At 37.5% G+C, this 374,890-nt stretch carries 331 protein-coding genes, 8 tRNA genes and 1 pseudogene; 191 read left to right on the top strand and 149 right to left on the bottom strand.

Annotation, left to right across the window (positions count from 1 at the left end; translation table 11 throughout):
• Window positions 1-150: 150 nt before the first annotated feature.
• A complete protein-coding gene (locus ES711_RS04600; protein WP_146890669.1) occupies window positions 151-336 on the bottom strand; it encodes a hypothetical protein in 186 nt (61 codons plus the stop codon).
• A gap of 469 nt (window positions 337-805) precedes the next feature.
• Window positions 806-881: transfer RNA gene (locus tag ES711_RS04605), tRNA-Phe, on the bottom strand.
• 142 nt (window positions 882-1,023) lie between these two features.
• On the opposite strand from ES711_RS04605, the gene ES711_RS04610 reads away from it, so the two are divergent.
• The 6 genes from ES711_RS04610 (at window position 1,024) to ES711_RS04640 (ending at window position 8,952) form a co-directional block, all read left to right on the top strand.
• Window positions 1,024-1,752: a type III pantothenate kinase gene (locus ES711_RS04610; RefSeq protein WP_146890672.1), complete on the top strand. Its 729-nt coding sequence runs from the start codon at window positions 1,024-1,026 to the stop codon at window positions 1,750-1,752.
• Entirely contained in the window at window positions 1,752-3,056 is a 1,305-nt protein-coding gene (locus ES711_RS04615) for a hypothetical protein (RefSeq protein WP_146890674.1), read from the top strand. The genes ES711_RS04610 and ES711_RS04615 overlap by 1 nt, the downstream gene beginning before the upstream one ends.
• Window positions 3,057-3,074: 18 nt before the next feature.
• Window positions 3,075-4,457 carry a tetratricopeptide repeat protein gene (locus tag ES711_RS04620; RefSeq protein ID WP_146890676.1) on the top strand — a complete coding sequence of 461 codons (1,383 nt, stop codon included), beginning with the start codon at window positions 3,075-3,077 and terminating at the stop codon, window positions 4,455-4,457.
• Complete coding sequence (gene lptC, locus ES711_RS04625) at window positions 4,458-5,024, top strand: LPS export ABC transporter periplasmic protein LptC (RefSeq protein WP_146890679.1); 567 nt, start codon at window positions 4,458-4,460, stop codon at window positions 5,022-5,024.
• Window positions 5,025-5,317: 293 nt separating this feature from the next.
• Complete coding sequence (locus ES711_RS04635) at window positions 5,318-6,607, top strand: hemolysin family protein (protein WP_146890684.1); 1,290 nt, start codon at window positions 5,318-5,320, stop codon at window positions 6,605-6,607.
• 200 nt (window positions 6,608-6,807) lie between these two features.
• Window positions 6,808-8,952 (top strand): SurA N-terminal domain-containing protein, encoded by a 2,145-nt coding sequence (locus ES711_RS04640; protein ID WP_146890687.1) that lies wholly within the window; start codon window positions 6,808-6,810, stop codon window positions 8,950-8,952.
• An 83-nt stretch (window positions 8,953-9,035) separates the two neighbouring features.
• Here ES711_RS04640 and ES711_RS04645 read toward each other — a convergent pair whose 3' ends face one another.
• Window positions 9,036-9,956: a GYDIA family GHMP kinase gene (locus ES711_RS04645; RefSeq protein ID WP_146890689.1), complete on the bottom strand. Its 921-nt coding sequence runs from the start codon at window positions 9,954-9,956 to the stop codon at window positions 9,036-9,038.
• Between the two features lie 47 nt (window positions 9,957-10,003).
• Entirely contained in the window at window positions 10,004-11,332 is a 1,329-nt protein-coding gene (locus ES711_RS04650; RefSeq protein WP_146890692.1) for a hydroxymethylglutaryl-CoA reductase, degradative, read from the bottom strand.
• Between the two features lie 146 nt (window positions 11,333-11,478).
• Here ES711_RS04650 and ES711_RS04655 point away from each other — a divergent pair, with 146 nt between their 5' ends.
• The 4 genes from ES711_RS04655 to ES711_RS04670 all read left to right on the top strand — a co-directional run bounded on the left by ES711_RS04655 (window position 11,479) and on the right by ES711_RS04670 (window position 17,710).
• Window positions 11,479-13,647, top strand: a complete 2,169-nt coding sequence (locus tag ES711_RS04655) for a S9 family peptidase (RefSeq protein WP_146890694.1) — start codon at window positions 11,479-11,481, stop codon at window positions 13,645-13,647.
• Window positions 13,648-13,677: 30 nt separating this feature from the next.
• The gene (locus ES711_RS04660; RefSeq protein WP_146890697.1) at window positions 13,678-15,258 is read left to right on the top strand and encodes a peptide MFS transporter; all 1,581 of its coding nucleotides are present in this window, start codon (window positions 13,678-13,680) and stop codon (window positions 15,256-15,258) included.
• Between the two features lie 203 nt (window positions 15,259-15,461).
• The gene (locus ES711_RS04665) at window positions 15,462-17,030 is read left to right on the top strand and encodes a peptide MFS transporter (RefSeq protein ID WP_146890700.1); all 1,569 of its coding nucleotides are present in this window, start codon (window positions 15,462-15,464) and stop codon (window positions 17,028-17,030) included.
• Window positions 17,031-17,161: 131 nt separating this feature from the next.
• A complete protein-coding gene (locus ES711_RS04670) occupies window positions 17,162-17,710 on the top strand; it encodes a thioredoxin family protein (RefSeq protein WP_146890703.1) in 549 nt (182 codons plus the stop codon).
• Window positions 17,711-17,726: 16 nt separating this feature from the next.
• Here ES711_RS04670 and ES711_RS04675 read toward each other — a convergent pair whose 3' ends face one another.
• The 6 genes from ES711_RS04675 to surE form a co-directional block, all read right to left on the bottom strand.
• Window positions 17,727-19,766 carry a ComEC/Rec2 family competence protein gene (locus ES711_RS04675; protein WP_146890706.1) on the bottom strand — a complete coding sequence of 680 codons (2,040 nt, stop codon included), beginning with the start codon at window positions 19,764-19,766 and terminating at the stop codon, window positions 17,727-17,729.
• A 26-nt stretch (window positions 19,767-19,792) separates the two neighbouring features.
• Complete coding sequence (locus ES711_RS04680) at window positions 19,793-20,308, bottom strand: C40 family peptidase (RefSeq protein WP_146890709.1); 516 nt, start codon at window positions 20,306-20,308, stop codon at window positions 19,793-19,795.
• A 183-nt stretch (window positions 20,309-20,491) separates the two neighbouring features.
• Window positions 20,492-21,073 (bottom strand): C40 family peptidase, encoded by a 582-nt coding sequence (locus ES711_RS04685; RefSeq protein WP_146890711.1) that lies wholly within the window; start codon window positions 21,071-21,073, stop codon window positions 20,492-20,494.
• A gap of 120 nt (window positions 21,074-21,193) precedes the next feature.
• Complete coding sequence (gene lpxB, locus ES711_RS04690; RefSeq protein ID WP_146890714.1) at window positions 21,194-22,315, bottom strand: lipid-A-disaccharide synthase; 1,122 nt, start codon at window positions 22,313-22,315, stop codon at window positions 21,194-21,196.
• Window positions 22,316-22,368: 53 nt separating this feature from the next.
• Window positions 22,369-22,653, bottom strand: coding sequence for a hypothetical protein (locus ES711_RS04695; RefSeq protein ID WP_146890717.1), 285 nt, complete (start codon window positions 22,651-22,653; stop codon window positions 22,369-22,371).
• On the bottom strand, window positions 22,646-23,419 hold the full coding sequence (gene surE, locus ES711_RS04700) for a 5'/3'-nucleotidase SurE (RefSeq protein WP_146890720.1): 774 nt from the start codon (window positions 23,417-23,419) through the stop codon (window positions 22,646-22,648). Before surE ends, ES711_RS04695 begins: the two co-directional genes overlap by 8 nt.
• 187 nt (window positions 23,420-23,606) lie before the next feature.
• Between surE and ES711_RS04705 the strand changes: the two genes are divergently transcribed.
• On the top strand, window positions 23,607-25,808 hold the full coding sequence (locus ES711_RS04705) for a carboxy terminal-processing peptidase (protein WP_146891522.1): 2,202 nt from the start codon (window positions 23,607-23,609) through the stop codon (window positions 25,806-25,808).
• A 74-nt stretch (window positions 25,809-25,882) separates the two neighbouring features.
• On the opposite strand, the gene yihA is transcribed toward ES711_RS04705, so the two are convergent.
• Both yihA and ES711_RS04715 read right to left on the bottom strand, forming a co-directional pair.
• Entirely contained in the window at window positions 25,883-26,497 is a 615-nt protein-coding gene (gene yihA / locus ES711_RS04710; protein WP_211363050.1) for a ribosome biogenesis GTP-binding protein YihA/YsxC, read from the bottom strand.
• Between the two features lie 112 nt (window positions 26,498-26,609).
• Window positions 26,610-27,374 (bottom strand): alpha/beta fold hydrolase, encoded by a 765-nt coding sequence (locus tag ES711_RS04715; protein ID WP_146890723.1) that lies wholly within the window; start codon window positions 27,372-27,374, stop codon window positions 26,610-26,612.
• A gap of 297 nt (window positions 27,375-27,671) precedes the next feature.
• Between ES711_RS04715 and mraZ the strand changes: the two genes are divergently transcribed.
• The 15 genes from mraZ to ES711_RS04790 all read left to right on the top strand — a co-directional run bounded on the left by mraZ (window position 27,672) and on the right by ES711_RS04790 (window position 44,595).
• Entirely contained in the window at window positions 27,672-28,142 is a 471-nt protein-coding gene (gene mraZ / locus ES711_RS04720; protein ID WP_146890726.1) for a division/cell wall cluster transcriptional repressor MraZ, read from the top strand.
• Complete coding sequence (gene rsmH, locus ES711_RS04725; RefSeq protein WP_146891528.1) at window positions 28,129-29,025, top strand: 16S rRNA (cytosine(1402)-N(4))-methyltransferase RsmH; 897 nt, start codon at window positions 28,129-28,131, stop codon at window positions 29,023-29,025. The genes mraZ and rsmH overlap by 14 nt, the downstream gene beginning before the upstream one ends.
• A gap of 53 nt (window positions 29,026-29,078) precedes the next feature.
• Complete coding sequence (locus ES711_RS04730) at window positions 29,079-29,399, top strand: FtsL-like putative cell division protein (RefSeq protein ID WP_146891531.1); 321 nt, start codon at window positions 29,079-29,081, stop codon at window positions 29,397-29,399.
• Between the two features lie 53 nt (window positions 29,400-29,452).
• A complete protein-coding gene (locus ES711_RS04735) occupies window positions 29,453-31,396 on the top strand; it encodes a penicillin-binding protein (RefSeq protein ID WP_146891534.1) in 1,944 nt (647 codons plus the stop codon).
• Complete coding sequence (locus tag ES711_RS04740) at window positions 31,396-32,859, top strand: UDP-N-acetylmuramoyl-L-alanyl-D-glutamate--2,6-diaminopimelate ligase (protein ID WP_146890729.1); 1,464 nt, start codon at window positions 31,396-31,398, stop codon at window positions 32,857-32,859. The genes ES711_RS04735 and ES711_RS04740 overlap by 1 nt, the downstream gene beginning before the upstream one ends.
• Window positions 32,860-33,013: 154 nt before the next feature.
• Complete coding sequence (mraY, locus tag ES711_RS04745) at window positions 33,014-34,255, top strand: phospho-N-acetylmuramoyl-pentapeptide-transferase (protein WP_146890732.1); 1,242 nt, start codon at window positions 33,014-33,016, stop codon at window positions 34,253-34,255.
• 130 nt (window positions 34,256-34,385) lie between these two features.
• Window positions 34,386-35,717 (top strand): UDP-N-acetylmuramoyl-L-alanine--D-glutamate ligase, encoded by a 1,332-nt coding sequence (gene murD / locus ES711_RS04750; protein ID WP_146890735.1) that lies wholly within the window; start codon window positions 34,386-34,388, stop codon window positions 35,715-35,717.
• A 37-nt stretch (window positions 35,718-35,754) separates the two neighbouring features.
• The gene (locus ES711_RS04755; RefSeq protein ID WP_146890738.1) at window positions 35,755-36,948 is read left to right on the top strand and encodes an FtsW/RodA/SpoVE family cell cycle protein; all 1,194 of its coding nucleotides are present in this window, start codon (window positions 35,755-35,757) and stop codon (window positions 36,946-36,948) included.
• A 66-nt stretch (window positions 36,949-37,014) separates the two neighbouring features.
• On the top strand, window positions 37,015-38,127 hold the full coding sequence (murG, locus tag ES711_RS04760; RefSeq protein WP_146890740.1) for an undecaprenyldiphospho-muramoylpentapeptide beta-N-acetylglucosaminyltransferase: 1,113 nt from the start codon (window positions 37,015-37,017) through the stop codon (window positions 38,125-38,127).
• Window positions 38,128-38,167: 40 nt separating this feature from the next.
• Window positions 38,168-39,520: a UDP-N-acetylmuramate--L-alanine ligase gene (gene murC, locus ES711_RS04765; protein WP_146890743.1), complete on the top strand. Its 1,353-nt coding sequence runs from the start codon at window positions 38,168-38,170 to the stop codon at window positions 39,518-39,520.
• Entirely contained in the window at window positions 39,510-40,229 is a 720-nt protein-coding gene (locus tag ES711_RS04770) for a cell division protein FtsQ/DivIB (RefSeq protein WP_146890746.1), read from the top strand. Before murC ends, ES711_RS04770 begins: the two co-directional genes overlap by 11 nt.
• A 3-nt stretch (window positions 40,230-40,232) precedes the next feature.
• A complete protein-coding gene (gene ftsA, locus ES711_RS04775) occupies window positions 40,233-41,576 on the top strand; it encodes a cell division protein FtsA (RefSeq protein ID WP_146890749.1) in 1,344 nt (447 codons plus the stop codon).
• Window positions 41,577-41,655: 79 nt separating this feature from the next.
• Window positions 41,656-43,563, top strand: coding sequence for a cell division protein FtsZ (ftsZ, locus tag ES711_RS04780; RefSeq protein ID WP_146890752.1), 1,908 nt, complete (start codon window positions 41,656-41,658; stop codon window positions 43,561-43,563).
• A 462-nt stretch (window positions 43,564-44,025) separates the two neighbouring features.
• Window positions 44,026-44,475: a GatB/YqeY domain-containing protein gene (locus tag ES711_RS04785; RefSeq protein ID WP_146890755.1), complete on the top strand. Its 450-nt coding sequence runs from the start codon at window positions 44,026-44,028 to the stop codon at window positions 44,473-44,475.
• A 46-nt stretch (window positions 44,476-44,521) separates the two neighbouring features.
• A tRNA-Arg gene (locus tag ES711_RS04790) sits at window positions 44,522-44,595 on the top strand.
• Between the two features lie 1,147 nt (window positions 44,596-45,742).
• On the opposite strand, the gene ES711_RS04795 is transcribed toward ES711_RS04790, so the two are convergent.
• From ES711_RS04795 to ES711_RS04820, 6 genes are all read right to left on the bottom strand, one after another.
• Window positions 45,743-46,300 (bottom strand): hypothetical protein, encoded by a 558-nt coding sequence (locus ES711_RS04795; protein ID WP_146890757.1) that lies wholly within the window; start codon window positions 46,298-46,300, stop codon window positions 45,743-45,745.
• A gap of 69 nt (window positions 46,301-46,369) precedes the next feature.
• Window positions 46,370-47,413, bottom strand: coding sequence for a nucleotidyltransferase family protein (locus ES711_RS04800; RefSeq protein WP_146890760.1), 1,044 nt, complete (start codon window positions 47,411-47,413; stop codon window positions 46,370-46,372).
• 54 nt (window positions 47,414-47,467) lie between these two features.
• Window positions 47,468-48,592 carry a hypothetical protein gene (locus ES711_RS04805; RefSeq protein WP_146890763.1) on the bottom strand — a complete coding sequence of 375 codons (1,125 nt, stop codon included), beginning with the start codon at window positions 48,590-48,592 and terminating at the stop codon, window positions 47,468-47,470.
• Between the two features lie 58 nt (window positions 48,593-48,650).
• Window positions 48,651-48,935: a hypothetical protein gene (locus ES711_RS04810; protein ID WP_146890766.1), complete on the bottom strand. Its 285-nt coding sequence runs from the start codon at window positions 48,933-48,935 to the stop codon at window positions 48,651-48,653.
• A 1,204-nt stretch (window positions 48,936-50,139) separates the two neighbouring features.
• Window positions 50,140-50,427, bottom strand: a complete 288-nt coding sequence (locus tag ES711_RS04815; RefSeq protein WP_146890769.1) for a hypothetical protein — start codon at window positions 50,425-50,427, stop codon at window positions 50,140-50,142.
• 195 nt (window positions 50,428-50,622) lie between these two features.
• Window positions 50,623-52,827, bottom strand: coding sequence for a T9SS type A sorting domain-containing protein (locus ES711_RS04820; protein ID WP_146890772.1), 2,205 nt, complete (start codon window positions 52,825-52,827; stop codon window positions 50,623-50,625).
• A 571-nt stretch (window positions 52,828-53,398) separates the two neighbouring features.
• Here ES711_RS04820 and ES711_RS04825 point away from each other — a divergent pair.
• The 6 genes from ES711_RS04825 to ES711_RS04850 all read left to right on the top strand — a co-directional run bounded on the left by ES711_RS04825 (window position 53,399) and on the right by ES711_RS04850 (window position 60,202).
• On the top strand, window positions 53,399-53,953 hold the full coding sequence (locus ES711_RS04825; protein WP_146890773.1) for a transcription termination/antitermination NusG family protein: 555 nt from the start codon (window positions 53,399-53,401) through the stop codon (window positions 53,951-53,953).
• Between the two features lie 169 nt (window positions 53,954-54,122).
• Window positions 54,123-55,238, top strand: a complete 1,116-nt coding sequence (gene gmd, locus ES711_RS04830) for a GDP-mannose 4,6-dehydratase (protein ID WP_146890776.1) — start codon at window positions 54,123-54,125, stop codon at window positions 55,236-55,238.
• A 2-nt stretch (window positions 55,239-55,240) separates the two neighbouring features.
• A complete protein-coding gene (locus tag ES711_RS04835; RefSeq protein ID WP_146890778.1) occupies window positions 55,241-56,191 on the top strand; it encodes a GDP-L-fucose synthase family protein in 951 nt (316 codons plus the stop codon).
• A gap of 58 nt (window positions 56,192-56,249) precedes the next feature.
• Complete coding sequence (locus ES711_RS04840) at window positions 56,250-57,641, top strand: UDP-glucose 6-dehydrogenase (protein ID WP_146890781.1); 1,392 nt, start codon at window positions 56,250-56,252, stop codon at window positions 57,639-57,641.
• Entirely contained in the window at window positions 57,625-58,668 is a 1,044-nt protein-coding gene (locus tag ES711_RS04845) for an NAD-dependent epimerase (protein WP_146890784.1), read from the top strand. The genes ES711_RS04840 and ES711_RS04845 overlap by 17 nt, the downstream gene beginning before the upstream one ends.
• Before the next feature lie 577 nt (window positions 58,669-59,245).
• Window positions 59,246-60,202, top strand: a complete 957-nt coding sequence (locus tag ES711_RS04850) for a Gfo/Idh/MocA family oxidoreductase (RefSeq protein ID WP_146890787.1) — start codon at window positions 59,246-59,248, stop codon at window positions 60,200-60,202.
• Window positions 60,203-60,228: 26 nt separating this feature from the next.
• Here ES711_RS04850 and ES711_RS16475 read toward each other — a convergent pair whose 3' ends face one another.
• Complete coding sequence (locus ES711_RS16475) at window positions 60,229-60,435, bottom strand: hypothetical protein (RefSeq protein ID WP_246139135.1); 207 nt, start codon at window positions 60,433-60,435, stop codon at window positions 60,229-60,231.
• Here ES711_RS16475 and ES711_RS04855 point away from each other — a divergent pair.
• The 36 genes from ES711_RS04855 (at window position 60,412) to ES711_RS05025 (ending at window position 97,887) form a co-directional block, all read left to right on the top strand.
• The gene (locus ES711_RS04855; RefSeq protein WP_317129856.1) at window positions 60,412-60,894 is read left to right on the top strand and encodes an acyltransferase; all 483 of its coding nucleotides are present in this window, start codon (window positions 60,412-60,414) and stop codon (window positions 60,892-60,894) included. The two genes, ES711_RS16475 and ES711_RS04855, sit on opposite strands and share 24 nt — an antisense overlap.
• 15 nt (window positions 60,895-60,909) lie before the next feature.
• Complete coding sequence (locus ES711_RS04860; protein ID WP_170245237.1) at window positions 60,910-62,187, top strand: lipopolysaccharide biosynthesis protein; 1,278 nt, start codon at window positions 60,910-60,912, stop codon at window positions 62,185-62,187.
• A 365-nt stretch (window positions 62,188-62,552) separates the two neighbouring features.
• Window positions 62,553-63,602, top strand: coding sequence for a dTDP-glucose 4,6-dehydratase (gene rfbB, locus ES711_RS04865; RefSeq protein WP_146890796.1), 1,050 nt, complete (start codon window positions 62,553-62,555; stop codon window positions 63,600-63,602).
• Window positions 63,603-64,151: a dTDP-4-dehydrorhamnose 3,5-epimerase gene (gene rfbC, locus ES711_RS04870; RefSeq protein WP_146890799.1), complete on the top strand. Its 549-nt coding sequence runs from the start codon at window positions 63,603-63,605 to the stop codon at window positions 64,149-64,151.
• A gap of 1 nt (window position 64,152) precedes the next feature.
• Entirely contained in the window at window positions 64,153-65,019 is an 867-nt protein-coding gene (rfbD, locus tag ES711_RS04875; RefSeq protein WP_146890801.1) for a dTDP-4-dehydrorhamnose reductase, read from the top strand.
• Window positions 65,020-65,021: 2 nt separating this feature from the next.
• Window positions 65,022-65,894, top strand: coding sequence for a glucose-1-phosphate thymidylyltransferase RfbA (gene rfbA / locus ES711_RS04880; protein WP_146890804.1), 873 nt, complete (start codon window positions 65,022-65,024; stop codon window positions 65,892-65,894).
• 186 nt (window positions 65,895-66,080) lie between these two features.
• Window positions 66,081-66,944: an ABC transporter permease gene (locus tag ES711_RS04885; RefSeq protein WP_146890807.1), complete on the top strand. Its 864-nt coding sequence runs from the start codon at window positions 66,081-66,083 to the stop codon at window positions 66,942-66,944.
• Between the two features lie 2 nt (window positions 66,945-66,946).
• Complete coding sequence (locus tag ES711_RS04890) at window positions 66,947-68,245, top strand: ABC transporter ATP-binding protein (RefSeq protein WP_146890809.1); 1,299 nt, start codon at window positions 66,947-66,949, stop codon at window positions 68,243-68,245.
• Window positions 68,221-69,429 carry a glycosyltransferase family protein gene (locus ES711_RS04895; RefSeq protein WP_146890812.1) on the top strand — a complete coding sequence of 403 codons (1,209 nt, stop codon included), beginning with the start codon at window positions 68,221-68,223 and terminating at the stop codon, window positions 69,427-69,429. The genes ES711_RS04890 and ES711_RS04895 overlap by 25 nt, the downstream gene beginning before the upstream one ends.
• 179 nt (window positions 69,430-69,608) lie before the next feature.
• Entirely contained in the window at window positions 69,609-70,691 is a 1,083-nt protein-coding gene (locus tag ES711_RS04900) for a DegT/DnrJ/EryC1/StrS family aminotransferase (protein WP_146890815.1), read from the top strand.
• A gap of 2 nt (window positions 70,692-70,693) precedes the next feature.
• Window positions 70,694-71,236, top strand: coding sequence for an acyltransferase (locus ES711_RS04905; protein WP_146890818.1), 543 nt, complete (start codon window positions 70,694-70,696; stop codon window positions 71,234-71,236).
• Between the two features lie 35 nt (window positions 71,237-71,271).
• Window positions 71,272-72,207: a glycosyltransferase family 2 protein gene (locus ES711_RS04910; protein ID WP_146890821.1), complete on the top strand. Its 936-nt coding sequence runs from the start codon at window positions 71,272-71,274 to the stop codon at window positions 72,205-72,207.
• A gap of 223 nt (window positions 72,208-72,430) precedes the next feature.
• On the top strand, window positions 72,431-73,399 hold the full coding sequence (locus tag ES711_RS04915; RefSeq protein WP_146890823.1) for a glycosyltransferase: 969 nt from the start codon (window positions 72,431-72,433) through the stop codon (window positions 73,397-73,399).
• A complete protein-coding gene (locus ES711_RS04920; RefSeq protein WP_146890825.1) occupies window positions 73,392-74,333 on the top strand; it encodes a glycosyltransferase family 2 protein in 942 nt (313 codons plus the stop codon). The genes ES711_RS04915 and ES711_RS04920 overlap by 8 nt, the downstream gene beginning before the upstream one ends.
• Window positions 74,330-75,298, top strand: coding sequence for a glycosyltransferase family 2 protein (locus ES711_RS04925; RefSeq protein ID WP_146890828.1), 969 nt, complete (start codon window positions 74,330-74,332; stop codon window positions 75,296-75,298). The genes ES711_RS04920 and ES711_RS04925 overlap by 4 nt, the downstream gene beginning before the upstream one ends.
• 290 nt (window positions 75,299-75,588) lie before the next feature.
• Window positions 75,589-76,665 (top strand): acyltransferase family protein, encoded by a 1,077-nt coding sequence (locus ES711_RS04930; protein WP_146890831.1) that lies wholly within the window; start codon window positions 75,589-75,591, stop codon window positions 76,663-76,665.
• 337 nt (window positions 76,666-77,002) lie between these two features.
• Complete coding sequence (locus ES711_RS04935; RefSeq protein WP_170245238.1) at window positions 77,003-78,109, top strand: acyltransferase family protein; 1,107 nt, start codon at window positions 77,003-77,005, stop codon at window positions 78,107-78,109.
• A gap of 149 nt (window positions 78,110-78,258) precedes the next feature.
• On the top strand, window positions 78,259-79,203 hold the full coding sequence (locus tag ES711_RS04940; RefSeq protein ID WP_146890837.1) for a glycosyltransferase family 2 protein: 945 nt from the start codon (window positions 78,259-78,261) through the stop codon (window positions 79,201-79,203).
• Window positions 79,184-80,044 (top strand): glycosyltransferase family 2 protein, encoded by an 861-nt coding sequence (locus ES711_RS04945; protein ID WP_146890839.1) that lies wholly within the window; start codon window positions 79,184-79,186, stop codon window positions 80,042-80,044. The genes ES711_RS04940 and ES711_RS04945 overlap by 20 nt, the downstream gene beginning before the upstream one ends.
• On the top strand, window positions 80,041-81,354 hold the full coding sequence (locus tag ES711_RS04950; protein WP_146890841.1) for a glycosyltransferase family 4 protein: 1,314 nt from the start codon (window positions 80,041-80,043) through the stop codon (window positions 81,352-81,354). Before ES711_RS04945 ends, ES711_RS04950 begins: the two co-directional genes overlap by 4 nt.
• A complete protein-coding gene (locus ES711_RS04955; protein ID WP_146890843.1) occupies window positions 81,354-82,547 on the top strand; it encodes a glycosyltransferase family protein in 1,194 nt (397 codons plus the stop codon). The genes ES711_RS04950 and ES711_RS04955 overlap by 1 nt, the downstream gene beginning before the upstream one ends.
• A 101-nt stretch (window positions 82,548-82,648) precedes the next feature.
• The gene (locus tag ES711_RS16550; RefSeq protein ID WP_262713413.1) at window positions 82,649-82,771 is read left to right on the top strand and encodes a hypothetical protein; all 123 of its coding nucleotides are present in this window, start codon (window positions 82,649-82,651) and stop codon (window positions 82,769-82,771) included.
• Between the two features lie 42 nt (window positions 82,772-82,813).
• On the top strand, window positions 82,814-82,993 hold the full coding sequence (locus ES711_RS04960) for a glycosyltransferase (protein WP_262713414.1): 180 nt from the start codon (window positions 82,814-82,816) through the stop codon (window positions 82,991-82,993).
• A gap of 156 nt (window positions 82,994-83,149) precedes the next feature.
• A complete protein-coding gene (locus tag ES711_RS04965) occupies window positions 83,150-84,346 on the top strand; it encodes a glycosyltransferase family protein (RefSeq protein WP_146890847.1) in 1,197 nt (398 codons plus the stop codon).
• 83 nt (window positions 84,347-84,429) lie between these two features.
• Window positions 84,430-85,674, top strand: coding sequence for a glycosyltransferase family protein (locus ES711_RS04970; RefSeq protein ID WP_146890848.1), 1,245 nt, complete (start codon window positions 84,430-84,432; stop codon window positions 85,672-85,674).
• Between the two features lie 24 nt (window positions 85,675-85,698).
• Window positions 85,699-86,859, top strand: coding sequence for a glycosyltransferase family 4 protein (locus ES711_RS04975; RefSeq protein ID WP_146890850.1), 1,161 nt, complete (start codon window positions 85,699-85,701; stop codon window positions 86,857-86,859).
• 27 nt (window positions 86,860-86,886) lie between these two features.
• Window positions 86,887-88,158 (top strand): hypothetical protein, encoded by a 1,272-nt coding sequence (locus ES711_RS04980; protein ID WP_146890852.1) that lies wholly within the window; start codon window positions 86,887-86,889, stop codon window positions 88,156-88,158.
• Entirely contained in the window at window positions 88,155-89,156 is a 1,002-nt protein-coding gene (locus ES711_RS04985) for a glycosyltransferase family 4 protein (RefSeq protein WP_146890854.1), read from the top strand. The genes ES711_RS04980 and ES711_RS04985 overlap by 4 nt, the downstream gene beginning before the upstream one ends.
• Window positions 89,146-90,282 carry a glycosyltransferase family 4 protein gene (locus ES711_RS04990; RefSeq protein WP_146890856.1) on the top strand — a complete coding sequence of 379 codons (1,137 nt, stop codon included), beginning with the start codon at window positions 89,146-89,148 and terminating at the stop codon, window positions 90,280-90,282. The genes ES711_RS04985 and ES711_RS04990 overlap by 11 nt, the downstream gene beginning before the upstream one ends.
• A gap of 110 nt (window positions 90,283-90,392) precedes the next feature.
• Window positions 90,393-91,340 carry a UDP-glucuronic acid decarboxylase family protein gene (locus ES711_RS04995; protein WP_146890858.1) on the top strand — a complete coding sequence of 316 codons (948 nt, stop codon included), beginning with the start codon at window positions 90,393-90,395 and terminating at the stop codon, window positions 91,338-91,340.
• 239 nt (window positions 91,341-91,579) lie between these two features.
• Window positions 91,580-92,116: a WcaF family extracellular polysaccharide biosynthesis acetyltransferase gene (locus tag ES711_RS05000; protein ID WP_246139120.1), complete on the top strand. Its 537-nt coding sequence runs from the start codon at window positions 91,580-91,582 to the stop codon at window positions 92,114-92,116.
• Window positions 92,117-92,872: a glycosyltransferase family 2 protein gene (locus ES711_RS05005; RefSeq protein WP_146890862.1), complete on the top strand. Its 756-nt coding sequence runs from the start codon at window positions 92,117-92,119 to the stop codon at window positions 92,870-92,872. It begins immediately after the preceding gene.
• 198 nt (window positions 92,873-93,070) lie between these two features.
• Window positions 93,071-94,195, top strand: a complete 1,125-nt coding sequence (locus ES711_RS05010) for an MraY family glycosyltransferase (RefSeq protein WP_146890864.1) — start codon at window positions 93,071-93,073, stop codon at window positions 94,193-94,195.
• A 60-nt stretch (window positions 94,196-94,255) separates the two neighbouring features.
• Window positions 94,256-95,044 carry a polysaccharide biosynthesis/export family protein gene (locus ES711_RS05015; RefSeq protein ID WP_246139121.1) on the top strand — a complete coding sequence of 263 codons (789 nt, stop codon included), beginning with the start codon at window positions 94,256-94,258 and terminating at the stop codon, window positions 95,042-95,044.
• A gap of 2 nt (window positions 95,045-95,046) precedes the next feature.
• Entirely contained in the window at window positions 95,047-97,386 is a 2,340-nt protein-coding gene (locus ES711_RS05020) for a GumC family protein (protein WP_146890867.1), read from the top strand.
• An 81-nt stretch (window positions 97,387-97,467) separates the two neighbouring features.
• A complete protein-coding gene (locus ES711_RS05025) occupies window positions 97,468-97,887 on the top strand; it encodes a CBS domain-containing protein (protein WP_146890870.1) in 420 nt (139 codons plus the stop codon).
• 291 nt (window positions 97,888-98,178) lie between these two features.
• On the opposite strand, the gene rpe is transcribed toward ES711_RS05025, so the two are convergent.
• The 5 genes from rpe to ES711_RS05050 all read right to left on the bottom strand — a co-directional run bounded on the left by rpe (window position 98,179) and on the right by ES711_RS05050 (window position 101,729).
• On the bottom strand, window positions 98,179-98,841 hold the full coding sequence (gene rpe / locus ES711_RS05030) for a ribulose-phosphate 3-epimerase (protein ID WP_146890873.1): 663 nt from the start codon (window positions 98,839-98,841) through the stop codon (window positions 98,179-98,181).
• A gap of 38 nt (window positions 98,842-98,879) precedes the next feature.
• Window positions 98,880-99,149, bottom strand: coding sequence for a hypothetical protein (locus ES711_RS05035; protein ID WP_146890876.1), 270 nt, complete (start codon window positions 99,147-99,149; stop codon window positions 98,880-98,882).
• A gap of 167 nt (window positions 99,150-99,316) precedes the next feature.
• Window positions 99,317-100,180 carry a sigma-70 family RNA polymerase sigma factor gene (locus ES711_RS05040; protein WP_066433750.1) on the bottom strand — a complete coding sequence of 288 codons (864 nt, stop codon included), beginning with the start codon at window positions 100,178-100,180 and terminating at the stop codon, window positions 99,317-99,319.
• Window positions 100,181-100,276: 96 nt separating this feature from the next.
• Entirely contained in the window at window positions 100,277-100,651 is a 375-nt protein-coding gene (locus ES711_RS05045) for a hypothetical protein (protein ID WP_146890878.1), read from the bottom strand.
• A gap of 79 nt (window positions 100,652-100,730) precedes the next feature.
• A complete protein-coding gene (locus tag ES711_RS05050) occupies window positions 100,731-101,729 on the bottom strand; it encodes a hypothetical protein (protein WP_146890881.1) in 999 nt (332 codons plus the stop codon).
• 167 nt (window positions 101,730-101,896) lie between these two features.
• Here ES711_RS05050 and ES711_RS05055 point away from each other — a divergent pair, with 167 nt between their 5' ends.
• The 9 genes from ES711_RS05055 to ES711_RS05095 all read left to right on the top strand — a co-directional run bounded on the left by ES711_RS05055 (window position 101,897) and on the right by ES711_RS05095 (window position 110,855).
• Entirely contained in the window at window positions 101,897-102,298 is a 402-nt protein-coding gene (locus ES711_RS05055) for a hypothetical protein (RefSeq protein ID WP_146890884.1), read from the top strand.
• 329 nt (window positions 102,299-102,627) lie between these two features.
• Window positions 102,628-104,319 carry a hypothetical protein gene (locus tag ES711_RS05060; RefSeq protein ID WP_146890887.1) on the top strand — a complete coding sequence of 564 codons (1,692 nt, stop codon included), beginning with the start codon at window positions 102,628-102,630 and terminating at the stop codon, window positions 104,317-104,319.
• A complete protein-coding gene (locus ES711_RS05065; RefSeq protein ID WP_146890890.1) occupies window positions 104,312-105,535 on the top strand; it encodes a radical SAM protein in 1,224 nt (407 codons plus the stop codon). Before ES711_RS05060 ends, ES711_RS05065 begins: the two co-directional genes overlap by 8 nt.
• Window positions 105,536-105,547: 12 nt before the next feature.
• Window positions 105,548-106,288, top strand: coding sequence for a sterol desaturase family protein (locus ES711_RS05070; RefSeq protein WP_146890893.1), 741 nt, complete (start codon window positions 105,548-105,550; stop codon window positions 106,286-106,288).
• A 41-nt stretch (window positions 106,289-106,329) separates the two neighbouring features.
• Window positions 106,330-106,797, top strand: coding sequence for a hypothetical protein (locus ES711_RS05075; RefSeq protein ID WP_146890895.1), 468 nt, complete (start codon window positions 106,330-106,332; stop codon window positions 106,795-106,797).
• A 54-nt stretch (window positions 106,798-106,851) separates the two neighbouring features.
• Window positions 106,852-107,451, top strand: a complete 600-nt coding sequence (locus ES711_RS05080) for a porin family protein (RefSeq protein ID WP_146890898.1) — start codon at window positions 106,852-106,854, stop codon at window positions 107,449-107,451.
• Window positions 107,452-107,760: 309 nt separating this feature from the next.
• Entirely contained in the window at window positions 107,761-108,855 is a 1,095-nt protein-coding gene (locus ES711_RS05085; protein ID WP_211363051.1) for a fatty acid desaturase family protein, read from the top strand.
• A gap of 15 nt (window positions 108,856-108,870) precedes the next feature.
• Complete coding sequence (locus ES711_RS05090; RefSeq protein WP_146890901.1) at window positions 108,871-110,286, top strand: membrane dipeptidase; 1,416 nt, start codon at window positions 108,871-108,873, stop codon at window positions 110,284-110,286.
• 74 nt (window positions 110,287-110,360) lie between these two features.
• The gene (locus tag ES711_RS05095; RefSeq protein ID WP_146890904.1) at window positions 110,361-110,855 is read left to right on the top strand and encodes a hypothetical protein; all 495 of its coding nucleotides are present in this window, start codon (window positions 110,361-110,363) and stop codon (window positions 110,853-110,855) included.
• A 134-nt stretch (window positions 110,856-110,989) separates the two neighbouring features.
• Here the strand turns inward: ES711_RS05095 and ES711_RS05100 are convergent, their stop codons facing one another.
• The 5 genes from ES711_RS05100 to rpsO all read right to left on the bottom strand — a co-directional run bounded on the left by ES711_RS05100 (window position 110,990) and on the right by rpsO (window position 117,097).
• Window positions 110,990-112,189, bottom strand: a complete 1,200-nt coding sequence (locus ES711_RS05100) for a glutamate-5-semialdehyde dehydrogenase (RefSeq protein WP_146890906.1) — start codon at window positions 112,187-112,189, stop codon at window positions 110,990-110,992.
• Between the two features lie 207 nt (window positions 112,190-112,396).
• Window positions 112,397-113,167 (bottom strand): glutamate 5-kinase, encoded by a 771-nt coding sequence (proB, locus tag ES711_RS05105; protein WP_146890909.1) that lies wholly within the window; start codon window positions 113,165-113,167, stop codon window positions 112,397-112,399.
• Between the two features lie 2 nt (window positions 113,168-113,169).
• The gene (proC, locus tag ES711_RS05110; protein ID WP_146890912.1) at window positions 113,170-113,973 is read right to left on the bottom strand and encodes a pyrroline-5-carboxylate reductase; all 804 of its coding nucleotides are present in this window, start codon (window positions 113,971-113,973) and stop codon (window positions 113,170-113,172) included.
• Between the two features lie 305 nt (window positions 113,974-114,278).
• Window positions 114,279-116,552, bottom strand: a complete 2,274-nt coding sequence (locus tag ES711_RS05115) for a polyribonucleotide nucleotidyltransferase (protein WP_146890915.1) — start codon at window positions 116,550-116,552, stop codon at window positions 114,279-114,281.
• Between the two features lie 275 nt (window positions 116,553-116,827).
• On the bottom strand, window positions 116,828-117,097 hold the full coding sequence (gene rpsO, locus ES711_RS05120; protein WP_146890918.1) for a 30S ribosomal protein S15: 270 nt from the start codon (window positions 117,095-117,097) through the stop codon (window positions 116,828-116,830).
• Between the two features lie 958 nt (window positions 117,098-118,055).
• Between rpsO and ES711_RS05125 the strand changes: the two genes are divergently transcribed.
• Window positions 118,056-119,207, top strand: coding sequence for a sensor histidine kinase (locus ES711_RS05125; RefSeq protein WP_146890921.1), 1,152 nt, complete (start codon window positions 118,056-118,058; stop codon window positions 119,205-119,207).
• A 44-nt stretch (window positions 119,208-119,251) separates the two neighbouring features.
• Here the strand turns inward: ES711_RS05125 and accD are convergent, their stop codons facing one another.
• From accD to tamL, 3 genes are all read right to left on the bottom strand, one after another.
• Entirely contained in the window at window positions 119,252-120,109 is an 858-nt protein-coding gene (gene accD / locus ES711_RS05130) for an acetyl-CoA carboxylase, carboxyltransferase subunit beta (RefSeq protein ID WP_146890923.1), read from the bottom strand.
• A 116-nt stretch (window positions 120,110-120,225) separates the two neighbouring features.
• Window positions 120,226-121,293 carry a class II fructose-bisphosphate aldolase gene (fbaA, locus tag ES711_RS05135; RefSeq protein WP_146890926.1) on the bottom strand — a complete coding sequence of 356 codons (1,068 nt, stop codon included), beginning with the start codon at window positions 121,291-121,293 and terminating at the stop codon, window positions 120,226-120,228.
• Between the two features lie 254 nt (window positions 121,294-121,547).
• On the bottom strand, window positions 121,548-124,181 hold the full coding sequence (gene tamL, locus ES711_RS05140; RefSeq protein WP_317129857.1) for a translocation and assembly module lipoprotein TamL: 2,634 nt from the start codon (window positions 124,179-124,181) through the stop codon (window positions 121,548-121,550).
• An 18-nt stretch (window positions 124,182-124,199) separates the two neighbouring features.
• On the opposite strand from tamL, the gene ES711_RS05145 reads away from it, so the two are divergent.
• The gene (locus ES711_RS05145; protein WP_146890929.1) at window positions 124,200-124,925 is read left to right on the top strand and encodes a TrmH family RNA methyltransferase; all 726 of its coding nucleotides are present in this window, start codon (window positions 124,200-124,202) and stop codon (window positions 124,923-124,925) included.
• A gap of 454 nt (window positions 124,926-125,379) precedes the next feature.
• Here the strand turns inward: ES711_RS05145 and porT are convergent, their stop codons facing one another.
• Together porT and ubiE are read right to left on the bottom strand one after the other, a co-directional pair.
• Window positions 125,380-126,126: a type IX secretion/gliding motility protein PorT/SprT gene (gene porT / locus ES711_RS05150; protein WP_146890932.1), complete on the bottom strand. Its 747-nt coding sequence runs from the start codon at window positions 126,124-126,126 to the stop codon at window positions 125,380-125,382.
• Between the two features lie 28 nt (window positions 126,127-126,154).
• A complete protein-coding gene (gene ubiE / locus ES711_RS05155; RefSeq protein ID WP_146890935.1) occupies window positions 126,155-126,886 on the bottom strand; it encodes a bifunctional demethylmenaquinone methyltransferase/2-methoxy-6-polyprenyl-1,4-benzoquinol methylase UbiE in 732 nt (243 codons plus the stop codon).
• A 206-nt stretch (window positions 126,887-127,092) separates the two neighbouring features.
• Here ubiE and trkA point away from each other — a divergent pair, with 206 nt between their 5' ends.
• On the top strand, window positions 127,093-128,442 hold the full coding sequence (trkA, locus tag ES711_RS05160) for a Trk system potassium transporter TrkA (RefSeq protein WP_146890938.1): 1,350 nt from the start codon (window positions 127,093-127,095) through the stop codon (window positions 128,440-128,442).
• Window positions 128,443-128,526: 84 nt separating this feature from the next.
• Window positions 128,527-130,020: a TrkH family potassium uptake protein gene (locus tag ES711_RS05165; RefSeq protein ID WP_146890941.1), complete on the top strand. Its 1,494-nt coding sequence runs from the start codon at window positions 128,527-128,529 to the stop codon at window positions 130,018-130,020.
• Between the two features lie 332 nt (window positions 130,021-130,352).
• On the opposite strand, the gene ES711_RS05170 is transcribed toward ES711_RS05165, so the two are convergent.
• The 4 genes from ES711_RS05170 to ES711_RS05185 all read right to left on the bottom strand — a co-directional run bounded on the left by ES711_RS05170 (window position 130,353) and on the right by ES711_RS05185 (window position 137,795).
• Window positions 130,353-131,909, bottom strand: a complete 1,557-nt coding sequence (locus ES711_RS05170) for a RagB/SusD family nutrient uptake outer membrane protein (protein WP_146890943.1) — start codon at window positions 131,907-131,909, stop codon at window positions 130,353-130,355.
• Window positions 131,910-131,919: 10 nt separating this feature from the next.
• Window positions 131,920-135,024, bottom strand: coding sequence for a SusC/RagA family TonB-linked outer membrane protein (locus ES711_RS05175; RefSeq protein WP_146890945.1), 3,105 nt, complete (start codon window positions 135,022-135,024; stop codon window positions 131,920-131,922).
• Window positions 135,025-135,495: 471 nt separating this feature from the next.
• Window positions 135,496-136,680 (bottom strand): pyridoxal phosphate-dependent aminotransferase, encoded by a 1,185-nt coding sequence (locus ES711_RS05180; protein WP_146890947.1) that lies wholly within the window; start codon window positions 136,678-136,680, stop codon window positions 135,496-135,498.
• Window positions 136,681-136,694: 14 nt separating this feature from the next.
• On the bottom strand, window positions 136,695-137,795 hold the full coding sequence (locus ES711_RS05185) for a fatty acid desaturase family protein (RefSeq protein ID WP_146890950.1): 1,101 nt from the start codon (window positions 137,793-137,795) through the stop codon (window positions 136,695-136,697).
• Between the two features lie 145 nt (window positions 137,796-137,940).
• Between ES711_RS05185 and rsmG the strand changes: the two genes are divergently transcribed.
• Window positions 137,941-138,570, top strand: coding sequence for a 16S rRNA (guanine(527)-N(7))-methyltransferase RsmG (gene rsmG, locus ES711_RS05190; RefSeq protein ID WP_146890952.1), 630 nt, complete (start codon window positions 137,941-137,943; stop codon window positions 138,568-138,570).
• 114 nt (window positions 138,571-138,684) lie between these two features.
• Here the strand turns inward: rsmG and pruA are convergent, their stop codons facing one another.
• The 3 genes from pruA to ES711_RS05205 form a co-directional block, all read right to left on the bottom strand.
• Window positions 138,685-140,310 (bottom strand): L-glutamate gamma-semialdehyde dehydrogenase, encoded by a 1,626-nt coding sequence (pruA, locus tag ES711_RS05195; protein WP_146890955.1) that lies wholly within the window; start codon window positions 140,308-140,310, stop codon window positions 138,685-138,687.
• 316 nt (window positions 140,311-140,626) lie between these two features.
• On the bottom strand, window positions 140,627-141,013 hold the full coding sequence (gene apaG / locus ES711_RS05200) for a Co2+/Mg2+ efflux protein ApaG (RefSeq protein WP_146890958.1): 387 nt from the start codon (window positions 141,011-141,013) through the stop codon (window positions 140,627-140,629).
• Between the two features lie 168 nt (window positions 141,014-141,181).
• Window positions 141,182-142,432, bottom strand: a complete 1,251-nt coding sequence (locus ES711_RS05205; protein WP_146890960.1) for a type IX secretion system plug protein — start codon at window positions 142,430-142,432, stop codon at window positions 141,182-141,184.
• A 179-nt stretch (window positions 142,433-142,611) separates the two neighbouring features.
• Between ES711_RS05205 and ES711_RS05210 the strand changes: the two genes are divergently transcribed.
• From ES711_RS05210 to nqrF, 6 genes are all read left to right on the top strand, one after another.
• Window positions 142,612-143,967: a Na(+)-translocating NADH-quinone reductase subunit A gene (locus tag ES711_RS05210; RefSeq protein ID WP_146890962.1), complete on the top strand. Its 1,356-nt coding sequence runs from the start codon at window positions 142,612-142,614 to the stop codon at window positions 143,965-143,967.
• Between the two features lie 2 nt (window positions 143,968-143,969).
• Window positions 143,970-145,193: an NADH:ubiquinone reductase (Na(+)-transporting) subunit B gene (locus tag ES711_RS05215; protein WP_146890965.1), complete on the top strand. Its 1,224-nt coding sequence runs from the start codon at window positions 143,970-143,972 to the stop codon at window positions 145,191-145,193.
• A gap of 2 nt (window positions 145,194-145,195) precedes the next feature.
• Window positions 145,196-145,987, top strand: coding sequence for a Na(+)-translocating NADH-quinone reductase subunit C (locus tag ES711_RS05220; RefSeq protein WP_146890968.1), 792 nt, complete (start codon window positions 145,196-145,198; stop codon window positions 145,985-145,987).
• Between the two features lie 3 nt (window positions 145,988-145,990).
• The gene (locus ES711_RS05225; protein WP_146890971.1) at window positions 145,991-146,641 is read left to right on the top strand and encodes an NADH:ubiquinone reductase (Na(+)-transporting) subunit D; all 651 of its coding nucleotides are present in this window, start codon (window positions 145,991-145,993) and stop codon (window positions 146,639-146,641) included.
• 84 nt (window positions 146,642-146,725) lie between these two features.
• Entirely contained in the window at window positions 146,726-147,460 is a 735-nt protein-coding gene (gene nqrE, locus ES711_RS05230) for an NADH:ubiquinone reductase (Na(+)-transporting) subunit E (protein ID WP_146890974.1), read from the top strand.
• 4 nt (window positions 147,461-147,464) lie between these two features.
• Entirely contained in the window at window positions 147,465-148,772 is a 1,308-nt protein-coding gene (nqrF, locus tag ES711_RS05235; protein WP_146891546.1) for an NADH:ubiquinone reductase (Na(+)-transporting) subunit F, read from the top strand.
• Between the two features lie 124 nt (window positions 148,773-148,896).
• Here the strand turns inward: nqrF and ES711_RS05240 are convergent, their stop codons facing one another.
• Window positions 148,897-149,358: a Na(+)-translocating NADH-quinone reductase subunit F gene (locus ES711_RS05240; RefSeq protein WP_146890977.1), complete on the bottom strand. Its 462-nt coding sequence runs from the start codon at window positions 149,356-149,358 to the stop codon at window positions 148,897-148,899.
• Between the two features lie 213 nt (window positions 149,359-149,571).
• Here ES711_RS05240 and ES711_RS05245 point away from each other — a divergent pair, with 213 nt between their 5' ends.
• Window positions 149,572-149,949 carry a Na(+)-translocating NADH-quinone reductase subunit F gene (locus tag ES711_RS05245; RefSeq protein WP_146890979.1) on the top strand — a complete coding sequence of 126 codons (378 nt, stop codon included), beginning with the start codon at window positions 149,572-149,574 and terminating at the stop codon, window positions 149,947-149,949.
• 6 nt (window positions 149,950-149,955) lie between these two features.
• The gene (locus tag ES711_RS05250) at window positions 149,956-150,981 is read left to right on the top strand and encodes an FAD:protein FMN transferase (protein ID WP_146890982.1); all 1,026 of its coding nucleotides are present in this window, start codon (window positions 149,956-149,958) and stop codon (window positions 150,979-150,981) included.
• A gap of 218 nt (window positions 150,982-151,199) precedes the next feature.
• Here ES711_RS05250 and ES711_RS05255 read toward each other — a convergent pair whose 3' ends face one another.
• From ES711_RS05255 to map, 3 genes are read right to left on the bottom strand one after another with little or no spacing between them, the layout of a single operon-like run.
• Window positions 151,200-151,964, bottom strand: coding sequence for a class I SAM-dependent methyltransferase (locus ES711_RS05255; RefSeq protein ID WP_146890984.1), 765 nt, complete (start codon window positions 151,962-151,964; stop codon window positions 151,200-151,202).
• A 37-nt stretch (window positions 151,965-152,001) separates the two neighbouring features.
• A complete protein-coding gene (locus tag ES711_RS05260; RefSeq protein ID WP_146890987.1) occupies window positions 152,002-152,379 on the bottom strand; it encodes a GxxExxY protein in 378 nt (125 codons plus the stop codon).
• Window positions 152,380-152,427: 48 nt separating this feature from the next.
• The gene (gene map, locus ES711_RS05265; RefSeq protein ID WP_146890990.1) at window positions 152,428-153,246 is read right to left on the bottom strand and encodes a type I methionyl aminopeptidase; all 819 of its coding nucleotides are present in this window, start codon (window positions 153,244-153,246) and stop codon (window positions 152,428-152,430) included.
• A 122-nt stretch (window positions 153,247-153,368) separates the two neighbouring features.
• Here map and ES711_RS05270 point away from each other — a divergent pair, with 122 nt between their 5' ends.
• Complete coding sequence (locus ES711_RS05270; RefSeq protein ID WP_146890993.1) at window positions 153,369-154,640, top strand: acetyl-CoA hydrolase/transferase family protein; 1,272 nt, start codon at window positions 153,369-153,371, stop codon at window positions 154,638-154,640.
• Window positions 154,641-154,643: 3 nt separating this feature from the next.
• Here ES711_RS05270 and ES711_RS05275 read toward each other — a convergent pair whose 3' ends face one another.
• Both ES711_RS05275 and gpmI read right to left on the bottom strand, forming a co-directional pair.
• On the bottom strand, window positions 154,644-155,051 hold the full coding sequence (locus ES711_RS05275) for a BT0820 family HAD-type phosphatase (RefSeq protein ID WP_146890996.1): 408 nt from the start codon (window positions 155,049-155,051) through the stop codon (window positions 154,644-154,646).
• A 55-nt stretch (window positions 155,052-155,106) separates the two neighbouring features.
• Window positions 155,107-156,624 carry a 2,3-bisphosphoglycerate-independent phosphoglycerate mutase gene (gene gpmI / locus ES711_RS05280; protein ID WP_146890998.1) on the bottom strand — a complete coding sequence of 506 codons (1,518 nt, stop codon included), beginning with the start codon at window positions 156,622-156,624 and terminating at the stop codon, window positions 155,107-155,109.
• A 241-nt stretch (window positions 156,625-156,865) separates the two neighbouring features.
• Here gpmI and ES711_RS05285 point away from each other — a divergent pair, with 241 nt between their 5' ends.
• Together ES711_RS05285 and ES711_RS05290 are read left to right on the top strand one after the other, a co-directional pair.
• Complete coding sequence (locus ES711_RS05285; protein WP_146891000.1) at window positions 156,866-157,249, top strand: ankyrin repeat domain-containing protein; 384 nt, start codon at window positions 156,866-156,868, stop codon at window positions 157,247-157,249.
• A gap of 203 nt (window positions 157,250-157,452) precedes the next feature.
• Window positions 157,453-157,878 carry a GNAT family N-acetyltransferase gene (locus ES711_RS05290; protein ID WP_146891003.1) on the top strand — a complete coding sequence of 142 codons (426 nt, stop codon included), beginning with the start codon at window positions 157,453-157,455 and terminating at the stop codon, window positions 157,876-157,878.
• A 229-nt stretch (window positions 157,879-158,107) separates the two neighbouring features.
• Here ES711_RS05290 and pepE read toward each other — a convergent pair whose 3' ends face one another.
• A complete protein-coding gene (gene pepE / locus ES711_RS05295; protein ID WP_146891006.1) occupies window positions 158,108-158,815 on the bottom strand; it encodes a dipeptidase PepE in 708 nt (235 codons plus the stop codon).
• Window positions 158,816-159,023: 208 nt separating this feature from the next.
• Between pepE and ES711_RS05300 the strand changes: the two genes are divergently transcribed.
• The 5 genes from ES711_RS05300 (at window position 159,024) to ES711_RS05320 (ending at window position 163,906) form a co-directional block, all read left to right on the top strand.
• Window positions 159,024-159,836, top strand: coding sequence for a carboxypeptidase-like regulatory domain-containing protein (locus ES711_RS05300; protein ID WP_146891008.1), 813 nt, complete (start codon window positions 159,024-159,026; stop codon window positions 159,834-159,836).
• Window positions 159,837-160,011: 175 nt separating this feature from the next.
• A complete protein-coding gene (locus ES711_RS05305) occupies window positions 160,012-160,596 on the top strand; it encodes a hypothetical protein (RefSeq protein ID WP_146891010.1) in 585 nt (194 codons plus the stop codon).
• Window positions 160,597-160,656: 60 nt separating this feature from the next.
• Window positions 160,657-161,157 carry a DUF6702 family protein gene (locus ES711_RS05310; RefSeq protein WP_146891013.1) on the top strand — a complete coding sequence of 167 codons (501 nt, stop codon included), beginning with the start codon at window positions 160,657-160,659 and terminating at the stop codon, window positions 161,155-161,157.
• Window positions 161,158-161,225: 68 nt separating this feature from the next.
• Complete coding sequence (locus ES711_RS05315) at window positions 161,226-163,532, top strand: M1 family metallopeptidase (RefSeq protein ID WP_146891016.1); 2,307 nt, start codon at window positions 161,226-161,228, stop codon at window positions 163,530-163,532.
• An 83-nt stretch (window positions 163,533-163,615) separates the two neighbouring features.
• Window positions 163,616-163,906 carry a twin-arginine translocase TatA/TatE family subunit gene (locus ES711_RS05320; RefSeq protein ID WP_146891019.1) on the top strand — a complete coding sequence of 97 codons (291 nt, stop codon included), beginning with the start codon at window positions 163,616-163,618 and terminating at the stop codon, window positions 163,904-163,906.
• Between the two features lie 357 nt (window positions 163,907-164,263).
• Here ES711_RS05320 and ES711_RS05325 read toward each other — a convergent pair whose 3' ends face one another.
• The 10 genes from ES711_RS05325 to ES711_RS05370 form a co-directional block, all read right to left on the bottom strand.
• A complete protein-coding gene (locus tag ES711_RS05325) occupies window positions 164,264-165,370 on the bottom strand; it encodes a transporter substrate-binding domain-containing protein (protein WP_146891022.1) in 1,107 nt (368 codons plus the stop codon).
• A gap of 128 nt (window positions 165,371-165,498) precedes the next feature.
• On the bottom strand, window positions 165,499-166,140 hold the full coding sequence (locus tag ES711_RS05330) for an O-methyltransferase (RefSeq protein WP_146891024.1): 642 nt from the start codon (window positions 166,138-166,140) through the stop codon (window positions 165,499-165,501).
• A gap of 86 nt (window positions 166,141-166,226) precedes the next feature.
• The gene (locus tag ES711_RS05335; protein ID WP_146891027.1) at window positions 166,227-167,315 is read right to left on the bottom strand and encodes an amidohydrolase family protein; all 1,089 of its coding nucleotides are present in this window, start codon (window positions 167,313-167,315) and stop codon (window positions 166,227-166,229) included.
• Between the two features lie 106 nt (window positions 167,316-167,421).
• Window positions 167,422-167,955 carry a 3-hydroxyanthranilate 3,4-dioxygenase gene (locus ES711_RS05340; protein WP_146891030.1) on the bottom strand — a complete coding sequence of 178 codons (534 nt, stop codon included), beginning with the start codon at window positions 167,953-167,955 and terminating at the stop codon, window positions 167,422-167,424.
• A gap of 365 nt (window positions 167,956-168,320) precedes the next feature.
• Entirely contained in the window at window positions 168,321-169,103 is a 783-nt protein-coding gene (locus tag ES711_RS05345) for an SDR family oxidoreductase (protein ID WP_146891033.1), read from the bottom strand.
• A 212-nt stretch (window positions 169,104-169,315) separates the two neighbouring features.
• Window positions 169,316-170,755, bottom strand: coding sequence for an aldehyde dehydrogenase (locus ES711_RS05350; RefSeq protein WP_146891036.1), 1,440 nt, complete (start codon window positions 170,753-170,755; stop codon window positions 169,316-169,318).
• Window positions 170,756-170,808: 53 nt separating this feature from the next.
• Complete coding sequence (locus ES711_RS05355; protein WP_146891039.1) at window positions 170,809-171,219, bottom strand: RidA family protein; 411 nt, start codon at window positions 171,217-171,219, stop codon at window positions 170,809-170,811.
• 4 nt (window positions 171,220-171,223) lie between these two features.
• Window positions 171,224-172,639, bottom strand: coding sequence for an FAD-dependent oxidoreductase (locus ES711_RS05360; RefSeq protein WP_146891042.1), 1,416 nt, complete (start codon window positions 172,637-172,639; stop codon window positions 171,224-171,226).
• Window positions 172,640-172,770: 131 nt separating this feature from the next.
• A complete protein-coding gene (gene kynU, locus ES711_RS05365) occupies window positions 172,771-174,039 on the bottom strand; it encodes a kynureninase (RefSeq protein ID WP_146891044.1) in 1,269 nt (422 codons plus the stop codon).
• 277 nt (window positions 174,040-174,316) lie between these two features.
• Window positions 174,317-174,982: a hypothetical protein gene (locus tag ES711_RS05370; protein WP_146891047.1), complete on the bottom strand. Its 666-nt coding sequence runs from the start codon at window positions 174,980-174,982 to the stop codon at window positions 174,317-174,319.
• A 70-nt stretch (window positions 174,983-175,052) separates the two neighbouring features.
• Here ES711_RS05370 and ES711_RS05375 point away from each other — a divergent pair, with 70 nt between their 5' ends.
• Complete coding sequence (locus ES711_RS05375) at window positions 175,053-175,856, top strand: class I SAM-dependent methyltransferase (protein WP_146891050.1); 804 nt, start codon at window positions 175,053-175,055, stop codon at window positions 175,854-175,856.
• 67 nt (window positions 175,857-175,923) lie between these two features.
• Here ES711_RS05375 and msrA read toward each other — a convergent pair whose 3' ends face one another.
• The 3 genes from msrA to ES711_RS05390 form a co-directional block, all read right to left on the bottom strand.
• Window positions 175,924-176,574, bottom strand: a complete 651-nt coding sequence (gene msrA, locus ES711_RS05380) for a peptide-methionine (S)-S-oxide reductase MsrA (RefSeq protein WP_146891052.1) — start codon at window positions 176,572-176,574, stop codon at window positions 175,924-175,926.
• A gap of 124 nt (window positions 176,575-176,698) precedes the next feature.
• The gene (locus ES711_RS05385) at window positions 176,699-177,481 is read right to left on the bottom strand and encodes a zinc ribbon domain-containing protein (RefSeq protein ID WP_146891055.1); all 783 of its coding nucleotides are present in this window, start codon (window positions 177,479-177,481) and stop codon (window positions 176,699-176,701) included.
• Window positions 177,482-177,483: 2 nt separating this feature from the next.
• Window positions 177,484-178,578, bottom strand: a complete 1,095-nt coding sequence (locus ES711_RS05390) for a Nif3-like dinuclear metal center hexameric protein (protein ID WP_146891057.1) — start codon at window positions 178,576-178,578, stop codon at window positions 177,484-177,486.
• Between the two features lie 55 nt (window positions 178,579-178,633).
• Between ES711_RS05390 and lpxK the strand changes: the two genes are divergently transcribed.
• Window positions 178,634-179,638, top strand: coding sequence for a tetraacyldisaccharide 4'-kinase (gene lpxK, locus ES711_RS05395; RefSeq protein ID WP_146891060.1), 1,005 nt, complete (start codon window positions 178,634-178,636; stop codon window positions 179,636-179,638).
• Here lpxK and ES711_RS05400 read toward each other — a convergent pair.
• The 10 genes from ES711_RS05400 to ES711_RS05445 all read right to left on the bottom strand — a co-directional run bounded on the left by ES711_RS05400 (window position 179,631) and on the right by ES711_RS05445 (window position 189,774).
• Window positions 179,631-181,862 carry an ATP-binding protein gene (locus ES711_RS05400; protein WP_146891063.1) on the bottom strand — a complete coding sequence of 744 codons (2,232 nt, stop codon included), beginning with the start codon at window positions 181,860-181,862 and terminating at the stop codon, window positions 179,631-179,633. The two genes, lpxK and ES711_RS05400, sit on opposite strands and share 8 nt — an antisense overlap.
• Before the next feature lie 30 nt (window positions 181,863-181,892).
• A complete protein-coding gene (gene gap / locus ES711_RS05405) occupies window positions 181,893-182,909 on the bottom strand; it encodes a type I glyceraldehyde-3-phosphate dehydrogenase (protein WP_146891066.1) in 1,017 nt (338 codons plus the stop codon).
• The gene (gene lipA, locus ES711_RS05410; protein ID WP_146891069.1) at window positions 182,909-183,787 is read right to left on the bottom strand and encodes a lipoyl synthase; all 879 of its coding nucleotides are present in this window, start codon (window positions 183,785-183,787) and stop codon (window positions 182,909-182,911) included. The genes gap and lipA overlap by 1 nt, the downstream gene beginning before the upstream one ends.
• 213 nt (window positions 183,788-184,000) lie before the next feature.
• On the bottom strand, window positions 184,001-184,546 hold the full coding sequence (locus ES711_RS05415; protein ID WP_146891072.1) for an RNA polymerase sigma factor: 546 nt from the start codon (window positions 184,544-184,546) through the stop codon (window positions 184,001-184,003).
• Complete coding sequence (locus ES711_RS05420) at window positions 184,537-185,649, bottom strand: glycosyltransferase (RefSeq protein ID WP_146891075.1); 1,113 nt, start codon at window positions 185,647-185,649, stop codon at window positions 184,537-184,539. The genes ES711_RS05415 and ES711_RS05420 overlap by 10 nt, the downstream gene beginning before the upstream one ends.
• 6 nt (window positions 185,650-185,655) lie before the next feature.
• Window positions 185,656-185,859 carry a membrane or secreted protein gene (locus ES711_RS05425; protein WP_146891078.1) on the bottom strand — a complete coding sequence of 68 codons (204 nt, stop codon included), beginning with the start codon at window positions 185,857-185,859 and terminating at the stop codon, window positions 185,656-185,658.
• Between the two features lie 134 nt (window positions 185,860-185,993).
• On the bottom strand, window positions 185,994-186,797 hold the full coding sequence (locus tag ES711_RS05430) for an anti-sigma factor (protein WP_146891081.1): 804 nt from the start codon (window positions 186,795-186,797) through the stop codon (window positions 185,994-185,996).
• A gap of 13 nt (window positions 186,798-186,810) precedes the next feature.
• Window positions 186,811-187,341 (bottom strand): RNA polymerase sigma factor, encoded by a 531-nt coding sequence (locus tag ES711_RS05435; protein ID WP_146891083.1) that lies wholly within the window; start codon window positions 187,339-187,341, stop codon window positions 186,811-186,813.
• Between the two features lie 226 nt (window positions 187,342-187,567).
• Window positions 187,568-188,581 (bottom strand): UDP-N-acetylmuramate dehydrogenase, encoded by a 1,014-nt coding sequence (gene murB, locus ES711_RS05440; protein WP_146891086.1) that lies wholly within the window; start codon window positions 188,579-188,581, stop codon window positions 187,568-187,570.
• Window positions 188,581-189,774 carry a pyridoxal phosphate-dependent aminotransferase gene (locus ES711_RS05445; protein ID WP_146891089.1) on the bottom strand — a complete coding sequence of 398 codons (1,194 nt, stop codon included), beginning with the start codon at window positions 189,772-189,774 and terminating at the stop codon, window positions 188,581-188,583. The genes murB and ES711_RS05445 overlap by 1 nt, the downstream gene beginning before the upstream one ends.
• A gap of 120 nt (window positions 189,775-189,894) precedes the next feature.
• Between ES711_RS05445 and ES711_RS05450 the strand changes: the two genes are divergently transcribed.
• Window positions 189,895-191,211: a retropepsin-like aspartic protease gene (locus ES711_RS05450; protein WP_146891092.1), complete on the top strand. Its 1,317-nt coding sequence runs from the start codon at window positions 189,895-189,897 to the stop codon at window positions 191,209-191,211.
• Between the two features lie 80 nt (window positions 191,212-191,291).
• Here the strand turns inward: ES711_RS05450 and ES711_RS05455 are convergent, their stop codons facing one another.
• The gene (locus tag ES711_RS05455) at window positions 191,292-191,687 is read right to left on the bottom strand and encodes a DUF1573 domain-containing protein (protein ID WP_146891549.1); all 396 of its coding nucleotides are present in this window, start codon (window positions 191,685-191,687) and stop codon (window positions 191,292-191,294) included.
• A gap of 196 nt (window positions 191,688-191,883) precedes the next feature.
• Here ES711_RS05455 and ES711_RS05460 point away from each other — a divergent pair, with 196 nt between their 5' ends.
• Window positions 191,884-194,514: a valine--tRNA ligase gene (locus ES711_RS05460; RefSeq protein WP_146891095.1), complete on the top strand. Its 2,631-nt coding sequence runs from the start codon at window positions 191,884-191,886 to the stop codon at window positions 194,512-194,514.
• 105 nt (window positions 194,515-194,619) lie between these two features.
• Here ES711_RS05460 and rodA read toward each other — a convergent pair whose 3' ends face one another.
• The 6 genes from rodA to purH form a co-directional block, all read right to left on the bottom strand.
• Window positions 194,620-195,897, bottom strand: coding sequence for a rod shape-determining protein RodA (gene rodA / locus ES711_RS05465; RefSeq protein ID WP_146891097.1), 1,278 nt, complete (start codon window positions 195,895-195,897; stop codon window positions 194,620-194,622).
• A complete protein-coding gene (gene mrdA, locus ES711_RS05470; RefSeq protein WP_146891099.1) occupies window positions 195,897-197,840 on the bottom strand; it encodes a penicillin-binding protein 2 in 1,944 nt (647 codons plus the stop codon). Before mrdA ends, rodA begins: the two co-directional genes overlap by 1 nt.
• Window positions 197,837-198,343 carry a rod shape-determining protein MreD gene (locus tag ES711_RS05475; protein ID WP_146891102.1) on the bottom strand — a complete coding sequence of 169 codons (507 nt, stop codon included), beginning with the start codon at window positions 198,341-198,343 and terminating at the stop codon, window positions 197,837-197,839. Before ES711_RS05475 ends, mrdA begins: the two co-directional genes overlap by 4 nt.
• Window positions 198,336-199,157, bottom strand: coding sequence for a rod shape-determining protein MreC (mreC, locus tag ES711_RS05480; protein WP_146891105.1), 822 nt, complete (start codon window positions 199,155-199,157; stop codon window positions 198,336-198,338). Before mreC ends, ES711_RS05475 begins: the two co-directional genes overlap by 8 nt.
• A gap of 9 nt (window positions 199,158-199,166) precedes the next feature.
• Complete coding sequence (locus ES711_RS05485) at window positions 199,167-200,195, bottom strand: rod shape-determining protein (RefSeq protein ID WP_133756303.1); 1,029 nt, start codon at window positions 200,193-200,195, stop codon at window positions 199,167-199,169.
• Between the two features lie 167 nt (window positions 200,196-200,362).
• Window positions 200,363-201,919: a bifunctional phosphoribosylaminoimidazolecarboxamide formyltransferase/IMP cyclohydrolase gene (gene purH / locus ES711_RS05490; RefSeq protein WP_246139122.1), complete on the bottom strand. Its 1,557-nt coding sequence runs from the start codon at window positions 201,917-201,919 to the stop codon at window positions 200,363-200,365.
• Between the two features lie 177 nt (window positions 201,920-202,096).
• Between purH and ES711_RS05495 the strand changes: the two genes are divergently transcribed.
• Window positions 202,097-203,347, top strand: coding sequence for an ABC transporter permease (locus tag ES711_RS05495; RefSeq protein ID WP_146891108.1), 1,251 nt, complete (start codon window positions 202,097-202,099; stop codon window positions 203,345-203,347).
• 308 nt (window positions 203,348-203,655) lie between these two features.
• Here the strand turns inward: ES711_RS05495 and ES711_RS05500 are convergent, their stop codons facing one another.
• Window positions 203,656-204,114, bottom strand: coding sequence for a GAF domain-containing protein (locus ES711_RS05500; protein ID WP_146891111.1), 459 nt, complete (start codon window positions 204,112-204,114; stop codon window positions 203,656-203,658).
• Between the two features lie 91 nt (window positions 204,115-204,205).
• On the opposite strand from ES711_RS05500, the gene xrtF reads away from it, so the two are divergent.
• The 5 genes from xrtF to ES711_RS05525 all read left to right on the top strand — a co-directional run bounded on the left by xrtF (window position 204,206) and on the right by ES711_RS05525 (window position 208,433).
• Window positions 204,206-204,754, top strand: a complete 549-nt coding sequence (gene xrtF, locus ES711_RS05505) for an exosortase family protein XrtF (protein WP_146891113.1) — start codon at window positions 204,206-204,208, stop codon at window positions 204,752-204,754.
• Window positions 204,747-205,184 carry an exosortase F system-associated membrane protein gene (locus tag ES711_RS05510; RefSeq protein WP_146891116.1) on the top strand — a complete coding sequence of 146 codons (438 nt, stop codon included), beginning with the start codon at window positions 204,747-204,749 and terminating at the stop codon, window positions 205,182-205,184. The genes xrtF and ES711_RS05510 overlap by 8 nt, the downstream gene beginning before the upstream one ends.
• Window positions 205,185-205,233: 49 nt before the next feature.
• A complete protein-coding gene (locus ES711_RS05515; protein ID WP_146891119.1) occupies window positions 205,234-205,644 on the top strand; it encodes an HYC_CC_PP family protein in 411 nt (136 codons plus the stop codon).
• Between the two features lie 162 nt (window positions 205,645-205,806).
• The gene (locus tag ES711_RS05520; protein ID WP_146891122.1) at window positions 205,807-208,059 is read left to right on the top strand and encodes a TonB-dependent receptor; all 2,253 of its coding nucleotides are present in this window, start codon (window positions 205,807-205,809) and stop codon (window positions 208,057-208,059) included.
• An 8-nt stretch (window positions 208,060-208,067) separates the two neighbouring features.
• Complete coding sequence (locus ES711_RS05525; RefSeq protein ID WP_146891124.1) at window positions 208,068-208,433, top strand: heavy-metal-associated domain-containing protein; 366 nt, start codon at window positions 208,068-208,070, stop codon at window positions 208,431-208,433.
• A 101-nt stretch (window positions 208,434-208,534) separates the two neighbouring features.
• On the opposite strand, the gene groL is transcribed toward ES711_RS05525, so the two are convergent.
• The 7 genes from groL to miaB form a co-directional block, all read right to left on the bottom strand.
• Window positions 208,535-210,160: a chaperonin GroEL gene (gene groL / locus ES711_RS05530; RefSeq protein WP_146891127.1), complete on the bottom strand. Its 1,626-nt coding sequence runs from the start codon at window positions 210,158-210,160 to the stop codon at window positions 208,535-208,537.
• 131 nt (window positions 210,161-210,291) lie between these two features.
• Window positions 210,292-210,567 (bottom strand): co-chaperone GroES, encoded by a 276-nt coding sequence (groES, locus tag ES711_RS05535; RefSeq protein ID WP_133756293.1) that lies wholly within the window; start codon window positions 210,565-210,567, stop codon window positions 210,292-210,294.
• Window positions 210,568-210,741: 174 nt separating this feature from the next.
• Entirely contained in the window at window positions 210,742-211,095 is a 354-nt protein-coding gene (secG, locus tag ES711_RS05540; protein WP_146891130.1) for a preprotein translocase subunit SecG, read from the bottom strand.
• A 3-nt stretch (window positions 211,096-211,098) separates the two neighbouring features.
• Entirely contained in the window at window positions 211,099-212,040 is a 942-nt protein-coding gene (locus ES711_RS05545; protein WP_146891133.1) for a tetratricopeptide repeat protein, read from the bottom strand.
• Between the two features lie 9 nt (window positions 212,041-212,049).
• Window positions 212,050-212,556 carry an LptE family protein gene (locus tag ES711_RS05550; RefSeq protein ID WP_146891135.1) on the bottom strand — a complete coding sequence of 169 codons (507 nt, stop codon included), beginning with the start codon at window positions 212,554-212,556 and terminating at the stop codon, window positions 212,050-212,052.
• A 23-nt stretch (window positions 212,557-212,579) separates the two neighbouring features.
• Entirely contained in the window at window positions 212,580-213,848 is a 1,269-nt protein-coding gene (locus ES711_RS05555; RefSeq protein ID WP_146891138.1) for a sigma-54 interaction domain-containing protein, read from the bottom strand.
• A 66-nt stretch (window positions 213,849-213,914) separates the two neighbouring features.
• Window positions 213,915-215,360 (bottom strand): tRNA (N6-isopentenyl adenosine(37)-C2)-methylthiotransferase MiaB, encoded by a 1,446-nt coding sequence (gene miaB / locus ES711_RS05560; RefSeq protein WP_146891555.1) that lies wholly within the window; start codon window positions 215,358-215,360, stop codon window positions 213,915-213,917.
• Window positions 215,361-215,525: 165 nt separating this feature from the next.
• Here miaB and ES711_RS05565 point away from each other — a divergent pair, with 165 nt between their 5' ends.
• The 9 genes from ES711_RS05565 to ES711_RS05605 all read left to right on the top strand — a co-directional run bounded on the left by ES711_RS05565 (window position 215,526) and on the right by ES711_RS05605 (window position 227,504).
• On the top strand, window positions 215,526-216,308 hold the full coding sequence (locus ES711_RS05565; protein ID WP_146891141.1) for a hypothetical protein: 783 nt from the start codon (window positions 215,526-215,528) through the stop codon (window positions 216,306-216,308).
• 73 nt (window positions 216,309-216,381) lie between these two features.
• Complete coding sequence (locus ES711_RS05570; protein ID WP_146891144.1) at window positions 216,382-217,608, top strand: LVIVD repeat-containing protein; 1,227 nt, start codon at window positions 216,382-216,384, stop codon at window positions 217,606-217,608.
• Window positions 217,609-217,856: 248 nt separating this feature from the next.
• Window positions 217,857-220,373 (top strand): type I DNA topoisomerase, encoded by a 2,517-nt coding sequence (gene topA / locus ES711_RS05575; protein ID WP_146891146.1) that lies wholly within the window; start codon window positions 217,857-217,859, stop codon window positions 220,371-220,373.
• A 3-nt stretch (window positions 220,374-220,376) separates the two neighbouring features.
• On the top strand, window positions 220,377-221,543 hold the full coding sequence (locus ES711_RS05580; RefSeq protein ID WP_146891149.1) for a formimidoylglutamase: 1,167 nt from the start codon (window positions 220,377-220,379) through the stop codon (window positions 221,541-221,543).
• Between the two features lie 172 nt (window positions 221,544-221,715).
• On the top strand, window positions 221,716-223,086 hold the full coding sequence (gene porK, locus ES711_RS05585) for a T9SS ring complex lipoprotein PorK/GldK (protein ID WP_170245242.1): 1,371 nt from the start codon (window positions 221,716-221,718) through the stop codon (window positions 223,084-223,086).
• 66 nt (window positions 223,087-223,152) lie between these two features.
• The gene (gene porL / locus ES711_RS05590) at window positions 223,153-223,776 is read left to right on the top strand and encodes a type IX secretion system motor protein PorL/GldL (RefSeq protein ID WP_146891155.1); all 624 of its coding nucleotides are present in this window, start codon (window positions 223,153-223,155) and stop codon (window positions 223,774-223,776) included.
• 49 nt (window positions 223,777-223,825) lie between these two features.
• Window positions 223,826-225,370: a type IX secretion system motor protein PorM/GldM gene (gene porM / locus ES711_RS05595; RefSeq protein ID WP_146891157.1), complete on the top strand. Its 1,545-nt coding sequence runs from the start codon at window positions 223,826-223,828 to the stop codon at window positions 225,368-225,370.
• A 66-nt stretch (window positions 225,371-225,436) separates the two neighbouring features.
• Window positions 225,437-226,336 (top strand): type IX secretion system ring subunit PorN/GldN, encoded by a 900-nt coding sequence (porN, locus tag ES711_RS05600; protein ID WP_146891160.1) that lies wholly within the window; start codon window positions 225,437-225,439, stop codon window positions 226,334-226,336.
• Between the two features lie 118 nt (window positions 226,337-226,454).
• Entirely contained in the window at window positions 226,455-227,504 is a 1,050-nt protein-coding gene (locus tag ES711_RS05605) for an NAD(P)/FAD-dependent oxidoreductase (RefSeq protein ID WP_146891162.1), read from the top strand.
• A gap of 49 nt (window positions 227,505-227,553) precedes the next feature.
• On the opposite strand, the gene ES711_RS05610 is transcribed toward ES711_RS05605, so the two are convergent.
• Window positions 227,554-227,946: a DUF983 domain-containing protein gene (locus tag ES711_RS05610; RefSeq protein WP_146891165.1), complete on the bottom strand. Its 393-nt coding sequence runs from the start codon at window positions 227,944-227,946 to the stop codon at window positions 227,554-227,556.
• Between the two features lie 83 nt (window positions 227,947-228,029).
• On the opposite strand from ES711_RS05610, the gene ES711_RS05615 reads away from it, so the two are divergent.
• The 27 genes from ES711_RS05615 (at window position 228,030) to ES711_RS05745 (ending at window position 254,513) form a co-directional block, all read left to right on the top strand.
• A complete protein-coding gene (locus tag ES711_RS05615) occupies window positions 228,030-229,937 on the top strand; it encodes an ABC-F family ATP-binding cassette domain-containing protein (protein WP_146891168.1) in 1,908 nt (635 codons plus the stop codon).
• A 4-nt stretch (window positions 229,938-229,941) separates the two neighbouring features.
• Window positions 229,942-230,124: a CPXCG motif-containing cysteine-rich protein gene (locus ES711_RS05620; RefSeq protein ID WP_146891171.1), complete on the top strand. Its 183-nt coding sequence runs from the start codon at window positions 229,942-229,944 to the stop codon at window positions 230,122-230,124.
• Between the two features lie 90 nt (window positions 230,125-230,214).
• On the top strand, window positions 230,215-231,486 hold the full coding sequence (locus ES711_RS05625) for a DUF2851 family protein (RefSeq protein ID WP_146891174.1): 1,272 nt from the start codon (window positions 230,215-230,217) through the stop codon (window positions 231,484-231,486).
• Window positions 231,487-231,524: 38 nt separating this feature from the next.
• Entirely contained in the window at window positions 231,525-231,752 is a 228-nt protein-coding gene (locus tag ES711_RS05630) for a PspC domain-containing protein (RefSeq protein WP_146891176.1), read from the top strand.
• 274 nt (window positions 231,753-232,026) lie between these two features.
• Complete coding sequence (locus ES711_RS05635) at window positions 232,027-234,099, top strand: amino acid carrier protein (protein ID WP_146891179.1); 2,073 nt, start codon at window positions 232,027-232,029, stop codon at window positions 234,097-234,099.
• Between the two features lie 9 nt (window positions 234,100-234,108).
• Window positions 234,109-235,002, top strand: coding sequence for a ComEA family DNA-binding protein (locus ES711_RS05640; RefSeq protein WP_146891182.1), 894 nt, complete (start codon window positions 234,109-234,111; stop codon window positions 235,000-235,002).
• A 16-nt stretch (window positions 235,003-235,018) separates the two neighbouring features.
• Window positions 235,019-236,185, top strand: a complete 1,167-nt coding sequence (locus ES711_RS05645; protein WP_146891185.1) for an acyl-CoA dehydrogenase family protein — start codon at window positions 235,019-235,021, stop codon at window positions 236,183-236,185.
• Between the two features lie 736 nt (window positions 236,186-236,921).
• Window positions 236,922-238,331, top strand: a complete 1,410-nt coding sequence (locus ES711_RS05650; protein WP_146891188.1) for a carboxypeptidase-like regulatory domain-containing protein — start codon at window positions 236,922-236,924, stop codon at window positions 238,329-238,331.
• 77 nt (window positions 238,332-238,408) lie between these two features.
• Entirely contained in the window at window positions 238,409-238,678 is a 270-nt protein-coding gene (locus tag ES711_RS05655; protein ID WP_146891191.1) for a hypothetical protein, read from the top strand.
• A gap of 145 nt (window positions 238,679-238,823) precedes the next feature.
• A complete protein-coding gene (gene rpsU, locus ES711_RS05660; RefSeq protein ID WP_146891194.1) occupies window positions 238,824-239,018 on the top strand; it encodes a 30S ribosomal protein S21 in 195 nt (64 codons plus the stop codon).
• Between the two features lie 94 nt (window positions 239,019-239,112).
• Entirely contained in the window at window positions 239,113-240,024 is a 912-nt protein-coding gene (locus ES711_RS05665) for a tyrosine-type recombinase/integrase (protein ID WP_146891197.1), read from the top strand.
• Window positions 240,025-240,106: 82 nt separating this feature from the next.
• Complete coding sequence (gene hpf / locus ES711_RS05670; RefSeq protein ID WP_146891200.1) at window positions 240,107-240,409, top strand: ribosome hibernation-promoting factor, HPF/YfiA family; 303 nt, start codon at window positions 240,107-240,109, stop codon at window positions 240,407-240,409.
• A 111-nt stretch (window positions 240,410-240,520) separates the two neighbouring features.
• Window positions 240,521-240,594 (top strand) — tRNA-Thr (locus ES711_RS05675).
• Window positions 240,595-240,684: 90 nt separating this feature from the next.
• Window positions 240,685-240,766 (top strand) — tRNA-Tyr (locus ES711_RS05680).
• Window positions 240,767-240,945: 179 nt separating this feature from the next.
• Window positions 240,946-241,018 (top strand) — tRNA-Gly (locus ES711_RS05685).
• 155 nt (window positions 241,019-241,173) lie between these two features.
• Window positions 241,174-241,245 (top strand) — tRNA-Thr (locus ES711_RS05690).
• A 67-nt stretch (window positions 241,246-241,312) separates the two neighbouring features.
• On the top strand, window positions 241,313-242,500 hold the full coding sequence (gene tuf / locus ES711_RS05695) for an elongation factor Tu (RefSeq protein ID WP_146891203.1): 1,188 nt from the start codon (window positions 241,313-241,315) through the stop codon (window positions 242,498-242,500).
• Between the two features lie 61 nt (window positions 242,501-242,561).
• Window positions 242,562-242,634 (top strand) — tRNA-Trp (locus ES711_RS05700).
• Between the two features lie 86 nt (window positions 242,635-242,720).
• The gene (gene secE, locus ES711_RS05705; protein WP_146891205.1) at window positions 242,721-242,915 is read left to right on the top strand and encodes a preprotein translocase subunit SecE; all 195 of its coding nucleotides are present in this window, start codon (window positions 242,721-242,723) and stop codon (window positions 242,913-242,915) included.
• Between the two features lie 14 nt (window positions 242,916-242,929).
• A complete protein-coding gene (gene nusG, locus ES711_RS05710) occupies window positions 242,930-243,487 on the top strand; it encodes a transcription termination/antitermination protein NusG (RefSeq protein ID WP_146891208.1) in 558 nt (185 codons plus the stop codon).
• 68 nt (window positions 243,488-243,555) lie between these two features.
• Window positions 243,556-243,993: a 50S ribosomal protein L11 gene (gene rplK / locus ES711_RS05715; RefSeq protein WP_146891211.1), complete on the top strand. Its 438-nt coding sequence runs from the start codon at window positions 243,556-243,558 to the stop codon at window positions 243,991-243,993.
• Window positions 243,994-244,004: 11 nt separating this feature from the next.
• Window positions 244,005-244,694, top strand: a complete 690-nt coding sequence (gene rplA, locus ES711_RS05720; RefSeq protein WP_146891214.1) for a 50S ribosomal protein L1 — start codon at window positions 244,005-244,007, stop codon at window positions 244,692-244,694.
• Window positions 244,695-244,712: 18 nt separating this feature from the next.
• Window positions 244,713-245,234 carry a 50S ribosomal protein L10 gene (gene rplJ, locus ES711_RS05725; protein ID WP_146891216.1) on the top strand — a complete coding sequence of 174 codons (522 nt, stop codon included), beginning with the start codon at window positions 244,713-244,715 and terminating at the stop codon, window positions 245,232-245,234.
• 59 nt (window positions 245,235-245,293) lie between these two features.
• Entirely contained in the window at window positions 245,294-245,668 is a 375-nt protein-coding gene (gene rplL / locus ES711_RS05730) for a 50S ribosomal protein L7/L12 (RefSeq protein WP_146891219.1), read from the top strand.
• A 139-nt stretch (window positions 245,669-245,807) separates the two neighbouring features.
• Window positions 245,808-249,620, top strand: coding sequence for a DNA-directed RNA polymerase subunit beta (rpoB, locus tag ES711_RS05735; RefSeq protein ID WP_146891222.1), 3,813 nt, complete (start codon window positions 245,808-245,810; stop codon window positions 249,618-249,620).
• Between the two features lie 92 nt (window positions 249,621-249,712).
• The gene (gene rpoC / locus ES711_RS05740) at window positions 249,713-254,014 is read left to right on the top strand and encodes a DNA-directed RNA polymerase subunit beta' (RefSeq protein ID WP_146891225.1); all 4,302 of its coding nucleotides are present in this window, start codon (window positions 249,713-249,715) and stop codon (window positions 254,012-254,014) included.
• Window positions 254,015-254,195: 181 nt separating this feature from the next.
• The gene (locus ES711_RS05745; protein WP_146891228.1) at window positions 254,196-254,513 is read left to right on the top strand and encodes a DUF3467 domain-containing protein; all 318 of its coding nucleotides are present in this window, start codon (window positions 254,196-254,198) and stop codon (window positions 254,511-254,513) included.
• A 57-nt stretch (window positions 254,514-254,570) separates the two neighbouring features.
• On the opposite strand, the gene ES711_RS05750 is transcribed toward ES711_RS05745, so the two are convergent.
• Both ES711_RS05750 and ES711_RS05755 read right to left on the bottom strand, forming a co-directional pair.
• On the bottom strand, window positions 254,571-254,798 hold the full coding sequence (locus ES711_RS05750) for a (4Fe-4S)-binding protein (protein ID WP_146891230.1): 228 nt from the start codon (window positions 254,796-254,798) through the stop codon (window positions 254,571-254,573).
• A gap of 210 nt (window positions 254,799-255,008) precedes the next feature.
• Window positions 255,009-256,598, bottom strand: coding sequence for a peptide chain release factor 3 (locus ES711_RS05755; RefSeq protein WP_146891233.1), 1,590 nt, complete (start codon window positions 256,596-256,598; stop codon window positions 255,009-255,011).
• Between the two features lie 127 nt (window positions 256,599-256,725).
• On the opposite strand from ES711_RS05755, the gene idi reads away from it, so the two are divergent.
• From idi to ES711_RS05780, 5 genes are all read left to right on the top strand, one after another.
• The gene (idi, locus tag ES711_RS05760; protein ID WP_146891235.1) at window positions 256,726-257,253 is read left to right on the top strand and encodes an isopentenyl-diphosphate Delta-isomerase; all 528 of its coding nucleotides are present in this window, start codon (window positions 256,726-256,728) and stop codon (window positions 257,251-257,253) included.
• Entirely contained in the window at window positions 257,250-257,660 is a 411-nt protein-coding gene (locus tag ES711_RS05765; RefSeq protein ID WP_146891238.1) for a 6-pyruvoyl trahydropterin synthase family protein, read from the top strand. The genes idi and ES711_RS05765 overlap by 4 nt, the downstream gene beginning before the upstream one ends.
• A gap of 27 nt (window positions 257,661-257,687) precedes the next feature.
• A complete protein-coding gene (locus ES711_RS05770) occupies window positions 257,688-258,659 on the top strand; it encodes a type I phosphomannose isomerase catalytic subunit (RefSeq protein ID WP_146891240.1) in 972 nt (323 codons plus the stop codon).
• A 75-nt stretch (window positions 258,660-258,734) separates the two neighbouring features.
• Entirely contained in the window at window positions 258,735-259,004 is a 270-nt protein-coding gene (locus tag ES711_RS05775; RefSeq protein ID WP_146891242.1) for a hypothetical protein, read from the top strand.
• Between the two features lie 58 nt (window positions 259,005-259,062).
• Window positions 259,063-259,136, top strand: a tRNA-Thr gene (locus ES711_RS05780).
• 393 nt (window positions 259,137-259,529) lie between these two features.
• Here ES711_RS05780 and ES711_RS05785 read toward each other — a convergent pair.
• The 5 genes from ES711_RS05785 to ES711_RS05805 all read right to left on the bottom strand — a co-directional run bounded on the left by ES711_RS05785 (window position 259,530) and on the right by ES711_RS05805 (window position 266,520).
• Window positions 259,530-261,857, bottom strand: coding sequence for a transglycosylase domain-containing protein (locus ES711_RS05785; protein WP_146891245.1), 2,328 nt, complete (start codon window positions 261,855-261,857; stop codon window positions 259,530-259,532).
• Between the two features lie 106 nt (window positions 261,858-261,963).
• Complete coding sequence (locus ES711_RS05790; RefSeq protein WP_146891248.1) at window positions 261,964-262,656, bottom strand: DUF4369 domain-containing protein; 693 nt, start codon at window positions 262,654-262,656, stop codon at window positions 261,964-261,966.
• Window positions 262,657-262,707: 51 nt separating this feature from the next.
• Entirely contained in the window at window positions 262,708-264,000 is a 1,293-nt protein-coding gene (locus ES711_RS05795; RefSeq protein ID WP_146891558.1) for a DUF819 family protein, read from the bottom strand.
• Window positions 264,001-264,636: 636 nt separating this feature from the next.
• Window positions 264,637-265,557 (bottom strand): alpha/beta hydrolase, encoded by a 921-nt coding sequence (locus ES711_RS05800; protein WP_146891251.1) that lies wholly within the window; start codon window positions 265,555-265,557, stop codon window positions 264,637-264,639.
• Window positions 265,558-265,923: 366 nt separating this feature from the next.
• Entirely contained in the window at window positions 265,924-266,520 is a 597-nt protein-coding gene (locus ES711_RS05805) for an alpha-ketoglutarate-dependent dioxygenase AlkB family protein (protein ID WP_146891254.1), read from the bottom strand.
• A gap of 29 nt (window positions 266,521-266,549) precedes the next feature.
• Between ES711_RS05805 and ES711_RS05810 the strand changes: the two genes are divergently transcribed.
• The gene (locus ES711_RS05810; RefSeq protein ID WP_317129858.1) at window positions 266,550-267,233 is read left to right on the top strand and encodes a M15 family metallopeptidase; all 684 of its coding nucleotides are present in this window, start codon (window positions 266,550-266,552) and stop codon (window positions 267,231-267,233) included.
• Between the two features lie 9 nt (window positions 267,234-267,242).
• On the opposite strand, the gene ES711_RS05815 is transcribed toward ES711_RS05810, so the two are convergent.
• The 8 genes from ES711_RS05815 to ES711_RS05850 all read right to left on the bottom strand — a co-directional run bounded on the left by ES711_RS05815 (window position 267,243) and on the right by ES711_RS05850 (window position 275,259).
• Window positions 267,243-269,126 carry a M1 family metallopeptidase gene (locus ES711_RS05815; protein WP_146891256.1) on the bottom strand — a complete coding sequence of 628 codons (1,884 nt, stop codon included), beginning with the start codon at window positions 269,124-269,126 and terminating at the stop codon, window positions 267,243-267,245.
• 49 nt (window positions 269,127-269,175) lie between these two features.
• Complete coding sequence (locus ES711_RS05820; protein ID WP_146891259.1) at window positions 269,176-269,535, bottom strand: DoxX family protein; 360 nt, start codon at window positions 269,533-269,535, stop codon at window positions 269,176-269,178.
• Window positions 269,536-269,541: 6 nt separating this feature from the next.
• Complete coding sequence (locus ES711_RS05825; RefSeq protein ID WP_246139123.1) at window positions 269,542-270,552, bottom strand: hypothetical protein; 1,011 nt, start codon at window positions 270,550-270,552, stop codon at window positions 269,542-269,544.
• Window positions 270,553-270,717: 165 nt separating this feature from the next.
• On the bottom strand, window positions 270,718-271,044 hold the full coding sequence (locus ES711_RS05830) for a DMT family transporter (RefSeq protein WP_146891262.1): 327 nt from the start codon (window positions 271,042-271,044) through the stop codon (window positions 270,718-270,720).
• 57 nt (window positions 271,045-271,101) lie between these two features.
• Window positions 271,102-272,343, bottom strand: coding sequence for a DEAD/DEAH box helicase (locus tag ES711_RS05835; protein ID WP_146891264.1), 1,242 nt, complete (start codon window positions 272,341-272,343; stop codon window positions 271,102-271,104).
• Window positions 272,344-272,406: 63 nt separating this feature from the next.
• On the bottom strand, window positions 272,407-272,559 hold the full coding sequence (locus tag ES711_RS05840) for an SsrA-binding protein (RefSeq protein WP_146891268.1): 153 nt from the start codon (window positions 272,557-272,559) through the stop codon (window positions 272,407-272,409).
• A 670-nt stretch (window positions 272,560-273,229) separates the two neighbouring features.
• Entirely contained in the window at window positions 273,230-274,861 is a 1,632-nt protein-coding gene (locus ES711_RS05845; protein WP_146891271.1) for a M56 family metallopeptidase, read from the bottom strand.
• A 2-nt stretch (window positions 274,862-274,863) separates the two neighbouring features.
• Window positions 274,864-275,259: a BlaI/MecI/CopY family transcriptional regulator gene (locus ES711_RS05850; RefSeq protein ID WP_146891274.1), complete on the bottom strand. Its 396-nt coding sequence runs from the start codon at window positions 275,257-275,259 to the stop codon at window positions 274,864-274,866.
• Window positions 275,260-275,538: 279 nt separating this feature from the next.
• On the opposite strand from ES711_RS05850, the gene ES711_RS05855 reads away from it, so the two are divergent.
• The 6 genes from ES711_RS05855 to ES711_RS05875 all read left to right on the top strand — a co-directional run bounded on the left by ES711_RS05855 (window position 275,539) and on the right by ES711_RS05875 (window position 284,577).
• Complete coding sequence (locus tag ES711_RS05855) at window positions 275,539-276,492, top strand: calcium/sodium antiporter (protein ID WP_146891277.1); 954 nt, start codon at window positions 275,539-275,541, stop codon at window positions 276,490-276,492.
• Between the two features lie 120 nt (window positions 276,493-276,612).
• Complete coding sequence (locus ES711_RS05860; protein ID WP_146891280.1) at window positions 276,613-278,799, top strand: glutamine synthetase III family protein; 2,187 nt, start codon at window positions 276,613-276,615, stop codon at window positions 278,797-278,799.
• Window positions 278,800-279,047: 248 nt separating this feature from the next.
• On the top strand, window positions 279,048-279,197 hold the full coding sequence (locus ES711_RS16255; protein ID WP_170245239.1) for a hypothetical protein: 150 nt from the start codon (window positions 279,048-279,050) through the stop codon (window positions 279,195-279,197).
• Between the two features lie 298 nt (window positions 279,198-279,495).
• Window positions 279,496-280,674, top strand: a complete 1,179-nt coding sequence (locus ES711_RS05865; RefSeq protein WP_146891283.1) for an AIR synthase related protein — start codon at window positions 279,496-279,498, stop codon at window positions 280,672-280,674.
• Between the two features lie 29 nt (window positions 280,675-280,703).
• The gene (locus ES711_RS05870; RefSeq protein ID WP_246139124.1) at window positions 280,704-281,828 is read left to right on the top strand and encodes a DUF3078 domain-containing protein; all 1,125 of its coding nucleotides are present in this window, start codon (window positions 280,704-280,706) and stop codon (window positions 281,826-281,828) included.
• Between the two features lie 196 nt (window positions 281,829-282,024).
• Window positions 282,025-284,577, top strand: coding sequence for an adenosylcobalamin-dependent ribonucleoside-diphosphate reductase (locus tag ES711_RS05875; protein ID WP_146891286.1), 2,553 nt, complete (start codon window positions 282,025-282,027; stop codon window positions 284,575-284,577).
• Between the two features lie 218 nt (window positions 284,578-284,795).
• On the opposite strand, the gene ES711_RS05880 is transcribed toward ES711_RS05875, so the two are convergent.
• Together ES711_RS05880 and ES711_RS05885 are read right to left on the bottom strand one after the other, a co-directional pair.
• Window positions 284,796-285,284: an ABC transporter ATP-binding protein gene (locus ES711_RS05880; RefSeq protein ID WP_246139125.1), complete on the bottom strand. Its 489-nt coding sequence runs from the start codon at window positions 285,282-285,284 to the stop codon at window positions 284,796-284,798.
• The gene (locus ES711_RS05885; RefSeq protein WP_246139126.1) at window positions 285,281-285,571 is read right to left on the bottom strand and encodes a hypothetical protein; all 291 of its coding nucleotides are present in this window, start codon (window positions 285,569-285,571) and stop codon (window positions 285,281-285,283) included. The genes ES711_RS05880 and ES711_RS05885 overlap by 4 nt, the downstream gene beginning before the upstream one ends.
• 288 nt (window positions 285,572-285,859) lie before the next feature.
• On the opposite strand from ES711_RS05885, the gene prfA reads away from it, so the two are divergent.
• The 3 genes from prfA to ES711_RS05900 are packed head-to-tail and all read left to right on the top strand — an operon-like array spanning window position 285,860 to window position 288,624.
• Window positions 285,860-286,936 carry a peptide chain release factor 1 gene (gene prfA, locus ES711_RS05890; RefSeq protein WP_146891289.1) on the top strand — a complete coding sequence of 359 codons (1,077 nt, stop codon included), beginning with the start codon at window positions 285,860-285,862 and terminating at the stop codon, window positions 286,934-286,936.
• Window positions 286,937-286,969: 33 nt separating this feature from the next.
• Entirely contained in the window at window positions 286,970-287,791 is an 822-nt protein-coding gene (gene pyrF / locus ES711_RS05895; protein WP_146891292.1) for an orotidine-5'-phosphate decarboxylase, read from the top strand.
• Between the two features lie 44 nt (window positions 287,792-287,835).
• Window positions 287,836-288,624: an ABC transporter substrate-binding protein gene (locus ES711_RS05900; RefSeq protein ID WP_146891294.1), complete on the top strand. Its 789-nt coding sequence runs from the start codon at window positions 287,836-287,838 to the stop codon at window positions 288,622-288,624.
• On the opposite strand, the gene ES711_RS05905 is transcribed toward ES711_RS05900, so the two are convergent.
• The 3 genes from ES711_RS05905 to ES711_RS05915 form a co-directional block, all read right to left on the bottom strand.
• Entirely contained in the window at window positions 288,593-288,820 is a 228-nt protein-coding gene (locus ES711_RS05905; protein ID WP_146891297.1) for a hypothetical protein, read from the bottom strand. The genes ES711_RS05900 and ES711_RS05905 overlap by 32 nt on opposite strands.
• 75 nt (window positions 288,821-288,895) lie before the next feature.
• Window positions 288,896-289,099: a Lacal_2735 family protein gene (locus ES711_RS05910; protein WP_146891299.1), complete on the bottom strand. Its 204-nt coding sequence runs from the start codon at window positions 289,097-289,099 to the stop codon at window positions 288,896-288,898.
• Window positions 289,100-289,326: 227 nt separating this feature from the next.
• Entirely contained in the window at window positions 289,327-290,031 is a 705-nt protein-coding gene (locus ES711_RS05915) for a DUF4197 domain-containing protein (RefSeq protein ID WP_146891302.1), read from the bottom strand.
• 282 nt (window positions 290,032-290,313) lie between these two features.
• On the opposite strand from ES711_RS05915, the gene ES711_RS05920 reads away from it, so the two are divergent.
• On the top strand, window positions 290,314-293,736 hold the full coding sequence (locus tag ES711_RS05920; protein WP_146891305.1) for a methylmalonyl-CoA mutase family protein: 3,423 nt from the start codon (window positions 290,314-290,316) through the stop codon (window positions 293,734-293,736).
• A 1,327-nt stretch (window positions 293,737-295,063) separates the two neighbouring features.
• Window positions 295,064-295,603 carry a sigma-70 family RNA polymerase sigma factor gene (locus ES711_RS05925; RefSeq protein ID WP_146891308.1) on the top strand — a complete coding sequence of 180 codons (540 nt, stop codon included), beginning with the start codon at window positions 295,064-295,066 and terminating at the stop codon, window positions 295,601-295,603.
• 44 nt (window positions 295,604-295,647) lie between these two features.
• Here the strand turns inward: ES711_RS05925 and ES711_RS05930 are convergent, their stop codons facing one another.
• Window positions 295,648-296,157, bottom strand: a complete 510-nt coding sequence (locus tag ES711_RS05930) for a hypothetical protein (protein WP_317129859.1) — start codon at window positions 296,155-296,157, stop codon at window positions 295,648-295,650.
• 4 nt (window positions 296,158-296,161) lie between these two features.
• Between ES711_RS05930 and ES711_RS05935 the strand changes: the two genes are divergently transcribed.
• A complete protein-coding gene (locus ES711_RS05935) occupies window positions 296,162-296,605 on the top strand; it encodes an Lrp/AsnC family transcriptional regulator (RefSeq protein ID WP_146891311.1) in 444 nt (147 codons plus the stop codon).
• Between the two features lie 27 nt (window positions 296,606-296,632).
• Here the strand turns inward: ES711_RS05935 and ES711_RS05940 are convergent, their stop codons facing one another.
• Window positions 296,633-297,598 (bottom strand): YpdA family putative bacillithiol disulfide reductase, encoded by a 966-nt coding sequence (locus ES711_RS05940; protein WP_146891313.1) that lies wholly within the window; start codon window positions 297,596-297,598, stop codon window positions 296,633-296,635.
• A gap of 1 nt (window position 297,599) precedes the next feature.
• Window positions 297,600-298,832, bottom strand: a complete 1,233-nt coding sequence (locus ES711_RS05945) for an MFS transporter (RefSeq protein ID WP_146891316.1) — start codon at window positions 298,830-298,832, stop codon at window positions 297,600-297,602.
• Window positions 298,833-299,092: 260 nt separating this feature from the next.
• Between ES711_RS05945 and ES711_RS05950 the strand changes: the two genes are divergently transcribed.
• Complete coding sequence (locus tag ES711_RS05950; RefSeq protein ID WP_146891319.1) at window positions 299,093-299,695, top strand: DUF1684 domain-containing protein; 603 nt, start codon at window positions 299,093-299,095, stop codon at window positions 299,693-299,695.
• A 50-nt stretch (window positions 299,696-299,745) separates the two neighbouring features.
• On the opposite strand, the gene crcB is transcribed toward ES711_RS05950, so the two are convergent.
• Both crcB and ES711_RS05960 read right to left on the bottom strand, forming a co-directional pair.
• Window positions 299,746-300,114 carry a fluoride efflux transporter CrcB gene (gene crcB / locus ES711_RS05955; protein WP_146891322.1) on the bottom strand — a complete coding sequence of 123 codons (369 nt, stop codon included), beginning with the start codon at window positions 300,112-300,114 and terminating at the stop codon, window positions 299,746-299,748.
• On the bottom strand, window positions 300,111-301,079 hold the full coding sequence (locus ES711_RS05960) for a GyrI-like domain-containing protein (RefSeq protein WP_146891325.1): 969 nt from the start codon (window positions 301,077-301,079) through the stop codon (window positions 300,111-300,113). The genes crcB and ES711_RS05960 overlap by 4 nt, the downstream gene beginning before the upstream one ends.
• A 93-nt stretch (window positions 301,080-301,172) precedes the next feature.
• Here ES711_RS05960 and ES711_RS05965 point away from each other — a divergent pair, with 93 nt between their 5' ends.
• Complete coding sequence (locus ES711_RS05965) at window positions 301,173-303,224, top strand: dipeptidyl-peptidase 3 family protein (RefSeq protein WP_146891327.1); 2,052 nt, start codon at window positions 301,173-301,175, stop codon at window positions 303,222-303,224.
• A gap of 124 nt (window positions 303,225-303,348) precedes the next feature.
• Here the strand turns inward: ES711_RS05965 and ES711_RS05970 are convergent, their stop codons facing one another.
• Entirely contained in the window at window positions 303,349-303,534 is a 186-nt protein-coding gene (locus ES711_RS05970; protein WP_146891330.1) for a hypothetical protein, read from the bottom strand.
• Between the two features lie 125 nt (window positions 303,535-303,659).
• On the opposite strand from ES711_RS05970, the gene ES711_RS05975 reads away from it, so the two are divergent.
• The gene (locus ES711_RS05975) at window positions 303,660-304,046 is read left to right on the top strand and encodes a pyrophosphohydrolase domain-containing protein (protein WP_146891333.1); all 387 of its coding nucleotides are present in this window, start codon (window positions 303,660-303,662) and stop codon (window positions 304,044-304,046) included.
• Between the two features lie 401 nt (window positions 304,047-304,447).
• On the opposite strand, the gene ES711_RS05980 is transcribed toward ES711_RS05975, so the two are convergent.
• Window positions 304,448-305,515, bottom strand: coding sequence for a branched-chain amino acid aminotransferase (locus ES711_RS05980; protein ID WP_146891335.1), 1,068 nt, complete (start codon window positions 305,513-305,515; stop codon window positions 304,448-304,450).
• Between the two features lie 115 nt (window positions 305,516-305,630).
• Here ES711_RS05980 and ES711_RS05985 point away from each other — a divergent pair, with 115 nt between their 5' ends.
• The 10 genes from ES711_RS05985 (at window position 305,631) to ES711_RS06030 (ending at window position 315,544) form a co-directional block, all read left to right on the top strand.
• A complete protein-coding gene (locus ES711_RS05985; protein ID WP_146891338.1) occupies window positions 305,631-306,137 on the top strand; it encodes a DUF4920 domain-containing protein in 507 nt (168 codons plus the stop codon).
• A gap of 3 nt (window positions 306,138-306,140) precedes the next feature.
• Complete coding sequence (mnmD, locus tag ES711_RS05990) at window positions 306,141-306,851, top strand: tRNA (5-methylaminomethyl-2-thiouridine)(34)-methyltransferase MnmD (RefSeq protein WP_146891341.1); 711 nt, start codon at window positions 306,141-306,143, stop codon at window positions 306,849-306,851.
• A 204-nt stretch (window positions 306,852-307,055) separates the two neighbouring features.
• Complete coding sequence (locus ES711_RS05995) at window positions 307,056-307,982, top strand: TIGR01777 family oxidoreductase (protein ID WP_146891344.1); 927 nt, start codon at window positions 307,056-307,058, stop codon at window positions 307,980-307,982.
• A gap of 269 nt (window positions 307,983-308,251) precedes the next feature.
• On the top strand, window positions 308,252-308,782 hold the full coding sequence (locus tag ES711_RS06000; RefSeq protein WP_146891346.1) for a nucleotide exchange factor GrpE: 531 nt from the start codon (window positions 308,252-308,254) through the stop codon (window positions 308,780-308,782).
• Between the two features lie 44 nt (window positions 308,783-308,826).
• Window positions 308,827-309,951, top strand: coding sequence for a molecular chaperone DnaJ (gene dnaJ / locus ES711_RS06005; protein ID WP_146891349.1), 1,125 nt, complete (start codon window positions 308,827-308,829; stop codon window positions 309,949-309,951).
• 255 nt (window positions 309,952-310,206) lie between these two features.
• Window positions 310,207-311,133, top strand: a complete 927-nt coding sequence (locus ES711_RS06010) for an ABC transporter ATP-binding protein (RefSeq protein WP_146891352.1) — start codon at window positions 310,207-310,209, stop codon at window positions 311,131-311,133.
• Window positions 311,134-311,135: 2 nt separating this feature from the next.
• Window positions 311,136-312,449, top strand: a complete 1,314-nt coding sequence (locus ES711_RS06015) for an ABC transporter permease (protein WP_146891355.1) — start codon at window positions 311,136-311,138, stop codon at window positions 312,447-312,449.
• Window positions 312,450-312,907: 458 nt separating this feature from the next.
• Complete coding sequence (locus ES711_RS06020) at window positions 312,908-314,071, top strand: sigma-54-dependent transcriptional regulator (protein WP_146891358.1); 1,164 nt, start codon at window positions 312,908-312,910, stop codon at window positions 314,069-314,071.
• Between the two features lie 10 nt (window positions 314,072-314,081).
• Window positions 314,082-314,627, top strand: a complete 546-nt coding sequence (locus tag ES711_RS06025) for a hypothetical protein (protein WP_146891361.1) — start codon at window positions 314,082-314,084, stop codon at window positions 314,625-314,627.
• 38 nt (window positions 314,628-314,665) lie between these two features.
• Window positions 314,666-315,544, top strand: a complete 879-nt coding sequence (locus ES711_RS06030) for a PPK2 family polyphosphate kinase (protein WP_146891364.1) — start codon at window positions 314,666-314,668, stop codon at window positions 315,542-315,544.
• 190 nt (window positions 315,545-315,734) lie between these two features.
• On the opposite strand, the gene ES711_RS06035 is transcribed toward ES711_RS06030, so the two are convergent.
• Complete coding sequence (locus ES711_RS06035; RefSeq protein WP_146891366.1) at window positions 315,735-316,508, bottom strand: DUF1206 domain-containing protein; 774 nt, start codon at window positions 316,506-316,508, stop codon at window positions 315,735-315,737.
• Between the two features lie 246 nt (window positions 316,509-316,754).
• Between ES711_RS06035 and ES711_RS06040 the strand changes: the two genes are divergently transcribed.
• Window positions 316,755-318,002, top strand: coding sequence for a M23 family metallopeptidase (locus tag ES711_RS06040; protein ID WP_146891368.1), 1,248 nt, complete (start codon window positions 316,755-316,757; stop codon window positions 318,000-318,002).
• Between the two features lie 61 nt (window positions 318,003-318,063).
• Here ES711_RS06040 and ES711_RS06045 read toward each other — a convergent pair whose 3' ends face one another.
• Window positions 318,064-319,098: an AI-2E family transporter gene (locus ES711_RS06045; RefSeq protein WP_146891371.1), complete on the bottom strand. Its 1,035-nt coding sequence runs from the start codon at window positions 319,096-319,098 to the stop codon at window positions 318,064-318,066.
• Window positions 319,099-319,197: 99 nt separating this feature from the next.
• Window positions 319,198-320,412 (bottom strand): diaminopimelate decarboxylase, encoded by a 1,215-nt coding sequence (gene lysA / locus ES711_RS06050; RefSeq protein WP_146891374.1) that lies wholly within the window; start codon window positions 320,410-320,412, stop codon window positions 319,198-319,200.
• A 237-nt stretch (window positions 320,413-320,649) separates the two neighbouring features.
• Here lysA and sucC point away from each other — a divergent pair, with 237 nt between their 5' ends.
• Window positions 320,650-321,840 (top strand): ADP-forming succinate--CoA ligase subunit beta, encoded by a 1,191-nt coding sequence (sucC, locus tag ES711_RS06055; RefSeq protein WP_146891377.1) that lies wholly within the window; start codon window positions 320,650-320,652, stop codon window positions 321,838-321,840.
• A gap of 104 nt (window positions 321,841-321,944) precedes the next feature.
• Here sucC and ES711_RS06060 read toward each other — a convergent pair whose 3' ends face one another.
• Window positions 321,945-322,202: a DUF1456 family protein gene (locus ES711_RS06060; RefSeq protein ID WP_146891380.1), complete on the bottom strand. Its 258-nt coding sequence runs from the start codon at window positions 322,200-322,202 to the stop codon at window positions 321,945-321,947.
• Between the two features lie 286 nt (window positions 322,203-322,488).
• The gene (locus tag ES711_RS06065; RefSeq protein ID WP_146891383.1) at window positions 322,489-323,295 is read right to left on the bottom strand and encodes an alpha/beta hydrolase; all 807 of its coding nucleotides are present in this window, start codon (window positions 323,293-323,295) and stop codon (window positions 322,489-322,491) included.
• A gap of 264 nt (window positions 323,296-323,559) precedes the next feature.
• Between ES711_RS06065 and ES711_RS06070 the strand changes: the two genes are divergently transcribed.
• On the top strand, window positions 323,560-323,961 hold the full coding sequence (locus ES711_RS06070) for a TerB family tellurite resistance protein (RefSeq protein ID WP_146891386.1): 402 nt from the start codon (window positions 323,560-323,562) through the stop codon (window positions 323,959-323,961).
• A 255-nt stretch (window positions 323,962-324,216) separates the two neighbouring features.
• On the opposite strand, the gene uvrB is transcribed toward ES711_RS06070, so the two are convergent.
• Window positions 324,217-326,220 (bottom strand): excinuclease ABC subunit UvrB, encoded by a 2,004-nt coding sequence (gene uvrB, locus ES711_RS06075; protein ID WP_146891389.1) that lies wholly within the window; start codon window positions 326,218-326,220, stop codon window positions 324,217-324,219.
• Between the two features lie 224 nt (window positions 326,221-326,444).
• Between uvrB and ES711_RS06080 the strand changes: the two genes are divergently transcribed.
• Window positions 326,445-326,975 (top strand): lipid-binding SYLF domain-containing protein, encoded by a 531-nt coding sequence (locus ES711_RS06080; protein ID WP_146891392.1) that lies wholly within the window; start codon window positions 326,445-326,447, stop codon window positions 326,973-326,975.
• A 209-nt stretch (window positions 326,976-327,184) separates the two neighbouring features.
• Here ES711_RS06080 and ES711_RS06085 read toward each other — a convergent pair whose 3' ends face one another.
• The 4 genes from ES711_RS06085 to ES711_RS06100 form a co-directional block, all read right to left on the bottom strand.
• A complete protein-coding gene (locus ES711_RS06085; protein ID WP_146891394.1) occupies window positions 327,185-331,438 on the bottom strand; it encodes a T9SS type B sorting domain-containing protein in 4,254 nt (1,417 codons plus the stop codon).
• Window positions 331,439-331,966: 528 nt separating this feature from the next.
• Complete coding sequence (locus ES711_RS06090) at window positions 331,967-334,417, bottom strand: T9SS type B sorting domain-containing protein (protein WP_146891397.1); 2,451 nt, start codon at window positions 334,415-334,417, stop codon at window positions 331,967-331,969.
• A 37-nt stretch (window positions 334,418-334,454) separates the two neighbouring features.
• The gene (locus ES711_RS06095) at window positions 334,455-335,279 is read right to left on the bottom strand and encodes an ABC transporter permease (protein ID WP_146891400.1); all 825 of its coding nucleotides are present in this window, start codon (window positions 335,277-335,279) and stop codon (window positions 334,455-334,457) included.
• Window positions 335,280-335,297: 18 nt separating this feature from the next.
• Entirely contained in the window at window positions 335,298-336,194 is an 897-nt protein-coding gene (locus ES711_RS06100) for an ABC transporter ATP-binding protein (protein WP_146891402.1), read from the bottom strand.
• Window positions 336,195-336,293: 99 nt separating this feature from the next.
• Between ES711_RS06100 and ES711_RS06105 the strand changes: the two genes are divergently transcribed.
• Window positions 336,294-337,352, top strand: a complete 1,059-nt coding sequence (locus ES711_RS06105) for a hypothetical protein (protein ID WP_146891405.1) — start codon at window positions 336,294-336,296, stop codon at window positions 337,350-337,352.
• A gap of 59 nt (window positions 337,353-337,411) precedes the next feature.
• On the opposite strand, the gene ES711_RS06110 is transcribed toward ES711_RS06105, so the two are convergent.
• The 7 genes from ES711_RS06110 to ES711_RS06140 form a co-directional block, all read right to left on the bottom strand.
• On the bottom strand, window positions 337,412-337,930 hold the full coding sequence (locus tag ES711_RS06110; RefSeq protein ID WP_146891408.1) for an IS1096 element passenger TnpR family protein: 519 nt from the start codon (window positions 337,928-337,930) through the stop codon (window positions 337,412-337,414).
• 37 nt (window positions 337,931-337,967) lie between these two features.
• Complete coding sequence (locus tag ES711_RS06115) at window positions 337,968-338,987, bottom strand: COX15/CtaA family protein (protein ID WP_146891409.1); 1,020 nt, start codon at window positions 338,985-338,987, stop codon at window positions 337,968-337,970.
• A 139-nt stretch (window positions 338,988-339,126) separates the two neighbouring features.
• The gene (locus ES711_RS06120) at window positions 339,127-340,545 is read right to left on the bottom strand and encodes a CCA tRNA nucleotidyltransferase (RefSeq protein WP_146891412.1); all 1,419 of its coding nucleotides are present in this window, start codon (window positions 340,543-340,545) and stop codon (window positions 339,127-339,129) included.
• Window positions 340,546-340,625: 80 nt separating this feature from the next.
• Complete coding sequence (locus ES711_RS06125) at window positions 340,626-341,000, bottom strand: GxxExxY protein (RefSeq protein WP_146891414.1); 375 nt, start codon at window positions 340,998-341,000, stop codon at window positions 340,626-340,628.
• Window positions 341,001-341,030: 30 nt separating this feature from the next.
• Complete coding sequence (locus tag ES711_RS06130) at window positions 341,031-341,588, bottom strand: L-threonylcarbamoyladenylate synthase (protein ID WP_146891416.1); 558 nt, start codon at window positions 341,586-341,588, stop codon at window positions 341,031-341,033.
• A gap of 9 nt (window positions 341,589-341,597) precedes the next feature.
• The gene (locus ES711_RS06135) at window positions 341,598-342,707 is read right to left on the bottom strand and encodes a glycosyltransferase family 4 protein (protein ID WP_146891417.1); all 1,110 of its coding nucleotides are present in this window, start codon (window positions 342,705-342,707) and stop codon (window positions 341,598-341,600) included.
• 3 nt (window positions 342,708-342,710) lie between these two features.
• Entirely contained in the window at window positions 342,711-343,637 is a 927-nt protein-coding gene (locus tag ES711_RS06140) for a glycosyltransferase family 2 protein (RefSeq protein WP_146891419.1), read from the bottom strand.
• 172 nt (window positions 343,638-343,809) lie between these two features.
• Here ES711_RS06140 and ES711_RS06145 point away from each other — a divergent pair, with 172 nt between their 5' ends.
• Together ES711_RS06145 and ES711_RS06150 are read left to right on the top strand one after the other, a co-directional pair.
• Window positions 343,810-344,610, top strand: a complete 801-nt coding sequence (locus ES711_RS06145; protein ID WP_246139127.1) for a lipopolysaccharide kinase InaA family protein — start codon at window positions 343,810-343,812, stop codon at window positions 344,608-344,610.
• 11 nt (window positions 344,611-344,621) lie between these two features.
• Window positions 344,622-345,638 carry a glycosyltransferase family 4 protein gene (locus ES711_RS06150; protein ID WP_146891421.1) on the top strand — a complete coding sequence of 339 codons (1,017 nt, stop codon included), beginning with the start codon at window positions 344,622-344,624 and terminating at the stop codon, window positions 345,636-345,638.
• A gap of 3 nt (window positions 345,639-345,641) precedes the next feature.
• Here ES711_RS06150 and ES711_RS06155 read toward each other — a convergent pair whose 3' ends face one another.
• From ES711_RS06155 to ES711_RS06165, 3 genes are read right to left on the bottom strand one after another with little or no spacing between them, the layout of a single operon-like run.
• Complete coding sequence (locus ES711_RS06155) at window positions 345,642-346,397, bottom strand: glycosyltransferase family 2 protein (protein WP_146891424.1); 756 nt, start codon at window positions 346,395-346,397, stop codon at window positions 345,642-345,644.
• Window positions 346,394-347,473 carry a glycosyltransferase family 9 protein gene (locus ES711_RS06160; protein WP_146891427.1) on the bottom strand — a complete coding sequence of 360 codons (1,080 nt, stop codon included), beginning with the start codon at window positions 347,471-347,473 and terminating at the stop codon, window positions 346,394-346,396. Before ES711_RS06160 ends, ES711_RS06155 begins: the two co-directional genes overlap by 4 nt.
• Entirely contained in the window at window positions 347,474-348,289 is an 816-nt protein-coding gene (locus ES711_RS06165) for a 2,3,4,5-tetrahydropyridine-2,6-dicarboxylate N-succinyltransferase (RefSeq protein WP_146891430.1), read from the bottom strand.
• A gap of 195 nt (window positions 348,290-348,484) precedes the next feature.
• Between ES711_RS06165 and ruvX the strand changes: the two genes are divergently transcribed.
• The 4 genes and pseudogenes from ruvX to mazG all read left to right on the top strand — a co-directional run bounded on the left by ruvX (window position 348,485) and on the right by mazG (window position 351,431).
• Complete coding sequence (gene ruvX, locus ES711_RS06170; protein WP_146891433.1) at window positions 348,485-348,895, top strand: Holliday junction resolvase RuvX; 411 nt, start codon at window positions 348,485-348,487, stop codon at window positions 348,893-348,895.
• A gap of 80 nt (window positions 348,896-348,975) precedes the next feature.
• The gene (gene def, locus ES711_RS06175) at window positions 348,976-349,566 is read left to right on the top strand and encodes a peptide deformylase (RefSeq protein WP_146891435.1); all 591 of its coding nucleotides are present in this window, start codon (window positions 348,976-348,978) and stop codon (window positions 349,564-349,566) included.
• A gap of 68 nt (window positions 349,567-349,634) precedes the next feature.
• Window positions 349,635-350,045: pseudogene (locus ES711_RS06180) on the top strand (DUF5606 family protein); the annotation flags it as partial.
• Window positions 350,046-350,654: 609 nt separating this feature from the next.
• A complete protein-coding gene (gene mazG, locus ES711_RS06185) occupies window positions 350,655-351,431 on the top strand; it encodes a nucleoside triphosphate pyrophosphohydrolase (protein ID WP_146891441.1) in 777 nt (258 codons plus the stop codon).
• A gap of 519 nt (window positions 351,432-351,950) precedes the next feature.
• Here the strand turns inward: mazG and ES711_RS06190 are convergent.
• The 10 genes from ES711_RS06190 to ES711_RS06235 form a co-directional block, all read right to left on the bottom strand.
• Window positions 351,951-354,008 (bottom strand): DUF349 domain-containing protein, encoded by a 2,058-nt coding sequence (locus ES711_RS06190; protein ID WP_146891443.1) that lies wholly within the window; start codon window positions 354,006-354,008, stop codon window positions 351,951-351,953.
• A 96-nt stretch (window positions 354,009-354,104) separates the two neighbouring features.
• Window positions 354,105-354,860, bottom strand: a complete 756-nt coding sequence (locus ES711_RS06195) for a shikimate dehydrogenase family protein (protein WP_146891446.1) — start codon at window positions 354,858-354,860, stop codon at window positions 354,105-354,107.
• Window positions 354,829-355,848 (bottom strand): DUF368 domain-containing protein, encoded by a 1,020-nt coding sequence (locus ES711_RS06200; RefSeq protein ID WP_146891449.1) that lies wholly within the window; start codon window positions 355,846-355,848, stop codon window positions 354,829-354,831. Before ES711_RS06200 ends, ES711_RS06195 begins: the two co-directional genes overlap by 32 nt.
• Entirely contained in the window at window positions 355,849-356,859 is a 1,011-nt protein-coding gene (locus ES711_RS06205) for a DUF368 domain-containing protein (RefSeq protein ID WP_146891452.1), read from the bottom strand.
• 40 nt (window positions 356,860-356,899) lie between these two features.
• Window positions 356,900-358,312: a tetratricopeptide repeat protein gene (locus tag ES711_RS06210; protein WP_146891454.1), complete on the bottom strand. Its 1,413-nt coding sequence runs from the start codon at window positions 358,310-358,312 to the stop codon at window positions 356,900-356,902.
• 163 nt (window positions 358,313-358,475) lie between these two features.
• The gene (locus ES711_RS06215; protein WP_146891457.1) at window positions 358,476-359,663 is read right to left on the bottom strand and encodes an aspartate aminotransferase family protein; all 1,188 of its coding nucleotides are present in this window, start codon (window positions 359,661-359,663) and stop codon (window positions 358,476-358,478) included.
• Window position 359,664: 1 nt separating this feature from the next.
• Entirely contained in the window at window positions 359,665-361,473 is a 1,809-nt protein-coding gene (locus ES711_RS06220) for an OstA-like protein (RefSeq protein WP_246139128.1), read from the bottom strand.
• A gap of 112 nt (window positions 361,474-361,585) precedes the next feature.
• Complete coding sequence (locus ES711_RS06225; RefSeq protein WP_146891460.1) at window positions 361,586-362,857, bottom strand: adenylosuccinate synthase; 1,272 nt, start codon at window positions 362,855-362,857, stop codon at window positions 361,586-361,588.
• Between the two features lie 2 nt (window positions 362,858-362,859).
• Window positions 362,860-363,321: a Fur family transcriptional regulator gene (locus tag ES711_RS06230; RefSeq protein WP_146891462.1), complete on the bottom strand. Its 462-nt coding sequence runs from the start codon at window positions 363,319-363,321 to the stop codon at window positions 362,860-362,862.
• 26 nt (window positions 363,322-363,347) lie between these two features.
• Window positions 363,348-365,552 (bottom strand): RelA/SpoT family protein, encoded by a 2,205-nt coding sequence (locus ES711_RS06235; RefSeq protein WP_146891465.1) that lies wholly within the window; start codon window positions 365,550-365,552, stop codon window positions 363,348-363,350.
• Window positions 365,553-365,744: 192 nt separating this feature from the next.
• Here ES711_RS06235 and ES711_RS06240 point away from each other — a divergent pair, with 192 nt between their 5' ends.
• The 4 genes from ES711_RS06240 to ES711_RS06255 all read left to right on the top strand — a co-directional run bounded on the left by ES711_RS06240 (window position 365,745) and on the right by ES711_RS06255 (window position 369,918).
• Window positions 365,745-367,007, top strand: coding sequence for a putative DNA modification/repair radical SAM protein (locus tag ES711_RS06240; RefSeq protein WP_146891467.1), 1,263 nt, complete (start codon window positions 365,745-365,747; stop codon window positions 367,005-367,007).
• Between the two features lie 6 nt (window positions 367,008-367,013).
• A complete protein-coding gene (locus ES711_RS06245; RefSeq protein ID WP_211363052.1) occupies window positions 367,014-367,787 on the top strand; it encodes a TIGR03915 family putative DNA repair protein in 774 nt (257 codons plus the stop codon).
• Between the two features lie 93 nt (window positions 367,788-367,880).
• Window positions 367,881-368,792 (top strand): lipid A deacylase LpxR family protein, encoded by a 912-nt coding sequence (locus ES711_RS06250; protein WP_246139129.1) that lies wholly within the window; start codon window positions 367,881-367,883, stop codon window positions 368,790-368,792.
• Window positions 368,793-368,946: 154 nt separating this feature from the next.
• Complete coding sequence (locus tag ES711_RS06255) at window positions 368,947-369,918, top strand: hypothetical protein (protein ID WP_146891475.1); 972 nt, start codon at window positions 368,947-368,949, stop codon at window positions 369,916-369,918.
• A gap of 53 nt (window positions 369,919-369,971) precedes the next feature.
• Here ES711_RS06255 and ES711_RS06260 read toward each other — a convergent pair whose 3' ends face one another.
• The 4 genes from ES711_RS06260 to ES711_RS06275 form a co-directional block, all read right to left on the bottom strand.
• A complete protein-coding gene (locus ES711_RS06260; protein ID WP_146891478.1) occupies window positions 369,972-370,814 on the bottom strand; it encodes an SMP-30/gluconolactonase/LRE family protein in 843 nt (280 codons plus the stop codon).
• A 10-nt stretch (window positions 370,815-370,824) separates the two neighbouring features.
• Window positions 370,825-371,415 (bottom strand): hypothetical protein, encoded by a 591-nt coding sequence (locus tag ES711_RS06265; RefSeq protein ID WP_146891481.1) that lies wholly within the window; start codon window positions 371,413-371,415, stop codon window positions 370,825-370,827.
• Between the two features lie 124 nt (window positions 371,416-371,539).
• Complete coding sequence (locus ES711_RS06270) at window positions 371,540-372,772, bottom strand: M48 family metallopeptidase (RefSeq protein WP_146891484.1); 1,233 nt, start codon at window positions 372,770-372,772, stop codon at window positions 371,540-371,542.
• A 97-nt stretch (window positions 372,773-372,869) separates the two neighbouring features.
• A complete protein-coding gene (locus ES711_RS06275; RefSeq protein WP_146891487.1) occupies window positions 372,870-373,667 on the bottom strand; it encodes a TrmH family RNA methyltransferase in 798 nt (265 codons plus the stop codon).
• Between the two features lie 159 nt (window positions 373,668-373,826).
• On the opposite strand from ES711_RS06275, the gene ES711_RS06280 reads away from it, so the two are divergent.
• Window positions 373,827-374,630 (top strand): DUF6503 family protein, encoded by an 804-nt coding sequence (locus ES711_RS06280; RefSeq protein WP_146891490.1) that lies wholly within the window; start codon window positions 373,827-373,829, stop codon window positions 374,628-374,630.
• 75 nt (window positions 374,631-374,705) lie between these two features.
• Here ES711_RS06280 and ES711_RS16370 read toward each other — a convergent pair.
• The coding region (locus ES711_RS16370; protein WP_211363053.1) for a hypothetical protein at window positions 374,706-374,890 on the bottom strand (185 nt) is incomplete at its 5' end.

The following is a 374,890-nucleotide window of genomic DNA, read 5'->3' on the forward strand; positions in this document are numbered from 1 at the left end:
TGATGAACAACGTTTGTGTTTAAGACTCAGTATATGCGATAGATGATTGAAGGTTAGTTTTTGTCGGCCTTATCGTAAGCTTTAATAATGAGCACCGCCCAAATGATCACACAAATTGCTACAAAACCAGAAAACCAAAAAACAATAGCATTAACGTCCATTCTTAATCTGTTTTATAAAGATCGCAATTCCCAAGAGCGTTGGTGCCCAAAGTCCAACAAATATGGCGTGCATTTGATAGCCTTTCAAAAACAGATACTCTGCAACAATAATAATTAAGGCGCATAGTGCTAACATAAAAAGGTTGGGGACTCCAATTTTTTTAATAAAATCCATGATGAGGGTTTTGATAGGCTCTAAAATACTAAAAATATAAGGAGTTAAGGTGTGGGGAGTACAAAAACAAGTTTATGATATTTTAAAGGTCCATAATTAGATGTTAGCCTAGACTCGTAAAGCGGAACGGTGCTGATATGGGTTACCTCCTGAACGTCGTAATGATAAAACCACATGGTCGATAGTGAACGTCATTCACGTTTTTGTCATGTCGAATGTAATGAGACATCACATCATCTTTTACCATAGGCCTCCCCTGTAATGGGATTCCTCCTAACGTCGGAATGACAAATTGGAATGGAATGACAGAGCGTATAAATCCCCCAATTTTTAATATTAATCCCAATTTATGCGTAATCTTGATCCTTTAAAATCCCACAACAATTGTTCTTAATCCCATAAACCACAAGGAAGTATTGGACAAACCTTCTAAAAACCGAAAAACCCGAACATAAGTTCGGGTTTTTGATGGTGGTGCCTCCAGGAATCGAACCAGGGACACAAGGATTTTCAGTCCTTTGCTCTACCAACTGAGCTAAGGCACCAGTCGCTAATTTGCGAACTTGTCAGATTAAAATATCATATTTCAATCATCCAAGCGGGTGCAAATATAAAGGCATTTTTATTATTCGCAAAAATAAAAGATATAAAAATTGCTTTCGTAAATTTACAGCTTTAATTTTTGATATGAATTTAATTGTAGATGTTGGCAATACACTTGTCAAAATTGCTGTTTTTCAGAACGATACCCTTGTAGAAAAACAAACGGTGGAAATTTCTGAAGTTGATGATTTACAGAAAAATTTTTTTCAGGACTACCCAAATATTCAAAAATCCATCCTTTCTTCGGTAGGAAAATTGCCAAAAGAGGTGCTTGAGAACCTCAAAAACCAATGCGACGTGATGATTTTGGACGCCAATTTAAAGTTTCCATTCAATAATCTTTACGCTACACCTAACACATTAGGTGTAGACCGGATGGCGCTTGTATCGGCCTCCGTGAAACATCATCCCAATCAGAATGTACTTATTATTGATTCAGGGAGTTGTATTACGTATGATTTTATAACTAAGGATAATGACTATTTAGGGGGCGCCATTTCTCCCGGCATCCGGCTGCGTTACAAAAGTTTGCACGACTTAACGGCGAATCTGCCCTTGTTAGATACGGAGATGCCAAAAGCAATCATTGGTGATACTACGGCGGCGGCAATTCACTCAGGCGTTGTGTTGGGAATTATCAAAGAAATTGACGGAGTCATAGAGGATTATCGCGAAAATTATTCAGATTTAACAGTTATTTTAACAGGTGGTGACGCCATTTTCTTGTCAAAGCAATTAAAAAATAGCATATTTGCCAACTCGAATTTTCTTTTAGAGGGATTGAACTTTATATTAGAATATAACACACACTAATGATAAAAAAACTTGTAATAGTTTTCATCACCGTTTTCGCCATTCAGGCGCACGCTCAAACGGGAACAGCATCACCTTATTCTTTCTACGGAATTGGATCTTTGAAATTTAAAGGGACAGTTGAAAACAGGAGTATGGGCGGACTGAGTATTTTTACGGACAGTATTCATGTCAACTTGCGTAACCCTGCGGGATATGCCGGGAACAACCTTAAGATTTGGAACAATGAAAGTAGACCTGTGAAATTTACGGTAGGTGGGAGCTCCAGTAATTTGAATTTGAAGTCAGATGATGGGAGCCAAAAAGCAAATTCAACAACTTTTGATTATTTAGCACTGGCTGTACCCATGGGGAAATTCGGAATGGGCTTTGGTCTATTGCCGTATAGCGCTGTAGGTTATAAATTGGAGTCCTCTAATTCTGATGGTAATTTAGAAAACCGTTATAGAGGAGAAGGCGGTCTTAATAAAGCTTTTTTAGGATTGGGCTACCAAATAACATCTGGTTTAGGAGTTGGTGTTGATGTCAATTATAATTTTGGAAACATTCAGAACAGTGCCCTTCAGTTTGGTTACTTAGATGGAAAGCCACTGCAATATTCAACCAAAGAGAACAACCGCTCTGATTTGAGTGGGATGAATATGAACTTCGGCTTGAGTTATAAAACAATGGTAACGGACAAGTTGCAATTGACCACAGGAGCCACCTATATGCCAAAGAGCACTTTAAGATCTGACAACAAGCGGGCTTTTTCAACTGTTGTGGTCAACCCTGAAACCGAACAGGAAATTACCGTAAATTCTCTAGAAGCTAATTTGGGTGAAAAGAATTTAGCACGTACTGATTTAACTTTGCCATCCCAATATTCTTTTGGTGCAGGTCTTGGTCAACCACAAAAATGGTTTGTGGGCGCTGAATATACTTTACAAAACACCAGCGAATTCGATAATCCTATCTTTAGTATCACAAATGCTAAATTTGTAAATGCCTCAACTATCGCTTTGGGCGGATTTTATATTCCACAATATAATTCTTTTTCAAGCTACTGGGATAGAATCGTTTATAGAGCTGGGGTTCGCTTTGAGAACACAGGGCTAGAGATAAATAATGAGACCATTAATGAGTTTGGCATATCTTTTGGAGTTGGGTTACCAGTTGGAAACGTTTTCTCTAATGCCAATATAGGTTTTGAGGTCGGTAAGAAGGGAACAACAGATGCAAATTTGATTCAAGAAAATTTTATGAATTTGCAAATTAGTTTATCTTTAAACGACAGATGGTTCCTAAAACGAAAATATAATTAACTGAATAAAAATAAGACGATGAAAAAACAAGTTACTTTAATCCTACTTACATTGTTCATGGGTTTCAATGTTGGGTTTGCACAACAGGATGAAGAATGTATGCTGAACTTAACCTTGCTAAACGATTACGCAAAAAGCAAGAAATACGATGAAGCTTACGAGCCCTTCAAAAAACTTCGTAGCAAATGCCCAAAATTCAATTATGCAATCTATTACTATGGTGAGAGAGTTTTAAAGCATAAAATTGAAAACACTTCAGGTACAGAGCAAGTTACTTATGTTAATGACTTGATGAAACTTTGGGATGAAGGTCTTGTAAACTTTCCTAACAAATACCAACCTGGAGATATTCTACAGGATAAAGCTATGTTGAAGTATGACAATAGAGAAGCTTTAGGCTTAGGCAACAAACAAGTGTATGATGCTTTTGATGAGGTTTACAAAACAGCACCTGAAAGCTTTACAAATCCTAAAGGTTTATATGTGTATTTTTCAACTATCGTTGATATGCATGATGCTAAAGAAGTAGAAGTATTAGATGTCTTTAATAAATATGACGACGTTTCTGATAAGATTGGTCAAGAAATTGACAACTATACTTTAAAGTTAAACCCTCTTGTTGAGAAAGAAGAAGCTGGTGAAACTTTAGATAAAAAATCTGAGCAATACAAAAAGCAATATGAAAGCTATTTAGAAGCTTACGATAAAATTACTGGTAGTATTGATGCAAAGCTTGGTAAATTGGCTAACTGTGAAGTGTTGATTCCCTTATACAATAGAGACTTTGATAAGTATCAAACTGATGCAGTGTGGTTGAAACGTGCGGTAAGCAGAATGTACAATAAGGAGTGTACTGATGATCCGTTATACACGAAGTTGGTAAAAGCTTATGATGCATCGTCGCCATCAGCAGATACGAAATTCTTTGTATACAACTTGTTAATGAAACAAGGAAAGGAAAAAGAAGCGAAACCATATTTAGATCAATCTTATGATTTGGAAAAAGATCCATTGAAAAAGTCTAAATTGGCAATGAATTTTGGTAAGAGTTTAAAATCTCAAGGCAACTACGGTGCTGCAAGAAATTACTTCCAAAAGTCGTTAGCTTTAAACCCATCAAACGGTAGAGCTCATATTGAGATAGCCAACATGTATGCGGCAAGTGCAAACAACTGTGGAGATACCCAATTTAATAAGAGAGCAGTATTCTGGTTAGCTGCCTCTGAAGCAAGAAAAGCAGGTAGAGTTGATGCCAACTTACAATCTTATGCTGAAGGTTTAGCCGCGAATTTTGAAGGTAAGGCACCACAAAAATCGGAGATCTTTGCTGAAGGTAATGGTGGGTCTACGATTAGAATTGGATGTTGGATTGGTTCAAGTGTGACCGTCCCAAAAATCTAAATGAAATATTTTTCGTCATATAAATTATTCAACATAGTCATAGCTTTCGCTATGACTATGTTTTTTTCGTGTAAAAACAACTTTAAAGAGGTGCAGCAAATAGGTGTGCTCCAGAATGAACCTATTGGTGTAGCGGAAGACATGAATTTGAGATATACCGATTCTGGACGCTTAAAGGCCAATTTAATAAGTCCTAAAATGTTGGATTTTTCTAATCGGGATTTCTCCTACAATGAATTTCCGGACGGCGTCATTCTCAATATTTACGATGAGCGCAACAAGAAAAGTGTCATTGTTGCTGATTATGCGATTGTGTATAATGACACAGATTTGATCGATTTAAGAGGCAATGTCCTTATTACGACAGAAACCAAAGACAGTATTTTTGCGCAGCAGTTGTTTTACGATCAAAAGCGCGATTGGGTGTTTTCTAATAAACCTGTTAAGTATGTTTCAAAAAAGGAAATAATTACGGGTAATGCATTTGATGCAAATCGAGACTTTAATAAATATGGAATTTCAGAAGTTACAGGTATTCACTATTTAGACGATGATTCCGAGCAGTAAAATTTCTTCCCATTAACTATTCTTCCATTTATAAATTCGTTTGTTTTATAGTTTACTTCAGATAAATAAATAGTTATCTTTGCTTTTAATTATAAGGATTCATTAAAATGCTTCAAAAAATTATTCAGTACGTCTATTTGTTTATTGCGGTCTTCTTTATTTACGAGACAGTTAGGTTATGGAATGAAGACCGATCAAAGGCATATATGCTATTGTTCTTCTCAGTTTTAGCTGTTGGAATGTATTTCTTTAAAAAGCATTTCAGGAAAAAAATGGATAATAACCAGTAACCTATGGACAGTAATGCCCTTATCATTATTTTGTCCCTTATTTTATCAGCGTTCTTCTCAGGCATGGAAATTGCCTATGTGTCCTCTAACAAGATTCACATAGAAATTGCTAAAAAGCAAAATGATTTTCTAGCTAAAACCCTTACTAAACTTACGGCTAAGCCATCAAAATTTATAGCGACCATGCTTATTGGAAACAATATTGCTTTGGTAGTTTATGGGTTTTTAATGGGTGATAAATTAGTCAATTGGTTCAAATCTTTGTTGCCAACGGATTATGGTTTTTTAAACTACATGTTGAACGATTTGAGTTTGTTATCCCAAACCATCATTTCAACCTTATTGATCTTAATTACTGCCGAATTTCTTCCAAAAGTATTCTTTCAAATTTATGCCAATTCACTGCTGAAGATACTAGCAGTACCCGCCTATTTTTTTTACGGCCTATTTTCTTGGGTCTCAGATTTTATCATTTGGATTTCCAATATGATCTTAAAACGTTTCTTTAAAACTGGCGGCGATGATGTACAATTGGTAATGACAAAAGTAGAGCTGGGCAATTACATCAGTGAGCAAATGGAATCAGTTGAAGAGCACGATGAAATTGATAGTGAAATACAAATTTTTCAGAATGCACTTGATTTTTCTGAAGTAAAAGCCAGAGAAGTCATGTTGCCCCGTACTGAAATTATTGCCGTAGACATTAATGATTCCATTAAAAATCTGAATGGTTTGTTTACCTCATCTGGTTTATCCAAAATTGTGGTGTATAAAGACTCCGTAGATGATATTGTGGGGTACGTCCATTCCTTTGAGCTCTTTAAGAAGCCTAAAGACATTAAATCTGTAGTGATGGCGGTGGAGTTCGTGCCCGAAACAATGTTGGTTAAGGACGTTTTAAATGTGCTGACTAAAAAACGCAAAAGTATTTCTGTGGTTATTGACGAGTACGGAGGCACTTCAGGGATCATTACGGTAGAGGATATTATTGAAGAGTTGTTTGGTGAAATTGAAGACGAGCACGATACTATTGAATTGATTGAAGAAAAGATAGATGATACCAATTATAAATTTTCAGCCCGTCTGGAAGTCGATTATATTAATGAAGCATACAAATTGGACCTTCCTGAAGGTGAAAATTATGAAACTTTGGGCGGCTTAATTGTAGACGAAACTGAAGAAATCCCGCATGTTAACGATCAAATTCAGATTGAAAATTATTTGTTCACAATTTTAGAAGTCTCTACCACAAAAATTGATTTGGTATCTCTGCGAGTTCTCGATGAAGATTAGTTTTTTACTGAAATCGGAATTCGTACATCACCAATCACCAATCACCAATCACCAATCACCAATCCCCAATCCCCAATCCTCATATTTCAAGGGCTAGGACAAACAATTCAATATTAAATTAATAAAATAGACTTCTACTTTTATTATTTGATAGAAATTGGTATTTTCGCGCACTTATATTTTCTAACTTATACAATAAAATGGCAGTTTTAAATAAAATTAGACAACGCTCAATTTTCCTTATTGCAATTATTGCAATGGCCTTATTTGCTTTTGTACTTTCTGACTTGTTCAGAAACAGCAGCGCGTTTGGTCCTCAGGATACCATTGCTACAATTAATGGTACTGATATTAAGCGTGATGAGTTTATGAGCAACGTTGAAAACATGCAACGTCAAATGGGCCCTAGCGCTACATCTACTCAAACAATGAACAGAGTTTGGGAACAGGAGTTAAGACGTGCTGTGTTGGAAAACCAATTCGACGATTTAGGACTTTCTGTGGAAAAAGATCAAATGAGAAATCTTTTGAGAAACAGTTTTTCTACTTATCCTGAATTCACCAATGAAGCTGGAATTTTTGACGAGAATAGATTGAATGAATTTATTGTCAATTTAAAGGCTATTGCTCCTGAAAGAGCTCCCTTGGGTAATTTTCAAATTAATTATGCCGAATGGGTAAATAATGAAAATGCCATTGCCGTTGGTGCAAAAGAGCAAGCGTATTTCAATATGATCAAAGCTGGAGTAGGAGCAACTCTTGCGGATGCAGAAGTTGATTACAACATGGAAAATGCTACGGTGGATGTTAAATTTGTAAATGTACCTTATACCTCTATTGATGATAGTGCAGTGAAAGTTTCAAAATCTGAAATTTCTGATTATATCAGTGCTCACAAAACAAAATATCAAGTTGAAGCTTCAAGAGATATCAACTTTGTTCAATTTGCAGAAGCTGCTTCTTTGGAAGATGAAAATTCAGTAAAGGACAATGTGCTCGCCATGATGGATACTAGAGTTGAATATAACGAAGTATCTAAATTGAATGACACGGTTGTTGGTTTTAAAGCCACAAAGGATGTTGAAGGATTTATCAACGCAAACTCTGATGTAAAGTACACCAATAGTTTTGTGACTAAATCAAGCTTACCAGATGTTGCTCAGGATAGTATTTTTAATCTTGGTATAGGTCAATATTACGGACCTTACAAAGACAACAACATGTATAAAATCAGTAAAGTTGTTGAAGAAAGATTTATGCCAGACTCGGTTAAGTCTAGACATTTATTAATTCCTTTTGTTGGATCGCGTGCTGCTGATGCGTCTACCGTACAAACAGAAGCTGAAGCAAAAGCTACGGCAGATAGTTTATTGAATGTCATTAAAGGTAACCGTTCAAAGTTTGTCGATCTACTTGATTTCTCTATTGATAAAGTAAGTAATGAAAAAGAAGGTGTTTTAGATTGGTACGCTTACAACTCAATGGTACCTGAATTTAGAGACTATACGTTTGAAAATAATAAAGGCGATTTAGGTATTGTTAAAACTGATTTTGGTTTCCATGTTGTAGAAATCTTAGATCAGAAAGAAAAATCCCGTATGGTAAAAGTGGCAACACTTGCTCAAACAGTTCAACCATCTGAAAACACCATTGACGATGTCTTTAACAGAACTTCAAAATTTGAAATTGCCCTACAGGATAAAGATTTTCAAGCAGTAGCTAAAGAAAATGATGTTGTGGTGAGACCAGTAAATAATATTAAAGAATTAGACGAAAACATCCCAGGATTGGGAAGCCAAAGAGCAATCGTTCGTTGGGCATTTGAAAATGGCACTAAAGTAGGAGACTACAAACGTTTCTCTATCCCAGGTTTAGGCTACGCAGTGGTACAAGTGTCTGCAGTTAATAAAAAGGGTTTAATGACTCCAGAAGCTGCTTCAGCATCTGTTATTCCTGAAATTAGAAAAGAGAAAAAAGCAAAAATGATCCGTGAGAAAATCTCTGGCTCTACAGTAGATGCCGTTGCAAAAAGTCAAAATGTTGCAGTGTCAAATGCGAGTGCTGTAAACATGAAAAACCCAACCCTTTCTGGCGCAGGTTTAGAGCCTAAGGTTGTTGGAGTTGCTTTCGGATTAAAAGAAGGAGAGACTTCTAAATTAATCGATGGCAATAAAGGTGTCTTTATGGTGCAAGTTTCTAAAAAGACGGCTGCTCCTAAATTGGACAATTACCAAGCTATTGTAAACCGTATAAACGGTGCTCGTTTAAATACGTCGCAAATGAAAGCTTATGAAGCGTTAAAAGAAATTGCTGAGATTGAAGATAACAGAGCTACGTTTTACTAGTAGTTATCATACTATCCTATAAAAAAAGAGGGCTTAAATTTTAAGACCTCTTTTTTTATGTTGCATTTTTCTACGTTTTACGTTTATAAAACCATTTCAGCGTAAGGAATGATAGTGTGATAGCCCTTATCCTTAAAATAGGCTTCAGGTTGCGCCTTGGACGCTACCAATACAAAATCACCGCCCCATGCTCCCAAACTTTTAATGCTCCCCTTAAAGTCGCTAAAAAGGCGCTCCTTTACGGGTTGTTGCTTAATGATGTTGGCAATTATGCTTTCGTGGCTGTCCATTAAAAACTGAAATGTTTCTAAGGTGGTGCTGCTTAGCATCGCATTCGTGATTGTAGTGATTTCAGAAATGGCCTTTGAAATGTTATTTTTTTGGTTTTGGTAAGCCGCAATACCGTCTCTACTGTTCTGTTTCTTATTTAAAAACACAAAATACAAATGCTGTTGAAACACCGGATTAAAAGTGCGTTCAATGATGGTTCTGTCCTGAGCTTCCAGCTGGTAGGTTAAAGGAGCGTTGTGCTTGGCACAGGCAATATCATAGCCACTCCCACCAAAAGTAGCTTTTAAAAGCGTATAGGCATCTATTTCTGACCATTGCGCGATATTGTTGATCAGCGTGGAGGACGTTCCCAAACCCCAATTTTTAGGAAAATCGTTTTTGGTAACAATGGTGATTCCTTGTTGTTCACCTAAAATTTCAGGATTTTGATTTTTGGCTGCATTCAATATCTGCAGGAGACGTGCCGCAATAGCATTGTCGTTGGTCGTCTTTACTTTTAAAGCGTCGTCTATTATCAATTCCGCTTCAAACCAAACCTTACCTTGATGATCCAAACTTTTCCATTCCAAATATTTCTGATCATTCGGTTCCACGGTCAGCGATTGGCCGTATGAGGTAGGGATTGCCAAGGCCAAGGCACCATCCAAAATCACATATTCTCCTGTTAGGAGTAATTTGCCGTTGCTATAAAAAGTGTTGCTTGTAGAGTTCAAAGTATTTTACTAATGTAATGAATATGACTATAAACCGAAGTGGTGTGCTAGTTGTTGCGCATCATTCTAAGGTTGCTGAGTGCCGCTTCAACCGCGCTATGAGTTACGGTGTTATTTTTAAAATGCGCGACGATTGTTTCTTTCTCCTGTGCAGTTGCGTTCTGTTGGTTTAGCATGTTCATCAAATGCATTTTCATGTGTCCTTCCTGTATGCCGGTTGTGGTTAATGATCTTAACGCCGCAAAATTTTGGGCCAATCCTGCTGCTGCGACAATTTGCATCAATTCTTTTGCCGTAGGATGATCAAGCATTTCTAAGGCCACTTTAACCAGAGGATGTAAATTGGTCAAGCCTCCAACTGTGCCAAGTGCTAACGGAATTTCCATCCAAAATCTAAACACATCATCTACAATTTCAGCATGGGAAAGGCTGCTGTAAGCGCCCTGTCGTGAGGCGTAGGCATGTACTCCCGCTTCTACCGCTCTAAAATCGTTGCCTGTGGCCAACACGACAGCATCAATACCGTTCATGATACCTTTGTTATGGGTAACGGCTCTATAAGGTTCAATTTCTGCAATCTTTACCGCTTGTACAAATTTCTGGGCAAAATCGTGAGGAGCAATAGAGTGATCTTCACTTAAATCTTTCACCGGGCAGGATACTTCAACTTTGACCAAGCAATCTGGTACATAGTTAGAGAGAATGCTCATCACAATTTGAATATGGCTTTCTGCCTCTAGAAAATCGTCAAAATGCAATGCTTCCGACTTAAAGGTTTTGGCAAACTGTTCCAAACAGGAATTGATAAAATTAGCACCCATCGCATCCAACGTTTCAAACGTGGCGTGAAGTTGGTAATAATCCTCTAAGGCTTCCGTTTTGTTGATCAATTTGATATCCAAAATACCACCACCCCGCTTTTTCATACTCTTAGTGATGTGCTGGGAGTCTTCAAAAAGTTTCGGTTTCACCGTTTTAAAAAACTTTCGTAGCTTATCAAAATCACCATTGTACATAAAATGGACCTGACCAATCTTGGTGGTAGAAATCACTTCGGTTTTAAATCCGCCACGGTCCAACCAAAATTTAGCGGCCTTACTTGCTGCGGCTACCACTGAACTTTCTTCAATGGCCATTGGGATGGTATATAGCTTTCCGTTGATTAGAAAATTAGGAGCAACGCCAAACGGTAAGTAATAATTGGTTATAGTGTTTTCAATAAACTCATCATGAAGCTGTTGTAGCTTTTGGTCTGTATTCCAGTATTGTGTAATGGCTTGTTTAGCGGAATCTGCATCTGTGAAGTAAGTGGCAGCAATCCATTCAATTTTATCTAATTTTGAAAGTTTGGAAAAGCCTTTAATTGGTTTACGCATAAGGAATGTTTATAAATACAAAGATAGTATTCTAGTTATGATTATGAAGCGGCAATCTCTAGCTTTACGTTTTTAACTATTAAAGGTTAGTGTTTTTGCAGAATTTTTAGTAAACTTGACAGCATTTTATAAGAAATAATCCCCTAATGAAGTATTTAAAAAGTTCCTTGTTTTTCTGCCTATTGGTAACTGTTTTAGCATCAGCCCAAAACAAGGAAATCACCCTCGATGCCATTTGGAATGGTACGTTTAGAACCGAAGGAATGCAGTCCTTACATTCCATGAATAACGGCAAACAATATTCGGTTCTCAATAATGAAAAAGGTTCGACCGCCATTGACGTGTATGATTATAAAACACTGTCTAAAGTTGAAACTTTAGTGAATTCTTCAAATTTAGACGGCATTACAAGTTTTTCTGATTATACGTTTAGCAACGACGAAAGCAAAATCATCTTGGCGACTGATGTAGAATCTATCTTTAGACATTCTACTTTAGGTGTATTTTATGTGTATGACACATCAACCAAGTCAGTGGTAAAGATTGCGGATGAGAAAATTCAGGAACCTACATTTTCTCCTGACGGCACTAAAGTAGCTTATGGTTTAAATAATAATCTGTATATCAAAAACCTTCAGAACAATCAAACCACCCAAGTGACTACGGATGGCGAAAAGAATAAAATCATCAACGGCATTACGGATTGGGTGTATGAAGAAGAATTCGCCTTTGTGCGGGCCTTTGAATGGAATGCTGACGGAACACATCTGGCGTTTATCCGTTTTGATGAAACTGCTGTGCCTGAATTTTCTATGGATATTTATGGAACGGAACTCTATCCAGATCAGTTAGTGTTTAAGTATCCAAAAGCTGGTGAAGCGAATGCATTGGTTTCATTGCATATTTACGATTTACAATCGAAAAAGGTAAACGATGTAAAAGTCACAAAACCGTATTCAGATTTCTATATTCCACGGATTAAATGGACCAATGACGCTCATGTGTTGAGTGCGCAATACACCAACAGACATCAAAATGAACTAGATTTATGGATGATTAACGCTTCTGATATGTCTTCTAAATTGGTATTGGAAGAAAAGGATGCTGCCTATGTGGACGTTACGGATAACCTCACCTTTTTAAAGGACAACAGTTTTATATGGACTTCAGAAAAAGATGGCTACAATCATATCTATCTCTATTCAAAAGAGGGTAAGTTGATTAATCAAGTTACTAAAGGCCCATGGGAAGTCACAAATTACTACGGATTTGACGAAAAGAATAATACCATCTTTTACCAATCAGTAGAAAATGGATCTATAAATAGAGATGTCTATTCCATAAAAACTAACGGTAAGAACAAAAAGCGCTTAAGCCAACAAGACGGAACTAATTCTGCCGATTTTAGTTCAGATTTCACTTATTTTATCAACACCTATTCCAGTGCTAGCACAGCCCCAACCTATACGCTACATACTGCAAAAGATGGGAAGTTGGTAAAAGGAATTAAGGATAATGTGGCATTAGAACACAAGTTAGAGGCCTATAAGCTTCCGGCCAAAGAATTTAGCACCGTTCAGGTTAACGGAAACGTATTGAACATGTGGATGATTAAACCGGCGGATTTTGATGCCTCTAAAACCTATCCATTGTTCATGTTTCAATATTCAGGACCTGGATCGCAATCTGTAAAGAATTCATGGAATAGTGCCAATGATTATTGGTATTACTTTTTAGCGCAGCAAGGCTATATTGTAGCATGTGTAGACGGTAGAGGAACCGGATTTAAAGGTGCTGAATTTAAAAAAGTTACTCAAAAGGAATTAGGTAAATATGAAGTAGAAGACCAAATTGAAGCCGCTAAATTATTAGGGTCACGTCCTTATATTGATCAAGATCGTATGGGAATTTGGGGATGGAGTTACGGCGGATTTATGAGCAGTAATGCCTTATTTAAAGGAAATGATGTGTTCAAAATGGCCATTGCCGTTGCTCCGGTGACCAGCTGGCGTTTTTACGATTCCATTTATACGGAACGGTACATGACTACGCCTCAGGAAAATCCTTCAGGATATGACGAGAATTCACCAATACATCACGTTGATAAATTAAAAGGAAACTTTTTATTAATCCATGGTTCAGGTGATGATAATGTGCATGTTCAAAATACGATGCAAATGGTTGAAGCTTTAATTCAAGCCAACAAACAATTTGAATGGATGATTTATCCGGATAATGACCACGGTATTTACGGTGGTAATACCCGTCTGCATCTGTATACCAAAATGACGAATTTTATTAACAACAACCTATAAACTAAAAAACCTTTAAACTAAATTTTAAGTATGAATCAAGATAATGATCCAGGATTAATCGTTCACCTTCATAAGCAGGGTATTGATGATAAAATGGTAATGGGACACCCTGCCGGGTTATTCGTATTATTTTTTACAGAGATGTGGGAGCGTTTCAGTTACTACGGAATGCGTGCATTGTTGACGATATTTTTAGTAAGTGAATTGATCAGCGGAGGCTGGGGATGGAGCAATGAAGAAGCTTTAAAGTTATATGGACTATACACTGGATTGGTCTATTTGACGCCGTTATTGGGTGGTTTTATTGCCGATCGTTTTACGGGGTATAGAAAAGCGATCCTTATTGGTGCAGCAATTATGACCTTAGGTCACGCCTCTATGGCGCTCGAAGGTTTTACGTCTTACTTCTTTTACTTAGGATTAGGGCTTATGATTTTAGGTAATGGAATGTTTAAACCGAATATTTCTTCAATGGTCGGCCAATTATACCCGGATAACAGCAATAAAAAGGATGCAGGCTATACGATTTTCTATATGGGAATTAATGCCGGTGCATTTTTAGGAATGTTACTGTGTGGGTATATTGGCGAGAAAGTCGGATGGCATTTTGGCTTCGGTTTAGCCGGGGTTTTTATGTTCTTCGGAATGTTGCAATTCTATTTTGGGCAAAAAATATTTGGAAGTGTTGGAACACATGCTACACAAGAGCAGAAATTGGCCATCGCTGAAAGAGAAAAGGATGACGAAGTATTAGCGCCACACATCGTAAAAGACCGTCTGATTGTTGTATCAGTCTTAATGATCGCCAGTATATTTTTCTTTTTCGCCTTTGAACAGGCAGGGGGGTCGATGTCATTGTTTGCTAAAGATTATACACAAAGAGCTTTAACGGGAAGTTCAGGAATCATCTTTAAATGGGTTGATGCCTTACTTACCATTTTCCCGATGGCTATAGTTACTTATGTGCTCTATGGTTTAGGTAAGAAGATTTACGCAAAATATCCGATGTCCATCATCTTTACCACCATTTCATTTGCAATTATCTGGGGCTTGGGAATATGGAAAGTGTACCGTGAATTCTCTTTAGAGGCTACAGAGGTAACAGTTTCTTGGTTTCAAATATTAAATTCCTTCTTTATTATAACATTGGCATCTTCCTTCAGCAAGCTCTGGGAAAAAGTATGGGATCCTTCCGGACCGGTTAAATTTGCTTTGGGGCTTATTTTAGTGGCTGTTGGTTTCTTTGCACTTTCTTACGGAAGTATGAGTATACCGCAAGGTGCTAAAACGGCATCAGTGAGTATGATTTGGTTAATTATCGCGTACTTCTTCCATACGATGGGAGAATTGTGCTTATCTCCTGTGGGATTATCATACGTGAGTAAACTGTCACCAAAAAAATTCGTAGGAATGTTATTTGGTCTTTGGTTTACTGCCTCAGCAATTGCCAATTTTATCGCTGGTTGGACAGGTGCCTATATAGACAAGATTTCACAAACTTATTCTCTATCCACATTTTTTATACTCATTGCCGCCATTCCTTTATTTGCAGCGGTAATGTTGTTAATATTCAACGGTAAATTGAAGAAAATGATGCATGGAATTAATTAGTAATTACTGTTGAAGATTGCAAGAAAACTAAATATTACAGAGAAGAGAAAGAGTCTATAACAGCAATAGACTCTTTTCTCAATATTATAAAGACCTTTAAAAATTTCACCTGTTTAGGTTTCTGAACATGAAATAATATTAGTATCATGAGGTATGTAAGTGTACCTAAACGAGTTTATAATCACTAACTAATCTATAATCTTATGTCAAGTACAGCAACAATTCAACCTAGTCAAAGAGAACTTTGGGGCCACCCCATTGGACTTTACATCTTATTTTTTACGGAGATGTGGGAGCGTTTCTCATACTATGGCATGAGAGCTTTATTAACATTGTATCTAGTGCAGAAAACCACTGCTGATAATCCTGGTTTAGGTTGGTTGGATTCACAATCGATCATGTTATATGGTTGGTATACCATGTTGGTGTACGTGATGTCAATTCCCGGTGGCATGCTTGCTGATAAAGTGTTTGGCCAGAAAAAAGCAGTGCTTTACGGCGCCCTGATTTTAGTGGCGGGTCACGGCATCTTAGCGTTTGATCAGATGTGGGCGTTTTACACGGGACTAGGATTAATTATCTTAGGGGTTGGCTTGTTGAAACCTAATATTTCTACAATGGTAGGGGGTCTTTATAAAGATGGTGATATCAGACGTGATAAAGGATTTAGCATCTTTTACATAGGAATCAACTTAGGCTCCTTATTAGCTACATTTATTGTGGGCTATGTAGGGGAAACCATCGGATGGCATTACGGATTCGGTTTGGCCGGAATTGCAATGTTATTCGGATTAGCCGTATATCTCTACGGTCAAAAGTATTTGGTGCATGTAGGTAACAAACCTACCGAACAGGAAAAGAAAGAGGATGTGTCTTTAGGACAGTTGTTTTCAAAATTAAGCCAATCGCCTTTACAATTGGGTGTGGTATTACTCATTTGTGCTTACGCCATCTATGCTGGTTTCACCTATGACGGCGTGGATAATTGGGCATACACAGCACTTTACATCTTTATTGCATTGGTGGCCGGCGTAATGATGATGATTTATAAAAATCTAAATACTCAAATACTAAAAGATAGATTTCTGGTGCTTTTATTATCCTTTTTGATCGTCATCGTATTTTGGGGAGCTTTTGAGCAAGCTGGTGGTTTGATGAGTATCTATACTAGTAAAAATACAGATAGAATGTTATTTGGCTTTGAAATTCCTGCAACTTGGTTTCAAGGGTTAAATGCAGGATTCATCATCATTTTTGCAACGCTAGTAGCGGGCTATTGGGCGAAACGAAAATTAAAAGGCAAAGAAGCCTCTTCACTGTTCAAAATGGCAGTAGGGACCATGATTATGGGTCTGGGTTTCGTATTTATGATTTTCGCAGCTAGAGAATACAGTGCCAATGGAAGTTCCGCTATGTATTGGTTAGTGTTTGCTTATTTATTCCATACTATTGGAGAGTTGTGTTCGTCTCCAGTGGCTTTATCTTTTATCACCAAATTGGCGCCCGTAAAGTATGCGTCCCTAATGATGGGGGTCTATTTCGCAGCTACCGGATTGGGTAATAAAGTGGCGGGTATTTTAGGTGAAAATGCATCTGAATATGGCGAATATGCTGTATTTTCAGGAATTACAATTTTTACGGTGCTCTTTGGAATCTTAGTGTTGGCGATGTTAAAACCTCTCAAACGTTTAACCCACGGGGCAGAAGATAATGAACGGGAAATTAAAGAACAGGAGAAATTTGATTTGGCACAAAATGAAAATCACAATTAAATGGGTTAACCCATAGGTAAATGTGTAAATGATGGCATCATATAGATCTGCATTCGTTAAATAAACGTGAAATGCTCCATTTTTGGAGCATTTTTTGTATTAACTTTCTAAATTTGTAAAAAATATTGAATATGAAGAAAATTGGATTGTTGGTGGTATTAGTTATGTTAATGTCATTTAACAGTATCGCACAACAGATTAAATGGGTCACTTTTGAAGAAGCACTAGCCCTTCAAAAAAAGAATCCTAAAAAAATCATGATGGACGTGTATACCAATTGGTGTGGTCCGTGTAAAATGTTGGATAAAAATACGTTTCAGAATCCTGATGTCGCCAAATATGTGAATGCTAATTATTATGCCGTAAAGTTTAATGGTGAAGGAAATGAGATGGTTAAGTACAAAAATAATAGTTATGCCAATAAAGGGTATCGACCTGAAAATGCCAACGGCAGAAACAGTGTTCATGATCTCACCCGTGCGCTACAGGTTAATGCGTATCCAACAATCGTTTTTTTTGATGAAAATGGCGATTTAATTTTTCCAGTTAGAGGTTACCAAAAACCTCAACAATTGGAACTTTACCTTAAAATGTTCTTAAAGGATACTCATAAAGAAATGAAAACCCAAGAGGATTTTAACGCCTATTATACCGCCTTCCAACCTCAGTTTAAAGGATAAATTGTAGAGTTAGAAATTATCTTTTTAAAATAAAAGCACCCTTTTCACTCGTTTTGTGAAAAGGGATTTTTTTTGCCGCACAGGTTGCTTCCCATCTTTGGATATAGGATTTGTAATTACTTCCATCGGCGATGATCATTTTTGGTGGTGAGGTTTCAATCAGTCGGGTTAAATTAATCTTAGGTGAATCCCTCAATAGTACATAATCGGGATGCAATTTGGGGATCCTGAAAACACCTAAACTGTCCACCACTAAAATAGTATGATGGTCAAGCCTATAAATATTTTCTAAGCTATCGTAATGTATGGCCCGTATCGCGTTACCAATTTTGTAATTTCTTATGGAAGTGTTGTTAGAAATTTCATCAGCATTTAAGTTGTGATGCACTTCAAGTCTGGCATTCGACTTGATGGCGATCAATGAGTTTCTGTTTTTATGGAACACCACAAAGGCTTCCGATTGATTGCTGTAGTTGTCGTAAATAGCTGCCAACTGAAAACAGAGCACGCCCACCATTACAAACGCTAAACGCCTAAAATTTTGTCGCCTTATCAGTAACACGAATCCAAAGATGAAGACATAAGCTGCTACGACTTGCAGTAAGCTAAAAGCGATGTCCTTAAACACAAAGCGTTCCTGCAGCGAAACCCAGCCCACAAAATGATTCATGTAGCTAATGATGCTTCCGTACACTTCGGAAAACCACAACGGAAGGAGGTTTACTAAGGCCAAAAAAATGACAATGATTCCCAATCCTAAAATAAGTCCCAAAAATGGTATAATCACCAAATTAGATAAAAAGAATAATCCCGGAAATTGATGAAAGTAAAACAAACTTATAGGGACAACACCAATCTGTGCCGCTAAAGTAACGCTGAGTATTTGCCATATTTTCTTTAAACTTCGAGATTCCGGTTGCCATAGTTTAGCCAGCCATGGTTGAATACTGACAATGGCCAGAACCGCCAAATAACTCATTTGAAATCCGACATCAAATAAAAACATAGGTTTGAAAAGCAAGAGGAAAAACATGGAAATTACCAAGGTATTGTAAATGTTGGCTGGTCGTTTTAAATTCATCCCAATGGCCACCACACTAAACATCATCACGGCTCTGGTTACTGAGGCCGATAGTCCGGCAATGACTGCAAAACTCCATAATAGAAGGACGATTAGAATGGTTTTTATCAGTTTTCCGTGCCGTATATAGTCTAAGCGTTTAAACAGCAAATTGAGCAAATATAAAATTACCCCGACGTGCAAGCCCGACACTGCAAGAATATGAATGGCGCCCGCCCGGGAATAACTGTCATAAATTTCCGAACTGATGTCCTGACGTTGTCCCAAAAGTAGCGCATTGATTAAAGCTAACTCATCAGCTTTAAAGTGTTTAGAATTTAATTCTGTGTTGATGGAACGCCGTAAATTGGCGGCATAACCAAGAAGCGTATGTATTTCTGAACTTATGGGGAGCAGTTGATCACGTTCCGCAAAAATTTGATGGTAGATGTATTGTTTTTCGAGGTGGGCCTTATAATCAAACTGGTTCGGATTGACTGGCGCCTTCAAATCTTGTAATCCAGTAGCAGAAACCAGTATATCATCAACCTGTAATGGGTCATAAAGGGCGTCTTTAGGTAGATTTAAAAGGGTTTTACCCGTTAAGGATTGGTTGTTAATTTGTAAGTTGTCTACACTATATTTGTCGTGATAGGTCGTAGATTTAAGCACTTCCCGGACGCGAAACATCACAGTGGCCGTCGCTTTTTCTGAGGTGTCGAGATGATGTGTATAATGGGTCTTAAAGTTTTTATGATCATGAAATTGGTAGGTGAAGATGCCGATAACAAAAAACGTAAGAAGTGCCACTATTCCAAAACCAACCGATTTGACCAATTGGCCTTTTTCAATAATAAGGATCGCAGCTAGCGCCAAGACTAGTGCACTCAGGATGCCAAGTATGAGCGTTACAGAAACAGAAATATAAGCTGCAAACAAAATGCCTAAGATTAAACTTAGGGTCAGCTTAATGAGCGCGAAATTAAGTAACTTCATGCGCTCTAAATTACTAAAAATAAGTCTTATAGCACACGTCTTGCCTGTACAAAGGCAAAGTACCAATATTTCTCGGCTAGGTTGGATACGATGACCCCACTACTGGTGCTAGCGTGAATAAATTCGACATTGCCATTTCTGGCTTCCGTTACAATGCCAACATGGCTCACTTTACGACTGTTGCCTTGGGTCGCGAAAAATAGGAGATCTCCTTTTGCTACTTTCGGTAAATCAATCCAATCTCCCGTAACGGCCAAATCGCCCGTTGTTCTGGGTAACGGAATATTTTCACTGTTAAATGACGTTACTATTAAGCCCGAACAGTCCATTCCTTTTTTTGTGGTGCCCCCATATTTGTATTTGACACCTTCAAATTTCATAGCATAATCCAGAACATTTTCTGCAACTTGATTTGTCGCTCCTGAAGTTGTGGATCTTGAATCTATTCGAGACGACTTAGATTTTGTGGTGACAATGCGTTTTGAACTTTTGCAACTGCTAAAGGCAACCAAGAGAAGTAGGATTAGGGCAATCTTTTTCATTTGTGAGCTAATTTTTGATAAAAATATCAATTTCTGATCACAATAGCTTGTGTCGTCACTGTTTTATAACAATTAACTTTTGAGAGAAGTGGAGCATCTGTATGTCGTAGATGCCATAATTTTGATGAGTCTTCAGGAAGTTGTCCTCAATCATCATAAATTTTTAAGTGTAAAAACAAATGCTTAGATGACCCGTCTTGCTTCAATAAAGGCATAATGCCAATATTTTTCCGCCATATTGCTCACGATAACCCCATTGCTGGTGCTAGCATGTATAAATTCAACAAAACCATCATGTGCGGTAGTCACTATTCCTACATGACTGATAATTCGGCTATTTCTTCTGGTAGCAAAAAAGAGCAGATCGCCTCTGTCAACTTGCTTGATGTCAACTTTGTCACCCGTAAGTGCGATGTCTCTAGAAATTCGTGGTAAAAAGATGTTTTCACTTTCAAAAGTAGTCACCACCAATCCTGAGCAGTCCATCCCTTCTTTTGAAGTGCCACCGCGTTTATATTTGACACCGTCAAAGGCAAAGGCATAGTCAATAATTCTATCGGCTCTGGAGTAAATGTTTGGAAACGTATCTTCTAAAGGAAATAAATCGATGGTTTGAGGCTCATTGTAAGTAGAAAGCGATGCGCTTAAAGCGATGGGTTTTAAATCTAATTTAAGGGGTTCAGATTTGAATGTTGCAATGCTCTGTGAGGATTTACAACTGCTTAGCGTGATTGCTACAAGCAGAAAGAGGATATTCGATTTCATCTGACTAGAACTACATTTTGATAAAAGTATTGTTGATCGTAACACGATTTCCAAAAATAGCGAAATTTAGTTATGGTTCATGTTTTTTTTAAAAGAATTAACCAAACTCACAAAATTAAATCAGGAAATAGTTTGTAAGTCTGTGTAAATCAACTTTGCGGTTTTTGCACTCGCGCCTTTCCCTCCTAATTTCTTTTCCAATTCAAAATACTGCATAAAAAGAGTGTCGCGTTTCTTAGTTTCCAATATGGCGTGGAGTTCTTTTTTTAAACGTTTGGTATTAAAATCGTCCTGAATTAACTCCGTCACCACGGGCTGATCCATTATTAAATTCACTAAGGAAATATAATCGAGGTTGATGATTCGCTTAGCGATTTGATAGGAGAGCCAACTGCCTTTATAACAAACTACCTCGGGCACTTTAAATAAGGCGGTTTCTAAAGTTGCCGTTCCTGACGTGACCAGGGCAGCGGAGGACAAGCTGAGCAAATCATAAGTTTGGTTGTCCACAAAGGAGACGTTTTCATTGTTTATGAAGCTCGTGTAAAATTCGTAATCTTGGCTCGGTGCGCCTGCGATTACAAATTGATAGTCTTCAAAATCTTTGACCACGCTCAACATGACGGCCAGCATTTTTTGAATTTCCTGCTTTCTACTTCCCGGTAGCAAGGCAATAATCGGTTTATCGGAAAGCTTATGCTGGATTCTGAATTGTTTTTCCGTCACTTGTGTACGGTTAGCAATGGCGTCAATTAAAGGGTGTCCTACAAATTCAACAGGATAGTTGTGTTTGTCTTCGTAAAATGATTTTTCAAACGGGAGAATGACGTACATTTTATCAACATCTCGTTTGATATCATGAATCCTATTTTCTTTCCAAGCCCATATTTGTGGAGAAATGTAATAATGGGTTTTAAAACCTTTTTGTTTGGCCCATTTTGCGATGCGTAAATTAAAGCCAGGATAGTCGATGAAAATAATCACATCTGGTTGATAGCTCTCAATATCTTTCTTGCAGAATGCCAAGTTTTTAGTTATGGTTTTTAAATTCATCACCACCTCTAAAAAACCCATAAATGCCAAGTCGCGGTAATGTTTAACTAAGGTAGGACTTACAGCTTGCATCAAATCGCCACCCCAAAACCTGAACTGTGCATCGCTATCCTGCCTTTGTAATGCTTTCATGAGATTGGCGCCGTGGAGATCTCCTGAGGCTTCACCTGCAATTATATAATATTTCATCTTCGTTAAATGCCGATTAGAGTATTAGGAAAATAATATAGATTCTATTTTTTCTATTTGTAATTTACTAAAAATGTGACAATTGTTACCACTATGGTAGCAAAAATCACCCCTCTAGCCCGGTAATCACGTTTCACTTTAATAAACATAAAAAATGCTACAAGATTGAGTAGGGCTCCCATACTTACCAACTTACTAAAGAAACCTTGGGCCAGTGATTGTCTAAATGCGGTCGCAATGTCTTCGCCATTTCCGAAAATGAGAATAGCGATAATAAATCCGATGGTATTGGCGATCAATCCAACCAAAAACCCGATAAAAAGTTCCTTTTTAATCATTTAAATTCCAGGAGTTTAAGTTTTGTATGTAATGGTGTGCGGTTAAATCAAATTGTACGGGAACCACAGAAACATAACCGTTTTCCAAAGCCCATTCATCAGTATCTTCTCCCTGGTCTAAATTGACAAATTTTCCGGTCAACCAATAGTAATCGCGGCCTTGAGGATTCTTTCGCTTGTCAAATTCCTCTTCCCAATTGGCTTTCGCCTGGCGGCAAACTTTGATGCCCTTAATCTCTTTTTGGGGTAATTTAGGGATGTTGACATTCAGTACGACGCCTTCGGGTAAACCGTGTTGCAATACATTTTCAACAATGGTTTTAACGTAGGGCTTACAGGCTTCAAAGTCTGCATTCCAGTTGTAATCGCATAGCGAAAAACCGATGGCCGGAATACCTTCAATTCCTGCTTCCAAAGCAGCACTCATCGTACCGGAATAAATAACATTTATAGACGAGTTGGAGCCGTGGTTAATGCCGGAAACGCAAATGTCAGGACGTCTTCCCAAAATTTGTTTGACCGCCAGTTTTACACAGTCGGCAGGGGTGCCAGAACAACTGTATTCTAAGTCATCCGTATCAATTTGAACTTTTTCAACATGCAACGTAGAGTTGATGGTTATGGCATGGCCCATCGCGCTCTGCGGGCTGTCCGGAGCAACTACAACTACTTCGCCAATGGTTTTCATAACTTCAATTAATGTTCGCATTCCTGGGGCGGTTATGCCGTCATCATTTGTTACTAAAATCAATGGTTTTTTATTCATTCTGTCATCGTGTTAAGAGTGCTAAAATACATAAAATAGACGTTATTATCCTATTACGGGAGGTTTAACAAAAAATTAGTAGGCATTGATTTTATTGGCATGGTTTTTTCTTTTACTTTAGTACAAAATAATAAAGCGTCTAGTCCCATTAGACTGAATAATGCCACTATTACATATGAAAGATATTATGAAAAGGAATTATAAAATTTTATTGTTGGCGCTTATGTTGGCATTCGCGTCATGCAGTTTTACTACTAAAACTTTTGAAGATCCAGATAAAGATAAGTTATTAATGCAGCTTATTACCTATGTTTTGGGTGAAGGTCACTTTAGTCCGAAAGAAATAAACGATGAATTTTCTGAGCAGGTTTTTAAAAGTTATTTAGATCAATTAGATCCCTTCAAACGGTATTTCTATGCCTCAGATATTAAAGAATTTGAAGCCTATAAAAATCAAATTGATGACCAGTTGAAAAATCAAGATTTGGCATTTTTTAATTTAACGCATCAACGCTTGTTGAAACGTTTGGCAGAATCTAAAGACATGTACCAAGAAGTGTTGGCAAATCCGTTCGATTTTACGATTGATGAAGAAATAAATACAGAATATAAGAACCTCGATTACGTAAACTCTAAAAAGGAAATGCGGGAGCGATGGAGAACCCAACTTAAATTTTCTACCATTGCAAATTATGACGACTTAATTTCACAACAGGAAAATACACTTTCCAAAAAGAATAAAGTGAAAGATATGACCACTATTGAAGGTGAAGCAGAGGGGTTTACGGTTTCTGAAAAACTTGTAGAAACTAAAGAGAAAAAGTCTTTGTCAGAATTGGAAAAAGAATCACGTGAAACCACCTTGAATTCCTTGAATGAACTTTATGATTATATTGAAGAGCGTCAGCGTGAAGATTGGTTCGCGATGTATTTGAACGCAATTGTTGCCGAATTTGATCCACATACTTTTTATTATGCTCCTGAAGACAAAGAACGTTTTGATGTGGCAATGTCCGGAAAATTTGAGGGAATTGGTGCACGACTACAAAAGAAAATGGATGTGATTACCATTACTGAAATTATTAGTGGAGGACCAGCTTGGAAACAAAATAAACTAGAGGTTGGTGATCAAATTCTAAAAGTAAAACAAGAAGATGATGAACCTTCCGTAAATGTGGTAGGGATGCGTTTGGAGGAGGCCGTTAAATTGATTAAAGGCCCTAAAGGAACCGACGTTATTTTAACCACGAAGAGAGTAGATGGTACTATTGAAGACTTGACCATTACCAGAGATGTGGTAGAATTGGAGGAAGTGTACGCCAAATCGACCACAGTCAATAAGGATGGTAAGAAGTTTGGGGTTATTAATCTTCCTGGATTTTATGTGACCATGGATGACTATAATGAACGCAATGCGGCAACTGACGTCAAGCAAGAAATTGAACGTTTAAAGAAAGAGAATATTGAAGGATTGGTTTTAGATCTTCGAAATAATGGAGGTGGATCTCTGCAAACGGTAATTGATATGGCTGGATTGTTTATAAAAGAGGGTCCTATTGTTCAAGTGAAAACTACCGGAGGTCAAAAAGAAGTACTTAAGGATAAAGATAAATCAATAACCTGGGATGGACCGTTGGTGATTTTGGTAAACGAAAACTCCGCTTCAGCATCAGAAATTTTGGCCGCAGCAATGCAAGATTATAAACGCGCTTTAGTTATAGGAAGTGAGCAAACATTTGGTAAAGGAACCGTGCAAACGGTGTTGGACTTAAACCGTATGGTGAAGAACAATACAGGTGGCGATATGGGGGCGCTTAAATACACCATCCAAAAATACTACCGGATCAATGGTGGCTCAACCCAATTGGAAGGCGTGAAAAGTGATGTGGTCGTTCCGGACCGTTACAGTTATATCGCATTAGGCGAAAAAAACCAAGATAATCCCATGGCCTATGACAAAATTGATGCTACAGATTACAATGTTTGGAGCAATTATGTTGATTATAAGAAGGCTATCGAAAATAGCAATGCGAGAATCTCGCAAAATGAACATTTAAAACTTATTGATGAGAATGCCAAATGGGTAAAGCGCATTAGAGATAAAGAACAGTATTCTTTAAATTATGACAACTATAAGGCGGCTCTGAAATTAAACGAAGATGAAGCCAAACAATTTGAGAAGTTGACAGATTATAAAACCAATCTGACCTTTACCTCGCTACCTTATGAAAATAAGTTAATGGCAGCAGACAGTGTGTTGCGAGTAAAACGCGAGCGCTGGCACGAGGCTTTAAGTCATGATGTTTATGTTGAGGAGGCTCTAAATGTATTGAACGATCTTAAATCGACATATTTAGTAAAGAAAGTTGCAAATAATGTAAAAGAGTAATCCACTTTAAACCATTAAAAAAGCTCCAAGGTTCTAAATACTTTGGAGCTTTTTTTATGTGATAAGTTGAAAGTTTAATGTTGTCTTAAGGTATTAATTTCATGATTGGTTTCGTCAATAAATTGCAACACTTCATCACGTCCTACGGCAGATGTAGAAGATGTGATAAAATAATTAGGAGTTTCTTCCCAGGTTTTTAAAAGCTCTTTCATATAGGCTTCTGCGTTGCGCGCAATAGCCTTCGGTTTAAGTTTATCGGCCTTGGTAAAAATGATGGAAAACGGTATGCCGCTTTCGCCCATATATTCCATAAATTCCAAATCAATTTTTTGAGGTTCATGACGTAAGTCGATCAAAACAAATGCAGACACCAATTGTTGGCGTTTTTCAAAAAAATCAGTAATAAATTTCTGAAATTTTTTCTTAGATGATTTTGAAACACGTGCGTAACCATACCCCGGTAAATCGACCAAAAACCAACTTTTATTGATTAAAAAATGATTGATAAGCTGGGTTTTTCCAGGTCTTCCAGAGGTTTTTGCTAAATTTTTATGGTTGGTCAGCATATTGATCAATGACGACTTTCCAACATTGCTTCGACCAATAAATGCATATTCAGGTAAGGTATCCTTTGGGCACTTGTCCACATCGGAATTGCTCATTATAAATTCGGCAGTTTTAATGATCATGATGTTCTAATTTTAAACGCAAAGGTCGCGAAGAATAGCTTATGTAGCGCTAGATTATTCTAATTTGTCATCTAATAGTTCACAGAGACGCGTATTTAAGATTTCGAGATCTTTAGAGATTCCGTTTTGTTAGCCACGCATCAAGTATGGCATTAAACTCATCCGGATGCTCCATCATGGCCGCGTGTCCGCATTTATCAATCCAATACAAGTCTGAATTTGGTAAAAGCTGATGAAATTCTTCAGCAACTTCCGGAGGGGTAACACTATCATTTTTTCCCCAGATGATGCACACTGGTAAATTCATTTTTGGAAGGTCTTTAGCCATATTATGTCTAATGGCACTCTTGGCAATGGCTAAGGTTTTTATGAGTTTGTTTCTGTCGTTGACGGTTTCGTAAACTTCATCAACAATGTCCTTGGTCGCAACTGCTGGATCGTAAAACACGTCTTGTGCTTTTTTTTTGATTACTTCATAGTCGCCACGTTTGGTGTACCCACCACCCATGGCACTTTCATATAATCCTGAACTTCCTGTAATAATAAGTGCTTTTACTTTGTCTGGATAGAGTTTGGTGTGGTAAAGACCGATGTGTCCGCCTAGAGAATTTCCCAATAAAATAACGTCGTCCAGCTGTTTATACGCTATAAAATCATGCAGATATTTTGCAAAGCTTCGCACATTGGTTTTGAGCAAAGACATAGAGTAAATCGGTAATTCCGGAATAATTATCTTATAACCTTTGTTTCCAAAATAATGTAACACAGCATCAAAATTACTCAATCCGCCCATTAATCCATGCAGAACAATGATGGGTTTGCCTTCGCCTACTTCAATATAACGGTAATTTTTTTCTTTTTTTAAGAGGTGTCTCATTAATGGTTAGCAGTTAATCATAAAAAACAAATATAGTTATTTCATTCAAATTTTATTTCTTTTTGAACAGTTTCCAAACATTACTTCTACAATAGTTGTTTACAGCGTCATCTCCAGTTTTATCCCACTTTTTAAGCACTTGAAAAACAAGGTCTTGTCATTTTCACTATAATGTATTTTGTCGAAAATAAGCTACGAAATTCTAAACTTATCAACAAATGTGGTAAATTGTGGTAAAAGGTGGTAATATTTTCAATATATTTGAATCTTAGTCGTTACTAAAACAAACAAAAGCTTTTGAACTCATTGATAGGGACATACGAATGTAAAGTTGATGCCAAAGGTAGGCTTATGTTACCTGCTGCGATCAAAAAACAGCTGTTACCTGCACTTCAAAACGGTTTTGTTTTAAAAAGAGCGGTTTTTCAGCCCTGTTTAGAATTGTATCCAATGACCGAATGGGAAACGTTGATGCAAAAAATGAACAAGCTTAATCGCTTCAAAAAGAAGAACAACGATTTTATCAGACGATTTACTGCAGGAGTGAAAATGGTGGAGGTAGATAGCGCAGGTCGTTTATTGATTCCGAAGGACTTAATGGTTTTTTCTGGGATTTCTAAAGAGATTGTAGTCTCTTCAGCAATCAACATTGTGGAGATCTGGGATAAAGATAAATACGAACAAGCTATAGATGACGCGGCTGATGATTTTGCAGATTTAGCCGAAGAAGTTATGGGACAAGATGAAGACACAGATGGACTATCATAATCCGGTTTTGCTTACTGAAACAGTGGATGGCTTAAATATTAAGCCTGATGGGGTGTACGTTGATGTCACATTTGGCGGAGGCGGTCACAGTAAGGAGATTCTAATGCGATTAGGACCAAACGGCAAATTATTCGCTTTTGATCAGGATAAAGATGCGCTTGAAAACACTATTGACGATGTGCGTTTTACACTGATCAATGAGAATTTCCGATTCTTGAAACGTTTTTTGCGTTTTTACGGCGCTAAAGAAGTGGATGGAATTTTAGCTGATTTTGGAGTGTCGTCCCATCAATTTGATGTAGCAGAGCGTGGATTTTCCACTAGGTTTGAAGCTAATTTGGACATGCGCATGAATCAGGATAATAAATTATCAGCCTACCATGTGATCAATAAATATGATGAAGAGCAAATTGCGGATGTGTTGTTACAATACGGTGAGTTGCGTCAAGCTCCAGCCATGGCCAGAAGGATTGTTGAAGCGCGTGCCACTGAGGTCATAAAATCTAGCGAGCAGCTTAAGGATGTTTTGAAGGCTTTTGTGAAACATAAAAATGAGAATAAAGTCTTGGCGCAAATCTATCAAGCCATTCGTATAGAAGTGAATCAAGAAATTGAAGTCTTAAAGGAGTTTTTACTGCAAGCGCCAGAGGTTTTAAAAAAAGATGGTCGCTTATGTTGCATCTCCTATCATTCTTTAGAAGATAGATTGGTAAAGCGGTTTATAAGAAACGGATTGTTTGAAGGAGAGCCTGAGCGAGATGTATTTGGAAATTATGAAGTGCCTTTAAAGAAAGTTGGCGGATTGATTGTGCCATCTAAAGCAGAAATTAAAGAGAATAGCAGAGCGCGAAGTGCAAAACTGCGTATGGCTGAGAAACTATAAGTCCAAAAAATGAAGTGTAATTAAAAAGAAATCCTGCCCTTGTGGGAGCTACAATGAAAAATAATATTTATCACATATTAAGAGGTAAATTTTTGGTCAGCGATGATTCCTTCAAAAATTGGAGAATCATCCTTTTTATTTCCTTTTTGGCTATTGTGATGATTGCAAGTTCGCACAGCGCCGATCAAAAGGTACACGATATTGCACGTTTAAATAATGAAGTAAAAGAGTGGCGTTCCGCTTTTGTAGATGGCAGATCAAAGTTGATGCGGCTTAAGATGGAGTCAGGAATTGTACAAAAAATGGCAGAAAAAGGCATTGTGCCTTCTTCAAACCCACCAAAAAAAATAAAAGTTAAATCAGAGGATAATTAGTGGCAGACCCAGAGAAAAAGATATTGAACCGATTGTATTTTGTTGCAGGCGTCATGTTTGTAATAGCCTTGGCAGTGGTGTTCAAATTGTTCACCATTCAAATGGTGCAGGGCGACAAGTACCGTGAGTTAGCTGAAAAGCGCACTGTGCAAAATGTGACCATCCCTGCTAATCGTGGTAATGTGTATGCCTCTGATGGGAGTTTACTAGCAACTTCAATTCCTAAATACGACATTCGCTTTGACGCGTTAACGCCAACAAACAAAACCTTTGAAAAATATCTAAAACCGTTAAGTGATTCTCTGTCAAAATACAATGGAAAATCCTCCAGTTACTATCAACAAGTGTTGCGTAAAGCAAGAGTCAATAAGAACAGGTATTTTCTTTTGGCCCGCAATATAAATTATACGGATTATACGCGACTTCGAAATTTTCCATTATTGAATCTAGGTGCATTTAGAGGTGGACTTATTGTTGAGCAAACCACAAAGCGCGAACATCCAATGGGAGGAATTGCGCAACGAACCATCGGGTACGAACGTCCAGATGATGATGGCTATGTGACAAGAGCTGGTATTGACGGCGCTTTCGGCGAATTGTATTTGAAAGGAACTGACGGGCACCGCTTGAAACAAAAAATCGGTAAAGGTCAATGGAAGCCCATTACAGATTATAATGAGATTGAACCCAGAGATGGTTATGACGTCTATACAACTTTAGATGTCAATATTCAGGACATTGCGCATCATGCCTTGCTAAAACAGCTAGTGTATTACGAGGCAGAACACGGGAGCGTCATAGTAATGGAAGTTAAATCCGGCGAGATTCGAGCAATTTCCAACCTTGGAAAAACTACAGATGGTAATTATTATGAGAAACTGAACTATGCTGTTGGAGAATCGCACGAGCCAGGATCTACCTTTAAATTAATGGCATTGGCTGCCGCTTTGGAGGACAAAGTAATTGATACTTCAGATGTTATTGATACTGGAAGTGGGTATAAACGTTTTTTCGGACGAACTATCTATGATTCTCGTGGCTATGGAAAAATTTCTGTAGCCCGTGCTTTAGAATTGTCTTCAAATATTGCTTTTGCCACAGTCATTAATGATGGCTATTCAAAAACACCGGACAAATTTATTGATCGATTAAAAAGTTGGCACCTCGATAAACCACTAGGTATTGCGATTCAAGGAGAGGGCAAACCCGACATTCCATCTCCAGGAGATAAAAAATGGAGTAAGAACGCTCTGCCTTCAATGGCCTATGGCTATAATTTAAGTTTAACACCACTTCAAACCTTGACCTTTTACAATGCTGTAGCCAATAATGGTGAGATGGTGAAACCTCGATTTATAAAAGAAGTAAGAGAGTTTGATCATGTTGTTGAAAAGTTTGAAAAGGACGTCATTGAAGAACGAATTGCTTCTGAAGAGACCATTGGGAAGCTGCAGGAAATACTCAAAAATGTTGTTGAAAGAGGAACAGGTAGAGGTCTTTATTCACCTACATTTTCAATGTCTGGAAAGACGGGAACTGCTCAAACAGAATATTGGATGGACGATTGGTCAAAAAACAAAAGATATATTTCGTCCTTCGCAGGCTACTTTCCTTCAGAAAACCCTAAATATTCTTGTATTGTGGTCATCCACAAACCAAGTACTAAAAAAGGTTATTATGGTTCTGATGTTTCTGGCCCAGTATTCAAGGCTATAGCGCAAAAAATATTTACGGACACGCCTATTACGGATGAAGTGGAAACATTGAGGATTCAAAGCACCATAGTGAATAAAGATTTTGAATCCTATTATGATGTCGCGCAAACCCATAAAACTGTCATGCCAGATGTGACGGGAATGCCTACCATGGATGCAGTCGCACTATTGGAAAATATGGGTCTAACTGTAAAACTTGAGGGTGTGGGTGTTGTTAAAAGACAATCCATCGAAAAAGGAAATAAAATAAAAAGAAATCAGGAAGTCTTATTAAATATTTAATGGCACAGTTAAAAGACATATTATACAAGGTTACCATCAATGCTGTTGTCGGGAATACCAGTGTGGCAGTTAATGCCGTGCATTTCGATTCGCGCAACATTGCTGAAGGGGACGTTTTTGTAGCTATTAAAGGGAGTGTTACTGACGGGCATCAATATATTGATTTGGCCATTCAAAAAGGAGCTGTCGCTGTGGTTTGTGAAAACATGCCAGAGCAGACTCAAAGTGGAATTACCTATATCACCGTGGAGAATGCCAGTAGAGCGTTGGCATTTATGGCGGCCAATTTTTATGACAATCCTTCTGAAAATTTAAAATTGGTGGGAGTTACGGGTACCAACGGTAAGACTACGGTCGCCACGCTTTTATACCATTTATTTAAAAAGGCAGGTTTTAAAGTGGGCTTGTTGTCTACCGTAAAAGTGATGGTGGATACAGAGGAGCACAAAGCCACGCATACAACTCCAGATTCTTTGACCATCAACAAATATTTGAGTTTGATGAATGAAGCGGGCGTAGAGTTTTGTTTTATGGAAGTCAGCTCTCACGGCATCCATCAAAATAGGACCGAAGGCTTGCATTTTGAAGGTGGAATTTTCACCAATCTGTCGCACGATCATTTAGATTATCACGCTACGTTCGCGGAATATCGAGATGTGAAAAAATCGTTTTTTGACAATCTTCCAAAAAACGCTTTTGCTTTAGTGAATATAGATGACAAGAATGGTCTTGTGATGTTGCAAAACACTAAGGCAAAGAAATATACCTATGCTTTAAAAACTTACGCCGACTATAAAGCGCAGATTTTAGAAAATCAACTTTCCGGATTGTTGCTTAAAATCAATGATCAGGAGGTGTGGACGCGCTTGATTGGCAATTTTAACGCCTATAATATTCTGGCAATTTACGCTGCCGCAGAAGTGTTAGGACTTGAAAAAAGAGAAAATTTAAGATTGATTAGTGAGTTGGAAAGTGTCTCGGGACGTTTTCAATATCTAATTTCTGATGACAAGATTACGGCAATTGTAGATTATGCACACACGCCTGACGCCTTGCAAAACGTGTTAGAAACGATTAACGCTATTCGCACAAAAAATGAAGAACTCATTACCGTTGTAGGATGTGGTGGGGATCGGGATAAAACTAAGCGTCCAAAAATGGGGCATATCGCTTCGGCTTTAAGTACCAAGGTGATTTTTACCAGTGATAATCCGAGAAGTGAAGTTCCTGAAACGATTATTGAAGATATAGAAAAAGGCGTAGAGCCTCAAAATTATAAGAAAATTGTGTCCATTACCGATAGGAAACAAGCCATTAAAACCGCTTGTCAAATGGCCCAGCCCAATGATATTATTTTGATTGCCGGGAAAGGTCATGAAACCTATCAAGAAGTGAAAGGTGTGCGTACTGATTTTGACGACTATAAAATTGTTCAGGATGTATTAAAGCAACTTGGGAAATAAAGAATAAAGAATAAAGAATAAAGAATAAAGAATAAAGAATAAAGAATAAAGAATAAAGAATAAAGAATAAAGAATAAAGAATAACTCAACTTAATCAACAACCTGCCCGTACTGAAAAGGAACGTTCGGGCGGGTCAACAATCAATACTAAAAAATGCTCTATTACCTGTTTGAATTTTTAAAACAACACTTTGATTTTCCAGGATCGTCTTTGCTCGGTTTTATCACCTTCAGGGCAGCTATGGCTATCATTCTGTCGTTATTAATTTCAACAATTTTTGGGAAGCGCATTATCAAGTTTTTGCAAAAGAAGCAGGTTGGAGAGTCCATTAGGGATTTAGGATTGGACGGACAGGTTGAAAAGGCGGGCACCCCAACAATGGGGGGGATCATCATCATCATTGCCACTTTAATTCCGGTATTGCTGTTTGCTAAAATTGACAACATATATATCATTCTATTAGTAGTCACCACGCTTTGGATGGGAACTATCGGATTTATTGACGATTATATTAAAAAGTTCAAACAGGACAAAGGAGGTTTACAGGGAAAATTTAAAGTTCTAGGGCAGGTCGGATTAGGAATCATTGTAGGTGCAACCTTGTATTTCAATGAAAATGTAACGATCAAAGAGAAATTGCCAATTGCCCAGCAAAAACAAATTTTAGCTGAGAACCCTAACGTGGAAGCTTCAAAATTGTTTAAAGCGGAGGAGAAATCGACCAAAACAACTATTCCTTTTGTCAAGGAAAATGAGTTTGACTACGCAAATTTAGTTACATGGATCAGTCCGAGTCTTGAAAAATATGCTTGGATCATTTTTATTTTAGTCACTATCATAATTATTACAGCCGTATCAAACGGTGCTAATCTAACTGATGGGATTGATGGATTGGCGGCAGGAACGTCGGCCATCATAGTGCTCACGTTGGGCATATTTGCATGGCTTTCTGGAAATATCATTTTTTCTGAATATCTGAATATTATGTTTATCCCCAGGGTGGAAGAAATCACCATTTATATCGCGGCTTTTGTGGGAGCACTTATTGGATTTTTATGGTACAATACCTATCCAGCACAAGTCTTTATGGGTGATACCGGAAGTTTGACCATAGGTGGAATCATTGCGGTTATTGCCATTGCCGTACGTAAAGAATGGTTAATTCCGGTATTGTGTGGAATTTTCGTAGCGGAAAATGCATCAGTGGTCATGCAGGTCGGTTGGTTTAAATATACCAAACGGAAATATGGCGAAGGACGGCGTATTTTTAAAATGGCACCCTTGCACCATCACTATCAGAAATCTGGGTATCACGAAAGTAAAATTGCGACCCGCTTTTGGATTATAGGAATTTTACTGGCCATTGTGTCAATTGTGACCTTGAAAATTAGATAATGTTGAATTACGACGTACGAATTAAGATTTAGGGTCGAGGCAAATGAAATTTTGTCAATAATAGTGGCCTCTATCAAAACATTTCGAAATCGTAAATCGTAAATCAAAAGTCGTAAATCTAAAATCATAAATGAAAAGACTAGTAATTCTAGGGGGTGGAGAAAGCGGTGTCGGAGCGGCGCTTTTAGGAAAGGCAAAAGGTTACGACGTGTTCCTTTCCGATAAGGGGAAAATTAAAGACAAGTACAAAGACGTTCTTAACTATAATGAAATTGAATTTGAAGATGGGCACCACACGGAAGCAAAAATCCTGAATGCAGACCTCGTGATGAAAAGTCCTGGGATTCCAGATAAGTCACCTTTAGTAAAACAGATCAGAAATAAGGGAATTTTAGTTGTTTCAGAAATTGAATTAGCAGCCAAATACACCAAGGCTAATATTATTGGTGTAACCGGGAGCAACGGGAAAACAACAACGGCAACACTGATCCATCATATTCTGAAAGAAGAATTAGAGGTTGGATTGTCGGGCAACATTGGTAAAAGTTTTGCGCAACAAGTTTTGGAGCAGGATTACCCAAATTATGTCTTGGAGATCAGTAGTTTTCAGTTGGATGATATTGTCGATTTTAAACCGCACATCGCCATTTTACTGAACATCACGCCAGACCATTTGGACCGCTATGACTATAAGTTTGAAAATTATATCGCCTCCAAATTTAGAATTGCTTTAAATCAAACCAAAGATGATTATCTGATTTATGATGCCGATGATGAAGTGATTAACGACTGGCTCAAATCAAATAAAGTTCAATCCACATTATTGCCTTTTTCCTTGACTAAAACGATCGAAAATGGCGCCTATTTAGATAAAGAAGAGATAAAAATAACGATAGATAATAACCAAATAATTATGCCAACAAACAATTTAACCCTCGAGGGTAAACACAACATTAAAAATCAAATGGCGGCTTCAACTGTTGCTCATCTATTGAAAATCAGAAAGCAGACCATTCGTGAGAGCTTAGAGAATTTTCAAGGTGTGGAGCACCGTTTGGAGCATGTTTTAAAAATCAATAAAGTACAATACATCAATGATTCTAAGGCAACCAACGTGAACGCTACCTATTATGCGCTAGAAAGTATGGAGTCGCCAACAATTTGGATTGTAGGCGGTGTTGACAAAGGAAATAATTATAAAGAATTATTTCAATTTGTGAATGAAAAAGTAAAAGCCATCATCTGCCTTGGTGTGGATAATGAAAAACTGATGGAGACCTTCGGGACAATGGTAGATACGGTTGTGGAGACGCAATTTATGAGTGAGGCTGTTAAAATTGCCTATAAACTCGCTGAAACTGGAGATACGGTGTTGTTATCGCCAGCTTGTGCAAGTTTTGATTTGTTTGAAAGCTATGAGGATAGAGGGCGTCAATTTAAAGATGCCGTAAGAAGTTTGTAATACCATATCAAGCTGCCCAAAAGGCAGAATTAGAATTATGAATAATTTGTTATCACATATAAAAGGAGATCGATTGATTTGGGCCATTGTCGCATTGTTGGCAATTTTCTCATTTCTTCCGGTGTACAGCGCTTCTAGTAATCTGGCATATACTTCGAGTTCAGGCAGTACATTTTCCTTTTTTGTAAAGCACTTTATGCATTTGTTTCTTGGGTTTGCCATCATGTATGGCATTCACCGGGTGCCGTACCGTTATTTTAAGGGCCTCTCCATTGTCATGTTACCTATCGTATTAATTTTATTGGTGTTGACCATGTTTCAAGGCACTACCATTGACGGTGCAAATGCAAGCCGGTGGATTCAAATACCGATTGTTGGGATGTCGTTTCAAACCTCCACCCTCGCCGCCGTAGTGCTAATGGTGTATGTGGCACGTTATCTGTCAAAAATTCAGGATAGAGTCATCACTTTTAAAGAATCTATTTTGCCCTTATGGCTTCCGGTATTCTTTGTGTTAATTTTAATCCTTCCCGCTAACTTTTCGACCGCAGCAATCATGTTCGCCATGGTCATGGTGATAACCTTTATTGGCGGATACCCAATAAAATATTTAGCGGTGATTATTGGAACTGGAATGGTGGTCTTGGCATTGTTTGTGTTGACTGCTAAAGCCTTTCCTGAGGTGATGCCCAATCGTATTGATACCTGGATGAGCCGCATCGAAAATTTTTCCAACGGTGAAGACACTGAAGCGGATTATCAAATTGAAAAAGCAAAAATAGCGATCGCTACGGGCGAAATTACAGGGTTGGGCCCAGGTAAGAGTGTTCAAAAGAACTTTTTGCCCCAATCCTCATCCGATTTCATTTTCGCCATTATCGTTGAAGAATACGGGTTAATTGGTGGTTTGGTCATCTTGACAGTTTATTGTTGGATGCTGTTCAGAATTGTCATCATCGCCCAAAAATCAGAAACGGTCTTTGGGAAATTAGTGGTTTTGGGGGTTGGATTGCCTATCGTATTTCAGGCGTTTATAAATATGGCGGTTGCCGTAGAACTCTTTCCGGTTACAGGACAAACCTTGCCCCTCATCAGTAGTGGTGGAACATCTATTTGGATGACCTGTTTGGCAATTGGCATTATTTTAAGTGTGAGCGCCAAGCGAGAGGAGTTAAAAGAACAAGAAGAAGGATTGGATAATCCGTTAGAAATATTGAGTGAAGCGATTTAGGAGAGATCATAGAAAAGAGAGAAGAGAAAATAGAGAAGAGATTTTTGTATATAAATCAGTAAAGTAGTGACAGAAAAGAAACCATATCATATCATTCTCTCAGGAGGCGGCACAGGAGGTCATATTTATCCTGCTATTGCTATTGCCAATGAGTTGAAATCGCGTTTTCCGGATGCGAAGTTTCTATTTGTGGGTGCTTTAGATCGGATGGAAATGGAAAAAGTACCACAAGCCGGATATGATATTGAAGGTTTATGGATTTCAGGTATCCAACGTAAGTTAACGTTGAAGAATCTTGCTTTTCCTGCGAAACTGGTTGTTAGCTTAATGCGGGCACGAAAAATTGTGAAAGCGTTTAAGCCTGATGTGGCTATAGGAACTGGCGGATTTGCGAGTGGACCATTATTGCAAGTGGCCGCTTCTAAAGGCATCCCTAGTTTAATTCAGGAGCAGAATTCTTTCCCAGGGATTACCAATAAATTACTGGGTAAGAAGGTTGATAAAATTTGTGTGGCTTACGATGGGTTGGAACGCTTTTTCCCAAAGAATAAATTGATCAAAACGGGCAATCCAATCCGGCAGGATTTGTTGCAGATTGATACAAAATCGATACAAGGCAAGGAGGCATTTAAACAAAATCACGGGAAATATACCTTGTTGGTTTTGGGCGGGAGTTTAGGAGCACGACGGATTAATGAATTGGTAGAACAGGAATTGGAGTTTTTCCAAACCCAAAATGTTCAGGTCATTTGGCAATGTGGCAAGTTATATTATGATACCTATAAAACATATAATAGTCATGAACATGTACAGGTTCATGCTTTTTTAAATATTATGGACTTGGCTTATGCAGCGGCCGATTTTATCATTTCTAGAGCGGGCGCAAGTTCTGTTTCCGAATTGTGTGTGGTGGGAAAACCAGTGATATTTATTCCGTCACCCAACGTTGCTGAAGATCATCAAACTAAAAATGCGATGGCGGTAGTAGATCAAGATGCGGCGCTGTTAATTAAAGAAGCCGACTTATCGGTAGATTTTGAAAATACATTCACGCAATTGGTCAGCTCGTCAGAGAAGCAACAACAACTGCGCACCAACATTAAAAAATTGGCATTGGTAAATGCCACCAATGATATTGTGGATGAGGTAGAGAAATTGTTGAAGTCTTCGAGAATATAGAATAAAGAGAATAGAATAGAGAACATAGAATAAAGAGATCTTGGATTTAAAATCAGTACATAACGTATATTTCATCGGCATCGGAGGCATCGGAATGAGTGCCCTTGCGCGCTATTTTGTAGCAGAAGGCAAGTCGGTGGCTGGATATGATAGAACCAAAACGGAAATTACTGAGGCATTGAAAGACCTAGGTGTATACGTGCATTTTGAAGATGCTATTGCCAGTATTCCAACAGAATTTTTAGACAAAGAGCGTACGCTGATTGTTTACACGCCGGCAATTCCTCAGAGCCATATAGAATATAATTATTTTAAAGATCAAGGTTTTGAGCTTTTAAAACGATCGGCGGTGCTGGGAGAAATCACCAAAAACACCTTCTGCCTTGCGGTAGCAGGCACGCACGGTAAAACGACCACAACGAGTATTTTGGGCCATTTAATGAAAGCGTGTGATGTTCCTATGACCGCATTTTTAGGCGGTGTGAGTGAGAATTACAATTCTAACTTTATCTTGAATGGGACGGACGTTACAGTGGTGGAAGCCGATGAATACGATCGGTCATTTTTAACCCTTTCCCCAGATATGGCGGGCATCACGTCTATGGATGCGGATCATCTCGACATCTATGGAGCCCCTGAAGAATTGACAAAATCGTTTATAGACTTTACCAAAAGATTGAAGCCAGGCGGCAAATTATTCGTTAAAAATGGTTTGCCATTAAAAGGGATCACTTATGGTATAGAAGATGACGCGGATTATTCCGCTCAACATATTAAAATTGCCAATGGTAGTTATGAATTTGACCTGAAAACACCAACGGGTACGTTACATAATTTTAAATTTAACCTACCGGGAAGACATAACCTGTCGAATGCTATAATGGCCTTGGCGATGACTGTAGAATATGGTATCCCTCACCAGCAGCTCGTCAAGGCTTTAGCATCGTTTAAAGGGGTGAAACGTCGCTTTACCTACCAGTTAAAAACTGACAATGTGGTCTTTATTGATGATTATGCCCATCACCCTGAAGAGATTAATGCGGTACACCATGCCGTGAGAGAGATGTATCCAGGTAGAAAAGTCTTGGCTGTCTTTCAGCCGCATTTGTTTAGTAGAACACGTGATTTTGCGGACGATTTTGCGAAAAGTTTATCGCAGTTTGATGAAGTGATGTTGTTAGATATTTATCCTGCAAGAGAATTGCCGATGGAAGGTATTACTTCAGAATGGTTGTTGAAGAAAATTAAAAATAACAGTAAAAAGTTAGTTGAGAAATCGGCGTTGCTATCAGAAATCAAAGCTTCAGATGCGTTTGTGATTTTAACTATTGGCGCTGGAGATATTGGAGAACAAGTAAAACATATAAAACAAGGATTAGAACTTGAAAATTAATTATAACTATATAAAAGTCATAGGATTGCTGATGTTGGTAGCATTTCTTTTCGCGTTTTCTTCAGTGAGGAATTCGGCCAGGAAAGTGAGTGAGCCAAACATAAAATTTCTGGGTGATGAAAATTTATTCGTAACCCACGAAACTGTTAGTAAGTTGTTAATAGTAAATCAGCAGAGTGTTTCTAATATGACCAAAGAAATTATAGATTTGAACGACTTGGAATCTGCCCTGAACGCTAATGTCATGATTAAGCAAGCCCAAGTGTACATCAACGTTGATGGCACATTGACTGCTGAAATCGAACAAAAGAAACCAATTGCGAGAGTGAGTACAAATGCCTCTTACTATATTGATGATGAAGGCACTTACATGCCGTTGTCAACAAATTACAGTTCAAGAGTGCCTTTAGTAACAGGTTTTGTAACTAAAAATGAGTTGTATAATGTGTTTTATGTTGCCCAAAAAGTACAAAGTGACGATTTCTTAAGAAAACACGTCACAGAGATACATCAAAACGAAAACAAAAGCATTGATCTCAAGTTAAGGTTGAATGACTTTAAAGTGCAGTTAGGGTCTTTAGACCAATTAGATAAAAAGATTAATAATCTTAAGGCTTTTTATCAAAAAGCAATGAAAGATGGCTCGTTAAACAGTTATAGCGCCGTCAATCTCAGATTTGATAAACAGGTCATATGTACCAAAAAGTAAAGGATGGAGAATAATAAAATTTCAGTAGGATTAGACGTCGGGACAACAAAAATTGTTGCTATGATCGGTCGTAAAAATGACTATGGCAAAGCCGAAATTTTAGGGATTGGTAGAGCTAAAAGTTTAGGTGTACATAGAGGCGTGGTCAACAACATTACCCAAACCATTCAGTCTATTCAGCAGGCAATTCAAGAAGCTGAAGCTGAAAGTGGCCAAAAGATCGAGGAAGTTACCGTGGGCATTGCTGGTCAGCATATTCGCAGTTTGCAGCACAGTGATTACATTACTCGGGCCAATTCTGAATTGGTAATTGATGAAGAAGATATTGATCGTTTAATCAATCAAGTACATAAATTGGTGATGCTTCCTGGTGAAGAAATCATCCATGTATTGCCCCAAGAGTATAAAATTGATGGGCAAGCCGAAATTAAAGAACCTATCGGGATGTACGGCGGCCGTTTGGAAGCTAACTTCCATGTGGTTGTAGGGCAAGTGTCTTCAATAAGAAACATTGGACGTTGTGTAAAAAGCTCCGGATTAGAACTGGAAGGCATTACCTTAGAACCTTTGGCCTCAGCAAATGCGGTGTTAAGTCAAGAAGAAAAAGAAGCGGGTGTGGCCTTGATCGATATAGGGGGTGGAACTACAGATTTAGCCGTATTTAAAGACGGAATTATTCGTCATACCGCGGTCATTCCATTTGGAGGTAACGTCATAACGGAAGACATCAAAGAAGGCTGTTCCATCATTGAAAAACAAGCCGAATTACTAAAAATAAAATTTGGTTCAGCGTGGCCAGGAGAGAATAAGGATAATGAAATTGTTTCCATTCCGGGATTGAGAGGGAGAGAACCTAAAGAAATTACACTTAAAAATCTGTCAAAAATAATTCACGCCCGTGTGGTGGAAATTGTGGAACAGGTGTATGTTGAAATAAAGAATTACGGTCACGAGGAGCAAAAGAAAAAATTGATTGCGGGTATTGTTCTTACCGGTGGAGGTGCGCAACTGAAGCATTTAAAGCAATTGGTTGAGTACATCACAGGGATGGATACCAGAATAGGGTTTCCTAATGAGCATTTAGCCGGCGATAGTGATGAAGAAATTGCCAGCCCTTTGTATGCTACGGCAGTAGGTTTGGTGATGGATGGTTTAAAACGCCAAGAACGCAAGCGTATTGAAAGAGCTGCGGCCCGGATAGAAGATGAGAACCATCAAAATACGGAAGCAGCAACCCCAGAGATTGAAGAAGAGCCAGCATTGATACCGCCGCCAAAAAAAGAGCGTCGTACATTTTTAGACAAATTGACGGAGCGTGTCAAGGATTTCTTAGACAACGCCGAATAATAAAATAAAGCGACAGAATTATAACTGTCCACAAGAAATTACAAAAATTAATAAAGAATCCAGAAAAACCCAAAACATTATGAGCAATAAAAATGAATTTGGAAATATCGCATTCGACTTGCCAAAAAACCAATCCAACGTCATTAAGGTGATAGGAGTCGGTGGCGGCGGAAGCAATGCTATTAACCATATGTTTCAACAAGGAATCAAAGGTGTTGATTTCGTCATCTGTAATACAGATTCCCAAGCACTACACAACAGTGGTGTCCCAAACAAAATTCAGTTGGGAGTTAACTTAACTGAAGGCCTCGGAGCCGGTGCAAATCCTGAAGTAGGAGAGCAGGCTGCGCTGGAAAGTTTGGAAGATATTCGCCGTATGCTGGATACCAACACAAAAATGGTTTTCATTACTGCCGGAATGGGTGGTGGTACAGGAACTGGAGCAGCTCCCGTCATTGCTAAAATGGCTAAGGAACTGGAAATTCTGACCGTCGGAATCGTTACAATGCCGTTCTTGTTTGAAGGTAAAACACGGAATGAACAAGCTCAAAAAGGAATTGAAACCTTAAGAAGCCATTGTGATTCGTTAGTGGTGATCAATAATAATAAATTACGGGAAGTATATGGTAATTTAGGATTCAAAGCTGGATTCTCTAAGGCTGACGAAGTATTGTCAACGGCCTCAAGAGGAATTGCTGAGGTTATTACGCACCATTATACCCAAAACATCGATTTACGCGATGCTAAAACGGTATTGAGTAATAGTGGAACTGCCATTATGGGTTCTGCCACGTCATCAGGCAAAACGCGTGCGCAGGAAGCCATTATGAAAGCTTTAGACTCACCATTATTAAATGATAATAAAATTACAGGAGCCAAAAACGTATTATTGCTCATCGTTTCTGGTGCTCAGGAAATTACTATTGATGAAATTGGAGAGATTAACGATCATATTCAAAATGAAGCAGGACATGGCGCAAACATCATTATGGGTGTAGGCGAGGATGAATCGTTGCAAGAATCAATTTCTGTAACCATTATTGCTACAGGATTCGACATTGAACAACAGGATGAGATTTCAAATACAGAAACAAAAAAAGTCATTCACGCCTTAGAAGATGATAATGCTGATAGTAAGGTTAAAGAGCGCGAGCCTGCAATCATTAAACCAGAAATCGTTCTCGAAAAGGAAGTAGAGCAGGTGGTTGTGCATAAATTGGTAGAAGAGGAAAAAAAACAGGATTTAAATATGAATCTGATTCCGACAACTGAATTTATCAAAAACTTAAATGTGGTATATGATGAAGTTTTAGACAGCGCAGCGGAAGAAGCAGAAGACGATTTTATCATCACGCCAATTGAGCCTTTTAAAGCTGAAACGCCAAAGGATATTTTTGAAGAGGAACAGCAAATTACCTTAACTTTTGATTTGCCCTTGTTCAATCAAAACGTAGAAGAGACACCAAAAAAAGAAAAAAAAGTTCTTTTTGATTTAGATGAAACCACTAAAGACATCAAAGTAAATGACCATGTGGAAATCATGTCAGTTAAGAAATCGGCTGAAAATGGTGAGAAACGCTATGCTTTAGAAGACGTTACCACTTACGAGTCGTCTTTAAATAAAACGAAAACGAAGCATAAATTAGAGATGGAAGAAGACATCGTTTTTGAAAGAAAAGTTGTTAAGAATCCAGAAGAAACTGCTGCCTCAGAAGAAATCGATCCGATGAACAGTCCAATTTCAGATATGTTAAAGGAACGTGCTGACGAGAGAAGACGCAAAATGAAAGATTTTAACTATAAATTCAATTCTGCAAAGGTTGATGAAATTGAAAAAGAACCTGCCTATAAACGTCAGGGGGTACATTTAGATGAGAGAAGACACTCCACTGAACTCAATAGCTCAAGAATGTCTGTAGGTACAGATGATAATGATGATATACAGTTAAGAAGCAACAATTCTTTTCTGCATGATAACGTAGATTAATAGCAATCTTCTTTTTTTAATTAAGAACCCGAAAATATACTTTCTTTTCGGGTTTTTTCATTTTTAAGAAGGAAGCTGGTTGATAATCAATGCTATGACTTAGATAATTTAAGCGTCGTAGTCATACTACAATTTAAAACTATAAAATTTTTCATTAGTGTCCAATAAAACCTAATTGACAAACTAATTTAGAACAAGAGGCCTAAGTTGATTTCCTAAATGAGTCCTTGCTTTATAGAAACTATTTCTACCGAGTGAGATCATATAATTTTAATTTAAATGATCGCTGTTTGTCAGTTCGTTGCAAGCAAGTCTTTATTCTTGATTCTAGAAGCGTGAGCGGTCTTGATTCTTTATCGGACAACAATATAAATTTTTACATCATTTTTAGAAGAATCCTATCACGCGGTTGCATATCACTCCTTACTTTTTAGTATCTTCGCAGCAGCAAAAAAATCAACTATGAGTTTACAAGACGATTTAATGACTGCGATGAAAGCAGCCATGAAGAGTAAAGATCAAATGGCTTTGGGCGCGTTAAGAGCTATTAAATCTGAAATTTTGTTGGCACAGACAGAAACCGGTTCAAAAGAAGAGATTTCTGAGGAACAAGAGATTAAAATTCTGTCTAAGTTGGTAAAACAACGCAAGGATAGTGCTGCCATCTATACGGAACAGAATAGAAATGATTTAGCTGAACCTGAGTTGGCACAAGCTGAAATAATAAGCCAATTTTTACCGGCACAGTTAAGTGAAGCTGAAATTGAACAAGTAGTTTTAGAAACGATTGCTAGTACAGGAGCAGCGGGAATGAAAGATATGGGTAAGGTTATGGGAATTGTAAACCAAAAGCTCGCTGGTCAAGCGGATGGAAAAACGATTTCTACACTAGTAAAGGCTAAATTGGCTTAAATTGATTTAGCATTATAAAGAGTTTCCTGCTATTGCAGGAATATTAGGCCACGTAGCTCAGCTGAATAGAGCACTGGATTTCGGCTCCAGCGGTCGGGGGTTTGAATCCCTCCGTGGTCACGAATAAGTAGTTTAATAAGAAAAAACGCCAAGCTCGCTTGAGCGTTTTTTCGTTTAAACTACTTTCAAAGCGGAACGCTTTGGGATCTACAATCCATTTGGCCAAGCTCGCTTGAGCGTTTTTTCGATTAAACTACTTTCAAAGCGGAACGCTTTGGGATCTACAATCCTTTTGGCCAAGCTCGCTTGAGCGTTTTTTCGTTTAAACTACTTTCAAAGCGGAACGCTTTGGGATCTACAATCCCTTTTAATCTAGGATGCTTGAGCGTTTTTTCGTTTAAACTACTTTCAAAGCGGAACGCTTTGGGATCATAATTCCTGCTTCATTAAGTTTAATCGAGCAGCTTTGCAAGAAAATATCCCAAAGGTTGAGGATAAGCATTGAAGAGCCTTCATTTCTATTTAGGATCCCGTGAACCTGTTTAATACGATAGCAGCTTTCATCAATAGGTGGCGAGCTTTAAAATATTTAATATCGCCTATATATTTATCTTAGTGATGTTAAGATAGACTAAAATTATTTCTTTGAAATTAATTCTAGGCTTACCCAAACTATGCTTTTAAATTTGGGTTCTTTGAGGTTTTTTTTTGAATTTGCGATATACTTTTAGACGATCAACTCCTGTCTCTGCCAGATTGGAATTGTAAAAACTTGAGAAATGTTCTGTAGCATTACCACAGTTGCTGAAGTACGGAAGAAGAACATCTGCTATGTTTTTCGTTTACAATCGGGCTATTGTGGTATTGAGTGAAGTCTTCGCATTAAATAGTGTTTGCGGTACCTATAATAAACTTGATGGTTTTAAGCTTAAATTAGAATTGATAAAATAAGCACCAAAGTGACCTAAATGATTGAAGGTTTTTTGGAGTAGGAAATAGACGTCGACTTGAATAGTTCAGCATCAGAATTAAGTAATGTATGCCGGATGGGAAACTCGTCCTAAAACACGAATATTAATGTGAGAATCAACATCTAATTCAATTACATATTCCCCAAAAAGTTGAATACATTTTGAGGAATAAAATGGAATGAAGTACTAATACAGAATCGGCCAAAAAACAAAAGAGACCTTATGTGTTTAAGGTCTCTTTTGTTAAGCTATTTAAATTAAAGATAGACAAAGTTGCCATCTCAATTTGCAAATTATTACAATTTATACACTACTTGTAACGCATGCTGCCAGTGGTTGTTGGCATACTGACGGTCTTTATGATTTACTGCAAATTTTCCAATCGCTTGTAAACGTATCCCTAAATTGTCATTGATCCAGTATTGAATACCTCCAGATAAATTACCTGACGTATTTAATTCGTCCATATGAAACAATCCAACGCCGCCACCAATATATAGTTCTAATTCATCTAAATTATAAATATAATCAGAAAAGAACCATTTTACAGTGGTGTTCGTGGAAAAATAAGTCAAGTTGTCCGTTAGAATTCCGTCGTTCAAATAGACACCTTTTTTAAAACCGTTAAGGCTGAAATCTTGTTCTATAGAGAATTCCTGTGCCCATCTGTACTCAATCCCAATAATAAAAGGATTTCTAAATCCAAATTCATCAAGTCTTTCCAATGGATTTTGGGTACCAAGATTGCCTACAGTATTAAATCCTGCATTAATCTGCCAACTATCTTCAAACTCTTGTGCCTGGGCATTGTATCCAAAAGTAGTCACCAGCAAAATAATAAGTAATTTCTTCATAATAATTCTTTGGCCAAAAATAATGCTTTAGTTCAATATGGCAAAGTATTTCCCACAAGTTTTTAAATATTAAGGTTTTTTGTGTCTTAATTTATTATGAAATAGATGAGCCCTGTAGCTCTTGTTGTAAGCCAGCAATCTTATGCGCTTTAAGAGATCATGAAGATTATAAAGTGTGTGTTGATAAAATCGCCCAATTTTGGGATGATTTATTTTAAAGTGATAGTAAGATCTTATCCGTTTAGAACTTTCTATTGTATGCTGGGGTTTTAATTCCTGAAAATAAATACTTGCCAGTTCCAAGAATGAATGACATTGCTTTATAACAGCTATCCTATTAAGAAATGGTATTTTGTTGTGAAGCCCGAAGAGTAAGCAGTCAAAAATTGGTTTAAAATTTAAATTTCCAAACAAATGGCCGTGATCATTGATTTGGGAAGTGTAAATGCTTATCAGTATGGCGTCTTCTTCAGAGGGAATATATATCCCGTTAGTGGCACACTTCTGTTTTAAGAGATCGTCAACTTTAAGTAGTGTACGGTATTTATGGACCAAAACTTCTGAATGCAATTCTACAGCACCCATTTTTTCGGGATTAATTTGTCTGGGAAGATGGCGGAAGTTTTCATTAACATAATTAAATTCGATTGTTTCAGTGTAACCGTGGTTCTGCAATAATTCAAATGCTGCATGTAATTGATGAGGGGCAATTACAATATCCAAATCGCCCACCATACGAGCTCCAATGTCTTTTGATGCTATTGTAGCAATAACCGCAACACCTTTAATATAGACATGATCGATACCAGCTTCATTAAATAGAACAGAAATTTCTTGGGCTTCCTCTAATAAGGTTCGATTTCTGTGGCTATTAATATTGGAAATTTCTTCCAGATAAAGTTCTAAGTCTGGAGGAATATGGGTCAGTAAATCTTTATTATGAAGCTGATAATAAAGCGCAGGCAGCATCAAATGTTGGCTTGCAAGCATTACCACCTTATCCCAATCGACAGCTAGGGCATCAAATTCGGTTGCCAATATCGTTCTATTGTCCTGAAAACTTAAGATGTTCGAAATGTGTTGTAAAGTGATGTGTGTTAAAGAATGTCCCAAAATATGAAATTAATCTGTATCCAAATGTAGTCAACTGAAATGTAAAGAAAGCAATCACACTTTGAATAACTCTCTAAACTTTGATACCGCCATGGTATTATCAGAGTAAATTAATTCGTAACCTTTAAGATCTTGGAGCCATTCTAAAAATAATTCGGCATTGGACGCCAAAGGTGATAACCATGATTCTGGGATCAGGGTTTCTAAAATCTTTTCCGTACTAATTTGCTTTATACTTGATGTCGCATTGGGATCATACTTCACGTACACAATTTTTTTACACGGCACATGTGTAATGCCCTCACCAAGCGTTTTAATGGGAGGAATATATTTGATAATTACATCTTTAGACGTGCTCTTGTGCAATGGGTAGCATTTAAAATCAGGATAGAGTTGTTCCAACATTTTAAAGGCCCCTTCTTTTACTGAAATTCCTGAAGGAAACCGATAAACTTCCTTGTTCTGTGCCAACAAAGGTGTAAAGTCATCGGCTAATACATCAATACCAGCAGCCATTAACACGGAAGAAAGGGTGCTTTTGCCGTTTCCTGAAGCTCCAATTATCATGATGGCTTCCTCATCATTACAAACCGTTGAAGCATGAAATGTCGCAATCCAATCAGATTCCACTTTTTGATAAAGAGCATTGATGAGTTGAAATGAAAATTGTCCTTGTAATAAATGGTAATCGGATTCTCTATACGTGCCAATATAAAGGTCATTTTTAAAGAGATATAACTGCTCTCCTTCCTGAAAAAGATCGAAGGTTGTAGAAGTGTTTTTATGAGAGACACCCGCAGCATGCGCCCATTGTGGATGAATTAGATTTTCAATATCCGATGAACCATAATTGACAGAAATGGAATTGGTTCCAAATTGATACTGTCTAACCATCTTTGGGGAAGTAATAGCTATCGTGGGGGATATCGTAGAGGGAAGTTCAGCCGTGGTATTTGCGTCTTCCAATAAGCCTTTTATCTCGTTGTAGAAGGCTGTTGCTTGATTATCTGCTATATGTTGCTCAACCAACACGGCTATAAACTCAGATTTGCTAGGGATTAGTAAAAACACCTCTAGCAAATCTTTAATCATTTCTGAAACAACAACATATTGATTGGATTTTTCAAACCATAACACATAATTGCTTTCTAATTTCACTATATACCTTGGAGCTGCCATAGCGCTCAATATACTATAATTTTCTAAGTATGGGGGTGGCGGTAGCTATTTGTCTCAATTAATTCCAGATGTCATTGTCAGTAAAGAATTTAGGGTTTGTCTTATCCTTATCCTTATAAGCATTTCCTTGGCCTAAACCGTTGCCCTTGTTGCCAGAAGAGCCAGAAGCAGAAGGTTCTCTAAAGTTGTCGCCACCTTCTGGTCTATTACCAGGTGACTGCGCTTGAGCTGTCTTGGGATTTAAAATTATAAAAGTACCCATAGCTGTTAAGGCAGCATATTTACCCATGCGTTGCAAGGCTTCTTTTCTGCTGATAACTTCTTTAGGGTGTTGTGTATTCATGATAGGTAGGTGGTTTGGGGGCGTGGCTTTTTTAGCACGCTGCAAAAGTAGAGGTATGCTTAGATGTATTCGAAAATCAACGTTGTACTGAATAGATATTTGTTGAAATGCATATTTCAATGATTTATTCCAATATTTACACCCCAAAAGCACTGATTTCATCTCAAAGTTTTCTTGTTTTTTCATGTGCTTGCTAGATGTAAATACAAGATTACTTTATATAAAATTTTAGTGCGGTTCCTCTTAAATCCGCTTTCTAATTGTTTGTATACTAACATGTCGCGTTTTTAATTGAGTAACCATGATACAGAAATACGTCATACATCAAGAATTATCTGGGCTCACAAATAATTAGTAATTTGGAGGTGGTCGTGGTAAGGGACGTATAAAAATCAGGATAGCGTTACTCTCATAGTTTATGTCTCGTTTCCTTACTGGATATACGCAAGTCAATAGCTATACCAACTTAATTTTTGTCTGTAAGAATATGAAACGATTAGCTAAAACATAAATTTCAAAAGCCTATGATGCAGCGAACACCTGATAATAATTGCCGAGGCGCTTTTGACCTAGTAGCTTCTTGCTTTTTAAAAATCGTAGGGGCATTCCGCTACAATAGAACTGTAGACTGTATTAGTGGACTGTTAGGCAAATTGCCCTTGAAGGTATTGAAAACTTTTGCGGTTTTTTCTGGTAGATAAGTTCGGTTTCTAAATGGAAGAAGCCTGATCATTTTTTGCCTTGAGATGTCAAAGTCAGAGCTCTGAGGCATATTGTAATTAATTATTGAAGGGTTCCACTACTGATAAGTAATTTTTCAGTTTCATGAAAATCGGAATGGATAACTGCTCTAGAACTACTATACTTATATAGTTGACCCTATTAACTTAAGAGATTATAGGTAAGAGTATCCGAAAAAATTGTCATGGAACTGGAATACTAGAATTTACAACGAAGCGATATAGCGGTGTATATGATGAAGGCGCTACTTTCACTACGTGATCTGTCTCAATAATATTTCTAATAGGAAAAGATTATGTAAATCCACAAATAAACCCCTAAAAATCCTTTTATAGTAGTGCCAGAATATGGAACTGAGAAGTTTTCATAAATCATTAAATACATTAACGATCTCATTATCCAAGTGAATTGGGTGCAACTGTATTGTTAAAATATTCTATAAAAAAACGCTCATACATTATTTCTAAGGTTTCCCAGGTTTACCAGGTTTCCCAGGTTTATAAGGTTTCCCAGGTTTATGAGGTTTCCCAGGTTTCGTTTGATTGTTATTATTATGCCAGATTTCTTCATTTTCAATTCGATCAGTATTAGCAGGTCCGGCTGGTCTATTACCTGGATCAGGTATGGATTGTGCCTGAGCTGATTTAGGATTTAAAATTAAAAATGTTCCCACAGCCGTTAATGCGGCATATTTACCCAAACGCAGTAACGCTTCTTTTCTTGTAATTTCATCGGTAATGTTAGTTTTCATGTTTTAATTATAAAATTTAATGTTAATATACTAATGAATATTCAATTTTGTTAATTATTACTGAGAATTTGTTAATTAAATGTTCTTTTCGTCCTGTTTTGATTATAATAATTCGAATTATCCAGGTCGTCACCAAAGAAAATGATCAAAATGTTTTTAACATTTTATTTTTTAAATTCTTAGTTTTGAAATACATTATCTTAAGATTATTTTCTGTGTTTTTTCTTGAGTCCTATTTGAGAGTTTTACAATGTACATACCCGCATCGGCTTGGGATAAATTAATATCATTACTGTTGGTTTGTCCTTTTAAATGCACTGTCTTAACAACTCTACCTTGTATATCATAAACGTTAGCAAGCGTTGCATCTTCTAAAATTCCTTTTACAACTACAATTTTATCTGATACATACAAATGAAGTCCACTTTTAATTTCCGGGTCAACGCTTAATGTCGTGCGTTTAAAGGTTAGAAAAAAGCGTCCGATAGTGGTGATGTTTGTTTGTGCACTAAATGTGTAATCAGCACTATGTAATGGTGTAAATATATTAGCAACATTATCTTCAAGATAAACTTCCGTTCCTTCTGGCAATTCATTTTTGTGAAGGCTTACAGTAACTTGTTGTCCTTTAGTTGCATTAATACCTAAAGGTATGGAAACTTCAGAATCAAGATCAGCGTATGCTAATGACTGAATGGCCATATCTAATCCGGCATTGTTTTCAACTAAATGCGAGAAAATTGCGAAATTGGGTGCTTTTCTGTTATATATCGCAGCATCATAACCTCTGTCCAAGGACTTTGTGGAGTGATCATTAAAATAAAATTCCGTTGTAAACATCCTTGAATCACTACTAATTTGTATGGCAGCGTGCGCGCTATTCGTGTTTGCATTTTTGTTTTGAATAAAGTCATCTGTATTGGCTATGCGTCTCATAGAGGTGGTGAATTTAATTTGTCCACCTCCAGTTGGGACGGAGATGAAAAACCCTTGACCCGGAGCTACATTGTTGGTTACATTGTTTAAATTCCAGGTTACCCAACCGTCGGAGGCATTACCATCATAGCCATATATAGCTACTTCTGAATCACTTAAAACAGCTCCATTCAACTCTAAAAATTCTTTAGCATTGATATATGCGGTATAAGGGTTTCCTACCAAATTCCACCTGGCATACGCGGAACTGTGACGCAAATCTTTGGTAATGTCTCCTAAAACAGGCTTCCCAACAAAAATAAATGGTGCGTTATCAGTAGATGCTGCACGATACCCGGTAACAGGGTCTAACACCGTATTCCCTGTTGTAGACCAAGTTTCATACTTGCCTGTATCTTTATTAAAAGGCCCAAACAACAAAGTACTGTTGGCTAAAGGTTGAATATTTGTATTATTGGCACGAAAGAGTTCAAAATTCTGACCCTCTAAAATAGGAGAAATGAGGTCATTGTTGTTGGCATAACTATTGACATGACGTTTGTAAACCACACTGTTTACGCCACCTTCATATATAGCACCTTTATAAATTAAACTGGAGTAATTTGTAGACGTAGAATTTAGTTCAACTGATCCATTGTTAATAAAAACAGTTCCGGCAATAGTGAGACTTCCATTAGCTGGGATGACAACTTTAGTTCCTGATGCCGTTCTTAATTCTTTTACAACAATATCCAAAGCACCATTGTTAGCGCCTATAGTATAGGTGCCTGAATTTATACTTACAGGATTATTTGCAGTAATACTACTTGGTGCAGACGGTGACCAAACTCCGTTAGTATAACTTAAAGTAGGAAATTCACTTGTCACCGTACCTTTCATAAGAATTCCTATCCGATCGGATGTCAGAGCTGAAGAACCCTCTGCAAGTTGACCAATACCATAACGTTGATTAGTAGACCCTCCATACGCATATAATCTAAAGGTAAGCGTAGTTCCTGCTGATAAGGTAATTGCCGTTGGTGCAACTAACTCAAATATTTCATTAACAGTGGTTCCGCCATGTGTTTTTTCACCAAAGCTATTTACCCCAATACTCCAATTATTTGTGGTAGTATAGCGTACTGTAAATTTTGTCGATGCATTTTTATTTTGTCGTGAAATTGACAAATTCACTCTATCGATGTCAACTGTAGTGTTAGAATTTGCAGAAACCTGCCACTCAATATAATCATTGTTGGTAATTGCTTCATTTAAAGTAGCACTATCAAATCCATTCGAAATAAAACCGATGTTAGTTTGTGTACTCGGTTTTGAAATGCCCGACCCTCGTACTAACGGTATTGCAGAAACACCAACGGCTGTTACAGTAGTATTAGCAGGAATCCTAATCGCCGCAACATCCGATTGCGCAGTCCCAAGCTGCCATGTGAATAGGGTAAGTAATAGAATGTAGAGTTTTGCCATAGTTGTTAAATTTATAATGCGATTTAGGCTGTCTTATGAAACTAATTATTATTAGCACGACATAACGCTTATTAAATACGTGTCTTAGCTTCACCAATAATTCTTGATTTTTAAAGATTTACCATAAAAGCCAGCTATAAATTTATATACTAATGTGAAATTGAAAAAATACTCAAGCCCTAAGGGATAAATAATCGTTGAAATACTAAAGTGCTTAAATATCAGAAGTTTTGAGGCACAAAACATTCATCTATTTAATGGAGGGCTCCTTGTAATTAAATGTCACTAGAAAAGCTTGCTAAGGTGACTTTAGTGAGGCCTTGCGCAGTATTCGTCTCTAGCCAACGATAGAATTTTTTAGATTGTATGAACTAGGATGTAGGATATAGAGTTATGATAAAATAGCACAAAAAATGTCCAATTAATAGAGAAAAGTGCTTCTTCCATAAGCCTTTAAAGCTAATTATCATTGAAATTGGTTTATTTCAAAGGATAGAATATCCTAATTTGTTTGTAACTGATCATTTGCCATTTTTTAAACTTTTGCTTTATCCCAGTATAGTTGAAGGTGATGGCATTTAAAGTATTGCGGCTTTTAATTGGCTGTTTTAAAGGGATTGGTTTACTTTGTAGTCTCAAATCCTTAATAGTATTCCTACAACTTATGGCTTGGCACGTTTTAATTACAAAACCAAAGTTTGAACTTAAAGTGGCAGAACGGCTTTCACAGATGCACTTTGTGGTGTGTTGTCCTACTCGTATTGAAGTCCGACAATGGAGCGATAGAAAGAAAAAAGTCCGCGTGCCCTTATTGCCTTCAATGATCCTTATAAATATTCCCGAAAAGCAACGTGCCGAAGTTTTTGTGGTCAGCGGTGCCCTAAGGTATCTGTTTTGGCTGGGAAAACCTGCCATAGTACCCACGGATGAGGTGGATTTATTACTAGATATTGCTAAAAATGAACAACAGGTAGTGTCCACAGAAAAAATTGGGGTAGGTCAGGAAATTGATTTAGAAGCGTTTGGAATGAAGGAGAAAAAGGGAACCGTTAAATATGTGTCCGGTAATCAATGTTGGGTGGTGCTGCATAAATTAGGCTATGTGGTAAAGTTGAAAATCAGTTAGAATGGGTAAAGCATTAAAAAATAGTTGTATTTTTGCATCTTTTTGCGCTTAAACTTCACACCAGCGTATTGGTGTTAGTTATATAAATATCAGACAGTTCTAATAAATTTTGGGACTGGCAGTGGCGAAGCCGTAGCTTAGCTTAAAAGTTCTATAAACAAATATTGAAATGAAAAAAATTGCACTTATTACGGGAATTACAGGGCAAGATGGTGCATACCTAGCCGAGTTTTTATTGAATAAAAATTATGAAGTCCATGGGGTGAAAAGACGGTCGTCTTTACTAAATACGGACAGAATAGATCATCTGTATCAGGATCCGCACGAGACAAATCGTAATTTTTTCCTTCACTATGGAGATCTTACGGACAGTACAAACTTAATTCGACTGATTAAGGAAGTCCAACCAGATGAAATTTACAATCTGGCGGCGATGAGCCACGTGAGTGTATCCTTTGAGATTCCAGAATACACAGGGAATACTGATGGTTTAGGAACTTTGCGAATTTTGGAGGCCGTCCGTTTATTAGGGATGGAGAAAAAAACTAGAATTTATCAAGCTTCTACGTCTGAACTTTACGGAAAGGTACAAGAAGTGCCACAGACGGAAACCACCCCTTTTTACCCGCGTTCACCCTATGCAGTAGCTAAAATGTATGCGTATTGGATCACGGTCAATTACCGTGAAGCCTATAATTTGTTTGCGTGCAATGGGATTTTGTTCAATCACGAGTCGCCAATTAGAGGAGAGACGTTTGTAACTCGAAAAATTACGAGAGCGGTATCTCGTATTGCCTTGGGCATGCAGGATAAAGTGTACCTCGGAAATTTGGATGCTAAAAGAGATTGGGGTCACGCCAAGGATTATGTTCGTATGATGTGGATGATCCTTCAGGCAGATGAGGCTGAAGATTGGGTAATTGCTACAGGGAAAACCACTACTGTGCGCGACTTTATTAAAATGGCCTTTGCAGAAGTAGGTATGGACCTCGAATTTAAAGGTGTTGGCGTAGAAGAAAAGGCCTTTGTAACCGCTTGTCATAACGATAAATTTCAGTTGCCAATTGGAACAGAAGTGGTAAATGTAGACCCTAAGTATTTTAGACCTACAGAAGTGGACCTTTTAATTGGTGATGCGTCTAAGGCTAAAAATAAATTAGGTTGGGTACCGCAAATGGATTTACAGGATTTGGTAAAGGACATGATGAAGGGCGATGTGAAATTAATGCAGAAGGAGCATTATTTAAAAGAAGGCGGCCATAAAACGCTAAATTATTTTGAATAGTTATGAATAAAACGACTAAAATTTATATTGCTGGCCACAACGGAATGGTGGGCTCGGCGGTCTGGAGGGCATTATCGGCTTTAGGCTACACCAATCTTATTGGTAAGAGCAGTAAGGAACTGAACTTGCGCAATCAAGCCGAGGTCAATGCATTTTTTACAGCGGAGAAACCAGAAGTTGTTGTAGATGCAGCAGCAAAAGTGGGCGGCATTTTGGCCAATAATGAAAATCCGTATCCTTTTTTGATGGAGAATCTTCAAATTCAAAATAATTTGATTGATGCGGCCCACAACTTTGAAGTTGAAAAATTTATATTTTTAGGGAGTTCTTGCATCTATCCAAAATATGCCCCTCAACCATTAAAGGAGGACTGTTTATTGACCGATAGTTTAGAGCCTACCAACCAATGGTATGCCATAGCAAAAATTGCTGGTGTTAAAGCTTGTGAAGCCATCCGAACGCAGTACAATAAAGATTTTGTGAGTTTAATGCCTACCAATCTTTACGGGTCTTACGATAATTTCGACCTGAAATCGTCCCATGTTTTACCGGCGATGATCCGCAAGTTTCATGAGGCTAAAAAAGACAATGCTTCTGTAGAACTTTGGGGGAGCGGCACACCAATGCGCGAATTTCTTCACGTAGATGACATGGCTAAAGCCGTCGTGTACGCTGTTGAAAACACCTTGGAAGACAATCTTTATAATGTGGGTACGGGCGTAGATGTGACCATTAAAGAATTAGCGCATACCATTCAGGATATCGTGGGCCACACCGGGAATGTTGTTTGGGACAGCTCTAAGCCTGACGGGACGCCCCGTAAGTTGATGGACGTAAGTAAGCTGAAAAATCAAGGATGGCAGGCAGAGATCGATTTGAAATCAGGTATTGCCAATACGTACCAATGGTTTCTTGAAAACCAAGACTCTTTTAAAGGTAAGGACGCTTCATAAGTACTGATCTTCTGAGAAAAAATAATTAAGATAAACGAGTCAGAAAAAAACAATTAAAATGAAAGTTACCAATATTTGCTGTATCGGAGCTGGTTATGTAGGAGGTCCTACCATGGCAGTCATCGCTCAAAAAAACCCCCATATTAAAGTTACTGTAGTCGATGTGAATGAAGCGCGTATTGCGGCTTGGAATCATGACGATTTGGAGCAATTACCAATTTATGAGCCAGGGCTTGACGCTGTAGTTGCTGAAGCCAGAAATCGGAATTTGTTTTTTAGTACAGATGTTGATGGCGCTATTGATGCGGCTGATATGGTTTTTATTTCAGTAAATACACCAACCAAAACCTACGGAAAAGGTAAAGGGATGGCTGCCGATTTGAAGTACATTGAATTGTGTGCCAGACAAATTGCTCGAGTGTCTAAAACGGATAAGATTATTGTAGAAAAATCGACGCTTCCCGTAAGAACGGCTCAAGCCATCAAAAGTATTTTACACAATACCGGTAATGGTGTCAAATTCCAAATTTTATCAAATCCAGAATTTTTAGCGGAAGGCACTGCAGTGCAAGATTTAATGGCTCCAGACCGTGTATTAATTGGAGGAGAACAAACCGAAGAAGGGTTTAAGGCAATTCAGGCTTTGGTAGACGTCTATTCTACTTGGGTACCTGACGAAAATATTCTGACGACTAATTTATGGTCTTCGGAATTGTCAAAACTAACCGCTAATGCTTTCTTGGCACAACGTGTTTCTTCCATCAATGCCCTTTCAGAATTGTGTGAGGTTACCGGCGCAAATGTTGGAGAAGTGGCAAATGCCATCGGCAAGGACAGTCGTATCGGACCTAAATTCTTAAAGGCTTCGGTAGGTTTTGGAGGCTCATGTTTTCAAAAGGATATTTTAAACTTGGTTTACATTTCTAAATCTTATGGACTAAATGAAGTGGCTGATTATTGGGAACAGGTAATTATCATGAACGACTATCAAAAGCATCGCTTTGCCACTAAAATCATCCAAACCCTTTACAATACAATTTCAGGTAAGAAAATCGCCTTTTTAGGCTGGGCCTTTAAAAAAGATACCAACGATACGCGAGAGTCGGCTGCCATCTATGTAGCAGATCAGCTAATTGATGAACAAGCTACTATTGCCGTTTACGACCCTAAAGTAACCGCGCAACAAATGGAAAGTGATCTTAATTATTTAGGCACGCGGGCAGAAGAAGAAAACGAGCGTTTCTTAATGGCTATCAACGATCCTTATGAAGCTTGTAAAGATGCTCACGCCATAGCAGTGCTTACGGAATGGGACGAGTTCAAAACTTACGACTGGCAAAAAATTTACGACAACATGCTAAAACCCGCATTTGTATTTGATGGTAGGGGTATTTTAGATCACAAAAAATTAGAGACTATAGGATTTCAAGTGTATGTCATTGGAAAATAATAATACCTCAAAAACCATATTGGTTACCGGAGCAGCGGGCTTTATAGGGTTTCATTTGTCTCAATCGCTGTTGGCTCTGGGCCATAAAGTAATAGGCATAGATAATCTTAATGATTACTACGATGTGAACTTAAAGTTGGCACGATTGACGGAGCTGGGGATTGATCAAGCAGAAGCATCTCAAGATCTTAACGCCTCATCGAGCACTACTTATGGTGACCAAATGATTTTTGTGAAAATGGATTTGGAAGACAGAAATGCGCTACCAAAACTATTTGAAGTCCATCAGATCGATAGTGTCTGTAATTTGGCAGCCCAAGCAGGGGTCCGCTATTCGTTGGAAAATCCTGAAGCTTACGCAGATAGTAATTTAACCGGTTTTCTAAATATTTTGGAATGCTGCCGAAATTTTAAAATCAAGAAATTAGTCTACGCCAGCAGTTCTAGTGTCTATGGTAATAGTGATGCTGTTCCTTTTGAAGAAACCGCTAATGTAGATCATCCCGTCAGCTTGTATGCTGCCACCAAAAAGGCGAATGAACTGATGGCCCATGCCTACTGTCATTTGTATGGTTTTGAATGTATTGGCTTACGGTTTTTTACCGTTTACGGACCTTGGGGCAGACCGGATATGGCCATGTTTTTATTTACGGATGCCATTATCAATAATCAGCCCGTAAAGGTGTTTAACAATGGCAACCTTTCTCGTGATTTTACCTATATCGACGATATTGTGGCGGGAATTTTGGCGACGCTTTTAGAGACGTCCGAGAATGCCTCACCGTATAAACTTTATAATATAGGAAACAGTCAGCCCGTTCAGCTTCTAGAATATATTGAAGCTATAGAAACGGCGCTGGATAAAAAGGCTCTCAAAGAGATGATGCCCATGCAACCTGGAGATGTCAAGCAAACTTATGCCAATGTAAGCTTGTTGAAAAAAGATTTCAACTACCAACCGAAAACTGAAGTGAAAGAAGGAATTGCCGCTTTCGTGAAGTGGTATAGGGAATTTTATAAAAAATAGATTTAAGACCGCTTCGCTGTTAGAATTAAGTATTAAGAATTAAGATGAAAGAAAATAGAAAATAGAAAATAGAAAAGTGTACGAATAACGAATAACGAATAACGAACAAAGTAATTACGAATAAGGACTAAAGAATAATCATTACTATTCACAACTCACAACTCACAACTCACAACTCACAACTCACGAACAACGAATATCGAATAACGAATCACCATTCAACACATAACAGCTTGCCCGTACCGAAAAGGAATGTTCGGGCGGGTTACTAGTCAGCAGTAGGCAGTTAGCAGTTAGCAGTCGGAAGTTGCCCTTATGTATTTAGAAATCAACAACCTGCCCGACCGATAAGGAACGTTTGGGCGGGTCCGTAGTTAGCAGTAAGCAGTTAGCAGTAAGCAGTGGGAAGTTGCACATATGTATTTAGAATTCCAAACCTGCCCGACCGATAAGGAACGTTCGGGCGGGTCAACAATCCCAACCTGCCCGTACCGAAAAGGTTAGTTCGGACGGCTCACCCATCAACAATCAAAAATCAACAATCAACAATCAACAATCCCATGACCATTAACCCCTCATGAAAAATTTCGCATTAATCGGTGCTGCGGGTTATATTGCCCCACGACACATGAAAGCCATTAAAGAAACTGGTAACACCTTGGTGGCTGCGCTTGATCCTTATGATGGGATTGGGGTAATGGACAGCTATTTTCCTCAGGCTAGTTTTTTTACAGAATTTGAACGTTTTGACCGGTTTGTGGATAAATGGCGAAGGGACAGTGGCAATAAAATTGATTATGTATCTATTTGTTCGCCCAATTATTTACATGACTCGCATATCCGATTCGCTTTAAGAAATGGTGCGGACGCCATCTCGGAAAAACCCTTGGTGCTCAACCCTTGGAATGTGGATCAATTGAAAGTGATCGAAAACGAAACCGGCAAAAAAATTTATAACATCCTTCAGTTGCGCCTCCATCCAGCGATTATTGCCTTACGGGAAAAAGTTACGAAGGAATTGCAAAGCAATCCCCATAAGGTCTATGATATTGACCTCACGTATTTTACCTCTCGGGGCAAATGGTATTTTGTGTCTTGGAAGGGGGATGAAACCAAATCCGGTGGCATTGCCTCAAATATCGGGGTTCATTTTTTTGATATGTTGTGCTGGATCTTTGGTGAGGTTCAAGAAAACACTGTTCATCTAAAAACTTCGGATACCAACGCAGGGTTTTTAAAATTAAAACATGCCAACGTGAAATGGTTTTTATCGGTGAATTACGACTATATCCCCACAGCGATAAAAGCTGAGGGCCTTTCCACCTATCGGTCGATAACCGTCAATGGAGAAGCTATTGAATTTAGTGGGGGCTTTGCAGATTTACATACAAAAAGTTATAACGAGATTTTAAACGGCAATGGTTTTGGTCTTGATGAAGCTTATGGCTCCATAAACACCGTTTCCGCCATCAGAAATTTAGAGCCTATCGGTTTAAAAGGAGAATACCATCCGTTTTGCAAAATTGTTCCGTAATATTTGGAAATTGCCGTTTCGGGTTTTTAATTTTCACCCAACACCCAACACCCAACACCCAACACCCAACACCCAACACCCAACACCTCACACCTAACACCTAACACCCCACACCCATAATGAGCGATTTCTTTGTACATGAATCCAGTTATATAGACGCTGACGTAAGGATAGGCAAAGACACCAAAATTTGGCATTTCAGTCACATCTTGTCCCATACAAAAATTGGTCACAACTGTTCTTTTGGTCAAAATTGTATGGTCGGGCCAAAAGTGACTATTGGGAATAATGTAAAAGTGCAGAACAATATTTCAATTTACGAGGGTGTGGAGATTGAAGATGATGTGTTTATTGGTCCCTCGGTCGTGTTTACAAACGTGATTAATCCCCGAAGTTTTATCATAAGAAAACAAGAGTTTAAAAAAACGCTGATAAAAAAGGGCGTCTCCATTGGGGCCAATGCCACCATTATTTGTGGCAACACCTTGGGTTCCTATGCCTTAATCGGAGCCGGAGCCGTGGTGACTAAAGAGATGCCTGATTTTGCATTGGTGGTTGGCAATCCAGCCCGACAAATAGGTTGGGTGAGTAGGGCAGGACATCAATTGGAGTTTAGTGATCTTCATGTCGCAACATGTCCAGAAACAGGAGATACCTATGAGCTTAAGGAAAACCGAGTTTATGTTTTATAGGTCGTTTTTAGTATTTTGAAAAAAGGAAATGAATTTGTAAAACGTATTAAGGCGTCACTTTATATACGTAATGTGGCAACGTTGGCATCTGGTACGACGCTAGCACAGATAATTACATTTTTTACAGCACCTATTTTATATCGGATATACAGTAAGGTGGATTACGGAACTTTAGGACTTTACATAGCCATTGTGGGAGTTGTCGGAGTCTTTTCTTCTATGCAATATTTACAACCTATATTGTTAGAAAAGGAGGATAACGATGCTAAACAAATCATGTGGTTAAACCGTTTGATTAATTCGGGAATGACAGTTATCGTCTTGGTTACAGTAGTTCTTTTCGGAGACAACCTAGGGGAAGCATTGGGAAATAAAGCTCTAATGCCTTGGCTATATTTGGCTCCAATATCGTTTTTCTTTTCTGGACAAAATCAAATTTTCAGTATTTGGGCAAATCGAAAAAAGGAATATAGGATTTTATCTCTTAATGCTATTTTGACGGCAATTCTGGTGCCAATAGTATCTATTACAATTGGGTTGTATCATAACGGACCTTTAGGTTTATTTTTAGGATTGATGATTGGTCAAATTGTGCCACCGATCCTTTTTTTTATTACATTAAACAGAAATGATGTACTAAGTTTAGATAACTTCAATTGGAAAATAATTAAGCAAAAATCTAGAGATCATAAACAATTTCCAATGTACAGCTTGCCTTCAGAATTTATTAATAGACTTACAAATCAACTTCCAGTATTTATGTTGAGCACCTATGCTGGTCCCGCAGTAGTAGGAATTTATAATTTAAGTGTTCGAATGCTTGGCTTACCAATTCAATTAATTGGAGGTGCAATAACGCAGGTATTTCAACAGCAGGCTACAGAATCCTATAATGCGCAAGGTCATTTTAAACATATGTTTTGTAAAACAGTTCAATTGTTGAGTATAGTGGCACTCCCAGGATTGCTTATAATTATATTTTTCGGGCCACAATTATTTGCTTTTATATTTGGTCTCGAATGGAGAGAAAGTGGTGTATTTGCACAGATTTTAGTCGGCATGTTTGTACTAAAATTAATCGTCGCCCCAATATCATATGCTTATTACATAAGAAATATGTTAAAAGAAAACATGATGATACATATTTACCTCCTTATTTCAATGTTAATCATATTTTTTATAGGTTTCAAAACATTTGAAGATTACAAAAGTGTTATTTTATTGTACGTGATTAACTATTCTTTCGTTTATATTCTATATTTGTTAAGAACATATCATTTTTCTAAACCTTAATAGTTCATTGGTAATATCGAGAAAAAAAGAATTTTTTCCCTCACTGCGACAAAAAAATTATGTTAATTTTGCTTAATAAAAATATCACTTTATTTCTAGGCTGAAGATTGAAGTTGTATCAATTTCACCTAATTGCCCAACTCATGGTGCGGTACATATTTTACTCTAAGACTTTATGAAGAAGGGTTTGAAAATCTCTAGTATAATTTCTAAATAAAAAAGGAATTGGAAAACGATGTTTAACTTTGCAACCATTAATCAATACCTTAGTCGTTATATTACATGATTACAAATAGGAACAAATAATAATGCTTTTTTGGCAACGAAGATTATTATGTTGAATTAATAAAAATATACTTTTTAAAATGACTAAAAAAATAATAATTACAGGTGGTGCAGGATTTATAGGGTCTCACGTGGTGCGACTATTTGTAAACACATATCCTAATTACCAAATCATAAATTTGGACAAATTGACCTATGCTGGGAATCTGATGAATTTGAAGGATATTGAAGATAAGCCTAATTATAAGTTTGTGAAAGGCGATATCACGGATGCACAGTTTATTGACGCTTTGTTCCAAGAAGAACAACCAGATAGTGTGATTCACTTAGCGGCGGAGTCGCATGTAGACCGATCGATCAGCAATCCGTTGGAGTTTGTAATGACCAACGTGATTGGTACTGTCAATCTTTTAAACGCGGCAAAAGAGCTTTGGAAAGGCAACTATGAGCAACACCGCTTTTATCATGTCTCTACAGATGAAGTGTATGGTGCCTTAGGTGAAGAAGGGATGTTTACGGAGACGACGTCTTATGATCCGCATTCACCTTACTCCGCATCCAAAGCGAGCTCTGATCACTTTGTAAGAGCTTATCAAGATACCTATGGCTTGCAAACCGTGATTTCTAATTGTTCCAATAACTATGGCTCCCATCATTTTCCAGAAAAACTGATTCCTTTAGCTATCAATAATATTAAAAACAATTTACCTATCCCTATTTATGGAAAAGGTGAAAATGTGCGCGATTGGTTGTGGGTAGAAGACCATGCCAGAGCCATTGATATTATTTTTCATGAAGGGAAAACGGGGGATACTTACAACATTGGTGGTCATAATGAATGGACCAATATTGATTTAATTCATACATTGTGTAATGTATTAGATAAAAAACTAAAGCGTCCTGAAGGCAGCTCTAAAAAGTTGATCACCTACGTAACCGATCGCGCTGGTCATGATTTGCGCTACGCAATTGATGCTCAAAAATTAGAAAAAGAATTGGGATGGACCCCAAGTTTACAATTTGAAGAAGGTTTAGAAAAAACAGTGGATTGGTACTTGAATAATGAGGAATGGCTAGAAAATGTCACCAGCGGTCAGTACAAGGAGTATTATGAAAAACAATATAATTAAATGAAGTTAATAGATACAGCTATTGAAGGTTGTTTTATACTGGAGCCGAGACTATTTAATGATGATCGGGGCTACTTTTTTGAAAGTTTTAATGAGGCTCAGTTTCGTAACCTAACTCAAACGGACATCCATTTTGTGCAAGACAATCAGTCGTTTTCCAAGTTTGGGGTGTTGAGAGGCTTACATGCGCAAAACGGAGATCATGCACAAGCAAAATTAGTACGTGTGTTGCAGGGCGAAGTATTGGATGTTGCGGTAGATGCGCGCAAAGGATCGGCTACTTTTGGTGAGCATGTTTCGGTGCTTTTAAGTGCAGGAAATCAAAAACAATTTTTTGTTCCAAAAGGATTTCTACATGGCTTTGTGGTATTATCTGAAACTGCGGAGTTTTTCTATAAATGTGATAATTATTACAATAAAGGCGCTGAAGTAGGGATTAGATACGATGATCCTACTTTAAACATTGATTGGTCACTCTCTAAAGATCAGATATCCGTTTCTGAGAAAGATTTAATTTTACCCCAATTTAATGACATTTTCCAAAGATAGCATGCAGAAAATTTTAATTACTGGAGTAGGAGGGCAATTAGGATCAGAATTGCAGGCAATAGCAAAACAGTATCCACAGTTTGAATTTATAGGTGTAGACCGTAAAGAATTGCCTTTAGATGATTTAAACAAAATAAAAATAGGTCTCGATAAAATTAAACCAAACATTATTATCAGTGCAGGTGCCTATACGGCGGTTGACAAGGCAGAGACTGAAAAAGAATTAGTCGATACCGTGAATCATTTAGCAGTCGCCGAGATCGCGAAATGGGCCGTAAGTAATAATGCAAAAGTATTGCATATTTCTACAGATTATGTGTTTGATGGGACTAGTAAAACGCCACTGGATGAATTGGCAAGCACCGCACCTATCAACTGGTATGGCGAAACCAAATTAAGAGGTGAGCAAGCGCTCCTGCGAGCGCTTCCAGAAGGCATAATAATTAGGACCGCCTGGGTGTATTCTGAATTTGGTGCTAACTTTGTAAAAACCATGTTGCGCTTAATGCGTGAAAAATATTCGATTAGCGTGGTTAATGATCAAATAGGTGCGCCTACCTATGCTGCGGACTTAGCAAATGTCATTATGAAAATCATTATTTCAGAAACATGGGTGCCTGGGATATTTCATTATTCAAATTGTGGAGAAATCTCCTGGTATGATTTCGCAAAGGCCATTCAAGAGATTTCAGGTCGTGATTGTGAAGTAAATGGTGTCTCCTCAGATCAATTTCCAACTCTTGCTGAACGCCCTAAATACTCATTACTCAATACCACAAAAATTCAGAACACCTATGGTCTCAGTATACCCCAATGGAAAGACAGTTTAGAAATAGTACTACGAAAACGCTTATTAAAAAATCAATAACTATGAAAGGAATTATCTTAGCAGGAGGGTCCGGTACACGTTTACACCCTTTAACCTTAGCGGTGAGTAAACAATTATTACCTATTTATGATAAACCGATGATTTATTACCCCCTATCGGTGTTAATGTTGGCAGGGATACGAGAAATTCTCATCATTTCTACGCCTCATGACCTTCCTAATTTTAAACAATTATTAGGGGATGGACAAAAATTCGGCATCACTTTAAGTTATAAAGAACAACCAAGCCCGGACGGTTTAGCGCAAGCCTTCATCATAGGCGAAGACTTTATAGGCGATGATGATGTGTGTTTGGTATTGGGCGATAATATTTTTCACGGCTCAGGGTTACAAAAGATTTTAAAGGAGGCTGTAAAGGCTGTTGAACAAGACGGTAAGGCCATCGTTTTTGGAAACTATGTTAAAGACCCAGAACGCTATGGCGTTGCCGAATTTGACGCTGATCATAACGTCATCAGCATAGAAGAAAAGCCGACAAATCCCAAATCAAACTATGCTGTTGTAGGTTTATATTTTTATCCTAATTCTGTTATTGATATTGCCAAAAACGTAAAGCCTTCCCACCGTGGGGAGTTAGAAATCACCTCAGTGAACCAAGCCTATTTAGACGACGAAAATTTAAAACTTCAAATATTGAGTAGAGGTTTTGCTTGGTTAGATACGGGAACTCATGAAGCGCTAACCGAAGCTACAGAATTTGTGAAAGCGGTCGAGAAACGTACAGGCCTTAAAATTGCCTGTTTGGAAGAGATTGCTATGAATTACAATTGGGTAAGCAAAGAAACTATGGCTGATCAAATAGACCACATGAAAGGGGATTATTTTGATTATTTAAAGTCGATTATCACTAAATAAAAATATGTAAAAATTAATTGGTTTTAAGCAAGGCATACCTTAATTATTTTGTATTTTTGCATGCTTAAAAAAAAGACTTTAATAATTTTTTTAAAAAAAGTTATTTTGATTTTCAATCACTTATGGAATATTATGGGAGTGATGAGTGCGAAGCCATTGTTAGTAATGAGATTAAATATTTGACATATGAGTTTAACAGATAAACAATCTGATTATATCTTGGTTATTGAGCCAAAGACTAAGCTACTTGATCTTAACTTGAAAGAAGTATGGCGTTATAGGGATTTGTTGCTACTTTTTGTCCGTCGGGATTTTGTGTCGGTGTACAAACAAACCATATTTGGGCCACTATGGTTTTTTATTCAGCCCATTTTAACCACCATTATGTTCATGGTAGTGTTTGGTGGTATTGCTAAAATGAGCACTGATGGTTTGCCACAGGCTGTTTTTTATCTCTCGGGTATTGTTATTTGGAATTACTTTTCAGGGGCCTTGTCATTGACCTCTAACACATTCATTGGTAATGCAGGAATTTTTGGAAAGGTTTATTTCCCAAGGATTATTACGCCTCTTTCCATTGTAATATCTAAATTGTTAGGCTTTGGTGTTCAGTTTGTCTTGTTTTTAGGGGTGTTTTTTTATTATTTATGTTTTTCAGATGCTATTCTCAAGCCCAACGCTGCTCTATTATTAGTGCCGGTTTTAATTATTATTACGGCCGGGCTGGCTTTTGGACTAGGTTTGATAATTTCATCTTTAACAACTAAATACCGTGATTTTACATTTTTACTTGGCTTTGCCATACAATTAGCTATGTATGGCACTCCAGTTATTTATCCGTTAAGTGAAATTGACAACCCCAAACTTAAATTAGTAATCCAGGCCAACCCCGTGAGTGCCATTATCGAAACCTTTAGATATGCTTTTACAGGAGTCGGTGAGTTGAACTGGTTGTGGCTTGGTTACAGTGTTGGTTTTATGATTGTAGTAATAATTCTTGGAATCCTGATTTTTAATAAGATTGAAAAAACTTTTATGGACACTGTATAATTATGAGTAATAAACCAATAATTAAAGTAGAAAACATAGGCAAGCAGTACCGTTTGGGCACTGTTGGCACTGGTAGTTTTGCACACGATGTTAATCGTTGGTGGCAAGGCATTCGTGGTAAGGAAGATCCTTACCAAAAAGTTGGCGAGGTGAACGACCGCACTATGGTGGGTGGCTCGGAGTACGTTTGGGCTTTACAAGACATTAACTTTGAAGTTCAGCAAGGTGAAATATTAGGTATTGTTGGTAAGAATGGAGCTGGAAAATCCACATTGCTTAAATTATTGAGTCGAGTGACGGCACCTACCACAGGCAAGATAATCTGTCATGGCCGCATCGCTTCACTATTGGAAGTTGGTACTGGTTTCCATCCTGAATTAACAGGTCGTGAGAATATTTATCTAAACGGGGCTATTTTAGGAATGACTAAAAAAGAAATTGCTTCAAAATTTGATGAGATTGTTGACTTTGCAGGTTGCCAAAAATACATTGAAACTCCGGTAAAACGTTATTCCTCTGGTATGTATGTGCGATTAGCTTTTGCAGTTGCGGCGCATTTGGAACCTGACATTTTAATTGTTGATGAAGTATTGGCTGTTGGTGACGCTGAATTTCAGAAAAAAGCTATCGGCAAAATGCAGGATGTTTCCAAAAACAGTGGTAGAACTGTGTTATTTGTAAGTCATAATATGGCGGCTGTAAAAAGTTTGTGTACAAGAGGAGTTCTGATGGAGCAAGGTAAGGTGGTATTTTCAGGAAATGTGGATGATGTAGTAAACAAATACTTGAGTAATTATTCGGTTACAGATTCATTTATCAAATTGAATGAGAATAACAAAGATTTATTGTGTTGTGATATTGTCTGTGTTGAAGAAATATTTTTCGAAGACATAAATGAGAATAAGTTGGCTGTTTCAAGCATAAGCGACGATTCGTTCATTGTGATAAAATATAATGTTAAAAAGAGTGGTTACCATTTAAATTTATCATTGTCTATATATTCGGAAGATGAAGAATATGTGTTGTCATCACCATCCATAACTGATGAAAATTGGTTCAGGAAAAAGCATGATTTAGGTAATTATACGGCTAAATGTAAATTGCCTAAACATATGTTCAATGACAAAAGTTATGTGTTTAGTGTACTATTAGTTGATTCGGGTACAAAAGTAATATTGGAGATAGAAAGAATTATCAAAATGGATTTTTATGATGACGGAATTAATAGAAGTAGTTATTTTGGTAAATGGAATGGATTAGTTAGACCTATTTTGGAATGGAATACGGAAAAAGAATCTTAAGAATTTTAAAGGAATTTCGAAATAAGAAATATTATGTAAAAAATTATTTTGTTAAAAACGAAATATTAATTTTTGATGATATTATGCCATCAATTCTTTCCCCTTGGAGAGCTATAGAATTTGAAGCATTATGTCATAATTTTAAAAAAGTAAAAGTTCTTACCGATTTGAGGACATTTGATCAATATAATAAAGGTCTAAATTTTAATCGAAATATAATTAACCTGAAGAAAACTTACCCCAATTTATCTTCAAATATTACAAAAATTGGTACCATTAACAATGTTTACTCTAAATTAATATATTTCATTTTTTTTTCAAATACCTGTATGTATTATGAAATTGCGGAGGAGAATAAAACTAATTTTGCATTTACGTTGTACCCAGGAGGTGGATTTCTTTTAAATCACAAGGGGACAGATGAAATGCTAAAGAAAATTTTTAGTTCCAAATTTTTTAAAGGTGTCATAGTTAATCAATTTCATGTTAAAGATTATTTAATATCGAAAAATCTTTGTGAGGCAGACAAAGTTCATTTAATATTTGGAGTACCAATGAATACAAACATATCGATTTTAAAGGATCACCCCAAAGATAAATTTGAATCTAATTTGAACATAGTATTCTTTGCAAATAAATATATAGAAAAGGGAAAAGATAAGGGGTTTGATGTCTTTCAACAAACGGCAAGTCTCTTAATAAAGAGAACAAAAAATGTAATATTTCATGTCATAGGTAATTTTGATGCCAATGATTTAGAAGATACGTCAGTTTTAGAGTATTTTAATTTTTACGGTGTTTTGACTGAAATAGAATATGTTGAGATACTCAAGAAAACCAATATAATTTTATGTCCAAATAAGCCTTTTGTATTGCATCCAAATTCGTTTGATGGATTTCCATTAGCTACTTGTATTGAAGCTTCTCTGAATGATAATGTAATTATGGCAACTGACTATTTTAATGAATCGTCAAAAATTAAATTAGTCGACAATCGGGATTTTATGTTGGTAAATTCAAACCCTTCTGACATTTTAGAAAAAATTATTATGTTAGATAACAATAGAAATATGCTCAAAAAAATTGCGATGTCAGGAAAGGAAAGAATTTTGGATATATATTCAATTGAGAAACAAATAAAGAAAAGAACACAGATTTTTGAAGAATTATTAGCAGATTCTTGATGTCTAAAAATCTTTAATTACTGTTACATTTGCTATTTTGAATAGATTGGAACTTAACATATAAAGAAGATTATTTGGTTTTCTTAATTTATGGTTTCAAAAAGTATTAAATATATTTACAGAGTTTTATAACTCATACTAAAGGTGCAATTTATTACAAGACCAATAAGATATAATATATGATATTAGTAACTCAACCATTTTTACCTCCAAAGAGTGAGTATGATGCATTGATTGACCAAGTATGGAAGCGCAATTGGCTTACTAACAATGGCCCTTTGCTCAATGAATTGGAGCTCAGCTTAAAAGATTATTTAAAACTTGACCATTTATTGTTTACTGGAAATGGTACAATTGCGCTTCAAATGGCCATAAAGGCATTAGATTTAAAAGGCGAAATAATTACAACTCCTTTTTCGTATGTAGCCACAACTAGCGCTATTGTATGGGAAAATTGTATTCCAATTTTCGCAGATATTGAGACTAAACAATTAACAATAGATCCTTCCAAAATAGAAGCTTTAATCACTGATAAAACTTCAGCGATTATGGCTACCCATGTATTTGGACTCCCTTGTAATGTTGAAGCTATAGAAGTAATAGCTAAAAAGCATAATTTGTTTGTTATATATGATGGGGCTCACGCATTTGGAACCACTTATAAAAAACAATCACTTTTAGCGTATGGAGATATTAGTACTTTGAGTACACATGCGACAAAATTATTCCACACTATTGAAGGTGGTGCAGTCATTACGAATTCTCCAGATATTCTTAAAAAATTGGCTTATTTGAGAAATTTTGGTCATGATGGTTTGGACAAATACAATGGAGTGGGAATTAATGGTAAAAATTCAGAATTTCATGCGGCAATGGGAGTGGTCAATCTTCCATATGTTGATAAAATTATAGAGCGACGAAAACTTTGCAGTGATCAATATGACTACTGGTTGCTGAAGCACAACGTATATAGACCTGAAATTCCAAAGTTTACTGATTACAATTACGCTTATTATCCCGTGGTATTTGAATCTTCGGCAGTTGCAACTCAAGTATTTGAAGCTCTTATAAAAGAGGAAATTTATGCAAGAAAATATTTTTATCCTTCATTAAGCACATTGAATTATGTTACAAAGCAATCCACTCCTGTGAGTGACGATATTGCCTCAAGAATTCTTTGTCTCCCTCTGTATTATGACCTGTCAACGACTGAAGTGGATTTGATTTGCAGAATTATACAAAGAGTTTTAAATTATAAATAATTATGGCTTTTTTAGATAGGCAAAGTATCAATTCTATTGGTTTCAAAAGTATTGGTGAGAACATACTCATTTCTGATAAAGCAGCATTTTATAATCCTGAGCTAATTAGCATAGGTTCGAATGTTAGGATAGATGATTTTTGTTTACTTTCAGGCACTATTTCTCTCGGTAATTACATTCATTTAAGTGCCTACAATGCCTTATATGGTAAATTGGGTATAACGATGGAAGATTTCTCTGGACTGTCTCCGAGGTGTACTGTTTTTAGTGCATCAGATGATTTTTCTGGACAATCGATGATTAGTCCAATGGTTCCAAGTAACCTTACCAATGTGTCCGGTGGCGAAGTAAAGATAGGGAGATTTTCTCAAGTTGGCGCCAATTGCATTATACTTCCGAATCTTGAATTGGCAGAAGGAACCGTCATTGGTGCAATGTCATTAGTTAAAGAAAGCACGAAGGCCTGGAGTTTATATGCTGGGTGTCCCGCAAAGTATATTAAGCCGAGAAATAAAAATATTCTCAATCTCTATAAGACTATTTAAAATTTAGGCGAAATGAACATTAACATCTGCTCAATATGAGTAAACCCATAGTGAGTGTAGTCATGATAACTTATAATCATGAAAAGTATATAGAACAATCCATACATGGTGTTCTAATGCAAAAATGCAATTTTGAAGTTGAATTAATAATTGCAAATGACAAATCAACAGATAGCACCCACAAGGTTATTGACAAATTATTGAAGGACACCTGCTTACCTAATCATATCACAATAAGATATTACAATCATCATAAAAATAAAGGGATGATTAATAATTTTTATTGGGCTTTAGAACAATCTAAAGGTAAATATACTGCACTTTGTGAAGGAGATGATTATTGGTTTGATCCTCTCAAGCTGCAAAAACAAGTAGATTTTTTAGAATTTCACCAAGATTACGTGCTATGTGGAACAGGTTTTCATGTCATAAACAATAATGAAGTTGTAAGAGAAATAAGTTCAGGTGATACCAATAGTCAAAAATCATTTGAGCAGCATTTAATGAGTAATCAATTCGCTACCCTTACGTTGTGTTTCAAGACCAAGGTTTTAAGCATGATTAATTTAGAGGCGTTACATAATTATTTACTGGGTGATTGGCCTTTAACATTGCGCTTATTACAATTTGGAAAGGGTATTATCCTTAGCGATATAACATGTGCTTATCGAGAGCATGATAGTGGTGCATTTTCCCTCATTTCAAGTAATAATCAATCAAAAACTGTATTGTTAACGATTTCAAAATTCATTACTCAAAATTCAATAAATATAAGTGTGGAAAGGAGAGAGCAACTAAAGAAGGAATTATGGCAGGTTTTATACCAAACAAAAGACATCCGAGAAAGGACTGATATATTAAAGCAAGTTCTTCCTGCAATAGGATCAAATAAATTAAAATTTCAGACATTCATGCTTATTGCTAATACTCCACATTCAGTATTTTCACGTCTTGGATGGCGATTAATATAGTCATTAGAATTTAGAACATTTAATAGAATAATAAATTCACATTCAAAATTGAAGCAGTAAATATTTTATTCATAGTTCTTGATTATTTATTAATAAAAAATAAGTTTTCTCTATTCTTTTAAGGTTCTTTTATCAAGAAATAATTCTAGATATTCATTTTAAAAAATTTATCAAAGTAGAATTTCAAATATGAAAATTGTAGAGTTAAAAATTTTTATTTACCATGAGCATTTACTATTACGTTCCAGACAATATTAAACCGAGTTGGGGCATTGGCGTCATTTATCATCACGTAAAGGCATTAAATGAATCAGGACAAAGTGCTTTTGTTTTGCATCAAAAACAGGGATTTATATTACCATGGCTTGAGCTCAAAGTACCTACTAAATATAGAGATGCCATTAGCAACTATGAAATTTCTTCATCGGATAGTTTAGTTGTACCAGAAGTTATGGCACATGAGAGTTTTGTGTTGCAATGTAAAGCCAGAAAAATTCTTTTTATTCAAGCTACAGGTTGGATCTTTGAAGCATTACCTTTACATGTAACCCATAAAAAATTAGGCTTTTCATCTGCTATGGTAATTATGCCGCATATGTTACCTATTGTAGAAAAATTTATTGGATTGCCATCTTTTTTGGTTCCGCCCATGGTGGCGGATTATTTTTTTAACAAACCCATCCCATTACACCGAAAGAAAACCATTGTAATGTATCCTAAGTTTAATCAAATTGATTTTTCTATTGTAAATGGACTGCTCCGCAGGAAGCTAGGTAACAATAAAATAAAAAAAGCCTTGGGTGTGGATTGGCGTATTCAACTTTTGGAGGGGCTTTCTCATCAGGAGGTTTCAGCTACTTTTGATCAGGCTACATTTTTCATCTCACTTAATACCTTTGAGGCTCTAAATACTTCCGTAGTAGAAGCGATGGCACGAGGGTGCATTGTTTTTTGTTATGAAGGTTTTGGCCCAAAAGATTTTTTACTGGATAACATAAATGCTTTTGTTTTTGGCAATAATGAACCTTATGCATTGGTCGAAAAAATTTATGACATCTTAGATCAACCTGATCAGTATAAATCTCAATTAGGAACCATGAGACAACATGCACTGGAAACAGCCAACCAATATACTTATGATAAAATGAAGGAATCGTTAGCAAATCAAATTGAATTTATTGTGAATGAATAGTTCTACATTACTTACCCCACCAAAAACGCCGCTGGTTTATACTATTATTGTAACTTATAATGGGATGCAATGGATTGATCAATGTCTTAAAAGTTTACGAGAATCATCTATCCCAACCCATGTCATTGTCATTGATAACCTTTCTACCGATGATAGCGCAAAACATATTGGAGAAAATTTTCCAGAGGTCCACCTTATAAGATCTAAAATAAACTTGGGTTTCGGAAAAGGCAATAACATAGGTCTAACAAAAGCCTTAAAGGACAATGTTGATTACGTGTTTTTACTCAATCAGGATGCATGGGTCAGACGTGATTCAATTGAATTACTTATCAATATTCATCGCAATAATAATGATTATGGTGTTTTGAGTCCTGTACACTTAAATGGAACCGAAAAAGAATTAGAAACCAAATTTGCTGAATATGCGGGTCCAGAGAATACGCCAGGTTTTTTATCAGACTTGTATATGCAAAGCATAAAGCCATTATATACCTCAAATTTTGTTAATGCTGCGGCTTGGTTGATTTCTAAAAAGTGTTTAGAGAAAGTAGGCGGTTTCAACCCATTATTTGCACATTATGGCGAAGATGAAGATTATATAAACAGAGTGAAATATTGGGGATTTAAAATTGGGATTGTTCCTAATGCAGTTATTACCCACGATTCTATTTTCTCTTGGGAAAAAATTGAGTTTCATCCTGTACGTAACGTAATTTTCAACCTCGTACCTTTAGCCGATATAAATAACCGGTATCGAAGTGCATGGTTGGCATTTATCAAGAAGAGCATGGATGAATTGACGGGACAATTATTGTTTAGAAAATTCAAACGGTTTAAAACCCGCCATAAAGCATTTTGGAATACAATTACTAAATTTCAAGAAATTAAGAAGGCTAGAGAAAACAGTAAGCATCAAGCAGCTTTTTTATGATGAAATCTATCGTTAGCATTATTACCCCGCTTTTTAATCGTTCAGATTTAGTACCTGAAACTTGGGCTTCTATTCAAAACCAAAGTTATGAAAACTGGGAATGGATTGTAGTAGATGATGGTTCTACCGATGGAGGAGATGCGTTTATAAGAGATTTAGCGTTGACGGATCCTCGAGTTCAATTACATCACCGGGAAAGTTTACCAAAAGGACCTTCACATTGTCGAAATATTGGAACTGAATTTGCCAAAGGAGAGTATCTAATATTTTTAGATTCAGATGATATTATTAGTCACACTTGTTTAGAAAAAAGAGTTGAGTTTATAAAACAGCATCCGAAATTTGACTTTGCAGTTTTTGCACAGGCAACATTTACAACAAAAATTAAGGATCATGAAGTTTTCGGGAACATATATAAGGATAAAAAGCAGTACCTCATATCATTTATTAAGGACATGCCACCATGGTGTATCAGTGGACCTATTTGGAAAACGGTTAGTTTTCAATTAATTGGAGGGTTTAGAGAAGACTATATGATAATGGAAGATCCTGAGCTACATATTCGAGCGCTTATGTCAGGACTGAATTTTGAAGTAGTAGAGACTTCTCCAGATTTCTTTTATCGCGTTTTGCCCAAAACGCCTGAGCAAGAAATTGCATTCTGGAAAAATTCAATTTTAGGAAGAATTACTTTTTTTAAAAATCTTTATCCTCAGATGAAAACAGTTGAGCATAAGATTGCTCTTCAAGAAGGGATTAAAAATCTTTACGGCACGTTTTTATTAAGTAGAATTGTGAAATTTAAAAATGTTCATGACGATTTTATGAATTGGATTAAAGAACGAAATCTTATGCCAAAAAACAAAATGTCATTTATAAAACTGTATTTATGTATTTCAAATCATCGAGTATTAAATTCAATCCCATTTATAAAAGGTTGGTTATTTAGAAATACTATTAATTAACAACTTTATTTTTTATGCAGTAATTAGAATTTGCAATCTGTTTCTTGTGTTTTATGAAAAAATATAAATTTCGATTTTTGCATTTATATGTAAGTATTTTATATGCGCTCTGTAGTTTAAAACTAAAGTTTAATCCTTAAACTAATTATTACAATATACTTCACGTTACTAAAAGTTTTATCTAAGTACTAGTTTTAGAGTAAAATGAATAACAGCAATTTATATTTTAAACTGGCCTTAAATTAAAAATAGGTCAATCGAGTAATATTAAAATAGTAGACCTACTAATAATGAAGCAAATAGAAGCTAAAAAATTTTATCCTGAATTAGAAACGCTTAGAGCTATAGCCGTGTTGATGGTGTTAATGGCTCATTTTATTCCTGAAGATAGTTTCTTTTATATCCCATACCTGTGGTATGGCGTAGACTTATTTTTTACGATATCAGGTTTTTTGATAACTTCAATATTACTTAAAGCGAGGTTCATGACAGATAAAAGTAATAAAACGTTATTAAAGAATTTTTATATGCGTCGAGCTCTCCGACTATTTCCTGTTTATTATTTATTCATTTTCTTCTTTTATTTCGCTAAACATTGGGGAAATCTTCAAATGTGGAATGATGATTATAATTTCTATTTTTTTACCTATTTCCAGAATATTTACTTCTTTAAGTTAGGGAATTTTAATAGTATGTTCAGTCATCTATGGTCTTTAGGCGTTGAAGAACAATTCTACATGGTCTGGCCCTTTGTGATCCTGTTCTTATCAAAACGATGGCTCCCGTACTTATTCGGTTTTATTATTTTTATGTCACTTTCACTTATTACAATTTTCCAAGATGTTCCTTTATTTCGATCTTTAACTTTCGCGAATTTTCACACCTTAGGAATCGGTGCGCTTTTTGCATATTTTCATATTTGTAAGCCACATAATATTATTTTCGATAAAATACGATCCAACCGAACACTTATAACTATTGTTTTAACGCCTATTTTTATTATTACTTTAATCTACTCTTACAAATTAGGAGGCGTCGGCCCTCTTATTTTAGAATTTATGTTAGCCATTACCATGGTAGCTTATGTTATTACTAGCACTTATGGTTGGCAATTAAACTTAAAGTATATTACCCAAAACAAAATTTTAATGCATATCGGTAAAATAAGTTATGGAATTTACCTTTTTCATTTACCATTGCCAGCTATATGCGCAGTGTTTTATCACAAACTGACTGGGCAAGATTTAATTATCCCACATGAACTTTTTAGTTTTTTATTATTTACTACATTAACTATAATTATAGCACATTTTTCATTCAAATGGATTGAGACGCCCTTTTTAAATCTTAAGAAAAAATTTGAATAATTTGATATTTTAGTAAACTAAATTTAAAATATTTAACTAATAATTCCGTTATGTGATGTTCAGTTCTATATCAGTGTACTTAATTTTATTATAATATCAAACTAATCCTTTACATGGAAAATAAATGAAGTTATTAAAATGAGTATGTTTTAGTACCTAAAAAATTAAAAATTTTAATTAAACCATAACTAAATAGATACGGGTTTTAACAAGCTTCGATATTAGATATAGATTCAAAATAAATTTATTAAACATAGTTTTTATTTTCAGTTAAGAAAATTATTTTAATGAATTAAAGTAACATAATTCTATGTTGTTACTGATGTATACCAAAATTATGACGGCTGAAAAAACGAGAATATCTATTTTAGATGGTTTTAGATCAATAGCAATTCTTATTGTTATTCTATATCATTTTTTTTCTCGGTGGACACCACCAAATAGCCAAAGATCCTTATATCCATATGATGACCAATTTAATTATTTTAGCTATGGTCATCTGGGTGTGCAATTTTTTTTTATAATCAGTGGATTTGTTATTTTTTTTACTCTTGAAAAAACGGATAAATTTATATCATTTTGGAAGAAAAGGGTAATAAGATTACTTCCGTCAATGGTAGCTGCATCCATTTTAACTTTTCTAATTGTTTATTTTTTTGACATAAATAATCTGTTCCCTGATAGCCGCTCATTGACAAATTTAGTATTTAGTCTAACATTTATTAATCCAGATCTATTCAATGTGATTTTTAATTCTGATGTTTCGTATGTAAATGGTTCATATTGGAGCTTATGGCCTGAAATTCAATTTTATGCATTTTCAAGTTTACTATATTTCGTCAAAAAGGAGAAATTTTTATGGAATTTTTTATTGGTATCATTTATTTTATTTTTCTTAAATTATTTTATTCAACATACCCAAGGCACTAATACCTTCAATATTGACGTTCCTCATAATTTTATATTATGGTATAGGCAATGGGTAACAAATGGATTTAATCTTATACAATATTTACATTTATTTTGTTTGGGCATTTTGTTTTATGAACTATATAAAAATAAAAAGAGAGAAAAAACTAGTCCTCTATGCATTCAAATTAGTTTGCTATTTTTAATATTATTTACCATTTATTCCGGAATTAGACTGCCAATTAGGATTATTTATGCAATGATGATTATTGCATTTATTATGTTTATATATTACCCAAATAATTTAAAATTTTTAGAGAATTCAACTATAACCAGTATTGGAAAGTCATCCTATTTTCTTTATCTCATACATGAAAATATTGGCGTGTTATTAATTTTTAGCTTCGGTTCTGCTATTATGCCATTATCTATTTTATTGCCAATTATCATAATTGTTAGCTTGATTTTATTAAGTATTTTGTTTTCAAACAAAATTGATAAACCTATTAATAGATGGTTCAAGAGATATACATAAGTTGAAATCATAATAGAAATTATCAATTTCAAAAAACCTCTTTTACACATAAAGATTTTTTTAATAATTTAATTTATATGACCCATAATTCGAGGGATAAAATGGTTATTAATTTAATTTTTACAACTCCCAAACTTAATTTTGTATAAATGATAACCATATCAATTGTAATTCCTGTTAAAAATGGTATTTCTACTATTGAACGTTGCTTAAATGCTATTTTTAGTCAAACAATAATAAAAGAAGCTGAAGTTATTATTATAGATAGTGGTAGTACTGATGGAACTTTAGAGGTTTTAAAAAATTACGATGTCCGTCTTTACCAAATAGATCCCAACAACTTTAACCATGGTGCTACTCGGAATTTTGGCGTTTCTTTAGCAAATGGGGAAATTATTGTGATGACGGTGCAGGACGCGATGGCGTCTGATTCTAAATGGTTGGAAAGTCTGATAACTCCATTTGAAGATGCATCCATCGCTGGAGTTTGTGGTCGACAAATGATTGCTCATGATAACCAAAATAATCCAGGGGCCTGGACAGAAACTTTTAGTGATCCTCAATTTCGAAAGGTTAGCTTTTCTAAAGCTGAATTAGTCCAAATGAGCCCTGTTGAACGAAAAAATAATTGTGGCTGGGATAATGTTACTGCTGCATATCGTAAAGATATGCTTCAACAAATTCCTTTCCCTATTACGAATTATTCTGAAGACATTCATTGGGCGTGGCAAATGTATCATAAAGGATTTCATTTAGGTTACGCACCGCAAGCAAGTGTCTTTCATTACCATCACGAAAATTATATATACCGTTACAAACGACATTTTATTGAAATAACGAATCACTTTAGAGTTTATGGATTAAAAGCCTACCCTGCACTCAAAAAGTCAGATTTAATTCCATTTTATCGAGTTTTAAAAAAGACAAAGGTCAATAAATTTAATTGGCTACTTTATAATGTACGCCTAATTACTGCAAATAAGATGGCAGAGTCTCTATTTGCCATAACGTATTGGCTAAATGGTGAAAAGGGAATTACTAAGAAATATTATCAATTAACCAAAGAAGTCCCAATTGGAAAATCAAACTTATAAACAAACCCCTCTTGTAAGCATTTTAATGACCACTTATAATAGAGGTCAATATATTGAAGAGGCCATTGAAAGTGTTCAAAAGTCTTTATATGTGCATTGGGAATTAATTATTACCGATGATTGCTCTACTGATGCTACAACAGAGCTAGTGCATAAATATCTTGATGATAAGCGTATAAAATATTTTAAAAATGATCACAATCTAGGACAATTTGCTAACCGAAATAAAGCAGCTTCCTTGGCAAATGGCAAATACATTAAATATTTAGATTCCGATGACTTAATTTATGCTTTTGGATTAGATATTTTAGTAGAGGGATTGGAATTATATCCAAGTGCTGCCATTGCTATTGCGTCACAAGATACACATCCTACAGAATTTAAATATCCCAAATTAGTTAGATCGGAAGACGCTTATAAGACCTATTTTTTTAATGATGCCTTATTGACCATTGGCCCCACTGGGACCATGTTTCGTAAAGATGCGTTTGATGCTGTTAAGGGCTATTCAGGAACTCATGCCACAGCTGATACGGAGTTAATGTTAAAGTTAGCGGCCTTGTATGACGTGGTAAGAGTTCAACCAAGTTTCTTTTTTTACCGTATCCACGGTGAACAAGTATTAAATCAGTCTGAAAAAATTGAAATTTACGCGATTGAAGCTTATAAAAATGGAGTTCTTGCCTTGTATGATTCAAAGTGTCCTTTGAATGATAATGATAGGGACAAAGCATACTCAATTATGCGAAAAAAAATAGTTAAGATAGGTCTTTATCAAATCATAAAAAAAGGGAAAATTAAATTAGGATTCTCAATCATTAAACATCTTTTGAAAAGATGACGCAATATAAACTCCTTTTTGTACTTGAATCCTTTTTCCCAGATCATCGTGCTGGCACAGAAGTTTATGTGCTTAACCTGTGCAAATATTTTAGCGCTAGAAATTGGCCGGTAGCGGTTTTAATTGCCACTACCAGTAATCAAAAGGATTACATTTACGAGGGTTTCCCCGTTCACACATTTCCAATTCCCAAAAAACCAGACGTAAAAGAGTTAAATGGACTGATGCCTCCAAAAGGTATAAAAGATTTCCTTGATCGCGTAAATGAAATAAAACCAGATGTGGTGCATTTTCATTCTTTTGGTAGAGCAATTAACGGATTTCACTTAAAGCGAATTAAACATTTGGGTTATAAAACGTTGTATACGCCTCACTTAGGTAGTTTGTTCTGTATTAAAGGGAATATGCGTTTATTTGATAGGGAAAATTGTGATGGACATGTTGAGGTGAACCGATGCATGAGTTGTTTACTGTACAGTAAAGGCTATAATCTAGCGGTGTCTAAAGTAATGGGTGCAGGAATCAGTATGGTAGCTGAAGTACACCCATTATCTAATATTATACCTCCCACGTGGCAACAAGCAAGTCACAGAAAGAGCGAGTTGGACCGTATTTCCAATTATGCCGACATAATTTTCGCTATTGCACCGTGGATACAAAAGGCTTTTGTATCTAATTCAATTAATAATAGTATACTTATTCCTCAAGGCATAAGTTCTGTTTTTTTTCAAAGCGAAAAAAATGTTAATAAGCCATGTTCTAAAGAAATTAATTTTGTATTCGTGGGTAGGATGCATCCTTCAAAGGGATTTCATTTGTTGAAGCAAGCGTGGGATGAATTGGATGGTGGAAATCACAAACTCCATATTATAACAAATCCTTCTGGGAATGAAAACGATTACTTCAGTGCTCATAAAATTTGGGCAAATCAAAAGTCGAGTGTTGTATGGAATGAAGGATTTTCACAAGAACAAGTTGCAGATTATTTAAACTCTATGAGTGTACTGATATTACCTTCGATCTCAAATGAAGTAGCACCATTGGTAATTCTAGAAGCTGCGACTAGAAAAATTCCTGTAATTTCATCGAATTATATTGCCATGATAGATGTGATATTGAATATGAAGAATGGTTTGCTGTTTGAAAATGGTGATTGGGAGGCTTTACTGGATCAGATAAAAAAATTAATTGTTAACCCAAAACTTATTGATCAATTAAGTGATAATGTTAATGTCCCAGCAACCATGGATGAGGTTGCCGAAATTATAGAACTTGAAATTTTAAAAATATTTAGGCCCTCTCTATTTTAATGAATCAAACGAATATTATTTTTATAACTACTTCCAGTCTTGCTTCAAACCCAAGATTAGTAAAGGAGTTCGAGGCGCTTAAAAATGAATTCTCATGTCATGTTTTGTGTTTTAGGCATCAGGATTGGAGTTTGGAACTTTCAGAAACTATTAAATCGAATAACCCAGAGGTTAATTTTATTGAGATAGACAGAAAGAGCGCCATCATCATAACCATCATTTGCAAAATAATACATAAAGTCAGCATTAGTATTAATAGTACTTTTCCAAAAAGCTTTAAAGTTTGCGCTTTTGCCAACAATGATGAAGCCTTGCAATTATGGATTAAGGCAAAAACTTTAGATAAAAAAACAAAATTTTCTCGTGTCATTGCACACAATTTGGGAGCCTTTTATGCTGCAGTTAAATTTTCAGAGAAAAAAAGTAGTGCCTTACAATTAGATATTGAAGATTATTACCCAGGGGAAGCCTTATATTTTAATAAAAAGATTGAAAAGCAAAACAGGATGGAGCTAATGGCATACAGTTTTTTAAGAGCAGAAAGCATCACTTATGCTTCTAAAGGTATCGAACTAGAGTGTGAGAAATATTTTAAAGTTCGTAACCATACAAAACAATTGACCATCATCAATACCTTTAAAGCGAATGACTTTTCAGAACCAAAATCGACAACATTACATCCCTTGAAATGTGTTTGGTTTTCCCAGAATATTGGTCCGAATCGTGGTCTTGAACAAATTTTTGAGGCAGCAAAGAGTTTGAGTCATATAGAATTTCATCTCGTCGGGAATCAAAATCCAGAATTTTTAAAGATTATAACAATTAGCGACAATATTATTTTTCATGATATAATGCAACAATCAGAATTGCACATATTCTTGGCAAAAATGGATGTGGGTTTAGCTTTAGAACCTGGGAAAGATTTGAATAATTTAATTGCATTATCAAATAAAATCATTACCTACGCCCAAGGCGGTCTCTATATATTAGCAACCGATACCTTTGGACAATGCGATTTTCTTAAATCCTTAGATTATAATGCTGGTTTAATTATGACATCATCTTTGGAAAACGCATTGCAGAATTTGGACAACGACCTATTAAGCACCAATTCTAAAATTGGAAGATGGAAGAATGCCAAGTTCTTTTCTTGGGATTACGAACAACTCAAATTAAAGGAAGTAGTTTCATGAAATTGTCATCAGGAGTATATGAACTCTTTGCCTTTACATGGAAGTCATAAGAGCCTAATAAAAGACAATATTTATAAACATTTGAAGCGCACATGTTAAAAATGATATTAATTCAGGGTATTATTAATAGTGAACAGCATTTGACCGATAAATTACATATTATTACAAATCCTTCCGGAGGTGAAGACGATTATTACAATACTTTTAAAAATTGGGCAAATTAGGAAAGTTCAGTCCAATGGAACTAAGGATTTTCCCAGAAAGAGGTGGCTGTTTATTTAGACCAGATGGATGTTTTAATTTTGCCATCAGTAGCTGAGGTAGCGCCTCTTGTAATTTTAGAGGCAGCGACTAGACACATTCCGGTTATTGCATCAGATTATCTTGCAATGAAAGATATGATCGAACCTAATATCAATGGATTGCTTTTCGAAAATGGCAATTAGGAAGATTTATTGATGCATTTACAAAAAATATTAAACAATCCAAAACTTATCAATGAACTAGGAAAAAACATCCAACTTCCGGTTTCTATGAGCTATATTGCTGAACTTATAGAGGTAGAGGTTCAAAAACTTCTTGATAATTTATAAATATAACTTTTGAATCATACACAACTTCTATTTATAACTACTTCAAGTCTCGCTTCAAACCCAAGATTAGTAAAGGAGTTCGAGGTGCTTAAAAATGAATTCTCATGTCATGTTTTGTGCTTTAAGCATCAGGATTGGAGTATGGAACTTTCCGAAACTATTAAATCGAATAACCCCGAGGTTAATTTTATTGAGATAGACAGAAAGAGCGCCATCATCACAACCATTATTTGCAAAATTATACATAAAGTCAGCATTAGTATTAATAGTACTTTTCCAAAAAGCTTTAAAGTTTGCGCTTTTGCCAACAATGATAAAGCCTTGCAATTATGGTTTAAAGCAAAAACTTTAGATAAAAAAACAAAATTTTCTCGTGTCATTGCACACAATTTGGGAGCCTTTTATGCTGCAGTTAAGTTTTCAGACAAAAAAAGCAGTGCCTTACAATTAGATATTGAAGATTTTTACCCAGGGGAAGCCTTATATTTTAATAAAAAGATTGAAAAGCAAAACAGGATGGAGCTAATGGCACACGGCTTTATAAGAGCAGAGAGCATTACTTACGCCTCAAAAGGCATCCAATTGGAATGTGCAAAACACTTTAATGTTCCGACTGAAACTAAACAAGAAACCATTATAAATGCATTTAAGGCTGATGATTTTTTGCAACCAAAAGATTACACATCAGACACTATAAAAGCGGTCTGGTTTTCACAACATATTGGTCCTAATCGCGGTTTGGAACAGGTATTTGAAGCTGCTAATAGCCTTAAGCATATTGAATTTCATCTTATTGGCAATAAAAACCAAGACTATTTAGATACTTTTATTTTAAACACTAATGTAATTGTGCACGACATCATGAAACAAGAAGAGTTGCACGAATTTCTGAGTCACATGGATGTAGGTCTTGCCCTTGAAAATGTGAATGCTGATCTTAACAGAGACATTTGTCTTACTAATAAGTTTTTGGCGTATGCCCAAGCAGGCTTATATATTTTAGCAACAGATACCTTTGGGCAAACGCAGTTTATGAATTCATTACATTATAAATCTGGTGTTATTATTGACAAAACTTTGAAAGAAGCCTTAATTGAATTAGATGAGAATGAAATTGCTATAGCTACCAAAATACAGAGGTGGCAAAAAGCGAAATTATTTGCGTGGGAAACTGAACAACTTAAATTAAAGCAATTACTGACTTAAATCTCACTACAAGTTCTTTATTTAGTGCAGAACTTTCAAATGCATGCTACGAGTTTCAGTTAGCGCTTAATACTTAAAATTACATGCAAACTGTATTGATTATATATCCACACTGGGTACCGGCAAATATGGCTGGTGTGCAACGACCGCGTTTGATAGGCAACTATTTAAAGCAGTTTGGGTGGCATCCATTATTACTTACTGTCGATTCAAAATATTATGAGGAAACACCTGATCCGCTTATGGAAAAAACCGTTTCTGATGATATCGAGGTGATCTACACTAAAGCCTATAACGTGACGAAACCAAGATTGATTGGAGATATCGGTTTGCGCGCGTTTCCTTTTTTAAAAAAGGAAGCTCTGCGTTTATGTAAGGAGCGACAAATAGACTTTATTTGGATACCGATTCCTTCATTTTATACGGCACTATTAGGACGGATCATCCACGACAAAACGGGCATACCTTATGGCATAGATTATATAGATCCATGGGTAAGAGATATTACTAATCAAAGTGATGTAAGAGCCAAACTAAGTCAGGCAGTGGCAAGAACCTTAGAACCGTATGCGGTTAAAAAGGCTGCTTTGATTACTGGAGTTTCGACGCCTTATTACCAACCAGTTATTGATAGAAACTTTAAAACGCCTCCAATCCATGCGGGGATGCCCTATGGTTTTGACCCCAAAGATCATGAGATTGAATTGGAAGGTTTGAAATTGCCCTGGGATGATCAACCCACTTGTAGACCGTGGCTCTATGCCGGTGCCTTTTTGCCCAATTCTCATCTGTTCGTTCAGTCATTTTTTGAAGCTGTTGCCGCTCTAAAATTAGAAGGCAATTGGGATAAAAACATCAGACTTTACTTTGTAGGTACCGGCCCATATCCAGCAAAACGTATAACGGCTTATGCAAAAGATTATGGGTTAGAAGATATTGTTGTGGAACATAGAGAGCGTTTTCCGTTTTTGCACATTCTTAATTTCTTATCTAAGGCAGATCGCGTGATGCTCTTTGGAAGCACTGAAAAGCACTACACGGCCTCAAAAACCTTTCAGTGTTTGTTGAGTAAACGGCCATTATTATCAATGCTACATGCTGAAAGTTCTGCTGTTGATGTAATTAGGGAAGCTAACGCAGATGCGTTTTTGATGCCTTTTCATGAAGGGGACAAAAAAGGAGCTATTGTAAGCCAATTAAAACCTTTACTCAATCATTTACAAGATGAGGTGAACTGGAATCTCAATTTAAACCACATTGATGCGTATACTAGCAGGCAATCAGCCAAAGTCTTGGCGGAGGCAATGGATGAAGTATTGAGAAAATAAAAATAATAACGACGTTACGTTAGCATGAAAAAATTAGCCATCATCAGTACGCACCCCATCCAATACAATGCACCATGGTTTAAACTATTGGCAATGCGTGGCAATGTAGACTTAAAAGTGTTTTACACCTGGTCGCAAGCGGCGGATACTGTAAAAGACAAAACCTTTGGACAGAATATCAAATGGGATATCCCTTTGCTTGATGGATATACCTATGAGTTTGTGGAAAATGTGTCAAAAAAGCCAGGGTCACATCATTTTTTTGGCATGGACTGTCCTACTTTAATTTCAAAAATAAATGCATTTAGTCCAGATGCCGTCTTATTTTTTGGTTGGAGTTTTAAAAGTCACTTAAAAGCGATGCATTATTTTCATGGTAAAGTTCCTGTTTGGTTTAGGGGAGACTCTACATTACTGGATGAGACTGGCAGTTTTAAATCTAGTTTAAGAAGATTGATTCTTAAAACAGTCTATCGATACGTGGATAAGGCATTTTATGTGGGCCAAGCCAATAAATTCTATTTTTTGAAGCATGGTCTAAAAGAAAATCAATTAGTCCTTGCACCACATGCTGTCAATAATGGCCACTTTTCAGATGATAAGAGTTGTAATTACGAAACACGTGCCCTGCAATGGAAGAAAAAATTGAATATACCTGAAAGTCAAATTACTGTAATATTTGCGGGTAAATTCGAGAAAAAGAAGCAGCCGGATTTATTAATAAAGGCTGTCCTGGAAGCAAATAAAAAAAGGAAAGACCCTATTGCATTAGTGATGATTGGTGGTGGCCCTATGGAACAAAAAATAAACGAAATGGCATTAGTTCAAGATAATATTTGGATATTACCATTTCAAAATCAAACCATGATGCCATTGGTGTATCGCTTAGGTTCTGTTTTATGCTTACCATCCCAAGGCCCAGGAGAAACTTGGGGTTTGGCCATGAATGAAGCAATGGCGTCTTCAAGACCTGTAATTGTCACTGATAAGGTAGGTGGTGCTGAAGATATGGTCATTCAAGATTATAATGGTTATATCTTTAAACATGACCAGTTAGAGGAAATAGTTAAAATTTTGGAAAAACTAAATTCGGATACTCTTAAAGAGATGGGATTGAATGCAAAAGCACATTCTGAGAAATTTACAATTAATCACATTGTTAATGCATTAGAATCCGCGTTGTAGCTAATATATAATTGTAAGTATAATTTAATGGATATTTGGTCATTTATAGGTGTTGGGTTTGTATGTTATATTGCGTTTATATTTATAAAGCGATTAGGACAAGGATTACCTATCCTGGAACTTATGTTATTAATTGCTGGTCTCCAATGGATTATTGGACCCCTAATAGAGTATGGATCTCCTAACCTGCATTTTAAATATTACATGTATGTAGACCAATTTATTTATATGTCTTTTGTAGTACCAGCTTACATCATATTTTCAGTTGCTGTAATTTTGATGATAAAAAAAACTGCCAATATCAATCTCAATGTAGAGCGATTACAATTTTACAGTCCTTATGGATTAATAATTTTTATCATAGGCATAATATTTGACGTTTTTGGAAGTTTTTTGCCTGGAGCCCTAGGTTTTTTCGCTTTCATTTTGGCAAATTTCAAATTTGTGGGTGCCATTATTCTATTTTACTCTGAAAATTTAAAGCTTAAAAAGATTTTCTATATCGCAATCCTTTATCTTTTGGCGGTCTCAATATCAAAGGCTCTATTTCATGATTTTATTTTATGGTCAGTATTTTTCTATATGTTTTGGGCACTAAAATATAAACCTTCAATTTCAAAAATCCTACTTACTATAGTTATTGGTTTTTTAGCAGCATCAACCTTGCAAACTATTAAAGCAGTATATCGCACACAAATATATGAAGACTATACAGGTAATAAATTAGAGTTGTTCGTCAGTTTAATGTTTAATGCGTTTTTAGTTGATGAGACTACCAATGAAAATTTTGATGATGGGACGGATTCAAACGTGAGATTAAATCAGGGCTGGATTATTAGTGCAATTATGGATCACATCCCTAAAAATAGAAGTTATCTTAATGGTAGCACAGTAAAAGATGCCATATTTTCTTCCGCTTTACCTAGGTTTTTAAATCCTAGTAAAACTACAGCTGGGGGTCGAGAAAATTTTAGAGATTTTACGGGACTAAGTCTTAGGGACGGTACATCCATGGGTATAAGTATTGTTGGTGAAGCCTACGGTAACTTCGCCGTCACTGGTGGTATACTATTTATGGGATTATGGGGATTGTTTTTAGGGAGAATTTGGAAGTTCTTATTTCAAAGAATAATTGATAATATTGTATTTATTGCTTTTATCCCACTTATTTTTTTACAAGTTATTAAAGCAGAAACAGAGTTGGTTGTTGTTTTAAACCATTTAATAAAATCTATAATTGTAGTTTTTTTATTTTTATGGTTTGTGAAGCGTAAATTAAACTGGAATTTTGACAGATGAATGAAATAATCACTTATATTTTTAGAAAACCAGACCCTAAATACAAAAGTATTGAAGGCTTGTTTAATGTTATCGCAATAAATTTAAAAGGTGATGTCGTTACGAAAAGAATACAAATGGCATTTTCTGGTGGAGGTTTAAAAACTATCTGTAATAATTTGACAAATTTTAAGAAGCAGGCAAACCAACTGTATCACATCACTGGTGATGTACATTATATGGCTTTAAAAACGGGAAGTAAAACCGTTTTAACTATTCACGATGTTCAGTCAATATTGAAGACTTCTTTTATCAAGGGATTATATTTAAAGCTGTTTTGGTTTTGGCTACCTGCTTTTTGTGTTTCGCGAATTACCGTAATATCAGAGTTTACAAAAAAAGAATTATCGATAATAATTCCATTTGCCAAAAGAAAAGTTAGAGTAGTACATAATCCAGTAAATCCGAAATTCCAACCTAATGCATATCAATTTAACAAAGTAAAGCCAACCCTCTTATTAATTGGTACCAAACCAAATAAGAATTTGGAGCGCACAATTCAGGCCTTAGAAACTATAAACTGTAAAGTCATAATAATTGGTAAACTTTTGGATGCGCAAGTAAATTTATTGGATAAATTGAACATCAATTACGTTAATAAATTTGACTTATCCTTTGATGATCTATACGCCCAATACAGAACCTGCGACCTGGTTTGTTTTGCATCTACATATGAAGGCTTCGGTATGCCAATTATTGAAGCGCAGGCGATAGGACGTCCGGTAATAAGTTCAAATTTGGGTGCAATGAAAGAGGTGGCTCAAGAATCTGCCTGTCTTGTTGATCCATATAAAGTACATGCAATTAGAGAAGGAATTCTGAAATTGATTAATAATGATCAATACCGTGAAGATTTAATTTCAAAAGGTTTTGTAAATATTGAACGCTTTCAAACTGCTAAAATTGCACATGAATATTTACAGGTCTATAAAGAAATTCTGAAAAATAATGGCAACTAAGAAAATATTAATTACAATTGATTGGTTTCTTCCTGGCACTAATTCAGGTGGTCCTGTGCGTTCGTACGCCAATTTAATAGCCCATCTCGACAAGGGCTTTGAGTTTTTAATTGTGACACGTAATTCTGATTTTGGGTCAACAATACCTTATGATGGCATAACACCAAATACTTGGACTAATTTTAATGAGTATACCAAAGTCTTTTATTGTTCTCCGGACTATCTTTCTAGGGTTAATTTGAAACACTTATTCAATAACACGCAATTTGATGTTGCCTATATAAATGGCATTTATAGCTGGTACTTTTCGATATTGCCTGTAATTCTTATTAAAAATAAGCCGGTCATTGTTTCGGCCAGAGGGATGTTAAATCCTCAGGCATTCTCTGTAAAAAGTACTAAAAAGATTGCTTTTATAAAGCTAGCCAATATTTATGGACTTTACAAAAAAGTTCGTTTTCATGCTACCAATAAAAACGAAGCACACCATATAGAAAGCTTAATTAATGCTCAAAAAGGAGTTTCTATAGCACCCAATCTGCCAAGGAAGATTGATTCTGCAAACAGAACTTTGGCAGTGAAACAACAACCTATACGTTTTGTGAATTTAGCTAGAATTTCCGTAGAAAAGGGGACACTTAATATGCTTAAGGCCTTTTCTAATGTCACCCAGCCACTTATTCTGGATTTATATGGTCCTATTTATGACGCGGCGTATTGGGAAAAATGCCAAAATGCAATTGCAACCTTACCTGACCATATTGAAGTCAACTACAAAGGAATTATTGATAGCGAGCAAGTACCAAATACGCTTGCTAAATATGATTTTTTTGTATTGCTCTCAGAAGGCGAAAATTTTGGACATGCTATTTTAGAAGCGCTTTCCGTTGGATTGCCAGTCCTAATTTCGGATCAAACCCCTTGGCGAGAATTAACTCAAAAAAAGATAGGCTGGGATTTGAATTTAAAAAATGATAGTGATATTAAGCACACATTTCAAACAGCAGTACACATGAGTGATGCTGACTACAAAATTTGGTCTGAGGCAGCCTTTAATTATGCAGAACAATTTATTGAAAATCCAAAAGTTCTAGAACAAAATAAAGCACTATTTTTGCATGTTTAAAATCTAATTATACATCAAAGTTGCTAAAGTATTGCCATTAAAGAAATAAGCATTGCGAACGACAATTTCCTGCTGGCAGGTAGTTAATAATTATAAAACTAAATAAAAAAATGAAAAGAATATTAATCACTGGCGGTGCCGGATTTGTGGGCTCCCACTTATCTGAACGTCTATTACATGAAGGTAATGAAGTCATTTGTTTAGATAATTACTTTACCGGCTCAAAGAAAAATATTGAGCACCTCATGGATAATAAGTATTTTGAATTGGTGCGTCATGATGTGATCAATCCGTATATGATTGAGGTGGATGAGATTTACAACATGGCTTGCCCTGCGTCTCCAGTGCATTACCAATTCAATCCGATTAAAACCATCAAAACCTCAGTAATGGGTGCCATCAATATGTTGGGACTGGCTAAACGTGTGGGGGCTAAAATTTTACAAGCGTCTACCAGTGAGGTGTATGGCGACCCTGCAGTACATCCACAACCGGAAACCTATTGGGGGAATGTCAACCCAATTGGCTTGCGCTCTTGCTACGATGAAGGCAAGCGTTGTGCAGAGACGTTATTTATGGATTATCATATTCAAAATGATGTCAAGATAAAGATTATCAGAATATTCAATACTTACGGCCCAAATATGAACCCGAATGACGGGCGTGTGGTTTCAAATTTTATTGTACAGGCATTAAAGGGGGAGAACATTACGATTTTTGGGGAAGGCACACAAACTAGAAGTTTCCAGTATGTTGATGATTTGGTAGAAGGCACCATAAGAATGATGAACAGTAGAGACGGCTTTGTAGGCCCTGTGAATATCGGGAACCCAACAGAATTCACCATGTTGGAACTGGCGGAAAAAATCATTAAACTGACCAATTCCAAGTCAAAATTAATCCATATGCCTTTACCACAAGATGATCCTTTACAACGCAAACCAGTTATCGATTTAGCGAAAAAGGAATTGAATGGCTGGGAGCCGAAAGTGCAATTAGAGGAAGGGTTAATAAAAACAATTAGTTATTTTGATACCTTGTTACACGCCAACAATTAAAATTATAGTTGTTTAGAGAAAAGAGAAAAGAGAAAAGAGAAGAGAGAAGCGCTTGTGAGAAGGAGATGAAGGTGTCGTGAGGTTAAGCTTTGTAAAGCGCATTCCCTCAACCCTCAACCCTCAACCCTGAAACCTCAAACCTCAACCCTCAAACCTCAACCCTCAACCCTCAACCCTCAAATAGAGATAGTAACATAAACCATCATACACTACTGATAACTATAGTTTTGAAAGTCAATTTGTCCTCATACGATAATAGCTGGTATCAACCAGGTTCAACAATAAAGCGCCTGTTATGGTATTTTGTTAATGCCTTGTTTTTGAAATCTCATCTTAACCCTTCTTCTGCAATAAAGATTTTTTGGTTAAAATCATTTGGGGCTAAAATAGGAATAGGCGTTGTTATTAAGCCGGGTGTCAACATAAAGTATCCTTGGAACTTGAGTATAGGCGATCATTGTTGGATTGGTGAAGAGGTTTGGATTGATAATTTGGATCAGGTTACCCTAGAAGATCATGTATGTGTGTCTCAAGGCGCTTTATTACTTTGTGGCAATCACGATTTCAAAAAACAAAGTTTTGATTTAATGACGGCGCCTATTGTGCTTAGAGAGGGCAGTTGGGTAGGCGCTAAAAGTATTGTAGGACCGGGTGTAATTTTAGAAAGTCATGCGGTATTGGCTTTAGGTTCAGTGGCGAGCAGTAATTTGGAGGCTTATGGCATTTTTCGCGGGAACCCAGCAGTTAAGATTAAAGAACGAATAGTACAAGACTAAATGAAAATTTCCATCATTACAGCCACTTATAATAGTGCAAAAACTTTAGAAGTCTGTATGGACTCTGTTTTGCAACAAACCTATAAGAACATAGAATATATCATTGTTGATGGCGGTTCAACCGATGAAACGTTAAGCCTTATCAAATCAAAATCAGAAAGTCATCCAAATGTTTGCTTTAGTTCTGAACCAGATAAAGGGATTTATGATGCTTTAAACAAAGGGATTTCTAAAGCGACAGGAGACGTGATTGGTTTTGTCCATTCAGACGACTTTCTTTCTGATCCATCAATTATAGGAATTATAGCGAATGCCTTTAGGGCCGAGGCCATTGATGGGGTGTACGGAAATCTACATTATGTTCAGTTTGACGATCCGGATAAAGTAGTGCGCAATTGGACTAGTCAGACGTTTACTAAAAAACTTTTGAATCGCGGATGGATGCCCGCACATCCGACCTTATTCTTGAAAAAGAGCATTTATGACACCAATGGAAAATTTAATATGACCTACAAAATAGCCGCGGATTACGATTTTATCCTGCGCATATTTAAGCAACCTCAGTACACCTTTAAGTATTTGCCTTATACCATTATGAAGATGCGAGTTGGAGGGGCGAGTAACAGAAGTTTGCGAAATCTCATTCAAAAAACCAAAGAGGATTATGCTGCCGCGACCAGTAATGGGATGCACAGTCCGCTTAAGGTGGTGGTTCAGAAGAATTTATCAAAAATCCCACAATGGTTCTCCAAATAGGGCTCATTTCGGGTGACTAATTAAGTGATTGAGTTAAGAAATTCTCTAATTTCACATTATTTTTGTACGAATTAAAAGGATGTACATACAATACAGTAGTTTTATTTTAAAATTTTCCTGAAAAAGAAACACTTAAAATGTATCTTTGCCGCTAATGTCAAATTAAGTTCGCCCAACCTTCGTTAAACCTACAGTGTTATGATTCAAGACCTTCTCGAATATTTTAATCCTCTTGATTATTTGGCTCTATGGTTATTTTCGGCATTCGCAATTGCACTATTTGTCTCGTTTAATACCTTTCCAGCAATTTTTATGATTTCTGTGAAAAAACAACTTATGGATGTGCCTGGTTTACGCAGTGCACACTCTAAAAGAACTCCTACGTTGGGGGGAATTGCGATTTTCATGAGCTTAGTTGTAGTCACCACCACTCTAGGTGGTCTGTTGGATACAAAGGTTTTATTGTTGCTTTTAGGAGGGATGACCATCTTGTTTTTTTTAGGTTTAAAAGATGATTTGTTGGTGCTCTCTCCAAGAAAGAAGTTTTTGGGACAACTTTTAGCTGCATTGATATTGATCATCTTTACAGATACGCGCATTATAGGCTTCTCAGGGATTTTAGGGGTAACTACCTTGCCCTATTGGATTTCAGTTATTTTCACTTTATTTGTATATGTCCTTATTATTAATGCCTACAATTTGATTGATGGAATAGATGGTTTAGCGGGAGGTTTGGCGCTGTTTGCGTGTGGGGCTTTTGCCTATGTGTTTCTGACCATGGAAGATGTCACTTTAGCCACGATAGCAGTGGCAGCAATAGGATCATTAATTCCCTTTTTAAGGCTGAATTTTGCCAAAAAGAGAAAAATATTTATGGGCGACACAGGCTCTATGATTATTGGGTTCTTAATCTCGTTTTTCGTCGTGCGATTTATTGGGGAAGCCCAGATGTATAAGGCTTCAAGCTTCTATAATTCAGCCCCAGTTTTAGCGCTCTCCATTGTGTTTTTTCCGCTCTTGGATACGCTGCGAATTTTTTTCATCCGTGCTGCTATTCACAAAAAAAGTCCCTTTTCTGCCGATCAAAACCACTTGCACCACAACTTGTTAAAATTGGGCTATTCTCATAAACAAATCACCGCCTGCGTGGTGATTATTAATGCGGTATTATTTGTGTTTACACTTCTGTTCAAAGATTTTGAAATTCATCTGCAATTTGTCATATTATTATGTTTAGGCACCCTCTTATATTCAGCTGTTTTTATCTACCATTGGCTCATGGATCAAAAGTCTAAAAGAAAAACAGCCGAACACCCGTCTTAAATTTCATTATCACAACTAAAAAAAACGCCTTACTTTTGCATATCAAAAGTAAAATATGTTATGTTTATACCACTCAAGATGACTTCAGTAAAATACTTTTTAGCACTCGTAGCTGCGTTGGTTTTATTCAATTCCTGCGCTACAAAAAAAGAAATTCTATATTTCCAGGATGCTTCTGAATATAATAACACGCCCATCAATTATGTGAAGCCCGTTTTGCAACCTAATGACATTTTAAAAATCACCGTTGGGGTGTTGGTGGAAGAGACAGCTAAGCCTTACAATAGAGTATCCTCAGGAAGTTCTGGAGGCGGAGATGTTGATTTAATGAAACTTGACGGGTATCTAATTTCTGAACAGCATGTCATAAATTTTCCTCAATTAGGAACCATCTCCACAAAAGACAAAACGACCAGCCAGTTACAAGAAGAAATTACTCAGCTTTTAGAGGACGGTGGACATCTTAAAGACCCCACAGTGAATGTCCGTTTGCTCAATGCTAAGGTTACTGTGTTAGGGGAGGTAAATGGTCCTGGTACTTATGATTTTTCTGAAGAAAGTGTCACGCTTTTGCAAGCTATAGGCATGGCCGGTGATTTGACCATCAATGGAAAACGAAAAGATATCTTAATAATTCGTGAAAAAGAAGGTGTTTACAAAACCACACATATTGATGTGACCTCTGCAGATCTTTTGAAAAGTCCCTATTATTTTATAAAACCTAATGATGTGATTATTGTAAACCCTAATGGCCCTAAAGTTAAAAGCGCTGGGTTTATCACTAATTTAGGAACCTTATTGTCTGTATTTTCCATTGTGCTTAGTACAGTGCTAATTATAACAAGATAAGCATGAAACCACAACAAACAAATTATAATGCTGGGAAACCTGATCAAGGGGAACTTATTAAGCATGAAGTTAAGAAATATTTAAGATATTGGATCTGGTTTTTATTGGGTGCTGTCATAGCGTTAGTACTAGCCTTCTTAAAATTGAGATATTCTCCTAACATTTACAGCACATCAGCTAAAATTCAAGTTCTAGACGAGAAAAAGGGTCTAGAGATGCCCAATTTTGGATTTAATAACTCTAGCGTTAACTTAGAAAATGAAATAGAGGTTTTAAATTCTTTACGCATCAGTGAACGTGTGGCTCGAAATCTGGATTTGACCATGGTTTACTATGAAGAAGGCAATATCAGAACTACAGAAATTAATGGATTTCCTTTCAAATTACTAAAGACTATTCCTAACGATAGCATTTTTAGCAGTCAGACTTTTAAAATTCTGGTGAAAGCAAAGGGCTTTGAAGTATTTAAGAGGAATTCAGATAGTGCCATTCTATTTCCTAATTACAGTTCTTATGGCATAAGTCATGACTTACCTTTTGAACTGGAAGCTGAAAGTTTAAAAACAATTAAAGAAAATATTGGGAGGACGTTTATATTTAGTTTAGTTCCAGTGACCTCAGCAGCCTGGGACATCAAGAGTCGCTTGGGGATATCTGTTTTGGGTAAAACCAGTGATCTGTTAGTGTTAAGCTATACTGGTGAAAATACGATCAAATCGGAACGCGTTTTAAATGAGGTGCTCTCCGTATTTAATATGGACGGTGTTATTGATAGGCAAGAAGTTTCAAAGCGGACCATCAATTTCATCGATGAGCGTTTTGGATCCATAGCAGGAGAATTGGATTCAATAGAAGGGCAAAAGCGCGATTATAAACAAGATAACAATTTCTTTGATATTCAAGTAGATGCTCAAATTGGATTAGCACAGCAAACGACGGCTGAAAGTGAGGTTTTCGAAATTGAGAGTCAAATTTTACTGTCTAATATGTTGGCGGAATCGCTGAATGTGAGTAATAAGGACTCAGAATTGCTTCCGGCCAATATTGGGATTTCCAGTGCTAATACCAATGAATTGATTAATTCTTATAATGCCCTCATTTTTGAACGTGATAATTTATTGACCAGTGGTGGCAGAAATAATCCGATGGTCCAAAAACTAAATGATAAATTGGAAGAATTACAAACGAATATTAATACATCTTTAAATACTTACAAAGCCCAGTTACAAGCCTCAAAAAACCAATTGGTGCAGAGAAATAATAAATTTTCATCCCAAGTATCCACCATCCCTGGAAAAGAAAAAATATTACGAGGTATTGAGCGTCAACAAGGGATTAAGGAAACCTTATACCTTTATCTCCTTCAAAAACGTGAAGAAGCCGCCATTAACTTAGCCATTACTGAGCCGTCCATTAAGGTGGTGGAGTTCGCCTCATCGAGTGGGGTGCCCATATCCCCAAATAGAAAGAATACTTATCTTATGTACTTTGTTGCTGGATTACTTATTCCTTTTGGTGTTATTTATACTAGAAATTTACTGGATACTAAAATTAAGGGTAAGAAAGATGTACAATTACGAGTGGATTCCGTTCCGATACTGGCAGAAATCCCTAAAGTTATTGGCGAGAATCAATTATTTTTAGATCCTTCAGCAAGAACGGTACAAGCGGAAGCCTTTCGCATCTTAAGTTCTAACGTAAACTATATTCTACCACCGGAGTCTAAATCCAAAGGGAAGGTCGTTTATATAACCTCAACCATTAAAGGGGAGGGAAAAACACACGTTGCAATTAATTTATCGCTTGCCCTATCTAGTTTGAATAACAGAGTATTGCTTATTGGTGCCGATTTAAGAAACCCCCAACTGCATAATTATACCCAACCTGCGGCGAGTAAAGAGTTGGTAGGCTTATCTAATTATTTACATGATGGTACAGTAGAGTGGCAGACAGCCCTCTTAAATGGGTTCCCCTTACACGTCAATCATGATATGTTGTTGGCAGGAAGCATCCCTCCAAATCCAGCGCATTTATTGACCAATGGTCGCTTTAAACAATTGTTAAACGAGGCGAAGGAAACGTATGATTATATTATTGTAGATACGGCACCTACCATTTTGGTTACGGATACCTTGTTAATTTCGGAATTTGCAGATGCGACCTTGTATGTTGTAAGAGCTGATGTTACGGAAAAAGCACTATTAGATTTTTCAAAAGATCTGAATGATTCGGGCCGATTAAAGAATATGGCCTACATTGTTAATGGTGTAAGCGCCAGTAAATCTTATGGCTACAGTTATAATTATGGGTATGGATATGGCTATGGCAGTGATGAAAAGTAAGTGAGATTACTGCTGATAATTATCATAACTTAAACTGTGCGTTTAGTTTACTTTTATAGGTGAATTATAAAGTCAATAGTCATGAAAAACATTCCAGCAGTCTCTACGATTATGTCTGTCAAAATTATTACCCTTACTAAGGCTGATAATTTAGAAAAGGCAGAACATCTGTTTAAAAAACATAAGATTAGACATATTCCTGTGGTTGAAGGCCATGCTATCATTGGTATTTTAAGTTATACGGATCTGCTACGCATCAGTTTTGCGGATGCTGTTGATGAGACCGAAGATGAGATTGAAAGTTTGGTCTACGACATGTTTACCATAGAGCAAGTGATGGCAAAAAATGTGGAAACGGTTGCTTCAGATACCAACATTAAGGATGTCGCTAAAATCTTGGCAAAAAGAGAATTCCACGCATTGCCAATAGTTGATGATGGCCATTTAGTTGGCATTGTGACCACCACAGACTTAATCAATTACCTCCTGATGCAACTATAGGCCATTGTTGGTGTTTTCCGCCATTGTTGGTGTTTTCCACCAACAATGAAACGCCCTTGTTTGTGTTTTCCACCAACAATGAAAGTGCAAAACTCCGCCATTGTTGGTGTTTTCCACCAACAATGCATCACAACCTTGTTTGTATTTTCCACCATCAAGAAAAGTGCAAAACTTTTAAATCACTTTCGACTCCGACATATTTTCCTAGTTCATATTAAAACAAAAAATCCCCGAAGCTTTGGGAATTTTTTATGAAGTGCTATTTAAATAGTAGCTACCACTAATTCGGATTTAAGCATTCGCCAATTCCTTCAACGTTTTGATGGTTCCCGTTGGATCATCACTTTTAAATACATGGCTACCAGCTACAAAAGCATCGGCACCTGCGGCAACTAATTTTTCTATATTTTGATCGGTCACACCGCCGTCAATCTCGATACGTGTATCCAATCCCTGATCATCAATCATTTGACGTAAATTTTTAATCCGCTTATAAGTGATCTCCTCAAATTTCTGACCGCCAAAGCCTGGATTTATGGACATTAAAAGCACCATATAACATTCAGGTAATATATCTTCCAAAACAACCAGAGGCGTCGTGATATTAAGGACTACACCAGCCTTACAGCCTGCATCTTTAATTTGTCGAAGTGTTCGATGTAAATGTACGGTCGATTCGTAGTGTACGGTAATGATGTCCGCACCTACTTTAGCGAATTCTTCAATAAAACGTTCAGGCTTTTCTATCATTAAATGCACATCCAAGGGTTTGGTTGCATGTTTTTTAATGGCTGAAATGACGGGCATCCCGTAAGAGATATTGGGAACAAAATGACCATCCATGACGTCAATATGAAACCAATCCGCATCGCTATTGTTGACCATTTCAACATCGCGTTGAAGGTTTCCAAAATCGGCGGCTAGCATTGAAGGGGCAATAAGTTTTGTAGACATGATGTGTTGTTGTAAAGTTTTGGCAAAGATAAATAAAATTAGTTGGCAGTTTTCAGTTTACAGTAAGCAGTTTTTCTGCCTCCGCAAAATGCTGCGGACGGGCAAGCAGTAGGCAGTTTTCCTGCCTCCGCAAAATGCTGCGGACGGGCAAGCAGTTGGCAGTCTTCAGTCTTCAGTAGGCAGTCTTCAGTATTCAGTTTGTATTCTTGGATAGATTGTTTCTGTTGTTTCTGGTTTCTGTTGTACTGACCTTGAATGTCGTTCCTTCGTTTACCAAATTTAACTTCAACTTCAATTTCAACTTCCACTTCAATTTCATTTTGAATTTCAAATTCAACTTCAACTTCAAAAAATGAACCCCCGGTAATCAGCCGAGGGTTCTTTCATCAATCAAAAAACGAACAGTAAAATTCCCGCGAAAGCGGGAATCTGTAACTGTTTGTTACCAAAATTCAGGAAGCATCACTGCTGACGACTATCCTAAATAAGTCTTTAATATTTTACTTCTAGACGTATGTTTCAAGCGTCTAATTGCTTTTTCTTTAATTTGACGGACACGTTCGCGAGTTAAATCGAATGTTTCTCCAATTTCTTCTAAAGTCATTGGGTGTTGATCTCCTAAACCAAAATATAAACGGATCACGTCGGCTTCACGAGGAGTCAAGGTTTCTAACGCACGCTCAATCTCCGTACGCAGCGATTCATGTAATAAATCTTTGTCAGGATTTGGCGACTCTCCAGAACGTAACACATCGTATAAGTTAGAATCTTCACCTTCCACTAACGGTGCATCCATAGAGACGTGACGGCCAGAGTTTTTCATGGACTCCTTTACATCATTGATGGTCATATCCAATTCCTTGGCGATTTCTTCAGCACTTGGCGGACGCTCATGACTTTGCTCTAAAAAGGCAAACGTCTTGTTAATCTTATTAATCGATCCAATTTTATTCAATGGCAAACGAACAATACGTGACTGTTCGGCCAAGGCTTGTAAAATGGATTGACGAATCCACCATACCGCATAGGAAATAAATTTGAAACCACGAGTTTCATCAAAACGTTGTGCTGCTTTGATAAGTCCTAAATTACCTTCATTAATTAAATCGGGCAGGGTAAGACCTTGATTTTGATATTGTTTTGCTACTGAGACCACGAAACGTAAATTGGCTTTTGTCAATTTTTCTAAAGCAAGTTGATCTCCTGCCTTAATGCGTTGTGCCAATTCTACTTCTTCATCTGCAGTAATTAAGTCAACTTTTCCAATTTCTTGGAGATACTTGTCTAGCGAAGCGGTTTCCCTGTTGGTTACTTGCTTCGTAATTTTGAGTTGTCTCATTTAAATGTGTCTCTCTATTAATAATGGTGAATAATCCGTTCGTAAGTAGTTATACGTAAAGACCATTAAAAATGTTACAAGAAAGTGGAAATTAATTTAAATCTTGATTAATTTTTTATCTGTCAAGTTAATGTCTTCAAGCATTTCATTGGTAAACTTGTAATGCCCACGGGTGGTGATGATCTTAAATCGGGAAGAGGTCATGGTGCTCAAGGTGTTTAAGAACAACCATTTTGATTTTAAAAGACGCGGCTCTTCCGACTTTAAACTCAATTCAAAATAGTGTTTTCTGCCCTCTTTTTCCGCTACAATATCTGGAGTCACATCAATATCACTACCTTTTTTATGATACGATTTTGGGGTTTCGTAACCCTCTGCGTCTGCTTTGATATTTTCAAAACCACTGTTTTCTAAATACGTCAACGACGTGCTTAAAATGTCTGAATATTTCTCTTTATCTGTATAAATCATAACCTATAATTTAAACAAATTTTTGAGAAAAGCAAATTTTCATGGGTGTTTAACTTGGTGTTGTGATAAAGTAACCTTTTTATAGAATACTATAAAATTCTGTTTTAAGTATATGTTCTCTGAGTTTATCGATTTTTTGGTGCATCCCGTTAAAAAATTGTGTCCGATCACGCTCTCCAGCATTTACTAAAAGTTTTGAATGAAATTTCTGTTTTTCAAAAAACTCATACATTAAATTACAGGTTGGCTGATGTTCAATTTTAAAATAACTCAATAAGGTAAATGGCGTAAAAAAGACTTTCTTATAGGGCGTGTTGACCATGATCACATTATTCATAGAATGCAAATCTGTTTTGTAGAGGTTATAGACCGTTTTGTTTTGAGATCCTGTAATACTTTGCTGAATGGCTTGCTGTTCAACATCTCTCAACACCTGATCAGTATCATTGCATATCAGTAAAGCCATGTCTTTAGACAAAAGGCCAGATTCATAATAGTAAACAATTTGCTGGATGGTACTGTTAATGGTCATGTCATTCCAAAACTCGGTAATGTTGATGTCTTTATACACCTCAGACAAATTATTTGCGCTATCAATAAGGGATTGTGGGATGACTTTTAAGAATTCTTCAAAAGTAGTGTGACTCGCAGCCATGTCAATATCTACATCTTTGAGCCATACATACATTTTATATTTTGCGATGTATGAATCTTTGAGGGTGTGAAAAATGGGAAGTTCTTTAGCCGAATAAAGTATGGTAGCACTCTTAAGTTTGACCATAGGCAACAAATTGTTCTTAGAGATTATAAAATACTCTTCTAGAGCTTTGGCATTTGTCAGGTTGGGGGAGAGTTCTGCAAGAATACTATTTTGGCTGCCTACCTCAAAAAGACTGTTGAGCGAAATTTGATAAAATTTGGCGAGCCTCACAGCTTCTTCAAGTGTTAAATGGGTTTTTGAATTGATTCTTCTATATGCAGCATCATACCCAATATCTAGTACTGTGGCTATTTCATCTACAAAGGAGGTCGTATTATTCGATTTCTCCCTTAGAAAACTGATAAAGGTGCGTTGCATTTTTTGAAAGTTGGTTGCTCTAATTTACTGATATTTTGCGAATTATGAGAAAATATTTGTGATGATTCCGCAAAATATGAAATGTACATTTGGAATCTATAAACTACATTTGATATACTCTCCATATTATTGATGATTAATAGCAATAGTTTTTAACAACCATTGTTATGTATTCTTTTTTCAAATTCTTAAGAAGCACAAGCGCAATTTGGAATCTCTCCTTTTTAGTGCTTTTAGTGAGTTGTAAAACGACTAATACTAACGCATATTTTCATACTACCCTGTACAATGCTGCAGAAAAGGATAAACGCGTCATCATTACAACTGAAGATAATTACCGTATTAAATTTAAAAATGTTGTTTTTGAAAACGATAGTTTTTTTGGTATGCAAAGAACCAATAAAGTGCTCACCAAAGTACCATTGGATCTAATGACTATGGAATCGGTCCGCACAGAAAGTAAAGTGATGTTGGGCGTTGCAAAAGCTGTTGTAATAGGGATTGTTGGAGCGTTAATGATAGCGTATGTGATTGCTGATATTTTGTATGGTTCTGAGGACGATGAGTAATTCTATATTAATTAACATGAGTGTCCGGTAAAAATAAAAAACAAACAACAAACGCATTTAAAGCATGAGACATTACGAGAGTTTCAAAATGACACCTTGCTTTTACAAACTATTTCTACTGAGAGTGTTTGGATGATTTTAATTTAAATGATCGTTGTTTGTCAGTTAGTTGCAAGTAAATCCCTGCCTGCTGGTGGTCAGGTTTGTTCTTTCCCGATAGCTATCGGGACTAGAAGCGCAGCGGTCTTGATTCTTTATCGAACAACAATGATAAATTATGGAATACCAAAAACTAAGTTATACAAGTAACCCTTTAAAATTTAAGCATTATGACAACACAACCGTCCAAACCAATCCAAGTTTACATCTCTATTACATTAGGGAAAGTAAAAGCCAGAGTTATAGCTGTGTTCTTAGCATTAGCAGTGTTAAACGTGTCCATATCCTGCTCCTATTATTCAGTTAAAAACGTGCCCACCACAAAGGAAACGATGTCACAACAGGTAAAGACTTTTAATGACGCACAGAAATATGTGATGTTACACACCGCTTCGGAAACATGGCATTTAAAAAATATGGTCATTAACGAAGATGACCAAACGCTTTCAGGAATTTTAGAAGATTTAAGTGACTTTCATACTTATACAAAACCGCGGGAGAGCAAACGTGTGCATCGCTATGATAAGGACGAAACCATGCCGCTTACTGAAGTTCATTTCTATTTAAATAATTCACTTTTAAAAAGCAACAATGATCACGTGCAAATACCCCTAGCAGACATTGTGTCCATTTCAGTAAATGATAAAAATACAAATCGCACCATTGCAAATATTGCGTTGACTACTGTAGGTGTCGTGTTTGTTGTTTTTATCATTATAATGGCCACAAAGAGTTCCTGCCCTTTTGTTTACATTAAAAATGGAGCGTATTATGATTTTGTAGGCGAATTATATCCTGGCACAATTACCGCAACGATGCAGCGGGATGACTATTTGCCACTAGGACAATTAGCGCCAGAAGATGATGGCTATACTTTAAAAATTGCTAATCTGTTAAAAGAAATTCAATATACTGATTTTCTGCAGTTGATTTTAGTGAATCATGATGAGGATGTTCAAGTATTAATGGACAGCAAAGGCGACCTACAAACATTTAAAAATATACTAGCACCATCAAAAGCCACACAAGATGACGGATTTAACATGATCAATCCGGCCTTAAAAAAGGATAATGAGTACTATGCCTTTAATACTTCAAAAGTTACAGAAACTGGTGTTAGAAGTATCGTGTTCGAATTTGATAAGCCTAAAAATGATCAGGATGCAAAACTGTATCTAACGGCAAAAAACTCGGTGTGGTTGGATTATATTTTTGGAAAGTTCAATGCGCAATTTGGCTCTTATTACAATACGTTTAAAAAGAAGCAACAAACTGTTGCTGCAAAAACAATTACTGATTGGTCCCAAGCCCAAAATATTCCTTTATCAGTGTATATAAAAACGCGTACAGGTTGGCAGTTAGTTGAACGCATACAAACAGTGGGTCCAATGGCAATGCGGGATCTTGTTGTACCCTTAAAACTCAATCAAATTGAAGGTGATAAGCTCCAAATTAAATTAGAAACGGGTTTTATGTTTTGGGAAGTAGATTATGTAGGTGTGGATTTTTCTGAAAACAATAATGTGGAGCTTAGTTATGTTAGCCCATCAAAAGCTTTGGACCAAAATGGAGAAGAGGTTACCCACCTTTTGGCAGCACCTGATGGCATCTATGTTGTCCAACCTAATATTGGTGATGAAGTGGTGGTTCATTTTAAAAGCAAACCTTATGGGGAAGGACAAACGCAATCCGTATTCCTCCAAAATAGAGGATATTACAATTATATACGAGATTATAAGGGCACACCAGATGTTGCAAGACTTAAGGTGTTTAAAGAGGATAATATGTTTACCAAATTTTCAGAGAAGGCCTATTTTGAGTTTGTGAATTTTAATTTTAACGAATTTGCCAGTCATGACTAATTTAAACACCATAGCAATAGGAAGGCAAGTGACAGCTTATTTTGTAAAAGATGGTGCAATCCATGTACCTTTAGAACATAACAAAATCATTCATGGAGGGGACATGCGTTGGCATCACTTCTGTATTCGATGCAGCCTTTTAAGAATTATAATTACCAATTATCGGTATCCACTGCAATGGTTTAGAGCACTTAAATTTTTGATTCGTTTGAGAAAGCGATTTTTAGGACACCATGCGCTACAAAAAATGGTGTATGCCCATGGTAAATATTATATGGGTTTATATACCCCTGGTTGGAACGGTAGTGGTTACGACACTTTTATAGCTTCTCAATTGAACGACTTTAAAAAAATAAACGCCAAAGTGAATAGATTCAATACTGTTTTTGTGGCGGTTACTAAAAAATGTGCACTCCAATGTGAGCATTGTTATGAATGGGATAACCTGAATAAAAAAGATACATTAACCACTGAAAAACTTATGCAAACAGTTGCAAAACTGCAGCATTATGGTGTGAGTCAAATTCAATTTTCAGGGGGAGAGCCCTTATTGAAAATTGAAAGTATTATAGAAGTTTTGCGCAATGCAAACAAAACTACCGAATTTTGGATTGCCACCTCAGGGTTTAAATTGACAAATCAGAACGCCTATAATTTAAAAGAAGCGGGATTGACGGGTGTAATTATTAGTCTCGATCACTTTATTCCCGAAAAGCATAATGCATTTAGAGGTTTTAAAGATGCCTATTATTGGGTGGCAGAAGCTATTAAAAACGCCAATCAAAACAATCTTGTTGTGGCACTTTCTTTATGTGTTACGAAAGGTTTTATATCAGAAGAAAATCTAATGTCTTATATGCACATGGCCAAAAAAATGGGGGTTGGATTTGTTCAATTTTTGGAACCAAAAGCGGTTGGGCATTTTGCGAATCAAGATGTTCATCTGCAAAAAGAACACATTCAAATTCTGGAAAATTTCTTTCTGAAATTGAATTATAATAAGGCTTACAGAGCATTCCCTTTAATAACCTATCATGGCTATTATCAAAGACGAGAAGGCTGTTTTAGCGCTGGAATTAAAGGAATTTACTTAGATACGGATGGTGATATAAATGCGTGTCCATTTTGTCACAAAAAAACGGGAAATGTTTTGGACGCTAGTTTTGAGCAGCATTTAGCAACCTTAAAAAATGCTGGTTGCAGCAGTTATAATTAAAAACTTAATCTAATGGATTATCAATTGGATTTCTCGAATTTTGAAATTTGGCTACTTGCGACCTTACTATTTTTAGTGAGGTATGCAGTGATTGCGGGACTGCTTTTTATCATTTTTTATGCATGGAAACGGAAAGATTTTTTTAGACTCAAGCTGCAACAGAAATTTCCATCAAACATTGATATTAAGCGAGAACTATTCTATTCTGTGATGACTTTCATTATTTATGGTAGTAGTGTTTGTGTTTTTGTCTATTGGAGCAAAAATGAGATGACGAATGAATATAAGGATTTCAGTGCTTTTGGTGCATGGTATTTTGTGTTTAGTATCCTCTTAATGATTGTAATGCACGACACTTACTTTTATTGGACGCACCGATTGATGCATCATCGTGCGTTTTTTAAATATGTGCACAAAACACATCATTCATTTCATAACCCAACCCCTTGGGCGGCGTTTGCTTTTCACCCTTTAGAATCTATTATTTCTATGGGAATTATTCCAATCATTATTTTTTTAATCCCCTTTCATCAGTGGGCACTCATCGTTTTTGTAACACTACTGACTCTCAATAATGTTTTGATCCATCTTGGGTATCGCCTACCAAAATTTATGAAGGCTAGATTTCAAAATACGGCGGTAGAACATGATTTGCACCATAATGGTTTTCAAAAAAATTATGGATTGTATTTTACTTTATGGGACAAGTTAATGGGGACGTATTACCGCATGAATACTAAGGAAGACTTCTAAAACACCGATAACATTATCTAATCCTTTAAATACGCAAAACAATGAGACCATTATATAACAGTATTGAGATTGGCTTATTACTGTTTTTCTTAGTTAGCTCTTGCTCCAAAAGTACTCCGCCTGCCGATTTTTATGTTACGAATCTCACTTCAGGAAGTTGGATAATCACTCAACTTTTACTTGAAGGACCTGAAAATCATGCTGATATTTTTGACGGATATGTTTTTACGTTTTTAGAAAACAGAATGGTAAGAGCGACAAAAAATGGATCAACTAGTAAGGGACAATGGCAACTATCACATGTAGATTTTTCAACCTATTTAATTTTGAAGTTTGAAGGATCAGGGGATATCGAAAAACTCAATAAAACTTGGACGTATTATGGTAATGGATTAGATCATATGTCATTACATAATGACAATTGGTCGGAAGTATTAGTGTTTTCAAAACAGGAATACCAAACAACCATTAGAAGCATAGAAATAATGGGAATCATTGTACTAACGTAAAATTAATAGTAAACTACACGTTGCTTTAATGCAACACCTAGATATTTAGAAATCATGAAAACATTTATGACACTCGTTACCGTTATCGGGATGATAATGGTAGCACAAGCACAACAAGATATCCAATTTGGGGTAAAAGGTGGGCTTAACATCGCAAGTATTTATGGTGCAGATGCAGGTGATGCGCAGGCCCGAACATCCTTTCATGGAGGAATTATGATTGAAATTCCAGTATTTGAAAAACTTTCATTTCAGCCAGAGCTTTTGTACACGTCACTAGGTACTAAAGAAGATGATAATTCTGAACTACGTTTAGATTACTTAACCTTACCCATGATGGTTAAATATTATGTCGCTGATAATTTCAGTTTAGAAATTGGGCCACAAATAGGGATTTTGTTATCTGCTGAAAGCAAAGTGGAAGGCGAAGGTGAAGGCGATGCTAAGGAGTTTTTTAAAGATTTTGATGCGGCATTAAATCTTGGCATTGGATATAAATTCGATAATGGTTTAAATTTAGGAGCGCGCTATAATTTGGGTCTTATAAAGATAATTGATTTAAGCGATTTTTTTAGTGATGGGTTTTTTAGTGATGATGGAGATATTAAAGCTTATAACAGCGTAGTTCAAATTTCGGTAGGGTATTTCTTTTGATTGCTTGGCATTAAAACGTTAAATAATTATTGATGACCAATTAGTGTTGTCCTATTAAAATGCTATCCCCCTATTAAGATTATAGGCTGATAAAAACTTTGTCATATTTTGTTCGTTAATGTCTCCGTTTTTAAATTCTTTGTACATGTTAGCAAGTAATAAAAATCCTGATAATTATAAACCGTAATGCCCCTATTTAAGGACTTAACGGTTGAAATCTTGGTTCTTGGTGTTAACAGCGAAGCGGTCTTGATTCTTTATCGGATAACATTGATTTAAAATTAGAATTACACATTCATAGTGTAAATTATGGGAGCCATTATATTATTTGATAAAAGCCAAACGGATAACCAGCACCTAAGAAATTTAAGGGCAGAGATAAAACATGCCTTATTGGGGTTGCCAAAGACGAGACTTTACGGTCAGAAGTTTTTGGTAGTTGTTTTGCCAATGTTGTATGTTTCGTTTTATCTCTTTGCTTTGATGTTTTCCAATGCTGTGATGATGTATTTGTTATTGTTCACAATAAATGGACTGGTGTCCGTCTTGATTTTTGTGAACTGTATCCATGAAGCTTCCCATCATAATATATTTTCAAGCAAGTGGGCTAACAATGCCTTATTGACACTGTTCGATTTTATAGGTATTGACAGCTATATTTGGAAAAAAAGACATATCCTGCTGCATCATAATTTTCAGAACGTTAGTGGTTGGGATTCCGATATAGAACAGTCTGGATTTATAAAAATTTACCCACATGATAAAAGTGAATGGTACCATAACTATCAGCACAAGTTTGTTTTTATGCTTTATCCTTTGTTTTTGTTCAACTGGATTTTTGTAAGGGACTTTAAGGATTTTTTTAGCAAAAAGCGCATCATAAAAAAAGTGCTCAAGCACATTCCTATCCTGCAATACATTAAACTGTTCTTTTTTAAGCTGTTCTTTATTTTCTATACCATTATACTACCAATATGGATAGGCTTTAGTTTAAAAACAGTCCTAACTGGGTTTTGCCTGATGCTCGTAGCTGGTAGTGTTTTTTCCATGGGCATATTATTGACCTCACATGTCAATCAACACAACCAGTTCCCATTGCCAGATGCAAATGGAAATCTAAATTTGAGTTGGTTAGAACATCAATTTGTTACCACTAACGATATTAATACCACCAATTGGTTTACGCGCAACGTCATGGGGAATTTTAATTTTCATCTGGTACACCACTTGTTCCCAAACATCAATTCTGCCTATGTCCCTGAAATTACAAAAATTGTCCAAGACTATGCCCTTAAAAATGGCTTTAGTTATAGGTCATATACGATGAGACAAGCATTTAAGCATCATTATCAACTCATTAAGTCTAATGCTCTTAATAGTGATGTATTTGAAGAGGATATGTAGTTAATATTAAAAATAATGGTTGAATTTCAATTTGCCGATTTGCATTGTCACCCAAACTTAAAAACGTTTGGACAGTCGTTTGCGAAATCTAGTGATGTAAGGAAAAGAAAGGCGACCGTTTGGTATCGAAATCCTCCTAATAGGTTGACTAAGGTGATTCAGAAGCTGACCGGGATTACTAAATTTTCTCAGAGTGATTTTCAAACGATGATTGAGGGCAATGTCAAAATCGCTTTTGTATCTTTTTATCCGTTTGAAAAGGGATTTTTCACACACCCAAAACTGAATGATAAAATTAGTGCACGATTAGCCAGTTTTATCACCTCCATTGGATATAATCGCGTGCGTTGCATCCAAAAACATAATGATTACTTCGCAGACTTTATCAATGAATATAATTTCTTTACTAAAAATTCAAGAGAGTGCATCCTAAAAGGGAACACCTATGCTTTTGATCATGTCTCATCATTTGAAGACATTCAATTCAATTTTAATAAAGCTGCCTTTATTTCCATTATACCAACAATTGAAGGCGCGCATATATTCAATACTGGTTTGGAAGGTTTTGGGAAGTCTATAAATGAGCGCGAAGTTCTTGATAATATCCTAAAAGTAAAACAACTTAAACATCCACCATTGTTCATGACGTTTGCCCACAATTTTAATAATGATTTGTGTGGTCATGCTCCAAGTCTTGAAGCATTGGGTAAGTTGGTTGATCAGTCTGAAAATCTAAATGCAGGCTTTTCTTCTTTGGGTTTAAAGGTCCTTCATGCCCTTTTAAATGATACCAATGGCAAGCGTATCCTTATAGACGTCAAACACATGAGTTTGTGTGCGCGATTGTCATATTATAAACTGATAAAAGAGGAATACAATAATAGTATTGCAATAATTGCTAGTCATGCCGCAGTTACTGGGACTTCTGTTTCGGGTATAATAGATAGCACACGCAGTTCAAATAATTTTGTCAATGACTCCATTAATTTTTACGACGAAGAGCTTGTGACTATTGCTGAATCAGGAGGCTTATTTGCGATTCAGTTGGATGCAAATCGTTTAGCCCCCAAACATGTGATCAAGAAATCACTCTTCAACACTAATGCTAAAATCAATTTGAAAATTTCTACTCAAATTATTTGGAACCAATTGCAACATGTTGCGGAAGTTTTAGATAAACATGGTCTTTTTGCTTGGGGCACCTGCAGTATTGGAAGCGATTTTGATGGTACTACAAATCCTTTAAATAATATATGGACAGCAGCCGATTTAAATGCCATGGCCAATGAATTGTTGATGATTGTTGAAGTCTTTTTGTCGCAACCCAATAGGTTAACATTAGAAAAAAATAAAAATATTACCGCATTGACGGTAGTACATAATTTCACGATTGGTAATAGCCTTACTTTTTTAAAACATCAACTGTTATGAAAGAATTATATAATTGATGGTGATGGTTGTAGCACTTAGTTAAGAAATAAGTAATTAACTCAAAATAAAAAATTATGAAAACAAAAGTTATAGTGTCAATACTATTCTTGACACTGCAGTTTAACAATTCGAATTTCGCTCAAAATAATACAATGGCAACAGGTACGTTTATACGTGTTTACAATTTAGAAGGCGAAAAGTTTGACCAAGGCAAGATCATTTCGATATCAGATACCTTACTACTGTTAAAAAGTAACAACAGAATCACAAGTGTCAATCCAAATACCGTTGGTTTGATTAAGACCAAACGATCTATAGCAAGAAATATGATTATCGGTGGCACTATTGGGGTGGCTGCTGGAGCTGTTGTTGGAGCGAATAATGCGCACCCAGATGATTGGCTTTTTCCAACTACGGCTAGTGAACAGGCAGTTTATGGAGCCATACTAGGAGGTGGTTTGGGTACCGGAATTGGAGCACTAACGCTCTTTTTAAAGAAACCCACAACATTTTTAATAAACGGAAATAGCGCAAAATGGAAAATATTTCAAGGAGCAATTTCAAATTAAGTTAAGTAAGAATGTATTACAACGAGAACCCTAAAACGTATACGTTTTGGGGTTCTTGTTTTATAGGTTCACCTTAACATTATTTCACTATTTTTCCATAGTTGGGCATATTTGTAATGTTAAAAACGTGCTGATCAAACCCTCACATGCCCATCGCCAAACACATAATACTTATTGGTGACTAGTTGCTTCAAGCCTAAAGGACCTCTATGGTGTAACTTATCTGTACTAATAGCCAACTCAGCACCAACGCCCATTTGTCCGCCGTCTGTAAAACGGGTAGAGGCATTGTGATAGACGGCTGCACTATCCACTTGTTCCATAAAAGTTTGGGCCAGAGCTTTGTCCTCAGTTAATATGGAGGCAGAGTGTCCACCAGAATAAGTGTTTATCGTCTCAATGGCAGCATCTAAATCGTCAGTTTCAGCAATCATAAGCTTCATGGCTAAAAATTCTTCGTACCAGGTCGCTTCGTTTTCAACTTGAGACTCTTCTGTTAAAATCTTACCAACTTTGTCATCCACCAAGAGTTCGACGTCTAAATTGTGTAAAATGGTTTGTAGTTCTTTAAGTTTCGATTCGTAATTCGGAATGTTTTTGTCGACTAAAACCTTATCCAAAGCATTACAACCTGAAATTTTATCCGTTTTCGCGTTGATAATTACCTTGACAGTTTTTTCCCAATCGGCATCTTTGGCAACATATAAGAAATTATTTCCTCTACCACTGATCAATATGGCGCAAGTGGCGTGATCCTTGACAAATTTTATCAAGCGTTCACCACCTCTTGGTACGATAAGGTCAATCTTTTCTGGTGGATTCTTTAAAAATTCCTGGGTTTCTTCGCGCTGTAAATGCAAGAGTCTAATCCAGTCTTTTTCAAGTCCGTTTTCTTCTAAGGCTTTGTGCCAGCATTTTTCGAGAATAAGATTACTGTTCAGAGCTTCTTTTCCCCCTTTTAAAAGGATTTTATTATTGGCTTTAAAGGCCAATACGGCGGCCTCAATGGTCACATCTGGACGGGATTCATAAATGATCATGATGGTCCCAAAAGGCGCGGTTTTATTAGTAATTTTTAGCCCACTGTCCAACACCAAATCCGAAATTTCCTGACCTACCGGATCATCTTGCGCTTTTACTTGCTTAATGGCTGTGATCATCCCATCAATTTTGGACTCATCAACGACCAGACGATCGTAAAGCGCTTGATCATCTCTATTAAAAGCATCCAAATCTTTTTGATTGGCGGCTAGTATTTGCGATCGTTCGCTGCCGAGAATGTCAATCATGGATTGTAATACCTTATTTTTTATATCTGTTTGAATGAGTTTCATAATATTTATTTTGAATTTATTTTATTTGGAAGGCTTGCGTTGCTTTTTATTCAGTGACTATTTAGACGATTTTTATAAGCTAATTTGTCAAGTCTGAAGCTTGTAACCCTTCCGTCTTCAATTCCTTTTCTGGAATTGAAGCCACCTTCCCTTGAAAGAAGGGAAGGAATTTTTTATTCATGCTTTCCGCATCAATCGATCTTCAGTTTAAAGAATAAATTTTGTGCCGACTTCTTTATTGTCAATAATATCAACAATTACGTTCGCGCGTTTTCCGTTAGCGATGTAAGTGGGAATATTTTTCTTCGCCGTTCCTTTGGCGATTTTTAACTTTGATGCCATACCGCCACGACCTTCGCCTTCTTTTTTGTTGGATGCCATCACATATTGTTCTACAGCGGCATCACCTTTAACTTCTTTTAATTGTCGTGAATTGACGTCGTCGGGGTGGCCGGTATATAAACCGTCAGTATCCGAAAGAATGATCAAGCGATCTACATCTAATAATTCAGATACCAAACTTGCCAACTCATCATTATCTGAGAACATGGACATGGTTAGAGACGTGGCATCATCTTCATTGGCAATAGGAGTAATCCGTTCTGAAAGCAAACCTTCGTAACAATTGATCATGTTATCGCGGTGTTTGCCCTTGTCAAAATCTCGTTTTGTGGCCAACACCTGACCGCAGCGCATGCCGTAGTCATGAAAAAGACTATAATAATGACGCATCATCCGCGGTTGACCGACAGACGAATACACCTGTCTTCTTATGGCCGGATCTTGAATGCTGGTCTCGCCAAGGATTTCCTTTCCGGCGATGGCTGAACCTGAGGACACGAGAATGACCTCGATATCCCGTTCGTTTAAAACAGATATTTGTCTTACCAATTCCCTTAATACGGGACCTAAAATTCTATTATCTCTATTAGTTAGTACGTTTGTGCCAACCTTTACTACTACTCTTTTAGTTTCCATTACTATTTTTTTCCTAATTCAACGGCCCTGTCAAATGCTGCATAGGCTGCGTCTTCAATAAGTTGTTTAACATTATTATCGTCCATAGAATCTATGGCTGCTTGTGTGGTTCCGCCTTTTGAGGCCACTTTTTCGATCCACGATTTTGGGGAAATATCATTTTGATTGAAGAGCTCGATGGCACCTTCAAAGGTATTGCTTACGAGTACTTTGGAATCGTAATCTGAAAAGCCCATTTTTAAAGCGGCTTCCAGCATGGATTGCATAAAGTAAAACACATACGCTGGGCCACTGCCAGAGATTCCTGTAGAAGCATCAATGAAATTCTCTGTGTCTACGTGGATGGAAGTCCCCGTTGTATCTAATAAATTCCTCACCATGAGCAATTCAATTTTCGATACGGCTTCACTTTCGGTATAGGAGGTTACCCCTTTGCCCACTTGAGCTGGCAGGTTGGGCATTGTTCTTACTACTTTTCTACGATCTAATTGCTCCTGTATCGTATCTATGGTTACTCCCGCCATCAACGAAACAAAAATTTGTTCGTCGTTGAGCATCGGCTTCATTTTTTCAAATAAATCTTCACTATGAAACGGTTTTACCGCTATAAATACAATGTCGGCTTTGGGCAAGCAATCGTCCAAGTTGTCGTAGACATTAAATTGTGGTTGTTGCCGTAAGGTTTCTATCTTTTTTGGATCTGTGTCAAAAATCCGGAGTTTATGTTTACTGAGCAAAGGCGAACTCGCCATCCCTTCTGCATAGGTCAATCCCATATTTCCTGCTCCAATGACTAATACTTTCATTTCTTAAATTATTGATTATCAATGTTATTTGCCTTATAGGGTGCAAGGACTGTACGGAAGACCGGTTTTTTGAAGTTAATTTTGAAGATTCACTAAATTGATAAATATAGGCGTGTTACATTGCGATTTTGTGAATTTGGATTCGCAATAGGTGTCAAATACTCAAATCCAAAAATAAAGGAGAGGTGACAGCTTGTCGGGAATGCGCAAATTTGTCGGGTTTAGGAGCGTAAAGCGCACAAAAAAACCTCACAAATCTTAAAAGATCAGTGAGGTTTGGTATTTAAAAAATAAAATTAAGGAACTTAATCTTCTTTTTTATCTTCTCTTGGTTTACGATCGTCACGTCTGTCATCACGACCTCTGTTGTCACGAGACCCGCGGTTATCACGACTGTCACGTCCGCCACTTCTACTATCTCTACTATTATCTCTTGGCGGTCTTGCTACGTAACCTTCAGGTTTTTCTAACAAAGCCTTACGAGATACTTTTTCTTTACGGGTTTTAGGATCAACGCCAAAGTATTTCACTTCAAACACATCGCCCATATTAACAACGTCCGACACATTTTCAGTGCGTTCCCATGCCAATTCACTTACGTGTAATAAGGTTTCGTTTCCTGGTGCGTCTAAGTATTCAACCACAGCTCCAAAATCTAACATTTTGATCACCTTTACTTGGTATGAACCGCCAATTGTTGGTTTAAACAATAAGGAATCAATTTTTGTTAACACCGCATCAATACCTTCCTGATTGGTACCTAAAATTTCCACAATACCTTCTTCAGTAATAGGATCTTCATTGATAACAATCGTTGTTTTTGTGGCTTTTTGTAACTCTTGAATTACTTTTCCACCTGGTCCAATTAATGCACCAATAAATTCATTAGGAATGACACGAGTGATCATTTTTGGAGCGTGTGCTTTAACTTCTGCATTCGGTTCAGCAATAGTTTCAACCAATTTCTCAAGAATGTGTAAACGACCGTTACGTGCTTGCTTTAGCGCATTCACTAAAATTTCGTAAGACAATCCTTTTACTTTGATGTCCATTTGACACGCCGTAATACCATCTGCCGTACCTGTAACTTTAAAGTCCATATCACCTAAATGATCTTCATCACCTAAAATATCAGACAATACAGCGTACTTTCCAGAAGCACCATCAGAAATTAATCCCATAGCAATCCCAGAAACAGGTTTCTTTAACTTCACCCCAGCATCCATAAGCGCCATTGTACCGGCACAAACTGTAGCCATTGAAGAAGAACCGTTAGATTCTAATACTTCAGATACGACTCTTACAGTGTAAGGACACTCATCAGGAACCATTCCTTTTAGTGCGCGTTGTGCCAAGTTACCATGACCTACTTCTCTACGAGAGGTACCACGGATTGGTCTTGCTTCACCTGTTGAAAAAGGAGGGAAGTTATAATGTAAATAGAAACGCTCTTCACCTTCAAAAGATGGCATGTCTATTTGGTTAGCTTCTCTAGAAGTACCTAAAGTTACTGTTGCTAACGCTTGAGTTTCGCCACGAGTAAAGATTGCAGAACCGTGTGTAGACGGTAAATAATCTACCTCACACCAAATTGGTCTGATTTCGTCAGTTTGACGACCATCCAAACGCAACCCTTCATTCAAGGTTAAATCGCGAATGGCAGCTTTTTCTGCTTTATAATAATATTTAGAGACCATTCCACCAAAATCAGCTAATTCTTCTTCGCTGAAAGAGGCTTTGATATCTTCTTTAATGGTGTCAAATGCAGCAGTACGCTCATGTTTTGCTGAACCAGCTTTCGCAATAGCATACACTTTATCGTATGCTAAGTCATGAATTTTCTTCGCCAAATCGTCATCTTCTCTTTCTGCAGCGTATTCACGAACCTCTTTCTTACCGAAAGCTTCAGCCAATCTCACTTGCGCAGCACATTGTACTTTAATCGCTTCATGAGCAAATTTAATTGCTTCAGCCATTTCTTCTTCAGAAATTTCATCCATCTCACCTTCAACCATCATTACTGAATCAGCAGAAGCACCAATCATCATGTCAATATCTGACTCTAATAATTGTGCACGGGTTGGGTTGATTACAAATTCGCCATTAATACGACCAACTCTTGCTTCAGAGATTGGGCATTCAAAAGGGAAATCTGACAACTGAATGGCAGCAGAAGCCGCTAATCCAGCCATAGCATCAGGCATCACATCTTCATCATGAGACATCAACTGAATCATCACTTGAGTTTCCGCGTGATAATCTTTAGGGAATAATGGGCGTAACACTCTATCAACTAAACGCATGGTCAAAACTTCGCCATCACTTGGTCTTGCTTCTCTTTTGAAGAACCCTCCTGGATAACGTCCTGACGCAGCAAATTTTTCTCTGTAATCTACAGTCAAGGGTAGAAAATCAACGTCACTTTGTTTGTAATTTGAAACTACTGTACATAATAACATACAGTTTCCAGATTGCACAACAACCGAACCATGGGCTTGTTTAGCCAATTTTCCGGTTTCGATGGAGATTGTACGTCCATCACCAAGGTCAATGACCTCTTTAAAAACTTTTGGAATCATAATTTTTTTAATTCTAATTAAACAATGGTCTCCGCCTTCATATAAGTCGGACAGGGTTGTGTTGTTGTGTAGTGTTGTGTGTTGACCAATGAAAAACCATTTTGTCCCGAACATGCTTCGGGATCTCGCTTCTTTTAATTGTCATTGCGAATCTCACTATTTAATGAGATGTGGCAATCTGTTAAAAAGATCACCACGTCGTTACAATTCTCGGAATGACATGTAACTAAAAATAAAACAAAAAACCACGCTGAAAGGCGTGGTCTTTATTGTGATTATTTTCTTAATCCTAATTCCTTAACAATAGCACGATATCTTAAGACATCTTTCTTAGTTAAATAGTCGAGCAAAGAACGACGCTTTCCTACTAATTTTACTAAAGAACGCTCTGTGTTATAGTCTTTACGATTCTTTTTTAAGTGTCCTGTTAAATGATTGATTCTGTAAGTAAACAGAGCGATTTGCCCTTCTGCAGAACCTGTGTCTTTTGCACCTTTACCGTGTTTGGTAAAGATTTCTTCTTTTTCTTTTTGATCTAAATACATGCTAATATTATTGTAAATGATTGTTATGTACGATTCGGTTTTCGAATCAAGCTGCAAATATAGTAATTATTATATTATGAATCATTGTTGTGCGATAAAGAATCAAGACCCTGCCTCATCGGCAGGCAGGCGCTGTGCTGTTAGAATAAAGAATTAAGACTTGTTTGCAACTAACTGACAAACAACGATTATTTAAACTAAAATCGCACATTCCCTCTCGGTAGAAACAGTTTCTAAAATGCAAGGTCTCATCTCGGAAATCTTCTAATATCCCTTGCTTTAAATGAGTTTGTTAATTTATTATTTATTTTTATCGGACACTAATGATTATGAATTATTGTTGTGTGATAAAGAATCAAGACCCTGCCTCATCGGCAGGCAGGCGCTGCGCTGTTAGAATAAAGAATTAAGACTTGTTTGCAACTAACTGACAAACATCGATCATTTAAATTAAAATCGCACATACGCTCGCGGTAGAAACAGTTTCTAAAATGCAAGGTCTCATTTCGGAAATCTTCTAATATCCCTTGCTTTAAATGAGTTTGTTAATGTATTATTTATTTTTATCGGACACTAATGATTATGAATCATTGTTGTGCGATAAAGAATCAAGACCCTGCCTCATCGGCAGGCAGGCGCTGCGCTGTTAGAATAAAGAATTAAGACTTGTTTGCAACTAACTGACAAACAACGATCATTTAAATTAAAATCGCACATGCGCTCGCGGTAAAAACAGTTTCTAAAATGCAAGGTCTCATTTCGGAAATCTTTTAATGCACCTTGCTTTAAATGAGTTTGTTAATGTACTATTTATTTTTATCGGACACTAATGATTATGTATAATGGTCGATCCCTAATTTTGAGTGCTATTGAATTAGTTTATTGGATACAATTTGTCGCCATTGCGTTAACTATTAAAGGCATAGTTGTCTATTTTTGGGGCTGATCCCTCACTCTCATGCCCTCACATTTAGTAGCTATTAAGCATACCCTTTTTGAAAACATTTTTAACCATGCCCCTAATGGTATAGCTGTAATGGGGTTGGATTTTAGATGGATTAGAGTCAATCAGAGTTTGATGGATCTTTTGGGATATTCTGAAGATGAGTTTTATGCCATGACGTTTCCTGATATCACGCATAAGGATGACATTTATAGTGATAAGGAACAGCTGGGACAATTGTTAAACGGTACTATTCAGAGGTATCAAATAGAGAAACGTTATTTCCATAAAACAGGTAAATTAATTTGGGTCATCTTATCAGTCTCCTTGGAGATTTCCGAAAATGGGGTGCCACTTTATTTCGTAATTCAAACAAATGATGTGACACGGCAAAGGGAAATGCTGATTCAGATGACTGCTTTTACCACGATTGCCAATATTCAAAATGAACGGTTGAAAGATTTTGCACACATTGCTACTCATGACCTCAGAACCCATCTTGGCAATTTAGGAGTGATCACTGATTTTATGCAAGAGGATTTACCTGGGATAGCGCAAAATGATAATTTTATGATGCTTAGGGAAGCTTTGTCGCAATTGGAAAGCACTATCACGGATCTTAATGAGGTCAGAAATTCTGATTTTGGGGCGCAAGAACAAACGCTCAATCTAAATTTAAGGGAATTTGTAGACAATTCCATTTATAATATAAACGCCATTGCCTTACATCAAAAATGCCACATTATTAACCAGGTCAGTGACTCTTTTAATGTGTTGGGGATTCCGGTATATTTAAATAGTATCATTTTAAACTTGTTAACCAACGCTATAAAATACAGTTCTAAAGAGCGTTCCTCATACGTACAGTTGTCCAGTAAGATTGTGGACGATTTTGTTGTTCTGGAGGTTAGTGATAATGGTTTGGGGATTAACATGGAGGCGCATCGGCATGAGCTGTTCCAGTTTCAGAAAACTTTCCATCAAAGTGCAGATTCGAGGGGCATAGGCTTATTTATCACCAAAAATCACGTGGAGAGTATGGGAGGGCAGATAACGGTTGAAAGTCGGGTAAATGTGGGCACTACTTTTAGAGTGTTTTTCAGAAAAGCTCCTCCAAAAGGTAGAGGTTTACATAAAAAAAAGCCACACGCTCTAGAACATGAATAAGAATTCTAGAGGGTATGGCTGAAACTATAGTCTTGAACTTTTAATTAAGCTCTTAACGGTTGATTGGTAATTAAATCAATGTATTGATTGATTTTATGCTTTAAATCTTTACGTTCTGTAATAAAATCCAAAAAGCCGTGTTCCAATAAAAACTCTGCGGTTTGGAAATCTTCCGGTAATTCCTGTCCCGTAGTATCTCTTACCACGCGCGGCCCAGCAAATCCAATCAGCGCTCCAGGTTCACTAATGTTGATATCACCTAACATGGCAAAAGAAGCTGTTGTTCCACCTGTAGTGGGATCGGTACATAGGGAAATGTATGGGATTCCTGCATCAGTCAATTGGGCCAATTTAGCCGATGTTTTGGCTAACTGCATCAAGGATAAAGCGGCTTCTTGCATTCGCGCTCCGCCAGATTTTGAAATGATAATGTAAGGCAGTTTCTTCTTTAAGGCATACTCTCCTGCACGGGCTATCTTTTCTCCCACAACGCTTCCCATAGACCCACCAATAAAGGCAAAATCCATACAGGCTACAACGATATTTTTTCCTTTCGATTTTCCGACAGCACAACGCACGGCATCTTTAAGGCCAGTCTTTTCTTCCGCCGCTCTTAAACGGTCTGGATATTTTTTGGTGTCCTCAAACTTTAAAGGGTCTTTGGACGCTAAATTTGCATCCAATTCGATGAAGATGTTATCATCAAATAATATTTGAAAATATTCTTTACTCCCAATCCTAACATGGTAGCCATCTTCAGGACTCACAAAGAAATTTTTCTCTAATTCTTCAGTATCTATAATTTTACCCGTTGGAGATTTGTACCACAAGCCTTTTGGCGTGTCTTTTTTCTCCTCAGTAGTGGTGGTGATTCCTTTAGTTTTTCTTTTAAACCAAGACATATTGATGTATGATTTTATAGTTTTACAAACGCAAAACTTTTATGATTACAACTCTAATTACTGCAGCTTCTTTAACGTGATAAGTTCAAAAAATGAGCTAAAACGACAGCGCAAAGTTATAAAGTATTTACGTTATTTAAATCTTCAAATGCCTTTTTTAATCGATCGACAAAAGTTTCTTCACCTTTTCTTAGCCAAACACGTGGGTCATAGTACTTTTTGTTTGGAGAATCTTCTCCATCCGGACTTCCAATTTGAGCTTTAAGGTAGGCTTCTTTATCTGAAAAATAATCGCGAATACCACTCATAAATGCATATTGCATATCGGTATCAATATTCATTTTTATCACTCCGTAACCAATAGCTTCTCTTATCTCTTCAACACTAGATCCAGATCCACCGTGGAATACAAAATCGATGTGGTTGTGAGGTAAGCCATGTTTTTTAGATAAAAATTCTTGAGAATTTTTAAGAATTTTAGGAGTCAGTTTTACGTTTCCAGGTTTGTAAACACCGTGTACATTTCCAAACGCTGCAGCAATCGTGAATTGGTCACTGATTTTACTAAGCTCTTCGTAAGCGTAAGCAACTTCTTCTGGCTGGGTGTATAATTTAGAATCATCAACATCAGTATTGTCTACACCATCTTCTTCACCTCCGGTAATTCCTAGTTCAATTTCTAAAGTCATCCCCATTTTGCTCATGCGCTTAAGGTATTCCTTACAAATTTCAATGTTCTCTTCAATGGGTTCTTCAGAGAGATCAATCATATGTGAACTGTATAACGGCTTACCAGTTTCTTCAAAATGTTTTTCGCTGGCATCTAAAAGTCCGTCAATCCAAGGCAATAATTTTTTCGCACAATGGTCCGTATGTAAAATTACAGGTACGCCATAAGCTTCTGCCATTAAGTGTACATGTTTTGCGCCGGCCACGGCACCTGCAATAGCTGCTTTTTGCCCGTCATTGCTCAAACTTTTTCCTGCGTTAAATACTGCACCCCCGTTGGAGAATTGAATGATTACTGGCGCATTTAACGCTGCTGCCGTTTCTAAAACACCATTGATGGTGTTGGATCCGATAACATTGACTGCTGGTAAAGCAAAACTTTTTTCTTTTGCCAGTTTAAAAATAGCCTGTACCTCTTTGCCTGTAGCAACTCCTGGTTTTATGTTGTGACTCATAATGTTTTAGTTGTTTAATTAGTTTCAAAAATAATGAAATTAAAGCTAAATAAGGGCTTCGAGACGGGTGTTTTTTGTAAAGATGCCACATTTACCCTGCCGAAATCCTTGTAGTAAAAAGCAGAGGCTGCAACGGTATCACAAATGGCTTGGATACAAGTTAAATGTCTACTTTCATACGATAGATAACCAAAAACGGCAATCGATGTATTGCAATAAAATAACCTCTATAAAACAGTTATACTAAGAATTTTTTAGAAAGGATAGTTGATACCGATATTGTACACGGCATTGTTGAAGTTGTAATCTTTAAACCAGCGGTCGCCCACATTGTAGGAGGGGTCATAAGTTTTAAAACCGATATCGCCCCGCAACACAAAAAAGCTGAAATCATAGCGCAAGCCAAACCCTGAACCTACTGCTATATCTTTTAAGGAAGATAAACCATCAAAGGTTTGGGCCTCATCCGTCACGTTGTCAAATACGTTCCAGATGTTTCCCGCGTCCACAAAAAAGGCACCAAATAAAGATCCGAACAAGTTAAACCGTTGCTCCACGCTGAAATGTAGCTTTAAGTTAGCTTCGTTAAACTCGTTGGTCGATTTTAAACTTCCTGGGCCCAAGTTGTAGGCGGTCCATGCGCGGTTGTCATTGGGTCCTCCTGCAAAGAAGCTTTTAGAAAATGGAATGTTTTCTGAATTGCCATAAGGCACGGCAATCCCAAAATAACTTCGCACCGCAAAAACGCTTCTTTTGCCCAAATCCCAATATTTGACATAATCAAACTCAGTCTTGGTGTATTGTGAAAACGCCACGCCAAAAATATCGTAACGGTCATTGTCATTTTTAGGAGCGCCCGTAAGATTGCCAATTGTGGCTAAAATATTTCCGGCAAATTCCACTCTAAATCTGATGATGGAGAAGTCATTATCGAAAATATTTACTCTTTTATTTTTGATATAATTGAAACTGGAAGAAATGATAAGGTTGTTTTCTGTCAATCTTGTTTTGCGCTGGTCAATATTACTGATGGTTTTATAATCTTCATCAATTGGCGATAGCGCTGTGCCCTGACTCAGCACATCTCTAATAAATTGATTGGCACCATTGGGAATGCTTAAATCTTGCGTTCGATCAATATATTGAATGTCCTTAGCAATAGTATTCAGACTGCTAAAGGAATTTTGATACACTCCAAAATAGTTGTCTACGTTTAGGTTTTTTACAAACTGCGCACTAATAAGATCGAGCGTATTGGTAACCCGCTGATTAGGATACCAATTGTAGCTTAAATTTCCGGTAAAGGTTTGCTTGTCCAACCCGATGTTGCGCTGACTGGTGGCAGAGGTAAGAATTCTGGTGCTTGGCGACATGTACTTAGGGATGACTTTGTCTGTATTAACAGGGAAAAATAACCGCGGAATTGTGAGCTTTACCGTCGCCCCAATTTCCGTAATGTCAAAAAAGGCATCTTTTGAATTTTTAGCGTCCTTGGATGCGCCAATAGAGCTTAGTCCCGAAACCTCCAAGGTTTCTGCGCCTCTAAAAACATTTCGCATCAAAAGGCCGCCACTAAAAGCAAAACCTATGGTTTGGATATTACTTTGTGAGACTTCCGCATTAAAATTGAGTCCGAATTTTTTCTTCGGTATGAGATAAATGTTTGTAGTTAACGTGGTGTCTTTATCGTTTTCTATATATTCAATATTAGGATATTTAAATGTGCGCAATTCACTTAAATGTCGGTAGGTACGGGTACGGTTAATATCTTTAAAAATTCCGCCTTTTGTTATAAAAACAGCATCTGTTAAAGCTTTAGCTCGGTATTTTGATTTCCCGTAACTGTAAATATGAAAGCCTTTGTAATTGATGGTATCTGTGGGCGCCACATCTTTATTTTGATAGGTGTCATCTGTAAAGATGTTCACATCTTTAATTTTGTAGATTTTAAAGGGCGTGACTTCTATGGAATCGTCGTAGCGGATGGTTCTATTTTGCACGATGATATCCGTATTGACTTTTTTATTGGTGCCTATGGTATCAATCTCAAACGTGATATAATCCTGCGCAAAGTGGAACAAACCTGAGTTACGCAATTCAGTGGTCATCCGATCGCGTTCATTGGTCAAGTTACTTTCCTTAAATTGTTCTCCTTTTACAAGTAAAGAATTCTTTTTAATGCTTTTATAAAGTGTATCGATGACCGGCGAATAAATTTTGGTTCTGATCGAATCTAAATAATACGGATCACCCGTGTTGACGTAATAATTTATTTCACCTTTTTGGGTGTCTGTAGTGTCCACTTTATAAGACGCATCAGCATTAAACCATCCATTTTTGTAATAATAGGTTTTTAAATTTGTGGTCGATTTCTCCGCTCGGGTAGGTTTGATAATAACTGGTGGCTCGCCGGTAGTTTTAAGCCAACTATTAAATGTGCTCTTGGAGTTGATTAGCGCCTCGTATTGTTTTAAGGATAAAAAGTTTTTCAGACCAGTTTTAGGATCATTAGAATTTCGATATTTGGCATCCAGTATCGAATCTATATTTGGTCTGGCTAGGTTGTAAATGTGCAATCGGATAGGCGTTCCTAACAGCGGAAACCTCCCGTTTGGTTTCTGATAGAGCAAATTATTGAGTGCATCCGTATTGTTTTTTTTATCGTTGACGTAAACGGTGTTGTCCATCAGCAATAATTCGTCACTGCTAAGGCGTTTTACGGCATTGCAGGAGGACAACATTAGGATTAGTGTTGTAATAAATGATATTTTTGCTACCTTAAGTTTCAAAGAGAAATTGACATAAGTGTTGATGAGTCCAAATTTACTGTTTTTATGGATGGTAAAACAAACATTGCATAAATCCTTGACACGATTTAATAACGTCACAAAAGTAAATAGATTTTGATGTTGACCAAGAATCAAATAAAATTAATTACGAGCCTCGCACAGAAAAAACAACGCTCAAAACATCAGTTATTTACTGTGGAAGGTGTAAAAGCTGTAGAGGAATTTTTAAAATCCTCCTATATCTTAGAGCATCTGTATGCGACGACCGACAATTTTGAGGTGAACCCTGAACGTTTTAGCCTGATCACAGCCGCTGAACTGAAAAAAATTAGCGGATTGACCACCGCTCAAGAAGTGCTGGCCGTTTTCAAAATTCCAAACCCCAAAAGCGTGTCTACAGAGCGATTGATTGTCGCTTTAGATGCCGTACGCGACCCTGGGAATTTAGGCACTATCATTAGACTTTGCGATTGGTTTGGTGTGGAACATATCGTCTGTAGTGATACGACGGTAGATTGCTTTAATCCTAAGGTGGTGCAAGCCACTATGGGCTCATTAACCCGAGTACATGTGCATTATCTGGATTTGCCAGCGTTTTTAGAAAATACTAAGGTTCCAAAGTTTGGAGCATTTATGGATGGTGCGAACGTTTACGACATAAAATTGCCAAAAAATGGGATCCTGATTATGGGGAATGAAGGCAGTGGCATATCTCCTGAAATTGAAGAATTGATATCAGAGCGCTTGAGTATCCCCAGTTACAGCGTACACCAATCGACTGAAAGTTTGAACGTGGCCACAGCGACGGCAATTTTGTTAAGTGAGTTTAGGAGGAGGGGTTAGGAGTGGGGAGTTAGGAGTGAGGAGTGAGGAGTTGGGAGTGAGGAGTGAGGAGTGAGGAGTGAGGTTTGCTTATAATGATTTAGTCTTATTGGCGCTTTTTTATAGAAAATTACGTCAAATTTTGGCTGAATGTTTTAGAATCATTAGTGTCCGATAAAAATAAATAATAAATTAACAAACTCATTTAAAGCAAGGGACATTAGAAGATTTCCGAAATGAGTCTTTGCATTTTAGAAACTATTTCTACCGAAAGCGCATGTGCGATTTTAATTTAAATGATCGTTGTTTGTCAGTTAGTTGCAAACAAGTCTTAATTCTTTATTCTAACAGCGCAGCGGTCTTGATTCTTTATCGGACAACAATGTTTTAGAATAAATTATTTTACAACAATCAACAATCCACAATCAACAATCCTCCCGTAACGAACAGGCACGTTCAGCCTGGTCACCAATCCCTATTGGAAGGTGAAGTTTATAAATACCCCACGGGTTTGCATTTTATCAATACTGCCTGTCCAAGGACTATTTGGATCCTTATCTTTCACCAATTCATCGTTAATGGCGAATACACCTCTGATAGAAGGTGTAAACTTAAACCACTCCAAGTAAAAGTCAATCCCGAAGCCTAATTCGTAAAAAAGCATCCCCTTTTTAGTGCGGAATTCTCCAACAGTATTGTCTTCAGGGTTGTCTTCATTACTCGACAAGTTTAAAGCGGTAGAAAATCCACCAACCAAAAAGGGCTTAAAGTTGTTCAGACGTTTTGTAGATACTTTTAATAATAAAGGAAAGTGGAGATAGGTCGATTTCACTTCACGGAATGCATCGCCTGGTTTAAACGTATTTGTAATAAAATAGTTATGCTGCGTAAAAATATTGTTTTCATTGCTGTATTCCAGATTTCTACGGGTAATGTAAAGTCCAGGTTCAAATCGCAAGTTTAAATACTCATTGATCCGCATATCACCAACCAGACCCACATTAAAGCCAATGGTGGTTTCGACTGCAATATCTGGCCTTTTTGCCTGAGCCGCGTCATATTGAAATTTAAAATCGTAACTATTGAATCCTAAATAATACCCCCAAGTCAGAAAATCTTTGTCAAAATTCTCTTGATTGGCAACCTTTTCTTTGGTGAATAATTGTGCTGACGCTGAGGTATATATCAAGGTCAACATGATAATGAGGACTGTTTTTTTCATGGTAATGAGTTCCGAATTCAAATGGAGGTTATAACTTTGTAGCCTTGTAAATAGTGGCAACGCCTAAGGTTTGAGGTAAATCCTCAACATTACTAAACCCAATTTGTCTTAAAATATTGTTTAAAGCTTGACCATAAGGAAAAACAGATGCAGACTCGCTGAGATAGGAATAGGCAGAACGGTCTTTTGAAAAGACTTTTCCAATAGTTGGCAAAATGTATTTTGAATACAATTTATACCCTTGTTTGAATGGCGATTTTGTAGGGACCGACGTTTCTAAAATCACAAATGTGCCATGAGGCTTTAAAACTCGTAAAATTTCCGAAAGTCCTTTTTCTAAGTTTTCAAAATTCCGAACGCCGAAAGCCACGGTTATCGCATCAAAACTATCATCATCAAACGGGAGGTTTTCAGAATCGCCCAGGGTCATTTTAATCTTGTCACTTAAATGTTTAGCGGCAATTTTTTTCCTGCCAACTTCAAGCATGCCATCACTGATGTCCAATCCAATAATTTCTTCGGCCTCTGTTTCGGCTAAATTTATGGCCAAATCTCCTGTGCCGGTAGCAATATCCAAGATCCGTTTGGCTTTGGATTGCGCCACGATGTCAACCACTTTTTTACGCCACTTCACATCAATTCCAAAAGAAATGACCCGGTTTAATCCGTCGTATTCTTTAGAAATATTGTCGAACATTTGGGCGACTTGTTCCTTCTTATTCAACTGACTGTCCTTGTACGGCTTTACTTTTTCTGACATACCACTATTTTTGGCAAAATTACATATTTTTTCATTGCTAAGCGCTCATCCATTTGCGAAAAATAGGTCTAATGTGCATTGAAAAGCGCAGGGAATTAACGATTGGAATTGATTGGACGCCTACGATTCCTATTATATCCACTTGAAATTGAAATGCACATGTTTTAAAGTCTTATATTTGTACGTTTTTTTGAATACATCTACTAATGAAAATAATTATTGCAGGCGCTGGTGAAGTGGGGTTTCATTTGGCCAAATTATTATCGTACGAATCACAAGAAATCACCCTATTAGACACGAAAAAGGAAAATTTGGTCTACGCGATTGATCACTTAGATATACGGGTGATTAAAGGTGACGCGACCTCTATAGCAACTTTGAAAGATGCCAGAATTGCCAATTCTGATTTATTTATTGCGGTAACCTCTTCAGAAACCACCAATATAACGGCATGTGTTTTAGCCAAACAACTTGGCGCTAAAAGAACCATTGCTAGAATTTCGAATGCCGAATTTATTGACCAGAAAGATGAGGTTGGCTTTTCCAAATTTGGAATTGACGAGCTTATTTCTCCAGAGTCTTTAGCGGCGGGTGAGATTGAATTGCTCCTCAACCAATACGGTTTTGACGACGGGTACGAATTTGAAGAAGGCGCATTGACCATGTTGAGCTTACGGCTCTCAGAAAGTGCCAGTTTTGTGAATAAGACAGTGCAAGAGGCGGCCGAGGTATTTCCGCAACTCCACTTTGTTCCCATTGCTATTCAGCGTTTTGGAACACAATACACCATCATCCCTCGCGGGGACACTGAATTTAAAGAAGGCGATAAGGTCATTTTCGTAACCTCAAAAGGGGGCAGTGAAGATTTGTTTAAATTGTCTGGTAAAATGCGATTGGATGTCAAGAACGTAATGATTCTTGGAGGTAGCAAAATTGGCCATAAAACCGCCAAGGATCTGTGTGCTGCCAATTTCAGGATTAAATTGATTGAAAGCAATAAAGATGTGGCTTTTGAAATGGCGGACGATTTACCAAACGCCTTGGTAATCCACGGCGATGGGCGTGATGTAGAATTATTGGAAGAAGAAAATATTAGTGGTATGGACGCGTTTGTAGCGGTTACCGGCAATTCTGAAACCAATATCATGTCGTGTTTAGTAGCGAAATCCAAAGGGGTAAAAAAAACAATTGCCTTAGTTGAAAACATGGATTATTATCAAATCTCTGAATCTATTGGGATTGATACCTTAATTAATAAAAAACTTTTGGCGGCCAATAATATTTTTAGATATATCCGTAAAGGTGAAGTCGTGGCCATGACCAAATTGAATAATATGAATGCCGAATTATTGGAGTTTGTGGTTAAGAAGCGTTCCAAAATCACCGACAAGAACGTCAAAGATCTAGATTTTCCACGATCGGCCATCATTGGTGGGGTGATCAGAAACGGTACCGGAATTATTCCTTTAGGCGATTTTAAAGTGCAGGCAGGAGATCGAGTGGTGGTGTGCTGTTTGCCGAGAGCCATTACCCAGGTGGAGAAATTCTTTTTCTAACCTAATTTTTAAATCCTAATTCTTTAGGGCTTGACCCGAAATAAAAACTGAATATCACGTCCTTTTCGTTTTGAAAGACACACTATGAGCATTAATTATAAAATCATTTTTCACTTTTTTGGGCTGTTACTGTTGTTTAATGGTGGATTTATGCTCTTGTCTACATTAATCAGTTTGATCTATGATGATGGGGTAACCTTAAAATTGTTCATGTCAGGAATGGCGGTATTGTTGATGGGCGCGTTCTTGATGTTGATCACAAAAGACCATCGTAAGGAAATGAACAAACGGGAAGGCTACATGGTGGTTACTTTTGGATGGATTGTGATGGCTATTTCTGGGGCGTTGCCCTATATGGTCACAGGAGTGATTCCGAGTTTTACCAGTGCAATTTTTGAAACCATGTCCGGCTATACCACTACCGGTGCCACCATCATAAATGATATTGAAGTGGTACCAAAAGGGGTGTTGTTTTGGCGAAGTACTACTCACTGGATTGGGGGCATGGGAATTATTGTTCTGGCCATTGCTATTTTACCTTTGCTCGGCATTGGTGGGATGCAGTTATTTGCAGCTGAAGCCCCGGGACCTAGTGCGGACAAGTTACACCCGCGGATTACCGACACGGCTAAGCGTTTGTGGCTTATTTATTTTGGATACACTGCAGCGGAAACAGTATTGTTAAAGGTGGCAGGTATGTCTTTTTTCGACGCGATCAACCATGCGATGAGCACGATTTCTACAGGTGGTTTTTCTACTAAAAACACTAGTATTGCCCATTGGAATGACCAACCTATCATTCAATATATCATCATCCTATTTATGTTTTTGGCAGGGACCAATTTTGTTTTGAGCTATTATGCCTTTAAAGGAAATGTCCAAAAAGCCCTAAAGGATGAGGAACTGCGTTGGTACTTTAAATTTATCGCTTCCTTTACCCTGATTGCTGCCTTGACAATTTATTTTAAGGCTGATTTAAGCTTGTCATCCATTGATCATCCAATGGTGTGGGGAAGAGCAGAGAGCTCGGTACGGCATGCTTTGTTTCAAGTGCTATCCGTAATTACCACCACAGGATTTATTACTGCTGATTACACTTTATGGACGCCCTTGCTGATCGTGTTTTTCTTTGGGATGATGTTTTTGGGCGGATCCGCCGGAAGTACTTCAGGTGGGGTGAAAGTGGTACGACATTTAATCCTGATAAAAAATGGGTTTTTAGAATTTAAACGGGCCTTGCATCCCAATGCCGTATTGCCCGTGCGGTATAATACGAAAGCTATTCCTGGGGTGGTGGTGTATAATATTCTGGGATTTTTCATTTTGTATATGCTCTCCTTTATTGTGGGAGCCCTAGGATTCTCTTTTTTTGATATCGATTTCAAATCCTCTGTAGGCTTAGCGGCGTCCAGTTTAGGGAATATCGGTCCTGCATTGGGCGCATTCGGTCCGGTTAACAATTATGCCGCTTTGCCGCCCTTAGCGCAATGGTGGGCTTCTTTCTTAATGTTGTTAGGGCGCTTGGAATTGTTTACAGTATTGATTCTATTGACGCCGTTCTTTTGGAGAAATAGATAAGGTTCTCATCTTATAGTTGAGTGTGTTTAATTATTTAGTGTTGATGTCTTGTAGATCATTAGAAACTCTAATAGTAAAGCTCTTTCAAATTTTTAAAGGCCTGATTAATTAAATTAAAGGCCTTCATATATGTTTTTTTTTCTCACCCTAAATACTCAGTAAACCTTTTTGGCTGGAACAGCATTTATGATAATACGGGCTTCTGTGTTTTATACACTCAATCTTAACATCACTTTATAAAACAAAAAAACCGTTTCGAATTTCGAAACGGTTTTCTTTTAAGCTGCACTTCTTAATTTTACAGCTCGTATTTATAGACTAACATAAATTCACTAATTCCAGCCTGGGTTTTGTTCTGCTGCTAAAGTTGGATTGGCATCAATTTCTATTTGTGGTATTGGCCACAAGAATCTAGAATCTGAACCAGGAATAGCGGCTACTCCAAAAGGACCTGCGTATGGTGTTCCTAATTCATAAGCAGATGCAGGAGGGTTTCCATTATCAACTTTTGCAGGAATACCATCTATTGGTTGAAGATCATCACCTTGTAATCTGTGAATATCTGACCAACGTCTGCCTTCCATAACGAACTCAATTCTACGTTCCTTTAAAATTGCACCTACCATTGCTGCAGGAGTGGTGAAAGACGCAGCTGTATAAGCTTGAGCTGCAGGATTTGCTAAAGCGCGATTTCTCACCTTGTTCAACAATTCTAACGCTGCGGTCAAGTCTGCTGGCGACTTTCGAGCTTCAGCTTCGGCCATATTTAATAACACTTCAGCGTATCTAATCACTGGTGCAGCATCCGTATAATTGACACCGTCTCTATATTTGGCAGTGTATTTTCTTCCGCCGACAGTAAATACCATTCCGTCTGGATCTTCGCCTTCATACGTTTCAGAACGACGTTTATCATCTACCAACCAGCTTGGATCTCTCCAAATAATTGGGCTAATAGCGACCAATCGTCTTCTGTTGTACTGAGAAGCCAATGCTGCGTTAACACCTGGGTTGTTGGTTGCTGATTGTAAAGTTGAGAAGATAGATTCTGTGTTGCCATAGTTATCATCAAAAACACCATCAGGCTCAGCGGTTAAGGTATAGGCACCCATTAGTTTGTTGCCTTCTTCTATCACCTTGTTCCAATTTCTCATATGAAGATATACGCGTGTTTTAAACGCAATAGCTGCATTTTTAGATGCTTTGGTCAATTGAGTGTTGGTAATGGTGTTTTCAGCAGCATCCAAATCAGCTAACACTTTTTCGTAAGTTTCAGCAACAGTATTTCTGCCCTTTAAAATTTCTGAATCAATTTCACTTTGAGTGTCAATACCTACTTCACGGTAAGGCACACCTGGGTGAGATGCTCCTGGGGTAAAGTTGTAAGGTCTTGCAAAGTACATCAACAATTCAAAATGGGTGATTGCTCTTAAAAATTTGGCTTGACCAATATAATCCGCGCCCACTTCAGGGGTTATGATCCCACCTTCAATGGCTTTGGTTACACCTTCAATAACAAGATTGGTTCTGTTAATCAATCTGTAGCCATCTACCCAATAGTACACGTTATTGGCGGTTGTACCGTCATAAGTAGCCGTATAGGTCAGTTGGTAAAACGTAGCCGTATTTACTACATCTTCACCTCTGTTATCACCTTGTTGTACAAAGGCTGCACCCCAAACATACCCACGTCCTGTTCCGTTATACTCACCAATTGCCGCTGCGTTATACATACCGTTAAGCGAACTTTCAATTAGCGAAGGAGAAGAGAAGGCATCATCAATAGAAATGTTATTGATTGGGCTCAAGTCTAGAATAGCCTCTTCTGAGCATGAAACCATTCCGATTCCAATAACAGACATTGCTAAAAATTTGAATATATTTTTCATTTTATTACTATTATAAATTAACATTTAATCCTACAGATACAATTTTAGCTCTAGGAGTTCCGTTTAAATCTACTCCACCAGTTTCCATCTCAGGGTTTAAACCTTTGTAATCAGAAATGGTTAACAAGTTTTGTCCTTGAACAAATAATCTAATGTTGTCTACTCTGATTTTCTCAGTTAACGATTTAGGCATTTGGTAGCCTAAAGTAACGTTGTCTAAGCTGATAAAATCACCATCCTCTAAGAACCGTGTAGTGGCACTTCCTGTTAAGTTGGTAAACGTATTGCTACTTGCCCATAATCTTGGGGTAACACCGTCTCCTGGGTTTTCAGGACTTTGCCATCTGCCTAAGATTTCAGTACTATTATTGTTTAAGTTTTGGGTCACTAAATCTCTTCTTGTGGAGTTGAAGATTTTGTTGCCACCACTAAAACGGAACATAAAACTTAAATCAAAATCACCATAGGTTAAACGGTTGATAAGGGCGCCATAATATTTAGGAAGTGTGTTCCCTAAAATCACGCGGTCTGAACTGGCACTTAATGATGAAGCTTGTGAAACGTCGTCTGGGTTGCTAGGATCATACACGGCATATCTAGCAGTGCTAATGTTACCTTGTACTAAAGAGCCGTCAGCTTTGTAGTAGACTGGGTTTCCGTTTGCTTTGTTAACACCCCAATATTTAAATCCGTAGATAGAGTTGATTGGCTCACCTTCTCTAATGATTAAGTTTTGAGCAATGTTGGCATCAGAAAAGGTGCCTCCCAAAATATCTTGACCATTAGGGATGCTTAACACTTCGTTTTGATCTAGCGTTAAGTTAGCAGTAACATTCCAAGTGAATTTATCAGTTGTTACAGCTCTATATTCCACGCCAAATTCGTAGCCTTTGTTGCTCATCGCACCAATGTTTTTCTTGATTCTACTACCAGGAACACCTAAAGATGCCGGTAATGGAACGTCTAGAATCAACCCATCAATATCATTGTTGTAGTAATCAAAGGTCACTCTCAACTTGTTGTTAAACATGGCCATGTCAACACCAAAGTCCGTCTTTTTACTAGTTTCCCAAAGTAATTGGTCGTTACCAAATTGGCTAAATGTAATCCCGTTTAAAGTACCGTATTTAGAAGCAGACGTTAAACCTAAGTAAGGGTAGCTACCAATTTCAGTATTTCCTACTTCAGAGTAGGATCCTCTTAATTTAAATTCATTGATCGTGTTTTTAAGATCACCCCAAAAGCCTTCATTCGCGATGTTCCAACCAGCAGAATAGCCCGTAAAGTTGTTCCAACGGTTAGCTTCGCTTAATTTTGAAATGCCATCACGTCTGATGGACCCTTGTAGGAAATACCGTTGCTTGTAGTTGTAGCTTAAACGACCCACGTAAGAAATGATGCCATTTTCAGTTACACCACCACCTGAAGTTTGTGTGCCGTAAGCGTTGGTAACTAAGTTTTGGCTGTAAAATTCATCCAATAAATCTGTACCAGTTCCAAAAAACGATTGGTTTTTTTCCTTTTGGTATTCGTTAACTAAAGTCAAGCCAAAATTGTGGGCATCATTAAATGATTTGTTATAGCTTAAAATGTTTTGAATGTTCCATCTTAACAAATCGTTGTTGCTGTTTTGAAGTCTACCGTTAGAGCCTCTTCCGTCCCCGTGAACTGGATTCCAGTATAAGAAACCTGAAGTTAATGGATTGTCAGCACTTGCTTGAAATCTGTAGTTTAAACCTTCAAATAAATCTATAGAAGCAAATGTGTTTACGATAGTTCTATTCACTTTAGATTTGTACTTGTTTTTAGCCAAGACATACGCAATGTTTGAAATGTTGTCTCCAACTGGATCTGTATTATCCCATTGTCCTACGACACTGCTGTCCGGAGATAAGTTAAAGCCTGACGGATGATCAGTATTATAAATAGGAGTGTTTGGTAATTGTCTGGTAGCATTAAAGATGTTTCCAGAAAGTGAATTCATTCCAGTATTTAATCCTTCATATTCCGTTCTTGTAATAGCGATGCTACCACCAATGGTAAGCCATTTATTAAGATTGTGCTCTAAGCTTGCTCTTAAGTTGTAACGCGCTAAACTGTTAGCTTTTGCAACACCTTCTTGGTTTGCATAACCCATAGAGAAGAAATATTTAGTGGTTTCAGAACCTCCATTAAAAGAAAGGTTATGATCAGTTTGAAGCGCACTAGATTTTAATACAGCATCTTGCCAATCTGTGTTAAATTGATTGCCGATAGCCCACGGTTCTTGACCTCTGTTGGTACGTTTCTCGTTTGAGATTGTTAAAAAGTCAGGTGTTTCTAACAAATCAAAGGTTTTAATTGCAGATGCAAATCCAGTAACAGCACTATAGCTTACTTTCATTGTACCTCTTTTTCCTTTTTTGGTAGTAATTAAGATGACACCATTGGCAGCTCTTGAACCGTAGATTGCAGTAGCCGCACCATCTTTTAAAATCTCATAAGATTCAATGTCATTTGGGTTAATGTCTCCTAATCCATTTGATGAAGCATAACCTCCAATGTCTCCTGAATAAATAGGCATTCCGTCCACAACAACCAGCGGCGAAGTACCTGAACCAATAGAAGCGATACCTCTAATTCTGATTCTTGGAGCTTCTCCAATAATTCCGTTGTTTGAAGTTACTTGAACTCCAGCTGCTCTACCAGCAAGTTGCGATTCAAAACTTGGAGTGACCAAGCCTTGAAGATCAGATCCAGAGATGCTTGAAATTGCCCCGGTAACCTCTGATTTCTTTTGTACACCATAACCCACAACTACAATTTCATCCAAGACTGCAGCATCTTCTGCCATAGTTACGTTGATTGTGTTTGATGCGGCAACTGTAACTTCTTTGGCTTGTAATCCCACATAAGAGAATGATAATACATCCCCTGTTTTAGCACTGATGGAGTACTTACCGTCAAAATCGGTTTGAGTTCCTGAAGTTGTTCCTTTGACCAAAATATTTACCCCAGCCAATGGAAGTCCAGAATCGTCAGAAACAGTTCCCGAAATTGATTTTTGTTGCCCAAATGTTATTTGAGCAACCAACACTAGACATAGTGTTAAAATTAGACTAAATTTTGTTTTCATTATAAAATGGTTAGAATTATGGAAGCAAATAAAACGATAAAATGTATACAAAACAATGTGCAATGTTAAATAGTCTAAATATTAACAGAAAAAACGTTAAATCGATGCATATATTTTAATGAATACACTTGAGTTTATTTGTGTAACACGCTGTGAATAAGATAGTTGTAATATTTTTGTTTTAAAAAAGACACTTGGGATTTAGAGTTAGAATTATTGAAATCTAACCGAAGTAAGAAATTGGTTTCTAGTGCGTTGGGAAAGCTGTAATCATGCAAATTTCCCAGCATTTACAATACTTTCAAAGAAATTTATTCTGATTTTTGTGATATTGTTGACTGTTGGTAAAAAAGGCTAGTAAATCGGTAAAACGACAAAAAAGTGATACTATATCGATTGCGTAGACAACTAATCGTATAAAAAAGCCACTTTAAAAGTGGCTTGCGTAATAGTATTAAAAACAGTTAAAGTCTAGCTTAGCGCTGCCTTTATACGTTTAATAGCTTCTATAATTTGCTCTTGAGATGCTGCATAAGAAATTCTAATACATTCTGGATTTCCAAAAGCGCCACCATCTACTGTGGCTACTAATGCTTCTTCCAATAAGTACAAGGAGAAATCTGAAGCATTGTTGATAGTTGTGCCTCTTAAGGTCTTTCCGAAATAGTAAGATACATTAGGGAAGACATAAAATGCGCCTTCAGGGATATTGGTTTTAAAGCCTTCAATGTCCTTCAATAAATCGAGTACCAAATCACGACGGATTTTAAATTCGTCAATCATAAATTGAACTTTTGATGGCGATTCGTTCAAGGCGGTAATGACAGCACGTTGCGCGATGCAATTGGCACCACTGGTGATTTGTCCTTGCATTTTGTTACAGGCACGGGCAATTTTTTCTGGACCACCAATATAGCCTATGCGCCAACCAGTCATTGCAAATGCCTTGGAAACGCCATTAACAGTCACGGTTCTATCGTACATGTCTTCAAACTGGGCCATGCTAGCATGTTCACCAGAAAAATTAATATGTTCGTAAATTTCATCAGAAACCACGATAATATTTGGATGCTTTACCAAGACATCAGCCAAGGCGCGCAACTCCTCTTTGCTATACACAGAGCCACTTGGGTTACAAGGGGAGCTGTACCATAACATTTTGGTTTTAGGAGTAATGGCGGCATCCAATTGTTCAGGGGTCATCTTAAAATCAGTCGCAATAGTCGTCGGAACTTCAACGGGTACGCCGTCATTCAGTTTAACTAAGTCTGCGTAGCTTACCCAATAGGGGCATGGTAAAATAACTTCATCACCTTGGTTTAATAACACGGCCGCAAGATTGGCCAAGGATTGCTTTGCACCTGTAGATACTACAATTTGGCTGTGAACGTAGTCCAGATCATTATCGCGTTTAAATTTTGTAATGATCGCATCTTTGAGTTCTACATAGCCGTCCACTGGTGTGTAGGCACTGTAATTATCGTTGATAGCCTGAATGGCGGCATCCTTAATGTAATCTGGAGTGTTGAAATCAGGTTCGCCGAGGCTTAAACCGATAATATCTTTTCCTTCTGCCTTTAATTCTCTTGCCTTAGCAGCCATTGCTAAAGTGGCAGATGTAGACATGTTTAAAATTCTGTCTGAAAGTAAATTCATGTATAATGTAATGATTAAGCTTGTAGTGCTGGGTTAATTCCCATTTCTTTTAAATATCTGAAATGTGCAACAATAGCCATTCGCGTAGTTTTATATTCTTTGTATGGAAGGTTAAATTCCAAAGCAGTTTCTTTAACTATTTTTGAAATTTTAGTATAATGTACATGACTGATATGCGGGAAAATATGGTGTTCTACTTGATGGTTTAAACCGCCAGTAAACCAGTTGACAATTTTGCTTTTCGTTCCGAAATTGATGGTGTTCTCCAACTGATGAATGGCCCATGAATTTTTCATGGTGCCGTTCTCTTCTGGCAACGGCATTTCAGCATCTTCCATAACGTGTGCCAATTGGAATACGACACTTAAAATAAGTCCAGCTACATAATGCATAATAAAGAATCCTAACAATACTTGCCACCAAGGAATGTCCGTAAGTACCAATGGTAAGACAATCCAAATAGAGACATAGATGATTTTAGAAATAACCAATTTGCTCCATTCTGTACGAGGGTTTGGGAATTTTCCATAAGACAATTTACGTTTTAAATAGCGTTTCATTTGTAGATAATCGGTAGTAATTGCCCAGTTGATGGTCAATAAACCATATAATAATACAGAATAATAATGTTGGAATTTATGATGTTTATGCCACTCCGCGTGTTTTGAAAATCTTAAAATCCTTCCAGCTTCCAAATCTTCATCATGGCCGTGAATGTTGGTATAGGTATGGTGAAGTACATTATGCTGTACTTTCCAATTGTAAACATTTCCGGCTAAAATATAAATACTGCTTCCCATTAAACGGTTGACCCATTCTTTATTTGAAAATGCGCCATGATTCCCATCGTGCATCACATTCATGCCAACTCCAGCCATTCCAATTCCCATGACAATGGTCAATAATAACATTGCCCAAGATGGAAGATTGAGGGTGAGAATTAAAAAATAAGGTGTAAGGAACATGGAAAACATCACTACGGTTTTAACCCATAATTGCCAATTTCCGGTTCTTTTAATATTATTGTCCTTAAAATAATCGTTAACGCGTTTATTTAATGTCCTGAAGAATTTCGCTGAGTCATTTCTGGAGAAGGAGAGGGTTTGCTGTGTCATTTTATGTATTTACTGTGATAACTTCAAATATCAAGCCACCATATAGTGAAAACGCAAAGATAATCATTTATTGTCCCGGTGGTGATATGAATATGCTAAAAATATCCGTATAAAATTACCTATTTTTGCTGAAAATTTAAGCAGAATGCAACTTATTAAACATTATTTTCCTGAATTGGCTGAAGAGCAAGTAGTGCAATTTGAACAATTGGAAGAACTCTACAAAGATTGGAATCTTAAAATTAATGTGGTTTCCCGCAAGGATATTGACGAACTTTATCTAAGGCATGTGCTTCATTCTTTGGCTATCGCTAAACTGATTGCTTTTAAACCAGGCACAAAAATAATAGATGTTGGAACGGGAGGAGGTTTCCCTGGTATTCCCTTAGCCATAATGTTTCCGGAAACAACTTTTCATTTGGTAGACAGTATTGCCAAAAAGTTAAAAGTTGTAGATGAGGTGGTTGCAGGTTTAGGACTGCTAAATGTCAAAACCTCCCATTGCCGGGTCGAAGAAATTAAAGACACTTATGATTTTGTAGTGAGTAGGGCAGTGGCGGCAATGCCCACTTTTGTACATTGGGTAAAAGATAGAGTGGCTAAAAAGCAACGTCATGACCTTAAAAATGGCATTATTTATTTAAAGGGGGGTGATTTGGCTGAAGAGTTGGTCGATTTCCCTAAAGCGACGGTATATAACCTCTCCGATTATTATAAGGAAGAATTTTTTGAAACCAAGAAACTGGTGCATTTGCCCATTAAATACAAAGGCTAATTAGCAGTGTGTCTTAAACTAGGACAACGCAACTGAAGTCTATCTTTTAGAAAAGGTTTATAAATAAAAAATCCCCAACAGCTGCTGGGGATTTTCTTATAGTTGATACCAATATTATCCTAAAAATGGGTAACGGTAATCCGTAGGTGTTACAAACGTTTCCTTGATCATTCGCGGAGAAATCCAACGCAACAAGTTTTGCGCACTTCCTGCTTTGTCATTTGTTCCGGATGCACGTGCGCCACCAAATGGTTGCTGACCAACAACAGCGCCCGTAGGCTTATCATTAATGTAGAAGTTTCCAGCGGCATTCTGAAGCACTTTGGTCGCTTCATCAATCACGTAACGGTCAGTGGCGATAATCGCACCTGTTAAAGCGTATTCACTTGTTCCATCAACCAATTGAAGTGTTTTACTGAAATCTTTATCTTCATAAACATATACAGTCATTACAGGGCCGAAAAGTTCAGTACACATAGTGCTGTATTTTGGATCAGTAGTTTCGATAACGGTAGGCTCAATAAAGTAACCTTTGCTCTTGTCGTAATTTCCACCAGCAATGATGGTGGCATTCTTATCTTTTTTAGCGCTGTCAATATAACTTGCTAATTTATCAAAGGAAGCTTCGTGAATTACGGCAGTCATAAAATTACTCATGTCTTCAGGAGATCCGAGAGTGATCGTTTTTAAATCTTCAATCACATACTTCTTAACGTCTGCCCAAATGCTTTTAGATATATAAGCTCTAGAGGCCGCACTACATTTTTGACCTTGAAACTCAAAAGCACCTCTTACAATAGCGGTCGCTACTTGTTTTGCATCAGCTGTTTTGTGCGCTACGATAAAATCTTTTCCACCAGTTTCTCCAACAATTCTTGGGTAGGTTTTGTAGTTGGTAATGTTGTTGCCAATTTGCTTCCATAAGCTTTGGAACACACTTGTAGATCCGGTATAATGTAAGCCTGAAAAATCAGGACTCGCCATCACGCTTTCGGTAATCATGGCTGCATCTCCAAATACCACATTGATAACTCCTGCCGGAACGCCTGCTTCTTCAAAAACGTCCATAATTACTTTGGCCGAATAAATTTGATGGTTACTTGGTTTCCAAAGTACCACGTTGCCCATTAAGGCCATACATGACGGTAAATTCCCAGCGATAGCGGTAAAGTTGAATGGTGTTACCGCATAGGTAAACCCTTCTAAAGGTCGGTATTCAATTCTGTTCCAAGCATCGCTGGTGCTCGCAGGTTGGTCGTTAAAAATTTCAGTCATAAACTGAACGTTGAATCTTAAGAAATCGATTAACTCACAGGCAGAATCAATTTCAGCTTGATGGATAGTTTTCGATTGTGCAATCATGGTGGCTGCGTTTATTTTCGCACGATAAGGTCCCGCAATTAATTCAGCCGCTTTAAGGAAAATTCCAGCACGGTGTTCCCATGGTAAATCTGCCCAAGCTTGTCTAGCCTCTAAAGCGGTTGCAATAGCGTCTTCAACGTGTTTTTTCTCTGCCAAATGGTAGGTTCCAACGACATGTTTGTGGTCATGTGGTGGAGACATGGTTCTGGTGTTGTCTGTTTTAACATATTTACCATTAATATATAAGGGTACATCAACAGTGCTTTTGTACATTTTTGCGTATTCGGCTAGAACAGCTTCACGTTCTGGCGATCCTGGAGCGTATGTCTTTACAGGCTCATTTACTGCTACTGGTACCTTGAAAAATCCTTTTCCCATGAGTATTTTAGTTTGAAAGTTTAAAAATTTAAGTCCCAAAGGTACAAAAATTTGAAAGTTTAATTGTTCAATTCCTTACTAAAAGGACGTTAAAATGACCATCCAAATTGGTGTGATTTAAGTTACGCTCAATGCGTTAGTTGTATTCCAAGATTTATCTATGACAGAGCGAGAAAATTTCAGATCTGTACTTGCAAAAATTGGAGCATCAACGAAACATCCGAAAATGAGGAAAGTTTCTAATTGAGGTGAACTTTGTAAGGGTTGAAGGTCCGAAAGTATTTGGGAGTATAATTAAGATTAAATAATCGCATCTTTAGTTTAAAGCGAAGGGTGCACTTAGCTTAAAGGTGGGAATATAGACCTTAAATTCATTGGAGGTGGTAAAGTTAACCATATTGTAATGCCCTTGCATGGCACCAAATGGAGATGCTAACAAGCAACCTGATCTATAGGTGTGAAGTTCACCAGGTTTAATTACGGGTTTTTTGCCGATGACACCTTCGCCTTCAATAATTTCCATATTGTTTAAGGCGTCCAAAATACGCCAATGGCGAGAATTCAATTGCACGGCATCTTTACTTTGGTTTTCGATGGTCACTTTATAGCCAAAGGCATAATGAACTTTATAATTTTTATAAAAAGTGCCTTCAAAAACAGTTTCTACACTTATTTTAATTCCACTTGTAACTTGCTGGACCATAATGCATCAAAGTTTAGCTATTTGCAAAAATAGCATAATTTAAAAGAATGTATTGCTTTATATCAATCAAGATGTGCCTTTAAGGCAATTATGATAGTTTATCATCAATAGTCGATTTTCAATCCAAATCATTACAATATCAGGAGGAGCTTAGTGTATGTATTTTCTTTAATTGGAAATATCAACGGAGGAAGCTTCGCCAAGTCCAATCAAACGGTCGTAACGGGCTCCTAAATCTCTATAGTACACCAATACTTTATAATTGTTTTCGGTTTGATAATAGTTACCACTGATGGCGCCTTCATTAAGGACACCATTTTTGTCTACCACGACATATTTGTAATTATAAAATCCTTGTTTTAATCGGAATGCAGTTTCGTAGAGTCTGGTTTCAGCATTATAAAGTAATTGGTTGTCAGGCTCTAAGGCGTAATTATTATAGTTGCCATACACGTAAATAGATTCACCATTGGTCAGTTCCGGATGCTCTAAAGCAAAGTGAATCATGGTGTAATCTGCTTCAATGGATACATCCTCAGAATCGACCGCTGTAATCACAAAGTTTCCGTTGATGTCTGGATTATAGGTGTAAATTTGGTTGGCTCTTGGAGTATTGATAAATAGATAATTATGATAAATGTCTTTTAAATCTATAAATTGAACTCCAACATTGGCAGCTCTCACATCTTTGTTTTCAAAGTAGAGGTATTCATTACCGCCCCAAAAACTAGTTTCTGTGGTGTATTTATAGACCAATTGGTTGCCCAGCGTGTATTGCGGTTTCACATTGGAAATGGCCGTGTTGAGATTGTTGTTTTGAACAATTAAACTCTTTACATTTTCCAGCGGATTGTTAAAATTGAAATTAGAGTTGTTAATTACAATATCTACCGATTGTTTTTGATCAATGGATTTAACATCCCTCGACCGTTTTACGGACACACCAACACTAACCCGATCCTCATAAATCATAAATTTTCTTGAAAATACCAATTGATCATCATCGTTAAAAATGCTGATCAGATAATTACCCGTCACCAATAATCCTCGGGTTTGCTGATTTGGTATCTGGAGTATGTAATGAGAATAGATTTGATACGTGTTGAAGGAGTTTTTATAATCCTGAATACGTTGGTTATCAAATCCGCTTAAATATTCTGATTTCACCAAATTGGAAGGCGTCCAATCGTAATTGTAATGTTCTATAACGTAATAGAAGTCGGGTTCATTTCCCAAAAGCGCATCAAACTCTAAGAGTAGGGGTTCTCCTAGTTTTAATATTGGCAACTGACTTTCAGTAGTGCTGCCTTTAAAAGAAATGGTTTTTATATAGTTGGGCGGATTAATTTCTTCAACTTGAGCATTTCCTAAAAAAGAAATGAAAACAAGAACTATAAAATACTTAAATTGTGAGGTCATTAAGTTGTAATTTGAAAAGTAAAGATAACAAAAATTACGCCCTAAAGGTTACGCAATCGTTGCCGCATAAATTTTATAACTTTAATTGTGAAATCTGCATTAAAAATTTGTAAATTTGCACCGATTTTTACTGTTATAAAATCACATTTACTATAACTATTAACAAATAGACTTATAACATGTCAAACGACATTAATATTAAAAAAGGTCTCGATATCAAACTTAAGGGAGAAGCTGAAAAAACTACTGAAAAGGCCGTTTTGAGCAACTTTTATACCTTAAAACCTGAAGACTTCCACGGTGTTATTCCAAAATTAATTTTAAAAGAAGGAGCAAAGGTGAAAGCTGGAGAGCCTGTATTTTATGACAAATCTAATGAGGCAGTGAAATTCGTTTCGCCAGTGTCAGGAGAAATTGTGGAAATTCAGCGTGCAGAAAAAAGGCATATCGTAGGCATCAAAATCCAAGCAGATAAAGAGCAATCTTATCAGGATTACGGAAAATTTAATGTGGATGCAGTAGATGCACAAACCGTTAAGGCACATTTATTGGCAACAGGGTGTTGGGCGTTTATCAAGCAACGACCGTATGACATTATCGCCAAGCCTGAACCGGCACCTAAAGCAATTTTTATTTCAGGATATAATAGTGCACCTCTAGCCGCAGATCTTGATTATGTGCTTCAAGGTAAAGAAGCGGAGTTGCAAGCTGCGGTAACTGCCTTAGCAAAAATGACTGAGGGCAAGGTTCATGTGAGTGTTGGTAGTAAATCAAACTCCCCATTGGCCGGACTTTCGGGTATTACTCTTCATAAAGTATCAGGACCACATCCTGTTGGGAATGTGGGAACTCAAATTAATAAAATTAATCCGGTAAATAAGGGCGAAGTTGTTTGGACTGTTGCAGCGCAAGACTTAGTCATTATTGGGGAATTACTGTTAACAGGACGCTTCAATGCTGAACGTATTGTGGCACTTGTAGGATCTTCAGTAAAGAAGCCTCGTTACTTTGTAACAAAAATAGCCAGTGAGGTTTCTACTATGGTATATGACCATGGTGTGGAGCAAAATGGTAATGACCGCATCATTTCCGGGAACGTTTTAACTGGTAAACATATAAAGCCTGATGGCTATTTAGATTTTTATAGTAATACAATCACGATTATACCAGAAGGTGATGATTACGAATTCTTCGGTTGGAACAAACCAGTTTTTGATAAAATTTCTAGCACTAGAGCGTTGACGTTCTCTTGGTTGACTCCAAATAAAGTCTATGATTTGGATACCAATACCAACGGGGAGCACCGTAATTTTGTATTGACCGGCAACTATGAGGAAGTGTTTCCTTTAGATATCTATCCAATGCAAATTTTAAAATCTTGTATGTACGAAGATTTAGATGAAATGGAAGCTTTAGGAATGTACGAAGTTGCGCCTGAAGATTTTGCATTGACTGAATTTGTGTGTGTGTCTAAACAACCGCACCAACAAATTATCAGAAAAGGTTTGGATGTAATGATTAAAGAAATTGGTTAAACATGAGCTTGAAAAGTAATTTACATAGTTTAAAAGAAAAATATAGAGGCACTAAAATGGCGCCTGCCTTTAATGCGTTGCATACCTTTTTGTATGCTCCAAATGAAACAACGCAAAGTGGGTCTCATATTAGAGTAGTGGACGATTTAAAACGAACGATGAACACGGTCATTTTGGCTTTGGTTCCTTGTTTGATTTTTGGAATGTTCAATGCGGGTTACCAACACCATTTAGCTTTAGGAGATATCGGTCGTGCTGACGGATTTTTCAGTGCTATTTTTTGGTCATGGGATAACTTGGTTATCGGTCTTTGGAAGGTATTGCCATTAGTCATCGTGTCCTACGGTGTCGGTTTGGCCATTGAATTCCTTTTCGCAGTCATTAAAGGACATGAGGTTGAAGAAGGGTATTTGGTAACAGGAATGTTAGTGCCTTTAATCGTACCAATTGACACCCCACTTTGGATGCTTGCTGTAGCAGTAGCATTTGGTGTGGTCATTGGTAAAGAGGTTTTTGGTGGTACAGGAATGAACATCTTAAATCCCGCCTTAACCATTCGTGCGTTTTTATTCTTCGCTTATCCAACTTGGATGTCCGGAGATAAAGTATGGGTTCACGGTGCAGTGGCAAGAGATAAAGCGATTGCTGCCGGTCAAAATGTAGATGCGATTTCTGGAGAAACCGTTTTGGGGAGTTTGGCTCAAAATCATGAACCTGCCTATTCTGTAGCGGACATGTTCTTCGGAATGATTCCCGGTTCAGTAGGTGAAACCTCTACCATGTTAATTTTATTAGGAGCCCTATTCTTAATTTTTACGAAAATTGGAAGTTGGAGAATTATTGTATCTACAGTTTTAGGAGCATTAACTATGGGCTTAATCTTTAACTTAGTAGTATCGCAGGGGTGGATTACCGAAAGTAGTAAATTCTTCGGATTGATGAGTACCACTTGGTGGCATCATTTACTAATCGGTGGTTTTGCTTTTGGAGCAGTATATATGGCTACGGATCCTGTAACCGGTTCTCAAACCAATATAGGTAAATGGTATTACGGATTCTTTATCGGATTTATTTCCATCTTAATTCGTGTGTTTAACCCTGCATACCCAGAAGGGGTGATGTTGGCGATATTATTAATGAATGTATTTGCACCTACCATTGATCATTATGTAGTGCAAGGTAATGTGAAGAAAAGAATGAAACGTTTAAAAGTTAAAACGGCTTAAGAATGGAAAAGAGAACAGATAAAAATTCATATACAATACTATTCGCCGTAGTTATGGTGGTGGTAGTTGGGTCATTACTGGCTTTTACGGCGTCGTCCTTAAAACCTAGTATTACTGAAAATCAGCGATTGGAAAAACAACAGAATATCCTTTATGCTATGGGCATTAATGATAATGACGAGTCCAATGCGGTATTCATTTCTACGGATAAAGCGCCTGATGCCTTTAATAATTATATCAAAGAACAATTGGTCATCACAATTGATGGAAGCGGTAAAATTATTAAAACGCAAACGCGTGATGAATACATGGCGGAAACGAAGCAAGAGCCGTATTTGATTGAGGTGAATAAACAACAAGACAACGCCAAAAAAGGAGAGCCAAGAAAACTACCTTTGTTTGTTGGTGAAAAGGATGGAAAAACATACTATGTAGCTCCTATTTACGGTAAAGGTTTATGGGATGCCATTTGGGGTTATGTTTCTGTTGATAAGGATATGGTTGTGCAAGGGGCTTACTTTGATCATAAAGGTGAAACACCAGGATTAGGGGCAAACATTAAGCAACGTTATTTTATGGACGACTTTATTGGCGAACACTTATTATCTGAAGATGGCGTCTTTAAAGGAATCACTGTAGCTAAAGGAAATGCTGACCCTAAAAATAATGACAAGACTGATAATGCAGTTGATGCTATTGCAGGTGCAACCATCACGGGAGACGGTGTAACCAATATGATCAAAAGCGATTTAAAGCTTTACAAACCTTATTTTGACACTTTAAAAAATAATTAATCTATGGCACTTTTATCAAAAAAAGATACAAAATTAATTACTGATCCTTTCGCAGATAATAATCCGATTACCATTCAGGTACTCGGAATTTGTTCAGCATTGGCTATTACCGCAGAGTTGAAAGCTTCCATAGTTATGGCTGTTTCTGTATTGTTTGTACTAGGCGTTGGAAACGTGGTAATATCCTTAATGCGTAATATCATTCCATCTAAAATTAGAATTATCGTACAATTGGTAGTAGTTGCTGCTTTGGTAATTATTGTAGATCAGGTGTTAAAAGCATTTGCTTACGAATTGAGTAAAACGCTTTCAGTATTCGTAGGATTGATCATTACCAACTGTATTATTATGGGACGTTTTGAAGCGTTCGCTTTAGGAAACGGACCATGGCGTGCGTTCTTAGACGGCATTGGTAATGCTGCAGGTTACGGAATCATTTTAATTATTGTAGGATTCTTCAGAGAATTATTAGGATCTGGAACCTTATTGGGATTCCCTGTGTTAGGAAACCCAATCCCAGGTGAACTTACAGGATTATATGCCTTAGGATACGAGAATAACGGATTCATGTTATTATCACCAATGGCCTTGATCGTTATTGGAATCATCATCTGGATCCAACGTAGTAGAAACAAAGATTTAATAGAAGACTAATTTAATTAGTTGGCAGTTGACAGTCGCCAGTAAGCATTTAAACGCTTCTGAAAACTGTAAACTGAGGACTGAAGACTATAAAAAATGGAACACATAGAATTATTTTTTAAATCGATATTTATAGATAACATGGTATTTGCAACCTTCCTTGGGATGTGTTCTTACCTTGCGGTATCTAAAAAAGTAGCTACAGCAGTGGGTCTTGGTGCTGCGGTCATTTTCGTATTGGCCATCACCGTGCCTTTAAACTGGTTGTTGGATCAGTATATATTAAAAGAAGGTGCCCTAGTCTGGTTAGGTGAAGAATATGCAAGTTACGACTTGAGTTTCCTTTCCTTTATCATGTTTATCGCCACCATTGCAACCATGGTACAATTGGTAGAGATCGTTGTAGAGAAATTCTCACCATCTTTATATAACTCATTAGGTATTTTCTTACCTTTAATTGCGGTGAACTGTGCCATCTTAGGGGGATCGTTATTTATGCAATCTAGAGATATTGCAACCTTAGGCTTAGCATTTAATTACGGTGTATCTTCTGGTATTGGATGGTTTTTAGCAATTTTAACCATTGCAGCCATTCGTGAAAAAATTAGATATTCAAATGTTCCGCCAGCTTTAAGAGGATTAGGAATTACATTTATCATTACCGGATTAATGGCTATTGGTTTTATGAGCTTTGGCGGAATGCTTACTGGTGGAGATGAGCCAGAAGTGACCAAAGGAACTGTTGTCCAAGAAGGAGACAAGGAAGTGTCTCAAGTTGAACAATCAGTAGAAGATAAACAAACGTTGAACATCACTAAAGTAAACGAATAAGATGATTTTATTAGCAGCAGGAACCCTAGGTACCATTTTAGCAACAGTAGCAGCGTTTTTAATAATTACGCTATTATTGGTAACATTATTGCTATTTGTAAAACAGAAGTTGTCACCATCTGGTCCGGTAAAGATCATGATCAATGGTGAGCGCGAAATAGAAGTTTCTTCCGGAAACAGTTTACTACAAACGCTAAGCGCAGAAAAGATTTTCTTGCCATCAGCATGTGGTGGAGGTGGTACATGTATTCAATGTGAATGCCACGTTCTGTCTGGAGGTGGTGAAGCACTTCCTACGGAAACGCCTCATTTTACAAGAAAAGAATTGGCACATGGTGTCCGTTTATCATGTCAGGTAAAAGTAAAACAGGATATGGAAATCACCATTCCTGAAGAAGTTTTTGGGATTAAAAAATGGGAAGCAACCGTTGTTAGAAATTATAATGTCGCTTCTTTTATTAAAGAGTTTGTTGTTGAAATTCCTGAAGACATGGGCTATAAGGCTGGTGGGTATATTCAAATTGAAATTCCACCATGTACTATAAAGTTCGAAGATATGGACATTACAGCACATCCTGAAGAACACGAGACTCCAGATAAATTTCAAGCAGAATGGGACAAATTTAAGTTGTGGCCATTAGTTATGAAAAATGATGAAACTGTAGAGCGTGCGTATTCTATGGCTTCCTATCCTGCTGAAGGACGTGAAGTGATGTTAAATGTGCGTATTGCTACACCACCTTTTGACCGTGCTAAAAATGGTTGGATGGACGTCAATCCTGGTATCGCTTCGTCTTATATCTTCAATCAGAAAAAAGGAGATAAAGTTACTATTTCAGGTCCTTATGGGGAGTTCTTCATCAACGAGTCTGATTCAGAAATGTTGTATGTTGGTGGAGGTGCTGGTATGGCGCCAATGCGTTCACACTTATACCACCTTTTCAAAACTTTAAAAACAGGTCGTAAAGTAACCTATTGGTATGGTGGCCGTTCTAAGCGCGAGTTGTTCTACTTAGAGCATTTCCGCGAATTGGAAAGAGAGTTCCCAAACTTTAAATTTTACTTGGCATTGTCTGAACCAATGGAAGAAGACAATTGGAAAGTAAAAGAAAACATTGATGCCCCTGGAGATGGTTTCGTAGGATTTATTCACAATTGTGTGATAGATAATTACCTGAACCACCATGAGGCACCAGAAGATATCGAATTGTATTTCTGTGGGCCTCCTTTAATGAACCAAGCGGTTCAGAAAATGGGTGAAGACTTCGGAATTCCGGATGAGAACATCAGATTTGATGACTTTGGAGGCTAGTCGATGACTAGAACATTTCACAGCGTCTTTGACGTTGCCAATTTAAAATTGAATCTTAAATTAGTGTTATAAATTTCTGCTAAACCAGAAGTTATAAAACCCGATACAAATGTGTCGGGTTTTTTTATGCGAGGATCTCATCCAGCTGATGGCACGGTTGACCATTTTTACGTTCAAATAGTTTTGAATAATCCATGACATTTTCAACACCATCCAAGGCGCATAAATAAGAAATTGTAGCACTTAAACCTTCAAAAAGAAGGTGCTTGTCTTGTGGTTTTTTTGGCTTCTTTCCATGCTTTTGCAAGGGTAACGAATATCCACAGGCTCTAAGGAAGGTCGCTTCTATGTTTAAAAGTTCTAGAGGAGAGTACCCATTGAATTTCCTCCCGAGGTTTTGATGTACAATACCTACATAATTTAACCGGCTAGAGCCATGCTGGTCGGAAAGATGTTTCCATGCATCAGTGTTATCCAAAATATTTCCTACCGCACATTGTTGACAGCATTCGGGATGTAGGGTGTTAGCATGAAAAGCAGTGTACAGCTTTTTAATCGCTTGTTCTAATCGGTATGAAGTGTTCATAACAAGAGGTTTAAAAGTATTAAGATACTAAAAATCAGATCTCAAATGAAATCATCGCTAATTTTTAACACAATTCTCAGAGTTTCCACCGCTGCAAATCATGATCTCGCTTTTAAGATTTCAAGGTGAACCATTAGAAAACACTTATCTCACGATCATTAATTTCTATTTCTGAACCGTGTTCTTATCTTAGCAAAAGCGTATTTTTGTAGGATGAGCAAAGCACTTACACTACAGGAATTACATAACCTCGCCATGAACCATGTTGGAAAGGATTTAGAACAGCGAGGCTTTGAATTTATAGCCATCAACAGCAAACTGAAAAAGCACCCCCAATTTGTTTGCATTGATAAGAATAAGCAATATTATTTTGTGATTGTCAGGGCAGTCATACTCCCTGAAAATCCAAATAATTTCGATATGATTTGGATGGAAACCTTTAAAAAGCATGCGCGTGAGAATGATGCAAAAGTGCTTTACGCCGGTGTTGGTCTTGGCAATCCTGACGGAGAGGAACTGCCTGTATATCTCGACGAAGAATATCTTATTGAGTACAATGGGATCCAAGTGGTTGAAACCAATTTGAATTAAAAGACCATGCGAGCGACAAGATATCTTTTAAAATATTTCTCTAATGCACAGCGAGGTTATCTTGGTCTGCTGTTCATTGTTCTATTCACGTCATGTCAACAAGAACCAAAGAACACAGTTATTAGCGGAGAGGTTTTTGGAACATCATATGGTGTGCAATATTATTCAGAAAGTTCTACAAGTTTTGACAAGCAGATTGATAGTCTGTTTCAAGTGATCAATAAGTCAATGTCTACTTATCAAGCCGATTCTTACATTTCAAACATTAACCATAATCAAGCCTTTACGGTTGATACGCATTTTAAAACTGTGTTTAATGCTTCAAAACGGATTTTCAAGGAGACTGAAGGGGTTTTTGACCCTACCATAGGGGTTTTGGTAAACGCGTGGGATTTTGGTCCTGAAGGATCTATCGTGGCCTTAGATAGTCTTAAAATAGACAGTTTGATGCTTTCAGTAGGGTTGGACAAAGTGCAGCTTAACAACAATGCTATCAATAAGGAAAATCCGGAGACCTTTATTGATTTTAATGCGATTGCCAAAGGCTATGGTGTTGATGTGATTGCGGAGTTTCTTGAATCGCAAAACATCTCTAACTATATTGTAGATATTGGTGGCGAAATCAGATGTAAAGGACAAAATTTTGAAAAGCAAAAACCTTGGCGAGTGGGGGTGGAATTGCCTCACTTTGATGGGGAGCAGTCCATTTTAAAAGCCATTTCCTTGTATGATGAGGCGATGGCAACCTCAGGAACCTATAGAAAATTTAAAACAGATAGTTTGGGTAATCGGTATTCGCACATCATCGATGCCAAGACGGGTTACCCTAGTAAAACCAATTTGCTAAGTATTTCAGTTATAGCAAATGATTGTATGTCCGCTGATGCGTATGCCACCGCGTTTAAAGCCATGGGAATTGAAAAAGTAAAGGCTTTCACTACTCAACACCCCGAAATAAAAGTGTTTTTGATTTTTGAAAATGATCAAAAAGAATTAGAAACCTTATCATTAAATAATTTCCCAGAAGATTAACCCAGTCCTTTGTTTGTTATTTCCACTAAGAAGGAATCAACTTACCGCTGACATCATTAAGTCAATTAGTTTTGTAATTCCGTCGAAGGAAGAACCACATACCCGAGCTTTAAAAAATTCCTCTAATTAAACGACAACTCTAAAGCCAATTGTTTTGTCATTCCAACGAAGAGGAATCCCATAACCCAGAATACCAATTTGGCTTACAACCCAACCATTTACTTCCGAACCACCGGTATAATCTCTCCTTCCGCCAAACAAAATTGCGTCACCTCAGATTCAGATAACGTTGATGTATAATCAACTTCCTCCACTGTAAAACCAATAGAACGCAGTTTGTCAAAATAATCCCTTCCATAAATCCGTACATGATCATACTGACCAAAAATAGTAGCACGTTCTTTCTGATCCGTGATCGTATCATCTTCAAAGGTCTCAGCTCTACTCAAATCTTGAGGAATTTGAAACACACCGTAGCCGCCAGGTTTCATAACACGATACAACTCTTGCATTGCTTTAGTATCATCCGGAATATGTTCCAATACATGGTTGCATAAAATAACATCAAATTCATTGTCCTTAAACGGAAGATTGCAGATATCTGCCTTAACATCTGCCAACGGCGAATTTAAATCGGTCGTCACATAATCTAAATGTTTCATTGCTCTAAAACGCTTGTAGAATGCTTGTTCAGGAGCAAAATGCAGCACTTTTTTAGGAGCGCTAAAGAAATCAGTGTCACTTTTAAGATACAACCATAACAAACGGTGACGTTCCAGACTTAATGTTGACGGAGACAGTACATTGTTGCGTTGGGTGCCATAACCATAAGGTAAAAAAGTTTTAAAGCTCTTGCCATCTATAGGATCCGTGTACTGGTCACCTTTAAGAAAGAATGCTAAAACAGGACGTGCCACGTAGCTCAACCGGATCAGGATGGGCCTTGGGATGGTGTTGAGGATTAATTTAAAGAGTGTCTTCAAAATAGGTCACAGAGATTCACAGAGATAACGCAGAGTTTCACAGAGGTGAATTAATGAAGCGTTTAATGCCTGTGGTTAATAATTTGGTGTGAAAATTAATAAGCAATCCTTTAGGAAAATGCCCTAATTTTAAATAGGTTAATATTTGTGCATAATGCACATCAGTAAATTTTTCGACGGTTTTTATCTCTATGACCACTTCATTTTCGACTAATAAGTCAATACGGTAACCATGGTCAAGTTTAATATCTTTGTAAATGATGGGTAACGGAATTTCTTGCTGAACTTCGAAGCCTTGCGTCTTGAGTTCAAAAAACAAACACTTCTGATACGCGGACTCCAACAATCCAGGCCCCAACGCTTTATGAACTTCTATAGCTGCTCCAATTATCCGTTCAGTCAATTTGTCGTTCATATATCTTCGTGTATCTCTGTGAAATCTCCGCGTATCTCTGTGAAAATTCTACAGAACTAATGTATTTTGCCTAAACTCATCTTCCTCATCAGACACAATCCCCAAGGCCTCATAAACATACCCAAACGTAGAGAGAATCTCCGGCTTTCCATCAATGATGGCGACATCATGCTCAAAATGTGCGCTAGGTTTACCATCTAGAGTCACAATCGTCCAACCGTCATCCAACTGTTTGATACGATGTGTGCCTAAATTGATCATCGGTTCAATGGCTACCACCATGCCTTCAATAAATTTCTTACCACGACCGCGTTTGCCATAATTAGGCATTTCCGGATCTTCGTGCATTTTCTTGCCCAAACCATGACCCACCAACTCTCGCACCACACCGTAACCTTCAGCCTCGCAATAATTCTGAATGGCGTAACCAACATCACCCACACGATTGCCTAATTTCAGCTCTCTAATGCCCACATACAATGATTCCTTGGTAATTTGCAAAAGTTTTTTTGTTTCGGGAGCTACTTCACCAATTTCGAAGGTGTAGGCATGGTCACCATAAAATTCATTCTTTATGGCTCCACAATCTATTGCTACCACGTCGCCCTCCTTTAATGGGATATCAGTTGGGAGTCCATGAACAACGGCTTCATTCGTACTACAAAGTAAGGTGGATGGACAATCATAAAGACCTAAAAATCCAGGAATAGCACCTTGTGCGCGAATAAATTCTTCCGCCATCTTATCCAATTGCATAGTGGTCACCCCAGGTTTCAATTCCTTGGCTAACATTCCTAAAGTTTTGGAAACGATGAGCGCGCTTTCTCGCATCAATTCTATCTCTTCTCGTGTTTTTTGTATGATCATTGTAGAAAAAATTAGTGGCAAAGATACTTAAAATAAATAGGATGGACATTTTTTGAAAACATGACTTTCGACAGTTTTTTACTCGATTTTGTTGAATAGTTTTGTAATTAAATTCAGGTATTATGTACAAATCTGTTTCTGCAGAAGAAGCTTTAAAGGCTGTAAAATCAAATGATCGTATTTATATTCAAGCAGCAGCCGCTGCACCGCAGTTGCTCATAAATGCTCTTGCTCACCGGCATGAGGAACTTAGAAATGTAGAAATTTGCCAATTGCATACCGAAGGCGAAGCGCCTTATGCCAACCCGGAATTCCGCGAAAGTTTTCACGTCAATTGCTTTTTTATAGGTAAGAATGTGAGGCATACCATAAAAGCCGGAAACGGATCTTATACCCCTGTATTTTTGAGTGAATTGCCCTTACTTTTTAAGCGCCGCATTTTGGAATTGGATGTGGTGCTCATTCATGTCTCAGTCCCTGACAGACATGGGTATTGTTCGCTTGGTGTATCTGTGGAAGCGACTTTGGCTGCCATTGACAATGCCAAATATGTGATTGCACAAGTGAATAAACAAATGCCTCGAACTCACGGTGCTGGTATTATTCATATGAATGAAATTGATGCGTTTGTTGATTGTGATGAGCCATTGCCAGTTCATGAACTTTCTGAGCCTACTGCTATAGAAGGAAAGATAGGCGATTTTGTTGCCAGTTTAATTGATGACAGAAGCACCTTGCAAATGGGGATTGGGAGTATTCCAAATGCGGTTTTGACCCGATTGCTCAATCATCAGGATTTAGGTTTGCATACTGAAATGTTTAGTGATGGCGTCATTGATCTGATATTAAAGAATGTGATTAATGGCAATTATAAACACATCAATAGAGGTAGAGCCTTGGCTACATTTTTAATGGGATCCAAGCGGTTGTACGATTATGTAGATGATAATCCGTTTATAGAAATGCGCGCCTCCAATTATACTAATGATGTATCCATCATTAAACAAAATCCGCGAATGGTAGCGATAAATTCTGCCATTGAGGTAGATGTAACGGGGCAGGTATGTGCAGATTCTATTGGCTCACAGATGTACTCAGGTGTAGGCGGACAAATGGATTTTATAAGAGGCGCCTCTTTAAGTGAAGGTGGGAAAGCCATTATTGCACTTCCTTCCCAAACCGCATCCGGAATTAGTAGAATTGTACCCAGTCTAAAACCTGGCGCTGGCGTAGTCACCACTCGCGCGCACGTCAACTATGTGGTAACCGAATATGGAATTGCAGAATTATACGGAAAAACAATCAAGAATAGAGTGAAAGCTTTGGTGGGCATCTCCCATCCCAACCATCAAGAGGCTATAGACCGGCATTATTTTGACTTATTGCGGCATTAATCCTTATCTGAAAAATGCAAATAAGCCTTTTTTTCGTGGGATAGGAATATTTGGTTCCTCATCAGTAATCATTTGATAAATTTCGCCCCAACCTAGGACACCTCCGATATTGCGATCATCAATAAAAAGATCGGCATTAATTTTTCGGCTTTTTGTCTGGTCAAATTGCTCTTCAGGAAAACTGTTATTAACAGCGTAAAACGTGATACCATTGTCTTTACAGAAAGCTACGGCCTCATCCAAACTTTTGCCACACCTGTAGGTCCATAAAATTAAACGATGCCCATCTTCTTGAAGACGCTTTAGCGTTTCAAAAGCGAAAATGCGAGGTTTTCCAATCCCTGGATACCGATCTTCCACAATGGTGCCGTCAAAATCTACAGCAATGATAAGTCTGTCCTGAAAATTCATAGGTTCATAGCTTTGGGGGTTAAAATTACAATAAATTCATTGTAAACCTAAGTGATTAAACTAATGGGTGGCGCGTCATAATAGCTGGCTTTGGTACGCCCATCAGTTTTAAAATGGTGGGCGCCAAATCACCTAGAACTCCGTCGTCAATATGTTTTAATTCCTTATCAATTAAAATAATGGGCACCGGATTGGTGGTGTGTGCGGTGTTTGGAGACCCATCTGGGTTGATCATGGTTTCACAATTTCCGTGATCCGCAATCAATAAGGTGGTGTAATTGTGGGCCAAGGCTGTAGTGACAACGTCTCGTACAACAACATCAACAGCTTCACACGCTTTAATGGCAGCCTCCATAACGCCGGTGTGCCCAACCATATCACCGTTAGCAAAGTTGAGGCATACAAAATCAACCTCTTCACGTTCCAATTCTGGAAGTAAAGCGTCACGAAGTTCAAAAGCACTCATTTCTGGTTGTAGGTCGTAAGTAGCCACTTTGGGGGAGTTTCGTAAAATACGTTTCTCACCATCAAACGGAATTTCCCGTCCGCCAGAAAAGAAAAAGGTCACGTGCGGATATTTTTCAGTCTCTGCAATCCGAATTTGCTTTTTATGGTGTTTCTCCAATACTTCACCTAACGTTTCAGTAAGATTATCTTTTTCAAAGACGACGTTAATTCCCGTAAAGACCTCGTCATAATTAGTCATGGTAACATAATATAAATCAAGTTTATGCATGTTTTGTTCATGAAAATCATATTGCGAAAGCGCTTCTGTTAACTGGCGTCCTCGGTCCGTTCTGAAATTGAAGAAAATTACTACGTCTCCATCCTTAATAGTCGTTTTTGGAAGTCCATTGTAATCGGTCATGACGATGGGCTGAATGAATTCATCCGTAATGTCATGGTCATAACTTTTTTGTATCGTTTGAATGGCATCCGTTGAAGCTTCACCTATTCCATTAACCAAGGCATCATAAGCCAATTTTACACGTTCCCAGCGCTTATCGCGGTCCATGGCATAATACCGTCCGGTCACGGTCGCCAATTCCGCTGATGATTCTTGAAGGTGATTTTGAAGTTGAGCTATATAGCCTAAACCCGATTTCGGATCGACATCACGCCCGTCAGTAAATGCATGTACATAAACATCGTCAAGATCATATGATTTTGCGGCATCAAGCAGTCCAAACAAATGCTTGATGTGAGAATGTACCCCGCCATCACTCAACAAACCTAAAAGGTGTACAGGTTTCTTGTTCTCTTTGGCATAGGTAAAAGCATCTACTAAGGCCTTTTCCTGAGCGAGGGTATGATTCTCTACCGCTAAATTAATTTTCACCAAATCTTGATAAACAATTCTTCCCGCACCCAAATTCATGTGACCTACTTCGCTATTTCCCATCTGACCTTCTGGCAATCCTACATGGAGGCCATCAGTTCTTAAAGAGGCACTTGGGTAATTGTGATATAAGGAGTCGATAAAAGGTGTGTGTGCGTTATCTATGGCGGATACTTTTGGGTCTGGAGATTTTCCCCAACCGTCAAGAATCATGAGGATGACTTTCTTGTTCATGCTGTTTAAATTTGAGGTTCAAAGATAAAAGTTTAAAACCTAATGGCTATCAAAATGTCCTCAAAATCCGAAAATTAAATATTCCGAAAAGCAGTTGCTATCTCACATAATGGATGATTTATTGCATTCTTACATTAAGGTTGGTTTAATCTTACTATGTTAAAATTAAACTGTTTAAGTAAAAATAATGTAACAGTTTGGATTGCCAATCGTCTTTTTTTAATAATCAAACTCTTTCATCATGAAAAAAACAATCATTATTTCAGCAATTGCATTAGGATTTGCAATCCACACTTCTAATGCCGCAAACCACGTAAAGGAGGTTGCGTTTACAAGCTTCATCAAAACAAAGGTTGAAGTCAATCCGTTTTGTATGTCCATTGTTAAAGGTGATGTAGCTACGGTTAAAAAATTAATTGAGTTAGGGGCTGACGTCAATGCGACATCCAATGGGATGACCCCAGCCATGTACGCCGCTAAATACAACAAGACTGAGATTTTGAAAATTTTAGTAAATCATGGCGCAAATCTCAAAAAGAAATCTGAAAAAGGATTAACCGCGGTGGACTATGCAAAACAATCAAAAGCAACAGATGCCTTAGCGTATTTAGCTACAAAATCTTAGCTTCCTTAAAAGGTGCTTGCCAAAAGAGCTTCTTAATTTTAAGAGGCTTTTTAATTTTAGGGACTGATGTCTGATGGTATTGATATAAATGAAGTTATGATTAAGGGGAACCCACCATGCTTTTATGATCTGAGGCACAAATCAATTACGCACGAGGGCTCATGTTGAGGGAATTTATTTAATTTTACCCAAAAATGTAGAATATGCCTATTACGTTTAAAATTATCGAGCCCGCTAATATTAATTCCATCATGCCGTTGATGTTAAAACTTACGGAACACAAGACCTCTGAAGCCGTTTTAAAACAACGTTTTGCGGAGATGGTTACCCAAAATTATGAGTGTGCCGCAATATTTGATCGTGATAAGCTCATCGGGATTGCAGGGATGTGGTTTTGTACACGTCACTATTCGGGAAGAAGTGTCGAATTGGACCATGTTTTTATAGAAGACGGCTACAGGAAAAAGGGCTTGGGCAAGCAGTTTATGAAGATTATTTATGATTATGTCACGCAAAAAGGATGTCAAGCTGTAGAACTCAATACCTATGTACAAAACTATCCATCGCACAAATTCTATTATAATGAAGGTTTTGAGATCTTAGGCTATCATTTTTTAAAGAAGATTTAGGCAGTAACCATTTTGTTTTCTGACACGAATTACACGAATTAACACAAATGGTCTAAATCAAGATGCTGGCTATGTTATCTATCAAGAATAAATCTTCTAAAACAATTTCAGCTTAGTGAGGCAATTGAAATCATTCCTTTACTCAGGGGTACTGTCTGAATACTCAGTACATAATTCTAAATACTAACCCCCAATCCTCACACCTCACACCTCACACCCCAAACCCAATCTACTTCAACCCACTCAAATCTGTCCCCGTCTTCACTTCATAAGGTGTTGTATGGTATTTAAAAATCCGAGCATCCAATTCGCCTCTTAACACTATGGAATCGCCCTTCACTTCAAGCCAACTACCTTCGCGAAGCCCAATTACCGGTGGCGAGTTATAAGCATGAAATTCCTGAATCCGTGTCTCTCGTGTTTCTCCCATATGCTTGCTACCGGGGTCAGGATCTAAATAGTGCGGATTGATATTAAAAGGCACCATAGCTAAAACCTTAAAACTCGGCGGGTAAACAATGGGCATATCGTTGGTGGTGTTAATTGTAAGACCGCAAATATTGCTCCCTGCACTTGTGCCTAAATAAGGTGTTCCGTTTTGAATTACTTCTTGCAGTGTGCCAATCAAATCATTCTTGTAAAGCTGATTGACCAACACAAAGGTATTACCTCCACCAACAAAAATGCCTTTCGCTTGTTTTAAGGCTCCCTTCGGATTATCAAATTCATGAATGCCTTTAACCTCTTTTCCAATTTGTGAAAAGGCATCTTTAGCGATTTGGGTATAATCATCGTGGCTAATTCCGCCCGGTCGGGCATAGGGAATAAAAAGAATGGCTCCCGTGTCCTTAAAAAAAGAGGAGAGCGTGTCTAAAAGGTAACTCAAGTATCCGCTGCCATGAACGGTGGACGTACTAGCAATCATCATCTGTTTCATATTTTGAATTTTTTAGGAGATTTAGTGGGTATATAATAGTGGAAAATTCGTCACTAAAAGTACCATTACATTGCGATTAGGTCAACAATCTCAAATATTTTGTTGTAAATTTAAGTAATCTACTACTTTAACAAAAGTTTAAACAGGTTTTACACTTTAATTAAGAGAGTTCAAACTTTCTTTATAATCCTAACTAAACAATCAACTTATGAAAACAGCTTTACTGTACCTTCTTCTTATCATGCCACTATTCATGGTGACTGCCCAAACTATTAAACGCGTTGAGATCTCAGGTAAGATTGTAGTAGAAAATAGCGACTTAGAGAATATTACCATATACAATTCGTCGTCCAAAAAAGGGACGCTCACAGATGAATCGGGAATGTTTACAATCAATGTTGCTCTAAACGACATCATTGAGGTGCGCGCTTTGTTGTTTCAAGATTTTACCGTGACTATAGATGACAACATTATAAAGACGAGAAGCATGACCGTGTTTTTAGTGGAAAAAGTGAATAAATTGGACGAAATTATTATTCTGCCTTATGACCTGACGGGAAATTTACTGGTAGATATTGAAAGTGTCAAAACATTCAATCCAGATTTAGATGCTATTTACTTCGGTTTGGCCAATATGAACGATTATGAATTTCCTGATGATTATAAATCGAAGGTGGTCAATATCGCGATGCCCGGAACCGGAAATAATATCCAGTATGGTTTTGATGTCATTGGAATCGTAGAATTATTTCTACGGCCAATTTTTAAGACAAAAAAGAAAGACACTAGGGAAGAAGCTCTAAACGAAATGTCTTATGACGACTTTACTGAACTTTATAGCACCAAGTTTTTAGTGGAAAATTTTAATATTCCAGAGCCTAAAGTAGAGGAATTTATTAAGTATGTTGAAGAGGAAGGTTTAGATTATTCCCTCCTAAATTCAGGAAAGGAATTTCAATTTCTAGAATTTATCAGCCAAAAGAGTAAAGAATTTTTAGCAAAAAATGATACAGAGGAGTAAGTGTTTAGTCCTTTTTCTAACCCTTTTTTATTTTCAATTTTCTTTTGGTCAATTGGTCGATTTTAAGGGACAGATCGTGGCACCGGGTGACGTTGATGGTATTCATGTTATCAATACATCAGCCAGTAGGTTTAACATATCAAATAGTACTGGACAATTTACAATTTCGGCCAAATTGAATGATACCATCCTTTTTTCAGGAATTTCTTACCAGCCTAAAGAAATAGTAATTACTAAAGTTATAGCTGATTCGCAGAATCTTACGGTATACTTAGAAGAATTGGTAACTATTTTAGATGAGGTCGTGGTCGGAAAAATACTTACTGGAGATTTGATTTTCGATTTGAAAAATACACCGATAAAGCCAGAAGTAAATTTTTTTAATTTAGGCATTCCTGGGTATACAGGAAAACCAAAAACACAATCAGAAAGACGCTTGTATGAAGCTACTTCTGGTGGTGGTTTTATTCCTTTAAATCCGATCTTAAATGCTATTTCTGGGCGTACGAATGAACTTAAGAATCAAGTAAGCTTGGAAAGGCTGGATAATTGCCTTGATAAATTAAAATCTCAATTTTCGGAAATTCTTTTCGCCAAATCTAATTTAGATGAAAGTTTGAGAATAGAATTTTTCTATTATTGTCAAGATGACTTAAGATTTGAACGTGTTTGTAAAGTGAATAATGGCTTGGAGACATTTGAATTTCTGGAGGCTAAATTAAAATCTTATAAAGATATTTTACGTTCTCAAAAAAATTGAATTGATTATTTGACTGTTTTTTGCAAGCGAAACCTTTATTTTTGGAAATTGAAATATCCTATGAAAACTATTAAATTACTTGTTTTAGCCTTTGTTTTACCCGTTTTAATGTCCGTGAGTGTACATAAATTTTATGTCAGTGTCACTGAAGTGGAATATGTAAAGGAACAAGAGTCTATACAGATTATCTCCCGAATTTTTATAGATGATCTGGAAAATACCCTCCGCAAACGCTTTGAAAAGAGACTGACATTTTCTCCTAAAAACGAAGCCGAAGAGGTAGAGGTGTATTTGCAACGCTATTTAAAGAATAAAATAACCATCACTATTAACGGCAAACCTGTGGAATTTAAATTTATCGGAAAAGAGTATGATAACGATATCCTTTTTTGCTATTTGGAGGTAACTGGAATTAGGGACATTAAAACATTTGAAATTTCTAATGCTTTACTATTTGATAGTTTTACTGACCAACAAAACATCGTAAAACTCAATATTAACAATGAAAAAAAGAGTTTCATCCTCATGCAACAGAATAATAAAGCTATGTTAAAATTTTAACAAACCTTATCAGATCGTTTCAAATTAATTACATTTCAAACTTATTATCATACACATAATTCTTACTGATGAAATCATTTAATCTATTGTGCCTCTTCCTATTGTCTATCACCGTGCAGACGTTTGCGCAGAATGACACCAAACAAGAACGAAAACCCGGACATGTCAATACCAATAAATTCCGTCAATTATATACTGAATTCTCAACGCCTAATATGTACCGAGCTGCTTCGGGAGCTCCTGGTCATGCATATTACCAACAACAGGCCGATTATAAGATGAATATTGAATTGGATGATGAAACCGCAAAAATCCATGGGGATGAGGTGATAACCTATACTAATAATTCTCCCGATGTGCTGACGTATTTGTGGGTGCAGTTAGATCAAAATCAGCGTGCAAAAGATTCAAAATCGCCACTAATTGAAAGTAGTGGTGTGGCCAAAGCGGCGACAACTGAGCAATTTGCTTCAGCGTATTTAGAGGATCCTTTTGACGGTGGATTCCATATTTTAGAAGTCAAAGAAACAAATGGTAAGCCGTTGCAGCACACCATCAACCAAACGATGATGCGGGTTGAATTGCCACAAGCTTTAAAATCTGGAGAGCAATTCTCATTTGGTATTAAGTGGTGGTATAATATCAATAATCACGTTAAAGATGGTGGCCGTTCAGGTTACGAATATTTTCCTGAAGATGGGAATAGAGCTTACGTCATTGCACAATTTTACCCGCGCATGGCCGTCTATAATGATGTTGAAGGATGGCAAAATTCTCAATTTTGGGGTCGTGACGAGTTTGCATTGCCATTTGGAAATTTTGAAGTAAATATTACGGTTCCTGCAGATCATATTTTGGATGCCACCGGAAAATTGATGAATAGAAAGGAAATGTTTTCAAAAACAATGTTGGAGCGCTACGAAAAGGCTAAAAAATCCTACGATACACCGGTGATGATTGTGACACAGGCTGAAGCGGAAAAGGCAGAAAAAAGCCGATCTAAAGCTAAAAAGACTTGGAAGTTATATGCTGAAAATGTGCGTGATTTTGGTTTTGCTTCTTCACGAAAATATATCTGGGATATGATGGCCGTTAAAGTAGGCGATAAAGACGTTATGGCCGTGTCCTTATACGCTAAAGAAGGGAATCCGTTATGGGAAGAATGGTCTACGAAAGCTGTAGCAAGCACCTTAAAATCCTATTCACGAATGACTTTTGATTATCCTTATCATAAAGCCATATCAGTACATGCCCAAAGACAGGGTATGGAATACCCAATGATTTGTTGGAATTATGGACGTCCCGAAAAAGACGGCACGTATAGTGACCGTGTAAAATACGGGATGATGGGAGTCATCATTCATGAAGTGGGGCATAACTTTTTTCCGATGATCGTTAACAGCGATGAGCGTCAATGGACGTGGATGGACGAAGGTTTAAATACGTTTTTACAGTATGTTGCAGAACAGGATTTTGGCGAATGGTATCCGGATGCGTTGTCGCCAGAGCATAAAACCTTTCCGTCACGTCGTGGGCCTGCTGCAAACATCATTCCTTACATGGAAGGCAATCAAGATTATATTGCGCCCATTATGAGCAAAGGTTTAAATACCTACCAATTTGGAAATAATGCTTATGGAAAACCTGCGACTGCCCTCAATATTCTAAGAGAAACGGTTATGGGCCGTGAGTTGTTTGACTATGCCTTTAAAGAATATGCACACCGATGGAAGTTTAAACACCCCACTCCAGAAGATTTTTTCCGCACTATGGAAGATGCCTCGGCAATAGATTTGGATTGGTATTGGAGAGGTTGGTTTTATACTACAGATTGGGTAGATATAGGCATAAAGGAAGTGACCAAATTTTATGTATCCTCAGAACCTAACCAATATATAAGGGATGTAGCGAAAAGGAGAAATTTGGATATGGATACTTTAGAACCAATGGTGTATATGGTTGAAGATGGTAGTGATGAGTTAACAGAAGCTATGAGAAATGGGATTCAAGCGAAAGATATTCCCTCACTTCAAGAATATTTGATGGATAATTTTACGGAAGCAGAACGCAAAAACATTCAAACACCTAAGTATTTTTATAACGTCACATTCGAAAAACCAGGAGGCTTGGTAATGCCAATTATAGTTGAATATAATTATGTTGATGGCACTTCAAAAACAGAAACCTATCCAGCAGAGGTTTGGAGATTAAATGATAAGCAAGTCAGCAAGGCCATTGCATCACAAAAGGAAATTGCCTCAATAGTGGTTGATCCTCGTGCGGAAACTGCAGACATTGATCCTTCTAATAACACTTGGCCACAAAAAGCTGAAACTAGTCAGTTTGATAGTTTCAAAAGCAAAGTTCAAGAGTAACATTCAAAACTTTAACTAAAACAGCCGACGAATTTACAGTCGGCTTTTTTATTCTATTCAAAACAAGTCACTATATTTGCATTGTGATACTACATACAACATTTTTATTTATTGGGACCACTGAGATCATGTTCATCCTATTTATAGTGGTGATGGTTTTTGGTGCTGATAAAGTTCCTGATATCGCAAAGGGTATGGGTAAAGGCATGCGCTCACTGAGAGATGCTACAAATGACCTAAAATCTGAGATTACTAAAACCTCAGAAAAGCATGGCATCGATCCTTCCGAATATTCCAAATCTATTACTGATGAAATTCAGAAAGTTAAGGATGAGGTTGAGGATAGTGTAGGCTCCATAAAACGAAAGCTGTAATTCGTTTCCAATAAAAATTTACTAAAATTTTAGTATGAATCTATAAAAAGATTCATTTCGCTGTGATTATTTATCATTTTTAGACGGCTAGTCCATTTTAATTAAATATCCAAGGTATCTTCACTGTCTGCATTCTTAAATTTTTAAATTGGGCTCAAGGATAAGTGAAAAGAAGATTAAAATAAGCTTTCACTATAATTCTCGTATGTTAGCAGTTCTAGCTATGGTCATAGTGCTGGCTTATGCGTTCTAATAGAATTGAAAATTAATTAGAAGTTTATGTAGATAATGGAGGACTTCAAAATTTAGAAAAATGGATCTGCGGACTCCTAAAGCTTTGCGGTTGACAAAATTCTATTATTCATCCCGGTCTAAATAGTAGTCTACAAGTTTTGAAATTTGTTGCGCTTCTGCCAATTCCAGTAAAGCTCTATTGGTATCATAGGTTAGATTTGAATTCATAGGAAACGCAAACCCATAGCCTTGTTTAAAATATTCAGCCTTTGCGAGGTACAAACCGTCATCTTTATGGTTTTTTAAATAATACAACAATTGCGGACGATCATACACAACGGCATCTACATCTTTATTGATTAAACGCTCCATAGCTTCATTTAGGGTGTTCGTACTTGTAATTTTAACCTTGTGGGATGTCAAAAAATTGACTGATGGTGAAGCAGCCAGAGTGGCCACCTTACGTCCTGATAACTGTTCAATGTTGGAAACTGTCGATGTGCCAAGTGAAGAGAGTGTTAGTGTACTGGCAATTCCCGCCACCATAGATGACGCAAAAATTATTGAAATAATCATCCAACTTCCAGCAATAATGCGGCCCCAGAGAGTTATGGGTGCTTTGTCGCCATACCCTGTAGTGCTCATAGTAACAATAGCGAGCCACATCCCGGTTCCAATACCATCTATAGGTTTTTGAGAAAATTGATCGGGAGATTTTTTTCGTTCTGCCACCCATAATAGCGCACCAACTAGGGCTAAAATAATTAGAAAAACCCCAACGGCCAGCAATAGTTTGATGCTGAAAAGCGGTTTCATTTTTTGCCAAATGCTCAAATGATCCTCACGAGAAATGATGGCTAAACTTGAGTTGTAAAATGGTTGTGAAAAACGGATATTCTCCAATCGTTTAGAAGTAATGCTAATTGGGCCGACAACGACATCTAAATCGCCGCTATTTAAGGCATCAAGTGCATTTTCAACAGATTCAAAATTTTTGGAAGTATAATTCCACGATTCCTTTGTTGCCAAATCATCCCATATTTCTACAGCAATCCCTTTAGAGGCTGAATTTGATTTAAATACGAAAGGTTCGTTTCCAGCAATTCCAACCCTAATTGGAACTGTTTTAAACGTGGGCTCCGTTTGTGCAGACAGTGATGAATTGAATAATAATAATAATAATAATCCGGCCCAAATAAGTAAGGCTATCAATCGTAAAATAATTGTCATGAAACAAAATAAGTGTTTTTCATGTGATATAACAGCAAAGTTTTTAATTTAAAAAAGATCTAAGCGTGAAATATACCTTTCTTTAAGATGTGAACTTGTTGATTAGACTACCGTTAGTAGCACCAAATTCATATTTTTCGATTAATGGTTAACCCATCACGAATTGGCAACATGAGAGTTTCAACCCGAGTATCTTCTTTAAGCAGCGTGTTGTAGGCAATTAGAGCTTCTGTAGACACATCGTCCTTCTTTATAGGCTCTAGCACCTTTCCGCTCCAAAGCACATTATCTGACAGGATAATGCCCCCTGATTTTAATTTGTCAATCACTAAATGAAAGTAGTTGGCATAATTCTCTTTATCGGCATCAATAAACACCAAGTCAAAGGCTGTATCCAACTTTGGGATAATTTCTAAGGCATTGCCTAAATGCTGCTGGATTTGATTTCCATAATCAGATTTTTCAAAATATTTGCGCTGAAAATCGATGAGTTCTTCGTTAACGTCAATAGTGTGTAAAATCCCATCTTTTTGAAGTCCCTCAGCCAAACATAAAGCCGAGTAGCCAGTATAGGTTCCAATTTCCAAAATCGTTTTTGGATTTACCAATTTAGATAGCATACTCAATACGCGACCTTGATAGTGTCCACTGAGCATGCGTGGTTGTAAAATCTTTTGAAAGGTTTCTCGAGAGAGTTGTTGTAATATTTTTGGTTCATCTTCAGAATGTGCCGTAATGTAGCGCTCTAAAGGTTCCGGTATAAAATCCATAATAGTAATCTTAATTAATTAAAACGTCAGTCTAATTCTCAGATGCGTTTCTAAAGGTGGTAGAAATTGAACATAATTGTATACAGCTAAAGGCCTAAAATACGGTTTACTAATCTTTTCTTTGCCACTTCATCATCACCGCACAACCATCGGACCACGTTATCTTCCCAAATGGCATCGCGTTCGGTTTCAGTAATAATTTCGCGTTCCATGGCGAGATCTAAAATTTTGCCTGGGTAGGACGATTGTTGCGCACTTTCCATTTCTCCCAAAGGATACGGATCATCCAAGCCCATCAGCACTTGTTTGGAGCCCTGGTTTTTAATCAGTAATTGCAAACCTCCGGTGTCATGTACCAAAGTGTCAAAGAATATATTTTTGTGACCCACAGCTTTTCTCGGATGACTCTTACCTTCAAATAAATCTGGTCTACCGTCAAAACCTTGAATACGGCGCCCTAAATTAATTTGTGCCAGTTGGCCACCATGGGCAAAACAGGTACGCATATTTGGGTATTTGTCTTGATACCCATTTAAAGTCAAGAAATGATAGGCATCAGCACATTGCGCCAACATCCAAATCAAGTGAAAACGCCATGACGTATTTTCAAGTTTTATGAATTTTTCACCATCATAGGGGTGAATTTCAACAGCCAAATTATATTTACTTGCCAGCTCAAATAGGGGTTCATTTTCTTCATCAAAAATACAACGCCAAGTCCCAATGGTATCCATGTAATGCGTAGGTAAACACATCAGTTGCATTCCCAATTCTTCTACACAGCGTTCCATTTCCCACATGGCGCCACGAACAAAACCTGGGTGCACTACAAAACCGGAGGTGAATTTACTCGGATTTTCACGTTGAATTTTCGCATTAAAATCATTTTGAAATCGCAAGGCTTGCTTCATTTCTTCCACTCGCAATCCATTACCGTATAATTGGGACAGATTTAAAACCACCGCATGGTCGATTTTAAAACGTTCCATCCAAGCTAATTTTTCATCTAAAAAGAAGCTTGAATCCGTGACGGGACGGCTCCAATCTTTTTGAAGCATGAATTTTCGGTCTTTATCAACCCAAAATATCCCTTTATCCTTCATGAATTGAGGAATTTCCTCAGGGTAAGGCAATAAATGTGAGTGTCCGTTAATGCGTAGTTTGCGTTTTTCCATACCAATTTCCCACCAAAGTGGGAATCTTATTTTTTTTCAATTATTAAAAGGAGCTTTGAGATGAGCGCCTTCAAATTTATTCCTTGATCCTGTTACAATAATAACATTACTCAATCTTGACCTTTTTAGGCGGTTCCATCAACTCACCACAATTGGGACATTTGCGTTTATCCTTGTCCTGGTAATATTTGTCGAAAATCTTTGGCATATCAGTTTCAATATTTTCCACCGTAAAGTCTTCTTCATAGAGTTTTGTGGTGCAATTTTCACAAAACCATAGTAAGGCGTCACGCATGCCTTCGGGACGTTTGTATTCGATAACCAATCCAACAGTATTGGCTTCGCGTTGCGGGGAATGTGGGACTTTAGGTGGTAATAAATAAATATCACCTTCTTTAATATGCACATCTTTTGATGTGCCGTTATCAATAATTTTTAAAATCATATCCCCTTCCACTTGATAGAAGAATTCTGGGGTCTCGTTGTAATGATAATCCTTTCGATTGTTCGGCCCACCAACGACCATCACAATAAAATCGCCATCCTTCCAGACCACTTTATTACCCACAGGTGGTTTTAGAAGATGTCTGTTTTCTTCAATCCATTCCTTGAAATTTATAGGAGAAACTAATTTGCTCATGGTTTTAGTTTTTGTTGGCGTTAATGAAACTTCAGGTTTTCCTGGTGAAAGCTATCTTGACCTCCATCCTTAACGCAGATTTCGATCTTAAAATTAAGTATAAAACTGCAGAACAAAAAGACTTTGTTGATGCTTATTTTGTCCTAATTTTATTGGTTGTCCGCCACATATCATAAAGCTCTTAGTTATGTCATTATGGCAACATATTTATGTTGGCACTAATAACGAACTTTTGCTTTTATTCTGCGATAATCCTCCTGATCTGCGGGATAACCTTTCACATGCTCATGGTTTTGTATCCCGCTGATTTCGCAGATATTCGCAGATTTTTTACGCGTATGACAAAAAAGGGATATACAATCATTTTATAACGATTTGGTGCGGCCACCATCAACTGGGAGATTAACGCCGTTGATATATCCCGCTTTTTCACTTGCTAAAAACGTCACCGCATACGCCAGCTCTTCTGGTTGCGCGAAGCGTTTGGCAGGGACTGTGTTTTTCATGGCATCGGCGGCTTCTTCTTCCGTCTGACCAGATTTATCCGATTTATTTTTGATAATATCCGTTAAACGTTCTGTTTCGGTGGCGCCAGGAAGTACGTTATTCACGGTAATTCCGAATTGACCAAGCTCATTGGCCAAAGTTTTACTCCAATTGGCAACGGCCCCACGAATGGTGTTGCTCACTCCAAGACCATCCAAAGGCTGCTTCACTGAAGTAGAAATAATATTGATAATACGCCCGTAGTTTTGTTCTTTCATAAAAGGAACAACCACTTGCACCAAAACATGGTTACATTTTAGATGTTGGGTAAAGGCATTTCCAAATTCTTCCAATTTTGCCGAAAAAATAGGTCCTCCGGCAGGTCCACCAGTATTATTTAAGAGAATGTGGAACCCATGATGTTTAGAAATGAACTCAGATACTTTACGTTCCAACTCCTCGGGCTTAGAAAAGTCTGCCACAATATAACTGTGGTTTTCAGGATTGCAAAGTTCTGAAATGGTTTGCTTCAATTTTTCTTCATTTCGCGCTACCAAAGTCACCTTCGCACCTTCAGCGGCTAATGAAATAGCTGTTGCTTTCCCTATTCCTGCAGTGCTCCCGCACACTAATGCGTATTTATTGTTTAGTTTTAAATCCATAGTATTCCCTGTCGAGACAGGAATCTTTTTAAAGGTTATTCTATATCATTTGATCAGAGAAAAGAGAGAAGAGAAAAGAGACGCTAATTGTGATGAAAATTTCATACTTCTCTGTTCTATATTCTCTTTTCTATATTCTTATTAAGTATTCATTTTCAAGAAGCAAACGTTACCCGTCTTGGCTCTTGACTCTATTAATCTTGGCTCTCTTTCTAGTATTTTATACAAACATTCTTCGCTTCCGTAAAAAAGCGCAAAGCTTCGAATCCGCCTTCTCTGCCAACTCCGGAAGCTTTTATGCCTCCAAAAGGCGTGCGTAAATCGCGCATCATCCAAGTATTTACCCAAACGATTCCGGCTTGTAGTTGATTGCTCATGCGCATGGTGCGTTTTAAATCATTCGTCCATAATGTTGCGGACAAACCGTATTTAACTGCATTGGCCATTTTTAAAACCTCATCTTCAGTTTCAAATGGCATAATAGTTACTACTGGGCCGAAAATTTCTTCTTGATTAACGCGACAATCGTTCGACGCCACTTCAATAACTGTGGGCTCCAAATAATAGCCGTTTTTATAATCTTTAATAATTAATTTATTGCCACCACAAAGGATATTCCCATGTTCTGACTTAGCAATTTCAATATAATTCAAGACTTTTTCTAAATGCGCTTTAGATACTAATGCCCCAATATTTGTTTCTGCTTTTGAAGGATGACCAACTTTAAGTGCTTTAACTCTAGCGACAAAATCTAACTTGAATTTTTCATATATGGACGCTTCCACAAAAATCCGACTGCCACACAAACAAATCTGCCCTTGATTGGCAAACGAAGAGCGCACTGTAGTTCCTAGCATGTCATTATAATCGCAGTCAGCAAAAATGATGTTCGGATTTTTGCCACCCAATTCTAAAGATAATTTCTTGAACATTGGCGCCGCTACTTTGGCGATATGCGCCCCAGTTGCAGTGCCTCCCGTAAAACTGATCGCTTTAATGTCTGGATGCTCAACAATGGCTTGCCCTGCGGTAGTTCCTAAGCCGTGAACAATGTTCAATACCCCATTTGGCAATCCCGCTTCTGTACAAATTTCGCCTAATAAATAGGCAGTCATAGGCGTGACTTCACTAGGTTTGGCAACGACGCAGTTTCCCGCGGCTATGGCTGGTGCGATTTTCCAAGTAAAAAGATAGAGTGGGAGGTTCCATGGCGAAATACATCCCACCACACCAATGGGTTGGCGTAAGGTGTAATTAATGGCATTTTGACCAACACTCTCGTGACTTTCACTACCGAATTGGGTAATTGCATTGCCGAAAAATCGAAAATTACTGGCCGCTCTCGGAATATCCACAGCTTTGGCTAACGAAATTGGTTTCCCATTGTCTTTACTTTCTGCTTCAGCAAAGCGCTGTAAGTTCGCTTCAAGGAGTTCTGAGATTTTAATGAGAATTCTACTGCGTTCTTCCAAAGTCGTTTGAGACCAGCTTGGAAACGCCGATTTCGCAGCGCTATAGGCATTCTCTACATCCTCAGTTGACGAATTTGGAATTTGTCCATAAACCTCGCCATTGGCAGGGCAATAATTATCAATCCACTCGTCAGCAACTGGAGGTAAATATTGACCGTTGATGTAGTTTTGTATCTTCATAATGCCTAATTCAGTTGATGTTAAAGAGCTAAATTTTCTCTTCTCGCTTTTCTCTACTCTATATTCTTTTTATAAGCCATCACCTTAATCTCCACCACCAGATCGGGATGTGGCAATTGATGCACCGCTACTGTAGTTCTAGTAGGCCCAGTTTCTTTGTCAAAAAACTCGGCATAAGCTTTATTGTACCCAGCAAAATCATTCATGTTGACTAAAAATGTAGTAACATCGACGACGTCTTTTAGGGTTGCACCTTCTTTGGCTAGATTTTTCTCAATATTTTTGATGACCTCACGCGTTTGAACTTCAGCATTTAAATGTTTGGTGCCCATGACGTCAATAATGTCTACGCCTGCAATACTATTGTCGGCACGCCGGGAACTTGTGCCCGATACAAATATAAAATCGCCTACACGTTTGGTATGTGGGTAGGCGCCCCTAGGGGTTACTATTTCTTTGCTCATAGGTTTAGTGTTTAAAATTTTTCGCTACATGATCATCTTCCAAAATCTCCTCAGTAGCACGATTTACTTTTTCTAAATTAGTTTTTAAATCAGCATCGATATTAAGTTCCCTGTCGGCAAGCATATTCAAGATGGCTTTATCTTGTGCACGACCTCTTAACATGGCTTCTCTATAGCCAATATCTTCATTAAAGGTAACCAATGAATATTTTGACGAATAGTCATCGGGGAAATTCTTTTCAAAGGCCATTTCTAAATTGCGTTTTTCTCTAAAAATCGCATTGTTGACGTGACCTTTCATCTCATGGAAATTGTCAATAGCCAAATCAGCAATAGCGTCAGTGTCCATTTTTCGGTTTTTTTCATAGGCCTTAAAAATGGCTTCCCATCCTGCTTCGCTATTTGGTTCTCCCTCTTCTAATGCCTTGTCGAATACAACAACATCCTCAAAAGACGCATTCATTCCTTGTCCGTAGAAAGGCACAATGGCATGAGCAGCATCACCCATCAATAAGGTGTTTCCTTTATAATGCCATGGCGAACATTTTACGGTGCCTAAAGGTGATGTTGGATTGGTGAAAAAGTCATCTACCAAGTTTGGCAACAATTCTAAGGCGTCTTTAAAATATTTTTCAAAAAACTCAAGCACCTTTTCAGGGGTATTCAAATTTCCAAAATTGTAGTCGCCGTCATCAAAACTTAAAAATAAGGTAACGGTAAAACTGCCATCTAAATTGGGTAAGGCAATCAGCATAAAACTATCGCGTCCCCAAATATGTAGTGCATTTTTATAAGTTTGGTAGCCGCCATTTTTAGCAGGAAGTATGCTTAACTCTTTGTAACCATGAGTTAACCAATCCTGTGAAAAACTGAATAAAAACTTCTTTCCTAAAAAATAACTTTTCCGCAATGCTGATCCAGCGCCATCTGTAGCGAAAATAATGTCAGCGTCTTCAACAAAATTTTCCTTTGTTTCATAATCTTCAAAAAGGGCTGTCGTATTTTCGAAATCGACAGATTTACACTTTTTGTTGAAATGAATATTTACATTTTGATGTTTCTCGGCTTCATTCAATAGTAAAGCATTCAAATCGCCACGAGAAATAGAATTGATAAATTCATGTTCACGTCCGCTATAAGGTGCTAGTACCGTATTCCCTTCCAAATCGTGCAACAATCGTCCGTTCATTGGGATGCAGAGTTCTTTCACTTGTTCTTCCACACCAGCAAGTCGCATCGCTTTTAGGCCTCTATCAGAAAGCGCTAAGTTGATGGAGCGCCCTGCACTGATGTCAACCTTACGTAAATCAGGACGCATTTCATAAAGATTTATATTAAAGCCGCGTTGACCCAATCGTAAAGCGAGTAAGCTTCCACAAAGACCAGCGCCGATGATAAGTATATTTTGTTGTTTTTTCATAATATGTTCTGCGAAGGCAGGAACCTTTTGTTTTTAATTTCAATATAAGATTGAAAACTCTTCAAAATTGAAGCACTAACCAGAGCTTTAATCCACCTTCCTTTAAAAATGGAAGAAATTTTTAAGCATTTTTAATTCAAAATCTCCTTTAATTTTTCTACCAAATGATATACATCCTCAAATGAGTTGTATAATGGCGTAGGCGCACAGCGAATCACGTCGGGTTCACGCCAATCCGAAATGACACCTGCTTGCGTTAATTTGTTGTTCAATGTCTTGTCTGCATTTTTAACTTGAATAGAGAGTTGACACCCACGTTCGTCAGGATTTGATGGCGTGATAATTTTAATGCTGTCGTTCCCTAATTGAAGCAATAGAAACTCGAAATAACCCGTGAGTTCCTTCGATTTTGCAGTTAGTCTTTCCATGCCAACTTCTGCGAAAATGTCTAATGAAGCTCTAATGGCTGCCATTGATAAAATAGGTGGATTGCTCAATTGCCACCCTTCTGCACCAGCAAGTTGATCAAATTCGTCGCGCATCTTAAATCGGGTGGCTTTATTATGGCTCCACCAACCTGCAAAACGGTTGAGGTCTTTATTATGTGCGTGGCGTTCATGAACAAAAGCGCCACCTAAACTTCCGGGACCCGAATTTAAATATTTATAAGTACACCAAGCGGCAAAATCCGCACCTGAATCGTGAAGATTCAAAGCCACGTTACCTGCACCATGTGCACAATCAAAACCAACTAAACAGCCATGTTTATGACCGAGTTGGGCGATCCGTTTAAAATCGAAAAATTGTCCTGTATAGTAATTAACACCACCAATCATAATTAAGGCAATCTCATCGCCCTGCGTTTCCATGATGGCTTCCAAATCTTCATAATTTGCTAATTCTTCACCTTTTCTGGCTTTCCACAGAACAACACCATCTTTCGGATCAAAACCGTGGTGCTTCAGTTGGGATTCAACGGCATATTTATCAGAAGGAAATGCATCCGCTTCAATAAGTATTTTATATCGTTTTAGTGTCGGCTTGTAAAAAGAAACCATCATCAAATGTAGATTGACCGTCAAGGTATTCATGACAATCACTTCAATGGGTTTTGCACCGACCACTTTTGCCATGTTTTCCGTTAGCAATTCGTGATAGTGCAACCACGGGTTTTTTGCTTCAGTATGCCCTTCAACCCCTAAATTTGCCCAATCTTCCAATTCTTGATTGATATAGTCTTTGGTTGATTTAGGTTGGAGGCCGAGAGAATTCCCGGTCATATAAATCAAGTCATTTCCATTTTTATCCTTTGGAATATGGAAGCGGTCTCTATAAGATGCCAATGCATCGGATTGATCTAGTAGTTGCGCGTATGCTAAGCCTAATTTTTGATGTGACAAGGTGTATTTATTTTCGGTTGTACACAAAAATAAGAATTATAAGCTTAGTAAGAAGTCCTAAAAAGAGAGTTTATAAGAAGGTAAAGTGCATTTTTTTGACATTTTGTAGTGGAGGAGAATGAGGTCAAAAAAAAAGAGCTTCAACTTTTTAAGTGGAAGCTCTTTGAATATATAGAGACGCATTGCTGCGGAATATTTTTTTGATACACTATATATACGTGTTCTTTACCTGTTTTGGATGTCTGAAAGTGGCGTTTTAGCAATAGTTTAACAAATCTTATTGGATGACCTTGATGTTTGTAAAGTGCAGCGTCCAATCAACCTCTGGACGTTTGTGTGTTTTACTGATTTTAATGCCACTGAAATCTTCAAAATCCTCCCATGTCGTCATCATAGAAGGTTCTTTGGAATTTCCTTTGCGATATACCCATTCTTTCAGCATAAAGTCATCTCCATAATAAAAGTCGTATGCATCGCCTGGTGTATAGCCGCCTTCATTAGTATAAGTAATTGTGATCTTATTGAGTTGTGTTTTGCTGATTGGAGCCTCGGCTGCAGAAACTTCGGAAATGCTTGCTGAGGTATCCCAAACCAATTGAAAAGGTGCTAATAACCAGTATTTGTCGTTAATAAAGCTTTTATCTGCATTTAAAGAAATACTGTCGATAGATTTTCTGTTGTAAGCAACCGTGTCCTTCCCGGAAATCATCACCACGTCTTCTGACTTTGGATTCCAGATCCATGAACGTTCAAAATGAATCGTATCTCTGTCAACATTAAAAGTGAACTGTAGTTCAGATACATTTTTCCAATTTTCTAAACCATGGGCATTGGCAATTTTTTCGGCGGTGGACCATTCTTTTTCTATGACTTTAGCTTCTTCCTTTTGTTTACAGGATAACGAGAACGTGACTAATAGGACTAACAATATTGATTTTTTCATCTTTTAATTTTTTATAAAGATAAACAAGAATGCACTAGAAGGATTATATTTAAATATCAGAACAGGATATATGGATACAAATGATCATTATTTCAACACCAATAGAGATACGTGGAACACCAAAGTGGGTGTTCACGCTGAAAGTGACATGTATAATATGGAAGCTTTCAAAAGCGGTATATCGTCATTAATGCCTTATGAATTGGAAGCGCTTGCCGATGTTAATGGAAAAACCTTGCTGCACTTGCAGTGTCATTTTGGGCAAGATACCTTGAGTTGGAGTAGGATGGGAGCAAAGTGCGTGGGTGTCGATTTGAGCGATAAAGGCATTGTCTTAGCGCAGCAGCTCAATGAAGAACTACAACTTGATGCCAAGTTTGTGTGTTGCAATGTTCTGGAAACCTCTAAACACATTGCTGAAACTTTTGATATTGTCTTCACAAGCTATGGCGTCATTGGTTGGTTGCCCGATTTAAATCCTTGGGGACGAATGATTGCAGAGCGCTTAAAGCCAGGAGGCATCTTCTTTATGGCCGAGTTTCACCCAATTGTGTGGATGTTCGATTATTTGGATGGCAAACCTAAGCTGCAGTATGGGTATATGCAGGAGGATGCTATTTACGAAGCCTATGAAGGTACCTATGCAAATCCGAATTCAAAAATGAAGAGTAAGGAATATGGTTGGAATCATGGATTGGGCGAAGTGGTGTCTGCATTATCAGAAGCAGGATTGCATATTGAATATCTCAAAGAACATGATGAAAGTCCGTACAATGTATTTCCCGATTTAGTAGAAACTGATTCAGGAATGTTTGTAACAAAGGACAAGCTGTATCCTTTGATTTTTACCTTGAAAGCAAGCAAAGAGGCATAAAAAAACCTCACAGGTTTTGAAAACCTTTGAGGTTGAAATCATATTATTAAGAGGATTTGACTAGATCTTATTGCTTAATCAACTCTGGAAATTTAGCTTTAAAACGTTCATATCTAGGGATGGATACGTTTTGAATATATGGATTTTGTGGATTGTGTTTTTCGTAATCTTGATGGTAGTCTTCTGCAATCCAAAATTTCTGAAACGGATACACTTCCGCAGCCACTTTTTGATTCAATTTTTTAGCCAAGGCCGCTTTCTTCTCATTAATTATTTTTTTTTGAGCATCATTCTGATAAAAAATAATAGAGCGGTACTGTGACCCTCTGTCGCCACCTTGCCCATTGACTTGTGTCGGATTTTGAGATCCAAAATACACATCCACTAACGTCGCAAAACTCACCACATTCGGATCGTAAGTAACTTCTACAGCTTCTGCGTGCCCTGTTCGGCCTGTGTTACTTGACTCGTAGGTAGGATTCTTAGTATGGCCTCCAGCATAGCCGCTGATTACTTCATCAACACCGTTTACATGTTCATAGATGTTTTCAACACACCAAAAACAGCCACTTGCAAAATAGGCTTTGGCTTTGCCATTAAGCATGGCAACTTCAACAGGATCGGCATTTGTAACTGCGTCTTGTTTTGGACTATTTTGAGCCGTGTTTTGACAGCTAAATAAGACGATAAGTGATAGGGATAAAAGTATAGATTTCATTGGAACTATTTTATAGGTAGTCGCTAAGTTATTTAAAACCTTAGTCTCATACTGTGAAAGTTATCCCAAAAAAAAAAGCCTTCACAGATCTTGTAAAGGCTTTTAAATATATAGAGGAAGTTGTTTAGCTCAATTTAGCGAACAATTTTTCCATTTTCTCTTTTTGCTCTTCAGCTAATTGTGCATCAACCAAAATACGACCACTATGCTCATCTGTAATTACTTTCTTACGAGAAGCAATCTCTACTTGAACTTGTGGTGGAATAGTGAAGAAAGAACCACCTGAGGCACCTCTTTCAATAGCAACAACTGCTAAGCCATTCTTTACATTTGCTCTAATTCTGCGATATGCATTCACCAAACGCTCATCGATAGTGTCTTGATACTCCTCAGATTTTTTAATTAAAGCTGTTTCTTCTTTTTCAGTTTCAGAAAGGATAGCATTCAATTCACTTTTCTTGTGTTTTAAATGCGCTTGACGGTCTTTTAAACGGTCTTTAGTTTCAGAAATAATCTCTTTTTTCTGCTCAATTTGTACTTTGAATTCTTTAATGTGCTTTTCAGCCAATTCTATTTCTAATTCCTGAAATTCCATTTCCTTGGTAATAGAATTGAATTCTCTGTTATTTCTAACATTTTCTTGCTGTTCAGCGTATTTTTTAATCAACGATTTAGCCTCTTCAATCAAATTCTTTTTTGATTTGATTTCGTCGTCAACTAGTGCTAAGCCACCGTTTAATTTTTCAAGTCTAGTATTAAGTCCTTCAACTTCATCTTCTAAATCTCTTACTTCTAAAGGAAGTTCCCCTCGAATATTTCTGATTTCGTCAACTCTTGAATCAATTAGTTGTAAATCATACAACGCTCTTAATCGGTCTTCAACAGAAAGTTCAGCTTTTTTTGCCATAATTATAAATACTTTACAGGATTGGTGTTTATCGTCGATAAAACGACTGCAAAATTAGTAATTTTTTTTGATAGATAGTCAGCTAAATAGGTTTTTGTGAACTGTTCACTTTCATAATGTCCTATATCTGCTAAAATTATTTGATTTTCTGCAGAAAAAAAGTCATGATATTTAAGATCTGCGGTAATATAAACATCTGCCTGTGCCGCCTTCGCAGCAGCAATGCCAAAACTGCCCGACCCCCCAAGCACAGCTATCCGTTGCACTTTATCGGTATGGAGTTGTGAATGTCTGATGCAAAAGACTTTCATTTTTTCTTTTACAAACAGTAGAAAATCGTTAGTAGCCATTGCTTCATGTAAGTCTCCTACCATACCAATCCCAATGTGTTGGTTGTAATTGTCTAAGGTGGTCACTTCAAAAGCAACTTCCTCATAAGGATGATGCTCCTTAAGCGCTTTTAATAGTGCTTTTTCTAAATGTTTTTGGAAGGTTACAGAAATTTGAGTTTCATCTTCCTGGCGGTATTCAAAACGCTCCCCAACTTTTGGGTCTGATGCTTCATTACCTCTAAACGTGCCAACACCTTCCGTGTTAAAACTGCAATCATCATAATTTCCTATTTGACCAGCACCAGCTTTAAAGAGCTCCGCACGTAAACCGTCAGCATTGGCTTGGGGGACGTAGGTGGTCAGTTTTTTAATGGTCCCTTTTTGCGGTAAGAGTATTTTCTTATTTTCTAGGCCCAAGGTATTGCAGATAATGTCATTCACGCCTTGTAGCGCATTGTCTAAAGCGGTATGAATGGCGAAAATGGCAATATCATGCTTAATCGCCTTCAAAACAACACGTTCCACATAGCTGTTACCGTTCAACTTTTTTAAACCTTTAAAGATGATCGGATGAAAACTGACAATTAAATTGCAGTTTTTTTCAATAGCTTCGTCAACAACATCTTCTAAGGTGTCCAAAGTGACCAAAACACCCTTAAGTTCATTATTTTTGTCGCCCACCAACAACCCTACATTGTCAAACTCTTCAGCATATGCTAAAGGTGCTAACTTTTCGAGATGATCAATGACCTCTTGGATAATCATATGTTTTTTTGGTTTTAGGTTCAAAGCAAAGATAAAATATTATATTTTCGTTCTGATGAAATTACTTAGGTATCTCCTTATTCCGGTCGTTCCCATATACTATGGGGTTACTTGGTTACGCAATAAATTATATGACTTGGGTATAAAAAAGTCTACCGCTTATCACTTTCCCGTCATCTGTGTGGGGAATTTAAGTGTTGGTGGCACGGGTAAAACGCCCATGATTGAGTATTTAATTCGGCTTTTACATTCGGAATTTCAACTTGCCACGCTGAGTAGAGGCTATAAAAGACAAACAAAGGGTTTTATTATTGCAGATCATACGGCCACAGCGAACAGTATTGGCGATGAACCTTTTCAATTTTACCAAAAATTTGATGACGTAATTGTGAGTGTAGACGCAAATCGGGTGCACGGTATTTCTCAACTAACCGCATTGCAAAATCCTCCAGAAGTTATTTTATTAGATGATGCTTTTCAGCACAGAAAGGTGCGTGCTGGTTTCAATATTTTGTTGACGCCTTATGATGATCTTTATGTAGATGATATATTGTTGCCTACGGGGAATTTAAGGGAACCCCAGCGAGGTGCACAGCGTGCTGACATCATTGTAGTAACCAAATGTCCAGAAACGCTCTCAAATCAACGAAAAGAAGAAATTACCAATCGCATACAACCCTTAGCACATCAGGAGGTGTTTTTTGCAAGTATTGCTTATTCGAGCACATTAAAAAACGCCAACGAGACGATTGCTTTGTCCACGCTTAAGAATGAAAAATTTACTTTGGTGACTGGAATAGCCAATCCGAAACCATTACTTTCTTACTTACAGGAGCGAGGACTTGAATTTGAGCATTTAAAATTTAAGGACCATCACGAGTTTAGCAGTAGTGAACTAGACAATTTGAAAACGAGAGGTCTTATAGTTACTACGGAAAAGGACATGGTACGGTTGGCACCTCATTTTACTCAAGCTGAAAAACTATATTATTTGCCTATTGAAATGAAAGTGAATAGACCAGTAGATTTTGATCAACTTATCCTTGGCTTTGTCAAATAGAAGCGGATGACTTTTGATTGATTTTTAACGCATTGTACAATTTCTTTTCGAAATCGTCTTGTTTAAAAGGTTTGGAGATAATGTCATCAAAGCCCGCTTCATCAAATTCGTGCATTTTGTCTTCGATGGTGACTGCTGTTAATGCGAAAATTGTCAATTCCTTATCAAATGTTCTGATAATCTTAGTGGCTTCAAGACCACTGATTCCAGGCATATGAATGTCCATGAGTACGACATCATAGTGTACCTCCTTAACGCGCTCCACCGCATCTTCCCCATTCTCTACAACATCGCAATAGAGATTCATTTTGTTTAGAATCTTCCGGGTTATCATTTGATTGATCTTGTTATCTTCAACAACCAAAATTTTGATATTTGTCAAGTCCAAAGTATTAATTTTGTTAAGTTGTTTAGGTTTTTCACTTATAGTTGGCTCTGGAGCGTAGGTCATAGGAATTTCAAAGAAAAAGCTCGAGCCTTTTCCGAGCTCACTTTTTAAATAAATTTTACCTTTTAAGATTTCAATTAGCCCTTTAACTATGGACAAGCCTAAACCAGTGCCGCCGTATTTTCTATTAATTTGGATGGAGCCTTGGGAGAAACTTTCAAACATATGTTCTTGTTTCTCTTTTGTAATTCCAATGCCGTTGTCTTGAATTTCGAATCTTACGGTATAGGTGTTGTTTTCTTGATTTATCTTTTTCAATTTCACCCAGATATCACCATCCTTAGTAAACTTGATGGCGTTACCCACAAGATTGATTAAAATTTGGGATATCTTGAGTTGGTCAGCCGTAAATGTAGTTGGCAGGTCATTGTCATATTCATAATGCAATTTGGTATGGTTATCTATTGCCGAGTTACTCAATGCTGAAAGGACATTTTCAACTTTTTTCTTGAGATTGAACACTTCCGGATCCAATTCCACTTTATTCGCTTCAATTTTGTTGATTTGAAGAATATCATTTATAAAGGTCAATAAATAGTCCCCAGAAAATTTTAAGGATCTTAAATGCGGAATCTGATCCGGTTTAGGATCTTCGTCCAAGAGCATGTTCGTTAAGCCTGTTACGGCATATAATGGTGTTCTAAGTTCGTGAGTTACGGTAGACAAAAAGTTGGCCTTGGTTTTGGAAGCAAGTTCTGCTTTTTCTTTTGCAACAATAAGTTCATCATTTTTTTTATGAAGCATGTTGTTGGTCTTGAGTCTGATATTATTGTTTTTATACAAGGATAAGGTAAGGAGAGACAAAATGGTAATCAGGGCAATACTTAAGATAGTGGTAATCCTGGTTAAATTGTTGGAAGCATCAGCCTCTTCCAACTTAATTTCCATTTGTTTACGCTCAGAATCTTTATAATCATTAATAAACTGTGCTTTTTTTTCTGGAGAAAGGTTTTTGCGCTTAATATCCATCAAAGCATCTGACAGTTGAAGATGTTTTCTTAAATATTCAACGGAAAGTTTATAGTTACCATTGCTTTCATAAATATCACTTAAGGTTAAATAACTATCATTAATGTATTCCGGTATGTTATTCTTTTCGGCTAATTCCATACCTTCTTTCGCCATAGACAGAGCTAATTCATCATTTCCCATGGCTTGGTAAACTTTTCCGCTGTTGATGAAAGCGCTGCTTAAAACACCCATCTGATCGTGTTTTTTAGCAAGGATGATGGTTTTTTCGAGCTTTGATTTGGCGGTTTTGTAATCTTCTAGCGCAATGTAAACCTTAGCTTCGTTCAAATTAACGTCTGAAATATAGCGTTCTAATCCTTCTTCTTCAAATTTAGTGCGGGCAGAGTTGAAGTAATCCAGGGCGATTTGATATTCCTTTTTACTGCTGTGCAAAATGCCTCTAAGATTGTAGGTAGTGGCTAAATTTAAATAATCATTTGTTTCCCGTTGCAGTTCAGCAGCTTTCGTTAAAGAAACTAATGCATTTTCTGGCTCCTCTATAATAAACTGCATCTTAGCAATTTGCGTATAAATACTGCCTTCAGTTTTTTTGTCCGCAATTTTGTGGGCAATGACCAAAGCTTTATCTAAATTGTCCTTAGCGTTGTAATATTCCCCCCGTTCCATTTCAAAACCAGATTGAGTAATGTAATTTTGAACTCGCATTTTAAGAACCTCTGCATCTTCATCAGCAGCGTTTTGTGAGAATAACGTTACAGATAGGAGGATAAGAAAAGCAACTATATAATACTTTGGTTGGGACATTTTTGGTCACTTTATGGAAAACAAATATAATTATTTATTCGATAAAAGTGTGGTTTTCATCGTTATATTGCTGATTAAATCTAGAATTCTGCTAGAATATCCAGTTTCGTTATCGTACCATCCAACAATTTTTATCATATTACCAATCACAGATGTCATCTGCGAATCAAAAATGCAGGAATGAGGATTGCCCACAATGTCAATTGAAACTATAGGATCTTCCGTGTATTCCAATATATTTTTCAAATATGTTTCGGAGGCCTCTTTAAAAGCTTGGTTAATGTCTTCAATGGATACTGTCTTTTCCACATTTAGAGTGATGTCTGTCAAAGATCCATTGGGCACAGGAACTCTGATGCCACACCCACCAATCACATCGTTGAGTTTTGGGAAGATTTTAGTTAGGGCTTTGGCGGCACCGGTTGTAGTTGGGACGATAGATTGTCCTGCTGCCCGTGCCCGTCTTAAGTCCTTATGGGGTTGATCATGTAAGCTCTGATCTGTAGTATACGAATGCACCGTGGTGATATAGGCCTGTTTGATGCCACATAAGTCATTAATGACGGCAATCATTGGTGCAGCGTTATTTGTGGTACATGAAGCGTTAGAAATGATGGTTTCATCACCATTCAGAATCCCGTCATTTACACCCAAAACAATGGTTTTAATGTCGTCATCAACAGGAGGCACGGATAAGATGACTTTTTTAGCCCCGTTTTTAATGTGATGTTCTAAAGCGGCGCTGGTTTTAAATTTTCCGGTAGCTTCAATTACAAAATCAACTTTATAAGGTTTCCAGTCTATGTTTTCAATGTCTTTAGAGTTCAATAAAGGAATCTGTTGATCTTCAAAAATTAAATGATGCTCGTCAAAAGAAAGCTTGGATTTTAATACACCGTGGATGCTGTCGTATTTTAACAGATGACTTAGGGTACGTGCATCCGCCAAATCGTTTATGGCCACCACATGCATGTCATCACGGTCTTGGATAAGTCGGAACACACGACGGCCAATACGTCCAAATCCATTAATCGCTACTCTAATCATTAATTGATATGTTTTTGAGCTTTATAGGATGATCGCACTAAAGCACTACTTTCCACATGTCTAAACCCAAGGTCTAGTCCAATCTCTTCATATTCCTTAAACTGATCAGGAAGTATAAATTGTTTTACTGGGAGATGCTTCTTACTCGGTTGTAGGTATTGCCCAATGGTCACCACATCGACATTATGTGCTCTTAAATCGTGAAGTGTTTCAATAACTTCTTCTCGTTTTTCGCCAAGACCTAACATGATGCCAGATTTTGTACGTCGTTGCCCTTGGTCTTTTAAATACTTAAGTACGCCTAAACTGCGGTCGTATTTCGCTTGGATTCTGACTTCTCGGGTCAATCGTCTGACCGTTTCGATATTGTGAGAGACCACTTCAGGCGCTACACCAATAATTCTGTCAATATGTTGCTCGATACCTTGAAAATCGGGGATCAGCGTTTCTAAGGTTGTTTCAGGATTCATACGGCGGACAGCCTTCACTGTTTCAGCCCACATGATGCTTCCCATATCTTTTATATCGTCGCGATCAACACTCGTTAATACGGCGTGTTTAATGCCCATTAGCTTAATGGAGCGCGCTACTTTTTCAGGTTCATCCCAATCTAAAACTTCAGGACGACCTGTCTTAACGCCGCAAAAACCGCAAGACCGGGTACAGATATTTCCAAGAATCATAAACGTTGCCGTTCCTTCACCCCAACATTCGCCCATATTAGGACAGCTCCCCGAGGTGCATATCGTATTTAAACTGTATTTATCCACCAAGGTGCGAAGCTCTGTGTATTTTTTACCAGTAGGTAATTTTACTCGGAGCCATTTGGGTTTAGGTTGGCGTTCTGGGATTACTTTTGAAATGGTTTCTGTACTCATAGATTCGGAAATTTTCAATGACAAATATACAAAGTATAATCGTAAAACTATAGGGTAGCAGGCGCAGATCCTACTGGCTAAAAATGCGGTTTAAAATGCTGATTGCGCATTTGAGTGACCACAATTCACTAGAATATATTAAGCATTTAGTACAGAAGGATGTGATTAAACATGTAATGATACCGTTTGGACATACAGTATGTTAACGAGTAATTATTTGGTAATCACTTCCGCTAATAGTTTTTTAGCTCTCAAAAGTTTTACTTTTACATTGTTGATAGGCTCGTTGAGTTCTTCCGAAATTTCTTTATAACTCAATTCTTGAAAGTATCTTAAATTGATGACTTGCTGATAATGGGGTTTTAGCTTCTTAATATCACGGAGGAGTTTGGCTAAATTTTGTTCTGTGATCAATTTGTCTTCAGGAGAAGGCGATTCATCTATGATGTCATTAAAATCATCAGAACTGGTATGACGAGACCTGGTTTGAAAAGAGGATTTGCGCTTTCTTAAAAGATCAATATGAATGTTTTTGGAAATGGTAATCAGCCAAGTTTTAAACTCGTAGGCGTCATTATAGGTGTCAATTTTATCAAAAGCTTTTGAAAAGGTTTGGATGGTAATATCCTCTGCATCATTTTCGTTTTCGGTACGTTTCAATTGAAAACCATACACATCATTCCAAAAAGCATCCAGTAAAACCTTAAATGCGGTTTGATCATTACTCTTGGCTTTTGCAATAATTAATTTTATTTCCAACGATTCTGCTTTGATAAAAGATTTTTTATAAAGATAGAGAATTGTGTAACAATAAGAAATATTTCCAAAAGTGGGAAATAAGGAATCAAATCCTTTTCATTCAATTTTTTAGAAGCTAAGCTTAAATTGATGAATAACGCCAAATATCGAGCGACAATCAATCCCAAAACAATTTGCCAAAAGAAACCTGTGCTGATCAAAATTAACCCAATAGCAAAAAACAGGAATTGCGAAACAAAAAACATTCCCAAAGCCGATTTATGTTTGGTTTTATAGTTTTTGGCAGTTGTGATATGACGGCGCTTTTGAACGATCCATTCACTGTAAGTTTCTTTTGCAATAGATTCAGTAAAGCTGTTTTTTGACAGACAAATAGTGGTGTTTCTGGAATCTCCAATCTGATTGACAAATAAATCATCATCACCAGATTTAATGTTCATATGGTCCATAAACCCTCGTGCTTCAAAAAAGAGTTCTTTGGTATAAGCCATGTTTCGTCCAACGCCCATATAGGGGTTTCCTAATTTGGTGTAGGAGAAATACTGAACAGCCGTCATAAAGGTTTCAAAACGGATTAGTTTATTTAATACAGATTTTTTGACTTTAGCATAGGCGCCATAACCTAAAATCAATTGATGTTCTCTAGTAAAATGACTGCTCATCTCACTGATCCATTGCCGGGAGACAGGTTGACAATCAGCGTCGGTAAATAATAGGCGGTTATGGGTAGCCGCTTTAATACCCAGAGTTAGTGCATATTTCTTATTGCCCCAAAATGCTTCAATGTTTTTCACATTGACAATCTTAATATTGCTGTGGTTAACCTTAAATTGCTCCATAACTTGAAGTGTGGCGTCAGTGGAGCTGTCATTAATTAAGACCACTTCAAAATTTGGATACTCTTGATCTAGAATGCTGGGCAAAAATGCAGTTAGATTTTTAGCCTCATTTTTTGCGCAAATTAGTACGGAAACGGGGAATGTTTGTTGTGGAGAGGCGGTGCGTCTTTTCTGTTTAACACTGGAGAAAACGTAACCGTAAAAAAATAATTGGACAAAGGTAACTACTACAAAAATGTAGAACAGCACATGTAATATAACCATTAACCTTTATGAATGTTGAGGTTCACTACAATTTTCATACTGGTCTGGAGACTTCCCGCAGAACCCGCAAGCTTCTCCTTCTTTATTAAGCATAGGATTTTGGCTAGCACAAGTGCCGGCAAATTTACCATCTTTTTTTGCCCAGATTTTAATGGCAATACCAGCAACTCCGAGGCCTAATAGGATTAATGTGATAAGTAAAAGTTTCATGCGTATAGAATTTATGCAAAGATAATGCTTTTAAACAATTTAATAACATATTAGCGCAAGAGTTCATCAGGAAATATGCCACCAAAAAACCACCCTTTCGAGGTGGTTTAGAATGTTGATTTTGTAAAAAAATATTATTTATTATTCTTCAAAACGATTTCAGCAACGGAATTTTCATTGTTACCAGAATTCATTTGAGATCCTGCTTTAGGTTCAATGGTAATACTCAATCCTAAAGCATTTTCCATATAAGGTATGGTCTTCAATTTGCGCTCAGATTCATCCAAAATCCCTAAATTTACCATACGATCTTGAAGTTCTGCCCATATTTGGAAGGACTGATCTTCAGGTAATTTAGGTAAGGATACCACATCAATCATAGATGTTTTATCCACCGCATTAATGTAGGCTACCGTTTTTAAATTCTTTGCTCTGGAGTTTCCTCTTAGGACATACTTTTCCGTTTCAGGGTTGTTCAACTTCATAAATTGAAGCATGACATTTTCCAACTTATTATTGTTCTCTTCAATATCACTTCTAAGATCAAAAATTTCCTCTACCACAACTTGGTTTTCATTGCTCAATGTTATGTTTTTATCATTCAAGAAAAAGGAAGCGCCGGCAAATATAAATGCTGCAATACTTGCTGCGATGCTAAACCACGGAGTTCGTCTTTCTGGTCGTAAATTCATTTTTAAGACCGGTGTTTCTTCCGAGATCTCTTTAAAAACATCGTTCAAAATGTATTTAGGTGCTTCCACGATGTTTGCCTTTGCCAAAATTTCAAGATTTTCCTGAAGCCGGTCATATTCAGCGGCAACTTCAGGAAATTCAGCAATAAAGCTCTCAACTTCTAGATTCTCATCTATCGTTGTAGTCCCTAAGATATAACTATCTAAAAGGCCCGAATTCATAAAATGTTGTAATTTTTTTTCCATTATTTCTAAACTTTTAATGGTTAAAAAGTTTTCGTAAATCTCTCAAACCAATTTTCAATCGCGACTTTATTGTGCCCAAAGGAATATCTAGTTCGTCACTAGCTTCTTGTTGTGTCATGCCTTCAAAAAATAAAGCATTTAGTACAACTTGGTATTTTTCATCCAATTTGGTAACATGATCTCTTAAATCAATAACATCTTGATTTAAACTTGCGGTTGGTAAAATATATACGTTGGATTTATCAATTTGGACTTCCTTTTCGAAACGATTATTGAAACTTCTTAATTTATCAATAGCCGTATTTCGCGCTATTCTGTAGAGCCATGTAAAAAGTCTTGCCTTTTTGGAATCGTATTTTTTGGAGTTCTTCCAAATTTTTATAAAACTTTCCTGCAAAGCGTCTTGGGCGAGTTCTTCATTATTGGTTATTTTTAAAATGACCCCATAAAGACTGTCAGAATAATTTTCATAAAGTAAATTAAGCGCAGCTTTATCTCCTTTTTCAAGAAGTTCGACAATATGTTCTTCTAATGAGTAACTCAAAAGTTAAATTTTAATTTAATATTTTGTGATTAAAGTCCGAATACATCTTTTAAGCGTATATCAACTATAGGGTGGTAAAATTACAAATAAACTACCTTATAATTCTAATATAGTTTTTATATCTCTAGCGTTATATATTCTTCTATTTAAGGAATATGATTAATAGCTTTTTCATTAACTTTGCAGGGATTTTAAGAAGGCCTCAATTTATAGATTTGAAGCCTTTTTATATGATGTTGACTTCCATTTCTATGGAAATCCCGAAGAGTTGTTGTATGGTTTTCTGGATAAGTTTAGCCAGGTTATAAATTTCTAAGCCACGAGCGTTGCCATAATTTACCAGTACTAAGGCCTGTTTTTTATGCACGCCGTACTGATCAAATGTTTTACCCTTAAATCCAGACTTTTCTATCAGCCAACCCGCTGGTACTTTTACTTCGTTAGGAGATACGGTATAACTTGGAATTTCAGGGAAATTCTCCCTTAGTTTTTCAAAATGACCTTTAGAAATTATAGGGTTTTTGAAGAAACTTCCGCTATTTCCGATGTCTTTAGGATTTGGTAATTTGCTCTCTCGAATTGCAATGACTGCTTTTGAAATATCCTGAATGGTTGGGGCCTTTACCTGCATCATTTCCAATTGGGAAGTGATCGCACCGTAATCCATATGCAATTGATGATTAGAGGTTGTCAATTTAAAAGTCGCACTTACTAAGACGTAAGCATGCTTTTTCTCTTGCTTAAAGATAGATTCTCGATAATCAAATTTGCATTCCGCATTTGTGAATGTTTCAATTGTTTTGGTGGCGATATTTAAAGCCTCACAAGACTCTAAAGTATCTTTAATTTCAACCCCATAGGCGCCTATATTTTGGATTGGTGCAGTACCTACATTGCCTGGAATTAGGGATAGGTTCTCAATACCTCCAAAATCATGGGCCAAACACCACAACACAAATTCATGCCAATTTTCACCTGCACTGGCTTTGACCCATACGCAATTTTCTTTTTGCTCAATAATTTCGACACCCTTAATGGCTACTTGAATTACTAAACAATCCAAATCCTTGGTGAGTAGCATGTTACTGCCACCACCAAGGATGAATTTATTGGGATACTGATCTAAACTTAGCGCCTCAATTAATTGTTGAACACTTTCAACCTTAATAAAATATCTTGCCTGAGCGTTTAGCCCAAAAGTATTGTAAGGCTTGAGTGATATATGCTCTTGGATAGTCACTACGGGTTAGGATATACTTTTAAAGCTTCTTTCAGTATGTGTACAGCTCTGATCAAACTTTCTTCGTTTAATACGTAAGCAATTCTGATTTGGTTTAAACCAACGCCGGGAGTTGAGTAAAAACCAGCTGCAGGAGCTACCATCACAGTTTCTTTCTCATAGTCATAACTTTCTAGCAGCCATTGTGCAAAATGATCGGCACTTTTTACCGGTAATTCTACTATGCAATAAAAGGCGCCTTTTGGTTCGGCAATTTTAAGGCCGTCGATGGTTTTTAACTCTCTGATGAGCGTGTTGCGGCGTTTGACATATTCTACAATAACGTCATCAAAATAACTTTGTGGAGTGTCTAATGCGGCTTCACTGGCAATTTGGGCCAAAGTTGGCGGGCTCAAGCGGGCTTGCGCAAACTTTAGTGCGGTTTGGATCACTTCTTTATTACGCGACACAAAATACCCAATTCTGGCACCACACATGCTGTAGCGCTTAGAAACAGAATCGATCATGATGGCATAGTCTTCCAAACCGTCTTCTTGCATGATGGAGTAAAATTCATTTCCATCGTACACAAACTCTCTATACACTTCATCTGCAATTAAAAACAGGTCATGTTTTTTTACCAAGGCAGCTAATTGTTTTATTTCTTCTTTAGAGTACAGGTATCCCGTAGGATTCCCAGGGTTGCAAATTAAGATGGCCTTAGTTTTATCGGTAATCAGTGCTTCAAATTCTTCAATAGGAGGTAAGGCAAAGTTATTTTCTATTTTGGAAATAACCGGCACTACTTTAATGTCTGAGGCTGTAGAGAATCCGTTGTAATTAGCGTAAAATGGTTCAGGAATAATGATTTCATCGCCAGAATCCATGACACTACCAAAAGCAAATAACAAAGCTTCACTACCCCCGGTAGTCACAATAATGTCACTATGGGTAACATTAATATCGTTCTTAGAGTAATACTGGGCTATTTTTTTGCGGTAGTCTTCAGAACCTTCAGAGCGTGTGTAAGCCAAAATATCTAAGGAATGTACCTTTACGGCATCCAATGCCACTTCTGGAGTTTTGATATCAGGTTGCCCAATGTTTAAATGATAAACAGTTTTACCTTCTTTATAAGCTTGTTCCGCATAAGGAACTAATTTTCTAATTGGAGATGAAGGCATCAACTGCCCTTTCTGTGAAATTTTTGGCATGAGTTTCAAATTTAAGGGGTAAAGTTCTGAAAATTATCTCAAAGAATTTTGAAATTATCCAGGTAATAAACGAATGAGAAGTTAAAGTATTGTAAATTGGTAGAACGCTACCTTTTATATATGTCTAAAAGATTTTCATTAGCGATAATTCTTTTCCTTTTTTGCGAACTCGCCAATTCGCAAAGCAACTTCATTTTACCTAACGTTGAACGGACTAGGATCAATTTTCAGCTGATTGATAACCTCATTATTCTTCCAGTTGAAATTAATGGCGTAACGCTTTCATTTTTGTTGGATTCTGGCGTAAGCAAGCCCATTTTGTTTAATATTATTGATTCTGCGGATTCCTTAAAATTGAAAAATATTGAAAGCATTTATCTTAGAGGATTAGGTGATGGCGATTTTGTAGTCGCTTTAAAGTCTGAGAAGAATGTCTTTAAAATTGGCCAAGCCCTGAACGTCAATCAAGATGTGTATATCATAACTGACGAGTCTATCAATTTTACCCCCAGATTAGGTGTGCAAGTACACGGCATTATTGGCTACGATATTTTTAAGGATTTTATTGTTGAAATCAACTACGGGTCTAAGTTTATAAGGTTGAATGACCCAAAGACCTACACCTATAAAAATTGCAAGAAATGTGAAACAGTCCCGCTCACATTAGTAAACAACAAACCTTACATTGATGCCACGGTTATGACCACTACAAAAAATGTTCCTGTAAAACTGTTGATGGATTCAGGAGGCAGTGATGCTTTGTGGCTTTTTGAAAATGATTCCCTAGGGTTGGTTCCTAGAGAAGATGCATACTTCATTGATTATTTAGGGAAAGGTTTAAGTGGCAGCGTGTATGGCAAACGGGCTAAACTTGCACAATTCTCCATTAAAAGTTTTCATCTTAATGATTTGAATGTGGCTTATCCTGACTCGGCAGCCATAAGTTTTGCTAGAAAATTTAAAGAACGCAGTGGGAGTATGGCCGGAGAGTTATTGAAGCGTTTTAATATTATTATGGATTATAGTAATGCCCAAGTCACCTTTAAAAAAAACAAATTTTTTAATTCCCCCTTTACCTACGATAAAAGTGGAATTATTTTAGAACAGTCAGGAAGTAGAGTCATAAAAGAGGTCAAAAATTCGTCGCAATTAAAAACTGATCAGGCTGCAGGTGGGATCATGGTACTTGAGGCATATAGATATCAATTAAAACCTGCTTTTAATATTGCAGAATTGAGGCCTAACTCACCGGGCGCGAAAGTCGGCTTAATGGTGGGTGATTTGGTGATTTCAGTTAACGGCAGACAAACACACGCCCTAAAATTGCAAGAAGTAAACTCTTTTTTCAGAGGTGCAGAAGGCCGGTTTATAAAATTAGTCATTGACAGAAATGGCGTGATCATGACCTTTCGTTTTAAATTGGAAAGTTTATTATAAAAAAAAGCTCTCAATTTTGAGAGCTTCAGTTTTATATAACCTTAGGACAATTTAATGGTGCCTGGAGGATTGATATGATGTTATTTTGAACTGGTTTTATTGGAATCTACAACCTCACCTTTAATCTTAAGTGCTACTGTTGGGGTTTCAGCATTCGAAATTACCGTAATGGTCTTTCTAATTGGGTTGACAATATCGGTATTATATTTAACCTGAATTTCACCTTTGTCTCCAGGAAGGATAGGACCTTCCGGCTTTTTAGGGATGGTGCAACCGCACGTTGAAGATACTCTAGAAATAATTAACGGGGCATTTCCTGTATTGGTAAATTCAAAAACCCGAACGCCGTCAGCACCTTTTTCAATGGTACCATAGTCAATCATATCAGTCTTAAATTCAATCTTCGCTACTTTGTTCTGTGCAAACGCAGAAACACTTAGCATTCCTACAAATAAAATTGCAAATAAATTTTTCATCATTTTATATTTAAATTGATCATTACAAAATTACTTACATTTAATCGTTTCGCAAAATTTATTAGACGTATGACACGCTTCGTAAGGAAAATGACACCTATTTTAAGGTGAATTATTGTTTTTATAATTTCACAAAAACAGAAATATAAGTAACTTTGTCTGTTATTATCTATATATACAAAAACAGTACCAAAGTATGACAATTCCAACAAAATATGCCGCCTCCAACGTAGAAGATAAATGGTATTCCTATTGGATGGAACACAAGTATTTCAAGTCCGTTCCAGATGAGCGTGAGCCGTATACTATTGTGATTCCGCCGCCAAACGTCACTGGAGTTTTGCACATGGGGCACATGTTAAATAATACCATTCAGGATGTGCTCATAAGGAGAGCCCGACTGCAAGGCAAAAACGCCTGTTGGGTGCCAGGTACCGATCATGCTTCTATAGCAACCGAAGCGAAAGTTGTCGCGAGATTAAAGGAGCAAGGCATTGATAAAAACAAACTGTCTCGTGAAGAGTTTTTAAGCCATGCTTGGGATTGGACGTATGAATATGGCGGGGTTATTCTTGAACAATTAAAAAAACTGGGCTGTTCTTGTGATTGGGACCGTACAAAATTCACCATGGATGAGGACATGAGCGAATCAGTAATTAAAGTTTTTGTTGATTTGTATAACAAAGGTTTAATCTACCGAGGCTACCGCATGGTCAATTGGGATCCCGAAGCAAAAACGACATTGTCAGATGAAGAGGTGATTCATGTGGAGCGCACTGACAAATTGTATTATGTCAATTATCAAATTGAGGGTCAGGAAGATTATATAACGATTGCTACCACCCGTCCTGAAACCATTTTAGGAGATACTGCGGTGTGTGTGAATCCTAATGATGAGCGTTTCCAGCATCTAATCGGTAAAAACGTCATTGTGCCCATCTGTAATAGAATCGTGCCGATCATAGCGGATGATTATGTGGATATGGAATTTGGTACAGGCTGTTTAAAAATCACCCCTGCACACGACGTAAACGATAAAGAAATTGGAGATAGACACGGTTTGGAAGTGCTGGACATCCTTAATGATGATGCTACTTTAAATAGTTTTGGTCTACATCATCAAGGAAAAGATAGAGTAGTAGCGCGAAAAGACGTTACCCAAGAGCTTAAAGATTTGGGCCTTCTTTCAAAAACGGAAGACATCACCCATAAGGTAGGCACGAGTGAACGTACTAAGGCGGTCATTGAACCAAGACTTTCTGATCAGTGGTTCTTAAAAATGCAAGATCTTGCTCAACCTGCCATAAAAGCAGTATTGGAAGATGAAGAGGTGAAATTGTTTCCAAAACGATTCAACAATACCTACCGACATTGGATGGAAAATATTCGCGATTGGAATATTTCACGTCAATTATTATGGGGACAGCAAATTCCAGCATATTTCTATGGTGACGGTAAAGAAGATTTTGTAGTGGCAGAAACTATTAAAGATGCGGTAAAACTAGCACAAGACAGGACAAGCAATAGCCAACTTACGGCGTCTAATTTAACCCAGGATAAAGATGCGTTAGACACTTGGTTTTCCTCCTGGTTATGGCCAATTAGTGTTTTTGATGGCATACGCAACCCTGATAACCCGGAAATTGGATACTATTACCCAACCAATGATTTGGTAACCGGCCCGGATATCCTATTCTTTTGGGTGGCACGAATGATTGTTGCTGGATACGAATATAGAGACGAGAAACCTTTTGAAAATGTTTATTTAACGGGATTGGTACGCGATAAGCAACGCCGCAAGATGAGTAAGTCTTTAGGGAATTCGCCTGATGCCCTAAAACTGATTGAAGACTATGGGGCTGATGGAGTTCGTGTAGGTTTACTATTAAGTTCTGCTGCGGGTAACGACTTGATGTTTGATGAAGACTTATGTAATCAAGGAAAAGGCTTTGCCAATAAAATTTGGAATGCTTTTAGGTTGGTAACTGGATGGGAAGTTTCAGAGATTGAACAACCTGCAGCCTCAAAAATTGCGGTAGAATGGTACCAGTCCAGATTTCAGCAAGCCTTGGTAGAGATTGAAGATCATTATAGTAAATACAGACTTTCTGATGCCCTGATGGGGATCTATAAGTTGATTTGGGACGATTTCTGTTCTTGGTTATTAGAGATGATCAAACCAGAATACCAACAGCCTATCGATTCAAAAACATTCAAAAGTGTGATTGCTATTTTTGAATCTAACTTAAAGCTATTGCATCCGTTTATGCCCTTCTTGACCGAAGAAATTTGGCATTTTATTGCCGAGAGAACTCCTGAAGAAGCTTTAATCGTGGCGCAGTATCCAAAAATTGAATTGTTTGATGCGTCATTGATATCCGAATTTGAAGTGGTGAAAGAAATCATCTCTGGCATTAGAACCATTAGAAAGAATAAAAACATATCGTTTAAAGACAGCATTGAATTATCTTTTATCAATAACGAAAAGTTACCCGAACGTTACAATTCGGTTATTGAAAAAATGGGAAATATTTCAAAGATGAATGCAGTGACTGATGCTGTAGAAGGTGCTTTAAGTTTTAGAGTGCAATCCAACGAGTATTTTATCCCGATTTCTGGCGCTATAAACGTAGAAGAAGAAATCAAGAAATTGACGGATGAGTTAAACTATACGGAAGGGTTTTTGAAATCCGTGCAAAAGAAATTATCCAATGAGCGATTTGTTAATAATGCCCCAGAGCAAGTGTTGCAAAACGAACGCAATAAAGAAGCTGATGCTTTAGCGAAGATTGAAACTATAAAATCGAGTTTGGCGAGTTTGAAATAAATTGGCTACTCTTTATAAGTACTGAAAACCTGTCTGATATGGACAGGTTTTTTTTTATTTATAAGTAGATGATCTTAAATAAGTATTAGGTACATACTCTAAAGTTTACCACTCATTGATCCGGTTCGAATCGAGTTTGACAAAAATAAATAGAAGGATGGTGTAGGCCCAAAGTCCGGAACCACCATAACTAAAAAATGGCAGCGGAATTCCAATGGTAGGGATCAACCCCATCACCATCCCGATATTGATCAAAAAATGAATGAATAATATCGAGGCCACACAATAGCCATACACTCTACTGAAAGTTGATTTCTGTAACTCCGCTAAAAACAATATGCGTAATAATAGGCCCACAAAAAGTATGACCACCAAGGCACTTCCTAAAAAGCCCCATTCTTCTCCTACGGTGCTAAAAATATAATCCGTATGTTGTTCTGGGACAAACTTTCCGGTGGTTCTTGTTCCTTGTAAAAATCCTTTGCCGGTAAGGCCTCCTGAACTAATTGCTTTTTCAGATTCGTTGAGGTTGTATAGGATGGTTTGCTTCATTTCATGAAGTTTTACCGGATCATTTTCCAGTCTCAGCCATAAACTAATACGGTCCTTTTGATGCGATTGTAATACCGAGTTGTAAAAGTACTTTATGCCAAACGATACGGCGACACAGGCAATAACGATAACAATGGGTTGGATGAGTTGCGGACGCTTTCTCAGAATGAAAAAATGATGCCCAAAAATAATAAGCGTGGAAATCAAACTGGCCACAACCACGTTAAATTTGAGTGCTAAGATGGAGAGCCCTATCAAAAATACTACAATAACCAAATAGATTTGCTGTAAGCCTTCCCGATAAAATACAAAAAAGAATGCGGCATACACTACGGTGCTTCCAGCATCATTTTGTAACAAAATCAAGATGGCAGGCAGTACGATTAAGGCCATGGTTTTAGCCTGATCCCTAAACGTCTTCATGTTGGTTTGAAGATCACTCATGTATTTGGCTACCGCCAAAGAGGTGGCAAATTTTGCAAACTCACTGGGTTGTAAAGTCATGCCCCCAATACCATACCATGCTGTAGCACCATTAACATTCTTTCCAAATATGAATAATCCCAGCAAGGATAGGATAGATACCACATAAATGATACTGGCAAACCGTTCGTAAAATTTTGCATCAAGGGCCAGAATAATGACTATTAGTGCTAAGGTAAATAAGATAAATACCGACTGTTTCCCGTAAGGCTGGGACATATCAAAATAGCTATTGATTTCTCCATTGTGGGAAGCAGACATGATGTTCAGCCAGCCAAAAATTACTAGGAGCAAAAATAGGCCAATGGTTATCCAGTCAAAATTTAATAATTTATATTCTCTTTGCATTACTGATTGAATGTAGATGTGCGTGTGGTCGTAGGATTAACAACAGTATCTTTAGTAATTTTATCAATTACTTGCAATGCGGATTGCCTATTGATTCCAAACTCTTTTCCAGAATATGGTTTTGCATATTCGTTTTCCAAACTGTGGGTTAAAATCCAATTTTCCATAGAAGTCATGCTGACTTCGCCTTTAATATATTTTTCAATCATTAAACTCGCAATACGGCCGGCAAATCGGCTTCCCCAATAGCCATTTTCTACAAAAACGGCAATGGCAATTTTAGGGTTGTCTTTAGGTGCAAACGCTACAAATATGGAATGATCCGTCAATTGCACATGCTTGCCATCAATCTTCATGAAGTTTTCTGCAGTTCCCGTTTTTCCGCAAATTTCGATTCCCGGAACTTGAAGGCTGTAAGCCGTACCCGTATTGTAAACATCAAACATACCCTGAACTACAGGTTCAAAATGCTCCTTGTCAATGGTGGTGTGATTTTTGGTGGTATACTTTTCGTCTATGGGCTCGCCTTCAATATTTTTGATGATATGAGGTGTATAATAATACCCGCGATTGGCGATGGCAGCCACCATATTTGCCAATTGGATTGGTGTGGTTTCAACCTCACCTTGGCCAATAGCGTTTGAAATGTTATAGGTAGATGACCATCGATTTTTGCCGTACCATTTGTCATAAAATGCACCGTCAGGGATACGGCCTTTGTTTCCGATTTTAAGATCATATCCTAGATAGTCGCCAAGCCCAAAACTCTTCACATGATTACTCCAAACATCCATTCCATCAGCAGCCTTATCGTACTTGTCGATTATTCGTCGATAAACATTTACAAAATAAGCATTGCACGATTGTGCAATACCTTGATTCATGGATAGTGGGCTCGCATGGCTGTGACAGCCGGTTAAACGTCTGTTGCCTAAATAGTAGCCATGACGGCAGGTAAATTGATCTTCAGTAGTGACTACCTTTTCTTGTAGTCCAATTAAAGCACTTAATACTTTAAATGGTGATCCTGGTGCGTATTGTGCTTTTAAGCTCCGATCGAACAACGGCTTTGCGATGGTATCCGTATACAACTTCGAAAAGTTTCTTGAACGTTGTCTGCCCACCAAAAGATTCGGGTTATAAGACGGTGCAGAAACCATTGAAATAATTTCACCACTGCTCGGTTCTATCGCAATAATTCCTCCGTGCTTGTGGCGCATAAGCAATTCGCCATATTTTTGGAGTTCTGAATCTATGGTGATGGTGATGTCTTTTCCAGGTTGAGGTAAGGTATCATATACCTTATCTTTATACGGGCCAATATCTCTATTAAAACGGTCTTTTTGAATAAATTTTATACCCTTAACACCGCGTAGCACTTCTTCATACGACAATTCTACGCCCTGTTTACCAATTAAATCGCCACTTTTATAGTATGGATCATTTTCAATGATGTAGTTGTTTACTTCACCAATATCGCCTAAAACATTGGCACCAATGGTTGTTTGATAATCTCTTAATGAGCGCTTTTGAATATAAAAACCTTCGTATTTTCTAATTTTTTCCTGTAAAACGGCATATTCCATTCTAGAGAGTTGCGGAATGAATACAGAAGGAAGTCTCGGGGAATAGCGGTAGGCTTTTTCGTAAAATTTAATGAAGTCTTCTTTGGTAATTTTTAAAAGATTGCAAAATTCTAAAGTGTCCAAAGGTTTTACTTCACGAGGAATGAACATGACATCATAAGACGGCTGATTGGCCACCAATAGCCTTCCGTGTCTGTCAAAGATGTAGCCGCGTTTAGGATAGTCAAATACCTTTCTAATGGCATTGTCTTCGTACAAACTGTATGGATCTTCATTATACACCTGAAGGTAGAATAAGCGAGCAATAAATACAAAACCTACAAGAACAATAAGTGAAAGAAGTAATAATTTTCTCATTTACGTTTTTGGCTAAAAAGGATGGTTATAAGCATACAAAGGATAATAGTGAAAATCCCTGAGAATAACGTTTTTTGAAGGATTAAAAGTATTTTGGAAATGTTAAAGATTTCTAAAGCGTACATGATCAAATGATGGATGAAGATCAGGGCTGAAAAATAAGTCAATTTACTCCCAAAATCTATTTGATTAAATTTGATGGATTGGTAATCATACACGGTTCCAAAGGTGAATTTTAAAAATATCGGTCGTATGTAGGCTATGGTAACGCAAGCTGCGGCATGCACCCCTCCTGAATCCGAAAATATATCAACACAGAATCCCAGTAGAAAGGCTAAAAACACAAATAAGGTACGGTTGTTATTTGCCGGAAAAAGAATGATGAATATGATGTAAATATAGGGATTGATGTATCCCATAAAATTGATGTGATTAAAAATCAACACCTGCACCAAAATCAAAACTACAAACCTTGCGGCGATATTTAAAGTTTCCTTAGTCATCCTTTGGTTTTTGTAGTGATTTTATTTCCGTAGCTTGTAAGTTTTCAACTACGTAAACGTGACCAATATTAGTCATGTCATTAAATAATTTCACATTAACCACATAGTTGTCTCCACCGGAATCAATTTTATAGGAATTCACCGTACCGATCAATACGCCTTTAGGAAAAATTGTAGACTGTCCGCCCGTAACAATGGTGTCGCCAATGGCCAAAGGTGCAAATTTTGAAATGTCTATAAGCTGCGCAAACTCGGCAGATTCCGTGTTCCATACTAAAGAGCCAATATGGTTGGTCTTTTTGAGTTGTGCGTTGATACGGCTACGGGTGTTTAAAATAGACAATACCGAAGAGAAATTTTGAGAGGTGTTCTCAACAATCCCAACAATACCCTTTGAGGTAATTACACCGTAATCTATTTTTATACTGTCCCTTTTACCTTTATTAATGGTCAGATAATTAGTGGAGTGCGAATAGCTATTTTTAAAAACTTGAGCCGTCCTGAATTTATAGGCGGAATCTAATTTAATACTGTCTATTTGGATGTTTACGGTGTCGAGATCTAAATTGTACACAATAGATTTCAACATCCGATTCTCCTCCAGCAAGGCTTTGTTTTCATTGGTCAAATTAAAGTACTGTCCTATGCCATTGGCAACTTGGTAAACACCGCCAGTCACCAGATTGGAGGAGTGGATGTACTTGCTTTTGTGGTAGGAGTGCGACTGAATTGTAAAAAACAAAGACAGACCAAAGAGCAACAAAAACACCAAGAAGGTTTTGTTCCGAAGTACAAAATTTATGATTTGTTGCATTTGGGCTTACTATTTAATCAATATGCTTTTGAATTTAGGAAGATTTTTCAATACAATTCCCGTCCCTCTAACTACAGCGCGTAAAGGATCTTCAGCAATGTACACCGGTAAATCTGTTTTCTGTGACAAACGTTTATCCAAGCCTCTCAGCATTGATCCTCCACCGGCTAAATAAATACCAGTATTGTAAATGTCTGCCGCCAATTCAGGAGGGGTTTGAGATAAGGTTTCCATGACAGAATCCTCGATACGTAAAATAGATTTATCTAAAGCTTTTGCAATTTCACGGTAAGAAATTTGAACTTGCTTAGGTTTTCCAGTCAATAAATCACGTCCTTGAACGCTCATTTCTTCTGGAGGCAATTCTAAATCTTCAGTGGCTGCACCAATTTGGATTTTAATTTTTTCAGCAGTACGCTCACCTACGTACAAGTTGTGTTGCGTTCGCATATAGTAAACGATGTCATTGGTAAATACATCGCCCGCCACTTTAACTGATTTATCGCAAACGATACCACCTAATGCAATAACTGCAATTTCTGTAGTACCACCTCCTATATCCACAATCATGTTTCCTTTAGGCTGCATGATGTCTATACCAATACCAATAGCCGCGGCCATTGGTTCATGAATCAAATACACTTCTTTACCATTTACCCGCTCACAGGACTCTTTTACCGCACGCATCTCTACTTCGGTTATACCGGAAGGGATACATACCACCATACGTAGCGCTGGTGTAAAAAGTTTCTTTTTTAATGCAGGAATATTTTTGATAAACAAACTGATCATTTGCTCGGACGCATCAAAATCAGCAATAACCCCATCTTTTAAGGGACGTATTGTTTTAATATTCTCGTGTGTTTTTCCTTGCATCATATTGGCTTCTTGGCCAACGGCTATAATTTTTCCTGAAATTCGGTCTCTAGCAACTATTGATGGACTATCAACCACAACTTTGTCATTATGGATGATTAAGGTGTTTGCGGTTCCTAAGTCAATGGCTATTTCTTCTGTTAAGAAATCAAAAAATCCCATGTGCTATTATTGATTGTAAATGTTGATATTAGGTTGTTTGTCAGTGTTGATGTAAATGTAATAAAAGATCATAAATATCAACGATTTTATTATATACGTGTTTGCTTCGGTTTTAGTTGAGTAACGGCTAAATTTATCCTAAATAAATCAGCAGTTTAAATACGCTTTTAGTGTTTAAAATGACGTGTCCCTGTAAATACCATGGACACGTTATTTTCATTGCAATAAGCAATGCTCAATTCGTCTTTAATTGATCCTCCTGGTTGAATTACCGCCGTAACACCAGCGTTATTAGCGATTTCTACACAGTCCGGAAATGGGAAAAAAGCGTCGCTTGCCATAACAGCACCACTTAAATCAAAATTAAAGGATTGTGCTTTGTGAATTGCTTGATTAAGGGCGTCTACACGACTCGTTTGTCCGGTTCCACTGGCATACAATTGCTTGTTTTTTGCCAGTACGATGGTGTTCGATTTGGTATGCTTGCAAATTTTGGAAGCAAATATCAAGTCTTCTAACTCATTTTGAGTTGGTTTATTGTTGGTGGCCTGAGTTAAATCCTCCAAGGCATCCGTTTTATGGTCTTTATCTTGAACCAAAACGCCATTCAGACAAGTTCTTACTGTTGTTTGAGGCAGTGCAGCATCCTTTTGAATTAAAAGAATACGATTTTTCTTGCCTTCTAAAATGGCTTGCGCTTCCGCAGAAAATGAAGGTGCGATGACCACTTCACAGAATAAATTGTGAATTTCTTCCGCGGTAACCTTATCAATTTCAGTATTGGCAATTAAGACGCCACCAAAGGCAGAGACTGGGTCGCCCGCTAACGCATCAAGATAAGCTTGGTGTAAGGTTTCCCTTTGGGCAAAACCACAAGCGTTGTTGTGTTTTAAAATGGCAAACGTTGGCGCCTCACCTTTAAATTCATTCATCAGATTAACCGAAGCATCAACATCTAAAAGGTTGTTATAGCTTAATTCTTTGCCGTGGAGTTGGGTAAACATGGCTTCAAAATCGCCGTAGAAATATCCCTTTTGATGTGGGTTTTCTCCATAACGCAATGCTTTTCCGTTGGTTTCGCTAATTTTGAAAACGGTTTCTTCTTGATCTTTATTGAAGTAATTAAAGATGGCGGTATCATAATGTGAAGATACATTAAAAGCTTTGCCAGCAAAACGTTTACGGTCTGCTTCTGTTGTTTCTCCTTTTTTAGATTCTAATAATTCTAAAAATTCACTGTAATCATCCATAGACGAAACACAAATAACATCTGCATAATTTTTGGCTGCAGCTCTGATCAAAGAGATGCCTCCAATATCAATTTTTTCAATGATGTCTTCATGGCTGGAGCCTGAGGCAACTGTCTTTTCAAAAGGGTATAAATCTACAATGACCAAATCTATCTGTGGAATGTCATATTCTCCCAATTCTTTGACATCTTGAGCGTTGCTCTGTCTGTTTAAAATACCACCAAATACCTTAGGATGTAAAGTTTTTACCCGTCCACCCAAAATGGAAGGGTAAGACGTTACGTCTTCAACAGGAACGACATCAATTCCTAAATCTTTTATATACTTTTCAGTGCCACCAGTAGAGTAAATTGTAACGCCCAATTGGTTTAATTGTTTTACGATGGGTTCTAATCCGTCTTTGCTAAAAACAGAAATTAAGGCAGAAGAAATAGTTTTGTTGTGCATGGTGTTGTGTGTCTGGTTTGGCTTCATTTTTCAATGAAAGCAGTGGAATAATTAGATTTTGATAGATTATATATTTTAAAGCGCAAAAGTACAATTTATCAGAGACAATTTCGATTAACCCGCAGCAGTTTATTTCCGATTTTTGTAACAAAAAATTGTTGGGAACGTCCTATCTTTAAATTTGTTTAAAACCACCCAACACACATGTTGCTTTACTTACGCTTATTTAAAGAAAGTTTCTCCTTTGCTATAAATGCACTTACTAACAATAAGCTGCGCACCTTTTTATCTCTTTTGGGCGTTACCATTGGTATTTTCTCAATTATTGCGGTGTTAGCAGCTGTTGATTCTCTCGATCGGAACATTCAAAATCAATTGTCAGGCTTGGATAAAAACACCATGTATTTGACTAAGTTTTCGTTCGGGCCAACTGAAGTCCCTCGTTGGCAGCGTGATAATTTTCCTCAAACTGATTATGATGATTTTGAGTTTATCCGCAGAAATGTGCCCGATATTCAATCCTCAGCTTACGTCATATTTGGTACTCCTCAGACCGTGAAATACGGAGCAGAAACCATATCCGGTGTAAATGTTACGCCTGTTTCCAATGAGATTTCAGATATTGAAGATGTAAAGATTGCCGAAGGGCGTTTTTATACAGAATCAGAATCCATTACAGGATCTGCTGTAATTGTTTTAGGCCACGGTGTTGCTGAAAATTTATTTGGAAATGTAAATCCGTTAGGAAAACAAATACGAATTTACGGAAGGCGACTTACGGTGATTGGCGTGATGAAAAAAATGGGAAACAGCTTAGGGGGCAATCCGGATGATAAAGCATTTGTGCCGGCAAATTTCGTGAGACGTTTTCAGTCTGGAGGCGTAAACGGCATTGCTGGCGCTGTAATAATAAAACCCAAAAAAGGCGTTGATATGGGGGCGTTTGAAGGCGTTTTAAAACAAAAATTTAGAGCTTATCGAGCTTTGAAAGCAGGAGAGCCCGACAATTTTTTCGTCAATAAAATGTCAGGAATGACTGATGCCATTGACGGTATTATTGGTACAATGAACCTTATGGGGTGGATTATTAGTGGCTTTTCTTTATTGGTGGGAGGCTTCGGGATTGCAAACATCATGTTTGTGAGTGTAAAGGAACGGACCAACCTTATTGGTATTCAGAAATCTCTGGGAGCTAAAAATAGATTTATTCTTTTTCAATTCTTATTTGAAGCCGTCATTTTAGCCGTCATAGGTGGATTGGTAGGGCTGTTCTTAGTCTGGATTGTATCGTTAATAGCTTCTCAGTTTACGGGCGATTTCGAGTTTGTATTGTCGGCCGGGAATATGTTTTTAGGTTTTATATTGTCGACCATTATTGGGTTGATTTCAGGCGTGATTCCCGCCATATCAGCTTCTAAGCTAGATCCTGTTGAAGCGATTAGAACGGGGATGTAGATCTCGGTTTGAATAACCATAAAATCAAAATGCCAATAGATAAGACTATGTATCGGCATTTGGATTTTTATTTATAGGATCTTTAGTGTCCGATAAAATATAAATTAACAAACTCATTTAAAGCAAGGGAGATTAGAAGATTTCCGAAATGAGACCTTGCATTTTAGAAACTGTTTCTACCGAGAGCGAATGTGCGATTTTAATTTAAATGAACGTCGTTTGTCAGTTAGTTGCAAATAAGTCTTTATTCATTATTCTTACAGCGCAGCGGTCTTGATTCTTTATCGGACAACAATGATATAGGATGTTTATTCTAAAATCGTGGCGACTTGGGCACATACAAATTCTAAAAAGCGCTCATCTGCTTCCGTAAACGGGTCTGGCGTGTTGGAATCGATGTCAATCTGCCCTATGTTTTCGCCTTTAACAAAAATAGGAATTACAATTTCAGCTTTTACCGTAATGCTACAGGCAATATAATTATCTTGTGCGGATACATCAGGAACTACAAAGTTTTGATTGCTTACGGCGACTTGGCCACAAATACCTTTCCCAAAAGGAATAATGGTATGATCTGTTGGTGCGCCTACGTAAGGACCTAATTTTAATTCTTCCTTAGTGCCGTTTCTAAAATAAAATCCAACCCAATTGTAATGCGGCACATGTGATTCTAAAACCTCACAGATGGAAAGCAAACGCTCATCAACAGTATGGTTGTTATTAATAATGATGGTAGTTATTTGTGGTTTAAGTTGCTCTAAATTCATTGTTTAAAAGTTTTTGTAAAAGTATCTAAAATGGCCATCTTCAATTCTTCTTTTTGTATATTTTTAACACACTAGAAACAAACTGCTGCTTTTGAAGGATTTGCTGGTAAAATACAAATTGGTACTTAAATTTATCCTGACGTTTTTGTTGGTTTATGGCACTTTGACATTTGCCTATAAATTTTATCTGGATAATGCCAACATCAATAACAAGACAGATGATCTTACATATTTGGTCGCGAAACAAACGGACGTATTGTTAGAAAATTTGGGCTATGATTCTGTTATCGAAAAGCATCCTGATGAACCATCTATGAAACTCATCATTAATGGCAAATATGTGGCAAGGGTAGTGGAAGGCTGTAATTCGGTAAGTATACTTATTTTATTTACCTCCTTCGTGCTGGCCTTCGTGGGGAAATTTAAAACAACCTTCCTATATATTCTGGCCGGAAGCGTACTGTTATATGTGGTGAACCTCTTTAGAATCGTAATTTTGTCTATAGGTTTGTATCATTATCCTTGGCGAAGTGAAGAGTTGCATACCGTTGTATTTCCATTAATCATCTACGGCATGGTGTTTCTCCTTTGGATGCTTTGGGTCAATAAATTTTCGAACTTAACAAAAACCGATGATTAAAGTGGTTAACTTAATGTTGCTATTGTTGCTTTTTGGGATGTTAATTCTGATTCGAGCCTTTGAACACGATTTGTTTTATGACCCATACCTCACGTTTTTTGAGAATGATTATCTTTATATAGACAATCCGCGTCGGGAAGTTTTGAAATTGACTTTGTTTACTACCTTGAGATTTTTACTCAACTCATTAATTTCATTAGGCATACTTTTTGTCTTTTTTGATGATCGGAGCGTGGTAAAGTTTTCAGCACTCATCTATACTGCTGCTTTTATCGTGCTGCTGGTGCTGTACCTTTATTTTGTTATAAATCCGAATAAGGAAGATTATTACATCTTTTTTAATATCAGACGTTTCTTAATCCAACCATTATTGCTCTTGTTGCTGCTGCCCGCTTTTTACTATAACCAACTCAAATCTGAAAAAAGTTAAGGTTTAAAATTTGTAGGTGATACTGGCAATATTTTGTAATTTTGCAGCGATGGCTCATAAAATCAATCATAAAATTGTCTCAGTAGTACTAGCGCTTCTAGTATTGCTCTCAACTGTGTCCATTGCTTTGGAAAAGCATTTTTGTGGAGATGTATTGATTGATGTGGCTATTTTTTCCCATCCTGATTCTTGCGGCACGGATATGTCTACAACGGCTTTGAATTCTGAGGATAAAGCCTGTTGTCAGGATGTCTTAGAAATTGTGAAAGGTCAGGACCAATTAAAAAAAGCGTCATTTGAAGACTATAGTCTTGAGCAGCACGTGTTCGTTACCGCTTTAATTTATTCATATAGTCACTTGTTTGAGGAACTAACTCCTCAGGCTATATCACACCAAGAGTATTCTTCACCTCATTTGATTGCGGACATCCAAGTTCGGAATCAAGTCTTCATTATTTGATGTATTTGTTAAAGTAATCTTTGATTACTTACCTATTTTTCGGAAAAGCTGCCATGCCCAATAATCTGTTAAGAGATTGCTACGGGTTGCATAGTTCCAAACCTACTTTCTGTACTGTACTCATCAGTACGCTAAAACGAATTCACTTATATAAAATCAATAATGAAAAACATAGTTTACCTCCTTTTGCTTCTCCCGACGCTAATTTTTTCTCAAGAAAAAATTGACGGCGTTATCGTAGAGCTTACGGAACAAAAAAAGACCTTCCCACTTCCGGGAGCCAATGTATATTGGTTGGATTCCACCATCGGGTCAACTACTGACATCGACGGAAAATTCAGTATTCCCTTTTATAAAGAGTACAACAAATTAGTCATTAGTTATGTGGGTTATAAAACCGATACAATTACGGTCAACTCAGCAAGATCTATCAAACACACGCTTCGAGCCACTGGAGAGCTCAGTGAAATTACCGTGACCTCGCGCAAGCAAGCCACATCAAAATCATATTTACAATCCGCAAATGTGATGTTTGTCAGCAGCGATGAATTATTGAAAGCGGCGTGTTGCAATCTTTCGGAAAGTTTTGAAACCAATCCCTCTATTGATGTCAATTTTGCGGATGCGGTTACTGGAACACGACAAATAAAAATGTTGGGTTTAACCAGTCCATACATCTTAATCACTTCAGAAAATATTCCAACCATACGTGGCGCATCTCAAGCTTACGGCCTCAGTTTTACACCCGGTACTTGGGTAGAAAGCATTCAAATAACCAAAGGTGCGGGAAGCGTAGTGAATGGTTTTGAAAGCATTGCAGGACAAATTAATACCGAATTGGTGAAACCCACCACGGACAACGCTCTGTTTGTAAATCTTTACGGCGCCAGCAGTGCGCGTTTAGAGGCGAATGTGCATATGAACACTCAGGTGAGCGACAAATGGAGTACAGGCTTGTATCTACACGGCAACACCCACAATCAGAAGCATGATGTCAATGACGATGGCTTTATGGACATGCCTATTTACAATCAAATTAACTTGATGAACCGCTGGCAATATACCAATGCTGAAAAGGGTTTTGTGAGTTTTATCAACCTTAGTTATTTAGATGATACCAAGCAGACGGGGCAGGTCAATTTTAATCCGGGTACGGATAAGCTCACCACTAATGCCTGGGGCAGTGAGATTGATACTAGAAGGTTTGATGTATCCTTAAAGTCTGGCTATGTCAATCCTGATATTCCTTGGCAGACGCTAGGGTTTCAATCGGCGTTTAGCAGCCATAAACAAGAATCTTATTTCGGCCTGCGTCAATATGATATTTTGCATAATAGTTTATATGTTAACGGTATCTATAACACCATTATCAGCGATTCTAGACATAAGATAAAAACTGGTGTTAGTTACACTTACGATCATTATGATGAACTGGTGCTCACCGAAGATTTTGAACGTACAGAAAACTCTATTGGTGCATTTTTGGAGTACAATTTTGATAATTTAGAGCAATTGAATCTGACCGCAGGGATCCGCATTGATCGGCGCAATCTTTTGGGAACCTTTGTAACACCACGCCTGCATGCGCGTTATACGCCATGGGAAAAATCGGCTTTACGGGTTTCCTTTGGAAGGGGCAAGCGCAGTGCGAGCATCTTTGCTGAAAACCAAAATATTTTTGCGACGTCAAGAGCACTATTGATTAATGGTGGCGCTCCTTTGGGGAGTTCTAAAGGTGCTTACGGCTTGGACCCAGAAATAGCTTGGAACTATGGCGTGTCATTTTTACAAGGGTTTAATTTGTTTGGCAACAAGGCTGATGTCACTGTAGATTACTACAGGACAGATTTCCAAAATCAAATTGTGGTCGATTATGAAAATCCGCTTCAACTGAATTTTTATAACCTCGATGGTGAAAGTTATGCTAACAGTTTTCAACTCGAATTCAATTATAATGTATTTGAAGGTTTCGATTTTAGAACCGCTTACAAGTATTACGACATTAAAACACAATACAATTCCGGGAAGTTAGAAAAGCCTTTAACTCCTAAACATCGCGTTTTCGGAAATGTATCTTACCAAACAAAACTTAAGGAAAATTTGGCGCAATGGAAATTTGATGCGACTTATAATTGGTTGGGCGAACAACGTTTTTCCTCTACCGCTAGCAACCCTGTGCAATACCAATTACCTGAATATTCTGAGACAGTAGGGACGCTGAACGTGCAGGTTACCAAGGTGTTTTCCGAAAAATTTGAAGTATATTTAGGAGGCGAAAACATTACGGACGTACGCCAGAATAATCCAATTTTAGGAGCAGATGACCCTTTTGGAGCAAATTTTGATACAACCTTTGTCTATGGGCCAATTTATGGCAGTATGTATTACGCCGGATTGCGATTTAAAATTAAATAAATAAAATTATGAAAAGAATAGTATTAGTAGTAGCCTTATTGATCGGAACGGTCAGCATGGCACAAAACAAAAACGCCAAAGCGAGCATTGAAGTAGACGGGGTTTGTATGATGTGTAAAGAGCGCATTGAAAAAGCGGCCATAAAAGCCAAAGGCGTAAAAATTGCCACTTGGGATGTCAATACCCATGAATTGAAATTAATTTTTGATGAGCGCAAAACCAGTTTAAAGGCCATACAACAAAGTATCGCTGATGTTGGCCATGACACCAAAGAAATTAAAGCGACGGATGAAGCTTATAATAGTTTACATGCCTGTTGTTATTATAGAGATGAGGCCGTTAAGGACGATCATAAGGATGATAAACAACAATAGGGGTTTATCATATAGTTTCACAAAGTGTGAAGATCACATAAAGAAAATGCCCCAATAAATTTGGGGCATTTTTTATGAATTTAAGTTTGATGTTATTAAAATTACATCATTCCAGGCATCCCGCCTCCACCCATAGGCATTGGAGAATCTTCCTTAATATCTACTAAAGCACATTCAGTAGTTAAGATCATTCCGGCAACTGACGCAGCATTCTCTAATGCAATACGGGTTACTTTCTTAGGATCAATAATACCTGCTTTAAGCATGTCTACATAAGTTTCCGTTTTAGCATCAAAACCGAAGTCTTTCTTTCCTTCCATAACTTTAGACACAACAACACTGCCTTCGCCACCTGCATTTTCAACAATGGTACGTAGAGGCGCTTCAATAGCACGCGCTACAATTTGAACTCCAGTTGTTTCATCTAAGTTTTCAGTAGTTAACTTTTCCAATACTGATTTTGCTCTAACAAGGGCAACACCACCACCAGCAACAATGCCTTCTTCAACAGCTGCTCTTGTAGCATGTAAAGCATCATCAACACGGTCTTTCTTCTCTTTCATTTCAACTTCACTTGCTGCACCTACATAAAGTACGGCAACACCGCCAGCTAATTTAGCTAAACGCTCTTGAAGTTTTTCTTTGTCATAATCAGACGTAGTCGTCTCAATTTGAGCTTTTATTTGATTTACTCTTGCTTTGATATCGTCAGCTTTACCAGCACCGTTCACAATTGTAGTCGTGTCTTTATCGATAGTAATGGTTTCTGCCGTACCTAACATGCTTAAATCAGCATTTTCTAATGAGAAGCCTCTTTCTTCAGAAATAACAACACCACCGGTTAGGATTGCGATGTCTTCTAACATTGCTTTACGTCTGTCACCAAATCCTGGTGCTTTAACGGCAGCAATTTTTAATCCGCCACGTAATTTATTTACGACTAAGGTAGCTAAGGCTTGGCCTTCTACATCTTCTGCAATAATCAATAACGGACGACCTGATTGTGCAACTGGCTCTAGGATTGGAAGAATTTCTTGAAGATTAGAAATCTTTTTGTCAAATAATAAGACATAAGGATTTTCTAAATCAGCAATCATTTTGTCTGCATCTGTAACGAAGTATGGCGACAGATATCCTCTGTCAAACTGCATACCTTCGACAACATCAACATAGGTTTCCATACCTTTTGCTTCTTCAACAGTAATCACGCCTTCTTTGCCGACTTTGCTAAACGCAGTAGCAATTAAGTCACCAATAGTGTCGTCATTGTTAGCTGAGATGGAAGCTACTTGTTTAATCATTTCAGAATCGCTTCCTACTTTTTTAGATTGTTTTTCAAGGTCTTTAACGATAGCTTCAACCGCTTTGTCAATACCGCGTTTCAAATCCATTGGATTAGCACCAGCCGCAACGTTTCTCAAGCCTTCTTTAACGATAGCTTGTGCTAAAACGGTTGCAGTAGTTGTTCCATCACCTGCTAAATCATTGGTTCTAGAAGCAACTTCCTTTACCATTTGAGCACCCATGTTTTCTAACGGATCCTCTAATTCAATTTCTTTTGCAACGGTAACCCCATCTTTAGTCACCTGAGGTGCACCAAATGATTTACCAATAATAACGTTACGACCTTTTGGGCCTAAAGTTACTTTTACTGCATTTGCCAATGCATCCACACCGCGTTTTAATCCGTCACGTGCTTCAATATCAAATTTTATGTCTTTTGCCATAATACGTTTTTATTTAAAATTTTAAACTTTCAAAAATCAATCATAAAATTTCAGAGTATGATAGCTGATCAGGTTGAAAGTCTTAATAATTTATGTTTTATTTTATTGTCCGATGGTTATCGGGATTGCAATTAAATAATTGCCAGGACATCACTTTCACGCATGATCAAATAATCTTTGCCTTCAAGTTTTAATTCTGTTCCTGCATATTTTCCGTAAAGAACAGTTTCACCAACCTTTACAGTAATTGGATTTTTTTTGGTTCCAGCACCAACGGCAACAACTTTACCTTTTTGAGGCTTTTCTTTAGCGTTGTCTGGAATGATAATTCCTGAAGCAGTTTTGGTTTCAGCTTCTACAGGTTCAATAAGAACACGGTCTGCCAATGGTTTAATGTTTAATCCCATAGTTTTATTATAGTTTTAGTCACGATACACGTGACAGGTTAATTAAATTTGTTTAATGGATTATGTAGTTGCGAAAAATGTGCCATGGACACTGAACTGACAAAGTTTCAGTAACAAAAAATGCCAACAAATTTTGTTGGCATCTTTTTATATTTTGTAAGGTATTACAAATATTTAATTTGTAGTATCAATTGGGGTAGTAGTATTAACCGCAGGAGCTGCTGGAGTTACAGGCGCAGGCATGCTGGTAGACGTGTTAGGATCTAATGCTTTAGATTCAGTAGTTCCAGTGGCACCATCAATAGCAACATTAGAAACCAAGATCAGGGCTAATAATACTGTAGCTAAAATCCAGGTACTTTTATCTAAAAAGTCAGTTGTTTTCTTAACACCACCTAATTGCTGAGAGCCACCACCTCCAAATGATGAAGACAAGCCGCCTCCTTTTGGATTTTGAACCATAATGACAACCACCAATAGAAAAGATACAATGATGATAAGGACTAAAAATATTGTAAATGTACTCATGCGCTATTTGGTATTATTTGCTTGTATTTGTTTTACCGCTTTAATTTGGTCTGCAAAGAAACCACTTTTTTCTGGATATTTCAAAATTAAAATTTTATAAGATTGAATTGCTTTATCGTAGTTTTTTTGCTCTAAATAAATGCGCGCCAAAGTCTCCGTCATGAAGTTATCATTCTGAACCAGTTGACTTTGTGCGAGATTAACTGTAGGTTTTGTTTCCTTTATCGGCGCAATTTTTGGATTGGTAGTGATGAATTTGTCGATTAAATCTAATTTTTTTTCTAAAGCCGACTCGATTTTAGGCTCTGGAATTGACGCTTTTTCAGAGCTTTTAATTTGAGGTTTAGTACCCTCTTCTTCACGTTCAATGGGTTTAAAACTTGTAATTTTTAACCAATGGGCAAAAGAATGGGTTTCATTTTTATCAAAGAGCAATGGCTTGCCTATCTGCAGCTGTTCTTCGGGCGAGGGTTGGATGTTTTTGACATCGACCGCTATATTCGGTTCTTTAGGAAGAGTTGTTGCTGAGTGCTCTTTTTCTTCGAATAAATCCGGATCTAAAACCCGCTCGCTATCTTTTACTTGCTGTTTTAAAGTATCATCCAAGGTGACACTTTTATGCACGGAAATATCATCCGCATCCGTAACCTCAATATTCTTTAAAAGTTCTGTATTCTGTTTGATGAGTTTAGAAATCTCATTCTGATTGAACGCTTCCGAAGTGATAAAATCGAACAAAATACTTCGGTCGGTGGTATAGGCGGCGGTGATTCTCAGTTCTTGATTGTAAGCCGCGCTTTCCTTTGTCTTTAATCCTTTTAGATACAAGGCTCGTGCGGCCTGAAAATAAGGATAATCGGCTACAATATCGCCCACGTTTGAGGTGTGTACCGCGTTTAACTCTTCAGGATGACTGAGTAAATATGTAAAGTCTTGTGTGTTCACGTTATAAGATTACCATTTGCCTAAAGTAGCATTTAAAATATCTTGGGTGATTCGTTCTAAAATTTCAGAAATAGCTGCGTCTTTCTGGGCGCCCACCAATTGTGCATTTCCGGGATAATCATAAAAGAACGAAAATGTTTGGTTGACGTCTCCGTCCGGGTTGTTTTTATCAAAAAATCGCACTCGTACGCTAATGGTTAATCTGTTTTGAGCAGCCGTAATGTCAGCCGTTGCCGTAGTAGGAGAGATGCGATACTCCACAATTTCACCTTCATAAGTAATGTCACCTCCTGAAGTTACCAATTGTAAACTGGTTTGATTTTGAATTAAATCGGCCAAGGAGTTGGTAAACGTGCGCTCCAGTCCTGGTTCAATCAGCGGGGCATCATTTTGAAAATAGTTAACTTGATAGGTGGTCGTACCTGCAGGTAAAGAGATGCCTGTAAATCCGTAATTGCCACAGCTTGTTGCTAAACAGAAGCTGAAGGCGACTGTTAAAGTTTTTAAATAGTTCATAGTCGTTATTCTGTGCGTACGGATTATAAATCGTATTGTTTAATCTTTCTATACAAGGTGCGTTCGCTTATACCCAATTCAGCAGCAGCTAATTTGCGTTTGCCTTGATGACGTTCCAGCGATTTCTTGATCAATTCCAATTCTTTATCATGTAAAGACAGGGTTTCTTCCTCTTCAACTTCTTCCGCAAAATAATATTTATCGTTCGATTCGTCAATCGCTTCTGAAAGTTGATTCATTTTTTCAGGAATGGAAAGCACTTCTAAATCTTCAACGGATTCTTCGTAATTTTCTTCATCCTCTTCGTCGCCATAGATTTTCTGAATCAAGCCTTCATTTTTCTTTTGAACATCATGAGTCGTCCCATTTTTCATCAATTCCATGGTGAGTTTCTTCAGGTCATTCAAATCGCCTTTCATATCAAACAACACTTTATATAGAATTTCACGCTCACTACTAAAATCACTTTCACTTTTAGAATTTTTAATAACAGCAGGAAGATTGCCTTCATAGTTTGGTAAGTAACCTTTTAATGTAGGGGCATTAATGGTACGGGTTTGTTCTAAAACCGAAATTTGCTCAGCTGCATTTCGCAACTGTCTGATATTTCCGTTCCATCTATTTTTTAAGAGTACCTCAACAGCCTCATCGGTTAATTTGATGGTGGGCATTTTGTATTTTAACGCAAAATCACTGGCAAACTTCCGGAACAACAAGTGGATATCCTCTTTGCGTTCGCGAAGAGGTGGTAAGTGAATGTCTATTGTGCTCAGTCGGTAGTATAAATCTTCTCTAAATTTTTCCTTTTTTATGGCTTCGAACATGTTCACGTTGGTCGCAGCTACAATGCGGACATTGGTTTTTTGAACTTTGCTTGATCCAACCTTAATAAACTCTCCATTTTCTAAAACACGCAGCAAACGTACTTGGGTGGTTAAGGGTAATTCACCCACTTCATCCAGAAAAATTGTGCCGCCGTCTGCTACTTCAAAATAACCCTCACGGGTTTGGGTGGCTCCGGTAAATGCGCCTTTTTCGTGACCAAACAATTCACTGTCAATCGTCCCTTCTGGAATGGCGCCACAGTTTACGGCAATATATTTACCGTGCTTACGGTGGGATAATTGATGGATGATTTTTGGAATACTTTCCTTACCAACACCACTTTCGCCAGTAACCAGCACTGAGATGTCTGTAGGCGCAACTTGAATGGCTTTTTCTATAGAACGGTTGAGTTTTGGGTCATTCCCAATAATTCCGAAACGTTGTTTTATGGCTTGAATTGATTCCATTTAATAAAATTATGAATAAATACTGTACACTATATATGAGGTAATGTTTCGATAAGTAATTTTGGATTAGTCATTATATGCATAGCCAATAGCTTCCCCAATGAGGGTGGCGCTCGTGCAATCCGTAATGGTGACAAGAACTAAATCGCCAATTTTATAATTTTCTTTAGGGAAAACGGCCACGACATTTTGAGAGGTTCTTCCTGACCATTCTTGATCAGATTTTTTAGACTCTCGTTCTACCAAGACCTCCACGGTGGTGTTTAAAAATGCACGGGTTCTCAACTCGCTATGTTGGCGTTGTAATTGGACAATTTCATCTAAGCGTCTTTTTTTGACTTCTTCAGGAACATCATCTTCCATTTTGCGTTCCGCCATAGTGCCTGGACGTTCAGAGTAGGTAAACATATATCCAAAATTATATTTTACGTACGTCATTAAACTCAGTGTATCATGATGGTCTTTTTCCGTTTCCGTAGGGAATCCTGCAATCATATCATGAGAAATAGAGCAGTTTGGAAGGATGCGTCTGATGTTATCTATGAGTGAAAAATATTCTTCACGGGTATGCAGACGGTTCATTTCCTTTAAAATACGGTTACTGCCGCTTTGTACAGGTAAATGAATATGGTCGCAAATGTTTGTGTGCTTGGCCATGGTTGTAATCACGTCCAGAGTTAAATCTTGAGGGTTGGAGGTTGAAAAACGGATGCGCATTTTAGGATAGGCTTTGGCACATAAATCTAAAAGATTGGAGAAGTTTACGGCTGTCGCTTTTTGGATGTCACTGGCTTTATCAAAATCCTTTTTAAGGCCACCGCCATACCATAAATAACTATCCACATTCTGACCTAAAAGAGTTATTTCCTTAAAGCCTCTGTCCCAAAGATCTTTAATTTCCTCTAAAATACTTTGTGGATCACGGCTACGCTCACGCCCTCTAGTAAAGGGAACTACGCAAAACGTGCACATATTATCACAACCACGGGTGATTGAAACAAACGCAGAAACGCCGTTGGAATTTAAGCGCACTGGAGAAATATCACCATAAGTCTCATCCTTACTCAGGATAACGTTAATAGCGTCTCTGCCTTCTTCAACCTCTGACAATAAATTGGGAAGATCTTTATAGGCATCAGGACCAACTACGAGATCTACAATTTTTTCTTCTTCTAAAAATTTACTTTTCAAACGCTCTGCCATACATCCTAAAACGCCGACCTTCATCTTCGGGTTAATGCGTTTTACAGCATTGTATTTTTCAAGGCGTTTACGAACAGTTTGTTCGGCCTTGTCGCGAATAGAACAGGTGTTCACCAATACCAAATCAGCATCTTCTAAAGTTTGGGTAGTATTATAGCCTGCCTTAAGTAAGATGGAAGCTACAATTTCACTGTCGCTAAAATTCATAGAACACCCGTAACTTTCAATAAAAAGTTTTCGAGTATTACCATTTTTAGGTTCGAGTACGAGAGATTCTCCTTGTTTGCTTTCGTCAATAATTTTCTCCATAAGGTTTCTAAAACGTCTGAATTTAAAATACTGCACTGCTTTAAAATGCAGCTGCAAAGATAGGATTATTTTACGGATTGTGACAAAGTGACAGTGTTTAAAAATGTTTTGATACTGTTAAAAATTATGGTTACTTTGAGGTCTAACCAACTAAAATTACTCCGAATGACTCCAGATGAATTTCAATCCAAACTAGCCAATGCAAGAGCTTTAGATTTTGGAACCATTTTTAATCAATCTATTGAACTTTTTAAAAAAAGCTGGTTATACGGGTTTTTGATGCAACTGTTTGTCATTATAATAATGATGCCATTTATCCTAATTTTTTACGTGCCTTTTGTTTTTGCTGTGGTGGCGCAGTCTGAAACTGGAGATTTTGACCCCAGTACTGCTAGTGGTCTCTTGGAAGGCTTCACACTGGTATACGGTTTGTTATTCATGGTTGGGATTTTAGTAGTGGCGGCAATCCAAGTGGCACTTAACGCAGGTTTTTTTAGGATCTTAAGAACTTTAGATATGGGTGGCGAAGTGCGGACTTCGGATTTGTTTTATTTTATGAAGGGCGACTATTTTGGGAAAATACTTTTGTTGATGCTTGTTACAGTGGTAATTTCTTCCCTAGCATCCTTGGCGTTTTACCTACCCTTAATTTATGTCATGGTACCGATTTCCTTCTTCTCCGTAATTTTTGCCTTTAGTCCGGAGTGGTCCGTTGGAGCAATTGTTACGTCTAGCTTTAGATTTGGAAATAAAAAATGGGTCTTGACTTTTGGACTGTTAGTCGTGTCCTATATATTAATAATGATAGGAGCTGTGGTGACCTGTGGCATCGGAGGTTTGTTTTTAGCATCGTTTATATTTCATCCTATTTATTATATCTACAAGGAAACGATTGGAATTGATGAGACCAGCGAATTACATCAGATAGGGGCTAGAGAAACATTTTAACGCAACCTTTTTGATCTCTTTACATCTATTAAATGATGCTAATCAGGCATTTACTAAAAAACAACCAAAACTTATGAAACAATTCTTTTTTGTATTTGCTCTAATGTGTCTCTTGTCGTGTAATACTGATGATAGAGATTATGAAACGATAGCTGTAGCCATTCCGGAAATGATGTCAAAATCGGAATTTAGAAAGTCGGTGGAAGTGCAAGCTGCCAAATCTTCAATTAACGTGGGTAAAATTTACGCTTACGAAGATTTAATTTTTATTACTGATGCGTTTAAAGGGGTTCATGTAATTGATAATTCCAATCCAACCGCACCGCGTGCTACCGCCTATTTAAAGATCCCTGGCAATGAGGATATTTCTATCAAGAATAATCATCTCTATGCGGACAGCGCTATGGATTTGGTTGTTTTTGATATCTCAGATCTTTCAAATGTGCAAGTTATTGATCGGTTGGAAGATGTGTTTTCAGTTTATGACTACCGGATTCCTAGTGAGGCAGAATATGCAGATTTTAGCAATTATGATTTTGAAAACAATGTTGTGATCAGTTGGCGCATCGTGCAAGAGCGGCGTGAAATTGTTGATAATAGTCTATTAGTGTTTAATGATGCCGCCTTTTCAACCGCAGCGGAAAGTAGCGTGGGTGTTGGTGGGTCTCTAGCGCGCTTTCAAATTATAAATGATTATTTGTACACCGTTGGGACTTCAGCTCTTTCCATATTTAATATTTCAAATTTGGCCAATCCTATATTTGAGAATATACAATATGCAGGATGGAATATTGAAACCATGTTTTACGCAGATAATTATTTGTATTTGGGTGGGACTAATGGGATGTACATCTATAGTTTGGAAAATGCTACGACCCCCAAATATGTATCACAATTTGTGCATTGGGAAGGCTGTGACCCTGTTGTGGTAGATGGTAATTATGCGTATTTAACTTTGAGGGGTGGTAACACTTGCGGTCAATTGGAAAGTGTGTTGGAGGTTATAGATATTACTGACAAAACCAATCCCACTTTGGCGGCTAGGTATTTTTTGGATAATCCGTACGGCTTAGGATTTAAAGGTCCAACCTTGTATGTGTGTGATGGCACTTCTGGCTTAAAAGTTTTTGATAAAACCAATCCGTTAGAACTTCAGCAAACCCAATCATTTACAGATATACATGCTAAGGATGTCATTCCATTACCTAATAGTCTATTAATGATAGGCGAAAAAGCGCTGTATCAATATAGTTACAATGAAAATGCCTTACAACTAATAAGCACGTATCGTTTAAATTAAAATGCAATTCATAATTTAAGAAGCCGTCTCAAAACTAATTGAAACGGCTTTTTTTATGTTTTTCTCTCGGACAGCTGACCGAGAATAGTACTCAAATATTCAACTCTAAGATAGGTTGTATAAGAATTGAGACACATTCTTTGTGTTTTAATAAGGACTCGGTAAACTGCATATAAATAGGCTTAAATTTTTTATATTAGGTTGAATAATTATTTTTCATATACATTTGTAGCCAGAAAAAATCAGATATGGCGAAGAACTTAGTAATTGTTGAGTCCCCTGCGAAGGCTAAAACTATTGAAAAATTTTTAGGAAAGGATTATAAGGTAGAGTCCAGTTTTGGACATATTGCTGATTTACCTTCTAAAGAATTGGGGGTAGATGTGGAAGGCGATTTTAAACCAAAATATGAAGTTTCAAAAGATAAAAAAGCAGTTGTTAAAAAACTGAAAGACTTAGCAAAGAAAGCCGAAATGGTATGGTTGGCAAGTGATGAGGATCGCGAGGGTGAGGCTATTGCTTGGCACTTGGCGGAGACCTTGAAACTGGATAAAGCAAAGACCAAGCGCATTGTTTTTCATGAGATTACAAAAACGGCCATTCTTAAGGCTATAGAAAATCCGAGAGATATTGATTATAATTTAGTTGATGCCCAACAAGCACGTAGGGTTTTAGACCGCATCGTAGGTTACGAGTTATCACCAGTTTTGTGGCGTAAAGTAAAGGGTGGGCTATCGGCAGGCCGTGTACAATCGGTTTCAGTGCGCCTTATTGTGGAGCGCGAAAGAGATATTCAGAACTTTACAGCAGAGGCGTCCTATAGAATTGATTCTGAATTTTCCAATGAAGATGGGCAATCCTTCAAAGCAAAACTTCCTAAAAACTTTGCAACTAAAGAAGAAGCTCACAAATTTTTAGAATCCAACGCTGCCGCTGCCTTTAAAGTAGCAGATTTAGATAAAAAGCCAGCTAAGAAATCGCCGGCTGCTCCATTTACAACCTCTACATTGCAACAAGAAGCGGCTCGTAAACTGTATTTTTCAGTATCGAAAACCATGACCATGGCGCAACGTTTGTATGAAGCTGGTTTGATTACCTACATGAGAACCGATAGTGTCAACTTATCTGACGATGCCCGTAAAGGTGCGGAAGCGGAAATTAATGAAGCTTACGGCCAAAAATATAGCAAACCACGTAATTATAAAGGGAAAAGCAAAGGTGCTCAAGAAGCGCATGAGGCCATCAGACCCACTGATTTTTCGGTGCATACCGTCCAGATGGATCGCGATCAGGCACGGTTATATGATTTGATTTGGAAACGTGCCATTGCTTCACAAATGAGCGAAGCGGAATTGGAACGGACCAACGTAAAGATCAGTGCTTCTACCCATAAAGAACTATTTACCGCCAACGGAGAAGTCATCACTTTTGATGGGTTTTTAAAAGTGTATTTGGAAGGTACTGATGATGAGGATTCTGAACAAGAAGGCATGTTGCCTGCCATGCGGACCAATGAAACTTTACTCAACTCTTATATTACAGCTACGGAACGTTACACACGTCCACCTTATAGATATACCGAGGCATCATTGGTAAAGCAATTGGAAGAATTGGGTATTGGCCGACCGTCCACCTACGCGCCAACCATTTCTACCATTCAAAACAGAAATTATGTTGAGAAAGGCACCATAGAAGGTGTAGAACGCAACTATACCCAACTGACTTTAAAATCAGGTAAAGTTAAAGATGCTGAATTGACTGAAAAAGTGGGTTCAGACAAAGGAAAGTTAGTGCCTACAGATATTGGAATGATTGTTACTGACTTTTTAGTGAATCATTTTGAGAGCATTTTAGATTACAATTTCACGGCCAAAGTTGAAGCTGATTTTGATGAGATAGCAGAAGGGAAGGAAGATTGGACCAGCATGATGAAGAATTTCTACAAAGATTTTCATCCTCAGGTGGAAGATGTTCAGGAAAACGCTGAGCGTGAATCTGGAGAACGCATTTTAGGTAAAGATCCGAAGACCGGACGTCAGGTAAGTGTGCGTTTGGGCAAATTCGGTGCGATGGTTCAGATAGGAACTGTAGAGGAGGAAGAAAAGCCGTTATTCGCGAGTTTGTCACCAGATCAGCAATTGAATAGCATTACGTACGAAGAAGCTATGGATCTTTTTCAACTTCCTAAAGCTTTGGGAGAGTATAAAGGCGAGGCTATTGAGGTAAATAATGGCCGTTTTGGACCTTATGTAAAATACGGCGATAAGTTTGTCTCACTCCCTAAAGGAATGGAAGCGTTAAACGTTGAGTTGGATGAGGCAATTGATTTGATCAAAGAAAAGGAAAAAGCGGACGCTCCTATCTATATGTATCAGGATTTACCGGTTCAGAAAGGTAAAGGACGCTTTGGTCCCTTTATCAAATGGAACGATATGTTTATAAACGTTAACAAAAAATACGATTGGGACAACCTGTCTGACCAGGATATCGTACAATTGATCGAAGATAAAATTCAAAAGGAAATTGACAAAGTCATCCACAATTGGGAGGACGAAGGCATCCGTATTGAGAAAGCACGTTGGGGAAGGCATAATATCATCAAAGGCAAAACGAAAATAGAATTGGATAAATCAGTGGATGTTTCGGAATTTACATTAGAGAAGGCCCAGGCCATGATTGAAGCCAAAGCCCCTAAAAAGAAAGCAGCCAAAAAACCTGCAAAGAAAAAAGCCACAAAGAAAACCGCAACTGCGAAAAAGAAATAGGAAATGACGTTTAACTTTTTATCGCCAGTTTCTGAAGCAGTATTGACTCATAATGAAGTGTTAGTACCTCAAGCTTTGGGCAAGAAATTAAAGATTCACTCCCAGCAACACGGTATTCCGGATCTTGACAATGTGCAAATTGCTCTTATCGGCGTTCTCGAAAATCGGAATGACATCAATTATACGGGATTTGATATAAATTTGGACACTATAAGAAACGTCTTTTATAATCTGTTTCCAGGCAATTGGCATACGAATCTGGCAGATTTGGGCGATATCCTAAAGGGTGATAGTGTTGAAGATACTTATTTTGCTCTGAGGACCACTATTTCAATTTTATTGGAAAAGAAAATTATTCCTATTGTTTTAGGCGGAAGTCAAGATTTGACTTATCCCATTTACAGAGCTTACGACAGGATTTCGCCTATGATTAACGTCGTGAATGTCGATAGTAATTTTGATTTGGGAGACTCTGCGCTTTCTATTAAGAACAACAGTTATTTGGGAAAAATTATTTTGGAGCAACCCTATAATTTATTTAATTACTCAACTATCGGTTACCAAACCTATTTCAATTCACAGGAAGAGATAGATTTAATGGAGAAACTATACTTTGAAGCCTACCGTTTAGGTGAAGTATCAAATGCCATTAATATTGTAGAACCAGTGATGCGTGACGCCCACATCGTGAGTGTCGATTTAAAAGCGGTCAAAGCTTCAGAGGTTTCTAAGTCGCAAAAATATTCGCCCAACGGTTTCGACGGAAAGGAGATATGTGCTATTGCGCGTTATGCGGGAATAAGTAATAAAGTTTCGTCGTTTGGCATATATGAATACCAAAATTCAGAAGAGGATCACGTCACAGCGATGTTGGTGGCACAAATTATGTGGTATTTTATTGAAGGTGTGAATTGTAGGGTAAATGAGAATGTTTTAGGCGATCAGATAAACTATCAAAAATTTAATGTTTTAATAGACAATGATGAGCTTATTTTTTATAAAAGTAACAAATCAGGACGCTGGTGGATTGAGATTCCTTTTTTGCCCGATGTCAATAATAAATTAAAGAAGCATACGTTATTACCTTGCACCCATGAAGATTACACCGAGGCAATGCAGGGTAAAATCCCCGAAAGGTGGTATAAAGCCTATAAAAAGAACACCTATTAATAATATTTGCTGACGGTTCTTTAATCGATGAAACGTTAACTTTTTAGGATGAAATGCAAATAAAGTAAAAAAAAGATTGTTTTTTTGAAAATATATAAATATGTTTACGCCCTCAAAAAACAGATCCTGAACATTATAAGATTAAATAATTTAACCTCGAGTTTATATGAATATGAAGAAGTTCGCTTTATTAACCGCTGTTTTAGCACTATTAGCTAGTTGTAATTCTGGAGACAGAGGGGAGCTAGTTGGAGTACAAGGAAAGAAATGGCATCCGGAAAAGCCCTATGGAATGACTCTGATACCTGGAGGATCTTTCATTATGGGTAAATCTGACGATGATTTGGCTGGTATAAATGATGCGCCTACCAAAACCGCGACAGTTAGAGCCTTTTATATGGACGAAACTGAAATTACCAATGGGGAATACCGTCAATTCGTAAACTGGGTTAGAGACTCTACTATTAGAACAAAGTTAGCCATTATGGCTGATGAGTACGCCTTGACTCCTGGAGATGGAGGTACGGGCGAATTTGCATTTAAAGATTCGGATCCAGATAACATGACCGTATATGAAAAGTACATGTACGATAACTATAGTGGTGTAGGCCCAACCGGATATGAGGGACGCAAACTTAACAAAAATGTAAAGTTAATTTTTGATACGAGCAAATATCCAGATGAATATTATGCTGAGGTTATGGATACGATGTATCTTCCTATAGAAGAATCTTACAATGGACAACGTACTTGGGATGTTAAGAAATTTAAATTTCAATACACATACATGGACATTCAAGCTGCGGCCAAGAATAGGGATTTAAGACGTAAGGACGTTATAGTAACTGAAGAAGTTGCTATATATCCAGATACTACGGCTTGGATTAGAGATTTCGCTTATTCTTATAATGAACCTATGCATAATGATTATTTCTGGCATGATGCTTACGGAGATTACCCAGTAGTTGGCGTATCTTGGAAACAAGCCAATGCATTCACTAAGTGGAGAACTTTATATAAAAATGCTGACCAAAAGAGTAGAGGCAAACAACATGTTAATTCTTTTAGATTACCATCTGAAGCGGAATGGGAGTATGCTGCTAGAGGAGGACTGCAAGGAGCAACTTTTCCTTGGGGTGGACCTTACGCCAAAAATGATAGAGGATGTTTCTTAGCAAACTTTAAACCATTGCGTGGTGACTACGCCGCAGATATGGCGTTATACACTGTAGAAGCAAAATCTTATGAACCCAATGATTACAACTTGTATAACATGGCAGGAAATGTTTCAGAATGGGTAAACGGGTCTTATGATCCCGCATCATATGAATACATGTCAACCATTAACCCAAATGTTAACGATCCAAACAATCAACGTAAAGTGGTCCGTGGAGGCTCTTGGAAAGATGTTGCCTACTTCCTACAAGTAAGCTCTAGAGATTATGAATACGCTGATTCCGCAAGAAGCTATATCGGATTTAGAACTGTACAAGACTACATGGGTACAGATATCACGGCCAACGCAGCAACCAATAGAAATTAATCATTACACCAAAACTAAATATTAATCTACTTAAAGAATCTATCTTAACTCTAACACACACAAATTATGGCAATTAGTAAAAAAGCAATGAACATGGTATACGGCCTAGGTGCCGCAGTTGTAATTCTTGGGGCACTATTTAAAATTATGCACTGGCCTTTTGGTAACGAAATGTTAATTGCAGGATTGGTCACTGAAGCATTCGTATTCGCAATATCTGCATTTGAACCTGTAGATAGTGATCTGGATTGGTCATTGGTGTATCCTGAATTAGCAGGAGGCCAAGGTATCCAAAGAAAAATAGAGCAGCCCAAAGATGCTGAAGGCCTCTTGTCTAGAAAATTAGACGAAATGCTAAAAGACGCTAAAATTGATGGCGAGCTTATGGCAAGTTTAGGCAACAGCATTAAAAACTTTGAAGGTGCTGCAAAAGGAATTAACCCAACTGTAGATTCTATTGCTGCTACAAAAAAGTATGGCGAAGAAATGTCATTGGCTGCGGCACAAATGGAGTCGTTAAACAGTCTTTATAAAGTACAAATGGATTCTGCCAGTCGTCAAGCTGCAATCAACGAAGAAGCTGTTGAAAACGCTGAGAAACTTAAAGAACAAATGAAATCTTTGGCATCAAACCTATCATCTTTAAATGGTGTATATGGTGGCATGTTAAGCGCAATGAACAGAAACTAATTAGGAATTAGTAGATTTTTATCAACCCAACAACTAAAAACTAATTAGAATGGCAGGAGGAAAATTATCCCCAAGACAAAAAATGATTAACCTTATGTATTTGGTGTTTATCGCAATGATGGCACTTAATATGTCCAAAGAAGTGCTTTCAGCATTTGGGTTAATGAACGAAAGAATCAGTGATTCTAACCAATCGGCTACCGTACGTAACGCGGCATTTATGCAAGGTTTGGCTGATAAAGTTGCTGAGCAACCAGCTAAATATCAACCATTAAAACAGCAGGCAGATGCTATTGATAAATTATCATCAGATTTTAATGCGTATTTAGAGAGCGTTAAAGCTGACTTATTGAAATCTGTCGACAATCCATCGGAATATGAGAAAATGGATAGAACTGATTTTCTTGACGAAAAATGGTTCAGTGGAGATAAAGTCACCAAGGATGGTGAGGCGTTTTTAGCTCAAATTAAAACCTATAGAGAAGGTGTTATTGAAGTATTAGGTGAAGACAATAAAGATATCCAAGCGGATCTTAAAAAGAAGTTCGCAACGGATAACGTTAAAACTTCTGATGGCATCACTAAAGGATGGTTAAACTATCATTTTGAAGGATTTCCAATGGTAGCTTCATTAACGAAGTTGACCCAAATGCAGGCGGATGTTAAAACGGCTGAATCTGAAGTTTTATCATCTATGTTAGCTGGGAAACTTAAAATTGAAGCTTCTTTAACAAACTTTGATGCGATTGTTGTTCCAGACAAGACGGCTTTCTTCTCGGGAGAAGAGTTTACCGGAACCATCATCTTAGGAAAGAAAGATCAAACCCTAAGAGCTGATAAAGTAATCATAAACGGGAAAGAATTATCACCAGATGCGATGCAGGCTGGTAAAACCATTTTGAAATTTCCTGCCGGTGGAGTTGGAGAAAGAGAGATTGTAGGTGAATTTCAATTTAAGGAAGGCGATTCAATTATTAAAATCCCTGTAAAAAGTAGCTATGCTGTAGTTCCTAAACCAAACTCTGCAACGATTTCAGCAGATAAGATGAACGTTGTTTATCGTGGTGTTGCTAACCCTATGACTATTTCTTTTGCTGGTGTTCCGGATAATAACGTGAATGCTTCAGCGCCAGGTTTATCTAAAGGTTCTGGTACTGGTAAATATGTTATGAACCCTGGTTCTGGTAATGAAGTTACAATTAGTGTTACAGGATCTCTTCCTGATGGGACTAAAGTGAGTGACCGATCTACGTTTAGAATTAAGGACATTCCTAAGCCATCAGGTACAATTGCTGGACAGGCTGATAATGTCAGTTTACCAAAAAGCAATGTTGAAATTGCTACAGTGGCTGCAAAGTTATTCGATTTTGACTTTGATTTAAATATCAACGTCACATCATTTAAAATTAAAGTTCCTGGTCAACCAACAGTTACTGTTAATGGGAACAGAATGAATGATCAAGCAAAAAGTGCGCTTCGTAAAGCCTCTAGAGGTGATGCGGTGCAAATCTTTGAAATCAAATCACAAATTCAAGGCAATAGCAGTATTAAGTTGCTTCCAGCGTCTCCAGTATTTATAGAAATTTCTAACTAAGATACTTTAGCTAGCGTTGCACCGTTGCATATGAATGAAGGTAACATCCCAAATAATAATAAAAAGATGAAATTTAAATATTGTTTATTAACCGTTTTAAGTGTGGGGTTGGCAGTGAGTTCGTTTGGTCAAACCAACCTGCTCAACGCAAAGACACCTGAAGATATTGGTGTGAAATCTGAAGCTCAAAAAGCTATGGATAACGACAAACCGCTTGAGTACGGTTATGTTGATGATAGGGATATCATGTTTTCAAAAATGACTTGGGAGAAGATTGTACTTGATGAGCGAGTTAATTTTCCTTTATATTATCCTGTAGACACCAATAATATCGGATCTAACAGAAGGTCTTTATTTGATGTGTTATGGAAAAGTGTAAGAGAAGGAAAAATTAAGAACGTTTATGATGATTCTTACTTTACAACGAAACGTAACCCTTCAGATATTCAATCCATTATGTCAAAAACCGACACCTTGGATATTGGATACCAACAATACAATTCAGAAGGATTTGTATCTCCAGAATATATCATTAAAAGAAATATACAGTCTTATGACATCAGTGCTTACCTAATTAAAGGGTTATGGTATTTTGACAAACGTCAAGGCGAATTAAAGTACAGACTTTTAGGTATTGCTCCGGCGGCGGCAGACGTTAACTTTATTGACTCTGAAGATGAAGCTAACAAGCAACCCATTGCTTTGTTCTGGGTATTCTATCCTGAAGTAAGAGAGGTGTTGCATGAAGCAAAAGCGTTTAATAATGAGAACAGTTCTATGCCATTTTCCTATGATCACTTGCTGAATTCAAGACGATTCAACGGCTACATGTACAAAGAAGAGAATGTATATGGGGATAGAGAAGTTAAAGAATATGTTGCGGACAACGCATTAATGCAGTTGTTGGAATCTGATCGTATTAAAGATAAGATTCGCGATTTCGAGCAAGACATGTGGTCTTACTAATTCGCGCACTACAATAGTACACAACGCCCACTTTTCGAGTGGGCGTTTTTTTGGTTAAAAGTGAAGTGATATTTGAACTGTTTTTTATTAACTACAATTAAATGGTACTTTTGTTAGTATGAAAGAAGTAGACTATATCCTTGTAGGCTGTGGATTGGCCGGTGTGGCCTTCTGCGAAGAGCTTCGGGCTCATGACAAATCATTTGTGGTGTTTGATGATGGCTCCCAGCAATCCTCGATTGTAGCGGCAGGATTGTACAATCCGGTCATCTTAAAACGCTTTACTGGGGTTTGGAAAGCTAAGGAACAGTTGGAATTGGTGGCGTCCTTCTACCAACACCTCGAAAAGCTATTAGGTGTAACGTTAGATTACAAACTCCCGGTATACCGACGTTTTGCCTCCATTGAAGAGCAGAACGATTGGTTTACGGCTTCCGATAAGCCTATTTTGGAAGAGTATCTCCATCCTGAGGTTATTAGCAATACCAATACGTGCATAGAAGCGCCCTTCGGATTTGGCAAAGTTTTGGAAACAGGCCGTATAGATACGGCTACTTTACTTCAACATTATAAACTATATCTGAAAACCATCAACAGCTATGTAAAGGAACGTTTTGACTACAGCGCGCTTTCCCATACCGATTCAACGGTGAGCTATAAGACTATTGAAGCTAAAACAATTGTCTTTGCCGAGGGCTTTGGTATGGTGCAGAATCCGTTTTTTAAAGATCTTCCACTCAATGTGGCAAAAGGTGAAGTGTTGACCATTAAAGCCCCAGATCTCAAAATGGACTTCATCTTAAAATCTTCTATATTTCTTGTGCCTGAGTTGGATGATTGTTATTCTGTAGGCGCGACTTATAATTGGGAAGATAAAACCCATGCCACTACCGAAGCAGCCAAAGTTGAACTTGTGGATAAATTAAAAGAGCTGATTACCTGCGGCTTTGAAGTGGTTGATCAAGTTGCCGGCATACGACCTACAACTAAGGATAGGAGGCCCCTAGTGGGCAAGCATCCTAATCATGGCAACATGACCATCTTAAACGGATTGGGCACACGAGGGGTGATGATTGGACCTTATGTGGCCAAGAACCTTTATCAGCACTTAGAACATGGAACGCCTCTAGAAGAAGAAATTGATATTAAGCGCTTTCAGAAGGACTAGTATTTTTAAAGATGCAGAAATGAAGGCGATAGCTATCACTGAATTGCTGTTAATCAAAGTGTTTTTTGGCGAGGTTCTCATCGTAACTCATAAACATATTGATCCAAATATTACGCGAGAGACGCATAATGATAGGCATAAATACGACTAGGGTAATTACAATGGCTATAAATGCTGTGGTGAGTGTAGAACTAAAAAAGAAAAAGCTGATGATAAAGGCGGCCACTGAAAAAGCGACACCTAAACCATAGCTCACATACATGGACCCAAAAAAGAATGACGGTTCCATACGGTATTTGGTCTGACAATGGGAACATTTCTCCTTAATTTTAAGCGTGTCCGCCAGCATATAAGGGTTCGGATTAAAGTACATGGACTCTTGATGGCATTTAGGACATGTGCCCGTAAAAATACTATACAATTTACTTCCTTTATTTATCATGGATAATGTTTACTTTTGCATTTTCAAATAAAATACAAAATTAAGATTTTTAAAATCAATGTTTTGTAACAATCCTTACAATAATGCTCAATATACATAATCTTTCCATTTCATTTCAGGGGGAATACCTTTTTGAAGACATCACTTTTAGACTAGGCGCTGGTGACAGAATTGGCCTTATCGGAAAAAATGGTGCAGGTAAATCCACCATGCTCAAAATCCTATCCAAAGAAATGGAGCCAGATTCTGGACAAATTGCTGCCGATAAAAATTTAAGTATTGGCTTTTTAAAGCAGGATATCGATTTTGTTTTAGGCAGAACTGTTCTTGAAGAAGCGTATGAAGCATTTCACGAAATTAAGGACCTAGAAGCAAAGATAGCACATATCAACGAACAATTGGTAGTACGTACAGATTATGAAAGTGAGCTGTACCACCAACTCATGGTTGATTTGAGTGAGTTTCAACACCAATATGAAATTATTGGAGGTTATAATTATCAAGGTGAAACTGAAAAAATACTACAAGGTTTAGGTTTTAAGCGAGAAGATTTTAACAAATTGACGGATACCTTTTCAGGAGGTTGGCGTATGCGTATTGAACTAGCAAAACTTTTACTTCAAAATAACGACATTCTTCTTTTGGATGAGCCTACCAACCACTTGGATATCGAATCGATCATTTGGCTGGAAGGGTTTTTGAAAAATTATATTGGTGCTGTGGTTATTGTATCGCATGATAAGATGTTTTTGGATAACGTGACCAACCGAACCATTGAAATTTCGCTAGGACGGATATACGATTATAAAAAAGCCTATTCTGAATATTTAGTGCTGCGAAATGAATTAAAAACCCAACAATTAGCATCACAAAAAAATCAGCAGAAACAGATTGAACAAACTGAAAAGTTAATCGAAAAGTTTAGAGCCAAGGCTTCTAAAGCCACCATGGCGCAATCGCTCATAAAAAAATTGGATCGAATGGATCGGATTGAGGTTGATGAGGATGATAACAGTGTGATGACGCTTAATTTTCCAGTTTCAGTTATTCCTGGGAAAGTTGTAGTGGAGGCCGAACATATTTCCAAACGCTACGGCGATTTACAGGTGTTGAAGAATATTCATCTGAATGTAGAGCGCGGGAGCATGATTGCCTTTGTTGGTCAAAACGGACAGGGGAAATCTACCTTGGCAAAAATTATTGTGGGCGAATTGAAATATGAAGGGCATCTGAAACTCGGTCATAATGTGCAAATCGGATATTTCGCCCAAAATCAGGCAGAATATTTAGATGGTAATAAGACCGTTTTAGACACCATGATTGATGCTGCCAATGAGAAAAACAGAAGCAAAGTACGTGATATTTTAGGGTCATTTCTCTTTAGAGGGGAAGAGGCTGATAAATATGTAAGAGTGTTATCAGGAGGTGAACGGAACCGTTTGGCTTTAGCAAAATTACTATTGCAACCGTTTAATGTGCTGGTAATGGATGAGCCCACCAATCACCTGGACATCAAATCTAAGAATGTACTTAAAGAAGCGTTGAAGAGATTTGAAGGTACGTTGATCTTGGTCTCGCATGATAGGGATTTTCTCCAAGGGTTGACTAAGAGTGTATATGAGTTTAAGGACCAGCGTATTAAAGAGTATTTAGGTGATATTGACTTTTATTTAGACCAGCGTAATGTTGAAAACCTGAGAGAGGTTGAAAAACGAGATGTTATTAAGGAAACCCCTAAGGAAACCAATAAGCAGACTTATGAAGATCAGAAGAAATTAAAATCATTGAACAACAGGCTAAGTAACGTAGAAGCAAAGATCAGCCAGCACGAAAAGGAAATAAAATCTATGGATGCGGCACTTGCAACAGATTATGATAAAACCAGTGCGGACCCAAAGTTTTTTGAGCGTTACAAAGGAAAGAAAGAAAAGCTTACTAATTTAATGCAAGAATGGGAAACCATTCAAGAAGAATTGGAACACGTCAGCTAAACTTATGGAAGAACATTTTTTTCAATGTCCGCATTGTTGGGAGGAAATTTCGATGCTTTTAGATTACTCTGTTAGCCAACAGAGCTATGTAGAAGACTGCGAGGTCTGTTGCAATCCCATCCAAATTACTCTAAGTATTAATGATCACACTCTCGAAAGTTTTAGTGCGCAAAGTATTGAGCAGTAGGAGGCACTGATTCCAAGTCTCTTTTTTTGAGCTAAAAATTTTCTTATTCCTCATGTAAAAGTAAGCCTCAAATATCCTAATTTTAAGGGTATGCAAGAGGCTTTTCTTCATTATATATGGCAATTTAAAAAGTTTGATACCACTGCGTTAAAATCAACCCGTGGTGAAGGCATCACCTTGCGAAATACTGGACATCCAAATTTGCATGGAGGTCCAGATTTTTTCAATGCTCAACTTGAAATTGACGGCATTCTCTGGGTAGGAAACGTGGAGTTACATATAAAGTCCAGTGATTGGTATGTGCACCATCATGAAACTGACCTGGCTTATGACAATGTTATTTTGCACGTGGTCTATGAACACGATACTGATATTTTTAGGAAAAATAATTCAGTGATTCCGACGGTTGAGTTGAAAGACATTATACACTCTAAGGTATTTCACAACTATCAACACCTGTTAATGGCGCCCCATAAATGGATCAATTGCGAATCTGATTTTGCGAATGTTGATGATTTTATAGTGGATAATTGGTTGGAACGTCTGTACATTGAACGTCTCGAAAGAAAATCGAAGACTATAGAAGAGTTATTGTATGCCACAAAAAACGATTGGGAAGCAGTGCTGTTTACGCTTCTTGCCAAAAATTTCGGACTTAAAATAAATGGTGATGCTTTTTTGAGCATGGCCAAATCCTTTGACTTTTCAATCATCCGAAAACTCCATAGCCAACCGCTGCAATTGGAAGCCTTATTATATGGGCAGGCAGGAGTACTCGACAAGGATTTTGAAGAAGCCTATTATTTGAGTTTAGTAAAAGAATATCACTTTTTGAAACAAAAATTCAACTTGTCCACTACTCATGTGATTCCGTTGCAATATTTTAGACTTCGACCTCCTAATTTCCCAACCATCAGATTATCTCAACTCGCGATGCTGTACCATCAACATCCTAATTTTTTCGCGAAACTGATGGCCGCTGAGACATTGGAAAATCTGTACCAACTCTTTCGAGTGGGCACCTCCGAGTTTTGGACCACGCATTTCACTTTCGAAAAGACATCAAAACTTTCTAAAAAGGTTCTTACAAATAATTTTATCGATCTCCTTCTGATTAACACCGTGCTGCCTCTTAAATTCAGCTACTTAAAACACCAAGGTAAGAACCCAACAGAACTTAATTTACAGCTTGCCCAAATGATCAGCCCCGAAAAAAACAACATTATTACTGCCTTTGATGCGCTCAAACCACTGGCAACTAGCGCCATGCTTACCCAAGCACTACTTCAGCTAAAAACGGAATATTGCGATAAAAATAGGTGTATGAAATGTGCTATTGGCAATTCAATTTTAGCAAAATAAAGACTGATTAAAATAACAAAAAATGAGTACATTGCGGCATGAACATCTTGTACAGAGCCTTACTTTATTTTCAGAAACGTGGGTATTACGTCTGTCAGCGAATTGCGGATAGATTAGGAATTCGGGCAAAGGTGGTGCGTATTTCTTTTATGTACCTCACTTTTGTAACCGTAGGATTCGGTTTTGCACTCTATTTGTTTTTTGCGTTTTGGATGCGTATAAAAGATCTTATCTATACCAAACGATCTTCTGTTTTTGATTTATAAGCTATGAACGCGCTAGATAAATTTCACGACTTCAATGTTGTAGCTTATAGTTGTCACTTCATTGGTTATTACGAGATGCTTAAGCATTTCTTATGGAGGTTTCATCTCGATAACCTCAAATTTTAATTATGATAAAACCCATCACCATTCTTAAGCCTCCCGATGTTTATCATATTTTTCATTTTAACAACCAAATTTTTATAAAATCATTTTTTTTTAGCATCTTGTGGTGTTTTTAACCAAATATTATAACTAACTAATACAAAATTCCCTTATGAAGAAGTATCTTCTCACCCTATTTATCACGCTCTTTCCTGTTTTGTTTTTTGCTCAAGATCTAGATATTAAGGGAGATATAGTAAACCCATCAGAAGCTATCAATGATGGTGTTATTGTCGTTACAGCATCAGGAGGGGTTGCGCCTTATACTTACCGATGGAGTGACCAAAACACGCCTTTAAGCTCCAATAAAGCAATGGGTTTAACTGAAGGTGTGCCCTATACCGTAGTGGTGACAGATTCCAATGGCGATACCAAAACCGCGGTTTATACCGTTAAGACAGGCGCAATTACAGAAGTATTTAACGGAACGATGACCCCAGCAGTGGCTGCACTTGGGGCTATTTTATTTTGGGATCCTTTTGCCGCAATTGGGGTTTATGACCCAGTGGTTTATGCAGATGAAAAGCAAATTGGGGTGCCAGATTGGACTAATGAAGTTGAAAATAAATATACACTTAAGCAGTGGCTCAAACCTGAAGGCGCTCAAGTGTCTAAAGATGTACCCATAACAATTATAACTGATAAGGAAGGCAAAGAAATTATTGTAAATTCTTCCGCTCAAGGAACCTTAAAACATCTTACGGCAGAAGGGAAGGTCATTTATAATTCTGACAATAGTAAACACGTCATTGAGCAAGGCGCCCATAATTTCGCTCAAGTTATATATGATGAGCCAGTAGTGCTGACACATCCTAATGGAGATCCATTAACAAAGCCAATTCCATTTATTGTGATTTGGTTGGTCGTGGGAGCCGTATTCTTTACAATAAGAATGGGCTTTATAAACTTTAGAGGTTTTAAGCATGCTATAGATTTAGCACGTGGAAAATATGATGATCCGAGCGCTCCAGGACAAGTAACCCATTTTCAAGCCTTGGCGACTGCAGTTTCTGGAACTGTTGGTTTGGGGAATATTGCCGGCGTTGCGGTAGCTGTTTCGGTTGGTGGAGCAGGCGCAACATTCTGGATGATTGTCTGTGGACTTTTGGGGATGTCAACAAAATTTGTAGAATGTACTTTAGGCGTAAAATACAGAGATATTTTACCTGATGGACGTGTATTTGGTGGCCCAATGAACTATTTGCGTTACGGACTCGAAAAACGTCAAATGAAAGGCTTAGGAAAAGTATTGGCCGGATTATTTGCCGTATTGGCAGTTGGCGCCTCTTTTGGAGGTGGCAACATGTTTCAGGCCAATCAGTCTTTTGAACAAATGGCTGGACAATTTCCAGTATTAGTGGGTAACGGATTCTGGTTTGGAATTATTACAGCGATTTTAGTTGGTGTGGTAATTATTGGAGGGATCAGCAGTATCGCCAAAGTAACGGGAAAAGTTGTGCCAATTATGGCTTCCATATATATAGTTGCAGCCTTGGCCGTGATTATTATGAACATTCAAAACGTTGGACCTGCATTTGCTGCTATTTACGATGGTGCATTTAGTGCCTCCGCTTTAAAAGGTGGTGTCATTGGGGTACTGGTTGTTGGTTTCCAGCGGGCCGCGTTCTCTAATGAGGCCGGTGTTGGGTCTGCCGCTATTGCACATAGTACGGCAAAAACCAATCACCCACCATCTGAAGGCTTTGTGGCATTATTAGAGCCCTTTATTGATACGGTTGTAGTGTGTACATTAACTGCACTTGTTTTGATCTTTACCGGAATGCACGAAGTTGAAGGTTTGGCAGGAGCGCAGTTAACGTCTGATGCTTTTGGAAGTCAAATTTCTTGGTTCCCATATGTGTTGGCGGTAGCAGTATTCTTATTCGCGTTCTCTACTATGATTTCATGGTCCTACTACGGAATGAGAGCTTGGACATACTTATTTGGGAAAAGCAAAAAAATCGAATTCATTTACAAAATGTTATTCTTAGTATTTGTGGTTATTGGAGCTTCAGTAAGTTTAGGCGCTGTGTTAGATTTCTCAGATATGATGATTTTGGCTATGTCATTCCCTAATATTATTGGGCTTTACATCATGTCAAAAGAAGTCAAATTTGATTTGGATGCGTATATCGTAAAACTCAAGGCTAATTTGCTTTATAAAAAGCAAGAGCCTAATAATTAAAATGTCATCATGGCAATCAAATCCCATTTCAAGTTTTCTAACAGTCAACGAAATGGGATTTTTTTATTAGCCATACTCATCGTTGTTGCGCAAGCGGTTTATTTTTTTGTAGATTTTTCACCTAACGTTAGCCATACTAAACATGAGGAAATAGAATACTTTAGACAGCAGGTCGATTCGCTCAAACAAATCGCCTCTGAAAAGAACATTCCTAAAGTGTATCCTTTTAACCCCAATTTCATTACCGATTATAAGGGTTATACGCTTGGGATGACACCTGAGGAAATTGACCGGTTGTTAGCATTTAGAGCTAAAGATCAATGGATCAATTCTGCACAACAGTTTCAAGACGTTACCAAGGTTTCTGATTCTATGCTGACTGTTTTGTCACCACTATTTAAATTTCCAGATTGGGTTACAAATCCGAAACCTAAAGCCCATTGGGTGGATTATTCTAAAACTCAAGATCAGAAAAATTATGCTTCAAAAACCTACGCCCAAAAACAAGATTTAAATACCGCTACAGCACTCGATTTGCAAAAAATAAACGGGATTGGCGAAAAAATATCTGATAATATTATTAAGTATCGGAACAAATTTAAGGGTGGATTTATTTCAGAAGTCCAACTGCAGGATATTTATGGATTAACGCCAGAAGTCATTTCGCGCCTATTGAATGATTTTGCAGTAAAGACTCCTAGAGTTGTGGAAAAGATTGATCTGAATAGCGCAAGCAAAGAACAATTAGTCACCGTACAGCATATCGATTATGAGATTGCACACCATATAATTGAACAACGCACCCTTAGAGAAGGCTTCAAATCTTTTGACGAACTGCTGTTAGTTAAAAAATTTCCAGTTCAAAAATTTGAGATAATTACGTTATATTTGAAACTTAATTAAATGAAAAAGACAACGTATGAACAGCATGTACTTCACAGAAGAACATCAACTTTTTAGAAAAAGTTTACAAGATTTCTTAAAGAAAGAGGTCGTTCCGCATATTGACAAGTGGGAAAAAACAGGAACTATTGAACGATTTATTTGGAAAAAGTTTGGAGATATGGGCTTCTTCGGAATCAATTATCCTGAAGCTTATGGCGGAATGGATCTCGATTTATTCTACACGGTTATTTTTCTTGAGGAATTACAAAAGATAAATTCGGGAGGCTTTGCTGCAGCTATGTGGGCTCATGCTTATTTGGCCATGACCCACCTTAATAAGGAGGGCAGTCATGACATCAAAGAAAAGTATTTGGCGCCTAGTATTACCGGCGATAAAATTGGGTGTTTATGTATCACCGAGCCTTTTGGTGGAAGTGATGTTGCAGGAATGCGCACCACAGCAATAAAACAGGGGGACAGGTATGTGATTAATGGTTCTAAAACCTTTATCACTAACGGTATTTACAGTGATTATTTGATAGTTGCTGCCAAAACAGATCCAGATGCAGGACACAACGGGATGAGCATTTTTGTGATGGACAGAGATACCCCAGGGATTTCGTCTACTAAATTGGACAAGTTGGGCTGGAGAGCATCAGATACTGGAGAGATTGCATTTGATAATGTGACCATTCCAGCCGATCAATTGATGGGCGAAGAAGGCAAAGGCTTTCCTTACATTATGCAACATTTTGCCTTGGAACGCTTGATTATGGGGATTAACGCCCATGCCAGAGCTGAGTTTGCCTTGGAATATGCGGTGCAGTATATGTCTGAGCGTACTGCGTTTGGCAGAACCATTGATAAATTTCAAGCTCTGCGTCATAAAGTTGCCGATTACTATACGGAAATGGAAATATCCAAGGAATTCAATTATTCTGTAGCCCACCGTTTGAATAAAGGCGAATACGTAGTGAAAGAGGCGACCATGTCTAAATTGCACGCCACTAAAATGGCTGATGAAATTATTTACGGGTGTCTGCAATTTTTAGGCGGCTATGGCTATATGGAAGATTATCCATTGGCAAGAATGCTTCGTGATAGCCGACTAGGCCCAATCGGCGGCGGCACTTCTGAAATTTTGAGAGAAATTATCGCTAAAATGGTGATTGATAAGAAGGACTATAAACCTAGCACCTAATATTTTAAATCACTATTTGGCGAACATTCCTCACGGAATTATCGCTAAAATGGTGATTGATAAAAAGGATTATAAACCTGCCACCTAATATTTTAAATCACCATTTTAGCGAACATTCCTCACGGAATTATCGCTAAAATGGTGATTGATAAGAAGGACTATAAACCTGCCACCTAATATTTTAAATCACTATTTGGCGAACATTCCTCACGGAATTATCGCTAAAATGGTGATTGATAAAAAGGATTATAAACCTGCCACCTAATATTTTAAATCAGCATTTGGCGAACATTCCTCACGGAATTATCGCTAAAATGGTGATTGATAAGAAGGACTATAAACCTGCCACCTAATATTTTAAATCAGCATTTGGCGAACATTCTCACGGAATTATCGCTAAAATGGTGATTGATAAGAAGGACTATAAACCTGCCACCTAATATTTTAAATCAGCATTTGGCGAACATTCCTCACGGAATTATCGCTAAAATGGTGATTGATAAAAAGGATTATAAACCTGCCACCTAATATTTTAAATCAGCATTTGGCGAACATTCCCAACGGAATTATCGCCAAGATGGTGATTGACAAGAAGGATTATAAGCCGGCAACTTAGCGAGGATATAGTCTCGCATCTCAACATATAAAAACCTCATTTAGTGAATTTAAGTCCACTCAAATGAGGTTTTTTTTTATACTTTTAAGCCCAAGTCACTACTAATCTACCATCTACAACATGAAACACCTACTCACCTTAGCGCTCTGCTTTTTATGTTTTTCCGCGATCGCTCAAAAAGAACTGAAAAATAAAATTTCTGATTTCGGGACTTTGATGCCTATTGAAAGCGCCAGCATCTATGTGCAAAACACCACCATTGGAACAGTCAGCAATGCCGATGGTAAGTTTGTGTTGCAAGTGCCGCTGCAATTTGCAAGTGATACTTTGGTGATTTCCTCCATCGGATATAAAAGTTTTAAAACCACAGTTAGTGATTTTGACAATACCCAAGAAATTTATCTGGAGGAAGATGTGGCGTCTTTAGATGAAATTGTATTGGTGGCAGAAACCCGTCCTAAAACCGGAAACGATATTGTGCTTAAAGCATTAGAAAAGCTTTCAGTGAATATGCCAGAACAACCCTATTTACAAAAAGGATTTTTACGTCATAAGGAACGCAACCGAAGAGAGTTTAAATGGCTTATCGAGAGTGCCATAACAGTGTATGACTCGGCTTATACCTCACCATCCAAAGAGAATCTTAAAATAAATGTAGATCAAGTTCGGAAAAGTTATGATTTGCGTGACGTGGATAGCTTGCTAACCTATACGGCATATTTGAAAGAAAACGCCAATAGAGTAAACTTACAGGCGCGTAATCTAAGGCGGGATACCATTAAAACATCGAGTTTGGTAAAAGCCATAAAATGGAATGATACGCGAATTAACGGTCTTCAAAACTTGTTTGAAAGCAAGTTAAATGTGTTTAGAAATGTTAACGCCACGCGTGCTTTATTTGGCGAGGATGTGTTGGATACCCACCAATTCCGTTTGGATACCATTTTGGTGGACAATGATCGGAAGCTTTATAAAATAAAAATTTCTGAAAGCCATAAGTATGTAAATCTGGAGACGAAAGGTGTCTTTAATGATGGGTATCACGCCAAAGGTTGGCTCTACATTTACTACGATAATTATGCCATTAAGAAACTGGAATATGAGTTGGAAGCCGCATCAAAGGCGCAAAAGAGCAGAAGTAAGACTCTTTTTGACACACAAATCAACCATAAAATTACGATGACCTTTAGAGAATATCAGGGAAAAATGTATCCTAATTATATCTATTACGAAACTCCTAAATTAGTGAATGTGGGTTACAAGCCAACCAAGCCTGGCCAAGTCATGGAAGAAGAAACCAATACTGATGAGCGTTTTTATTATACCGTTCAAGAAGTTCTATTTACTGAAATTATTTTGGATGCTGACCGTATAAATGAAGCATTGCAACATTCTTGGGATCCTGACATTTTCGCTGTAAAACCATATAACAAGGAATTTTGGAGAAACTATAACACGCTCTTGGAAAGTGAGGAGGATGAAAAGCTGATCCAAGATCTGACGAAGCGTTCGTCATTGTTTAAAGATTAATACTACGGACGTTAGCGTTTAAATGAGCATTTTTCCTATATCTTTAGAGAAAACAAAACGGTTTACATATGAATGAAATGTCTTATATAACAGCAGCTGTTTTAGCACCTTACTTTAGTTATGATCTGTTTCTCAATAAAAACGCCTTAAACACGACTACGTTACGAATTCTGGGTGTGTACAACATGTTGTTTTTAATTGCTGCCATCACGGTTACTATTATGGACTCAGAATTCATCTTTAACAATTGGTGGTTATTCACGCTATTTGCGTTGCCTACCTTGATTTTTCAAATATTAAAATTCAGAAATTCTAGTAGGTCTCAAGTTCAGAAAAACCGTCTATAAGATTCGCTAGAGTAATATTTAAATTTAAAATAATTATTGACTTTGTAGTGAGCTCCCAACAATTTTCAAATTTTTAATTGCAGATTATAATTTACTTTTTATATTTGCAGCCTGAAAAATCTAAAAGAGAGGAGGTTAAGACACTATGTTAATAATACCAATTAAAGAAGGAGAACAAATAGATAGAGCGTTAAAGCGTTATAAACGAAAGTTTGATAAAACGGGGACGAAACGTCAATTACAGACTCGTAAACAGTTTAACAAACCTTCAGTAGAGCACAGAGCTTTGATACAAAAAGCACAATACGTTCAACGATTAAGAGATCAAGAAAACGTGTAAGCGTTTATTGATTATTATAAAAAAGGATTCCTGCATGAGCAGGAATTTTTTTTTACCCTATATTTAAAATCTGAACACCTCAATTGATTGTTACATGTCTGCACCACATTCAGAATTCGCCTATTTTTCAGAATATCTCCGTCACGAAAAGAACTATTCTGAACTGACGGTCAAGGCGTACCTTACAGATCTTGAAGCGTTTTCAGAATTTATGGCAGAGGAGTCAGGCTATAAAACTATTCAAGATGTCCATTATTCCCAAATAAGAACATGGATCGTAGCGTTGGTAGAAACTCAAATATCCAACCGAACAATTAATCGGAAAATTTCCGCTTTAAATTCCTATTTTAAATTTTTGATCAAGACCGGAACCATTGAAGCAAATCCGCTATCCAAACACAGAGCTTTAAAAATGACCAAAAAAGTTCAAATTCCATTTTCGCAAAAAGAGATGGGCGATGTGATGAAGATTTTGGAAACTGAGTCTGATTTTGAAGGCCTAAGAAATCGATTGATTGTGGAATTGTTTTATGCTACAGGCATTCGTCGCATAGAGCTGATTGACATTAAGATGAAAGATATAGATTTCTCCAATAAAACTTTAAAAGTACTGGGAAAACGGAATAAAGAACGTTTTATCCCGTTAATTGATGCGGTGGTAGTAACGGCCAAGCAGTATTTAGAATTTCGAAGCACTCTAAACAGGGTTCAAGATTCTGAATATTTGTTTCTAACCAAAAAAGGGTTAAAAGTATATGAAACCCTTGTTTACAGAATTATAAATGAGTATTTTAGTAAAGCATCTTTAAAAGTAAAAAAGAGTCCGCATATTTTGAGGCACTCTTTTGCGACCCACTTACTTAATGAAGGTGCTGATTTAAATGCGGTAAAGGAATTGCTTGGACATTCCAGTTTAGCGGCTACACAGGTTTATACCCACAATAGTATCGCGGAATTAAAAAAGGTGTACGATAGTGCACATCCAAGAAGTATAAATAATAACTAGTGTCTAACCCAAATGAAGGCATAAAATTTTTAGACTGAAGGTGTATAAATATTATGCTGCTAATTTATTAAAACCACAACAGATGAAAGTAAACATTCAATCAGTTAACTTTAGTGCAGACAAGAAGTTGATCGACTTTATTCAAAAAAGAATGGATAAGTTAGATTTGTTTTATGATAAGGTCATTCAATCTGATGTCTATCTAAAAGTTGAAAATACCAGCGACAAAGAAAATAAAATTTTTGAGGCCAGAGTAAATGTGCCAGGAGATAGCTTTGTGGTAAAGAAGCAATGTAAAACATTTGAAGAAGGTGTAGACATGGCTGTGTCGTCACTTGAAAGACAGCTAAAACGAAGAAAAGAGAAGTTAAGAACACATATTTGAAAATTATTTGAAAAAAAATAAAAAAAATGTTTTGAAAACTTAAATATTTCTATACATTTGCAGTCCGTTAGAAATAGCGGGCTTTTTTATTGAAGAGAAAGATCATAAAAAGCCGATGTAGCTCAGCTGGCTAGAGCAGCTGATTTGTAATCAGCAGGTCGTGGGTTCGAGTCCCTCTATCGGCTCAAAAAACTCCTAGAGTTTTTGAGATTGTTTCTCTTCGATAAAAGAACTGGGCAACCAGTTAAGAGTTCATTAACACAGATTGAATAATTGGGGAGATACTCAAGCGGCCAACGAGGGCAGACTGTAAATCTGCTGACTACGTCTTCGCAGGTTCGAATCCTGCTCTCCCCACAAAGTTTTTCAAAATTGGTATCATAAAAATGCTTACTTTTGCAAAACTTAATTTGAAAGTACTCGTTCGGAGTAATTCGGACAGGATTAATGAGCCTAGCGCGTTAGTTCATAATTAACATGATTACGTTCATTAGGTAATGAGGTTTGAAATTTCTAAACGGAAATTTCTAAAAATTGCGGGAGTAGCTCAGTTGGTAGAGCGTCAGCCTTCCAAGCTGAATGTCGCCGGTTCGAACCCGGTCTCCCGCTCTAAAGTGAAATGTGATCACGTATAACGTCGATCCGCTCTTAAAGAGGATATCATCGCAACAACTTGGCGTGGTGTCCTGCTCTAGATTAATTTACGAGCTCCGTACTGTGATTTACGAATCGTAGATCTTAAAATCGGCTAGCGTAAATCAACCGCCGGTGTAGCTCAGGGGTAGAGCGTTTCCTTGGTAAGGAAGAGGTCACGAGTTCAATTCTCGTCATTGGCTCTTTTTTAAAATAAGCAAAATTAAATTTTTGAACACTAATATAAATTAAGATTAAAATAAATTAAACATGGCAAAGGCAACTTTCGATCGTTCAAAACCACACCTTAACATAGGTACTATTGGACACGTGGATCACGGTAAAACAACTACGACTGCAGCTATTACTAAAGTATTAGCTGATGCAGGTTTTTCAGAAGCAAAATCATTTGATCAAATTGATAACGCTCCAGAAGAAAAAGAAAGAGGTATTACAATTAATACATCTCACGTAGAATATGCAACAGCTAATCGTCATTACGCTCACGTTGACTGTCCAGGTCACGCGGATTACGTAAAGAACATGGTTACTGGTGCTGCTCAAATGGATGGTGCTATTCTGGTTGTTGCTGCAACAGATGGTCCTATGCCACAAACACGTGAGCACATCCTTTTAGGTCGCCAAGTAGGTATTCCTAGAATGGTTGTATTTATGAACAAAGTTGACTTAGTTGATGACGAAGAGTTATTAGAACTAGTTGAAATGGAAATCAGAGATTTATTATCATTCTACGATTATGATGGTGATAATGGTCCTGTTGTTCAAGGTTCTGCTTTAGGTGCACTTAACGGTGAACAAAAATGGGTAGACGCTCTTCTTAAATTAATGGAAGAAGTTGACGTTTGGATTGAAGAGCCAGTTCGTGATATGGACAAGCCTTTCTTAATGCCTATTGAAGATGTATTCTCTATTACTGGTCGTGGAACTGTTGCTACAGGTCGTATCGAAACTGGTATTGCTAAAACTGGAGATCCAGTAGAAATCATCGGTATGGGAGCTGAGAAATTAACTTCTACTATTACTGGTATTGAAATGTTCCGTCAAATCCTTGATAGAGGTGAAGCTGGAGATAACGCAGGTATCTTGTTAAGAGGTATTGAAAAATCTCAAATTACAAGAGGTATGGTTATCGTTAAGCCAGGATCTGTTAAGCCACACGCTAAGTTTAAAGCTGAGGTTTATATCTTGAAAAAAGAAGAAGGTGGTCGTCATACACCATTCCACAACAACTACCGTCCACAGTTCTACGTACGTACAACTGACGTGACAGGAAACATTATGCTTCCAGAAGGTGTTGAAATGGTAATGCCAGGAGACAACTTAACTATTACAGTAGAATTGATTCAATCAATTGCAATGACAGTAGGTTTACGTTTCGCTATCCGTGAAGGTGGTAGAACTGTAGGTGCAGGTCAAGTAACTGAAATCTTAGACTAATTATAATGGTCAAAATATTAATTAAGGCGTCTTGAATATTCAGGGTGCCTTGATTATGTTTACGGGTTTAGCTCAGTTGGTAGAGCACTGGTCTCCAAAACCAGGTGTCGTGAGTTCGAGTCTCTCAACCCGTGCAAAACAATTTAAGTTATTAGTCCAATAATTTAAATGATTATAATAAAAAATTAAAAGCGTTTGCTTTGAAATAAACACAACCATAATGGCAGGATTTGCAAATTATATTTCGGAATCTTTTGGTGAATTAAAAAACAACGTGACATGGCCAACATGGGCAGAAGCACAGCGTTTAACCATAGTAGTAGCTGTATTCTCAATTATATTTGCCTTGGCAATTTGGGGAGTTGATACAGTGTTTAGTGGAGTTATCGAAGCTTATTTCGACTGGATTAAGTAAAATACAAATAAAGAATGTCTGAAACTAGTGGAAATAAAAAGTGGTATGTTGTAAGGGCCGTTAGTGGTCAAGAAAACAAGATCAAAGCTTATATTGAAAACGAAATTACCCGTTTGGGTCTAGAAGATTTCGTTGACCAAGTTTTGGTGCCTACTGAAAAAGTAATACAAATCCGTAACGGAAAAAAAATCAATAAAGAAAAAGTTTATTTTCCAGGTTATATCATGATTCAAGCCAACTTGAGTGGCGAGATTCCTCACATCATTAAATCCATAACCAACGTTATTGGATTTTTGGGTGAAACAAAAGGAGGTGAACCTGTGCCGTTAAGACAATCTGAAGTAAACAGAATGTTAGGTAAGGTTGATGAACTTACAGTTGATGCGAATGCCAATGTGGCCATTCCATTTACAATAGGTGAAACAGTTAAAGTAATCGATGGTCCATTCAACGGTTTTGATGGTACGATTGAGAAGATTAACGAAGAGAAGCGTAAGCTTGAAGTAATGGTGAAGATCTTTGGAAGAAAGACACCATTAGAGTTGAGTTATATGCAAGTTGAAAAAGTTTAATAATTGTTACATATAGATCGCATGCCTCTCGGCTTCCAATGGAGAGTTATGCAACTAAAATTTTAAAAATGGCAAAAGAATTAAGTAAAGTAGTTAAGCTACAAGTTCGGGGAGGCGCAGCGAATCCATCGCCGCCGGTAGGACCCGCTTTAGGAGCTGCTGGAGTTAATATCATGGAATTCTGTAAGCAATTTAATGCTAGAACTCAGGATAAGCCAGGTAAAGTATTACCTGTTGTGATTTCTGTATTCAAGGATAAATCGTTTGATTTCGTTATTAAAACTCCACCAGCTGCGGTACAATTATTGGAAGCGGCCAAAGTAAAAAAAGGATCTGGAGAACCGAACAGAAAGAAGGTAGCAAAAGTAACCTGGGATCAAATTAAAGCGATTGCTGAAGACAAAATGCAAGATTTAAATGCATTTACTTCAGAGAAAGCTATGGATATGGTTGCAGGTACAGCAAGATCAATGGGTATATCCGTAACAGGTAAAAAACCTAATTAAACATTTCTGAAATGGCTAGAATAACAAAAAAGCAAAAAGAGGCAAGAGCTAAAGTTGACAAAAACAAACTTTATACTCTTGAGGAGGCTACAACTTTATTAAAAGAAATCACTTACACAAAATTTGATGCTTCAGTGGATATCGCTGTAAGACTAGGAGTAGATCCTCGTAAAGCAAACCAAATGGTAAGAGGTGTAGTATCTTTACCTCACGGAACAGGAAAGGACATGAAAGTTCTTGCATTAGTAACACCTGACAAAGAGCAGGAAGCTAAAGATGCAGGTGCTGATTATGTAGGATTGGATGAATACCTTGAGAAAATCAAAAATGGTTGGACAGATGTTGACGTGATCGTTACCATGCCTGCAATCATGGGTAAATTAGGTCCTTTAGGACGCGTATTAGGCCCAAGAGGTTTAATGCCAAACCCTAAGACAGGAACAGTAACAATGGATGTGGCTAAAGCAGTTGCAGAAGTTAAAGCTGGTAAGATTGACTTTAGAGTTGATAAAACAGGTATCGTTCACGCTCCAATCGGGAAAGCATCATTTACTGCTGACAAGTTGATGGACAACGCTAACGAACTGTTGACAACCTTAATTAAAATGAAACCTGTTGCGGCTAAAGGTGTGTATGTAAAAAGCATCTTTATGTCAAGTACCATGAGTCCAAGTATATCAATTGATACTAAAATAGGTTAGTAGTTAAACTTTAATATTATGACAAGAGAAGAAAAATCACAAGTTATTGAAGAGTTGACTGCTCAATTAGCGGATAATACACATATCTATTTAACAGATATCTCTGGATTAAGCGCTGGATCCACTTCAAATTTACGACGTGCTTGCTTTAAAGCAAACATTAAAATGGCCGTTGTAAAAAATACATTGCTAGCAAAAGCAATGGAAGCTTCTGATAAAGATTTTGGCGACTTGCCAACAACTTTAGTAGGAAACACTTCTGTAATGTATTCTGAAACTGGTAATGCTCCAGCTAAAGTTATAAAAGAGTTCCGTAAAAAGTCTGATAGGCCTTTGCTTAAAGGTGCTTTTATAGAAGAAGCAATCTATATTGGAGATGACCAATTAGATGCATTAGTTGACATCAAGTCTAGAGAAGAGTTAATTGGAGACATCGTAGGATTGTTACAATCTCCAGCTAAAAACGTTATCTCTGCACTTAAGTCAAGTGGTGGCAAAATAGCAGGCATCGTCAAAACATTATCCGAAAGAGAAGGATAATCAAACAAGTACGCACTTAAACAAATTATATTTTATTAAAATTATTAAAACGATAGAAAATGGCAGATTTAAAAGATTTCGCAGAAAAATTAGTTAACTTAACAGTAAAAGAAGTTAACGAATTAGCTACAATATTAAAAGATGAGTACGGTATCGAACCAGCTGCTGCTGCAGTTGCAGTTGCTGCAGGTGGTGGTGCTGGTGCTGAAGCCGCTGAAGAGCAGTCAGAATTTGACGTTGTTCTTAAGGCAGCAGGTTCTTCAAAATTAGCAGTTGTTAAATTGGTAAAAGAATTAACTGGTTTAGGTTTGAAAGAAGCTAAAGAATTAGTTGATAGCGCACCAAGTAACGTTAAAGAAGGTGTTTCTAAAGATGAAGCAGAAGCTTTAAAAGCTCAATTAGAAGAAGCTGGAGCAGAAGTTGAGCTTAAATAAGCTTAGCCCAAACTACAATTTATGGTTTAGGTCTTCCCAATCCCGATAGTAATCGGGACGGAATGACCTAAACCCTTTTGTGTATATTAAAAGTACATAAAAAAACTACTATTTTTTTTAATCAAAATCTCGTTCATCGATGTTAGCACAAAAAGCTGAAAGATTAAATTTCTCTTCTATTGTAAATAGAACGGATTATCCTGACTTTCTGGATATCCAAATAAAATCCTTCCAGGATTTTTTCCAATTAGAGACTAAATCTGAACAAAGAGGGAATGAAGGTCTCTACAACACCTTCATGGAAAACTTCCCAATTACCGACACTCGCAATCAATTTGTCTTGGAGTTTTTGGATTATTTCATTGATCCACCAAGATATTCTATTGAAGAATGTATTGAAAGAGGATTAACGTACAGTGTGCCATTAAAAGCGCGTTTGAAATTGTATTGTACAGATCCTGAACATGAGGACTTCGAGACTATCGTTCAAGATGTGTATTTAGGTACCATTCCTTACATGACGCCAAGTGGAACCTTCTGTATTAATGGTGCTGAGCGTGTTGTCGTTTCACAATTGCACAGATCTCCAGGAGTTTTCTTCAGTCAGTCTTTCCATGCGAATGGAACTAAATTATACTCTGCCAGAGTTATTCCTTTTAAAGGGTCGTGGATTGAATTCGCTACAGATATCAATCAAGTGATGTATGCGTATATCGATCGTAAGAAAAAATTACCAGTTACTACCTTGTTTAGAGCTATCGGCTTTGAACGTGACAAGGACATTCTTGAAATTTTTGACCTTGCTGAAGAGGTTAAGGTTTCTAAGTCTGGACTTAAGAAAATCATTGGTCGTAAATTGGCAGCTCGTGTGTTGAACACATGGCACGAAGATTTTGTTGATGAAGATACCGGTGAAGTAGTTTCAATTGAACGTAACGAAATTGTACTTGATCGTGATACTGTTTTAGATAAAGACAATATCGAAGAGATTCTTGAGGCTGATGCAAAAACTGTTCTTTTACACAAAGAGAGTGCTCAGCAAGGCGATTATTCTATCATCCATAATACGCTACAAAAAGATCCAACAAACTCTGAAAAAGAAGCTGTTGAACATATCTACCGTCAATTGCGTAACGCGGAGCCGCCTGATGAGGAGACTGCACGTGGTATTATTGACAAATTATTCTTCTCTGACCAACGTTACTCTTTAGGTGAAGTAGGTCGTTATAGAATGAACAAAAAACTACAATTGGATATCGGTATGGATAAGCAAGTGCTTACCAAATTGGATATCATTACAATTATAAAATATTTAATTGAGCTTATCAACTCTAAAGCTGAGATTGATGATATTGACCACCTTTCTAACCGTCGAGTACGTACAGTAGGGGAGCAATTATCTCAACAATTTGGTGTTGGTTTAGCCCGTATGGCACGTACAATTCGTGAGCGTATGAACGTTCGTGACAATGAGGTGTTTACACCAATCGATTTGATTAACGCGAAGACCTTGTCTTCTGTAATCAACTCTTTCTTTGGAACGAATCAATTATCTCAATTTATGGATCAAACCAATCCATTGGCTGAGATTACGCACAAACGTCGTCTATCAGCATTAGGACCTGGAGGTTTGTCTAGAGAGCGTGCAGGATTCGAGGTTCGTGACGTTCACTATACCCACTACGGACGTCTATGTCCTATTGAAACTCCTGAGGGACCAAATATTGGTCTGATTTCATCACTTTCGGTGTATGCTAAAGTGAATGGAATGGGCTTCATTGAAACACCTTATCGTAAAATTACGGATGGTGTTGTTGACATTAAAAATGAACCAACCTATTTAAGTGCCGAAGAGGAAGAAGATATGTTGATTGCGCAAGCAAACATCAAGATTGATTCTACAGGTAAAATTACTGAAGATAAAATTATTGCCCGTCAAGAAGGTGATTTCCCAGTAATTGATCCAGCTAACGCTAACTATACTGACGTTGCTCCTAACCAAGTAGCTTCAATTTCAGCATCGTTAATTCCATTCTTGGAGCATGATGATGCCAACAGAGCCTTGATGGGATCTAACATGATGCGTCAGGCAGTACCATTATTGCGTGTTGATGCACCAATTGTAGGAACTGGATTAGAGCGTCAAGTAGCTTCAGACTCTAGAGTATTGATTAATGCAGAAGGTGATGGAACTGTTGAGTATGTAGATGCCAACGAAATCACCATCAAATACGAACGTACAGAAGAACAAGCCATGGTAAGTTTTGATAGTGATACCAAAACCTATCCATTAGTGAAGTTCAGAAAAACCAACCAAGGCACGTCAATTAACTTAAAGCCTATTGTAACCAAAGGTGATAAAGTTAAAAAAGGACAAGTACTTTGTGAAGGTTATGCTACTCAAAACGGAGAGCTCGCTTTAGGTCGTAACATGAAAGTGGCATTTATGCCATGGAAAGGATACAACTTTGAGGATGCGATCGTGATTTCTGAAAAAGTAGTACGTGATGATATTTTTACATCGATTCATATTGATGAGTATTCATTAGAAGTTAGAGATACCAAATTAGGTAACGAAGAATTGACTAATGATATTCCTAACGTTTCTGAAGAGGCTACTAAAGACTTAGATGAAAATGGTATGATTCGTATTGGTGCTGAGATCAAACCAGGTGATATCCTTATCGGGAAAATCACACCAAAAGGTGAATCTGATCCAACACCAGAAGAAAAATTATTAAGAGCAATCTTCGGTGATAAAGCTGGTGATGTAAAAGATGCGTCTTTAAAAGCATCTCCATCATTACACGGTGTGGTTATTGAGAAAAAATTATTCTCAAGAGCTGTAAAAGACAAACGTAAGAGAGCTAAAGATAAGGAGGATATTGATGCATTAGAATCAGTTTACTACAGAAAGTTTGACGATTTAAAAGCTGTTGTGGTTGATAAATTGTTCGCTATTGTAAACGGTAAAACTGCCCAAGGTATCTTTAATGATCTTGGAGAGGAAATCATTCCAAAAGGTAAAAAGTATACCTTAAAGATGTTAAACTCTGTAGATGATTATACGCATTTAACTTCAGGAGTTTGGACTACTGACGATCATACTAATGGTTTAATTGCGGATTTGATCCACAATTATAAAATTAAGGAAAATGACCTTCAAGGGTCGTTGCGTCGTGAGAAGTTTACAATTTCTGTAGGAGATGAGTTGCCAGCGGGAATCATCAAATTAGCTAAAGTTTACATCGCTAAGAAACGTAAACTGAAAGTTGGTGATAAAATGGCAGGGCGTCACGGTAACAAAGGTATCGTTGCGCGTATTGTACGTCAGGAAGATATGCCATTCTTAGAAGATGGAACTCCGGTAGATATCGTATTGAATCCACTTGGTGTACCTTCTCGTATGAACATTGGTCAAATCTATGAAACGGTTCTTGGATGGGCTGGTCAAAAATTAGGTCGTACGTATGCAACTCCAATTTTTGATGGGGCTACTTTAGATCAAATTAATGAATTGACGGATGAAGCTGGAATTCCACGTTTCGGACATACATATTTATATGATGGTGGTACGGGAGATCGTTTTGATCAACCTGCAACTGTTGGTGTAATTTATATGTTGAAACTAGGACATATGGTGGATGATAAAATGCACTCACGTTCAATAGGACCATACTCATTAATTACACAACAACCATTGGGTGGTAAAGCTCAGTTTGGTGGTCAGCGTTTTGGTGAGATGGAGGTATGGGCACTTGAAGCTTATGGCGCATCTGCAACCTTACGTGAGATCTTAACAGTAAAATCTGATGATGTTATCGGTAGAGCAAAAACTTACGAAGCAATCGTTAAGGGAGAGCCAATGCCAGAACCAGGACTACCTGAATCTTTCAACGTACTTATGCACGAATTGAAAGGATTAGGATTAGATATTAGATTGGAGGAATAATATCGCAGATATTATTCCGTGGTAGAGACAGATGATTATCTGTCTCTACCCAATCCAAAAAATTAAATTTTAATTTGTTAGTACCATAAAAAATGGCAAGAAGACAAGATAAGAATACAGTACAGAGATTTAATAAAATCTCCATTGGTTTAGCGTCTCCAGAGTCTGTTTTAGCAGCATCTCGAGGTGAGGTTCTTAAACCTGAAACTATTAATTATCGAACACACAAACCAGAAAGAGATGGTTTGTTCTGTGAGCGTATTTTTGGTCCTGTAAAGGATTTTGAATGTGCTTGTGGTAAATATAAACGCATCCGTTACAAAGGTATTGTTTGTGACCGTTGTGGTGTTGAAGTAACTGAAAAGAAAGTACGTAGAGACAGAGTAGGGCATATTAATTTGGTAGTGCCTGTAGCTCATATCTGGTATTTCCGTTCATTACCAAACAAAATTGGATATGTATTGGGGTTACCTTCCAAGAAATTGGATATGATTATTTATTACGAACGTTATGTCGTAATTCAACCAGGTAATGCCAAAAATATCGACGGAGAACCATTACAAAGATTAGATTTCTTAACGGAAGAAGATTACTTGACAATTCTTGAATCCCTTCCACAAGACAACCAGTATTTAGATGATAATGATCCAAACAAATTCATCGCCAAAATGGGTGCTGAATGTTTGATTGATTTACTTTCAAGAATTGATTTAAACGATTTATCTTTTGAATTACGTCATAAAGCAAACACTGAAACGTCTAAACAACGTAAAACTGAAGCGTTAAAACGTTTACAGGTTGTTGAAGCCTTCCGTGACTCTAACGCCAATCGTGAGAATCTACCTGAGTGGATGATCATGAAGGCGATTCCAGTAATTCCACCAGAATTACGACCGTTAGTGCCTTTAGATGGTGGTCGTTTTGCGACTTCAGATTTAAATGATTTGTACCGTCGTGTTATTATTCGTAACAACCGTTTGAAGCGTTTGGTTGAGATCAAAGCGCCTGAGGTAATTTTACGTAATGAGAAACGTATGTTGCAAGAATCAGTAGATTCATTATTTGACAACACACGTAAAGCATCTGCAGTAAAAACAGATTCTAACAGGCCATTAAAATCGTTATCTGATTCCCTTAAAGGAAAACAAGGACGTTTTCGTCAAAATTTACTTGGTAAACGTGTGGATTATTCAGCACGTTCGGTAATTGTCGTTGGACCAGAATTAAAATTATTTGAATGTGGATTGCCTAAAAACATGGCAGCTGAACTTTACAAACCGTTTATCATCAGAAAACTGATTGAGCGTGGTATCGTAAAAACAGTAAAATCTGCAAAGAAAATTATAGACCGTAAAGAGCCTGTAGTTTGGGATATATTAGAGAATGTTTTAAAAGGACATCCGGTTCTTTTAAACCGTGCTCCAACGTTGCACAGACTAGGTATTCAAGCGTTCCAGCCTAAGTTAATTGAAGGTAAAGCAATCCAATTGCACCCATTAGTATGTACGGCGTTTAATGCCGATTTTGATGGGGATCAAATGGCAGTGCATTTACCATTAGGACCTGAGGCTATTTTAGAAGCTCAATTATTAATGTTGGCTTCTCATAACATCTTGAACCCTGCTAACGGTTCTCCTGTTACTGTACCTTCTCAAGACATGGTGCTTGGTCTTTACTATATGACCAAGGAACGCAAGTCTACGGATGAGGTTAAAGTGAAAGGTGAAGGTTTAACATTCTATTCTGCAGAAGAAGTAAACATTGCTTACAATGAAAAGATGGTCGATTTAAACGCGGCAATCAAAGTAAGAACTGAAGACTTTAACGAAGAAGGAGAATTAGTAAAACAGATTGTGTCAACTACTGTTGGTCGTGTACTCTTTAACGAGAAAGTACCAGCTGCAGCAGGATATATCAATCAAGTATTGACTAAAAAATCGTTGAGAGATATTATTGGTAACATCCTAAAAGCAACTTCTGTTCCTGAAACAGCTGAGTTTTTAGATGAAATCAAGGATTTAGGCTATAAATTTGCCTTCCAAGGTGGATTATCATTTAGTTTAGGTGATATTATTATCCCGCCGGAAAAACAAAGCATGATTGATAGCGCCAACAAACAAGTTGATGGTATTATGGCCAACTATAACATGGGTCTTATTACCAACAATGAGCGTTACAACCAAGTTATTGATATCTGGACGTCTACAAATGCGGAATTGACTGAATTGTCAATGAAACGTATCCGTGAAGATCAACAAGGATTCAACTCAGTGTATATGATGCTTGACTCTGGTGCTCGTGGATCTAAAGAACAGATTCGTCAGTTAACCGGGATGCGTGGATTGATGGCGAAGCCTAAAAAATCTAATGCAGGTGGTGGAGAGATTATTGAAAACCCGATTCTTTCTAACTTTAAGGAAGGTCTATCAATTTTAGAATACTTTATCTCTACTCACGGTGCTCGTAAAGGTCTTGCCGATACCGCACTTAAAACGGCAGATGCTGGTTACCTAACACGTCGTTTGGTAGATGTATCTCAAGATGTTATTATCTACAGTGAAGATTGTGGAACATTAAGAGGTATTGAAGTTTCTGCATTGAAGAAAAATGAGGAGATCATTGAAACTCTTGAAGATAGAGTAGTGGGTAGAACGTCATTAAATGATGTTTACGATCCATTAACTCAAGAACTTATTGTTGGTGCAGGTGAGCACATTTATGATCCAATCGCAAAACGCATACAAAATTCGGCTTTAGAGTCGGTTGAAGTACGTTCAGCATTAACTTGTGAGGCTAAAAAAGGAATTTGTTCTAAATGTTACGGACGTAACCTTGCTACCGGTAAGATGGTACAAAGAGGTGAAGCTGTTGGTGTCGTTGCTGCCCAATCTATTGGAGAGCCAGGTACACAGTTAACACTTCGTACCTTCCACGTTGGAGGTATTGCGGGTAACATTTCTGAAGAAAATAAATTGACGGTTAAATTTGACGGTATAGCTGAAATTGAAGATTTAAAAGTAGTCAAAGGAAAAGATAGCAATGGCGAAGCTGTTGATGTTGTAATTTCTCGTACTTCTGAATTCAAATTGGTGGATGCTAAAACAGGAATTACACTAAGTACGAATAATATTCCTTACGGATCATTCATCTACTGCGAGCCAGGAGATAAAGTGAAGAAAGGCGACGTCATTTGTTCATGGGATCCATATAACGGGGTTATTATTTCTGAGTTCGCCGGTAAGGTAGCTTATGAAAATATTGACCAAGGTGTCACTTACCAAGTTGAAATTGATGAGCAAACAGGATTCCAAGAGAAGGTAATCTCTGAGTCTAGAAACAAGAAATTGATTCCGACATTGCACATTCAGGATGCTAAAGGTAACGCCATACGCTCTTACAACTTACCTGTAGGTTCTCACATTATGATTAATGATGGCGAGAAAATTAACGTCGGTAAGGTATTGGTGAAAATTCCACGTAGATCAGCTAAGTCTGGTGATATTACAGGAGGTTTACCACGTGTAACTGAGTTATTTGAAGCACGTAACCCTTCAAATCCAGCTGTAGTAAGTGAGATTGATGGTGTTGTTTCTTTTGGAAAAATCAAAAGAGGTAACCGTGAGATTGTTATCGAGTCTAAATTAGGTGAGGTTAAGAAATATTTGGTAAAACTATCTAGTCAGATTCTTGTTCAAGAAAATGATTATGTGAAAGCCGGTATGCCTTTATCTGATGGGTCAATCACTCCTGATGATATCTTAAATATTAAAGGACCTTCAGCAGTGCAGCAATACTTGGTAAATGAAGTACAAGAAGTATATCGTTTACAAGGTGTGAAGATTAATGACAAGCATTTTGAGGTAGTGGTAAGACAAATGATGCGTAAAGTTAGAATCATTGATTCTGGTGATACTATTTTCTTAGAAGATCAATTGGCTCATAAATCAGATTTCATTGAAGAAAACGATAAAATTTTCGGAATGAAGGTGATTGAAGATGCTGGAGATTCTAAGACACTTAAACCAGGACAAATTGTTACAATGCGTCAGTTAAGAGATGAAAACTCTGTGATTAGAAGAGAAGATGGTCAGTTGGCTGTTGCAAGAGATGCACAACCGGCTACAGCAACTCCTATATTACAAGGGATTACGAGAGCGTCATTACAGACTAAATCGTTTATTTCAGCAGCATCGTTCCAAGAGACGACTAAAGTACTTAACGAAGCCGCAGTAAGCGCTAAAGTTGACGAGTTAGAAGGCTTGAAAGAAAACGTAATTGTCGGACACAGAATTCCTGCGGGAACTGGTGTAAGACGTTACGAGAACATCATCGTTGGTTCTAAAGAAGAATTCAACCAAATGATGAAAGCTAAAGAAGAGTTGAATTTTAATTAATGAGATGCCACTTCTGTTTTTTACAGAAGTGGTTCATCAAATTATCCCCGCGCAGGCGGGAATCTTTTAAATAAGTTAACAATCATGGTGAATCATAGTTGATTCTCAAAATCGTCAGTTTTTTCAAGAGACCAATTTTAAAAATATAATTCCTGATTTTTCAGGATTGTAAGTACATATTATGAGCGACATCAAAGAAGACCCAAAACAAGGACAAATCAATATTGAATTGGATGAAAAAATTGCGGAAGGTATTTATTCCAATTTAGCAATCATCAACCATTCTGTTTCTGAATTTGTTGTTGATTTTGTAAGCATCATGCCCGGAACACCTAAAAGCAAAGTGAAGTCACGAATTATCCTGACGCCACAACACGCCAAGCGTTTGCTCAAGGCTTTAGGCGAGAATGTCAAGCGTTTTGAAAATGCCCATGGTGAAATTAAGGATTATGAACAACCACCGATACCATTAAATTTTGGCCCGACTGGCCAAGCATAACCCACAAAAAATCCCTTTGAAACTTAATTCAAAGGGATTTTTCTTTTTTAGAAATAGTTAGGCTACTTTCTGATTTATATGAAATTTTAAAGCTCCGGACGGACATTTCTGAACTTGGCTAATGATGCTCTGCGATGGTGCACCATCTAAATCAATCCAAGGGATTACAGAATTCCGAAATACATCTGATAGTTCTTTTGCACAACGACCAGCATTGATGCAAACACGAGGTTCGTAAGTAATAGTCATCTCGCTATTACTAAACTGGTTCATAATGGTTTCCATAAATAGTTCAATTTGGGGTTTGACACTATCTAGATTTGGAAAAAGTAATTCAACAAAGCATCTATTTTTTTAAACCCCTCGATTAAATGTATAAAAAATTCGTTAAAACTTAAATTGTACGAGAATTATTCGATGAACTACAGTTCTTTGATAACATGAACTCTGAATCCCAAATTTTGAAATATAGAAAACGGAGTCTTATAATATAGCTTATTTATATTCTGAAGTAAAATGGAATTTTATACTTGGATATTTTTGTTGGGTCATCTGAAGTGAAAATTGGGAGTCGGCCAAGAATACCAATTGGTCTTCTTTGTCTTTGGCCAAATAACGATGCTTAACTCTTAAGAACTCTTTGTATTCCTCATTCTTCGCATCTGTTGGTTCAACCCAGCACGCTTTGAATACATTCAAATTTTCGTAGGTGCATTTGGCGCCGTATTCGTGCTCCAATCGGTATTGGATCACTTCATATTGCAATGCGCCAACCGTTCCAATAACCTTTCTTCCGTTTAATTCTAATGTAAACAATTGGGCAACCCCTTCATCCATCAATTGGTCGATGCCTTTAAAGAGCTGTTTCGATTTTAACGGATCAGCATTATTGATATATCTAAAGTGTTCCGGAGAGAAGCTAGGGATGCCCTTGTAGCTCATATTTTCCCCTTCAGTGAGTGTATCCCCAATTTTAAAATTCCCCGTGTCGTGCAGCCCTACAATATCGCCCGGATAAGAGATGTCCACAATTTCCTTTTTCTCCGCAAAAAAGGCATTGGGACTGGAGAACTTCATTTTTTTCTTATTTCTAACGTGTAGATAGGGTTTGTTACGTTCAAACGTGCCTGACACAATTTTTATAAAGGCCAAACGGTCCCGATGGTTGGGGTCCATATTGGCGTGAATTTTAAAAACAAAGCCTGTAAAATCCTTTTCATCCGGCTGTACTAAGCGTTCTTCACTTTGTTTGGCTCGTGGTTTAGGTGCTATTTCAATAAAGCAATCCAATAACTCACGAACGCCAAAGTTATTTAAAGCGGATCCGAAAAACACCGGTTGTTGGTGGCCATTTAAATATTCCTCGCGGTCGAATGTAGGGTAAATCCCTTCTACAAGTTCCACTTCTTCACGTAGGGTATTAGCGGCTTTTTCACCGATAAGTTTATCAATTTCTGGTGATGCTAAATCGGAAATTTCAACCGTCTCTTCAATATTTTTACGGCTGTTGCCACTGAATAGGTTGATATTGTTCTCCCACAAATTATAAATTCCTTTAAAATCATAACCCATGCCAATAGGAAAACTCATTGGGACGACGCGCAAGCCTAATTTTTGTTCAATTTCATCTAACAAATCAAACGCATCCTTTCCTTCACGGTCCATTTTATTGATAAACACGATCATCGGGATATTTCGCATTCGGCACACTTCAACCAACTTCTCAGTTTGTTCCTCCACACCTTTAGCCACGTCTACAACCACAATCACACTGTCTACGGCCGTAAGAGTCCTATAGGTATCTTCAGCAAAATCCTTATGTCCGGGAGTATCCAAGATATTGATTTTCGTACCTTCATACTCAAAAGCCAAGACCGATGTCGCTACGGAAATACCACGCTGGCGTTCAATCTCCATAAAGTCACTCGTCGCACCTTTCTTAATTTTGTTGCTTTTGACGGCACCAGCTTCCTGAATTGCACCTCCAAATAGTAGTAATTTTTCCGTAAGTGTGGTTTTTCCGGCATCGGGATGCGCAATAATTCCAAATGTACGTCGTCTGTTGATCTCTGATTTAAAACTCATAATCTGCATTAAAATGGGATGCAAAGATACTATTATTGAATACAAAATTAATAGATCAAAGAGGTCGATTTTTATTTTAAGACAACATTGGTTCTTTTTATTACTTTTGTTGGTAACTTTGTGGGTTATGACAGAAGAAAAGGTAATACTCGTTAATGAAAAAGACGAGCAGATAGGCACTATGCCAAAGATGGAAGCGCACGAAAAGGCACTATTGCATCGCGCTTTTTCCGTATTTGTTTTCAATGAGAAAAACGAATTGATGTTGCAGCAACGCGCATCACATAAATACCATTCGCCCTTACTTTGGACCAACACCTGTTGCAGTCATCAAAGAGTAGGAGAGACCAATATCCAAGCAGGGAAACGCCGCTTACAGGAAGAAATGGGTTTTCAGACAGCTCTAGAAGAAACCGTTTCTTTTATTTATAAGGCGCCTTTTGATAATGGCTTGACGGAACATGAATTTGACCACATTCTTGTGGGTAATTATGAAGACGCACCGGAAATTAATCCTGATGAAGTAGCAGCCTGGAAATGGATGCCTTTGGAAGACGTGAAACAGGATATCGCGAACCATCCAGATATTTATACCGAGTGGTTTAAAATTATATTCGAAAAATTTTACGAACATATAAATCGTGTGGAATCATGAGAGTAACGGTCAGTAGAAAAGCACATTTTAATGCGGCGCACCGACTTTACAGGAAAGATTGGAGCGCTGAGCAAAATGAAGCCATTTTTGGTAAATGTAGCAATCCTAACTTTCACGGCCATAATTATGATCTAACGGTAAGTGTTACTGGCGAAATAGATCAGGAAACTGGTTTTGTGATGGATATGAAAGTGTTGAAAGACATCATTAAAGATGACATTGAAGAGGCTTTTGACCATAAGAACCTGAATGTAGAGGTAGAAGAATTTAAAACTTTAAATCCGACTGCCGAAAACATAGCTGTGGTTATCTACAACAAAATTAAACCGAAGTTACAACCAGATTTACAATTGTCTATTACCCTTTACGAAACCCCTCGTAATTTTGTTACCTATTCCGGATCTTAATCCGCAGACTTATAAAAATTTTATATTTTGAAAAATACGTTATATCCCTTAAAATTCCACCCTATTTTAAAAGATAAAATTTGGGGCGGCGAAAAGTTGAAAACACTTTTAAATAAAGATTCCAAATTGCCAAACATTGGTGAAAGCTGGGAAATTAGTGATGTTGATGGCGATACATCTATAGTTTCTAATGGCACTTTGGAAAATCAATCCTTAAAACATGTGTTGAGTAGCTATAAAGCTGATGTGTTGGGAGAAAAGATTTATGAGCGCTTCGGTAATAAATTTCCGTTGCTAATTAAGTTTATTGATGCTAAAGAAGATTTGTCCATACAATTGCATCCCAATGATGAGTTGGCGGCCAAACGTCACAATTCCTTTGGTAAAACGGAAATGTGGTACGTCATGCAGGCGGATAAAGATGCCAATTTAATTGTAGATTTTAATCAGCCGATGACCAAAGAACTTTATTTAGAGCATCTCGATAAGCATTCGCTTACTGAAATTCTAAATTTTGACAAGGTTAAAACGGGCGATGCTTATTTTATTGAAGTAGGTCGGGTACATGCTATTGGCGCAGGTGTACTGTTAGCTGAAATTCAACAAACAAGTGATATTACCTACCGTATTTACGATTGGGACCGAACCGATGCTGACGGAAATTCCCGCGAGTTGCATACAGATTTGGCAATTGATGCGATTGGATTTGATATGCCTGATAATTTCAGGGTATCTTATGATCAAGAAGCTAATCACTCTAATAAAATGGTGAGTTGCCCCTATTTTACTACTAATTATGTAAAGGTTAATACAACCCTTGAGAGAGAAAACACCTATGATTCCTTTATGATATATATTTGTGTGGAAGGCGAAGCAGAATTAAAGACGGCCACGCATTCTGAACGCATTAAAAAAGGGGAAACAATATTGATTCCTGCAGCTTTGAAAACGTTTCAAATTGTAGCAAAGGACGCCACGTTGTTGGAAGTCTATGTGTAGTTAAAATATACGCAATCCGTTATGCGGGACGTTGTTTAATTGACTACTTTTGTAAAAATTTTAAAATTAAGAAAAATGGCAAATGTTAGAGACCTAAAAAAAGATATCAACTACGTATTAGGAGATATTATTGAAGCGGCTTATGTTTGGGAATATACGCATACTGGTAAAGACACTAAAAAAACTGAAGCGATAGTTGACGAAGCTATTGAAACGTTTGATGAGTTGATTGCTAAAGTAAACGATAAAACTGTCGAAAACAAAAGAGCTCACTTTAAACAAGTTAACGCTGAACTAGAAACTAAAGGTCGCGCGTTGATTGAAAAAATCAATAACTTAGGTTAATTTTTATTTCAAAAGATTTGCAAATATTATTTTCAAGATTATATTTGCACTCTCTTAGGCCGATGTAGCTCAGCTGGCTAGAGCAGCTGATTTGTAATCAGCAGGTCGTGGGTTCGAGTCCCTCCATCGGCTCTCAGAAAACCTCTCATTTTGAGAGGTTTTTTTATTGACATTAGTCTGGGACGAGAAGTTTATCCTTAGCGCAGTCGAAAGGAGTCCCTTCGTCGGCTCTTGAAAAAACTTCTTTGTGAAAGGTTAATTTGTGTGTACTTATTAAGGAGGAGAAATTGATCATGAGAATAATCAGTAGTTGTTTTCCTTGGATAGCCTGGGCGGCCACATATAAACCTTTCTCTTATCTAAATGTTATATTAATCCTGAGGGCAATCAAAGGGCAGGTATAGGCAGATCATTATGTGGAGAATTACAAAATCCTCTTCAGTGTCTTTTAAAAAATCACTAGCGTAGATATATTGTTTCTAAAGTAACGAAGAACTTCATTGTGATGCATTGCTCACAATAGAATTATTCATCCTTATCTTTCTTCTTCAACCAACCAAAAATACCACCACCTTTCTTATTCTTCTTTTCCTGTTTTTTAAATTGACGTTCTTCCTTTTTATTTCCAAAGAGACGCTTAAAAAAACCATCCGTTTTAGTTGGGTCGCAATTAAGCGAATTTAGCACAGCTTCCGTAGGGTTTTCAAAAGACGCTTTTGTAATGCTGTTGAACTTGGAATCTGCATTTAATTTTTGCAGGTATTTGGCAAAGATGGGAAGTGCTGAGTTGGCACCTTGACCTAATCCAGTAGAGCTGAACCCAATTTGTTGATTGTCATTACCTACCCATGTTACAGTTACCAGTTTTGGCATAATGCCCACAAACCAACCATCTTTATTATCCTGTGTTGTACCCGTTTTTCCGGCCAGTGCGTTCGGCAATTGATAGGTAGAACGTAATCTGGTGGCGGTACCTTCATTAACTGTGGCTTTCATAAATTCCAACATCACCTGTCGGGTTTCATTGCTAAACGCCATGCTGTTGTTTTGTGCTTCCGGATGTAAATCTTCAAAAGACGCAATGATGTTGCCATCTTTGTCTTCAATTTTGTTAATAAAAACTGGGTTGGAAGCCTTGCTGCCATTAACATAGGTGGTGTAGGCTTTTGCTAGTTCCAAAACCGTGAGATTTGATGATCCCAAAGCAATGGAAGGCACAGCTTCAATGTGGCTTTCAATCCCCATTTTCTTAGCTTGTGCAATTACATTTCCCAGACCAGTTTCGTAAAGCACTTTCACGGCAATGGTATTGACGGAGTTGCTCAAGGCCTTTTGCAAATTATAATTGAGATCTTCATCATCCAGTCCACCGGCGTTGGTTGGTCGCCAATTATTTACATCAGTATAGGTAATTGCTTTCAGCGGAATGTAAGTACACGGATCCATACCCTGCTCTAAAGCGGCAGTATAGACAAACGGTTTAAAGGTGGATCCTACTTGACGTTTACTTTGCACAATATGATCAAATTGAAAAAAGCCGTAATCAATACCGCCTACATACGCTTTTATGGCGCCATTTGATGGGTCTAGAGAGACGAGGCCCGCATTAAGAAACTTAGAGTAGTACTCTAAGCTATCGAGCGTAGACATAGAAGCTACGGTGATTTCATCCCAGGAGAAACGGTCAATTTGATGGGGGCGTTGTAAAGAATCCGTAATGGCCTGGTCATCCAAACCTTGAGCCTTGTATTTTCTGTAGGATTTTAAGCGTTTTTTTGCCGCTTCAAATGCCGACTTCCCTTTAAGCCACGGGGCATTCTGTCCGTATGCTTTTTCAAATTGGCGTTGCAAATCACTCATGTGCTCTTGCATAGCGGCTTCCGCATAGCGTTGCATGGTATTATCTAAAGTGGTGTGAATCTTTAAGCCGTCGTGATAAATGTTGTACATCTCACCATTGGGTTTACGAAATTGTTTCTGCTTAAGTAAACTGTCCAGCTGTTTTTTAATTTCAGCCCTAAAGTATGGCGCTAACCCTTCGTTAGGAGCGTAATTTTGATAATCGATGACGATACTATCGGTGGTGGCTTTGTTGGCTTCGGCTTCAGAAAGAAAGCCATATTTAACCATCTGATTAATGACCACATTTTTGCGTGCGCCCGATCTTTCGGGATAGCGACGCGGATTGTAACCGGTATTAGCTTTTAAGGAGCCCACCAATGTGGCGGATTGTACCAAGCTTAAATCTTTAGTATGGGAATTAAAGAATTTTTCTGAAGCGCTTTCTATCCCGTAAGTGTTGTCCGGAAAAGGCACTGTATTAAGATATAAAGTGAGGATTTCATCCTTGGAATACAATTTTTCAATGCGTCTGGCAACAATACTTTCTCTGATTTTGTTGATCACAATTCCAAAAGGACCATAATTTTTTCTTCCAAAAAGGTTTTTAGCCAACTGCAGCGTTATGGTGCTCCCACCGCCCGAAGAATCATTAGACATCAGGATGCTTTTAAAGAATACACGAAGTAAACTTTTACTGTCAATCCCGTTGTGCTCATAAAACCGAACATCTTCAGTAGCTACCAAAGCATCAATTAAATGTTTGGGGAAATCTTCAAATTTAATAGATTGCCTGTCGTAAACGTAAATCTTACCAATTAAATCATTATTGGCATCGAGTACTTGCGTAGCCTGACTTTGTTTTAACTGTGCGAGTTGTTTAGAGTCGGGGATTTTACCCCAGAGTCCGAAATAAATACTGGCATAAAAACAAATAAAAAGAGCTAAGAGAAGGCCTAAAGCATAGCTCATTCTCTTAGCCCATTTGATAAGGTCAACTTTGGTAATAGTCATTATTTATAAGTCTTTGCTCCATAACGGATATCTGGGTTAAGTATTTCAATTTCTGAAAAGGAAAACGTAGTAGGGTTGAATCAGGCCCATTGCCCAATTTTTACGGCTATTGCTTTTTACGTTCTGTAATCAGTTCTTGTAATATCTTACCGTATCGAGACGATTTAATTTCTGGAGTTAAGGCATTATTAATGGTGTCTAGATATCTCAAGTTTGCATCTGAAATTTCTGATATGGCCAAGTATGGTGCAATCTCGCTATCCTTATTATTCATCGCAAAATTGATGGTATACAAATATTTTCTGAGGATTAAATTGTTGTATTCCTTATAGCTGGAATCCATTAAAATAGAATCATTACTTTTTCGGGCTTCTAAATTATTTTTTATAAGATCGAGATTCTTATCCTTGAATCTGTCCATCATCTTATTGTATTCTTCCAATTTTTCCTGTTGCTTAGACCCTGTGATTTTAGCGTCCATATAGAAGTTTTTTAAGCTTGTATTGATTTCAGTAGTTCCTAAATCAGCGAAAAAAGGAATTACTCCAGAATCTTGTCCGTTTTTATCCAATGCTAAATACAGTACTTCCGGACCATCCAATTTCGTGTGAAGCTCAAATTTCGAATCCCCATTTATTTGAATGGAATCTATCGATACCAAGAGAGAATCATCCACCCTCTGAAGATAAACGGTTCCTTTTTTTAAATCTTTAATAGTTCCTGTAAGCGTGAAATTTGAGCTGTCTTTAGCACAGGACGACACGAGGAGTAAACTAAGTATAACTACTAATCTTTTCATGGAGATTTTTAATTTTTGGTGGGCAAATATCTTATAAAATTCCTTTAAAAACTAACCTACCGCAACTATTCTCATGAGCTCTGCACATAAAAGTGCGCCATAGGTTCCTACCACATATCCAAATACCGCCAAGAGCGCGCCAACCGTGGCCAATGAAGGGTGAAACGCGGCCGCAACTACCGGTGCAGATGCTGCTCCACCCACGTTTGCCTGACTTCCTACAGCCAGGAAAAAGTAGGGAGCTCTGATCAATTTAGCGATGACAATAAGGAGGACGGCATGAATGGTCATCCACACCAAACCTATTAATATCAGCCCAGGATTTTCGAAGATTTTGCCTAAATCCATTTTCATACCAATGGTAGCCACCAAGATGTATATAAAAATGCTCCCAATTTTACTGGCGCCGGCACCCTCGTAATTTTTAGCAGGGGTAAAGGATAATAAAATTCCGATTATTGTCGCAATGGATATCAACCAAAAGAATTGGCTACCAAATGAGGAAAGTGCGCTTCTCGGATTGCTGACGGCTTCAAAATTGGCGGAGAGATACGTAGAAATCACGTCCGCACCGTAATGTGCAATACCTACCGCAACAAAAGCAAATGTCAAAATGATGAGCAAATCGGTTAAGGTGGGAATGCGGGTTGTTTTTTCGCTAAAGTTTTGCACTTTCTTTTGCAATTCATTAATAGCGGTATTATCTGCTTTTAGCCAGTTATCAATTTTTTCGCGTTTGCCAATTCCTAATAACAGCACGGCCATCCAAATGTTGGCCACTACAATGTCCACCAAGACCATGCCTCCGTAGAGTTCTTGATTAAATCCATAAATTTCTAACATGGCGGCTTGGTTGGCGCCACCGCCAATCCAACTTCCTGCTAAGGTTGCCAAACCACGCCATACCGCATCAAATCCTGCACCTCCAACAGTTTCTGGAGAAAATGTTGAAATGATTAAAATGGCTATGGGCCCACCAATGATAATCCCAATAGTTCCCGTAAAGAACATCACTAAGGCTTTCCATCCTAAGTTGAAAACAGCCTTTAAATCGATGCTAATGGTGAGCAGTACTAAAGATGCTGGTAATAAATAACGGCTGGCAATATAGTAGGTTTCCGAAACGTCTGCGGAGATGAGACCCAGCGAATTGAAAATGGCTGGAATCATATAACACATTAATAGTCCTGGAACGTATTTGTAGAATTTTGGCCAAAACCCTTGTTTCTTTGATTCGGTGAAGAACACAAACCCGAGGGCTAGCATTAATAGTCCAAAAACAATAGCATCATTTTTAAAAAGTACAAATTGATTGGCAGTGGCCGGTTTGACCTTTTCAGTCATGGTGACCAATTGATTGTTATTGTAGAACGTACTTTCATTGATAACGATTATGTTTTCATCTGAAAAACGATTGGTCGTATTCAATTTTAAATCTAATAACTTTTCTTTTTTAGAAATTGCTAATGCACTTTCACTAGTGTAATCTATCGTATATATAGAGCCTACAGAAGAGAATTTTAGGGTTCCCTTGGAGAATTTTTTATCGAGAACTACTTGATTGATCACTAAAGATGGATCAGTTGTGGAAAGTTTAATTTGAAAGCGATCAAATGTGGTAGAATCAATAGTAATAGGAATATCAAAGTTTTCTGAGTAGCTCTCACTAGCCTTGTCAACCACTAAGGTTTGAGCGTTGCCGACGAAGGTTGAGGAAACAATAAAAGAAAAGAATAATAAAATTTTGAAATATGGACGCATGTAGTCTGAATTTGAGCTGCAAAATAAGGATAATTATTCTGACGACAAATATAAATATGGCACGGAATTTGAAAAGCTTATCATGTAAATAATTATGCTCTACATTACAAAAAGGAGTAGTTAACCTTTAGAGACGTTAATATTACATTTGGTTGGTTAGTTAGTTAAAAAGCACCTTGAGAAAGGTGCTTTTTTCGGTTATATGAATGAAGTTTTCAACTATTGTTTTATAAAATTTACGATAGATTGGATTAACACCTCCGAAACTTTGCCATTAGGATCGTTATAAGATTTGGCGTTTTCCTGATCGTCGCCATCAATAACAAAGAGCACGTGGTTCATGTTATCAATGAGTTTTAATTCAGATGTTTCTGAGGCTTGTTGCAGCATTTCTGCTTCAGCCTTACTTACTTGCAAATCTTTGGTTCCGTTGAGGAGAAGAATGGGGATGTTTAATGATTTGATGACCACTGCAGGATCGTGTTTCATCCAACTCATCATGAATTTTTGTACACTGCTGTCAAAGATGGAAGCTAAGGCAGGCGGATAGTCCGTCGTCGTACGCCCAGATTTTAAAACCTCAAATGCACGCTTGGTTTCCTCCGTAAACAAGGGCGCAGTTTTGTCAACTTGGTCAATAATTACAGCGTCAATAGACTGGCCTGCACCCGCAATGGAAATAAGACCATCAACATCTTGTTGCGCCGCCAACATACCAATTAAGCTACCTTGGCTATGTCCAATAATATAGAGCTGTTTAAATTTTTGTTCCGATTTAAAATGATGGACCACAGCAATAGCATCGGACACAAAATCGTCAAATTTGATATTAGGGTCGACAGATCTCATTTTAATCTGTTTTACAATACGCTTGTCGTACCGAAAACTTGCAATGCCGTTTTCAGCTAATGTCTCAGCAAGTTTTTTAAGGTTATTAGTTTTTGCAAAATTCTGATTCCCATTTCTATCGGTAGGACCGGAACCACCAATGATAATGGCCATCTGATCTGATCCTGAATTTGGAACGATCAAACTACCATCAATCCATTTGGATACGCGGATTTCAGTTTCGGTAAAAGATGGGTCCTGAGCAAAACTCAAGGTGGAAATCAGGCTAAACAGGAGGATTAAAGTTTTCATACCTACAATTTTTTTGTGACGAAGATACATTACGGCAAACTATTACTAATTAAGTAACGGATAATTATTAAAAATATGTTGGGGTAAAGGATATTTGTAATGGAACAAATGATGCATTTTGTCGATTAAATGTCGCTTTTTATCCTTAAATGTTAAATTTTATTGCATTTCATCGATTTAATATGTCCTTTAGCAGAGTGATTGAATTATATTTCTATCTTTGAAGTGTACTGAAATTAACGTTTTTGTACAATGGATTAATTAATTAGTATTTGCACATGTTGTTGGCTTAGTGACCCTAAATCTACACATTATAAAAAACGCAAATTAGAAGAACCGAGGTTGAGGGACCTCGGTTCTTTATTTTTATAAGGATCTAAAGGTTAGGTTGATCCGCTCCTTCACCACCTTCTTAGTTTTCGGAATCTGATGCAACCAAAAATGTTGCATTTCCCCTTTCATAATTAAAAGACTCCCATGGTCAAGATGCAATTTGTATTGTTCTTTTTTTATGGTGCGGTGTTTAAAATGAAAGGCTCTTGTCGCTCCAAAGCTCAAAGAAGCGATCACAGGATTTATTCCCAATATCTTCTCATTGTCCGCATGCCAGCCGTTACTATCCGAGCCGTCTCTATATCTATTAAGTAATACGGTGGTAAAATGATGCGCACTTATGTCTTCAACATCATTTTTTATTTGAAGAAGTTCATCAGACATTTTATTGGGAATCAACGTTAGATTAGAATAGCTATACGGCGTGGTGTTTATCGCATATAGTGCCGTTAAACGGGGTTGGGCATAGATTTTTCCGAAAATTTTGATGTCGTCCTGTTGCCATGGGCTGTTTGCTTTAAAGTGATCAAAATAAGCGTCGGCCGTCCGAGCATCGTAAAAATTGGGGATATAGATCACTTCTGCATTTGGAAGGTGAAGAAGTGTTTTTTCAGCAGAAAATAAGTCCATAATTTAATTTTATCTAATTTAGCACAACTATGATGAAAAACAAAGTAATGTTATTGGTGCTGATTATCTTGGGATTTGCCTTTGCCAAATTGCCAACAAGCCCACTTCCTGACGGATTTGTATATGTTCAGGAGGTTATTCCTGATCTAGACGTTGAGCTACGGTACCTCACAGATCATAACTTTGTAGGTAAACCTATTGAAGGGTATCGGGCCAATACATTGATTTTGACCAAAGATGCTGCTGAAGCGCTGGGAAAGGTTCAGGAAGCTCTCCGAGATCAGAACTTCTGCTTAAAAGTGTACGATGGCTACCGTCCACAACGCGCGGTTAACCATTTTGTAACATGGGCAAAAGATTTGGGAGATACACTCAATAAACACGCGTTTTATCCTGAGGTGGAAAAGCAATTTTTGTTCAGTGAAGGCTATATCGCTTCAAAGTCAGGGCATAGTAGAGGAAGTACTATAGATTTGACCGTTACTGATGGCAATACCGGCGAGCCTCTAGATATGGGAGGTGCTTACGATTTTTTTGGGGAGCAATCCTGGTTGTCTTATGGACATCTTACGGAAGCGCAGCAAAATAACCGGCAAATTCTTCAGAGTGTGATGCAGGCGCACAACTTTAGAAATTATCCTAAAGAATGGTGGCACTTTACCTTACGTTGGGAACCTTTTCCAAATACCTATTTTGATTTTCTTGTGGAATAAATGTGCTACTTATTTAATTAACACTTCTTCTTCAACTTCCGGTTCAAAACCCAGCAAGGCATCTATAGTGTTCGCCGTAACAGAATGGTAATTTGGACGCGATTTTTCATAAATTTTTAAAGCATCATCAACTCTGTCGTTTCGTTTAAAAGCTTTAAAAATAGTTTCTACATACCAGCGACGGCCCACAGTAGTTAAAAATTGCTCAATTTTTTTATCTACATTTTTGCCGTGGTAATCATGATTTAAGACTTGTTCATACCACACCATCTGAATGTAGGAATTTGTGGCGTTGGTAAAATTAAAGGTTGTGTCCAATTCCTGCATCTGATCGGTAGTCATCGTGGCAGGGAAGTTTCTTATAAAATGCACCCATTCTTGAGATGTCCATTCTTTGGTAAGATCTTTATCGATTTTATCCGTAGTCAAAAATTCCTCTAAAATGTGTTCAACGATTTTAAACTTATCAGAAGTGATGACAGCTTGATTTTCAGGAACCCCAGGTTGATAGATCCATTCATCCGCATTGAAAGTGACCTGATTTTTCTCAAGTAAATTGGTTTTAAGATACGTAAGAAAGGTTTCAGTAGTCATCGTGGAAAACGCATGAGCCTTAAAGTATTGTTTTAAAAAGGCATCGAATTTATCACGGCCAACAGTCTCTTCCAAAGTTCTTAAAAAGAGATAACCTTTGTCATAAGCAATGCTGTTCATACCATCATCCGGATTTTTGCCTTTTAAATTCAGTTTGAGTTTCGTGGCGTCTGGAGTATCTTTCAATTGCGCTAATTCTTCATCTAAATCCTGACGGCTGATCAAGGCCAACATATCTGCCCGCTCTTTACCATAGAGGGCTTCCATGATGCGCATTTCAAAATAAACGGTAAAACCTTCGTTGAGCCAAAAGTCATTCCAAGTGGCATTAGTAACTAAATTTCCAGACCACGAGTGCGCCAGTTCATGAGCCACCAATGAAGTTAGGCTTTTGTCGCCAGCAATAACTGTTGGTGTAGCAAAAGTTAATCTCGGATTTTCCATGCCTCCAAATGGGAAACTTGGGGGTAGTACAATCACATCAAATTGCTCCCAGGCGTAATCGCCATAAAGTGCTTCAGCTGCACTGACCATATTTTCCATATCAGAAAACTCATCGTGCACTTTGGTCAACATTGATTTTTCTGCATATACTCCTGTGCGATCGCTAATCGCTTTGTATTCAAAATTTCCAACGGCCAAAGCTATTAAATACGCCGGAATAGGCTGTTTCATTTTAAAATGGTACTGACCATCTTCAGTCTTTTCCTTTGGATTCTCTGCACTCATTACTGCCATCAGTCCTTTTGGAACTTTCACATTGGCGTCATAAGTAAGGCGAATTTGTGGGCTGTCTTGAATGGGAATCCAAGTTCTGGTCAAGATTGCCTGTCCTTGCGTAAATAGGAAAGGATGGGTTTTATCAGCAGTTTGTTGTGCTTTTAACCATTGCAGGGCTTCTGTAGCCTTGGTGGTTTTATAAACAATTGCAATTTGTTTGGTATTCTTGTCAATGGTCACGGTCAACGGTTGTCCTAACAGCTTGTCCTTGGCTCCCAATGAAAATTCGGTTTCTTTACCATCAGCCGTTACAGCTTCAATATCGAGATTTTTAGAATCCAAAATAATTTGGGTGCTGTTATTGTTTTTAATGTCATAGGTGGCTTTCCCGCTGATCACTTCCGTCTCAAAATTGACCGTGATGTCTAGGTTTAAATGAGTAATGAAGGCGTTGTTTGGTTTGGCATAGGAATGCGGTTCTTCCACATAAGTATACACTACAGGTTCAGCTACTTTAGGTTGTGCACAACTCGTCATGATGAGTAGTATGAGGTATGGGATTGAATTTGAGATTTTCATGATATTTTAGATCATTAAGGTTGCGAAGATATGATATTGAGGTTGAACATTAAAATTGTAAATACCAATAGGCCCAATATATTAGAGCGAATTGCAAGGGAATGCGTAGCAGTAAGACCCACTGTGGAATACCGGCTCCGGCTTTTTTGCTGGACAACATATAAAAATGCACCAACAGGAATAGGATGAGCATGGCAATAATTCCAGAAATTGCACTGTTTTTAGTGGCAGGAAAACACAAGCCAATGCCTAACATGATTTCTGCAATACCACTCAGCGTGACCAGTAACTTTGGATTGGGCAGGTATCTTGGCATAATTCGCAGATACATTTTGGGTCTTATAAAATGCATCATTCCAGCAAATATGTAAATTGCCGCCATCAAATAAAGGTGCCAAGGATAAATCATACTTTTTTAATCTTTATAAACATTAAAAGTTAATCCCATGCCATAATTGTTCAAACCTGCTTGGAGTAATGTGGACTGGAATCCGCTATTCTCTTCAAATCGGGTCCAGTTATTTCCATTGACAAATACCCGTTTGATATACGTTCTGTTTTGGGGGATTTCATCGGTAAACGGTAGTAAGGGTCGGAAATTTGTTGGAATTTTAACCACACTACCATCACGAGATTTAATTTCTTTATACTTTTTATTGGAAAGCAACTTACCATTGTCATCCGTATAGCCTAATACTTGAAGCGATACAAATACGCCGGATTGGGGGATAAATATCGCTTCTTCCGATACATCGAACACGACAGCATCACCTCCTTTTTCTGTAGCTCTGACCACCAGCGTTTTAAAGAGAAGTTCTTTGCCAGGGAAACCGTTTACATTGTTGTAAAATTTCACCCTAAATAGGGTTGAAAATGGCTTTTTATCGGCGTTGGAGCGTTTTCTTTTTTCCCAATCCCTCGATTCTAATGTTACAGGGAAGTGCACTTTGGTAATTTTTTTTAGCGCCTCATCAGGATTGTTGAAATAGACTGCAATTTCAGATTCTACAGTAGGCAGCCAACAATGGTAATAATCATCATCCAAATAAGGTTTAATGTCTTCTACCTTAAATTTACGATCTATTTTAGCGGTAATCATTACTTCATCCAAAGCGTTCGTTTCTGGTTGCATTTGAATGATTTGGGGCAAATTTAGTGTTGCGATTTTAAACTCTTTATATCCAAGTGCAGAAATGTAAAGCGTGTCAATATCTGGATAAATCTTTTTGGTAAATATAAACTCACCTTCGTCATTGGCAAACAAGCCGTTGCCGTTGTTAAAGGAAACAGTGGCGTAGGAAACGGGGTATTGCGATTGCGCATCCTTAATGGTGGTTTGTGAAAAACCTAGGGAAACACAACACAGCAGCAATATTAACGGTGTTGATTTAAATAGCATATCGATAAAAGTCATAGATCTGGGCATGTCTTTCTTATGAATGGTATAACTTAAAAAATTTAAAACTATGTAAAGCGTCAGTTGATAATCAGTAATTAAGACTTTAAAGATACAGTTATTAATAAAAAAAACGGCTAACAAAATGTTAACCGTGTAGAGAATGTGAATTTTAGTAGACTTTTGGCTTAAAGTCTAATGGGAAACAAACTTTAAGCCGACGATAGATAAAATGAGGGTTGATATGAAAAATATCCTCCAAAAATCGACTGATTCCTTAAAGATAAAAATCCCTACCAAAACAGTGCCTACCGCACCAATTCCGGTCCAGACGGCATACGCCGTTCCAATGGGTAAGGTTTCTGTAGCTTTTATTAAAAGTAACATGCTGATGGTTAAGCATATTACAAATCCGATGTACCACCAAGTAGCAGCAATTCCTGTGGCATATTTGGCTTTGCCTAAACACGCCGCAAAACCCACTTCAAATAACCCACCAATAATTAAGAGTATCCAATTCATAAAATATAAATCTTAACTTTCATTCTTTTAAGCTTATAAATTCTAATTTTTCAATCCCTAATACCAACGTTTTTTCTTGCTTTTAGAGCCTTGTCCCTTCCGGCCTTTTTTGTGTTTACTCCCCGTTTTTTTAGAGGTATGGATGATGGGTTTTGCTTGTGGATCGAGTGGATATGGGTGATCGTTTTCCACAGGAATTTGAGTATTGATTAATTGCTGAATGCTTTTAACATAGGGTTTTTCATCTGCCGAACAAAACGAAAAAGAAGTTCCAAAATGTTCCGCACGTCCTGTCCTTCCAATTCGATGTACGTAGGTTTCTGGAACATTGGGCAGGTCAAAATTGACTACTGCATCCAACTCATTGATGTCTATACCTCGGGCGGCAACATCTGTAGCAATTAAAATATTGGCTTCGCCGTGCTTAAATTTACTTAAAGCAGCTTGGCGATCGCTCTGTGTTTTATCACCGTGAAAACTCTCCACTTTATATCCGTTTTTAATTAAAGTCTGCTCTAATTTATCAACCCCAAATTTGGTGCGTCTAAATATTAAGATGTTTCCTTTAATGGTATTGCGTAAGAGATGAAGACAAAGCTCAATTTTGTTGCGTTTTGGAACATAATACAATACTTGGCTCACATTTTTAGCTGCCGATGAGGTTGGAGTAACTTCAATACGTTCTGGCGATTTTAATATGGAGGAGGCCAGTTGCTCCACCTTAAAAGGCATTGTAGCTGAAAACAACAAGGTCTGTTTATCTTCAGGGCAAAGGCGAACAATTTTCGTTACCTCATCAATAAAACCCATATCGAGCATTAAATCCGCTTCATCTAAAACCAAGGTTTCTACATAATCTAAATTTATCAGGTCTTGCTTGTGCAAATCCAATAAACGTCCGGGAGTGGCAATGACAATATCAACGCCTTTCTTTAAAAGGTCAATCTGCGGATCAATGGAAGCTCCGCCAAAAACCACCATAGTTTGCAAATTGGTATGGGTACTGTACGATTTGAAGTTTTGTGAAATTTGAATGGCCAACTCTCGAGTAGGGCTAATAATTAAAGCTCTAATCTTTTTGCCTTTTTTTGACCCCTCTTGCTTGTCATAAAGCAGTTGCAAAATAGGGAGAGCAAATGCCGCAGTTTTCCCAGTTCCGGTTTGGGCTGATGCAATAACATCTTTACCGGCCAGGATTAACGGTATAGTTTGTTCCTGAACTAAAGTGGGAGTATCGTAACCAGATTCAGTTACTGCTTTTAAAATAGGTTTGTTAAGCTGTAAGTCCTTAAATGACATTGTTGATGATTTTCTGCAAAGATAGCAGAAAATATAGTGGCAATTTATAGATGGGTTTAGGTTTTAATCGAGAGCTTGTTTGGTCACAAACACGCGCCATCGAATGATCGCCATTTCTAATTTGGACGCTTTTGCAAGGTCCAAACCTTTTTTTGTATAGCTTGGAAGTAGTGCTTTATTGATCTTTGCTAAAAATTTAAAGACGTTTTTTTTCATGGAGATCTATAATGGCGTTCTGAACAAAGATACAAATTAACAGATTAAATTTCATGATGAAAGCGGAATGCTTACCCTAAGCTGAAACTCATTCTAGAACTGAGTTTGACTTAGTGGTTTTCCTTTACTGAATCGAGAAAATAATATCGATTATAATTTTGACAAGTGTGATCATGAGCGTAGTGTTTAAAAGGTTCATATATAGTGTTTATTTACAATTGTTTTCTGAAGATATATGTTTTGTAATCTATTATCCAAATACTTAGCTCAGATTTAATGAGTTTGACTTTACTTTTATAAGTGTAATTACCAGAACTGTTTCGGATTTTAATGCCTTGTCTAATTAAAAGTATTATTATGCAACTACATTAGCTTCTATAACATATAATATGTAATATAGTAAAGGCGTATTTTTAATTTTTTTATGAGTCCTAGGGGCAATTGATCTATAATGTGGCTAAAAACAAGAGTTTCGTCTTGAACCATCAAAAGTTAATGTCATCATAGAAAGACCAGAGTGGGGACTTAGTGCTGAATAGAAGTAAATTGATAGGATACTCTATACTTACGAAATAAAGGAATTCTAAATCTTTATAAAGAAAGGCGTTAAAATTATCATTTTATAAATTTGATATTTTTAACGCCTTTAAATAATTAGAACAGTCGGTTGTTATTTTTTCTTTTTGGAAGTGATGATAATCACACCATGTGCGCCTTTGGTACCGTATTTTTTAGTGGCCGAATCGTCTTTTAATATATCCATAGACTCAATGGTATCCGGATCGATGGCTTCCATTTTTTCTTTAGTGATTTCTTCATTGTCAAGAATGTAAAGCGGCTGCATCTGAGTTTCAGTAGCGGTGGGGGCTTTTAATTGGATGATAATGACCCCATTCTTTGCTTTGTCACCATAAGATTTAGTCGCATTCTCATCTTTCAAAACAGAAATATGGGCAATAGTATCAGGGTCTATGGCCTGCATTTCTACATGCGTAATTTCTTTATCCTTTAAAATTATTAGAGGTTTATTTTGAGAATTGGATGTCTCGTGAGTAATTTTTTGTAAGCCCAAAGGCTCTTTAAGAGCTATATTTTGAATATGGTTACTGTCCTTTTCTGATCCAATGGCGATTGTTTGACTTAACCCTGATGAGTGTTCGCCAATAGTCACATTGTGGGAAGTAGGATTTACTGAAATCTCAATTGAAGGAATCGGGCTGGACAAACTTTTGGCATAGGTTCCTGTCTTGTTTTTGTAATCATACTTGATCTTGATGCCTGTGATTTCATTTTTGGAATTACGCTCAATATTCTTGAATTTAAAGTGGACGTCTTCATTGGAGAGCTTTTCGGTAATATATTCCATCTGTTCTATTTTTGTGTCTTTGGTAACGATAAATGTTAAAACATTCTGTTGATCCAAAGTCGTAGCCGAGGCTGGGTTAGAATCGGAAACATTCTGCGCAATGATTTCTGTATTAAAAGTCAAGGCAAAGGCAGCCAATAATGGCACGATAATACTGTATTTCCAAGTGTTCATAAGGTTTGATTTTGATTTGTGTAACATAACGATTCGTTTTTTGATGGTTGAATTGTAAAAAGGATTGATACTAATTAATTTTTCTTCAGGTACGCTAGTTTTAAGCAGTAATTTTTGATAGCGTTCTTCACAACCCGATTGTTTCTGGGTTTGGTGGTCGGCAATAAATTCTAAATTTTGTTTGAGGGATGTTCTGTAAATCCATATCAAAGGGTTGCACCAAAACAGAGCCGTGGTAAAATCCATGATGAGAACATCAATACTGTGTTTTTGTTCTGCATGTACTTTTTCGTGCTGTAAAACAAGATCTAGTTCTTGGGCATCAAACTGGGTTGGATTATATACAATCCAGTTAAAGAATGAAAATGGAGTGCTGACTTGAGCAATTTCTATAAAGGTGAATACCTCAGTTTTTTTCTTATGATGTTTGTTGATTAGGGTAGTTAGTGAAAAGAGCTGAAGAATAAATCTCCCTACAAAAAAACTCGCACCAATGGCATACCCCCAAATAAATAGTGAAGTCAGATCGAAAACTTCTGGAGGGTGTGGCATGGTGGCGGCCACAGCCGCAAAGTTCCTGTTGGGCGTCAATGGAACCTCAATGTACACAGGGATCACCATCAATGGTAATAGGGCAGAAGTCATTAGTCCCAGTAATAAAAACCATCGGTTGGCCTCATAAAAGGTTTCCCGCTGTAAAAACAAGCGATAACAGATATAAAATATGGACAATATAGCGCTTGCTTTAAGTACGTATTCCATAATCAGACGGTATTGGATTTCTCGGATTTGGCATCGTCACGATTTTTTGTTTCAATAAGCGCTATGATTTCTTTTAATTCAGCAATACTTATTTTTTCTTCCTTGGCAAAAAACGATACCACATTCTTATAAGAATTATTAAAGTAATGCTCAATAGCCGTACTCATAAAACGCTTTTTGTAGGCTTCTTTACTAATTGTAGGGTAATACTGATGGGTTTTGCCATAGGCATGATAACTGACATAGCCTTTCTCCTCCAAATTTCTAATGATGGTAGATAAGGTATTATAGTGTGGCTGGTCATCTGTGATTTCTGCGAGCACATCTTTAACGAAGGCTTTTTCTAGCGTCCATATAATGTGCATAATTTCTTCTTCTTTGTTGGTGAGCTTCTGCATGATCAATTATTTTAAGGTTCAATGGGTGCTATAATACACTTATGGAATTCAAATATAACTATTTTTATAGTTATACAACTATCATTCTAGTTATTTAACTCAAATAATAGTTGTGATAGCGATGTTTTGGGGTTCTCAATTGAAGATAGCGCGCTGTCTATCTAATGTTAGGGTAATATTTTGATTTTTTTTTCCTATGCGTTAAGAATTTTCAAGTTTCCTAAACTACAATGCTTTCCACATAATGTGAATATCCTATCTTCGCAAAAAAAAAATACTATGAGTTTTGTTTGGGTGATTTTAGGTTTAATTCTTTTGGTCGTGGGAGGCGAGTTTTTGGTGCGTTCTTCCGTGGCGCTCTCCTTTAAATTTAATATCTCAAAACTTGTTATTGGGATGACCGTAGTGTCCTTTGCAACTTCAGCGCCAGAATTGTTGGTGAGTTTGCAGGCTGCTTTGGATGGATCTTCGGACATCTCCTTAGGAAATGTCATCGGATCCAATATTGCCAATATCGGTTTGGTACTGGGAATAACAGCGCTGATTTCACCTTTGGGAGTCGATAAGAATTTTTACAAACTCAATTGGCCCATGATGATGTTACTTTCCGTAGTCCTTTATTTCATGCTTCAGAGTGGTAATGTTCTTGACCGATGGGAAGGCGCAGCTTTAATGATTTCTATAATAATTTTTCTAGTGGTCCTGATCAGAAAGTCGAGAAATGCGCCTGAATCTGGCATAGATGAGGTGGATGACAGCTTACAAGTGACCTCTGGCTTTAAAATTACCGTGTGGTTACTCATTGGTGCGGTAGCTCTATATTTTGGTAGTGAATGGTTGGTTTTTGGTGCTAAAGAAGTTGCTTTCTCGTTTGGGGTGAGTGAACGCGTCATTTCCGTGACCATGGTGGCCATTGGCACCAGCGTACCAGAATTAGCGGCTTCTGTAATTGCAGCATTGAAAAAAGAGAAAGCCATCTCCTTGGGCAATTTAATAGGTTCTAACATCTTTAACATTGCCTCAGTTTTAGGAATAACCGCCATGGTCCAGCCAATTGCAGTGAACAATCCTCAAATATTGGGTAGTGATATGCTTTGGATGATGGCCTTTGCATTTATCTTAATTCCAATGATTCTCTTACCGAAAAAATTTGAAATTGGCCGATTGAAGGGCTTTATCTTATTGGCGGCGTATCTCGTATTTATATTTCTAGCCTTCTATATCGAAAAATAGAGGGGTTGAGACTGAGAATATGATAAAAATTGTAAGCTAACCCTAAATTTTTTGGGGTTAAAACTTCTGGTAGATCATTTTTTTATATTTTTGTTGCATAATTTAAATACATATACAATTATGTCAACTCTACGTTTCCACGCAATTAAAAAAACTTTAGATCGCAAACCTGTTCATATTGAGGAGAACGAGCGGCGTTCTGAAACCTTTGGAAGAAATGTTTTTAACGAAGCGACCATGCGTCAATTTTTGACAAAGGAGGCGTTTAACAGCGTAATGGCTGCTGTGCAGAATGGTACCAAATTAGACCGCTCGGTTGCGGATCATATCTCTACAGGCATGAAAGAATGGGCCATTTCAAAAGGGGCTACGCATTATACCCACTGGTTTCAACCATTAACCGGTTCTACAGCGGAAAAACACGATGCTTTCTTTGAAACTATTGGAAACGGATTGGCTATTGAAAAGTTTGGAGGTACACAATTAGTGCAACAAGAGTCCGACGCCTCAAGCTTCCCAAACGGAGGAATCAGAAACACTTTTGAAGCGCGTGGATATACAGCATGGGATCCAACATCACCAGCTTTTATCTACGGCACGGCATTGTGCATTCCAACCGTTTTCGTTTCTTATACGGGTGAAGCATTAGATTTTAAAACACCCTTATTAAGAGCCTTATTTGCGATGGATACGGCAGCAGTTGCAGTGTGTAAATATTTTGACAAAAACGTTAAAAAAGTAAACACGTCTTTAGGCTGGGAACAAGAATATTTTCTAATTGACAGTGCTTTGGCTGCTTCAAGACCTGATATCGTCCAAACTGGACGCACGTTATTGGGGCATTCAGCGGCTAAAGGACAACAGTTGGATGATCATTACTTCGGATCGATCCCTGCCAGAGCCTTGGCTTACATGAGAGATTTGGAAAAGGAATGTATGTTGTTGGGAATCCCGGTTAAAACTAGGCATAACGAGGTAGCGCCTAACCAATTTGAACTGGCGCCTATTTATGATGAAGCCAATTTAGCGGTCGATCACAATTCGCTTCTAATGGATGTGATGGATAAAGTGTCCGAACGTCATAATTTTAAAGTGTTATTTCACGAAAAACCATTTGCTGGGGTTAATGGCTCTGGAAAACATAACAACTGGAGTTTAAGTACGGATACAGGAATCAATCTTTTGGGTCCTGGAAAAACGCCGATGAGCAATTTGCAATTTTTAACCTTCTTTATCAACACCATTAAGGCGGTAAATGACAATGAAGAGTTGCTAAGGGCCGCAATTGCCTCAGCGGGTAATGATCATCGTTTAGGGGCAAACGAAGCGCCTCCGGCCATTATGTCTATTTTTATTGGTGAGCAACTGACCAATGTCTTAAATGAACTGGAAAATGTTACTGACGGAAAATTGTCTCCTCAGGAAAAGACGGATTTAAAATTGAACGTGGTCGGGAAAATTCCTGACGTGTTATTGGATAATACCGACAGAAATAGAACCTCGCCATTCGCCTTTACCGGTAATAAATTCGAATTTAGAGCGGTAGGTTCTACAGCCAATTGCGCCAACCCTATGACTGTTTTAAATACCATCGTAGCTAAACAATTGACCGATTTTAAAGTTGAGGTAGATAAATTGATCAAGAAGAAGGAGATGAAAAAGGATGACGCCATCTTTAACGTCTTAAGAGAATACATCAAAAACTCCAAAAAAATACTATTTGAGGGTAATGGATACGGCGAAGCTTGGGAAAAGGAAGCTAAAAAACGTGGTCTTAGCAATCATAGAACTACACCTGAGGCATTAAAAGCGAAAGTATCGAAAAAAGCAATCAAGCTTTTTGAAGATATGGGCGTAATGAATAAGATAGAATCTGAAGCGCGTTATGAGATAGAAATGGAAGATTACGTGATGCGGATTCAAATTGAAGGCCGTGTGTTGGGGGATATTGCCCGTAATCATATTGTGCCAATTGCAGTGCAGTATCAAAACAGGTTGATTAAAAATGTAGTGGGCTTAAAAGAAATCTACGGCTCAGAATTTAAAAAATTCGCTCAGGAGCAGCTCAATTTGATTGAAGATATTTCAGGGCATATTTCTTCAATTAATTCTGATGTGACCAGAATGACGGACGAAAGAAGAACAGCAAACCTCTTGGAGGATTTTGAGCAAAAAGCACACGATTATTGCAATAAGGTGAAGCCTTTGTTTGACAGCATTCGTTACCATTGTGATAAATTAGAATTATTGGTGGATGACGAAATATGGCCGATGACGAAATATCGAGAATTGTTGTTTACCAAATAAAATACCCGGATAAAACCAAAAAATCAAAAAGGTCTCTAAAGTTAGAGGCCTTTTTGTCCTTAATTTGGTTTTTCAGGTTAACTCAATACGTATAGCTACGTACGCTATCGCTAAGAAAAATGCAGTTTGTCTTATTATATTGCATCTAAACGAAATTATGGATTAATCACGAAAATACCCCATTAACTGCTAACATTCAGCGAGTTATTTTCTTACATTTGTAGTGCTATTAATCAATAATTATTAAAATGAAAAAACTTATTCTAAGCTTTGCGGCTTTGGCATTTGCTACTTATTTGTTTTCTCAAGATGATTCTGAAAACGCTACAGAGATCGATAAATATTCTTCTGCAGTGGTTATTCAGGATGGATTTCAAAACGGTGCTAAGCTTCAATAAAAAAAGAAGATTCACTAACGAACTTTCATCATTTTTAATCTAATTAAGAAAACTGTGCGAAGGACAACTAATTCATGAAATTAGTTGTCCTTTTTTTATGCGCAGCTCATTCCAGTTTTTGAAAGATTTTAAAATCCCTTTTCCATAGGGCAGTATTTCCTTCTACGCTTCTGTGGCGTCTTTGTTTGTACATGCTTCTCGCGGTCTACTTAATTTTTCGTAATTCAACGACAAAAGGAATCCCGATAACGGGGAAAACTGAAATACAATCCCTATTTTTGTAGCTCCAATTAAAGTTATGAGTCAAGACGTAAGTAAAAGGTATGCCCAAAGAGGCGTTTCTGCCTCTAAAGAGGATGTGCACAATGCCATCAAGAATATAGATAAAGGCCTGTTTCCACAGGCATTTTGTAAAATTGTTCCAGATTTTCTCACGAATGATGAGGCGTATTGCCTAATCATGCATGCGGATGGTGCAGGTACCAAATCTTCTTTGGCCTATATGTACTGGAAAGAAACAGGAGATGTATCGGTTTGGAAAGGAATTGCCCAGGACGCCCTCATCATGAATATTGACGATTTGCTATGTGTGGGTGCTACGGATCATATCATGCTATCCTCCACCATTGGGAGAAATAAAAATTTAATTCCTGGCGAAGTGATATCTGCGATCATCAATGGCACTGAAGAGCTGATTGCTGAATTAAAAACTTTTGGTGTGACCATCCACTCTACCGGCGGAGAAACCGCTGATGTGGGAGATTTAGTGCGTACGATAATTGTGGATTCTACCGTTACGGCGCGCATGAAGCGAGCTGATGTCATTGATAACGCCAACATTAAAGCAGGCGATGTGATTGTAGGCTTGTCTTCATCAGGGCAAGCTAGCTATGAGAAAGCATATAACGGAGGTATGGGCAGTAACGGCCTCACCTCTGCACGTCATGATGTTTTTCATAATTATTTAGCAGAAAAGTTTCCTGAAAGTTTTGATGCCTCCGTGCCTAGTGACTTAGTGTATTCAGGAAATGTGAAATTAACTGATCCTGTTGAAGGTTCGCCACTTGATGCTGGTAAGCTGGTCCTATCGCCAACGCGTACGTACGCACCTATTATCAAGAAAATATTATCAACCTACAGCGCCAAGGATATTCACGGAATGGTGCACTGTAGTGGGGGTGCTCAAACTAAGATACTGCACTTTGTAGAACACCTTCATATCATAAAAGATAATTTATTCCCGATTCCACCGTTGTTTAAGTTGATTCAGGAACAATCCAACACCAGTTGGAAGGAAATGTATCAAGTATTCAACTGTGGCCACCGTATGGAGCTGTATGTGTCCCCTAGCATTGCGGAAGATGTGATAGCAATATCAAAATCATTCAATGTAGAGGCGCAAATAGTGGGTAGGGTGGAAGATGCCGCTAAAAAGCAGTTGACTATAACGAGTGAATATGGAAAGTTTAACTACTAGGTTAACTTACACTATTAAATGCCTGCTTAATGAGAACGATGATGATTATGTGCACAGTGTTGCTGTGTCAAATTTTAAATGCCCAAACTCCTGAAACGGAGAAAGATTCTGTGGCAACTGTAAAAAATGATTCTGTTGCAATCGCAAAATCAGATTCCTTGGTAATCACCAAAGCGCAATTAAAGGCGGCAAAAAAAGCTGTAGAAAAATCAAACGCCCTAGCAATTGATCTTGCTGTGGCAAGGGCTAGAATCATTGCCAAATACAAAGCAGATAGTTTGGCGGCTATCGAGAAACCAAAGTGGATTCAGAAAAATAAGGCCACTGTGGATATCAGTGAGGTCACTTTTGTCAATTGGAACTCAGGGGGTAGCAATTCTATTTCCGCGCTTCTAGGTCTCAATTCTAATCTCAATTATAAGTATAAGGATTTTTACTGGTCCAATAGAGGGAAAATTCGCTACGGCCTTCACAAACAAGAAGAACAAAAACTTCGAAAAACAGAAGATATTATTGAACTGGATTCTAACGTTGGTTACAGACGGGATTCTTTGACGAACTGGTTTTTTTCTGCGCAATTTAATTTTAAAACTCAATTCACGAATGGGTATAAATACCCGGATAGACAACGAGCCATTTCCAAATTCTTGGCGCCCGGTTACATGTTTGTTGGTGTAGGTGCTGAATATGGCAAGGACATGGAAAAATTTGCGTTTTATTTTTCACCCTTAACCGTTAAAACTACCTACGTTTTAGATCGTACTTTGGCCAATAAGGGAGCTTTTGGTGTTGACCCTGCGGTTTATGATGGTGCGGGCAATATGCTTAGAGAAGGACGAACGTCTAGACACGAAGTGGGAATTTTAGTGACGAACTATTTTGAAACTGGAATCTTTGAAAATATAAATGTGTCCAGTAAAACAAGTTTGTATACAGATTATATTAACAGTTTTGGAAACGTTGATGTCGATTGGCTGGTAAATTTCGATTTTAAGGTCAATCAATTCGTAAGGGCGTCCTTGGGGTCGCATATAAAATATGACGATGATATCAAAATAATAATTCCTACAGGCGTTAAGGATGAGTACGTTCAGAACGGTGCCAAAATTCAATGGAAGCAAATTCTGGGCATCGGTGTGGCACTCGATTTCTAATTTCAACTTACCAATACATATATTTAAAATTTGTTAACTTTTTGATGTTGATAAATAATTAATTTATTGAAAATCAATAAGTTGCAACCACTTTGCTGCAAACTATATGATTTCGATCATGTGGTAAGTTGTTTATTTTTTGTTACTTTACACTTTCCAAAAATATTTTCTACAACCCATTTAAGTCTATAATTTCATGAAAGTCGACACCCTACTGACACCAACCACTACCTACACTCAAGAAGAAGCTTTTGATGCTGCTTTACAATATTTTAAAGGCGACGATTTGGCCGCAAGAGTGTGGTTGAATAAATATGCCCTAAAGGATTCTCAAGGCAATATTTACGAAAACACGCCAAATGCTATGCATACGCGCATTGCTAAAGAAATTGCCCGAGTGGAGTCGAAATATGAAAATTCGATGTCAGAGCAAGAGGTTTTTGATCTTATAAAAAATTTTAAATACATTGTGCCACAAGGAAGCCCAATGGCTGGAATTGGAAACCCGTTTCAGATTGCTTCATTGTCCAATTGTTTCGTCATAGGGAATTCAGGCGATTCTGATTCTTACGGTGGGATTATGAAAATTGATCAGGAACAAGTGCAATTAATGAAACGTCGTGGCGGTGTGGGTCATGATCTTTCACACATCCGTCCAAAAAGTTCGCCCGTTAAAAACTCAGCCTTAACATCTACGGGAATTGTGCCTTTTATGGAGCGTTATTCAAATTCGACAAGAGAGGTTGCTCAAGATGGACGTAGAGGTGCTTTAATGTTATCAGTTTCTATCAATCATCCAGATGCTGAAGATTTTATCGATGCGAAATTGGAGCAAGGGAAAGTTACCGGTGCAAACGTTTCTGTGAGAATTGATGATGACTTTATGAAAGCTGTGAAGGCTGATGCCCAATACACTCAAAAATATCCAATTTTTAGCGAGAACCCTAAGTTTTCTAAAACGATAGAAGCGAACGGGATTTGGAAAAAAATAGTCCACAACGCGTGGAAATCGGCTGAACCAGGTATTTTGTTTTGGGATACGATTATCAACGAATCCGTCCCAGATTGTTATGCGGACTTAGGTTATAAAACAGTATCGACAAATCCGTGTGGCGAAATTCCATTATGTCCTTACGATTCTTGTAGATTATTGGCAATCAATCTATTTTCATATGTTGATCAACCGTTTACAAAGGATGCCAAATTCAACTTTGAACTTTTCAAAGAACACGTGGGTTACGCGCAGCGTATTATGGACGATATTATCGATCTCGAATTAGAGAAAATTGATGTCATCCTACAAAAAATTGATGAAGATCCGGAAGGTGATGAAGTAAAGGCAACCGAAAGAAATTTATGGGTAAATATCAGAACGAAAGCCAAAGAAGGTAGAAGAACGGGAGTTGGGATTACTGCTGAAGGCGATATGTTGGCAGCGTTGGGTATTCAATACGGAAGTAAACAAGGCAATGAATTTTCAGTAGAAGTTCATAAAACTTTGGCGCTTGCTGCTTACCGCTCGTCAGTTGATTTGGCAAAAGAACGTGGTGCTTTTGCATTTTTTGATAGCGACCGTGAAAAAAACAATCCGTTTATTCAACGTTTAAAAGAAGCGGATAGCAAGTTGTATTATGACATGACAGAGTATGGTCGACGTAACATCGCTCTTTTAACTATTGCTCCAACAGGAACAACAAGTTTAATGACCCAAACATCATCAGGAATTGAGCCTGTATTTATGCCTGTTTATAAAAGACGTCGCAAAGTGAATCCTAATGATAAGGATGCACGTGTCGATTTTGTTGATGAGGTGGGAGATTCTTGGGAAGAATACGTAGTGTTCCATCACCGTTTTAAACAATGGATGGAAGTTAACGGTTTTGATTTGACCAAAAATTACGGTCAAAAGGAATTGGACCAATTGATCAAAAAATCACCGTACTATAAAGCAACTTCTAATGATGTCAATTGGATGAGCAAGGTGTCTATGCAAGGTGCTGTACAAAAATGGGTTGATCATTCCATTAGTGTGACCATCAATTTGCCAAACGACGCTACTGAAGAGTTGGTTGGAAGGTTGTACATGGAAGCATGGGAAGCAGGATGTAAAGGAGTGACGGTTTATAGAGACGGATCGCGATCTGGTGTATTAATCTCAAATGAGGAAAAGAAGGAAGAGGACACAGATACTTTGACGACATTCCCTACAAAACGCCCACAAGTGTTAAAAGCTGATGTGGTACGCTTCCAAAATAACAAAGAAAAATGGATTGCCTTTATTGGGTTAATCGACGGGAAACCTTACGAAATCTTTACGGGTCTTGCTGATGATGAAGATGGTATCTTGATACCGCGTTGGGCCAACGAAGGGGTGATTATCAAAAATAGAAACGAAGATGGATCCTCGCGTTATGATTTCCAATACCAAAACATAAGAGGTTATAAAACTACCATTGAAGGTCTTTCGCATAAATTTGATCCTGAATACTGGAATTATGCCAAATTGATCTCAAGTACTTTACGGCATGGGATGCCAATTGACAAGATTGTGGATTTAATCAATAGTTTACAACTGGATACAGAATCTATCAATACTTGGAAAAATGGTGTGGTAAGAGCTTTAAAACGTTATGTTGAAGATGGTACTCAGGTAAAAGGACAAGCTTGTAGCAACTGTAATTCAGAAAATCTAATTTATCAAGAAGGCTGTTTAACCTGTAAAGATTGTGGATCGTCTAAATGCGGATAATCATTTGATATTCAAAACTAATGGAGGCTAATGGCCTCCTTTTTTGTTTTAAAGGTATCTTGATGTAAATAGTGGTAATCTTCCAATTCTTCGATATCATCAATTTTTTTGGTGCACCCATTTCGTAAAAGATACAGTGTGTCGCAGATGTCAATGACGTCTTGATAATAATGGTCGGTGATGATAATGGCCTTAGTTTGTTTTTCGGCAACAATCAGTTATTTCATCTTTTCAACATACAAAGGCGCAATGTTGGAAAAGGGTTCATCCAGTAAAATGATAGCACTCTGTTGTTTTAAAACTACAAAAGTTTCCACCACGCGGCGTTCGCCCCCAGAGAGTGCATCCAATTTAGAATTGTTATAGTGTGCAAAATTTTCAAAATAGTCAACAAATGCATTCCAATCCAACCGTAAGAGTTTAAATAGGGTTCTGATTTTTAGCTGACTTGGAGCCAAATTATGTTGTGGGAGATAGACGCTATTGCCTTCGGCATATAAAGGCTTTAGCAATGGTTTGCCATTGAGTTTAATGAATTTATATTTGGCTTGTAACGATCCAAACAAAATCTGAAGCAAACAACTCTTGCCAGAACCGTTGCGCCCTAAAAGACCGACAATAGAACCCGTTTCTGCTTTTAGATAAACACCGTATAAAATGCGACGATTATTAAAATTTAGTTCGACACTATCTAACTCGATGGTCATACAAAAGCTTTCATTAACAGGAGAAAACTGATGGTAATGGCAATATCAATGATAAAAAGTGTCGCAAAAAGCCGCCATGTTGAGATTCCTAGATTTTTATAAAAGATCAATTTTCGTTTTCCGCCGGTTTCATGGACCAGGTACCACACAAAGAAAGTCAGTAGGAGCTTGGTAATGATGCTAGGTAAAATATAAGGATTGAAAATGAGGATCATTATATTAACCGCCATAGACCAAAAAAAGAAAGGCTTATAAAATAAGAAGATGGCTCCTAAGCGGTGTATCATAATGCGTTAACGGATTTTTAAACTATTTATTTTAGTGTGATGGCATTTAAAACTGTTAAGTCTTTCAGCCTGAGCAGATCAATCCATGTTCCGCAATTATAATGAATTAAATCTTCTGAAGAAATAAATGATCACCGGTTACATTAACCTTGCAAAAAATATCATTTGGCAAGTTCCATAAAGTGATGCAGCGTGGCAACTTTGTACATCTTTTCTTAACCTGCTAATTAAATTTCCTTATTTAGAATTGAGAAATTATCGTACTTTTGCATCACAATTAAACCATACATGTTAGACAAATTACAAATAGTAAAGCAACGTTTTGATGAGGTTAGCGATTTAATTATCCAACCAGATATCATGACAGATCAAAAACGCTATGTAGATCTCAATAAAGAATATAAAGAATTGCGCAAACTCATGGACAAGCGCGAGGAATATTTAGAGTTGACTAACAATTTGGCTGAAGCTCAGGAAATTTTAGATGATGGCAGCGATCCAGAAATGGTGGAAATGGCCAAAATGCAGTATGACGAAGCGAAGGAAGGTATTCCAAAATTGGAAGATGAGATTCGTTTTATGTTGATCCCTAGAGATCCTGAGGATACCAAAAATGCTGTAATGGAGCTCCGAGCCGGTACTGGTGGTGATGAAGCGAGTATTTTTGCTGGAGATTTATTTAGAATGTATTCTAAATATTGCGAAAGTAAAGGTTGGAAAGTTGATGTGGTCGATTATAGTGAAGGTACCAACGGTGGTTATAAAGAGATTCAATTTGAGGTCTCTGGAGACGATGTCTACGGAACTTTAAAATTTGAAGCTGGAGTTCACCGCGTACAACGTGTGCCACAAACGGAAACCCAAGGTCGCGTCCATACAAGTGCCGCTACGGTAATGGTGTTCCCAGAGGCTGAAGAGTTTGATGTGGAAATTAACCCCAAAGATGTGCGTATTGATTTTTTCTGTTCTTCAGGTCCAGGAGGTCAGTCGGTAAATACAACCTATTCAGCGGTACGGTTAACGCATATTCCAACAGGATTGGTGGCGCAATGTCAAGATCAAAAATCACAGCATAAAAATAAAGAGAAAGCCTTTAAAGTATTGCGTTCCCGTTTATACGATATGGAATTGGCCAAGAAAAATGCTGAAGATGCTGAAAAGCGCGGCTCTATGGTAACTTCTGGAGACAGAAGTGCTAAGATTAGAACCTATAACTATTCGCAAGGTCGGGTGACGGATCATAGAATTGGGTTGACACTCTACGATTTAGGAAATATTGTTAATGGCGATATTCAGCGCATCATTGACGAACTGCAATTGGCAGAAAACACTCAGAAATTAAAAGCAAACACTGATATAATTTAATAACAAGCCTCTTTTTTGAGGCTTTTTTATTGTATGACAACACAGCAACTTGTAGCCCAAATAAGAAAAAAGAAGTCCTTCCTTTGTATAGGCCTGGACGTTGATTTAGAGAAAATTCCGCAGCAACTGTTAACTGAAGAAGATCCCATTTTTGAGTTCAATAAAGCGATTATTGATGCCACACATCATTTATGTGTCGCCTATAAACCAAATACCGCGTTTTATGAAGCATACGGCTTAAAAGGATGGCAATCTTTAGAAAAAACCATTCAATATTTAAATCAGAACCACCCTGAAATCTTTACAATTGCAGATGCCAAACGCGGTGATATTGGTAACACTAGCCGTATGTATGCCAAAGCATTTTTAGAAGATTTAGGGTTTGATAGTGTCACGGTAGCGCCGTATATGGGTAAAGATTCCGTGGAACCTTTTCTAGAGTTTACAGACAAACACACCATACTTTTGGCTCTGACATCTAATGAGGGCGCCTTTGATTTTCAAACGATAAGCATGGAAGGTAAAGAATTGTATAAACAGGTTTTAGAAACGTCTAAATCATGGAAAAACTCTGAAAACCTCATGTATGTTGTGGGCGCCACTAAAGCGGAATATTTAGCAGATATCAGAAAAATTATCCCAAACAGCTTCTTGTTAGTTCCTGGCGTTGGCGCACAAGGTGGAAACCTTCAAGACGTGTGCAAATATGGACTGACGGATACGGTGGGATTGTTGATCAATTCGTCACGAGGGATTTTGTATGCCTCCAATGATCAAAACTTTGCAGTTGCTGCTGCTGAAAAGGCTAAGGAATTGCAACAAGAAATGGCCGCTATATTGCAACAGTCCATCTAGTTGCCGTAGACCAGAAATCTTCCGAAATTTCTTAAAATTTAGATATGAGAGACCAACTTGATAGACCTATAGCTCTAGAAAGCACTCCAAAACGAATAGTTTCCTTAGTACCATCTCAAACAGAGTTGTTGGTCGATTTGGGTCTTGAGGAAGCTATTATTGGTATCACCAAGTTTTGTGTCCATCCCCATCATCTGCTTAAAAGTAAAGTTATTGTTGGAGGGACAAAACAAGTCCATTATGACAAAATCCGAGAGTTACAACCAGATATTATTTTGTGTAATAAGGAGGAGAATACTAAACCGATGATTGCTGAGCTGGAGAAAATTGCGCCAGTCCATATCAGTGATGTCAATACTTTGGATAATGCTCTAGAGCTGATACAACAGTATGGAGAAATCTTTAAAAAAGTGGAACCAGCTGAACAAATCACCAATGGCATCCGGGAGAAAAGGAATGAATTTGTCGCTTTCTTGAAAGACAAACCTAAAAAAAGTGTCGCCTATTTCATCTGGAAAAATCCTTGGATGGTAGCGGCAAATGGAACGTTTATAAATGAAATGCTTGTAGAAATAGGATTTCTCAACTTTTATATAAATCAGGAACGCTACCCTGAAATCACCTTAGCTACTGAGCAGCCAGAATCTGCAGAGCTCGTCTTTCTTTCCAGTGAGCCATTTCCATTTAAACATGGGCATAAGGCAGAGGTGCAAGCCTATTTTCCTAATGCAACGATCCACATTGTAGATGGCGAAATGTTTTCGTGGTATGGATCGCGGTTAGAAAAAGCATTCGATTATTTTAAAACGCTGCATCAATTTCAGACCCCTTAGAATTCTTCAAATTCAAGATAATTTTTCTCAATTTGGAAGCTTCATGATATAGAAAATCACTTAAACCAGCATCCGTTTGTAGCAAGTTATAAGCTTCTTCTGTAAATTTTAAATAATTGTTTTCGATGTCGTTCAAATTCAGTACCTCATTGAGGCTGAATTTTATTTTTCCAACTTTACAAAATTGTGTATTCATAGGTTAAGATTTAAACTATAGATACGTTTATGTAACCACTTAAAGATGTGTGCGTAAAGTTAAATATTTGGTAAATTATCCGATGCTCCTGGGACGTGAAGTTTCCCGGCTCAAATACTTTAAACGATTTAATTTATTTAAAAGTTTGATGGCTTTATATTCTGAAATATCACTTAAGGCATGATCTGTTTGACGTAGGTTATAAGCTTGTTCTACAAGTTGTTTATATCGGGTCTGTAGTTGAATTTGATGAGATTTGATTTCTAATAACTTTTTCATGACTACAACAGTTTGAAAGTTAAATATATTTAAAATAGTGATACGCAGCCCATTAAATATCATAAATGATTATTAAAAAAGTCGATTTATTTCTAAATCGACTTTTAACTAACCTTCATAACTGTCTAATAATTTTAAAACCAAGTTTTAATGGACAAAGCAAAAATAAATGTTTTAGGGGGCGTTGGTATTACCAGAACATTAGCAAATTATTAAACTAACAATTTTTAATCCTGCATTGCGAATACGCGACGTAATAAATCAGTTGTTCTTGCGCCAACTTTGGTTCTTATTTCCTTCTCTTCAACCGCAATCATTTTATATACACCTTTCAGAGCTTCTTCGGTTACATAATCGGTTAAATCTGGGTTTACGTTAGTGGTAAATGGAATCGCATTATACCTATTAATTAAATTTGTCCAAATTTGATCAGCACCAACTTTAGCGAAGGAGTTATTAATCACAGGATGAAATTTATCGTATAATGTTGTTTGGGTCTTAGAAGTTAAATATTGAGTAGCAGCATCATCAGTTCCTAAAAGAATGGTTCTGGCATCTGCAAATGTGATCTCTTTAACTGCACCCACAAAAATAGGAGTAGCTTCTTTAACTGCATCTTCAGCGGCTCTATTTAAAGCTCTGATACCTTCGTCCGCTAAATTACCCAAGCCAATATCACGCAGACCTTTATCAACTTTTTGTAATTCCGCAGGGAGGAGAATCTTTACCAAGTCATTTTTATAAAAACCATCCGTCTTGGTCAATTTGGTCACTTGTTTTTCAATTCCCAAATCAAGCGCTTGCCTTAATCCACTGGCAATATCTGTATTAGTCATTACACCGCCTTGCGGTAAAGAGTCTACTACACTCTGTAATTCGGCGCAAGAATTTAAAGTAATGATAGCAAACAGTATAAATAAAGATTTTTTCATAATAATTCGAATTTTTTGTGAGTTCAAAAATAAATCAAATAGTTTTAATTCCGATTGTTTAAAGCTCTTAAACACTATTCATGCCGATTTACTAGAAGTCCATAAATTATTTAATATTCATTATCTATTTTTAGTCTTAAAAACAAATTTTGGATAGTATCAACTAGTACTAAAAATGAATACACTTCTCACGCCTTTCGTTCTCTAAACTACTCACAATATATGTGTACTTCTTTTATAAAATCTGTAAATTTGCAGGAGGTATAAATTCAATTTTTACATATGATACAAGTAACACCCTATAAACCTAAACATAAAGTTAGAATCGTAACCGCAGCATCGCTTTTTGACGGGCATGATGCCGCTATCAATATTATGCGACGCATCATTCAATCTACAGGGGTTGAAGTTATTCATTTAGGCCACGATAGAAGTGTGGAAGAGGTTGTAAATACGGCCATTCAGGAAGATGCGAATGCTATTGCCCTGACGTCTTACCAAGGTGGACACAATGAGTACTTCAAGTATATGTATGATTTGTTAAAGGAGAAAGGTGCTGGCCATATCAAGATTTTTGGTGGTGGTGGTGGTGTAATCCTTCCGGAGGAAATTAAAGAACTCATGGATTATGGTATTACAAGAATTTATGCCCCAGATGATGGAAGGGAATTAGGCTTACAGGGGATGATAAATGATTTGGTAGAAACCTCAGATTATGCCATTGGCGATGTGCTGGAAAATGAATTGGAGCAGTTAGAAATCAAAAATCCGAAAGCAATTGCCAGAATCATCTCTTCAGCTGAAAATTTCCCTGAAGTAGCTAAAGCTACTTTGGATAAAATTCACACAAAAAATGAAAATTCAAAAACGCCTGTTCTTGGAATTACGGGGACGGGAGGTGCTGGAAAATCGTCTTTGGTGGACGAACTGGTGCGCCGATTTTTAATAGATTTTCCTGAAAAAACCGTAGGTTTAATTTCTGTCGACCCTTCAAAACGTAAAACTGGCGGTGCACTTTTGGGAGACCGCATACGTATGAATGCCATTAACAGCCCGCGCGTATATATGCGTAGTTTGGCTACCAGACAATCTAATTTAGCGCTTTCAAAATATGTCAACGAAGCCATTCAAGTTTTAAAAGCGGCAAAATATGATTTGATTATTTTAGAAACTTCAGGTATTGGTCAATCCGACACTGAAATTATTGAACATTCTGATGTGTCACTATATGTAATGACGCCAGAATTTGGTGCTGCCACCCAATTGGAAAAAATTGACATGCTCGATTTTGCTGATTTGGTAGCCATCAACAAATTTGATAAACGTGGTTCATTGGATGCTTTGCGTGATGTGAAGAAACAATACATGCGCAACCACCAATTGTGGGATGTGGATCAAAGTGATTTGCCCGTTTTTGGAACTATTGCCTCGCAATTTAATGATCCGGGTATGAACACGCTTTACAAAGCGATCATGGATGAGGTGATGAAGAAAACGGATGCCGATTTAAAATCAGACTTTGTCATTTCGCAAGAAATGAGCGAAAAAATATTTGTCATTCCTCCAGCCAGAACACGCTACCTTTCAGAAATTGCAGAAAGCAATCGCGCTTACGATACAACGGCAAACGAACAAGTTGAAGTTGCCCAAAAACTCTACGGTATTTATAAGACTTTAGAGTCTGTAGTTGGTAATACCCCGGAATTAGATAAGGCAGGTATTGACAGTGCATCTGTCAAGGATGTAGCTGATGATCATAAGGATTTTGTCAAATTGTTAGTAGGCGAGTTTGATCGTGTCAAACTAAACCTCGATCCTTACAATTGGGAAGTATTATTAGGATGGGACGAGAAGGTCAATTCCTATAAAAACCCGATCTATTCCTTTAAAGTTAGAGATAAAGAAATAAAAATTGAAACCCATACAGAATCCCTTTCTCATGTACAAATTCCTAAAGTTGCACTTCCAAAGTATCAAGCTTGGGGAGACATCTTAAGATGGATTTTACAAGAAAACGTGCCGGGAGAATTTCCGTTTACCTCTGGTTTATATCCTTTTAAACGCACCGGTGAAGATCCTGCGCGTATGTTTGCTGGAGAAGGCGGACCAGAACGTACCAATAGACGTTTTCACTATGTAAGTATGGGCTTGCCAGCCAAGCGTTTGTCTACTGCGTTTGACAGTGTGACCCTATATGGAAATGATCCAGATTTACGCCCTGATATTTACGGGAAAATCGGGAATGCTGGGGTGAGCATTTGCTGTTTGGATGATGCCAAAAAACTCTATTCCGGGTTTAATTTAACCCACGCCATGACTTCTGTGAGTATGACCATCAATGGTCCTGCTCCTATGTTGTTGGGCTTCTTTATGAATGCGGCTATAGATCAGCAATGTGAATTGTATATCAAAGAAAATGGATTAGAACAAGAGGTAGAGACTAAAATTGCAAACATCTATGAAGATAAAGGAGTTGACCGACCAACCTATAATGGTGATTTGCCAGAAACCAATAACGGATTAGGGCTAATGTTGTTAGGTGTTACTGGAGATCAGGTGTTGCCAGATGACGTGTATCAGGATATTAAAACTAAAACGATTGCTCAGGTGCGAGGTACCGTTCAAGCGGATATTTTAAAAGAAGATCAGGCACAGAATACCTGTATTTTCTCTACAGAATTCGCCTTGAGATTGATGGGCGATGTTCAGGAGTATTTTATTGAAAATAATGTCCGTAACTTCTATTCGGTGTCTATTTCAGGTTACCATATTGCAGAGGCGGGCGCGAATCCAATCACCCAATTGGCGCTCACGTTATCTAACGGATTTACCTATGTAGAGTATTATTTAAGTAGAGGGATGGATATCAATAAATTTGGTCCAAACCTATCCTTCTTTTTCTCCAATGGGATCGATCCAGAATATGCTGTGATAGGTCGTGTAGCACGTAAGATATGGGCAAAAGCGATGAGAAATAAATACGGTGCTGATCCGAGAGCGCAAATGTTGAAATATCACATCCAAACCTCAGGTCGTAGTTTACACGCGCAGGAAATCGATTTTAATGATATTCGTACAACGCTTCAAGCCTTGTATGCCATTTACGACAACTGCAACTCGCTACATACAAATGCTTACGATGAAGCCATTACAACCCCTACAGAAGAATCAGTGCGTCGTGCCATGGCCATTCAATTAATCATCAATAAAGAATTAGGATTAGCGAAAAACGAGAATCCAATTCAAGGTTCCTTCATCATCGAAGAACTGACCGATTTGGTGGAAGAAGCAGTGTTATTGGAGTTTGATCGCATTACGGAGCGCGGTGGAGTGCTTGGTGCGATGGAAACTATGTATCAGCGGAGCAAAATTCAGGAGGAAAGCTTATACTATGAGACCTTAAAACATAACGGCGAGTTTCCAATTATTGGTGTAAACACGTTTTTAAGCAGCAAGGGGTCGCCAACGGTAATCCCGAAAGAAGTGATTAGAGCAACGGAAGAAGAGAAACAGTACCAGATTAAGACTTTGGAAAATCTGCACAAAAGAAATGATACGGACGACTTGTTAAAGGAGCTTCAGCATAAAGCCATAAGTAATGAAAATATCTTTGAAGCTTTGATGGAGGTCTGTAAAGTATGTTCGTTGGGCCAGATAACAGAAGCCTTATTTGAAGTAGGAGGGCAGTATAGAAGAAACATGTAAGCAGCGAACCACATTTTCCTTTTCGGAAAATGTGTGTGAGTCGCTTATCCCGCTATTTCAGCGGGATCTTTAGAAGTTTAAGCCAAATCTTGAATTGAACTTAATTTTCGGAAAATGTGTGTGAGTCGCTTATCCCGCTTTTTCATCGGGATCTTTAGAAGTTTAAGCCAAATCTTGAATTGAACTTAATTTTCGGAAAAATGTGTGTGAGTCGCTTATCCCCCTTTTTCAGCGGATCTTAAGCAGAATTAAGCCAAATCTTGAATCGAGCTCAATTTTCGGAAAATGTGTGTGAGTCGCTTATCCCGCTATTTCAGCGGGCTCTTAAGAAGTATAAGCCAAATCCTGAATCGAACTTAATTTTCGCAAAACTTGTGTGAGTCGCTTATCGCGCTTTTCAGCGGGCTCTTAAGAAGTTCAAGCCAAATTTCGAATAGAACGTAATTTTCGGAAAATGTGTGTGAGTCGCTTATCCCGCTTTTTCAGCGGGATCTTAAGAAGTTCAAGCCAAATTTCGAATAGAACGTAATTTTCGGAAAATGTGTGTGAGTCGCTTATCCCGCTTTTTCAGCGGGATCTTTAGAAGTTCAAGCCAAATTTCGAATAGAATGTAATTTTCGGAAAATGTGTGTGAGTCGCTTATCTCGCTTTTTCAGCGGGATCTTTAGAAGTTCAAGCCAAATTTCGAGTAGAATGTAATTTTCGGAAAATGCGTGTGAGTCGCTTATCCCGCTTTTTCAGCGGATCTTAAGCAGAATTAAGCCAAATCTTGAATCGAGCTCAATTTTCGGAAAATGTGTGTGAGTCGCTTATCCCGCTATTTCAGCGGATCTTAAGCAAAATTAAGCCAAATCCTGAATCGAACTTAATTTTCGCAAAACTTGTGTGAGTCGCTTATCGCGCTTTTCAGCGGGCTCTTAAGAAGTTTAAGCTAAATCTTGAAAAGAACATAGTTGTCACAAAACTGGTGTGAGCCGTTTATCCCGCTATTTCAGCGGGATTCTAAAAATCTTAAGCCAAACCTTAAATCGAACTTAATCTTTGCAAATCTTGTTAACTCTAAGATTATTTTAAAAATATACGCTTCAAAATGCATCTTTTTAAGACATTTCACGTCTACTCATTGAACTTATAAAAAATAAACATCATGAATAATAATCAATGTGCATGTAAATGCGACAACTGTCAAAAAGGAAATTGTGCGGCTTGCACGTGCGAAAATTGTACTTGCAAAAACTGCAACTGTTAAGCTTAATTTAAAATGATCGTAAAGAGCGTCTGTTTTAGTAATTTTATACTAGAGCAGATGCTTTTTAAATGCACTTTTATGAAAACGAAAACGGTTTGGGATTTATATGGCGAAGACGTTAAATACTTTATATTAAGTAAAGTAAAAAACGATACCCTTGCCGATGATTTGCTTCAAGAAACGTTTATAAAAGTACATATTAAATTACGCAGCTTAGTAGATGAGTCCAAATTGAAATCGTGGGTACTTGCGATTGCCAGACATACTATGATGGACCATTTTAGAAGTCAAAAATTGGTCAGTGACCACTCCACTGGTAACCTTGTGTCAGAGGAAACCACACCTGATCACACTAAAGAGGATTGCTTACACGGCATCATCAAGAATTTACCTAGAAAATACAGAGAGCCTTTATTGTTGGCCGATATTCAGGGTTTAAAACAAGCCCAGATTTCCGAACGTTTAAACTTACCGCTGCCTACAGTCAAATCGCAAATACAACGCGGTAGAAAACTTATTTCACAAGGTTTTGTAGACTGCTGTGGTTTTAAAATAAATGATAACGGCTTTTTAGTGGGCGAATTAAAGGAGCGTGAGCACTGTAAAGTGTGTCACTAAATTATATCATAAAAAAAGAGTTCTTCGGAATTTAATAACAGGGATTACAAAGTCATCATCCACGTATGCTGCAAGCTTCTGAATTTCTTCAACTCACTTCTCAAAATTGGCAGATAATCCCGCCCGTCACTATGACTTTTTTCTAAACGTCGACAATTTTTATAAAGTAGGGTGGTCAAACGTTCTAAAGAAGCGATGTGTTTGTATTTTTTATCGGAATGACGTTCCAATTCTGCATTAACAATTTCTGGAGCCAAGGAGGTGGATTGCTGCACAATATCACCAGAGAAATAAATATGATGATCTTCAGAACCATCTGATTTTAAATAAGATAAATCCTGATTTAAATACGTGGAAATACTTCTGGAAAGCGTAATGATATCCATGGCCTTTTTATAAATAGGCAAATCTGAGAGATGAGAGGGAATAGGATACAACATTTTTCTTAAAAGCAATTTATCAAATTTACAGACAAATTCAGACCTATTATAATCGATTTTAAAGAATTGATGTATATTTGCTTTAATAATTAAAGCAGAATAGTTAATTTTCATTAAGATGAGCATAGATAGCCTGAATTGGAAGATTTTAAAATGTTTACAGAATAATGCGCGTCAATCGAATGCTGAAATTGGCCGTCAAGTGGGCGTCAGTTCACCGGCCGTTTCTGAACGCATCAAAAAAATGGAAGATGCCGGAATTATACAGGGCTATCACGCATTTGTCTCGCCTTTTGAAGCGGGGTATCAACTCAAGGCCATAATTACTTTGCGTGCCTTTATGGGCATGCTTAAACCTTTTTTGGAAAAAGTAAAAACTTACGACGAAGTGTTGAATTGCTACCGCATTACGGGCAATGAAAACATCGTCATGGAGGTGGTCTTAAAAAATCAGAAACATTTGGAAAGTTTTATCGACCAACTTATCGTCTATGGCGAAACCAAAACGCAGATTGTCTTGTCGCATGTCATTAAATACAATGAAGTCCGTCCCATAAAATAATCCAAAAAGAACATAGGTTAAGAACGCCTATTTCTTTTTAATATGATCAGCAATTAATTGCGCGTGAATTCGAGAGTTTTCTATAAACCACTTGTGTGTTTCTGTGCCCCCACAAATAACCCCTGCCAAATACAAGCCTAGGACATTGGTTTCCATAGTTTCCGGATCGTATTCTGGTAGTTGTGCCTTGTCATCCGACAAGTTGATGCCAGCATCCGTTAAAAATTTAAAGTTGGGACGATACCCAGTGAGGGCTACTACAAAATCATTGGAAAAACTGATCTCACCCTTTGGAGTGCGGATGGTAACGTCCTTTGCGGTAATGTTTACGACTTCTGAATGGTAATAAGCCGTAATGCTTCCTTCCTTAATTCTGTTGATGATGTCTGGTCTTACCCAGTATTTTACCCGTTCGCCAATCTCTGAACCACGTATGACCATCGTAACCTTGCCACCTTTTCTCCAAATTTCTAAAGCGGCATCTACGGACGAATTGCTCGCACCAACTACAACTACATCTTGCATGGCATAAGGGTGTGCTTCATTATAATAGTGGGTCACCTTCTCTAGCGATTCTCCTGGCACCTTCAAAAGCTGCGGAATGTCGTAAAATCCGGAGGCTATTACGACCTTATCAACCTGATAAGTGGCTTTTGATGAACTGACTTCAAAGTACTCCCCGCGCTTCTTTATCGATTTTACTTCTTCATATAAATGAATATTCAGCGTGTTGGAGGTAGCAACACGTCTGTAGTATTCCAGAGCTTCGTCTCGGTTTGGTTTTGGATTGTTACTGATAAAGGGTATGTCATCAATTTCCAGTTTTTCCGAAGTGGAAAAGAAGGTCATGTTTTTTGGATAGTTGAAAAGGGAATTGGTCAAGGCGCCTTTTTCCAGTACCACATAGTCCCAGTTATTTTTTTTACATTCTAATGCACAGGCAATACCAATAGGTCCTGCACCGATAATTAATACTTTATATGAAGTTGTCATGTCAAATTGTTTGTTTAGTGGCCAGCATTTGTTTTTTAAGATAGAGTAAAAGTCCTAAACCTAAAAGGCCAAATACGCTCATGATCGTCCAAGTGATATCAAAACCATAGCTATCAATTAAATGAAAGCCTAAGTTATGTGCAAAGATATGGGATATTGAAAAAGCAATACTGTAAAGTGCCATATATTGGCCTTTAAGGCCGCGCTGTGCTCTATCTAAAGCAAAAGAGTTTGAAAACGGAAATACGATCATTTCTCCAAAGGTCAATAAAATCATACTGATGATGATAAACCCAAGCCACGGGTGGATAATCAAAAAGAGAAAACTAATACAAATTAGGATCAACCCAAAAATCATTAACCCTATTTTAGTAAATGTTTTGTTCTCAAACCATTTGATAAGCGGCATTTCAAAGATAAAAATTAAAAGTCCGTTCATGGCCATTAGGAGTCCAATTTCAAATTCCGTCAGCCCAATTCCTTCCTTGTAAAAATAAGGGATGGTGGAAATTAATTGTAGAAATACAATGCCGAAAATGACCATAGCTACCAGAAAAATGATGAACGATTTGTCTGAATACGCAGACAATGGATGCGTGCTTTCTTCAGTATATATGGTTTTCGATTTCTTAGGATGCAACACTTTTAGTAATAAAAAACCCGCGAGCATGCAGGAAAATCCGTCTATCCAAAAAAGTGCGCCATAACTCATTGTAGTAATTATGAGTCCGCCTACTGCCGGTCCTGCAGAAAATCCTAAATTGATGGCCAAACGGATTAATGTAATACTCCGTGTTTTGTTCTCGGGTTTGCTATAAGCGTTCAGTGCGACAAACATGGCAGGTCTGAACATATCCGCTACCGCCATCAATACGAAAATACCGATACAAACCGTATTAAAAGTCTCAAGATACTGCATGCCGATAAACAGAAATCCGCTCAAAATTAAACTGATCACCATAACTTTATAATAGCCTATCACATCGGTCAATTTTCCGCCAATCCATGAACCAACCAAAGATCCAAACCCGAAGGCGGTCATGATCCAAGCCACATCATCTAAGGAGAAATTTAAATCCGTAGTCAAATACAAGGATAAAAAAGGAATGACCATGGTGCCTGCTCTGTTGACCAAAGTGATAAAGGCTAACCACCAAACTTCTTTAGACAAGCCTCTAAATGTATTCAGGTAAGCTTGCCCCACAGAATAATAAAAGAAATTAAAAATTTTCATGGTTGGTTTGGTTTCATACAGTCCATAAAGACATAAAATAGGAGTGAAAAAGTAAAAAGTCCGACGTTGGTGTCAGACTTTTTTATACTAATGAAATGGTAATTTATCCCATAATACAGTGCAGGTCAAACTTCAGAGTGAAGCGGTCCTAATGTATTTATAAAACCTATTGTTTTGATGCATTACAGCGTTTTTTATTGCCGGTCAAAGCTAGGGAAAATAAGTTAAAGTTGTATTTTTACAAATCAATTATTTTAGTTATGAAGACGTTAGTATCAGTTGTTTTAGGAGTTTTATTTCTTTGGAGTTGTGCTCAGAAAAAACAAGAACTTCAGGGGGAAACGGAGTTTCAAAGAAAACTCAATGCGGAATTTAAAGATGCTTCAAAATCGCCTCTAAAAGATAAAGATCGAAGAGATTTTAATGGCTTAGATTTTTTCAAATTTGATTCCACCTATGTGGTGCAAGCTGTCTTTACGAGAACCGAAGATGAACAACCTTTTAAAATGAAAACGACTACGGACAGATTGGCGACCTATATAAAATACGGTGAAGTCAGTTTTAAATTAAAAAACGAAGATTTTAAATTAAATGTTTATCAAGATCAGGACTTACTAGAGGACGAAGACTTTAAAGATTATTTGTTTTTACCGTTTTTAGATGATACCAACGGCGAAGAAACTTATGGCGCCGGGCGTTATATAGATTTGAGCATTCCATCAGGAAACCAATTGACCATCGACTTTAATACGGCTTATAACCCGTACTGTGCTTACAATGCAAAATTTTCTTGCCCAATTGTGCCAAGAGAAAATTATCTAGATGCAGAGGTGAGAGCAGGAGTGAAGGATTATAAGAAGTAGTAGGCAGTATTTAGTTGGCAGTAATCAGTATTCAGTTTTCAGTAGGTGCTTTAGCTTTTTACTAAATACATGCCTCCAAAAACGGCGAGAAAGCCAATTACAAAACTTGCGATTGTATAAATAGCAAAACTCATAAAATCACCTGATTTTAAGAAAATATGGTTTTCGTAAGCAAAAGTTGAGAAGGTTGTGAAGCCACCACAAAATCCAGTAGCTAAAAAGAGGATTTGATTTTCAGTGAGCGTGCTGTTTTTCATGGCCAAACCAAGAATGACGCCTATGAGAAAGCTTCCCAAAATATTGGCAGCAAATGTACCGTAAGGAATTCCTGTGGTTGGACTGTTGAGGTAACGTCCTATTAAAAATCTAAGCACACTCCCAATACCACCTCCTATAAATACTAGGATGACCTGTTTCACAAAGCTATAGGGTTTACCAATTCTCTCTCCTTAATCGGGATATAAATTTCGGTAATCCAATCGGCAGGGTTATCCAGACTGGCGTGGTCATTTTTGTAAACTTCAAACGGGCTCATTTCTGAGGCGATTAAGTTGTTATCTTGCAGGTGTTTTCTTGCGGTAGACCAAGCTTCCAATATGTGGGTATAATTTCCTTTTAGCGTCACTTTTACAGCTCTGGTACGTTCCATATACGCGCTTAAAACAGTGCTATTTTCTGCGATCAAAACATTTTCGCTTACGGGAATAGCATTACTCATTATAACGTTGCCATTTTCAGTGTTCAGCTCAATAAAAATACTCATTGGCATTCCGCTGGCACTCACATTATGACTGCTCATGAATGTTTTTATTTCTCTGAATTGTGTTGCCATAGCGGCACTTTTATTACTTCCAGTAGATGAAATAGTTTTGTACATGTAAAATCCTCCGCCATAGTCCGTCACCCCATCTACAGTAATGTTGTAGACCGCCATGCTTTTTAAAACTTCAGTATTTAAATTTTCTAAATCGGTATTAAACTGTTGGGTGAGTTCTTCAATATTATCTCCAAATAAAGCGAATTTGGCTTTGGTCATAAAAGATAAGCGATCAGCATTAAGAGTGCGCGTTACATTTGTAGAACCATCAGGATTGGATTTAAACGTCCATTTTAAAACAGATGTTTTGATGCGTCCGCTGGTGTAATTTTGGATAAGAGAATCGTTTGGATGAGTGGTCTCTGTGGTCAAAGTTTCTGAAGATTTCCAAAAATTAGAGCGGTCATGCACTGTGGAATCAGCTACCGCTTTATAAACGACACTTTTTGGAGCATGAATAGTTATGCTCTCTGAAATTTTAAAGGAATTAGGTTGAACAGCGACGTAAATCGCCATTCCGATAAATGCAATCAACAGTAAAAACAAGAGGTATTTTGAAAATTTCATCCGTGGTTTTTGTAATGTTAATCAAAGATAGACAATTTTATACTATCTTAATAAATATTACATTTGTTGTATAATAATTTAAAAAATGAACTGATGAACTTAAAAATGATATTCGGAATTGCCTTGGCAATGAGCTTGACTTATTCCTGCAAAGACGAATCAAAAACAAATACTGTCGCAGATGCGGATTCAGTTGCGTACAAAGACAACACTGCACCATTTGATTATAATGTGGAGCAATTTGCCGATATTAAAATTTTGCGCTATCAAATTCCAGGATGGGAGAATTTGACTTTAAAAGAGCAAAAATTAGTCTATTATCTTACTCAAGCAGGATTGGCAGGCCGTGATATTATGTGGGATCAAAACTACCGTCACAATCTAGAAATTAGAAATGCTTTAGAAACCGTATATACGACTTATGAAGGCGATAAATCGTCTGAAGATTGGAAAGCTTTTGAAACCTATTTAAAGCGAATTTGGTTCGGGAACGGCATTCATCATCATTATTCTAACGATAAGATGAAACCGGAATTTTCTCAGAACTATTTAAAAACGGTTTTGGCGGAAACCAATACATCCTTAGAGGGTGAAGCTTTTGATGTTATTTTTAATGACAAAGACGCTAAGAAAGTAAACCAGGCCAAAGGTGTTGATAATGTGGCCCAATCTGCCGTAAATTTTTACGGACCAAATGTGACAACTGCTGATGTAGAGAAATTTTACAAAGCTAAAAAATCGCCCAACCCAGAAAAGCCATTATCTCACGGATTGAATTCTAAATTAGTAAAAGAGAATGGACAAGTTAAAGAACTGGTTTACAAATCTGGCGGACTTTACGGTGAGGCTATTGATGAAATTATAAAATGGTTGGAGTTGGCAAAAGGCGTGGCTGAAAACCAAGCTCAAGGTGATGCTTTAGGACTATTAATCAATTACTACAAAACGGGAGATTTACAGACTTGGGATGATTACAACGTTGCTTGGACGGCTGCTACTGCCGGGAATGTGGACTACATCAACAGTTTTATAGAAGTGTATAATGATCCTTTAGGTTACACAGGTTCTTATGAAAGCATTGTTCAAATCAACGATTTTGACATGTCTCAAAAAATGAAGGTATTATCTGATAATGCCCAATGGTTTGAAGACAATTCGCCATTAATGGACGCACATAAAAAGAAAAGCGTCGTTGGCGTAACTTATAAAGTTGTGAACGTAGCAGGTGAAGCTGGAGATGCATCGCCAAGCACGCCAATTGGAGTCAATTTGCCAAATGCAAACTGGATTCGTGCCGCTGTAGGGAGTAAATCCGTTTCTCTTGGTAATATTATCGATGCTTATAATAATGCCGGAAGTTCAGGCCGATTGAAGGAATTTGTTCACGATGAGGAAGAATTACAGTTAGAAGAACAATACGGACAAGTAGCAGATAAATTACACACTGCCCTACACGAGGTCATTGGTCATGCTTCAGGGCAATTGAATCCTGGCATTGGCGAAACTAAAGAAACTCTAAAAACTTACGCATCTACATTAGAAGAAGGCCGTGCTGATTTGGTAGGATTGTATTATTTATATAACCCGAAATTACAAGAACTCGGGTTGGTAGATGATTGGAAAAAAGTGGGAATGGCTGCTTATGATGGCTATATTCGCAACGGTTTGATGACACAGTTAATCCGTCTGAATTTAGGTGATGATGTGGAAGAATCACACATGAGAAACAGACAGTGGGTGAGTGCTTGGGTGTTTGAAAAAGGACAAAAAGACAATGTTATTGAAAAAGTAACCCGTGATGGTAAAACGTACTACAACATTAACGATTACGACAAATTGCACGAGCTTTTCGGACAATTGTTACGTGAAACACAACGTATCAAATCTGAAGGCGATTACAAAGCGGTTGAAGCCTTAGTTGAGGATTATGGAGTTAAAGTTGACCAAACCATACATGCAGAAATTTTAAAAAGAAACGAGCAATTTACAGGTGCCCCGTATAGCGGATTTGTAAATCCGGTATTGGTGCCAGAAATGGATGATAATGGTGAGATTACTGCGATTAAAGTAACCCAGCCAGAATCTTTTCCAGCACAAATGTTAGAATACAGTAAAACCTACAGCTTTTTAAAAGGCACTAAATAATTCAATTTGACAATACAAAAACAGAAAAGCAGGATATCTCACTATCCTGCTTTTTGTATTTTAGTAATCGTGTCACTGAGAATGGTGCTCTGTGATAATTTGTGAGTTGCCAATAATCAGAAGCTCACACAATAATGTATTTCACCACGCTAATCATCACTATAAAGCCAATAAAAGCGAGCAGTATCCAGAGACTTCCTTTATAATATTTTCGGTGAAGTTTTAAGTCCTTCCGATAGGTGTAAAACAAAACAATGGCAAAAACAATTGCAAATAAACCTCCAAAAATCAATTGACCATTTGTAAACATAGTGCTATTTTTATGCAAAATTACTCAAACTATTGTAATACGGGACAAGGATGTGCTAAAAAAGAGGATTAGTTGAACGAAGTTTGAGTTTTCCTCCGATACCATCCATTAATAAAAATAATATCATGAAAAACAAAATAGAGGCCGTCAAGGCTTTCCATACCGCGTTCAAAATTGGGCATAGAGAAACCCCTCAAGCCGATTTGGGCATGGCAAAAAACTTACTACGCTATAAATTGATGCGAGAAGAAAATGAAGAATATCTAGAAGCGGCGAATTCTAATGACTTGGTTGAGGTAGCGGATGCCTTAGGAGATATGCTCTATATTTTGTGTGGCACCATTATAGAACATGGGTTGCAACATAAGATTGAAGAGGTGTTTGACGAAATTCAAAAAAGCAATATGAGCAAGTTAGGAGCTGATGGCGAACCAATCTACCGTGAAGACGGAAAAGTGATGAAAGGCCCTGATTATTTTGTTCCTAAAATTAAGAACATTCTTGAAGCGTAATATTTGGATAGAAAATGAAAACCGTTGCGCAGGTTGGTTTGAGAGTATAGAATAGAGAGCAAAGAACCAGGATTCAAGACGGTATTTCTAGTAGAAAAAGATTTTTGATTCTGAAGTTATGTGCTCAATCACTATTGAGTTACACCAAGTTCAACATTCAAAAACGAAGCCTTACTTTTTAGAATCTTTTTCTATTAAGAGTTATTGGATCATTGGAATTTAAATGATCGTTATTTGTCAGGTAGGTGTAAGCAAGTCTTTATTCTTGTCCCGATTGCTATCGGGACTAACAGCGCAGCAATCTTAATTCTATACCCAACCACAATGATTTTTAATACAAAAACCCCAAGAATAGTCAGGCTATTGCATTGGGGTTTTAAATGTTAATTGGGTTGAAGGTCTTATACGCCGTATCTCCAACCGTGCTTATCTTCGGCTAAATTGTGCTGAATATTAAGCATTTTATCTTTTAAGGTGTCTGCGTATGAATTTTCAATATTTGGAAGTTCATAAAGCTCTTCAAGATGTTCAAAAGCTGAAATGGCACTAATTACTGCCGCTGTTCCTGCACCAAAAATTTCTTTTAATGAGCCAGCTTTGGCCGCTTTTTTAAGTTCAGTAACCGTAATAGGTCTTACGTCAACTTCAATACCATTGTCTTGTGCCAATTGTATGATGCTGCGTCGTGTCACACCATCTAAAATACGATCGCTGATTGGCGCCGTAATTAAAGTGTCATTAATTCTGAAGAACACATTCATCGTCCCAGCTTCTTCCAATTTCTCATGAGTGTCTGCATCAGTCCAAATGATTTGCTGAAAACCTCTCTTTTGCGCTAAGCTAGTTGGGTAAAACTGTGCTGCATAATTTCCTGCTGCTTTAGCAAAACCTACACCGCCATTGGCTGATCTACTGAATTTTTCGGCAACTAAAACTTTAATTTTGCTTGTATAATATGCTTTTGCTGGCGAACAGATAATCATAAATCTATAATTCTCTGATGGCGAAGCTGAAATTGCAGGATCAGTAGCAATGATAAAAGGTCTGAGGTATAATGAATTCCCTTTTCCTGTTTTTATCCATTCGCTATCCATTTGTAGCAATTTGGTGATGCCTTCAAAGAAGTATTCTCTAGGGAATTCTGGCATGGCCAAACGTGCTGCAGATTTGTTGATACGGTTATAATTATCTTCCGGTCTGAACATCCAAATTTTGCCATCAGCATCTTTGTAAGCTTTCATGCCTTCAAATACAGCCTGTCCGTAATGAAACACTCGTGCAGAGGGATCCATGGTCATAGGTTGGTAAGGAGTGATTTTTGGCGTTTGCCATGCATTGTTTTCAAAGTCACATATAAACATATGGTCGGTAAAGATTCTCCCAAATGTTAAGTTTTCAAAATCAACAGCGTCAATTTTAGAAGTCTCTGATTTTACGATATCGATTTCGTGTGATGTATGTTTTGTCATCTTATTTTGTTTGATGGTGCAAATTTAGTCATTTCTTGCAGTATAAAAAATCAAAAAAAATGTTTTAAAAAAAAGTTATATTTGTCGGTGTAAATTTTATAGATATCAGCAGATTATGAATAAATTGCTTATAGTTTTGGGGCTATTACTAACAGTAGTCGCTTGCAAAACTGAAGATAAAAAAGTGGAGGAACAAGCCATAGAAAAAGAGGTTGTAAAGTATACCTCAGTTGGAAAGGAGATTTCTGCGGATGCGGCAAAATCGACCTTAGAAATGGCGGAAACATATAGGGCCATGACCATAGGTGATACCATCAGCACAAAATTGATCGGGACAGTTGACGAAGTGTGTCAATCTAAAGGTTGTTGGATGAAAATTGACCTTAAAGACGGTCACCAAGTGATGGTAAAATTTAAAGACTACGGCTTTTTTATGCCTAAAGATATTGCTGGGCAAGAAGTGATCATGTATGGAAAAGCGTATATAAATGAAGTTCCTGTAGATGAACAACGCCATTATGCTGAAGATGCAGGGAAATCTGCTGAAGAAATTGCTGCCATTATTGAGCCGAAAAAGACATTTTCTTTTGAGGCAGATGGGGTATTGCTAAAAGGTGAATAAGATTTGCGTAGACATATTATAACAACGGCTGATGGTTCAAAAACCATCCAAATTGAAGATTGGGATGAACAGTACCATTCCATTTATGGTGCCATACAAGAAGCAAACCACGTGTATATTAAACATGGTTTGCTTTTTGCCTTGGGAACTAAGGGCTATTCAATACTTGAAACAAGTTTAGCAGAACGTACCGAACAACTCTCAATTCTAGAAATCGGCTTTGGCACAGGGCTAAATTCCTTTTTGACCTTACTAGAAGCGGAAAACTATCCGGTAAACATTGACTATGTTGGTATAGAAGCGTTTCCTATTTCAATAGAGGAGATGCAGGCGCTAAACTATGTAGAAGAATTAAAAGTCCCAGATCGCGCCATGCTTTTTAACCAGTTGCACACGAGTGCATGGGAAGAAGCTGCGCTATTAACGCCTCAGTTCACGCTGCACAAACAGCAGAAATTTTTCAAAGACATCACAGCCAAGAATGAGTTTGATTTGATTTACTTTGATGCGTTCGGCGCGCGCGTTCAACCCGAACTTTGGACCGCTGAAATTTTCAGAATCATGTACGACGCTCTAAAACCGGAAGGTGTTTTGGTGACTTATGCCGCAAAGGGCAGTGTGCGCCGTGCGATGCTAGAGGTGGGCTTTAGCATCGAAAAACTGCCTGGGCCACCAGGGAAAAGAGAAATGTTGAGAGCTACAAAAAAGCTGTAGAAACTGCATTTGGATAGCGCTCTTTAAGGCTGTTTCAATAGCATTTTCTGGCTCAGATTTCACTAAGAAATTCATATGCATGCATCAGTATTGGAGCCTTGTAGAAGTTGTATCCACTAAATTGGCGTTAATTATGTTAAACCTAAGGTAAAGTGCGAAACTATGAACACCTCATTTACTAACTTTATAAAAAGCACAACATAAATGACGATATTAATTACAGGAGCCACGGGTTTGATTGGGAAGGAGATTGTAAAACGCTGTCATGAGCAGGATATTTCTGTTCACTATTTAACCACATCAAAAGAAAAGATTAAGACTCAAGACAACTATAAAGGATTTTATTGGAATCCTAAAGAAGGGGTTATTGATGCCAAATGTTTTAATGATGTAGATGCCATAATTAATTTAGCTGGTGCCACCATTGCAAAACGGTGGACCAATAGTTATAAGAAAGTCATTCTCGAAAGTCGGGTCAACACCCTGAAATGTCTTAAGAATGCCCTTTCAGCAGTTAAAAACCATCAAATTTCACATATACTATCTGCAAGTGCGGTAGGATTCTATCCGGATTCATTTACTAAATATTATGAAGAATCCTGTACTAAAGTTTCTCCAACCTTTTTGGGAAAAGTCGTGGAAACTTGGGAAGCCGCTGTAGATGAATTTGCTGAATTAGGGCTAATGGTATCAAAGGTAAGAATTGGATTGGTTTTGGACGATAAAGAAGGTGCATTGCCACAAATTGTAAAGCCCACAGCGCTCGGTTTGGGAGCACCATTTGGATCTGGAGACCAATGGCAATCTTGGATTCACGTCCATGATTTGTCCAAGATTTTTGTACACGTCATTCAAGAAGAATTGGAGGGCATATACAATGGGGTAGCGCCTAACCCGATCACCAATGCTGAACTTACAAAAGCGGTTGCCAAAGCCGTGAATAAACCGTTAATCTTACCTAATATTCCTGAATTCGCCATGAAATTGGTTTTAGGAGAAATGCATATTTTGCTCTTTGAAAGCCAACGGGTGAGCTCTAAAAAAATAGAAGACACTGGCTTCCATTTTATCTATTCCAACATTCAACCAGCATTAGAAAATTTGCTACAGCCAAATGTGTCAAATGACTAAACGACTTATTATGGCAAACCTATTTCCAAGGTCTTATACTCCCTAAACTAATTTACTTCCAAACTTTCTAATCCCAAATTTCAGGGCTATTAACCTTATTAACTTCTAGTTCATATACTCTAAATAAATTGCGTTTTTATTTTTATAGCATGTTTCAAAATTCAGTGCACTTACATTCCATAATTATTTCGTGACATTTTGACATTTTATAATTAATGGCAGTACTTTTGCCAATTGAAAAATGAAGATTTAAAATGAAGTTCAAAAAGATGAGCAAAAAAGATAAAAATGTAGACGTTGAATCAAACGTTGAGGACCCTTTAAATGATACTCCACAAACTGAGGAGTTAAGTGTTGAAGAGCAGTTACAAGAAGACTTAGGTAAAGAAAAAGATAAGTTTTTAAGGTTATTTGCAGAATTTGAAAACTATAAAAAACGCACTATCAAAGAGCGTATGGATTTATTTAAAACCGCAGGCCAAGAGGTGATTCTGTCACTTTTGCCAGTTTTGGATGATTTTGATAGAGCACTTAATGAAATCATTAAGTCAGATGAGAAAGACTTGATAGAAGGTGTTAAATTGATCCGTAACAAATTTAAAAATACATTAGAAAGTAAAGGTTTGGAAGAAGTTACCGTTGAAAAAGGTGACGTTTTTAATGCTGATCTGCACGAAGCCATTACTCAAATTCCTGCACCCTCTGACGATTTGAAAGGTAAGATCGTAGATGTCATCGAAAAAGGGTACAAGCTAGGTGACAAAGTGATTCGTTTTCCTAAAGTAATTACAGGATCATAAACCAGCGAGTACTTAGTTAAGGAATAGAATAGAAATATCATACAATGAAGGAAGATTATTACGACATACTGAAAATAGATAAAAGTGCTTCGGCTAGCGACATTAAAAAAGCGTATAGAAAGAAGGCTATTAAATACCATCCGGATAAAAACCCTGACGACAAGGCGGCAGAAGACATGTTCAAAAAAGCGGCTGAAGCTTATGAGGTACTAAGCAACCCGGAGAAAAAGGCACGTTACGACCAATTTGGTCATCAAGCTTTTCAAGGCGGTGGCGGTTTTAACGGTGGCGGCATGAATATGGATGACATCTTTAGCCAATTTGGTGATATTTTTGGTGGCGGCTTTGGCGGTGGCGGTGGATTTTCAGGCTTTGGTGGCGGTTTTGGCGGTCAGCAAAGACGGGTTAAAGGCAGCAATTTAAGAATCAGAATTACGCTCACCCTAGAGGAAATTGCTAACGGCGTCGAGAAGAAATTAAAAGTTAAGCGTAAAGTTCAGGCAGCGGGCACTACCTATAAGACTTGTTCAACCTGTAACGGTTCTGGGCAAGTGATGCGTGTCACAAACACCATTTTAGGACGTATGCAAACCGCGTCACCCTGCACAACGTGTGGTGGGGTTGGTGAGATGATTGACAAAAAGCCAGCTGATGCTGATGCACAAGGCTTGGTCATCCAAGAAGAAACAGTGTCTGTTAAAATTCCTGCGGGAGTGGTTGACGGGATGCAGTTGAAAGTGTCAGGAAAAGGTAACGAAGCGCCAGGTAATGGAATTTCAGGAGATTTATTGGTGGCCATTCAGGAAGAAGAACACGCTACCTTAAAGCGTGAAGGAGATAACTTACATTATGATTTATATGTAAGTTTACCCGATGCCGTTCTAGGAAACAGTCAAGAGATTGATACCGTTACGGGTAAAGTCAGAATCAAGATAGAACCAGGTGTGCAATCTGGTAAGATTTTGCGTTTGAGAGGAAAAGGGATTCCAAGTATCAACGGATATGGCAAAGGTGATTTGTTGGTGCATATCAATGTATGGACCCCAAAAACTTTAAATAAAGAACAAAAAGACTTTTTTGAAAGGATGCGCGATGACGAGCATTTTCTACCCAAACCAGAAAGTTCAGATAAATCTTTTTTTGAGAAAGTAAAAGATATGTTTTCATAATCAAGGAGTTATTTATTAAAAAAGACTATATTTGAGTATCGCCAATTTATTTGGTGATAATTTTTCTTTTTCATAGCAATTTTTTCCCATCCTTAATTTTTTAAGGGTGGGTTTTGTTTTTAGAGATGTTTTTAGATTTCTAACCTCAAAAAACTTACCCATCGGATTTAAAAAAATTCAGTCTATAAAGAGCCCTAAACTCTAACATTTAATATATTTACGCTTCTTTAAATTGAATAATTCAAACCCTAATTTATGAACAACTTATTGGTTGCTAACGCTGTTTCCAAAAGTTTTGGCGACTTTAAAGCGCTAAATGATGTTTCCATTGAAGTTTCAAAAGGAAGCATTTTCGGACTTTTGGGTCCAAACGGCGCAGGTAAAACCACCCTGATCAGAATTATCAACCAGATTACCATGCCCGATTCTGGTGAGATTCTGTTAGATGGTTCACCGTTAAAACCTCATAATATTAGGGATATTGGCTACCTTCCGGAAGAACGCGGACTCTATAAAACCATGAGAGTGGGGGAACAGGCCATTTATCTGGCGCAATTAAAAGGTCTTACAAAACAGGAAGCCAAAGACCGTTTAAAATATTGGTTTGATAAATTGGATATAGGCGATTGGTGGAATAAAAAAGTCCAAGAACTCAGTAAAGGACAGGCCCAAAAAATTCAGTTTATTGTTACTGTATTACACCGACCGAAACTGTTAATTTTTGACGAACCGTTTTCTGGTTTTGATCCTATTAACGCCTCGTTAATCAAAGATGAGATTTTACAATTAAGGGATGAAGGTGCCACCGTAATTTTTTCCACCCATCGCATGGAATCTGTAGAAGAACTGTGTGATCATATTGCGTTGATTCACAAATCGAATAAAGTATTGGACGGGAAATTGACCGATGTCAAACGCCAATTCAAAACCAATACCTTTGAAGTCGGATTACAATCCGCGCATCCGGAAACGCTGACCCAGTTAATCAAAGAGCAGTTTGAAGTATTCCCAGCCACCTTTAAAAACTTAAATGATGATATTAAAATGAATATCAAACTGCCTCAAAATGCATCGTCAAATGATTTGCTAAGGTTTCTTACCTCCAAGGCGGAAATTCACCATTTTGTGGAAGTGATTCCTAGTGCCAACGACATCTTCATCCAAACAGTAAAAAATAACTAACAATGAATCATCTACCGCTGATCATCAAAAGAGAGTATCTTAATAAGGTGCGTAATAAGTCGTTTATTGTCATGACTTTTTTGAGTCCGATGATCATGATTGCCCTAATTGCTGTGGTTGCTTATTTATCTCAAATGAATAACGATAAGCAACGTACCATTTCAATCTTGGATGAAACGGGAGTTGTGGCCAGTGAGTTTGAGACTTCAGAATTTACCACCTACTCGATAATCGATAACATGCCTTTAAAGGGCGCAAAGGAATTGGTGAAAGCTAAAAACGACTTCGGATTGTTATTCATTAAAAAAAGTTCTGACTCCATGAATGTGGTGGAATCGGTCAACTTTTATTCAGATGATTCCCCATCCTTGTCAATTATTTCCGGATTGGAGCGCAAAATTGAAAAGCGATTGTCCGATGTGAAACTTCAAAAAGCAGGTGTAGATATCGCTCAAATCTTAGCGTCAAAAACTCAAGTAAATATTGCCCAAGAAACTTTTGAAGGCGAAAAAACATCTAAGGTAGACAGTTATCTTAAACTAGCTTTTGGTGGTGCAGCAGGCTATTTGTTGTTCATGTTTATCATTATCTACGGCAATATGATTATGCGTAGTGTCATTGAAGAGAAAACCAGCCGAATAATTGAAATTATCATTTCTTCCGTAAAACCTATTCAGTTGATGATGGGTAAAATTATTGGGACTTCGTTAGCTGGGGTCACACAGTTCGTCATTTGGATTATTCTCGGGGGGGTTTTATTGTCTGTAGTATCAGCCATTTTTGGGATTGACGTCATGCAGATGCAAACGCCACAACAAGAACTGATCAACCAAGCTATGGCAAATTCAGATGCTCAAAATATGGCTCAAGAACTCATTACAGGCTTTGTCAATTTGCCTATTTTAAACTTGTGCGTGGCCTTCCTATTTTTCTTCATTGGAGGGTATCTATTATACAGCTCATTATACGCGGCTATAGGTGCTGCGGTAGATAATGAAACGGATACCCAACAGTTTATGATGCCCATTATCATGCCACTTGTTTTGGCGGTCTATGTTGGTGTTTTTACGGTTATCGAAGACCCTCACGGAACGGTGTCTACGGTGTTTTCATTTATTCCATTTACCTCCCCAGTGGTGATGTTAATGCGAATTCCGTTTGGGGTTCCCGTCTGGCAACAACTGTTATCTTTTGGCATTCTCCTTTGCACTTTTATATTTACCGTGTGGTTTGCGGCCAAAATTTATAGAGTAGGTATTTTAATGTACGGTAAGAAACCAACATACAAGGAGTTATTTAAGTGGCTGAGGTATTAAAAAGTGCTATTAAGACCACTTTCTAATAGGTTTTTTTATATTTTTAAGGGAGCGTTTAAGATTGATTTTGTAGGTAAAACATAGGAGATCTTACGGAGATTTTTTGTGGCTATCTTACGATTAGTTGTATATTGTTGCTAGCTATACCAAAGGGGTTCTAACTGCACTAATACGAGATATCCTCTAAATGAAATTCAAGTTGTGGTGATACTTTTTCAATTATGGGAAGGAGCTATTTAAGTACTGGCAAAATCAAGTATAGTGCTAGTCTTGAGTCTAGAAATCACACTTTTTTTGATTATAGTGAAATCTAGCGTGCAAGGACTAGAGGTTATGGAATCGCTTTTGCGTGACGCATCGAATTATATTAAACTGAAACGTAATAAAACAGTCTAGTAAGTATTGAAATCAACTGATACTCTAGATCCACAGAGCGTTTAAAAATTTAAAACCCAAAAATGTCAAAAATATTAGTTATAGAAGATGAAGCTAGCATTAGAAGAGTGCTGGTGAAAATTCTTTCCGAAGAAAATGAAAGTTATCAAGTAGATGAAGCGGAAGATGGCCTGGCCGGAATCGAAAAAATAAAAAATGAAGATTATGATTTGGTACTTTGTGATATTAAAATGCCAAAAATGGACGGTGTTGAAGTATTAGAGGCGATCAAAAAGATAAAACCGGAAACCACTATGGTGATGATTTCTGGGCATGGCGATTTGGATACTGCCGTAAATACGATGCGTCTTGGCGCTTTCGATTACATCTCAAAACCACCAGATTTAAATAGATTGCTCAATACGGTGCGAATTGCACTCGACAGAAAGGAATTGGTGGTCGAAAACAAAATGCTCAAAAAGAAAGTAGGCAAAAACTTTGAGATGGTGGGGGAGAGTAAAGCTATTTCCCACATTAAAGATATGATCGAAAAAGTTGCAGCTACGGATGCCCGAGTTCTCATAACAGGACCTAATGGTACCGGGAAAGAACTTGTTGCACATTGGTTGCACCAAAAGAGTGAACGCTCTAAAGGACCGTTAATTGAAGTCAACTGTGCCGCCATCCCATCAGAATTAATAGAAAGTGAACTTTTTGGCCATGTTAAAGGTGCTTTTACCAGTGCAGTAAAAGATAGAGCTGGGAAATTTGAAGCAGCCAATGGGGGGACGCTGTTTTTAGATGAAATTGGCGACATGAGTCTGTCTGCCCAAGCTAAAGTGTTACGTGCCCTACAAGAAAGTCGTGTGCAACGCGTAGGGAGTGACAAGGATATTAAAGTAGATGTACGTGTTGTAGCGGCCACCAATAAAAATTTGACTAAGGAAATTGAAGAAGGCAGGTTTCGAGAAGACCTATACCATAGGTTAGCGGTCATCTTAATTCAAGTGCCATCCCTTAACGACAGACGTGAAGATATCCCACTATTGATTTCCTATTTTGCAGATAAAATAGCCTCAGAAAATGGATCAGCCACAAAAAAATTCACGGCTAAAGCCATTCAGCAGTTACAAGAATACGATTGGACTGGGAACATCAGAGAGTTGCGCAATGTTGTGGAGCGACTGATAATTCTTGGCGAAAATGAAGTGAGTGAGAATGACGTAAATCTGTTCGCCTCTAAATAAACGCAAGCGCATGAAAATGACCCATTATAACAAACGTGCACTTTATGGCGGAATAATTTCTGCTATTATCATGGGATTAGGCGCCTATTTTATGGGGCATATTAGTGGGTATGAAGCTAAAGAGCTTATAAAATCTTCACTTCCTGGCATCAATACACTCTGCAATACTATTGCTTTGGCTTCTGCTACCATTTTGGCACTTTTGTTAACTTTATTGAGCGTGAGTTCAAGTACGAAATCTAAACTCACAAAAGAACATTACACCCATATTTTGCTCATTGCGAAAATAGATACCACGGTTTTTATATTTGCGATCATCTTTTTCCAGTTCTTAAACATTCCGATTACTGAAGCTGATAATGTGCCGAGTTCTTGGTTTGCAACCATCTATTACGTCAGTTTAGGGTTGTCATCCTTATTAAGTGGCGGGTTGATCAGTGTTGTTCTCATGCTTTTTAATGCAGTGAGCAACATGATCGAAATTGTAGGATTGCAAGTGGATAATCATCCCTTGATGATACAGGAGGATGACGAAGAAACTGAGGAAGACAGTTAAAAATTTGAAGACAACCAAAATTCTAAACGTAATTTTTTATGAAAGATATCAATATTGACGATTTTAAAATAACGGAAACTATACGCATAGAAGATCTGGAAACTAGTTTTGATTTAGAGGCCTCCAAAGATGCGATTAAAGATGGTCTGAAGGACATTAGAAAGGAATTGGGTGAAATTCAGGATAAGATGTACGCCCATGGTAAATATGCTATTTTAGTGTGTCTTCAGGGGATGGACACGGCTGGTAAGGACAGTTTGATACGGGAGGTGTTTAAAGATTTTAATTCGCGGGGTGTAGTAGTACACAGTTTCAAGGTTCCCACCAGTTTAGAGCTTAAACACGACTTTTTATGGCGTCACTATATCGCGCTTCCTGCGCGTGGTAAATTCGGCATTTTTAACCGTACCCATTACGAAAATGTTTTGGTAACCAAGGTTCATCCTTCGTATATTATGAATGAAAATATTCCAGGAATTGATGCAGTTGAAGATGTTGATGGAGCGTTTTGGGACCAACGTTTTGAGGATATTAATAATTTCGAAAAACATTTGACAGAAAATGGCACCTTAGTTTACAAGTTCTTTTTAAATATTTCGAAAAATGAACAAAAAAACCGCCTGTTAAGACGTTTGGACCGTGCCGATAAAAATTGGAAATTTTCTCCAGGCGATTTAGAAGAACGAAAACTTTGGAATGACTATATGGAAAGTTATGAGGAAGTTCTCAATAGAACTTCCAAGCCACACGCACCTTGGTACGCCATTCCTTGTGATGACAAGAAGACATCACGTTATTTAGTTGCGCGTGTACTTTACGACACTTTAAAAACCTATGAAGATATTAAGGAACCCGAGTTGGATGAAGATATCAAGGCCAATTTAGAGTTGTATAGAGAACAGTTGAAAAACGAATAATACACCAATCCATTCAGAATTCTATAATAAGTTTGTGACTTACTCTATATAAGAACTTGAAAAGTTTGGATAAGAAAATATTACTTATGGAGTTTTTCCTAGATCTAGTTGATACCTACACTACAATTTCAATTCGCTAAAATTTTTAAGTCGTCAAGACATCTCGTCTAGGTATTAAATCGTTAGCCCATTACATATCAATATATAAATAACGCGCTTTTACAAACATATATAAACCATAACACAAAAGGCCAACCGCCACTAAACTTAATACTAAGGCACCAAATTGATAGTTTAAAAATTTAAATGCATCCGTAACGGTGCTTAATTCTTCATTTCTATAGCTCAGGCCGGACCGTAGAGTTAAAAATCCCATGATTCCAAAAACCACAGCTCTAGCCAAGTGCCCAATGACCCCAAATTTTAGTAACATATTTTTAGCCTTAGGAGGCATTTGAGAAGATTGGACATTCTTTTTAAACTGATTTGAAACAATAAAGTAAATTTCGAATATACATTTGCCGCCTAATATTAATCCTAAGATCACCGATAGTACGCTGCCATATTCTGAATTTAATAAATTTATTATTATTTTTTGTTGGTCCTTATACCCACCACCAAAAAGCAATTTCAAGGCTACAACGCCTAAAGAGCCATAAAATAATGCCCCAGTAAAATATCCTGCTCTTACAAACAGGCCGTTTAAATCTGTTCCTATTTTCCGTGAATCAAATAGGGTTTGGTACATGCGCCAAAACACGTAGCTGAACAGTCCCAAAGCAAGCACAACTAAAATGAATTTTCCTAAATAGGGACTATTCAGATAACCTATCGCCCCTTTGGTGCCAGTTTTTTGGCCACCCCAGTTAAAAGCGGCCATCGCGGTTAAGAATCCAACTATTATATAAACAAATCCCATGGCGCCCAATCCAAAACGCGCTATATTTCCTTTTTTAAGCTTCATCAAAATTTGTTTAGTGACATATCATCTTAATGTACAGAATCGTTTTTTTGATTCTATAGACCTTTCAAACACCGCCAGAATCAGTTTGAAAATGGAGACTGTAAAAATTTCTCCACAACATATCCTTGCCTTAAGCTGTTCAAAAATATATAAATTTTTGAACACTAAACAAGTAACTTTAAGATGAATTATAAATGAAAATATGAAGTTGTTTTTTGGGAATGATTTAAGTGAAACCCCCTACAAATGGCGTTAGATAATTTCTATGACTTTTTTGTAGCACTCCATAACGTTAAATTTTATGCAAAGCCGCGCAAAGAAATGTTTTGTGGTACGGTTTCTGTCACAATTAAGCCGATGAAAAATTACTTGTTTTTATTGGTCATAGGGGTTTTTATATATGGATGTTCTCAAGTGCAACGCGCAACAGATTTGATAACGAAACCTTCAGCCAGAGAGCTTTATTTGCGGACCTTAGATGTCAATGTTATTTCTGAAACGCTTTGGAATGATGCCTTCATGAATGCCAAAACTAATCAGTTACAAGCGCCTATCCCTTTTGTCATCGCAACACAATCTTTTAAGTATAAAGCTATAGCATTAGCTTATAAAATCAATTTAAAAAAAGGATCTGTATTTAAATTAATTGTGGAGAAAAATATAGATTCGGGTCTAGTTTTTATTGATTTATATCCCTTCAATACAGATTCCACACTCTCTAAAGAGCCATTAGTTTCCAATGACTGGCAAATAGATTCCATTAGTTATACGGTTGAACGATCAGGAGTATATAAGGTAATTATCCAGCCCGAGTTGAGGGATTCCTTAAAGTTTACCGCAAAAATGTACACACAACCTTCATTTGCATTTCCTGTCGTTGGCAAAGGTAATGCAGCCATTGGTAGTCGTTGGGGAGTGGCAAGAGATGGCGGAAAAAGATCTCATGAAGGCATCGATGTATTTGCAGTCAGAGGAAATCCTGTTGTGGCAGCAACGGACGGAGTCGTCTCATTTACCGGGGAAAAAGGGCTAGGAGGGAAACAAGTGTGGCTTCATAATGGGCTTTGGGGTCAATCTCTATACTATGCACATTTAGATAGTATTATTGTGACTAGAGGTGCTCGGGTAAAAAGAGGGGATACTTTGGGCTTAGTGGGCAACACGGGTAATGCTAGAACTACGCCACCACATTTACACTTTGGAATCTATACCCGATCTGGGGCGATTAATCCTTTGCCATTTGTGGAGCTACAGGATGTTCCTGTTGAAACTCATATCGTAGCTTTTGATAGTGCCGTTACCAAATTAAAAAATAACCAATTGCGTACTGGTCCGGCTACAAAATTTCCAGAATTGATGAATCTACCCAGAAATCATCCCATAGTTATTGTAGGTAAAACCCACCAATGGTACCATGTAAAGGTTGCCGATTCTTTGGAAGGATTTATAAACCAATCGCTGCTCCAAAAACAAACAGGTTCTACTAAAAAATGAATTAGTAATGAATAGTAGGGTTATGGCCAGTTTTACTTAGCACTATAGATTTCCTAAACGCTTAAAGCACCTCTTCACCGTTAGATTCCTGTTTGCCATATTCATTTTTATAAATGTTTACCAAAGCTAAAAATAGGCTGATCAGCAAGGGTCCAAAAATTAACCCAATAAACCCAAAAATAGGTACACCCACTATAACACCGATTAAGGTTATTAAGGGATGTACATCATCTAATTTTTTCAAGACATATAAGCGAATAATATTATCTGTAGATCCTACTACCACAAAACCGTAGATTAGAATAGCCCAAGCTTGAAATGTATCTCCTGAGGAAAGACTTATCAAAAATACCGGCAATATGCCAATAAGTGTCCCTACAAATGGAATCATAGATCCAATAGTCACAATGACGAACCAAAAGAAAGGCTCGTCGATCCCGAATATTAGAAACCCTATTAAGGCAATGATACCTTGAGCAATGGCTACTAAAGGAATCCCTATGGCATTAGAACGCACCATTGTTTGAATCTCTTGGCCTATTTCCTTTAAATTATAGTTGTCCAACGGGATATAATCGGTAAGTGATTCACGCAATTCTCTCCTGTTGGTCAACATATAATACAGCATAAAATACATCAAACCAATAGCAATAAATGCATTAAAGGTGCCTCCTGCCAAATTTTGCAGATTGGTAGAAACCCAACCGGTAATGGCACTCGTATCGATAGTTGAGCCAATGTCAAATCCGACATAATGCTGAATGCTGCTCAATTGTTCTTTAAATGCGGTAATCACCTGCTCGGAGTTATTGACAGCGCGTCCTATCTTATTGCTCAACATCCATACAATTCCAGCTAGTGGGAGTAAAATGCCAACAAAAGAAATGAACATAATTAATAACGCTGCCATGGTTGGGCTCCATTTGCGTTTTTTAACCAAGGTCGCCATCCACTTCCTGAACAGGATATAAATTGTTATAGCCCCGAGAACACCAGTGAGATAGGGTAGCATTTCTTTAAATATCAAACTTCCCATAAAAACTATAAGAAGGATGACAAAGATTTGTCGTATTAATTTGGGAGAAATTTGATTCATTGAGGCCTATTATGATTTCGAGATGGAGTACACCACCTTGAAAATTAAAGATAATGCAAGTTTCTTGATTATTTTTATAAAATAAGGACTCACATCCAATTATTTGGAACCTAAATCGATCTCAACTTGATTGTGGATAATATCATCAAAGGTTTCACGCTTTCTTATTAAATGGGCTTTTTTATTGTGCCATAACACTTCTGCTGGCCTGTAACGCGAGTTGTAATTACTGGCCATACTATAACAATAAGCCCCAGCATTTTGGAAACACAAAATGTCACCTTCAGTGATTTCTTTTATGCGTCGGTTATTTGCAAAAGTATCCGTTTCACAAATATAGCCTACTACAGAATAAAAGCGTTCACGGCCCTTCGGGTTGGAAATGTTGATAATTTCATGTTGCGATCCGTACAACATCGGTCGGATTAAATGGTTAAATCCAGAATCAACCTGCGCAAAAACCGTTGAGGTCGTTTGTTTAACCACGTTCACTTTAGTTAGAAAAACACCCGCTTCACTCACTAAGAATTTTCCTGGTTCAAAGGCCAATGTCAATTCACGGCCGTATTTTTTACAAAAGGCATTGAAGCGCTTGGTGAGTTTCTCGCCCAATTCTTCAATATTAGTTTCAATATCACCTTCTTTATAAGGCACCTTAAAACCAGATCCAAAATCAATGAACTCCAAATCCTTAAAGTGCAATGCGGTATCAAATAAGATTTCACTGGCGTATAAAAACACATCAATGTCAAGAATATCACTGCCTGTATGCATGTGAATTCCGTTGATATTCATCTTGGTGTTTTCAATAATGCGCAATAGGTGTGGAATTTGATGAATTGAAATCCCAAATTTACTATCAATATGTCCTACTGAAATGTTAGTGTTTCCACCCGCCATAACGTGTGGATTGATCCTGATGCACACAGGAGTTTTAGGATGACGTGTTCCAAATTGTTCCAAGATGGAAAGATTATCGATATTAATTTGAACGCCAAGTTCAGCCGCCATTTCAATTTCTTCAAGAGATACGCCGTTTGGAGTATAAATAATTTGATCTGGAGAAAACCCTGCCTTCAACCCTAATTTAACTTCCTGAATGGAAACGGTATCCAAGCCAGAACCGAGTGATTTAAATAATTTCAGGATGCTTATATTGGACAAAGCCTTAACTGCATAGTTTATTTTTAACGTTTTGACCTTACTAAATGCAGATGTTAAGCGTTTATATTGTGTGCCAATTTTTTCTGAATCATAGACATAAACTGGACTTTCGAAGTCGTTAGCGATTTGTAGTAAGGTTTTGTATTCCATTTTTTATTATAAATTTTAATAGCGGTAAATCTAAATCCTTTTTTTTATTCAAGCCTAATGAAACATTAAAAATGGTACAACTTTTTATGTAATGATTTAGACCGTAACAAACAATACTTAAATTTATTGGTTAAAAGATTTATCTTGATTACTTTTGTGCTGCATAAAAATAGAGATTTCCGCTTTAGCTGAAACATTTTCAGAACTTAATAACGGAACAATTATATACTGATCAATATGAATTTACACGAGTATCAAGGAAAAGATATTTTAAGCAGTTTTGGAGTACGTATCCAAAGAGGTTATGTCGCAAAAAATGCTAATGAGGCTGTTGCTGCAGCAAAACAATTGACCGCAGAAACCGGAACCGGATGGCATGTGATCAAAGCACAGGTTCATGCAGGTGGACGTGGTAAAGGCGGCGGTGTTAAATTGGCCAAAAACCTTAAGGAAGTTGAAGAAATTGCAGGACAGATTATCGGAATGCAGTTGGTAACTCCTCAAACCTCAGCAGAAGGAAAGAAGGTTCACCAAGTATTGGTAGCTGAGGATGTATATTATCCAGGTGCAAGTGAGACAAAAGAATTTTATGTATCTGTATTGTTAAACAGAGGTACAGGGCGCAATATGATCATGTATTCTACTGAAGGCGGTATGGATATTGAGACGGTTGCTGAAGAAACGCCACACTTAATTTTTACTGAAGAAATTAATCCTGCTACAGGTATTTTGCCTTTCCAAGCAAGACGTGTTGCTTTTAACTTAGGTTTAGAAGGCACTGCTTTTAAAGAAATGACCAAATTTGTCACTAATTTATATACAGCATACGTAAAATCTGATGCTTCTTTATTTGAAATCAATCCTGTATTGAAAACAAGTGATGATAAGATTATGGCGGTTGATGCAAAAGTAACTATTGATGACAATTCATTATTCAGACATAAAGATTACTTAGATCTACGCGATTTACGTGAAGAAAGTGCAATTGAGGTTGAAGCAGGTGCTTTAGGCTTGAATTATGTTGATTTAGAAGGTAACGTTGGCTGTATGGTTAACGGTGCAGGCTTGGCCATGGCTACTATGGATTTAATTAAGCAAGCAGGTGGTGAGCCAGCTAACTTTTTAGATGTTGGTGGTACGGCAGATGCGGCTCGTGTTGAGGCAGCTTTCAGAATCATCTTAAAAGATCCAGCGGTTAAAGCTATTTTAATCAATATTTTTGGTGGAATTGTACGTTGTGATCGTGTTGCTCAAGGTGTCATTGACGCTTATAAGAACATGGGGACGATTGAAGTGCCAATCATTGTTCGTTTACAAGGTACCAATGCAGACATTGCAAAGAAATTAATTGACGATTCAGGATTGGACGTTATGAGTGCTACTGAGTTTCAGGAAGCTGCTGATAAAGTTCAAGCGGTATTGGGTTAATCAATCAAACATATATCATAAAAGACCTCGCAGTTTTAAACCTGTGAGGTCTTTTTTATTTATAAAGGTGAAGCAGGTCAAATTCGCTACGCCTTGATGTTTTGTTATTCTTTCTTCTTCGGTTTTGGCTTGTCCTCTTTAACCGGTTTTGGACCCCGTAAATGAATCACCAATCCGTTTAGGAAATTACGCAAAATTTGATCGCCACATTCCATATAATTCGGATGGTCTTCCTTTCTGAAAAAGGCTCCTAATTCACTTCTCGTGATTCTGAAATCTACGAGCTCCAGGATTTTTATTATTTCGTCGTCTCTCAATTGAAGTGCGACGCGTAACTTTTTAAAAATGTCATTATTAGTCATGATGTTGATGTATGTGATGGTAAATTTATATTATTATAAGTTTTTAAAACATTGTTGTCCGAAAAAGAATCAAGACCGCTGCGCTGTTAGAATAAAGAATTAAGATTTGTTTGCAACTAACTGACAAACAACGATCATATAAATTTAAATCGCACATTCCCTCTCGGTAGAAACAGTTTCTAAAATGCAAGGTCTCATTTCGGAAATCTTCTAATATCCCTTGCTTTAAATGAGTTTGTTAATTTATTATTTATTTTAATCGGACACTAATGTTTTTAAAATACTGTTATTCTGACATTAACCAAATGAAAGCTTGACCGAAATTTTCGCGCCAAAGCGCTTCATTATGCTGCCCGCCTTCTACCTTAATGTTCGTAAGCTGGTGTTGAGGTACTCCTTTTTCCAATAAAAGAGACACCATTTTTTCTTGATCGGGTACCATGGTATCACTTTCTGCAGAACCCGCTAGAAAGTAGAACCTTGAATTTTTAGAAATTTGAGAGGCGGCCACCACATCAAAAATTTCAGGGTTGAACCAAAATGATGCCGAAAACACTCCCGCACTCCCGAAAACTTCAGGATGTTTTAAAATAGCATAAAATAATAAAAGTCCACCCAGCGACGATCCGAAAATACTTGTAGATTTAGCGTTTTCTAAGGTTCTATAAGTGCTATCTATATGTGGTTTTAAGGTGTGGATGATAAATTCTAAGTAGGCATCAGCATTGCCACCACCATAGCTCTCGTTTGGATAAGGTGTTAATTCACTCATGCGTTTCTCATTGCCGTGTTCAATACCAATGATGATTGCATTATTGGAGGCATTCGCATCTAAATATTCGTCTATTTCCCATTCGCCGGCATAAGATGTGGCAGCGTCAAAAAGATTTTGGGCATCCTGCATATATAGTGTTGGATAATGCGCTGAATTTTCTGAATAATCCTTGGGGAGATAGATCCAAATCTGTTTATCGGTTCCAAGCTGCAGAGCTTCAATGGTAAATTTAGAGACTTGCGGAGATAGGGTATGTTGACTATAACCGAGCGTGCGCCAAGCAATGCAAATAAAAATTAGAAGACGGGTAAATATCATTTTAGCTAAAATTTTTCAGAAAACAAATTTAAGGATTCACGCCGATTACAAGGGTCCTAAATTCAGATTTGATAGTCTTAAAATCGACGAATTGCGTAATATTCACAATGTGTTGATTATCAATGTTTTAAGAATTATAAATGTATGAAATTGAAAAAACCACGTTGTATGGTAGATTATTTTTCGATAAGTTACTAATTATCAACGATTATCAAAATAGAATTGTCGCTAACTTTATAAAGATAAAATTAGATTCCCTCTGTTATGATAAACCGTGTAGAAAAGTTGAGTCTCCTTTCGGAAATGATTGCGTTTGCTCAAACGGATGCGTCCATTAAATCTATAGAATATAAATTTTTACTGGGTGTTGCTAAGCAATTAGAAATTTCTCAATCCGACTTTGATTATTTATTTGAATTTCCTGTGACTTACGTGCATTTAAAATCGCACAGTGAGCGTATTGTTCAGTTTCACCGATTGGTATTATTGATGAATTTAGATCAGGATATTACCTCTAAGGAACTCGTTAAGTTGCACAATTTTGGCTTGCGAATGAGCCTGAGTCATGAATCCATCAATCGGGTATTAGACTTGATGGAAAGTTTCCCCAATAAAATTGTACCACCAGATTTTTTGATTGACATTTTTAAGCTACAGTATAATTGAATATTTAGTTGGCAGTATTCAGTTGGCAGTATTCAGTATTCAGTATTCAGTTGGCAGTTTGCAGTCAGCAGTCTTCAGTAGGCAGTCACTAAAAATTAGTATTCAGTATACAGTTGGCGGTCATCAGTGAGCAGTTAAAGGTCAGATCATTTCATAATTACAATCTTCAGAATTATGATTTCTATTTTAAAACCTAAAACCTAAAACCTAGAACCCAAAACCCAAAACCTTAAACCTGAAACCTCAAACCAAAATTTACGCTTTCAACTCCTCCAACTTGCCTTGATAGGCTTTAATATCATCCCTAAGTTGTGCGGCAATAATAAAATCTAATGCTTTAGCAGCTTGCTCCATCAATTTTCGTTTCTCGCGAATTTTCTTTTCCAACTGATCTTTGGTCAAGTATTGACTTTCCGGTTCTGCTGCCTTGGCGGCTTCAATTTCATAACTATAGGTACTCACTGAGTTTTTAGCCAAAATACTATCCAAGCTTTTGTTTAATGCCGTTGGTGTGATACCATGCTTTGTATTGTATTCCATTTGTTTAGCACGTCTGTAGTTGGTATCGTCGATAGTTTGCTTCATGCTATTGGTGATTTTATCCGCATACATAATGGCTTTCCCATTCAGATGCCGTGCAGCACGTCCCACCGTTTGCGTCAAAGATCTGTTAGATCTTAAAAAGCCTTCCTTATCCGCATCCAGGATGGCTACTAAAGAAACTTCCGGTAGATCTAAGCCTTCACGAAGTAAATTCACGCCAACTAAAACATCAAAAAGACCTTTACGCAAATCTTGCATGATTTCCACACGCTCTAACGTGTCCACATCACTGTGAATATAACGGACTCTTATTTGTATTCGGTCCAAATATTTTGTCAATTCCTCGGCCATACGTTTGGTAAGGGTGGTGACCAGAATACGTTCGTCCTTTTCAACACGTTGGTGAATCTCCTCAATTAAATCGTCAATTTGATTTAAACTTGGACGTACATCAATGATGGGATCTAACAAACCAGTAGGTCGAATCAATTGTTCTACAAAAACACCATCACTTTTTTCAAGTTCATAATCGGCTGGGGTAGCACTGACGTAGATAACCTGATTTTGCAACGCTTCAAATTCTTCAAACTTAAGAGGTCTATTATCCATAGCCGCAGGCAGTCGGAAGCCATAATCTACTAGATTTTCTTTACGACTTCTATCCCCTCCGTACATGGCATGCACTTGAGAAATGGTCACATGGCTTTCATCAACTACCATCAAATAGTCATCTGGAAAATAGTCCAATAAACAGAACGGTCGGGTGCCAGGTAAACGGCCATCTAAATAGCGGGAGTAATTTTCAATTCCAGAGCAATAGCCTAATTCTCGAATCATTTCCAAGTCAAATTCCGTACGTTCCTTTAAACGTTTGGCTTCTAAATGTTTTCCGATATCTTGGAAGTATTCAACTTGTTTTACCAAATCATCCTGAATTTCCTTTATGGCCCCTTGTAAAACTTCAGGGGAGGTCACGAACATATTAGCAGGAAAAATATTAATGCGTTCATAGGTCTCAATGACTTTGTTGGTCTGAATATTGAAGGCTTCAATTTCTTCAATTTCGTCTCCAAAAAAGTGAACACGTACGCCATAATCAGCGTATCCGGGGAAAATGTCCACGGTATCCCCTTTAATTCTGAAATTTCCATGGTTAAAGTCAGATTCAGTTCTTGAATAGAGACTTTGCACCAATTTATGAAGGAGTTTGGTTCTCGAAATGACCTCGTCCCTTTTGATGGTAATTACATTTTTTTGAAATTCCACTGGATTACCAATCCCGTATAAACACGATACGGACGCCACCACAATGACATCCCGTCGGCCGGAAAGGAGGGAAGAAGTCGTACTTAAACGCATCTTCTCAATTTCTTCGTTTATGGAAAGATCTTTTTCTATATACACCCCAGAAACTGGAATGTAGGCTTCGGGTTGGTAATAATCATAATACGACACAAAATATTCGACAGCATTTTCCGGAAAAAACTGCTTGAATTCAGAGTATAATTGTGCTGCCAAGGTTTTGTTATGGGCCAAAACCAAGGTTGGCTTCTGAACTTCTTCAATGACATTGGCTACCGTAAATGTCTTCCCTGACCCTGTAACACCGAGCAAAGTTTGGTATTTATCATGGCTATCAATGCCATGTGAAAGTTGTTTAATGGCTTGCGGTTGATCTCCAGTAGGTTTAAATTCTGATTTGATTTTGAACTTCATTTTGCAAATTTAACCAAAGTTTTCTGAAATTTTGAGGCTATTTTAAATAACCTATAAACAGATGGTTATGCTTTTTTATCCGATTCTTTTGGATTAATAAATAACCGATTTAGGTCAATCACACCGTATTATAAAAATTACTTTTAAATCACCTTACTTAGCCCTTTAACTGAACTATTGATATTTGAGATCGACCGCTATAAACTTTTAAATAAATAGAAGATATGAAAACTTTAAAACAATTTACGTTCGCTATTTGTATGACTCTTACTTTTGGCGTTTTTGCACAAAATGACAAAGACCATAAGATTATGGCTGATGCCGATGATGCCAGAATAGAACTTATAGAAGCCGATGAAACCTTGAATGATTATTTTGACAATGCTGCAGGTTACGTACTTTTTCCTAATGTTGGTGAAGGCGGATTCATAATCGGAGGCGCGTCTGGTAATGGGGTTGTTTATGAAAATGGGACGGCTATCGGAATGGCTAATCTTAAAAAATTAGATATCGGTTTTCAAGCCGGTGGTCAGGCAATCATAGAGGTCATCTTTTTTGAAACAGCATCAGATTTAGCCAAGTTTAAAGAAGGACATTTCGAATTTTCAGCAGAAGCTTCAGCGGTGGCCGTCGAGTCTGGCGTAGCCGTTACTGCAGGGTATGATGACGGTGTTGTCGCGTTCGCATTACCTAAGGCAGGACTTATGGCTGATGCCTCTGTAGGAGGTCAGAAATTTAGTTTTAAATCTTTTTAAAACCTCTCTTAGATGATTTATTAGAGATCAATTTGTAGAAGAGGAACGTCCGTGATTAAAAAATATCATGGACGTTTTTTTTCTTCCACATTTAAGGGAAAGTGTTCCGCTTATAATCAGTCCTTCCTGAGGCATTGTGGTTAGTCATTTAAAAATCCTCACTCGTGAGGATTTTTTAGAATAGGATCATAAAAAATTTTAATCCAAAATTAGCGTTTTAAGGTAAAGTGTCCGGTAATTTGAAATGTGGTGCCATCTTTCTTTTTAACGTCGGCCACAAACCAGTAATCTGATGATGGCATCTTTTGACCATTAAATCTACCGTCCCAACCAGGAGAACTTGAGGTGAGTCGCGCCAGTTGTTTACCGTAGCGGTCAAAGATTTTAATCACAGTACCTGGCAAGGTGTGCACACCTGTAATATGCCAAGTATCAAAATAGCCATCGTCGTTGGGCGTCATGAACTTTGGGGTGTCGAGAACAAGGATATCTTTTGTTATTTGGCCACAACCGTTCAAATCAATTACCGTGATGACATTTAAACCAATCGGTACTTTTTCAAAAATATGAGACTTTTGAGGTTGGTTGTTGTTTAATTGGTAAAGATAATTTCCAATACCAGAAATGGTAACTGTTATATTATTGGGGTCAGAAAAATCGACATGATCGGTAAATTCTATTGTTGCAGCTTCTGATGCTATAACGGTGTAAATATGGGTCGTGCTGCAACCAGATGTAGTCGTTACGCGCAACGTATAAATGCCTATTTTATCAATTTCGATTTCTCTGGTATTCTGATTAGTAGACCAAACATAGGTATCATCGGAATTATTGATTTCAGGTCCGATAATTGCCGATCCAATGTCGACACATAATGCGGATTGGTAATCTAATGTGTCTGGCAAACTCACGATCAATTCAATGGGAACTTCCAAATGACACCCTGTATCAGTATTTGTAACCCAAAGGTATACCGTTTTTGATCCTGAGGTATATGCAGTTGGGTTTAAAATAGGAAGCTGACCGGAGTCATCCTCATAATAATGCAACACTACATTTCTTTTATCAATGATATCAACCTTTGCATCTTTTAAGTTGAATTTAACAATACCATCCACTTCAATACCAAAAGGATTATCATAGGTGTCACATTCTATTAGAGGCTTAGGGGGAGCTTTAATTTGTGGTGGTTTAATTATTCCAATATTAAAGCTAACAATTGGCGTGCAAAGACCATCATTGGAAATTCGAGCATAAATAAGTTGCGTTTTACCCTTTGGATTGGAAAGTGTATTGGTTAATGGCAACGCGTCCCAGCCATTCTCAGCATCGTTTAAATCTTTATAGAATGAGACTTGAAGATTCTCAGAAGTGCCTTCTTTTATTTCGAGTATTATTTCATTTAGATCGAAATTTTCAACACCATCATTATTAAAATCACACGGAAATTTATCAGTAGGGATGTTAAATTTAGGATTTGATCCTACTTCTGTTAAGAAGGAACCTGTTGCATAACACGTATTGTCCGTAATATTTTCTACCCTAACATAGATGGTTCGCGACGGGAGCGATAGTGGTGTTTGTTTGTCAATAGCCTTTTTATTATTTCTTTGTTCCGCATCTAGAGGATTCAGATAATAGTATACGCGCTTTCCAGCCTGACCTTTTAATATTTCAGCGTCTTTTGTGTTGAAGGTAAATAGTCCCAAACCTGCACTATCTTCCGCACAATATTTATAAACACTTATCGTAGGAATGACGGGTAAGGTGTTCACGATTATATTTATTGGTTCTAAAGAATAACATCCGGTAACCGTGTTTTCAACACGGGCATAAACTGTCTGCGTTTTTTTATCAAAATTGCTTGGGTTAGATATGGAATCCATTTTACTGATCGCATGATCTTCAGTTTTATAGAAAGTGATCGTTCTATCGGTCATGTCTTTAACAATTTCGTTTATTTTATCATTGAGATTAATGATAAACTCCGTTATGCCATCGTCACAAACAGTAATATCTGAAGCCTTATTGGTCTCAGGCGCCGGCAAAACGGTTAGGAGAAAGCTTTTAATATCCGAACAGCCTGTTTTGTTTGAAGTTGTTTTAGTATAGATTCTTTGAGGATTGCTTGTATTGCTGTCAAAATTGGAGAGTGGATTGTTGGCTCTTAAATCTGCTTCAGATAAATAATATTTCACTGAATACCCTGTTTGACCGTTTGTGACACCATCATCAAAAATGCTAAAATCTATTGGCGTAATGCCATCCTGATCAGTGTCACAATAGGTTGCATCTTCTATGGACGGGAAATCGACAGTCGGATTAAGGATGAGCTCAATTTCTGCGACTTCTCTACAAATCGTATTATCTAAAGTGATATATAATTTATGGGGAAATGATGGCGGTGTATAAGGCAAGGTTTTATCTATAGAAGTATTGGTGTTTCGATCTTCAATAGATTCATAAAAATTTACAGAAACGTTAAGTAAATCATTGGCTATTACTTGTTCTATGTTGAATAAATCAAAAGATTTGTTTCCATCCGTATCATCACAAATTGAAAATTCTTGAATTTTAGTAGCGGTTAATAAGGCGTTGGTATGCAATTCTACAATTGTTGTTGAAGAACATCCAGTGGCATTAGAAACCTTTATATAAACATTTTGCTGGCTAACTTTAGTATTGCTATAATTGCTAGGGTTCAAAATCTCTTTACCTTCATTGCCATCATTATCCATTTCAAAAAACTGAGTGGTCATACCCGAAGATCCGTCCAGCACATCGGCAATCACACTTGTCAAATCGAAGATGGCAAAACCATCATGATCCGTGTCACAGGCATCAATATAATGACGTTTAGTAGTATTGATTACTGGACTATCCAATACAGTGATAGTTAAGTTTCCTTCGTTAATACAGCCTGTTAAAAGGTTCTCAACACGCACAAATAACTGTGCTACTTTAGAAATCTTATAGGGATCAACTATGGCATTGTCATTGGAGGCGGCTTCCGATTGGTTGTTAAAATAGAAAACAGCTAAATCAGGATCACCTTTAGTGATGTCAAGATCTGTTTGTAAGTCTATTGTGGTAAATCCATCCTTGCTATTGTCGTTACAGACTGTAACCATAGGTGGCAATACAGGTGAAGCATTTACTATAATATTAAAAGAGGAGTAAGCTAAACACCCGTTCACGGTATCTTCAATTCTTACATAGATGGGTTTTGGACTGGTGGTGCCAAGAATTGGCGCTGTTATGGCATTGTTGTTTAACGCTGCCTCCTGTTGATTGTGATGGTAGGAGATGCTGTAAGAACCGTTAGGGACCCCTTTTAATATTTCAGCATCTTTTAGTCGCAGGTTGAATAGTTCACTGCCGTTGCCAGAATTATCATCGCATAATACATAATCGGTTATGGGATCGGCTGTTTGTGTAGAACTTAATTGGATATCAATACTATCTTCAATGGTACAAAAGGAATCTGACAACGGAATTTCCACTTTAATGGTGTAAGTTCCTGTTTGGTCAACTACCAAAGTTGATTGCGTTTGATTTGCAATTGGCGCATTATTGAAAAACCAAGAATAAGTTGCCTGCGGATTATCTATACTGCCATTTAAAGTTAGACTACTTGCGCATGTTGTGATGTCATCTCCTAGATCAACTGTTGCATTAAAGCTATTCCCCTCAATAAAAACGGCAGAGTCAAAAGTTGCATCAGTTTGATCAGCAATGACCATTTTAATAAGGTATTTTACATTTGGTGAGATGCCAGCAGTGGCGGTCATCACTTTTGTTCTACCATTATAATTGGTGTCACCTAGGTTATAACCCTCAAAGTATTGCGCATTGGAGGGGCCACACTTGCCAGCTACCCCATTACGAATGGTTTGGGTATTTACCGGGATATTAGTTTCTGGTATTAATGCAATATTTTTATAGGGCTCGCTGCTGTCTGCTCGTTTAATAAGAAATGCAAAACCATCCGAATAATTACACGGATTATTTCCGTAGTATTCTTCAGAAGCCAAGATATAATTAAATTGAATCAGATTTGATGTTGATGCAAATTCAAACTCTATAACCGTGGCATTGAGTGTATTGCTGATCCCTAAAGCCGTTTCAAGATCTGGATCTGAACCCCAACTCGCATTGCCATCACTTAAATGTTCTAAATTGACAGCATTTCCTCCCGCAATTGCTTTTCCTGTAGTTAAAACGATACCATTTTCAAAAGGGAAATTGGAACTTCCGCGCTCAAAATATCCAAAACTTGAAAATCCATTTTTGGTTCCATTTATAGGTGAAGCTATGTTTGAAGTTTCTACACAGCCTTGAATTAAATGGTTTTCAATCAGGCTCTTAGGAGTGATGGTGCCATCTACCGTTATCTGCTGACTGAAAACAGTGTTACACAACAGGCATGCAAGCACAAGGAGGGAGATATTGAATGATTTCATTCTTCGGTAGATAAATTTAGGTTGAAACGTTCCATTGGAGGGGCAATGAGTATTCCGTGCAATTAAATAAGTGGGGAAAAGTAGTTAATTATTAGACGAAATGCAAGAAAATACGACAAAACGCATGAAAATTTAACTATTGCTAAAAATTGAGGATAGTTATAAGTTTGAAAAAATAGAGAATAGCAGAAAAAGTTATATTAAATTGAGTCTGCGCTTCCAATGTGTGCTTTTTTATTTTTGAAATCATTAGTGTCCGATAAAAATAAATATTAAATTAACAAACTCATTTAAAGCAAGGGACATTAGAAGATTTCCGAAATGAGAGCTTGCATTTTAGAAACTGTTTCTACCGGGAGAGAATGTGCGATTTTAATTTAAATGATCGTTGTTTGTCAGTTAGTTGCAAACAAGTCTTAATTCTTTATTCTAACAGCGCAGCGGTCTTGATTCTTTATCGGACAACAATGTTTTAAAATAGTTCATTTAATCAAAGGCATTGGCCAAAATCGCCCCTAGAAACATGCTTTACCTTTTTAAAGTAAAATGGCCCTTAACTGTTCTACCATCTTGTAGGGTAATTGAAAACCAATAATCATCAGGGGCCATCGGCTGCCCGACATAGGTGCCATCCCAACCTTTTCCTAATGGATTTAGTTGCTTTAGGAGTTTGCCCATCCGATCAAAAATATAAATGGTAGTTTTAGGCTGAAACTGTTTGTTGACCCCATAAATCTGCCAGTAATCATGTATCGCATCATTATTTGGAGTAAAATATTTTGGAAATCCTATCACCGAAATTTTTTCAGATGTCATGCCACACCCATTTTTATCCTTTACATAAACGGTATGAAATCCTGGAGACACATTTTCAAAAAGCTGCTCATCCTGATAAATTCCGTTCCGATTGTCAAGTGCGTATTCATAAGCCCCCTCGCCTGTAACCAATATGTTTACTGTGTTATTTTGAGCAGCGTCGTTTATTTTTATCTCACTTATGGTCGCGATGTTGGAGGGTAGTACACGAATTATTCTGTCTTTATAGCACCCATTGCCATTGCTAACTCTGACGGAATAGGTACCGGGGTTGTTAACCAAAATTTCCGAAGTAGTTTCAGATGTAGACCATAGGTAACTATAGCTTCCCGAACCGTTAGAGGTGACGTCAGCGTAAAGCGTTATCCTTTCAGGAAAGGTGTTTAGGCAGTAAAACATCTCACTTTCGGTTTCTAATTGGGGCAATTGAAAAACATTTAGTGTGACTTCGCTGATTCCGTAACAGGCATTGCTGTTTTCAACCCTAGCGTAAACAGTTTGAGAATAGGAGGTGGTAGTGGTATATACATTGGGTAGGGGATCAGTTTCTAAAAGCGCATCCTGATACGATTTATAATAGAGTAGTTCTAAACCTAAAGGTAAACCTTTTAAAACTTCAGGGTTGGCATCAGAAAGTGTGAAAGTGTACAAACCGTCTTCAATACCATCATCATCGCAATGAGTCAACTCAGCATCAAAAGCAGAAGTGGTGCTGACCTCTAAACGCACTTCGGCAATCCTGAAGCATTTGGTGTCATCATTGCTAACTCGGGCATAAAGCAACTGAGAGGATGTAGTGTTTATAAAGGCTTGGGAATCAACTGTGTTTGGCTTTCCTGAGATGGCATCATTCTTATCTAAATAAAACGACACGGTTCTATCCGATTCACCTCCGGTGATGGTTTCCTTAATTTCAGTCAAATTAAACACCGTCCGACCATCTTTTAAACCATCTTCATCACATTGTACTAGACTTGTATTATAGGCTAAAGGAAGGGCGTTGATGACCAAATCAAAGGAGGTTATAGCTCTGCAATTTGTATTATAGGCATCTTGAATGCGTATGAAGAGCTGTTGTTGATTGGGCACAGCATTATAATAATTTCTCGGTATGCCCATGTCTGAATTATTAGTAGCTGACGCCATGGATTCGTGGTAGGTAATGTTTAAGCTTGTGGGATCTTGACCATTTAAAATTTCTGAAGTCTTAGAATATAAATCAAAAGAGGTTTGTCCATTAGTGCTGTTGCCATCTTCATCTGTATCACACATATAATATGTGGATGGGGCTTTAAAGTCAGGTCCTAAATTGGAGGATAAGGTAAAGTCGACCAATTCAAAACACCCGGTAATCGTATTTGTAATGCGGGCGACAATGTTCTGCGGATTTGAGATGTTCGTATACGGACTTGACAATGGCTTCGTGTTACTATTTGCGTCCGTATCATTCAAATAATAAGCGACCGTAACGTCTTTTTGTAATCCTATAATTTTTGATGTATTTCCTTCTATATTAAAAGATGTGAATCCGTCGGCATAGGGCAAGTCCGTATCACATTTCTCTAAATTAAGAGGCGTCGTTAAAGGATTGGATGCATTGACCGGAGGTGAGGAAAACTTCGCCGTTCCCGTCCATTCCAACGTAAACCCGCTATTACCATATGGCCTATCAATAACGATATAAAAAGTGTCTCCAGCTGTTACAGTTAGGGGTTTTACAAAACTATTGCCATCAGGTCCTGGGCCCTCTGAAGTGTCACTGGCACTCGAGTTCATCCCCGTCCAATTGTTTGCAAGTCCAGCTGCTGAAGGATTGGTAGTAGAACATCTAATGGCCTGCCCTAAATTGTTACAAGCTACATTTGGACCGAACACAAAAAAATCATAGTCTTCTATTATGTCACTGCTATTCGGCTTTAGCGTAAAGCCTAAAGTACCGTCAGTGACAAAGCTTACCTGTAACCAAATACTGTTGGTTTCACGACTTCCACAGGTATTTGAATTATTTAATTCTTGCGTTCCAATCCCGTTAACATTGAGGTTAACACTGGAATTTCCACAAATAATGACTGAATCAATACAATCCGTTGGATATTGAGCAGGTGCACTAAAGCCGCTAATCAGAAGGTTAAAAATTAGAAATATCTTCAGAAAAGGTTTCAAGAGACGGGTATGTTAATTGCTTATACCCTCAAATATATTATAAATCCCGCTGCTTTAATAACCTATAAGATAAAAAGATAAAGATGGCTGTCCATCCTAAAACAATCGCAATTTCATACCAATACACGCTATAATCATAAGCCATATCAATTTTTTCAGGGTATTTGGTCATCACCACACGTTGAAAAGGTTGATTGATCAAATTATACATGGATTCTAAAGGAAGAAAGTTTTTTATCTTCCAAGCCGTCTCCAAATTAGATGTCTTGGTGGCCACTCCAAAAATAATCCATTCAAAAATATAGAGCAGAAAAAGGAAGGCGAGCGCAAATGCGGAACGCTTCACCAACATTCCAAAAAACAGACATAAACTGAAAAATCCGACCAACTTCACAAAATAGGCTAATAAAAATTCTGTTTCCCTAAAAATGATGGACGCTTCCGTATAACTTGAATAATATAACCCAATTAAGAAAGATGCCACTCCAATTAATACTGTGGCAAACAATGAAAATAGAACAATCGTATAAAATTTAGAAAGGATAAATTCTTTCTTACTCAGTCCGTCTATAAGATTCTGTTTGATGGTCTTGTTCGAATACTCATTGCCAATCATACTTACTACTACAATAGCGAAAAAGAGTTTAAAGTAAGAAGCAAAGAACGTGGTAATATGCCAGATGATAGGAAAGTTGAAAATGCCCAATTCCCCTAATTCCAACGTAAAAAATCCGAAGAAGTTAATTTTGATGGAAGAGAGAATCAAAACTGTAAAAGGTAGAATAAAGGAGATAAAAATTAAAATCTTACTCGCCCGGTTTAAAAATAATTTTTGTAGCTCTAAATTGATGAGTCGTAACATTATGTTGGTTTTGATTGATTAGTTATTGTCCGTGAGTTTCAAGAATTGCTCTTCTAAACTTTCCTTGCGTTTCACCAAGTGAGAGAGCGTGACACCTTTTTCAAACATTAAAGAATTGAATGTTGAAGCGTCCATGGGTTGTTTTAGGAAAGCGGTGATGAGGTCGCCTTCTACTTTAACACTTAAAAAGTCCGGGTTGTCTTTAAAGTAAGCTACTAAAGTATCGTGCTGCACAGATTTCAATTCAAAAAATCCGTGACTGGAGATCATTTCATCCACACGCCCAGAATACAGTTTTTCTCCCTTACGGAGTACGACAACATGTGAACATACTTTTTCTACTTCATCCAAGAGATGAGAGGCCAACAAAATTGTCGTGCCTTCACTTGCAATTTGTTTAATCAACGATCTAATCTGATGGATGCCTTGAGGATCCAATCCGTTGGTAGGTTCATCCAATATTAATATTTCCGGATCATTCAAAAGGGCAGAAGCAATAGCCAAACGTTGTTTCATCCCTAAGGAATAATTACTAAACTTGCTGTTTTTTCTGTCCAAGAGTCCCACAACGCCCAGTTTTTCGTCAATTTTACTGTAATCAACACCTTTAATTTTGCAAACCAGCTTCAAGTTTTGATAGGCCGTCATGTAAGGATAGAAATTGGGGTTCTCGATAATAGCACCTACTTTTTTGAGGGCATCATGCGTTGTCGTCTGTCCTTCAAACCAACTGAATTCTCCTGAAGTTTTATTAACCACATTAAGGACAATCCCCAAAGTAGTCGACTTTCCACTGCCGTTGGGACCTAGAATACCGTAAACATTACCTTTTTGAATGGTAAACGATAAATCTTTAACCGCAGTGAGATACCCAAATTTTTTGGTGAGATTGCTGATAGTGAGAATGGTTTCCAAAATATTTTTCTGATTGATTAGTTACACGTATGACGAGTGATGGTTAAATTTGTTACATCTGTAAATATAAAAACTTACATTTGAGATAATTCAAACGCCATGCAAGATCTTAAAATTTCCTTACGTAAACCCTCATATCCGATTACGGAAAAGTTGCACAATTATCTTTCTGAATATAACAGAAATATCCGCTTGCCAATTTTTTATGATGATCTATTGCGATTTCAGGGCGCTGTCGCCTTATACGATAAAGATGATAATGATACACTTTGGGTGCGCGTGTATTTTAATGAATTTGAACGTCAGGAAATTGATTTGAGCTTAAAAAAAGTGTATACCATTCTGCATTCCGATGGGAATGAAAGGACTATTCCGTTTTTAAATGTAGATGCGATTGATTATTGCACTTTTGGAAATTCGAAACCCTTCCGGATTAAAGTCAGGAATATTTTGAATGACAATTACACGTATTTTTACGTCAAAAAAGCCGATGCCTCCAGAATTTATGGCTTAGAACTAGAGCACATGCTCTCGCCTTATAATTTAAACTTTTTAGTGTACCAAGAGACCCTAATTGAAGAGCACATCGCGGGTGTTCCTGGGGATGAATTCATCAAACACATGCTACCCAAATGTTCGCCTTCAGAAAAATCTCAAATAGCGAAGGAGTTTGTAAAGTTCAATGAACGCTGTATGATCCGATTATTGGGTGATATGCGTTCTTATAATTACGTGATTGTACCCACGCATGATTTTGACCACGTGGTCTATAAAATTAGAGCAATCGACTTTGATCAGCAAAGTTATGAAGGCAAGTTTAACGTGTACCGACCACAGTTTTTTAAAGAGAATTTGGCCATGGTAGAACTGGTTCAGGAGAAATTCCAGCAAGAATCTATCGACCAATATAAATTAGAAGAACGTTCCATCGTGGCCAAGCGTTTGATAAGTTATCATGAACGGATTAAGGAACTTTTAGATTGTATGATTAACGATACCTTGTCCAAACCAGAACACATCACACTATTAAAAATGAAGATCTTTGATTACACCCAGGATTTGAAATTCAAACGCAGTAAGAATATGGGAGAAATTGTCAAAAATGCGCTCGATTTTGTGCAGCGTAATTATGAGAATGTGAATACTAGAGCGTTATAAATGGTATTAGAAAAAAGAAAAAAGAAAATAGAATAGAGATAAGAGAAAATAGAAGGGATTTAATTCCAGTTTTCATCAAAATCCAAATCGTCGTAATCATCCACGTCTAAATCATCATCAAACTCATCATAATCGTCAAACTCATTGTCGGCTTCAAAGTTTTTTTGTGGCGCTTCTGTTGGGATCTGGCCGTGTACAAACATTAAATTAGGATAATCAGTTCCTTCAGCTTCTTCAACAATTTCCGCCAATTCTACGAAAAAAGTCCACATACTGAAAAAATCATACACATAAATCAATTTTGTCTGCATTTCGTGCACAACGTCATTGATTTTTGTATCGCCCATCAGTCTTACTTCATCATAACCCTCGCTGGTGTCGAACATCGAAATTTCTTCACCTTGATTCCATTCGTCGTCACTTAAGTAGAACGATGCCATTTCAATTCCGTCAAATCCGAACGCTTGGGTAATGCTATTATGTAAGTCTTCAAGCGTGTCAGTTTCGCGGATTTCGATATCTCTAAAAACATCATCTTCAGTGTCGTTGTCAAGAATAATTCTGAATCTGTAAACCATGAGTAAAATTTAATTGGCAAAGGTAAAGCTTTTTCTATTATCTACTAAAACGATGCAAGGTAAATGTCATAGCTGAAAGCAAGAAAAATGCACCAATTTGGTGGGCTACACCAAGCCATAACGGTACGCCATAAATGATAGTCAAGACGCCCAGTAGAAATTGAACCCCAACCAAGATCAGTAAACTATTAACGCTATTATGCTGAAGTTTGGTCAAGGACATTTGTTTGGCGCGGTACCAGATGACGCCTACAAAGAACACAACCACGTACGCAAAAGTGCGGTGCACAAATTGAATCCCACTTGGATTTTCAATAAGGTTTAAATAAAAAGGGTCGATTGCATAGGCTGATTCGTGAATGAATTTGCCTTCGTTCATAAATGGCCAATGGTTATGTAGAAGGCCAGCTTTTAACCCAGCGACAAAACCGCCGTAAATAATCTGTAGGATAAGAATGATGTAGCCTATCCCAATTAAGTTTCGAAAGCTCTTATCTACGGTTTTTTTATTCGGATAAATTAAGTCTAAGGCCACCCAAAGCGTTGCTGCAAAAGTTAAAAAAGCAGTTGTCAAATGTGCGGCTAGACGATAGTGGCTTACGTCTGGCATATCTACCAAACCACTTTTAACCATGTACCAACCAAGAAAGCCCTGAAAAGCGCCAAGGAAAAGAAGCACTAGTGATTTTTTTATTGTTTTAGCCGTTAATTGTTTGGTGGCAATGAAATATAGGAAAGGGATGATAAATACCAGCCCAATCACGCGTCCAATAACACGATGCAGCCATTCCCAGAAATAAATGGCTTTAAAATCGGATAAGGTGAAATGCGAATGTAATTTTTGAAATTCCGGATATTGCTGATAAACGGCAAAAGCATCTTGCCATTCTGCATCATTCAATGGCGGAATGGTGCCGGTGATCAATTTATACTCTGACATTGATAGTCCTGAATCTGTAAGTCTAGTAATTCCACCCACTACCACCATGATGAACAGGAGTGCACAACCAGTTAGAAGCCAATAAATGACCTTCTTATTATCCTTTTGCTTTGCCATTTAAATATGCATTTGAAATTGAAATTGAATTTGAAATCGAAAATCAATTTTTAACTATTACTAAACCTATAAACCTACAAACCCATAAACTATAACCTCAAACCTCAAACCTCACACCTGACACCTCACACCTGACACCTCACACCTCATGCCTCTTCAGCCCGAGTCTCGCGCCTTCTTCTAACATAAGTTTATAGGCAGCGTCATGTTCATTCGGAATTTTACCTTCTAAAATAGCTTCTTTAATGCTTTCTTTAATAGTTCCTATTTCACGGGAAGGTTTTAAGTTGAAAGCTTCCATAATTTCTTCTCCGGAAACTGGAGGTTGAAAATTTCGGACGTGATCGCGCTCTTCAACTTCAACAATCTTGTCCCTGACCAACTTAAAATTATTGTGGTATTTTTTGAATTTCTTAGGGTTTTTAGTGGTGATATCAGCTTCACAAAGCACCATTAAATCATCCACATGATCCCCTGCATCAAACACCAAACGCCTCACCGCAGAATCTGTAACATCTTGAGCTAGCGCGATAGGTCTAGAACTCATAAATACCATTTTCTGGACATACTTCATCTTGTCATTCAATGGCATTTTGAGTCGTTTGAACAACCGATAAGCCATTTTTGATCCGGCTAATTCATGGCCGTGGAAGGTCCAGCCTACTTTTTTGCTGAATTTCTTGGTCGGCGCTTTGCCAATATCGTGTAATAGGGCAGCCCAACGTAGCCAAACATCATCAGTGTTTTTGGCTATATTATCTACAACTTCCAAAGTGTGGTAAAAATTATCTTTGTGACGTTGCCCTTCTTTTTCGTCAATGCCTTTTAGTGCCATCAATTCGGGAAGGATATATTGTAATAAACCCGTTTGCTCTAAGAGTAAAAACCCAATGGACGGCACATCGCTTTCCAAAATTTTATTGAGCTCTACAACAATACGCTCTTTAGTAATAATGTTGATGCGATCTTTGTTCTTGGAAATAGCGTCGAGTGAAGCGGGTTCAATGGTGAAATTGAGCTGAGTTGCAAAACGGATGGCACGCATCATGCGCAGCGGATCGTCGCTGTAAGTTATGTCCGGATCTAACGGCGTTCTGATGATTTTTGCTTCCAAATCTTCCAGTCCATCAAAAGGATCTAGCAGTGTGCCAAAATTAGCTTCACCTAAATCCAAAGCCATCGCGTTGATGGTGAAATCGCGTCTGTTCTGATCATCTTCCAGCGTTCCATCTTCTACGATAGGGTTTCTGCTTTCTTCAGAATACGATTCTTTACGGGCACCTACGAATTCAATCTCAATATCTTCATACTTTAACATGGCAGTGCCATAAGTTTTAAAGACTTGAACTTTGGGATGGTTAGGGATGTTTTTAGCCACTTGTTTGGCTAGGGCTATTCCGCTGCCAATGGCTACAATATCGATATCTTTATGCTGCCCACGCTTTAAAATATAATCTCTGACAAAACCGCCAATGACGTAGGCATCAATGCCTAGTTCAGCTGCCGATTTGGAGATGATTTCGAAAATTGGATGGGTTAAAGCTTGATTTAAGTTCATGTTTTTTATTTGCCACTAATTCACGAATATTTTTCTTTTCTATATTTAAGAATTAAGTTGCGAATTCATCGTCTATTACTTTACAGTATTATTCTTTTATGATCTAAAAAATCTTTATGAAAATTTGCTAATATAGCTAATTTGCATTCCGACACTTTTAGATAATTAATACATTGCGAAACATGGGAGTCATTCAATGCTACAATGGATTTCACCTCAAGAATTATTTTGTCAAAAAGCACATAATCAGCGTAAAATTTATGCTTTAGATGTATGTTTTTGTAGGCAACCTTGAATTCTTTTTCTCTTTCAAAAGGAATATTATTCTGCGTAAATTCATATTCTAAGGCATCTTTGTAAACAATTTCTGAAAAGCCACTTCCTAAATGATTATAAACGTCGAATAACACACCAATAATAGCGTAACTTTCATCTTTATAGATAATATCTGCCATAAACATTCGTGTATTAGTGGCTTTAATCGTTCATCGAATAATTTTAACCTTCCCATTAGCACTCAACTTAATGATTGCAGAGGGTTTGGTACACATTTTTTCGCGATGCAAATTTACGACATAGTCCACACCTTTTAAAATTCGGGGTGCTATTTCTTTAAACGATTTTGGTGTGGGTTGCGTGCTGATGTTAGCGGAGGTTGAAACGATTGGTTTTCCGAAGCGTCTGATGAGTTGAAAGCAAAAATCATCATCGGGAATTCTTATCGCAATAGATCTGTCTTCTGCAATTAAATTAGCGGCTAAATTTTGAGCATCGTCATAAATAATGGTAATAGGATCCTCCGAAACCTCAAACAGATCATAAGCTACTTTGGGAATTTCTTTGACGTATCTGCCCAACATTCGGTCATCGGCCACCAAACAAATCAGGGCTTTTTTGTCTTGACGTTCTTTTAGTTCATATACTTTTTTAACCGCATCAGGATTTGTTGCATCACAACCTATTCCCCACACGGTATCCGTAGGATAGAGGATAAGACCGCCATCTTTTAAAACCTCCAAGGCATTTGAAATTTCTTTATGCATATTGTTTTTCTAATGGATTTTCAAAATTTCACGATAAATGTCCAAGGTTTGTTGTGCCATTTTACTCGTGGTAAAGTTTTGCGTGACCTTGTGATAAGACGCCTCAACAAATTTATCTCTTAAATTGGGGTTTGTGGCTAATTTTAACACAGATTCACTAAGCGCTTTAAAATCATGTGCCGGTGCGAGCAAACCGTTTACGCCATGTTCGATAATTTCAGGAATTCCGCCCACATCTGTACTCACCACAGGAACTTTGTGGTACATAGATTCATAAATAAATTGTGGGACACCCTCACTTTGTGATGTCATTAAGGACACGTCAAACTGTGGGATGAAATTTGAGGCCTTTTCTGTATACCCCATAAACATTATGTGTTTGGTTAATTGGAGTGATGTAATACGTTCAAGAAGCGCGTCAGTGCGTTCTGTGAATGTACCTATCTGAACAAAGATGAATTGGGTTTGCTTGTCGTGGTTGATTAGTTGGTCGGCAACATCAATCAACGTATCCAAATCCTTTGCCCTGATGTGATTGGCCACATTCCCAATAATGAGGGTATCTTTTGCAACTACAAATTTATCGCGTAATTTAAACGGGGTTTGGTCACTTTTTGTCTTCAAATTGGTGCCGTGGTATATGGTTACCAATTTATGGTGATCAACAATTGCTTTTTCTGAGATCCGCTGCGTTTCTTTGGAGACACAGAGGATTTTTTTAATTTTTGGGTAGTTGTATTTGTAGAGTGTTTTTTTGCGTTGCTTGATCTCAAATGAGGTTTTTTTACTAAAAATAAAGGGTGGCAACTTATAAATTTTATCGGCTATAATTGCTAATTGAAGAGCAGTGGTATCATGAATATGAATAAGGTCAATATGCCTTGATTTACAAATTTGACCCAGTTTTAGCGAATACCTTAAGTCTATTTTTAGAAGGAGCGGTGCGGTCACAAAGTCAATGTTGGTTTCTTTTAACCGGTGATGGAAAGGTCCATCTTTAACACAGAATACGGTCGTTTGTACTTCAGGATTGGTCAAGGCCAATTCCTTGCATAAATTTTCTATGTGATATTCTCCGCCTCCCCAATTGGAAACTCCTGATAAATGTAATATGTTCATGTGTTAAGGAGCTATGGTTTGTTGCTGCTTTAAGGAGGCGCTGATGTGAGCACCTTTTAAATACAACAAAAAGACTGGAAATGTTTTTGGTGCAATGAATAATTTAAAAAATGCTTTTAAGGTGAGCCACCATCTTAAAATTTGATAAGACAGATAACCGGAATTTTTTCTCAAAACATAGAGCAGAGAAATTTTTAGTTCTTTTTTAATCGCATTATTTTTTGCGGTGCTTTGACCTTTAAAATGAATAAACCTACCTTCTGGTACCAAATAGCAGGCTCCTTTAACAGTCTGTTTAGCGATACGATAGCATAAATCAGTTTCTTCATAATATAAGAAAATGGTGGTGTCAAACCCGCCCACCTCATTAAATTGTTCAGCTTTCACCACTAAAAAGGATCCTGGTACACTCTCGACCTTCAAAGGATCTGAGTAAATCTTTTGACGTTTAGGATACTTAGTCTTGTTGGTTTTCTCCAGTAATGATCGTCCGAAAAGTTCCCGCTTTAAGCTCAGAAAATGGTCAAAGGATTTTTGAACTTCACCTTTTTCATTGAATTGTTGTGGACTGCAAATAGCGGCTTCCGGAGTCTTCAATAAAAATTGGTGTACAATGTTTAAACAATCGTTTTCTAAAAGCGTGTCATTATTAATAAACGCATAATGGCGAGCGTTAGCAAACTGGATACCATACATGTTTCCACCTCCAAAACCGGTATTATAGCGGCTTCGGACAAGTTTAATAAGGCCTGAGTTTAAAGACTTCAATGCGTTTTTTAAAGTGTGATAATCTTCAGTTTTAGAGGCATTGTCAACCACAATAATTTCAAACGCAATGTGATTAGAGGTTTTTTCTAATATAGATTTTACGCAATTAAGGGTAAACGCGGATGAATTATAATTGATAATTATCGCCGAAATGTCTTTCATGTTTGCTCTTGGATAGAGGTCAAAAATACAATTTGAGGGCTGATAAAACAAATCATACGCGTGGTATTCACATCCTCAAGATTATCACCTCATTGTTTAGTTTCTTTTTTATTTAGATATATTTGTGCCCTTGGAAGACGGTCAAAAAAGTCATAAATATCCATTTATACTAGTGAGTGAAACGTTAGTAATATCTTCAGAATATCAATTGCACGCCGATGCGATCAAAAATGCCATTACCCATTTTGACGATCATAGTCAAATACTCGGTGCTGCAGAACGCAACGTGATTAAAATAGTAACTATTGGCGATCAGAAACACACCATTAAATCCTTTAAAGTACCCAATGTGGTCAATCAAATTGTGTATCGGAGCTTTAGGAAATCTAAAGCGCAGCGCTCTTATGAATATGCACATAAACTGTTAGACTTAGGTATTCATACACCTAATCCAGTAGCCTATAGTTATCATATTGATGGAATGTTGTTTAAAGAGAGTTATTATATGAGTGAATTATTTGAAAGTGATTTAACTTTTAGGGAACTTACTGAAGATTTTGATATTCCTGACCATGAAGCCATCTTGCGTGCCTTCACCCGATTTACCTATAAACTTCATGAAAACGGGGTTAATTTTATAGACCATTCTCCAGGCAATACGCTTATTAAGCGCGTAGAGGGTGGTTACGATTTTTATTTGGTCGATTTAAACCGGATGGAATTTGGTCCGATGGATTTTGAAACAAGAATTAAAAATTTTGCAAAACTGACCATCCATAAACCGCTGATTAAGATCATGAGCAATGAGTATGCTAAATGTTCTGGCGGCGATGAACACGTTATTTATAATTTGATGTGGAAATCGACCGTGGCATTTCAAGATGAATTTTTTAAGAAGGTACGGTTAAAGAAGCGCATCTTCTTTTGGAAGAAAAAGTACAAATCTCGGCCTAGCAGGTCTTCCATTCAATAAAAAAACACAAGATGGAGAGCAATTTAAAGGAGAAACTTTATTTTCTATTTTTTCATAAATGGAAATACTTATGGGCGATATTTAGATCAAAATTCAGCGCATCAACCAAAAACAATAAGATGGATTCTGTCGTGTATGTGGCACGAGAAAAGGATAAGGAATGGATTTTTGGGGCAAAAGTGCGGCGCCTTTCTAAAAACTCTACGCTGAACGCTAGGACCTATTATCACGATAAATTACGTAATTTGCCGGAAGCGAATGGGTATTATTTTATCTATCAAAATTATTTCTGTCGCTGTATCCGCAGCACCCCAAGTATTTTAAATAAAAAAAATATTGTCATGTTTACCCATCCTAATTGGGATAAAAAATATTCAAAAACCCATGTGGTATGGTGTCTAAACAAAGCCGATTATGTAATTTGTTTAAACTCCGAAATAAAAATGTATTTGACGCAGATTGGGGTGAGGCCAGAAATCTTAAAAGTAGTGCATATCGGAACTTGCTCTACATTTTTCCAACACAATGAAAGAGGTGAAGGAGACGTGGGTTTTTGTTCTAGTTTTCACCTGAGAAAGAATCCCAAGTTGATCTACGATATCGTTAAAAATATGCCGCACCGCAACTTTCATTTGATTGGTCAAAAGTGGGATAATTACGAAGGATTTTCAACAATTAAAAACCTGCCAAACTTTAAGTATCATGAGGAAATTCCTTATGAAAACTACCCTGAGATGTACAGCAAATTGGACGTGTTAGTATCACCATCCCTACTAGAAGGTGGTCCCGTACCCGTACTAGAAGCCATGATGTCTAATTGTGTACCGGTAGCTTCTAAAACGGGTTATTGTACAGATGTGATCAATCACAATACAAATGGGTTTTTGTTTGATGTAGATGCGACCTTTGAAGAGGTCGTTCCGCTTATCGAAAAGGCTTTTGAACTTAAGTCGGACGTCAGAAGCACGGTTTTACCCTATACCTGGGAGAATTGTGCAAAAACCATAGATGGCTTATTCTTAAATTAAGAATCAGCTTCTATTTTTTCGTAATAGCCAGACTTTTATATAGCGCATAAAGATGACATATCCTTGAATGTATCCTATGGTTAGGCCAACGACGCCGTCTCTAAATCCACTTTGTAAAATATAGTGCTTAAAAAATCCCCAGAAAGGTTTTATGACAAAATGATAAGGCGTTAAATTACCGGTCTTTTTATCATAATCTTTAGCCTGCCAAGTCGCGTAACGGTTCATTTTCTCCATGTACTTGTCAAAAGTGACATAGGTGTTATGGTAGAGTTTATTGTTGAGTTTGCTAACCTTACCTTGGGCAATAATTTCCGCGTGGACATGCTTGTCTTGATAGGTGCAAAAATCGCGTTTGAACAACCTTATTACGGAATCATTTCGCCAACCACTATACTGCACGGGCTCACCCATAAAATGGTTGAGGCGCCCCACCCAATACGCCACAACATCCTCTTGAGGGTTTTTTAATAAGTCGGTGATTTCTTGTTTAAGTTCAGGCGTCACACGTTCATCAGCATCTACCAACAATACCCATTCATGCTGAGCTTGAGGAATGGCCCAGTTTTTTTGGGAAGCGGAATATTCATAGTCGCGCCTGATCACCTTAACGCCCAATTCTAGGGCTTTTTCATAAGTCCCATCCGTACTAAAACTGTCTACCACTAAAATTTCATCTGCAAAATCTACAGAAGCGATAACTTCTTCAATGTTATGGAGTTCGTTTCCAGTGGGAATAATAGCGGTAAGCTTTTTCATATATTGAGTTTGGGCCTATCAGCTAAAGTCTGATTAAGAAATATCTGAAGTTTTTCTATAAAATAAGAAGGTTTAAAGGACTTATAAAGTGAGAGCGCCTCACGCTTCATTTCCTTGTCTGCCTTCCCAGCATACAATGCTGGCGCATAAGTCTTCAAATGCACGTTTACATGATTACTATTTTCCACAGCACCCCAAGTTTCCGTATCTATCCACGGTGAGAAGATGGCAAAAGTTTTAATTCCCAAGGCTTTGGCCATATTGATCGCGCCGCCCTCATTGCCAATTAAAGCATCACAATGAGACGTAATCGCTAAAAACCCTCTCAGATCTTTGGCAAAAACATCAAAGTGGATGTTTTTCTGATGTTCCGGTTTACATAATTCGTAAATAGCCCGTGCTTCCGTGGCCTGATTAGGGATATAGTTGAATAAAACTTGACCTTTAGTCGTTTTAATGACGCTATCTATGACTTTAGCCATATATTTAAATGGATAGGTTTTATTGACGCCACTTCCCAGGACGCTAATCATGTACAAAGGTTGATCTAGATGAATGCCGTTACGCTCTAAAATAGAAGCGCTGTTGGCGATTTCTTGGTTAGTCAAGTATATTTTCGGGGTTGCGTTTGTTTGATGAATTTCTAAAGGTTCTAGGAGTTGAAGTCGGTGTTCCACGGCTAAGCCGTCCGTTGAAGTCGCAGTGGGCTTTCTTTTAATGTTATGCGTATAGAGCGCTGAGGTATAAGATTTGTAATAGGATATCTTTGTTTTTGCTCCAGAAAATAGGCTAATGATATTGCTCGATAATTTCGAATACACATCAATAACCACATCATAATGCTCCCGTCTAATGGATTTCGCAAGTTTTAAGAGCGCCAATTTACTCGACTCATGTTCCTTCGTAAAAAAAACAATAGTATCAATGAAGGGATTGTGTTCAACAACAGAAAAGGTGTGGGTATTGATCAGGTAATGAAGTTCGGCATTAGGATGCTGGGCTTTAAGGGCCTCAAACAACATACTCGATGTCAACACATCGCCAATCATTTTCTGTTGTATGATTAAAATTTTCATTTAAACGGCCACGTTATATTCGCGCAAAGCATCATTTAAGGACGTTTTTTTATTGGTGCTTTCCTTGCGTTTCCCGATTATCAGGGCGCAGGGCACATTAAAGGTTCCGGCAGGAAATTCTTTAGCATAACTCCCAGGAATAACTACGGATCGTGCAGGTACGACACCTTTCATTTCCACAGGTTCATCGCCAGTAACATCAATAATTTTTGTGGAAGCAGTCAAACACACATTCGCACCCAGTACCGCTTCCTTTTCTACTCTTACACCTTCAACAACAATACATCTGCTGCCAATAAACGCGTTGTCTTCAATGATTACGGGAGCTGCTTGTAAAGGTTCCAATACGCCGCCAATTCCTACGCCGCCAGATAAATGCACATTTTTTCCAATCTGGGCACAACTGCCCACAGTGGCCCACGTGTCTACCATGGTGCCTTCATCTACATAGGCGCCAATATTAACGTAACTTGGCATCAGTATCGTACCCTTGCTAATGTAAGCGCCGTGTCTCGCTACCGCTGGTGGCACTACGCGGATACCTTTATCAGCATAGCCTTTCTTTAATGGGATTTTATCATGGTATTCAAAAATACCAACTTCAAATGTTTCCATTTTTTGAATCGGGAAATAAAGCACTACCGCTTTTTTTATCCATTCATTTACTTGCCACCCATCCTCAGTAGGTTCAGCAACTCTTAAAGTGCCATCATCTAATAAATCGATAACACTTTTAATACTTTCAATAGTGACTTTATCAGAAAGTAATTCGCGATTTTCCCAAGCATTCTCTATATTTTGTTGCAATTGTTCCATGTCTAAATTTTAGTTCACACAAATATAAACCTATAATTCATTATGAAAAATATTGTGGAGTATTGATTTTTAAGATGCGCTAATCAACATTAGAGATCTGTAATTATGCTGCAATCGCTTGAGTTAGACTTTAAATAATGGTAACTTTGTGGTGACTAACAAATTAAAAGACTCCTAGGTTTCAGGAGAAGTAATATGGCAAGAATTTTAGCAATAGATTATGGCACAAAACGCACAGGCATTGCGGTTACCGATGAACTTCAAATCATCGCTTCCGGCTTAACCACCGTGGCCACCAAGGAGCTGATACCGTTTTTGAAAGAGTACATTGCTAAAGAACATGTCGAATTATTTTTGGTAGGAGAGCCGAAACAGATGAATAATGAGGTGTCTGAAAGTGAGGGGTCCATCCAATCTTTTTTAACCAAATTGACTAAAGCTATTCCTGCAATGCCGGTGAAACGTGTTGATGAGCGCTTTACCTCAAAAATGGCGGTGCAGACTATGATCGATAGCGGACTTAAAAAAGGGCAACGTAAAAATAAAGCTTTGGTTGACGAAATTAGTGCGACCATAATCCTGCAAAGTTATTTGTACAATCAGTAACTGCTGAGTAACAAATTTTATCGAAGTTTCTAAAATCCTAAATAAGTGTTGTATTTTTGCACTCTTAAATTTAAAGATCAATGATTTTACCTATTGTGGCCTATGGCGATCCTGTTTTAAGAAAGGAAGGCGAACCAATTACTGCTGAGTATCCGAAACTAACAGAACTGATTGCCAATATGTATGAAACCATGTATGATGCGTATGGCGTTGGTTTGGCTGCACCGCAAATAGGCTTGGCCATTCGTTTATTTGTGATGGATACGACTCCTTTTTCTGAAGATGAAGATTTAAACGCAGATGAAAAAGCAGCGTTAGAAGGTTTTAAGCGCACGTTTATAAACGCTGAAATTCTTGAAGAAACTGGAGATGAATGGGCTTTTAATGAAGGCTGTCTGAGCATTCCTGAAGTAAGGGAAGATGTGTTTAGAAAACCAAAAATCAAGATCCAATATCAAGATGAGAATTTTAAAACCCATATTGAAGAATTTGAGGGCCTTGTTGCGAGAGTAATTCAGCATGAATATGATCATATTGACGGCATCTTATTTACAGATAAGCTGTCAACTTTAAAAAAGCGTTTAATCAAAAGTAGATTGAATAATATCTCTAAAGGGAACATTAGCGTCGATTATAAGATGCGATTTCCGGCAATGAAAAAGAAACGTTAATTTTTTACAATCCTAAGGGCAAAGGTATATATTTGTCTCCGTCAAAATAAAAAAAGCATATAAAGAATATGAGTTTAGATAAGATTTTATCCATTGCAGGGAAACCAGGGCTATATAAAATTGTAACCCAAACACGTAGCGGTTTTGTAGCAGAATCGTTGCTTGATAATAAGCGTATCACCGTTAACATTCACAGTAATGTGAGTGTTTTAAGCGAAATTGCGATGTACACGCTAACTGAAGAAGTGCCTTTACGTGAGGTGTTTAAAAAGGTTCGTGAAAAGGAAGATGGCAAGCAAACAGCAATCAGTCATAAAGATTCTAAAGATAAACTTGAAGAATATTTCTTTGAAGTGTTACCTGATTATGATGAAGATCGTGTTTACCCAAGTGACATCAAGAAAGTGATCCAATGGTATAACATCTTACAAGCTAATGATTTATTAGATGCACTAGATAAGGTGGATGAGGACAAATCTACAGCGGCAAAAGTTGAAGAGGCACAATCTAAAACTACCGCAAAGCCAAATGCTGCCGCTAAAAATGCAGGATCGAAGGCTTCTGCCACTAAAAAAGGTGGATCAACTAAAAACACTAGTGCTAGAAAAACTTAAATAGAATTAAGATATTAGTAGCAAGAATTAAGATTGATTCTCTATAATTTAAAACCCACGTTTTCTTTCGAAGATTGTGGGTTTATTTGTTTTTAGAATCTTTTAAACAAAATTGTATTCTAGACTCCTAAAGCGGAGTGGTGCTGATATGGGATGCCTCCTATACGGCGGAATGGCAAAACCATAAAGTCGATAGTGAATGACATTAATTTTTGTCATGTCGCATGTAATGAGACATCACATCATCTTTTTATCTTAGAGCCATCTTTGTTATGGGATTCCTCCGAACGTCAGAATGACAAATTGGAATGGAATGTAAGGGCTTATAAATCTCCAACTGTTGGAATTCAACCCAATGTATACCTAATCTCAAAATCCCACAACAATTGTTTTTGATCCCTGAATCTTATTCTACTATTTAATTCGCGAGCAGTACCGATTTTCGTAATTTTGAAATCTATAAAAAAGCACCATATGACACGCAGACAAGAACAACTACTAGCCTTTGACCGATTGCTGACTATTATGGACGAATTGCGCGAGCAATGCCCATGGGATAAGAAACAAACTATGGAAACGCTCAGGCATTTGACTATAGAAGAGGTTTATGAGCTAGGGGATGCCATTTTAGATAAAGATCTTGATGAAGTTAAAAAGGAGCTGGGAGATGTGCTCTTACACATTGTTTTTTATGCGCGCATAGCTAGTGAACATAAGGCTTTTGATATAGCTGACGTCTGCGTGAGCATTTGTGATAAGTTAGTGGAGCGACACCCGCATATTTATGGCGACGTAAAGGTCGAAAATGAGGAGGACGTGAAACGCAACTGGGAGCAGATTAAACTCAAGGAAAAAGGTAAGACGAGTGTGCTGCAGGGTGTGCCCAAAAGCTTGCCGGCCATGGTAAAGGCCAATCGCATTCAAGATAAAGTAGCTGGGGTTGGTTTTGATTGGGAACATCCTGAACAAGTGTACGAGAAAGTAGAGGAGGAGCTGGCTGAATTAAAAGTGGAGGTTGCCAAGGGCGATGCTGATAAAATGGAAAGTGAGTTGGGCGATGTTTTGTTCTCAATCATTAATTATGCGCGATTTTTAAAAATAAATCCTGAAAATGCCTTAGAACGTACCAACAAAAAATTCATCAAGAGATTTCAGTATTTGGAGGTTAAGTCGCGGGAAATCAACGTTCCTTTATCAGAGATGACTTTGGATGAAATGGATGTTTTTTGGGAAGAAGCAAAAAAAGTTTAATTTTTTTTGCAAACCCGTAATCCAAGACCGTCTTACGCTCGTATATATTTTATAATGGAACTTTCTTAGTTTCATAATCATAAGTAGGTAGTCTTAGTTATATTTTAAGCGGTATTAATTAAGATTAAAAATTTAGTTTAGTTAGGGGTCAAAATCCTATCTGTGTAAACAGATAGGATTTGATTTTTTAAGACCTTTCGTATTTTAAAATTCACAAATGTCCATAAAAAAGTCCCAATTTTTCTAAGTGAAAAATTGGGACTTTTTAGTTATTTGAAATCATTAGTGTCCGATAAAAATAAACAATAAATAAACAAACTCATTTAAAGCAAGGGACATTAGAAGATTTCCGAAATGAGACCTTGCATTTTAGAAACTGTTTCTACCGAGAGGAAATGTGCTATTTTAATTTAAATGATCGTTGTTTGTCAGTTAGTTGCAAACAAGTCTTAATTCTTTATTCTAACAGCGCAGCGGTCTTGATTCTTTATCAGACAACAATGAATTGACAAGTTATGGTTAATACAATTCTTTCAGTTTTTTAAATTTCTCTTCCCAAACCGCCAGATTTTCCTTGTGGTTCTCAATGTTGTTTAAAACATCTTTCACCAATGGATTGGTCTTGTCAATATTTGAGAAAAATTGAAGATTGTTTTCCAACTGGTTGATTTCCCCACGGACTTCATCAATTTTTTTACGGATAAAATGGTGTTCGTTATCTAATAATCGCGTGTCGTCCGGTTGAGAAAGATGTTCCAATTTGTTTTCAAACTTGATCATTTCAACTTCTGACTTATCTAATTTTAAATCATTGAACAAACCATCCAAGGTTTTATTGAATTTTCCTTCAATAAAGCGCTTGTTCTGTGGCACTGGACCTAAGGCATTCCACTCTTCAGTTTTTTGCTTAATCATCTCCAAATCCGCTTCAGGAGTTCCACTTAACTGCAGATCTTTAAGCTCATCAAGCATTTTCGTCTTCTTGTCAAAAGCTTCAACCTGACCTTTATTGGCCGCATTGCGTTCTGCATTCAGCTTGTCAAAATAATGATTACAAGCGGCTTTAAAGCGCTTCCAAATCTTGTCACTATCTTTTCTTGGCACATGACCAATGGCCTTCCATTCATTCTGAATTTTCTTCATCAAAGGGGTCACGGTGTCAAAATCGTCGCTGTCCTTGTGGTCTTCTGCTGTTTGGATCAATTCCAATTTCTTTTGTAAATTGGTGTATTGATCTTTTTTTAGGCCTTTATAGAAGGAATTTTTCTTTTTATTAAAGGTTCTAACTGCGCTTTTAAATTTAGCCCAAGTGGCTTCATTTACCTTAATCGGAACTTTACCGGCATTAAAAAACTCTTTGCGTAAGTCTTCTATTACCTTAATTTTATTTTGCCATGCCTGGTGAGAACTCAAGTCATCTTGTGCAATGGCTTCAATTTTGGCAATAATGGCTTCTTTTTTCTCCAAATTCGCTTCATGCGCTTTGTCGACATCAACATAATACGCTTGTCTCTTATCATGAATAGTTTTGGTAGCATTGCTAAAACGTTCCCAAATAGCCTCACGGTGTTCTTTATCTACAGGACCTAAGTCTTCTTTCCACATTTTATGAAGTACCTGTAATTCTCTAAACGCTCTATTCGAATTGTCATCTTGTGCTAATTCCTCAGCACGATCAATGATTTTCAATTTCTGATCGAGATTGTGTTTAAAGTCCATATCGCGCAAATCGCGATTAAGATGTAAAAAGTCATAGAAAATCTCCACATGATGGTGGTAAGTGTTCCATGCATTATTGTATTTATCTCTAGGAATTGGACCAGCAATGCGCCATTCTTCCTGTAGATCTTTGAAGTGTTTATAAGTCGTGTTGATGTTTTCTTCAACATTGATCAGTCCTTTTATGTCTTCAATAATGCGCAATCTGTTCTCTAAATTCGATTTCAGATTGGTCTCTAAAGTCTTATAATAGGCGGTCAGGCTGTTTTTATAGTCTTTATAAAGCGCATTGAAGCGCTTTTTTAACGGACTGGAGTAAAAGAAATCAATCTCGCTGCCCCCTTCGCTGATAAATTCTTCTTTCTTTTCTTCAAGAATTTCTGAAAACTTTGAGTTAAACTCCGTTTTAATCTCCTCAATATGAGATTTTATGGTTTGTACTTTTTTGCTTTTCAGTAAACCTTCAAATTCATCTACCAACTGTTCCATAGTCATCGCATGGTAGTCCTTTTCTTCTAAGGAATGACGCTCAACATTGCCTTCATCTTCAGCATCTTCAGCATTAGACTCCTCAATTTCATCGACGTGCGCATCTTTCTTTTGGACAGGTGCCTCGTATGAAGTTTTAGGGATTGCAGTTTCCGACTCAATAGGAGTTTCGGCGTTTTCTACCGTCTCTTGGGATGCATCGCTTACAGGTTGTTCTTCAACAGGATTTGAAGATTCAGGCTCCTCTGTTGAAGAGGTGTCGTTTTTGATAGTGTTTTGGTTTTCAGTTCCTGTGTGATCAGTAGTGATAGCCTCTCCTTTTAATTCCTCGTTTCCATCTGCACTGGGCAGGTTATCTTTCTCTGACATTGTCGTAATGATTAAAGTTTATGCTGTTGTTAAAAAGTAAATATACTAACTAGCCCTTAGATTACAAAAGAGAAACTTGATTTTAGGCTATTTAGCTTATTTGTTCCAAATTTGCCATGCTTTCTCCGCCTGATACTCCAGCATCTTGGCGCCATTGCACGTGGTTGCACCCTTAATTTCTCCACAGATTAAAAATTTAGTTTGAATAGGATTATATATAAGATCGAATAGTAAATGGTCCTTGGTGATGCCGTCATATGGAATATCCGGGCATTGATTCACATTAGGATGCGTGCCCACCGGTGTACAATTGATGATGAGGGTGTGACTGGTTATAATAGCGTCGGTCAAATCCGTGTATATATACTTTGCTTTTATATGAGGTGTTCTAGAAACATACGCAAAACTAATCCCAAGTTTTTGTAATGCGTAGGCAATTGCTTTAGAAGCGCCGCCCGTGCCCAAAATTAAGGCGTTCTTATGATGGGGTTTTAAAAAAGGTGCGATCGATTTTTTAAATCCATAATAATCTGTATTATATCCCTTTGTTTGTCCAGAGACCAAGAATTTGATAGTATTGACGGCACCAATCTCAGAAGCCGTTTTATGAAGTTTATCTATAAACGGGATGACTTGCTCTTTGTAGGGAATTGTAACGTTTAAACCTCTCAAATCATCCTGCATCAGAATTTCCGGAAATTCCGCTATGCTCTCAATATCAAAATTCACGTAAGCATAAGGCAACTGCTCTTTTTCAAACTTGGCCGTAAAATGGGCTCTTGAAAATGAGTAATCGATATTTTTGCCGACAAGCCCAAATTTAGGCCTTGACTTTTCTTGTTTTGTGTCCATACCATTCTAATGCTAAAACAATTACAATTCCAATTATGATATAACCAACGGCCACATAAGTTTCGTTATGCAACTCAGGAATGAAGCGCTCGTAATTAGAGACTACTTTTTTGCCCGTGGAATCGAAGATATAATTCCCGTCGGCAGCCATTCTGTAAATGGTTTTTTTCCAGGGCCACACCACTCCTAATGATCCCACAATAAATCCAATGATAGATGCAGTGGTAATGCTTTTGTAATGCTTTAATATATAGCTCAGCATATGTGAAAACGTGACTAAACCAGTGACCGATCCTATGGTGAAAATAATCAGCACCTTTAATAACCTAATGCGCGCCGAATTTTGAAAAACACTAAAATCGCCTACAATAATTTCGTAAAAGGTATCTGAAAGGGCATTGACAGAATCCACCAATAAAAGCACATAATTGCCTAGTAAGATCAGAATAAATGAGCCTGAAAATCCTGGTAAGGTCATGCCCGAAACGCTGATAATTCCGCAGAAGAAAACAAATAATAAATTGTCATTTTCTCGAGCAGGGTCGAGGAAGCTGATGCCTACGCCCAAAACAATTCCGATAACCAACGCAGTGATGGTCTTGTAATTCCAGTCGTTAAAATCTTTGTTGATATAATAAATGGAGCCAATGATTAGTCCGAAGAAAAGGCTCCAAACATAAAGCTCCGAATGAACCAAAAAATAATCGAGCACTTTAGAAATGCTAAAGTAACTGATGATCATCCCTAAAAAAAGTAAGCTTAAAAACTTACCGTTAATATAGTGGAAGAAGCTTTTAAAACGACCATTAAACAAGAGTTTGAAGGCGGTTTTATTAACTTTTTGCAATGAATAAATAAACTCTTCGTAGAATCCAGCCACAAAGGCTACCACACCTCCAGAAACGCCAGGAACTTTATTTGCTGCACCCATGGCCAAGCCCTTTATGACTAAGAAAAGTCTATCTGTAAAGGTTCTGGTGCTTTGCATTTACCGAGTTTTGGAGCCTACTTTTTCGAGAATGAAGATAGTTAAAAATCCAACAATCATCAATCCAATTGCAAAGGTTATTTGAGGATCTATGCCATTATTAATTTCTGAATAGCGAAACGGCAGGATGCTCTTATCTGAAATCATCTTAAAGGTATCAAAATCATTGATTTGCCGTTGATAGACCTCAATGGTACCAAAATCGGAAATAGTGTCGATGGACGTTCTTGCTCCCGTTGCTTTTTCAAAAACAGTAAGGGTTTCCTTCCAAGGCCAAATCTTGTTCAAGGACCCAAATATAAAGCCTGTTAATACCGCCAAGGTTGTGTTTTTATAATTGTTGAACAACCATTTTAAAATTCTGCTGAAACTCAGTAAACCGATCAGCGCTCCAACGGCAAAAATTGCTATTTTTTTTAAGTCGAAAGCGTATAAGGCATCACTTAGCGTTTTATAGGCGCCTAAAATGACCAGAATAAAAGAACCTGAAATTCCGGGTAAAATCATGGCGCAAATGGCTAAAGCTCCTGCAAAAAATAAAAATATTGAACTGTCATTATTTGCCATAGACGGCAGGGTAGTAATGTAAAAGGCAGCTACAGTGCCAAAAATTAGAGCTGCAATCGTGCCTAGGTTCCAAACTTTGATCTGTTTGCCCACAAAAAAGATACTTGCTACAATCAGCCCAAAAAAGAAGGACCAAATGAGCACCGGATGTTGCTCAATTAAAAATTTTGCAAGCCTCATAAAAGATACAAAACTGATAATGATTCCTGTTAAAAGTGCCAACAAGAAATTTCCGTTTAATTGTGTCCAAAAGGCTGCAAACCCACTTTTTCTAAAGGTTTTTAATAAATCTAGGTTGACACCACTTATGGTAGTGATCAACTCTTCATAGATTCCAGAGATAAATGCGATGGTACCGCCTGAAACTCCTGGGACAGCATCTGCTGCACCCATTGCAATGCCTTTCAATGTAATGAATAGGTAATCTGATAAACGTCTTTGCATTGTTAAATTTTACAGATAAGAAACGTAAAGATATATAAATTTACTTGGACGTTTTTTTGGAATTTGAAATAATCTTGACCACCATTTGATGGTCCGCAATTAAAGGAAATAATTCCTGAAGAATAAAATTATAATCCTCATCAATCAACAGACCGTTTTTTAAATGGTACTGTCCTTTTTCATTTTCGAACAACGTAAAATAGATTCCAGCCAGTCGGTATTCTATCTCTGCATTTTCTGGATAAAATTCTGCAGCTTGAATCAGGTTAAGCGCTGAAGCCTCATACTCTCCTAGTTTAATAAGTGCATCAGTCCTGGCCAGCCAAGTATCCAATTCATAATTGCCAAGATCTAATGTCTTTTTGTAACCACGTTCAGCTTCTTCAATAAAATTTAAACGATGATTGATTTGCGCATACAATTTCCAATAGCGCACATTTTCTGCATCTATACTTATAGCTTTGTTGATATAATACAACGCTTTTTGATAATCTTTCTTTTTATTGTAAAATCTTGTGATAGAAATCCAACCTTTATCTAATAATGGATCTTCGTGAACGGTCTTGAAATAATACTGCACCGCTAAGTCATCTGATCCCAATTTTTCGTAGCAGTTGCCAATGCGCAATAGCGCGAATGAAGTAGGCTCATCTAAGGCCAAGGTCACGTTGTAATTTTCAATCGCTTCCTCGTATTTTTTCATTTTCTCCAAAACCTTACCTTTTTCAAGATAAGCACCAACAAAAGTGTCGTCAGAAATGATGGCGAATTCAAAAGCGGACAGGGCTTTGGGATAATCTTTTAAGGTAGCATACTGTTTCCCTAATTGATGCCAAGCCACTTCACAATACGGGTTTTTATCTAAATAGTGATTGAGGAAATCGATAGCTTCCTCATTCAAGTCTAAAAATTCAAAACAATAGATGATGTTGTACAAGGCCGAATAATCTTCCATATCCAATTCCAAGCACTTAATAAAGTAGGTCTTGGCATTTTCAAATTGATCCATAAAAAGATATTCCATCCCGATTAGGGCATATAAATCAGCATCCTCTTCATCAGCATCAGATAATTTTAAGGCAATTTTAAGCGTATCAATCGCTTTTTCGTGTTGGTCCCGCTTTGATAAGATGCTTGCTTTTTGAATGTAGATCTCTTCGTTGGAAGGCTCTAAAATGTACAATTCGTCCAATAGTTTTTCAGCTTGCGGTAATTTGTCTTCAAGAATGTAAATTTCTACCTGAAAAAGTCTTAAAACAATGGATGAGGGGTGCTGCTCCAGTCCTAATTTGATGGCTTTTTTTGCAAGTGCCATGCGGCCATTTTCAAAATAGAATTGGATGATATTTTCAAACTCATTTGAATCAAAAAACAACACATTGTTTGTTTTTAGCATCGACTCAAATTTTGTTAGCGAATAGTTATTGTCTTCGTCATGTTGACTGAACTCCATAAGCACTTTGTTTTGTTCGTTGAATTAAATGTAACGTTATCATTAGAGAATTGTGATTTTTAAGCTGAATGTTTTCAACAAATTAATTAACAGCTCTAAAAATCAGTGGGTAATGGTGTAGCCGAAAGGCTAATTGGTAAAGGCGTTCAAGCATTATTCATCTTTAATATTTGGAAGAAATTTCGTCCAATATTTCAAGGATAATTTTGCAACCTTTGGTAATTTCTTCTTTTGTAATGGTTAAAGGTGGGGTTAACCGGATGGCTTTAGTCTCAAAAAGCAACCAAAACAAGATCAATCCTTTGCCTTGTGCCTTTAAAATAAGTTCCGTTGCAAGCTCTGCTGAGGGAGTTATAGCTGTCAACATCAATCCGCGTCCCCTTATCTCTGTAATCAAAGGGTGTACCAAAAGCGATCTAAAAAGAACTTCTTTTTCTAAGGCTTCAGCCATCAAATTACTTTCCGTAATTTCCTTAACTGTTGCCAGGGCCGCTGCAGCAATTACAGGGTGGCCACCAAAAGTGGTAATGTGTCCTAATTTCGGAAATTCTTGCAAGGTCTGCATCATCGATCTTGATGCTGTAAAGGCGCCAATAGGCATTCCGCCTCCAAGTCCTTTTCCCGTCACTAAAATATCAGGAATACAGTTGTAATGCTCAAAGCCAAAGAGTTTACCTGTACGTCCTATTCCTGGTTGTACTTCATCTAATATAAGGAGAGCGCCAACTTCATCGCAGCGCGTTCTAACTTTAGTTAAATAATTGGATTTTGGCTCAATAAATCCTGCACCACCTTGGATGGTTTCTAGGATGACGGCAGCCGTTTTATAGGTGATTTGCTTTAAATCTTCAGTGTTATTATAGGTAATAAAATGCACATCAGGAATTAATGGTCTGAATGCCTGTTTGCGCTCTTCGTAGCCCATCACACTCATAGATCCCATGGTATTACCGTGGTAGGCGTGGTTTGCTGCAATAATTTGGCTTCTTCCTGTTGCCCGTCTTGCCAATTTTAAAGCGCCTTCAATCGCTTCAGTGCCCGAATTGACCAAATAGGTACATTCTAAAGATTTTGGTAAGTGTTCCGCTAAGAGTTTGGCCAACTCTACTGCGGGTTGTTGAATATATTCGCCATACACCATCACGTGCATGTATTTGTCCAATTGATTTTTAATAGCCTTGACCACTTTAGGATGTCTATGTCCTAAGCTGCAGGCCGAAACGCCCGCAACAAAATCGAGATATGCTTTGTTGTTGGTGTCGTAAATATAACAGCCTTCAGCGTGGGATACTTCCATAGCTAAAGGATGTGGGGTGGTTTGCGCTTGGTACAATAAAAAATCGCTAGTCATATCAATTGTCCTTTTTCTTTAATGATTGTACCGGTTTTGCCTTAGTAGAATCTGCTTTTTGCAGTGCCTCCTTCGGAATATTACGAGATGCTTTTTGAGTAGCATCCTTTTTTGTGTCTTTTGGTGTGGCATCTTCAACGCGTTGCAATAAGGCTTCATCAAAGAATTCTTCTTGCGGTACATATTCCCCCAAACCTTTTATGATCGGTAGTACTAATGGTGGATCCTCACTGAATAAATCCTCCACACTCATAGGTCGTTCTTCTCCGCGCCAGTCAAAGCCACGCATTTTTCTAGCATTTTCAGGAAATTTAGATTCCGGATAAATGTCGCCATCCACTTGGTCAATCAAGGTAATGATTTTATATCCTTCTTCAATCTTAAGATTGATTTTCCCCGATTTTGATTTATTAATACCGATCAATTCCTGATTGTCATCTCGGGAATAATTGATGACTTCCGCATTTTTTATGATGTCTACATTATAGAGGTCATTATCTCTAAAAAGTCCGATAAGTCTTAAACCTTTTATTTGATTATAGCCATCGCCAAGAGTGTCCTTACTGATGAGAAAAGCATCGTTAAAAACGACTAGGGAATCGAGTTGTTCTGTTTTAGGATTGGAAATGAGATGAATCGTGTCTCCGGTCATTTGATTATCCAAATTCCAGAGAATGGGCCTGCGTTTGACTGTAAAGGCATCCGTATTAGAAAATCGCTTTAAATTGATGAGTTGCGTCAATCCTGCCTTATGGTCGGCGTGAATGGAATCCGCCTTTCCGCTCAAATCACTTTTAAATATTTTAGCATTGTAATAGGCTCTAGTAATCCGATGTTCGGGTTTCCCCGTTACCATTAAGGTATCGCTATGCATGTAAATGGAATCTTTTTCCTGAACGGTAATCGCCAAAGCGCGTTTCGTGATAAACACGGAATCCTTTGCGCGCCAAATTTCGGCGTAGTGGCCCCTTGCGACGCTATTGTTTATGGTATCCGTTACTTTGATATTATTCGTAGCCGAAGCAAAGCTGATTTTTCTATCAAAATACATGCTGTCACCCTCAAAAATCCGATTTTGATAATTGATTTTTGAGTTTTTTACAAAATAGCCGGTGTCATTATTAGTGTCGTAAAACCCGCGCTCGGCATAAATAGTATTGTTTTCACCAACAATGGTCGATGGGCCATAGAGATAGGCAAATCCAGTTTCAGTATAAAAATCGAGTTGATTGGTGTTTAGGGTGTATTGCGGATTGACCAAAACCACATTTTGAACAAATTGGTATTTTTTACTGTTCATATAATACCGACCAATTTGACTAGTAATGGTGCCTGACGAATCTCTGACGACTTTCCCTTTGGTGCGATAATAGGCTTGTTGTTTAACGCGGTCAAAATGTAGCGTATCTGTGGTTAAAACGGACTGTGGCTCCGTGAGTACTACATCGCCACTGGCAAAAGCTAATTGGGTCTTGCCGCTGTATTCCGCATATTTAGCGGTCATCGTAATGGTATCACCCTGTTGCATCACGACATTGCTATAAGCTTCAATAAAATCTTCCTTTTCGTAATAAATCGCTTGATCGCAATACATGTTGATACCCTCATGAGTAAAGTGGACTTGTTGGGTATTATCTCGGGTAAAAACCGAAACTCCCGGTCCCCTTAAACTGTCGGAATCGACAAAGCCCGCATATTCAACCCTGATTTTTTTTAACTTTTCCGTTTGGGCAGATGCTGAAAGCTGGATGCTTAAAAATAAGACTGTAAAAAGGTATAATGCTCTCAATGTGTGACAAATGATTTTCAAAAGTAACTCTTTAATTTAAGCATTATTTTGCATTAACATAAGTTTATGTGCCGCCAAATGAAGAAAATGAACGAACCTGATCAAGATAATTGAGCAGGTTCGTTTAAGATAATTATCTAATAATGGTCTGTTTTCTATCCGGACCAACTGAGACTATAGTTATTGGAGTTTCAAGTTCTTTTTCTAGAAACTCAATATAGTCTACTAAAGGTTGTGGCATATCTGCAGCATCAGTCATTCCCGTCAAATCTTCATTCCACCCTTTAAATTCGGTGTAAATAGGAGTGAGGTTTTCTGGTTCAATGCTGTACGGGAAATGCTGAATTTCTTCCCCTTTATAATTATAAGCCGTACATACTTTTAAGGTTTTAAAGCCTGAAAGCACATCGCTTTTCATCATAATTAGTTTGGTAACGCCATTTACTTGACAAGCATAACGTAAAGCAACTAAATCTAACCAGCCACATCTGCGTGAACGCCCTGTGGTAGCACCAAATTCATTACCTACGCGACCCATTGTTTCTCCAACTTCATCAAATAATTCGGTTGGGAATGGTCCTGAACCAACACGCGTAGTGTACGCTTTAAAAATACCGTAGACATCGCCAATTTTATTTGGTGCAATGCCTAGGCCTGTACACGCGCCAGCAGCGGTGGTGTTGGATGAGGTTACAAATGGATAGGTTCCAAAATCAATATCTAATAATGAACCCTGAGCGCCTTCAGCCAAAATAGACTTGCCGTCTTTTTGAGCTTGGTGTAAATATTCTTCAGAATCTATAAAAGTCAAAGTTTTTAAAACGTCTATCGATTTAAAAAATTCGGTTTCAAGTTCCTTTAAATCATATTGGATGTCTACGTTATAGAACGCAATCATCGCTTCATGCTTGTCAGCGAGCGCGCGGTATTTGTCTTTCCAATCGGCCATTTCTATATCGCCAACTCTAAGACCATTTCTTCCGGTTTTATCCATGTAAGTTGGTCCAATTCCTTTTAAAGTGGAGCCAATTTTAGCTTTTCCCTTAGAAGCTTCGCTTGCCGCGTCGAGCAAACGGTGTGTTGGTAAAATGATGTGTGCTTTACGAGAAATCAATAACGATTTTCTATAATCCACACCTTGCTCTGCAAGTTTGTCGAGCTCTTTGTTGAAAATGACAGGATCTATTACGACACCATTGCCAACAAGATTAATTTTGCCTTCGTGGAAAATACCAGAAGGGATGGTGTGTAGCACGTGCTTTTTGCCGTTAAAGACCAAAGTATGCCCCGCATTTGGACCGCCCTGGAAGCGTGCAATAATATTGTAGTTAGAGGTCAGGACATCGACAATTTTTCCTTTGCCTTCGTCGCCCCATTGTAATCCTAGTAGTAAATCTACTGCCATTTTTAAGATTCTTTAGGTTGTTCGTTCTTTGTTCCGTAAAAATATAGTGAGTGGTTGGAGATGGAAATATCGAACACTTCTTCAATCGTTTTTTTGATAGATTGGATCCTAGGATCACAGAATTCGATAACTTCTCCAGTATCTGTTAAGATGACGTGATCGTGTTGTTTGTCAAAATAGGACTTTTCATAATGAGCCTGATTCTGACCAAACTGGTGCTTGCGTACGAGTGCACATTCCAATAACAATTCAATGGTATTGTAAAGTGTTGCGCGGCTCACCCGATAGTTTTTGTTTTTCATTTTGATGTAGAGAGATTCTATATCAAAATGCTCTTCGCTATCATAAATTTCTTGCAGAATAGCATAGCGTTCAGGGGTTTTACGGTGCCCTTTACTTTCCAAAAATGTGGTAAACACGTTTTTAACTATTTCCTGATTGTTATGTTTTGTTTTTGAGCTCATAATTTACGTTGGCAAATTTACACTATTTAAACTCTTGAAACCTTATCAATCCCGTTAATTTTTTTTAGATTCTCCATGAGTTTTTTAAGCATAGTGCTATTCTTTACAATAACGTTGATTTTACCAGAGAATATGCCGTCATCACTTTGAAAACTAATACTTTTCATGTTAACGTGCATGTTGGAAGAAATCACTTTTGTGATGTTATTGACCAAGCCCATGTTGTCAATACCAGACAAGGTTATTTGTGCCGCGAATTCCTGTTGTGAAGAGTCGATCCACTTGGCCTGCATAATCCGATAGGCGTAGTTAGATTGTAGGCTCAAGGCGTTAGGGCAATTCTTTTTATGAATTTTGATGCCCTCATTAATTGTTAAAAACCCGAAGACCTCATCTCCCGGAATGGGGTTGCAGCAGGCTGAAAGTTTGTAGTCTAACTTCTCTTCTTCCTTACCAAACACCAAGCTGTCATATTTGGCGGTAATTTCATCCTTATCGATATTTTGGACCACCGTTGGCTTACGGATTTTACTCTTAATATAACTCATAAACGCATTGCTGCGCGAGGAGGCAAAATCCTTGAGCATTGGGTTGTCAATAGAGCCAATGCCCACGCGGTAAAATAAGTCTAAACTCGTTTTAAGCTTGAAAAAAACCACCATTTCATTGATGGATTTTTCATCTAGAGCAATTTTAAGTTGCTTTAATTTTCTACGTAAAATTTCCTTGCCTTCTTCGGCAACAACTTTCTTTTCGTCTTTTAAAGACGATTTAATTTTTCCGCGCGCTCGGGCGGTTGTTGCATAATCTAACCAGTTGCTATTCGGTCGTATGTTCTCAGATGTCAATATTTCAACCTGATCGCCACTTTGAAGCTCATGACTGAGCGGCACCAATTTGCCGTTCACTTTGGCGCCTCTGGTTTTCATGCCAATTTCTGTGTGGATGCTAAATGCAAAATCGAGTGGGGTAGCACCTTTAGGCAATGATTTTAGATCGCCTTTAGGTGAAAACACATATATTTCTTTGGAATATAAATTAAGCTTAAACTGTTCTACAAAGTCTACGGCATTCGTCTCATTGCTTTCCAAAGCTTCCTGGAGTTTGTCAATCCACGTGTCCAAAGCATCTTCAGCATTGCCCTGCTTGTATTTATAGTGTGCGGCGTAGCCTTTCTCCGCAATCTCATTCATCCGTTCACTCCTGATTTGCACTTCTACCCAGCGGCCTTTTGGCCCCATGACGGTGATGTGCAACGCTTCGTATCCTGTCGATTTAGGCGAAGAAATCCAATCGCGTAATCGGATAGGGTTGGGAATAAAATGATCGGTAACGATGGAATAAATTTTCCAGGCCAGAAATTTTTCATTCGCAAAATCAGATTTATAAATGATCCGGACCGCAAATTTATCGTAGACTTCATCAAAAGAAACACCTTGTTTCAGCATTTTCCGTCTAATGGAATAAATGGATTTTGGACGGCCCTTAATAGTGTAGGACAAGCCTTCCTTATCCAAAGAATCCACGATAACTTGAGAAAACGCCTTGATATAAATATCTTGTTCTTCCTTGCTTTCTTTTATTTTATTGTGAATTTCATGATATACCTCAGGCTCAGTATATTTAAGCCCCAAATCTTCAAGCTCACTTTTGATATTGTACAGTCCGATCCTGTGTGCTAAAGGCGCATAGATGTATAAAGTTTCCGAGGCGATTTTTTCCTGCTTGTCCGCCCGCATGGAATCCATGGTCTGCATATTGTGAAGACGGTCCGCAATTTTGATGATGATCACCCGCACGTCATCATTTAAGGTCAACAGCATCTTCCTAAAATTCTCTGCTTGCGTCGAGACGTCAGTTTCTTTGCTCAACGAGGAGATTTTGGTCAATCCGTCCACAATTCGGGAGACTGTTTTACCAAAGGTTTGTTCAATATAGTTTAATGTGTAGTCAGGGTTATCCTCCACAACATCGTGCAATAAAGCCGCGGCAATACAGGTGGCATCCAACCCAATTTCTTGGGCCACAATTTTAGCCACTGCAATGGGGTGGAATATATAGGCTTCTCCTGATTTGCGGCGCTGATCTTTGTGCGCCTCCACAGCCATATCAAAAGCTTTCCGTATCAGTTTCTTATCATCAATGCTAAGTGTTTGATAACTTACCTTGAGTAACTGTTTGTAGGCTTTGGCAATTGCAGCATTTTCCTTTTCGATATCAACTTCTGTCATAAAATAAAAGTAAGACAAAGAAAGGGAATTGACACTATTTTTTAGAAATTTTGACAGTCTCGAATAAGTTGAGGAGAATTATCAGCAGATGAACTTTTTAGGTCAATATTTACATCTATTTTGTTAAATGAAATGCCTGATTCAGTGTAATTTTATCCAAAATAATTAAAGTTCCCACGCCTGTTTCCCTCTATGTCTTTTGAACGCACCCAAGAAAAATTAAAAATACTTGCTGACGCAGCTAAATACGATGTATCCTGTGCCTCCAGTGGCAGTAAACGCAGTAATGCCAGCAAAGGTTTAGGTGATGCTACGGGCATGGGCATTTGCCATTCCTATACTGAAGATGGCCGCTGTGTGTCCTTACTAAAAATTCTACTGACCAATTATTGCATTTTTGATTGCGCTTATTGCGTAACTCGAAAGAGTAATGACATCAAAAGGGCTGCTTTTCAGGTGCAGGAAGTAGTGGACTTGACCATCAATTTTTACCGTAGGAATTATATTGAAGGCTTATTTTTAAGTTCTGGAATTTTTAAAAGTGCCGATTATACTATGGAGCGCTTGGTGGCAGTGGCGAAGAAACTCCGTTTGGAAGAAAATTTTAATGGTTATATCCATTTAAAATCCATTCCGGGAGCTTCTGATGAGTTGATGAAAGAAGCAGGATTGTACGCGGATCGTCTGAGCGTAAATATTGAAATCCCCACCAAGGAAGGCTTGAAATTACTGGCGCCGGAAAAGAATCGGGAGGATTTTATAAAACCGATGGTCAAGGTAAAAAATGAAATCATTCAATACCAATCGGAACGAAAAATCATTAAAAGCACTCCAAAATTTGCACCCGCAGGTCAGAGTACCCAAATGATTATTGGGGCGACCGGGGAGAGTGACCAACAGATTATGTGGACTTCCAATTATTTTTATAAAAAATTCAATCTAAAACGAGTGTATTATTCTGGATATATTCCTATTAGCTACGATTCGCGTTTGCCACAAATAGGTACCGATGTGCCCATGTTGCGTGAAAATCGATTGTATCAAACAGATTGGTTAATGCGTTTTTACGGTTTTGAAGTGCACGAAATACTAAATAACGAGCATCAAAATCTCGATTTAGACGTTGATCCTAAGTTAGGATGGGCTTTACGAAATATGGAACATTTCCCGATTGATGTGAACAAAGCTGATAAATTTATGGTGGCGCGTATTCCTGGATTAGGGATGAAATCAGTCTATAAAATTCTGCAGGCCCGACAATTCAGAAAATTAAATTGGGACCATTTAAAACGTATGGGTGTAGCCCTGAATAGAGCAAAATATTTTTTAGTGTGCGATTCTAGAGACTTTGAACGTCGCGATTTGACTTCCCCGCAATTAAAATCCATTATTTTACAAAACTCGACCAGTAAATATCAGAAAATATTGAGTCCGCAATTGAATTTGTTTGGATAGATGTTAATGTCAGAAGAACATATCCTCCGTTACGACGGCACTTTTGATGGATTTCTGACCGCAGTTTTTCATGTATTTGAGCTTAAATTGCTGACCGTTAGCTTTCAAAGACCAGAGCGCGTTCAAGAATCGTTGTTTGGTAATACTATTGAAATTATTACCGATTTAGAAAAGGCTGATCGGGTGTGGAAAGGCATCAAATCTAAAACAAGTGGAACAGGAAGTTACAGAGTGTACAGTTCATTTTTAAGTGAGCAGGCTGGAGTTGAGGTATTGCTACTGGATTATTTACGACAAGCCTTTAAAAGTGCAATACCTATGGATTCCGATTTCTCTAATGCTACCGTTTTAAAAGTTTCACAAATTGCTAAAAGTGTCGGGCGAGAAAAACACAGAATGGAGGCTTTTGTGCGATTCCGACTGACTAATGATGGCATCTACTTTGCTACAGTAGAACCGGATTTTGATGTGCTGCCCCTAATTTCCAAACATTTTAAAAGCCGCTATGCGGACCAAAAATGGATTATATACGATATAAAACGCGGTTATGGTTTGTATTATGATTTGGAAAAGGTTGAGGTTATGCAACTGTCTTTACCCGAGGGTTTTGATGCCACTAAAACCAATCGCGATTATTTTACCGCTTCAGAACTTGAATTTCAGACCTTATGGCAAGATTATTTTGAGAGCACTAATATAAAGTCTCGTAAAAACATGAAGTTGCACGTCCAGCATGTGCCCAAGCGCTATTGGAAATATTTGAGTGAAAAATTGCGGTAATTATTTTTTACTACTGCTTTAAAACCCGATCTAAGGTTTTGTCGTAGATGAAGTGTGAGAATTTTTGTTTTTTTAATCGTTTTATGTCCAACTGTGGTTTTTTCTCAGAAATTAGACCATTGGGCCTCCTTCCGAAACATTTCCAGTAACAGCTATTTCCGATTGAATTACGATAATGACTATTTTAATGCTACAGACCGAAACTACACGCAAGGCTATAGTTTTGAGATGGTATTGCCGATATTAGAAAAAAACCCTATCAACAAACTGCTGCTTACGCACAAGGATAATTCCTATCGCTATGGCTTCACCCTTGAACATTTTGGGTATACACCAGATCATTATGAAAGTCCCGACATCCAAAAAGGTGATCGACCTTTTTCAGCGACAATTCTGTTGAAAAGTTTTGTGCTTGCCACGAATGAGGTCAACAAATCGCGCACGAGCACATCTTTGAGTCTGGGATTGATCGGTCCTGGTGCTTTTGGAAAAGAAATGCAGGTGGCCATTCACAAGGCTACAGGTAATAAAATTCCCTTGGGATGGCAACATCAAATAAAAAATGATGTTGTCGTAAATTATGGTCTTCATTATGAAATCCAACTTTTTAGATATCGGAATTTATGGTCTTTACAAGGCCTTGCTTCAGCGAATCTTGGCACATTATTTACCAATGCATCCGTAGGAATGAATAGTGTCTTTGGAATTTTAAACAACCCTTTTGCTGTCAACGGTGATCGTGCTTTTAAATTATATGCTTTTGCCCAGCCTTCTATTTCTATCGTTGGATATGACGCTACACTACAAGGCGGGGTGTTTAACAGGAGCAGCCCATATGTTATTGAATCAAGCGAGATAAATCGGGTTACGGGGCAGCTTAACTTCGGAGTCATACTGCAAACCCGCTCACTATATTTTGAATATACTCGATCATACCTTTCTAAAGAATTTGAATCAGGAGAAGCATCTGGTTGGGGTGGCGTAAAAATTGGATTTACGTTTTAATTTCCTTCTCCGTAAAGTAAACCTAAGGGTTGTAATTCTACTTTAATTTAAAATTTTACATGCTTTTTTGGGTTAATTTCTCTTCAATAGTTGTAGTGTACCATAAGTTTATGGCTAACTTTGCGGGAATTATCAACTAATTTCTTCGCAAGTGATGTCTCAAACACTCTATAATCCTTTTACTGACCTTATTTTTGATCCGCATTTTTGCTTTCTTTCCGGCGCTTTAACGACTGAAAAAATGTCGGTTTTTCCAAAATGGCTGATGGATCATTTTAATTTTGGTGATGAACGTATTGAAATGATGGATAAGGAAAAATCGTACAATTATGAAGATTTAGAATTGCCGTGTTCACTTAAAGTTAAACAAGCCTTCGACGCCATAGATATCAAAATTAAGGCGGCCTATGAACACGGTTATGAAGGGATGGCTGCACTTGATGAACTTCTGATTTTTCAGTGGACGGGCAGAATGGTGTATGGTTTGTTATATTACGAAATGGTCTATGAGAGAAACCGACTTCTTAAGACAGGTGAGGAATTTGAGCTTTCTCCGGCATTGCAGGAGCGGTTTAGCAATTTTCATCTCATGTTACAGTCTATTATAGAACCGATTAGCTTTGAAGGTAAAAAACCGTGGAGTATTGTGGTGTTTCCTCTAAAATATTCGGCAGATATTTTTAGTTATCGCGATGATGCCATTAATTTAATGTTTTCGTTTGGGGTAAACGGCTTTGGATTTGTAGCCTGCTTACAAGATAATGGTGTCATTAAAGCGAAGCATACAGAAGTGCTGGAGAAAATTGAAGGTCACGTGTTGCACCCCGTACAGTTTGAAGAATTATACGCTAGATTTCATTATTCCGACTATATATTGCAATACAGCCCTAAATACCTTGTTGAATATAATGTTGATCTCATCAGCATAGCCGTAAAAGAAGAAAAAGAACCGCTTTTCGGATTCTGGAATGAGGATATCTATGCGCAACTCTTGTCGAATTACTGGGGTGTTTACGGGATTACTAAAGACGATATTCTTCAACCGCAACGCCCGACATTAAGCTTCTTGGAAAATCCGTATACTAAAGAATTTGTGAATCCAGAAACTATAGCGCTTCCATTTTAGAAACGTTTTTTATGGTTGTAAACACAGAGGACTCCTTTAAAATATGATTTTAATTAAAGTCGGATCACTTCAATATTACCCTTGTCGGCAAGGGTGACGTAAATAGTTTTGTAATCTGGACTAAAGGTCAAATTAGAAGGTTTTTGCCCTTTCAATCGGTATTCCTTTAGTACCTTTCCGGTTGGTGATAAGACGACGACGGTGCCTTTGTCGTAACGCGTCACGTAAAGATTCCCCTCTCGATCACAACGCATCCCATCCAAGCCAAAATCTGCAAAAGACATGAACTCTTTCTTGTTTTTGATCATCCCATCTTCATCAATATCATACACCCAAATTTTGCGTTGCACGGACTCATTGACGTATAATTTTTTGCCGTCCGGACTCACTTCAATACCGTTTGTGGTACCCATGTTGTCTTCTAATAATTTAAAGCCATTTTCTTTGGTTACCTTCCAGATCTTGCCAGTATTATCGGCCCAATTTGGGTCACTTGCATAAATGGTGTCATCAGGCGCAATAGCAATATCATTAGGTTGATTGGCCGTTGGTTCATGCGCATAAACTTCGATATGTTTAGAACTCATATCAATTTCTAAAATATTATGATTGACGTAGTCCGCCACAAACATCTGGTGCTGCTGGCCAAAGCGAATGCCGTTTCCAATACTGCCGTTAGGTAAAGTAACAAATACCGTGCTTTCGCCAGTTGGGGTAATTTTACCAATGGTGCCTTGCTCTTTATAATTGACCGCATAAATAGTGCCTTGGTCATCTGTCGCAGGGCCTTCAATTCCTGATGTAAAACTTCCTTCCTTGGTAAATTCTTTGCTGTGGTAGCCAGTGGCGCACCCCATCAACATTGCAGAAAGGCATAGGATCGTAAAATATTTCATAGGATAGATTCTAATTGTTGTCGGCAGGAGTAATCATAATATGAGAGCGGTGGGTGTCAGCATCCATTAACCATGGCATTCCTGGGGCGCTAGGTTTGGTTGGCAGTCCAGTTTCTGCGCCAGACATATAGGGTTTGTAGAGAACATATCTCATTTTGCTGTTTGTCAATGCGCCAGTTTCAAAATCATAATCTTCTTTCGTAGCAGTAACCATATAAGCTGCAGCAGGCTCTTTAGGCATTATTAAGGTGCCAGCGTCAATGTCTTGTTTGCGTAGCTCCCGTTTTTCAGCTTCATTTTTTCCACTATCGGCCAACTCACGACCTCTAGCCATATAGGTTTCCAATTTATCACTATAACAAGATACCATGACGCCATTTCTCTTTGGGCTGTTAGCGATACAAATTAGACCATTGTTGCCTTCCCGCAGGGTAACGAGTTCGCCTTTTTCATTGTAGCCCAACACTTTTGCGCCGTCTTGATACATCTCAGGACTGGCATATAACGCGGTTTTTATTTGACTTTCTGCTGATGGAATCTTGGTTTGGCCTATGGCGATTCCAAAACACAATACAAACGATAGCAACATTAGATTTTTCATAAGTTTCAATTTTTAAATGACTGCTTAAGATACGATATTTTTGGGTACTAGAGTGGAATTTTTTGTATAGGTTCCTAGGCCGTATTAGATAAGATAGCTGAATAAACGATGACCAGATCTCAAATTATGTTCTTAAATTCCTAATCCGCTCCAATAGCGTTGGATGTGAATAGTGCACCCATACGTAGGCCGGATGTGGGGTCAAGTTGCTCAAACTGTTTTTTGATAGCTTTTTCAAGGAACTCACCAAAGGTTCGCTTTTGTAAGTGTTTTTAGCGTAATCATCAGCTTGGTATTCAAATTTGCGTGAGAAATGGTTCATCACAAACCCCGTCAGCTCTGAAATGGGCGAGTAAAGCAATCCGAAAGCAATCAAGCCGACATGAAAACTCGGAATAGCCACTCCAAGCGCATTAGATAATAATGGGTTCGATATAAATATGGAAAGAATATATAATGTAAGTCCAGTAAGTAACAAGGACGCCACCATATTAAAAATGATATGTTTTTTTTTGTAGTGTCCCACTTCATGCGCCAACACCGCTACAATTTCTTCATTATCTAAATCTTTAACTAAGGTATCGTAGAGCGTCACGCGTTTTTCACTGCCAAATCCCGAAAAATAGGCATTAGCTTTGGTGCTGCGTTTGGAACCATCAATCACAAATATTTTATCCAAATTAAAACCAACGGAATTCGCGTAAGCCGAAATTTTTTCTCTTAAGACTCCAGCTTCCAAAGGTGTTTGCTTATTAAATAACGGGACGATGAGTCGCGCGTAAAACAAATTGGCAAAAATGCTAAATACTGCCACGAGTGCCCAGGCGTATAGCCAGAAATTAGTTCCAGTAACTTCATAGAACCATATGATAACGGCTAGTAGTCCGCCGCCAATAATGCCCATCATTACTAATCCTTTCAATTTATCGAGTAGAAAGGTTTTTTTTGAGGTTTTGTTAAATCCAAAACGTTCCTCAATCACAAAGGTTTGGTAATAGGAGAACGGCGTGGTGAGCAGGTCACTCCCCAACATGATGATGCCGAAGAAAATGAAAGCAATAACGATACTGTTATCACTATAACTCCTGGCGATAGTGTCAACAAATTCAAAACCGTCTAACAGCAAAAAGGCTAAAGTTAATACCAATGAAAATGTTGAGGTAATGACGCCAAACTTGTAATTAGTGGCTTTGTACCGCTGCGATTTTATATATGCTTCTTCGTCATACACATCGGTCAGTTCCGCTGGGATGGGATCATTATAATGTGCGGCGTTCAAAGCATCCAAAATTTTATCGACAATAAAATCGAGGATGATTACGGCAATGATGATATAGAAAAGGGTGGTGGCAGTCATGGGTTTTAGTATTCAGTTGGCAGAATTCAGAATTCAGTATTCAGTATTCAGTTGGCAGTTTTCAGTATTCAGTTGGCAGTTTCGGTTGGCAGGATTGCTACTTAAAATTTCGTTGTCTTTTAGCCTCAAAAATTAAAATGCCTGCAGCCACTGAAACATTCATACTGTCAATTTCCCCTTGCATTGGGATGATGATATTTTGGGTGGAATTTTGCAACCAGGCATCACTCAATCCTGTCGCTTCGGTGCCCATCACAATTGCGGTGGCGGTCTTAAAATCTTGACTAGTATACACTTCAGATGCTTGCAGAGCGGCACAGTAAATCGCGATCTGTTGTTCTTTTAAAAACGAAATGATCTCCTCCGTTGAACCTGTAGCAATTTGATTGGTAAACACGCATCCTACGCTGCTGCGGATAATATTAGGATTATATAAATCGGTTTTGGGATTGGCAATAATTACTGCATCCACGTTAGCAGCATCTGCAGTTCTTAAAATTGCACCAATATTGCCCGGTTTTTCAGGAGCTTCCGCCACCAAAATTAAGGGTTGCTTCGATTTAAATGTGATGTTTTCCAAATCGTGAGATTTGATTTTGGCCACGGCAATAATTCCTTCAGTGGTATCTCGATGAGCCAATTTTTGGTACACTTCCTTTGAGATTTCTATAATCGAATTTGAAGGTACGGATAGGCCATCTAGCTGTGCTTCAGAAAATAATTCAGGTACATATAAAACGGTATCAATGTGATAATTTCCCTTTAGGGCCAAACTGATTTCGCGCGCACCTTCTATTAAAAACAATCCTGATTTTTTACGATCCCTCGATTTTTCCTTTAGCTGAACTAAGGTTTTGATATAAGTGTTTTGGACGCTTGTTATTTCTTTATTCACAGATAAGTAGTATTTTGCTAGCACAAATTTACTGAATAAGCGCTAAGAATAGCAGGTTCCATGAAAATTGAACGTAGAATTGCGATTTGGCTACTTATTATTTTTGGTAATTTTGATCATAGCTATTCACAAACTTTAAATTTTAACCAATTCATATTTATGAAAAAAATCCTCTATTTATTCTTGATGCTTGCGGTTATGGTGTCTTGTAAAGATAAAAATACAGAAACAAAACCTGAAGCTGAGCCTTACACTGAAGAAGAATTGGATGTGACTACCAACGCCTATCCTGAAAATATGACCAAGATCTTTGATGCCCACGGCGGACTCGACACTTGGAATGAGATGGCTACTTTGGAGTTTTCTGTTGAAAAACCAGGCGGTTATGAAATTACCACAACCGATTTAAAAGAGCGATTCTCCCTCATTGAAATGCCAAAACACACCATTGGTTTTGATGGCGAGGTGCTTTGGTTGAAAAACTTGGATAAAGCAAAATATGAAGGCAATCCGAAATTTTACTACAACTTGATGTTCTATTTTTATGCGATGCCTTTTGTGTTGGCTGATGACGGTATTATGTATGCCGATGCTGAGCCTTTAGTGTTTGATGGGAAGACCTATCCTGGAATCAAAATTTCTTATGAAAGTGGTATCGGTGCCTCACCGGATGATGAATATATATTGTATTATGACGCCGATACCCATAAAATGGCTTGGTTGGCCTACACGGTAACCTTTGGGAAAAACGAAAAAGCTAAGGATTATCATTTTATAAACTATAGCAATTGGCAAGACGTTGAAGGCTTGTCATTACCAGAAGCTATGGTATGGTATAATTCTGAAAATAACCAACCGACAACCGTGAAAAATGAAGTAAAATTTGTAAGCCCGATGTTGACTACGGTTAAAATGGATATGAGAGTTTTTGGCAGACCTGAAGGTGGGGAGTTGGTGCAGTGAGGGGTGAAGTTAGAAGTGAGAAGTTAGAAGTTAGAAGTGAGACCGCTGAATGTCCCTGATTAGAGTTGACCGTTTTTAGTTATTAATTTCATTGTTAAAAATAGTGATCATTGGTCTATTATCTGGTGTTAAATCGTTCCAATAATTTTGAAAAGTATTAGGACTCATTTTAGGTAAGTGTCTGTGGACTCTTTTTTCATTATAATTAATTACTGCTTTTTTTACGTATTGCTTTAATTGATAAAATGTTTTGGGATTCC

Source organism: Gelidibacter salicanalis, assembly GCF_007997285.1.
Classification (GTDB): domain Bacteria; phylum Bacteroidota; class Bacteroidia; order Flavobacteriales; family Flavobacteriaceae; genus Gelidibacter; species Gelidibacter salicanalis.

What these genes read in the sequence shown, in the direction of transcription:
- gpmI (WP_146890998.1), bottom strand. Translation starts at nt 156,624, where the DNA reads ATGAACAAGAAAGTCATCCTCATGATTCTTGACGGTTGGGGAAAATCT.
- ES711_RS05570 (WP_146891144.1), top strand. Translation starts at nt 216,382, where the DNA reads ATGAAACAATTCTTTTTTGTATTTGCTCTAATGTGTCTCTTGTCGTGT.
- secG (WP_146891130.1), bottom strand. Translation starts at nt 211,095, where the DNA reads ATGAGTACATTTACAATATTTTTAGTCCTTATCATCATTGTATCTTTT.
- ES711_RS05215 (WP_146890965.1), top strand. Translation starts at nt 143,970, where the DNA reads ATGAGCTTGAAAAGTAATTTACATAGTTTAAAAGAAAAATATAGAGGC.
- ftsZ (WP_146890752.1), top strand. Translation starts at nt 41,656, where the DNA reads ATGAGCAATAAAAATGAATTTGGAAATATCGCATTCGACTTGCCAAAA.
- ES711_RS06095 (WP_146891400.1), bottom strand. Translation starts at nt 335,279, where the DNA reads ATGTTACGACTCATCAATTTAGAGCTACAAAAATTATTTTTAAACCGG.
- ES711_RS05085 (WP_211363051.1), top strand. Translation starts at nt 107,761, where the DNA reads ATGGGAGCCATTATATTATTTGATAAAAGCCAAACGGATAACCAGCAC.
- ES711_RS05615 (WP_146891168.1), top strand. Translation starts at nt 228,030, where the DNA reads ATGCTCAATATACATAATCTTTCCATTTCATTTCAGGGGGAATACCTT.
- lysA (WP_146891374.1), bottom strand. Translation starts at nt 320,412, where the DNA reads ATGGAATACAAAACCTTACTACAAATCGCTAACGACTTCGAAAGTCCA.
- ES711_RS05610 (WP_146891165.1), bottom strand. Translation starts at nt 227,946, where the DNA reads ATGATAAATAAAGGAAGTAAATTGTATAGTATTTTTACGGGCACATGT.
- ES711_RS05915 (WP_146891302.1), bottom strand. Translation starts at nt 290,031, where the DNA reads ATGAAAAAATCTTTATTTATACTGTTTGCTATCATTACTTTAAATTCT.
- ES711_RS05765 (WP_146891238.1), top strand. Translation starts at nt 257,250, where the DNA reads ATGAGAGTAACGGTCAGTAGAAAAGCACATTTTAATGCGGCGCACCGA.
- ES711_RS06020 (WP_146891358.1), top strand. Translation starts at nt 312,908, where the DNA reads ATGTCAAAAATATTAGTTATAGAAGATGAAGCTAGCATTAGAAGAGTG.
- ES711_RS05815 (WP_146891256.1), bottom strand. Translation starts at nt 269,126, where the DNA reads ATGAAAATCTCAAATTCAATCCCATACCTCATACTACTCATCATGACG.
- ES711_RS06260 (WP_146891478.1), bottom strand. Translation starts at nt 370,814, where the DNA reads ATGAAATATTTTACGATCCTATGCCTTTCTGCAATGTTGATGGGGTGC.
- ES711_RS05835 (WP_146891264.1), bottom strand. Translation starts at nt 272,343, where the DNA reads ATGTCATTTAAGGACTTACAGCTTAACAAACCTATTTTAAAAGCAGTA.
- accD (WP_146890923.1), bottom strand. Translation starts at nt 120,109, where the DNA reads ATGTCTTGGTTTAAAAGAAAAACTAAAGGAATCACCACCACTACTGAG.
- ES711_RS05205 (WP_146890960.1), bottom strand. Translation starts at nt 142,432, where the DNA reads ATGACCTCACAATTTAAGTATTTTATAGTTCTTGTTTTCATTTCTTTT.
- ES711_RS06245 (WP_211363052.1), top strand. Translation starts at nt 367,014, where the DNA reads ATGTCAGAAGAACATATCCTCCGTTACGACGGCACTTTTGATGGATTT.
- ES711_RS05910 (WP_146891299.1), bottom strand. Translation starts at nt 289,099, where the DNA reads ATGAAAAAGTTATTAGAAATCAAATCTCATCAAATTCAACTACAGACC.
- ES711_RS05825 (WP_246139123.1), bottom strand. Translation starts at nt 270,552, where the DNA reads ATGCCCAGATCTATGACTTTTATCGATATGCTATTTAAATCAACACCG.
- rplL (WP_146891219.1), top strand. Translation starts at nt 245,294, where the DNA reads ATGGCAGATTTAAAAGATTTCGCAGAAAAATTAGTTAACTTAACAGTA.
- ES711_RS05460 (WP_146891095.1), top strand. Translation starts at nt 191,884, where the DNA reads ATGACAATTCCAACAAAATATGCCGCCTCCAACGTAGAAGATAAATGG.
- rfbA (WP_146890804.1), top strand. Translation starts at nt 65,022, where the DNA reads ATGAAAGGAATTATCTTAGCAGGAGGGTCCGGTACACGTTTACACCCT.
- ES711_RS06040 (WP_146891368.1), top strand. Translation starts at nt 316,755, where the DNA reads ATGGCGTTAGATAATTTCTATGACTTTTTTGTAGCACTCCATAACGTT.
- ES711_RS05520 (WP_146891122.1), top strand. Translation starts at nt 205,807, where the DNA reads ATGAAAAACATAGTTTACCTCCTTTTGCTTCTCCCGACGCTAATTTTT.
- ES711_RS05475 (WP_146891102.1), bottom strand. Translation starts at nt 198,343, where the DNA reads ATGACTAAGGAAACTTTAAATATCGCCGCAAGGTTTGTAGTTTTGATT.
- ES711_RS05625 (WP_146891174.1), top strand. Translation starts at nt 230,215, where the DNA reads ATGCAAGAGGCTTTTCTTCATTATATATGGCAATTTAAAAAGTTTGAT.
- rplJ (WP_146891216.1), top strand. Translation starts at nt 244,713, where the DNA reads ATGACAAGAGAAGAAAAATCACAAGTTATTGAAGAGTTGACTGCTCAA.
- ES711_RS04805 (WP_146890763.1), bottom strand. Translation starts at nt 48,592, where the DNA reads ATGGCAGCTCCAAGGTATATAGTGAAATTAGAAAGCAATTATGTGTTA.
- ES711_RS05185 (WP_146890950.1), bottom strand. Translation starts at nt 137,795, where the DNA reads ATGACACAGCAAACCCTCTCCTTCTCCAGAAATGACTCAGCGAAATTC.
- ES711_RS04990 (WP_146890856.1), top strand. Translation starts at nt 89,146, where the DNA reads ATGGCAACTAAGAAAATATTAATTACAATTGATTGGTTTCTTCCTGGC.
- rfbB (WP_146890796.1), top strand. Translation starts at nt 62,553, where the DNA reads ATGACTAAAAAAATAATAATTACAGGTGGTGCAGGATTTATAGGGTCT.
- ES711_RS05080 (WP_146890898.1), top strand. Translation starts at nt 106,852, where the DNA reads ATGAAAACATTTATGACACTCGTTACCGTTATCGGGATGATAATGGTA.
- ES711_RS05970 (WP_146891330.1), bottom strand. Translation starts at nt 303,534, where the DNA reads ATGTTTACAAATGGTCAATTGATTTTTGGAGGTTTATTTGCAATTGTT.
- ES711_RS05455 (WP_146891549.1), bottom strand. Translation starts at nt 191,687, where the DNA reads ATGAAAAATTTATTTGCAATTTTATTTGTAGGAATGCTAAGTGTTTCT.
- ES711_RS04615 (WP_146890674.1), top strand. Translation starts at nt 1,752, where the DNA reads ATGATAAAAAAACTTGTAATAGTTTTCATCACCGTTTTCGCCATTCAG.
- ES711_RS06025 (WP_146891361.1), top strand. Translation starts at nt 314,082, where the DNA reads ATGAAAATGACCCATTATAACAAACGTGCACTTTATGGCGGAATAATT.
- ES711_RS05875 (WP_146891286.1), top strand. Translation starts at nt 282,025, where the DNA reads ATGAAAGTCGACACCCTACTGACACCAACCACTACCTACACTCAAGAA.
- ES711_RS05865 (WP_146891283.1), top strand. Translation starts at nt 279,496, where the DNA reads ATGAGTCAAGACGTAAGTAAAAGGTATGCCCAAAGAGGCGTTTCTGCC.
- ES711_RS05785 (WP_146891245.1), bottom strand. Translation starts at nt 261,857, where the DNA reads ATGACTATTACCAAAGTTGACCTTATCAAATGGGCTAAGAGAATGAGC.
- ES711_RS05270 (WP_146890993.1), top strand. Translation starts at nt 153,369, where the DNA reads ATGTACAAATCTGTTTCTGCAGAAGAAGCTTTAAAGGCTGTAAAATCA.
- ES711_RS04910 (WP_146890821.1), top strand. Translation starts at nt 71,272, where the DNA reads ATGAGTAAACCCATAGTGAGTGTAGTCATGATAACTTATAATCATGAA.
- ES711_RS04735 (WP_146891534.1), top strand. Translation starts at nt 29,453, where the DNA reads ATGTTTGTAATAGCCTTGGCAGTGGTGTTCAAATTGTTCACCATTCAA.
- ES711_RS05275 (WP_146890996.1), bottom strand. Translation starts at nt 155,051, where the DNA reads ATGAATTTTCAGGACAGACTTATCATTGCTGTAGATTTTGACGGCACC.
- trkA (WP_146890938.1), top strand. Translation starts at nt 127,093, where the DNA reads ATGAAAATAATTATTGCAGGCGCTGGTGAAGTGGGGTTTCATTTGGCC.
- ES711_RS05330 (WP_146891024.1), bottom strand. Translation starts at nt 166,140, where the DNA reads ATGGATTTTATACCGGAACCTTTAGAGCGCTACATTACGGCACATTCT.
- ES711_RS06080 (WP_146891392.1), top strand. Translation starts at nt 326,445, where the DNA reads ATGAAAACTTTAAAACAATTTACGTTCGCTATTTGTATGACTCTTACT.
- ES711_RS05040 (WP_066433750.1), bottom strand. Translation starts at nt 100,180, where the DNA reads ATGAGACAACTCAAAATTACGAAGCAAGTAACCAACAGGGAAACCGCT.
- ES711_RS05175 (WP_146890945.1), bottom strand. Translation starts at nt 135,024, where the DNA reads ATGAAAACAAAATTTAGTCTAATTTTAACACTATGTCTAGTGTTGGTT.
- lpxK (WP_146891060.1), top strand. Translation starts at nt 178,634, where the DNA reads ATGAAATTACTTAGGTATCTCCTTATTCCGGTCGTTCCCATATACTAT.
- pruA (WP_146890955.1), bottom strand. Translation starts at nt 140,310, where the DNA reads ATGGGAAAAGGATTTTTCAAGGTACCAGTAGCAGTAAATGAGCCTGTA.
- ES711_RS05845 (WP_146891271.1), bottom strand. Translation starts at nt 274,861, where the DNA reads ATGGAATACGTACTTAAAGCAAGCGCTATATTGTCCATATTTTATATC.
- ES711_RS05250 (WP_146890982.1), top strand. Translation starts at nt 149,956, where the DNA reads ATGCGAGCGACAAGATATCTTTTAAAATATTTCTCTAATGCACAGCGA.
- ES711_RS05055 (WP_146890884.1), top strand. Translation starts at nt 101,897, where the DNA reads ATGTATTCTTTTTTCAAATTCTTAAGAAGCACAAGCGCAATTTGGAAT.
- ES711_RS05855 (WP_146891277.1), top strand. Translation starts at nt 275,539, where the DNA reads ATGAGTTTTGTTTGGGTGATTTTAGGTTTAATTCTTTTGGTCGTGGGA.
- porT (WP_146890932.1), bottom strand. Translation starts at nt 126,126, where the DNA reads ATGAAAAAAACAGTCCTCATTATCATGTTGACCTTGATATATACCTCA.
- ES711_RS05960 (WP_146891325.1), bottom strand. Translation starts at nt 301,079, where the DNA reads ATGAAATTTTCAAAATACCTCTTGTTTTTACTGTTGATTGCATTTATC.
- ES711_RS05485 (WP_133756303.1), bottom strand. Translation starts at nt 200,195, where the DNA reads ATGGGATTTTTTGATTTCTTAACAGAAGAAATAGCCATTGACTTAGGA.
- ES711_RS04715 (WP_146890723.1), bottom strand. Translation starts at nt 27,374, where the DNA reads ATGAGACACCTCTTAAAAAAAGAAAAAAATTACCGTTATATTGAAGTA.
- ES711_RS16550 (WP_262713413.1), top strand. Translation starts at nt 82,649, where the DNA reads ATGATATTAATTCAGGGTATTATTAATAGTGAACAGCATTTGACCGAT.
- map (WP_146890990.1), bottom strand. Translation starts at nt 153,246, where the DNA reads ATGATCATACAAAAAACACGAGAAGAGATAGAATTGATGCGAGAAAGC.
- ES711_RS06165 (WP_146891430.1), bottom strand. Translation starts at nt 348,289, where the DNA reads ATGGAACAATTGCAACAAAATATAGAGAATGCTTGGGAAAATCGCGAA.
- ES711_RS04815 (WP_146890769.1), bottom strand. Translation starts at nt 50,427, where the DNA reads ATGAAAACTAACATTACCGATGAAATTACAAGAAAAGAAGCGTTACTG.
- ES711_RS05375 (WP_146891050.1), top strand. Translation starts at nt 175,053, where the DNA reads ATGGATACAAATGATCATTATTTCAACACCAATAGAGATACGTGGAAC.
- ES711_RS05060 (WP_146890887.1), top strand. Translation starts at nt 102,628, where the DNA reads ATGACAACACAACCGTCCAAACCAATCCAAGTTTACATCTCTATTACA.
- nusG (WP_146891208.1), top strand. Translation starts at nt 242,930, where the DNA reads ATGTCTGAAACTAGTGGAAATAAAAAGTGGTATGTTGTAAGGGCCGTT.
- ES711_RS06070 (WP_146891386.1), top strand. Translation starts at nt 323,560, where the DNA reads ATGATAAACCGTGTAGAAAAGTTGAGTCTCCTTTCGGAAATGATTGCG.
- ES711_RS05555 (WP_146891138.1), bottom strand. Translation starts at nt 213,848, where the DNA reads ATGGAATCAATTCAAGCCATAAAACAACGTTTCGGAATTATTGGGAAT.
- ES711_RS05260 (WP_146890987.1), bottom strand. Translation starts at nt 152,379, where the DNA reads ATGAACGACAAATTGACTGAACGGATAATTGGAGCAGCTATAGAAGTT.
- ES711_RS04895 (WP_146890812.1), top strand. Translation starts at nt 68,221, where the DNA reads ATGGAATACGGAAAAAGAATCTTAAGAATTTTAAAGGAATTTCGAAAT.
- ES711_RS05605 (WP_146891162.1), top strand. Translation starts at nt 226,455, where the DNA reads ATGAAAGAAGTAGACTATATCCTTGTAGGCTGTGGATTGGCCGGTGTG.
- ES711_RS04705 (WP_146891522.1), top strand. Translation starts at nt 23,607, where the DNA reads ATGAAAAGGAATTATAAAATTTTATTGTTGGCGCTTATGTTGGCATTC.
- rpsO (WP_146890918.1), bottom strand. Translation starts at nt 117,097, where the DNA reads ATGTATTTAGATCAAAAAGAAAAAGAAGAAATCTTTACCAAACACGGT.
- ES711_RS05340 (WP_146891030.1), bottom strand. Translation starts at nt 167,955, where the DNA reads ATGAGCAAATTAGTTTCTCCTATAAATTTCAAGGAATGGATTGAAGAA.
- ES711_RS05220 (WP_146890968.1), top strand. Translation starts at nt 145,196, where the DNA reads ATGGAAAAGAGAACAGATAAAAATTCATATACAATACTATTCGCCGTA.
- ES711_RS04740 (WP_146890729.1), top strand. Translation starts at nt 31,396, where the DNA reads ATGGCACAGTTAAAAGACATATTATACAAGGTTACCATCAATGCTGTT.
- ES711_RS06265 (WP_146891481.1), bottom strand. Translation starts at nt 371,415, where the DNA reads ATGAAAAATCTAATGTTGCTATCGTTTGTATTGTGTTTTGGAATCGCC.
- rplK (WP_146891211.1), top strand. Translation starts at nt 243,556, where the DNA reads ATGGCAAAAGAATTAAGTAAAGTAGTTAAGCTACAAGTTCGGGGAGGC.
- ES711_RS05240 (WP_146890977.1), bottom strand. Translation starts at nt 149,358, where the DNA reads ATGAACACTTCATACCGATTAGAACAAGCGATTAAAAAGCTGTACACT.
- ES711_RS05920 (WP_146891305.1), top strand. Translation starts at nt 290,314, where the DNA reads ATGATACAAGTAACACCCTATAAACCTAAACATAAAGTTAGAATCGTA.
- ES711_RS06120 (WP_146891412.1), bottom strand. Translation starts at nt 340,545, where the DNA reads ATGAACTTAAATCAAGCTTTAACCCATCCAATTTTCGAAATCATCTCC.
- ES711_RS05070 (WP_146890893.1), top strand. Translation starts at nt 105,548, where the DNA reads ATGGATTATCAATTGGATTTCTCGAATTTTGAAATTTGGCTACTTGCG.
- ES711_RS05370 (WP_146891047.1), bottom strand. Translation starts at nt 174,982, where the DNA reads ATGAAAAAATCAATATTGTTAGTCCTATTAGTCACGTTCTCGTTATCC.
- ES711_RS06205 (WP_146891452.1), bottom strand. Translation starts at nt 356,859, where the DNA reads ATGCAAAGACGTTTATCAGATTACCTATTCATTACATTGAAAGGCATT.
- dnaJ (WP_146891349.1), top strand. Translation starts at nt 308,827, where the DNA reads ATGAAGGAAGATTATTACGACATACTGAAAATAGATAAAAGTGCTTCG.
- ES711_RS05385 (WP_146891055.1), bottom strand. Translation starts at nt 177,481, where the DNA reads ATGGCAAAAAAAGCTGAACTTTCTGTTGAAGACCGATTAAGAGCGTTG.
- ES711_RS04600 (WP_146890669.1), bottom strand. Translation starts at nt 336, where the DNA reads ATGGATTTTATTAAAAAAATTGGAGTCCCCAACCTTTTTATGTTAGCA.
- ES711_RS05325 (WP_146891022.1), bottom strand. Translation starts at nt 165,370, where the DNA reads ATGACAATTATTTTACGATTGATAGCCTTACTTATTTGGGCCGGATTA.
- ES711_RS06030 (WP_146891364.1), top strand. Translation starts at nt 314,666, where the DNA reads ATGAAAGATATCAATATTGACGATTTTAAAATAACGGAAACTATACGC.
- ES711_RS04985 (WP_146890854.1), top strand. Translation starts at nt 88,155, where the DNA reads ATGAATGAAATAATCACTTATATTTTTAGAAAACCAGACCCTAAATAC.
- ES711_RS04980 (WP_146890852.1), top strand. Translation starts at nt 86,887, where the DNA reads ATGGATATTTGGTCATTTATAGGTGTTGGGTTTGTATGTTATATTGCG.
- ES711_RS05500 (WP_146891111.1), bottom strand. Translation starts at nt 204,114, where the DNA reads ATGAATTTAGAGCAACTTAAACCACAAATAACTACCATCATTATTAAT.
- ES711_RS05945 (WP_146891316.1), bottom strand. Translation starts at nt 298,832, where the DNA reads ATGAAAATTTTTAATTTCTTTTATTATTCTGTGGGGCAAGCTTACCTG.
- miaB (WP_146891555.1), bottom strand. Translation starts at nt 215,360, where the DNA reads ATGGAGAAAATTATTGACGAAAGCAAACAAGGAGAATCTCTCGTACTC.
- ES711_RS05905 (WP_146891297.1), bottom strand. Translation starts at nt 288,820, where the DNA reads ATGAATACACAATTTTGTAAAGTTGGAAAAATAAAATTCAGCCTCAAT.
- ES711_RS05620 (WP_146891171.1), top strand. Translation starts at nt 229,942, where the DNA reads ATGGAAGAACATTTTTTTCAATGTCCGCATTGTTGGGAGGAAATTTCG.
- ES711_RS05525 (WP_146891124.1), top strand. Translation starts at nt 208,068, where the DNA reads ATGAAAAGAATAGTATTAGTAGTAGCCTTATTGATCGGAACGGTCAGC.
- ES711_RS05430 (WP_146891081.1), bottom strand. Translation starts at nt 186,797, where the DNA reads ATGGAAAAAAAATTACAACATTTTATGAATTCGGGCCTTTTAGATAGT.
- ES711_RS05820 (WP_146891259.1), bottom strand. Translation starts at nt 269,535, where the DNA reads ATGATTTATCCTTGGCACCTTTATTTGATGGCGGCAATTTACATATTT.
- ES711_RS05580 (WP_146891149.1), top strand. Translation starts at nt 220,377, where the DNA reads ATGACGTTTAACTTTTTATCGCCAGTTTCTGAAGCAGTATTGACTCAT.
- ES711_RS06115 (WP_146891409.1), bottom strand. Translation starts at nt 338,987, where the DNA reads ATGGCAAAGCAAAAGGATAATAAGAAGGTCATTTATTGGCTTCTAACT.
- ES711_RS05020 (WP_146890867.1), top strand. Translation starts at nt 95,047, where the DNA reads ATGAAACCACAACAAACAAATTATAATGCTGGGAAACCTGATCAAGGG.
- ES711_RS04665 (WP_146890700.1), top strand. Translation starts at nt 15,462, where the DNA reads ATGTCAAGTACAGCAACAATTCAACCTAGTCAAAGAGAACTTTGGGGC.
- ES711_RS04660 (WP_146890697.1), top strand. Translation starts at nt 13,678, where the DNA reads ATGAATCAAGATAATGATCCAGGATTAATCGTTCACCTTCATAAGCAG.
- ES711_RS05065 (WP_146890890.1), top strand. Translation starts at nt 104,312, where the DNA reads ATGACTAATTTAAACACCATAGCAATAGGAAGGCAAGTGACAGCTTAT.
- pepE (WP_146891006.1), bottom strand. Translation starts at nt 158,815, where the DNA reads ATGAAACAGATGATGATTGCTAGTACGTCCACCGTTCATGGCAGCGGA.
- msrA (WP_146891052.1), bottom strand. Translation starts at nt 176,574, where the DNA reads ATGAAATCTATACTTTTATCCCTATCACTTATCGTCTTATTTAGCTGT.
- def (WP_146891435.1), top strand. Translation starts at nt 348,976, where the DNA reads ATGATTTTACCTATTGTGGCCTATGGCGATCCTGTTTTAAGAAAGGAA.
- ES711_RS05880 (WP_246139125.1), bottom strand. Translation starts at nt 285,284, where the DNA reads ATGACCATCGAGTTAGATAGTGTCGAACTAAATTTTAATAATCGTCGC.
- ES711_RS05985 (WP_146891338.1), top strand. Translation starts at nt 305,631, where the DNA reads ATGAATAAATTGCTTATAGTTTTGGGGCTATTACTAACAGTAGTCGCT.
- ES711_RS04685 (WP_146890711.1), bottom strand. Translation starts at nt 21,073, where the DNA reads ATGAAATCGAATATCCTCTTTCTGCTTGTAGCAATCACGCTAAGCAGT.
- porM (WP_146891157.1), top strand. Translation starts at nt 223,826, where the DNA reads ATGGCAGGAGGAAAATTATCCCCAAGACAAAAAATGATTAACCTTATG.
- ES711_RS04930 (WP_146890831.1), top strand. Translation starts at nt 75,589, where the DNA reads ATGAAGCAAATAGAAGCTAAAAAATTTTATCCTGAATTAGAAACGCTT.
- ES711_RS05165 (WP_146890941.1), top strand. Translation starts at nt 128,527, where the DNA reads ATGAGCATTAATTATAAAATCATTTTTCACTTTTTTGGGCTGTTACTG.
- yihA (WP_211363050.1), bottom strand. Translation starts at nt 26,497, where the DNA reads ATGATCATTAAAACTGCCGAATTTATAATGAGCAATTCCGATGTGGAC.
- secE (WP_146891205.1), top strand. Translation starts at nt 242,721, where the DNA reads ATGGCAGGATTTGCAAATTATATTTCGGAATCTTTTGGTGAATTAAAA.
- ES711_RS05210 (WP_146890962.1), top strand. Translation starts at nt 142,612, where the DNA reads ATGTCAAACGACATTAATATTAAAAAAGGTCTCGATATCAAACTTAAG.
- ES711_RS05115 (WP_146890915.1), bottom strand. Translation starts at nt 116,552, where the DNA reads ATGATTCCAAAAGTTTTTAAAGAGGTCATTGACCTTGGTGATGGACGT.
- ES711_RS05655 (WP_146891191.1), top strand. Translation starts at nt 238,409, where the DNA reads ATGTCTTATATAACAGCAGCTGTTTTAGCACCTTACTTTAGTTATGAT.
- ES711_RS05950 (WP_146891319.1), top strand. Translation starts at nt 299,093, where the DNA reads ATGAAGACGTTAGTATCAGTTGTTTTAGGAGTTTTATTTCTTTGGAGT.
- ES711_RS04970 (WP_146890848.1), top strand. Translation starts at nt 84,430, where the DNA reads ATGCAAACTGTATTGATTATATATCCACACTGGGTACCGGCAAATATG.
- ES711_RS05315 (WP_146891016.1), top strand. Translation starts at nt 161,226, where the DNA reads ATGAAATCATTTAATCTATTGTGCCTCTTCCTATTGTCTATCACCGTG.
- rplA (WP_146891214.1), top strand. Translation starts at nt 244,005, where the DNA reads ATGGCTAGAATAACAAAAAAGCAAAAAGAGGCAAGAGCTAAAGTTGAC.
- ES711_RS04885 (WP_146890807.1), top strand. Translation starts at nt 66,081, where the DNA reads ATGAGTTTAACAGATAAACAATCTGATTATATCTTGGTTATTGAGCCA.
- ES711_RS05095 (WP_146890904.1), top strand. Translation starts at nt 110,361, where the DNA reads ATGAAAACAAAAGTTATAGTGTCAATACTATTCTTGACACTGCAGTTT.
- ES711_RS06035 (WP_146891366.1), bottom strand. Translation starts at nt 316,508, where the DNA reads ATGAAGCTTAAAAAAGGAAATATAGCGCGTTTTGGATTGGGCGCCATG.
- ES711_RS05360 (WP_146891042.1), bottom strand. Translation starts at nt 172,639, where the DNA reads ATGAAAAAACAACAAAATATACTTATCATCGGCGCTGGTCTTTGTGGA.
- ES711_RS05640 (WP_146891182.1), top strand. Translation starts at nt 234,109, where the DNA reads ATGGCAATCAAATCCCATTTCAAGTTTTCTAACAGTCAACGAAATGGG.
- ES711_RS06085 (WP_146891394.1), bottom strand. Translation starts at nt 331,438, where the DNA reads ATGAAATCATTCAATATCTCCCTCCTTGTGCTTGCATGCCTGTTGTGT.
- ES711_RS05170 (WP_146890943.1), bottom strand. Translation starts at nt 131,909, where the DNA reads ATGAAAAATATATTCAAATTTTTAGCAATGTCTGTTATTGGAATCGGA.
- ES711_RS05345 (WP_146891033.1), bottom strand. Translation starts at nt 169,103, where the DNA reads ATGGATTTAAAACTAAACAATAAATACGCATTAGTGTGCGGGAGCACT.
- ES711_RS06135 (WP_146891417.1), bottom strand. Translation starts at nt 342,707, where the DNA reads ATGAACATATTACATTTATCAGGAGTTTCCAATTGGGGAGGCGGAGAA.
- groES (WP_133756293.1), bottom strand. Translation starts at nt 210,567, where the DNA reads ATGGGATTAAACATTAAACCATTGGCAGACCGTGTTCTTATTGAACCT.
- ES711_RS05790 (WP_146891248.1), bottom strand. Translation starts at nt 262,656, where the DNA reads ATGAAAAGATTAGTAGTTATACTTAGTTTACTCCTCGTGTCGTCCTGT.
- rpoC (WP_146891225.1), top strand. Translation starts at nt 249,713, where the DNA reads ATGGCAAGAAGACAAGATAAGAATACAGTACAGAGATTTAATAAAATC.
- ES711_RS06160 (WP_146891427.1), bottom strand. Translation starts at nt 347,473, where the DNA reads ATGAAAATTTTAATCATACAACAGAAAATGATTGGCGATGTGTTGACA.
- rpe (WP_146890873.1), bottom strand. Translation starts at nt 98,841, where the DNA reads ATGTCTACAAAACTTATTGCCCCTTCAATGCTAGCCGCCGATTTTGGA.
- apaG (WP_146890958.1), bottom strand. Translation starts at nt 141,013, where the DNA reads ATGGTCCAGCAAGTTACAAGTGGAATTAAAATAAGTGTAGAAACTGTT.
- rodA (WP_146891097.1), bottom strand. Translation starts at nt 195,897, where the DNA reads ATGCAAAGAGAATATAAATTATTAAATTTTGACTGGATAACCATTGGC.
- ES711_RS04650 (WP_146890692.1), bottom strand. Translation starts at nt 11,332, where the DNA reads ATGCGTAAACCAATTAAAGGCTTTTCCAAACTTTCAAAATTAGATAAA.
- ES711_RS06225 (WP_146891460.1), bottom strand. Translation starts at nt 362,857, where the DNA reads ATGGCAGTAGATTTACTACTAGGATTACAATGGGGCGACGAAGGCAAA.
- ES711_RS05885 (WP_246139126.1), bottom strand. Translation starts at nt 285,571, where the DNA reads ATGATACACCGCTTAGGAGCCATCTTCTTATTTTATAAGCCTTTCTTT.
- ES711_RS04785 (WP_146890755.1), top strand. Translation starts at nt 44,026, where the DNA reads ATGAGTTTACAAGACGATTTAATGACTGCGATGAAAGCAGCCATGAAG.
- lptC (WP_146890679.1), top strand. Translation starts at nt 4,458, where the DNA reads ATGAAATATTTTTCGTCATATAAATTATTCAACATAGTCATAGCTTTC.
- proB (WP_146890909.1), bottom strand. Translation starts at nt 113,167, where the DNA reads ATGGAAACTAAAAGAGTAGTAGTAAAGGTTGGCACAAACGTACTAACT.
- ES711_RS04935 (WP_170245238.1), top strand. Translation starts at nt 77,003, where the DNA reads ATGACGGCTGAAAAAACGAGAATATCTATTTTAGATGGTTTTAGATCA.
- rpoB (WP_146891222.1), top strand. Translation starts at nt 245,808, where the DNA reads ATGTTAGCACAAAAAGCTGAAAGATTAAATTTCTCTTCTATTGTAAAT.
- ES711_RS06195 (WP_146891446.1), bottom strand. Translation starts at nt 354,860, where the DNA reads ATGGACACAAAACAAGAAAAGTCAAGGCCTAAATTTGGGCTTGTCGGC.
- ubiE (WP_146890935.1), bottom strand. Translation starts at nt 126,886, where the DNA reads ATGTCAGAAAAAGTAAAGCCGTACAAGGACAGTCAGTTGAATAAGAAG.
- mrdA (WP_146891099.1), bottom strand. Translation starts at nt 197,840, where the DNA reads ATGAGAAAATTATTACTTCTTTCACTTATTGTTCTTGTAGGTTTTGTA.
- ES711_RS04905 (WP_146890818.1), top strand. Translation starts at nt 70,694, where the DNA reads ATGGCTTTTTTAGATAGGCAAAGTATCAATTCTATTGGTTTCAAAAGT.
- gmd (WP_146890776.1), top strand. Translation starts at nt 54,123, where the DNA reads ATGAAAAAAATTGCACTTATTACGGGAATTACAGGGCAAGATGGTGCA.
- idi (WP_146891235.1), top strand. Translation starts at nt 256,726, where the DNA reads ATGACAGAAGAAAAGGTAATACTCGTTAATGAAAAAGACGAGCAGATA.
- ES711_RS05980 (WP_146891335.1), bottom strand. Translation starts at nt 305,515, where the DNA reads ATGACAAAACATACATCACACGAAATCGATATCGTAAAATCAGAGACT.
- ES711_RS05860 (WP_146891280.1), top strand. Translation starts at nt 276,613, where the DNA reads ATGTCAACTCTACGTTTCCACGCAATTAAAAAAACTTTAGATCGCAAA.
- surE (WP_146890720.1), bottom strand. Translation starts at nt 23,419, where the DNA reads ATGAATAAAAAACCATTGATTTTAGTAACAAATGATGACGGCATAACC.
- murD (WP_146890735.1), top strand. Translation starts at nt 34,386, where the DNA reads ATGAAAAGACTAGTAATTCTAGGGGGTGGAGAAAGCGGTGTCGGAGCG.
- porK (WP_170245242.1), top strand. Translation starts at nt 221,716, where the DNA reads ATGAAGAAGTTCGCTTTATTAACCGCTGTTTTAGCACTATTAGCTAGT.
- prfA (WP_146891289.1), top strand. Translation starts at nt 285,860, where the DNA reads ATGTTAGACAAATTACAAATAGTAAAGCAACGTTTTGATGAGGTTAGC.
- ES711_RS06255 (WP_146891475.1), top strand. Translation starts at nt 368,947, where the DNA reads ATGTCTCAAACACTCTATAATCCTTTTACTGACCTTATTTTTGATCCG.
- ES711_RS06190 (WP_146891443.1), bottom strand. Translation starts at nt 354,008, where the DNA reads ATGTCAGAGAAAGATAACCTGCCCAGTGCAGATGGAAACGAGGAATTA.
- ES711_RS05225 (WP_146890971.1), top strand. Translation starts at nt 145,991, where the DNA reads ATGGCACTTTTATCAAAAAAAGATACAAAATTAATTACTGATCCTTTC.
- ES711_RS05010 (WP_146890864.1), top strand. Translation starts at nt 93,071, where the DNA reads ATGATTCAAGACCTTCTCGAATATTTTAATCCTCTTGATTATTTGGCT.
- porL (WP_146891155.1), top strand. Translation starts at nt 223,153, where the DNA reads ATGGCAATTAGTAAAAAAGCAATGAACATGGTATACGGCCTAGGTGCC.
- ES711_RS05965 (WP_146891327.1), top strand. Translation starts at nt 301,173, where the DNA reads ATGAACTTAAAAATGATATTCGGAATTGCCTTGGCAATGAGCTTGACT.
- fbaA (WP_146890926.1), bottom strand. Translation starts at nt 121,293, where the DNA reads ATGAGTCACAACATAAAACCAGGAGTTGCTACAGGCAAAGAGGTACAG.
- ES711_RS05645 (WP_146891185.1), top strand. Translation starts at nt 235,019, where the DNA reads ATGAACAGCATGTACTTCACAGAAGAACATCAACTTTTTAGAAAAAGT.
- ES711_RS06015 (WP_146891355.1), top strand. Translation starts at nt 311,136, where the DNA reads ATGAATCATCTACCGCTGATCATCAAAAGAGAGTATCTTAATAAGGTG.
- ES711_RS05800 (WP_146891251.1), bottom strand. Translation starts at nt 265,557, where the DNA reads ATGAAAACTTTAATCCTCCTGTTTAGCCTGATTTCCACCTTGAGTTTT.
- ES711_RS05445 (WP_146891089.1), bottom strand. Translation starts at nt 189,774, where the DNA reads ATGCCAAAAATTTCACAGAAAGGGCAGTTGATGCCTTCATCTCCAATT.
- ES711_RS06270 (WP_146891484.1), bottom strand. Translation starts at nt 372,772, where the DNA reads ATGACTGCCACCACCCTTTTCTATATCATCATTGCCGTAATCATCCTC.
- lipA (WP_146891069.1), bottom strand. Translation starts at nt 183,787, where the DNA reads ATGAGTACAGAAACCATTTCAAAAGTAATCCCAGAACGCCAACCTAAA.
- ES711_RS05125 (WP_146890921.1), top strand. Translation starts at nt 118,056, where the DNA reads ATGCCCTCACATTTAGTAGCTATTAAGCATACCCTTTTTGAAAACATT.
- ES711_RS04850 (WP_146890787.1), top strand. Translation starts at nt 59,246, where the DNA reads ATGAAAAATTTCGCATTAATCGGTGCTGCGGGTTATATTGCCCCACGA.
- ES711_RS04900 (WP_146890815.1), top strand. Translation starts at nt 69,609, where the DNA reads ATGATATTAGTAACTCAACCATTTTTACCTCCAAAGAGTGAGTATGAT.
- ES711_RS16255 (WP_170245239.1), top strand. Translation starts at nt 279,048, where the DNA reads ATGAAAAAACTTATTCTAAGCTTTGCGGCTTTGGCATTTGCTACTTAT.
- ES711_RS04755 (WP_146890738.1), top strand. Translation starts at nt 35,755, where the DNA reads ATGAATAATTTGTTATCACATATAAAAGGAGATCGATTGATTTGGGCC.
- pyrF (WP_146891292.1), top strand. Translation starts at nt 286,970, where the DNA reads ATGACAACACAGCAACTTGTAGCCCAAATAAGAAAAAAGAAGTCCTTC.
- porN (WP_146891160.1), top strand. Translation starts at nt 225,437, where the DNA reads ATGAAATTTAAATATTGTTTATTAACCGTTTTAAGTGTGGGGTTGGCA.
- ES711_RS05390 (WP_146891057.1), bottom strand. Translation starts at nt 178,578, where the DNA reads ATGATTATCCAAGAGGTCATTGATCATCTCGAAAAGTTAGCACCTTTA.
- purH (WP_246139122.1), bottom strand. Translation starts at nt 201,919, where the DNA reads ATGAAGCCAAACCAGACACACAACACCATGCACAACAAAACTATTTCT.
- mraY (WP_146890732.1), top strand. Translation starts at nt 33,014, where the DNA reads ATGCTCTATTACCTGTTTGAATTTTTAAAACAACACTTTGATTTTCCA.
- ES711_RS04890 (WP_146890809.1), top strand. Translation starts at nt 66,947, where the DNA reads ATGAGTAATAAACCAATAATTAAAGTAGAAAACATAGGCAAGCAGTAC.
- ES711_RS06230 (WP_146891462.1), bottom strand. Translation starts at nt 363,321, where the DNA reads ATGAGCTCAAAAACAAAACATAACAATCAGGAAATAGTTAAAAACGTG.
- ruvX (WP_146891433.1), top strand. Translation starts at nt 348,485, where the DNA reads ATGGCAAGAATTTTAGCAATAGATTATGGCACAAAACGCACAGGCATT.
- ES711_RS04640 (WP_146890687.1), top strand. Translation starts at nt 6,808, where the DNA reads ATGGCAGTTTTAAATAAAATTAGACAACGCTCAATTTTCCTTATTGCA.
- ES711_RS05850 (WP_146891274.1), bottom strand. Translation starts at nt 275,259, where the DNA reads ATGCAGAAGCTCACCAACAAAGAAGAAGAAATTATGCACATTATATGG.
- ES711_RS04635 (WP_146890684.1), top strand. Translation starts at nt 5,318, where the DNA reads ATGGACAGTAATGCCCTTATCATTATTTTGTCCCTTATTTTATCAGCG.
- ES711_RS06000 (WP_146891346.1), top strand. Translation starts at nt 308,252, where the DNA reads ATGAGCAAAAAAGATAAAAATGTAGACGTTGAATCAAACGTTGAGGAC.
- ES711_RS04610 (WP_146890672.1), top strand. Translation starts at nt 1,024, where the DNA reads ATGAATTTAATTGTAGATGTTGGCAATACACTTGTCAAAATTGCTGTT.
- ES711_RS05870 (WP_246139124.1), top strand. Translation starts at nt 280,704, where the DNA reads ATGAGAACGATGATGATTATGTGCACAGTGTTGCTGTGTCAAATTTTA.
- ES711_RS06280 (WP_146891490.1), top strand. Translation starts at nt 373,827, where the DNA reads ATGAAAAAAATCCTCTATTTATTCTTGATGCTTGCGGTTATGGTGTCT.
- ES711_RS05810 (WP_317129858.1), top strand. Translation starts at nt 266,550, where the DNA reads ATGATGAAAAACAAAGTAATGTTATTGGTGCTGATTATCTTGGGATTT.
- ES711_RS06065 (WP_146891383.1), bottom strand. Translation starts at nt 323,295, where the DNA reads ATGATATTTACCCGTCTTCTAATTTTTATTTGCATTGCTTGGCGCACG.
- ES711_RS06235 (WP_146891465.1), bottom strand. Translation starts at nt 365,552, where the DNA reads ATGACAGAAGTTGATATCGAAAAGGAAAATGCTGCAATTGCCAAAGCC.
- hpf (WP_146891200.1), top strand. Translation starts at nt 240,107, where the DNA reads ATGAAAGTAAACATTCAATCAGTTAACTTTAGTGCAGACAAGAAGTTG.
- ES711_RS06105 (WP_146891405.1), top strand. Translation starts at nt 336,294, where the DNA reads ATGCAAGATCTTAAAATTTCCTTACGTAAACCCTCATATCCGATTACG.
- uvrB (WP_146891389.1), bottom strand. Translation starts at nt 326,220, where the DNA reads ATGAAGTTCAAAATCAAATCAGAATTTAAACCTACTGGAGATCAACCG.
- ES711_RS04950 (WP_146890841.1), top strand. Translation starts at nt 80,041, where the DNA reads ATGACGCAATATAAACTCCTTTTTGTACTTGAATCCTTTTTCCCAGAT.
- rsmH (WP_146891528.1), top strand. Translation starts at nt 28,129, where the DNA reads ATGGACTATCATAATCCGGTTTTGCTTACTGAAACAGTGGATGGCTTA.
- ES711_RS05425 (WP_146891078.1), bottom strand. Translation starts at nt 185,859, where the DNA reads ATGAAACTTTTACTTATCACATTAATCCTATTAGGCCTCGGAGTTGCT.
- ES711_RS05180 (WP_146890947.1), bottom strand. Translation starts at nt 136,680, where the DNA reads ATGAATTTACTTTCAGACAGAATTTTAAACATGTCTACATCTGCCACT.
- ES711_RS06200 (WP_146891449.1), bottom strand. Translation starts at nt 355,848, where the DNA reads ATGCAAAGCACCAGAACCTTTACAGATAGACTTTTCTTAGTCATAAAG.
- ES711_RS05745 (WP_146891228.1), top strand. Translation starts at nt 254,196, where the DNA reads ATGAGCGACATCAAAGAAGACCCAAAACAAGGACAAATCAATATTGAA.
- ES711_RS05015 (WP_246139121.1), top strand. Translation starts at nt 94,256, where the DNA reads ATGTTTATACCACTCAAGATGACTTCAGTAAAATACTTTTTAGCACTC.
- ES711_RS04655 (WP_146890694.1), top strand. Translation starts at nt 11,479, where the DNA reads ATGAAGTATTTAAAAAGTTCCTTGTTTTTCTGCCTATTGGTAACTGTT.
- ES711_RS05400 (WP_146891063.1), bottom strand. Translation starts at nt 181,862, where the DNA reads ATGTCCCAACCAAAGTATTATATAGTTGCTTTTCTTATCCTCCTATCT.
- ES711_RS05630 (WP_146891176.1), top strand. Translation starts at nt 231,525, where the DNA reads ATGAACATCTTGTACAGAGCCTTACTTTATTTTCAGAAACGTGGGTAT.
- ES711_RS05930 (WP_317129859.1), bottom strand. Translation starts at nt 296,157, where the DNA reads ATGAAAATTAACTATTCTGCTTTAATTATTAAAGCAAATATACATCAA.
- ES711_RS04730 (WP_146891531.1), top strand. Translation starts at nt 29,079, where the DNA reads ATGAAAAATAATATTTATCACATATTAAGAGGTAAATTTTTGGTCAGC.
- ES711_RS04840 (WP_146890781.1), top strand. Translation starts at nt 56,250, where the DNA reads ATGAAAGTTACCAATATTTGCTGTATCGGAGCTGGTTATGTAGGAGGT.
- ES711_RS04620 (WP_146890676.1), top strand. Translation starts at nt 3,075, where the DNA reads ATGAAAAAACAAGTTACTTTAATCCTACTTACATTGTTCATGGGTTTC.
- ES711_RS05450 (WP_146891092.1), top strand. Translation starts at nt 189,895, where the DNA reads ATGTCTAAAAGATTTTCATTAGCGATAATTCTTTTCCTTTTTTGCGAA.
- ES711_RS06060 (WP_146891380.1), bottom strand. Translation starts at nt 322,202, where the DNA reads ATGACTAATAATGACATTTTTAAAAAGTTACGCGTCGCACTTCAATTG.
- ES711_RS06010 (WP_146891352.1), top strand. Translation starts at nt 310,207, where the DNA reads ATGAACAACTTATTGGTTGCTAACGCTGTTTCCAAAAGTTTTGGCGAC.
- ES711_RS05510 (WP_146891116.1), top strand. Translation starts at nt 204,747, where the DNA reads ATGATTAAAGTGGTTAACTTAATGTTGCTATTGTTGCTTTTTGGGATG.
- ES711_RS05755 (WP_146891233.1), bottom strand. Translation starts at nt 256,598, where the DNA reads ATGAGTTTTAAATCAGAGATCAACAGACGACGTACATTTGGAATTATT.
- ES711_RS06130 (WP_146891416.1), bottom strand. Translation starts at nt 341,588, where the DNA reads ATGCATAAAGAAATTTCAAATGCCTTGGAGGTTTTAAAAGATGGCGGT.
- ES711_RS06210 (WP_146891454.1), bottom strand. Translation starts at nt 358,312, where the DNA reads ATGGAGTTCAGTCAACATGACGAAGACAATAACTATTCGCTAACAAAA.
- ES711_RS04670 (WP_146890703.1), top strand. Translation starts at nt 17,162, where the DNA reads ATGAAGAAAATTGGATTGTTGGTGGTATTAGTTATGTTAATGTCATTT.
- ES711_RS05245 (WP_146890979.1), top strand. Translation starts at nt 149,572, where the DNA reads ATGAGCAAAGCACTTACACTACAGGAATTACATAACCTCGCCATGAAC.
- ES711_RS04835 (WP_146890778.1), top strand. Translation starts at nt 55,241, where the DNA reads ATGAATAAAACGACTAAAATTTATATTGCTGGCCACAACGGAATGGTG.
- ES711_RS04925 (WP_146890828.1), top strand. Translation starts at nt 74,330, where the DNA reads ATGATGAAATCTATCGTTAGCATTATTACCCCGCTTTTTAATCGTTCA.
- ES711_RS04920 (WP_146890825.1), top strand. Translation starts at nt 73,392, where the DNA reads ATGAATAGTTCTACATTACTTACCCCACCAAAAACGCCGCTGGTTTAT.
- ES711_RS05350 (WP_146891036.1), bottom strand. Translation starts at nt 170,755, where the DNA reads ATGAAGATACAAAACTACATCAACGGTCAATATTTACCTCCAGTTGCT.
- nqrE (WP_146890974.1), top strand. Translation starts at nt 146,726, where the DNA reads ATGGAACACATAGAATTATTTTTTAAATCGATATTTATAGATAACATG.
- ES711_RS06125 (WP_146891414.1), bottom strand. Translation starts at nt 341,000, where the DNA reads ATGGCAGATATTATCTATAAAGATGAAAGTTACGCTATTATTGGTGTG.
- ES711_RS04915 (WP_146890823.1), top strand. Translation starts at nt 72,431, where the DNA reads ATGAGCATTTACTATTACGTTCCAGACAATATTAAACCGAGTTGGGGC.
- ES711_RS05495 (WP_146891108.1), top strand. Translation starts at nt 202,097, where the DNA reads ATGTTGCTTTACTTACGCTTATTTAAAGAAAGTTTCTCCTTTGCTATA.
- topA (WP_146891146.1), top strand. Translation starts at nt 217,857, where the DNA reads ATGGCGAAGAACTTAGTAATTGTTGAGTCCCCTGCGAAGGCTAAAACT.
- ES711_RS05795 (WP_146891558.1), bottom strand. Translation starts at nt 264,000, where the DNA reads ATGACTGAAAAGGTCAAACCGGCCACTGCCAATCAATTTGTACTTTTT.
- ES711_RS05775 (WP_146891242.1), top strand. Translation starts at nt 258,735, where the DNA reads ATGGCAAATGTTAGAGACCTAAAAAAAGATATCAACTACGTATTAGGA.
- ES711_RS05045 (WP_146890878.1), bottom strand. Translation starts at nt 100,651, where the DNA reads ATGATTTATACAGATAAAGAGAAATATTCAGACATTTTAAGCACGTCG.
- lpxB (WP_146890714.1), bottom strand. Translation starts at nt 22,315, where the DNA reads ATGAAATATTATATAATTGCAGGTGAAGCCTCAGGAGATCTCCACGGC.
- ES711_RS05290 (WP_146891003.1), top strand. Translation starts at nt 157,453, where the DNA reads ATGCCTATTACGTTTAAAATTATCGAGCCCGCTAATATTAATTCCATC.
- ES711_RS05420 (WP_146891075.1), bottom strand. Translation starts at nt 185,649, where the DNA reads ATGGTTATATTACATGTGCTGTTCTACATTTTTGTAGTAGTTACCTTT.
- ES711_RS04810 (WP_146890766.1), bottom strand. Translation starts at nt 48,935, where the DNA reads ATGAATACACAACACCCTAAAGAAGTTATCAGCAGAAAAGAAGCCTTG.
- ES711_RS05025 (WP_146890870.1), top strand. Translation starts at nt 97,468, where the DNA reads ATGAAAAACATTCCAGCAGTCTCTACGATTATGTCTGTCAAAATTATT.
- ES711_RS05750 (WP_146891230.1), bottom strand. Translation starts at nt 254,798, where the DNA reads ATGGAAACCATTATGAACCAGTTTAGTAATAGCGAGATGACTATTACT.
- ES711_RS05100 (WP_146890906.1), bottom strand. Translation starts at nt 112,189, where the DNA reads ATGAAACTCATTCAAACAGATATAAAAAATAAGGTATTACAATCCATG.
- ES711_RS05285 (WP_146891000.1), top strand. Translation starts at nt 156,866, where the DNA reads ATGAAAAAAACAATCATTATTTCAGCAATTGCATTAGGATTTGCAATC.
- ES711_RS05940 (WP_146891313.1), bottom strand. Translation starts at nt 297,598, where the DNA reads ATGACAACTTCATATAAAGTATTAATTATCGGTGCAGGACCTATTGGT.
- rfbD (WP_146890801.1), top strand. Translation starts at nt 64,153, where the DNA reads ATGCAGAAAATTTTAATTACTGGAGTAGGAGGGCAATTAGGATCAGAA.
- ES711_RS04940 (WP_146890837.1), top strand. Translation starts at nt 78,259, where the DNA reads ATGATAACCATATCAATTGTAATTCCTGTTAAAAATGGTATTTCTACT.
- sucC (WP_146891377.1), top strand. Translation starts at nt 320,650, where the DNA reads ATGAATTTACACGAGTATCAAGGAAAAGATATTTTAAGCAGTTTTGGA.
- ES711_RS06240 (WP_146891467.1), top strand. Translation starts at nt 365,745, where the DNA reads ATGTCTTTTGAACGCACCCAAGAAAAATTAAAAATACTTGCTGACGCA.
- ES711_RS06150 (WP_146891421.1), top strand. Translation starts at nt 344,622, where the DNA reads ATGGAGAGCAATTTAAAGGAGAAACTTTATTTTCTATTTTTTCATAAA.
- ES711_RS04995 (WP_146890858.1), top strand. Translation starts at nt 90,393, where the DNA reads ATGAAAAGAATATTAATCACTGGCGGTGCCGGATTTGTGGGCTCCCAC.
- rpsU (WP_146891194.1), top strand. Translation starts at nt 238,824, where the DNA reads ATGTTAATAATACCAATTAAAGAAGGAGAACAAATAGATAGAGCGTTA.
- ES711_RS05550 (WP_146891135.1), bottom strand. Translation starts at nt 212,556, where the DNA reads ATGAACTATTTAAAAACTTTAACAGTCGCCTTCAGCTTCTGTTTAGCA.
- ES711_RS06045 (WP_146891371.1), bottom strand. Translation starts at nt 319,098, where the DNA reads ATGAATCAAATTTCTCCCAAATTAATACGACAAATCTTTGTCATCCTT.
- ES711_RS05355 (WP_146891039.1), bottom strand. Translation starts at nt 171,219, where the DNA reads ATGAGCAAAGAAATAGTAACCCCTAGGGGCGCCTACCCACATACCAAA.
- ES711_RS04795 (WP_146890757.1), bottom strand. Translation starts at nt 46,300, where the DNA reads ATGAAGAAATTACTTATTATTTTGCTGGTGACTACTTTTGGATACAAT.
- ES711_RS05665 (WP_146891197.1), top strand. Translation starts at nt 239,113, where the DNA reads ATGTCTGCACCACATTCAGAATTCGCCTATTTTTCAGAATATCTCCGT.
- ES711_RS04695 (WP_146890717.1), bottom strand. Translation starts at nt 22,653, where the DNA reads ATGATTAAAAAGGAACTTTTTATCGGGTTTTTGGTTGGATTGATCGCC.
- ES711_RS05075 (WP_146890895.1), top strand. Translation starts at nt 106,330, where the DNA reads ATGAGACCATTATATAACAGTATTGAGATTGGCTTATTACTGTTTTTC.
- ES711_RS04955 (WP_146890843.1), top strand. Translation starts at nt 81,354, where the DNA reads ATGAATCAAACGAATATTATTTTTATAACTACTTCCAGTCTTGCTTCA.
- gap (WP_146891066.1), bottom strand. Translation starts at nt 182,909, where the DNA reads ATGATTAGAGTAGCGATTAATGGATTTGGACGTATTGGCCGTCGTGTG.
- ES711_RS06215 (WP_146891457.1), bottom strand. Translation starts at nt 359,663, where the DNA reads ATGACTAGCGATTTTTTATTGTACCAAGCGCAAACCACCCCACATCCT.
- ES711_RS05145 (WP_146890929.1), top strand. Translation starts at nt 124,200, where the DNA reads ATGTTGACCAAGAATCAAATAAAATTAATTACGAGCCTCGCACAGAAA.
- ES711_RS05900 (WP_146891294.1), top strand. Translation starts at nt 287,836, where the DNA reads ATGAGAGACCAACTTGATAGACCTATAGCTCTAGAAAGCACTCCAAAA.
- mreC (WP_146891105.1), bottom strand. Translation starts at nt 199,157, where the DNA reads ATGCAACAAATCATAAATTTTGTACTTCGGAACAAAACCTTCTTGGTG.
- ES711_RS05310 (WP_146891013.1), top strand. Translation starts at nt 160,657, where the DNA reads ATGAAAACTATTAAATTACTTGTTTTAGCCTTTGTTTTACCCGTTTTA.
- ES711_RS05090 (WP_146890901.1), top strand. Translation starts at nt 108,871, where the DNA reads ATGGTTGAATTTCAATTTGCCGATTTGCATTGTCACCCAAACTTAAAA.
- ES711_RS04680 (WP_146890709.1), bottom strand. Translation starts at nt 20,308, where the DNA reads ATGAAAAAGATTGCCCTAATCCTACTTCTCTTGGTTGCCTTTAGCAGT.
- ES711_RS06110 (WP_146891408.1), bottom strand. Translation starts at nt 337,930, where the DNA reads ATGGTTTACAGATTCAGAATTATTCTTGACAACGACACTGAAGATGAT.
- ES711_RS05830 (WP_146891262.1), bottom strand. Translation starts at nt 271,044, where the DNA reads ATGAATTGGATACTCTTAATTATTGGTGGGTTATTTGAAGTGGGTTTT.
- ES711_RS04845 (WP_146890784.1), top strand. Translation starts at nt 57,625, where the DNA reads ATGTCATTGGAAAATAATAATACCTCAAAAACCATATTGGTTACCGGA.
- proC (WP_146890912.1), bottom strand. Translation starts at nt 113,973, where the DNA reads ATGAAAGTATTAGTCATTGGAGCAGGAAATATGGGATTGACCTATGCA.
- ES711_RS05515 (WP_146891119.1), top strand. Translation starts at nt 205,234, where the DNA reads ATGGCTCATAAAATCAATCATAAAATTGTCTCAGTAGTACTAGCGCTT.
- ES711_RS05565 (WP_146891141.1), top strand. Translation starts at nt 215,526, where the DNA reads ATGACTCCAGATGAATTTCAATCCAAACTAGCCAATGCAAGAGCTTTA.
- rsmG (WP_146890952.1), top strand. Translation starts at nt 137,941, where the DNA reads ATGCAACTTATTAAACATTATTTTCCTGAATTGGCTGAAGAGCAAGTA.
- ES711_RS04675 (WP_146890706.1), bottom strand. Translation starts at nt 19,766, where the DNA reads ATGAAGTTACTTAATTTCGCGCTCATTAAGCTGACCCTAAGTTTAATC.
- rfbC (WP_146890799.1), top strand. Translation starts at nt 63,603, where the DNA reads ATGAAGTTAATAGATACAGCTATTGAAGGTTGTTTTATACTGGAGCCG.
- ES711_RS04820 (WP_146890772.1), bottom strand. Translation starts at nt 52,827, where the DNA reads ATGGCAAAACTCTACATTCTATTACTTACCCTATTCACATGGCAGCTT.
- ES711_RS05335 (WP_146891027.1), bottom strand. Translation starts at nt 167,315, where the DNA reads ATGGAAAAACGCAAACTACGCATTAACGGACACTCACATTTATTGCCT.
- tuf (WP_146891203.1), top strand. Translation starts at nt 241,313, where the DNA reads ATGGCAAAGGCAACTTTCGATCGTTCAAAACCACACCTTAACATAGGT.
- ES711_RS05925 (WP_146891308.1), top strand. Translation starts at nt 295,064, where the DNA reads ATGAAAACGAAAACGGTTTGGGATTTATATGGCGAAGACGTTAAATAC.
- ES711_RS05650 (WP_146891188.1), top strand. Translation starts at nt 236,922, where the DNA reads ATGAAACACCTACTCACCTTAGCGCTCTGCTTTTTATGTTTTTCCGCG.
- ES711_RS04975 (WP_146890850.1), top strand. Translation starts at nt 85,699, where the DNA reads ATGAAAAAATTAGCCATCATCAGTACGCACCCCATCCAATACAATGCA.
- ES711_RS05840 (WP_146891268.1), bottom strand. Translation starts at nt 272,559, where the DNA reads ATGAAAAAAAACGTCTTTAAATTTTTAGCAAAGATCAATAAAGCACTA.
- ES711_RS06140 (WP_146891419.1), bottom strand. Translation starts at nt 343,637, where the DNA reads ATGAAAGACATTTCGGCGATAATTATCAATTATAATTCATCCGCGTTT.
- ES711_RS05805 (WP_146891254.1), bottom strand. Translation starts at nt 266,520, where the DNA reads ATGGACTTATTTTCTGCTGAAAAAACACTTCTTCACCTTCCAAATGCA.
- ES711_RS05935 (WP_146891311.1), top strand. Translation starts at nt 296,162, where the DNA reads ATGAGCATAGATAGCCTGAATTGGAAGATTTTAAAATGTTTACAGAAT.
- ES711_RS05635 (WP_146891179.1), top strand. Translation starts at nt 232,027, where the DNA reads ATGAAGAAGTATCTTCTCACCCTATTTATCACGCTCTTTCCTGTTTTG.
- ES711_RS05975 (WP_146891333.1), top strand. Translation starts at nt 303,660, where the DNA reads ATGAAAAACAAAATAGAGGCCGTCAAGGCTTTCCATACCGCGTTCAAA.
- mazG (WP_146891441.1), top strand. Translation starts at nt 350,655, where the DNA reads ATGACACGCAGACAAGAACAACTACTAGCCTTTGACCGATTGCTGACT.
- ES711_RS06155 (WP_146891424.1), bottom strand. Translation starts at nt 346,397, where the DNA reads ATGAAAAAGCTTACCGCTATTATTCCCACTGGAAACGAACTCCATAAC.
- ftsA (WP_146890749.1), top strand. Translation starts at nt 40,233, where the DNA reads ATGGAGAATAATAAAATTTCAGTAGGATTAGACGTCGGGACAACAAAA.
- groL (WP_146891127.1), bottom strand. Translation starts at nt 210,160, where the DNA reads ATGGCAAAAGACATAAAATTTGATATTGAAGCACGTGACGGATTAAAA.
- ES711_RS05005 (WP_146890862.1), top strand. Translation starts at nt 92,117, where the DNA reads ATGAAAATTTCCATCATTACAGCCACTTATAATAGTGCAAAAACTTTA.
- ES711_RS05300 (WP_146891008.1), top strand. Translation starts at nt 159,024, where the DNA reads ATGAAAACAGCTTTACTGTACCTTCTTCTTATCATGCCACTATTCATG.
- ES711_RS05995 (WP_146891344.1), top strand. Translation starts at nt 307,056, where the DNA reads ATGACGATATTAATTACAGGAGCCACGGGTTTGATTGGGAAGGAGATT.
- ES711_RS04825 (WP_146890773.1), top strand. Translation starts at nt 53,399, where the DNA reads ATGGCATTTAAAGTATTGCGGCTTTTAATTGGCTGTTTTAAAGGGATT.
- ES711_RS05050 (WP_146890881.1), bottom strand. Translation starts at nt 101,729, where the DNA reads ATGCAACGCACCTTTATCAGTTTTCTAAGGGAGAAATCGAATAATACG.